Source organism: Bacillus sp. 37MA (assembly GCF_000372765.1).
Classification (GTDB): domain Bacteria; phylum Bacillota; class Bacilli; order Bacillales; family Domibacillaceae; genus Domibacillus; species Domibacillus aminovorans.
This window is the reverse complement of the sequence record NZ_KB889752.1, coordinates 883,295-1,293,523: the sequence shown is the minus strand read 5'-3', so window position 1 is coordinate 1,293,523 and position 410,229 is coordinate 883,295. Positions and strand designations below refer to the sequence as shown.

Sequence of the window (410,229 nt, the reverse complement as noted above, 5' to 3'; positions counted from 1 at the left end):
TGAATGAACCCCGTATAATCCTTTGATGTATGTGCATTATCAAGTGCATCATAATAAGGTAAACGATTCTCCACTTTAATGACCACTGCCGGAAAGCCGTCTTTCATTAATTCTAGGTTCAGTAAAAGTCTGGATGTACGTCCGTTTTCATCAATGAATGGGTGAATTCCAACGAAGATTGCATGCAACATTGCCCGATCCCTCAGCATGAAAGGCTGTCCGTATGACAATGCCGTAGCGGAAGCCACGTTTAAAATCATTAAAACAGAGTTTGTTCGTCAGATAAAGTTTAATAGTCTAGCGCATCTCACGCTCGAATTTAGTGACTACGTTAACTGGTTTAACAAGCTGTGCATTCACGGAACACTAGGCTACGTCAGTCCAATTGAATACAAACGATTGTCCCTTAAAAGAGTTGTCTGATTTAGTGTTGACAATCCATCAAATTATTTTTTTGAGGTAAGAAAATTAATCTCGCCTTGACACTTACCTATTAGTAAGTTAATATGGGGACATGGAAAACCGAAAAGAACAAATCATCGATTTGGCAATAAAATTGATCCAACAAAAAGGGTATGTAGCCTTCAGTTATGATGACATCTCTAAACAATTAGGTGTGACCAAGGCAAGTATTCACTATCACTTTGAGAAGAAGGAGGATTTAGGAGTTGCTATTACCGATCGACTTTCAAAAAGCCTGCAAAACTTTTTGTTGTTAATTAAAAATTCGTCAGTTTCTGCTGAAGAGAAACTTAAGCAGTTCGTTCAGCAACGAGCTGAAAGGTTCGAGTGTACTGAAATTTGTCCAATCTCTTCGTTGCAGGGAGATTTCGAATCTTTGCCATATATCGTACAAGAAAAGATTAAGGAAGTCAGCAGACTGGAACTCACGATAATGAAAGAAATAGTTGCCGAGGCACAAACTGAAAAAATCATAAATGGATCTGAAGACGTTCAATTTTTAGCGGTAATGATATTATCAAGTGTTAAGGGAGCATTATTATACAGACGTGTTCTAGGTGACGATGTATTAGTCGAAGTACTAAACCAGTTAAACCGTTTCTTAAGAAATTCGTAAGAACGGTTTTTTTTAAAAAATCACACTTACCTTCTAGTAAGTAAGTGTGATTTTGTATTAGATTTAACTTTGTTTATAATTTTAATGGATATTTAGAATTTCGTTCCGTTTTATTAACCATAACCTTTTAAAAATTTTATAAGTATCTCTAATCGCTTATATAAAAATTTTTTGGAGAATAAATTATAGAAAGTTGGGATTATCGTAATGAAAAGAATGCTTTTGGTTTCTCTTTTGATGTCGAGTGGAACTACCTTTATTACTCCATTATTTCCTTTGTATAGTGAGACTTATCAACTGAACAGTTTGCAAATCACGATCTTGTTTGCCATTTATGCTGCTTTCTTGTTACCGACTTTGTTTGTCACTGGAGACAAAGGTAGCACTTGGGGATTAAAAAGGGTTGTTCGCATCAGCATATGGATCTCCATCATATCTACCTTGTTTTTCCTGGGATGCATAAATGCCTGGATGCTCTATGTCGCCAGGTTATTGGAAGGCATCGCTTACGGAGCCTTTACAGGTACAGCTGTTGCTTTTCTAATGAAGCAAACTCCTCCAAATAAAGTGAGCACAGCTCTCAAGTTATCAGGAGTCACGGTCCTCGTTGGTTTTGGTCTGGGACCAGCTATCGCAGGTTTAATTTTGCAATATATACATCTTCAGCCACTTCGATTGCCATTTTGGATTCTGATTGTCCTGCTCATCGTCTCGCTCATCTTACTGGAAACAATTCCAAAAGATGTTGTTTCCCTTGAGCAAATACGTATAAAAACTAAGATATCACTTGGTGTACCTAGCAATATTCGTTCTCATTTTTGGTCAATGGTCGGATTGCCTATCTTCACTGTTTTCACAATAACAGGAATAGCGTTATCTCTTATTCCTACTTTCGTCAAAAATGTCATTCACACGTCTAACCTCTCCGTTTCTGGATTGATCATTTTCGTGCTTCTTAGTGGAGCGGCTTTGGCTCAGTTCATACCTTGGCCAAGCCATCCAGTTACACGTATCCGATTCGGCATCCTGTTTCTTGCGATCGGGTCATGGGTTATTGTTTCTTCTGGTTTAACATCAAGTTTGCCATTACTCTGGACAGGAATTTTTATCCAGTCTATCGGCGGTGGATGGACCTTTCAAATTGCGTTACGATTTGCCGGACAGTTACCGGAACCAGAAGCACGGCCACGAGTCATTTCGGCTTTTTATTTGTGTGCGTACTCTGGATTTATCGTTCCGGTTATTGGAGTCGGAGTGCTTACTCAATTTTTCAATTTGAACCTTTCGCTGATCGTGCTAAACTTGTTTGCGGCACTCATTGTTGTTTATGTGTTGATGTATTCCGTCAAATTTAATCACTACTATTCAAATCACTTTAGTAATTGAATTAATACAATTTTACATTTATAAATACCTTCTTCCCTCTTAAATATATTTAATGTACCAGCAGGAAAAAGGGTTATTATGATTGATCATTTTTTTATTTATTTTTGAACGATCGTTCACAACCTATTCGGTGAGCAAAAGCGGTCACCAGTATGGCTATAGTATAAAATAATCCTTATTAATCTGATACTGAGAGGGCAGAAAAGTGGAGAATTCACCACCCGGCTCAAAGCAAAAGTTCTCGCTGAAAATATCCAAAATACGTTGATTGGTCTGTGGGTACTTGCCAGAACTTCGACTGATAGAGAGAAGCTTCACCGCATCGCAGACTTCACAATGGACATGTTAGAGTCTTAATTGACAGGACTAATTTTTTTGCACAATTTAGAATGATCGTTCTCGAATAAGGTGCGAGTAAACTTGGTGTGGTAATTTTTTTGTAAATATGAGAATGACCATTCTTAAATCATGTATATCCAATGATTCTTCCAAAATTAATAAAAATGAAGAGAATAGGAGAAATTAGAGTTATGAGTAAAGTATGGTTTATTACAGGAACTTCAACTGGATTAGGTCGTCAATTTGTGGAGCAGTTACTACAAACAGGTGATAAAGTCGTCGCAACAGCACGCAAGATCGATGCAATTTCGGATTTTAAACAAATATCACAAGAGAACGTTCATATCGCTACGCTGGATGTGACGAATAAGGATCAAATCAAATCAGCCGTTCAAGAAACAATCGACGTGTTTGGTAAAATCGACATTGTCGTGAACAATGCAGGCTACGGGCTGTTCGGGATGCTGGAGGAATATACAGACGAACAAATCCGGAGGCAGTTCGATGTTAACGTGTTCGGGATGCTGAATGTTATCCGCGAGACCTTGCCTGTCCTTAAGAAACAAGGTTCGGGACATTACATTAATATTTCATCATTCTTCGGAACTTGGTCCATGCCTCCGTACAGCATTTATTCCGCATCCAAATTTGCCGTAGAAGGCTTCTCCCAATCTTTGGCTGCAGAGCTCGCCGGCTTCGGAATTAAGACAACGATTGTAGAGCCTTCCGTTTACGGAACCGATTTCTTTGGTCACTCCATGGACCAAACAGAGAAGAAACCGGAATACGCTCCGTTGTACGAAGCTTACGAAAAGGGTGTTTCAAACTTAAATATCGGCGATCCGGCGAAAGCGGTAAAAACGATTATCTCTATGGTCAACAGCGATAATCCTCCACAGCATTTCCCGGTAGGCTCTTTCGCTGTACACACGATTCGCGATGCATATTCAAAACGAATTGATGAAATCAATACATGGGAAAAACTCTCTTCGCAAGCTGATTAATTGATATCGAAATAAATAATTCTGCTATAATCCTGATTCGAATAACGGCTATGTACTAGCAATTACTATGGACATCACAATTAAAGGCGTAGAAACTAGGTGGCTGAGGAAATCGTTGCGGAAGCTCATAAGGTTTGTCCTTATGCCCAAGCAACTTTTCCCTGTGGAGAAGAGTTTTATTGTTTTTGGAGTAATGTCGAAGTATACGCCTCTGATCCTAATGGAGGAAGAGCCTTTTTTACACTTAAGATTAATGAAAATCTTTATGAAACTGTCTTAGCAAAAGGTGGGAATTATGATCCTGAGGTTCACGATCAGTTAGTTGCTGAAGCGGCAGCGGAACGATTTGGAATCACCGCAGAAGAAGCTTTGGAAATATATACGAACATTGCTTTTGAGAATGCCAACTAAACGGCATTCTTTTTTTAATCATTCTCTATAAAGATCGAAAGCGGAAGTAGCATCCGCAATGTATCCCAATAAGTCTGTGTATGGTTCATTTATTTACTTAGAATATATTATGGAGAGATATTTTTGCTAACGCTTTGTTTCAATTCTTCATAAAGAAAGGTTAAATATAAGATAATCGTTTACAGACAAAAACAGATTTGGATTTTCTTATATGATTAATATGGTATCATTTGAAGTAAATAATGTATTGTGTCTTAATCAGTACATTGAATAGAAGGGTGGGACATCATGCATATTATTAAGAAAAAATTAGATATTCAAGACTTCATAGAAAAGTTTGAATTGATAGCTTCCTATGATGATGTTGGACAAAAACATTACCTAGTGATTGAAGATAGAGAACGAGGGGGAAAGTCGACACTGATGAAATATTCAGACAGCCAATGGTCCCTTCATGGCAAAGGCCTGAATTATTGTGATCATGATGAACAAAGTTTGGTTGGTAATGATTTTGTTGATTTTATTTGGAAAAATCGGAGCTTGTTTAATCGGAAAATTAAAGAAGCCGTATTAAGATAATTTTGAAGACTGCATTTTTCATTTTAATGGTGATGTTGAAGACCTTTATGAACAAGGGGATTTTCTATTAAATAGCCCCGATCTCATTCTTGCTATTCAACGTGGATTATTCATTTCTCATTTCGGGCCTTTTGTGTATACAGCGGCACAAGGTAGAGAAATGGCTAGGGCTTTCGCAGATATTATTGCAAATAAGATTTAACAAGAGCAAGGAGGGGTTGAGAATAAGGTTCTTCAACCTCTCCTTTAATTTTTTTTCAAAAATTATCTACTAAAATAATAATATTGTCCGTTTTGAAAAATGATTTTATCTGTCTCAGGATCTATTTGATAGTTACCTTCCTTTAAAGCATCACTTATAGAGGAAATATTATTAATAGGCGATGCTCCAGAAATTTTATAGATAAATATCCCCTTCTTTTCAAAGAAAATAATCTGATTTTCCTCAGGATATTGATACGTTATACCTGCAATCACGGGGATTGACAGGTAAGGACTGTTTAATGGATAGTACTCAGAATAATGAAATACATAATTGTAATAAACTAAACCCATGCAAATAAAGATAATGAAAAAAATTAGTATCCCTTTTTTCTCTTTACTAAACGCTGCCTTTTTCACACTTAATTTTATTTTATACTAGAGAAATAACATGCCTATTATAAGAGTATTAAAGATGGGAAACCACACGCTTTCAGAAATTGTATATAAAAAAATAAATTCATTTTCTCTTTTTAACTCAATCATATAGAAGAGAAACATGAAATAGATAAATAACAGTATCCATATCCATAATCTTTGTTCTGACAAAAAAGATGAATTAAATGTATTGCGCATAAGTCTTTTCGAATTCATCCTCCTTTACTATATTTTAGTATGGATTTTAAATTTTCTTCAGAACAATTTCACGGTTCTTTAAGATATATAAATGAATTTATCATAATGAATCTAGAAAGACACTCGTTACCTGTAAATTATTTTGAGTTTTTATAGGTAGGCCGTTGGCTTTTTCCTTGTTTATTTCTAAATTAATTAATAGGCTCTGTTAAACAATAATGTTGATATTTGAGACATATAAATAGACCATCATTTTGTTTCGATGGTCTTCTTCACAATGTTAAATATCCCTCCTTTATTATCCTCGAGTGTCTTCGTCACTTTTGTATTCTAAAATATCTCCAGGCTGACATTCTAAAGCTTTACAAATTGCCTCTAAGGTTGAAAGCCTAATTGCTTTTGCCTTTCCATTTTTCAAGATAGAAAGGTTAGCCATTGTGATACCAACCCTCTCAGAAAGTTCGGTGACACTCATTTTCCTTTTAGCCAGCATTACATCAATATTGATTATAATTGCCATTGTTTTCACCTCAGATGATTAAGTCATTTTCTGATTTTATATCGATGGCTTCTTGTAAAAGTCTTTGGAGAACAGCAGCAAAAACGGCGATCACCATAGAGGCGAAAATAATGACCAATCCGATTGGTATGATACCTGGAGGGTCAACTCTTTCCGCCATGAGATAGTAGAGTGGCATACCTAGCAGGTACAAGGTACTGATCGTGATGGCACAGTATTTTATATTCTTTAAAGCCTTTACCGATAATTCCGAGAACGCTTGGTTCTTATCAATATAGCTTAAAAGTTTAAAAGCTTGATACAGAGCAAAGTAAAAAGGTATCGCTGCCGCGTACATATCGATTAAAACGAGAGATTTCATATAAGCAATATCTGGATACAATTCTCCAGCAAAATTCCCGATCTTAGGCACCAAAAATATGCACAATGCAAGAACTGGGATTCCTATAAAAATAACAGCTAGCTTTAAAAAGAGTGTCGTAACTTGTTTCATAAAAAGCACCTCGTTAATTAAATTTTACCGTAACGTTAATCATCTTCTGGTTTTAATTCAAGGATGTTTTTTAATGGCTTTTGAAGAGCGTCCACAATGGCTGTGATGATACTTGTTGCTAAAATACCCATTAGACATAATGATATAGGACCTGCTGCATCACCACCTGTAACTTTAGCAAGCACCTTTAAGCTTACTATTCCTAACAAAATGAGGAAAATGACTGTAAAAGCACATTTCTTTATAATCTTCAAAGATTTAAGGGATAATTCAGAGAAAGCATTGTTCTTTTCGATGTAGGTTAATAGTTTATATGCTTGATACAACGCAACAGAAAACGCAATACAGAATCCGTATGCACATACTAAAAAGGGGATTAGGAAGTAAGCCGTATCTGGATGTACTCTTGCATCTCTAACGGCTATCTCAGGCAACCAGATACACAAAGCAAGCACTGCAATTCCAGCCAGAAAAATAATTACCTTTAAGAAAGTGGTTGAACCTCGTTTAACATTCATTTAAAACACCTCACTTATTTAATGACAACGTGATTTTATCATATGATTTATCGTTTCACAATAAATTCGTATTGTTTTTTATTATATTATTATTGTTATTGAAATATCCATTTAATTTTGAGAAAAATAAAAAGCATTTCTCTGTTACAAAGAAATGCTCTTACTTTAAAAAGAGCTATTATGAAATCGATTCATTTTATTTATTAATTTTTCTTCAACAATCTGGTTTTAAATTATTGAGTGTTTGTATAAGTGGTAAACGAATTCCAATACGCGGAAGACGAACAGACCATTGAAGAAAATGAAAAGGATATCAAAAAACTCTTGCAATACACAAATAGTTATGATAATTTATTTGTAAGAATTTCATTATAGTCAACAAATTAAATTGGCGTGTTACTGGTAAAGCAGGCAAGACCAAAATAATTTGCTCTATTTCTTAACGGGATAGGTGCATCTTATTTTGGTCTTTTTTATGTTTACTAATATCAGTAATGCGTAAAGGGGATGAAGATATGGATTATAAACAGCTAGGCAAAGACATATTGAAACTTGTAGGTGGAAAAGAAAATGTAGCGATGATAACCCATTGTGCGACCCGACTTCGATTTGAATTCTATGACTCTTCTAAAGTCGAAGCCGCTAAAATCGAAAAGTTACCGGGCGTCATCTCAGTCGTCAATAAAGGCGGTCAATTCCAAGTCATCGTAGGAAATGAAGTCCAACAAGCCTTCCGTTCCATCAAAAACGAAATGGGCGAGCAACCGAGTGGAAATGCTAATACCGCCCAAAAAGAAAAAAAGAGCGTCATTTCTCGTTTAATTAGCGTCATCTCTACCACATTCGCACCATTTATCCCTGCCATTATTGGTGCCGGGATGATCAAAGCCGTGTTGGCGGTGCTTGTGTTAACAGGCGTATTAACCGATGAAAGCCAAACCTTCTTTATCTTAAACACTGTCGCGGATGCAGCATTCTTCTTTATGCCTGTACTACTGGCATACGGAGCATCGATTAAGTTCGGAACCAACCCGGTGTTATCCATGACCATCGCCGGCGTGTTACTACACCCGAACTGGTCATCGGTTTTAGCCTCTGAAGAAGCCCTTTTCTTTATGGGCGTACCAGTGCGCTTAACGGATTATGCTGGTTCTGTTTTACCGATAATTATTACCGTATGGATTATGTCGTATATTGAACGCTTTGCTGAACGTGTTTCACCATCGATCATTAAGTTCTTTTTGAAACCAATGTTAATCCTAATCATTACCGCTCCTCTCGCGTTAGTCGTCATTGGACCAATCGGCACGTATTTAAATGATCTCGTTGCCATTGGCGCTGAAACAATCAACAACCGTGCAAGCTGGTTAATCCCAATGCTGATGGGTGGACTACAGCCGTTCCTAATTATCACTGGAACAGCTTGGGCAATGACCCCTATTGCTACAACGCAGCTATCCAATAATGGAGAAGAAATGATTAATGGACCAGGAATGCTTGCATCCAACATTGCACAAGGTGCCGCTACGCTTGCGGTTGCGATGAAAACAAAAAACAAAGAGCTAAAACAATTAGCTGGTTCTGCTGGTTTCACTGCCTTAATTGGGATTACAGAGCCTTCGCTTTACGGAGTTACGCTTAAATTAAAGAAACCATTAATCGCGGCGATGATTGGTGGGGCATGTGCGGGAATTTATGCCGGTCTTTCTGGTCTTGTTCGCTACGCATTCGTTTCACCAGGACTTGCGGCTATCCCTGCCTTTATCGGGGAGAATCCAATGAATATCGTACACGCACTCATTACCATTGCCATTGCATTTGTTGTCACATTTGCCGCAACATGGATTTTAGGATTTGAGGATCCAGTAGAAGAAACAACACAAACACATGCAAAAACGGAAACAACGAACCACACAGAAGTCATCGCTAGCCCACTATCCGGAAAAGTCATTCCGCTAAACACTGTAAACGATCATGTCTTTTCAAATGAACTGATTGGAAAAGGGATTGCGATTTTACCGGATCAAAATGAAGTGAAAGCACCGTTTGCCGGTGAGATCGTGACAATGATGGAATCCAAGCACGCCGTTGGTCTTCGAAGCGACAATGGCATTGAATTATTGATCCACGTGGGGATTGACACCGTCAGCCTAAAAGGGGAATACTTTGAGACGCACGTAAAACAAGGAGACCGCGTAGAACAAGGTGATACACTTGTCACGTTCGACCGTCAATCCATTGAGGCAAAAGGATATGAAACTGTCACACCGATCATCATCACTAACCATGACGAATTTAACGCATTGGATCCAATTAAAGAAAAACGCATTTCTTCAGGCGAACCACTGATGCATATTACGAAACTGGAGGCATAAATCATGCATTACACAAACCTGAAGCCATTCCCAAAGGATTTTCTTTGGGGGGCTTCCACATCTGCTTATCAAGTCGAAGGCGCTTGGAATGAAGACGGCAAAGGAAAATCCGTCATTGATATGATGGATCATCCAGAAGGCACCGCCGGCTTCACCGTAGCGAGCGACCACTACCATCACTACAAAGAAGACATCAAACTGTTCCATGAGCTCGGCCTAAAAGCGTACCGTTTTTCCATCGCTTGGACGCGCATTTTACCAAAAGGCACCGGCACCATTAATGAAAAAGGACTCGTCCATTACGAGCGTGTTATCGACGAATTGCTTCATTACGGAATCGAACCCATCGTCACGCTGTACCATTTTGACCTTCCGTACGAACTTGAAGAAAAAGGCGGATGGAACAACCGCGAGACGATCGATGCCTTCGAGAACTATGCCCGTATTTTATTTGAACGCTTTGGCGGCAAAGTCACGCACTGGCTCACGATCAATGAACAAAACACGCTCATTTTACATCCTGGGGCTGTCGGCATTCCAAAAGGCGGATCGTTGCCATCCAAAAAAGAGCTTTATCAGCAAAACCACCATATGCTCATTGCGCAAGGAAAAGCGATGTCACTTTGCCATGAACTCTGTCCACATGCAAAAATCGGACCAGCACTAAACATGACATCCATGTACCAAGCAACCAGCAAACCAGCAGACGCGATTGCTGCTCACAACTGGGAAATGCTCCGCGGCTGGAGTTTTCTCGATCTTGCTGTACACGGACGGTACAACCGATTATTATGGAGTTACCTAGAAGAGCGCGGCTGGACACCTGCGATTGAAGAAGGCGACTTGCTTGCGATCCAACAAGGGCAACCTGATTTTATTGCCATCAATTATTATTCAACCGCAACGATTGCAGAGAGTATGGGAGACGCAAGTGACGTAAGCCCTCGAGCTGGTGACCAGCAAATCATGCTAGGCGAACCCGGCGTCTATCGACCAGAGGAAAATCCATACGTCGATAAAACAAAATACGGCTGGGTCATCGATCCGGTTGGCTTGCGCCTCACCCTGAGAAAAGTATACGAACGGTACCTGCTGCCGATCATCATTACCGAAAACGGCATCGGCGCACCCGACGAACTTACAGAAGATGGTGCTGTTCACGATGATTACCGAATCGACTTTATTCAAGCACATCTTGAACAAATTCAATGGGCTCTTTCTGACGGCGTTGAAGTGTTCGGTTACTGCCCATGGGCTGCGATGGACGTTGTCAGCACGCACCAAGGCTACGCCAAACGATACGGATTCATTTACGTAAACCGAGGGGAATTTGACTTAAAAGACATGAGCCGAATCAAAAAAGACAGTTTTTACTGGTATCAACGTGTCATTACATCCAACGGAAATGAAGGGCTATGCCAACGCACGTAAATGTCACGATAAAGATGGTGATTGATTCATGAAGGTAGAAAAAGTATTAAATAACAGCCTTGTGCTCTCAAGCGATGAACACGGACAAGAAATCATTGTCATGGGAAAAGGCCTTGGCTTCAACAGCAAAGAAGGCGATCTCATTCAGGAAAGCTCTGTCGAAAAAATCTTCACGCCAAACGATCAGCGCACAAAACAAGAATACGTCCACCTACTCGAAAGCATCCCACGAGACTACTTGGGCACAATCAATAGCGCACTTGAAGAAATGAAATCCCATTGGCGTAACGAACTCGACGACCGCTACTTCCTAATGCTACTCGACCACATCGCCTTTGCCATCGAACGCGTCGAAAAAGGCGTAATCTTACAAAACAAACTCTTAAACGACGTACGCATTCACTACCCGGAAGAGTACGCAGCAGGCATGATCGTCATCACACACCTAAACGAGCACCTGCACATCAACTTACCAGAAGAAGAAGCCGGCAATATCGCCTTTCACCTCGTCAACGCCAAAAACGAGGAAGAAAACTTTGAAAACACCGTACTCGCCGTCACCATGCTCAAAGACATACTCAACATCGTACGGTACCAACTAAACGTCAAACTCGACCACCAATCCATGCGATACAACCGATTCGTCACCCACCTTCAATACTTTATCCGACGAATCTTCGACAACAAACAACTGAATTCGAAAGACTCATTCCTATACGATCACCACAAAACCAAATATCCAAACGAATTCAAATGCGCCCAATCCATCGCTACCTACTGCGAAAGCATGACTGGCAAATACAGTACCAACGAAGAAGTCTTTTATCTAATTATTCACCTCGTCCGATTTACAACCACTGAAACCTAATTACCCAAAAAAGAGCCTTCGTTTGGAGGCTCTTTTATTATTTCTATTTGCCTATTTTAAAGGGAACAGCGAGAGTATAATCAATTTGACTTTGGTTATTACCTTCAGAACTAAAGGTTTTTACAACCCGGTACTCGCCCGGTGTCAGATTATTTTCTAAACGACCTAATGAATATGTTGCAGAGGAAGAGGTCTTGGATGGATAGACAATTCCTACATCATTAAACATGTCATCTTTAAATGGTACAACAAACCATGTGCCATCTACAAATTTTTCGATAGAAAAATATTCTCCAGTTCTATATGCTATATCACTTTGATATAGAAGAAACACGACATAATGAAGCTGTTTTTATGAAAAGTTGAGCCATCCTTTTTGCGATTATCAGCTATGTGAGCGGTACGAATATCTATGACATTATGCGCGCGCTTGGTCATGAGCAAATTGATACGACCATGATTTATTTGCAGAAGATTATGGATCGGGAGCAGCACGTCATTCATACATGGAGCCAAGACACACTCGGTAGGTATATATAATAGAAGAAACACGACAAAATGAAGCCGTTTTTTATCATAGGAAGGTTAAAATCGCGATTGAAGTTTTCTCAAAATAAACTAAAAGTAAAAGGCTCTTTCGATAACTGACTTAAAAGAAAGATTCATTAAAGAATATTGTTAATTTTCTTGTTAAACTAACGGGCAGGTTAGTATAACAAGAAAAAGTGATACAATAAAAAAATAGGTCTTGTTTTCAAGGAGGTAAAACATGGATTACATTTCACCGAAAGAAGCGGTGTTAAAGGTGAAACGGTGGCCTAAAGATTCTATAGCGGCGGGTCGTCGTCATACAGTTGGGCTTAAATCTGACGGAACGGTGACGGCTATGGGTGATAATAAATATGGCCAATGTGATGTAAGCGGCTGGCGCGATATTGTGGCGGTCGCGGCTGGTAATGTTCATATGGCAACGAACACGGGTAATGCTCATACAATCGGGCTTAAATCTGACAGTACTGTAGCGGCTGTGGGTTGGAATAAGCATGACCAATGCGATGTAAACGACTGGCGCGATATTGTAGCGGTTGCAGCAGGTTGGCGTCGTACCATTGGGCTTAAATCGGATGGCACGGTCGTAGCAGTGGGCCGAAATAATGAAGTTGAATGCAATGTAAGCGGCTGGCATGATATTGTGGCGGTCGCGGCGGGTGACTGGCATACCATCGGTCTTAAATTGGACGGAACGGTGACGGCTGTGGGTAATAATCGCTATCGCCAATGCAATGTAAGCGGCTGGTGCGATATTGTGGCGGTCGCGGCGGGTTATCTTCATACCATCGGCCTTAAATCGGACGGAACGGTGACGGCTGTGGGTTTGAATAAAAATGACCAATGCGATGTAAGCGGCTGGCGCGGTATTGTGGCGATAGCGGTGGGGAGTAATCATACCATCGGCCTTAAATCGGACGGTACTGTGGCGGCTGTGGGTTGGAATGAGTATGGCCAATGCAATGTAAGTGATTGGCGCGATATTGTGGCGATAGCGGCGGGTTGTGCCCATACCGTCGGGCTTAAATCTGACGGAACGGTGGTTGCTGTGGGTGATAATGAATATGGCCAATGCGATGTAAGGGGCTGGCGCGGCATCCGTCTGCCCAACAATTGGTTTTCGGGTAAAAAGGATACAGTTCCTGCAACTAATAAATCCAAAAAAAGGATTAAACATAACAGGTAAAAATTCCTTCTTCAGCTAACGGGTGCTTTAGTTGAAGAAGGAATAAAGCAAAGGACCAAAAACTGGTCCTCTTTTTCTTTTGATAAAATATCAACACCATCGTTTAGCAGAGCCTAAACATTAAAAGGATAACTAATCAAATTGTTACTCAACAGTTCGTCCAAACGGGTAAGGAGGACTAATTTCAGCTTAGGCAGCAGTGGACCGATACTTTTGATTAAACATAAATCCGGCAAAAAAGGTGCAACCTAATAAGGCGGAATCCGTTGCTCGCGGATGTCTTAGAAGGGGAGGGTGAAGATGAAAACGTGCTCCACACTCGATGGGTTATATTATGAAATCCAAGGAAGCGGCGATACCCTTATTTTTTTGCATGGAATTGGCGGAACACATCAGATGTTTGCGCCGCAAGTAGAGGCGTTGTCGCATCACTTTCAAACACTCACGGTCGATTTATTGGGGAGTGGCCGGTCTAAATCGGTCATGGAGCGGTCTTATTTGGACGCTCATCTGAAATCCATCCGCTTCTTGATGCAGCAGTTAAAGATAGGGCAAGCCATTTTCGTTGGATTGTCGTATGGCGGTATTGTTGCTCAAGCTTTTGCCATTCGTCATCCTGAAAAAGTAAAGAAAATGGTACTGATTGACACCTATGCGAATGTGTTCCCGAGAGATGCGGCTGAATTTCGCCTCATGCTGTTAGCTGGGGTCGTCGTAACTGTAGGGTGGGCACCGAAGAGTTGGATAAAGATGCTGAACTATTTATCGCCGTATAAACGATGGCATCTTGCTCAGGAGCAAATGGTCTCCATTTTTCAAACCTGCCGGGCCAAAGAAATGACGGTTCAGTTACTGGAGGTGTTCGGAATGGACTTCACGCATAAATTGACTGAATTGAAAATGCCAGTCCTGGTGATTGCAGGAGACAAGCTGCCAGCGGTTGTCGATAAATCAAAGGAGATTGTGGAGAATTTGGTCAACGGGGAGCTTCTCGTGGTTCGTGATTCGTTTGACCCAACGAATTTGTGTCAGCCGGAGATTGTAAGTGCAGCCATTCTTGCCTTTTTGAGAGAAAAGACACCAGTTTAAAAACATCCCGCATCGGTAAATGATTTGTGAGTCATGCAAGTGGGGAGACGTAATGCAAGCTACAACTCGGAGCGTTTCTTTGCTGTCTGGCTTTACATTAACAAGATATTTTACCTTATCTATTAGAGTTTGAATACCTAGCCGCTTAACATTACGAGGGGTATTACTAGAATCTATAAAATCTTGAGCCACTGGCAAGTATAAATGCCAATAACCTTTATAAAATTCTGAAGGAAACTCCACAGTGTTTTCTTCAATTCGTCTAACCATGTCTTTTGTTTTCCGCTTAATGCCAAGAACTTTTTTCTTTTGTATAATGAATTCTCCTCTTTAAATAATGACAGGATTGTTTACCATAGCTTTCAAAAAACAAACAGACTCTTACTCAACAGTATGTCATTACTAAGTAGTAGACACATAAAGAAAGGGATGACCAGTTAGGTATCCCGTTCCAATATAAGACTATTCAATTTTGGGGAGGGTAACACCCTCGTCTATATTATAGACAATTAAAGCTTGATTTATACATGGATGACTATTTTTCGTTAATTGATTATTTCAATTGCGAAGGGGAAGGGCCGATGCATTTTAAAATATTTGCAGTCGGGATGTTTGTTGCTTGTTTGTTTGCTTGTCCAGTTTCTTGGAAATGTCTCTAAGAAAGGCATTCCTTTCTTCTTGAATTTTAAGAAGCTTAAATAGAAACCAAATTACAAATACAACTGGGGCTATGTAAAAGAAGATTGTTAAGATTGGAAAAATAGCAAAAACTGCATCACCGGTCATTTATGAGCCTCCTCTCATTTTGGGTAATTATACTATAGATAGCAGTAGAACTGTTTATAAAAATAGTGAACAGTTCGATCAGTGGGACACGTTTCCCTATAAGTGTTTAATTAAGGTGAAATGGAAGGATTACTAATCAATTAGTAATCACAACCTAATTGAGAAACATTCATATGGTAATGGATAGGTCGGATGGCTGAAAAAATAATCACGGTGAGAATGTCCACAAGGACTGACGAATTTGCGAATGTACGGGTCTAGAACTGTGCTTTGTCGAAAGATGAAGAATACAAAAGTATCATGAGATACCGAAAAGTAAAATATTGATCGTATGAAATTCGGGATAGGAAACGATGATCCTATAATCTCATAGGCTTAAAGCAAACACCTAAAATTATTATGGTTATTAGTATTAATTTGATCAAACACTATTCTAAAGCAACATCAATCAAATTTTTCACTTCTTTTTCTCGATGATTAAAGGGATCATTTACGATCAATCCTTCTGCTCGCTATTCTTTTTCATACAGTTTGTAGGGAATGACCACTTCACCTTTAAATGTATGCTGTTTATATGCTTCCCCCTTTTCTTCTTCCAAAACTTCTACACGAATATCCGCAAACACTTTTCCTTGTTCTCCATCTTCCTGTGTATCAACAACTTCTGCTTTTTTAAGGTTTTCTCTCGTAATTTCAATAGATTCATCATCAACCGTAATGGATCTCCCTAATAAATCTTGATTCAATTGTTCCTCGTTGATCGATAAGTGATTCCCGCATCCCCCTAAGATAATAGTTGAAAAAAGCAGTATGCCTGTTAAATACGATTTCATCATTCGCTCCTCCTTCTTGCTGATGTCCGATCTTTCTTTGTACTGCTCTGAAAAGCGCTGACATAATGCTGTGCTTGGCTTGGTTTCTCTGCCAAAATTAATGGATCCCATTAAAAGTCGCTCTCCTTTATGTTATTTTCAACTATGAACATATCAAAAAATGAATACTATCTACTGACAAAAAAACACTATCCATTGAAAGGACAGTGCTTTTTCATATTTATTGATCCATATAAGGGGTCCAGCCGTCAAAACGCACTTATTATACGCTAAGACAGATATTGTAAAATGATGTACTTCAACTAACTGGGCAGGTTAGTTGAAGAAGAAAAGTGTTAAAAATTTATTTTACTATAATGGTTCAAACTACTATTATGTGACTTTAATGGTTACATGATACGGTTCCTTTATCACGCAACCATACAGTTGCTTATACTTGACAAGCAACCATAGAGTTGCTTATACTCGATATATGAATTGGAACAAAGACGCTATATTCAAAGCACTTGGCGACTCGACTCGACGGCTAATATTAGACGAACTTTCTGAACGTAACGAGCAGACGTTGTATGAACTTACGGTACGTCTTATTACGAAGCACGACCTTTCCATTACGCGACAGGCGATAGCTAAACATCTTTCTGTACTGGAAGATGCAGGGCTCGTAAAATCAAAAAGAAAGGGAAAATATCGAGTAGTTATATTTAACAACGAACCACTTAAAAATTTGCTAAAAGGATGGATAGAGTAATTTATTTAAAAACTTCTGACGAATGTAGGGGTTTTTTTGCTTGGAGCCAGATTGTTTGCAGAGCACCAACGCGATAAATATCAAAGGAGGCAAAACATTATGAAAATCATTGTTACCAGTATATTCGTACAAGACCAAGACAAGGCACTGGAATTTTATTCAGAAAAGCTGGGATTTGTAAAAAAGCATGACGTTCCCATGGGGAAATTTAGGTGGATTACGCTTGTTTCTCCCGATGATCAAGACGGTACCGAGCTTTTACTCGAACCGAATGAGCATCCTGCCGCAAAGGAGTATCAAAAGAAGATATTTGCCGAAGGCATCCCAGCAACAATGTTTGGCGTTGCAGATATTCATAAAGAGTACAAACGATTATTGGAAAACGGCGTGAAGTTTACTATGGAGCCGACAAAAATGGGTGAAGTCACAATAGCTGTCTTCGACGATACATGCGGCAACCTTATTCAGATATTGCAGAAGTAACTTTATGTAGAAATAGATGTAACCTAGTTCTAAACGACTTTATTATTATGTTTTAAGTTCGGTGAAGTGTTTTTATCAACAATTAAACAACTTTATGTTAACCCTGCCCTAATTTTAGGACGGGGTTATACATGTTTAAGGTTTAAAGATAAATGACATTGTTGTCATTCTCCAATAGATATGTAACATTGTGAATAAGTTCACTTCAACTAACGGGTGCAAGAGTTGAAAATCAGGGGTGCTGCGGCAGCCTTTTTTTCTTGTTGCACTAAGTTGAATAAGCGCATTTAAGTTAGTGTAATATCAGCAAATGGGATATATAATGAAACTAACAATTAGTTTTGCACAAAATAGAAGTTTGTACCTTAAAAAGTTAGTTAGATTAATTACATAACAAGGACAACCCTTTAAAGAAAGGATGATTTGCAATGAAGAATTCTCTAAAAGAGAATGCGGTGTCGTTTTTGCAACTGGTTGCGTCGGGGGAAGTGCGCGAAGCATACCGTAGGTACATTGGTCCGGATTTCCGGCATCATAATCCCTATTTCCGTGGTGATGCTGACTCTCTGATGATCGCAATGGAAGAGAACGCCACCAAGAATCCTGAAAAAATCCTTGAGATAAAACGAGTCATCGAAGAGGGTGATATGGTTGCGGTTCACTCCCATGTAAAGCAAAAGCAAGATGACCTTGGAGGAGCTGTGGTTCATATCTTCCATTTCCATAACGACCTCATTGTCGAATTCTGGGATGTGGGTCAGCCCATACCGGAGAATTCTCCCAATGAGAATGGCGTGTTCTGATGTAGGATATTGTTGTTATTCTAACGTGTAAGAGTTAATGATTGGGATGGCTGCGGCAATCCCTTTTTTTATTGCACTAACTGGGCAGTTTAGTGCAATAAGATAAACTTATGAATTTGTATAGGTAATCCCAAGTTTTCTTTAAGCACCATATTTGATATGTTAAAGAAAAGAGGGGGAAATGAGAATTTTTGATGCACATTTTCATATTATTGATTTTAATTTTCCAATTAGAGAAAACCAAGGATATTTGCCACCAAACTATGTAGTAGAAGATTATCAAAATGACGTTTCTAATTTGAATGTCCTTGGTGGTGCGATTGTATCTGGTTCATTCCAGGGATTTGACCAAGAATATTTATTAAATTCACTTAAACAAATGGGGCCAACATTTTGTGGCGTAACGCAATTACCTTTTACAGTGACGGACGAAGAAATACTATATGTTTGGTACAGATTTGCCATCTACAAGGGCGAAAAGGCCTTTTGAGTATGCAGACATTGAATTGATTCAGCATATATTTGATGAACAGGATATTGATAAAATTCTGTACACGAATGCTTTAAAATGGTATTTTAATTAATTTAATTTCTATTGTATTTAAAATAAATTGTAAAGTTTATGAAATATTGTACTTAAACTAACGGGGGCGTTAGTTCAACAAGAATTAAACAACTTTATTATTCATTTTTGAAGGTAGGTATAATTAGATTGATTTAAAATTAAACAACCTTTAAAGCCTTGCTATAGATGAAGTGTAGTAAGGCTCTTATTTTTCTTAATCAAAATTAAACAACATTATTATCTTTATACAATTTTGTTGTATCCCCAATATATGGATTTAAAATAAGGCTGTTTTCGTATAGATTGTTGCTCTCTTGAAAATACTGATTATGGTTGAATATGTTAATCGGTCATATTAAATAAGAGCATGTTTTGATCAATCTTTTTTCAAAACATGCTCTTTCTGTTTGTTCATTTATCAAGATTATTAGTATTAATTTAATCAAACTTTATTCTAAAGTAACAACTAAAAGTGTAAAAAGCTATTTGGAGTAATATGATTTTTCCTACTGTCAATTAAAGCAATACAGTGAGCCAATCGATCTACCCCTAGTTTAATTTGACTCTCGTTCACTTGGGAGATGCATAATCGAAGGAGATTTTCCTTTTTATATTCTGGTAAAAACATTCTAGAGGCATCATCAACATATATATGCTGCTCGTTCAGCATATGAACTACCCGTTTTGCTGTCACATTCTCGGGCAAACTGATGGATAGATAGAATCCTGAAGTCGGTTTAGAAAAATGAGTATTAGCCGGTAGTAATAATTCACATGCTTCTTGAAGGATTTGCATTTTAGTACGGTATACCTCTTTTATTTTTTTTAGATGGCTATTAAACATACCACTTTTTAAATAAATTTCAAGAGCACCTTGAGAAAGTGCTGAACTATTAAAATCCGAACTAAATTTATATCGTAAAAAATTGTTATTCATTAATGTAGGAAGAACGACAGCAGCAATCCTTAACCCTGGGAGAAAAACTTTCGAAAAGCTTTTAATATAAATCACTCTCCCAGCAGGATCAAAAGAAAATAAAGGATCTGATTTTGCATTTGGATCAAGGTCTCCTAAAAAATCATCTTCCACTATATATACATCGTATTTTTCAGCTAACTCAACGATTTTTTTCTTTTCACTATTCGTGTAACAATGTCCAAGAGGATTGTGAAATCTCGGGATAATATAGAAAAATTTTATATCATTATTTCGAAAAATGTATTCCAGACGATCAAGATCAATCCCTTCCATCGATAACTCAATTCCAAAAGTAGTAGCTTGGTGCAGATTGATGGACTCAATAAATCCGAAATAAGTAGGCTGTTCAATTAGAATATTGTTTTTTCCATTTGGAAATGGCATAGAAACTAATAAATTAAGGGCTTGCTGCGAGCCAGATACAACGACTACTCTTTCAGGTTGAGTGAACACCTGTAAATTCTGCAAATATTTCACTAACTGTACTCGTAATGAGTAAAGCCCTTGCTGATCAGAATATGTAAAAAGCTCTTCTTTATATTGTTCAATTGCTTGATTCATACAATGTTGAAATTCGAGATAAGGCATAACGTTTTTATCTGGACCAGCAGACAAGAAATCAATCACCTCATTTTCATTCGTCGCATTTTGAAATCCATTTACAACAAAGTAGCCGCTTTTAGGAACAGAATAAATTAAATGCTCTTTTTCTAGTTCGACGTATGCTTTAATGACCGTATTTTTGCTACATGAAAAATACTCAGATAACTGACGAACAGAAGGGAGTTTACTACCTGCAATAAGCGATCCATCTGCTAGCCGAAGCTTAATTTCTTCCATTATCTTGATATATTTTGAGCTCATATATTAATCCCTCCCTTAACTGTACCGGTACAGACGGGTAAAAAAATGATTTATTTTTATTGTATGTACCCATTATCATTTTAATTATATCAGAACTGTTTTTTTAGAAAAACAGAAAATGGTACAGATATGATACAAAATAAAAAGATAGGGGTAGGATAAAATGCAGAGAGAAACCAGAGAGAAATTTGGATTATTGTTGGGATTAGTAGGTGTCATTTGTTTTAGCTTAACGCTTCCTTCTACAAGTATTGCAGTAGAGTATTTTGGGACTACGGTCGTCGGTTTAGGTAGAACAGTTGTAGCCGCTATTTTAGTAGCTGTGGTATTGATTGTTCGAAAAGAAAAACTACCTTCTTCTCGCCAATTCAAAAGTCTACTTATTGTTGCTTTTGGTGCAGTTTTAGGATTTCCTCTCCTCACTTCTTGGGCAATGGAATCCTTGCCTGTTTCTCATGGTGCTGTGGAATTAGCCCTGTTACCATTAGCAACAGCCGGATTTGCTATGTTTAGAGCAGGTGAAATCCCTTCTCTCAAGTTCTGGATTTCAAGTGTAGTCGGCTCTTTAGCTGTTATTATGTATGCACTTCATCTTGGATTCGGTCAATTACAATTTGCCGATTTAGTTTTACTAGCAGCAGTGCTTATACTTGGACTTAGTTACGCAGAAGGTGGGAGATTAGCGAAAGAACTAGGTAGCTGGCAAGTGATTGCTTGGGCAATCATGATCGGTGCTCCATTTTTCATTATTCCAGTTGGGCTAAACCTTACAACTGAAATGATTCATGCACCTTTACAAGCTTGGATCAGTTTTATTTACCTCGCAGTGGTTAGTCAATTTCTAGCATATGTTGCTTGGTATAGCGGAATGGCTATGGGCGGAATAGCAAGAGTTAGTCAGATTCAATACTTACAACCATTTTTAATGATTCTATTTGCAACAGTCTTTCTAGATGAATCCATCTCATTTTTCACTCTTGTAATAGCAGTGATTGTTGTCCTTTCTGTTATATTAGGCAAAAATGCTCCCGTATCAAAAAAAGGATCTGTATCAGAGAAAAACTAACTGCATGCTCAAAAGATTGTGAAGAAATATACTTAAACTAACGGGTCTTTACTTTAATAAGGTCTTTGAAACGATCTTTCAGAAACCGTGCAGGTAAGTTGAAGTAGAGATAAAAAAGGATAAAGGAGATAACATTATGCTAAAAGAAACATTTCACATTGCTGTGCCAACTGCATTTTTTGAAGACGAATCTGTAAATATTCGGGGGACAATAGATCATATAAGAGATTTGTATAAACAAGGAGTAAAGTCTGTTCTTGTCTCTGGATCTACTGGTGAGCAGCATAGTCTGAACCTTAAAGAGAAAATTGAAATAATAAACAGTTTAGTATTGAGTAATTGAGCCAGAAGTGAAAGAAATAGAGCCTTATGTATATTTCAAATCAAAAGGTGAAGATTTCAAAGGGATAAAAAGTGTTGAATATAAGCTGGAATCTGATCAAGGAAGTTTTGGTGGAGGAGATGTCTCTTTAAATGAACAAGGAGAAATTTCTTTAAGAAACGAAAAGATTACTAAGACAGTAACTTCAGAAACAGAGGAAGTTACATTAACACTTGACTGGCAAGAAAATAATGAGACAAAAACAGAAGTAATTATTTTAGAAAAAAAGTGATTTCGGTAGTCAAGAAAGTCCATCAGCTGCTTACACGTTTTGTATAATTATGAAAGTTTGCTATAAATAGAATCAATTAAACCTAAAGGTAAGGTGCAGTTTATTTTTTTGAAAAGGGTCTGAATTCTTAATCAACAGTATATGTCTTTTGTTGAGCAATTTTAAACAACTTTACTTTCCGATTGGTACAACTTAACAACGTAATTTCAAGGGTTTTAGCCCTTGTTTTTAAATGTAGCGTAGTGCTTTAAAAACTTCACATTGATCGTTTATGATAGAAAACCCCTAAAATTCGAGTGAAAATTGGGGGTTTTCAGCTTTCTTGGCATCTTCCTTTTGTCATCTAATTTACTGATACCCAATATCATTTTTATGTATTATACCATATAGTAAAAAACAACTAAGATAAAAATATAAATAATTTCAGTCGGAGGTGAAAGATTGTAGTTAAAATTATTTGAATTAAAGGAGGGAGATAATGAGTATTAATGTCAAATACAGAAATATTATTTTTGCATTTTTAATGGCTTTAAGTATGTCTTTTTTTGTTTCATTTGTATTAGTCTCAATTAATTTTGGTTATGGTAATACATTTTTACATATATGGTTAAAAATATGGTTAGAGGCTTTTATTTGTGCTTTTTTTGGAGCTTACTTTTTCCCAAGAGTAATACAAAAAATAATGAGGAAAATTAATTTTGTAGAAAAACCTCTAATAGAGAATGATTTTTTAGAGAGAGAACAAACCAAAAGATAATAAACAGTAGAGAATTAATGTTAAGTTGTTAATACTAACGAAATCCAAGGTCAACTTTTTCTTTATATTTATTTAACCGCTAACTTAGAAACGATTAAATAGCCACCCTGAATCTAAAAAGTCAGGAAAATATTTTAAGTAACTCCTTGGGAATTAGAATGCATCTTACACCAAGAATGTAGAACATTATGAAAAATATCCATAGAATGAGGGTTGAGTTTTGAAACGTATACACTATAGCTGGTTTATTCTTTCTATAACATTTCTCTCCATTATTGTAGCCGGAATTGTCATGTCATCATCAGGGGTTTTCATAGATTCCTTCGAAAATGAATTTGGCTGGGATCGATCTGTTATTGCACTTGCTTTTGCAATTAGTCTTTTTTTATATGGCATATCAGGACCGTTTATGGCAGCATTATTAGAAGGTATTGGGTTAAAAAAAATGATGATAGTTTCTATGGCAACACTGCTGACAGGTATCATGCTAACCTTCACTATGAATCAATCATGGCAGCTGATCATCATTTGGGGCTTTATTATTGGGTTAGGATCAAGTCTTTTTTTAACGGTATTAAGTCCATATGTGGCGAATCATTGGTTTGAGAAAAGAAGGGGACTTGCAGTAGGAATATTAACTGCAAGTACGGCGACAGGTCAGTTAATTCTACTTCCTGTCTTAGCGATTATTATCAATAATTATTCGTGGCGATGGGCGATTGGATTAATAATGATCCTTAGTTTCATTATGCTTGTCATAATCTTTTTATTTATGAAAAATTCACCGAAGGATGTTGGTATTCTTCCATATGGACTTGAGGAAGAAACACAAGTGAGCAATGAAATTCAAAAGAAAAATCCTATTGTTATTGCTTTCAACGGTTTATTCGACGCTGTGAAAGTGAAGGAATTTTGGTTATTAGCCGGTAGTTTCTTTATTTGTGGACTTTCAACGAACGGATTAATTGGTACACATTTTATTTCTTTCTGTATTAGTTTTGGAGTCCCTTTAGTTACTGCTGCTTCGTTTCTTTCGTTTATGGGAATTTTTAACCTAGTAGGAACAACCCTATCAGGTTGGCTGTCAGATCGTTTCGATAACCGATGGCTATTATTTTGGTATTACAGTCTAAGAGGGGCTTCACTCGTATTACTTCCTTATGCATTAAGTGAAGGTTCCATCACTATGCTGGTTATCTTTACTGTGTTTTATGGATTAGATTGGATTGCAACTGTACCACCAACTATTAGTATCTCAAGACAAATCTTCGGTACGAATAAAAGTGGAATTGTTTATGGTTGGATTTTTGCTTCTCATCAGGCAGGTGCTGCAGTAGCTGCTTTTGGTGGAGGTATAATCTATAAATTTTTCAATTCTTACACTTGGGCGTTCTTCTTGGCAGGAGTTTTCTGTTTATTAGCAAGCCTATTTGTAATTATTATTAAAAAACAAAAATCAAGTCAACTAACTAAAGAAGAGATACTGAATATATAGCAATGCATAGATAGACTAAAACTGAAGTATTTACTTTACTCTCACTTATGTATAAATCCAACTTCATTTTGGGCAGACTTCACTCCTTGATGAACTTGCCCTTTTTTTATCATATGCATCGCTTCAATGCCACTCAATATATAAGTGGCTGTTTTATACGACTTGAATCCCAACATAGAGCACACATGTTTCTTAATGAAACGGTGATCTTGTTCTACTATATTATTGAGATATCTAACTTGTCTTATTTGTATGCCTTCCAGCATACGTTTCTCTTCTTTTAACTCTTGAATTGCTACAGGGTAGGTTGGATTCTTGTCTACTGTTATGACACGAGGCTTAGAAACAGGAAAAGACCGCAAAGCTTTCTTAAAGAAGCACTTTGCAGCCTGTTTGTCTCTTGTTTTACTAAGATAAAAATCAATCGTGTTTCCTTTGGAGTCCACTGCACGATACAGGTACATCCATTGACCTTTTACTTTGATAGACGTTTCATCGACTCGCCAGGAGTCATTTGTTTGCTTGAGATGACGTCGTACTCGTTCATCTAATTCCGGTCCATATTGATGAACCCAACGCATAATCGTTGTGTGAGCCATCGATAAGCCTCGTTCTTCCATCATCTCTACCACATTAAGAAAGCTCAAGTTGTACCGCAGGTACCACCTCACTGTTAACAAAATAATGTCAGGCTGATCATGTTTCCACTTGAATAAATGTTGCTTTTCCATACTGATCACGCACCTTTTTTAACGTAATAGTATCAGTATCTCCAAGATTTAAAGATGATTTGCAATTGTCCCTAAGTTTTTGCACCTGAACCAGACTTTGTCTACAGGCTCAACAAAGACATTCACTGGAGTCCGGAATGCCCTTGTTTTCTATCATCTACCGTTATTAAAGAATGACATGAAAGAACCAACCTGTCTTAACATATTGACTCCATTTGATACATTCCCCACATGTGTCATAACCCGATTTAGATTATTCCACATACCAGGAGATTGTTGCCCATTATACTTGTCTTGGCGCTGTCTAGGATGTAGACCAGACGGATAATACCCAGGCGGGCGGAACATTTGTCTAGGATAAGGCCGTGATGGTCTAGGACCGGGATTTGGAGGATAAAACGGCATTCTTCATCACCTCCCTTCTTTTAAAAGATTTTAGATTAAATCTCGCAAGTGCCCATTTCGCTCTTCATACTACCTATATCTTTATCATATGAAAAAAGCCATAGATTGACTGGGACACATTCATTTATCACACCTTTAGTTACAACTACACATATACTATCTTACTTCTTTAATTTGATAACGAGGTGTGTCTATTGCTTATTATTAGAAAAGCAAATGAAAGGGAAGAAGCTCGACTGTTTCAAAAGATGGGAAAAACCGTGGAAGAAAGCACAGTAGGGTTTGCGCAAAACGGCAACCAGGCGTCTGCAGATATGTTTGATCTTTTATTAAAAAGCGGGGCCTATTATCTTATTGCACAGGAACATAACCTGATAAAAGGGTGGATTTTAATTGGGCAGGATTTCAGCACGCTAAAACCTGTTCAAACGGCAGGCATATTCAGCCTATATGTGAGTCCTGAATATCGGTCTTCAGGGATTGGAAGGAAATTAATAAACGGTGCCCTTACTGAATTAAAACAGCAAGGCTATCAACAAGTACAGCTATATGTATTCACTGGCAATCCGGCAAAATGTTTATACGAACAAATTGGTTTTAAAGACATTTGTACACTGATGTCATTAGAGATAAAATAAACCCTTTGTCGATGAAAACAAAACAGCCTGTAGACATCGCCTTCAAAATGAAGACTTTGTCTACACTATGTACAGTCTTCTGAGACACTAATAAAAACCCTTATCTTTATTAGCCAATTTAATTATTACTTATATTCGGACACAATGAACCTAGTCTTCGTCTATTTTCTATTTTTAATTTTGAAAAATGGGGACATTTACCGAATGTTGCAGAATTAGATGGCATTGAGAGAGATCTAATCATTCTTGGTAAAAAGATTTCTTAATATCTTATATATGATAAAAGCGTAATTTATTAAACTAACGCGGGACGTTAGTGGGACAAGAATTAAACAACTTTAAAAAGCCTTGCTATATATGAAGTATAGTAAGGCTCTTATTGTTCTATATCAAAATTAAACGACTTTATTATCTCTATACATAATTTTAAATGTTCCTTGTGCAACTTCCATGGAAGAACGTTAAATATTCCATCATTTGTGGTGCTAGGTGGATGGCTATCGGTGCAGGTTAGTTGAAGTAGCTGTTACATTAAAATAAAGAATAAATAACCCGTGAAGGAGTTTGATGATGTTTGAAATAAAAACATTCTTACAAGTGCATGGTTTTAATCCCACAGATGAAGATTTTTTGAAAAATTATAGACCACAATATATATCCCTAGATGATTCATCATAGGTAACAGAGTATTTTGACCACAGAAAGTTTACTCCTGAGTATATAAATATGCTTATTACGATTAAGTATAAGAACAAGATTGTGATTGGAATTGATTGTCCAAGTGGTTTGGATTTATGGGAACAAACTTATATGCCTGCTGTTGAATGCTATTTAGATGAACAAAAGGTTGCAATAATGTATGGCAGTGATCCCATTACGATGAAAATAGATTCATTAGATAATATGTTGTTGAATTTTCTAATTATAGATGATTGGGAACCAAAAGAAACCCGTGTCAAAGCCATTCTTCCTCGAGAACGAGTAAAATTGTTGAACTAATAGGTGTCTTGGTTGCATAAAAAAGGTTTTTAAACGACATTATTGTTGTTGATTTTAAGAAAATTAGTAATGGATAAATATAATTAAATAACTATTTTAAACACCGTCCAGATAATAGGACGGTTTTATATGTGTTTATAAAAGCAAAATTAAACAACTTTGTTGTCACCGATCTGTGGCTTTGAAATAAAGTTTAACCGTTTATAAAAATGATGTACCGTTTTGAAAAAAGTTCAACCGTTTTATTGCACAATAGAAACGAACTGTTGAGTAACAGTTTGAGTTGTTCTCATTTTAATGTTTATGCCCTGCTAAGCGATTATCTTGATATTCTATCAAAAGAAAAAGAGGACCATTTTTTTGGTCCTTTGCTTTATTCCCTATTAAATCTAAAGCACCCTTTAGTTTAAGAAGAAATCTTCTTCTACTTTTTTTAAATCAGTCCATAATTCTGTATCCTTAACAGTGTATTTTTCTTTTTTTAATCTTTTTATCATTAATACTAATGCATCTTTAAGATTGCCAATTAAATATTTTCTAATATCTTCTGCATTGATGCCTTCCCATTTTGAACGTGGCATCCCTATATCAATTGTAATATAACGATATTTTTTGCTAAGTCGCAGCTTCTCGCATCCTTCAAATTCCCAGTACCAACCCGTTCCATCTACACGAAGAATGGGAGCAAATTCATCTACTTCATTGCAATAACGCTTGTTACAGTGGTTTTTCAAACGTTTTCTTAATTCAATAAGGTGTGGCTGCACTGCATTAGCAGCATCTTCATCGCCCATTTGGGAACCAAAGGTTATGTACGAAGTATTGCTTGTTTCCACTTAGCTTCACCTACTTTTCATCTTAAAATTTCTACAAATGCGAGTACATGCCTTGTTAAACTAACCTCCCTATTAGTTTAATCTGTTAAGTCAGTTATCGAAAGAGCTTTTACTCAACAGTTTCGGTCCACTGTTGAATAAGGTAAGTGCCTGTGTGGACATAGTGTTTATTAACTAAGCATTGGTTTTATTTATCTTTCTTTTAGACAAATTATCTGCATTCCTTTGGTATAGTGTAAAAAAAGTGGGGGTTGATAGGATGTTTTTCTTGGGACTGTTCCAGCAGTTGTCTGTAAAAATTTTAACGGTGGCACTGCTGATTATACTCACGGTTTATTTGATCCGCAAATCCATCAAGCTTTTCTTTGACAAAACGAGCTTCTTGGATGAAAAGCGGGAAGAGACATTGATGCATTTCACCAACCAAGTGACAAAGGTATTTGGACTGGTGTTCTTCTTTATTTATGTGCTTAGCCATTTCTTCGACCTGACAAAACTTGTCACTGGTTCGGTCGTGGTGGCAGGTGCCTTGGCATTGGTCCTCCAGCATATCATCCGCGATTACATTATGGGGCTGACCTACTTGTTTGAGCGCCAGATCCATCACGGGGATTATGTCATCATCAATGGAAACCGTCAGGGGAAAATTGAGGAAATCAGCATGCGCTACCTGAAGATCCGCCAATATGACGGATACCTCTATACGGTCTCCTATAGCAGCATCATTGAACTTCAGAACGGGAACCGGGGAAGGCGCCGGGTGAACGAAAGCCTTGTCCTCAACTATAGGCAAAATCCGGACGATGCCTTTAAAATGATGGAGGAAGTGGCACAAACATGCAACGAGAAATACTGGGAATACCTGTTGAAGGATGAGCACGGCGTTCCCGTGGAGAGTTTCAAATTCAACCAAATCACCGAACTGAACGTGGATTTCAGGGGTCACAGGTATGCATTATCAGGTATTGTGAAGGAAGCGGATTTCGTGGAAGCGGGCAAAAAGGTGAGGTATGAACTGGCGATGGCTGCCTACAAGTACGAATTGAAGGTGGCAGAGAGCCTCAATACAAGCCATTAAAATCATAAAAAGCAAGAGTTCATATCTCTTGCTTTTTTTCTGTTTAAGGAAAGGAATACTTGACTCATCTCTTACAAAAAAGTTTTTGTTAATATAACTACCGGCAGACATTAAAATAAGGGGTACCTTATTCAAATAATCTAATTTTCTTTCTAGGCGTTCTTTTATGGCTCTGGTTATTTTGTAGTAGTTTTGTTTGATCATATAACCGTCTTTTCTAAAAAAAAGTAGAGTATTTTCATCGTAATCAAAACTGAAAGCTGTCTTATATTTTCAATGCAGCTTTCAGCTTTTTTATGCCCGCTCGTATATTGTCTTCAGAACCCCCTGCCTTGAAAACTGCTTTTGAAGCATTGACGCCGGGACGGCAAAGAGCATACATTCTTTATTTTTCTCAACCCAAACAATCCAAAACTCGACAGTGAAATTTAGGGAGCCTACTTACTTTTCCTTTTTCAAATGAGTTATGCTACAATGTTTTAATTAAATGATAGAAGGGATGATGGGTGGACGATGGACAAATAATCTTATTTTTAAAATTTGAAATCGCATATTTCAAATCATACGAAATAGGATTAGTCTGCCCATTTTCTATAAACTGTAGAGCTATTTAATGAAATAGCTTATTTGAGCAATGTGAAAATGCGACTAATCCTTCCAATTGAATTGGGAGGATTTTTTTATTCTCCCTTTAAAGAGAGGGATAGATTATATGAAAGAACTACTAAAATTACGAAATATCAGCTTTGAAATAATGGATCTTACAGTTTTTGAAGACGTAAATGCTAGTGTACGACAAGGAGATATCATCGAAGTCATTGGCAAAAATGGTACTGGGAAATCTACCTTGTTGCAATTAATTAACAATGACTTAGTGCCGGCAAAAGGACAAATTCAATGGCTACAACAGAACTTGAAAATTGTTTTGGTCGAACAAGAAACCGAGTCATATTCTTCCGAAGCGGTGACACATTTAGAAGACACTTTACTAGAGAATTGGCATGTACCAACCCACAATTTTTCACAATTAAGTGGCGGAGAAAAATTGAAAGCACGACTTGCAAAAGGTCTTTCAAAAGATGCACACCTTTTACTATTAGACGAACCGACAAATCATCTCGATGAGCAAAGTACGAAGTTCCTCAATGAACAAATTAAGAATTATAAAGGTACCATTATTTTTGTTTCGCACGATCGTTATTTTTTAGATGCTGTTGCAACAAAAATTTGGTCGATTGAAGGTAAAAAACTTATTGAACATAAAGGTAATTATTCTAGTTATATGGAGGTTCGTGAACAGAAAAGACTTACTCAGCAACGTGAATATGAAAAACAGCAAAAAATGGTTGAACGCATTGAAGCGCAAATGCATGAGCTCACTTCTTGGTCGAAAAAAGCTCATGCACAATCGACGAAAAAGGAAGGCTTTAAAGAACACTATCGTGTAAAAGCAAAGCGCATGGATACACAAGTAAAATCAAAACGAAAGCGTCTTGAAAAAGAGCTTGAAAAAGCAAAAGCTGAACCTGTTGAGTCAGAATATAATGTACGTTTTTCAATTAAAGCAAATAACAAGGTAGGAAAACGGTTTTTAGAAGTTAAGAATTTAACAAAGGCTTTTGCCGGACGAACACTATTTAAAAACGTCAATTTTACGATTCAGCATGGTGAGAAGGTTTCAATAATAGGTCCGAATGGTAGTGGAAAGACGACTTTATTGAAAGTAATTGTTGGACAGGAAACCTTTGCGGGCGATGTATGGATTTCACCATCTGCAAATATCGGTTATTTAACGCAAGAAGTGTTTGATTTACCACTTGAACAAACACCTGAGCAGCTATTTTATAAAGAAACATTCGAAGCGAGAGGAAAAGTTCAAAATTTAATGAAGCATTTAGGATTTACAGCGTCTCAATGGACAGAGCCAATCAAGAACATGAGTATGGGTGAGCGTGTAAAGTGCAAGCTGATGGCGTATATATTAGATGAAAAAGATGTGCTTATTTTAGATGAGCCGACAAATCATCTTGACCTATCTTCACGTGAACAGCTTGAAAATACATTAGCACAGTACAATGGTACGCTGCTTGTCGTTTCGCATGATCGTTACTTTCTCGAAAAAACGATGAGCAGTAAACTCATAATTTCGAATAATCGCATACAAAAGCAATTGAAAGAAGCATCTCGGAAAAGAGATAATCATGATGAATTACGTTTAAAGCTTGAAACAGAAAGACAAGAAGTTTTAGGGAAGCTCTGCTTTTTAACTTCAAAAGATGAAGCATACGCGGAACTTGACACAAAATTTAAAGAACTCACGAAGCAAATAAATGAGCTTTAATCGAGGAAACTTATAATTGTAAACTTTTATAAGCTTAGTTAAGTAAGGATAAATAATTTATTATAGTAAACCCTTAAACGTGAGCTTGCTAAAGTCTGAACGAACTTAATTATGCTAATGATGAACTATTTATGTTCGAAAAAAATCTATTTGCTGGTAGGACACCTATATGAATGTAAAGAAAAAATCCAGTGAGGAATTTCATTTCTCTCTGGATTTTTTCTTTTGATAACTCTAGATTAAATGATTGTATTTATTCTTTCGATATCAATAATTAATCGACCTTTTTATCCTTTCTTTCGGCTGTTTTTCTTTGTGTTTTTTTCGATTCCGGGCACAGGCCTCAGCACAAAATAAGTGGCTGTTACTTCTTATTGACAAGTCCTTTAAAAGAATTTAATATGAATAACTGATATTGAAAATCATTTTCATTTAAGTGGATAAGATAAAGAGATAAGTTTATTTGTATATAAATGATTTATCTAGTGGGATTCCTGTTGAAAAAATCACATTGATGTTTGAGTTATTTACAAAAGCGATGCTGATCATTAAAGCATCAATGCAGCGGCTGAAGGAGGATAAGATGTTAATACAGAAAAGAGTTTATTGCTTTAAAAAAGGCATTCATATTCGTACCAATACGAGGAAGCAAGTTGAATATGAAACAGGACTGGAGATTATGATCATTATTTTATCTGGAACGGCAGAAGTTCAATGTGGAAACCAAGTGTTCAATCTTGAGAACAACTCAGTGTTGTTAATTAAACCTCAGGAAAAGGTAAAGATTCGACATACAGAGGGAACTGAACTTATTTATGATTTGTTCTTTTTTTCAAGTTATAAGCTGACAGGAGTGACAGAGGAAGAGCTAAGTTATCAGCGCTCGGCTGATGTATTTCCGCAGAGTGGTTTGTTTTATCATCCAGCTTCAGCAGAGGTGAAAAATTTAGCAGCTCAGCTGATTAAAATATTTGCTAAAGAAGCTGATAATTCAAAAGCTATTTATTTGTTGAACGAATTAATTGCAAAAATTGAGGTTGAATTCAATTTATTTCAACAGCGTATATTTAATTCGTCTTTTCATTCGGTGCTGCAATATATTCACTCACATTCTCATCAAGCCTTGTCAAGGGACTCCGTAGCAAAATACTTTGGCTATCATCCAAACTATTTTTCTGAGCGGTTTAAAAAAGAAACAGATTGGAGTTTTTCTGACTATTTAGCGCACATTCGCATGGATAAGGCGAAGTTCTTTTTACTTGAACATAGTCTGACGATTGGGGAGGTTGCGCGCAAAGTTGGTTATCAGGATGGTCTTTATTTAAGCAGAAAATTTCGTAAAATGACTGGGATGTCGCCGACTGAGTTCAGAAAAGGAAGGAAATTTGAGCGAATCGCTACCCTTCAGTTTACAGGGGCATTACTGGCGACAGGAATAAAGCCGGTCGCTGTTCTCTCATCGTATGATAATGTCCCTGAGCTGCTGAAAGAGGAAGTAATCTCATCGATCCAATTAGCCCCTGACAGACTGCCTACTATCGAGCAATGGCGTGATCTTAAGCCGGATTTGATTATTGCTCCTACTTATTTATATCCAAATCAAAAGATGATCGAGGAGATGGAGTCCGTAGCACCAGTAATGATGCTTGATTGGGATACATATGACCGTTTGGAAGAAGTACAGCTGATCGGACGAATCGTTGGAAGAGAAACGCAAGCGAATGAGTGGATTCAGACATTTCGGGAAAAAGCGGAATGTGCAAGGGAAATGCTGAAAGGGGTGCTAAAAGAGGGAGAGACGGTCGGGCTTTATGAGTTATATTGGACCGGGGATGTAGGGATATGGAAAGCGACTGCAAGAGGAGCTTTCAATCTTTATACAATGTTGAAGTTGACTCCTGCCAAGCGTATTCAAAAGGAGGTATTGGAGCCTAATAAGCATCTGATGATTTCTGAAAATGAACTTTCCGCTTATGCAGCTGACCATATGTTTGTTGTGGTCGATTCTGTAGAGCAAGCGGCAAGAATCTTTGAACGTGAAATTTGGCGTCAGCTACCGGCAGCAAAAAACGGACAAATCTATCTCTTACGCCTTGAAGATTTTTGGGCGAGTGAAGGTGTCGCTTTGGAGAAACAATTGGATATTCAAGTGAAATACATCTTGGGCAGGTCGTGAATCTGACATTTGTCCATATTGAGGTAGTTATGATTGTCCATATCTTTTTTAAATCGCTCTTGTTACAATTACAAATGAAAATGGTTATCATTATCATTTGTAGTGAAAGAGGGAGCATACTTATGAAAATACACAATAATCTATTCATACTACTAACTGTTATTTTTCTTGCTGTATTGACAGCCTGCAGCAGTAACGAGGGTAGCCAAAGTACAGAGAAAAAAGCAGGAGATAATAAGGCGGCTGCTGAAGAAACGCGGGTAGTCGAAACGGTTAATGGAGAGGTGACAATCCCGGCAAATCCAAAGCGTGTCGTGGCACAGGAGGGATTGTTAGCTACGCTCCTGGCTTTAGACGTAAAGCCAGTCGGAGCAGCAAGTAGGTATCTTCAAAATCCCCATATTAAAGATTTAGTTGATGGAGTAGAGGATATTGGTGAAGGAACAGACTATGAGAAAATTCTTGAGCTTGAACCAGACTTGATTATTACTCAATATGATGATCCAAGCAACTATGAGAAGCTGTCACAAATTGCGCCAACGATTGTCTATCCATACTTAACGTTTAATAATGTTAAAGAAGAGATGGAAGAAGTCGGAAAACTACTTGGGGAAGAAGAGAAAATGAAGGAATGGGAAATACAGTTCGATGCAAGAATGGCAGCAGCTAGAGAAAGAGCACGGGCAGTCGTCGGTGATCGGACCGTATCGCTGATCGGAGCATATGATAAGGATATTTATGTGTATGGAGATAGTTTATATCGGGGCGGTGAAGCATTGTATCAGCATTTGCAATTAACACCGACTGATGCGATTGCTAAAAATGTCATTGGAAACCCGGATGAATTCCTTAAAATCTCATATGAAGTATTGGAGGATTATGCAGGAGATTATATCTTCGTAGATGAGTCTAATGGTGGAAAACTCGATAAGGAAAGTCCGATATGGAACAATCTTGATGCAGTAAAAAATAACCATGTAATGTTCCCGGACCCGGATCGCTTCTGGCCTTATGATCCTATTGCTGTGGCAAACCAAGCTGAGGAATTTGCCGATATGCTGGAAGCGCTTGAGAAATAGTTTTATTTGATAAAACCATCTATGTGCCGTCGCAGATGAAATCGTATGTAAAGAAGCTTCACTAGTATCTTGAAACATAAGAGTTGTTTTATAATTTTTGATTGATAATGATAGTCAATTTTGTTTGGATGTAAATATTTTAAGTTAAAGGTGAATGGATGATGGGAATGACTGCAATGAAAATAGAAGAAACGGAGATTGAGATATCGGAACCTCAGCTACGTTCACGTCCGTTAGCCGCCACGATCATTATGACAGGAGGCATTGCCGCACTTATATTTAGTATAGCTCTTTCCATTTCTTTTGGAGCAGCTGATATTAAATTATCTGTTGTATGGGAATCTGTTTTTCATTTTAATCCTAATTTAAATGATCATCAGATTATCAGGGAATTGCGGTTGCCTAGAGTACTAGGGGCAGTAATAGTAGGCGCGAGCTTTTCGGTTGCTGGCGCCATTATGCAAGGAATGACAAGAAATCCGCTTGCTGATTCGGGGCTGCTTGGTTTGAATTCTGGTGCAGTATTGGCGCTTGCGCTCTGCTTTGCTTTTTTTCCAGGGCTACCGTACATGTACTTAATTATGTTCTCCTTTATCGGAGCTGCAGGAGGAGCGGGACTTGTATTTGGAGTTGGTTCCATGACAAAAGGTGGTTTGACACCGCTGCGTCTCGTGCTTGCCGGTGCGGCTGTCAGTGCTTTATTCGGTGCGTTAAGTGAAGGAATTGCTTTATATTTTAGGATCGGGCAGGATCTTGCCTTTTGGTATGCGGGCGGAGTAGCTGGGACGAAGTGGGAGCAGTTGAAAATTATGCTTCCTTGGGTTGGTGCCGCAATTCTTGCTGCCATTATGCTTTCCCGATCTATCACGCTGCTCAGTCTTGGTGAGGAGATTGCCTCCGGTTTAGGGCAAAAAACGAAAACGGTTAAGTTTGCGGGAGTGATTATTGTCCTGATATTAGCTGGATCCGCTGTTTCGGTTGTTGGTGCAGTTGGATTTGTAGGGCTTATCGTTCCGCATTTAACCAGATATTTAGTCGGGGTAGATTACCGCTATATTATTCCGTGTTCAGCCGTGCTTGGAAGCTTATTGCTCCTATGGGCCGATTTTACCGCTAGGATGATTAATCCCCCTTATGAAACACCGATCGGGGCTTTAATTGCTTTAATTGGTGTACCATTCTTCCTTTACCTTGCCCGCAAAGAAAGGAGAGGACTATAAGTGGAATTATCTGATTTTTCACCTGCTGAAACGAAGAGAAGAAAAAGGAGTATAACGACATTGTCTGTTTTTTTGGTCTTAATTGTTGTTGCCTTTATTATCAGTGTCAATACAGGGCATATCCGATTAACACCAATAGAATTAATTAGAACTTTATTTGGAGCGGGTACGGACAAGCAGGAGCTGGTTTTGTTTGATTTTAGGCTTCCACGTATTATCATTTCTGTTCTTGTCGGGGCTGCACTTGCGGTTTCTGGCTGTGTCTTGCAGGGACTTTCCCGAAATGCATTGGCAGATCCCGGAATACTCGGAATCAATGCCGGAGCAGGGCTCGTTGTGATGCTGTACGTTGCTTTTTTTCCAACGCAAACTGTTAGTTCTATGCTGCTCCTGCCAGTATTAGCCTGGCTGGGAGCTGGTCTGACCGCTGCGTTAATTTACGTCCTTTCTTTTAAAAAAGGCGAGGGTTTGTTACCTACTAGGCTCTTATTGACAGGAATTGCTGTTGCTGCAGGTATCAGTGCGTTTACGATTGTGCTAACTTTGCGCCTCTCACCAGAGCAATATCAGTTTGTAGCAACATGGATGGCCGGAAGTATCTGGGGCTCTAACTGGAAATTTGTTGTGGCACTGCTTCCGTTTATTGTGATTTTATTGCCATTTGTATGTTATAAAGCTCGCGTGCTAAATATATTAAACCTTGGCGATCAGATGGCTGTCGGACTAGGAACTTCTGTAGAAAAAGAAAGACTGGTTCTTCTTGCAGCAGCGGTTGGATTAGCAGGCTCTTCCGTTTCTGTCAGCGGCGGCATCGGGTTTGTCGGATTGATTGCTCCCCATCTTGTTCGCCGTCTGATTGGTCCGCAACATCAATTTCTGCTTCCTGGATCTGCCCTGGCAGGAGCACTGCTCGTTCTAGTAGCTGATACAATTGGACGTTGGATTATACAGCCTTCGGAAATTCCAGCAGGTATCGTTGTTGCGGTGATTGGAGCGCCTTACTTTTTATACTTGCTTGCCCGCTCAAAAGCTTGACGGTTCTAACGAAGGGAGATCTTACTCAATATGTTAAGACAATTTTTTTCTTATTACCAGCCATATAGATGGTTATTTACTGCCGATTTTACTTGCGCAATTTTAGCGGCCTTATTGGAGCTTGTTTTTCCTTTAGCAGTTAATAAAGTGATTGATGACTTACTGCCAGCCGGCAACTGGAGTTCAATTATATGGGCATGTGTCGGCTTGCTTGGGATTTATGTGCTTAGCTCTTTCCTGCATTACGTTGTTACATATTGGGGTCATATGCTTGGGATTAATATTGAAAGGGATATGCGGAAAAAATTATTTGACCATGTCCAGAAGCTGTCTTTTCGATTTTTTGATAATAATAAAACCGGTCATCTCGTTTCACGGATGACCAATGATTTAATGGATATTGGCGAAATTGCCCATCATGGCCCGGAAGACTTGTTTATTGCGGCGATGACTCTGTTTGGAGCCTTTGGTTTAATGTTGTCGATTAATTGGAAGCTTGCTGTACTGACATTCATTATTATTCCATTCTTAATTTGTCTATCCATTTATTTTAGCAAGAAAATGTCGCGTGCATTCAGCCAAATGTTTGCTGATATTGCCGATTTTAATGCCAGAGTTGAAAATAATGTGAGCGGCATTCGGGTCGTAAAAGCATTTACTAATGAAGATCACGAAATTGCACAATTTGGTGTAAACAATGAGCGGTTCCGTACAACGAAGCTTGTTACTTACAAGGTGATGGCGTGGAACTCATCGGTCAGCCATTTGCTGATGAAAGTCGTTTCGTTATTCGTTTTAGGATGTGGTACATGGTTTGTGATCGAGGGAGAAATGACATTTGGAGAATTTATGGCTTTTGTGCTTCTTTCCAATATCTTTCTTACACCGATTCAGCAAATTAACTCTGTTATTGAAACTTATCCAAAAGGAGTAGCTGGCTTCCGCCGTTATCAGGAGTTGCTTCACACCGAGCCTGATACGGAGGATATACCTAATGCGATTGATGTTAAACATTTAAACGGAGATATTGAATATAAAAATGTTACGTTTGGCTATGAAGGAAAAGATAAAGTGCTCAATAATATTCATTTTACTGTCAGTAGAGGAGAAACGGTAGCACTTGTCGGCCCATCAGGAGCTGGCAAGACGACGATCTGCAGTTTGCTGCCAAGGTTTTACGGCATTGAATCAGGCAGCATTACGATTGACGGCATTGATATTCAGGAGATGTTGCTTCAATCATTGCGCCAACAAATTGGGATCGTGCAGCAAGATGTGTTTCTCTTTGATGGAACGATTCGGGAAAATATTGCCTACGGAAAGCTTGATGCGACTGAAGAGGAAATTCGAGATGCCGCAAACCGGGCACAAATGGAAGATATTATCCTCGGACTGCCAGATGGGTTGGATACATTAATTGGTGAACGCGGCGTCAAATTATCAGGAGGACAGAAGCAGCGGCTTTCTATCGCTCGGATGTTCCTGAAAAATCCGCCGATTCTCATTCTCGATGAAGCGACATCTGCGTTAGATACTGAAACGGAGGCAGCAATTCAGAAAGCCTTAAATGAACTGTCTCAAGGCAGAACCAAGCTCGTGATTGCCCATCGCCTTGCTACGATTAAAAATGCTGATCGAATTCTAGTTATCACGGAAGAGGGCATTAAAGAGCAAGGAACACATAAAGAACTGCTTAAAGCAGGAGGTACATACAGCAGACTGCATCATGCACAGTTTCAAATGTAATTCATAGTTCCTTCCATAATTCGCTGGAAAAAGCGGATTTTAGAAGATGATTAGATTGATAGGAGGAGAAAGAAAATGGCTGATCGTTTATCAACTAAAGACTTAACTATTGGCTATGGGGAAAATATCATCGTCGATAAGCTGAATTTGTCTGTGCCGAATGGGAAAATTACCGCTTTAGTAGGAGCCAATGGTTCTGGCAAGTCAACTATTTTGAAAACGATGGCACGTATTATGACACCTATTAATGGGGGAGTAATGCTTGACGGGCAGATGATTCATAAGAAGTCAACAAAAGAAGTGGCTAAGGATTTAGCCATTTTGCCGCAAAATCCAATTGCACCAGATGGATTAACCGTATATGAGCTGGTGGGCTATGGCCGCTATCCGCATCAGAAAGGGTTAGGCACAATGACCAAGGAAGACCGGAATATCATTCATTGGGCGATTAAAGTAACTGGAATGACAGAATTTTATGATCGGGCTGTTGACCAGTTATCAGGAGGGCAACGCCAGCGAGCATGGATTGCGATGGCGCTTGCTCAGCAGACAAGCATTTTGTTTCTTGATGAACCGACGACTTTCCTTGATATGGCTCATCAGCTTGAAGTACTGAAATTGCTGCAAAAGTTGAATGAAGAGGAGCAAAGAACGATTATTATGGTCGTTCACGATTTGAATCATGCGACTAGATTTGCCCATCATATGGTGGCAATCAAATCAGGAACAGTGGTGAGCGCAGGAACACCAGAAGAAGTGGTCACTCCTGATGTGCTGCGTAAAGTGTTTGCGATCGAAGCAGATATTATCACTGACCCACGCACAGGCGGTCCACTTTGCCTGCCTTATGAGCTGGCAGATGGGGCAGAAAAGAAACAAACAAACATAAAAGAACCAGCAGCTATTTGTTAAAAAAATCGGTGCGGGGTTGTCTTGGAAAAGAGTCAAACACCTCGCTCTTGGTAAAACAGAGAAGAAGGGTTGAGTTAATATGATGAAACAGAATGTAAAGAGAACAGGATCATGGATGTTGCTTATATGTTTGATGTTCATTCTTGCTGCTTGTTCAAGTGAAGGAGCAAGCAATGAAAGTACAAGTGAGGCGACTGCAGAAAAAGATACAAATAAGACACGAATCATTTCCACGGTAACAGGCGATGTTGAAGTACCTGTCAATCCCGAACGCGTAATTGTCGATTGGGACCTCGGTCATGTACTTGCACTTGGAGTCGAACCAATCGGTGCTTCCAAAACGATTCTAGATTATGGTCAATTTCTTACGCCATATGTAACCGATCGGACAGAGGATATCGGACAGGATGGACAAGTGTCGGTGGAAAAAATGCTTGAATTACAACCAGATTTAATTATTACTTGGGACCGTAATGCGGTTGAACAATACAGTAAAATTGCCCCAACGGTCGTATTTGAAACACAAAATTATGACAACATTCATGAAGAAATGACGGCAATGGGGGAAATTTTGAATAAACAAAAAGAAGCAGAAGAATGGCTTGCTAATTTTGATAAACGGGTCGCAGCCGCTCAGGCAAAAATCGAAGAAGTGATTCCAGAAGGCGCTACCTTCTCTATTATTGACGTAGGTACGACTAAATCGACCATTGTTGTCGGTGAAACAGGAGAGCGAGGCGGAGATGCCCTATATCAAATTTTAGGAGTTACACCGCATCCGCTGGTCAAAAGCGAAATCATTGATAAGGATGAGAGCAGACTCGATGTATCATGGGAAAAAGTAGACGACTATGCCGGTGATTATATTTTTATGATCACAACAGGTGACGATACCCAGCCAGAGTTGCCGAGCGTTTGGAATTCGCTCGATGCTGTGAAAAATCATCACGTATATGAACTAAATATTAAAAAATATTTCACTAGTGATCCATTATCAGCACTGTTACAAGCAGAGGAAATGGCTGAAATGTTAGTAAAAGGGAATTAAAACATTTCGTAACAGTAATTTGAACTAAAGGATCATAGTAATTTAGCCATAAAGGAGAAATCAAAATGAGAGGAAAAACAATTTTTTACCCATTATTCATTGTAATATTATTTTCGGCTATTTTAGCTGGTTGTGGTGAAAAAGTAGCCAATACCTCTGATACACAGCCCGAGGATAATCAGGAGGAAACAACAAGAATCTATAAAGATGTAACAGGTAGAGAAGTAGAGATCCCGATCAATCCGAAGCGTGTATTAACGACGCAATACCTCGATGCAATGTTAGCGCTTGGCGTTAAGCCGATTGGCGCACCTACTCACGTATTGGATAACGATTATTTAGGTGAATTACAAGAGGGTGTAGAAGACATTGGAAGTCCTTTTTCCATAGAGAAAGTGTTGGAATCAGCACCTGACTTGATAATTTCTGCGGATCCTGAAGAAGTGGAACAGTTAAGCAAAATTGCACCGACTGTTGTGATTCCTTGGCAATACGGCGATGTATATACTCAACTAAATGAGGTTGCTCGCATCTTAGGTAAAGAAAAGGAAGCCGATGCTTGGCTCGCAAATTTAAATACAAAAGCAGCTGAAGGTAGAGAAAAAATTGCTGGGGATTTTGGAGAAGATGAAGTTTTTTCCATTTTCATGACGTATGGTAAAGATAGTCTAAGACTTTATGGTGCACGGAATATAGGTCATGTGTTTTACCGCTTATTAGAATTGACACCTCCACCTTTTATTCAAGAAAAGCTTGCGAAAGATCCTAATTTTGCAGAGTTTGTTTATGATGATATCTCGATGGAGAAGCTGCCTGACTATGCAGGTGATCATATTATTATGTTAGCCTATGATCAAGAAACAAAAGATGAAGGAGGTATGTTCTATCATATTGAAAACAGCGCTTTGTGGAAAAACTTAGCTGCTGTACAAAATAATAAAGTCAATTACATTGATGATGATCCATGGTTTACGTATGCACCGATTGCCATCGAGAAGTCATTGGATGAAGCGATAGAGTTATTATCCAAATAGAATAATCCCCCCACTTAATTTTCATCAGAAAATTAAGTGGGGGTTTCTAACGTATTGAACATTTCTGGCACTTAACGTTAGTGGAGCTGTCAGATCAGTGAGTTAAACACAGACCCAGCTCCGCTATCCTATTGTTTTTATGATGGAGGGTGGCATTGTTGGAGGTCATGATAAGTTTGTTAGTTATACAAGAAGCTCGCAGCAGGCTTCATCGTGCTCAATTTGGAATCTAATATAAATAAGTATGGGGGAATCGAGATGGTGGAAGAATTAGAGTTATTTGATGTAACGATTATTGGCGGAGGACCTGCAGGGTTGTATACAGCTTTTTATAGTGGAATGCGTGATTTAAAAACTAAAATTATTGAGTATGGACCAAAGCTTGGGGGCAGAGTGCTCATTTATCCTGAAAAAGTGATTTGGGATGTTGGTGGAGTTACCCCAATTCTAGGAGAACAATTAATCGCTCAGTTAGAAGAGCAAGCGAGAACTTTCGATCCAACGATTGTGTTGAATCAACAAGTCGTTGGGTTGGAGAAATTGAAGGACGGAACCTTTATTTTGACGGCTGCAACAGGTGAGAAGCATCATTCGAAAACGGTGATATTAGCTGTAGGATATGGTGTCTTGACAATGCAAAAGCTAGAAATTGAAGGAGCAGACCGCTATGAGGTAACAAATTTACACTATACAGTACAAGAACTGGAGGTATTTCGTGACAAACATGTGCTGATCTCTGGAGGTGGAAACTCAGCAGTTGACTGGGCAAATGAATTAGAAACAATCGCTGCAAGTGTAACAGTCGTCCATCGGCGTAATGACTTTGGAGGACATGAAAAGAATGTCATCAAGATGAAAGAGTCTTCTGTGGATGTACGTTCGCCTTATGAAGTGGTACAGCTGCATGGTAATGGAGATACCATAGATCAGGTATCCATGTCCCATATAGAAACAGGTGAAGTCGAGAGAATCACTGTGGATGCGGTCATTGTCAATCATGGTTTGAAATGTGATTACGGTCCATTAACCGAATGGGGATTAGAAATGAAAGAGGATGTAGCGATTGTGAATAGCAAAAGGGAGACAAATATTCCTGGTGTATATGGTGCTGGAGATTTCATTGACCATGAGAGCAAGGTGAGATTGATTGCAGGGGCATTCACGGATGGAATACTTGCGTTGAATAGCGCTAAGTTACGTATTGAGCCGGATGCACCGAAAGTAGCGTATGTGTCCTCACATAATATCCGATTTAAAGAACGAAACAAAAAGCTTGGTTTAGATGACGAAAATTATAGAGATGTAGAAGGATAATAGAGAAGTCTTGCTTAAAGGCATTATGACGATCAAAAATAATCAAGAAAAGCCAACCAATTTAAGCCTACTCCTTTTGACAAAGAGTAGGCTTAAATTGGTTATTTCATTATTTTACTTAATCGTTACTTAGTACTTATACAAAAAAGAACCTTCTTTATCTTATGATGCATACATCGCTTTTACTTTTTTCTGTAGCTCATCATCATCTAAATATTCATCATACGTGACTGATTTATCGACGATGCCTTTCGGTGTAAGGTCGATAATACGATTAGCTATCGACTGTACGAACTGATGGTCATGAGAAGCGAAAATGAGTGATCCTTTAAAATTGATCAATCCGTTATTAAGGGCTGTAATCGATTCAAGATCAAGATGGTTCGTCGGCTCATCAAGAAGCAAAACGTTTGAACCGGACAGCATCATTTTTGACAGCATACAACGTACTTTTTCGCCACCAGAAAGGACACTAGCTTTTTTCAACGCTTCTTCGCCCGAGAAAAGCATCCGGCCAAGGAATCCACGCAGAAAGCTTTCACTTTCATCTGCCGGAGAATATTGACGAAGCCATTCCACAAGTGTCATATCCGATCCATCAAAGTAATCGGAGTTGTCTTTCGGGAAATAGGCTTGTGTCGTTGTCACGCCCCATTTGTAAGTGCCTTCGTCCGGCGCCATTTCACCTGCTAAAATTTTAAAGAGGGTTGTTTTCGCCGCTTCATTTGTACCAACAAGGGCAATTTTATCATCTTTGTTCATAATAAAACTCACGTTATCAAGCACTTTAACACCGTCAATTGTTTTTGATAAACCTTCTACACGAAGGATATCATTGCCGATTTCGCGTTCAATCTGAAATTGAACGTACGGATAGCGGCGTGATGACGGGCGAATATCGTCAAGCGTAATTTTTTCGAGTGACTTTTTACGTGATGTTGCCTGTTTTGATTTTGATGCGTTTGCGCTAAAACGGGCAACAAACGCTTGAAGTTCCTTAATTTTCTCTTCTTTTTTCTTATTCGAATCCGCTTGTAGTCTTTGTGCTAATTGGCTGGATTCATACCAGAAATCGTAGTTCCCGGCATAAATTTGAATTTTTGCAAAATCAAGATCGGCTATATGCGTACATACTTTATTCAAAAAGTGACGGTCATGGGATACAACGATGACGGTATTCTCAAAGTTAATTAAAAATTCTTCGAGCCAACGGATTGCTTGAATATCAAGATGGTTGGTCGGCTCATCGAGTAAAAGAACGTCTGGTTTGCCGAACAAAGCTTGTGCAAGAAGTACTTTTACTTTGTCTGAACCGTCTACATCTGCCATCTTCTTATCGTGAAGTGATTCAGGAATTCCAAGACCTGACAACAAAATCGCCGCTTCGGATTCTGCTTCCCACCCGTTCATATCTGCGAATTCACCTTCAAGTTCTGCAGCACGCATTCCATCTTCATCTGTGAAATCCGCTTTCATATAAATAGCGTCTTTTTCTTTCATCACCTCATATAAACGGGCATGGCCCATCATGACTGTTTCAAGTACGCCAAATTCTTCATATTCAAAGTGATTTTGTTTTAACACAGCAAGCCGTGAATCTTTCGGGATCGATACGTGGCCTGTTTGCGGCTCAAGATCACCTGACAAGATTTTCACAAATGTGGATTTACCTGCCCCATTCGCACCGATCAAGCCATAGCAGTTACCTGGTGTGAATTTCAAGTTAATATCTTCAAACAATTTCTTATCGCCAAAGCGAAGACTAACATCTTGTACTGTAATCAAATTTTTTATCCTCCCAAAATGAATTCATCAAATCTAATTATATCATCACCTGACTGAAAAAAGAACATATACAATATTGAATACACTTATCAGAAAGATAAAATGAGTTTTTTTAATCCCGAGTATATAAATGGGATTGACTTTACACCATTTTCTGATAAACTGAATTCATCCATAAAGAGACATAATGAATGGGGTGGAACAAATGATTACGTTTGAATCATGGAATGACGCACAGGCACAGATTCCTGACTTTCCAGCAGATTCGGAAACGAAAGGCGCGCTTGAAACGCTGCGATGGGCCTATGAGACATATGGAGAGAAACTCGTTTACGCTTGCAGCTTCGGTATTGAAGGCATTGTCCTTATTGATTTAATTGCACAAATTAAACCGGATGCTGAAATTGTTTTTCTCGATACCAATTATCATTTTAAAGAAACGTACGAAACGATTGATAAAGTAAAAGCACGGTATCCACAACTAAACATCCGTATACAACAGCCTGACCTGACTATTGAAGAGCAGGCAGCACAGTTCGAACCGGATCTATTTAAAACAAATCCGAATAAATGCTGTGAGATCCGTAAAATCATTCCGCTTCAAAAAGCACTCGCGCCATCGACAGCCTGGATTTCAGGACTTCGCCGCGAGCAGTCGGAATCAAGAGCCAATACGAATTACTTAAATCTTGATAAACGATTTGAAAAAATTAAAGTGTGCCCGCTTATTCACTGGACGTGGAAAGAAGTATGGCGCTACGTAACGAAGCATGAGCTTGACTACAACGTTCTTCACGATCAAGGATATCCTAGTATTGGCTGTGCACCGTGCACAAAACCAGCATTTTCAATTGATGACATTCGTTCTGGCCGTTGGACCGGTTCGGGAAAAACAGAATGTGGTCTGCATACAACGTAATTTTTTTTGAATACAATACCAAGTATCTATATATGATTTCAACTATATCGGAGGTTTAATACACATGACAAACATTGCTGCCCATGGAGGCCATCTAATTAATCAGTACCAGCCAGATCTTGATTTGTCCGGAATTACGAAAGAAGTGGAGCTTGATGCTACAGCATTAAGCGACCTTGAATTAATCGCAACCGGCGCATTTAGCCCGCTTACCGGATTTTTAACAGAAAAAGATTACGACCTTGTCGTTAAAGACATGCGTCTCGCAAACGGTACAGTATGGAGCCTGCCAATTACACTTCCCGTCACAGATGCATCGGACTACACAGTAGGTGATGCTGTTCTATTAAAACAAAAAGGAATTGTTTACGGTGTTTTAAATATTACCGACATTTATAAACCTGATCAAAAATTCGAAGCACAAAACGTGTACAAGACGACTGAAGAAGCGCATCCAGGCGTGAAAAAGTTATATGACCGAGGCCATATTTATCTCGGTGGACCGGTGACTCTTGTCAAACGCATTGAGCGTAAACAATTTGCAGAGTTTTACTTCGATCCTTCTGAAACACGTCGCATTTTTAACGAAAACGGATGGAACAAAATTGTTGGGTTTCAAACACGTAATCCAGTTCACCGGGCGCATGAATATATTCAAAAGTCAGCGCTTGAAATTGTAGATGCGCTTCTATTAAATCCGCTCGTTGGCGAAACGAAGTCAGATGATATTCCAGCTGATATTCGTATGGAAAGCTATCAAGTATTGCTTCGTGACTATTACCCGGCGGACCGTGTGAAGCTTGCTGTATTCCCGGCCGCAATGCGCTACGCTGGACCGCGTGAAGCAATTTTCCATGCAATTGTCCGTAAAAATTACGGCTGTACTCACTTCATCGTAGGCCGCGACCATGCAGGCGTTGGTGATTATTACGGCACATACGAAGCACAAGAAATTTTCTCAAACTTTACGGCAGAAGAAATCGGCATTACACTTTTATTCTTTGAACATAGCTTCTACTGCGAAAAATGCGGCAACATGGCGTCTTCGAAAACTTGCCCGCACGGCAAGGAAGATCATGTGATTCTTTCTGGTACAAAGGTGCGTGAAATGCTTCGTTCCGGTCAAATTCCACCGGCAGAATTTAGCCGTAAAGAAGTGGTTGAAGTATTGATTCGCGGAATGAAAGAAACAGCGCATAGCTAAGGGGGAGAATCATAATGGCTGAAAATATCGTCTGGCATGAACAATCACTAACAAAAGAAGAACGCCGCACAAAAAGTGGACACCATAGCTCGGTTCTTTGGTTTACTGGGCTGTCTGGTTCCGGCAAATCGACTGTTGCGAATGCAGCGGCACGCCGCTTGTTTGATCTTGGTGTGAACACGTACGTCCTTGATGGGGATAACGTTCGCCACGGTTTAAATAAAGATCTTGGTTTTTCCGATGAAGCGCGTAAAGAAAACATTCGCCGTATTGGTGAAGTAGCCAAGTTATTTGTAGACAGCGGTCAGCTCGTCTTTACTGCGTTCATCTCGCCATTCCGTGAAGACCGCGATACCGTTCGCGCTCTTCTTGAAGATGGTGAATTTATTGAAGTATTTGTTGAATGTCCGATTGAAAAATGCGAAGAGCGTGATCCAAAAGGATTATATAAAAAAGCACGAGCAGGTGAAATCCCTGAGTTTACAGGTATTACATCTCCTTATGAAGCACCAGATAAACCAGAACTTGTGTTAAATACCGATCAGTACACTGTTGATGAGTGTGTCGATCAGCTTGTTGATTATTTAAAGAGTAATAACTGGTTATAATTAAAGAAATCGTATAACAAGCGGGGAAACGGTACAGGCCGTTATCCTCGCAGGTGATGATTTAAAAGTATTCAGCCAGGTCGATGACGAGCTAGAGATGTTTTATTTCTTGCTCCCTGACTAGGAAGAAATTACGGTGTATGAAAAAACGCATCCGCGGTGGAGTAGGCTTCATATGGCCTGCTCCCGGAACGGATTCGAAATAGAGAAGATCAACGCACAATGAACGGGGAGGTGGCACGATGGGCAAAATTTGGCTTGTCGGTGCAGGACCGGGTGATCCGGATTTAATTACAGTAAAAGGTTTAAATGCAATCAAGCAAGCTGATGTCATTTTGTATGACCGTTTAATCAGCATGGAACTGCTTGATCATGCAAAAACAGGAACCGAGCTGATTTTTTGCGGAAAACTGCCGGACCGTCATTTTGTTCAACAAGAAAACATTAACGAACTTCTTGTTAAACATGCTAAAGAAGGCAAGCAAGTCGTCCGTTTAAAAGGCGGCGATCCATATGTCTTCGGACGCGGTGGTGAAGAAGCAGCGTTCGCTGCCCATCACGGCATTGCATTTGAAGTAATCCCTGGTATTACATCAGGTATTGCAGCCCCTGCCTATGCCGGTATCCCTGTTACTCACCGTGATCATGGTGCATCGTTTGCCATTGTAACCGGCCACCGAAAGACAGGTGCGGATGAAGAAATGAAATGGGCCTCTCTTGCCAAAGGAATCGATACAATCGCCATTTACATGGGCGTTAAAAATCTCCCTTACATTCAAGAGCAACTCATCAAGCACGGTAAACCGCCGGAAACACCAGCTGCTCTTATTCACTGGGGGACGACGGCGAAGCAGCAAACAGTCACAGGCACACTCGTAAACATTTATGAGGTCGCTCAAAAAGAAGGCATTACAAATCCAAGTATGATCATTGTCGGTGAAGTCGTAAAAATGCGCGATCAACTGCAATGGTTTGAAGAAAAAGATGGAGCTTTGACACGAGGGGGCAGTGAACAATGAGAGCAATTCTCTACATTTGTCATGGTACCCGTGTAAAAGAAGGAGCTAAGCAAGCAGCGGCGTTTATTGAAGAAACAATGCCGCTTGTCGATGCTCAAATTCAAGAAATCTGTTATTTAGAGCTTTCGGACCCATCGATTGCGGAAGGTTTAGCGAGATGCGTACAAAAAGGGGCCACGGAAGTCATTGCCATGCCGTTTCTTTTGTTAACAGCGGGTCATGCGAAAAAAGACATTCCAGAAGAACTTAAAAAAGCAGCACAGCACTATCCTAATCTTATGATTCGCTACGGACGCCCGCTTGGTGTGCATGAACATATTGTTGATGTACTAATCGATCGAATGAAAGAAGCGGCACCTTTTCAGGAAGATGCATGTGTATTGCTCGTAGGACGAGGAAGCAGTGATCCCGAAACGAAACAGGACTTCGACCAGATTAGCCGTCTTTTTAAAGAAAAAACCAAGTTATCCGATGTATATATCGGATATTTAGCAGCCTGTGAACCAACGTTTGAAGATGCCTTGTATGAATTAGCTGCAATGAAGTCAAGACAGCTCTTTATCGTCCCATACTTGCTTTTTACAGGCATTTTAACGAAAACAATGGATCGTGAAGTGAGAAAACTTCAAACAGAGGCAGAGGTGCATTTATGCCGTCATCTCGGCTACGACCCAATGCTTGGTCAAATACTGGCACAGCGTGTTGAAGAAGCGTTTTATGAGGTACCGTCATGTTTCCAATCATGATTGACCTTACTAATCAAAAGGTTGTTATTGCAGGAGGCGGACCGATCGCGCTTCATAAAATCGAAAACCTGCTTCGTTTCGGTATTTGTGCACATATTATTAGTCCTGAATTTCATCCATCGATTGAACAGCTCGCCGCTAAAGAAAAAGTCATTCTACATCGAAAAAAAGTGGAATGGAACGATTTAAAAGATGCTTTTTTAATCATGCTTGTAACGGATGATAAAGAAGCGAATGAACAAATGGCGGGACTTGCCAAAGAACATGGAAAGCTCGTTGTACATGCCGAACACAACGATCTTGGCAATGCACAAATTCCAGCCGTTCTCATTCGTGGCAAGCTCATGATCAGCGTCTCAACAGGAGGCGCAAGCCCTACCTTATCGAAAAACATCCGCAATCATCTCGAGGATCAATTTGATGAACGATATGAAACGTATCTTGATTTTTTATATGATACAAGACAGTATATTAAAAAACATGTCGACAGCCGCCATGAACGGCGGATATGGCTGAAAAAAGCAGCAGATTCACATTATCTCGATTACCCGGAAGAGCGGGAGCGGTACATAACAGAACTAACATCTGCTTATCCCGCTTTGTAGACAACAGGAGGAACAGTTATGGAACGTTTTTTAATTCTCGCACTCGTCGGACTTGCTGCTCAGCTCGTTGACGGGTCACTCGGAATGGGCTACGGCCTCACATCAACCACATTATTGCTCTCAGCAGGTATTGCACCGGCCATTGCATCTGCTTCTGTCCATATGGCAGAAGTCGTCACGACCGCCGCATCGGGCATGAGCCATCGACGTTTTGGCAACGTAGATAAAGCAATGCTAAAAAAATTAATTATCCCTGGCTCAATCGGCGCATTTGCCGGCGCCACTTTTTTGAGCAATTTGACTGGAGATAACGTGCGGCTTTACGTTTCCTCTTTTCTTCTTTGCCTTGGACTCTACATTCTGGCACGGTTTTTATTTTTTCAGGACGCTCGCAAACAAAATCCAAAACAGCTGACGAACCGTTTTTACGTTCCACTCGGCTTTGTAGGTGGGTTTTTCGATGCTAGCGGCGGGGGCGGATGGGGACCGATCGCAACACCTGCTCTTTTGTCTCAAAAAGGGATGCAGCCGCGTATGGTGATCGGAACCGTTGCAGCGAGCGAATTTGCCGTTGCGGCGTCTGCGACAATCGGCTTTATGATTTCTTTAGGACCATCACAGATCAATTGGCTCTGGGCAGGAGCGATCATGCTTGGCGGTATTATCGCAGCCCCATTTGCAGCCTGGATCGTTAAAAGCTTACCGACACGCGTTTTAGCAGTTATTGTCAGCGGTATGCTAATCATGACAAACTTAAATGCTATCTTAAACTACACAAGTATTCCTGCTTCAGCAGAGAAGTTTATCTTTATCGCACTTGTTGTCATCTGGATCCCACTTATTGGTTACATGATCAAAAAAGAGCGAATATCAGGAATGGATAAACACGTGGCTATAAATGTAAAAGAGAAAATATCCTAATGGATGTTTTCTTTTTTACATTTTGGCAACGGAAATTATTTCTGTCTGTTTAAAAGCAATTTCATTTATAGTTTCTTTGTTTTACATGTTATTAAACTTATTAATGAGGGTAAGTGAATATGATGGAAAAATATGTGCTGAAATTCAAGGAAATAGACAAGTCCTATTCACCATATGTAGGTGGAAAAGATGCAAATCTTGGTGAGATGACGAAAGCGGGTTTACCAGTTCCACAAGGATTTTGCGTGTCAACTTTTGCTTAGCAAATATTGGAGGGTAGTTCTAGTAAATAAAACAGTGATCTTTTTTGAGCTTGTTTTTGCAACTGCTACAAACACGTTAATATTCACCGGCCTGAATCAGTACTTATTTCTAATATACACGCAAGTATTATCAGTACTTATTTCTAATATACACGCAAGTATTTACTGTAAAGATGATCTTATAAGATCACGAGTATTTATTTAAATACCAATAACACAAATACACATAACTGGCAGCGAAAAAGCCAAACAGGATAAATTTGATGCCAGTTCAATAATCATATAAAAAAAATCATTTTTTCTCAATATTAAAAGTTTACTTTTGAAATGAGAAATAACTTTATAACTAATGATAATAAATATTATGTTAACTTCAAACGAACATAAGAGGATTTAGGAACTAACGCTTCAAGTACCTATAATATATTATATCCTCCCCTTACTTTGTTTAAGTTGACTATAATATTTGGGGTCCATCCTCATAAGTCGACTAAATTACATAATTCATGGTATCGAACTTAATTCTTAGTTTGCCAGTATTGTCTAAAGGAAAGTTTTATGCAGTTAGATTTTACAGCTAGTATTGTAGCACCTAAAGATGATAAAAAGTTGCCAAAATACATGACAATCCAGGAGTTGACTAAATTATTTACTTATTTAGAAAAAAAATCGGGATCTTTGGCTCTAAGAAATGAATTAATGTTTAAATTATTAGCTACAACAGGCATGAGACGGCAAGAATTAGTGGACTTGATTTGGGAGCAAATTGATTTAGTTAATCAAACGATACTTGTTAGGGGTAAAGGAAAAAAAGAACGCCTTCTTCCCCCTCATCCGATCGTTTTACCCTTATTTCAAGAATACAAAAAAATACTTACTGACCAGCAAAATCATTATAAAAAGCCTATATCTTTTATTTCTTAGTAATTTAAGATGTAGGCTTTTCTTATCAAGCCCTTACGGGCTTAATATACATTTAACGCATAAGCTGTCTCTTTTGTTAAACTAACGCACCTGTTTGTTTAAGTACAATTTATCACAATGTGAGTCGGTATAATTCATTTATAAGTGAATTATACTTTCAGTTCTGATTATAAAGTCTATTTCGTTAAGTAGAAGTGACACTTCACTAATTTAGTGAAGAATAGTTCTTTTAAAACTAAATAACTTTATTGTCTTTTTACAATTTTCTCGGTATTGTAAGCGAGAAATTAGCTTTTTCTTCAAAATTCCAGTCAGTGGTCGGTGTATTCTATAATAAATTATAGTCTAACCTTAACCTCAGTACCGTCCTTAGCTTTGACATCTACTAGCACGATCCCCTTATAATTTTTCAGTTCCTTGACGATAGGCTTTAGCGTTTTTTTGTCTATTAGTGGAAAGGTAAAGTCCAGTTTTTTTCTTTCGAAGTGCTCTTTTGTCCATTTGTTTGCATTTTGCTGAAAAAATTTTGAAGACAAAATTGAAATAACAATGTTTAAAATAGCATATGGAATTGGGATGGTAAACCGAACGTCTTTTGCTTTCACTTTGACATGCATCATAAGCAAATCACTAATCAATGATGACCGAAACAGTATCCCCGTTTGCCGATTTAATATCAACAATTTGGCCATCTAATTCGTTTTCGATTGCTTCAATAATAAGGCTTATGTCTATATCTTTAACGTATTTTTCCGATTGAGGAATACTCGCTGCGATGCTGTGTCCAGCCATTAATACTACCTTGACAAGTTTTATAGGCAAATTGACCGTGACGTTATCATTTTCGGCTGATACAACACGAATTTTTAATGTTTTATCTAAATATTTAGTCGGTTTTTCAAAAAGCTTATTACCTGTTTCTTCTTTCTCTTTTAATACTTGAATCAGTTCTGATCCCTTATCTGCATCAATCTTCCCTTCTTGAACCATTGTTAACACTCTTGTAATTTCCTCTTTCATGATAAATTCCTCCCTATTCCTCTTTTAAGAGCTTAATGGCTTCTTCTGGTGTGATTTCGCCATTTTCCAACATGGTGACAACTTTTTTCTCGTCTACTTCATTTTTCTTCTTCTGCACATATCCAAGGGATGAAATGATGTCTGTTAGCTTTCCTCGAACCGTTGGATACGAAATCCCCAGTTCCTTTTCAACTTCTTTGATATTCCCTCTGCATGTTAAAAATACTTCCACAAAATGAAGCTGATCCTTTGATAAGGATGCCAGCTTAGATAATTCAAATTCATTTTCAATCGTAGTGTGACAATGAGAGCACTGCAACTTTGTAATTTTCAATGTTTTACTGCAGACAGGACAATTTGTAATTACTTTATAAGCCATAATGAAATTCCTTCCTTTTAGTTAATTCGATTATATAACAAGGAATTAAAAATATAAATAATAAAATTTAAATTTTTAATCAAAAAAATCAATAATATTAATTTATTATTTAATATTATTGATTATCCATTTTCATTATTCATTCAAGTATTATATTTACCATAATGGTTGAAATTGTAAACATTCCTCTTGGTGAAAATACCCAGTTACATAGTGAGCACGATTACTTAGACTTTGAGATGCTGATTAATAATCCATGGATATTTGATATTAATATTCCAACTGATGGTGATTCAGCAGTCGTTAGCATTGATGTATTATTTAATGATTTAGAACTTGAAAATTATTAAGCTTACGGGTTGATTAATCTCCGATTATGTAGTGATTTGAGGACTTAGTCTATATTTTAGTTATTCCAGAATAGGGCGCTATTGTTGAATAAAACTTAGATTTTTAAGTGAAGTATCTTATATCGAAAATTAAACAACTATATTTTAACCCCGTCCTAAATTTAGAACGGGGTTATGCTTGTTTTAGGTTTTAAAATTAAATAACTTTATTGTCTTTTTACACTAAGATTAAAAAAACCTTCTCCTGTTTTCTATCCGAATTTTAATACAATACTTATAGTACTAACCTGCCCCGTTAGTGCCATAAGAAAAAGGCTGCCTCAGCAACCTCTCTTATTGAAGTAAAGCACCCGTTAGTTCAAGTACAATCATTCACAATCATGCTAACCTGCCTCTTGGTTCCATAATAAAAAGAACCGCCCGCAGGCAACTGTAAGATACCAATATGAATTGCAGTTAATAATATAATCTACTTCGATGCTGAGGCCAAAGTGACTTCGGGTATTGTTACCTTGTCATAAAAATCTACAAATTTATCCCGATCTGCACTGTCACGGTAAGCCATGGCGACACGCGGGTGTTCGTTAAGCACACCAGAGATCATGTAAGGGATGATATAGCCCCATTCCCACTTTTGACGCATTTCTAACATGTGCTTTTCAATGACGCCTAGAACTGGCTTAATTTCATAACGTGGTTTTTGTATGTAGCTAACGAGAAGCTCTGTGTTACAGTTACCCGCCGCACGACCCATGCCATAAACAGACGAATCAAGGAAAGTAACCCCATTTTGCATCGCAGTTAATGTATTGGCGAATGCCAGCTGCATATTGTTATGCGTATGGATCCCAAGCTGTTTGTTAGGAATCATCGATTGAAACTTTTTCACTTGATGCTCAATATCCGCAGGATCTAAGCTCCCAAAGGAGTCCACGATATACACAACATCTACGGGGCTTTCTTTCACCAATTCAAACGCTTCAATAAGCTGATTCTCAGGCACGCTGGATAAAGCCATAATGTTGAGCGAAGTCTCATAACCCAAATCATGGAACATTTGTACAAGCTCTAAGCCTTTATCCACTTCACGGACATAGCATGCTACTCGAATCATATCTAAAACACTTTGCTCACGCGGCAGAATGTCATTTGAGTCTACACGCCCGATATCTACTAATGCTGATAGCTTCGTGAACTTTTTCTCAGGGATAATTTCTTTCAGGAAATTATCGTCAAGAAATCTCCACGGATTGGGCTCAGTCGCGTTAAGAAGCCTCGCTGAGTTTTTATAGCCGATTTCCATGTATTCAACACCTGCTGCACTTAGACCATTATACAGGTCTTGAACAAATTCAATGCTGAAATCCCAATTGTTGACTAAACCTCCATCACGGATGGTACAGTCTAAAATTTTGCTGCGTTGTTCCATAGTTGTAACTTCCTCCTGTTGATTAAGCTCATTAATCATATTATTTTTTAATATTTATGCTTTATATCATGATTCATTTAAAGGTGTCAAACTTATTTTTCAAAGATAAAAACCATTTTAACACCATTCGGCCTTTCATTCAGGAATGATTTTAAAATTCGATTGGCCTTATTTTTTCATCACACATTGGATTAATATTCATCCCTCAGAATGTAAATGCGCTATTTATCGTCAAAATATTCAACATCCTGTATTTCTATTCAAATCAGGAGCAAATGAACTGATTTTGTTGTTGCTCTATCTATATCTTTAAAGCACGAGTTACTTTAAAAAAGGATTGTGATCTAATTCCTGACCAATCGTTGTGACACCATCGTGTCCAGGTAATACATATGTATCTTTAGGCAATATTAAAAGTTTGTTATGGATACTTTTTAAAAGTTGTTCTTCTTGACCGCCTGGCAGATCGGTGCGGCCAATTCCACCCTCAAAGAGCGTATCTCCGACGATAATAAAGCCATCTTCCTTAAAATAAAAGCTAACGCCTCCTGGAGAATGACCGGGAGTTTCATACAAATAAAAGGAGATACCTCCAATTGAAAGCTGTCCATCTTTTGTAAACAACTGATCTGCCTGGTTCACAATGATTGGCTGAATCCCTTCATAATTAGACGATCCATTTAATGAAGGATTCGACAACCATTTTTTTTCGGCTCGATGAAGATACACAGGTATGCTGTAACCTTCACGGATCGGATCCACTGCACCGATATGATCAAAATGGGCATGTGTAAGCAGGATGGCCTTTGGCTGCAGCCCTTTCTTTCTTATAAACTGACGAATTTTATGTTCCTCTTCGCCAGGATCGATGATTAAACAAGACCTTTCATCGTTATAGACAATATACGCATTTGTTGGAAGCGGCCCAAGTGGCAGCTGAATCCATTCCATCATGTCACCTCTTAATTATAAGTGTACCATGATTTATATAAAATTTTAATGAATTGCCGCATTAAATTACCCTTCAGACGTATAATCATTCCTTCTATATGTCCATACTGATAAAACGCTGAGAAAATAAGATGGGAGGATGGAAAACATTTTTATTGGTATGCTGACAATCAAAATTGTCGTCGGTTTTGCTGCCTTATTTTTTATTGTAATCCTAACAGGCAAAACATCTATCAATCAATTAACGCCCTATCACTTGGTTTTTGTGTTAGTACTTGGGGATTTATTAGGAAATACTTTATATGATGACACGGTGGAGCTTTATCATTTTTTATATGCAACTGGACTATGGACACTTTGCATGTTGGGAATAGAGTTTATCACACAAAAAAAGAAATCGACACGTTTTCTATTGGAGGGAAATCCATCTATTCTCATCCGTAATGGTATCTTGGACAGGGAAATGCTTAGTAAAAATAAATTAGATGTCAATGAAGTAGCGAGTTTACTTCGGCAAAACAATGTATTTTCCGTACGTGAAGTCAAATATGGTATATTGGAACAAAATGGTAATATAAGCATATTGCTGAAATCTAAGTATGAAAATCCGAACCGACAGGACCTTAATCTTCCAAGTAATCCTGTAGATCTGCCAGTCAGCTTGATTATCGATGGCGAAATTTTGAAGGATAATTTACAGGAAATTGGATTTGATCAGAAATGGTTGATTAAAGAACTACAGGCCAATGGATATCATGATGAAAAAGGGATCTTTTTTGCAGATTGGCGGGATAGTGAAGGTATTCATATAAGTCCTAAGTGAACTATCCTCCACTTATTGCCGGCTATGCTTACGTCAGGAAACTGGTTCTTCTTTTCGATATTGGTCGTGTACGACTGCATGTTGTTTCGCTTACTTTTAAATTTCAGTAAAATTTTATATAAATTTCCGTTTTTTTTAGCTAAAAAGCCACTGATTCGAACTCGAAATAGTGGCTTTCATCATGATTTAATTTACCCTTTTAAAATGTGTTCCACTTTATCAATGACTTTTTGTAACTTTTCACTGTTTTTGCTGTACATATCCTTGGCTTCTTTTTTTTCTGTTCCAAGAGCAAATAGCTCTAAGTCCGCCTGGCATTTTTTCATTGTTGCGAGCAGTAAAGGCATTTCTGTAGGAGGCGGGACTTCAATTTTATCGTCAAAAAGGTCAACGGTTAACTGCCCATAAGAATCCACCTGTCCAAGAAAGACATTTTCAATCGTAACGCCCAGTTTGTCCAGTTCGGTGTTTAACCAATTTCTGCTTTGATTGATGGTGGACAATGGCTCATCCAGTATTTTCCCATCCATTATGACAGTTTGTGGCTCTTTTATAGAAGCGACTTGTAAGTTTAAATCTTTAGGCGTCAACGGTTGGTTTTCTTTTTTTAGTAATATGCTCAAATCACCTGCCGCCTCTAATACAGCAAATTCAACATCAGAAACTTGAAAAACATCTTTTTTTCGAAGTAATTCCAATAATTCATCTATTGTATACCTTTCCTTTTTTAAATTGTCTTCCATAATTTTCCCGTTTTTAATGAAGACAACCCCTCTTCCTTCCATAAAATCGCGAAAGGCTTTGTTCTTTAATGAAATCCATCCAACTAAAAAGGGTATCCCTGCAAAAATGGCCAGTCCCAGAATACCGTGCAGAACGTTTTTTTCAACCCCTGTAACCAATTCCCCACCGATGCTTCCGATGGTAATACCAGTAACATATTCAAAAAAAGACAATTGAGAGAGCTGCCTTTTACCAAGTAACTTCGTCGTGGCAAAAAGAACCGTTAAAAACAATAAACTTCGCAGTACTACTTGTAACCACTCTGGCACTGCCTAACACCTCCTGCACACTGTAATCCTTTTTTAAAAACCTTTATACTGAGGTTCTTCTCGTTCTAATTCTCCAATCCGTTTTTTTAAATCGGTCACAATTTCGTTTACTTCCATCATCGCTTCGTGCAAAGTCCGCCTGGATTCATCGTCTTGCGTTCGCGAAGTTAAACTAGATAAGCTGGCTTCTGCGCCTTTGAGGCTAGCTAGACATTGTTTCACACTTGATGCAACAGTCATCCTATACTCTCCCTTCTTTTTTTCATTTAAATATCAATGGTGTCCCTTACAAAGAACGGAATACGATCAGATTGTGTTATTCATTCCCATATTCAATTGACACGGCATGAGCGATACAAGGTATCGTTTCACCTTGCTGAAAACTTAATGGCGACAATAAAGCCCCTGTCGCGACAACGAGCATTCGTTTGAATTCTCCGTTTTTCATGCGGTTTAACAAATGACCATACACAACCGTTGCTGAACATCCTGGTCCACTGGCTCCAGCCAGAACCGGCTGCCCTTCCCGATAAATCATCAGTCCACAATCCTTATATTGCTCTTCTTGTATAGGAGTCCCATGTTTTTTAAATAAATCAAGAGAAACTTCATGTCCAACTCGTCCAAGGTCTCCTGTTACAATCAAGTCGTAGTAGGAAGGATCGAGATTTCGCTCTCTTAAATGCGCCTCTATCGTATCGACGGCTGCCGGCGCCATCGCCCCTCCCATATTTAATGGATCGGTCAACCCCATATCAACGACACGGCCGATCGTTGCAGACGTCACGCGGGGACCTTTTCCCTCATCACTCAACAAAGCAGCTCCAGCCCCTGTTACTGTCCATTGTGATGTAGGCGGTTTTTGCGCTCCGTATTCAGTCGGATAGCGAAACTGCTTTTCAACCGCTGCGTTATGACTCGAAGCCCCTGTTAATAAATATTTGGCTCCTTTCGTGTTTACGATATAGGCGCCAAGAGCGAGCCCTTCCATAGAGGTTGAGCAGGCACCAAATAAACCGAGATACGGAGTCCCCAATGTCCCGCTGGCGAAACTTGTCGGTGTCATTTGATTAATGAGGTCTCCTCCAAGAAGAAACTGAACTTGCTCTTTTCTCAGGCCGCCTTTTTCCATTGCTTTTTGGCAAGCTTCTTCAAAAAGCACTCGATGGGCCTGTTCATACGTATCTTGTTTTAACCATAAATCAGAATGAAGAAGGTCAAAATCATTCGCAAGCATCCCGTTTGCCTCGAACGGTCCGCCTACCGTCCCAGTGGAGATAATAACAGGCTTTTGATCAAAGACCCATGTACGATGACCCGCTAACATTAAAAACCACCCCACTGTATCAAAATGATTTTGATCGTAGCAACCACGAAAGCGGAAAAAACGCCGAACAAAATGACAGAACCGGCTAATTTAAACATGTTACCACCTACACCTAGCACAAATCCTTCCGTCCGGTGTTCAATAGCAGCAGATATGACGGCATTTCCGAAGCCGGTAACCGGTACAGCCGATCCCGCTCCTGCAAATTGAGCAAGTCGATCATAAACACCAAAGCCTGTTAAAAGCATAACGATGAAAATTAAAGTTCCTACCGTTGGATGTGAAGCTGTTTGTTCGGTAAAATTGAAAAAAAATATATAAAAGAATTGGATGGCCTGCCCGATTAAAGAGATCAAACCACCTATAAAAAAAGCTTTTATGCAATTACGAACAACAGGTCTTTTTATTTCCCTCTGCTTTTGAAGAACTTGGTATTCCTGTTGAACAGGTGTTAATTCTTTCTTTTGATTATTTGACATATTTATACCACTTCCAGTTCTTTTTTCTTGTATGTGCCTTCAAATTGATAAATGGGAAAAAAGGCTGGTGAGAATAACCAACCTTTTCAGATCATTATTACTGTTTGTATTGAGGCTCTTCTTGTAAAATTTGCTCAATGCGCGGAGAGAAATTATCAATAATTGTCTGTGCTTGCTGAGCAGCATTCTGATAGAGCGTTTTCGCTTGTTGATTATCCGTACTAAGCGCAAACGTTTCAAAGCTTGCTTGGACCGTTTTAAGTCCGGCCATTGTTTGCTTTACATCATTAATTACTGTCATATTTAATTCCTCCTCGAAATCATTAAGAACAATATTAGAATGAGGTAAAAAAGTTTTTTTATGAATTGAAAATATATCCACTGACGAAAGCCGATTTTCTCATATCGATCATTCGCTAAATTAAATCGGTTTTATTTTTCTGGGAAATCGGGTATAATGGTGTTATAAATTTATTACATTAAAAAAGACCGTTTCGATGCTACAACATCGAAACGGTCATACAATAGTTGGTTCCCTAATAGGAGTCGACACCAAAACAGCTAAAACCGCCTGAGCCGACGAAACTCAAGGGCGGTTTTAGTCTTTTTTATAAAATGACAGAATCGACACAACCAGACCTGCAAACGCAACAGCGAACATAAGTGATTGAAAGACTGTCATACGGCATCACCTCCTCTCCACAATAAACATGGAGAAAGCATGCGCCGACCACCCTTGAGAAAACCTATACTATTGTTCCTCCATTATAACATCCTTTCACTCCCGGAAAAGAATCGAAATGTCTGTTTTTTATCCCTTTGCAAGACAGATATTCAGCATATATATTATTCATCAAAAAACAAGCAGATTCCTAAGAATCTGCTTGTTTTTTGATTACACTCCAATATACACTGATCCATTGCTTTATTGATTAAGAATAGGGTGTCTTTTCAGGCAACTGATCATTGAGAGCCCAATTTCCAATATCACGAATTTTATAATCAATCGGATCATGCAATGTGTGAGTTCTTACGTTTCGCCAAAAACGGTCAAACTGATATTGAGCTGAGGTAGCCCTTGCTCCCATCACTTCAAACATTCGATTTGTCACCTCTAAGGCCGTTTTCGCAACGGACACTTTTGCTGTTGCAATGACGATCCCGCACTCCCCTCGTTCCTGATCTGTTAACGACCACTCTTTTCCCCATACATCCTGCAAGGCATCTGCGGCATGTTGAGCGAGTGCAGCTGAAGCTTTTAATTGAACGAATAATTCTCCATATTGGCGAATCGTATAGGGGTCACTCGTTGCTTTCTCCACGTGAGAAGTCAGCCAAGGCCGAGTCACTTTTTTTGTATAGTTCTTTGCCTCTTCAAATGCCCCTTCCGCAACGCCAAGCATGACATGAACTAAAATTGTTTGGGCAATGTGTGTCCGTAATGTAGGAAATAAACTTTCGAGATGTTGTTCATGAAAATCAAGCACTTCCTCTTTCTTCAGTAACACTTCATTAAAAAGAACAGTCCCGCTGTCCGTTTGCCGCTGTCCAAAACTATCCCAATCATCTTTTATGATAATTCCTGTCCGGTTAGTCGGAATAACCGCAATAATCGGCCGATCATGATCTGGGCTCTTTGCTGAAATCAATAAGCGGTCAGAATCTTTTGCACCTGAACAAAAGCTTTTTTTCCCACTCAATAGCCATTGAGATCCTTCTTTCTTCAGCAGCAAATTTTCATCTCGAGGATTAAAGGCATTTCCCCAAAACAAATTCTTTTCGGCTGTTTCTGCGTAAAGCTTCTCTTTCTGTTGTTGAGATCCGAACAGATGGACAGATGTCAAACATAAAAAATGATATCCGAATAAATGGGCGATCGATCCATCTACTTTTGCGAGTTCACGTGTTAGTTGAAAAACAGTTTTCCATTCTTCTCCTTTTCCTCCTAGAGAGGTCGGAATAAGAAGTGAAAGCAATCCACTATCACGCAGTAGATCGCGCTCGACTTTTGCTGTTCCTCCTCGTTTATCTCGCTCGATTGCCGTTTTAGCAAATTCCATTGCTAATGAATTGGCAATCTGAAGGTAATCACGTTTTGTTTCTGTCGTTGCTCTATTCATTAATACAAGTCCTCCATTTTCAAATCAGATATATTTTTGATTTTCATACTCCTCTTCTCAAAAAGAGAGGCTCCCCATTCAAGATAAATTTTATCTTGAATGGGGAGCCTCCAGTAATCCGGTCGGCCTGCTAAATTTTCAAAATCTTTAATGACACTTTAAAACAAATTAAACCTATAAGTCAAGTGGTAATTAACGTTTTATTTTGAAACATGAACAAATTACCAAAGATTCGGGTAGAAGCCTCCTGAAATGACAGATGAAAACTATTTGTCTTATCCACGTAAAATTGGCAATGTACAGCAGCGAAAAGAGCCTCCTGATTTAATGATCTCTGAAATATCTACCTCAATCACATCATACCCCCGCTCTGTAAGGCGATTGTTTACATCATGATTTCCCATTAAACTAAACACTTTTTTTCGTCCGATTGAAAGCACATTCGTTCCAAGTGTAAACTGTTCTTTTTCAGTCACTTCGATCAAATCAAATCGCGATGATAGCATCTTTACAGTATTATGGTCAATCGCTTCTGGAAAAATTAATGCCTCATTTGGCGAGATAATATTAAAAACGCAGTCTAAATGCAAATATTTTTCATTAAATGAAATGGGGATTATTTCGTAATCAGGGAGTATGCCTTTTAACTGATGAATCGCTCCTTCATTTGTCCGGCTGCTCATCCCAATATAGAGAGTGTTCCCATCAACAATAACATCTCCGCCTTCAATCGAATGTTCACTCAGATTGAGAAATGAAATATGCTCTGTTTTAAGCCATTTTTGCAGTTCATTTTCCTCTCCTTGCCTGATGTCAGCTGCCATTTCAGCAGTAAAAATTGTTTGGCCGATTGTAAATCCAATATCTCTTGTGAAAACTTGTTCCGGGTAGTGCTGGAAGGATGGAAGCTTAATGACTTCTACCCCGTGATCGCTAAGCAATTGACTAAATTGACCGTGCTGTTTCATCGCACGACCAACATTAATATTTTCGTTTTTAAAATGCTCCTGTGTTTCATTAATAACCTCACGAATGGCCATAAATTGAGGTTCACATAAAATGACTTTTTGGAGTTCATCATATTCGTTATTACATTGAATTCGCTTAGGTCGATTTGAAACAACTATCATTTTGTACCCTCCCAGGACGTATATATTTTCAATATATTCTTCCCTTCTGTCATACAAATGTAAACAAATGTTCTTTCCTTTTATACTTTACTTATCCATTAAAGGATATTTTAGGAATATTAAAATTTACTTATTCCTTCCCTTATAATACTGATCGATTAATTGATCCAATCGCTGTAAATGAAACGTATATTCCACTATAGAAGAGGCAATAATGAATAGCCGCAATTTTTGATCTTTGTTTTGGATGTACCGTTCCAATGCTTGTTCGAAAAATATTCCGCTTTGGCCCGATATACCCTGGTCAATACGATCTTCCTGCTCCTTTATTTTCCCCTCATATTTCAAAAATAAATATTCGTGATACCTCGTCAGCTGTTCAAGATGTGCGTCGAATAGATGATCTTCCTCGGCTGTCGCCTTGCTCTGAAAATAGTGCTCTTCAATGTTTTCTAATACTTCTTCCCCTTGTTGAAGCGTTTTTAACATTTGTTTAAATACAACGAATTCTCTCACATCGACCGGTTTTAATTTTGCCATTTTTGCTCTTTCTTCATCGAAGATCTTAAATTGCTCTTCTAACTTTCGAACGTCAGTCTGTAACTTTTTGCTGTGTTCTTGAAATGATGTCTCAGTCATCTCGTTTGAAATAGCTGTGCGTAGAAGCAGTGACATATTTTGGAAAATGGACTGCGCTTTTTCCAAGTAATTCACCTTGTATTTTGGAGGTAATATGAAAAGGTTAACGAGCAGCGCTGATCCAATCCCAACCATAATAATGAAAAAGCGGTTCATCGTAAAAAAGAGCTCCTCATTTCCTGGCGCACTCATAATTGCTAACACTGTAACGAGTGTGAGCGGGATCGTACTTTCCATCTTCAATTTTAAACTTAAAGAAATAACCAACACGATGACGAATCCAATCATAATTGGATTATCCCCTAAAAAATAAATTGAAAAGAGAGCAACTGCTGCACCTAATGTATTCGTTATAATCTGGTCAAACATCTGTCTCCATGTACGATAAATCGACGGCTGGACCGTGAATATCGCGGCTACTCCTGCAAATACAGCAGGTTCCAAATTCAAAATAAAGCATATGTATAATGCCAATGTAACAGCAATCCCTGTTTTCAGTACACGTGGTCCTAAAGTCATCACTCTATCTCCATTCTGTTAAATATACAAATAAATAAAGACACTTCCACTTGATTTTAGTGAAAGTGTCCGTATAAATAAAGACATTCGTATTATAACACTGAATATTTAACGTACTTTCTCATTAAGCTGTTCCGTTTAGATCTTAAAATATTTTTTTACGATCACGTTCCTCTTTTAATATTTCAACAGCTTCTCTGAAACGCTGTGAGTGGATAATTTCTCTTTCTCTTAAGAAACGGAGCGAGTCATTCAAATCCGGATCATCGGACATATCAATAATCCACTGATAAGTCGCTCTCGCTTTTTCTTCCGCTGCAATATCTTCATATAAATCAGCAATCGGATCTCCTTTTGCTTGTATATATGCAGCAGTAAATGGGACACCCGCTGCATTATTATAAAACAAAGCGCTGTCATGAGCGACATAGTGCTCACCGAGTCCTGCATCTCTTAACTGCTGTGGCGTTGCATCTTTTGTTAATTTGTAAATCATCGTTGCAATCATTTCCAAATGAGCAAATTCTTCTGTCCCAATGTCTGTTAGCAGACCAATTACTTTTTCCGGAATTGTATAACGTTGATTTAAATAGCGGAGAGCAGCCGCAAGTTCACCGTCCGCCCCGCCGTACTGCTCCGTTAAATATTTGGCTAAAGTGGGGTTACAAGTGCTGACTTTTACAGGGTATTGAAGCTTTTTTTCATAACTCCACATTGGATTCCCCCCTTTTCCATTTCGTTATACTTGCCACGGCCACGGACCACTTTTCCATGCCCAAAATTCAGGTGTACGATTAAGGCTGCCTTGTTGAAGAGGACCAAATGCTGACTCGAATTTTACTTTAAGCTGTTTGCTGTAATGAGCAAACTGATTGTATTGCTCGATCGCTTGCGTATCAGTCGGATGAGTGTCCAAGTATAGAGTCAATTCAATGAGAACAAAGTCAGCCACTTGTATTTCTTCCAACTGCTTATAGTACTCTTGAGGTAATGTTTTATCCATGTTCCTTATCCGCTCTCTTCTTATAAGGATTTTCGTAAAAATCATAGAAAACAGGCCACAATGTACCTCTTTTCAATGCCTCTATAGGAGAAAACTGCGGAAGGTTTGGCGGTTGAAATCCTAAATATAAGTTTGGCGGGGTGCTATAATATTTACGTCCAATGGGTGGACAGGGGTCACAGGGACTGTGATATGGAACGTACGACTTTACTTTTGTAAACGTCTTTGGATTACTTTTCATTTTTCCTCACCTCACTAAATGACTTGCTTTGTAATCATATACATTTCCTTCCTTGTATATGCTAGAACATCATATTAAAGGTGGGGAAAACATGCCCTTTTTACACAAAACAATCTCGATTACGATAGGAAGCTTCTTATTAGGTATTGGGGTGAATGTTTTTCTTGTTCCTTATGAATTACTGGATGGGGGAACCATTGGAATTGGTCTGATCTTGCACTATTTGACAGGCATAAAAATCGGGTTCGTCGTGATTATCATGAGCATACCTATTTTTATGTTGGCATGGATTTATAACCGCGCCTATTTTTATAACAGTCTTCATGGAATGATGTTTTCCTCGTTCATAATCGATGTGCTCTATCCACTGCATTCTTTAGGAACTAATTTGTATCTAGCTCCTCTTACAAATGCTGTGATCGGGGGAATCTTTGTAGGATCGGGGATTGGCCTCATGCTTCGGTTTGATACGAGTATTGGCGGAACTGATTTGCTCGGTCAAATGTTCGCCAGGCATCTAAACATGAATCCAGGAATCATGATTTTTCTTCTTGATTTCTTCATTGTTTTTACCGGAAGCATCATCTTTTTAAAGGGTACCCCCTTTTTATCCTGTCTCACCGTTTGTTGTGTAGGGATCATGACCAGCCTGTTTTCAATAAAGAATAAAGCAGTAAAGTAAAATCAAGATTTTTTGTTAAACACTTTTATGTAGTATTAAAAACAATCCCGCTGTCATGAAGACAACGGGATTGTTTTTAATTAACGTGCTGCAACTGCCGCAGAAGCTGGTGCATATGATTGCATGATCGCCTGCATATCTGTAATTGGAAGCTGTGGCACTTGATAGTAGCCATTTTTATTTTGATAAATCGAGATCTCATACGCCATTTCGATACAGTTTGGAATCGAATCAGCGAGCACACGGCGTACGACAGGATTTGTCGTTTCCATCGCAGCACCTGTTTTTACTGTAGCTAATGATTTAGCCGTGCCAAGCATCCATCCAGAAATGATCTCATCATTAATTTCACTTTCTGATTGAATCGGTTTTTTTGGCTGAGTTGGTGTCAGTCCAAATTTGAATGTGTTGTTCTCTTTCATCATATAGGTTTTCGTCGGCACGGCCGGATCTTGACCAGATTGGAAACAATCTACAATCGTGTTGTACGTCTGATGCATAAATTGATGCTGACGATCAAGTATGTCGAGCAATTCCTGATCCTTTACTTTTGACCGGAGCACCGTGTATTTGTCTAATGCGCCGATTGTGCATGATAATACTTCATGGACGTCAAAGATCTCATGTGCACCATGGTTAAACTGTGGGGAAATATTCATGTGTATTCGCCTCCTCAAGATTGTGGTACGCGCTTATTATGGAGCAACGATTCTTTTTTATACGATGAAATTATTTACTGACATTAGCTGCTTGTGAAATGAAAATAGCGCCGATCACAATGCTGTCTTTTTCCTCTTCCTTATGTAAAAATGAACAATAACTCAACTACTTACAAATGGAAAGGGTTAAGATAAATGAATAAAAAAGAGCTAGAAAACAGTATAATTGAAAATTATCAGCGTGATGAACAAATGATGGTATTTATTTTCGCTCAGTGGTGTGTCAATAACGATTTTGATCCAATTGAACTGTATACGCAAGCCTATCCGAATCAAGCGGCTAACGACGCACTAAAACAAGCAGTCGAGTTAACCGTACCTAAAGAAGAAGCGGGTACTATTGCAAATGAAACGTTGCTAAACGTGCTGTCGTTATATGGAAATGACGATCTGTCGTTTATCGTGATGGAAGAAATGAACAAACGAAAAAAATAACTAACTGCCTTTTGACCGGTTTTATTGTAGAGAGTAAGCGAACGACCGCGCGAAAAATACGGTTATTTGTTCTGCGGGCATCGGCTTTGCAAAAAAGTAGCCCTGTGCCTCATGGCAGTTCATTTCTTTTAAAAAGATGACCTGTTCCATCGTTTCCACTCCTTCTGCAATGACATTTATTTTCAAACTTTTAGCGAGTGTAATGATCATCGCCACAATGGCTTTATTCGTATCATCCAGTGTTTTGACGAATGTCTGGTCAATTTTAAGCCGATTAATCGGAAAATGACGAAGCGAACTGAGTGAACTATAGCCTGTCCCAAAATCATCTAGACTAACATGAATATTCAACTCTTTTAATTTTCGCAGCACAGAATGAAAAAATTCACCTTCAACTGTCATGCTTTCCGTTATTTCAAGGTCCAGACAGTCAGGCGATAAACCGCTTTGCTCAAGCACCTCTTTCACGTTGTCGACAAAATTAGGCTGTGTGAACTGTCGTACAGAAACATTGACGCTGATCCGGACAGCTGGAAAACCGGCATCCTGCCATTTTTTATTTTGATGGCAGGCTGTTTGCAGCACCCAATTGCCAATCGGTACAATTAAGCCTGTTTCTTCGGCAAGCGGAATAAAGTCAGCGGGTGAGACCGTACCGAGCTTCGGATGTTCCCACCGGATAAGGGCTTCCACACCTAACAAGCAGCCCGATTGAAGATCGAATTGGGGCTGATAATGCAATTGAAATTGGCCACGTTCAAGGGCTTTATGCAACTCTCGCTCAAGCATCATTTTCTTCGCATTTTTTTCATCGAGTTCTTTTGTGAAAAATTGATAATTATTTTTGCCCATCTCTTTCGCTAAGTACATGGCTGCATCGGCATTTTTAATCAGTGTCTCGCTGTCTTGTCCGTCATCCGGATATATGCTAATGCCCATACTTGCCGTCACGAAAAGTTCTATTTCATTAAAGGACATCCGTTTCCCTATATGACGGATCATGCGCTCTGCTATTCCTTCTGATTCTTTACGGCATACACCAGGCAGTACAACAGCGAACTCATCTCCACCAATGCGAGCGACCATATCGCCTTCGCGAAGACACTCCTCAAGACGTCTTGAGACCGTACTCAATACTTGGTCACCGATGGTGTGGCCCATCGTATCATTAACATGTTTAATTCGATCAAGATCGATGAATACAACTGCAAACGGATTATGGCGGGCAGAAGATTCAACTGTTTTCATGTGTTTTTGAAAAAGACGGCGGTTTGGAAGCCCCGTTAAGTAATCGTAATAAGCGACACGATAGATCGCTTTTTCCGCTTTTTTTCGCCCTGTAATATCGGTAGCTGTCCCGACTACTTCGATAATTTGGCCCTTCTCAAAGATAGGCGATAAGTGAATAAGAAGCGTATGTTTGAAAATTCTGACTTCAAAGTCAACAGCTTTTCCTTTATACGCTTTGGCGAAATAGAATTTTGTTTTTCTGACCACTTTTGCTGAAAAAAGTTCATCCAGCTTCTTCCCTTGCACAAGACTTGTCGTATAGCCTAAAGGCTCCAAAATTTTCCCTTCAAGCAATATTAGCTGAAATTCTCCCTCATCCGTCTGCCTATATTTAAAAACGGCATTTTGTAAGTTTTTCACTGTTTGTCGAAAGTCATTTTTCAGTGCCGTTTTCAGTTGTTCTTCCGCTTTTTTTCGGTCGGTAATATCACTTCGTATCGAGACAAACTGGTAAGGAGAGCCATGATCATCAAGAAACGGCACAATCGTTGTGCTCACCCAGTACTCTGACCCATCTTTCGCTCGGTTTTTTATATCGCCTTGCCAAATATCACCTTGCTTGATCGTTTTCCACATATACTGAAAAAACGATTTGGGATGAAAATCCGAATTGATGAGGCGGTGCGTTCGTCCAATAAGTTCACTACGTTCATATTGTGATATTTCGCAAAAACGATCATTCACATAAGTAATGACACCGTTTTCATTTGTGATCACTAAAATAGATGATTGATCGAGTGCGTAATGAATATCATGCAAGTCTTTCACAACACGTTCATATTGAATGGGTACTTCGTAATGAGTTGTACTTAAGTAAAAAAGAGTGTAACTTTTATCCATTTACAAATCTTCCTTTCATAAAAAGAAAAAACATACATATTTTTCATTATAAGCCATATAGTCCTTTTTAACTACAAAAATCGAATTGATATGGATCAATTCGATTTTTCTTCATTATTTGCTGGTTGTTTTCGGCTGCCAACTCGATTTATCGTCATCTTCAATAATGCCGAGCGCGACATCTGCAATTTCTTTTTCCCTTAGCAATCGGTCTCTGACTCGGAATTTAATGTCGTCCGCTTCTGCAAGTGAAAATCCTTTACGCAGTTCGATAATTCCGTCAACATGATACGAGCGGCCTTCCTGTAAAATGCGTAAATGATGAATGTCTACCGTATCCGCGTCTTCTAAAATAATCTTTGCTACTTTTTCCTCTACTTCAATAGGAGCTGCCACACCGATAAGGCCTACCATGTTGTCATACCCAACGCGGAAGGCAACAAAAACCATCAATAATCCGATTATTATTGTTATAACACCGTCCGCTTCTAGAATGCCAAAAAACTGTGCGAGCGTAATCCCGATCAGCGCTAAAAATGCGCCGGATGTCGCAACGAGATCTTCATAAAAGACAAGACGCGTTGCCGGTGATGCTTTACCGACATTTCGAAACGCCTGCGTCAAAATATTGCCGCTTTTTTCAACGTGTGCTTCTTCTAAAATTTCTTTCATCGCTTTAAATAAAATAAATCCATCAACGATGATGGCCGCTACGAGAACAGCAACATTTAATAAAAAATCTGTAGCTTCTTCTGGATGCTGAAGCAATTTCCATCCTTTTAAAATCGTTTCGTATGCCATAATCGTGACGACGATGACTGCGATCATACAAAAGATGTTAACAACCCGGCCGAACCCGGTTGGAAACCGTTTTGAAGGCTTCATCTCCGCCAGTGCACTGCCAAAATACACAAATCCCTGGTTCACAGCATCTGCTAGTGAATGCATAGCCGATGCAAACATCGTGCCGCTGCCGCTGAACGAGGCCGCAAAAAACTTCAAAATCGCTAACACCATATTGCCAATTGCTGCAATACCTGAAGATGTATTTCCCCTTTTCAATAGCTGAACGATCGCCATATATGCCCGCCCTCCTATTTTTCTATATATCCCTATACCCTAGGAGTGTTTATTTATATCCTGACCTTTATTAAGGTTTTTATAAATGAATAAATAAAAAATTTAGAAACTGATGAGATAAATTAACAAACAAACGATTCTATCTTACTGCAGGAAATCGACTTTTTCATGTGTCTTGTTTTATTCTACAAGAATCGATACTGCACTATACACTAATAACAAAGCCATAATAATGTTAAACTGACTTCTATACTTTGTTAGGTACATTTGAAACAGTGAACCAAACACACTCCAACACATAGTACTAAGAAAACCAACAAAAGCGAGAAATAATGAATATACTAGTAAGCTGAATTTGGAAGTGTGATATGGAAGGATAAAGGTTGATATTGCTGTTATGCCATATAAAATACCTTTCGGATTTACGAATTGTAAAAGCATACCTGAAAAAAAACTGTTATTCTTGTCCCCTTCATGGTCTTTATCATTATTTTTACTTAACATTATTTTTATAGCCAGATACAACATATAGATTGCAGCTAAGATAATCATAATAAATTCAATTTTTGGAATGAAATTTTTAAGCAGTAGATTAAAATAACTACACAATAACATTATTACAAAGAAGCCTGCACCTACTCCTAAACAAAACCTAAGTGTCTTTTTAAACCCGTATTGATTAGCAAATAACATTGCCATAATATTATTAGGGCCTGGAGTAAAACTAGTAACAAAAACATATAGAAAAAACGACAATAAAGGCATATTGGTCTCCCTTCTGTAACGTATGTTATAATGACTAAAATATACATTATAACGATTTACTTTTTATTGTACAACATGACCGTTATATTGTAAATGAGGAGTGTATTTATGGAGGAAATAAATCTTATCATTGCAAAAAACTTAAAAGCCTTGAGAGAAGATAAAAAATTAAGCCTTGAGAGGGTCGCAGAGCTGACTGGAGTAAGTAAAACAATGATTGGTCAAATTGAAAGAGGCGAATCGAGTCCCACTATTACAACTATCTGGAAAATTGCCAATGGCTTAAAGATCTCTTTTACTTCTCTAATAAATAATCCGCAACCAGATACCAAAGTTATTTTAAAAAGTGAGGTTCAAACATTATCTGAAGATAACGGAAAGTATCGAGTTTATCCCTATTTTCCCTTCCAAGATGATAGACGCTTCGAAGTTTATTCAGTTGAGATAGAAAAAGGAGGGTTTCTAAATGCGGATTCGCACAGAGGAGGAACTGAGGAATTTTTAACTGTTTTTGATGGGGAATTAACTGTCAGTGTAAATAACATTAAATATATAGTAAGAAGTGGTGATTCTATCAGATTCAAGGCTGACAGACCCCATAACTATCATAATTCAGGGGAAACATTAACTCGATTAAGTATGATTATATATTATCCAGTTTAAAAAACCTGGTTCTTGCAGAAAGGGACAGCTTGTAGACAAAGTCTTCATTTTGTAGGTATTTTTGATAAAATTTTTGATTCTGTACAGTTAAATGATACAATATAAAAACAAAGAACTTAGCAATGATTTACATTTTAATACTTAGGAGTGAAACGAATGTCTGTTGATGTATATATTAATTTTAATGGGAACTGTCGTGAAGCAGTAGAGTTTTACGCACAGGTATTTGGAACAGAAAAACCACAAATTATGACCTTTGGTGAAACACCACCTAATCCAGAATTTCCTCTGCCAAATGAAGCAAAAAATTTAGTAATGCACACAAGGCTTGATATTGATGGAAGCAATGTTATGTTTTCTGATGTTTTTCCTGGTATGCCTTTTGTTGAAGGTAACAACATAAGCCTCGCATTAGTTAATAAGAATATGGATGAAATTAAATCTATCTTTAATAAACTGAGAGAAGGCGGCACTGTAGTCATGGACCTTCAAGAAACATTCTGGAGTAAGCTCTATGGTCAAGTAATAGATAAATTCGGAATTAATTGGCAATTTAACTATGATAGTGGAGAAATGGGAATGTAATTTTCTCGAGACATTTTCAAAAAGGATATATATACTTTTTGTATTTCTAATACTACTATACCCTGTTTTATCAAGTTGAGGATGTTGCGGGATGGGATTAAAAGAAGTAATGAGATTAGGACTAATAAGCTGAAATGGATAAATAATACTATTTGCAGGAAGGATTCTCCCTTCCTGCTTTTTTGTGGAAAAGATTTTCCACATCATTGGTGGAATCGCCCTATTTACTGTCTCCATTTAGTAAATTGCTCGATTTAGTTTATATTTATTTCCACTAATGGATTTGTTTTCTTAATCAAAAACGCTTTTCTGATCACTAATGATCATATAGCTATTTCTTCTTTTTATGTCGGGCTGAAGATACCGTTCTTCCATCAGTTTCTATATTCGTCGTTCCTTGTCCCTTGACTTCTGGTGAACCTAATTCTGCCTTTGACGGGTCTTTTTTCCTTTTTCCCATTTTATCACCTCCTCCCTTAATTGTCTCAATTAGTACCTATTTTTATTCTCTGAAAAATGCAGTATAAAAACACGATTGAAAAGACAATCTATAAACGGTCAGCTGGACCCCACTTGTTTTTTTAAAAAGTGAGAGACTTACTGCCCATTAATGCGGGATTAACATGAGGAGGTATAATGAATGGCGAAAAAAATTGCCGTGGAACAGTCGTTAACAAATATTACCGAGGCCCTTCGAGAAAAAGGCTATGATGTGGTGGATTTAAAGTCGGCCGAGGACGCAAAAAATTGTTCTGCTTGTGTTGTGACGGGGATAGATTCAAACGTAATGGGGATGCAAGATATCTCAACACTAGCTCCTGTCATTGAGGCAAGCGGCTTGTCGGCTAATGAAGTTTGCCGACAAGTGGAGGAGTTACCTGTCTAATAACAAATAAAACCGGGTCTAGACTTTGTCTAGGCACCCGGTTTCTTTTTCAAATTTTTTTAAAGTATCCCTTGTTGAGACCCCCACGGCTAAAGCCGTAAGCTCTACAACTATATCTCTTCATTGTGAGCTTAACGTTAATTAAATTTAAATGATGATTTCACCGTCTTCTCCTCCTGAAAATTTACTGCTTTCAATGGGAATTAACGAAAAGAATCGGTTAGGTGCTATTAAAATGAGTGTTAGAACTTATCTCAAAAACAAAATCTCACTATCCTCGTTTAGTACAGATGTCCACAAGAGTTTGATCTGAACCGGGTAAATGTTTATTTTTCGATTTGCACTTGTACTTTAAATTGACTGCTGCTGCGTGGGCCTTTTAAGAAATCAATCGTTTCCTCGAGAGACAACTGATCGGAAATGAGATGGTTAAGTTGAATTCTTCCTTCTTTCACCCAGTGGTAAGCAGGCAGGAATGTATGATTAATGGCCATAGAACCCAAAATTGTCCAATCTTGATTGTATAATTTAAATGGATCCAAGGTTACTTTTGCATCTTGAGGCGTGACACCAAATTGTAAATATTTCGCCGCCTTTCCAAGATAGCCAAATGCCGTTTCAATCACAGCTGGAATTCCAGTAGCATCTACGACAACATCAAATCCATTCGGATATGTTTCCTTATTCAGGTGTTTTTCGATTTCTTGACTCAGTACGCCTTTCGTAGCACCCCACTCCAGCGCCATATCGAGTTTCGCTTGATCAATATCCACAATGACAAGTTCAGACGCACCAGCCATTTTTAATGATTGGACAAGCTGCTGGCCCATTGCTCCTGCTCCAAATAAAAGAACCCGGTCTCCTACTTGTAAATCAAGGCGGTTCATCGCATGAACAACACATGCCATCGGTTCGATGAACGCGGCCTCTTCAAAAGAAAGTGAATCTGGAATTTTTACAACATTTCTCGCAGGAACCTTTACATATTCCGCCATACTCCCATCAGTGGTGTTTCCGAGAGCACCCCAATTTTCACATTGGTTGCCACGATGGGTTAAACAAAATTCACATTCTCCACAAAATAAAGAAGGGTCTGCGGTGACTCTTTCTCCTTTTACAAATCCTGTCACTCCCTTGCCGATTTCATGAATAACGCCGGAAAACTCGTGCCCCGGAATAATTGGATAGGGTGATACAAACTCGCCTTTAAAAATATGAATATCAGTACCGCAAATTCCAGTGTGTTTTACTTGAATTGTCACTTCCCCAAACGACGGTGCTGGATAAGGTACTTCTTTCACTATTGCTTTATATGGTTCTTCAATTACTAATGCTTTCATTTTCGCTCCTCCTATTTGAATTCGCTTTCATAACGCTATTTTAGCAAAGCTATCCATTCTATAATACTAAACAACACACGATCGCAATACAAATTCCCATGTGCCGTCAACATGAGGCTCGTTCTTTGCCACTTTATTCGTTGATTCCATCGTGAAAAACCATTTTCTCATCAGATCTGGGTTCAACCAAGCGTCAAACACTCTTTCCACAGTTGAATCAAAACGACGCGTCATTGTTAGTGTTGTTGTCGATGTATTAATCCTTTTTATTATCCATTACTAATAAGTTTGTTGCAAACAATTAACATAATCATGGAAATATTACATGTTACATTCATTTTTCACGCGTTATGGAATCAATGTCAGGTAAAGCTATGTGAGATTCTAATGAGATTCAGTAAATATTTGTGAATTTCTGATATCTAGGGATCTATAGCATATAGGCGCTTGCACTTTCTTATGATAAATCAGCATAAAACGAGAAGACTCGGCAAAACTGAAGATAATATGGGCAATTAATAATGAGGTGACTTGATGAATCCATATGTAGAAGTCAGGAATGTCTCGAAGATTTTTGGCAAATCTCCCAGAGCAGCTATTGATTTATTGAAGCAAGGCAAAACAAAGAAAGAAATTTTGAAAGAAACGGGACAGACAGTTGGCGTGAAGAATGTTAATTTCAAAATTTACCCTGGTGAAATTTTTGTCATCATGGGTTTATCCGGAAGCGGCAAATCAACCTTAATCCGTATGTTTAACAGGCTGATCGATCCTACAATCGGAGAGATTTTGATTGAAAATGAAGATATCGTTAAGATGAATGCCGCCAGACTGAGGGAAGTCAGACAAAAAAAAATCAGTATGGTCTTTCAGAACTTTGCTCTATTTCCACATAAAACAATATTGGAAAACGCCGAGTATGGTCTCGAAATTCAGAAAGTCCCTGTTGATGAACGTCGAGAAAAAGCGATGAATGCGCTTGAAGTCGTCGGATTAAAAGGCTACGAAAACCAACTGCCTTCACAGTTGAGCGGCGGAATGCAACAGAGGGTAGGCCTTGCAAGAGCTCTCGCTAGTGATACCAATATCTTATTGATGGATGAAGCTTTCAGTGCTTTAGATCCGTTAATCCGTAAAGATATGCAGGATGAATTACTTGAAATTCAAGATCAATATAAAAAAACGATTATTTTTATTACTCATGATTTAGATGAAGCATTACGGATTGGAGACAGAATTGCTTTGATGAAAGATGGCAGTGTCATTCAATTGGGAACCCCTGAACAAATTATGATGAATCCAGCCAATGAATTTGTCGAGAAGTTCGTTGAAGATGTCGATTTATCCAAAGTATTAACAGCATCACATGTTATGAAACGACCAGAGAAGATCGGCGTAGACCGAGGTCCAAGGGTTGCACTGGAAATTATGCGGAAACAAGGTTATTCCAGCATTTTTGTCGTTGATCGTAAACAGAAGCTATTGGGAGCACTGACGGCTGAACAAGCACGTCAGGCAATTGATCAGAACCAATCCATTTCTGAAGTGATGACAACCGACATACCGACCGTTAGAGAGGATGCATTACTTGAAGATCTCATGGACGAGATGGCGACCTCAAGTCTTCCCTTATCGGTTATCGATGAAGAGAAAAGAATTAAAGGAATCGTTATTCGCGGAGCCGTAATTGGTGCTTTAGCAGGCAATAAAGATTCTTTGAACGATTTGGAGAGTGATTGATTCAATGAATTTGCCGAAAATCCCACTAGGAGAATGGATCGATTCTCTAGTGAATTGGTTAACCATTACGTTTGCTGGATTATTTTCATTTATAACAAGTGCGATCGAGGGGACATTAAATATTCTAGTTGATGTATTAAGTGCAGGCCCTCCTATCGTATTAATGATTATCTTAGCCCTTTTGGTTACATATACCAGCAAATGGCCATTAGGAGTTTTTACGATAGTTAGCTTACTGTTGATTGATAATCTTGGTTATTGGGAATCAAGTATTCAAACACTTGCCATCGTTATATTATCAGGATTGCTCACCATAGTAATAGGGGTACCAATCGGAATATGGTGTGCACAAAGAAAATCGGTGCGAAACATCATTACTCCCATTTTAGATTTTATGCAAACCATGCCTGCATTTGTTTATTTAATCCCATCCATTTTATTTTTTGGAATAGGAGTCGTACCAGGGATTATTGCATCGTTTATTTTTGCTATTGCTCCGACAATCCGCATGACCAATCTTGGAATTCAGGAAGTACCTAAAGATTTAATTGAAGCATCAAATGCTTTCGGTTCAAGTAGCAGGCAAAAATTGTTCAAAGTCCAATTACCTTTGGCAACTCCAACGATTATGGCCGGGGTTAACCAAAGTATTATGCTTGCTCTATCTATGGTTGTTACTGCTTCATTAGTTGGAGCACCTGGACTTGGAGCAGATGTTTATCGAGCTGTCAGTCAAATTAATGTGGGGCAAGGCTTTGAAGCTGGATTATCCATTGTCTTCATTGCGATCATTCTCGACCGTATCACGCAAAACTTACGCAAGCCAGCCTATGAGCATATCGTTAATCGAAAAATTGTTTTTTCAATTTTAGCTATGCTTGTGGTGATCACTGCACTCGTTTTAGGGTTTACAAAAGAAAATACTGTGAAAGAGAATGCTAATGGAATCGGTTCCCAAACCGATTATGAAATCATTGGGATTGAACCAGGAGCAGGATTGATGAAGTTAACTAGGGATGCGATTAAAGATTACGGACTAAATGATTGGCAGCTTATTGAAGGCTCTTCAGCAGCAATGGTTGCTGAATTGCGGAAAGCCTATAATAATCAAGAGCCAATTATTGTAACTGGATGGTCCCCGCATTGGATGTTCTCCTCATTCGATTTAAAATATCTTGAAGACCCGAATAATTCCTTTGGTGGATCTGAAGATATTCATACAATCGTTCGAAAAGGACTTGAACAGGATGCTCCTGGAGCTTATAAAATCCTTGATCAATTCTCCTGGGAAACGAGTGACATGGAAGAAGTGATGGTCGATATAGCAGACGGTATGGAGCCATCCGAAGCTGCTGTGAAATGGATAGACGCACATCAGGACAAAGTAGTCCAATGGACAAAGGGTGCCCAAGCAGGGAATGGTGAAAGTATCAACCTTGTCTATGTTGCCTGGGACACAGAAATAGCCAGTACAAATGTCATTGGCAAGGTTCTTGAGCAGAATGGCTACACTGTTACACTGAGGCAAGTTGAAGTTGGCCCAATGTTTGCAGGTATTGCCAACGGCAGTGCAGATGCAATGGTAGCTGCATGGCTACCCGGCACCCATCTCGAATATTATAATACCTATAAGGACGACATCGTTGACCTTGGAGCAAATCTCCAAGGAACGAAGAATGGATTAGTTGTACCTGAATATGTCGATATTGATTCAATTGAAGACTTGAATTAAGCTCCCCCCACTTAGCAGCGCTAAAGTGGGGGATTCCTATTGTAGACAAAACTTATGCTACACCAAAGTTCATTCGTTTTTTTGCATATATTTATAGTGAGCTGCATATACTTGATGATTATAGATCAAACATAATTTACGTATAAAGGAGAGCTGATGTGTTTGAAAGAAGATCTTCAATTTATTAGTGATATTATGTTGGACAAGTTAGATGAATTAAACGATCTTATTGAATCAGGAGGAAGACTTAGCCCGAAAGTGGAACTAGCCTTTATGTTGGGGATTCAAGGCTTACTTAACCAATCCATTCAAAAAAAAGAAAAAGAGGAACGTTCAAACACGAGTGTTGTAAAAAAATCCGAATATGAAACTATGTCTTCAATAGCAAACAAATAATTCTTTAGAAACAAAAACAAGGAGATTAAAGTGTATGGATCACTTTTAATCTCCTAATTTGTGTTTGGACCGTTTTTTTATAGGATACTCATCACGCTTCGGACGGATTGAACCGATTGATCAAGCGCTCTTTTTTCATCTGGTGTTAATGGCAATTCAATAATACTCTCAATGCCGTCACCGCCGATAACGGTCGGAACACCTAAATATAAATCATTGTAACCGTACTCGCCTTCTAAATAAGCGATGGATGGCAAAATGCGTTTTTTATCACAGACAATGGCTTCCGCCATTTGAACAAGCGCTGCAGCGGGGGCGTAATAAGCGCTGCCATTGCCTAGCAAAGCTACGATTTCACCGCCGCCTTTTCGCGTACGCTCAACGATTGCATCAAGACGCTCTTTTGAAATAATTTTCTCGATTGGGATGCCACCTACATACGAGTAGCGAACGAGCGGAACCATATCATCACCATGTCCGCCAAGAACAAAACCGGAGATATCTTCTACTGAGATGTTCAGTTCTTCTGCGACAAATGTGTTAAAACGAGCCGTATCGAGAACGCCTGATTGGCCGATAATTCTATTTTTCGGGAAACCCGTCGTTTTATAACAAACATAGGTCATCGCATCGACTGGATTGCTAAGAACTAGAATATAGCTTTCCGGCGCGTGTATTTTTACTTGCTCGGCTACATGCTTCATCACTTTTGCATTCGTCGTAACGAGGTCGTCCCGGCTCATACCCGGTTTTCTTGCGACACCTGCTGTAATAATAACAAGGTCCGCACCCGCAATATCTTCATAATTGGACGTACCGGTAATCTTCGCATTAAATCGCTGAACAGGGCCGGTTTCCAGCAGATCGAGTGCTTTCCCTTTTGCTGCGTTCTCCTGGTCAGGGATATCAAGTAGCACGACATCACCTAATTCTTTTTGTGCTGTCATCAATGCTACGGTTGCACCAGTATAACCAGCTCCAATAACCGCAATTTTGTTTCTTCGAAAAGCCAAAACCAATTCCTCCTTTCACGCTTTTCAGCTGAGAATAACGGACTGTTTACGTTTACGCATTATCCGATTTTTTGTCTGCCTGCGTACCTGTCTGAGGCTCTCGTTTTGCGGGTAATTCTTTTTCAAGAACAGGTTCTGGTTCTGACGGTATCATCATATCATGAACCGATTGGTCTGGACGTGGAATTACGTGTGCCCCAACAAGGACACCAACCCGTTTCACGGCTTCTTTGCCAGCATCAACAGCCGCTTGAACAGCCCCGACATCCCCTTCAACAATAACGGTTATTAAACCACCGTCGATATTTTCCTGCTTAACTAGCCGTACATTAGAGGCTTTCATCATCGCATCGGCCGCTTCAATCGAACCGATCAATCCTCTTGTCTCAATCATTCCAATTGCCTGACCCATATTATTCACCTCTTTCTATTTCCAGGGAATCAATAATTCCAATTATAACCGCATCAATTGGAATCGGATTGTCCCGCATAATAAACCGGGATGATCCGCCACTTGTCACTAGAACATTATCACCAATGCCTGCGCCAATCCGGTCCGCCGCCACTATGGAGCTGTTTACAGGTTTTCCGTCGACATGAATCGGCTGCACAATTAGAAGTTTTAGTCCCTGCAAGCCCTCTTCTTTTCTTGTTGCCCATACATTTCCTATCACTCTTCCTATTCGCACGATGACATCACCTGATTTTCTATTTAATAAATGTAATCGTTTTCCCAAGTTCTTTTGCTGTATCTTTTGCAAGTGGTGTCACAATGGTTCCTTTGCCGATAACGATTTCCAGTTCTTCAATCGACTGAATGTGTTCACGTGAGAGTAGTTTTTGTTTAAACTCATGTACTTGGCGCACAGGCGCTACCTTTTGTGACGTAACCACTACAGAAGAAGGCGTATGGGGAACCGATTTTGTTTCCCTAATCAATTCTCCGGTTCCGCCTGTCTTAACAAACCCGGCATTTGCTTCATCTGTATCAATATGCATTTCAAGGTTATAGCGGTCTGATACACGGATTAATACTTTATCCAGCAAGATTGGTCGTTCGCCATGTATTTTCACTTTGACGTATTCGCCATTTTTCACTTGAAACTGGTCCGCATCCGTTGGAGACATATGGATATGCGCCTGAGCGATTATTAATCCTTCCGAAAGAGACAGACTTCCGGATGGTCCAATTAATGTAACAGGGGCTGAGTCTTGAATATTCCCAGATTCCCGAAGTGGTGGTTTTACACCCAATTTCATTGCGTCTGTCCAGCTGACTTCAGCCTGTGTCAATTGCCGGGAAGGACCGAGTACACGAACACGCTCAAGACTTCCCTTTGGTCCGGCAATAACGACTGTTTCATTCGCTGCAAATTGACCCGGCTGCGATAAATCACTTTTCTTCGTTAATTCATATCCTGTACCGAAAAGTACTTCCACATGTTCCGGCGATAAGTGGACATGACGCGCAGAAACAGCTACTGGAATCGTATCGTAAAGGGCTTCTGCTGATACTTTTTCACCAAGCTGACCCATAACTTCCGCTACGATGCGCGCAATCATTTCCCTATTCATCTGTTTCCCGCCTTTCTGTCAAACTGCTTGTTCCCTGTCATTTGTTAAGAGGTGCCTGATCGTTTTCTTGTCTTATTAAATCTTCTGTTAGTTGTGTTAGCTTAGCTCTTTCGGTAAAATCATTTCAAGCTCGTTGTGTGGTCTTGGAATGACATGGACAGACAGTAATTCGCCTACGCGCTGCGCTGCAGCCGCTCCAGCATCAGTTGCCGCTTTTACTGCCCCAACATCACCACGCACAAGTACGGTCACAATTCCACCACCGACGTGTACTTTGCCAACTAAGTTTACACTTGCCGCTTTTACCATCGCATCTGCTGCTTCGATTGACCCGATCAACCCTTTTGTTTCTACCATTCCTAATGCTGTACCTTCTCTATTCATTTTCATTACCTCCAGATTTTATTAGTTATTTTGTAATTGTTTTATAATTTGATTGACAAGATTGCTCACGGTTTCTGGATCCACCTTATCAGCCGAATTCATAGATTTGAGCATTTCCTGAACGATTTGTTCGGTTTCACTTTTTTGGACAGGTGGAACTGTTTCTACATTTTTAGGGAGTTCGATTTCTTTAATACCATACGCCATTCGTTTAATGTTCATTAAATGCTTGGCGGAAACATTGTCAGACGTAATATTACCGCCAAACGTGCCGCAACCGAGTGTCATAGATGGCAGCAAACCCGTTGTTCCGCCGACTGCACCGACTGATGACATCGTGTTAACTAAAATACGAGAGACGGGCATGTCCACCGCAAATTCCCGGGCAACTTCATCGTTTTCAGTGTGAAGAGATAAACTGTGACCACGGCCGCCGAGAGACAATAATGAGAGACAAAGCTCTTTCGCATGAGTGCGGTTACTCGCAGTATACATCGCAAAAACAGGTGATAATTTTTCCATCGAGAATGGAATATGTTTACCAACTTCTGTCTCTTCTCCGACGATAATGCGTATGCCATCGGGAATAGTAATACCGGCCAATTTAGCAATCGTTTGCGGGCTTTTCCCGACAATTTTCGGATTAACCTTACCCGGAACCGGTGATATTGCTTTTTCCATCTTTTTCTTTTCTTCCAAGTCTAAGATATATGCTCCATTTTTCTTCAACTCACGAAGCACCATCTCTTTCACATTATGATCGACAACAATAGCCTGTTCAGTCGCACAGATTGTCCCGTAATCAAACGATTTGCTGTTGACGATATTTTCAACGGCTTTTTCGATTTTAGCAGTTCGTTCAATATAGACAGGTACATTGCCCGGGCCAACCCCATAAGCGGGTTTTCCGGAGCTATACGCGGCTCTAACAAGTGCACCGCCGCCAGTGGCGAGAATTAAGTTTACATCCGGATGCGTCATCAATTTTTGCGTCGCTTCCATGGAAGACATCGTTAGGCATTGAACAAGCCCGTTTGGCGCTCCTGCAGCAACCGCTGCCTCTTCGCAAACCTTTAATGATTCGGCCGTACATTTCACAGCATATGGATGCGGGCTGACAACAACCGCGTTACGCGTTTTTAATGAAATTAATGTTTTGAAAAAAGCGGTTGATGTCGGATTGGTTGTTGGAATAATAGCAGCGATCACCCCAAATGGTGCAGCGATTTCGGCCACCTTGTTCGCTTTGTCTTCTTTGATAATCCCGACGGTTTTTAAATCCTTAATGCTTTCATATACGGCTTTTGAGCCAACTTCATTTTTAATCTTTTTATGTTCAGCTACGCCCATTCCTGTTTCTTCTACTGCCATTCGACCAAGTTCAGCCGACTTTTCATAAGCAGCATCCGCCACAGCCTTTACAATGCGATCCACCTGTTCCTGTGAGTAGGACATATATTTTTGCTGGGCATCTTTCGCGGCCTTCACAGCAGTGCGCATCTCTTGAATTGCGAGTAAATCTGAATCCATTGTTGTTACCATATGTGATACTCCTTCCCTAGTAGCTTTTCGGGTTCGCCGTCAGAATTAAAATTGTCTGTCGGAATGCGTCTGCTGCCGCCTGGCAGGAAGATTGACTGCCAGTTAACAACCCGCCACTGAAGTTTGTTTCTGATGGTGGCGCGAACCATTCACACAATTTTACATCTGCAGCTTTTAAGGCAGCATCCAATCCGACGGTCGCTTCTAAAGGCGGTGCAATTAAGTAAGCAAGTGCTTCCCCCTCTGGAATACCTGCCATCTTGGATAAAAAGCTGCCGGTTCGTGAAACCGTATGCGCGTAAAACGCATGATTTGGATCTCCGCTAATCATTTCGAAATAAGCATCACTTTCTACTTTGATCTGAATCGCATCGAGAGCACTTTTCACTTCTTCCGATGTTGGTCCAGCCAAAATGGCCATAAACTCTCCGGAAAGCGGACCCGATGCGTGCTCAGCTCCTGCATAAAAGCTTTTCGCATACACGACCTCTACATCTGCTTTTTTAGTAGCTTCATCTGCTGCTGTATAACCTACATCATCGATAGTGGAGGTAAAGAGACCGATACTCCGTTGATACGGCTTCAACTTCAATTTTTCTGCTAATCCCGCATCAACGTTTGGAATAACTTTCATAGCCAGTAGCTCTGCAAAGATTTTTTGTGAAGTCATTTCAGTCACCTCTCTATCCTTCTTTTTTCACGAGTGAAACGCCGCTCGCTTCGTATTTTAAAATCTTTTGAATCAGTGTTCCTAAATAGGCCCCCGCTTCCACCGGAGGAATGCCGCCTTTATGAATATTGGAGACAACCATGCGGTCTGCTTCAATCGTGCCGATACGGGGTTTGTAACATAAGTAAGCACTTAATGATTCCGCGGAGACAAGTCCCGGCCTTTCACCGATTAACATAACGACGACATCCGGCTGCAGCACATCACCGATTTCATCCATAAGAGCCACACGGCCTTTGTCGACATAAAAGGGGGTCCCTGTTTCAATTCCTAAGTTTCCGAGCGACTGTACGAGTGATAGGTACACATCTTCAAGGTTTTCTTCGATCGCCTTAGCGCTCAATCCATTAGATGTGACAATTTGGACACTTGGTGAAAAGGCACAGCGTTTTTTAATTAATTCTTTCGCTTCATCTGAAAGTTTGCGGCCGAGGTCTGGACGGCGAATGTACTCTTCCTTGTCTTTGACTCTGGTTTGCACTTGGAATAAGTCGAGCTGATGTAAGATATTATCAGGCACTTCACCGTAAACCGCGTCGACTGCTGCTGCATGATCCAGGCGGAACTGAAGCCACGTGTTCGTCTTCGGCCTGGATCCTGCCCGCCCTACGCCAATACGTGACGGTGTTTTTTTCTTCAACTCTTCGATAAATTCTTCCTGCTTCGAAATGGTCTTTTCTGCAGGCTGGGGATGAACAGTACTTTTCTTCTCCGGCTTTGCGGAAGTCGTTTGATGAAATGTCACCTTGCCATTTGGATTTTCAGGGGGTGGCAGCTCTGTTAACGCACCGGTTGCCTGTTTGCTATGAAGCTTAATCTGTACATCCGCTGTGCCGGCAGACGGCTGAGATACTTCGTTTGATTTTAGTTTTTCCACGACCAGCTTTGTAATGGTTTGAATTAGTTGCTCATTCACTTCGTTCACCCCCTTTAAGAAAATAGAGCAGCGTTTCCTGCATTGCGCCCAAGTCGTCCGTTTTCATAAATACCCATTTTTTCAAGCCACTCCAGGAAAACAGGTGCAGGCGTTTTGCCAAATGTTTGATTTAATGTAGCCACATCGTGATAACTCATAGACTGATAATTCAACATACAATCATCGCCCATTGGCGTTGCGATGATAAAGTTTACACCGGCTGCTGTAAGCAAAACACCCAAATCTTCAATATCATTTTGATCCGCTTTAATATGGTTCGTGTAGCAAATATCGACGCCCATTGGAATGCCGTGCAGCTTGCCCATAAAATGATCTTCAAGACCTGCTCGAATTACTTGCTTGCTGTTGTATAAATACTCCGGTCCAATAAATCCGACAACAGTATTCACAATGTACGGATCATAATGACGGGCAAAACCATAGTTTCGTGATTCGAGTGTCACTTGGTCAATACCAAAATGAGCTTCTGCCGACAGTTCGGATCCCTGACCTGTCTCAAAGTACATATGCTGAGGACCGGAGCCCGTTCCTTGTTTTTTCGCCAGCTCATTTGCTTCTGCAATGAGTTCGGCTGAAATACCAAATGAGCGGTTGGCCGCTTCCGTGCCTGCAATGCTTTGAAATATCATATCGGCAGGAGCCCCTTGTTGAATAGCCTTCATCTGAGTCGTAACATGTGCGAGTACGCAGTTCTGTGTCGGGATGTTCCAATCGTTCATAAAGTCATGCGTTGCATGCAGCAGACGTTTTACACTTTCAACAGAATCATCTACCGGGTTGATCCCGATGAGCGCGTCTCCGATACCATACGATAGCCCATCTTTCAGCGAGGCAATCATTCCATCCACATTGTCTGTTGGATGGTTCGGCTGCAGACGCGATGACAGTGTTCCTTTATGGCCGATTGTAATATTACACGTCGTCAAAACCTCCATTTTATTCGCGGCGTGCACTAAATCAAGATTAGACATCAGCTTTGTGACAGCTGCAATCATTTCGCTATTTAATCCTTTGCTGATGCGCTTCAATTCACGGTCACCTGTTTCATTGCTCAAAATATACTCACGGAGTTCAGCTACGCTCCAGTTTTTCATGTTTCTATATATCGTTTCATTTACATCGCCTTCGATGACAGCGGATACTTCATCCTCATCCGCTGTCAAAAACGGATTGCTGCGAATGTCTGCAAGTGTGATGTCGCTCAAAACCATTTTCGCTGCAATACGCTCCTGCACTGTCTTCGCGGCTATACCGGCAAGCCGATCGCCAGACTTTTCTTCGTTCGCTTTTGCAAATACTTCTTTTAATTCGGTGAACGAATATACTTCACTGCCTAAAGTTGTTTTTAACTTCAAATCACTCAAGCCTCCTTCACGACGAGTGGAATGTTAATGTTTTGACGATAACCGGCACAACTTCTGACTGCAGTGCCCGGCCAATGTCCATATAATCGCCATGATCGACATTGATTTGATCGATACAAATGACACTTTGTCTTGCGTTCATTGCAAGCAGCGTCTGGCCGAGCACTTTTGCATAATCCATCTGCATTACAAGCAAAATAGGCTGCTCGGGATCATGCCGAAGCGCCATCACCTGCAAAATGGCTCTTGCCAGCTTCTGAATATCTTTAAAGCCCATATAAGGTAAGTCCGCTAAATATAAAACGAAATTTTGCCCTTCTTGAAACGAATCATAAATATTAATAGCTTCTTTTATTGATTGCCCAAGCGCTGCCAATCCCTTTTCTAAATGGCCGTGAAACGAATATTTGTAAACGGGTACATTTTTTACTGGCAGTTCATCCGGAGCGACTTGAATAGTCGCACCGCTTATTTCGGTCGTCTGCGTGCCGGCTCCAAGTACAGTAGCACGAACGGTTTCCTCCGGCTCAATCCAATCCCATTCAGTAAGGCGGCGGTTTGATTGAAGTGATGCGGCCAGTTGCTTGCCAATGTCGTTGTATGAAATATCCGATGGCCGCGTTATTTCCTGTTCATACATACACTCAGAAATTCCGCCGGAAAACATAATCGCTTCTACAGGTTCGTTCCAATTCGGTTTATGGCCCAATAGCAGGACTTCGTCTTCTGCTTTTACCTCTTTTGCTAAAACACGGGTGATCGAATCAGCCATAAAGTCTGCTATGAATTTGATATCGGGATGGCGGTTCGTATCTCCTAACCGCAAACTTTTATTTTCTTGTTTTAACAGCTGTTCAATCGGAGGTGAAATGGACATCACAGTTGAATCTTTAAATTCGATCAGCCGTCCGCCAATGTGCATGGTGCATGTTCCGAGAAGCTTATCTCTTTTATACACCGCAATGTTAGCTGTGCCCCCGCCAATATCAATGTTGGCGGTCACACGCCCTGTTTTCAGCGCATAATCATAAGTACCTGACCCTTTCGCTGCAATGATTCCTTCTAAGTCTGGACCGGCCGCTGCCACCAAGAAATCCCCAACTTCTCTCGACAAATAATGAACGATTTCACGTGCATTTTGTTTGGTCGCTGTTTCCCCAGTGATAATAACAGCGCCTGTTTCAATGTCTGATGATTGAATGCCTGCATCTTCATACTGAGAACGAATAATCAGCTCTACTCCCTTAATATCGATTGTCGTTGCATCCTGAAGTGGCGTGCGGAAAATCGGACTTTTATACAAAATCTCTTTGTCTACAATTTCAATTCGGGGCACGTGCGTACTGCCGGCCACGTTCATTAATGAAAAACGGCTGATAATAATTTTGGTTGTACTCGTGCCAATATCTATTCCGGCGCTGATGATCGCTTCTTTTTTCGGCTGAAATCCGGCCATTCGAACACCTCTTTTCCCAATAAAAAAAGACACCTTCACAAACTCAACGATTAGAATCGTCGAGTCGTAAAGGCGCCTTTGCCGAAATTATTTACTTTTCATAGGGTAAATATATCAAATAGTCTCTTATTTGTAAAGGCTATCATAAAAGATGACGTGACCATCATCTTGCTTAATTGCATACGCTTTCATTTTATCGATCGTTGATAACGATACCAGCTCTTTAATGTGCGTTAAACCTTTCCCTGTCAAGGCAGAGGTCACAACAATAGGTCCGCAGACAATCGTCCTCTTTAACATGTCCAGCGCTTCCACAAGTTTCGCATCTGGATGATCTGATTTAGTGACGATGCCAATTGGCAACTTTGAAATACCTGAACTAAAATTAGGCGGGAAAATGATCTTATTTCGAGTGGCATCTTGCAAATATAAAACGTGCGTCACTTCTAAAGAAGTGGCCATAATACTTTTGTAAAACATAGGGTTTTCTGTATATTCACCCGGTGTATCCACAATCCAATCATAGTAAAGAAGAGACTGTGTTTTGATCGCTGGAACACTTTTTCCAAGAAGAGCGTTTGTCAACGTGGATTTCCCTGCTCCTACGGAACCGATCAGCATGGCCCTGTTCTGCATAAGCTCCACTTCCTTATGATTTCGTTATCGGGGCTGGCGTATAGCCAAGTTTCTCTGATAAGAATCGATTAATTTCCTGCATCGCCATTTCCACTTCTGACACACTTCCTACGATGACGAGACTGCCTGTGAAACGATCGAGAAAGCCAATAGAGACGTTCGCCGCTTTCGTCGCAAGATCCCCTGCGATAATCACCGTTTCACTCGGTGTCAGTGTTAATATTCCGAGTGCCCCCGCCTGCTGAATGCCTAGCTTTTGAAACATATCAGGATCCGGATTGGCAATTACATGACTTAATGTCAGCTGTTTGCCGGGAACAAATTCCTGTATAAATCGCTTTTTCTCTTCGGACATTTTCCTGCTCCTTTCAACTACAAATCAAGCTTGAGCTTATTTTTAAACTAGTTTTTCTTTTGATTCGTTTTCTTCTGATTCGTTTTCTTCTAAATATTCGCCTTTTCGAATGATGCCTTCTGCTCGGTCCTTTTCCTCCAACTTTAAAGCCGTTGGAACGGAGAGCCAATATGCAAGACCGATGGCACATATCCCAGCTGAGAATTTACCCAAAATCACCGGTAAAATTAAATTCGGCTGAAAGTTGGCCGTAAAGGATAGATGATCGCCTAATAAGAAAGCTGCACACACGGCAAAGGAAATGTTAATAACTTTATCTTTTGGAGGCATGTGTCGAACAAGCTGGAACATGGCCAAAATATTGGCGATTGTGGCAAGCAGTCCTGCGCTTCCGACAGAAGACAAGCCCAATTTGCGTCCGCCTGCTTCAAGCGGCGCTGATGCATACTTCCGAAGCAAATATATCATTGGAAATGCACCGGCAAGCATAATGCCGATATAGCCGGCTGTTTCAAGTGCCCGAAATTGATCTTCTTCGTCCGCCATAATCGGATGGAATCCCCACGAACCAAAAATAGTAGAAAAAAGACCTGTGAAAATTTCAATAATTGAAAAGACAAGGACAAGTTTAATTCCCACATCCATAATTCGACCAAATAACATAAATCCGTTGATCATGAGAGATGGGAAAAATTTCAGCCCGGCAGCAATGACAAGGACAAAAATGAGAAGTGGCAGCAGGTTAATAAAAATTTGTCCGTAAGCTAGGACAAACTCATGTGTAGACTCAGTCGTTGTACTAATTTCCTGACGAACTTTCGTATTGAATAAGACAACGAGTACACTAGAAATAAACGCCCCGATTGGAATCGTTAATACGCCGGACATAATGCCAAGTGCCATATATTTATGATCCCGTTTATCTAGCATCGCAAGACCCATCGGAATTGAGAAAACAATCGTGGCACCCGCCATGTAACCGACAATCAACGCCATAATCCATCCTTCATAAGATTCTTTCAATGCATTGGCCAGCTGATAGCCTCCCATATCTGAGGCAAGAATGGCCGTAGCCGCAATCGCCGGATCCGCGCCTAATTGATGAAACAACGGACCAATCAACGTATCAATAAACCATGTTAAATAAGGGATAGATGCCATAATCCCGGCAGCCGGTACAAAGATATGACCGATGGTATGAAGGCCATCCATAAACTCCTTTCCAAGACCTTGATCTGCATTACGGATGGCTGCAATCACCCCGGCCAGTGCACAAGCCATGATAATATAAACTACTATTGTTCCAATTAACTCCATATGAATCCCCCTGGTATTTACTAAGATCAGTCATAGAAATAGACCAATTTGAGCTGCTCTCACCCCCCTTAAGCATGCATAAAAAGACGCCTAAAGAAAGGATTCTCTTTAAGCGTCTTTGCTTATCATTCATATGGACTTGTTTAGTCTGCGTATTTTGAGATGATTTCCTGTGCCAGCAACTCCATTGTTAGCTGACGAGACATGCTCTGATTACGCAATAATTTATAGGCTTCCTGCTCAGATAATTTTTCTTTTTCCATCAACAGTCCTTTTGCCTGCTCAATCAGCTTCCGCTTTTGAATTTCATCTTGAGCCGTCCGGATTGATTTTTTTAATTTTTTTGCTTTTTCCGCTTGATGCAGTGCAACACTGACTGCCGGCATGAGACTGGATTCTGAAATCGGTTTCACTAAATAACCGACGATGTTGTCCTGTTTTGACTTTTCAACAAACTCTTTCTGACTATAAGCTGTTATGAGCAATACAGGTAAATCCAACTGCTGGCCGATAATGGTACTTGCTTGCAGACCGTTGATTTTCGGCATTTTAATATCCATCAATACCAAATCAGGCTTCAACTCAAAAGCCAGTTCAACAGCCCGATCTCCATCCCCGGCTTCGCCCACTACTTCATAGCCATGATCTTGGAGCATCATTTTTAAATCCATTCGAATAATTGATTCATCTTCAGCGATCAGAATCCGTTTTTTCATAATAAATGACAACCTCCGGACTCAATGGAAACGTTAATATTGCGTAAGTGCCTCTTTCGACAAGCCTGTATCGAAATTCACCCGCCAAGTCGTTGACGACTAGATTATGGACAATTTCCAATCCAAGTGAATACCCTGCTTCCCCCATTCCGACGCCGTTGTCTTGAATGTGAAGTTCCACAAAGTCTTTGCTTGAGAAGAAATCGACATGGATTTCTCCAGATATTCCGCCGGGAAAAGCATGTTTGATTGAATTTTGAACAAGTTCATTCACAATTAGCGCAATTGAAACTGCTTTTCTGGATGATGTTAATATTTTATTGCCATTTGGCTCAATAATCAAGTCTACTTTTTGATTAAGGTCATTAATCACCATGGTTGAGCCAATTTTTCGTGTTAGTTCGATTAAGTCTACATCATCATCATCGGCGTTGTCATTTGCTAAAATTAACTCGTAAACTGAAGAAATACTGAAGATTCGATTTAATGTATCTTCAAAGTGGCTTTTACTCTCAAGAGGAAATCCTTTGCGCATTTGAAGTCTTAACAAACTTGCTACGGTCTGCAAATTATTTTTGACGCGGTGGTGAATTTCTTTAATAACAACTGACTTCATCATGAGCTCTTTTTCTTTTGTCCGGAGTTCTGTTAAATCTTGTATGATGAATAAAGTTCCCTGTAATTCATTCTTTTTATTGCGCAATTTCACTTTTTTAACTTCTAAACTTTTTTGAGCAAGTGTCAGTTCTAAAACAAATACTTCTTCCTGCTGATTTAATATGGGGTCCAAAAAAGGAAGAAGCTTTAAAATAGGTTCGTTTTGAATATACTCGGTCTGGCTTATTTCATGGATAAAGCGAACGCCGGATGGATTAGCATAAACCAATCGGTCTTCTGCATCTGTCAGCAGAAAAATTTCCATTAGTAAATCTGATATAACTGGATATTCATCCATTGTATTCGCAAGCAGATTACTCATGGCTTTTTGGCCGAATGAATGAGTCGGTTCCTGCTTTTTTTCACTGTACGATGCAATAACTTCCGCTTCCATGATCAATGCGCCTATGACTTGATGCTGTTTATTTTTAATCGGTACTACACTTTGTTCTACCATTTTCCCTTCTTGAGTTAAGGCACGATGCATAATAGATTTTTTGCCTGTTCTGTAACAATAGTAGACGCCGGGTTCGAATGTTTCAAAGACGATTTTTCCTACAACAGAGTTTTCGTATACCGCTTCCGGCGTCCTCGGGAATGCTTCTGCTACAACAATGGCTTGTTCGTTTTCCTTCATTTTGCAGTCGATAAACATGTACGCATTCGATAAATCCGCATACATCGGCAATGTACTGGCCACTTCTGAAATGATTTGGATATCAGCCGATGACAAGTTAGTATGCATTTCACAAAGCTGCTCAAGGGTTGATGGTTTCATAAAAACACCTTATCTTAAAATTTTTGAATAATATTCATTTTCATTATAAGAAGACTAAGGAATGGTGTCAAGAAACCTATCATTTACAAATATTTACTAAAATGCAAAAATAACCTTTGAGCAGTTGATGAAAAAGGCTTCTCAGCAACGCCTTAAACGTACCCATTTTTGTTTTTTGCATATGATGATTCGAAGTCTTTTTTAGATTATATTCTACCGGAGGAGAATGCATATGTATAACAATTGGTATCCGTATTACTATGAAAACCCATACTTCCCAGGAATTCCATCTTATGAGGCCGTTCCTACTAGTATCGCCCATGCTCAGCAACCTGTCGGTTTAGGAGTAAGATGGATCGTACAGGAAGGTGGATGGCAAGCCGTTTGGACTCGACGGGGCAACAGCAATGTTTTTGACGGCAGATGGTCAATGGCTGGACAAAGGGATATTACGGCCGTTTTGACGATGTATACATCAGGTAACTTCGTCTTTATTGAACGAAGAAATAGCAGTGATGGAAACAATTGTAACTATTCAGGAACATTTGGCCGTGATCGCAGAACGGCTTCAGGTACGACGTTTTGTAATCGCGGCGGCGGAAATTGGAGTGCTGTTATTGAACACCGGGGCCAACCGCAAGACAGATTGGGAAGAAGATGGGATGTACAAGAAGGCGCATGGCGAGCCGTTTGGACTCGACGGGGCAACAGCAATGTTTTTGACGGTATATGGACGCAGCCAGGTCAAAGAGATATTACCGCTGTTTTGACGATTACGATAGAGGGCAACAATGTCCGTGTTCAACGAAGAAATAGCAGCGACGGGAATAATTGCACGTACAGAGGGACTATGAGCCCTAATGGCAGAACGGTAACCGGTCAGTTCACATGTGATCGTGGCGGCGGAAATTGGAGTGCTACGATCATTGGATAAGAAAATTTTTCATAGACCAAAAAGGAGCCGTCTCATAAGCCCCTCTAAATAAAGAAAATCCGGAGAGAAATTTCATTTCTCTCCGGATTTTTTCGTTAATAGTGCATCATCCGAACAGTTTAGACTACGCCTGTGAAGATCATGTAAAACGTATTGGGTCACCCTCTTATGCTGTCTGTGAAATAGGAAGTTCCTTCTTCAATCAGACTGCAAGATCGATAAGGTGGAGTTTTTCACCCTTCTGCTATTTCTGCTAAGTACTCCCACCGTTCTAACATATGATCGAGTTTTGCTTTCAACTCTGATTCTTCTTCCATGAGCTGGCGGAGTTTTTCAAAGTCACTTCCGGCAGTGGCCATTTCTGATGAAATGTCGGTCAATCGTTGTTCCGCCACTTCCATGTCCTCCTCGATGGTTTCCCATTCTCTCGTTTCAGAATACGACATCTTCTTTTTTCGTTCAGGACGCTGCTGCGGAACCAAAGCTGTTTTTACTTCTACCTCAGCCGGTTCTTCTTTTTCTTCTAAAAAGTCTGAGTAGCTGCCATAGTAGTAATCGATAACGCCAGTCCCTTTAAAAACGAGCAGCTGGTGGCACACTTTATCGAGAAAATAACGGTCATGGGATACAGTAATAACGACGCCCGGGAAAGTTTCTAAATAATCTTCTAGTATCGTCAACGTTTGTGTATCAAGATCATTCGTCGGTTCATCTAAAAGTAATACATTTGGTGCAGACATTAAAATGTTCAACAAATACAATCTACGTTTTTCTCCTCCAGATAACTTCCGAATCGGTGTACCGTGCGTATGCATCGGAAATAAAAACCGCTCGAGCATTTGCGCAGCTGAAATGTAGCTGCCGTCTTTCAATTGAATAGAATCCGCTGTTTCACGAATGTATTCAATCATACGCAAATTGTCATTCATATCGTCGTTTTCCTGTGTATAGTAGCCAATTTTGACCGTTTGGCCAGTATCCAGCTCTCCTGAATCAATCATCTCTCTACCTGAAACGATATTTAACAGTGTCGACTTGCCGGAGCCATTGCGCCCGACAATGCCAATACGGTCGCCCCGTTTGAATAAAAAGGAGAAATTATGAAGAATGGGCTGGCTGCCGAAGGATTTGGTCACACTTTTTAGTTCAAGTACTTTTTTGCCAAGACGCGCGCCACTTAGTTCAATTTCAAGTGAATCCTGATTTGTTTTATTTTTCACGTCTTCATCTAGTGTTTCAAAGCGCTGGATACGGGCTTTTTGTTTCGTCGTCCGTGCTTTAGCCCCTTTTCGCATCCACGCTAGTTCTTTTTTAAACAAACTTTCTTTTTTTCCTTGTTCAAGCAATTCATTTTCTTCTCTTATTGCTTTAGATTCTAGAAAATCACTGTAATTTCCTTTGTATTCAAAGAGATGCCCTTTTTCAAGTTCCCATATTTCGCTTGAAACGCCGTCTAAAAAGTACCGGTCATGTGTAACAAACAAGACCGCTTTCTTATATTTTTGCACATATTCCTGCAGCCACTTAATGCTGTCATAATCGAGATGGTTGGTCGGTTCGTCCAAAATGAGCAAGTCAGGGGTTTCAATAAGCGTTTTAGCAAGAGCTGCCCGCTTTTTCTGGCCTCCTGAAAGCTCAGCCAGCTTTTTCGAAAAGTCTGGCAGACCGAGTTTTGTCAAAATTGTTTTGGCATCAGCACTCGTGTCCCATGCATTTAACGTATCCATTTGCTGCTGAAGATTCATTAATTTACTTTGCACATCTGTATCATCGGGGTTATTTTGCAGTTGCATTAGTGTTTTTTCGTATTCCTTTATAGCTATAAAAACCGGTGATTCACTTGCATAAAGAAACTCCATAATTGATAATTCTTCATTAAACTGTGGATTTTGCGATAAATACGAAATCGAATAATCATTTGGATGATCTTTTGCCCCTTTGTCATAATCATCGAGTCCTGCAATAATGTTAAGCAGCGTTGATTTTCCGGTTCCATTGATACCAAGGACCCCAATTTTATCCCCTTCCGAAATCGAAAAAGAAATATCATTAAATAGCGTTTTTTCACCAAGCGTTTTTGTTAAACCGTCTATCGTATAAACTTTCATATATGTACATCCTATTCTTTATAAATTTCAATACAAATCATCGTATAATGGGGTTATATCGTCTTAATCTTCTTTAATAATGTAAGTAACTGAATAGGAAGCTGGACTTGGTCATCATGAGTGTGCAGTTGTTCTAATTGTTCCTCTATCTCCGTTACTTCTCAATTCAAGTCTTCCATTTATCGATCTAATAAATCGTCATCTAAGGATACATGATTTTAGCTGTATGATCCTCATTTTATCATTGACGATGACAACTGTCATGGTTCGGCTTTCCTTATATTCCACAAAACGAATCCTAGAAAAATCGTGTAAAATGATGAATGAGGTGAAGATTTTGCTAAAAACTTTATTGCTGTCAGGTTATAAGAGCCATGAACTCGGTATTTGGGATACGAAAAATCCAGGCATTATCATTATAAAAACAGCGATTGAAAAACAGCTGCGTACGCTCGTAGAAGATGGACTAGAATGGGTCATTATTGGCGGTCAGCCTGGGGTTGAGCTGTGGGCAGCAGAAGTAGTCCTAGAGTTAAAAAACGAATTTTCTGAGCTGAAATTGGGTGTGTTAATGCCCTTTTTAGAACAAGAGAAAAATTGGAAAGAGGAACGGAAAGAGCATTATCAGACGATTATCGATCAGGCTGATTTTGTGGATGTGGTCTCGAAAAAGCCGTACATAGCCCCGTGGCAGTTTAAAGCGCGTGACGAGTTCTCACTCGATCATACAGATGCCCTTCTGCTCGTCTACGATGAGGAGAAAGAAGGCTCACCAAAATTTTTGAAAGAAGCAGCTGAAAGCCGGCTTGAGTCCAGTAATTATTCCATCATGATGATTAATATGTATGATTTACAGACCATCGTGGAAGAAATTCAAGAAAAAGAGCGGTCAGACTGGTTATAAAAGCTGCTCCGCAAAAAAAGCGGAACAGCTTTTTCTTTACTTATACGAAATGGTTATGTGGGAAGCAGCTTGTTTCGCTTGTTCACGTGCTTGTTCAACAGAATCCGCTGCGTTCAATACAACAGCCATACGTCGGCCGACTTTCGTTTCGGGCTTGCCGAAAAGACGAACTTGCGAATCAAGTGTTTCTAAGCTTTTCTCGATACCATCCAAGTCGTATGACGTACTTTCCTCCCACGCTTTAATCGTCCGGCTCGCACCCGGTCTCAGGAGACGGATCGCTGGAATAGGGTAGCCTAAAATCGCGCGGATGTGAATAGCAAATTCAGATAAGTCTTGTGTGACGAGTGTGACCATACCTGTATCATGCGGGCGCGGTGACACTTCGCTAAAATAGATACCGTTTTGCGTGATAAATAATTCCACACCAAACAGCCCGTATCCACCGAGTGCATCGGTGATTTTTTTCGCCACGTTTTCTGCTTCTTCAATTTGTGCTTCGGTCATGTTATGTGGCTGCCAAGATTCAATATAATCGCCGTCCTGCTGAATGTGTCCAATAGGTGCACAATACGTTGTGCCAGAGACAGAACGGACCGTTAAAAGTGTAATTTCCGATTCAAATGTGATAAATTCTTCAACGATCACACGCGTTTTTTTCGCACGTCCGCCTTCCATTGCTTCATTCCATGATGTTTCAACATCATTAATCGAGCGGCAAACACTTTGTCCTTTTCCCGATGAACTCATGATCGGTTTAATGACACACGGCGTACCGATTTTTTGCACAGCTTCCTTCAATTCATCAAGCGTATCCGCAAATTCATATTTTGCGGTCGGCAGCCCAAGTGTTTCACTAGCCAGACGGCGAATCCCTTCCCGGTCCATCGTCAAATTTGTCGCTTTTGCGGTTGGAATGACGTTGTAGCCTTCCTTTTCAAGCTCAATCAATGTTTCTGTCGCAATCGCTTCAATTTCCGGAATAATATAATCTGGTTTTTCCTGTTCAACAAGTTTACGTAGTGCCGCGCCATCGAGCATATTGATCACATGAGATGAATGCGCCACTTGCATCGCCGGCGCATTTACATACCGGTCAACGGCTACTGTCTTTACGCCTAAACGCTGCGCCTCTATCACTACTTCTTTCCCCAGTTCCCCCGAACCGAGCAGCATTATTTTTTTCGCTTTAAGCCCGCTCATCCAAACCACTCCTTGACGTACGTTATTTCCTCCATCATAGCGCACAGAAAAATGTGTTTCAATAAAAATAAGCATTAATATCTACACGATCCATGCTCGGCTATGCAATTAACGTTCAATTTTAAAATGGCTATGAATAAAATGAAGTATCAATGCGTAAAGGAGATATTTAACATGATTCACACGGTTAAAGCAGGAGAAACTCTTTCATCAATCGCTGGAGATTATCGCGTTTCATTAGCATCGCTTATTGCAGCGAATCCAGGGATCACACCAAATATGATTTATGTCGGGCAAAGAATCCGTATCCCCGGCCTTCCTTCTCCCGCCACCATTCCTTTTTCCATCCATATCTCACTCTCAAAAAGAACACTCACTTTACTCTATCAAGGACAGACGAGAAAAGTATATCCGATTGGTGTTGGCAGAATGCTTCATGACACACCAGTTGGTGACTTTATTATTATTAATAAAGCGCCAAATCCAGGTGGACCTTATGGGACTATGTGGATGAGCTTATCTAAAAAAGGTTATGGCATACATGGTACAAACGATCCATCGTCAATCGGAAAGTATGTATCAAAGGGTTGTGTCCGCATGTACAATAAAGATGTTGAAGAGCTGGCAAAAACCATTCCAATTGGCACATCCGTTTTTATCCGACCGTAGAGCCTCCCATTCAAATAAAGCTGGTTCCTTAAGAAACATTTAGGTTGGACCAAGTATAGGCTAAATGAATGAATGTTTTTGAAACAGTTGAATGAGCAGCTTCATGTATAAGAAAAAGCAACCATGTGAGAGGCTGCTTTTTCTATTTCACTTAGTACTATTCGTTATTTTATTGAAAAGAGGTTTGATATTTTGAAATCTTAAATATTTCAAGGCCATACGTATACAGGTATATAAAAGTGGACGAGAAACTCGATTCGATGTCGAGCCGTAATTTAGATGCTGCCTATGACAGTAAGAACAAGGCCCGCGGCAATCATGTACAAACTTCTTCTCACACCCGGGCGTCTTCTCATCCGTTTCATAAAAAAAGAAAGGATACCCGCCAACATAATAACCATACCGATAAATGATAAAGATTCACCTAATGCTTCCATTCAATTTCCTCCTAAGTTTGATAAAAAAGATGCAGCTATGTGTCTAATTGTACCAATTTATTAATCGAGTAGCATTATCCTTTTTGGACCACGATTGGGAAAAATGAAACTACCTGTTCTCAATTGAATATCGAGAACAGGCAGCCTAAATACTTCTTCTCTCTAGTTTATTAGAATAGTTTAACTATTCATAATAATAGTATATTTTCATAACTATGTAAATGATAGATGCAAGTCCTTACTTGGAAAGTGGTAGTATATGACAAAATTTAAAACAGTTATTTGCATCAATTAGCGTATGAGGAAAAGCAGCTCGTTTTGTGCAGCTGCTTTGACAACATACCACAAATTCAATCGTTTAATAGGCCTTTACTTGTTAAAAATGCTTGTGCTGTTTCTGCTGCACTTTTATTCTCTACATTCACTAACTGCAATGCCAATTCTTTCATTTACTTTCCCCTTCTCTTATTTTAAAAATTATTGTTAGGAATAAATCGATATAAAGAAAACGCCATAACCCTTTTGTTCTGGCGTTTTTAAGTCTTCACTCACGCAAACAAGTTAGTTGCGTTGATTGATCGCACGATATAAAAATGCAGCTGTTTGAGCACGAGTTACATGTTGGATAGGGCCGAATGTACCGTTCGAATTTCCGACTGTAATGTTATTAGTCGCTAAAGCATTAATATAATGCGCAGCCCAGTGGTCTTTTCTCACGTCTTTAAAAGACTTGGCGGAATGTTCCTCTAGCTGAAAGGCTGTTGATAATAGTCGTGCCATTTGAGCACGAGTCAATGGTTCATTCGGTTTAAAGGTTCCATCCTTGTAGCCAGACATAATGTCTTTTTGCTTCAAAAAGCGAATGTACGGCAAAAATTCATTGTTTGACTGTATATCTGTAAAGACCGTCTGATCTGTTATACTGTCCTTCTCGAACTGTAAAGCATTCGCTACGATTTTAGCAGCTTGAGCTCTCGTTATCGCTCTATTTGGCTGGAACTTTCCATCAGAATATCCATTTAAATAGCCTTTTTCGGCTGAAAACATAATTTCTTTATATGCCCAGAAATCTGTATCTACATCTGAAAATGATGGAGAGTCCTTTACCCCTTTGATCCAGTTTGCTGTATCTTGAATAAACGTCTCAGGTACATTCGCTGGAATAGCGTACTCCGAAAAATTTGGGTCTCCCTCATAATTGACGAGCAAATGAATTAAATCTGGGTACATTTTGTACGAAACATTATCCCGCGTTTTTAAAGCGGATTCCCACTCCTCCAAATAGGTTGGCGGTACTTGCAAGTCTTTACCTCCTTGCATAATAAGAAGAGGATCGTCTTGCTCAGCGGCTAACTGTGATGGGACATAATCGCGAAGTTCGTACCACCAATAAGCGTTTGGTAATTGAAGTTCTTCCGGAATGTTGTCTTTTGAATAGACCGGATTGTTGATAAGAGCCATTTGTTGCTGCCAAAAATCAAGATTTGCTCGTAACGCTTCGAGCTGTTCGGCAGGCAGCCCTTGCGTTTCCGCTCTTTTCAACGCTTCTTGTTGCTGCCATAACATGACATCCTGAAACTTGCCGCTTGGTCCCGATACGATAATGCCCCCATCAATTTGGTTCTCATGATCCATTTCTAAAATGCGTGGCAATGCATATCCGCCTTGGCTATGTCCTAATACATAGACTTCATCACTCACTTCGGGCAGGGAATGCAGAAGGTTGACAGCCTTCAGTGCATCATCGATCGTCTCCTCATAGATGCTAAATTTCATGTTCATCGCTGTTTTAATATGATGCTCTCTTGTCACTTTCTCATAGCGCAAGACAGCAATCCCTTCATTTGCTAAACCGACTGCTATATCACGAAAAGCTTTCGTAGAATAAAGGGCTTCGTCTTGATCATTCGGTCCCGAACCATGCACAAGGATGACTGCAGGGAAAGGCCCTTCTCCCTTTGGTAACGTTAACGTGCCTGGAAGAGCAAATCCTCCTTCTCCAATTTTCATTTGCCGCTCTACATAATTATCTTTCCGTTCATAAGAAGGCTCCTTATACTCACTCGGCGGTGTATAATAAAACGGCATATAAAAATCATCAATATTTCCCGCTTTATCGAGATTAATCGTCACGTCCATCGGGGACACGGAGCCTTCATACGTCATCACAACATTTGTATGAATCCTGTTTGTTTCCCTCTTGATGGATAATTGTTTTCCTACTTTACCGAAAGGGACCGTTTTTGCTTCCCAAATAATCGGCAACATATCTTTTGATACATGTTGTTTGAAGTTTTCATTTAATAAGGCGTAAGCCTCTTCCCACTTCTCATTCGTAACCGCTGTCATAAATGCGCTTGCCACTTGTTCAGCATTCATCGGAGCAATTGTGCCGGCTGACTCCTCCGCATGTACGATCGCCTTATTTTCTATAGGCAGAATGATGCCACCAGTTCCTATCATGGCTGTTAGGACGGCAACTCCAACTTTTTTCGATTTCTTCTGTTTTCCCATTTCTTTTCCTCCATCCTCCAAAAATTAGGAATTTCTTTGTGATTTTAATAATATAATAGTTTCCAAGTCTCTACAACTTCTAACATTAAAAGAAAAATAAGACAAAAAAGCCGAAATAAAAAGAAAAAACCGATTTTCGTCGGTTTTTCCAGATAGATTAGATAGTGTTCTCTACTTTACGACTCGCTTGGCACCGATATAAGCATTTTCCCAATATTTTGTATTCAATGAACCATTTTTTGTTTCTCCAAAGATGACCACTGAACCGTTCGAAAAAGCAGAAAAAGCTTAATTTCTTGTCATTAATCAAACAAAGAGGCTTTCTAAAATCGAAAGCCTCTTTGTTATGATCATTTACTGCTAGTCTGCTTTTGGCAAATCTTCGCCAAACTTTACCCGTTTTTGTTTTAGTGTAGCCGCAATGAGGATGCCGGCGACGATGATAAGTTCAAAACCGTATTTCACCCAGGGGGAAACGAAATAGTCAGCCAGGAATGGCTCACCCACAATCATTTTTGCTGCGGTCCAACCGAGGATAGCGGCGCCAATCGTGATAATGACGGGATACCGCTCCATCATTTTTAAAATGAGTGTGCTGCCCCACATAACGACCGGGATAGAAATAAGGAGGCCGATCATCACAAGAAGGAAGTTTCCGTGAGAGGCACCAGCAACCGCCAGAACATTATCAAGTCCCATTAACGCATCAGCGATAATAATCGTTTTAATGGCCCCCCACAAGGAATCTGCGGCTGTAACCTCATGCTCTTCTTCTTCTACAAGCAGCTTGTAGGCAATCCATACGAGCAGGATTCCGCCGATCAAGTGCAGGCCAGGAATTTGCAGCAAGTACACGACCAAAAGAGTGGCAATCGTTCGAATGACAATTGCACCGATCGCACCCCAAAAGATCACTTTTTTCTGTTGGTCTTTCGGCAGTTTACGCGCAGCCAGACCGATTAAAATGGCATTATCACCAGCCAAAACGAGGTCAATCATAATAATGGCAAATAACGCTGTTAAAAATTCTGTTTCCATCTTTTTATTCTCCCTTCATATTTAAAAAAGAAAAAGACCTTTACCATTATATAATGGCAAAGGCCTCGCTGAACACTTAAATAATTAAGATGTCAATAAAGCCGGAGGAATTAATTCCACGTAATGACGACTTTATTTCAGGATATTCCTGACGCTACTCCCTTTATGGGCTACTCTATTTTATTTTATAGTGCGATGGCACCTGTTAAAATCCCGACAGCGACCATTACAACAGCAGATAAAAGAATCCATGGAGGCGTGTAGCGCTGCAATTTACCAAGAAGCCAGCTCACTTCGTATTGCTCATTATATATTCAATTATGTAAATAAAAAAGGATAATTAGTCCTTATAATAGACTAACTATCCTATAAATTATTATCTAAGTTTAATGGGAATGAAGTTTCTTTTTTAAAATTCAAGCAATAAAAAAGGCGCTGCCGTACTTTTTAGAGATCAAGCTTTCATCTATCGCTTTCATAATAGCGGAGGAGCGGTTTTTACATTTAATTTTGAATAAATGATCGACACATAGTTTTTAACCGTGCCTAACGAAAGAAACTAAACAGTGTCCATGAAAATATACTAGCTTCATTCTGTTTGATTCCATCTCATATAGTTAGGTTTCTTTGCTTTGAAGAAATCTTCAATTTTAAAATATCGGTCTAAACTTAAAATCAATGCATCTTTTCTGAAGAATAATAATCCGAATGCAGATGTATAGAGAGTTAAGCTAAGTAAATTCATATTACCGGAAAGGATAAAATTAATTTGCATAAATAAGCAGATAAAAATAGCTGGTAGTGTCATAAAGCCAACTATTAAGCATACGCCCATAATTATTTGGGCAATGGGTATTGTGTAATTTAAAAATAGCACATGATTTAAGGCTATCCCATCAATAAAACTTTTATAAAATTCTGGAACATTTGGCTTGTCCAATGCTTTTGTCAAATATTCTGTAAGGAACACCATCGGTTGGTCGTACCATGATACTTCTCCTGTTTTGCCTGTAATTTTGGTTAATCCTGCCAAAAACCACCCTACTCCAAATAATACCCTCATGAGCACTACTAGAAATTTGATTACAGTGTTATCCATTGATTTTTCCATATCATCACCTCTTAATAAAATAGCTTTTTCCTGTCAACTTTGAATTTCAAATTTATATAAAATCTCCATTACTAATTTCACAATTCTTTAGACCCCTCATACTGGAATCCCTATTTAAATTCCGTTTCAACAGACTATTTTCATATTTCATCTATCTATATATGTACTTCTTTTCTAATCCCTATTTCCTGTTACATCATAAATTCCTCCTAGATAGTATAGAGATGCTAAGTTTAATAATGATAATCATTATCAAAAAATCAGGCGATGTCGTCATAATACAAAAAAAGAATTAAAAAATTTTAAAAACAAAATTAAAAAAAATTAATTTTTTGCCCCGATGTTCCAAAATTCCTCCCTTATGATTCGTTTTTTACTTCTTTTAATCTAAGTTTTAAATTGTCTTGTTCAAGTTAAATGATCATAAAGATAGTTATTATATTAAGTTTTACAAAGAAACAACATCGCTATCTGTTAAAGTGTGATTTTTTATTGGTTTTTATATGGGATAAATTAGCGGATTGACCAGTCATATTAATCTAAGATATAGTTATGAAAAATTGATAGTGATTATCATTATTAAAATATAAAATGAGTGTATTTTTTGGGGGAAATGAAATGCGAGTGCTGTTGGTCGAAGATGAGATAAAAGTAGCTCGGTTTATATCACAAGGGTTAAAAGAGCACCATTATGTTGTAGATGTAGCGTACGATGGTGAAATGGCCTGTGAGCTGGCTTATGCTGAGGATTATGATCTTTTAATTGTCGATCTTATGATCCCAAAGAAAAATGGGGCTCGATTAATCAAGGAATTGAGGTTAAATGGAAAAAATGTTCCTATTCTTATTCTCAGTGCCAAAGATTCTGTGACTGATAAAGTAGAAGGGCTTGATATAGGAGCGGACGATTATATGACAAAGCCTTTTGCTTTTACGGAATTATTAGCACGTTTACGTAGTCTGTTAAGGCGAAAACAAGAAAAGACATCACCACTTTTACAAATAGAAGATCTGAAGTTAAATCCCTCCACGAGAGAAGTGACTCGAGGGGAGCTGCCTATTTTTCTTTCCAATAAGGAATATGCAATTTTGGAATTTATGATGAGAAATGCTTGTAAGATTTTGCCTCGAACTCTGATTCTAGAGCATGTATGGATGGATGCTTACAATATAGGAACGAACGTGGTGGATGTTCACATCAATCACTTAAGGAATAAAATCGACAAAAACTTTGATTTAAAACTCATACAAACGATTTATAGTGTAGGTTATATGATCAAAGGAGGAAATGAATAAGACATCATGAAATTTTTAAAAAGGATTGGATGGAGAATTGCAATTTGGCATTCGGTTATGTTTATGTTCGTTTTATTCCTATTTAGTGGATTCTTGTATATTACATTTTCGGATATGTTAACTAAAAAAGTTGATTCGATGCTGGCTAGAGAGCTCGGTTTAATTACGTATTGTTTAGAGAAAAAGGATTCGTTTACTGAAATTGAACAACACATAAATGGATTGCCAAGTTTTGCGGGGATTAATAAAGAAGAAATATATTGGCAAATTGAAAACGAACGGGGGCAACTCATTGCGGGATCTCATAACTTGCATGGCAAACAAATCAAACGCTCAAATGTGTTAGACAGGAAGGTTGAAAATGTTTCCGTCTGGAATACCGATTTGAGTGATACACCCATTCGTGCAATGTCAATGTCTATGAGTTCTAAGGGGATATTAAAATATCAAGTCACAGTGGCTACATACAGTAGGATATTGGAAGTGTCCATTTTGAATTTAAAACACATTCTTTTATTTCTTACATGCTGCTTTGTAGGAGTCTCGGTGGTCATGGGGTGGCTAATTTCCAAAAAAACATTACAGCCGATTCATCAAATAATCAATACTACTAATCAAATTACAGCAACAAATTTATATGAACGGCTCCCTATTGAAGGGCCGGAAGATGAACTGCAGAGTTTATGTATAACTCTTAATTGTATGATGGATCGATTGGAAGCCTCTTTCACTCAAATTCAACAGTTTACTTCCGATGCTTCTCATGAACTTCGCACTTCCTTAACGATTATGCGAGGAGAATTGGATGTTGCTTTAAATAGAAGTAGATCAGAAGTGGAATATAAACGTGTCCTACATACTATTTTAGAAGAGGTCATCTATTTATCTGATATGGTAGAAAAATTTTTATATTTATCGAGAGATACCTCAAATTCAAATCAGATAAAGCGAAAAACAGTGGACGGAGTGTTCTTACTTCAATATGTAAGAAATCATTTATTACCCTTAGTCCTGAAAAAACAGATTAATTTGAATATTCAAATTAATGAGCCGTTCACTCTCTACGGGGATGAAGATCTCTTACGAAGATTATTTATTAATTTGGTGGAGAATGCAATTAAGTACACCCCAACAAGTGGAACAGTGGAAATCAAGGCATGCAGTATAAAAGAAATAATTTATATTGAAGTAATTGATCATGGAATCGGTATTCCGCAGGAACACTTGCCTTTTATCTTTCAACGATTTTATCGGGTGGACGATTCCCGGTCAAGAAGTCAGGGAGGAACAGGATTAGGGTTATCTTTATGTAAATGGATCATAGAGGCTCACAAAGGAACGATTGAGGTTCAGAGTAAACTAGGTGAAGGAACTAGGGTAATTGTAGGATTGCTTGCTAGGTAACTGGATGCGGCAGGTCTTCTTCTATTCTGACCAAATTGGTAAACCCACGTCATGTCAGTGGCTCATAGCATGCAGAGATTCACCTTGAATAAGACCATTAAAAAAAGCCCCGGCTGCAAACACGTAACGGTGGCATGCTCGTTTCTATTATATCATCCTTCTGTACGGATAAACGGATTATAGCCGACTTTCTCTTTAATGAAAGCAGCGGTTTCTTCGACCGATTCCTTGCTGTCGAATACTCCGGTGAGAATTCGGTACTTGCCAGCTGTTACTTGGCCCGAGCCTGTCACAGCTTGACATGGATTTAGGAGTCACTCCAACTGCTTTTGCAATCCCATCGGCAATCGCCCGGCAAAACTCCGCAAAAAATGCCTGGCCATTGAGTTTGTCCATATCACCTTTATTATCGACGAATAAGCATTCGAGCAATAAGGCTTTCGCCTTTGTTTCATGCAATACGGCTACGTTTTTGCCCGGAATGGACGTTCAAGGTGTTTTTATATACTTGTCACTGCTTGTCTTTATATTCCAACCACTAATTATTTCTAAAACGTATTTTGAGACCTTTAAATTACTTTCTTTTCTTTTTTTCTCATACTACTCAACAGCTTTACGCTGTTTTGAAGTTAAATAGCCCATATACATTCTCGGAGCGTTTTTTCTCCTATTTCTTTTATTCACTTTGTTTCCTCCATTCTAAATCGTACGGAGGCCTGTATTCGACAACTGCCTGACATAGTACTGTTGATTAAACTTCAGCTTTTTCCAATCCAAACCTGACGCCTATTATAAGGTCCTCATAGTCCTTTTCCTTATCACGCTAAATAATTTTCCGCATAAAATGTAAACGTTATTAATCCTTACATTTCAGGAGGTTAATGTGATGAAACCAGATCAATTAAGAGGTGCTAAGAAAGAAAATTCTTCGTCATCTTCTGAAATTAATGCCGCACAGCTCGCAATCATTGGGTCCGCAGTCGTAGCCCTCGGTGAGATTATAGGAGTATGTGCCGATGTGTTGGCTTTAGAAGAACTCTCAAACACTAATTCTCAAGATCAATTAAGTCTGGAGCCCATTCAACAGCAATTAAATACTATACAAAAACAACTCGATTATTTAACGAGAGAAGCATCTAAAAAACATTAAAAATTCAGCTGCATCACTTTTATTTATCGATTGCGCTTCTACTCCGCTCGGGTCTACTCCATCACATTTACTTTCTACCCGAGCTCCTTCTTCTAATAATGTACTCACGTTTCAAATTCATGTAGATCGCTTCATCAATTCGATTTGCTGTTACTGCCATTTGTTTTTCCTCCTCTTTGTCATATTGCTTCCAACGCTCGCCGATTTGCTTTAAATACCTAGATACTTGAACCTGGGAAACTCCAATAATTCTACCAACTTCTTCCTGTGTATTTCCTTCCATGCTCAACTGAATAACAAGCTTCAATTTTTCCGGAATACTGTTAATAAAGTCATCGACGATAACCGTTGTGACGTCCTCTTCTTTGCCGATCATGTCAGAAAACGTGTGTTCATTTCCGTCTTTATTAATAACCGGCGCATCCAAATTGGTGAATCGAAGTTCTAGTGCCATTAACGCGTGTTCAACCGCTTCTTCTTTACAACCGATGATTTCTGCTATCTTTTCAGGCGTTTCATCTTCAAGACTCTGCATTTTGATCTTATTAGCAATTTCTTTCGTAAGCCGCGGGACTTTTATTTTGCTATCAAAATCACGCAGCCCTCTTTTTATTTCGCCTTCTACCATGGGCACGCAATACGTCGAAAATCGTAATCCTCTTTCTGTATCGAACCGGTTAAATGCTTTTATCAAACCTTCATTTGCATAACTGAAAAGGTCCTCTATTTCCAATCCGACGAATTTTCCCCACTTCGAAAACCGATTCACCTCTTTATAAAGCATTTTCTCGTACTGTATCCTCGCCTGTTCAAGTGTTAGTGTTCGTCCATCCAACTCCTTGATAGCTGCCTTCATTTGTGATTCAAATCTTTCTTTGATTCGTCCGTGATTTTCTCTACTCGCGTCATACTGTTCAAGCGATATTCAGCAATCAGTTTTTCCCGTTCCTCAAATGACGGTTTCGGATTCCCTGCATGGCTGTTTTCTTTTAGCACCGTTTCATATCGTCTCTGGCTGTATCTCAAAAATCCCATCTCCTTTTTTCACGCTGGTTTTCCCTTACTAGCCCTTGTACTCGTTCCAACCGAAACGCAACGGGCGTTCTTTCGTCAAATACAATTTCTTTTAATCACCCCATCATCTTCTCTGCATGCCTTGATTTCATTTCAGCTATTTTTAACCGGCGTTCTAGTTTAAGTATGAGTTCACTTTTTTTGAATTCTTCTCGAAATGTTGTCATGATGCATCACCGCCATCCACGCACTGCCGTGCCCTTACTTTCGCCATTTCCGCCACACATGCTATTTCCCGTGCGTATGGATCGCCCGCTTCGATGAATCCCTTCTCAATCAGCTGCGCCGCTAACTTGTCGATATCATCTCTTGTATATCCTTCGGAGCGGAATAATCGTTCGTGGTAACTCATTGGCTTTTCAATGTACATCGTAAAGGATTTCATTCTGCCATCTCCCTTTCTGCCAGACGTTTCAATCGCCCGCTCAAATGTTCAAACGATTCCATCTCCCTCATGAGGAGTGCGACGTTTATCAATTCTCTGATTCCGGCTTTTCACCTAGCTTGTGAATATTGCCGTTCATGACGTTCTCAGGATTTTTCTGTTTTTAACACAACAAACCGTTGACACATTCGCATTAGAAAAGTTTACAAACTCGATTGTCTTTTCAATCTTCTATTTAACCCAAGAGTCTCTTTCGAACACGATAAACGCTCTCTGTTATTTGATTATTCGTAAATTGACCACATGCCGTTAACAAAGTTTTCGATTGTTATGCCCTTTTCTACGAATGTTCTAAAGTGATTTTCTGCACTAAAACGGTGTTCAACATTTAATAGATGCAAGGTCACAAATTATCCGTCTTTCAACGCTTTCAACGCCTTCATCGCTTCCTCAAGGGGTGCGTGTTTCGACAGTATGTGCCATATTAAACATTTATACGACAGAATAATATCTTTATGCACATTTCCGTCTTCTTCCTCAAAAAAAAGACTATGCTTCCATGAAACTGTATACTCTTCATTTTCATCTGTTGCTGTTTCGCATGGTTTTAGCTGATCAATTAGTTGCCAGATTGTTAGCCATTCACTCACTTGATTCATGCTCCTATTTTCTCGGCTTTATTCGTCCGTTCATTTCCCTCGACATCACCAGTAGAAGCACTTTAGAAAGGGAACTCGAACTTCATGTTCCAAAACGGTAAATTAATCAGCAAAGCCCAAGCAGGTCTTGGTAAATCAAACGATGCAAAGATTACTGCTGAGGGATTTAACAAGATTCAAAAACGCAATTAGGATTAGAATACATTTACGGCTCCGCTCACGCAGGGCTTTTTCTTTTATTTTTTTGAATAAACCACACAAATTCGGGTATATGCCTATATAAAGGAGAGATTCATATGAATCAGGTAACTCATTATCTTCATTTGCATAAAGAATACCTATTCGGAATGAGTGAACAAACTAGACCCGGTGAACTCGATCATTTTGAAACACTCCATCTCGACTTTTATGATTGGTTGCAAAAAGAACAAGGTCTCTCGCCCGAACAGGCACAAGCTGTGATTAACGATTCCTGCACGATAGGAGAAGATTGAGCCTACGAGCTTCTTTTTTAATTTTCACACGTACGTTCTATATGAGGCGGAAATAAAGGCGGGGTATTAGCCCCGCTTGTTTCTGGTATTTATTTAAAGCTTAATTTGTATAAATTACCCTGAGATGGTTAAACTGTTGTTGCATGAGAGTTCACTCCTGCATACTGTGTTTTCACTCTTTCTGGTCGAGGGTCTTCGCTTCCCTCGGCTTTTTGTATATACTTCTATTAATTGGAAATAATGTTATTGACCGAAACATTCTGCTATGTTGATTTCTATTTTTAAAAGTTGGAGCAACCCGGCTTTTTTTTATGCTGAATAAGCAGGATGTGAGTTGTTCGGTCATGTTTGTTCCCCTCATAAGTAAGAGTGCATTATACCCCCTTCATATTTACCGTAGATTGTTAGAGTCTACTAGTTATTAACTATTATTTTGTTTATAAATAAAATTTTGACAGTTATCTTTACTTATATTAAGGTTGTATTAAATAAGAAAAGGACGCGATTTTCAAGGAATGGAGTGTTTCGCATGGCAAGTTACATCGTATTGGATAAGAAAAATCCGGCTGATAAAAGCGAACTGCCGCGCATTAAAATCACCGCTGAATTAGGGTACGATGAACGCGGGAAACGGATCAGACGTAAGAAAACCGTCTCGCTTAAAAGTTTATCTGATCGCGCGATTAAAAAAGCGATTACGGAGTTTGAGATTGCAGTCGCAAACAGTGGACCGATAGACACGAATAATATGACGTACCGGGATGCTGTTGCGCTGTGGCTAAAAAACCATGTGACCCATTTAACCTATCATTCGCAAAGAGCGTATAAGATGAACATTCAGCCGGCTGTCGAATATTTGGGCGACTTAAAATTGAAGGATTTAAAGAAGATTCACATCGTTGAATTTATGAACCACCTGACTAAACAAGACGAGAAATCAACCAACTATAAAATGCGGGTGAATCGCGTCATGCTTCAAAAGATGGTGGAATGGGATTTACTTGATGAAAATGTGGCTGATGCAGTGAAAAAGACAAAGCAGAAGAAACAAGAAATGTCGTTTTACGATGAAAATGAAGTGAAGCAGCTGCTTGATCTGTTACCGTCTGCCTTGCCGAAACATCGGATGGTAATTCAAATGGCACTCTTTTCCGGAATGAGGATTGGTGAAATTTCTGGCCTGACAATGGATAATGTAAACTTTAACGATAATACCATCACGATCAAACATACGTTAATACATGATAAAGAAAACGACACCTTCTTTCTTGGAGCGACCAAGAATAAAAAGGTGCGTGTAATTCCGATGCCAGAACACTTTATGGCATCGCTCAAAAACTATATAAAAGAAGTGAAGAAAGACCGTATGTTTCAAGGTCCTGATTGGTGTGGTGTTGAGGGGATGGATTTAATCTTTTGCCGCGCTGACGGATACCCTCATTCAGACAATGCCTTTTCGAAATATTTTTTAGAGTTCATCGAAAGGCACGGATTGAAACGAATCCGATTCCACGACTTGCGGCACACGCACGCGTCTCTTCTTCTTTCTAAAGGTGTAAACATAAAAGTTATCCAAGAGCGTCTAGGGCATAGTAGTATCACACTCACAATCGACACGTATTCACATTTAACAAAAGAAAATGAACTGGAAGCCGTTACGAAGCTTTCAAACATGTTTTAAGCTTATTGGTCCCCTTTTAGTCACCTAAAATAAAAAATACGATGAAAATACCTATTGAATCCTTATTATATAAGGATTTTCTGTTTTTAGTTTGCATAAGTATAAATTATCTATACTTTACATAATAAAATTATAGTAAATGAGGACTTCCATGTTTGAACTATCTATTTTTCAATCGCAAAATGCTTTTTTAGAAATGCTGCTGTCAAGAATGCATTTATTGGATAACGACCGTAATTTATCGCTCGAAAACTGCACAGACGAAGAATTTTCTGTCTGGATTCAAACGGAAATCGGAAGACGATGCGTGAATTGCCCACCTGTGAAGCAAAAGCGATTATCGACTGCTTTTCAAAAGCAGTGAAAACATAAAAAAACCGCTTGCAAATTGAAGCACGCGACCGGTTGGTTGGGTTTCTATTATTGACGCTTGGCATTCTGGCATCAGAATTAATCCAATTAAATTGGGGATGTTTCCACCGCAACAATCGTGGTGATTTACTTGTGGGTGTGATCGGAAAAGCATAATAGGCATAGTCCGTTCTATCCGTTGTAAAAGATTTAGTTGGACGTACAGATATATCGCTTACCAACTTATATTTAGAATGGATTCAAGAAGATCCGATGCACGATCATTTAAAAAATGTGTGTTTTTGATGATGTTTGAGATTCGCTCTCTCGCGCATCGAAAATGATAAAATTGAGTAACTATACATCTCGATGCAACGACATTTGATGGAAGAAAAAACCCTGACTGATCATTCATTTTTAGCCGGGGACTCTCTCACTGATTTGAAGAGCGTTCTGGAGAGCGATAATCTCTTTTTTTATTTTTGAAAAACCTTGAATATCAGGTGTGTTTTTTTCTGTATGCGGCTGATTTTGTTCAGCAGCCATCGCCATCGTTTCAAAAGTATAAAGCAATTGAGCGAGACTTTCATCTGAAAGAACAGGTCGTTTATCATATTTTAAGCTTGAATCAAGTAAATAGCCCATCTGTTCTATGGAAAATATGACAGGCCAGAGAGAATCTAATACCGTCTTGTTGCTAAATAATTCCCCTGATGCTGTATTATATACCGTTTTTAAATTGGTTAAATTGGTTTGCATTTTACTTCTTTCTCTGCTCTCTTCATAGTCAATACGACTATTATGTTCAGAAAACAGCATGAGTAGAAACTGTCCCTCACTTCGAATTGTTTTAGCAATAAAATGCGGAAGTAGACTGGAAGCAGAACGTCTGCCTATCAACAATGTCCCAATAAGACCTATGACGCATCCTATAAAAATATCTGTTACTCTCACGGTTGCAAAAAAAGCGAAGTCATGCACTTGAGTCGTGTATTCTGCCATGATTAAAGCGGATGGTGTAAAGAACATCGCAGCAAAGCCATAATTTCGCACAATAAAAAGTTCTGTGAAAAATGTCAAAACCAAAATGATAATGGCGATAATATATCCTTGAGGCGTGGATGACAGAATGATGCTCGCTACGAGAATGCCGACGATTGTTCCAAGAAATCGTTGAACGGCGCGGTGAAACGTAGCGATAATTGTCGCGCCAGACATGACAGCTGCACAGGATAATGGAATCCAATACGAGCGGTTAAAGTCAAATGTATACGCAATAATCGCAGCAAACGTAAGGACCGTTCCATATTTAACAGATGACAGAAAGACAATCGAATTTTTGTCGAAAGCGCCTAAAAAAACCGTTTTTAATGATCGCTTTGAAATTCGAACTTCTTGATTAATCCTAGAAATCGGTTCATTCATGATGGCATCCGCATTATAAATTTTGACGAATAAATGCTCTGCCGCTTCATTAACATGGTCCGGCTGAAGAATTTTCGTATTGTTTTTCTTTTTATGTTCAATCGAGTTTGCGAGAGCCCGAATAGATTCCCCTAATTCTGGCGGTAGCTTTGCCTTTTCTTCTAAAGCTATTTCGAGTACTTCTAAAAATATCGTATTTGCATGCTCGGTTAATAAATATAATCGTTTAAACATATCTGAACTTTGCCAAGATATATATCCTGCTGAAAGAATATCTTCTGCCTGTTTCATCGCTGATACTGTTCTTTGCCTTGTCTCATTAAAGTTCTCTTTACCGACTGAATCCAAAAATGCCGCCAATTCCATATACACTCTTTTTACAACATTCGTTTCAGGTTCACGAGGGCTGATCAACCAGCCGAGCATAGCAATTAGCCACGATAACACCCCTCCGAGAAAAACGAGCCCGGTGCGCAGAGGAGCAAGTGATGGATCGACAGGCATACCAGTCGCCATGGCGAAACTTAAAACAAAAAAGATAGCAGAAGGACCAGAAATTTTTAACGCCCCAAAAATAAAAATAGCTACAGCACCAATCACACCCATCATAATAGCAGATGCAAGTGGATATGGAGCAATAAGTGTTCCTACTCCGACTGATAAAGAAATTCCAATCATGACAAAAAAGAGCTTTTTAGCTCTCTGTGCATATGGCTGGTTAAATACATAAAGATAGGTAAAGGCGCCAATTCCCGCTAACAAACCATATTGTAAACTGCCCAATAATAACCCTATAAAGACAGGCAGCGATGCACTTACTCCAGCACTAAAAGCCTTTATCCATGGAAATGGATTCTTTTTAATCTCAAAAGCCTGTTTTATTGTCGAATGAATCTCAGTAGATTTAAGTGAGATAGATGTAGAGGACTTTTTTTGTTTCTTTTTATCCATTCTAAAGCCCCTTTCCTATTTTAAATGGGTATTCTCATGTCATTTGGATTAAGTTGATTAGGTGATGTAGTCGGTAAATAAAAGGCTTCTCCCTCGTCTGTCAGCTCTGCATAACGAACACCGGCCGTATCTCCTGTGAAAATCCCATTTGATTTTTTATCGTAAATGGAATAATGATGATTAGCATGTCCTGGTGTATATATAAATTTCAATATCATTTAATTTAGACTTAAAACCCTTTATTTATAAGCGTTTAGTAAATTCATTTTTCAAATTTCATGAATCCTTGATCAAAAATTTTGGTCGTTTTTTGGTCGGAATTTTGATCATCTATTATTTATATTATAGCACTAAACCTCTTTCCTTTTGGGCAAACGTATTTTCAAGCATATTTAGTCACTTTTCCTTCGCGTGGTTTGGCAGCTGCTAAAATGTTCTCAAGCTTAAACGTCCGATTCTGTTTTCTAGTGAAGCAATAGGCGTTAATATAATTGTTTTCAATACCCGTGACGATAATACATCGTTTTGTGGCCAAGTAAAAAAAACGAACATATTTTCCGTTACTTGATTACCGAATCTTTACAGCATGTCACGTTTTCTCCTTATATATAGAAGAAAAGGAGCTGGTCTAATGAATGTTCTTGGATTAATGACTGTAACAAATGCAATAAGGTGTTAGAGAAGAAAGATTTTGTTGCGTCGTCTCATATAAATACAATTTATCATTTGGTTTACGGTTCACCACCGCAAAACGAGGGCACTCAAGATGCAGGGACGAGTTTATTTTAGAGAAATATCCTTTTATGCAGAAAGTGTAGATCGGTTCTGAACATTTACAAACACCTTCTTTTCTACTATGTTTCTAGCATATGTCCTTCTTATCTAGCATATACATAGAGAATATCTACTATAGAAAAGGAGCTGACCAATTGAAATTGCTTGAAGCAGTTAAGTTGCCCGGTTTATATCGCCTTTGGAATAGCGAAAGAAAGGAAGTGAGCGAAGCTCTCTTCTTCGGCGAGATTTCAAGAAGCATTGGCGATAACGAAACTGATTGGAATCCCAACATTTTTAGTTGGATCAACGAAAGAGAATTTAATTTTGAGGACTGGCAGGAAGTTGATGTTGAGATTTTGCCGACGGTGATTACTGAGCAATGTTGACTGGCCTCGGCCGGTCTTTTTTGCTTATAAACCCAGTAGAACTGCGTCATACCAAGGCTCATAGGGTGCGGTGAATCAACTTAAATAAGACAAACAAAAAAGCCCTGCTCCAAGGATATATTTTCTGATCTTCAAACCACGTTTACAGAGGCTGATACATATTAGTCATGTATAATATGTATCAACCTTTTACTTCTTGTTCAACAATCGCGCTCGAAGTAAGATTACTCACAAATAAATTTTCCGTTAAAACTACCGGCATATTGGATACACGAAGCGCCGCTAAGTTCTGCTGTTTTATACCTCGATCACGGATTCCATAATGTTTTAAAAACGACATAATCTCATCGTGAGCAGCTTTTTGGAACGTTACCGTTTCTCCGTCACCCCCTGCTGACGGAACGTTTCGAAACCGTTTGAATCTGGATATAAGCTGTTTAAATGGATAGACACAAGGCAGGCTGCTTTATGAGCATTCGCGATACGCACTTTTGCTTCCGGAGCATGGTAAACGTCCGTCGTGCGCGTAAGGTTAATTTTGACGTTTGAGTAATTTTTCATTAAATAATCGGCAGTCTTTTTAGCAATGTCCAACACCACGTCTTTTTCCTGCAATCCATTCGATACGGCACCTGGATCTTTCCCTCCATGTCCTGGATCAATGTCGACTTCGATGATGTCTTTACTCATTTCAATTTCCCCTCTCTTTCAATCATTGCCGCTTTTCGCCGTACTTCCCTTGCGATATTATTGTTCTTTCACCAAGCCCAAACCGCTGCAACAAACGTTAATACTCCTACCACAAAATGTTCGACCTCTTCCTCTTCGCTTTCATATGGCAGCGGTGAATACCCTACTAACACTAGAAATTGATTCAAAAACGCAACAAAAAGAACCACCGTCCGCACGATGGTTCCATTATCGATATTTTTAATGCCTTGCATATAAATCACTCTCGCTCGTTACTTTTAATTTCGTAGATGTCTTTTTCTAATCTTTCTAATGAACAAACAATTTTATCTTGCGTTTCATTCTGTCGTTCGATCTGCGCCATCAATTTATTTTCGCGTTCTTTTGACTCAGCCATTTGAATGCGTAACAGCCATACAAACAACACGCCAAAAACCCCTTGTGCCCAAAATTCAGCTGGCAATTGTGTTAAGTCCATCATTCATCCCCCCCTTTAATCGATTGAAATTCAATTGTTTTTTCTACTACTCTTTTACAACATAATATTTGGTATTTATTAAAATCTAAACCGCCACTATTTAAATGAATTACGATCAATTTCAATATGTTTAGTCATTTCTATTGATCTCCTTCTCTATATTATATTCCATATATTAGTTGCTGTTCTCCACACCTACATTAGTAAGGTAAATAATAGTTACACCGGTGATGAGATCCCTCCCGCTTGTTATTTTTAATGTCCATGATGTCTTTTTCCAATCGTTCAAGCGATGAAACAATTTTATCTTGTGTTTCGTTTTGTTTATCAATCTGTACCGTGAGCTTGTTTTCCCGCTCTTTTGATTCCGTCATCTGGAACTGTAAAAGCCATACAAAAAGGGCACAGAATATCCCCTACGCCCACAGCTCTGGTGATAGTTGCGTAAAATCCATCGTACAGCCTCCTTGCTTTCCTTATAAATAAAAAAGCGCCCGAAATGGACGCTCTTTGAAATGCTATTTCCTTTTCGTTACTCCACATTGTTACATTCTCTTTCTAGGCTTGTTTCCAACCTTAATATAATAAGCACCATCTTCATCAAGAGTTCTAAAAAACTTAACCCCAATCCACTTCAACGGCGACCAGATTTCTTTCATACTGTATAATGGCATACAGTATACCTCCTATTAGATATGGTTTGGAAATCATATTCAATAACTGGCTGACATAGTTTTAGCACCTTAGCACCTTAGCCCCTGTAGATCTGCATCACCGTTTTTTGGCAGTCTTGCCCTTTCACATAATACTTAAAGTACATGTCCATTATAATATCTAGCTCCTATTATATTAAGCTTATTCGTTCGACAAATCTCTGTAAAAATAGCGCTCCGATTACGAAGCGCTTAATTAACAGTTTAATCCGTATGTGAAACAACAAATAGCCAACATTAATGGTTGACTCAACGTATCCAACTTGACCTTTTAGTCTATTAAAATGTAAAAACCGATTTCCTATGTGCTAAGGCAATCTTTTACTAACAGAGGTAAAACATTAAATATTATTACTTATATATTTCATTTTCTAAAATAATCACTTTTTCCTCATTTGAGGATTTCCCTATTTGTTTCGTATTTTCAACCAAACGAAAAATATTATCACAGCATTGTTTGGCACCTATAATTAATAATGGTACACCTATAAAATCAATTTTTAGTCCTCTTGAGAAAAACCCTCCAATTGACATGACGAACGGTACAGTTGGTGATGTATTAGAGAATATTATTTTTTCTTGAAATTGATGTTTGCTTTGTAGTAATAAGCTTAAGTTTTTTAATGCTGGAACAACAAGTTTGGAGGATCTTCGTCCTATTGTATATACCGAGTCCCCATTTTCATCTATCCCGTGAAAAATGATTTTTCCTGAATCATCTTTAGATAATTTATTGAAATAGTTAACATTTAATATTTCTTCTTTAGTTAGTTTTCGTTCTGATTGGGTAATTTCTTTTAAATGATAGGCGGCTGCCAGAGCCGTTGTATGTGTCCCACCATAGTCATTATAGATATAAATCATGATATCATCCTTTATGTTTTTATCTATGGCTATTATGGCCATTTATTCTAGTTTCCATTCAGTTGATTATCTTTTAACTCTTATTACACTGCATGTTCCGACTACTTGTTAAATCGTAACCTGCGTATTTATATGGTACATCGGGAATCCGAACATATAACCGTTCGTTTGTCCTTATTGTGGAAAATGAACCATCGGGTTTCTGGCCTTGCATCCCAACGAATAAACGCCTGGCACCTGTCAAAAGTTCGTTCAATGTAAACTTCATTCAATGTAATGACTTCGATCTCGTCTTTTTGGGAATAAAGGTAGTCGAGAATCTGTATAAAATTGGTAGTAGAATAGTACATGCCATATGGATCTGCAGGTGGCGTATCTGTGATAAGGTGATTCGTGAAAACGATGGTTGTATCTATATCGACGATAACTGAAGCGGGCGTCACGCCTTCTTTCTCCGAAATTAATTTTGAGCAAATAAAGAAGCCACTCATCAGAGTGACCTTTTTATTATTGGATGAAACCTAATGGAATTTTAGGCTCTTTGGGGTTCGGTCGAGGCATTGCCATCAATAAAAAATTAAGCTGTGATACATGTTGAATCAATTGCACTTCCAATCCACTATCAGTAACTCCCGCAAAAATGATTAAACTGGGATCACAGTAACCTAATGCAGTTACCTGAAAAGTAACCGACTGCCCAGATGGAATAAGCTTAACCCCCACCCCTTGACTGCCATCTAGTTTATTGTCAAAATCTTCAGCTCTTTTTTTCAAATGCTTATAAAGTTCACTTGCCAAGTTTTGTCCCGGTGTATTCGTTGGTATAGGTAATTCATTGCAAATTTCGTTATCGTCCATTGATTTGAGTAGATCTGGCTTGGATTCCATTTTATCATCTCCTTCCTTGAGTCGGATAGATCTGGCTTGGATTCCACTTTATTATCTCCTTTTTCGTCAAATTATTATACTCAACGCCAAATGGCTCTTTTCCTCGTAGAAGAACACTATAGATGTTTCACATTCGATCAACGCCTTGCGCTATTTGCTTTCGTTATTTTAGACATAGAAAAAAGACCCCCGACAGGAATGTCGGGGTAAATAGTCAAAGGTAGAGATAAGGATACTGACTATTTATATAACCTTTTAGCATTAAGCTTAAACCTATCTGTCTTAATTTTTACCTTTTCATATATACAGCAGCTATATGACAAAAACGACGATGTTTATTTTAAAGCATAGAAAAAAGCACCCACCAGCATTAGTGAGTGTCCCTTTCACTTTGGAATGTTTGTAAACAAGATGATTACAAACTAATAATTTATTCAGTAATTGTGAAGTATGCCGCTAAAGTATATGTCACCTTTTCTAATGTACGGTTTCGTCGAACTGCTTACTAATTAATTTTTAATAACTACGCACACCAAGCTAATTGTAAGTGCATAACATGCCTATAAAGTTTGTTTTATAGTTCTTATAAAGAGGTGAAAAGAAGTTATGGTTTCATATATGGATTACACATCTCCATCAACTGAATACACTTTTGACGTAAATAAAAGTCCCTTGTTCAGAAAAGATGAAAAAAACTATATTAACGTACTAGGTGTGAAACAGTTAAATACATTGGAAAATGTGTCGTTGCTGGACATTTTCCTAAGTACTAATAACGTTGTAGAACCTCACTATCACCAAAATGCGGCTGAGCTAGTCTATTGTATTTCTGGTGCTGCTACTGTATCGATGCTGAACCCCTTTACAAAACAGCTTCTCAGTTACTCTATTACACCTGGACAAGTGGCAAACATTCCACAAGGTTGGTGGCATTACGAAGTAGCTACAGTTGATAACACTCATCTTTTGGCAATTTTCAATGCACCAACTCCAGAAGTGATTTTAGGCTCTGACATCTTAAAATTTACTCCTGCAAATATCATGTCTCATACTTATTGCATCGATGAAAATCAATGGAAACAAGCAATTGAACCGGTTAAACCATCAACATATATAGGTCCATACAAGAACTGTAATAGAGTAAAGCAAAATACGCCTAATCAATATTTAAATCGACAGTATCAACAGCCACAATACATTCAGCAATACTCACGAATTCCTTACATTCCCCAGTATTATCAATATTGGCGCTAATAGACAAACTAATAAAACTATTGGTCTGGAAAATCGATGTCTTTTTTATGTCGCAGTTTGTGTCTACTATTCATTATATTTTTTTTCGTATTATCTTCAAGACGATCTACTCTGCCATCGACCATAACAACAACGGTCGAACCATAGTCAGGCAGCGTATAAGGAATCAGTTTGCCGTCCCTCACCACGTACATTGTTTTGTTACTCATCAGATCTATTTCAGCTGTCATTTTTTCATGGTCAATCTTCATAGCGCAGGACGCCCCTAGTCTGTTAAAGCCGGGGATATTCTCATGGATTTTTTTGCATAATTTTTTGTTAAATGGAAATAATGTTATTGTACGAAACATTTTGCTCTGTTAATTTCAATGTTTTATAGCTAGAGCAACCTGGCTTTTTTTATACCATAATATCTTTGAACTGTTCATTTAACTGATCGAATTTTCATCGTTTGAATCGTTGTTGCATATATTAAATACAAATAGGAGCCCTTTCTCCCTCCTATTTAAAAGCATTTTCCATTTCTTCTTCAGCAACTATTCTTATCCTGGAATAGTTGCTTTTTGTCGTACTGTTGATTAAAAATTAACTCTCAGTAGCAAATTGTCTCTTTTCAATGATTGATTATTTAACCATTCTCCTTCACTCTTTCGTTTGAGATTTGTTAAGGTATTGTACCAAAATGTAATTTTTAGCATAAAATAAGATTGATACGATGATTCATTTAACATCGTCTTATTATTGAGAGGTGAAATCCATGAATAAAAATAATTTAAACAATAATCAAAAAGGCCAAAATTCATCATTACCAGAAAATTATGCTGATAAGCTCGCCGTCATTGCTTCAGTAATTACTACGTTCGGTGATGCCTTAGCAACTGTTGCAGCAGTATTAGCATTGGAAGAGGCTGCTAACTCCAATACACAAGATCAAAGAAGTCAATCTGACCGAGACCAGCAGTTGATAAGGATGCAAAAACAAATTGACTACTTAACAGATCAACTATCAAATAATAATAGACGGAAGAATTAAGCTACATACCATAGATTTTCAGTTCATTATGGCATTTGAAAATGATCACTATTCGTAATGAATTTTCGAATTATTGAAACGCGCTAACTTCTCGTTTCCCTTCTGTACTTTTCAGCTTGTCCCATGAACCCTTTTTAGTCTTGATAATTATGCAAATCGCTTAATACCTGATCTCCATTCCAATTCTCAAAAACTCCTTTTACACTCATTGAAATTTACTCCTTCACAGTTTGTGTCTACTGTTGATCACTCTCCCTTACACCACTTCTATAAGGTTTTGTGCTCAATTTCTTTTTTGAAGAAATACTTTATGTTTAATTCTTTCCTAGTTGGATATGATTAGTAACTAATTCAATTTTACTCAGCGAAGGAGACCATCACAGTATGGTGCTAATCCATATTGTTGCGTGGATAATATCAATAGTTTTATTCATTAGTTTCGTTTTTTCTTTAGTGGCTTTATTAAGAAAACCAAGATCGTTACGTGAAACTGAAAGTGAATTTTCCTCACAGGTTAAAATAGAATTGCGAGCACTATTTAACGGCCGGGCAGAGTCCTGGCCTTTTATATTTTCTTTAACTCTCAAAAAAATATAATATTTTTAGAAATTTTGTCGAATACATGGTAATTCTCTCTAGATTATTTTATGATAGCTTCTATTATGTTTAATAAACAAACTCGCACAGGAGAGATGTAATGTTATCTACTCAGTTAAATTTAGATGACTTATCCACCCAAATTAACGATATTCGCGAGTTAATGATAGCCTCTGGTTTAAAAAAGGGATTTACAGATATCGAAACCCTTAAATATAGCGAGGAGCTAGACAAATTAATTCTCCAATTTCAATTGCAAAGCAGACTTTAAAAATCTATCGCGAATAAATATCATTTTTTGTATAATTTTCTCTTCGATGGTTAAACTGTTACTGTGTTAAGTTTTCTCATGAGTAAGAACCTTCCAAATATTTGTAGCCGGGGACTTTTCTCGGCTTTTTTTGTGTAAACATTTCTTGAACGGGCATACTATTTTTATATGACGGTTCCCCGTCATACCCGATATTTTGTCACTTTCAATTCTTTTACAGTCAGGTGTTAACCTGGCTATTGTTTTGTTGCAAAATATAAAATTGTTCCTCTTTGCATAAACTTTTCTAATATGGACATACTGCTACTGCTTTATGTCAATCCTCGAAATTCCAATTCTTTTACAGTCAGGTTATTAATCTGGCTGTTTTTTGTTTGAATTTCCACCTTCACTTTGATTTTCATCGGGATTTCTTCTGCCATACGCACCGTTCTTTGGCCTCTTCCTTATATTCATAACTTTCAACTATAGAATTTCCGATTATAGATGACACAATTACAAAATACATATCAATTCCCCCTCTATTTTTAATGCATTAATCCTCGTTTAATGTAATCCGGTAACTCTTGTCCGCATCCTCCACAGTAATTTGCGGGAAGAGCCTGTTCAAACGTGCATTGAGGACAGATAACTTCCCCTTTGTCATCTGGATATTTGAATTCTGTGTATGTTACTTTTCGTATCTTTAATCTTCCAACCTATCAAAAGGACAGGTAGCTATCTGTATTAGGTATATGTCATTTATAGCAAATTAAAAATCTCACCCGTGATGTCTGTCCGTTTCAAAGATACTACGGGATGCATCTACTATAGTAAACAAGGAGGTGTTTTGGATGTGTCGTCCTATTAGACCAATCATCTGTCCCCCAAAGTGTGTATTTCATGATTCCTACATTAAACGCGAGGTTCCTGTTATTCACCCAATCGTGAATGTTAATCGGCAGCATATTGTTAACGTTCCTCGTCATATTTATCAGCCTGTGACAAGAAACGTCGTCGTAGATCCAGGCTATATGGATCCATCACAGTGTCACATGGATCCATCACAAAATTACATGAATCCATCACATAGTCAATCACATGGCTGCAATCGTTGCAGATAATTCTTTTTGTTTTTTAGAGCCATTCGCACAAGATACGTCTGTATTTTTTCATACTATATTTAGAAAGAGGTGATAGTTATGAGTTCCCAAAATTGTAATGACTCTGGATCTGGATATGGATCAGGCTTTGCACTAGTTGTTGTCTTATTCATTCTTTTAATCATCATTGGAGCATCTTACATGGGCGGCGGATACGGCGGCGGATGCTGCTAGACACCAAACCTTTATCCGTAAGACCCTTTTGAATTAATCTAGCTCTTGCCTTCTCTCTCTACTGTAGCCACCAATCCAATATTGTGCGACTGTATATAGTAAATACAGCCGCTTTTTTTTATTCAATATTTTTGAACGTTTTACACATCCTGCAGCATCCTTCCTCTTAACTCAAAGAACCACTGCCGATCCCCTGTCTTGATCGCTAAATCTATTAGGTCTTGATAGTCTTCTTTTGTCAGCGTAATATTTAATCCTTCCGTCTTGTTTTTGTCATAAATCCTGGACTCTTGCTTCATCTAAATCACTCTTTCATTTACACATTTCGCTACTCTCGTCACATAAATTTGCTCAAATGAGTGAGGAAGCTCGGTAATGTAATTTCTTTCGAATATTTTTTCATTTACTACAAATCCTATATTTTAGGAGGTGATAAAAATGAAAAAACAAGAAAAATCTAAAGATGCTGGTCAAAAATCCAATTCAATGAATGCTATGGATCAAGGGATAAACTTGATTGCACAAACAGTTAATAATGCTACTGGTATTGACAAGGATAACGATGGCAAGATCAATAAAAATGAATTACATACAAGAAAAAATGATTAATTTTATTTTTACCGGATAAATAAAAGGTTATCTACTTAATAATATTTATTAGCACGGAGGTTTTCTCAGTATGTCGCCAAATGAACTTTTTTCATGGATAATGTTAACCATTTTAGAGGTTAGCCTAATTTGTTCATTAGTTTTCAAGTTAGAAAAATCAAATTTTTTTTCAAAATCCGAATATGAATATACCCAAAAGAATAATCAAAAATTCAAGGTGAAAGATAAATTATTTTATTAAAGCGCTTCTGGCGCTTTTTTATTTTTTCCGCCGATCGCCTGGCTGCTTTTTCTGTTTACGAAGAGTTGCAGCTAAAGCCCACTATTGCCTTTGAACTTTTTGCAGTACTCCTTTACTTCTTCCAGTGTCATGTACCATGTGTGTACTTTGCTCATGTCCAAACCCTCCAGCCTGAATTAATTCGTGCTTTTAGTTCATGCCACTGCAAATACTTATAAATCTAAACACGATAATCCCCTTCTTTTCGAAAGAGCAGGTACCTGCCTGCTCGCATCTTTTTACGCTCTTGCATCAGCCATCATCCTTTCTCTTAACTCAAAGAACCATTCCTTATCAGCAGTTATAATCGCTAAATCGATAAGACTGTCGTAATCTTCTTTCAAAAGAGACGAATCCAACGGTACAATTAAACTCATTGAGCACGTAGCTGGAGCTGGTTTGATGTTTTCAGGAACACCTCTTATAAACCTGGTTATTTTCGTCACGTGCACCGTCTCTAAATATTTTGAAAAGCTATCGATATAACTCATATACCAATACCGGCCAGACGCTGCTAAAACCCAATCCCCAATATTCATCACGCCATCCCTTTCTCAAAATAAGCTGAGCTGTTCGATAAACTGCGATGATTCTTCTTCATGTAATATCACTACAGCTTTTTCCAATCCTGACGCCTATTTTAAGGTCCTTATAGTCCTTTTCCTTATCACACTAAATAATTTTCCGCATAAAATGTAAACGTTATTAATTCTTACATTTCAGGAGGTTAATGTGATGAAACCTGATCATTTAAGAGAGGTTAAGTTAGAAAAACCTTCGTTATCTTCTGAAATTAGTGCCGCACAGATCGCAATCATTGGTTCAGCAGTCGTAGCCCTTGGTCAGGCTATAGGAGTATTTGCCGAGGTGCGGGCTTTAGAAGAACTGTCAAACGATAATTCTCAAGATCAATTAAGTCTAGGGCCCATTCAACGGCAATTAAATACTATACAAAAACAACTCGATTATTTAACGAGAGAAGCATCTAAAAAACATTAAAAATTCAGCTGCATCACTTTTATTTATCGATTGCGCTTCTACTCCGCTCGGGTCCACTCCATCACATTTACTTTCTACCCGAGCTCCTTCTTCTAATAATTTAAAGAGTACAATTGATCGGTTTCCCCGTTTTTGGGCTTGTCCCTTGCCTAATCCGTTACAGCGATAGCATGTGACTGGATATGATGGAATCACCTCGAATACTGGTTGCACTTCCACCTTTTCAATGTCTGGATCTGCCAAAAGAATCAGGTAATAATCGGCTTCGGCTTTGCTGTTAAAAAAATGCAGTATACATATGTTTTCTTCGCGTTCCAATTACGTGCTCTCATTTAGAAAGGTCCCCTTTTTATTGATACTTTGTTTTTTTCATTTTACTTTTTGAATTTTGCACATTGTTAATTATGTTTTTATTATATTTGTTATTTCCTCAATACCACGTTCCATGCATTCCGATGTTGATTTTTAATCAAAAAAAAAGACCGTTTATTTCGGTCTTTTTTTCTAAGGTTTGTTGACACTAACACACCCTTAATTGAGAAAACTCAATTCTCACTCATTCATCTGGATTTTCATTAAGCATCCGAGAAACATAAGCATCGAAATCTAACTGAACGACAGGTGATGGAAAATCTTCTTGCAAAAACTCTATTTCCTCAGAAAATCCAAAACTGAAGTGCTCTATCTCAAAAGTATTCGTTTCATTGCTGTTAGAGTTTGTACTCATTTCTTCTTCAACTAACCTGCCCCGTTAGTTCAATATGGAAATCAACATCATTCGCTAACAGAGCCTTAATCTAAAGTTTCAAAACTCCGCCCAAAACATTTACTTACATAGTATAAAAGCCGTACCAGTATACTGACTGATACGGCTTTTCCTTATTGATTACGCTTGAGCAACTGCTCTTTTATTGCTCTAGCTCTCTCTTTAATACTCTCCGTTTCTTCTTTTAAAAGCTCAACTTTCACATCAGCATCAGACAATTCGATTCGTCCTCGCACCAGAACAGTTTTGCTGGAGGAAATACGGCAGATTTAGAAAGGTGATTTAGCAATCGGAAAAGTCATCGTAAAGGTTGTTCCCTTCCCCTCTTCACTATCAATATGAATTGTTCCTTTGTATTTTTCAATCCATCGTTTCGCAATGGCGAGGCCGAGACCTTGTCCTCCCTGTTTACTGCTTCTCGCTTTGTCGGCCCGATAAAACCGATTTAACACGTAAGGAATATCCTGCTTTGAAATCCCGATTCCTTTATCGATTACTTGTATGTGTACTGTTTCATTCTCAGCAAAACAAGCAATTACTACATTTTTTTCTACCGCTGAAAACTTCACAGCATTATCCAATAATATAATCAAAATCTGCTCTAAATGACGAGGGGGTACAGCTACGTACTGTGTTCCTTCCTCTATATGTGTAGTAAACATAAAATCAGGATGCAATAGTTCAAAATTATGTTTAACAGATTGAATTAACTGAACGACATGAACCGGATTCACTTCAGTAGGTCCCATTGTTCCTGTTTCTGCTTTTGATAGTTCCAGCAGCTCTTGAACAAGCTTTATCAGGCGGTCGACCTCTTTTAAGCTTGAATGAAGCGATTTGTTAAGCACTTCGGGATCATCTTTTCCCCACCGATTTAACAGGGATAAGTGACCATGAATGATAGCCAGTGGTGTTCGTAATTCATGGGATGCGTCTTCAACAAATTGTTTTTGTTGAATAAAAGACTCTTCCAGATCATCCATTAATTCATTAAACAGTTTTCCTAGTTGTGCAATTTCATCATTCGTTTCATAGGTAGGAACACGCTCCTGCAGACCATTCACTTTTATCTTTTGCATCGTATCTGTGATCACACGTACATTGGAAAGCAATTGTCTTGAAAGAAATGTCCCTCCAAGGAAACTTAGTAACAGTCCACCGACACCCCCGGTAATCAACACAAAAAAGATATTATCAATGAAGTCGTCAATCATTTCCATACTTCTAATAATCTCAATCGTCCCAGCAAATTCATCCGTTACAACAGGCGCTCTTAAAATAAGAAGAGGATCTTCGCTATTTCTAACGATTTCAAACTCCTTACTGTTTACTAATACTGGTAATACCTCTGCTTCGTGTAAATCTTCTGTAACGTTCATGACGATAGTCCCTTTTTGATCAATGATTCGAATTAATTGATCTTCTTCATTTATAATTGAAAAGTCGTTTTCGCTTTGTTTTATTTCATCTATGGTAAGTGGCTGATGGTTCGATTCAATAAACGTCAATATTTCATCTAACTGATGATTCATATTTTCTTTCTCATAATTTAAAGTTCTATGTTCAATGATCATATACTGGAGGATTGAATACGATAGAAACAGGATAAACATGAACGCCGATGACCACATCGTTATTTTCCATCTGATCGGCAAATTAGAGTAATATGTAATAAATTTATTCAATCCCGCATCACGTACCCAACCCCTCTTACTGTTTGAATGTAAGGCTCTTTTTCATTTGTATTTAACTTATTACGTAAATGCCTGACGTACACATCAATCACGTTTGTTTCTACTGTCGTATCATAAGACCATATTTGCTCTAAAAGCATGTCCCTTGTTAATACCCGGTTAATGTTTTTCATAAAAAAAGAAAGTAGTTCAAATTCTTTGTTCGTAAGCTCGATGGTTTCATTTTCTTTCGTAAGGAGACGGGATTCTACATCGAGCACTAAATTCTTAAATTTCAAAGAAATGGTCTGATTTGCTGCCAATCTTTCCTGGCGCTTAAAAATAACGCGCATTCTTGCCAGTAATTCTTCAATGGCAAAAGGTTTTGGTAAATAATCATCTGCCCCATTATCAAGCCCCATCACCCGGTCCATTACACTGTCTTTTGCCGTTAGCATAATGATGGGTGTGTCTTTGGCTGTTCGTAATCTCCTGCATACTTCAATTCCGTTTAGTCCCGGCAGCATCAAATCAAGAAGAATGATGTCAAAATCTTGATGTAATGCTTTTTCTAAACCTAAACGTCCATCATATGCAATCTCAACGGAGTATCCCTCATATTTGAGCTCAAGTTCTAAAAATTCAGCCAATCTTTCTTCATCCTCTACAATCAAGATCGTTTGCATCATTTAACTCCCTTCATTCATAACTTTACTCTCCTGTGAACATTTTTCTTTATCATATTATCCTGAATTGACATTTTTAAAAAACCTAAAGGAAGAATCCTATCTGCAATAAGCAAATAGGACCCCCTTTTCTCATCTTTGTTTACTTATTCGTTATCATCATCTGTTTCAGCATCATCTTCTTCGATTTCAACTTTTAACACCTTGCCAGATTTAGCATCTACTACGATTTCCCTTTCTTCCCCTTTGTCATCTATAACATCTACAGTATATACAACAACACCGTCTTCATCTTCAAGTTCTGTGTCTTTTACTTTACCTGGAACTTCTTTAAGAGCAATGGCGATACTCTCTTCTTTTGTTACTGTTGCTTCTTTTTCAAGTTGTTTTTGCTCTTCTTTATCGTTTTCTTCGCCGTCCTCTTTCTCAGACTCTTCGTCATCTGCTTCTATTTTCAAAATCTTACCGGTATTGGCATCTACCGCGACCTCATGTTTTTGACCTTGATCATCCGTGACTTCCACACTGTAGATAATTACTCCATCTTCGTCTTCAAGTTCTACATCTGATGCACTACCCTGGACTTCTTTTAAGGCAATATCGATACTTTCTTGTTTCGTTAGTTTCGTCTTCTTTTCTAATTGCTTTTGTTCCACTTTTTCAGAGACTTCTGTTTGTGTACTATCTGATGCAAATGCTGAAAAGTCTATTACGGAACCTGCGATACCACTTCCAAGAACTGTAACTGCTAATGCTGGGACTAAAAGTTTCTTTTTCATTTTTATCTTCCTCCTGATAACTTGTTTTATCGTGCTTTATGATCATAACTCCTTATCATGAAGTGCTTATGAATCCAAAATAAAAACAGCTTAATATTTACATTAAAAATTTTTCATTTTACTAATAGTAAAAAAACCGTACCAGTATATGGGACTGATACGGCTTTTTTATTGGTTACGCCTAAGCAACTGTTTTTTATTGCTCTAGCTCTCTTTTTAACACTTTCCGTTTTTTCTTTTAAAAATTCTACTTTCATACCATCTGGAGACGATTGGATTCTTATTAAGTCCCCATCCTGCACATCTGATCCTATTTTTTCAACTAACATTAATTCCTCAACCGATACTTCTTTGCACTAGAGCAGCTTGGTTGGAGGAAATCCCGCTGGATTCGTTATTCCTCCAGCGAGATTTTTTCTTTGGTTTGCCGTTATTTGTGATACGACTCCACATGATGTAACTAAATGAGGTTTAATTTGGACAACTATTCCATAACTCAATTAACTGGTCTTCTGTATAGGTGGCATATGTTTTATGGGAAACAAGGAATTCTCACTGGCAAAGATTGTCCAGTAGTAGGGGCTGGTTTACTGCGTGGCTTCCCATTTGGCGATTTCTTCCCGAACAATAGGTGCCACTTCTTTCCCCAATAGCTCGATGGCTTTCATCACATCCCCATGTGGCATGGTACCAACCGGTACGTGAAGCATAAACCGTGTGATGCCTACATTCTTTCGAAGGTGAATGATCTTTTGGGCCACGGTTTCCGGATCCCCCACATACAGTGCACCTTCAAAGCTTCGTGCCGCATCGAATGCTGCCCGGTCATAATGCCCCCAGCCCCGCTCCTTTCCCAGCACATTCATGACTTGTTGGGTGGGAGGGAAAAATTTATTTGCTGCCGTCTCGTTATCCTCTGCAATGAATCCATGTGAATGGGACGCAACCGGCAATTTGGATACGTCATGACCAGCCTGAGCCGCCGCTTGTTTATAATGCTGGACAAGTGGAGCGAACTGGACTGGACGTCCTCCTATGATTGCCAGAACAAGTGGCAGCCCCATCAGTCCTGCGCGGATGACCGATTCACTATTGCCCCCGCTCCCAATCCATACAGGCAAAGGATTTTGCACCGGACGCGGATACACACCAAGATTGGCAATGGCCGAACGATGTTTACCGAACCAAGACACGACTTCGGACTTTTGTAATTTCAGCAGCAATTTCTTCATACTTATATCAATTTACTTTAATATACCTCACATTCGAGATTTATTCATTTTTCAAATCTAAAAAAGCTGAGGAATGCAATCCCTCAGCTTTTCACACACATACCCTTATCTATCTATTTCTAGATTCTAAATGTTAATTTCTGTTTGATAATAGTCTAGTATCAATTTAAATTCACTTATAATACCAAAAATTCCGCCGTACTTATGGTAAGGTTCACCTCAATGAATTCTAAAGATAGCCGTAGACTTTATGATGTAAACCAACTTTTCTGCAAGTTTCTTATAAGTGATCTTTTTCTTCCGCTTGTTTGATTAATATATTCCAAGCGTGAAATGCTCTTATTTCATGATTTGACTGCTGACGCATATCAGGAACTTCTCCCCTCCAAACGCCTTTTTATTTTAACATAAAAATGGTACTGACCTGATTTGCTTTATTATAATGTTGTCTGGAAGCAATCTAAAACAAAAAAAGTTGGTCCCTATCAGTTGTAGAGAATCAACTAAAACTCATTAATATATCTTGCAATGGATTCAAGGAACCTGTCCCTCAAAATCCACTAGAGTGTCTTTGTTTCTAGTCGAAATCCTTCGACGACTACATCTTCATCGATCTCTACTAATAAGCATCGTTTTCCATTGTAAGTAATATATTTTATATTTTTCAGGTCTTTCGGGCTGACGGATACATCTGCCACCTTCGTATTGATTTTAATGTTTTTTGGAACTAAACTGCTTGCTTTGAACTCATGTTTTTCGTCCGCTACGACATCTTTGAAGGCATGTTCCACTTTGGCGGTATCCACATCTTCGACGCCGCTTACCGTTAATATGCGTTCGATGTCCCGATAATCCAACATAGGGGGTTCACTTTCTTCTTCGTTTTCTTCATTCTCCTGCACCATTTTATCGATTTCCTCATAAACATTAGAAATGACTATGGAATCCACTTTGTCTCCCATTACTGTTTTTAAGATCTGTTCGAAGCTATCCTTATCTTCCATGGCAGTAATAATCTCTTCACAGTTGAGAACTTCTTCTATAAATAAACCTTCTGGTTGATTCACTTTTCCTCCACAATAGAGAATATGATTAATATCTGCTGAATCATTATTAAAGGCAGGAAACAGAAAACCTGTTAACGGAGAAGTCAAATTAATAATGGGGTCAACTGCGTTATTTGATTTGAATTCTTTCTCGATATAATCAAACAGCAAGGCTTTTTTCGGCTGAACGGTTTTATTGAGACTGCAAAGGATAAACTCGTTGGAATAAACCTCATCATTCCCTCCTTCTTCGGATTCCGGATCCCGTTTTCTGATCGCCTTTTGATATTCTCCCTGGATAAATGTTACCACTGTATCAAATTCATAAGCAGCATGAGCAAACATTTTCCCGACAATTTTCAGCATGTTTTCTTTCCAATCTTCCGTTGATTCTGCTCGTAATCCTTCAAAAAGGATAGTTTGTGTGCTATCTTCCACATTGCGTTGAAATTTCAGCTCAAACAGTTTCGCGTCAAGATGACCTGTCAAAACCTTTTTAAAGTTTGCTAAAAACAATTCTTGTGTTTCCTGTTCTAACATTTGAAACGGTTGGCTGACTTGATGGTAAATCTCACCTGATTCTTTCTTTACATAAACATTGAGGATTTCTCGAATTTTCATAAGAGGATTGTCTAATTTAAATTGCTTTCGGATATTAGTGATATCTTTTTTATTCATTTGTCTCATCTCCCATTCCTAATTATACTTTTCAGACAAGAAAATAGTAATACTTAATGTTTTTTCAATTTTAATAGCTGAAAGGAATAAAGTTCGTATCGTCCTATTTTTAAAGAATAAATCTCCACTCACCCTAAATGATTTTTAATGTGTTACCAACGGATACTTTAGCTTTAGTTCAATAAAAAAAGCCGCTTGGGTTGGCAGCAAGATATTTAAGGAACGCACCCTGTAGTTTAAGTACAATACTTCACAATCTAAGGGGGAAATGCTCCTTTTGTGAGGAACAGTTGGCATTTGTATATGTTTTTCCGAATGGATGAATTAGATTTTTTTAATAACTAATTACATTTAAAGTATTTCATCAATCCTAATTTGACAGCAACAATAAGAATCCATTTTGAAAAAAATATTGATCAAAATGGATTCTTTTCTTAATATTAGTTATATTGTTTTTATAAAAAAGTCTGATCATTTCGGTGATGCTTATTGTGTTAAAACCCCGTTAGTACAATAAGGATAATGCATAGTTGACGGAGACTGTGCACCTTTTTAAAAATCTTCATTAATTAAATCACTTATTACTCCCATAGCAACTTTAGTTCCCTCACTTGCAGCAATAATTAATTGAGAAGGTGTTGATATTGAATTATCTCCACTTGCATAAACTCCTTCAATATTCGTACGTCCAAATTTATCTGTTTCAATTCCCCCATTCTTATTCATATTACACTCTAAGGATTCAGCAAATGAAGACGCTTGCTTTAACCCAGTAGTTACTAATCCTCCTTCCCTTAATATTTCTTTACCATTTTTAAATTGGATCTTTTTTAATTGACCTTTGTCACCTTGTAAAGTTAATATTTCATCTTCTATAACTTCTATATTTTTCTTTGTTAATAATTCTTTTTGCTCTTTAGAGAAAATTTTCTTCCCATTAGTACAAACAACGAGATCTTTACTCCAATTAAAAATCATTTTTGTCATATGAAAAGCACGCTGATCTTCTGATATGACAACTAAGGCACGGTCTTTTAATTCCCATCCATCACAAAATGGACAACTAAACAAGCTCGTACCATAGAAATTATTTATACCTTCTATACGAGGCATTATATCTGTAAGACCCGTGGATAAAATAACCTTTCTAGAACGATAAAAATCCCCATCTTCTGTATGTATCAGAAAAGATCGATTTTCTTTTTTTATATCAATCACTCGTTGATTTTGAATCGATATATTCGAATATTTCATTAAATCTTCTTTAGCTATTCTTTTAAATTCTGAAGGTTTGATACCATCTCTTGTGATAAACCCATGAGATTCATGAGTTACAGCATTTCTAGGTTTATCTTCATCAAATAGAATGATCTTTTTTTTTGCCCTCGCAAGTACAAGTGAAGCATTTAAGCCTGATGGTCCTCCACCAATGATTACGCAATCTAACAACATTTTATTTCCTCCCTTATATTAAATGTATTCCAGATTCTTAATATCTATAATTAAAATAAAAAAAATTGGAATGATTAACAATCAAATTTATGATTCTTTATCGATTTAATTTGTTTTGCAATATCAATAATATATTTTTTGTTTAGTTCATCTTTCATCTTATTTTCTACATCAATCATCACATTCTCAATTAAACAATCTTCATTTCTAAATAATTCTCCATGTTCCAGTGAACAACTGAATAAAGTTGTTTGACCTTCAATAGCATGAATGACATCTAAAAAAGATATATCATGAGACTGTCTTACTAAACTATATCCACCATTAACACCAGGATTTGATTCAATTAATCCTGCTTTAACAAGTTTTGTTAAAATCTTAGAAAGGTATGTTGGTGAGAGATTTTGCATTTTAGCTAACTGTTCTACTCCAATCGATTTTCCCTTTGGTGTTAGTGTTAAATATACCATTGTGTGTAAAGCATAATTTGTGGCTTTTGAATATTTCATTACTTTTCTCCTTTATAAATACATTAAAGACCTTTTATATCTGGAATTGATTATAATTTAAAATGAAAAAAAGATCAAGATGTTTACATCTTCTCTTTTAATCACAGTCCGACCATACTATGCACTTATTCAACTAAACTGCCCCTATAGTTCAATAAGAAAAACCGAAATGTAGATCATTCCAGTTCATCTTTTTTATAAATGGTTAAACTTTTTTCAAAACGGTACGACTTTTTTATAAACAGTTAAACTTTATTTCAAACCAACAGTTTCTTCTATTTGAAATTATAGAATGACATGAGATCAGCAGGATCTAAACAAAATGACCCCAGCACAATACTAGGGTCATTTACTGGCTACATAAGCAGCGGGCTTTTTTTAAACTGTCCACTTTATGGGGTACAGTTCACCAATAAAGCGTTCTAGCATTCCAGAAAGTTTATAGCATAGAAATCATGAGATTATGACGCAATAATAACCTTAATTTGGTTTCCTGCCATTACTGCCTCAAAACCTTTACGCCAGTCTTCTAAAGGTACAATCTTTGTAATCATTTTGTTTGTATCAATCTTTTGCTCTTCTAGGAGTTGTAATGCTATGTGCCATGAGCTAGGCTTTTGCGAGCGTGTACCAACATACTTTAATTCTCTTTGAATAATCGATTCTTGATCCAGCTGATTCATCTTATTCGCAAAAATACCTACTTGTACAAATGTTCCTTTTTTCTTCACTAATTGCAAGCCTTGATTAAGCACTGGCACTGCACCAGAGCATTCAAACACTTTATCAACACCATAACCATTTGTATGTTTCATGACAACTTCCTCTAAACTTTCTTCTTGAACATCAACAATTACGTCTACACCTAATGATTTCGCTAATTCTAAGCGCTGCTTATCCTTTGTGATGCCAGCTAAAATGACAAACGCACCTTGTGCTTTCACAACCTGGCATTGAAGCAGACCGATTGGCCCTGGTCCAAAAATAAGTACTTTGTCGTCTTTATTAATAGTTGTTTTTTCTAATGCTGCATGTACACAACAAGCTAACGGCTCTGTTAATACAGCTGCTTCAAGGCTTATATTCTCGGACAAAACATGAACGCTTTCCTCACGAGAAACCACGTATTCAGACATGCTGCCATTTACTTGAGTACCGATTCCTTTACGAGAAGAGCATAAATTATAATCCTTCTCTAAGCAGTACTCACACTTGCCGCATGTTGTAAATGTGGTTTCACTTGTAACCCTGTCCCCTACTTTAACATTTTTTACTGCATCTCCAACCTCTACTACAACGCCGGAAAATTCATGTCCTAATACAACGGGAATTTTTGAGTTTCTATATTCTCCTGTAAATGTATGAATGTCTGTACCACAAATTCCTGTGTAAGCAACTTTAATTTTAACCAAATCACTTGTTACTTCTGGTTCTGGGATTTCTACTAGTGACATATTATCATAACCTAGTTCCACTTTCATTACGGCTTTCATTGTATCTTTCACTCCTCGTTTGGAATTATTAACATTTTGCCATAAGATTGTTCACGATTGATAATTATGTTGAAAGCTTTCTGGGTACCCCTGAGTTTATAGCTATGGGAGATTAGTTTTTTAAATGAATTCTCCCATTCGTTATAAAGTCAATACTCTTGATCCATTCTTCACCTGGAATGGTGCAGAATAAGAATTCTAGAAACCTTTTAATGTTAATTCTCGTCTAAATATGTTTTCAAAAGCTTGCTCTGACCTCTGCCAGTGACATAGTTGTTTGAGTGAGTTCAACTATTTCACCAATTTTCATGGGAACACCTCCTGCCATAAACAGTTCGATGCCACAAAGAGCGATCCTGCCTGTATTTGCAATCCTCTGTCCTTTTCTTTCATTTTTTATTAGTGTCTATGCGACAGGATAAGGTCACCTAATGGTAACAATTAAAAAGACATATTAATATGCTGTAACTAAAGAAATGGATGAACGAATTCTATACGTCCATTACGATAACAATTAGCTAACTTTTAGGAGTGTGCGTATGCCCGCTATAACCGGTAATGATTACATTGAACGAATTGATCACCTAAAAACATGTGTATGGATAGATGGAGCCCTTGTGACAGGCAAAATTTCCGAACATCCTGCGTTCAAAGGGGTAATGAAAAGTCAAGCAGCGTTATATGACTTGCAACATGCTGAATCACTTAAAGATGTCATGACCTATCCATCACCATCAACTGGAGAGCCCGTAGGTATGTCGTATTTACAGCCGAAAACAAGAGATGATCTAATAAAAAGACGAGCAATGATCCAACAATGGGCTATATCGAATAATGGAATGATGGGAAGAAGCCCAGACTATATGAATACAGTGTTAATGGCCTTTGCGTCATCTGTGAATTTTTTGAAAGGAAAAGAAAATTGTTTTCCCGAAAATATAATAAAGTTCTATGAATATGCACGTGAAAATGACGTATCCATGACACATACATTTATTGATCCACAAGTAAATCGAGCAAAATTTTATTTTGAAGATACCGATGAACCTATTGCAGCAAAAGTGATGGAGAAGAACGAAGAGGGTATCATCGTAAAAGGTGCTCGATTACTGGCCACACAGGGTGGAATAACGGATGAAATAGTGGTTTTTTCAGCAGGAGGCATTCAGGATAAAACGAAAAGTTTTGCTTTTTCTATCCCTAGCGATAGCAAAGGCCTTAAGTTTGTTTGTAGAGATTCATTTGTTGAAGGCGACTCTTCGTTTAACTATCCATTAAGTTCACGGTTTGAGGAAATGGATTCGATTGTTATTTTCGACAATGTGTTGGTTCCATGGGAACGCGTATTTTATTATGACAACATAGAAGTATCGAACAGATTCATGGCTTCTAGTTCGTTTTTACCTTTTACGTTGCATCAAGCTGTCTCTAGACAGATTGTTAAAACAGAATTTGTTTTGGGGATTGTCCAATCTATCATCGACACAATTAACATTGCGGAATATCAGCATGTTCAGGAAAAAGCTTCTGAAATTATTGTCGCATTAGAAACGATGAAAGCCTTAGTGATCAAATCAGAGATTGAAGCCAAAATCGATGAATGGGGATTTATGCGACCAGATCAAACAACACTCCAAATCGCCATCAATTTATTTCCACGAGTTTATCCAAGGTTTACCGAAATTATTCAGCTGTTAAGTGCAAGTGGATTGATGACGATTCCAACAGAAAAGACATTTCAATCCAGTATTAGAACAGATTTAGATCAATATTTACAGGCTAAATCCCGAAATGCAGAGGATCGTATTAAGATTTTCCGTTTAGCATGGGATTTAACGATGAGCTCCTTTGGTACACGCGAAACGCTTTATGAACGGTTTTTCTTTGGTGATCCCATTAAACTTTCGAGTAAATTGTATTTTTCCTACGATAAGGAACCGTATGTTAAACGAGTTAAGAATTTTTTGCAAGAATAGTCAGAGGAGAACCGAACAAATTTGAAGCAAAAAAGCCAAGCTCATTTTTGGTGAAAACAAGATCTTTAGGTGTTTAAAAATGTATATTAAGTTCCGTAATTTAACAATTAATATTTTTAGGATGTAATCCCCCCTTTGAGCACCAAGGGGGCTTTTCATTTTCAATTGAATCAGCACCAACAGTTCCTTTTAAAGAGACTCGTGTTACTGTCACTGCTGAACGATCTAGAAGTTTTACTCGTTGATCCATAACTTCAATATCAGTGAAATTCAACACTCTCGAACGATGAGCTTCAATATCAGCTTCTTTTGTTAGGATTTGTCCAAAATGATTAACAAAGATAAGATCATCATGAATCATTTCATCTAAGGTCTTTAAATTACTTGATAACATTGCTTTTCGAAGCATTTCTTCATGTTCGATAATTAGAGTTTCTTCCATAGTAACCCCCCTATTTATTTATCACTATATGCCTATAAATCTCTTGTTACCAAGAATAACTCCTCTTTAAGTATGATTGTATTGTGGTCCATAGCAGGTGCTTTAAGTGTTCACTACCTTTTCCTCCGTAAAACTCGAAACAAGTTAAAGAAAGAAAGGGATAGATTGAATGAAGAACAATCAAACCGAGGCAAATAAAAAGTGGCAAGAAAAGAATAAAGAACACGCTAAGTATTTGAGCAACCACTCCCGTGCCCGCAGCTTTATACGTAATCAAGCAACGCTCGAAGATATTGAAGAGTTGCACATACTCCTAGATGAGCGGAAAGCTTTGCTGAAATCCGATGTCGGTGAATAATAATAAAAGCCCCGGCCGCAAATACCTATCCTGAGCATACTCACAATTATATTAAACAGATCGGCTACAGCCGATCTTTTTCTTTACCTATACTTTACAAACCTTTTTATCCCTTCCTTATATAATAAAAGAAAAGGAGCTGATCAAAGTTGATATTACTCGAAGCCGTCAAGCATCAGGGTTTATTTCGATTGTGGAATGTCCAAAAGAAAGAAGTGACTGAACCCCTTTTTTTTAGTGAGATTTTAAAATGCATTGTTGATGACGGTAATGATTGGGATCCTGGTATGTTGGATTGGTATCATGAAGAGGAAATTAATTTTGATAACTGGAAGGAAATGAAGGTTCAAGTTTTACCCATGGTGATTAATGATCAAGGATGACTGGCTTCGGCCGGTCTTTTTTGTTTAGAAACCCAGTAGAACTGCGTCATACCTAGGCTCATAGGGTGCGTTGAATCAACTTAAATAAGACAAACAAAAAAGCCCTGCTTTTGAGAACAGAACTTTTTATTTCAAATCTTTATTTCATCTCCACTTTTATTTTACTTTGAAGTTCTAGCAACAACTCTTCTGCCCCTTGTTGACTAAGGATTATACCACCTGTAAGCTCTTTATTCTGTTCATTAAATTCATTTGTTATAAGACAAGGGGATAAGGGGTTATACTTTTTAAGAATGATCATTTCATTTTTAACGAAAAATTCGAGCTCAGGGTTCTCTTTTATATCTATTTTACACCTTAGCTTCATTGGTAAAGAGATTCTACCTAACTGATCTAATTTCCTTACATATCCTGTACTCTTCAATTGAACCCCTCCATTACATTTATGTAATTTTACCCCTTTCCCACCCAGATTATTCCCTTTTTCTTCAGAGTATTATAATAGAACTATTTGTTTTATTGATTTTTTCAAGCTATGATGACTTGGTGATACCGAGCAATTCCGCTGTATATTCAACAGGATTCCGGCCGGACATCATCCATTGAATGGCAAACTCTGTCTCGCTGATCATGCTGTTGATGAGTGTCTTATCTTGCAAATCAAGCTCTGTTAATTCGGCTTTCGATTCAATAACTGTTTTCATTTCTCTCAATGACCGCAATGATTGTTTATATTCGTAAATGAGTGTCCGCATGTCCAACCTCCTTATTTTTGTCTGAATGCCCCGCCTTTTGCTCGTCCGTACCGTGCCCGACCCATGTCCATAATTTCTTTCCATCCTCGTTCAGACAGCTTCTCCTGCTTCTTCTGTGGAGGCTTTTCTTTCTTCCGTTCTTGTTTCACTTTCTGACGGTCTTTCTTCCATTGCTCCAGCTGCTCTTTCAAACTTGGATTCATCACGTTCACTCCTTTGGTTGCAAAAATAGGTATGAGATTGTAGATCGGTTACAACGACACAGTCCGTTAAAAAACAAAAAAGGACACCAAACAACGCGTAATGCGTCATTCAGTGTCCTCCAGTGGGCTGGCAGAACTAATATATTATGTCTTGCTTTTTTTTCTTTTTTCTTCTTCCTCAACACATTCGGAAATTAATTTAAGTAATAGTTTATTTCTATCTATTTCTTTACTTATATAATCAATAGTTAATAAAAGGAAAGCCCAGAATCCCCCGAAAAAAATTAGGCTTTTATTCCTTTCAAAAACATTTGTACTATCAATGTTATACATTGTTATAAGTGCGGTTGTTAATACTGCGATCAAAATTGTCTGTGTTGAGCTTAATATTGAATTATAGCGTGGACTTTCTGTCTTCATTTCCATATACATTTTTAATGCTTTTAAATCATTGAGGCTTTTATTTTCTTTTATTTTTTCTTTTATCTTTTGATAATTTTCGTGAAAATTCTTTGAATCAAAGTCCATTTCTCTCAATAATTCATTTCTAAAGTCGAGTGTTAAATACGGGTCACTTAACCAGTTAAATAATGAATACTTCTTTTTTTTCTTTCTTTCTAAAAAGGAGTCCAGCTTGCTAACTAGATAATCCATTATATAAATTCCTAAAAAGAGCAAAGTGTTAAATACTACGTACATCATAATGATGAAAAACAAAATTTTGGACATACTTGTCTCTTCTATGACCATTTCCACTACTGTTTGAATAGTAAAAGTCGTTACTAATGCATTTACTGACAAGTATACAATTTTGTTCACTGAACCACTCTCCTTATAATTTTTTTAGATTACTCAAAACTCCTCCCCCTCTTCTTTCTTCATCCGTTTCACTTTCCCTTGATGTGTCACGATCTTGTATTCACCGTGTGGCGGCAATTCTCTCAATTTTGCTTTTCCATCACAGATCACCACCACACAAGCTTTCGGTATTTCCATTATATCCAATTCCAACATCATTGTGGAAGGATTGATCACAATATCTTGTAGTTTAACCATTATTTTCTCCTTTTTTCGTGAAAAAAGAGCACCAAACAAACGCATCTTGTGCGTTCATTCAGCGCCCTCGGTTTTTCCGTTAGGCTAATTCGAGAAACTATTCTTCCCCTGGAATAGTTGCTTTTTGAACTAACTGTGTATTAAATAGCTACCGTTTACCTCTTTTTAATTGTTATAATATTAGAACTAAACTCTATAATTGGAGGCAAGGCCTTGAATGCTTAAATATAATGTTCATTTTGAAATAACCCAGTTTGCTAATGTAGATGAAGGCCATCATATACCAGAGAATTATTCCTATTGAATTCCTTTAATGAATTACTTTCTAAATTATTGTGACTCAATTGAAATTCATTGTTGGAACGAAAATTTCGATTTTTTTCTTCTGAACATTATGTATGGCTCCGAATTTATTGGAAAAGATTCAGATAAAAACCAAATTGAATTTATTCAAACAATTATGCCAAAAGATATTAGTTTCCACGTGTGGTGATTTAACTGTTCCACCCTTGTTGTACGGTTTGTGTCGACTGTTGATTAAATTTTCCGTTTCTGTGTAGTCTCCAGACGGTCCACCTTGCCGCCATCGTAATAACAACAATCCAGCAGCTCATGCGGAATTAACTGACCGTCCTTCACCACATACATTGTTTTAGCTGTTCTTTCAAACTTGATTTCATCTTGATCGCTCCTATTCTCAATAAAAAAGGACACCAAGCTCTAAAGTTTGATGTCCATCGGTTTTCCGTTGGGACGTTGGCTATTTAGTTGTTATATTTTGTTCTCGAACTGTTGAGTAATTATTATAATTTTAACAGCAATTGTATAGATGGATGCTCCTCTAATTGTTGTTGCCTTTGTTTTGATTGCTCCCCTTTATACACCCAACCAGCCGGTTCTTTTTCCCATGTTTCAATTGAGAGTTCATAAGGTTCATAAAGCTCGTTACTTTCCTTCCTAAAACCAGCTTTTATTGTTATTTTATCGCATGAATCGTTGAGTTTAGACCAATATACCTTTCTCAGCATTGCACTCCACCTCTTTCCTTTTATTGTATTTTATTTAGCACTTACTCACCTGTCTGTATTTCACACTAAATTTATGTTTTAATTCTGAACTAATACCATTTAGCGCTCAACCCAGCTTGATTTTTTTACTCTACTGTTGATCAATCGTCTTTTCGACTGCCTATTTTGATTTCGCTTAAACAACCAAATATGAGTACAATCCACAACGTCATCCACCACGGATGCTCGAAAAAGATTTCCATGTTACACCTTCCGTTTCTGTGTAGTCTCCAAACGGTCCACCTTGCCGCCCATCGTAATAACAACTGTTTCTTCGTAATCCGGCAGCTCATGCGGAATTAACTGACCGTCCTTCACCACGTACATTGTTTTGTTACTCATCAAATCTATTTCGGCTGTCATTTTTTCATGGTTAATCTTCATACCACAGGACGCTCCCCAGTCTGTTAAAATAGAATTGAGAGAACTATTTCAAGAGCTGGGGACTTTTCCTTGGCTTTTTTTGTATAATCTTTTCTAAATTGAATATATTGTTTTCGTACGAGGGATTCTCGTCATACTCAACTTAAACCTTATTCGTCAACATTCAACTCTTTTACAGCCAGGCTCCGGCCTGGCTATTTTTTGTTTAAAACTCGACTTCCACTTTGATTTTCATCGAGATTTCTTCTGCCGTCATGACATACCCTAGTGGATGACTATTTTCCGAATTGAATTTTTGCACTTCATCCACTGATTTCATCCTCCTTATATGTCTACTGTTGATCACTCTCCCTTACACCTCTTATATAAGATTTTGTGCTTGATTTCTGTTTCCACAGTATCTTTTTTGTTTAATTCCCCCCCAATTGGATATGACTAGTAACTAATTCAAATTTACTCAACGAAGGAGACCATCACAGTATGCCGCTAATCGATATTGTTGCATGGATAATATCAATAGTTTTATTCATTAGTTTCATTTTTTCTTTAGTGACTTTATTAAGTAAACCAAGATTGTTACGTGAAACTGAAATGTTATCTACTCAATTAAATTTAGATGACTTATCCACCCAAATTAACGATATTCGCGAGTTAATGATAGCCTCTGGTTTAAAAAAGGGATTTACAGATATCGAAACCCTTAAATATAGCGAAGAACTGGACAAATTAATTCTTCAATTTCAATTGCAAAGCAGACTTTAAAAACTATCGAGAATAAATATCATTTTTTGTATAATTTTCTCTTGGATGGTTAAACTATTTTTGCATGAGAGTTCCTGCTTGTACACGACAGTTTTACTCCTTTTAGCCGAGGTTTTACTCCCTCGGCTATTTTCATGCCGGAATCGACGTACTGTTGATCGAGAATATTCATTTGATAAACGGGTATAGAACACTACGCTCCTCTTGTTTATCCTTTACACGAAGTTTTCTCCATTCCATCTAGAATTTTGATAGAGGTGATTATTTGAGAAATGTACACAGAATCAAGCAATTAATTTCTTATCTTGATTCGGTCGACTATCCGCTAACCGAAGAAGAAATTTATGATCTTATTTTAAAAAGGGAAATCCCTCACAAAAACCCTAATAACAGCCTTATTGTTTTTGACTTGGACCATATCGATTGGTGGATTAATGAAAATAGAACCAAAAATCGTTCGTTAAAGTCCTACTATTGAGTAGGATTTTAGTCATTAAAAGAACTCCCTACTTTTGTATCTACTGTTGATCAATCATCTGTTTCTTTTCGTATAATGTATGTCGAATCCGACAGGCTTCCCGTGCTGCCAGACAATAGTCTGGCAGCCAAAACCCGTCGGCAAATCATCCACTTTCTTAGGTACTCCATCCTCTACATAATAAGTTGCATTCTCCATCAAGTTAATTTCAGCTGTCATTTTTTCATGGTTAATCTTCATACCACAGGACGCCCCCAGTCTGTTAAAATAGAATGGCGAGTAATGTTTCAAGAGCTGGGGGCTTTTTTTGCATTATTTTCTCATTAATGGTTATATTGCTTTCAATCGGTACATTTTGCTATGGTAATTTCCATGTTTTAAAGCCGGGGCAATCTGGCTTTTTTTGTGTAAACTTTTGAATAACGGGTATATTCTTTTTGTATGATATTTCCATGTCATACTCCCCTGCAAAATCTAATCCTTGTACAGTCAGGTACTAACCTGGCTTTTTTTGGTTTAAAACTCCACTTCTACATTTACCTACACATCCTGTAGCATCCTTTCTCTTAACTCAAAGAACCACTGCCGATCCCCTGTCTTGATCGCTAAATCTATTAGGTCTTGATAGTCTTCTTTTGCCAGCGTATTATCTATTACTGCTGTCTTGTTTTGGTCATAAATTCTGGACTCTGGCTTCACCCAAATCAGTGTATCATTCACGCGTTTGGCTACTCTCGTCACATAAACTTGCCCATTTGAGTGAGGAAGCCCGGTAATGTAGCCAAGGGCTGTTTCCTCTCCGACTTTGCAGAATACCCAGTCTCCAATGTTCATCACGCCACCCCTTTTTTAAAATAAACTGAGCTGTTCGATAAACTGTGACGATTCTTCTTCATCGAATATTGCTACCTCTGGCATCTGTTCCGTTGCGATTTCTCCCGATTCGATAGCTTGTAAACTTTCAACATATCTGAAACTCTCAAACCAATGCACAGGCAGACTGCCGAGTAATCCTTCTAGTTCCGGATTAGAATAATAATCTACATGGCTACCAGATCCTCGTGCAATGACATAATATTCTTTATCACATGGATCTTTTGACACTTCCCAGCACCATATGAGCTTTGCGACATATACTTCATTGAATTAACTTTAACAAGGGGGATTTTTAATGCAATTGGATCAAACGTTAAAAGATCTTTTAGCAAAAGCAAACTTATATGGACTGCTGGCAAAAAAATACGAATACGTGGATCCTCAAAAGCACATGCATTATTATCAAAAGCACAATGATACCTAGAGGATATAACTATGCTCCACAAATGATGCCTGGACAGTTTCTATTATATTAATTTTATTGAGAAGTCGTTTTACGGCTTCTTTATTAGTTAAAGAACGATTTCAGCGTTTCCTCCTCCACTCACCGTGACTATGCATGGCTGTGCTTCGTAACGTTCGCGATCTATGTCATTCACTCTTCCAAGCTATTAGTTCGTTCATATAGTAACGTAGCTTCTTTAAATCCTCTACGCCGCCCTTTAACCAATGCCTTATTGCGTATTTTAAGATGTTGCCTTTACAAAAACCGGCGTACTCTTCTTTCGTGAAGGTGCGTTTCATGACTGTGTTGGGATCAATGCCTGTGCAGTGGTAATGCTCTGGTTTGTCTACTGGATCAAAGTTTGAATTTTGCTCATTTTGATTGTTGCTTTCTTCGGTGACTATATAATGCTCGAACCGAATCGTCTTTGCTTCATAGGCTCCACTTGTAACATAGTAATATTCGCTCACAGCCTTTGATGGCAATACATCAAATACATTTCCGACTTTATCTACATACCAATTTTCTTTTTCGCTAGAAGTAATCACTACTTTTCATTCCGCTTCACCCTCTACTATCCTGTACTGCCGCGCCCTTACTTTCGCCATTTCCGCGACACACGCTATTTCTCTTGCATGTGGATCGTCTGCTTCAATGAATCCCTTATCAATCATCTGCGTCACCAGTGCGCCGATGTCACCCGTTGTATATCCTTCTGCGCGGAATAATCGTTCGTGGTAGCTCATTGGCTTTTCTATACGCATTATGAAGGTTTGTCCAATCATTCCGCCATCTCTCCTTCTTTCTGCTGCTTCAGCCGATCCATTAAAGCCACAAACCATTCTTCGTCTTTTGTTAGTAGCGATAGTTCAATCAGTTCGTTCAGATCCTCGCTCTTTAGCTTGTCGCCTAGCTTAATCAACGTGTGCTGCGTGGCGTTGCCCTTAATGAGTTTCCCGTTCACAATCCAGTTCACTGTTGCCCCAAATTGGTTTTCACCTTCAACGAATCCCATTTTCTTATCTAACAGACTTTCCACCCATTCGCCCATGTTAAAAATGATAAACGCCCCCTATTTGGTTATTGAATGATTTCCCATTTAGCACTCAGTATCTCTTTAATTTCAATATTTTATTCTTCATGATTCTTACGATTTATAGAGTAATCGGCGTAACGATCACCTTCATCTTCTTCCAAATAAGAGACAATAATTTTTCCCTCTCTGTATGCTATCATCGCTTCTTCAAAGGTCACGTATTGCGGTAGGATGCGCCATTTCGAACTGATGACGCTCGGCGGCTTCAAAATAATCTCTTCATGTGGCCATGAAGCACCATTTCTTCATGCGTCGAATGGAACTCCTTATTTAGAAGTTCATCATGTTATTCCATTGTCTAAAGGTGGAGATGATACTGTTGTAAACGCACAGTCACTTTGTCCAAATTGCCATCGTATGCAGAAAAAAATAAAAAGCTATACCTATATAACTGTATATTGACTGATACGGCTTTTCCCTATTGGTTACGCTTGAGTATCTGCTCTTTTATTGCTCTAGTCCTCTCTTTAATACTCTCCGTTTCTTCTTTTTGTAGGCTCTGTTAAAATCCAATGCTGACTTTTAACCAAAGAAAAAAGACCGAGAAAATCGGCCTTTGTTGTCTGTTTTCTTGAACTAACGCCCCCGATAGTTTAAGTACAATATTTCACAAACTATCTTGTGGAATAAAAAAGACGCCCTTCATCTTGAAAAAAGCCTGGGATATTGATAAAAAATGAAAAATTAGAATCCATTTTCCACTAACCATTTCATAATGCTTTCTTCTCTTTCCTTAATATCGTCATGCTGCGCATCGTATTTACGCATTTTCTTCTGTGCCACAATATTTCCATCTACCATATACAATACTCTTTCGGTTTTTGCTGCCACCTTTACATCATGCGTAACGAGCATTACGGTTGTCCCTTTTTTATTAATCTCTGTAAGAAGTGACATAATCTCTTCTGTCGATTTGGAATCTAATGCTCCGGTCGGTTCGTCTCCAAATATGATATCCGGATCATTTATCAATGCTCTGCAGATGCCGACTCTCTGCAGCTGTCCACCAGATGCCTGGGTGATATTATGATCTGCAAGCTTTTCAATTCCTGTTATTTCCAACAGTTTTTTTGCTTTTTGATGTACCGCATTTTTATCGGCATCTTTTGATACAAGAGCAGGAAACATAACATTGTCAATCAATGACAGATTCTTTAAAAGATTAATATCCTGAAAGATAAATCCCATGTTATTCAGTCGAATCTTCGCCAGTTCTTCTTCTTTGAGTCTACCGATTTCACGGCCTTTAAATTTCACACTACCTGAAGTAATTCTGTCCATACCGCTTACATTATATAGCAGCGTTGACTTCCCGCTTCCGGATGGCCCCATGACCGATACGAATTCACCTTTTTCTATCTCCAAGTTTACATCCTTTAAGATATGAAGCTCATGATCTTTCCCTAATCCTACTTTTTTGTTCATACTTCTTGCTTCTAATATATTGCTCAAATATATTCCTCCAATGTCAACTATTTAAATCAAAGTCTATATTCCGGAATGTCTTATTTTTCAGGAATCTGCATTCTTATCTACATCGGTGCCTTCACGCAGGGGACTTCTTCCACCTTCGCAGATACGCCTCCTGCCCGGACCTTTTTCAGAAGTTCTAACTTCTTAAAGCTACAGATAAATCATCTTCTACTGTTACCTTACAGCACACAGATATAGTAAATCCAACTACTACAATCAGCACTAACGGACAAAGCAGCCAAGTCTGCCATGCAATATGAACAAATTGAATTCTTGCAGCTCCCATAGAGGACATTGCCATACTTACAAGAAACTCCCCTAAATAATCTGAAGCCAGCACTCCAAGTATGATTCCCAATATCAGTACCATTAAGGTTCCTGCCATATATTGACGCTTAATATTTTTGGAAGTTAAACCCACACTTCGCATGATTGCAATCTGGGACATATCCTTTGACAATAACATCTTAAGGAATAATGCAGTTATCAATACAACAATTATTACTGCAATTGTGATCCCGCCTATAACAATTGTGATCATCTGATCAATGATATTTCCAAGAGTCTGTTGTGTATATTCTTTGATATCATTTACCTGTGCAGAATCATAGGTATTCTGATAGTAGTCCATTTTCTCACGAATATTCACGCCTTGAGCCACATCCATGCTCACAATATACCAAAGAACGGCATCTTCATTTAAACCAAGACTGGTATCCGCCTTTGCTGTTTTCCCGCCATTTGTAATATCTTGATAAATACCAACTACTTTCACAGTCCTTTCTGTCCCTGCAACATTTACTACTACTTCATCTCCCACTTTCTTGTTTAATCCGTCTTTTGACGCGTTTGCAAAGGAAAGTGAGATTTCCCCTTCACCCTTCGGTGCTCTCCCTTCCAGATAATTTAATGGAAATACGGAAAAATCTCCGATTTCAATATTAATATAGTCCCAGGAACCTTCCGCATTTTTGACCTGGTAGGAACTTGTGATGTATGCGGCATACTTTTCAATATCCGAATCATTCTGCAATTCTTCCTGCAGCTTTTTGAAATCTTCTGTAATCGTATCTGTCCTTCGAAGATCGATTCTCATGTCGGATTTTCCTATTCCCATGTATGTGGAAAATTCTGGTGAATTCATGGTGTTATAAATATTTAAGGGAATTATTACAATAAACGTACATACGACAAAAATAAAAAACAGTAACCTGTATAATTTGAAACGTTTCCATACATCCCTTAGTCCCATGTAAATATTGGTGCTGAAGAATTTGTTCTTAAGCAGTGGAAAACTGTTTTTTCGGTTCTTTCCACGCTCCATGATATCTGAACGCAATGCTTCCACCGCAGAAATCTTATCGATACTTTTCAGTACTTTCTTGCAGTACATCACAATCATGAAATATACAAATAATGGAGCTATAAGAGATAGTACATATTTTAAGTTTCCTGATAAATCCGAAGATATATAAAGTCTCATATTACCGTTAAACAGATTTACCACTACAAAAGAAAGCAGATATCCTATTATACCGGCTACTACTGACAAGACTCTGTATTTGTTAAGATATACCTTCTTTATATCCTTTTTGGATATTCCAATTGCTTTCATAACACCGATTTCTCTTAAATCTTCATCAATTGTTGCCAGAAACGTAAGTCTGATACAAAGCGAAGCTATAATAATTAGCAGAATACTGATAAGTATAATGAACATTGCAACTGCCGCATCTGACATGGCATTAAACAGCAGAAATATCTTTCCTCCGATTGTAGGACCGTTTGCTGGAAGACCTGCTTCGATATATGCAGTCTGAACAGCTTGAGAATCCCCGTTTTCATTCAGTTTGAATTCGATAAGATATTCCAGTTCCCCTGTCTGCTTTATAAGCATTTCATCATAGTCCGCCTGATTAATAACAAACCGTTTCGAAGAAGTAAAGGAAGAGTTCATCTCATAATCTCTTGCATAATCTGAAATGACAAACTCTTTCTGATACCCTCCACTTTTCACCGTAATCGTATCACCTATTTTTAAATCATATTGTTCCATGAAATAGATGGGAACCGCCACTTCACCTTCCTTTACTTCCAGCTTTTCATTATTCAGATCCAATATAAAATCAAATTTCTTATTCTGTACAACAAATGAAATATCCTGTATAGTTCCAGCCATCGTTTGATTTTGGCCAAAATGAATATTACTTCCATCAAAATTCAGAAGAACCATCGTCTCCTGCATCGCTATATTCTCACGCTGTTCTTCTGTGAATTTATGTATTTCTGCCGGGTCATATTTTCCGGAATGCATTTGCGTAATGTCAGCTGGGACTGCACGTTCCTGCAGTTCCGACATCGACTGAATCAGATTGGCAATAATATTTGTTGCACTAGCTCCCAAAAGAACTGCCAGAGTTATAAATACAAACACTGTCACAGTTATGATTTTTTTCCTGTAGCAATCATTCTTTACAATTTTTAAAAACAAAGTTTTTCCTCCTTTTCTATAACTTTTTCCTTTCCAAAACAAGCACTAGCAAGAATGACAAAATTAACGTTAAACATATAAAAAGATATTTATTAATACTCACTCTTTCCTCTGCCAAACCCAGTATCTTTTAATACTTCAATTGGGTATACTAAAATCCTTTATGGTTTAAATATAACAATTTAATGGAAATCTTCAATACATTTTAAGGCTGAATTTTCCATACAACTTTAGACGTAGATTTCGACAGTTATTATTTTCTTATTAAGCTAACCTGCCCGTTAGTTCAATAGGGAAATTAATACTATTCGTTAACAGAGCCTTAATCTACAGTTTCAAAACTCCCTCAAAACACCTATTTACAAACAGATTATAAACAAACAGCTATAGAAATAATTGTTCAAACATTCGGTGTTGAATATGAATTTGCTGAAGAAAGGCTAGAACGTTGGCTAATACAACGGGCTATGGTGTATTAAGGATAAAGAGACAATAAAAACTCGCCCTATCTGAATCAAAATGATCGAGTTCAGAAAAGGACGAGTTTTGGATAACATAAAGCAACATAAGTAGCTATTCAAATGAAAATCATGTGTCTTGCCCTTACCTGGGGTTACAGCGACATTGCCATCATGCTAAGCATAACAAAAGGGAATACAATGTTACGTTCGTTCTCATAATGTTTGTCTTTTTCTAAGTTTCATGACTTGTAAGACGTTAGAACGTAATGCCGCTTTCGATGAGCTCTGCTTTCACATGAATCTTGACGTTCACTTCTGGATAGGCGGTTCCCCATTTTAATTGTTTAAACCGGTCCGGATCTTTTGCGTTCACCTTGCGCCCGATGCCCAATACATCCGAATTGGCTTCTTTTATTTTGTCCATCGTTTTTTCCATCGACTGTTCGATTTGGTCTGACAGTTTTTTGTTCACTTTTTTCACCATTTTTTTATCTTCTAAATGATCTGGCGGATAATCTGTCACACGGTAGCTCAATTGATACGATAAATCAACCGTTACTGGTCCGTCCTTTGGCACGTGGACGTTCATTTTCCGTTTCATTTTTTCAACCCCAATCGTAATACTCTCCTCTTTTTCCACTGGAAATGTCAGAAAAGCCTCTTTCCCCTTTTCGTCTTTCATTAAAAGTAAAACGGTCGTTTCAGCTACAGACAATTTTTCGACCATATGTTTATTGTGAAAAAGAGCCGTCCCCGTTACTTCCGCGACCTTCTCTTCTTTGTTAAACTTGATGAGTGGAGCCATCGCATCTTCGCCTTCATCCAAAAGCGGCGAAGCGAATAGCTGTATATTCGTCTTCGGCACCAGTGTAAGGTCTTCAGAACTTTTAATCAGGGAAGTGTAATAGACACTGTATAGTGGTTCTCCTTTTAATTCATTTCTAAAAAATGATTCTGCCTCCCCTTCCGTAATGATTATTTTGGCATTCAGTGGGCTTTTAGCATTCCGATAGAAAGAATCAAGCAGCGGATAAATGTCCTGCTGAACGGATTCTTTACTAAGTAGTACAACACGTACTTTTCCGATTTCCGTACTGGCACCTACTTTATGATCGATTTTATTTGCACTCTCTCGAACCGTTCGTCCCGTTGCTGATACGACTTGTTTTGTAAAGGCCGGCTGCGATTCGTTGCCCGGTTGTGGAATGGTATACGTCAACGTTACTTCTCCTTTTGAAGGCGCATCGATTCCTACCCCGAAGATAATATTTTTATCTTTTAGCTGACGTTCATCCCAGCATCCTGTCAGCAGCAGGCAGGAAAGCCCTAATCCAACCCATTTTTTCACACCGATTCCTCCCGTTTTTTTCGGATCAACGCAACCATTAGCAGTACGATCGGGATGAAAAAGAGAAAGATCGTGGACACGTTATTGAGTTTACCCCCAATCTCCATCAGTTCCTCCCGATTTTCATTGGCAATGGCGATTGGAATAACGAGAACAGCCAACACATAGAGCGATTTCCGGTGCTCCTTCGCCTTCAAAAGGTGTGTCAGTCCAGTCGATGCCACATACAAATAACTCATAATCGTCGTCAGAACAAACACAGCCCATATCGTCAGAAAGAGAAGATCTATCCGTTCAATGACAATCAGTTCGACTTCTTTCAGCACATATAAAACCGGCTCCGGAACGATTTTTATTTCCTTTGGACTGAATACAGCAGAGGCGACAATCGCGAGGAACGCATACACGATGGTGGCTACCGCACTTGCCCCGGCTGCTGCTTTCCATTTAGCCATTTTTGATCCTTCCGTAAAAGGGTACAAATAAAGTAAAAGTTCGAATCCTACAAACGTAGTCACTATTTTCCCGCTGCCTTTCATGATGGCCTCCACTCCGTTTGAGGCGACTGGCAACAAGTATTGTATCTCGAAGTGTGGAATGAGAGGAAGGAACACGAATAAAACTGACACGAGTAAAAAAGAAGCCAGGGCATGAAACCGTGCCATCACTCTCACGTTTTCTCTTACTAGGTAAACCGACACCGCGACACTCAACACGGCAAAGACGACATGCGGTGTTCGTGGAAAAGCCCAGTTTGATGATATGGCAAGAAACATAGACAGCTCGTAGCAGGTGATGGCAAAAAAGAAAAGCGTATACATCATCGTCAACACCGTACCGATGATTCTCCCGACAAGGAGCGGGGCAAAATCATACAAGGTGAGTCCTGGAAAACGTGACGAAAGCAGGCACATCAGCGCAATGCCTCCTTGTACGAACAAACCTGCAAGCAAAACGGCAATCCATCCATCTTTTCCTGCGTCCTCTTGAACCGTGTAAGGAAGCGATAAAAGGCCAATGCCTATCTGGGTTTGCAACAGAACGAAAAACAGCTGAACAGGCGAAATCGTTGCAGGTGATTTCATTTTTTCACCCACTCTCTTGAACGGAACTCCGCGTCTTCTTTAAGTGGACGACTGTCGAGCGGCCGTGTGTTCAACTTCCAAGTAGGCTGTTTTATAAATGTATCCTTTTCTTTTGGCTGCTCTTGATTCCCTCTGTTTTTCTTGAAGAATAAAAGCATCGTATTAAATTACCTTTCTTTCTGTTTTCGTACATTTTGTCCGAGTACTTCCCCGATTATTCTGATTAAACATTTGGTGTTGAATATGATTTTGCTGAAGAACGGCTTAAACGTTGGCTGATACAACGTGCCATGGTGTATTACGGATAAAAGAAACGGATTCTATCCCCCTCACTATTTGTCGTAATTTGTCTAAAAAAAAGTGTAGAACTCACCTTTTTTTTATAGGAAGATAGAAGAAAGTACTATTCATTCATTATTAGCACGCTATATCGTGTTTTTATTTTAACTATTGAATGGTATTTCAAATCATGTATGTAACCGTTAACTATCTTAGATGGAACAGAGGCGATATAGTGGACAGCATAATCAATGATATTCAAGTCTTTTTACTAAACATTTTTTTCGTTTTTATTTTTTTCTATCTATATCTTAAGTTTATTGAAGGTAAAATCAGTAGATTAAATAATGAACTTGTCATGACTCTCATGTCCGGAACATTTATCATTCTTTGTGTATCGTATACAGTTCTTACGAAAGCTGATCATCTGATGGAAATGCGTCAAATTCCCTTTCTCATTGGGGCGTTATATGGTGGTCGTCGGGTTGCCGTTTATTTATTTGTCATTTTAATTACTTATCGTTTCTATTTAGGCGGTTCTGGTTTTTATTTAGCGTTGGCAATAAATTCATCTTTACTTATTGCTTCATGGTATATTATACCTTTATTCCAGAATGCAGTTAATATTAACAAAAAAGTGTATCTTACCATGTTAGCTTATTTTTCTATAATACTAGCCAAGATACTAGTGATCTCTTTATTTTTTTCAGAACTAATAAACGTAAGATTCGTTACACTTGTAAGCGCTTTCTCGATTGTTCAATTATTTAGCGTTACATCATTTGTCTATCTTATCGAGAAATCACGAAAACAAACTATTCTCGCCAATGAATTAAGAAAACTTGAAAAGCTAAGAACAGTAAGTGAATTAGCAGCAAGTATTTCTCATGAAGTAAGAAATCCATTGACTGTTACAAAGGGGTTTCTTCAACTACTACGGGAGCCTGATCTTACTGATCAAGATAAGCTTAATTATATAGATACAGCAATGGATGCTTTGGAGAAAGCTGAATCTACAATTACCGATTATCTTACCTTTGCAAAACCTTCATTAGAAAACATAAAGATATTGGATCTACATAAGGAACTAATATACATCGAAAATTTCATTGATCCTTATGCCGCTATGAATAATGTACAAATTGAAGTACGACTTGAAGAAGATATCTATATTGCTGGTGAAGATCAAAAGCTTCACCAGTGTCTTATAAATGTCGTGAAAAATGGCATTGAATCAATGCCCCTAGGAGGAAACTTACTAATTGAGTTGCGACGTGTTGTAGACAATGCCATTATCACTGTAACAGATACAGGTATCGGGATGGATGAGGAACAACTCGACCGTTTAGGAAGCCCCTTTTTCACAACAAAAGATATTGGCACTGGGCTTGGTACAATGGTTGTCTATAGTATCGTTAAAGCGATGCGAGGGGAAATTATAGTAAATAGCGAAATAGGCAAAGGAACTAGCTTCTCTATTCTTCTTCCTATAGCTGAAAACCCTCTGTCTCCCACAGAGGATATGCTAAGTAATTTATCCGTCCCGCCTCTATAGAAAGAGTACCAGGAGCTGGGGAGGATGTTTTGAAGGATAGGTTGCCTTTCTCTGGTCGTTTTTTTCAGGGTTGATGTAGTAACTATATGAGGTGGAGTACGAGCATCTCTCCCTTATCAGAATCTATATAGAGCTAAGAGCAACATTACTTCAGGTTACTCTTAGTTCTTTTTTTCATTATTTGCCAAAGGAAAAGTGTAGAATACACTCTTTATTTATAGGAAGATAGATAGAATGACTAGTCAGGCATTATTGGCACACTATGGTGTGTATTTATTTTAACCATTGAATAGTACTATTTTCATGATATGGATGACTTATTGTTAAAAGGGGGATTTTTCGAAATGAGCAATCTGTTCAAAGGATGTCTTGGTTGTCTAGGACTGCTTGTTGTGTTGGCTTTACTCGTTGGCGGATGTACTGCGTTTTTCGATGTAGATGAGGGCGTTGAGGTTAGCAATAATTCTGTTATAGAAACGGAAGTAAGTGAAGAGGAAACTACTGCTGAAGAACAGACCACTGAGAAAGTCACTGCTCCGACAACTACAGAAGTTGTTAATAAGGAACAAACAGCTAGTTCCCTTCCCGTTGGGTTAATTGCTGCTACTGTAATTCGTGTAGTGGATGGCGACACGATTAAAGTTACTATGGATGGCAAGGAAGAAACCGTTCGACTGATTCTTGTCGATACGCCGGAAACAAAGCATCCACAAAAAGGTGTGCAGCCATTCGGACCGGAAGCATCTGCTTTCACGACTGAACAATTAGCAGGTAAAGAAGTGAAGATTGAACCTGGCATTGAAGAACGAGACCGCTATGGCCGCTTACTTGCTTATGTGTATGTCGCCGGAGATAAAATGTTTAATAAAATGCTATTAGAGAAAGGCTTGGCCCGCGTCGCCGTTTATCCTCCAAATACGCAGTACCTTGACGAATTCGAAAAAATACAGGCCGATGCAAAGAGTAAAGCAATCGGGATCTGGTCTGTTGAAAATTACGTGACTGATGATGGTTATAATTCTGAGTCGTATGAAGAGGTAGAGTCTATGCCTGCTCCAGTTCAAGAAGAACCTCAGCCAGAACCAGTGACTGTCATTGAAGCACTACCATCACCTGATTCAGTGACGGAACCGATTTTACAAATAGAATCATTTCAAAACTGCACTGAGTTAAGAGCAGTGTATCCAGCTGGCGTCGCTTCTGATCACCCTGCTTACGAATCAAAGCATGATCGTGATAAAGATAATTGGGCTTGTGAGAACTAATATATAACACTCCCCCGTCTGCTTTTGCGCTAACCAAAAAGAGTATCAAAAGCTGGCGGGGATGTTGTGATACATCTAATTAAAAACAATTATCCCTCTTTCCATTTTTTTATCTTATATTCATTGTCCTATACGGTAAAAACAAAGGAGTTTATTGCTTTTAAGCGGTTATAGTTTGCTCTCTTATCCATTGATGCACCTTGGCCAGTTGGGAATCAAAGGCCATTTGAAGGACCCCACTCATTCGATATTGGAAAAAATCATTTCTTTTGAGTTTGACAAGAGCTTCTTCATAAGAAGAAAAACCGAGCTTTTGAAAAAGAAAGCCATCTAACGCCTGTTTGACGTTCTCAGGATTTTTCCAATAATTCATTGGAACGTTCGCCAGTTCCCACGGTTGAAATTGACCAGGATACACAGCATTAATGACTTGATAAGGCGACTCTCCAAAAAAATGAAAAACACCACTAAGTCTATATTCTTTAAAAAAATGATGGTTAATTCGTAATGGAATTTCATGATGAGTCATCTTACATTTTTCTTCAATAACATATCGAACGGCTTCAATGGCTCTTTTTTTCCCTGCTTCTCCTCGCCAATACTTCCAGGGAACTTGGGTGAATTCCCACGGTTTAAATTTTCCAGGATACGCATTTTCAATGACCTCTATAAAATTCGTCCATCCCTGAACGTGAGCAGCCGGTCGTAATCGGTAATCCCAAAGGGTTTCAGCTTTGACGTTTCGTGGAATTTCCTCTAGAGGAATTCCTAAGTACTCCTCAATAAGGTAACGCGTTAGGATGGCTAAATAGTTCTTTCCCTGCTCTCCCACAAAGAAATGATTAGGGAATCGTACTCTTTTTCCATTCAATACATCTCGATAAATTTGGATTACTTTTTCTTTTTCTATCATAAGATCATCCTCCTTTTTGGATCTCTACTTTTTAAAATGGCGATAACGAATACATGATATAAAGGGAACCTATTCTTTCTATGCTGCTTTCTTTCTGTTTTTGAAAAAAGCAATGATGAGAAGAAGAATAGGAATGATGACTTGGAATGGGAGAAGAACATACGGCGTTATCACCTTCAGCCCTTCCTGAATATATTCCGTATAATTACTTGCAGTGGCCATGGATAAAAGTAAAATGACAACGCCCATCGGATAAGCAAGACGGGAAGGCTGTTTCACATGAAATAAATAAGACGTTGCCATCACTGCCGCATAGAAACAGATACTTATTTTCAAAAAACCGCCGATCATCGCAAAAAGGATAAAATAAATATCCAAACGCTCCAAAAATCCGGCTACTTCAATCGACTGGATCGAAGCTAAAAGGGGAAATTGTGCATGGGAAGTAAGATCAACGCCGAGAACACTTATGTTAATTGCTGCGACAAGAGCCAATAGGAGGCCACTCATGCCCATTGCCCATAATCCAGTGCGTTTCACTTTTTCACGTTCCTTGACATAAGGAAAGATCATCGCAAAGGCGATGACTTCTCCAAACGGAATGTACAGCGTTTGTGTGAAAGCGGTTTTGATCACCGGCAAAAGTCCTTCTTCCAGTATTGGTTTTAAGTTTTCAGTATGAATGATTCCTGAAATGATAAATAAAAGGAAACCGCTTAAGATAAGCAGGCACATGACGACAAACAACACTTCACTGGTTCGAGCGATGACTTCAATTCCTTTATAAACCATATAAACGATCACCAGAATGAACAGGGCATTGATGATAAATAAAGGGGTTGCGGGGTAAGCAATGGTGACCAGCAATTCCCCGAAAGCGCGCAATATGTTTGCAGCTACACATAAAAAATAGAGAACATAACAAAAGGCGATTCCTTTTCCTAAAACGGATCCTAGTAATCTTTGCACATATTCCATCGGCGGAAGATCCGGATAGTAGCGGTAAAGGCCGTAATAAATGAAAAACAGGCAAAAACCACCGGCCATTGCGATGAGAATAGCCAGCCAGGCGTTCTGTTTCGCGTCTATGGCAATCGGAAACCATACGGCAGTACCAATTTCAAATAAAATAATGAGTGTGAAGAGCTGATAGCTACTCATTTTTGCTTTTTCCATCACGTGCTCACTTCCCTTCTTTTTTCAATGTTGAGGGAATCATGCTCTTTTTCCATTCAATACATCCTGATAAATTTGGATTACCTTTTCTTTTTCTATCATAAGATCATCCTCCTTTTTGGATCTCTCCTTTTTACAATGACGATGACAAATACATGATAAAAAGATAACCTCTTCTTTCTATATTGCTTTCTTTCTGTTTTTGAAAAAAGCGATGATGAGAAGAAGAACAGGGATGATGACTTGAAATGAGCGATCGATATACGGCGCTACAACCACCTCCCATTCTTGCACATATTCCGTATAGTTGCTTGCGATGGCCATGGATCCGAGTAAAACGACTATTCCCATCGGATAAGCAAGGCTGGAAGGTTGTTCCACCTGAAATAAATGAGATGCTCCCATCACCGCCGCATAGATATAGATACTTAATTTTAAAAAACTGCCGATCATCACAAAAAGGATAAAATAAATATCCAAACGCTCCAAAAATCCGGCTACTTCAATCGACTGGATCGAAGCTAGAAGGGGATATTGTGCATGGGAAGTAAGATCAACACCGAGAACACTTATGTCAATTGCTGCGATAAGTGCCACTAGGAAGCCACTCATGCCCATAGCCCATAATCCAGTGCGTTTCACCTTTTCACGTTCCTTGACATAAGGGAAAATCATCGCAAAGAGGATCATTTGTCCAAATGGGAAGTACAACGTTTCTGTGAAAGCGGTGTTGCTCACCGGCGAAAGTCCTTTTTCGAGTACCGGTTTTACATTTTCAATATGAATATTTCCTGAAATGATCATTAAAAGGAAGCCGCTCAAGAGAAGCAGACACATGCCGACAAACAGTACTTCACTGGTTCGGGAGACGACTTCAATTCCTTTATAAACCATATAAACGACCACTAAAATGAACAAGGTATTGATGACAAATAAAGGGGTTGCCGGGTAAGCAACGGTGACTAACAATTCCCCGAAAGCGCGCAATCTGTCTGCAGCTGTATACACAAAATAGAGAACATAACAGAAGGCGAGTATTTTTCCTAAAACGGATCCTAGTACTCTTTGCACATATTCCGTCAGCGGAAGATCCGGATAGTAGCGGTAAAGGCCGTAATAAATGAAAAACAGGCAAAAACCGCCGGCCATGGCGATGAGAGTCGCCAGCCAGGCGTCCTGTTTCGCATCTAAGGCAATCGGAAAAAATGCAACAGTACCAATTTCAAATAAAATAATAAGTGTGAAGAGCTGGTAGGCACTTATTTTCGCTTTTTCCATCACGTGATCACTTCCCTTCCTTTTTCAATGTTGTATGAAGGGAGTTGTTGACTAATCCCGTGCGGCGTATAAGCGCCTCAACCTTTACGTCGACGTCTAATTCCGCAAACGTATGGTCATCCCACTCCTTTTCTAGTTTTTTCCACGCTTTTGGATCGGTACGGTGCACGACTTCGCCAAACCCGAAAATGTCCGATTTGTTTTTTTGCGCTTGCTGGACCGCTTTTTCAATTTCGCTCTTGATTTCTTTCTCAAGCTCCTTTTCAATCTTTTTGATGACGTGCGGATCCGTCAGTTCCACCGGCACTTTGACTTCCGCAATGTCTCCTTCTGCTCGCGTTGAAATCGATAGTTTTGGCTTCCCTTTTGTGAGGGTCGCAGAGACCTTCGTTTTTTGACGCATCACTTTATAGGCAATGGCTTTTTTTTCTTTTTTCCAGCTAATGCTTGTAATGGTCGTTTGAATTTTATCCAGTATCCACGCTGTTCCCTGTGCGGTTTCCCCGTCCATCCAGTCAATTAGCTTTCCTTCTTTAAACACCGCCAATCCATCCGCTTCAGGAGCCACTTCCAGTTCCGATGATTGAACGTTTTCCACCGTTTTCCCCTGCATAGGATCCCCTTTTAATGTGAAACCAGGCAGAACCGGTTCTTTCCCCGTGGAAGTGACTTGAGTAATCAACTCATGAACATTGACACGTAAGGTTTCACCTAGAGCTTTTTCTGTCGAATCCAGCGTTTTTTCAATTTTTGTAGAAGGTACTCTGTCTGTCCCTGTCAATGTTGTCAGTAAATCTTTCGCTTTTGTCTCCTTCGCGATGACGATCGCCGTCGTCGTCCGGAATTCGATGTCGCGGTCAAGCTCATCCAGGATGGGCGGGAGCCCTTCTTCTTTGGCCAGTTTCTCGCTAATAACGACCAGATTGGTATGGGCGTAATAAGGCGTTCGGGAGAGTTTTTTGGTGACCAGGGCGTCCATATCACTCAAGTTTTCTCCTGTGACCGAATACACAATAACGGGTGGAGAAGATGACCCACCACCTCCGCCTTGAAGTCCACTGGTGATGTTCCCTGGATTAATGACTTGTACAGTCGCTTCATAGTTTCCCTCTTCAGTTAGATCGAGGGAATAAGCGGAGATAAAGGCGAGATCGGTTAATTCTCTTTTGCTCCAGCATCCAGAAAGGAAACAAACGCTGATGGCCAGCAAAAAAAGAAACATCCCTTTACGATTCATTCGTGTTCCCTTCTTTCTGGTCTGTCATGATCATTTCACGAGAGATCGGAGGCTGCGGTTTCTGGTTTTCGCCTTGACGTGTTACATTCTTCCCAACGACCATCCGTGGTCTTTCGTTCATCGCCCATAAAGGTCTTCGAAAAAACGTCTCTTTAAAATTGGACGGAGAGAATGACGCAAACGGGCTCATATACGGAACCCCGAATGAACGCAAGCCGCACAAATGAACAATCATCAGAAAGAACGCAAGAATTAAGCCGAAAAAGCCAAAGGTGGCCGCGCTGATGATAAAGGCAAATCGAATCAAACGGGCGGAAATAGCCATCCCATAAGCAGGTGTCGCAAAACTAGCGATGGCGGTAACGGAGACGACAATGACCATGGCCGGGGATACAATCCCCGCTTGCACGGCCGCTTGCCCGATGACGAGAGCCCCTACGATCGAGACGGTCGACCCGATCGCTTTTGGCAGACGGAGCCCCGCTTCACGTAAAATTTCAAAGGTTAATTCCATAATAAGCGCTTCAACAACGGCTGGAAACGGCACGGCTTCCCGTTGGGCCGCAATAATAAAGACCAGTTGGGTCGGGATCATCTCTTGATGGAAGGTCGTTGCCGCTACGTAAAGTGCAGGTCCCACAAGAGAAATAAAGAAAGCAAGGACGCGTAAAAAGCGGAGGCCATTGGCGATATCAACACGGCTACTGTAGTCTTCAATAGTCTGGAAAAATCCAACGAAAAGAGCGGGAACAAGAAGGACAAACGGCGTTCCGTTAATCAAAATCGCGATCCTTCCTTCCAGAAGATTGGCCGCGACCATATCGGGCCTTTCCGTGTTATCAATCGTCGGGAAGGGCGTCATGGTCTGATCTTCAATCAATTGTTCGATATAGCCCGATTCAAGGATGCCGTCAATGTCAATTCTGTTTAATCGTGTACGCACTTCTTGAACGATGTCGTCTTTCGCTATGCCTTTTAGGTACATAATGGAAACATCTGTTTTCGTCACTTGTCCGATTGTCATCGATTCCACCCACACATCCGGGCTTTTAATAATCCGGCGAACCATGGCGATGTTGGTTTCATTGGTTTCCGTAAATCCTTCTTTGGATCCACGGATCGAAATATGCGTCGTCGGCTCTTGAATGGATCGTTTTTCCCCGCCCTGTGTGCCAACTGTCAGCGCTTCGTCGATTCCATCAATCAAAATGATCGCATTGCCCGCCATTAAGGAGTCGACGATTTCTTCTTGGTTACGCATCGATTGAACTTGACCGAGGGGAATGACTTTATCAGCGATCAGATCCATCATGTCTTGAAGTGTAAGTTTTTCCTGTAAAGAGCTGCTCTTCATGATCGACTCAATGAAGAAATCATTCACGGCTCGACTGTCCACGAGTCCTTTTACAAAAAGAACCGCTGCGTCTATTTTTGCCTGATAGCCGATGTTGACTTTTCGTATGACAATATCGGGGCTGTTTCCTGTGATTCGTTTGATGTCCTCCAGATTTTTGGAGAGAGAAAAGTCGTTCATGACAGAAGACTTCTGTGCATAGATCTCTTCTTTTGGCTGTTGTGGATTGCTTCTGTTTTTCTTTCGCTTAAAGAATGAAAGCATCGTATTAACTTACCTTTCTTTCTGTTTTCATCCATTTTGTCCGAGTACTTCCAGTCCTATGCATATTGATTGTTTAAATAAAAATGAGGAGGTCACTTTTTTCTATACAAAAACGCACATTAATTCTCACCCAACCCCTCCCTTTTATGAGACGGGGTTTTGTTTTACACTTTAAACAAACGCCCGTTCTATTTCTTGATTTACGTACATTCTCTATAATAGCTTCCCCGCTTAACATTAGAGCTGCACCAATTATGTACCTACGACCATCTTGAAGAAGTACTTTTTTAACATTACGCTCAAACAAAGAAGATTTGAAAGGAGAATGATCATGGCGGCATTCAGAAAACGTGGGAATAAGTGAGAGTATCGTGCCTCATTTAAAGATCCCTTTACACAAGAATATAAAGTAAAGTCCAAAGGCGGGTTTTCCACTAAAAAAGAGGCGCAGATTGCTGCTGCGGATATGGAAAGACAAATTGTTGAAGGCTCGGAAACAAGCGAGGAAAATATGAGCCTTTCCTTTTATTTAAAAAATTGGCTTGTTGAATATAAAAAAGAAACAGTCCGGAAAAATACGTATGAGCTGCATGAACGGAACGTGAGGAATCATATTCTCCCCTACTTCAAAAATATCAACCTTGTTGAAATGAAGCCGATCATGTATCAAAAGTTTTTGAACCATCTCACCAACCAAGATTACAGCAAGCGTACAGTCGAAATTATTCATGGGACCATGTACAATGCCATGGAAAAAGCTCTTATTCTGGGCAAATTGAAAAAGAATCCTTGCCGTGGCGCGACGATCTCCAATCGAAATGCAAAAGAGGATACCGGTTTAAATTATATGCGTTCAGAAGACGTCCCTACTTTCTTACAGACTGCCTTTAAGTACATTTACATATACTATATTTTCTTTAAGGTTTTAATTGAAAGTGGTATGCGAAAAGGTGAGGCTGCTGCACTCCAATGGACAGACATCGATTTAAAAGAAAGCCGGATCAGCATCACGAAGTCGCTTGATTTCCAGGCTGATTCAGAAGAAGATTTATTCGGAGATACGAAAAACTATAACTCAAAGCGTGAAATTGTGATGAGCCAGTCAATCATGAATGAGCTGTGGGATCATAAGAAATGGCAGAACAACAATAAACTGACGTTAAACGATATTTATAAGCATGATGTAAACTTAGTATTTTGCCGTGTCGATGGAAATTATTTACCAAAGTCTACCCTATTCAACGCTTTTAAGCGCATATTGAAACAAGCCGAACTTCAACAACTGCCCATTCATTCACTGCGTCATACACACGCGGTGATGCTATTTGAATCTGGTGCAAGCATGAAATTCATTCAAGACCGCCTCGGTCATGGCAGTATGGCCATTACGGCGGATGTATATTCGCATGTCAGCGACCGTCTCAGCAAAGAAACCATTGAAGAGTATGAAAAGTATGTTTCATTGTTCTTAAAATAATTTTGGTCAAATTTTGGTCAAAACCGTATTCCTACTAAAAATATTGTATTTGACCAAAATAAGAAAAACCTCTCAAAGCCATACGGCTCAAGGGGTTTAACTAATTAAAATGTAGTGAGGTATTGTTCACGTTCCCAAGGGTGTACTTGTGTGACAATCACATACTCAATTTCTTCAGGCGTAATGCCCAGTTCTTTCAATCCTTCAAGCAAATACGGAATAGATGGACTCGCACTTGTTTCTATAATGGCTTTTTTTGATTCATGAAAAATAGACAAACCCGTCCGTTTCGCAAATCCTGAATCGTGAAGATCAATTAATGACACATCAAATCCTAATGAAACTGTCCCCAATAGATTGCACCTCTTTTTAGAAAAATAGACGAACTGCTGTTAAGCAGTTCGTCTTATGTGAATTATTTTGATGAAGCAATTGGTACTTCCGTTACCCAATTGAATGGATCTTCAAGCGTCCCGTATTGAATACCTGTGATCGTATCATAGAGTTTTTTGGATAGCTCACCTGTTTTACCACTATTCAGTACCATTTTTTCTTCTCCCCAGAAAAATTCGCCGATTGGTGAAATAACGGCAGCCGTACCTGTACCGAATGCTTCTTCCAATTTACCGTCGCGATGTGCTTGAGCAATTTCCTCCATTGACAGACGACGCTCCGATACCGGTACATTCCAATATTTTAATAATTGAATAACCGAATCACGCGTCACCCCTTGTAAAATACTTCCATTCAATGCAGGTGTCACAACTTCTCCATCAATTTTAAAGAACACGTTCATGCTGCCAACTTCTTCAATGTACTTTTTCTCCACACCATCAAGCCACAATACTTGTGAATATTCTTTTCCACTTGCTATTTCCTGAGCTTTTAAGCTTGATGCGTAGTTGCCAGCTGTTTTCGCTTCTCCTGTTCCGCCTTTTACTGCACGTACAAATTCATTTTCTACTAAAATTTTAACCGGAGCAATCCCTTCTTTATAGTAAAGACCGACCGGTGACATAATGATCATGAATGTATAATTTTTCGACGGGGCAACCCCTAAAAATGGCTCAGTTGCAATAATAAACGGACGAATGTATAAAGATGTGCCTTCCGCTGTCGGAATCCATTCTTGGTCTACCTCAATTAATTTCTTTAACGCTTCAATTACAAAGTCACCATCAATCTGTGGAATACAAAGTCGGTTATTTGAACGATTCAACCGCTCCATATTTTTTTCAGGACGGAATAAAAAAACACGTTTATCTTCTGTTAAGTATGCTTTCATTCCTTCAAAGACCGTCTGTCCATAATGGAATATCATAGCGGATGGGGAAAGTGTGATTGGTTGATACGGGACAATCCGTGCGTCGTGCCAGCCTTTCCCTTCCGTATAATCCATCATAAACATATGATCAGTAAAAACACGGCCAAACCCGAGATTTGTTTGATCTGGTTTTTCTCTTTTTGTCTCTGCTAATTGTACGTTAATTTGTTCTGTCATGATCAAGGACTCCTCATTGTAAATATTCGTCAGCAAAGTGCTGATGTATGTGCTTATCTCATTTTACAATTCTTTCGTATATTTTCACACTATAAAATCAATTTTTTCACTATCTTGTCTATTTCCATTATAATAGAAGAAAATGTTCTGGAGTTGCTAGTATGGATATTAATGAGTTAAAAATGATTTTTGAACACCGAACACCAGATATTCTAGGTGGCGAAAATTTTGCTAAATTTTCTTTGTTGCTGCCACTCATCCAAAAAGATGACGGTCTCCATCTATTATTTGAAGTACGTTCTCTTTCCATGCGGCGTCAACCAGGTGAAGTATGTTTTCCTGGTGGCAAAATTGATCCAGATGACGAGGGGCCCGATTACGCTGCGGTGCGCGAAACACATGAAGAGCTTGGCATCCCGATGGATAATATCCGTGTCTTATTCCCACTTGATTTTATACTGTCGCCATTTGGTACCATTATATACAGCTACGTGGGATTCATTGATTTAAAAGAAATGAAATTGAATGAAGCAGAAGTTGATGAAATTTTTACTGTCCCTCTGTCCTTTTTGTTGAAGACAGAACCTGCTCTTCATCATATTCGACTTCGACCCGAACCAGAAGAAGATTTTCCATATCACTTAATTACGCGCGGAAAAGACTATAACTGGCAAATGAAATCAATGGAGGAATACTTTTATTTTTATGAAAACCGAATTATTTGGGGATTAACAGCCCGTATATTAAAGCATTTTTTAGATATTATCCGAGTGTCTCCAGATAGACTTGACAAATAGTTAGAATATACGATAATAAAAAGAACTGGATATCAAAATGATGGGATTAGTAGATGGTATGTAACCGGATAAGAGAAGGAGTCCACCGGCTGAAAGACTCCCGCGGCAAACACCATTGAACCTGCCCTGTACGTACATTGCTTATGAAAACATAAGCCGTTCTCCGCGTTAAGGACTTAAGAGGGCGCATTTCAGCGCCAAAAAAGGTGGTACCACGGCAAGCATACCCCGTCCTTTATTGGATAGTGAGGTGTGCTTTTTTTTATTGAAAAGGACTGATCTTAATGAAAAAACAACGGATTGTTGTTAAAATCGGCAGCAGCTCGTTAACCGATGATTATGGAAATATTGTAGAAGAAAAAATCGCGGATCATACATCTGCTATTGCAGCGATGAAAGATGAGGGTCATGAAGTCATTGTTGTCTCGTCCGGTGCGGTGGCAGCGGGATTTAAACAACTTGGCTACAAGTCGCGGCCAAAAACAATATCCGCAAGGCAGGCCTCAGCTGCTGTTGGGCAAAGTTTACTCATTCAGCGCTATATTGCTTATCTTTCACCAAAAGGCTATACGGTCGCTCAAATGTTGCTGACAAAAAGCGATTTTTATTCAAAAGATCGTTTTCAAAACTTTTATCAAGCTATGACGAGACTCCTAAACCGTGGAGCAGTGCCGATTATTAATGAAAATGACTCGATTTCCATTGAAGAGTTAACGTACGGTGATAACGATATGTTATCCGCTCTTGTCAGTGGCTTTTTACAGGCAGATGGACTTTTTATTTTAACCGATATCGACGGATTGTATGACAGTAACCCTAAAACGAATCCCGATGCGAAGCGATTTAATTTTGTTCCAGCTGTCACGGAAGATATGTTGTCAATGGCCGGTGGAAGTGGATCTTCTGTTGGAACAGGTGGCATGAAGTCAAAATTACTTGCTGCCGATAAAGCACAGTCGCTTGGTGTCTCTGTTTTTATCGGAAATGGCTCTGGTGAACAGAAATTACTTGATATTTTAGAGGGAAAAGGCGAAGGGACATATATTGGTTCGCCGATACAGCCGCATATGCAGCGAAAAAAACAGTGGCTGGCACACCATGCCCAGCCTAAAGGTTCGATTATGATTGATTCTGGTGCCGAAAGAGCTGTTGTCAAAGGTGGAAAAAGTTTGCTTTCTGCCGGTGTAAAAGCAGTCAATGGATTATTCGATGCGCTCGATATCATTGAAGTGGTAAACGAAGCTGGAGAACTTCTTGGACGTGGACAAGTTTACTATTCATCGATTGACCTTGAAAAAGTGAAAGGTTTGCCAAACAAAGAAACGAAAGCCTATTCTATCAATCAGCGGGCTGAAGTGATTCACCGTGATAACTGGGTAACATTAAAAACAGATCAATAGGAGTGAATAAAATGAGTGAATTAGTACAAAAAGCAATGTTATTAAAACAGGCTTCATTTGATATGGCCATAATATCAACAGAAGATAAAAATGAAGCATTATTATTGATTGCGGATGCATTAATCGAAAAAACAGCTTATATTCTAAATGCCAATGAACAAGATATGGTGTCTGGCCGCGCAGCTGGGTTCACCGAGTCCCTTCTTGATCGCCTTCAATTAACAGAAAACCGTATAGCCCAAATTGCCGGTGCTGTCCGTCAGTTAACAGAGCTCTCGGATCCCATTGGCGAAACGGTCGAATCATGGACAACAGAACATGGTCTCGAAATTGAAACCATTCGTGTGCCACTAGGCGTGGTCGGTATGGTCTATGAAGCACGTCCTAATGTGACTGTTGATGCTGCAACTCTTTGTTTAAAAGCAGGCAATGCCGTTCTTCTTCGCGGAAGTACATCTGCCCTGCACTCTAACAAAGCCCTTGTAACGGTTATGAAAGAAGCGCTCGAAGCTTCATCTATTCCAACAGATGCCTTGCAGCTGTTAGAAGATACGAGCCGCGAAACAGCTACGGAAATGTTTAAGCTAAATAAATATTTGGACGTGTTAATTCCACGTGGCGGGGCTGGCCTCATTCAATCCATCATCACACAGGCAACGGTTCCCGTTCTTGAAACAGGTGTCGGTAACTGTCACATCTTTATTGATGAATCCGCTGAGAAAGACATGGCGATCGATATTGTGATTAATGCGAAAACACATCGCCCATCTGTATGCAACGCAGCAGAAAGTTTACTCGTTCATGAAAACTGGCCCTACCAAAATGAATTATTGAATGCATTGAAACAGGCAGATGTAGAAGTGCACGGAGATGCGTTACTAGCGGACAAATATGATTTTGTCACATTGGCATCAGAGGAAGACTGGGGGCAAGAATATTTATCCATGACGTTATCAGCAAAAATAGTTAAGGATACACGTGAAGCGATTTCACATATTAATCAGTATGGCACGAAACATTCTGAAGCGATTGTTACAGAAAATAATAACAACGCTGATTTATTTTTCGGAGGTATTGATGCAGCTGTTTTATATCGTAATGCGTCAACACGCTTTACAGATGGAGAACAGTTCGGATACGGTGCAGAAATCGGCATTAGCACGCAAAAGCTTCACGCGCGGGGTCCAATGGGATTAAAAGCGATCACAACCGTCAAATCGCTTGTGCGCGGCACTGGTCAAATCCGTCAATAAAAATAAGCGTCAGGAATATTCCTGACGCTTATTTTATATAAAAGCTTTATCAATATAATTGCTTTCTTTTAAGACAAAACCGCCTTCAACCAACTCTTCCCACAAAAGTCGATCGAGTGCATAAGGAGCCTGTTCTTGCAGAGCTTTTAATTGTTTTTTCTCAAATGTAAAGACATATGAAAATTCGTCAATAATAAATATCCCTGATACATTTTTTAACATCTTGTCCCAATCAAAAAGAAGTATCGTATCGTTACCCCAATCGATTAATTGTTTTTCCATGCAATTAATAACATGAAAAAAGAAACTTTCTTGATCCATTACTTTTGCTAAGTAGCTTCTCAGCATTCCTGAAGTATTCATATGTTGCATCTCCAGTCCCATAAATTGTATTTTCCTATCCTTTCCCTCCACTCTTTCTTTTAAACGAAAAAAGCACATCTGAAAAAGATGTGCTTTTTTTCGTTACATCACTTCGTTAATAACGAGCTGTTCTCCTTTCTCAACATACACGAATGTCACGCTGTCACCCTCAGTTAATTCTGCAAACTTGGCCATTGCTTCCCCGTCTGGATCAACCTGATAAGCAGCTGGGACTCCATCTACCTCAATTTCAACGGTATGAGGATCAGCCAATCCATTAAATGTGCCCGTTACTTCCTTTCCTTCCGTTACAGCTGGAGCTGGTTCTTCTTTCGGTGTTGTCGCATTATCGACACTTTCCTGTGCATCTGATGGAGCTTCTTCAACAGCGTCACCGATTTCAGCTACTTTCTGCTCTACAGCATCCGCTGCATCATTCGCATTTTCTTGTAAATCTTGTGTTGCTTCATCTACTTTTTCAGCTGCATTTTCTATCGTTTTAGAAGCATCGCTTGCAGCATCATCCACCGCTGGCTCTGTTTCTTCTACTACCGGCTCTGTTTCTTCTGTTTCAACTGGTGTTACCGCTTCTTCAGCTGTATTTTCTTCTGGAACCGCATTTTCAGAATCAGCAGAACAGCCTGCAAGTACGCCACCTGTTAAGAGTGCAGCACCTATGAAACCTGTTATCTTATTCATTATGTAATTCCCCCTCATGTGTTCATATTTCAAATCATACTGTTTTTTTCCAGTAATGAAAAGCAATATGATTAAAAACAGCACAAATGAACTGTTTTCCCTATTAAAAGGTGAGAGCAAGCCACTTATGAGGGCAATCTGTCATAATCGTATCCACACCTAGATTACGAAGAATAGCTCTATTTCCTGTGTCATTCGATATCGTTACAGCCAGAGGTATATGTTGGTCTGCTGCTTGACGGCTGCCGCTTGAAAATAAAAACGGTGTTTCACAATGAATAGCATGTGCCTTTATTTTATTCATCATCTGTACGGCATTAGACGGTATTCCTGTACAAAGTAAAGCCGTCCCGATAAACGGGTCAAGGCGGCGAATTTTGAGCATACTTTTTAAATTGAGCGAAGAAAGAATAACTCGGTCTTCGAGACCGAACCTGTACAAGGCTTGCAATAATGTATTTTCCATCATCGTGTAGCCAATCACGTTGTTTTTCAGTTCGATGGATAAAGACATTTTTTCTTCTTCTGCCCATTCAAGCACCTCTTCCAGAAAAGGAATTTTTTCACCTGAAAACGTGGAATTTATACTTTTTCCAGCATGTAGCTGGCGAATCCCGGCGGCCGTGTAATTAGCAACTAAACCTGTCCCATCTGTCGTTCTGTTTACGTGTTCATCCTGAATGACGACTAGCTGTCCATCTTTTGTCATGTGTACATCAAAATGAATGCCACCTGCACCGCAATCTGCCGCTGCTTGGAATGATGCCATTGTATTTTCGGGGTAAAGACTTGATACTCCCCGGCGGGCCATAATTTTCATATATTCCCCCATCCCTATATCCATTGTACGCACCTAATATAAAGAAGATGTGAACTTAATGTATAGAAATTAACATAATTATGTATAAGAATTATGAACAAAGTGTGAATAAAATGTTCTCTTTCTTTACAACATCTTCGTTTTTTTGAATGAATGTATTGAATTGTCACTATCACAATCTTTTTCTTTTTCACGAAAAGAAGGTATAATAAAATGTTGAAAGAAAAAAAGAGGTGTTTCACATATGAAAAAAGCGATTACTCCTATTTTTGATCCTTGGGAAAGTTATCTGGACATTGATCAATCTGGATCAATACAGCTTTCAAACATTGAATTGACAACGACGACGTTATGCAATATGCGCTGTGAACATTGCGCCGTCGGCTATACATTACAGACGAAAGATCCCGACGCACTGCCTCTTTCACTGCTGTTATCCAAACTTGATGAAATCCCATCATTACGTGCGTTAAGTATTACGGGCGGCGAGCCGATGCTGTCTAAAAAATCCGTGCAAAATTATGTATTGCCGCTGCTTCGTTATGCACATGAGCGCGGTGTGTACACGCAAATGAATTCGAATTTGACGATTGATGCAGCGCGATACGAGCTGATTGCGCCGTATTTGGATGTTCTGCACATTTCGCATAACTGGGGAACCGTAGACGAGTTTGTGGAAACGGGCTTTGCGCATATGGAGCGCAAACCATCGTATAAACAACGAGAGCAGCTGTTTACACGGATGATCAATAATAGTCAAATTTTAGCAGGTGCGGATGTCTTAGTATCCGCAGAAACGATGTTAAATAAGCGGACGCTTCCTTATCTTGAGAAGATTCATCGTCAAGTTGTTGATGAGATGAGATGCGCACGCCATGAAATTCATCCGATGTATCCGAGTGACTTTGCAAGTGTCCTTGAATCTCTTTCACTTGATGACATGCGAGCAGCTATTCATCACCTGCTGGACGTAAGAGACCCAAATGTATGGATGTTGTTCGGCACACTTCCATTTTTCGCCTGCAATGAAGATGTTCGAGATCGGGAACTTGTCTATCGCCTGCAAAAAGAGCAGCACGTCACAGTACGAAACGATCCTGATGGGCGGTCGCGTTTAAATGTAAATATTTTTTCAGGTGATATTATTGTCACCGATTTTGCGGATGCACCGTCACTTGGCAACATTCAAACAAATTCATTTCAAGAAGCCTATGAGACGTGGACCGCATCGAAACTGGCAAAAGAAACGGGCTGCCATTGCTCATCTGTCCGCTGCCTCGGACCGAATATTTTAGTAAAAAACGCCTATTATCCGGAGACTGATTTCACCAAACGGGCTGCATTCCTGGATTTAACGAACATTGGACAATGACAAAATGAAATCTAAAATGAAATCGGACATCGTTGCGGACTGGATTAAAGAGCAGATTAAGCTCGGTAAATGGGGCTCTGCCGGTGCGAAAATCCCGAGTCAGCGCGTACTTGCTGATCAATTTTCCGTCAATAGAAGCACCGTTGTGACCGCACTTGAACTACTGAAAAAAGATGGAATTATAGAAGGTGTCATGGGGAAAGGTACGATTATCGCTAACGATACTTGGTCTCTTCTCGCATCACTTCCAAGATCAAAAGATACACAGCCATCTCATCCCGTTGAAACTGGAATTATAGATTTAAGTAAAGGGGAACTGGCGGAAGATGTGTTTCCCGACGGATATTTAAACGATGTGCTCGCCCGACTGTCTGGCAAAATCCACTCACTAGGTTATGAGGAGCGTGGCGGTTATGAACCGCTCCGGGAAGCTGTTGCAGGATATATGACAAGGCAAGGTACTCCTGTCACTCCTTCATCCATTTTAATTGTATCCGGTGCCATGCAAGGACTTCAACTGATCGCCTCAGGGCTTATGGAACGCGGCGCCTCTGTTTTTTTAGAAGAACCCTCTTACCTATATTCCATTCATACATTTCAATCGCTTGGTATGTCTCTTACAGGCATTGAAATGGATGCTGATGGATTGGTCACGGCTGATTTGCAATCGAAATGGCGTCCAAATCATCCTAGTGCTCTCTATACGATACCCTGTTTTCATAATCCAACTGGTATCATGATGAGCGAGTCGAGACGAAAAGAAGTATTGTCATTTTGTGCTGCCCACCGCCTTCCTATTATTGAAGATGATGTTTACCGGGAACTCTGGCTCGATTCCCCACCACCGCCTTCATTAAAATCGATGGACACAAACAGCAATGTTTTGTATATCGGAAGTTTATCAAAGACATTAAGCCCTGGCCTGCGGATCGGTTGGGTTGCTGGTGCAGAACCAGTCATTGAACGCTTGGCTAATTTGAAAAGGCAAGCAGACTACGGGACGAGTTCATTGTCGCAGCGTGTAGCCTCAGAATGGCTTGAAGAAGGATTATATGAGCATCATCTCGAATATGTACGGAAAGAGCTGTTAAAGCGGCGTCTAGAAGCATCTGCGTCTCTAGAACGCCACTTATCTGGACTAGCAGACTGGCGGATCCCGAACGGCGGCTTTTTTATATGGCTGAAATTAAAACAGGATATTTCAATAAAAGAATTATACACAGAAGCTGTAAATGAAGGCATTTTATTTCATCCGGGCAGTATTTATACAGAAGGGACTTCCCGTTCCATCCGTTTATCATATGGATACGCAGGACCCGCCCAGTTTGAAGAAGGAATCAGGCGGCTGAAAAAATGGATTATTACACTTTCTAAATAAAAAACAGGAGGCAACAACATGAATATTACTGATCATAAATTAGAAAAGGTCGCGGACCCGTTTGGCATTTTAGAAGGAGATCGGTACGAATATCATCTTTTTGCGGCAGTTGATGAAGATGACGATTTATACTCTGCTGAAGGCTTTTACATTCGTGTCCTATATGTCGTAACAGAAACAGAGAAAAAGATAGCAGGCTTATTTTTGCATAATCGTGCAGATGACAGCGTGCTTGATTTTGAACTGGAAGATGATGAAATCGAACTTGTACAAGAATACTGTGACATACATTTAAACGCATAAACACATGTAAACCCCATCCACTTTTATAGGTGGATGGGGTTTTTTAGTTGGCACTTATACTTGATTTTTCTGTGCTAACTCCACTTTCCTATATTTGTTTTGCTGTTTGAATATACTGATGAATCTGGTTGTAACAATGATACTTGCCATCTGTAAGCATAAAAACGATACTCACTACATATACTAGTTCTTAATATTTATAAAGAAAGGAGACTTCACATTATGTCACCAATCGAACTTTTTGGATGGATACTATCAATGATTTTAGGCGTTATCTTTATTTGTTCTTTAGTTGCACTATATAAAGAACCGACCTCAGACACTGAAAATGAGAGATCCTTTGTACAATCGACTATTTCAGAGGATAAAATAAAGGATCGTCCTACAGTTAAGATTTATTAAATATAAGTACACAATGATGTTAGTTTAGCCATCTCCACCTTCTGCTTTATTCATAGTCCTAGTCGTTTTTCAGCTTCGTTTTAGCCAAGGTCTTTCCTTGGCTTTTTTTATTTACTTATTGTGCATTTTATAACTATTTTTCACCAATGACTACAAGATGGTGTGAATAACTTATTCATACATGGAAAAAAGAATGGAAAACAAGATAACGCTGACAATGCTCGTTGTCATTTGTTTTCCAGCAATCATAACTGCATCCTTCCAAGATAATTCTTTCATGATTTTCATTAACGTTACTAAACAGGCTGTAAACGTACTGCAAAGGAAAACGGCGATAAATAATTCTCCAGGTGTCATTTGTTCCAAAACACTCCCTGATCCTTGATTTAAAAGGAGTATCCCATCTTTTCGAAACAAACTTGCAACGAATGCCGGTGCGATTTCAGTAGATAAACCGATCACGACTAAGAGCGGTGCAACGAAGTTCTTTAAATAGTCCAACCATCCTAGTAACTCAAACATCGAAGCAATCAAGCAAATGATTAGAAAGATCGGCATAGCTTGTAAAAGAAATTGGCTTATAACAGGCTTGATTCTAAACCATAAAGTTTGCCCTGATGGCCATTGTAAAAAAGATTCCCGCTTTTGAAATAGAGGAACCATCGTTCGTCTATTCCAAATCTTCACATGAATAAGTGAAATCACGATCAATGCAAAAATATAAGGAATGATTAAAACGATATTCCCTGATGCCCCAAAGACAGAAAGTGTTGCTCCTAATTGATAGCTACAGGCAGAACCGAATGAAATGACTGAAATACAATTCTTTCTTGTACATATACTACAGCTCCGGCTTGCTTGTATTGCGACGACATTACAGCCAAAGCCACTGATAATCGGAACAAGGTCTTGTCCAGTCAAACCCACTTTACGCATGAGCGGATCTAGCGAGTCCGTAATCCGATCCTTTAATCCACTTTCCTCGGTAATCGCTACGGCTAAACCAAACAGAAGCACAACCGGGAAAGCCCATATAAAGGAGTAGATTCCTAACGAAAAAAGTCCAAAATCCCCAAATAGCAAAGTTTTCAATGATTCTGGAAAAGTTGAAAACCAACTCTTCATAGGCCTGAGAATATTTAATCCTACGAAACCCTCTGCTCTTTTCGAAAATTGATATGCTAAGAAAATAGGTAACGTATAGATGCTTAGTACAGTAAAAAGGGCCAGGTAAGGGCCAATTACTCTTTTTTGAAACAACGTTGGTGATTCTTTTACTTTTTGTATTGGCAAATTAGCAAGTTCATCTGTTTCGGATGAAGTAACGAATCTGGCCAGTTGTATTACATTTTTTGCAACACTAGAATCGATAGTACGGGTATCCATAACATATAAAGGGAAGTTCGTTTTCGCTTTAAAATCACGTAATGCTTGCAGCGATTCTCGATCCATTTTATCTTCAAAGGTAACAAGGAGCGCTACCGGTTTATGATTAAATGAAAAGATTTTTTCAAATGCTTCAAGTTCCGTTTTAAAGTGAGTTCCTCTTACCACAAACCAAAGCTGATCTGCAGAGTCTGCCGTTTTTCCTATATACTGACTTGAGACAAGTTCACTGCCTAAGCGTATTCCCGGTGTGTCCACATACCTGATTTGTTCTTCTTTCACTTCAAAAACAGTAGAAGTAGAGCCTTTTACATTCGATCCTTGAACTTTGACTTCCTTTGATACTAAACTCTTCAATAAGGTCGTTTTCCCTGATGATTCCAATCCTACTAATACAATCCTCATATCGATTCTCCTAGCATGCACAATCTTTTTCGCAACAAGATAAGTCATCTAAATACATAGAAGACTGCTTATATAACTGAAAAACGTCGGGATTACAGGGCAGATGGTGATGAAAGAAGATATTCTCGGCAATAATCGCAAACCGTTGACGGAATTTATAAATAAAACAGAAGATCGTATTTTTTTGCCTTACACTCGGCCCAATTAAATAAACAGAAGGAGCAATTGTGGATTCATCCTTTTCGGTTAAGATCGGAAGCCCCTCTTCATTCCAGTCAAATAAATGCTTAAATTGTTTCGCGCCGCTCGAAAAACCTGTACAGATGATTGGTTCCCGGTCTGTTTCTACGACCTCACCGTCCTCAAATTGGACAAGATAACATTCCTTTGCCTCATCTTTTTCAATTGATACCGCCCTTTTGCTGGGATGTTCAACGGTTCGATTAAACACAACAAGCGACTTGAGTCTTTCTCTCGTAAATGGAGATAATGTCCGACTAGGGTCGACTTCTTTATCAAACCAAACAGGTGCAGAATAGTACACATCGACCTGTTGGTCAGCTGTGGCTAGATGATAGGCAGCATCAGCTGCACTTTCACCGCCTCCGATAATGATCCGATCTCCTTCAAGTTCTGCCCATGAAGTAACATCACCATAATGAATCCCATACGTAAAAGGCCTCTTTGGAAATTGGAATTCACCACAAGCAAGAATAACTGAATTTGAAAAGAATCCATCTCCGAGCTCACTTGTTTGCACCCAATATTTCCCCTCCTTTTTTTCCATTTTATAGACTGTTGTATTTTCACGAACTGGCAAATCATAGTACTCAGCGATCATAGCCAAATAATCACCATATTCCTCCCCTGATAAATGCTCCTTTCCAAATGTATAAGCCGGTGATGTATCTGGCAGAATTGCATTTAAATCCAAATGGCCAAATCCGTGGGCTGTAAAAGACGGGGTAATGAATTTTGTTTCTTTAGCCCATTGTAAAAATGTCGAACCAACTTGGTCCTTTTCTAAAATAATAAAATCTTTTATTCCATTTTGTTTGAGCAGCAAACCCATTCCAATTCCTGCTGGGCCGCCTCCTATAATCGTGATCAATTATGATCCCCCTCTTTTTTTATTATCTTTTGTAAAAATTCATCCACTTCTCAAATAATAATAATTACGATTTGAGAGGTGTGATGTTCTACTAATTGGATTCTTTTTGTAAGGATAGATGAGTATTTTTACCAACTGGCTTTTTTTATTCCTGGTAATTGTCCCTTATGTGCTAGCTCGCGAAAAGCGATACGCGACATGTTAAATTTCCGCATATATCCCCTTGGCCTGCCCGTTAATTCACATCTATTGTGAAGTCTGGTTGGAGAAGAATCCCGAGGCAGCTTGTTTAGAGCTATAAAATCCCCTTTTTCCTTTAGTTCTTTGCGAATCTCTGCATATTGTTCAACCAACTTTTGCTGTTTTTTTGCTTTAGCTATTTTCGATTTTTTAGCCATTTTCATTTCCTCCTCAATATAAAACGTAATTATTACGATTTAATCTTAAAAATTTTATGTTTATATTGTCTCTTTGTACATGCTATCGTAATTATGACTCTCATCATTATTCCCCTCATTTATATTAAAGTTAGTTTAGAAACTTGGCAGTGGATCGTGAAAATTTGTCCACTCTTGAACGAGCTCCTCTTCAGTAAGTAAGCACCTGTCTAATGTTTCGATCATTTGTTTTTGATCCATTCCGATACCAATAAGTACTAACTCCGTCATCCTGTCTCCATATTCCTCATCCCAGCGTGCTAATAGCTCAGGTTCTTCTTTTAAAATTTGCTGCTGTTCTTCTTCTGGATAAGCAGCAACCCAATCCCCCGCTCTCTCTATCGTTAAGGATGGACCCGCCTGAGAAAGCAAAACAGCGACATTGTTACGTGTTGCAAGCCAAAGAAACCCTTTTGCACGGACAACTTCGTCCGGCCATTCTTCGATCCATTTCATCAGACGATCGGGATGAAATGGTTTTTTGCTTCGATAGACAAATGATGCAATACCATATTCTTCTGTTTCAGGGACATGCTCTTCATTAAGCTCTTTCATCCATCCAGCACTTTGACTTGATATTTCAAAATTAAATAATTGAGTGTTAAGCACCTGGTGCAATGAGAGCTGTGAATGGATTGTTTTGATTATACTTGCATCGGGATTTAAAACTTGAAGGATGGCCTTTAATTTAACTAAATGAGCTTTATCAACTAAATCCATTTTGTTCAGTATAATGACATTAGCAAATTCAATTTGATCAATGAGAAGATCGGCTATTTCTCTATTGTCTTCTTCATTTACAGCTTGCTTTCGATCCAGTAATGTTTCACCCGAAGCAAAATCCTGCCAAAACTGATTTGCGTCCACAACCGTTACCATTGTATCAAGGCGGCAAAATTTCGATAGATCAATGCCCAGACTTTCATCTATATATGTAAATGTTTGTGCAACTGGTATAGGCTCACTTATTCCCGTTGATTCGATGACAATATAATCAATGCCTCCCGTAGCAGCCAGCTTCTCTACCTCAAGAATTAAATCTTCACGAAGCGTACAGCAAATGCATCCATTTTGCAATTCCACTAATTTTTCTTCTGTACGCGAAAACCCTCCCTGTTTAATAAGCGAGGCATCTATATTTACTTCGCTCATATCATTGACAATAACAGCTATCCTTTTTTGTTCACGATTTTTTAAAATATGATTTAATAGCGTTGTTTTCCCCGAACCTAAATAACCACTTAAAACGGTAACCGGAATTTTTCCACTTTCCACTACATTCACTCCTCAACAATAAATAAGAACGATTACGATTTAAAAGTTAAAAACTTGTTTAATAGATGCTACTCATACATAATAAACCGTAATGATTACTATTTACAAGTTTTTTTTGGAAAATTTGTTTTAATTATTACGATTTAATTGAATTATTAGCATCAAATACCCTAAAAAACCGTCTTAAGCAACTCCAATTATACAAAAAATCCGCATATGAAAGATTCACATCCCCCGCTTGGTAACTGCATACTTTGCATATTCGCTCCAAGCCTTTGTTTTTTTCTAAACATAATCACTGTTATCCCTGTTGTTTTATCACAATTCACCTATCCCATTTCCTTACGCAACCGACTGGCTCATAAACATACAAACCAGTCAGCATATCACAGTAAGCTAAGTGTTTAATGATCCATATTGATATTCCCATTCTGTCACATCTCTTGTCACGAGTAAAAGACTCTATACCGATTAAAATATTTACGTTAGAGGAATATGCCCATCGTCAAAAAAAAACGCGTCAGCTTGTACGTCAGTCGCTGAAAAAAGCAGTTGTTGAACTGTCAGATGTAAAACCACAGGATTTTTTAGCAACAGTGGCAGATCTAGCAGTTGCTTTGTCATTTCAAGTATACCTTAGCGGATTGGAACTGTTCGATCCCTTCATCATCCAGTCACTTTTCATGCCGATCAATGATTTTTTAACCATGGGCTATTTGTCTTGACTCCTTCCGCCGAAGCGGCTGACGCTTCGGCCGCGCTTGTATTACAGGCCAAACTTTCCGGCACGATATTCATTACAGCCATTCGGGTTCCTCCTTTCTTTTTCTCGGATGTTGTATTTCATCACCCGCACCCCGGCAAGTCGGGCACAGCGTATGTTGTGTCCCTGGCACATCCATCAATAAATAACCGAGCCCATCACACATCTTACACAGCTCTACAAATGATATATCTTCTTTAGTTTCTATTACATCGGTTGAGTTATACTGCTCAAATGTCTCTGATATTTGCGATGGAGGTTCCGCTACCATCGTTTCTTTTTGTAATTCTTTTTGCACTTCTTTAATAAGATCTTTCGCTAGTTCCTGTATTTTCTCTGTTAGTTCTTTTTCGTTGACAGTTTCCAGTGGTGGCTTCCTTTCCTCGTTCTGCAGCTGACTAAAGACGATAATTGCATCCCACATCTTCACAATGTCATCTTCTGAAATATACACATGCGGCGCATCCTGCATCATACGTTTGACATAACGTTTTTTAAATTGGTCGTACATCATATGCCTACATCCTTCCAAGTCCCGCCACAGTGGGCGCAAACGGATAGCTTTTATATAGTTTTGCCTGTTCTGCTATCCATTTATGCGTGTCATGCCCATACATCGCACTTTCATCAATCCGCTTCGTAAACGTCCAGAATCTCTCCTATTTCTACATTCACAAAAACGGCAATGTCTTTCCCTTTTCATGATAATGCCAGCACTTTTTCAATATCGGAATATCTTTCTTTTTCTCTGGTTGATTCCCGTACCACCTCCTTCCTTCCTTTCTTTTTTAGTTGATATCGAAACCTTCGACCACCATTTTAACCTTCTTTAATTCCAAGCATCTGTTGTCCTCATATAAGATTGGTAATTAAATCACCTGTTAGTTCATAATTTGAACAACTTTACTGTTATTTATCATTGTAAGTAAAGGGCTTTATTTTTACTTAACTCACTTTTCTTTTTTTGCAAACAAAAAACCCTGAATAATATGTTGAATCATTCAGGGTTTTTTATTTTATTACTGCTCCTCTACAATTTTTATTTCAGTAGCATGTGCATACAATGAAGCAGAATGCTCGTATATATCAAACGTAACAACTACCTTTTAAGCGACTTGAAGAGAGGAAACAGTCTCTTCATCGGTATCCTTCGTGTCAAAATCACTTGAATAGTCGTCGTACCTACATATACATGCCACTGCCTTGTAATAATCATTAACGATATTACAATGGGATAATACCTAAAACGAGAGCAACAAGAATTAGTACTGCTGTCGATCCGCATGCCCACTTTAAAAAAGCGCGCTGTAGTTTACCAAAGTCTTCTCCTACCATCCCGACCAAAAGATAGGTGGACGGAACAAGAGGACTTAATAGATGAACTGGTAAACCGAAAAGAGAAGCTCTTCCAATCATAGCAGGATCAATTCCATATGCAGCTCCTGCTTTTGCAAGTAATGGCAAAACGCCATAGTAAAAAGCGTCATTAGACATAAAGAAAGTAAACGGTGCACTAATTACTGCTGTAATTACAGCAAAGTGGGATCCCATTGCATCTGGAATATGCTTGATCATCGAGTTTGCCATGGCATCCACCATTTCAGTTCCTGAAAGAATGCCAGTGAAAATTCCAGCAGCGAAAACCATTGAAACAACAGATAGAGCATTATCGGCGTAATTGGCCACACGTTCTTTTTGATCACTCATTTTCGGATAATTGATAGTAATGACAATCGCAAAGCCAAACATAAACAATACAGTTGTTGGCAGTAATTCCATGATTAAAGCTACTAAAAGGATTATTGTTAATGCATAGTTAAAGACGATCAACTTCGGGCGTTTAAGATGTATATCCTCGGTTGTAGCCGCCACCTCTTGAGCCACCACACCATAATCAAGTTCGACCACACCAATCCTCTTTCTTTCTTTTCTGCCGAGAAAATAAGCCATGAATAGAACAAATAGGACACCACCAATCATGGAAGGTATAACAGGCGTAAATACGTCTGACATTTCAAGATTCAAAGCAGTCATCACCCTTGCTGTCGGTCCCCCCCCATGGAAGGAGGTTCATTACCCCTGATGCCGAAACAGCGATCCCTGCTAATGTAAGCGATTTCATTCCGATCCTTTTATAAAGGGGAAGCATGGCAGAAATGGTGATCATGTATGTGGTGGTACCATCTCCATCTAATGAAATAAAAAGGGCTAAAACAGCCGTACCGATAGCAATTTTTACAGGATCTCCTTTTACTAGCTTAAGAATCGTATTGATAATGGGATCAAATACTCCTGCGTCAATCAAAATACCGAAGAAAAGAATCGCAAATAAAATCATGATTCCTGTTGGAGCTACACTTTTAATCCCCTCTAATGCCATTGGACCCATTTCCCTTCCAAATCCGCCCAAAAGAGCAAATACGACGGGTACGATAATGAGAGCAATCATAGCTGAAAGTCGTCCTGTCATAATTAAAATCATAAATACGAGTATCATTAAAAACCCTAATAAAGCAAGCATATCCTTCACCCCTCAATTCTAATTAAATAAATTTTAAACTATGTATCTTGATTTGTAAGCGTTTTCAATTTAATGTGTTTTAAACTTTTTTTGAAGATTTTGTTCATTTTGTTCACAGAAGCTTTTTGACACTTGATAATACCGGAAACATTTTTTCTTGACGGGTTGTAGTATTAAGTGCAACACATTGAAAGTAGAAACGCCCATGAAAGCTTCTTGTAAATTGATAAACTATCTCTTATAAAAAGAAAGATCGGAATGTTATCAATAACATTCCGATCTTTCCCTTCTTTAAAAGGATACTTCCATCAAATTTTATAATATTTACGCTCTGGTCTCCCTACTGCACCATATACCACTTCAGCTTTACATTCCCGAGCAGATATCAAATATTCGAGATAACGCCTGGCTGTTGTCCTTGAAGCGCCAATTTGAACGCCCACTTGTTCAGCTGATAAGCCTTTGTTACTTATTTCAAGGACTGTCCTTACTTTCGATAATGTGATTTCATCGATTCCTTTTGGTAACGAAGTCTCCTGTTCAGTTGTGGACGTGGAGGATTTATTAAAGATAAGATCAACAAAATCCTGATCTATTTCTCGTTTAGATTGCAAAAGCTGATACTTATTGAGATACTCCTCAATAATTTGATAGAAACGCTCCATTTTTACCGGTTTTATTAAAAAATATTCCACACCATAGTGAAGTGCCTTTTCAAGTATCTCCTTATCGGTTGCTGCGGTGATCATTAATATATCTACTTGCTTGTATTTTTGACGAATGACCGGAAGCAGATCGGAACCAAGCTGGTCTGGCATATACACGTCAAGAAGAAGCAAATCAGGTTTCTGTTGATCCAAAATTTCAATAGTCTGTTTTGCATTTAACGCTTTACCAATTACTTCTATTTCTTCAAACCTATTCAGAAACTTCTCATGAATGTCTGCTACACGAAAATCATCTTCCGCAATGGCCACTCTTATTTTAACCATTCCTCTCTCCCTCTCTGTCTTTTCGGAAGATACACTGTAAAGACGGTGTTTTCTGCCCCGCTGTGCACCTCAATGATACCGCCTAGCTCTTTTACTGCATGGTCAGTGTTTGAAAGTCCATAGCCACTTGGAATTTTTCCTATTTTTGAAGTAAAGCCCCGTTCAAAAAGGAGAGAAATATTTTCTGGTTTTATTCCCTTTCCATTGTCACTCACTTCAAATATAATATCCTCTCCGATATCAGTAGCGAAAAAGTTTACGAGTGGTTCCTCAATACCAGAAACAGCTTCAAATGCATTATCAATAATATTACTAAGGATTAAGGTAAGCTCGGACAACTTTATATGACTCGGCAGTGTCTCTAAGTAGCTTTGCATATCTATTTCAAAGGTAACCTTCTTTTCTGAGGCTTTTCCTAACTTCCCAAGTAAAATAGCTTGAACCTTGGTATCTTTTATCTGTTCAAAGACAATTCGGTTTAGAGATTGCAGTTCAGATGTCTCGCTTTGTATCATATTTATAGCCTCGTCATATTTCCCTAATTGGAGTAAACCGGATAGCACGTATAATTTATTAGTAAATTCATGGGTTTGTGCTCTTAAATCCTCAGAATACACTTTTACTTCTGATAATGTATTTACCATCTGCTCAATTTCTGTTTTATCACGAAATGAAGCGACTACACCGCTCACCCCTTCATCGTCAAAGATCGGTGTACAATTTATAATAATTTTTTTATGCCTCCACAGCATTTCTTTATCCATTTGCGGCCTTCCTGATTTCAACACTTCGTACAAATAAGCAGGAGGAAAGAGATTATCAACTTTCAAATCGCGAACAGACCCTTTTATATTCAGCAGTTTTTTTGCCGGCTGATTCATAGACGTAATAACCCCATTTTGGTCAATCGCTAAGATTCCCTCTTTCACTGAGTGAAGCACAGCGTTTTTTTCTTTATATAAACGGGCAATTTCAAAAGGTTCTAACCCTAATGTATCCTTACGTATACTGCGTGCAAGCATATAACTGCCAATGACGGATATGACAAGAGCTATGAATGATACGACAATCTCCCTAGATAAATCTTTAAAGATTTGTTGACGAACATCTTCTACTAAAAATCCAACCGAAACAACGCCAATGATGTTTCCATTCTTATCAAATACCGGTGACTTTCCCCGCATGGAAAGTCCAAGAGAACCACGAGCTTCAGAAATATAAGATTCACCATTTTGAATAGCCCGTTTGTTGTCTCCGCCAATCATAGGTTTTCCTATCTCTGATACCAAGGGATGGGAATAGCGAATTCCCTCTGCATTCCCCACGACGATGAATTCAGCACCTGTTTCTTGACGAATTTTTTCAACTATCGGTTGGATGGTATCAGATGGATCTTCCGATTTAAATGCGTCGACAATTGTAGGTATAAAAGCTATGGTTTTTGATAACTCCAAAGCCAAGCGGCCCCTATCCTCTGCTATTTGCTTTCCTTCCATGTAGGTAAAATAAGCCGTTAATAGGAGGATCAGAAATAAGCTTAATGATAATACCAACCCCAGAATCTTTTTTTGAAGCGATACTTTCCACATTTACAACAACATCCTCTATCTTCATTCGCTTTTTATCCTTTTATGTTGTATTAGGTTTACTTTATTGAATTAGCTATATCTACTAAAACTTAGGCTGTAACTTTGTCAGCAATTCGTTTGTGACAGCTTTACCCCAAGATTCTTGACCATAAAATTCTCCTTGATTCTCATCTATGCACCGCATACAATAATGCCACACGCCATTAGGCTTAAACTCAAATTTGCGATTTTCTGTCTGCCATCCTCTCGGTCCCCACCAGCTTGCCAAGCGCTCTGGTTCCGAAAATGCCTTAAATACAAGACCTCGCGGCGCGTTGAAGATCCGCTCCATGACAAGAACTTGCCCTTCTATGTTCGTCGTCATACTGTTTGTTACTTTGTTTTCGGACATTTCAATTCCTCCTACCAGAAATTTTCGTACTAAGCTGGTCACTCTTTTCCATAGTAATTCTTTCCGTCGCAATGTCAGTCTTTCCCTTGCAAATTACGCAAATAATCATCCAAACGATCGAATCTTTCATTCCAGACACACTGGAAAGATTCCAGCCAATCATCTAGATCTTGAAACGGCTGATGCCTTAGCTTGTAGATTCGCCGATTAGCAATCGCTTGCACCTCGACGAGTCCAGCTTCACTAAGTACACGGAGATGTTTTGAAGTTTGCGGCTGGAGGAGACCAAGTTGTTCAGCAATTTCCCCTACAGTAAGGGGCCCATTACGCAATAGCTCAACAATGTGTAGTCGGTTGGGCTCGGCAAGTGCATTCAAAGTTGTTGTGATGTTGACGCCCATATACCTTTCTCCCTTCCTTCTGAATATAACCAGTAAGGAATATTCCTATCAAGGCATATTGAGAACTTCTTTTAATAAAAGATCTTTAATTAACCTGCATCGTTAGTATAATAAGAAAAAAGAACTGCTGATCCATTCATTGATCTTCAAATCTTGCACCCGTTACTTGAAGAGGAAAATTAGTTTAACTTAATTTTATTTTCTTCCAAACTCATTATATAAACGCTCCTTACATTCATCCCAAGAAGGTTTATTATCTGCTTCCCAATTGATTGATTCTAATTCGTCAGCAATATTTCTAGATACTTTCATTGCTTTTAAATGATTCCCTTTGTTTCGGTACTCTTTCATACTATTTTTGTTTTCCCATACAGTTAGTGTCCAGTATGTATCCCATCCTTCTTTATCAAATGAAGAATACAAAAGACCTTCTGCTTTTCTTGATTGACTAAATGATTTGCCTGTATGCCAAATAAAGACAGGTAACTTACGCTTTTCTTTTAGATGCAACCTAGTAACTGAGACAAACATAATTATCATCCCTTCAATAATGGCTTCTGAATTGTTAGCTGCTATGGCTTCGGATCTCAAGCTGTTAGCACCTTGTCAGGTACATTATGAGCTTTGGCAAAACAGATTGAAGAAGATGGTGTAGATCCTGTCATAGCAACCATTATCTTAATACGGCTTCTTTAATTTTCCGATTAAACAAGCTCCGATTTTTCCAAATAAAATCAACAAAATCATTACCAGCCAAGCTTTGTTCACCATGATCACAATAATTCAGGCCTTTGCCATGAAGGGACCATTGGCTGTCTGAATATTTCATCAGTGTCCAATCGCCCTCTCGTTCTCTATCTTCAATCACAAGGTAATGCTTTTGTCCACCATCATCATATGAAGCTATTAACTCAAACTTTTCAATGAAGTCTTGAATGTCTAATTTTTTCTTAATAATATGCATGATATCCTGCCCCTCTATCTATTTTAGTAATTAATAAAAAGTGCATTATTTACCACTTACGATACAACATATTATACCATATGAATAATATAAAAAATCCAAATCTGTTTTTGTCTGTAAATGCTCATATTTAACCTTTCTTTAAGGAGTGGCGTCAGGAAAATGCGGATTTACAACGATAATCATTTTAAGACAAGTTTTATGAGACATAAGGAATGATAGTTATATTACGTATAAATGGAGAGGTTTCCCATTATAGGCAGGGCATTATTAGCGTGATGGACGCATCTTGTTTTATTGAACAAACCCTGCTCCACAGATTATGTACGGAAACCTGTTCTTACATGGGAATGGAACAAGAAAATCAATAACGTTCTTTAACAGAGCCTATATAAAAAGCCCAAGCAATTTATGATCACCTGAGCTTTCCTAATTCTTATATAACTATTTTACCTATGGATTGTCAGCACTAAATCAGTCAACTTTTTTAAGGGACAATCGTTTATATTCAATAGTGGTGGCAGCAACGAAAGTAACCTAAAAATAAAAAGGGGACTTTAGTGAAGTCCCCTTTTTGTTTTCTTCATCCACAATGGTGATAAAAAGTCTCTTAGATTTGATTGGTTATCCTTAAAAGGTTTCTAATCCATTTTCTAAGAGGCTTAGAATCATAACTTGGTTAATTGGCTAACTTGTTTATGAGTTTCATTTTGTGCTTTATTTTTTTTATGGAATCCTTTCCCATAATAGAATGCGACTAGAATAATTAACCATACAGGTCCTACTATTAAAGCGATTCTTGTATCCGGGAAATAAGCCATTAAACCAACTACTCCGATTAAGAAAGCTAATGACAAATAGGAAGTAAATGGATATAAAGGCATTTTATATTTTAAACCTTGTTTTTGTTCTAGAGTTAAGCCTTTACGGTAATGAATTTGAGATAATAAAATCATGCACCATGTCCAAATCGCACCGAAAGTCGAAATACTTGTTACCCATGTAAATACTTGAGCAGGTACTAGGTAGTTTAATACTACCCCGATTAATAAAGCTCCTGCAGTCGCTAAAACCGCCAAATTAGGTACGCCGTTTTTGTTCAATTTACTGTATGCCTTTGGTGCTTCTCCATTTTCAGCTAAGTTAAACAACATACGTGCTGTACTGAAGATACCGCCGTTACAGGAAGAAAGAGCTGCCGTTAAAACAACAAAGTTAATGATTCCTGCTGCTGCAGGGATGCCGATTTTTTCAAAAGTTAAAACAAACGGACTTCCTTGTGTACCAATTTCTGTCCAAGGATAGATGGACAGAATAACAAATAAGGCACCTACGTAGAAGATAAGAATTCGCCAAAAAACTGTATCGATTGCTCTTGATAACGTTTTTTCAGGATTTTTCACTTCTCCTGCTGTAACACCAATCATCTCAATTCCCAAGTAAGCAAACATAACCATTTGTAACGACATTAATACCCCGGTAATACCATTTGGAAAAAATCCTCCATGTTTCCAAAGATTGCTGATACCCGTTGCGATTCCATCGTTACCAATCCCGAACACAATCATGCCGACACCTATAGCGATCATAAAGATAATAGCTGCAATTTTAATTAAAGCAAACCAAAACTCTATTTCCCCATACGCCTTTACAGCAAGGAAGTTAACTGCTGCCATAATCAATAATGCTGCTAACGCCCAAATCCAGCGCGGGGTATCCGGGTACCAGAACTCCATGTAAATTCCCACCGCTGTAATCTCGGCCATACACGTAACAACCCATAAAAACCAATAATTCCATCCTGTTATATAGCCTGCAAGCGGTCCCAAATAGTCACGTGCATATTGACTAAACGAGCCAGCTACAGGTTTTTGAATTGCCATCTCTCCAAGTGCTCTCATGATAAAAAACATGATCATACCACTAAATACATACGCCAACAAAATACCAGGTCCTGCTAACTTAATGGCAGATGCTGAACCAAGAAATAGGCCAACCCCAATCGCTGCTCCTAAAGACATAAGTGTAACATGTCTTTCCTCTAAACCACGCTGTAACCCTTTTCCTGAAGCATTCTTTTGCATACTTTCTTCCTCCAGTCGTTATCACATGAATAACATGATTACTCTCTCAAGCCTTAATTCCCATGCTGACTAGGCTTTTCATTATCCATCATGATCATGATGTTTATAATGGTGTAATCGTCATGTTATCTTTCCCTGTTTGTTCTCCTTAAAATATAAATAAATAATTACCATCAAATACTTATTGAATAAAAGAGAAGTGAGTTGAAAATTCCTATGAAACTTTTTGCTTACTTATGAAATTTAGAAAGTGATTTCTTCCTCCTTCACTGCACCTTAATTGTGAACGCTTTCATTTTATAAAAGTAAGTTCTAAATGCTTGCAATATAATTACAACATTTTCGTGAACAAACTTCTATGTGATTTCACTAAAAAATTAAGTTGTGATTTTGTTGATTTAAACAAATCATTAACCTGAAAAGCTAATAAACCTATCAGAATAACAAAAATAAATCAATTATATTTAGATAAAGAGGGATTTTATATGACATATATGAAAAATGACCCTTTTAGAGTTAACTCTGACAGTCTAGAGGAGTTTGCCGACGTCGTAAGTGAAGTTCTTTCATTGTCCTATTACAATTGAAGATTGCACTTTATTCGATTGATCATCATCAATTAATTTTGTTGATCTCTCTAAATCAGATAGAACAGCCTTTCAACAAATTAAATGATTTTTTGGCGAAATTGATTTGAAGGATCCGAATCAAAAGAGGACGCTCTATCTTAACCTCAAGCTTGAGATGTTTAAGTGATTATGAACGTTTTGTGAAAAAAATCAAAAACCCGTGAAATTTTTCTCTTTTTTCAATAAAGAAAAATTGATGAAAGCGCTCTATAATGAAGTCGCAAGGAAATGTAAAGCAAGTTATTAAAGGAGGAAATCACGATATGATTATCGGTGTACCTAGAGAAATTAAAAATAACGAAAATCGAGTTGCTCTTACTCCGGCTGGGGTAGTTTCATTTATAAACGCCGGACATAAAGTATTAGTAGAAAAAGACGCTGGGCTCGGAAGCGGTTTCACTAATGAAGATTACGCTGCTGCTGGTGCAGAAATTATTGAAAGCGCTGCAAACGTATGGGCTCAAGTAGAAATGATCATGAAAGTTAAAGAGCCTCTTTCAAGCGAATATAACTACTTCCGTGAAGGCTTAATCTTATTCACTTACTTACATTTAGCAGCTGAACCTTCTTTAACTCAAGCTCTTAAAGATAAAAGAGTTATTGCCATCGCATATGAAACTGTAGCAGTTGGACGCACACTTCCTCTTCTTACTCCAATGAGTGAAGTTGCTGGTCGCATGGCTGGACAAATCGGTGCTCAGTTCTTAGAAAAAACAAACGGCGGTCAAGGTATCCTTCTTGGAGGCGTTCCTGGCGTAAACCGCGGTAAAGTAACAATCATTGGCGGTGGTATAGTGGGAACAAACGCTGCGAAAATGGCAATTGGCTTAGGTGCAGACGTAACAATTATCGATTTAAGCGCTGACCGTCTACGTCAATTAGAAGACATCTTCGGTAACCAAATCAAAACATTAATGTCTAACCCTTTCAATATCGCGGAAGCTGTAAAAGAAGCAGATCTTTTAATCGGCGCGGTATTAATTCCGGGTGCAAAAGCTCCTAAGCTTGTAACAGAAGAAATGGTAAAAACAATGAAACCTGGTTCTGTTATTGTGGATGTGGCAATCGATCAAGGCGGCGTCGTTGAAACAAGCGATCATGTAACAACTCATGATAACCCAACATTCGAAAAACACGGGGTTCTTCACTACTCTGTTGCGAACATGCCTGGTGCAGTTCCAAGAACATCTACAATCGCTTTAACAAACGTAACCGTTCCTTACGCATTGCAACTTGCAAACAAAGGTGTATTCAAAGCGATCTCTGAAAACGGTGCATTAAAGCTTGGTGTTAACGTTGCAAACGGCGAAATCACATATGAAGCTGTTGCAAAAGACCTTGGCTATGACTATGTAACAGTTGAGAAAACTCTTGAAAAAGAATTAATAGTTAGCTAATTATTAACTTATTCGACCACAATATGTCCCCTCAAAAAACCAATTTTGAGGGGTTTTTCATGCAGACATTTGGAGGGGTCACAACATGAATCAACCTAGTTATCGCGACACATGGGCAGAAGTTTTATTAGAAGCTATCAAACATAATGTTCAGCAATTTAGACAATATGTATGACGTTCAACGAAATTAATGATCGTAGCGAAAGCGGAGGTTCTGATGCAAAAATAATTTGATAAAAAATAGAACTTATATTACCTACTAACTTGCGAGTTATGATGCTATAAAGATAATTTAAAGATTCACTGACTGTTTAAAATGACTTTCCTCTTTTCTATTTGAAACATAACTATGCAAAATCATTCCTAGAATGACGATAAAAATACCGCACCAAGATAATGGAGATGGAATTGGTATTGACAAAAATATTAGTTCTCCAGCTAATGCAAAAAGTACTTCCATTGATTGCGTTGCTTCAACAGAAGCTAACTTTTGCATATTTCCTCTTACCCTATCTGTTGCTTTGAAAAATAGGACAGTAGCAATGACTCCTGAACAAAGTGCCACCAATAAAGATTGAAGACTCTGCCCCTTACTTGGTAATCCTACGGTATAAAAGCCGTACAAGGAAAGTAAAAACCAGAATGGGAGACTTGCCAATGTCATTCCTAACACTCGTTGATAAGCATCTAAACGCCCTTCACACACATCCATCATTTTACGATTCCCTAAAGGATATGCAAATGATGCTATTAAAAGGGGAACAACTCCCAATAATATACTTTCTAAAGAAAGTTGTTTTGCATGTTCAATTTGCATTAGAACAATACCTAACAGAATGATAAGTGACATTATAAGACCTTTAAAGGGAATTTTCCCTCTTATCTGTAAAGGTCCATTCTTTGTGTATATTGTTTCAAAAAATAACGGTGCAAGTAAAGCACCTGAAATAATAGTGATTTGCCATGTTCCAGCGATAAGCCAACCAGGTGAATAAGCAGATGCAAAACATAAGGGAGCATAGAATAACCCAAACCCAACAAAGCTCCATAAAACCCATGTTCTTGGTTGTTTTCTCATTTCGTTTAAGAGTGGTCGTAAATTTTTTCTAATTATTACAATACATAAGAGAAATGGAACCATAAAGATATATCGGAGCGAAGCACTCCAAATCCAACTACCACCAGATAACTCCATAGATGCATTGAGAACAAATGTAAAAGCAAAAAAGAAGGCTGCACAAATACCTATTAAAATTGGTTGCAACTGAACTCACCTCGGGTCCGCTTGTTGTGTTAGTAGTTCGCCAAGACTTAGCCAGTTTTCTTCTACAAGACGGACGATTATTTCGTATTCCCGGTTTTTACAAGCCGATATAATTTGTTTGTGCTGCTCAACCGAATTTAACCCTTTTAGCGTAGTAAATTGTGAAATCTCTAATCGTTGAATTTTAGGTACACTACGTTCTAATGCGAACACTATTTCAGGGTTCCCAGCCACGTCTAAGAAAACCTTGTGAAAAGTTCCATCTGTCTCAACCGCCTTAATAACATCACCTTTTTCAATTGCAAGTCGCAAAGTTTTATTGCTAAACTCTAATTCTTCAATATCCGTTTCCTTCAATAAAGGACATGCAAGTCGAGCAGCTAAAGCATGTAAAGCTGCTACAACAGTAAAAGCATGTTTCGCCTCCTCTAATTTTAATGGTGCTACGCGAGTAGATGACCCTGGAAGTGACTCAACAAGTCCTTCGTCTTCAAGTCGTTTAAGTGCTTCCCTAACAGGGGTACGACTAATTCCAAACTTCTCTGCTAATTTTTTGTCATTTAAGCGTTCTTCTGGATGTAATTCCAAAGTGATAATCGACTTTTTTAAAGTTTGATATACTTCATCTCTAAATGACAATCGTTTAATTGGTTTTATAATGTCTTTTTTCATAAAACCAATATATCGCATATTAGTTTTATTTGCAATTATTACTTATCTTCTTCAACAATCTGGTCCTTTAGCGGAATAAAGATTGGCTAATTATTCAATTCTGATAGCTTTCTATATAATGAAGCTCTAAAGACATTTGTAATTTCACAAATTTGATTTACAGTCATATTTCTTTCTTTATATAATTTTACTGCCCATCGAACGAACTCGCTTTTTAATAAACATGATCCTGTTCCACTATCATTAGAATTGGTATAGGTGCGCTATTTAATCGCTATCATTACACTTCTCACTATTGGCTTGATGACAAAACAATCATGGCGAATTCATAAACGTGATTTGCTATTAATAATAGCCATCGGGGTAATTGGCATACAATTTCTATTTTTACTCAGGAAATTGATACTAAATTATCTTCAACACAAATGGGGGCCATTATACCTTCAGTAACACGGGCATTCATGGTTCTTTTTGCTCGTTCATCACTTAAAGAACGAATAAATCTAAAGAAGGGAATATTTATTATTTGGGGTGGACTCTTATATTTGGGAGTTATTTTAACGGCTGGTGGATTCCTACTTTAGAATCGTGGGTTACAAACGCTAAATGCATCAAGTGGTGGTTTATTTTTCTTTTTTCAACCTGTAGTTGGAACATTTCTAGAGTGGCTTCTTCTAATCGATTCATGTGTATCTTCCGTTGGCGTATACTCTTTTTTCAAAATGGTACTTTCACTCTATTATTCTCCTACCTCTCTTCGTTTATCTTACATTTGCATTTTACCATATAGTTTGTTTTGGTTGTATTTTCCTGTATACTAAATTAGTGGTGATCGTACTATTACTAATTACCCAAAATAAATACAATAGAGGTGCTGCTAATGGAAGATTTTATTGTCGTTCCACATATTTCATCCATAAAAAATAAATTAATCTATTTTTTAATCAAGGAGTGTATTTTTACGTATGAAGAAAAAAGATATGTTTAGATTTATGATGTCAGCAGTTATGATACTAGTTTTATTTATTTCCATCTTTCCTTTACCAACTAAAGGAGCAAGCAATACATCTCCTAAGAATGAAATGCGCGCAGCTTGGATTGCGACTGTTCAAAATGTTGATATGAAAGCCGGAATGAATAAAGCCCAATATACAACTTGGGTACGTCAAACATTGGATCAATTGAAAGCCAATAAATTCAATGCGGTCATTTATCAAGTGAAACCAACAAATGATGCTTTGTATCCTTCAAAGTTGGCTCCATGGTCATTCTATATAACAGGGGGAAAACAAGGAACAAACCCGGGTTATGATCCTTTATTAATCATGATTGAAGAAGCGCATAAACGCGGTATGGAGCTACATGCATGGGTAAACCCTTATCGAGTAACAATGCCAGGGCAAACATTAACAAGTCTTGCACCTGATAATGTAGCTCGTACAAATCCTAGCTGGGTAGTTAAATATGGGCAACAATATTATTTAAATCCGGGTCTTCCTGAAGTGCAAAACTATTTAATTTCTACAGTCGAAGAATTAGTATCTATTTATGATATTGATGCCGTTCATATGGATGATTACTTTTATCCATATAAAATAAAGAATGAGGTATTCCCAGATCAAGCTGCATTCAAAAAATACGGAACGTCTTTTAAAAAAATTGAAGATTGGCGCCGAAATAATGTTAATCAACTTGTTGAAAATTTATATTCAACTATTAAAGCGACTAAATCGCATGTTCAATTTGGGGTTTCGCCATTCGGTGTTTGGCGTAATAAATCGCTTGATCCAACTGGAAGTGATACACAAGCCGGTGTAAATAATTACGATGATTTATATGCAGATACAAGACAATGGATTAAAGACGGTAACATTGATTACATTACTCCACAAATTTACTGGTCTAAAAATTTGTCAGTTGCGAAGTATAATACTCTATTAAACTGGTGGAGCTATGAAGTGCAAACGTATGCTAAAGTTCATCCTGTTAATCTCTATATTGGTTTAGCAGATTATAAAGTCGGTAATGACTCCGATGCAACATGGAATAATAAAATGGAACTTCCGAATCAAGTGATTGCTAACAGAGCTGACAAAATAGCGAAAGGTCAAATGCACTTTTCCCTAAGAAGCATACAAAATAATTCGCTTGGTTATGCAACGATTCTTAAGCAACAACTTTATAATTATACAGCTGTAACTCCAGCAACTTCTTGGAAAAACGCTGTTCAACCTTTAAAGCCAACATTCGTACGAGTTAACAAGGATGCGGCTGGTATGATGCTCGAAATCAAAGATCAAAATAGTAAACAACCAAGAAAATATGTGATTTATCGTTTTGAAGGAAACAAAGAAGAGTCGTATCAAGATCCACGAAACATAGTGGATGTTGTCTATAATACGAAAGGAAATACGGTATTCTTAGACAAGACAGTAAATTCAAACAAAGTATATACGTATGGAATTACATCTGTGTCAGCAACTGGTGTTGAAAGTAAAGACGCATATGTTGTGAAAGAAGGAAGTAATTCAGGAGAAGCAACCTTATTTAATGATATTAGTTCCTCATATCGTGCGTATAAGGAAATCACATACTTAGCACAAGGAGAAATTACGAATGGCGATCTCAAAGGTAATTTTAATCCAGATCAACAAGTAACACGTGCTGAAGCTGCTGCCATGATTGGTCGTGCTTTAAACCTTGATGGTACAAAACGAGAGAACTCTTTTATAGATGTCAGTGCTAGCATGTTTGCATCAGGGTATATTCAATCTGCCGTAGACAAGAAGATTTTATCTGGCTATAAAGATGGGACATTTAAGCCTTATGAAAACGTAACTCGTGGCGAAATGGCTCTTATGATCAGCAGATCGTTCGACTATAGTTATGGAAATACAACTTCGGGAGCTGAAAAAGCTCTGACATCAAGAGATATTGCTCAAGGTCTGGGTGATGGTACTTTCGGAACTAATTTAAGTATTATCCGAGCAGACTTTGCGATATTCTTAGCAAGAGCTATTGACTATAATCTTCGGATAAACAATCCAATGATTCCGTTTAGTGGAGAGATGTATGTAAATACGGAATCCCTTCCTATAAAAAAGGGACCGTCTGAAAATTATGCTCAAGTAGGTATACTTAAACATAATGAGAAAGTAATAATTGGCTATAAAGTTGGAAGCTGGACACTTATTAAAACCGGCTCTAACGTAATTGGTTTCGTTCCTAATTCTTATTTAAACACATTTTAAAAGAATGATCTCTAGAGGCTGAGTCAAAAGGTCGTTAAATAACGATACTTTTGACTCGGCTTTTCTGTTACGTGATAATAAAAAGGAAAATAAAGCCTATTCCTATAAGAATGGCAATTAAAGTATCTACAGCTCCCAGTAAAGGAGTTGTCAGAGTTGAGACGGTAAGTGGGATGGCTAAAGCAAGATAGGAGCGATGATTCAATACATGTTCCCTCTCTCTCCTAAACAACCGCTCCCCACTGTTACAGGAATTTTTTATTCAAAGAAGAGTTCTCATTAACCGTAATAATTATGAATTGATTACAGGAAATTTCTATATTATTCTAATGCAGCTTCTACAAGCTTCTCGGTATATGGATGACGATTTTCTGAAAAGAGATCTTTGGATGAAAATAAATCAACCAACATGCCTTCTTTTAAAACCGCAATTCGTTCACACATATATTGCACAGTGGCTATATCATGTGAAATGTACAAATAGGATATATTGACTTCACTCTTCAACTCCTTCAGCAAATTTAAAATTTGTGCTTGAATCGATACATCTAAACTGGATGTTAGTTCATCACAAATAAACAAACTTGGCTGAAGACTTATTCCCCTCGCAATGGCCACTCTCTGTCGCTGGCCTCCGCTGAGCTGATGGCAACTAAGATTAAGTAGGTTGTCACTATAATTGGAGAATATTATCTCAGCTTACGAAGTGATTGCTCCTTCAAAAACAACTTCTTTTAATGCCTTTCTGGTGCTTGGATTCTCACGCTCTTGCAAATTCTTATCGAGTGCTTCTTTTTCCCCTCGATAGCCAATGGTAATAACTGCATGGAGATCAAAATCATCTGGAACATTCAATAAGTTTCGGGCATTTTCTTTATCAAATCCCCCAATTGCATGTGTGCTAAGCCCCAGTAAAGTTGCCTGAATCGCTAAGTAACCCCAAGCGGCTCCGGAATCAAATGTATGTGCCTCGTTTGGATCGCCATTCTCTCTCCGGTTACTTGATGCTACTAGAACAAGAACAGGAGCTTTTTCTGCCCAAGCCCGATTAAAAGGATTTAAGAACTCATGAAAAATTTTCAGTTGTGGTTCTGTTTTGGCTACAATAAAGCGCCAAGGCTGATCATTGAAAGCGGAAGGGGCCCAATGTGCAGCTTCAAGAACACTATACAAATCATCATCAGAAATCTTTTCGTCAGAATATGCACGGGGAGACCAACGATTTAAAAATAAGGGACTAACAGAATGCTCCGCTTTACGATATTCTTTAACCTCGCTTGTAAGTTTCTCAACAGGCTTAACAGTTAAACTCATTATAGATAACCTCATTTCCTATAGAATTCATTTTAGTTATGATTACATTTTATACATTTTTGGTTTAAAATCATGATACCTTCTGCGTAATCGGCTTAGCATCCCTCCTCTCAATATGGGACCTCGCACAAGCGGTTCCTTTTATGCCTCTATCTCTTCGCCCATTCACTTCTCTTTTTGTAGCCCAGTCTTCCATTAAGCAATAACGAAAACGGGATACTCAAACAAGTCAAGATCGTTGCCAGAATAAATACATCATTCAATCCTTTTACATATATCTCGGGAGAAAGACCATCTATACTTCCATAAAAGTCCATTCTTGTATAGAAAAAAGATGTGAATATTCCGATAGACATTGCTCCTGTCACTTGCCTGGCCCAATTAATCAAAGAAGAAGCGTCACCAGACAGATTAGATGGGACCGCACTCATCCCTGCGTTGATTGTAGAGGTCATCGATAATCCAAGTCCTATATAGCGAAAAGTCATCCATAGCATGACGAAACCTGGAGTCGAGTCCACCGTTAAACGACTAAATTCCCAAGTGGCAATCACTAAAAAGAGTGTTCCCACCAATATCAACGGCCGTGGCCCAACCCTCTCATAATATTTGGCACTCACCGTAGTGGCTACCGCCATCGAGAGTGCAGGCGGAAGGAGTAATACACCGACTTCAGTAGGGGTCATCTGATGAACTTCTAACAAATACAACGGGATAAAATAAATTCCTGTAAACAGGCTGCTAATTAATATAAGCGAGGTAATCAGACTCAAAACAAATGTCTTATTTGTAAAAAGTCGCAGCTCCAATAACGGTTCCTTCATTCGAAGTTCCCTCCAAATAAAGTGACTAAGAAAGAAAATCCCTATAATTAAGCAGATGACTGACTTTCCTGAAAGTATTCCCCACTGATAAAGATTACTAAATAAAACCAATAAAGCCAGACTGCCAAAAACAATGCCGATCATGCCTATTCCATCAAATGCAGACTTCTGGTAATCTGTCCTTTTCTCTAGGCTTAACCATCCAAATATCCATGCGATCACTCCGAACGGAATCATTATTAAAAAGATCATTGGCCAATTCCATGATTGAAGCCAGCCGCTGATGGTAGGGGCTAATGCAGGGCCTAATACAGAAGAGGCCGACCACAACCCTAAAGCCATGGAACGTTTGTGTTCCGGAAGCATTTGATAAATGATCATCAAGGTTACAGGCTGAATAACCCCGCAAAAAACGCCTTGTACGACCCGGAATACGATCAGCGAACCAATATTCCAAGCAAAAGCACATAAAAGTGACGAAATTATTAACCCTGCCACTGAAAATAAAAAAAGTTCACGCGTTCCAAATCGATTTCCAAGATAGCCGCATAAAGGAGCGATGAGTCCCGTTGCGAGGGTGAACCCTGTCATGAGCCATTGCACCGTAGTCAAATCCGTATCAAAAATATCCATAAAACCGGGTAATGAGACATTCAAGGAAACAGACTGATAAATTGAAATAAAAGAACCGATTACTAATGCTGTCAAAATAAAAGTGTACTTCCGAGATTCAGGGACTAATCCTGCTATGCTTTTCATCTCCATTCAAGAAAACCGATAGATGCAAACAAGAACTGCGTTCACGTCTGCCTCTAACATCCGTTATATCGTTTCTTTTGTTTTAGCAATTAGCGTGTTGGCTGGTCGTTTCAATCCTAAATTCTCCCGTAAAGTGTTTCCTGTGTACTCTGTGCGGAACAGTCCGCGTTGTTGAAGTACAGGAATGACGTGATCTACGAAATCATCAAGTCCACCTGGTAAATAAGGAGGCATAACATTGAAGCCATCCGCTGCTCCATTTTCAAACCATTCCTGCATTTGATCCACAATTTGTTCAGGTGTACCCTTTATTTCTCTATGTCCACGGGCACCGGCAATTCGTTGATACAGTTTACGAATCGTCAATCCTTCACGATCGGCAAGATCCTTTAGTAACTTAAAACGGCTTTTCCCACCGTTTACCTGATCCAATTCAGGTAGCTCCGGCAATGGTCCATCCACTGGGAAGCCCGATAAATCAAAACTTATCATGGCCGACAAAAGGGAAATCCCCGCTTCCTCTGGAATAAGTTCCTCAAGCAACCTTTTATTTTCTTCTGCTTCTTCTGCGGTTTTTCCGATTACCGGGAAGATACCAGGCATGATTTTCAATTCCTCAGGTTTACGGCCATACTTCGCCATACGTCCTTTTACATCGGAATAAAAAGCTTGTGCCTCTTCAAGTGTTTGCCATGCAGTAAAAATAACCTCCGCTGTACGCGCTGCAAGTTCCTTTCCATCTTCGGAAGATCCTGCTTGAACGACAACAGGATGACCTTGCACAGGACGGGACACATTTAGTGGCCCCTCAACAGAAAACCATTCGCCTTTATGATTGACAGCATGTATTTTTGAACCTTCTGCAAATTGTGCTGATTCTTTATCTATAATGAGAGCTTCATCCTCCCAACTGTCCCACAGTTTTTCGACAACATCGACAAATTCTCCAGCCCGATCATAGCGCTTTGAATGCAGCAAATGATGTTCTTGATTAAAATTCCTAGCCTCTTCTTCCGTATTCGATGTCACCACATTCCACGCTGCACGACCATTGCTTAAATGATCAAGTGAAGCAAACTTTCGAGCCACGTGGAAAGGTTCGTTATACGTAGTTGATACCGTCCCTACAAGTCCAACATGCTGTGTGACCGCAGAAAGTGCGGATAAAAGGGTGAATGGTTCAAAATGAGTATTGACAGTTTGGTCGAGGACCTTTTGATTTTTTGCTCTCACTGCATAACCGTCCGCAAGAAAAACCATATCAAACTTTCCACGCTCAGCTGTTTGCGCCAGCCTTTTTAGAAAATCAAAATTCATTACATTATGAGCTTCTGCTTTAGGGTGGCGCCAAGCTGCGACATGATGCCCTGGTATCATGAAAAAGGCGCCTAATTTCATTTGTTTTTTCGTCATATCAACTACTCCTATTTATCATATTTTTTTAATGAGAATTTAATTAAAAAATTATTTAGCAAAAGGATTATATTCGTTTGTATATAGATCTTCCGCCTTTACTTGACCTTCTTTTAATTCACCACTTTTCACAAGCCAATCAATCCAACGGTCATATTCCGATGCTGTAATGACACCACCTTTTTCAGCAATGCCTGTACTCTTCCAAAACTTAAGATTGTCTGCTGTTTCTTTACGTCCACGCTCATTTATAATTTTCTCAAAGCGTGCAATGACTTCTTCCCCCGGTGTTGTTTGTGCCCAGTCAATCGCCTTTGCAACCCCTTCAGTAAATTGCTTTACGGTATTCGGATTATCCTTGATATATTGCTCTGTAAAAAACGTATCACCTGCAGTAAATTCTGCACCAAACACATCAATATCTTTAAATAATTCTTCGACTCCTCCTGTTTCTAAAGCTCGATCTCTCGCAATACCACCTAATAAAACGACATCTATTTGTTTATTTCGTAATGTTTGTTCAGCATTGGCTGCTGGAACCGTCACTAATGTCACTTGTTCAATTTCTTTTTCAGTTAAGCCGCCCTGACGTAAATAATCTTTGGTAACAAATTCCAAATGAGCACCTAGAATATTCACACCTACTTTTTTACCAATGAAATCTTTAGCCGATTTAATCGGGCTCCCTTCAAGCACATATGCACCTATATACGTATTTTCGTCACTACCATAATATCCAACGACTGATTTTATTTTCACATTTTGTGAATAAGATTTAATAATGGCTCCATTGAATGCTGCACCAAAATCAATTTGCTTTGTCGCGGTTAATTGAATACTTTCTGGACCGCCTACGCTATCACCTATATACTCTAACTTCAAATCCCCTAAATAACCTAAGTCCTCTGCTAGCTCAGGGAAGCTTACACTACCTGGTGAACCTTGATATTGTAGTACCTTATCTTCTTCTCCATTCGCAGATGTTGTCTTATCGTCTGAGCAACCTGCTAAAATGCTACTGATTAAACTTGTTATTAAAATAAATGACGTTAATTTTTTCATATATTATCTCCTTATTCTCCCACTGTTTGTGGCTGTTTTTTATTTGGATTAACCGGTACGGAAAGCCCTAAATTCCCGCGAAGTGTATTGCTCTCATACTCCGTGCGGAATAAACCACGGCGTTGAAGCTCTGGGATTACTAAATCAACGATATCATTCAGGCCATCTGGGAATGTTGGAGGTTGAATGTTAAAACCATCTGCACCTTCATTTAAGAACCACTCTTCTAATTGATCTGCAATTTGTGAAGGTGTTCCAACAATTTCGCGATGACCACGTGCTCCAGAAATACGTTCATATACTTCGCGAAGTGTTTTTAAATTTTCACGCTCTACTAGCCCGCGAATAAGATTTCGGCGGATACCTGGATTTGTTGGATCCTCTATTTCTGCAAAGTCAGGAATTGGTCCATCAACGTCATAACCTGTTAAATCTACCCCCGTAAAGCCAGATAAATACTCTAAGCCGATTTCAGGTAAAATATAGCTATTTAGTTCTTTTCGTTTAGCAATCGCTTCTTCTTCTGTTTTAGCAACTGTAATAAATACACCAGGCATAATTTTTAAATCCTCAGGCTTACGACCATATTTCGCAAGACGTCCTTTAACATCTCGATAGAATGCTTGTGCTTCCTCAAGCGTTTGCCACGCTGTAAAAATCACTTCCGCCGTTTTTGCAGCCAATTCTTTTCCTGCTTCCGATGAACCTGCTTGCACAATGACTGGATGACCTTGTGGAGTTGAAGGAGAATCTAATGTTCCTTGTACTTTGAACCATTTTCCTTCATGATCTACTGGATGTACTTTATTTAAATCTAAAAATTCACCATTTTCCTTGTCGATGATTAATGCCTCATCTTCAATCGAGAACCACAATTTTTTCACGACATCAACAAACTCTTCTGCGCGTTCATAGCGATCAGCATGTTGTAAATGCTTTTCTTTACCAAATAGTAAAGATTCACTGTCGTTTGCTGATGTTACGACATTCCAAGCTGCTCGCCCTTTTGATAAATGATCAATGGCACTATATTTACGCGCTACTTGGAATGGTTCGTTGTACGTTGTTGTCAATGTAGCTGTTAAACCAATATTTTTAGTAACAGCTGCAAGCGCCGAAATAAGGATGACTGGATCTAACTTCAATGCTGATGGTGTATTTTCTGCAAGATTTTGACCAAATACGTCCGCAAAGAAAATTGTATCGAATTTTCCACGTTCCGCCGTTTTTGCTATTTCAGTTAAGTAATCCAAATCAAACGTACGATGTGGTTGCGTTGATGGATAACGCCAACTTGCTACATGCTGCCCTGGTAAAAGAATAAACGCACCTAATTTTATTTGTTTTTTTGCCATACCAATCACTCCTATTTATCATATTGTTTTAATCTGAATTAATATAAAAAAAAGTATGTTCGCTTACGTATAATCATTCAGACTATTCATTGCACTGGTTGCTTCCATTTTGAAAATTTACGTTCGAGCATACATAAACTTTGATTGATGAGCAAGCCCAACAAAGCAATTGTGATAATACCCGCGTACATTTCAGGGATTTGGAAGTTGTATTGGGAATACGTAATTAAATAACCTAAGCCTTCTTTCGCGCCTACCATCTCAGCCGCAATAAGGACTAAAATAGCAGCAGTACCTGCCATGCGAATACCGGTAAAGATGGTTGGTACAGAAGCTGGTAAAATGACCTTGATAAATAATTTAAAGGATGAAATATTCATCGAGCGTGCCGATTTAATGAGTAGCGAATCGACATTGCCAACAGCTGCAATCGTATTTAATAAAATCGGCCACGTGCACGCAAAGAGTACAATCGCAATTTTCGATGTTTCGCCGATACCTAGTAACAGCATAAAAACAGGTAGTAATGCCAGTGCTGCTGTATTTCGGAATAACTCCAAAATTGGGTTAAGCAAATCTTTCGCTAGTGGATACCAGCCAATGAGTAGCCCAAGTGGAATGGCAATCAGTAAAGCTAAAAAAAATCCCGCTAAAGAACGCACAATACTAGCTGTGAAATGAGCGAACAACTCACCTGATACGAGCATTGCCCACCAAGATTTCACTACATCAGAAAAGGATGGAAAGAATGCTGTATCTACTAGCCCGATACGTGGGGCAATCTCCCAAATTAAAAGCAGTAGTACGATAACAGCTGACTGTTTCACAAGTTTTTGCAGCCAATGAAAAGAAAATTGTATTTGTTGCCTTCTTTCTATTGGAACAGCAATCACTTTTTCTATATTTGACAATATAATCACTCCTTTTTATTAGATGGAAGCCGCTTGATAGACATTTCCGTGAAGTAGACTCCAAATTTGATGACGTGCTTTAACAAATTCTGGATGGGAACGAACATCTAGCTCGTTTAATCGTGAATCTAAAGGAATATCAATCATATGTTTAATCGATCCAGGCTTTGTAGCCATAACCGCTACACGCTGACCTAAATACACAGCCTCATCAATTCCGTGTGTAATGAAAATAATTGTTTTTTTCGTCTTTTCCCAAATTCTTAACAGTTCACTTTGCAATGTTTCTCGCGTCTGTGCATCTAATGCTGCGAACGGCTCATCCATTAGCAATACCTCTGGATTAAAAGCCAGACTTCTAGCAATTGCAACACGCTGCTTCATACCTCCCGACAATTCATGGGGGTAACGATCTTCAAACCCCTCTAAACCAACTAGTGATAAGTAATATCGAGTTAGTTCAATGCGCTCTTTTTTCGAAATACCCTTTGCTTCTAAACCAAATTCGATATTGCCTAAAGCTGTCTTCCATGGGAACAAAGCATATTGTTGGAATACAATTCCTCGATCTAACCCTGGGCCCGTTATTTCCTTCCCATCAAGAAGGATTCTACCGGATGTTGGTTTCGTTAAGCCGCCAAGTAAATCCAACAAAGTAGATTTACCACAACCGCTTGGACCCACTAGTGTTAAAAATTCACCATCTTTTACAGAAAAGTTCAAGTCCTTTACCGCTGTAAATTCCTTCAGCGCTCTTTTTCCTTGTTCGGTATCACGCACTTTAAATATTTTCGTTACATGTTCAAACCGAATTTTATCCGTCATCCTTTTCACCTCATTTATTTTTTCTCTTCTAGTATTGAATCGTTTCTGCATCTTCTTTACGATTTCTTTTCTCCATAATCGATTCAAAACGATGAATAACTTCTTCGCGAGGCGTTGTCCCTGTCCATTCAATGGCTTTTGCTGTTGCTTCTACAAATTTGTTCGCCGTGTTCGGATTTTCTTTAATAAATTTCCCCTGTGAAGATATAGCCTCCTCTCGTAAAGGTACCGAATAAGTTATAATCACTAAACAGCTTATGAATTCCTCCTTTTTTTACTTCCTCTCCAATAGAAAAAACCTTTACCACAAACGAATAACGCTTGCTGTAAAGGCCTCCAGCGGACTGGTCAGCTTGCTCATCAACCAAAAAAGCCAGAGACATTTCTTTGTATTAAAGAAACGTCTCCGGCTGACCGGTTAACGAATTAATAAAACCTATTGAAATACTTAGTATTTATTTTTCATTATGTTAGCAATGTTTTTATTATTAGTCAATACTAAATATTAAAAAAATAAAAAATTTTATGTTTATTTTTGAAATCCGTATGTACTTAGTGTAGCTTTGAAATAAAGTTTGATCAAAATAGCCCTCTTAACCTTGATAGACGAACAAAAGACAAGAGCCTATTTTGAAAAAAGATCGATCAGAACAGACTCTAACACCTTTTTGATACAAACGAAATACGGTTCACTAAAACGTTGTACAACAAAAACAACAATATGCGAGAATACAAATTAACTTCGCCGAAGATAAAAGCAGCTATTCGCACAATCGATATTGATAAAGTAGAAAAAATGGTTATCCTTTTGTAACGTATGCCATATTTAATCGAATGAAAAAGACTACAGCTTTTAAAATGAAAAACACAATTAGGAGCCATACTTGAAATGACAAAAGAACAAGAATTGTGATTTTTTTGTCATTTTCCCAAAATAAACGTGCAAAAACATGTGTAAACCCCGTCTACTTTTGCAAGAAGTTAACGGGGTTTTTAGACATCACATTTACTTGATTTTTCCGTGATAAATCAACCTTTCTAAAGTTATTTTGTTGTTTGTATGTACTGCTGAATCTGGTCATCTGTTAAGTTGTGCATAAAGTGATAAAAAGGAATACAGTCCATGCCGTAATTTTCACACATCTGTGTATAGTGTTCATAAGCCTCTTTGTACAAATCCATTGTTTGTTCCTCCTCTGTTATATAACAATATATATTTATTTTAATTAATATATAACACGATTAGCGTATTGTCAAACCCTTTCATAAAAAAAAGCAGAAAGATTTCTGCTTTTTATACAATCATTAACTCATCTTCATCAGTAGGATCAACTGATTGATTAATTAAAACTGTTGTTTGTAAAAACCATTTATGCTTTTCTCCGGTTTTCGGACCGTCAGCTGGAATTTTCATCGTAAATGGAATACGATCTTTCTCTCCTGCTTTAATATGTCGATTCACAACAATTGTTAATTCGTCTATATGTTTATCATGCCATGAAAAATCACTGTCTTTACGTACTTCTTCATATTGCAGGTACAGAAGTAAATTTATTTTTTGGATGGGCTCATCTGTCTGGCCGCCGCAGATTAACACATCTCCTTTTATCATTTCACCTAATGCTGCTTTTTTATCATGTAAAATTGTATCCACTTTTACGCTGCCAATGCCAATACTTGAAAAAATTTTTTTCCACATATAAATAATCTCCTGCTTGTTTTTTATTTCTATTCCCGTATTTAACTTATTTAATACTATTTTTTTGTTTTTATTTGAATTTTGCACATAATGTATTAAAAATAAAAAGCCGTTTAAACGACTTTTTAGAATTCTTTTTTCCATAATGGATAAAACCATTTTGTTCCTTTTTTATTTGCTGGCAGCATTTTCATATCAGCAATTAAATGAGAAATATAACTAATCAAAAGCGTCACAAATAAACCAGGCAATGGATATTCTTTAACGATTTCTACGGCCACAAAATAAAAAACCGCTACACCAATAATAGAGTGCGTCCATGTGCGATGCGAAACAAGTGAAGCAAATATAATAAACAAAGCTGTATACATGACCCAAGTCTCTTTTATATACCACCCTGCATATAGTACGAGTGCTCCAGTGATAAATAGCATTGTCCGTTGTTTAATGAACAACCTCGGTAATAACAGAAGGCCCATACTAATTAGAAAACCGCTCATCTGTTTAATACCGATCAGCATAAAATAACTGTAAAGCGCCAAAAAAAGGCCAGCTATCGAAAAGAACAAAATAAGCCATTTCTTTTCGACTGTGATTTTATTCGCCAATTTTCCGTTTACGTCTAGGTCCGGAACGAGTGCAGCAACAGAGCCAACCCCTACTAAAATAGCCGTTTCAAGTGGTGTAGCATTGATCCAGATAGAGACACCAAGACCCGATACAGCGCCAATTGCTGCGTGAGTAGATCCTTTCATTGATTAACTTCCTTTCTTTTTGCAAATAAAAAACCGCCTAATAAGAGGCGGCTTTGTATGGTCACGACGGATTAATCACATACAATATCCAGTCTTGAACAGCTTCAATATGTTCAGCTGAAATCTCCATTTCACACAACACTGCACCTTTGCCGATAATTTTTAAAACCGGGACAATGGCCGGCTTTTTCGGATTGTAAGAGTACACAACAGTATCAATATGAACAATAGGAATACGAGTATTCGTGATCATGCCGGTACTTTTTAAATATCCATCTTCTACCTTGACTATGTTTTTCTTCCAGCAATATGATGTGCTGGTTACGATAGCTTCCGGCTGCTCTTCCGTAAAGATCACCATTATATAGATAACCCCATTTCTTCATACTAACTATTCTAACGTAACAGCTTCTGTGGCCCTTGTAAATAGGCATAAGAAGACATTAAGTTTACATAATAAATTTATGGTTTATTTATTCAAAAAAATAAAACGGATCAACATCCGTTTTCACAAAACTTTTGCTTTTATATGGACGCGTGGATTTTGTGTTTTTACTGATTTTACAAGCCGATCTTTATTACGTAATACAAATAAATAAGATACATTGGAACGAGTGTAAACAGCTACACGTTTCTTTTTTACGTACGGACGGACAATATATTTTTCGATAAATGATGAATCTTTCGGGAATTTATCCATTTCAAATACTTCAACAATTTCATTCATCGGAATAGTTGTTTCTCTGTCCCCTGACTTGACAACAAGCAATCCCTTTTCTACTTTATGGCCGGCTAAATAACGGTTAGCGAGTACAGCTCCTACAACAACAACGACGATAGCTGCTGCGATATATAACATACTCATCCTCCTGATCGTTCTATTTCATTTTCTTTCTCCTCATACATTGTACTCTTTTTTTATAAAAATAGATCCGATTCCTCGATCAATTTATAACGTTTTTGTGACATTTTTTCTGTAATTGTATTGACAGCGTTTTCAAAATATGCATAAGGAAATCTACAACGAAAAACAGGTGAAGCCTCGGCTTCACCTGTTATAGTTTCAATCAGATTAGTTTTTTTCAACGTTAGCAGCTTGTGGGCCACGTGGTCCTTCAACTACTTCAAATGTCACGCTTTGGCCTTCTTCAAGTGATTTGTAGCCTTCACCTTGAATAGCTGAGAAATGTACGAATACATCATCTTGTCCTTCAACTTCGATGAAACCAAAACCTTTTTCTGCGTTAAACCATTTTACTTTACCTTGTAACATGTCTTGTCCTCCTTATACTTTATGCACACAATCATTCTTGCTGTTTGCTACTATCTCAAGACGAAAAAACAATATACCATTTTCTTTTGAAACGTACGAACAGCTGTCTCTAATGTACCATTTTTCCAATCCTCTTGCAACTAAACCTTTCATTTTTTCTCAATTTCAAGTGATTTTGCAACGTGTAAAAGATGTGCTGGGACGTCCCATTTTACAACGCCATCCGGATAAATCCACATGCGAATAATATCAAGTTTATCAAGACCTCCAGACAGTTTTGAGACGGTCCATTTCATCCGTTCAAGTCCTGGATTTGCCATAACAAATAGACTCGGCGTTTCCGCTTCTTCCTGTATACGCATTAGTTTTTCCACTTGATCTGCCGCATTGGAGCGAAGCTGTGTATTATCATATACCATTCCTTCTTGCTGCCGTTTTCCTCTTGATCCTTTACATTTTACATAGGCGGTCCACTCCATTTTTTCAGCTTGAATATCGTGACCCCCTACTGTGGATTCGACATGAGCAGTCCAGCCATTTTGATTTAAAAATTGAAGCGCTTCTTCTATAATTTCTTCCTGTGTTAATATAAATTCATCCGGTACTTTTAAGCGTTCTAAACTAATTGGCACTTGTCCCCCTCCATTTCTCTTCGTTTTTTATTATTCTATTTTCAAACAATATATTCCTGTTTATTGAATCAATTTTCGTACAAGATTAACCCGGTTATCATATGGTGGATACAATAAATTTGGTTGCAGTAAACTGCTTTTTCTCATAATGCTTTTCTTATGGGAAAAAGCTTCAAAACTAGCTTTCCCATGATAGGCATTCATACCTGATGTACCAACACCACCAAATGGTAAATATGGACTCGACACATGAACGAGCGTATCATTTACACTCGCACCGCCAAATGGTATAGACGTAATCACTTTTTCTTCGATTGCTTTTTCTTTCGTAAACACGTAAAGCGCCAGTGGTTTAGGTAATTTTTTCACACATTTGATCGCTTGATCTAGCTCTGAATAAGTCAAAACGGGTAAAATCGGGCCAAAAATTTCATCTTCCATTAGCGGATCATCCCAACCCGCTTCGACAATTGTCGGTTCAATGTAGACATCATCACGGTCAGTCCCGCCGCCCTGTACAATTTTCCCGTTTGTTTTTTGCAAGATTGTTTGCAAACGATCAAACTGCTTTTCATTCACAATACGTCCGAAATCCTGACTTTTTTGCGGATCCGCTCCGTAAAAATCAAACATAGACAGCGTCAATTCTTTTAAAAAAGCGGATTTCACATTTTGATGAACGAGCACGTAATCCGGGGCAATACAGGTTTGACCTGCATTGGAAAATTTCCCCCATGCAATCCTCTTCGCTGCCTGTTTTAGATCAGCCGAATAATCAACGAACGTCGGACTTTTCCCTCCTAGTTCAAGTGTTACTGGAATCAGTTGTTTCGCAGCCGCTTCCATCACAACTTTCGCGGTAGGCACACTCCCAGTAAAGAATATATAGTCAAACGGCGCGGCCAGAAGTTCTGTAGCCGTTTCTTTTCCGCCTGCCTGCACGCCGATAAACGACGGATCAAATGTATCTTCGAGCAGACTTTTTAAGACAGCAGACGTATGCGGGGTACTTTCAGATGGCTTCACAATGGCCGTGTTGCCGGCTGCAATCGCACCGATAAGCGGCTCGATTACAAGCTGGAACGGATAATTAAATGGTCCAATGATTAAAGTAACACCGTACGGCTCAGTTAAAATCAAGCTTTCGGCCGGCATTTGATGAATAGGTGTCTTTACCTTCTCCGGTGCAGCCCATTGCGGCAGATGACGGATCATAAAGCGAATGCTTTCGTATAAAAAGCCAATTTCTGTCGTATATGCTTCAAATTTATTTTTACGCAAATCGAGATAGAGTGCATTCATAATTTCATCTTCATGTGCTTTAATAGCCGCTTTTAATTCATTCAATCGGGCAATCCGCCAGTCGACACTGCGTGTGATTTCAGTATCAAAAAAAGCTTTTTGTGCTTGAATCATGTTCGTAACGTTCAACGCAATCATCTCCATTACATATTTCTTTAATTCTAGCAGTCCAGTATTTGACCGTCAAAATCTCACCCTTCAGTTCATGATCGCTTCAGCTCCTATCAGTTCATTCTCCAAAAAAGCCGCTTCCCGTTTCGGAAGCAGCTTTTTATCATTTCGCCAAGGCTGTTTTCAACGTTTCAATATTTTTCTCCATAATAGAGAAATAATCCTCGCCATTTTCAATGTCTTCTTCTGTTAAAGTTGACAGATTATGAAGGCGGAGTGAGTCAGCACCAATTTCGTTTTGAATGACTTTTGCTACTTTCGGTGTAATATTTTGTTCAAAGATAACGTATTTAATGTCATGCTTTGTTGCAGTATCAGCAATTTCCTTCAATTCTTTTTGTGACGGTTCCTCCGTTGATGAAAGACCAGCTATGCTAAGTTGTTCAATGCCATATGATTCTTCCCAATAGCCGTAAGCTGCGTGAGACACAAGAATTTCTTTTTGTTCTGCGGCGTCCGTCATCTTATGAAATTGTTCATCCAGCGATTCAAGATCTGTTTTTAGCGATTTAAAATTTTCATTATACGTCCCTTTCCCATCAGGATTTAACGTTACAAGTTCATCTTTCACAACGCTTGCTATTTCAATCGCCAACATCGGATCAATCCAAATGTGCGGGTCAACACCGCCGTGTTCATGATCCTGGCCACCTTCTGTTGTTTCATCTTCATGCGCGTGACCGTCTTCTGTTACTTCTTCATGCGTTGTTTCATCTTCATGTGAATGACCCTCATGGCTGTCCACTTCCACATCGACATGCTCACCAACATTCACGATCTTGACATCTTCTCCTGCCAGCGTTTCTTCCGCTTTTTCTGCGAATGGCTCAAGGTTCAACCCGTTGTATAAAAACAAATCAGCTTCTGCCAGCTCTAGTATTGTTTTTGTTGTCGGTTCGTACGTATGTTCATCTGCACCTGCCGGCATAATACTTTCCACGTTCACCGTATCGCCGCCAATCCGCTCAGCAAAATATTCAAGCGGATAAATGGTTGTATAAACAGTCAATTGGCTGGCTTCATTTTCTTCTATTGATGTTGCTTCCTTATCTTCTTCATTGCTGCATGCCGCTAGTGCTAATGACAGGGCGGCGGCAATAACTGCCCATTTTTTCACAATAAACCCCTCCAAATATGATGTAACATCTATTATATAGTAATCATTCCGATTTGCAAATAATAATTATTACGATTTAAAAGAGCATTCACCAATATTCAAATGAATGCCTTCATTTCACTTCGTTAAAATCGTATGTGCATTATATCGAATGTTACTATATCATATTTCCGGTATATTGACACTCATCTTCCATGAGTTTTTTGAAGTATGGATATATCATATAATATCTTTAAATATTAAAAATATGATCATTTTGTTATCAATCTTGTGAATCGCCAAATCACTGAATACATCATCTGGCAACTTTGCTTCCATTTGCACGGTCCATCACCACGCTGATCAGGGAAAACCCCGGCCTAGATAAATTTAATCATGTGAGGAAAAATAGCAAAAATTACTTTATAATTTAAAGGGATGTTATCGATTATGACGAATTGAATTTATCAACCATTAAAATAAACAAAGGATGTGACCTATGGATTATACCTACAAGGAAAACAATCAGAATATTAACAATAATACAATTGATTATAAAAATCTTATCCCAGGACCAAATAGGTTTGTATTTAAATTTGTAAAGAAAGATAACGATTTTATCCATACGTTCATTGAAGGTGAGTTTCTAGAAAAACTAGGACTTTCCCCTTCTCATATTATCGGTAAATCTTTGCATGAATTCTTACCTGAAAATCAGGCAAATCAAAAACATAAATTTTATGAACTGGCCTGGAATGGTGTTCCTGTTAACTATGAAGGATACATAAATGGATTCCATTACCTTGCTTCATTAACTCCAGTAGTTATCAATTCAAAAATTATTGAAGTAAATAGTATAGCTATCGACATTACAGAGTATCGGAAGAATTCCATGAAGATCCAAGAACTAGAAAAACTTTCATTAATTGGGGGATTAGCAGCTGGAGTTGCCCATGAAATTCGAAATCCTTTAACATCTATAATAGGGTTTGCCCAGATAATTAAAGAAAGTTCAATTGACGAAGCAACAGATAAGTACCTTGAGATAATGCTTAATGAATTAAACCGAATTAGTACCATCGTCAATGAATTTATGTGTATATCTAAACCTAAAGAAAGCATGGAATTTAGAAATACAGACATTAAAGCTTTGGTCTCTCGTGTTATAGAATTTATGAAACCCCAAGCAAGTCTAAAAGGGCTAAACCTTATCGAATTTATTAATTCTGATTCTATAATCACTGCTCATTGTGACCCCAATCATTTAACACAAGTTCTAATGAACCTGATACAAAATGCTCTTGAAGCAACTACCGAGTCTACACAAAAAATAGTGGTTTCGCTTAAAAATGTAAACAAAGATAGCCTCTTAATAAAAATTACTGATCAAGGGAGCGGGATTTCACCAGAGAGACAAAAAAGACTGTTTGAACCTTTTTATACAACAAAAGAAAAAGGGACAGGGTTAGGACTTATGATGTGTAAACGGATTATAGAAAACCACAACGGTACGATAGAAATTAACAGTCAACTTGGTAAAGGAACGACTGTCAGAATCATTTTACCTAAGGCAGTTAATCCTCTTCAATCATCTTCAAAAACAGGGTTAGCCGTGCAACGGCAATTATAATCCGTACCAGGCCAGCCAACAGCAGGCGACTTGGCATACTCGAAGGTTTTCCCATCCAAGCTTTCATGAGCATCTCGGACCCGCTCGTCCTGTGAGGTGCTCCATTTATACTTTCTGATCCCCATTCCCTTGTGACGATGACCTATCAACTGTCCATGAATGGATCCGATCTGATCACGAGCAATGATTTTAGCCCGTCCCTCCGTCATACCGATGCGTTTGACCAGCTAGTCCCGCATTTCATTCGGACTGCTGCCGTTTTTCACTTTTTTCACATAAACGTTATGGCAACGTTATCTGCCTGTTTTTTCTTTTAGTACATAGGCTTTCATTTTGCTTCTCCTTATGGGTCTACTGAATATAATTTCGAGTGTCATACATAAATTTCTCTCGGATGGTTAAACTGTTACTACACGAGAGTTCCCTCTTGCATATGACAGTTTTACTCTTCCCGGCCGGGGGGCTTGGCTCCCCTCGGTTTTTTAGTTAAACTTTAATTAAAATGAAAATAATATTATTTTCCGGAACATTTTTCTGCGTTAGTTTCCGGTTTTTAAAGTCAGGGCAACCTGGCTTTTTTGTGCTGTAATATCGATGGATTGTTCATTTAACTGATTGAATTTTCACAGTTTGAATCGTTACTGCGTATACTGAAAACAGATAGGAGTCTCTTGCTCCCTCCTATTTAGAAGCCTTATTTTTATCACTTTCGAGCAACTATTCTTCTCCTGGAATAGTTGCTTTTTGTCGTACTGTTCATTAAGCAACTTCCTTTTTTCTCTCCGTTTAGCTACAATAATTCCGAACGTGTGATTAAAACTAAGTAGTGAAGGGGAAGAGAATTGAGAACTGAAAAAGAAAAAATGTTGGATGGTAAATTATATCTTTCAGCCGATCCTGAACTAATGAATGAGCGGGAAAATGCCCGCCGGTTAACAAGATTATTTAACCAGACTTTAGAAACTGAGAACAACAAACGTATAACCCTTTTAAAAGAACTCTTTGGCTCTACTGGAGAAAATATACACATTGAGCCTACCCTACGTTGTGATTATGGTTATAACATCCATATTGGAGAAAATTTTTACGCCAATTTTGATAGTGTATTTTTGGATGTATGTGAAATCAGAATTGGCGATAACTGTTTCATTGCTCCAGGCGTACATATTTATACTGCTACTCATCCATTAAATCCATTTGAAAGAATTTCGGGTGCCGAATATGGCAAGCCAGTAACCATCGGTAATAATGTTTGGATTGGCGGAAGAGCTGTCATCAATCCTGGAATAACAATAGGAAATAATGTCGTTATTGCTTCAGGTGCAATCGTGACAAAAGATGTCCCTGATAATGTCGTCATAGGTGGAAATCCAGCGAAAATAATTAAATGGATCGATGTTCCAAAAACATAAAAACTTTCCTATTTTCAGGATAAATCTTATTTTTTTGTATATATTTATCTGAAATGGTTAAACTGTTATTGCGTGATACTTTTTCATGAATAAGATCTTTCCAATGTTTGTAGCCGGGGACTTTCTTCGGCTTTTTTTGTATAAACTTTTCTGGAATGGACATACTGTTTTTGTACGACGGTTTTTCGTCACACCCCAAACCCTACTGGTCAATTTCTAACTCTTTTACAGTCAGGTATTAACCTGGCTATTTTTTTATTGCAAAATACACTCCTGCTCCCCCTCACCAATTTTTAAACATTCCGTTAAAAAACTGTTACCATACCGACTATATCCACTCTCTTTTCTCTCGCTTCTCTTTGAGTAGCTTCAACGAAATGTGACATACTTTTTAACCCATTGAACCTTTACAAGAACCCAAATTTATTGGAGTCATAAGATGTATTTAAAGGAGGGATCAATATGCCGTGGCAACATAAAATTAGGTACTTAATTGGTCAACCAGTAGGAATCTCATTATCTAACGGTCAAGGAACTTCAGGTATTTTATGCAATGCGTCTGGAGGAAAAGTTTTTGTTATTGAATATTTGTATCAATCTCAATTTGCACTAAAACAATACGATTATCGTATGATCCAAGATATAAATGAGTTTCCTCCTTGTCAGAACCAACAACCATTATATTAATAACAACGTCTCTCGATTAACTAAAGAGGAATGCACTTTTTCATATTACTTGCTACACGTTTTGTGTCTACTGGATACAAATAGGAGCCCTTTCTCCCTCCTATTTAGAAGCCTTACCCCATTTCGAGCAACTATCCTTATCCTGAAATAGTTGCTTTTTTTCGTACTGTTTACACGGAGTTCATAATTAATCGGATGGCCTGTTTTCGGACTTATTCGCTTGCCCGATCCGTTACAGCGATGGCATGTAACTGTGTATTTCGGTATGATTTCAAACACTGGTTGCACTTCCACCTTTTCAACATTTTGAATTTTTCACATTGTTAATTAAGATATTGATTTATCTGTTATTTCTTCAATACCACGTCCCATCCACGGCATAATTCCACCCTTTTCCACCCATAAATTGAACCTCAACACAACTGAAACTTAATATTTATTATTAAGAATAATTAAAGCTTTTCAGTAAACATTATTACTGTTACAAATCGAAAGGAGGTCATGATCATGAATAAACAACGAGCGCAAGAAATTGCCGCTTCACCAGTGATGGCTAATGTCACTTTCAATGAAGTACCCATCTATATTCAACGTGTGGAAGAAAGCAACGAAACGGCTAGAATTTATCCTCTTGATGAACCGCAGAACGAACAAAATGTTCCTTTAGCTGCTTTAAGAGAACATTAATTATTTAAACTAAATACTGACCCTGCAAACACCACTTAGCGTGGTGTTTGCCTGTTTCATCAAACCTATTTCTTCTCCACTTTTTATTAAATGATCGGTGATCGGAGACCTCTGTCATGAAACAATTTCAAACATCGGATACACATTGGAATCAAACGTACTTTTGATATCTTTGATCGCTCGGTTCTTCACCGCACTATGCATTAGAACGTAATTCCGCTTTCGATGATCTCTGCATTCACATGAATCTTGACTTTCAATTCCGGATAGGCGTTTTCCCATTTTAATTGTTTAAACCGGTCCGGATCCTTTGCCGATATACTGAGCCCGATGCCCAATACGTCGGATTCGGCTTCTTTTATTTTATCCATCGTTTTATCCATCGACTGTTTGATTTCGTCTGAGATTTTTTTGTTCACTTTTTTTACCACTTTTTGTTCCTCTAAGTGACCTGGCGGATAATCTGTCACACGGTAACGTATTTGATACGATAAATCAACCGATGCTGGTCCGTCCTTCGGCATGTGGAGTTTCATTTTCCGTTTTATTTCTTCCACCTGAATCGAAATAGGCTCCTCTTTTTCCACTTGAAATGTCAGCATAGCCTCTTTCCTCTTTTCGTCGTTCATTAAAAGCAAAACGGTCGTTTCTGCTACAGATAATTCACCCGCTATGCGCCGATCATTAAAAAGGACTGTTCCTTTTACTTCCGCCATCTTCTCTTCTTTATTAAACGCGATGAGCGGGGCCATCGCAGCTTCGCCGTCATTTTTATCAAATAGCGGCGAAGCGAATCGCTGTAGATTCGTCTTCGGCACCATTGTCAAGTCTTCGGCGCTTTCAATCATGTTTTCATAATAGCCACTGTACAGCGGTTCTCCTTTTATTTCATTTCTAAAAAAAGACTCAGCCTTCCCTTCCGTAATGATAATTTTGGAATTCAGCGGGCTTGAGGCATTCCGATAGAGGGCGTCAAGCAGCGGATAAATGTCATGCTGGATCGATTCTTTACTAATGAGTAAAACACGCATTTTCCCTACTTCCACAACGGAACTTACTTTACGATCGATTTTACGTGCACTCTCTCGAACCGTTCGTCCCGTCTCCGTCACCACTTGTTTTGTAGAGGCCGGCTTTTGCTCGTTGCCCGGTTGTGGAATGGAAACTGTATACGCGATTTCTTCTTTTGAAGGCGCATCGATTGCTGCTCCAAAGATAATACTTCTCTCTTTTAGCTGACGTTCATCCCAGCAGCCTGCCAACAGCAGGCAGGACAGCCCCAATCCAATCCATTTTTTCACACCGATTCCTCCCGTTTTTTTCGGATCAACGCAACCATTAGCAGAAAGGCAGGGATGACAAAAAGAAGAATGATGGATACGCTATTGATTTTATCCCCGATCCTCATTAATTCCATCCGATTTTCATTGGCAATCGCCACTGGAATAACGAGAACAGCCAATACATAGAGCGATTTCTTGTGCTCCTTCGCCTTTAAAAGGTGCGTCAGTCCAGTCGATGCCACATACAAATAACTGATCAGCGACGTCAGAACAAGCACGGCCCATACCGTCAAAAAGAGAAGATCAATCCGTTCAACGACAATCAGTTCGGCTTCTTTCATTATATATAGAACCGGCTCCGGAACGACTTTTATTTCTTCTGGACTGAATATAGCAGAAGAAGCAAAAGCGAGTATTGCATAGATGATGCTGGTTGCCGCATTTGCCCCGGCAACTGCTTTCCATTTAGCTGTTTTTGATCCTTCCGTAAAAGGGTATAACCAAAGTAAAAGTTCGAATCCTGCAAACGCGGTAACAGCTTTCCCCGCGCCTCTCATTATGTCCTCCACTCCATTTGAAGCGAATGGCAGCAAGTATCGCATCTCGAAGTGTGGAATGAGGGGAAGAAGCACGAATATAATAGACACGAGTAAAAAAGAAGCTAAATTGTGAAATCGTCCAATGATCCTCAAATTTTCTTTTGCTAGGTAAACCGACACCGCGACCGCCAACACCGCAAAGATGACATGCGGTGTTCGTGGAAAAGCCCAGTTGGATGATACGGCAAGAAAATAAGACAGCTGATAGCAAACCATAGCAAAAAAGAAAAGTATATACATCATCGTCAATACGGTACCGATGATTCTCCCGACAAGAAGCGGTGCAAAATCATAGAAGGTCAGCCCTGGAAAACGCGACGAAAGCAGCCAGATCACCGCAATGCCTCCTTGTACGAACAGACCAGCGAGCAAAATGGAAATCCATCCATCTTTTCCTGCCCCCTCTTGGACCGTGTAAGGAAGCGATAAAAGGCCAATGCCTATTTGTGTTTGCAATATAATGAAAAACAGCTGAACAGGCGAAATCGTTGCGGGCGATTTCATTTTTTCACCCACTCTCTTGAACCGAACTCCACGCCTTCTCTAATTGGATGACTGTCGAGCGGCCGTGTTTTCTTCTTCCAAGCAGGCTGTTTTATAAACGTATCTCTTAGCATGTCTTTCAGACGAAAAGGGGCGAGTGGCGCAAAATAAGGCCTGCCGAGTGATTCAAGCTTACACAGGTGCATAGCAATAAGCACTAATCCAAACATAAGGCCGTAAAAGCCAAATAAAGAAGCGAGGATCATTAACGGGAAACGAATGAGCCGAGTGGCTGTACTCATTTCCGCTGACGGCGCGACAAATGATGAAATCGCCGTGACCGCCACGACAATAACGGTCGTACGTGAGGCAAACCCTGCGCTGACAACGGCATCACCGATGATGAGACCGCCGACGATCCCGATGGTCTGTCCGATTGGCGTCGGAAGTCTCACACCGGCTTCCCGTATGATTTCAATGGCGAGCTCCATGGCCAATACTTCAAATATCGGCGGAAACGGAATCGTCTGAACGCCCCCTTTTATTGCTAAGATTAGATCGGCTGGCAACACTTCAAAGTGAAAGCCAACGATGGCTATATAAAAACCCGGCATCAGGATCGCGATGAAAAAGGACAAAAACCGGAGCAGCCGGTAAAAGGAGCCTGGAAGGGTGCGGGCGTTGTAATCATCTGGAGACTGATACAGAGCAAAAAAACTGATCGGCATGATGATGCACGTCGGACTCCCATCTCCAAATAGTGCAATTCTTCCATCCATTATATTTGCTATGGCCCGGTCCGGACGCTCTGTCTGCAATACTTGCGGAAATGGAGACAACGTTGAATCTTCGACCATATCTTCCAAAAACCCAGGATCAAACATCATATCCATATCGATGCTGTTCACACGCCGCTTTAGCTCCTCGACAAGCTCTGGATTGGCGATTTCTTTTTCATAAACAATCGCGACACGCGTATTTGTTTTCTGTCCAAGTTGGACATACTCGATCATCAGTCCTGGACTTTTAAGACGCTCTCTTATTAAGGCAATATTCGTGTTTAAGTTTTCAACGAAGCCATCATGGGAGCCGCGGATTACTTTTTCATTCGCTGGCTCCATAATGCTGCGTAAGAAAAATGTTTCCACACCACACGCGATGCATACCGAACGTCCTTCAAGGAAAAGAAGCACTTTCCCTTGCATTAATGCGGCGATTGCTTTGTCTGGATCTGCTATTTCCTCTCGTTCCAGAACCGTCAGTGCTTCTTCCACATTTTGCATGTCTGTTTCCGAAAGAGGCCGAAGAATACTTTCTTCAATCCGTCCTGAATCTACGATAGTTTCAAAATACAAAAGCCGGCCTTCCGCTTTTTCATATGAAAAGGTCCGCTCTTTTAGATCTCCTGATTTACCGAGTAGATCGATAAGTTGCTTCGTATTTTCAGCCGCTGAAAGAGAAAATAGACTACTATCATTACTTTGGGGCTTCGTATTCCCACCTGCCGTAAGAGAAAGCGGATCATCCTCACCGCTTCGCCAAACTGCCATACAGATCACACTCCCTTTTCCACAGGATGGGGAAGTTTGATAGTTTTTATACATAAAAAAGGAATATTAGAAAATAATGAATAACAAAGAGGTCAATACGATACAGTCACAGTTGTAGCAAATCCTGCCTCATAACAATAAAATAACTTCAAATGCAAAAGAATTAAAGTGTCTTCTATTACTATTCTGCAGTTTCAATGCTATTGAATAAGTAAAAAGGAAAAAGAATATGAGTATAAAAGTAGGGATCATTCTATCCTAGATCACGTAGAATGTCTCAAGAGATGGAGAGCACATTGATTAGGTGTCAGATGATTATTAATGTTGTGGGAGTAGAAAAAATGCTTTTGTAGGTCGTATTAAAGTTGGCTTAGCAGTCACGTTTTTAGAATTCACTAAAGATGCAGATGTAACTTTAACATTTTAATTCAAAAATAAAAGTGGGAAATGCGGCAGATTTGGGAGGTTATCAAAAAACGTGGACTCAATAAATAAACACGCTACGGGGTGTATTTATTTTAAGCTCATATTCGATGGACTTATAATGAAAACAACTAAAAAATCCTACTGGATTCGTTATTGCTCCAGCGGGATTTTTGCTTTGGTTTACCGTTATTTATGGTACGGCTTACCGCGATGTGTCTAAGTGCGGTTTTTCAAAAATAAAATAGGGACATTTGTCAAAACTGTCCCTATTCATTGATTTTTTTACTGGCTATTGCTTACTCTAACATTAAACAAAGTGAATTATCGGTTAGTCTCTTGATCCTCTGTTTGAGCATCTACTGGAACACGCTTGCCCATTCCAAAAGCGTAAAAACTAATGACAACGATACCTAGGAAAACAATTCCTACAATAAGCGATATACGTGTGTCATCATTAAACCACATACCGATTAAAACCATAATTAAAAAGGCGATCGTTAAGTAGTTTGTCACCGGTGCAAAAGGCATTTTGAATGGATGATTATCCATTTCAGCTCCCTTTATTTTTCTGAATTGAATTTGACTAATCAGAATAACAAACCATGGAATCATACCAGGAAGTACACTTGCACTGTATACATACACAAATAAATTTTCTGGTGCAATATAACTTAAAATAACGCCCATTGCTAAACCAACTAGCACACCAAGCGTACTGAATAAAGGCACACCATTATGAGATATTTTCGCAAAAAACTTTGGTGCTTGTCCATTCATTGCTAATGTATAAAGCATACGTCCTGCACTGTAAATACCACTGTTACAGCCGGACATTGCCGCTGTGATGACGACAAAGTTAATAATTCCTGCTGCAGCCGTGATGCCAATTTTCACGAAAGTTGCTACAAATGGGCTTCCGATGGAATCTAGCTGATCCCAAGGGTAAACCGTTACAATGACAAAAATCGCACCAATATAGAAGATTAAAATACGCCAAATAATACTTTGAATCGCTTTAGTTAATGTTTTTTGAGGATCTTTTGCTTCACCGGCTGTAATCCCAATTAGTTCGACACCTTGATAAGCCCCAATAACTAGTGATAGAGCGAAGAAAAATCCTGACCAGCCACCTGTAAAGAAGCCGCCATGTTCCCAAAGATTAGATAGTCCAATTGCGTTCCCTCCATTACCAAACCCGAAGAAAATCAGACCAAACCCTGCAATAATCATCAATACAATTGTAACGATTTTAATCATCGCAAACCAAAATTCAAATTCACCAAATGATTTAACAGAAATTAAGTTCGCTGCACCAAGAATCACCATTGCAATGATACCTGGTATCCAAGCAGGCAGGTCTGGGAACCAATACTGCATGTATGCCCCAACTGCTATAATTTCTGACATCCCAACGATCACCCATTGGAACCAGTTACTCCATGCCGTCATATACCCTGCTAATGGATGGATGTACTTATGGCCAAATGTCGCAAATGAACCTGTACTTGGCTCTAAATATAACATTTCTCCCATTGCTCGCATAATGAAAAATATAAAAATCCCTGTGATTGCATAGGCAAGCAATACGGATGGACCCGTCCATTTAATCGTGCTGGCTGAACCCATAAACAAGCCAACACCAATTGTACCGCCCAAAGCAATCATCTGAATATGACGTGCTTCCAAGCCTCTCTTCAATTCTTTGTTTGCCACTTCATTTCCTCCTCTTACAGTATTGCCACAATTTCAAGCAAGTTGCTAATACACTCTCTATTCGGTATCGAAATGATGAAGCGGGCGCCACTTTTTTCAATCTATCTTAAAAGCTGCCTCCTAAAATCATTCTTCACTTCTTATTAAACATTCCTAACAGTTAGAAAGATTTTTTATCTTCCCTTCGTTAGATAATACCTAAATTACTTATCTTATAATAATAAATTCTCCAACAGAATACAATTGTATTTTTCAGGGAAACACTTATTAATCAATATGTATTGATTAAATTCAAAACAGTAACTATATTAGAAAGAAAAGGAATTTTTATTTCAATATAGTTTTAATTTTGTGAAAATTCTTTAGATAATACTTCTGTGCTAAAGAAAATCTAGATGAATGATTATTTGTAAAAACCTGAACGCGGGGGAGTTCACGCAAAGTCTTAAATCATTTCAAATTGCAAATCGCCGAGAAAAGAATATTCCCTTGGCTTGATTCATGCTTTACATAAGCCACAATCACTTGTCTGAATTTAACTCTACCTAGATTTTACTATTTATTTTTCGTCTTTACTTATGATACGGTTCACCGAACAAAACATAATAACATGGTTAATTTTGAACACAAAGTATTCATATCTATATAGCATTTTCCCACAATCTTGTTGTGGGTTATATTTTTTCCCCAACATTGACTTCATTCAAAAAGCTTATTTTGGATGGCTAATGATAAATTACTTATTTCCTGCTTCAGTTAAATTAAATAAATTTTTTATAAAATGATTAATTTTCGCTTTATAAAGCCCCTATATTATGGAATCTAGCTATTACGTCCAAGCTCACTTATTCCTTTTCCATATACTAATAAAAAAGGAGGTGAGAAAGTGAGTAAGAATAAGGATAGCTCTTCACGCAAGGATGAAGAGCAAGTGAGTAATAATGAGCATAGCTCTTTACTTAAAGATAAAGTAAAAATAGAATCGGCACACCAAGAGTGTATTGACCGTGCGTATCGTATTCCCATATTTTTAAGTACGACAACTCATTTAAATGACAACCAACAACGGTTTCTAAACCGTCTAATTTTAGAGATTGAGAATGCTTTGCTTTTTCCGCGTACATTACCTTTAAGCGAAAGTTATCCCGAATCCATTTTAACTGATATTCGCCGGTTAGTTTCATCAAGCTATGGAATGTTGGCAGTAAACCTTCGTCGTTTTAAAATTCAAACCGTTGATGTCAATGCAGGACCCCTTCCACCATCCACTCCGTTCTGGGAAGGATCAGTTTATTCACAAGTAGAACCTTCAATGGCTTTTCAATTTGGTCTACCCTTATTATTAGTAAGGGAAGAAGATACTGACGCAAATAATGGAATTTGGGCAGGAGGAATTGCCCCACTCAACCTATTTATAGTTTGGCATTCTGAAACTCAAACTGTTGATCAATTCTTTAACACTCCTGAATGGAGATCAGCCTTTGCAAATTGGAGTGCACAAGTAAGAAATGCTTTTTATATTCAGACAGAGCCTAAGTTCAAGTACAGATGTGAATGATAAACCGGTACTTTAGCATCAAGTCGAAAATATACAAGGTTTTGTTCACCTTTATATATTTTCGACTTATTTACATAAAAGTAAATTTATGCTTACTTATGATACGGCTCACCCGAATTAATCGTAAAAAACGGGTCAAGTAGCCCCTTCCTCTCCTACGTTGCTATTCATTTAACAAGCCGATACCGGTCTGGGCAATAAATATCATACAAAACAGTATTCATCCTTCTTTTTTGTCTGTATCGATTGGTATTTGAGAACGGTACTCTTTTTCTAGACATTTTTCAGAAGTTAGGCCTTCTATTTCGTCTCCATCAATGTCTCTGCAAACCTATTTCTTCTCCACTTTTTATTAAATGATCGACGATCGGAGACCTCTGTCATGAAACAATTTCAAACATCGGATACACATTGGAATCTGCCGTAATATGATCTAGATAAATAAAGCCTTCCATCGTATGCGAAAAAAAATAAAAAGCTGTTCCTGTATATCTGTATATCTGTATACTGACTGATACGGCTTTTCCTTATTAGTTACGCTTGAGCAGCTGCTCTTTTATTGCTCTAGCTCTCTCTTTAATACTTTCCGTTTCTTCTTTTAAAAACTCAATCTTCACATTAGCATTAGGCGAATATTTTCCTAGTGGAATTTGGTCTTAAGCAACAATTCCAAATAGTTGATGGATGAACTTCACCTGATTTTGGACAGACTTATCCTGTGAAACAAGTTTCCTTTTTTCACCATATGCATAGCTTCTATTTCCACTATGTTATGGAGATATTTCACTGGTCTTATTTGGATGTCTAATGGCATCTTTTTTTCTCCATTCTTCAACGGCTGTAGGGTAAGCCGGGTTCCTATTGACTGTCACGACACGAGGCTCAGAATGATGAAAAGACTGCAAAGTTTTAAGAACCACTTTGCAGCCTTATGATTTCTTGTTTTGCTTAGGTAAAAATCGATGGTATTTCCTTTCGAATCGACAGCACGATACAGGTACATCCATTGACTTTTTACTTTGATATATGTTTCATCGACTCTCCCAGAGTCATTGGTTTGCTTGAGATGACGACGAATTCGCTTGTCTAATTCAGGACCATACTGATGAACCCAACGCATGATCGTTATATGAGCAACGGATAAGCCCCGTTCCTCCATCATTTCCACCAAATCACGAAAGCTCAAGTTGTACCAATGTCATCATAACGGCTTTATAAGACTCTGACATAATGTATTCGCTTCTTCACCTGTGGCATTGTGGTGCAAGACAGCAATGATCACGCCCGCCTCTTCTCTGGTAAGTTCTGTACTCTTTTTTATGAGTTTGATTTCATTTATTTTAATTAGGTTTTCAACGAATTTCTGTTGCTTTTCAGTGGCTTTAAGCTGTGGCGATATCGATGGACTCTTCACATTTGCATTCACTCTATACACGAGACCGTCTACCAATGAGGATATACAGGCACGCTGATAGCTACCTGTCAGGTATTCATCTTTATGCGTCCGATAATACTTAGGAATGACATAATCAGCATATTCTGCAACCTCTTGCACGAAAGTCGGGTAGTTTTCAATTATGACCTCCTGCGGGCCAACTTTCTCCACCTGTTTTACTGAGCTTATAATGTGCGGCAGGATCTCCATCGCTAACTCTACTCTGTTTTTATCATTCAAAGCTTGTACAATGGATTTTATCCTGCCATCTAACGTTAAAAACAATGGTTGTACTAATTCCTGCGATACATAATCCCTGATTGCTTTCTGGATGGCAATCTCTGTTTTATTTCGACCGTATACATTTAGGCTCTGTTCCAAGTAATCAACCATCTTTATTTGACCTCCCTTTGCTGCATATACTTGTAGTATGGAATCCAGTAATCCACGGTCACCCCGAATGCTTCTCATCATCGAACCAGAATATCAAACTGTTATCGTAATTGCAGTCCCATCACCTCATATTCTATTAACTATATCCATATTATATACGATTTGTAATATTATGTTTAACGATTACGCTCCACCACATATGAAAAAGGTGGAAATCCTGTCCATTCAATTAGACGACGACCCGCTTTATTTGTCTTTTTATTTTCATAAGCAGTGATACACTTACGAAGGTTCTGGTACAAATAATTGGAGATGATAAAAAGAGACGAAAAGTTTCCTTTTTGTTGAAGTATTTTATTTAACTAAAAAATCAATCAATATAATTAATTTCAAAATCAGAAGAAATTAAATTCATATCATCCAAATTCCATTCAAAAATTAAAATTGCAGATTGTGCAGATTTATGTGAAAGAAGTCGTTTACCATTCTTAATAACCAAGCTTTCAGCTTCCCAAAAGGAAACAGTCGTATCTTCCCCAGTACGATTACACACAAATATGGGCAATCCAGTATCAATGGATCTTTGTTCCCACTCACCGTTCGGTCCGTGTAAACCTGGTCCCCAAGATGAAGGAGCAACTAGGATTTCTGCCCCTTTGGTCAATAATGTTTCCGCAATATTTTTTGTATAGGCATCTGCACATATCAGCACACCAACTTTTATATACCCCAAATCTATTGGTTCAATGAACTCACCTGGTGTAGACCAATTATCTACCCTTGCAATCTTTTTTTGTTTTCCTATTAATTCACCTTTCTGATTAATCACAAAAACTGAATTGTATAGTTTATTATCTTGTTTTGATTTTTCTGCACAGCCAAGAAATACAGTTGTTTTTATTGACTCAACAATGTTATGAAAATTAGTCATCCATTTATCGGGTTGTTGTTTAATCCAATCAGTTCCAATGATATGAGTAAACTGTAATCCGCTAGTAGCTAATTCTGGTGTTATAATCCAATCTACTTCTTTTTCTGCTGCATGCTTAACTGCTTTTTCAATAAGGTATTGATTGTATTTAATATCTCCAGCAATAGGTATTAAATGTAATAAAGCAATTCTTATTTTTCTCATCAATTCACTCCTTGCCTATCATACATACTTTATGACCCCGGCATCCAATACTTTAATAAGAATATGTAGATTTTCTAAATCTACTTATCTAACGGGTACTTTCGTTGAATAACTGTCATAGAAAATGATCAAACTTTTTTATCAAAAGAAATCTTTTTAAATACGTTGAGAACCTGTTTTTGATCATTCTTTTTTTCAAAAACAGGTTCTTTTATTTATCGATAAATCAACGTTTTCAGCAGCACCTTAATCGAATTTTATTTTAAACCTACACTTTTGAGTTGGCGATTACAAGTAGAACACATATTGATCAAATGAAATCGAACTTTCGTTATGTTGGACGACGATATGTTGATATTTATGAACCGAATAACCTCGTTGCGACATCGAAAGTTTCGCCAAATGTTTAAAAGATGGTCTTGTAACTACATTTGTCAGATAAGCTGATTGCTTTGTCCCCGGCTTTCTCCTTCGATTCAGAGCATGAATCATTTGTTTAGCTGTCTTTATTCCTAATCCATGCCCAAAATACGTACCATCTCCTAGAATAACGGCATTTTCTCCTCTCCACTGAGGGGTTTGCGGATCGAAGTCCGGATTTTTAAAATAGACGACATCTCCAGGCAAAAAATGGCCTGTATAATTTGAGGTTATTCCGAGATCAGGATCAGCATGCCAGCTGTATAAATAGATGTTTTGAAATAATTGATTAAATAAGGATTCGCCTATAAGGTTTAGGACCGCATGGTAATAGATAATGACCTTTGCCGTTGCACATTCAAACGCATATTGTGAACTGTTCCTGTAGATATCTTGAATCGCGTCTGATGGTTTTACACCATTCCGCAGCATGAATCCGCCGGTATTCGTCAAATACCAGTATTGAGGATTACAACGGGATTTTGCAAATACTGCAAACCGCACATTGCTTTGATTCATGGCTCTTGCACTTAATATGATATTTTTTCGTAACTTAAGCTCAAACGATAATTCACCTATGGATCGATACGAGTAAACGACTGTATCTTTATTCATCTGTTGAATGATTATACTTTCAATGCTACCAGACGGCCACATGCCTCTTTGTTGAAAGGGCATCCCCGATAGTTGAATCATAATATACCTCTTTTCAAGTTCGAGTATTAATTTACATTATTACCTAGCATATTCAAGCATCGTTTTAATGTGTAGCTTTCACAAATAAAACAATCCGTCCTTTTTCAGATTGAACCACGTCGTTCGGTTACTCCAAGAACTTGGGATGATGATTATAAAGTGATCAAAGCAGGAGATATAGAAGGATCTGACTCTTAAGCCACCACGAGAATAAATATTGAAAAAGCTTCCGGAATTCATAGATTTCGGAAGCTTTTAATGCAATATATTAACTATTATGTTGAAGTTGAACTTTATGTTTCACTCTTTTTACTTTAACCATACACGTTTATCTTTTACGCTATTCTAATGTATGAAGTGGGGGATCTCGCCTGAGATTTTCATATATTCCATTACAGTCACTATGCAGTATCCGTAACGTACCGAATGATGTTACCAAAGAAAAAAGACCGAAAAAATCGATCTTTTTTATCTGCTCTCTTAAACTAAAACACCCGTTAATTGAAGAGGTAAAGTTGTTAAAGAAACCATTCACCTTCCAAATGTTGGTTCATTTTGTTTCATCCATGTTTTCTTTGTTGTTCCCTATTTTTAAGATAGTAAAAAGCATCATACATATAATGATCACTAGTACTAACAACCCTGGAACAAAATTGTCAAATAGATCTACTGTGAGCCCAATAAATGCAGGACCAAGGGATCCTAACAAATAGCCGCCAAATAGCATCATAGCAGACCATGATATAGCTTCTTCTGTATTACTAGCTTCTTCAATTGGGATTAGTAGAGCCAAAGGAAAAAGACCGCCAGCTCCGATACCTAGAAAAATAGTAGTTACCCATGGGGAGAAATGTATCAGTAACAATACAATTCCTATTAATTCAGAGAGACTACATACTAGTAACCAAGTTTTTCTATCCCCTGTTTTACTAACAAGTATGGGAATTAAAAAACTTACAGGAATTTGAATGACTGTAAACAGTGTGAGGATAATGCCAGATTGAGAATAGCTTAAACCTGTTGATTGCACGATTGGAGCCAACCAAGCTGTTACAGTATAAAAAATAGCCGCCATGCAACCAAAAAATAATATAAACAAATTAACACGTTTATTTTTTATAAATAAAGCTGAAATAGATATGGAATCTTTATTTGTAGCCCCTTTTTTTAAAAGTGGGAGAAGTAGTAAAGAAGCGGGTACCGCTAAAATACTCCAGAAACTTAATGAATGTTGCCAAGAATCATTCATTTTTTGAAATAATTGTACAGAAAAACTAGATGCAATCGCTGCACCAGTCACCATAGATACGGAGTATAGACCCGTTAAACCAGGCTTTTCAGGAAAGTATTTTTTTATAAACCCTGAAATTAATGGTCCAGCAATTCCTATACCAACCCCAGAGAATAAGGCTGTAGTAAGTAAGAAAAGACTACTATTGACGAACACTCGAAGGAATGTGGCAATTAATATCAAAAGCATTGCTAGAAGTAAAGATCTTTCAATTCCTAAAAGGTTATTTAACCTAATGGCTAAAATGGCAAATAGGCCCATACAAAAAACAGGTAGCGTCGTTATTAAACTAGCTGTCACCCCACTCATTCCTAAATCTGTTTGGATGATATCAAGTAAAGGACCAACAGAAGTAATGGATGGTCTTAAATTCAATGAAACAAAAAATATAATCATAGCGAGATAAACAAAACGCACAGGAAACGCCTCCTTCCTTTATCATCGCATTCATTGTATATTTACGCTTATAATAGTTCAATACTATTTTTTCTATACAAACCATAGTATAAGGCTATCATAAAAGGAGAATGTTAAATGGAAATCAGACAATTACAATATTTTCTTATGTTATGCAATGAACTTCATTTTACTGAAGCTGCATATAAACTGGGTATTTCACAACCAACACTAAGTCAGCAAATACGCGTATTGGAAGATGAGTTAGGAGTGCCTCTGTTCGATCGTATTGGAAAAAAGACAGTTAAGACCGAAGCAGGTAATCTCCTTGAGCACTACGCTTTACAAATTGTTCAACTACTAGAAAATGCAAAAAATTCCATAGAAGATCTTACAAATCTGAATACCGGTCACTTACGTGTAGCGGTACTACCATCCGATCTTGATTATCGATTAACATCATTACTAATAGATTTTCACAAGGAATTCCCAAATACTAAAGTTCAAGTGATTCCATCAATTGATATTTTAAATAAAGTGCTGGAAAATGAAGTTGATATTGGGGTTGGTTTAGCGATTCAACCAGACAGTCGTTTAAATCGTATACCTTTTTATACCGAAACGTATAGTCTTTATGTTAATAAAGAACATGATTTAGCAGAAAAAGAAATTATTTTACCGGAAAACTTGGTAAATGTACCTTTAGTTATGTATCCTAAGGGATTCTATGGACGTGATTTGATTGATACATGGTGCAAAAATCAAGAAATTTCTATCGATACGCTTATGGAAACAGGATCAGCTACTTCCTTGTTTCAACTCGTAAAAGAAGGGATTGGAGCTACTATTCAACCTAGTCAACTGATTGAAAGTTTCCAGTCGCTCGGTATCCGTGCAATTTCAATCAAGCATTCACCTACCAGGAAGTTAGAAATGTTTTATCGTAATGATAAATATTTAAGTCAATCCGCAAAAGCATTTTTGAAAAGAATGGATGCCTTTTTTTAAGTCAGCATTGGAAGAGACATTAAAAATTTAATCAATGCTGTTTTTAAATATGCTGAACGAATGGAATACATTGAAAGAAATCCTATGCAGCATGTTGTCGTTTCAATAAAAGTAGAAGATTTTTTGGTAAAAGAAGAAAAACGTAATTATTGGGAAAGGGATGAAATAAAAAATGGTCAATTTATGGTCAGAGAGTGTAAAAATAATAAAAAACAGCCCCATAATTTATTGATATATGGGGTTTGAAACGTTGATATATAAATATTCTGAACAACATGTATTGTATATTCAGAATTGGCAACTGATTATTTCGTTAAAATAATCGGCTCGCCTTTCGTTACAATGACCGTATGTTCAATTTGCGCGACTCGGCTGCCATCAGGTGTTTTGAACGTCCATCCGTCCCCTGATTCTTTAATCATATCTGCTTTTTCTGATACGAACGGTTCAAACGCAAGTACCATGCCTTCTTTTAAAAGGGCGTTATCCCAAGGATCAAAATAATTCATAATATGATCCGGTGCTTCATGTAGTGATTTACCGATACCGTGGCCTGTTAAATTTTTAATGACCGCAAATCCATTCCGGCGTGCTTCATTGGCAACGGCTTTCCCGATTTGATTTTGCTTGGTGCCTGCTTTTATTTTCAGTAGGCCGCGTTCAAATGACTGCTCTGCTGCTTCACATAATTTCGTTAAAATCGGTTCGCCCTTACCCACGACGAATGAAATGCCTGTATCCGCAAAATAACCATCATAGGAACCGGATACATCAATATTCACAAGATCTCCTTCTAAAATAACACGGCTTCCCGGAATACCATGTGCTACTTCATCGTTAACGCTAATACATGTAAAGCCAGGAAAATCATATTCACTTTTAGGGCCAGAAATGGCACCGTACTTTTTAAATAAACGACCCCCAAGTTCATCAATTTCTTTTGTTGTTACACCTGGTTTCGTATAAGCTCGCATTTCATCACGAATAGCCGCGACAATGCCGCCAATTTTTTTTAATGCTTGCAATTCTTCATCTGTTTTTACGATCATATTGGTCATTCCTTCTCTTTTGATTTTCCATTTCTCATTATAACAGAATGCATACATCCTGAAAAAAAATCTTTTTTATGTTTGACGTACCATTCCAGTGTTAAACTAACAGTATACGTGGGCAACTCTGTCCTTATTCGAAAGGGTGATATTTATATGACAAAATGTGTAATATTTGATTTTGATGGAACACTTTCTGATTCCCTCCAGGTGTTTATTAAAGCCTATAACAATTTTGCTGAACAGGAAGGCTATAATAAAGTTGACCCGGAAGATTTGGATGATTTAAAAAGAATGAGTATTCCAGAGCGGTGCCGTCATTTAAATTTCCCGATGCGTAACATACCATTCGCCGCTCCGAAATTATACCGCTACGTACGTGAATCCCGAGAAACACTTCCGCTTTTTCCCGGTATAAAGCAAATGCTTGATGAATTGAACAGCCGTGGCATTCATATTGCTATTATTTCATCTAACGCAAGCGACATCATTAAAAATTGCCTTGAATTAAATGGCATCAACTATGTACATGATATTTTATCTTCCAAATACATTTTCAGCAAAGACAAACTCATTAAAAAGCTGCTTAAGCAGTACGATTACACAGCAGAAGATGCCTTTTATGCCGGCGATGAGCAGCGTGATATCGATGCAAGTAAAAAGTCCGGCCTTCGTGCCGTCTGGACATCGTGGGGTTATGACGACGAGTCATTGATCAACGGCCCTGATTTAAAAGCCGCAACACCGGATGATATTGTCGATTTTGCATCAAGAGGATAAAAAAAGAGTGCGGGCCTCCTCTGCCTGCACTCTTTTTTATTAGACCGAGCTGGAGACGTTTTGTCTTTTCCTTCCTCTTGCCCAGTTCATACAAATAATGAGCGTAACACCGATAATGAGTGCCCCGAATATATAAGGAAGCCCCATGCTCATATCGAATAACATTCCAGCCAGAGCTGGACCGATCATATTACCAATGCTCATATACGCATTGTTCATTCCTGCTGCAAAGCCCTGTTCGTTCCCAGCCATTTTCGATAGGGAGATTCCATCACACTTGACATAACCAAAAGCGACGAATATGAGGGTTACTTCCATATTGTTCAAGTCGAATTTACTAAAGATTTATCTCTCTTCCCGGAAAAATTCCCCATTCCAATTTCGCCTGTAGAGGAAGACCTTATTGTGCTTACGGAAACTACTTCTTTAGAATAAGCTGAGCATAATGAAATTCAGTATGCTACAAATACTGACATAAACGAACTGAAATATGAGCCCGACTCCATATAAGGGCTCGCCTAAGAGAAATCCTAAAGGTACGAAACTGCCAAGAATAATGCCAATCATTAGGAAGCATGCAGCCTTGATAGAATAAGCTTTCCCCTTATCGAAGCGATTCCAAATAAAAACCAGCCTAAAAGCATCGTATCGAATCCGATTTGAATGATCATTTTTAATGCGGGGGCTATCCGGCAGCAAGAAGATCTGGACTAATATCCTCGAGGATTGGAAATAGAAACGTGCGCATCCACACATTCCCCGCATCAAGGACGCCACCGATGAAGGCGATTAAGAAGCTGATAAGACCTAAAAGTCCAACATCCTTAGCCTTAGTGATATACAATCCAATCCTACAAGTCCCAGAAGGGTTAACGAGGGGGCTATCACGCCTAATTGTAAGTTCGATGTAACTACGTACATCTTGGATTGCATAATCAATAACTAGCCGATAGGTTGGTGTTCTTAGGAATCTCCTACTTCAAACAACCTGCAAGGGGGATAAGGAGGGTAGTGCAATGTAATGATTCTAGGTACACTTGTTAGGTTAATAGTTTTCCTTATAAAGAGGCAGCGTCAAAGAAAAATATGAATTTACACTATTAAAGAGTTTTACATCATAAAAAAAGATCGATTTATCTATGAAATAAATCGATCTTTACTTATTTAACTTGAATTTCCAGATTTTTTATCTCAGGATATTGTAGGGAAATTTATCTTATTTCAGTAATTTAACAAATTCACACATGAATCCAGGCAGATCTGGCCACGCATGACCAGAAACAAGATTTTGATGTGTGTGTAATGTTTCATCAATATATGTAGCTCCGCAAGCAATTACATCAGGCTTACAGGCAATATATGCTGTATATTCCCGATCTTTCATCAAATCCGGTATAATAGATAGCACTTGTGCCGCATGACAGATAGCACCGACTGGTTTATTCTCCTCAAAAAAGTGGCGTACAATTTTCGTTAATGCTTCCTCCAAACGAATATATTCGGGTGCTCGTCCTCCTGGAATAATCAATCCGTCATATTGAGAGGGATTAACATTAACAAAAGCTATATGAGAATCAATCCCATATGCAGGCTTTTCTACATATGTCTCCATTCCTTCTATAAAGTCGTGACATACTGTCTGTAGTTTTTTAACAGAAGGTGAGGCAATCGTTACGTCAAATCCCTCTTCTAGACAGCGATAATATGGATAAAAAATTTCAAGCGCTTCTACAGCATCACCAGTAACAATCAAAACTTTTTTACTCATGAACATAACCTCCATCAATAGTAATATTAATAGTTAAAAAATATTCTGTTCACTTTCATGTTGTCTTTTCATCTGTCCAATTCTATTCTAACTCACGTAGATTAAATGTGCACGAAAAGTAGTTTGCTTTTACAAAGGTTTCATAAAAAAAAGATGCCAGGCGGCTGCCTGGATATCTTTTTATAGCTGTTTTGTTTGTAATAAGTCGCGAATTTCAGTTAACAGCTCTTCTTCTTTCGTTAAAGAAGGAGGTGCTTCTTCGACTTTTTTCTCACGAATGTAAATTTTATTAAAGAGTTTAATAAATAGGAAAATGGAAAAGGCTATAATCACAAAATCAACAATCGTTTGAATAAACAGTCCGTACTTTACGACTGCATCACCAACGGTAATTGATAATTTGGAGAAATCAATTCCGCCAAGCAAAAGACCAATAAGCGGCATAATGATGTCACTAACAAGTGACGCCACAATTTTACCGAACGCTGCACCTAGAATAACTCCGACCGCAAGATCAATGACGTTCCCGCGCATCGCAAACTCTTTAAATTCTTTAATCATAATCTTCACCTCTCATTCTTTTGTCTACTTCAATATATCACCATTTCAAAGTGGTGAAACCTATTTTTCGACAAAAGAATGAATTGAGTGAAAAAGACTTACTCTTCTTTTTTCAACCGCTCTCTTTCTCCTAAACGCCGGTTCAATTTTTGTTCTGATTTAAATAAACGGATAAATAGCGTCACGAAAAAAACCGGAATGGCGTAAATGAATAGATGAATGAAAAAAGCAATAATCTGCACGATATTCACCTCAAGTTTCCTTGTTTACAGGTAATGTGATCGTTGCTTTCGTTCCTTTTCCTTCTTCACTTGTAAAAGACAAATTGCCGTTATGATGAGCAATCATTTTCATGCTGACCATCAGACCGAGTCCCGTTCCTTTTTCTTTATTTGAATAAAATGCTTCTCCAAGGCGTGGAATAGCCTCTTTTGGAATACCTACTCCTTGATCAATGATATGGATGAGGACAGACTCCTGTACACATGTTGCTGAAACAACCACACAGCCGCCATCAAACATCGCTTCCATGCCGTTCTTTATCAAGTTAATCATGACCTGTTTAATTTGCTTTGGTTCCGCCTCAATCAATGGCAGCGAACCTTCTATATCCATTTTAATTTCAATATCTTTTAAAGACGCTTCCGCACGCATAAATGTGACGACTTCATCGATTAGGGCATGCAAATTGACTGCATTCATTTTTTTCGTTTTCTGCGGCTTTGCAAGCATTAAAAATTCGTTCATAATAAACTCAACCCGGGCGAGTTCCGATAAAATAATTTCACTATAAGGATTGAACGTTTCTTGCTGCCAGAGTTGCACAAATCCTTTAATGGCTGTCATTGGATTGCGAATCTCATGGGCAATACCCGCTGCCAGCTGGCCAATTGCTCCGAGCGTATCGGCATTGTGAATAAGCTCCTCTTTTTCTTTTAATTCCGTGATGTCTTCAGAAACACTAATCACACGTACAGGTTCATCCTGATTATTATACACGACATTCTGGCGAGAGCGGATCCAGCGAATACAGCCATCAGCTCGAATAATCTGATAATCGAACGTGCCTTCGGGGTGGTGTAGTTGTCTAATAAACATATCTCTGTCCTCTAGACAAACAGTTTCAATAAGTGATAAAGGGTTTTTATAAATCGTTTCTCTCTTGATTCCCCATATTTCTTCAAATGCTTCGCTTATATATAATATTTCGATATCTCCAACGGTATATATGCAAAACATTTCTCTTATATTTTCGCTCATTTCTATCATCCGCTGCTCTATTTCCTGTAGACGGGTACACATCTTATGTTGATCATGTATGTCTTTCATAAATATGGACAGTCCTGTTGGCTGAGGAAACACACATATTTCAAAGTACCGGCTATACATTTTTGAAAAAATCTCAAATTTCATCACCTGCCGTGTCGCGGCGACTTTTTGCAGATTCCGCTCATATAAACTACCGCTCCACTCTGGAAATACACTCCATATATTCTTCCCGATCAATGCTCCACTATCAACACCAAGTAGTGATTCATACTGCTCGTTTATATATGTTAATCCCCATTCATCATCAACAAATAAAACTCCTTCTGCCACATGTCCACAAATCTCTTCAAACTGATTGTCCTTTACGTGCGTAAAACGATTGGCAGATAGTAATTCCTGCTTCTGACATTCTAATTTTAAAAGTTTGTCCACTGACCGTGTATTCCCCTTTCTTTCTACAAAAAAGTCAAGATACTGTACCTATTTAGTAACTTCATTTCGGCATATTTATAGAAAATCCCTCTTCTCTCACCCTAAATTATGCAAATGTCTTCGTTTATATTATTTATTTGTTTGTTTTTTAAATATATTATTTTGAATTTTGTACATAATGTATTTAGTAAACAAATAACTGATTATCATAAAAAAGCTTTGCATCATGATGACGCAAAGCTTTTTTTTATTAATCTGCTGTCTTTTCCGACAAAAGAAGACGCTGAACCATTCCCTGTTCTTTTTCATCAACAACAAAAGAACCATTTGAATAACGATCTACTTTTTTAAATGACTGTACGTGTATCTCAATATCTTCTCCTTTTTTCGTTCTCAACAAATATGCATGATGTTCATCAATGAGAGCGGCACCGACGATACGATGCGGATTGCTTTTCAGTTCTCTTAACAACACTACACCGCGTTTCACCCTTGTCGTTCGTTCAAATTGGTCAAATCCGCTCCGTTTCACCGCTCCCCGATTTGTCACAACGACAAACTGCGCGTGATCTCCATCCGGAGAGGCAATGGCCGCAATGGCATAATCGTCTTCTTTTAAACTTAGACCTTTCACCCCGGCAGCACGGGGGCCGACAACTGGTACTTCTTCTTCTCCAAAGCGGACGCCATAGCCAAAATGCGTGATGAGCATTACATCGGAACGGCCATCTGTCATCACAACTGTACATATTTCATCATCATCTTTTACATTCATCGCCATCAGCGGGCGCGAGTAGCGCTGTACTTTAAATTGAGACAGCCCTGTTCGTTTCACCATGCCTGTTTTTGTTGTAAAAAGAATATAGCTCGGTTTTGTAAAATCTTGGACAGGATAAACGGCTATGATGGATTCGTCTTTCAACCCGTTTACGAGACCTGCAGCATGCTGACCAGTGTCTTTCCAGCGAATATCTGGCAACTCATGCACTGGTAAATACAAATAGCTACCTTTGCTTGTGAATACAAGAAGAACATCGGTCGTGTTCATCTCTTGTTTAAATAAAAGACCATCTGATTCTTTCATTGCCGGAAGCCCTCCGGATGCCGTATATGACCGGATGCCCGTCCGCTTAATATATCCTTCACGCGTGACAGACACAATGACTTCTTCGCTCGTAATCATTGCTTCACGATCAATTTTTATTTCCTGAATTTTTTCTTCAATGCTTGTGCGCCGCCCTGTTGCATACGTTTTTTTCAATTCTTTCAATTCCCGTTTAACTACTAATACAAGTTTATTCCCACTCGCTAAAATAGCTTCAAGCTGCTCAATTGTTTTTTCAAGCTCTGCCGATTCTTTTTCAAGGGCGGTAATATCCGTATTCGTTAACCGGTATAGCTGTAATGTAACAATGGCTTCCGCCTGCGCTTCTGTAAAAGCAAATTCCGCTACGAGACGGTTTTTTGCATCCTGTTTATCTTTAGATGCACGAATGCAAGCGATCACTTCATCGAGAATCGACAAAGCTTTCATTAAGCCCGCTACAATGTGATGACGCGCTTTTGCCTTTTCAAGATCATATATTGACCGGTTTGTCACGACTTCTTTCCGATGTTCGATATACGCATCGAGCATGCGGTTCAGCCCCATTAAAATAGGGCGTTTATTGTAAATCGCCACCATATTGAAATTGTACGCAACCTGTAAATCTGTTGCCTTGTACAAATAGTTTAACGTGAGTTCAGCATCAGCTTCTTTTTTCAAATCAATAACGATTCGAAGTCCCGTCCGGTCCGTTTCATCACGCACTTCCGAAATCCCATCAAGCTTTCGATCAATGCGGAGTTCATCCATTTTTTTCACGAGTGATGCTTTATTCACTTCGTATGGAATTTCCGTCACAACGATGCGCTGACGGCCGCCGCGAACGTCTTCAATTTCTGCACGGCTGCGGATGACAATTTTGCCTTTGCCTGTTTTATACGCTTTTTCAATACCGTCAACGCCTTGGATAATACCACCCGTTGGAAAATCAGGGCCTGGAATAACAGTCATCAACTGTTCAACCGTACAATCCGGCTGTTCCATCCGCATAATAGCCGCGTCGATTACTTCATCGAGGCGATGCGGTGGAATTTCTGTCGCATACCCGGCTGAAATTCCTGTTGATCCATTGACAAGCAAATTTGGAAATCTCGCAGGAAGTACAACCGGCTCGCTCGTCGATTCATCGAAGTTTGGAATGAAATCAACGGTCTGTTTTTCGATATCGGTTAACAGTTCACCCGCAATAGCGGACAATCTCGTTTCGGTATAGCGCATGGCTGCAGGAGGATCGCCATCTACAGAGCCATTATTTCCATGCATTTCAATGAGCGGCGTCCGTATTTTCCAGTGCTGACTAAGACGGACCATCGCGTCATAGACGGATGAGTCGCCATGAGGATGGTAGTTACCAATGACATTCCCAACCGTTTTGGCGGCTTTCCGGAACGGTTTTTGATGCGTATTTCCTTCTGTATGCATCGAAAATAAAATACGGCGCTGTACTGGTTTTAATCCGTCACGTGCATCAGGCAGCGCACGCTCTTGAATAATGTATTTACTGTACCGCCCGAATCGGTCACCAACGACGTCTTCAAGCGGTAAATCTTGAATGTTTTCCTTTTCCATTAATTATTCCTCCCTGATACCGGACAACTGATCATTTTCTAAGAGCACTGCTTCTTCTTCAAGTCCAAATGCAACATTTGACTCGATCCATTTTCTGCGTGGCTCAACTTTATCCCCCATTAAAACCATAATACGGCGCTCTGCACGGGCGATGTCGTCAATCGTTACCCGGATCAGCGTCCTCGTTTCTGGATTCATTGTCGTATCCCAGAGCTGATCAGCATTCATCTCACCAAGACCTTTATAGCGCTGAATCGTCGTCCCTTTGCCCATTTTCTTCAGCTTAGAATCGAGTTCACGTTCTGTCCAAACATATTCTGCAACTTCTTTTTTGCCGGTGCCTTTGCTTACTTTAAATAATGGTGGCATCGCAATAAATACTTTTCCACTGTCAATGAGCGGCTTCATATACCGGTAGAAAAAGGTTAAAAGGAGCACTTGAATATGCGCACCATCTGTATCGGCATCCGTCATGATAATCACTTTATTGTAATTTGCATCTTCTACAGCAAAATCCGGACCTACACCGGCGCCGACTGCATGAATAATTGTATTAATTTCTTCATTTTTAAAAATATCAGCAAGTTTTGCTTTCTCGGTATTAATGACTTTCCCTCTAAGCGGCAAAACAGCCTGAAAACGGCGGTCCCGTCCTTGTTTCGCCGAACCGCCCGCCGAGTCTCCTTCGACAAGGTATAGTTCATTTTTTTCTGGATTGCGCGACTGTGCCGGTGTCAGTTTTCCAGATAAAATGGATTCGCCTTTTTTACGTTTTTTTCCGCTTCTGGCATCTTCACGTGCTTTTCGGGCTGCTTCACGCGCTTGTGCCGCTTTTACTGCTTTTTTTATGAGAAGTGTACTGACTTCCGGGTTTTCCTCTAATAAATAAAGAAGCTTTTCCGATACGATTTGATCAACTGCCGAGCGCGCTTCTCCTGTGCCAAGCTTTCCTTTTGTCTGCCCTTCAAACTGAAGCATGTTTTCCGGTACACGGACTGATACAATAGCTGTCAGCCCTTCACGAATATCCGTTCCTTCTAAATTTTTATCTTTTTCTTTTAACAGACTGCTTTTCCGTGCATATTCATTAAATGTGCGTGTTATCGCTGCACGTGCCCCGGCTTCATGTGTTCCTCCGTCTTTCGTCCGGACATTGTTGACAAATGACAGAACATTCTCTGAAAAACCGTCATTAAATTGAAACGCAAATTCCGCTTCAATGTTATTTTGTGTGCCGAAAAAAGACGCAACGGGATGAAGAGCGTCTTTTTCTTCGTTCAAGTATTTGACGAATTCTTCAATGCCGTTTTCATAGTAATATTCTTCTACTTGTTCCTGGTCCTTCCGTTTATCTTCAAGCGTTATTTTTAATCCTTTTAATAAAAACGCCGACTCTCGCAACCGTTCGCCGAGCGTATCAAATTGATACACAGTCGTCGAGAATATAGTCGGATCCGGTTTAAAATGAAGTTCTGTTCCGGTCGTTTTTGCTTTACCTTTTTTCTCAAGTGTCGTGGCGGGCTTTCCACCATCTTGAAAATGCTGTTCATATTGGAAGCCGTCACGCCATATAGTAACAGTCAATGTCTCAGATAAAGCATTTACAACCGATGCACCTACACCGTGCAATCCACCGCTTGTTTTATAGCCACCCTGACCAAATTTCCCACCCGCATGAAGAACCGTCAAAATGACTTCTGTTGTCGGTTTCCCTGTGCGATGCATCCCAGTCGGCATACCGCGGCCATAGTCACGCACGCTGATCGAATTATCTTCATGGATTGTAACATTGATTTCTTTACCATGTCCGCCGAGTGCTTCATCGACCGAATTGTCTACAATTTCATAAACAAGATGGTGCAGACCTCTCCCATCCGTCGAACCTATATACATTCCCGGGCGCTTCCGGACTGCTTCAAGTCCTTCAAGCACCTGAATGGATTCATCATTGTATACTGGTTGTTGCTTTGAATCCGCCATAAAAATTTCCCTCTCTTTCTAAAAAACCGCACGATGAAACGTATGTTCCTAACTATCATATCATACTTGTCAATCATTCACCAATATCATCTGTATTTCGTTAAAAGAGTACGTCACTTTTAAGAGAGAATCAACCGAAATATTTTTCCCGCCGCATCACCCGTCATGGTAAAATGATGAATGAACGTTATTCAAATGATTATACATTATGAAAAGGGAGATTGAGAAATTGATTCAAGCACTTATTTTAATTATCGCTTATTTACTCGGTTCAATCCCGTCTGGACTCATTGCCGGCAAAGTCTTTTTCGGTCTTGATATACGTGAGCATGGCAGCGGTAACCTTGGCGCGACTAATTCATTTCGTGTTCTCGGCAAAAAAGCGGGTACAGTCGTCACTGCTGTCGATATTTTAAAAGGAACAGTCGCCACATTGCTGCCCATCTGGTTCGATGCAGGCATTCATCCGCTGATCGCCGGACTTGTTGCGGTTATCGGGCACATGTTTCCTATTTTTGCCGGTTTTCGCGGTGGTAAAGCCGTGGCGACGTCGGCTGGTGTTCTACTTGCCTACAGCCCGCTTGTCTTTTTATTTTTAGTTGCGATTTTTGTTATTGTCCTTTTACTAACAAAATACGTGTCTCTTGCTTCTGTACTGGCAGCTACAGTCGCATTCATCTATGCGATCATTCATACAATTTATACGAATGATCTCCCATTTCTCGCAGCGATTACAGCTATATTCTTTTTCGTCCTTTTCCGCCATCGGGCCAATATTGTCCGTCTTAAAAATAAAACAGAACCGAAAGCAAGTTTTGGTAAAAAAAATTGAAACAAGCGGTTTAACGTTATCGCGTTAAGCCGCTTGCTTTGTGTTTTATTTTGACTGTACATTATTCCGTGCTACACTAAGAAAAAAGGATTGGAGTTAATTCGGCATGAATATTCGATTGAACAATCTAGCAAAAAAATGGTTTGAAGAAGAAATGTATGCAGCTAAAGGGGACTTTATCCGTTTTTACGTACGCTATGGGGGATCCAGTCCTCTGCATGACGGGTTTTCACTTGGCGTTTCGAAAGAAGAACCGATTGAAGCTGCTGTGACAGCAAAGCACGGCGGCGTCACCTATTTTGTTGAAGATAAGGATCTATGGTATTTTGACGGGCATCATCTAGTCGTCGAGTTTGATGAACAATTAGACGAACCAACTTATAAATACATACGCGATTGATCTATTCCAGTTGAAATTTTCGAATATGATCTCCTAATCTTTCATGCTTTAAAATAAATAGCTGTTTTTCACCGAGTAAGTCAAAATGCGGCCTGGATGAGGTACCTATATCACCCCATTTCGGCGTCAATCCGTATATATGTCCCCATTCCACCAGTCTGCTTACATAAATACAGCCTGCTTTCGTTACGGTACGGTAATGCGGGAACCGCTCATCGTAACAGTAATGTGTTAAAAATGCAATATGACCGGTTTCCATTTTCCACGTCCACCCGTTTAAGTCCAAATGTCATTAAACTGGTTTTTTTTCCTGTTCATATACATGATGCCATTCTGGAAATTCTTTTTTAAATTTCACCGGCCGGAATGTAGCTTTGTTAACAATCGTATGAACGCTTGAACCTAACACACATACATTGCCTTTTTCATTCACAATCTCATATCCGTACGTCGTGCGGATACCACTGTGTGCCTCAATCCACGTCCGTACCGTCGCTGTTTCTCCGTAGCGAAATGGCTGTTTATAGGATAAGCGAATATCGACAACAGGCGAAACAAAACCTTTTTTTTCCATGTCTGCATAATTGAAACCAAGATCTTTAATTAAACGTGTGCGGCCAATCTCAAACCAAACGACATACTGGCCGTGGTAAACGACTTGCATTGCATCTGTATCCGCATAGCGAACTTCTACCTCTGTTTCTGAAATAAACAATATAAAAACTCCTTTATCTCACTTGCACCTCTATTTATTTTACCATGTTTTCCGCTAACGTTTATCTTTTTTGTCTTTTCGGGTATAGGTAAAGATCAGCCGCAAGGAGGAATTTATTTTGATTACGTATTTGAAAAACGAAAAAGAGAACATGATTGCACTTCTTGAAAAACTCGTCAATACGGACAGCCATTCTTACAATAAACAGGACGTCGATAAAATAGGTTCGATTCTTCAAAAAGAGTTTGAAAACGCCGGTATGAAAGTGGATGTACATAGAGAAAAAGAATTCGGGAATCATTTAAGTATTGCATCACCCAATGCGAAAAGGCCTGGCATTTTAATCATCGCCCATATGGATACCGTATTTCCAGACGGTGAAGCAGAGGAACGGCCATTTGAAATTATTGGAGACAGAGCGTATGGACCAGGTGTAAACGATGAAAAAGCCAGCCACGTTCAAGTTTTATATGCGATGAAAGCATTGAAAAATGCGGGATTAACCTGTTTCCATAACGTTCATATTATCTTCAACAGCGATGAGGAAGTTGGATCTCCCTCTTCAAAATCACTTATAAAAGAAGCAGCTGAAGGAAAAGACTACAGTCTCATCGTTGAGTGTGGACGGCCAAACGAAGGTGTCATCACAGCACGAAAAGGCGTCGGACGATTTAAAATGAGCGTAACCGGTAAAAGTGCCCATGCGGGTGTAGAGCCCGAAATCGGTCGAAGTGCTATTGAAGAAATCGCATATAAAGTGATTAAATTGCAGCAGCTCAATGATCTTGAAAACGGGCTGACGGTCAATGTCGGCTTAATTAGCGGCGGAATATCTGCGAATACTGTTTCACCCGACGCAGAAGCAGTCATTGATGTACGCGTTCAAAGCAAAGAACAGGCAACAGATACCGTAAAAGAGATTTATACGATTGCGGAAGAAGAGATCGTGCAAGGGACCGATACGAAAGTGTCGGGCGAGATCTCAAGACCACCGATGGAAATGACGAAAGAATCTCAAAAGCTGCTGGATCGCGTGAAAGAAATAGGTAAAGAAATTGGGCTCGATATTCACGGTGAGTCAACAGGAGGTGCATCAGATGCCTCTTTCACTGCTAGTGTTGGCATACCGACGATTGACGGGCTTGGACCGGTCGGCGAATTTTCCCATAGCGAAACAGATGAATATACAGTAGTTGATTCACTAATTGAACGAACAACTCTTCTTGCCAAAACAATTGAGCGTTTGTCTTAAATAGAGATGGAGGAACCATCATGACAATGGAACATATATGGGCCAATCAAAAAGAAACATCACATAGACAGAAGGCGCGTGGAAAAAATGGCATGACAGCCAGCGCAACAGAAGAAGCATCTCAAATCGGAGCGGATGTTTTGTCAAATGGCGGAAATGCAATGGATGCACTTGCTGCAATGCAGTTTGCTCTTGCAGTGGCAGAACCGTTCAACACCGGCCTTGCCGCAAGTGGATTTATTATGTACTACGATGCGAAAAAGCAAAAAACATTTGTTGTTAACGGGCATTCCATCGCCCCAAATAAAGCGCATAAAAATGTCTTTGTTGACGAGCATCAAGACATCATATCATTTATCGAGCGATCGACGCCTGGGACAGCTGTAGCAGTACCCGGTATTTTAAAAGGGTTTGAAAAAGCGCTGGAAGAGTTCGGTACGATGAATTGGGCAGACGTAATGACGCCGGCAGTCAAGTTGTCTGAAGAAGGTGTTCGCGTCAACTTAACGTGGAATACCGGCCTTGAACGATTCAGTGATCGCCTTGGCGAAGAAGCCCGCACTTTTTTCTTTCCAGATGGTGTACCACTGACAGAAGGAGAAGTGGTCGTAAATGAGCAGTTGACGAAAACATTGAAATTAGTGCAAGAAAAAGGAACGGATGCTTTTTATAAAGGTGAAATTGCAGATGCACTCGTTAAAACGGTCCAATCTTTTGATGGATTTATAGAAAAAGAGGATTTGGAGAAATATGAAGCAACAGTGTCTGAAGCGATGACCGGTACTTACGAAGATTATACGATCGCTGTCCCTTCTCCACCAAATGGCGGCGGCTTTTCGCTTCTCTATATGTTGAAACTGCTAGAAAAGCTGAATATCGCACAATATGACGTTCATTCGTGGGAAAAGTATTATATGATCGCTGAAGTGCTGCGTATCATGACCGCTGATAAACTCGCTTTTATGGGCGACCCCGCGTTTTATGATATCCCCCTTGAAGGGCTTCTCCATAATGATTATTTGACGAAACGGATGGAACTGCTTAACTTTGAATTCCGCAATGATTCGATAACAGAAGGGAATCCGTGGGACTATGATAAAGTAAAACAGCCGCATCATCAAAAATCAAATAAAAAAGAACCCGGATCAGAGACGACACATTTCATCGCTGTTGATCGGGATGGCAATATTGCCACATGTACGTCTTCTCTCGAGCACTTTTTCGGTTCCGGTATTATGGTGCCAGGTTATGGATTTTTACTAAATAATGATATGACTGATTTTGATCCAGATCCTGCTGGTATTAACTCTGTCGAACCCGGCAAATACCCGGTCAGCATGAAAACACCGACTATTGTATTTAAAGATGGGGAGCCTGTCCTAACACTCGGTTCACCGGGCGGCCCGACTATTCCTGCATCAGTCTTGCAAACGATGATCCATATTCTTGACTACGGAATGGATGTAAAAGATGCCATTGAAGAGCCGCGCATTTATAATGGGACCGGACCGCTTATCTGGCATGAAAAAGGGATTCCAGAAAAAGCAAAGCGAAAGCTGGAGCAGATGAATTACCAGTTCGATAACATTGCACTTTCCATTGGCAATGTGCAGGCCGTATTATTAAACGCCAAAACAGGGGAATTATTTGGTGGCAGTGATTCTTCACGCCCTGGTATTCCAGTTGCCGTAAATCCATTTTAATATAAAAGGGATCCCGTTTATGTAAGGGATCCCTTTATCATTACGTTAATACCGGCCACTTATTATGGTATACTAATTTTTCTAGTTCTTTTCTTTTTTCCCATTTGGCTGTTTCCAAAATAGGAGCTTTCGGATAATCATCTGTATAACCGATGGAAATTAAGGCAACTGGATCAATATGAGGCGGTATCTCTAATATATCCCGCACATCGGATTTTTTATAAAAACTAACCCATCCCATTGCCAGCCCTTCGGCACAGGATGCCAGCCACATATTTTGAATGGCACATGCTGTCGACATAATGTCTGTTTCCGGTATTGAATTCCGTCCAAGTACGTGCGATCCTCCCCTCGTAGGATCGGCAGTGACGCATATCGTTAATGGTGCTTCCTTCATTCCCTCAATTTTCAAATTCAAAAATTTCGATGAACGATCATCGTTTTCATAATGAATCGCAAGGGCTCTTCGCTCTTTATCTGCCGCCCATGCTAACCGATGTTTGATTTCTTCCTCTTCGATCAAAATAAAATTCCATGGCTGCATAAATCCGACTGATGGTGCGTGATGAGCCGCTTCTAAAATCCGTTCTATCGCTGCTTTAGGAACTGGATCAGATGTAAAGCTTCTTACATCTCTTCTGGAATAAATTACTTTGTAAATCGCTTCTTTTTCTTCATTTGTAAACAAACATTGATCCTCCATTACTCCTTATTGGATACTTGGGCCGTTTCAAATGTGGCCATTTCTTTCACCATTAGTACAGCTGATTGTAATATTGGAAAAGAAACCGCAGCGCCACTGCCTTCCCCCAGTCTCATTTCGAGATCGAGAAGCGGCTTTTTTCCCAACAACTGAATGAGAACGTCATGCCCAGGTTCTAAAGAACGATGCCCCATAATCATATAATCGGCGACTTGACTGGAGATCATTTTCGCGATCAAAGCAGCAGTTGCAGAAATAAATCCATCGACAAGAATAGGTATCCGGTTACTTGCAGCAGCAAGCATTGCACCTGCCATTCCAGCAATTTCAAGCCCCCCAATTTTCGATAAAATGTCGATAGGATCATCTGCCTTCGGATTTCTTTTTTCAAGAGCACTTTTAATAATTTGTTGTTTATACTGAATTTTGTCCGTCTCAATTCCTGTGCCTATTCCGACTAGCTTTTGAATATCTTGTTCGCTGACAGCAGCTGCAATAGCACTGCTTGTGGTCGTATTGCCAATTCCCATCTCACCGAGAATGAGGCATTTAGCTCCCTCGTTAATCATTTTTTGTGCCTGCTCATAGCCAACTTCAATAGCTTTAACTGCTTCATCAGGAGACATTGCGTTTTCCTTATAAAAATTAGCTGTTCCATATCGTACTTTTTTCTTTATCAACCCTTCCTCATCTATATCACTAGCTACCCCGATATCCACGATGTATAAGCTGGCGTTGATTGATTTACTAAATACATTAATGGCTGCGCCACCATTCAAAAAATTACGGACCATTTGACCTGTCACTTCCTGCGGATAAGCAGATACACCCTCATCAGTGATACCATGGTCCGCTGCAAACACAATAACCCCCGGCGGTGACACGTCCGGAAAAGGATCTCCTGTCATCTTTGCCAGTTCAATCGCCAAACCCTCCAATCGGCCTAAACTCCCAAGAGGTTTTGTCAGTGAGTTAACATATTGCTGTACATGAGCACCTGTTTTTTCATCAAGTTTGGGTATATGTATTGTTCGTAATAAGTTCCCCATCCCCCTATATCATCCTTTCTTCTTACAGAATTCTTATCTATGCAAAAAACCTTAACATGTGAAGTTAAGGTTTTAAATAAGCACTTAATTTACAAAAGAAACAAAGCCTGATTAAAAATCCTTTTATAAATTCCATTAAACTATAATCATATTTTAATAGCAACTAACAATTATGTATACAGTCCGGTACGAATACCGGCCTATTTTCCTGTTTTATCATATGCAAGCCACTTTGACTCGAGTCTTTCTTCAAGGACTCTCATTGCTTTAGCATCCGCGAGCAGTTCCTCTTTATTTTCTTTAATTAGATCTGCAAATGTTTTTTTATGAATTTTACGCACGTTTTCACTCCTTTCTCTGTATTGTTATTATTTCCTTAAATATTATTTTTATACAAAATATTCAATCATCTCTCTAAAAAAAGAAGCCAATTCCAAGTAAATGGAACCGGCTTCTTTTTTGTATAACTTATTTGTCGCTTTTAACATTTTGCAATTTGCCTCGAAGGACCATTTGTAAAATGCCACCGTGGCGGTAGTAGTCCACGTCTACTTCTGAATCAAAACGCACAAGCGCCTGGAATTCTGTTTTCTTGCCTTCTTTATTGGTTGCTGTAACAGTTACAACTTCGCGTGGTTTCACGCTATCTGTAATCGCCACTTCAATTGTTTCTTCACCTGTAAGTCCAAGTGTTGTTGCATTTTCGCCCAGTTTATATTGAAGCGGAAGCACGCCCATCATCACTAGATTCGAACGGTGAATACGCTCATAGCTTTCCGCAATAACGGTTTTAACGCCTAGCAAGTTTGTACCTTTTGCCGCCCAGTCACGTGAAGAGCCCATTCCGTAATCTTTACCAGCAAGAACGACAAGTCCTGTTCCTTGCTCTTGATACTTCATGCATGCATCATAAATCGGCATAACTTCGCCTGTTGGCCAATATGTTGTAAGTCCGCCTTCTGTACCCGGCGCAATTTGGTTACGAATACGAATATTCGCAAACGTACCACGCATCATTACTTCATGGTTGCCACGGCGTGAACCGTATGAGTTAAAGTCACGTGGTTCAACCCCTTTAGAGCGAAGGTATAAGCCTGCTGGTGTATCTTTACCAATCGCACCAGCTGGTGAAATATGGTCTGTCGTGACAGAATCACCGAATTTACCCATTACACGCAAGCCTGTGAGCGCTTGAATCGGCTCTGGATTTGTTGAAAGATCCTGGAAGAATGTTGGATTCGCAATGTACGTTGAATCTTCATTCCAGCTGTAAAGTGCTTCATTGCTCGTTTGAATTTGATTCCATTTCGCATTACTGTTGAATACTTGAGCATATTCTTTACGGAACAATTCAGGTGTAACTGTACGTTTTACCGCTTCTTTTACTTCAGCCGTTCCAGGCCAAATATCTTTAAAGAAGACGTCCTGTCCATCTTTGCCTTTACCGATCGGCTCGTTTTGAAGGTCTACGTTTACATTACCTGCAAGTGCATAGGCAACAACGAGTGGTGGAGATGCAAGGTAGTTTCCTTTTACAAGCGGATGAATACGACCTTCAAAGTTACGGTTACCTGAAAGAACAGATGTAACAAGAAGATCCGAATCAACAATCGCTTTTTCGATTTCATCTTTTAGCGGACCAGAGTTACCGATACATGTTGTACAGCCGTAGCCAACAAGGTTGAAACCGAGTTTTTCCATATAAGGAAGGAGTCCAGAATCACGAAGGTAGCCTGTCACAACTTTTGAACCTGGTGCAAGAGATGTTTTTACATATTTAGGTACTTCAAGACCGAGTTCAACCGCTTTTTTCGCCACCAAACCAGCTGCAAGAAGAACGTAAGGATTTGAGGTATTCGTACATGATGTGATCGCCGCAATACCGATCGCACCCGTTTTCATTTCTACTTTTTCACCATCATTGAATTTAATCGTTGTTGTTTTATCAAGCTCATCTGCTGTCAAACCAAAGCCGTGGTTGCCTTGAGGCGCACTGACTGCTTCTTGGAATGCTTTTTGCATTTGAGTAAGTGGAATTAGGTCTTGCGGACGTTTCGGACCGGACAAATTTGGCTCGATTTCAGCAAGGCTTATTTCAACGACTTCCGTGTAAATTGGTTCTTCGTTCTCTGGTGTGAAGAACATATCGTTTTCTTTTAAATATTGCTCAACGACTTGAATATGCTCTTCTTCACGTCCTGTTAAACGCATGTAATCAAGAGACTCTGCGTCAACCGGGAAAAAACCGCACGTTGCGCCATATTCAGGTGCCATGTTTGCAATTGTCGCACGGTCTGCAAGCGGAAGTGAAGCTACACCTGCACCGAAGAACTCAACGAATTTACCTACTACACCCTGTTGACGAAGAACTTGTGTTACTTTTAACGCAAGGTCAGTAGCCGTTGCGCCATCTGGAAGTTCGCCTGTTAATTTAACACCGACTACTTCTGGAATAGGGAAATATGAAGGCTGTCCAAGCATACCCGCTTCTGCTTCAATGCCACCAACGCCCCATCCGAGAACGCCGATTCCATTAATCATTGTTGTATGAGAATCCGTACCAACGAGTGTATCCGGATATGCTTCAAACTCGCCTTCAGTCGTTTCAACTGCATGTACGACATTCGCGAGATACTCAAGGTTTACCTGATGAACAATTCCTGTTGCCGGTGGAACTGCACGGTAATTATCAAATGCTTTTTGCGCCCAGCTTAAAAACTCATAGCGTTCCGCATTGCGGTCAAATTCAAGTACCATATTGCGCTCAAGTGCTGCCGGTGTACCATAAGCATCTACTTGCACAGAGTGGTCAATAACGAGATCAACCGGGATTTCTGGATTAATGACCTGAGGATCGCCGCCGATGTCTGCCATTGCTTTACGAAGAGACGCAAGGTCAACAACAACCGGCACACCTGTAAAATCCTGCAAAATAACGCGTGATGGTTTAAACGGAACTTCTGCTTCTTTATCTACATTCGGTCCCCATTTTGCTAAGTTTTCAACATGGTCTTTTTTAATGACATAGCCATCAAATTGACGAAGTACAGATTCAAGTAATACTTTAATCGAATATGGCAGGCGTGAAACTTTTGCTATTCCCGCTTCTTCAAGAGCAGCCAGGCGGTAGTAATTATATTGCTTACCATTAAGGTCAAAGCTTGTGCGGGCGTTAAATATATCATTTTTCGCCATTTCGGTTCCCCCTCTTAAATATCAGTATGTAAGACATCCGAAAAATTAGTTATTCGTTTTTTCTTCTAATTTTCCACATCCTTTATCATATTATACGGATCTATATAAGTAAATAACAAGAAGTTAATCACCTTTCATAAGAAAAACTAATCACTTGAAAAATGATTTTTTTGAACGGACCGATAAAATGTCACCCATCCACCCTTTTTTCTTCAAATATGCATATAGAATAAACGTCGATGCCACAATTAATACACCGGCCAATAAATAGCCAAATTTCCATTCGAGCTCCGGCATATGCTTAAAGTTCATTCCCCAGATGGCACCAAATGCAGTCACCGGTGTAAACAACGTTGTAATAACCGTCAATGTTTTCATAATTTCATTCCCCCGGTGTGTGGAAACAACACTTTCAAGATCAAGCAGCGCATCGATTTCCTCTTCATACTCACGAATCAGTTCACGCGCACGTGTAATGCGGCGCTTCGTTCGTTTATATTGCGGCTGTTCCATAATCTCGTCGCCAAATGCTTCTTCCACCGCCATACGAATTTCGATCATCGGAATAATTAAATTTTTCCAGATAAGCAGTTCATGATCAGCATTCGCCGTTCGATCGAGCGTTTTTGTATTATTGCGTTCTTTAACATCCCAGATCAAATCACGCAGCCGCACTTCAAATTTATCAATTTCCTTTAAAAAGTAGGCCATAATTTCACCGATGAGTACAAAAAATCCTTCAATCGATGTTTCTGATTGATGCATTTTTTCTTTCATTGCTTTTACATCTAGATAATCCAGCTCATTTAAATTCAAATCTGCCGTTACAAGTTCATTGCGTGTTAAATAAAAGTGAAATACACGTCTCTCTTGTTTTTCATGAAGATCCTGTATATAAACGAGCGAGCCCCAGATGATTTCTTCCTCTGCAGTACCTGTGTACATTTCAAGCAAGTTCATTTTATTCGTTTTCACACTATCGGTCCACATTTTATATGTAGAGTGTTTTTTCGTAAGCTCTTTCGCGTGGACATCGTCTTTCATATTGAACTCTATCCATTTCCATTGCGACGAGTGGAATGTATGTTCCATTTAAATCCAATCCTTCCCCTGGATCATCCTTACACAATATACCCTCATTTCTTTTTTTCGAAACGCTTTGTTTTTTCATTAAAAAATGGTCCATGTTTTGAATTTATACCATGTGGGTAAACTTGTTAGTAAGCAAGCGATAAAGTGACACTACTAAGGAGGACTTTGAATGTATAGCAGTAAAAAAACGATGAAGCAAAAAAATGGTGGAATTGGTTACCTTCTTCTCGGTGCCGGTGCCGCAGCGTGGTGGCTGTCAAAAGATGAAAATCGCACAAAGTTTGATGACTGGATGACCCAGGCGAAACAGAAATTAAGCGGCGAAACGTCTCCAGGGGATGCATTCCCGGTTTACAAAGGCGGCAATCCCCATCCAGAAGACATTGACGACAATAAAATGGTCAGCGAAGGTTCTCAATTTGCTGTTGATTATTACAATAAAAAAGAAAATCACTAAAAAAACGTCTTTGCCACAAATGGCAAAGACATTTTTTTATTTCACCGGTTAGGTACTCTTTTCTCATTCTTCCTGTTTCGAATACTCCTCGACATAATATAAAATATCTGAGACATATTGATCACTTCTATTATAAGCAAAAATGGCCCGTTCTAAATCACCTTCAGCGGCTCCATTTGACTGCAAATAATTTGCCGCACTAAAAATGGCATCTTCAACATCAAATGGGTCAGCTTTGCCGTCCCCATTTGCATCAACACCGTATCCACCGTATTTTGCAATGACATCAGGGTCTACTTTTTCTTTTTCTGAAATTTCTCCCGTACCGAGTCCGTTGCAGGTAGGGTGCTGCCAACCGACAAATGTGCACGGCATAAACTGCATCGGTCCTTCTGCACCGACCGGTGAAATCATCGGATCCATTGTTGAAAATTTAGTTTCCACTCGGTGATGCGCTGCCAGTAGCTCCCACGGAATTCCATATTCTTCTGCAGCCGCTTTGTAAATCGGAATAAATTCTTCTGGAATTTTTTTTGAATCTATTAATTTAGATGTTGAATCACTGAGCGCAAACAGTATCAATAAAAGCAGTCCTAGAATAATAAATGGAGTGGATAAAAAATACATTGCCCGTTTTCGTAACTTTCGTCGTTTCACCACGTTGCACTCCTTTATTAAAACGTGCTCTCCTCATCATAGAAAAGACAGGTGAAAACTTCAAGTGAAACAAATGTAAACGATAAAAATAAAAGAATCCCTATCAAATGATAGGGCTCTCCACGTGTGTTTCAACAGCGCCAAGCTGCTTTAATCCTGGTGTTTTGGAAGCGGATTCCGCCGCTTTCTCACGCAATTTTAGCTCTTCACTTTTCATCTCTGAAAGCGACTTGACGGATTCCACTTCTTTTTTCTGCAAACGCTCCTTTTCAAACTGCCACTGGTTCGCTGTGATAAAGGCAGTGTTCATCTCTGAAATTAAATCCGTTTCATAATACGGATACTTTCGCATGACTTCATCAGCCATTTTTTCAAATGACACGTGCAGTTTTTTTTCTAAACTATTTTTTTCCGTCTGCCAATACGTATTTGATACCCAGGCCCCAACAGACTGAAGAAGCCCTTTTTTCGTCTCATTCGATTTCATTTTAGACTGCACACGGCTTAATTTTTCGCGAATTCGTGTATTAGACACGCTAATGTCCCCTAAATAAGGGCGTGCTGGATCTGTTTTTAAAATGGCAATGAGACGCTCCCGTAAATTGCGATAGACCGACCGAGCTCTCTCTTCAGCACTCATCGCCTTTCCAAGTTCCAACCGCACCGATTCAATGTGCTTCTCCGTCCCCTGCTGATCTACTTTCAATTCATTAATTTGCCTGATTAACAGCTGGTAACTCGACTCTCTTCTGACCCACTCTGCTGCAATCACCGCCAGATCTGTTTCTTTCAAATCATCTTCCGGCGACATATACATTAAAAGCAATGCGGAGGGCAGCATCCAACTCCCCAACACGAGGCTTTTCAATGCGACATCTGCTGTAAACAATGCGTCAGGATGAAGCACCCATAAATAACGAGGATCCCCTTTTGGCACATCCGTACGAATATCAGACAGCAGCGCTTCATACATCGATAAACCGCTTCTTGTCCCCATTTCAAATAGAAAAGAAGCGAGTCCTTTTTCTTCCAAGATCTCTGAAAGCAATGTTCCACGATTTAAATGGAGATGCTCATAGATTTGCACTCGTTTGTATTCCGGCATTTCTTCCCAGTAACGGCGGATCTTTTCTTGAAGCGGTTCTTTTTTTTCATCTACTTTTTCATTTTTCAGCACACGCTCCACTCTTTTCACACTTTCATAGTGAAGCAAAAATTCAAGTTTGTCCGTGATAAGAGACTGATCAAATTTCTCCGTCAATAATTTATCTTGTTTCGCCGCTTTTTCAAACCATTTATGAACGATTTCATCAGAGCGTGCAGCTACTTTTTCTTTTTCATTTAAACGGGCAGCTGGAAGCTTTAACATCTTCATTAAGGCAATAAACACATCGAGCTGTAGCTCAGCATCCATTTGCTCACTTCGTTTGTTTGCTTCTGCTGTAATGGCACTGAAAAACGGTGTCATCTCTTCTTTTGAAAACTGACTTTTTGCTTTTAACGCAATTAAATCGCGCGCATTGATTTGATGCAAGATTGAATGAACGACGCGCAGCCGCATACCTGTCAATGATGAAACAGCTGCACCTATCGATTTATTTTCCGTCATAACCATCCGCTCCATTTGTTGTCTTTTTTTTGATTGTACACGAAATCAGTTGGAAAGAAAATGAATGAGAGTTTTTACTAGATAAATAAAGAAAACAAGTAATTATCGAAAAAGTTTATTTTTTTGTCAAAAAGAGTTGCTATCTAGAAATTGCTTTCTTAGAATAGAGTTACAATTTCGTTAATTGGAAACGATTTCATAATTACAAACTACTAGGGAGGTCTTTTATATGCAACAGGAAGCAGGGCGCATCGAATCGCCGCAAATGAAACATAATTACGCAGCAATTGCGGCTAGACCGAAGTTCAAGTCACTAGTTAGAAAGAAAAAGGAGGCTCTATAGTGAAGCATATGATTTATATGTGTTTAGCAATTCTTTTACTTATTTCTATTTCTCCTCAGTCAACCGAAGCAGCTCCTGATCCATACGTCGCTGCATTATCCAACGTAACTGACAGCAAACAGGTAATCATTGCGGAAGGCCAGACATCATCTAGTATAGCTACAGTGAAACTATATGAAAAAGCCGGGAGCAACTGGGTGTTAAAACGGGTCTCACCGGCTGTCGCCGGTAAAAACGGACTGTCTTTTACGAAGAAAGAAGGAAATGGTGCTACACCAACAGGGATGTATGCCATCGGTGAAATGTTTGGCTTTGCAGCAAAACCTGCCGGCGTAAAATCACGTTATACAGTTACAAACAAATTTCATTATTGGGTAGATGACGCTACGTCAAAAGACTACAACAAATGGATATACTACCGCGGCAATCCATCCACACGCTGGAAATCGTTTGAACGGCTGAATCATACCCTCTACAAACACGCGATTATTATTCGCTATAATGAAAATCCTGTCGTGAAAAATGCCGGCAGTGCGATCTTCATTCACCGGTGGCGCAGCGGTACAACACCGACAGCGGGATGCATTGCCCTCAGTGAATCGCATTTAACAGTCCTAATGAAATGGATTGACCCGGCGAAAACGCCCAAAATCGTCATTGGTACAACGGATTCGATCCAAAAAGAATTGAATGCTCTTTAATGGCACAAAAAACCGGTCATCAGCTGATGACCGGTTTTAGTTTTACTGTTACATTAGTTCATCCAGCTGCTTATACACATAGCCAAGATCATGAGCGACCGCTTTGTGTGTGACGAACCCTTTTAGCGTGTTAATGCCGCATTTTAAAGCCGCATTTTCAGCTGCCGCTTTCTCAAACCCTTTGTCCGCGATTTGAAGCGCATACGGAATGGTTACATTCGTCAATGCAACAGTCGATGTTCGCGGCACAGCACCTGGCATGTTGGCCACAGCATAATGAACGACACCATGCTTTATATATGTTGGATTGTCATGTGTCGTAATGCGGTCAACCGTTTCAAAAATACCGCCCTGATCCACCGCTACATCCACAATAACCGAGCCATCTGACATCGACTTGACCATTTCTTCTGTTACGAGCTTCGGTGCTTTAGCTCCCGGAATTAATACGGCACCAATCACAAGATCAGACTCTCTCACTGCTTCTGCGACATTAAATGGATTCGACATTAACGTTTGAATCGATGAACCAAATACATCTTCCAGCTGCCGGAGACGATCTGCACTTAAATCAATGATCGTAACGTCAGCACCAAGACCAACCGCAATTTTAGCAGCATTCATCCCGACCATTCCACCGCCAATGACCGCCACCTTACCTTTTTTAACACCTGGTACACCACCAAGCAGAATCCCTTTTCCCCCCTCTTGCTTTTCTAAAAACTGCGCGCCAATTTGCGCCGCCATTCGTCCTGCTACCTCACTCATCGGCGATAAAAGCGGCAACGTCCGGTTCACACTGACTGTTTCGTATGCGATGGCTGTCACTTTATTTTCAACAAGTGCTTTCGTTAAAAGTGGCTCTGCTGCAAGATGAAGGTACGTAAAAAGAATAAGTCCATTGCGGAAATATTCGTATTCCGATGCGAGCGGCTCTTTTACTTTCATAATCATATCTGAACGGCTCCATACCTCAGCCGCCATGTTCAGAATTTCCGCGCCTATTTTTTTATATTCTTCATCAGAGAAACCGCTTCCCATCCCCGCGCCACTTTGTACAAGTACATGATGTCCTGCTTTGACAAATGAACTAACGCCTGCTGGTGTAATGGCAACCCGATTTTCATTGTTTTTAATTTCTCCTGGTATACCAATAATCATGACGATTCATCTCCCTAGTTGATTATTTTCCTTATCATCATATTATGACAGATGAACGACATATTTATCGGGTCAAATAAAAAATCAGGAGAGATGTTTTTGTCTATTTTCACAAAAATGAATCATCCACTTGCAGAATCAATAAATCAATATAAAGCAATGTTTTTTCATTCATATCTTTCAAATCAAGTTCAGTAATTTCTGTAATCCGTTTTAACCGGTATGCAAGCGTATTCGGGTGAACATGCAAAACTCCAGCCGCCCCGTTCATATTACCGTCATGAGCTAAAAACGTATAAATCGTTTCAATCATATTCGCATGATGCATGTGATCATAGGCTTTCAGTTTTTCAATAATGGGATTTCTCATCCCTTTCCGGACCGTGCGAAAATCATCAATCGATTTAAAAATGCCTATTTTTTCGTAACAGTGCGGCACTTGTATCGTGGAAAACAGTTCTTTCATACGCAGCACATATAGTGCTTCTTGATAGCTTGTCTGCACATCGAGTGGATTTTTCACAATACTTCCCGCTGCCCCTGTCGGCTGTACTTGCAGCCGTTCTGATGCTTTCGCAATAAAATCTTGAATATAATGCTGCACTGTATCTGTTTCACCTTTATCCGGAAATCGAATGAGTAAAATAAGCTGATCTCCATCGTACGTTCTTGCTATACAGGATAATTGCTGGAGCGTTTCAACAAGATAGTCTATTTGCCGCTCAAGTGTACGGTCAATCGTCCGTTTAAAGTCAAAAATTACCGTCAGCAGCTCACCTGACAACGGCATTCCGTAGCTCTTATTCACTTGATCCACTTCATTTCGTCCGTTGAAGTGCCCGGTTAACAGCTTCCAAAAAAACTCCTGGTGGCTTTCTTCAGCCGCACGTTTTCGCTTCTCATGCTGTAGAAGCTGGCTTTTCACCGCTTTTGCGGCTTCCTTTAAAATAAACATTTGCTCATCCGAAAAATGCGCCTTTGATTGCGCCCAAATGAAACCGATTACTTTCCCCTGCTTTCTGACTGAAATAGCGACGCGTTCACCGAGCTCAACTTGATCAATCGCCGGGATGATGACGGGCTCTTCTGTTTCAAATAGTTTCGGAATGGCTCCGCTTTTCCATAGGCTATTAATAACATGCTCCGGCACACGACGGCGCATAATCGTTGCAATCCGTACCGGATCTATTTCTCCTTCATGGCGGCTGTACGCAATAATTTGATGATTCGCATCTTCAATTGTAATGGGACAGTGAAGGGCGTCACTAATGCGATCAGCAAGCATTTCAATCGATTCGTATTCATGGGCAAAATATTGATTGACTACATTCGACATTTTATTCCTCCGCTCATTTGACTACTTCTATTATAAATGGCGAAAGAGTAGTTGTAAAAAAAAATAGGAAAAGCGGAATCATGAGGATGATTCCGCTTCAAAACATGATGGCGAATGGCTACTGGCGGTCGTCGAAGTCGTCGTAGAGAAAGGATCATATAAAGTCGAAGGGAGAAACAAGTAGAGAGGAATTAATACTTTCTAGATCCACAGCTCGGGCAAATATAAACATCTTCAGCATCATAAATGGAACCGCATTTTGTTTGTTCCAACACGACAAGCGCACTTCGGAGTTCGGCACGCTGCCCTTCCCAGCCGCATTCACATTTTACGCTGTTCATTGAGCCATATTTGTATAATCCATAGTTCATACAATCACCCCTTAACAAAATATTCAGAAAATCCTGTACATTTATCTTAAACAAAAAGCCAATTTCCCGCAACTAAAAAATTATTAAATTTTTGTGAATTTTATAAAAGTCAAGCTTATTTATTTGTTTTATGCTCATTTATTTATATGCAAAAGCCCCGAATACGTGATTCGGGGCCTTCTATCAAGGTTGTTCTGTTAATTGCTTCACATCAAGCACAATTTCATCGAATGGCACGTCCATATTGCCTGCATAACTCTTGACAACCGTGCCCTCTTTATCCACTAAATAAAAGCTCGTTCCATGCATGAACTGGTCGGAATTTGGATCTGGAACTGCTAATGTTTGAAAGCTCTTTTCCGCGAAATCGCGAATATAATCGCCGTCATAACCCGTTAGCAAATCCCAATTTGATTCATCTGCTTCATAATGGGAAATATATTCTTTCAATGCTTCCGGTGTATCGCGCTCCGGATCAACACTAAATGAAACAATGTGGTAATCTTTCACTCCTTCTTCATTTAACTTGTCTTGAAGATCACTCATGTTTTTCGTCATCGGTGGACAAACAGTCGTACAATTTGTGAAGACAAAGTCAGCAATCCACACTTTTCCTTTCAAATCGGACAAACTAACTTCTTCTCCATCTTGATTCGTATTCTTGAAATCCTTCACATCTACATCCATGTTGCCTTGAAAATCACTGTTGCTGCATGCAGACAACACAATCATTACAATTCCCATGATTATCATATAACGAAATAACTTCAAAAAAATTCCCTCCAAACGGTTTTTATATATTCATCGTAGAGGAATTCCCCTCATTACTCAATGGACAAATTCACTTTCTCGTGAACTATTTATGAAAATTGTTTATACTTCACCTGAAAACACAAACATCGCTTTGCTTCCCACCTCTGACTGCTTCACTTCCAAACGAGCATCAATTCGCTCTTTCAATTCCGGTACATGCGATATAATCCCTACAAGCCGGCCATCTGATTGAATATCCATTAACGTTTCAATCGCTTGATCCAGAGACTCGGGATCAAGCGTACCAAATCCTTCATCTACGAACATTGTCTCCAGTGACACACCACCCGCATAATTTTGCACGACCTCCGCAAGGCCGAGTGCAAGAGCAAGTGCCGCTTTAAAACTTTCACCGCCTGACAATGTCTTTACATGACGGCTTGCCCCCGTATATTGATCAAAAGTTAATAGATCAAGTCCGCTCTGCGCATTTCCTTTTGCACGCTCCGTCTGCCGCTCAAGGCGGAATCGTCCATTTGTCATACCGATAAGCCGTGTATTCGCAGCGATTAAAATATCTTCTAGAAAAGACGCAAGTACGTAACGTTCAAACGTCACTTTCAATTCATTTTTCCCGTGTGTAATCTCATACATATGTCCGGCAAGACGATACTCTTCCTCAACGCGCGCGATTTGCTTGGACAGATGCATGACAGCCTCTTTTGTCCGCATCGACTCACTCATCTGCGCCGCAAGCATCCCCGCCTTATGTGTCCATTCGTTCATCTCGTCGTTCAACGCGTCAATTGTATCGCTCAATTCATCAAGATTGATCCGCTCGAGACCGTCTGTTGCCTTTTCCAATTCACGAATTTTCATGTGAATCGTACGCTGCTCTTCATTATACCGCTCCACTGACTCCTTCATCCGAAGAAGATGATCGACAAACCGTTTTGCTTCTTGATAGGACTGTTCAGTGACGAATTCATTTTCCAGAAGCTTTTCGGAAAAGGTGGCAGCCGCGTCTTTGAATGACACGTCTGCTTCTATCATCGCCTGCTCTCGTTCATTTAGAATGGAGACCGTTGACTGGAGTGTCAAATGCCATTCATGGTACGCGGTACTGGCCTGTTCGAATTGCTGTTTATCCTGTTCTACTTGCTGTTTTACTTGGTCAAAAGCTTCAATAAATTGAGCTACATTTCGCATCTGATCCGGTACGTTTTTTTTCATTTGCAAAAGAAAGCTATTCGCCTCAATATATGCGCGCTGTTCAGCTGCTTCCGTTTGCCGGTTTTGCTCCATATTTTGCACGATCATTTCTTTTTGCTGATTGAATAATTGAAGCTGTTCTGCCAGTTGCTGTTTTTTCTCTCGATCATGTTCAGCCGTCTGCCTGTCCATTTTCACACATTGAAGCATTTCTTGAACATCTTCAATCGTTTGATCTTTAGGCAGTTTGGTTTTCATTTTTTCCATTTCTTTTTTTACGGTATGAATAGCAAACTGGGTGGATGACAGTTTGCGTTCTTCATCATGACTCTTTCGTTCCATCAATGAAGCATGTTTCTCCGCTTCTTCGACGGCCTCTTCACGAATCAACGGATCATCATTACCCAAATAAGCCGGTTTAGGATGGTGAATGGAGCCACAAACAGCGCACGGTTCGCCTTCTGTCAATTGCAATGCAAGAAGAGCCGCTTGTTCACGCTTTAATTCCTGCCGTAAAGAAAGTACTTGTTTCTTACTTTCAACTGCTTTTTGCATGGCCTCGGTGAACCGTTGCTCCGTTTCTTTTTCCTCGGCTTCGAGTGTCGACAATTGAGCTGCTGCAACTCTTGCTTCTTTATGCAGCTCAAGCAGCTGCTCTGTTTTTTCAACGAGCCGGTCCGCTTCGATAAACCGTTCACCCGCTAATTCAAGCGGCTTGATTGTACGTTCGACCTCGCTTATTTTTTGTTCCATTTCCTGAAGCATTTCACGTAATCGTACACCGTCAGCTACTGTATTTTCCAGCTGTTTCCGGTATGTTGATTCGTTCTGCATCGCTTCTTCAAAAGCATAAACAGATTCTTTCATTGATTCCAGCTGTTGATAGCGCCCGATCGTTTTATCACGCTCCGGCTGTCGGCTCTCTTCTCGCTTCAACACTTCCTTTGCTTGTTCAAATTGCGCACACGCCGATTTTTTGTTTTGCACCGCTTCCTTTTTTCGCTCGTGTGCCAGTACCAATGCTTTTTCAGCTTTTTGAACATGCGCTTCATATGAATGCAACTTTTCTGCTTTTTCACCACGAACGATATTTAGAGCAATCGATTGCATTTGTTCCTGTCGGTCATCGAGCTGTCTTTTTACTTCAATTGACTGTATCAACTGATCAAACTGCCGGTTCAGCGCCATACCTCGCTCGCGTTCTACGACGCGTACATCGCGTTTTTTTCCAATCTTCACAATTTTATCCTTCATCGCTTGATGCTCTCGCTGCATCATGTCCATATCGATATCCAACTGTTTGAAGACTGCATCTTTCATCATGTCCTCCTCGTTTAGAAGAATACGCATTTCATCTGAATATGGAGCCAAATTTTTTAGCATCGTGATTTGTTCAGCTACTGTTTTTCCTGCTTCTTTCTTCAAAATATCTGCTTTTTCTTTCAATTGATCCTCTACTTGTTTGTAAAAAACCGTTTGAAACAGCTTCTGCAAAATTTTTTCTTTATCTTGACTGCTTGCCATGAGCAGTTTTTGAAATTCACCTTGGGGGATCATTAAAATTTGACGGAATTGATTCGCTTCTAGACCGATTAGTTCATTTATTTTTTCATCTGTATCACGCACATTGGCTGCTAGCAGCACTTTCTTTCCTGCATCTGTTATTTCACTTAGTTCAGCCGTCGCACCCGCTATCGTCGTACCCGTTCCGCGCGCTTTCACTTTTTCTTGCTGTGGTGTACGCCGGATCACATATTGGCGACCTTTCAGTTCAAATAACAATTCCACTTCCGTTAACTGTCCTTTTTGCGCAAACTGACTTCTCATTTCTTGTGCACTCCGGTTGTCACCACTCGGCCTGCCATACATCGCAAAGCTAATTGCATCAAAAATGGTCGTTTTACCAGAACCGGTCTTGCCCGAAATAACAAACATTTTCCTGTTTTCAAGCAGTGAAAAATCAATTTCTTCTCGGCCTGCATACGGACCAAATGCGGTCATCGTTAATTTTATCGGCTTCATGCTTGATCACGTCCTTTTTTCACATCATCAATCACCGCTGCCATATAGGCTTCTTTTTCATCCGTAAAATCAAGTCCCGTCATAGCCCCGTAAAATTCACCGAACAATTCCAGTTCATTTTTTTGCTTTCGCCTAGCAGAAACTGTTTCAATTGAAAGGATTTTTCCCGCTGCTCTTTCCATATGTAAAATGTTCGGAAATTTCTGCTTCAACTTCGCCATTGGATCGATTAACGCGCCTTCATCCTGTAGCGTTACTTTCATATAATCATCTGTTTCATCCATTTCCATTACTTCATCAAATAACCCTTTCACTTCTTTCATATCACGAATCGGTGTTAACGCTTCTCTCCTCACGCTCAACGTCCCTTTTCCGTTTACTTCTACTATTGATACACTTTTCGTATGCGCCGCTTCCGAAAACGAATATTTCAAGAGTGAACCGGAATAGTGTACTGTTTCATGACGGATGGCGTTCGGATTATGTAAATGGCCAAGCGCGGTGTAGTGAAAAGGGCTAAACAGCTCAGCCCCCACATTTCCTGTTCCGCCAACGGATAAAATACGTTCTGAGTCACTCGTTTCCCCACCGGTCACAAAGGCGTGACCGACAGCAATGTGAATGGCATCGCGATCCATTTTCTCGCTTAAACGCTCTATGATTACCTTCATTGCATCATGATGGGAATGAATCGATTCATCTTCATATACGTGACGGACGATTCCCGGTTCCGCAAATGGGATACAGTGGAAATGAACATCTTCGATCACGGGACAATACATCTCTTTCTCGATTTTTCCGGCCAGATAAAAGCGGCTTTGACGGAACCATGTCGAGCCAAATGCTAGGCGATCTGCACTATCATGATTGCCTGATATCGCCACAATCGGCACATTCATTTCGACATTAATTTGATAAAGTACTTCATTTAATAGATTAACAGCAGAAGCCGTTGGAACCGAGCGATCGTACAAATCACCCGCAATCACAAGTGCATCCGGTTTTTCACGCTCAATAAGCAAGATCAGTTTTTGTAGAACGAAACGCTGATCCTCCGTCATCGATACGCCGTGTACAATTTTTCCAAGGTGCCAGTCAGCTGTATGTATAAATTTCACATGATTCACCTCTATTCGTATGTATGTTCTTATCATAACGGAATATTCAGAGAATGAAAAGGATGAATAAGCGTGCTTTTCTTGCTATAATAAACAGTAGAAGATAATCTTACGGGGGTTTGATCATGCTTGAAGGCTGGTTTTCTTATTTTATTATGATATGGACAGTCGTCCTTGTCTCATTGTTTGCGATCGGTGGTTTTTTTATGTTCCGCAAGTTTTTGAAAAAAATGCCGAAGCAAGATGGCCGATCAGATATGGATTGGGAAGAGTATTATGTCGATCAGACAAGGAAAATCTGGGGGAAGAATGAAAAAGCAATGCTTGAAGAACTCGTTAGTCCAGTGCCTGAATTGTTTCGTGACGTCGCCCGCCATAAAATTGCTGGCAAAATCGGTGAACTTGCATTAAAAGAAAAAGCGCGCCACATATCAACTGATCTTATCGTACGTGGCTACATTATGGCTACACCGAAACGTGACCATAAATTTTTGCGCAAAAAACTTGATGAAATGCAGATTGATGCTTCACCATATAATCATTTGTTTTAGAAAAAAGCACCATTCGTCAAATTGGACGAATGGTGCTTTTTTTTGTGGTATCTATCATCTGAACAGACATCTGCCGTTTTAGTTTTATATATTGACTGTACATCGCCATGCGCCACGGGACGATCATCGCGAATGCTAAAATGAAAAACATACCACCGAGTTCCCCGATATCAATCGTTGTCGATAAAGCAAGTTTACTAATAATGCGTACGATTAAAAGGGTCATTAAAATAATCGGAAATGCCTTCGATCGTTTCAAATAGATCGCATCGTCGCGTATTTCAAAATTTGTTGTTTTCATTAATAAAAGAGAGAAGACCATCCCGACCGCTGTTGCTTCAAGCAGCTCCAACCAAGTCACCCTGAACTCCGGAAATAAAAACATAAGAGCTCCGGTACTCATAAACAGCGGTGGCATAATGATTTTCTTTGCTGTTGTCGGCTTTTTAGCTGCACGCATTCTGACAAAGAATGCAGCGATCCCCATCATAACAGCGGCCACTGATGATGCCCAGATCATCCAATCCATGTCAATCATTCCTTCAAACGTGTTAAAAACCAGTGAATCCTCCAAATAATGGAGTGAGAATCATAATAATTTTTGTCATCCAGTCAAAAAAGAGCACAATACCCATAATGATCATAACATAACCGCCGATTTTTACAATCTTAGCGCTATTTGTCCGGATCCACTTCATCCGGCCGATAAAGAATGAAAGTGCGAAAAATGGAATGGCAAATCCGAGCGTATATGCGATCATATACAGCATCGCTGAATCAGGATGCGTCCCCGCCATATAAATAACTGCAAGTAAGATGGGGCCAGTACACGGCGTCCACCCTGCACCAAATGCAAGGCCAATAAGTACGGATCCTAAATAGCCGACCGGACGGTTTTTAAACGCAACCCTTTTCTCCGACATCATAAACTTAGGCTGCAATATACCTGTTACAATAAGGCCAAAGAAAATAATAAAAATGGCGCCAAGTTGACGGATTAAGTCATCCCACTCTTTCAAAAACTGACCGATAAAGGACGAACCGAACCCAAGCAAAATAAAGACAAGAGAAAATCCAATTAAGAAGAATAGTGTGTGCAGCATACTGCGGCGCTGAAGCATTGCATTATCGTTTTTTAATTCATTCACACTCATGCCGGTAATATACGATAAAAAGGCAGGATAAAGCGGCAGACAGCACGGTGAAATAAAACTTAAAAACCCTGCTCCGAATGCCAGAAAAATATTTAAATCAGCCATCATCAACATCCTTTCCTTCCCATTGTAACAGAACTGGCCTCATTCGTACTCCGAATAAATTGTGAACAGAAAAAAACTACAATTTGGCAGTTCTTTTTGAAAATAAGTAAATGATTGGGTATACTATTACAGGTAGAATAAGAAAGGGATGTCCGCTATGAATAAAGACATGCTGCTGTCCGCAATTGAAGAAAAGCGTACCGAGCTTCTCAACATCGCGTTTGATAATGGACTCACTTCACCGCTTGCGATCGAGTATAGCCAAGAATTGGATCGGCTTTTAAATTTATATGAAGATTTACATATTCGTAAAACCAAAAAATATTGAATTAAAGTAAAAAGGCGATCCGCTTAAATGGGATCGCCCTTCTTCCTTATTTCTTTTTATATACACAGATTAAACCGCTTTCAATAAACATTTGGTCAAACTCAGCTGTAACATACTGTCCGGCCTTTACTTTCTGACCCATTACATTTTCTGCTGTAAAGATGATATCACCATCCGAAGCGCTTGTTCCTTCGTAATACGTTTCATTATGTTCATTCCATACACGCGTTACTTTATAATCAATCCGTTTCGGTTTCACGTATTCTGCTATATTAAAACCGCCATCTTCCCAGTACGAACGGATGCGATCACCGACAGATAGTTCAATTTCAACATCATATTGTTTAAAACGAAGGGTCTCACCATTACTAGAAACAGCCCGGTAGTAGCCTTTTTCGATATCTTGTGATTTAAATGTCACGATATAGTGTTTTAATGAAATGCCTTCTTTTTCGAGCTGTTCAAACGGTGTACCCGTTGGCTCGTCTTCATAAGCATATACAGGGGCGCTTGCACCAATTATAATAAAGATCGTTATGAATAAAGGCAAGTATCGTTTCTCCATGGCAATCACTCCTTTTCCTTCATTAATATATTTTATCCATTACTCAGCGTAATTATGCATCAAAAGATAAAAAAACCGCTTTTTTATTTAAAAAAGCGGTCTTCTATCGATCTCGATTTATTTATTCTGTTATTTTATTCACCTTATGCAAATTGTAAGTTTCATTGTCTTCAAAGTATGTTTCAACGTTTAAGTCTACTGGCGGTACACGTTTTGTTGTAATGATGCTGTGTTATTTTTCAACTTCATTGTTACATCAAGCGGTATGTATTATCTCGATAGCCAGTTGTAATCTGTGCCGCTAAAATCTTTTGATTATATGGATAAGCTGTGGAACTTTTTGACACGTCTTTGATATTTACAGTTTTTCCACCTTACAAATTAAACGCACGCGCTAAAATATAACCTATTGTCCCCTGGTAACCGCTTCCCCCGGTTTAAATGTATGGTCTGGATAGCCTGAAATAATTCCTGATTTTACCGCTGAATCGATAGAGCCTGATGCGAAATTTGTGGCATTTACATCTTTGAATGCTGTTTTTCTTTTCGCCCCATCTAATTTCAACGCCCGACCAATCATCACTGCTGCCGCTGCACGAGTCACTTTATCTTCGGATCCAAAACGTCCATTTACATAACCTGAAATAACCCCTTATTCTGATAAAAATGGCATAATTTACATATTTTTCTAAAAGACTTGGTGGAACGAAATAGCCAGCCATTATCGGCTGGCTAAAGTTAAAAATTTCACTTTGTCTTAAGTATCTGCCGTTCTTTTATTTGAAGCGCTTATGATTTCTTATAGATATGATTGTGCCATCTGCTCGTTCCGCTTCTTTTTATTGTGTGTAAAAGAAACAAAAATATGATGATACGCTCAATGAATTAGGGAAAGATTTTTAAGTGATTATGTTTTTGGCTGATACGTCCAAACACGATTGTGATTTGTTGTATCTGGGAAAGTATCTCCTGCTTCCAGCTTGATTTTCTTTGGATCGTTTACCGTGCTTCCTGTTTCGCCAATTTCCACATAAGATCCATTGTTCGGCGCCTTTTGTCCAGGCTTAAATTGATGATTTTGTCCCACAGTGCTCACTCCTTTTTAATGGTTGCTTTTTTATCCTTTCCGAATTCAAGCTGGTTTATGAATGATTTTAATGAAAATAGTGAATGATCCCTAGATTTCATCATCCCCGAGCTATATAAATAAAAATGTAATCGTCAACCTAAAAGTGGTTTGTTGGAAAATCTTTTTTTACCGACTTTATAAATGCGAAGTATAATGGTTTTTAATTTGGATTTTTTGGATACAATGAGGATTATACCCTCTTATTCTGGAATAAGGATATTAATAGGCTTTTCAAATAGGTATGAAAGGAGCGGTGGATCATGAAGGAAATCATCATCAGTTTTTTAGCTACTATGGAATCGTTGACCATCAAGGATGTAATCAATGTTGCTGCCTATACGTTTTTCTTTGTTACACTCGCAGTCTTTGTCTGGCAAGTATATCGATACATCGGTTTTGTAAAAAAGGCGATTCTTATGAAAAAAATCGGGTTAACCATTATCGTGCAGAGCTTCTTTACTATTTATCTTATTCTCATTGCCATGCTGTCTGCCGGGATTAACGGTTTTACGGGTATTTTTTGGGTATTTTCTTTTATCGGCTTTTCTCTAACACTGATATTTATGATAGATCAAGCAGCGAAACGAGAAAAAAAGATCTCTTAATGAAGAGGTCTTTCACACGAAACCTACATTGCGCAAGATATCATTGACCATTCTCTCAGTGAGTCTCATCATAGAAAAAAACGGCGGTGAGGATAGCGGAAATATGCCCTTAAATCATCGAGGTAAATACTTTAATAAAAGCCACCTTTCCTGGTTAATCTTTCAACAAGAAAAGGTGGCTTAGTTATTTACGCGGCTAAATACAAATCAACATCTGAACTTCCCACCAAAATGAAAAAAGTAAAATTCTCAAAACCAGGAAATGAAAGATAAAAAATCCCGCCAGCATATAAGCCAGCGGGCGAATCGATTTATTTTCCGATAAACATTTGTGTCCAATGACCGTCTACATATCCAACACCAATATGTGTGTAGTCTGCACTTAAAATATTTTTCCGGTGTCCGTCACTGTTCATCCATGCTTTCATTACTTCTTCTGGTGTTTTTTGCCCTTTTGCAATGTTTTCACCAGCTGTCTTGTACGTAATGCCGAATTGTTTCATCATATCAAACGGTGAACCGTAAGTAGGTGACTGATGAGAGAAATAGCCTTTGTTTTTCATGTCCGCTGACTTCGTGCGGGCAACATCGCTTAACTTCGTATCAAGTTGAAGTGCTTTTACTCCTGCTTTTGCGCGCTCTTGATTCACAAGCTCAAACACTTGCTTTTCAAATTCGCTGACAGAACCAGTCGTTGCTGCTGGCGCTTGTGTCGTTGTTGCTGGTGCTTTTTCTGCCGGCGCTTGTGTCGTTGTTACTGGTGCTTTTTCTGCCGGCGCTTGTGTCGTTGTTACTGGTGCTTTTTCTGCCGGCGCTTGTGTCGTTGTTACTGGTGCTTTTTCTGCCGGCTGTTGTACTTTTTCGACTGTTTTTTCACCATTATAATATTTTACTATTGTTTTATATTGAACAGGTTGATTCCAGTTGCAAGTTGGTGTAGCAGCTTCTGCTTGTCCTGCTGTAAATAATCCAATTGACATTGCACCCGCAATCGCGGCCATACGTAGATTCTTTTTCATTTTTGGAATCCTCCTTGGTCATTTGTTTGTGAATGTGGTGCCCGTGCTTCGGGTTTAATGTTGCCGGAAATCTCACAATCCTGCAATAGGTTTTAACCTTCCAAATTAAGCTAGCTTTCCATAATAATAGTTTCCTGTTTTCACCACCAGCTTCAACACACACAGGGCTTGGATTTAATCAGGTCGCTTTTTTCAAAAAAAAAAGCAGGTTTTAAAAGCGTAACCTGCTTGTCATATTTGTTATGGTGATAAAATCCTAAAAAGGCATTTTATAAAGACGTATCATCATCAATATGAAGAAACACATATTTTATATTCGGGGTATATGCCGGAGATTTTTCGTATCGCCAATCGCGGTTGCGGGCGCTCACCGTATGAGCGTTGACGACCGGTGTATTGCCTGTTTTCCCAGTATGTGAGATTTAGCATAAAAATAGACAAAAAAGAAAACACACCAGTAGTTGACGTGTCATAGTTGACTAATTTTATTGATCATTGCTTGTTTTCTTAGATTCGTATAAAGCTTTGAATAAATTAATCGTTTCATTTAATTTTAATTTAAACGACCATTTTCTATAATTTCTTTGACTAACATCCTATACGACTGTTCCGCTATATCTAAGCGATATTTAAGTTCCTGTACTTTGCACTCAGCACAATAACAAGGATCGTATATTTTACCTGTAGTCTCCTTATTGCATTTGCTACACGTTGCTGCTACTTCACTCATTAATTCTATTTCTGCACTATCAATTGCTAATGCAACATCAGCTTCATATTCACCATCTTCTGTAGCTTTTAGAGTACATTCAACTACAACCTCTTGATTTTTGTCTTTAATTTTCATTAATTCGTTAATCATTTCTTGGACAGTCATTAATGATCACATTCCTTCCCGTTAAAGTTTCACTTTTATAAAGACTCTAAGCAATCATTGCAAAGTGTTTTACCTTTTGCTTCTTTCCAACTCGAATCCTTGATTTCCTTTAATTCTACACTGATTACTTTCTCTCTAAGGCCTTGGACTTCATAACCTGTAATACAGTCAAAATCCTTATATTTTTCGAGGGCTTCTTTATTCGATTAAGCATCTACCTCTATAATATGCTCACATTCTTTATAATAATTTACTTTGTAAAAAACGACGAAATTTTGTGAAATAAAAAAAGAAACCAGATAAATTTAGTCCCGTTTCTCAATGATATTTTAAATTTCCATGTATCATAAGGTCGTGACCTTCGTTTAACAAGACAAAGCCCTCTTTAGCACCCTTGTCTTCTAGTTTACTGATCTTGCTATAGGCTTTGAAGGATGACGAGATGTCCCCACTATACTCCTTCATTCCAGACCGCATATAAAAAAGAGCCATTGCTACATTACCTGATGCTTTTTGTTCTTTCCGTGGATACCCTAATGTTGCTTTTTTAATTAACAGTACGTCCCAATTGTGCATTATCAAGTTTTGCATACAAATAACAAGGTTTTTATCAACACCATTCTTTAACAGAGCCAATTTTCAAAAGGAAAACAACCGTTTTCCTTTTTCACCTCATCAACTAAACTTCCATGTTGAGTGAAGAACAGAACCATTAAAAAGTGCACTTTTTGAAACTTAAAAGCATAAAAAAGACCGTCTATTTGACAGTCTTTTTCCTGAATTAAACCCGTTAGTTCAAGAATCTTTTATTTTTTTTAGTTCTATAATTCCACTAATAAATCCTATATAACCAACGATTATAAATATTACAGGAACAAATAATCCATTTGGATACACAACAATTAAACGATAAACTCCAAAAATGAATAAAATAAGGCAACTTATTAAACCAATTATCACTCTTACCTTCTTATTAATTAAGGACACCTCCATCTTATGCCGAACGCACCATTCTTCAAATTGTGTCCAGTCATTCCGATACGCCTTCTTCGTATTCTCACTGACCGAGTTTTCAATTAATTTTTTCACTTCATCCATCTGTTGCTGCATGGCGATTTCGTTTGCTGATTGGCTAACATATGTGTCATCTCCATTCTTAACGTCCGATAACTATATATTATCGGACGTTAGAAATTATGTAAATAACTTCTTTTTTAGTGAATTAAAGTTAAATATTTTACGCCATCGTAATGTTATCAAATCATTATTCTTTATTGAAGTAAATATTTCAATTATGAATTTTGCATAATATGTATTTTTTAATAAATTAAATAGAAAACGGCTCATATAGCTGAACCGGTCCCTCCATGTAAAAAATACTTATTACATGATTCGAATAAAATCACTCTTTTATCATTTGAAATTTCATTCATTTTTCTAATAAAAAGAACCGCTTATCAAGACGATGCTCAAAACACATTTAAAATCTTTTTGCAAATGCTTATGCTTAGTCATTGACGACTTGAGTTAGCCGATAACAGATTACCAATCGTCGCCATCGTTAACATCTGCGTCCAGGCTTTCGTTTAAATGAATTTCAACGTCATCATAGTCAACATCGTCATCATAGTCAACATCGCCATCGGAATCAAAATCATCCGAATTTGTTTCTGTGTATGGCTCGTCGTCAAAATCGTCGTCACTCACCAATGCGCCAACACATGAACTAATTAGTAGGACCACAGCAACAATAACGCCGATAAGAAAAAGACAGCCTATCCCCTGCTGAGTTTTTGTGTAGGTTGGCAGCTGTCCCTGTTCTTGCTTCTTTTTTCTTCCATTTATTTCCTCCCCCAGTTTTTTACTGACTGCTTCGTCAGACCCCACACATCACTATGAGATGACATCAGAATATTATCCGATGTTTCGGCTGTGTTATTACCAGATAAAATTTTCTTTCCTTTGTTTCTTCACTTTCTACTGCAACCGATTCTTTATTTGAGTAGCCAATAAGGAAGAAAGAGATTAAGAGTATGTATGATAAGGAATTAATTTCAGGCACAGAAAATCCCTCCTTATACCTAATACACTCGATACAAAAAGAGGGAACCCTTTATGATTCTACAATTATGCAATATAATATGTGTAAAAATAAAAAGAGGTCTGATATTATGCTTGAAGTAGCAGGTGTCTTTTCTGTAAATATAGTAGTTGGTCATAATGATTATGAAAGTATAGTAAATAAGAAATTAGAACCTTACATGAAGGCCGAAACAATAGTTAAAATCTTAAAAATTTCAAAACCCTTTCAAAGTTATGACAAAAAAACTATTGTTACTGTTGATTGTATTTATAAAATTACAATAGAAGAAGTACATCATTTCTCGTCTGAAAGTGATTATTTAGGAATTGTATTAAATACGCTAAGGTCAACAATTAGTTCTCAAGTATTCTCTCCTACTATTTTTAGCATTAATTAGGTTTCTTCAGTTGATATAAAGTATATTAGTAACTATTATGAATCTTTTATTAATGAGTACGAAAAATATTATTTAATCCTTTTTCTTGGGTGTGTAAAATGGTATGTTAGCGACTCATTTCCTCAATCTGAATTTAGGAAAATAACATATAGAGTTATATATTTTTTCTTACCCAATGCAGACCTATTTTAAAATGAAGACATAGGGTATCCTTTCTGGCTGAATGTAGAAAGGGATCTTCATGAAAAATGTGCGAACCTCCCCAAAAACTTCTCAACCCGCATTCTTCCGTCGAGGTTCGCAAAAGAAAAAACTTCACTACTATCAAGGGGTCTCGTACAATGACAGTAGACAAAGCGAAGAAATTTGCGGCGGATCTTCCGTTTTCTTTAGAGGTTCGCAAAAATGCGATTTCAGCCCTTACGCACCAACGGTTTAAAATAGGTGTGGTTGCAACGCCCTCCCCGTTATGAGGGGATTGCCAATACCGCTGTACATATAGCCATTACACCTAAAAACACTTGCGAATATGTGAGTGTTTTTTTGCTGTCACCAAAGAAAAAACACGCCATTCATGGACGTATTTAAATCCTATCACTTAATAAATTGATAATTTTCGTGAGTTTCCATTAATTGAAAATATCTTGCGTCCTTCCTTGTGTTTTCAAGTAATCCTACATACACAATTGCCCTAAATCACTTCTGTTTATTTCAGCATATTATGTTGAGTAACTATCTAATAAAGGAGTGAAATCGTATGCCACCTGAATTCCCTCCACCACCGTTTATTCCACAAAAACCTTCTTCTCCATCCTATATCATAGACTGTGTATTTCAAAACACTTATGTTTGGCTTAGAAATGGGGAAGGTTTCTGGTTTTATCCAACTCGTGTCGAGTATGGCGAAATTTCCGGATACAGATGGAATGGTGCATTCTGGATGTTTTATGGTATAGACCCAAGACTTATTGATGCTGTTGCCTGTTATCCTACCCCTACCCTTTACTAAATGTAAAAGCTCCTTGTGGAAATTAAAACCACAAGGCTTTTTTTCATTTGTAAATCCAACGTAATTCATATTATGTTGAATATTTATTTTTACTGTTTCGTTAGTTGAATAAGAAACTCTTTCACAACTATTAAGTTATGGCACTAGAAGGGCAAACAAAAAACAATTACCTCCAGACGAAGTAATTGTTTTTTTTATTTGTACTTAATTTGTCCAATCTCTATTCTATTTCACTTCATATACTAATAGAAAAGGAGCGATTATTATGAAAAAGAGACAAAAAGAAAAATGTGAATGTGATTGTTCGGGCATAGCAAGATTACAAGTAGGAAACACTATATTTATTGCAATTATTTGTCCAAAATGTAGTTGTGAAAGTAGTTTAGTGATATTTAATGCTGAAGATGATTTATCATTCCGATCCACCAGAGTTAAACCATCTAGTTGTGTATCTAATGGTGGAGGTAAAGTTTTAATTGCAGCAGGAGAAGGTTTTTTAACTATTGATGGACAGACTTTCCCCACGGCTTTCCAAATTGCTCTGCATGAAGATCCCAGTTCACCTTTTGATTTAGCTATACTAGATTTCTTTACTTTGGATGAAAATGGACAGATTGGCATAATACAAAATATAGTTTTACTTATCCCTGACCAAGATTTAAAAATTTGTGATTGTCCGGGTGAGTAGAACATCCCTTGTGCATAAAAGCCCTTGTAATAAAAAAAGAAGCGACTGATAGTATAATCAGCCACTTCACGTATGTCTGGATTGCTGCCGGACATACTCAATAATCGCAAAGATAACCTGTTCCTCTACATCGGCATAGTTTTGATCCGGTAGTAATCATTCTCTCATAAATCCGAAGGTATAAGCATCCTAGTTTTGAAATAAGAAGAAGCAGGCTAAGATCCGCTCCTAACAACTAAGCATACATACGCAAAATTCAATCAGATTGCGAGAGTGAGAGTACCCCTATGCGCTTAATAAAGAGTAATCGGACAATTGGTGAGATCATGCCCCTCTCACGTTTAAACAAGTTTAGAGCAAAAGCGGTAAAAGATATTAATGATCTTGAAGCAGCGTTTCATTTCGTCCAACGTACTCAGCGGCTTGAAATGTTTCGTGAGTGCACAGCTTGTTTAAATAGTTGACATAGCAGTTAGACGCGCGGCGCCAGCGATCCCTCTACCATCAACATTGCTACGAATCCGAAAAAAGAAGAACGGAAAAAAGAAGTATCGATAATAGAAGTACCGAAAGAAGAATCTGTGGAAACGCCTGAAGTTCCTACACCGACAGAACCGCCTGTTGAAGAACCGCCATCCGAAGAACCTGTTTGCAGAACCGCTGCCATTACAAACCGAACAAACACCAACAGAAAGCGGCATTTAACACGGCATCTTTTTTCGATCTCTTTTGCAAAAAGGAACAGAGCAAAAGTATGCTCATAAAAAAAGGCATTTAAAACAGATTTCATTTTAAATGCCTTTTTTATTTGTTTTTTAAGTATTGCTCGATTCTATTCATCGCTTCATTCAATTTTTCCATCGAATAAGCAAAGGAGATACGCAGTCGATCCGCTCCTCCTTTTGTAAAAACGGTACTGGGCAGAAGACCTACTTTTGCTTGCTCCAACAGTTCCATGCTGAATGCATACGAATCATGATGAAATCTTTTTATACTTGGAAACGCATAAAATGTTCCATCAGGCACAATTGTATCTAATCCCAAGGCATTTAATCGTTTACACAAGTAATCTCTCCGTTTTTGATATTCGAGTTTCATTTGTTCCACTTCTTTTTCTCCGTGATTGAAGGCATAGGCAGCAGCTTCTTGTGAGATAGAAGAGATACTTGTATTGAGGCATTCATGAACTTTAAACAGTTCATTGGTGATATAGGAAGGCGCAAACGTACATCCGATTCTCCATCCCGTCATCGCATGAGACTTGGACACGCCATTAATAACAATCACTTTTTCTCTTATAGAAGGAAATGATGCGATGGATTGATGAGGTTGATCAAAAACCAATTCACTGTACAATTCGTCTGAAATGACGAAAACATTATGTTTTTCGATGACTTTCGCCAAATCCATTAACTCATCTTTTGTTAGGATAGCGCCTGTTGGATTAGAGGGGAACGTTAGAATGATTGCTTTTGTTTTAGGTGTAATGGCTTGCTCCAGTTGTTCTTTTGTTAACTTAAAACGGGTGCCGCTAACATCAATAGGCACGAGTACACCGCCGCACAACTTTATAACGGGCTCATACCCTGGATAAGCGGGTGTTGCAAGGATAACTTCATCACCTGGTGACAAAAGGGTCTTCAACGTAAGAAACACGGCTTCCGTTGTCCCATTCGTGACAATAATTTCAGTGTCGGGGTTATACGATAAATGATATCTCCTTTCCATAAATGATGACACTGCTTTTCGCAGTGCGGGTTCCCCCGCCGTTGGTGCATAAAACGTACGATTGTTGTCTATGGCAGTCTTCCCTGCTTCTTTTATCAGAAAGGGTGTTTGAAAGTCAGGTTCGCCTATTGTTAATGCCACGACACCATCGTATGTTTTAATTATTTCAGACATTTTTATGATCCCAGAAATTTCGAGTGACTGCACATCTTTATTGAATAAATTTTTCATAAAATCTACTCACTCCCTTCCAAATTATTGTGTATTTTAAGTGAAGGAAAAATAAGCCCTTTGAATGAAAAAGAATATTAAACATAAACAAATCTTGTTTTGTTCATTTTTATCTCCGCAAAATGACTACATGGGTTTCACTTGTGTTTTGTTTGGATAAATTCGATATTGGCACCATTCCGCCACTCTTTCCACCTCCCTCAAAAAGCATTTTTGTTTATTCTTATGTAAAAAAAGCAGCTAGAAGAATCAATGATTTCTTCTAGCTGCTCTTCATAATGCAACATAATAAAAACCACCTTTTCTGATTAATCTTTCAACAAGAAAAGGTGGTTATCGTTATTTACAAGGAAAATAAACCGAATAAATGCAACAACAGTGAAGAAAGATTAACCTTTCAACATTCTGTTTAAATGAATAAGCAGATAAAAATCGTTCTATCCCTTATACAACAAGGATTTATTTATCTTGTTGTTTATTCATTTGCGCCATCATTTGATTGATTTTCTTTTGTGATGGTTTTTGTCCCATTTGCATCATCATCATTCGCAGCATTTGCTCGTTAATTGGTGGATTTTTCTTCAAATAATCCATCATGTAACGGCGTGCGATGAAAAAACCGATGGCAACGCCGGCAGCGAGTGCCAGTATAGCCGTAAGCACATACCAAAACATAAACGTGTTCCTCCTTCAAGTTGTCTATTCAAAGTGTACTAAACCATTGATGATTATACAATAAGGGCAGGTAAATTTTTGTTGATTGTTGCCGAAAAAAAAGTCCGGAACAAAGGTCCCGGACTTTTCAATTCTTATTTTTCTAGAAGAGCTTTTACTCGTGCCACAATATTTTCAGCTGTAAAGCCATATTCTTTCATTACAGTTTCACCTGGAGCAGAAGCACCAAACTGATCGATCGCCAGTACGTCGCCTTCTTCTCCTGTGTAACGGTGCCAGCCATATGAAGAGCCCATCTCGATACCAAGACGTTTCTTCACTGACTTCGGAATAACGGACTCTTTGTATGCTGCATCCTGTTGTTCAAAACGGTCAAATGATGGCATGCTGACCACATTTGCATGAATGCCTTCGCTAAGAAGTGCTTCTTGTGCTTCAACGGCGATGCCAACTTCAGAACCGCTCGCAAGAAGAAGAACATCTGGTGTTTTTTCTGCTTTCACAACTGTGTAAGCACCTTTTTCAACACCTGTATGCGACTGCTCTTCTGACGATGGCAGAACCGGCAAGTCTTGACGTGTCAAGATGAGCGCTGTCGGCGTTGATTTACTTGTCAGCGCTTGTTTCCATGCAGCTGCTGTTTCGTTTCCATCAGCTGGACGAATCACAGACAAGTTCGGCATTGCGCGTAATGAAGACAATTGTTCAATCGGCTCATGTGTCGGACCATCTTCTCCTACCGCAATACTGTCATGTGTGAATACATATGTGACAGGAAGACCCATCAACGCTGCTAATCGAATCGCTGGACGAAGGTAGTCAGAGAACACGAAGAATGTCCCGCCAAATACTTGAAGACCGCCATGTAGGGCCATACCGTTCATCGCCGCACCCATTGCGAATTCGCGTACACCAAACCAGATGTTGCGTCCTTCATACTGTCCTGGCATGAAATCGCCAACGTTTTTGATTGTTGTTTTGTTTGAACCAGCAAGGTCAGCAGATCCACCGATAAGTGTCGGTACGTTTTTCGCGATTGCATTTAATGCATCACCTGACGTTGCACGCGATGCAGAAGCTGTTCCTTCTTTATAAACAGGCAGATCAGCATCCCATCCGTCAGGAAGTTCACCGCTAATCGCTTTTTCAAGCTGTGCCGCCAATTCAGGGTAGTTTTCTTTGTATGATGCAAATGATTTTTCCCATTCAGCTTGCGCCTGCGCACCACGACCAACAGCGGCTTCTTCAAAACGGTTGTATACTTCGTCCGGCACGTGGAAATCTTGATCAAATGTCCACTTGTAATAATCTTTTGTTAACTTCATTTCGTCTGCGCCTAGTGGAGCACCATGTGATTCAGATTTACCCGATTTGTTTGGAGAACCATAGCCAATCACTGTTTTTACTTCGATGATTGTTGGACGGTTGTCTTCTTTTTTCGCAGATTCAAGCGCGTTTGTCACAGCTTCAAGATCGTTACCATCTTCTACACGGATATAATTCCATCCGTATGCTGTAAAGCGGCCTTCTACACTTTCAGAGAATGATTTGTCCAGATCTCCATCAAGTGAAATGTCATTTGAATCATAAAGAAGAACGAGACGATTTAATTTCAAATGTGCTGCAAGCGACGCTGCTTCTGATGCAACACCTTCCATTAAATCACCATCACCGCAAAGTGCGTATGTATGGTGACCAATGACTTCGTGTCCATCTTTGTTATAAACAGATGCAAGATGACGCTCTGCCATTGCCATACCGACAGCCATCGCAATCCCTTGGCCAAGCGGACCTGTTGTTGCTTCAACGCCGTCTGTATGTTTATATTCCGGATGACCCGGTGTTTTACTTCCCCACTGACGGAAATTTTTAAGCTCGTCAAGTGGCAAATTATAGCCAGCAAGGTGAAGCAAGCTATATAAAAGCATGGAACCGTGACCTGCAGACAATACGAATCGATCCCGGTTAAACCATTGTGGATTTTTCGGATTGTGGTTCATCACTTTCGTCCAGAGTGCATACGCCATCGGAGCAGCACCCATCGGCAAACCCGGATGGCCGGAATTCGCTTTTTCAATTGCATCAATAGATAGTGTACGGATTGTTGTGACCGCTAGTTGGTCTGTTTTATCAAACATGTGATCCATCCTTTCAAAAGGTGATTTACTCCTCTATATTAAATGTCTTTTGAAGAATACACAACAATAAAGCAGAACAATGTGAAAAAAAAGAGAAAATCATCAGATTTTATCTTTTTTTAACATTCCTTAATTTAACTTTTTTCTTTTTTGAATGTCCCGCACCTTTTTCGGCGTCACTTCATCGCCTGTCGGATCAAAAATGCGGACAGATTCGACTGTCTGACGCATTGATGAGCGGAATGTTGTTAAATATTCTTTACGAAGCGCGGATTGCTCTTTTAATTCGGCATCCGTCAAAGACGTTTCTTTCGCTTTTTTCGCTAGTTCATTTATGCGTGCAATCTTTTCAGATGATAACAATGGGATCATGCTCCTTTCTATTTATGCCGTTATCGTACACAACAGAACGAACCATGACAAGAAAAAAGCTTCCTAGTTGATTAATTCACTTTCTTTATATTCTATGTAACGCCGGTGAACCGTCGCGCGCGAAATATTGTACCCGAATCCGCGCAATGTTGCGGCGATTTCCTCGTATGTTAAGCCATTTTCACGAAGCCGAACAATCTCTGTCACCGGGATTTCTTTCCGACTGCGCCCTTGATCATTGCCACGATTTTTTAAATTCTTTTCAGGCCGATATCCTTTGGCCACCGCCCGTTTCATCCCCCGTTTAATCTTCAAATTATGAATTTTCCGTTGGTATTCTTCTACTATGCTGACAATCTGCAAAATCATTGAATCCGAATCAGACATGTGCAGTTCACCGTCATCTGCAATGCTATAAACCACTACACCTTCTTTAAATAAACAATGGATAAGCGCAATTTTAGCATTGCCGCGTCCAATTCTCGTTTCATCTTGAATTAACACGGCATCAATATCATCACTTTTTACTAGATCGAGCAGCTCGAGCATACCTGGCCGGTCGAGATCATATCCACTCGCCTGGTCTTTAATAACCGCTGCCGTTTGAAATCCTTTTGCTTTTGCTAGTGCTTTTAGTTCTTCTTCCTGCCTCTCAAGCGATGTTACCTGCTCTTCCTTTTCTGTACTCACTCGGCAATATAAAACCGCTTTTTTCATCTATCATCAGTCTCCATCCGCCAGTTGCAGCCCACCGTCGCTTTTTACAGACGGCACCGGAATGATAAGCTGTTCGCCTGGCAAAATTTTCGTTGTGATCAAACCATTTTCGTCCTGTACCCATTTAATGAATTCTATCTCATCCATGTCATGAAGTGTTTTGTACTCTTCTGCCAAACTCCAGAGCGAATCTCCTTTTTCCACTTTTATTTCAGAATAGGATGGGGCCTCTACTCCGTTAAAAGTAAAATAGAAGGCTGCTAATATAATCATCACGGCTAATGTTAACATAAATGCATAATTTTTGGCTTTTCCCAATAAGAACACCCTTTCCTCGAATACTCGTTCGTTACATATTCTCATAATAAAACGAACGCTCGTTTCAGTCAAGAAGAATTCCGAACCTACGTTTGTCATTTTCCAGAACACATGTTATACTGTAGGCAAACACAAAATAAGAGAGGTGTAGGTAATGACAAAACTATCAAAACGTCAGCAAGACATTCTTGATTTCATTAAGGATGAAGTACGAAGAAAAGGGTATCCACCTTCCGTTCGTGAAATTGGTGAAGCGGTTGGACTCGCTTCAAGCTCAACTGTTCATGGACATCTGGCAAGACTTGAAAGCAAAAACTATATTCGCCGCGATCCAACAAAACCGCGTGCGATTGAAATTTTAGACACGGATAGTTCTGTACCAAAACAGCACCCCGTTAACGTACCAGTCATTGGCAAAGTGACTGCCGGCATACCAATTACAGCCATTGAAAACATTGAAGAGTATTTTCCGCTTCCTGAACGACTCGCTCCACCAGATGAGAACGTATTTATGCTTGAAATCGTCGGCGAAAGCATGAAAGAAGCTGGCATTTTAAATGGTGACTACGTTGTTGTCAAACAGCAGCAAACAGCGAAAAACGGTGATATTGTTGTTGCTATGACAGAGGATGATGAAGCAACGGTTAAACGTTTCTTTAAAGAAGCGGATCATATCCGTCTTCAGCCTGAAAACGCATCCATGGAGCCAATTTTGCTTCCAACGGTCACCATTTTAGGAATCGTCACCGGCGTGTATCGAGAAGTTATTTAAAATGACTGCCCGTCCGTATACTCCACGTTATGATGGATCAACCTGGCGTATGACAATACAAAAAATCCCCTCGGTCTCAGGGGATTTTTCAAAACAAATAAAAAACACCCTGTCAGAAGACAGAGTGTTTTCTCGAAATTTGCGGCGTCCAGACCATGCTCCACAACATGTTCCTAAAAGGAATGTCCGTCCGTCTTACGCAAATGAGCTCATCGCATACATAAATATATAAAATTTTTCACTCATTGTCAACATAATTCGTCATAGTATGAAAGGAACGATTTATTACGGTTCGATTAATTTCCTGCCCCTCTATACTTTGTGACACCGATATTCCACATAACGACAGAGATCATAAAGAACATGATACCTGCCACGGGTGTCATAAACGCGTACACATACCAGTCTTTCCGACCTAAAAAGTAGGCTGCTGGATAGACGCCGACAAATGCAAATGGCAAAATCCATGTAAGCACAAATCGGATGACATGATTGTAAATATCAACCGGATAACGACCGTAGTTGCCAATATTGTATATCATCGGCATGATGCTTGTCGGGCTGTCGGACCAAAAACTAATGCTCGCAATGAGGACAAAAATCGCTGAATATACAAGCGTGCCGCCTAATACCATGGCGACAAAGATAAACGGATCGTACCATGAAAAGCTTAACTCTAACCTGCTTCCTGCATAGAACATGACACCTATCCCGGTGATCACGCCAAAGAGCGATTCAAGTTCCATCCGCTCAAGTACAATTTGAAAAAGACTATGAATCGGCCGCGTTAAAATGCGGTCCATTTCTCCTTTTACGATATACCGTTCATTGAAATCCCAAATGTTAAAAAATGCTCCAAAGATCGCAAATGGCACGAGAAAAAAGCCATAAATAAAAATAATTTCATCCCGCGACCAGCCGCTAATAAAAGATGTATGATTAAAAACGAGTAAAATAAAAATGAAATTAACCGCTTGAGATAACAGGTCCGACACAATTTCAATGACGGTATCAACACGGTATGTAAACCTCGTCTTCAAATACTGGGCGGCATATTGAAAAAAGATCGCTGCATATTTCATCTCTTATCCCCCCTGAACGACTAATTGCTTTCTCGCAGTGAGCCATAGTACTTGAATTGGCACAGTCAAAATTAACACCCATACAAATTGAAATAATAGCGCATTCACGGCCGCTGATCCGCTCAAACTTTCCGTGAAAATCATGCTCGGAACATAACTGATTCCTTGAAACGGCAGAAAATCCATTATCCGCTGCGCCCATCCGGGGAAAAAACTAATCGGCAGCAATAATCCTGAAAAGAGATCAATAATGACACGTTTTGCCCGAATCAAACCTGCATTATTAAAAAAGAAAAACGTCAAAATTCCTGTTAACAAGTTAATTTGCATATTGATTAAAAAGCTGAATACTAGTGCCAGCACAAATAAAAGCCACACAATCGGATCAGCTGAAAATGTGATCGGAAATATAAGCGCAACAATGATCATGCCGGGAATCGAGAAAAACGATAATCGGAAAATACCTTCCCCGAATCCTTGCATCGTTTTCATAAGTAAGTAGTTGTAAGGACGGATCAATTCAACCGCAACTTTGCCTTCTTTAATTTCCTGCGCGATTTCCCGATCAATATTATTGAAATAAAAGGCCCTTGCCATCCACGCAATCGCAATATATGAGGTCATTTGAAGAACGGTCATTCCTTCAATCGACCCTTTGTCTCCATAGATTGCTGTCCAAAGAAAGTAATACGCTCCAATATTAATACTGTAAATCAAAATGCCGCTGTAATAATTCGTCCGGTAGGCAAGCATCATAAGAAAACGAATCCGGATCATTTCAATATACTTACCCATTCATAATACCTTCTTCATAAATATTGCGAATAATGTCCTCAATCGACATTTCATGGACTTTTAAATCCATTATTTTATGCGCAGCGACGACGCAGCCAATTGCATTTGAAATGATCTGTTCATCATTTTTCACGTTTGCGACCCATACATTGTTCCGATCTCCCGGCGTCCATACAGCATCAAACCCTACCAATAGCGGCGTTAACCGCTCTTTTGTCATATGAAGATCCGCAAACTGAAATTCAATTTGCTTTCCTTCTCCCCAATTGGAACGCAAATTGGCAAGCTTCCCGTCGTAAATGATTTTTCCTTCATCCAGCATCACAACCCGTTCGCAAAGCGCCTCAATATCGGTTAAGTCATGTGTCGTCAGCAAAATCGTCGTATTGTATTTTTCGTTCATTTCTTTCAAAAACTCACGAATTTTCAACTTCACAAGCACATCCAGCCCGATTGTCGGTTCATCCAAAAACAACAGAGGAGGATTGTGGAGAAGGGCCGCCGCCAGCTCACAACGCATCCGCTGACCGAGTGACAGTTTTCGAACCGGTTTATCTAAAAGCGGTGCAATGTCTAGTGATTCAATGACGTGATTCATATGATCGTTATACACATCATCCGGCACATTGTACACTTTCTTTAACAAACGGAACGATTCTTGAACAGCGATGTCCCACCATAGCTGTGACCGCTGTCCAAACACCACTCCGATCGACCGAACAAATTGCTCACGCTCTTTATGCGGATCCATCCCATTCACCTTCACCACGCCAGAAGTTGGCGTTAAAATTCCCGTCAGCATTTTAATACTCGTTGACTTACCCGCTCCATTTTCGCCGATATAGCCGACCATCTCGCCACTTTTCACAGTAAATGAAATATCATTCACCGCTGGAACAACCTTATAATTGCGCGTTAACAAATCGCGAAACGCTCCTTTCAACCCAGAACGGCTCGAATGCGACTTAAACTCTTTACGTAACTCTTTTACTTCAATCATATTTTCTACCATAACAATCAACGACTCCTCTATCTATATACCTTAATCTAGTTTACCGAAGAGTGTACAGAGTGACAATGTAATTTACTTTTCTCCCAGCAGAGAAAAACTGACCATGTTTTAAGCACCTAATCAGTTTAGATTGAGATAATCTTTTATACTCGGTTAAAAGGGATTGCCGAATGTTCATTTAGCCCTTACAAATCAGATCCTTTTTTAATAATCGCGTCGCCAAATTTTCGTTTGATTGCCTCTATAGTTGTAAGCAGCGGTTCAATTTTATCGGCTTCTTCTGCATACGAAAAAATGTCTAACTGCGTTGTTTGTTCACTTTTTTTCACTACATTTTGTGCCGTTATCCCGATTAGCCGGACGGGGTTACCATTCCAGTGTTTAAAAAAGAGTGTTTCTGCGTACTGGATAATGTCCTTCGCTTCATCAATGTCTTTCTCCAACGCCTGACTTCGAGTAATCGTTTTAAAATTCCCATATCGAATCGTTAGTTGAAGCGTATTGGATACGACTTTTTTCTGCTTCATCCGTTGACTGATAGAGCATGCCAATCTATTGATTTTATTAGAAATATCCTCTGTTTCAGTCACATTTTTCGGGAATGTCGACGAGTTGCCGATGCTTTTAAACGATGTATTCGCTTCAGGATTTACAGGCCTGTCGTCTTTTCCATTGATACGCTCATGCAGCTGTACGCCTCTCACGCCGAGAAGGATTTTCACGAATTTCACATCTGCTCTCGCCAAATCTCCCATCGTCAAAATGCCTCTATCATGCAGCTTTTCTGCAGTTTTTTTGCCAATTCCATGCATTTCAATGACCGGCTTTCCCCATAAAACATGTTCGATATCCCGTTTACGAAGCACCGTTAACCCAAGCGGTTTTTGCATGTTACTCGCCATTTTTGCCAAAAATTTATTCGGTGCAATACCGATTGAAATCGGGATGTTAAAGAGCTTCACTATGTCCCTCTGTATCGTTTGAGCAATCTCCATTGGTGAGCCGAGATGCGCACAGTTCGTAATATCCAAATAGGCTTCATCAATGGAGGCGAATTCGATGATCGGTGAAATTCCAGTCAAAAATGCAAATATTTTCACTGAATACTCGCGGTATAGCTTGTGATTGGGCTTTTTTACGACGGCTTCTGGTACAAGCTTTTTCGCTTCCCAAAGAGGCATTGTCGTGTAGACTCCACGGTTTTTACACAAGTAATTCGCTGCTACGACAATCCCTTTTCGCTCACCTGGATTGCCCGCGACGATAACCGGTTTATTCTGAAGTGTCGGATCTTCCGCCATCTCCACACTCGCAAAAAAGGCATTCGCATCAATATGAAAAATCACCCGTCCTTTTTTCGGATAAAAAGCATTCATAAACTCACCTTCATCCTCGTATAATTTGTTCAATATTTCTATCATGAGTTGTTCACCGACTACATTGTTTCACTTTGTTTTCTCCAATCAAAAAGACTTGCCCGAATGCTGATGAAGTAGCAGGCAAGTCCATGTTATTTATAATTGAAGATCAAACCTTGCTCTCTATCGCCTGCTTAACAGTGGCATATGTTTTAATAGTTGAAAAATCAATGCCATCACGCACAACTCTTGCCGCTAAATCAGGGCGTATACCCGTCGCAATGATTTTTATTCCCAATAAGCCCAGAATATCATAAATATTAAAGAGAAGGGTTGCAACCTCTGTATTAATGGTGACGATACCTGAAAAATCCATGATCAGACATTCAACTTTTAGTTCAGAAATCCTTGGCACTACGTTGTTTAAAAGATGTTCTGTCCTATCAGAATCAATTGAACCAATCAGTGGAAGAACAGCCATCCCATCCTGAATCGGTACAACCGGAGCAGATAATTCATTTATCTCTCGCGTCCTCTCTTTAATAATATTCGCTGTAAGGCGTTCAAACGCAAGAATCGTCTCTGTAATACTAATATCGAACATATAATTCGTCCGTCGATTAACCATGGTAACTTCTTCTATAGTAAGTCCATGTTCCATAGTGATCGCAGTGATACGTTTTATAAAAATTAATCGCGTATCAGTGTAGCGCTCAATAATGCTCGAAATTTTCCCCATCAGCGATGCCTCACGTTCCCCATTCCATTTGCTCCATTTAATCAGATCCTCTGATACTTGCTCATCATCGAGAGTAATTGACTCTCCTAAAAATCCTATAAAGGCAGTATAAACCATAATTGCCTGCTCGATTTCCTCTTTAGGTACTTCAAATTCAAATTTAACAATAATATCATCAACAATCTCATTAGCCAACAACCCTGCGTTTTCAATAAAATATTTAGCAACAGCTGCAATCGAATTCATAACTTTTCACGCCCTTATCTATTTGATCGTTTACCATCCAACTGTATTGACACTTTTTACTGCTAATCACTTCATTGCCTTATTATTTCACGAATCGTATCAGCTGGGCAAATCTTCATGTTAAACACATTATACTTTAAATATAATCATATAATATAGTTCTTTTAAAACACTAGCGCGGACAGCCATCCAAATAAAAAAACACCTGCAAGAGGTGTTTTTCGTCTGCTGCTTATTCAATTAAAAAACTCCTTTATCGAAAAATATAACTAGATACATATTTTAATTGTTCGCTAAAAATTCTATTTTCTTTCTAGGATTTTTTCGAATTTTAATGTAATAGTCTCCAGATATCGGGAATTTAAAAAGCTTAATTCCTATCAATTTTAATGGAGTCCAAACTTCTTTCATCTGATATAATGGCATATAAATCTTCCTCTCTATAAATGGATAGGTGCTCGTATTCGATGACTAAACAATCAAGGTTCTTGAAACGAAGCCTATGTAGTTTTGCTTCCTCCTTATTTCAAAGATGTTGCCTTTCAAAATAATCTTATGTATATATTTCAATTATAAAACATATACATCATTTTCTTAACACTTTTTCATCGACAAAATCTTCAGTAAATCGCGTTAATCAAAGAGATAATTCGACAAAAAAAACATATCCCGCTATGGTTCATGGCAAAAGCAATTCACAGAAAAACCCCCTTGAACTTTTAGCTCAAGGGGGCACTGCTGTTAAATTTCGATATCAACGACAATACTATCCACTCTACCCACTTCGCGAATATAAGCAGCAACTGCCTGGTGTTCCGGGTGTGGCCCATATGCTTCAAGAGCTGCTTGATTTTCAAATCGAGTTGTCAGGACCACTTGATAACCTTGGTTTTTCTCGGAAAAATTCAGGCCCGCTTGAATATCAATAAGTCCTTCAAGATGATTCCGCAAAGCTTTAAACCGGGTTACCACTTCTTGTAATTGTGCTTCTGTTGTCGTTTCTTCAAATTTAACGAGTACAATATGATCAATCATTTGACTTCCTCTTTTCTCTTTTTGATATACATAACTATACCATTTTTTAAATGAGGAGAGAAAGATTATAGCCTTTTCCTTTGCTTATGGATGACCCGTCATCCTTCTTGATAATTCAAGGAACCATTTTTGATCATCTGTTGAAACGGCCATATCGATCATTGAATCCCAATCTTCTTTAGCCAATGTTAAACCAAGCGGCACGATGTATTGAACGTCTATTACGCCAAGAACGGGTTTCATTCGACTGATTCGTTTATTGAAATAGGTGGAGACTTGTATGATGTACACTTCATTCCGCAACCGGGAAAAATCCCTTATATAGCCGATGATCCGCTCCGATCCGTGGGCGACAAGCACCCAATCCCCTATTTTGAGCATTGTATTTCCTCCTACACTTCAGATGGAACCTCCTCAACTGCCGTAATTTCACTTTGTCATCTTTTGAATTGGAACACTGCTATTAACAGTAGATGCTTGTAGGCGCTCTTGTGCCACTGGATCACTAAACAATATAGGAAATGACATTATTATTTTCTCGATGACTACTTTAGCGGTTTATTATTTGTAAATAGGTATTTATTTTTGAATTTTACACATTTAGAATTTTGTTATTCCTTCCGAATAATTTACTATTTTAGCACAAAAAGCAGTTGTTTTATTTTTCTGAAGCTTTTGTCCAATCATCGAATTAAATTTTTCATAACTTATATCTAAAGGAGTTGAAAACGGATGGCAAACTCAGATTGTGGACGCAGGCGGTAGCGAATGCTGCTATGTTGGGGGCGTCTATGGCGGGTTATTCTAGACCGTAAACCTCTCTTTTTATAGGCCTCTTTTCATGATTCACTTACTCCTTATTTGTATGTTTTCTAGTCACTTCTGTTTTCTTTGTTTCCTTTTCAAAGAAAACGTCTTGCCCGTGTGAGCAAGACGTTTTATCATTTCTTTCTATTTGTATATGGATGTGTCCAATCCATTTCTTCATTATGTCTTATGAAGTAACTTCTCTTCTGCTCAAATATTGATCCAATTTTCTTTTTACCCGCTGAATGGCGTTATCAATCGACTTTACATGCGCGTCCAGTTCAATGGAAATTTCTCGATAGGATTGGCCTTCCAAATACAAATCCCATACTTTTCTTTCAAATTCACTAAGCAATTCTGCGATTTTCATTTCGATATCTTTCGCTTCTTCTCGATGAATGATGACGATTGCCGGATCCATCGTTTTCGCTCCAGCAATAACATCCATCATCGTTTGGTCCGATCCTTCATCATAAATAGGCTTGTCCAAAGAAATATACGAATTAAGCGGTCCATGTTTTTGACGGGTAGCCGTTTTGATTGCCGTTATAATTTGTCTTGTAATACAAAGTTCAGCAAAAGCGACAAAAGAAATCAGTTTATCTTCTTTGAAATCACGTATCGCTTTATAAAGGCCAATCATTCCTTCTTGAACAATATCGTCTTTATCCCCACCAATCAAAAAGTATCTATTCGCTTTTGCTCGAACAAAGTTCCGGTACTTATTAATTAAAAAATCCGATGATTCGCTGTCTCCATTATGAACACGTTCTATCAAATCTTCGTCTTTTAACATATCATACGGTTGAATCAGCTTTTCTTCGACGTTTACACTCACTCGTATACCTCCGTTGAGTTTTGCTGTTTTATAGTTAACTTGCCTCTCAGCTACGCACTTTAACGAAAGGGTTTCCATAATAAATAACCCACTCTCTTCAAATGATCATGTCTTTTATTTTAACTTATTTAAGCTATGAAAGATATTTCCAAATACCGACTAATCCCTACAACCTCCGTCATAAATAGTAAGTTATCATATGCGTATCTTTCTATTTATGCTGAATAAAAGTCTTTTATGAAGAAATTTGTCGATAATCTTTATTTTTTTCATCTATACCTTCGTCCATACGTTATGAATGTTGTTTCATATCATGTATTAAAGGAGGTGAGAAACTTATGGGCAGCTCATATAGTGGCTCTAGTTTTGCGCTAGTCGTTGTTTTGTTTATTCTTTTGATCATCATCGGTGCATCTTTCGCTGGCGGGTACGGCGGGTATTAATCCACTGCTATGCTTAAATTGGCATGATGAACCTAAACGCTATTGTCGATGGATGGTATGAAAAAAGGACTTGCGGCCGCAAGTCCTTTCTCTATTTTCATGTCGCTAATATCTATATGGTATTTTCGATTTACTTATGGAGACGTCCGATAACCCGTTGAGATCTAAAAAATGCTTTAATCCTTCTTCTGCAATGTCCAGACTGTTTTTCGGACCAATCGTTATACCTTTTATCGGCATATTATTTGATTCATTTGATATTCGAATGCCCATATAAGGAATAAACACTCCATTGCTTAACCTGCAATGATAAACTGGTTTTTCGTTTTTTTCCGGATTAAAAACAGCGATTCTGAACTCTTCTTCTTGATGAAAACTACCGTCTTTGAAGAAAGTGGAATAGCACATAATATTCGCTAAAATTCTTTTTCCTTTTTGAAAATGAAATTGTTCTTCCCCACGATAATGATCGTAGAGAAACAGTTTATACAAATTAATGATTTCTCTCTTCAGCAACTGTATTTGCTGTTCTTTATCATATATAACAAAATACGGGTAAATAGTGAATTTTCTAGTTGGATAGGCATTTTTTAAATTTTTAATGAGTATTTTAGCTATTTCTGGGTAACTATACTCGATGTTATATCCTTCATTATTTGAATAATTGGACCAAAGAAGATTAGAATCGCCGTGCTTGCTAAACGATAGTGTAAAGATTTCAAAAGAAAACAAATTCTGTTCAATCATCTGTTTAAACCATTCGTTAAAAAGCAACTCTTCTTTAGATGGTTCATCCGCTAAAAGTTCTTCGATAATGGATAACACCAATTCGAGTGTATATTTTATTTCTAACTTATCATTCAGAAACCCGCTTTTAGACAGCCACATTTCACCATTTTCAATAATACTTTTTAACCCTTGTCCATTACTGTAGTGAAAAAGAGAGGTTGATCCTTCCAATAAAGGCATCTGGTCAGCTTCAAGTGAGTGAAGAAACTCTTCAAGATCGTCAATCTGCTGTATTTCAGAAAATTTCTTTTCCATTCTCTTCTCTCCTCCCAGCTTTCCCCTATTATGTGCCAAAAGGATTGAATTTATCGTTATTCATTTTTAAGTATTCCTATATTCAGCGCTGAATAAAATGAACACGTTATCCCATAAGCAGCTTCTCCCCAAAACCGCTAGAATTTACTATCGGTTTTTTTGAATGATTGTATCTCCTGCGGCCCATATTAACTTCATACAAAAAAGGTGGTGAAAAAGATGCCGTCCAGTAATCGTGGAAATCAAAATCAACTTTTAGTCCCTGGTGCAGAACGTGTTTTGGAGCAATTCAAATACGAAATTGCCAACGAATTCGGTGTCAGCCTGGGAGCCGATACAACCGCTCACGCAAATGGTTCGACCGGTGGTGAAATCACAAAGCGTTTAATTCGTCTGGCACAACAAGAACTTAATCGTTAATCGTCTTTTCAAAATCCATCCCTCACACGGATGGATTTTGTCTTTGCCTTTACACTTTTTAAACCATCTTCTTTCTGACAACCACTTAACAGCTTTCATCTCATTTTAATTCATTTTTCGTCCAATCACCTAGTGACATTTTCCATATAATATGTAACAGAGGGAGGTGGAAATGTCTATGAGTTGTTCATTTGGAGAACCGGCTGGCAGTAGATACGGCTATGGCTCTAAAGTGCTGATTGTTTTATTCATCCTTTTCATCATTGGTGGAGCATTTTACGCAGGCCGCCGATACGGTCGTGGTGGAGATTGTTGCGAAAGTGGTTATGATCCTTATGGCGGATATGGCGGATATGGAGGATATGATCCATACAGTTCCTATGACAGCTACGGTGATGACAATCCATACGGATACGGGGCTTACGGTAGAGGGCGCCGTGGATTAATAATCTAAACTCAATACTTTTTAGGGACGGGTTTAGGCACCTGTCCCTCTCTCTTATTTCTCCCTGTTTTTTTAACCTCTTTTCCCTTTGTAGCGCAGGAAGCTACTTAAACATACATTCGCAATCACTCTTCAAGCAGCTTCCTCTTGGTAAGTTCTTCAAACCATTCCTTATCCTTCGTATCGAGCGACATATTGATTAACGCTGATTTATCCTGCAATTGATCCAATAACGTGCCGATCGGTTTGAGCAGGCGTGCATCATACGATTTCTGTGTTGGCTTTGACCATTCAATGATGCCATCTCTGATCCTGGCCACTTTTATGATTTCAATTTGGCCGCTATAACATCCAATATTACTCACGTAACCAACATCTTTATAATCACCGCTTGCAACGTTTACCCACTCTCCTACATACAAGGCTGTCACCCCTTATTATTTTCTCTTCCAAATCCCATTATTAAATCCTATGTTAGTGACCCTTATTTTAATCGCCTTTTCAAGCAATTTTTAATGAATTGAAAAGATGAATACACCTAGTCCATCTTTATCATGCTCTTTAATTGGCATTGTCTTTTCAATCTAAAGAATTGATCAATCGCTCTAAATCGGTAAAACGTATTATTTTTGGTATTTAATTCTCTTAATGAGGTACTCTAATGCTGTTCATCACTTAACTTTTTCAAGGAGGAAATATTTATGATCGAACAGAATGAAATAGATATCATTGAAGATGCGAAAAAAGCATTTGAAACCGAATTCGCAGCAGATTTAGCGTTAATCAGTCAAAAACAATCTTCTCAAATTCAAAGACAGAGGCACAGGCAGAGGCAGCAAAATCAAATGAATCAGCAAAATGTTCGAGCTTCACAAAATATGTATAAGAAAAATAGCGGCGGATGGGAAAAAATCTTCATTCTTTTATTATCCTTGATCTACATTGCTGTGAACTTAAAAAAGCAAAGTCCTAAAAGCAATTAGGATTTTACTTTGCCATTATATCCAGTTGAGACCGTTCTCAAAATTCTCAGTTTTTTCTACATTTTTTTATACTGGACATACTTTTATTGTTCGATTTTTTCTAATCTTTAGTTGAGGCTTACTCGGCTTTGTTATTTTTTGGCTCTGTTAAATAACTGTGTTGATTTTAATATTTATATTCGGTTACTAAACTATTGCTTCACTCTTTTATAAATAAATAAAAAAATACCTTTAGCATAAACACTAATGGTATTTTTTTATCTTGAATTATCTTGAAACTGATTAGCTTTGCTTTATTCTTATTTAAATACTGACCTCTGCTACATTCAGAAAGGTCGGTTTTCAATTTAGTTCAATTATTTTGTTTGAGGGATTTCGTTAACAATTTGAGTCAGTGCATTGCTGATTGGCGTAACTGGACGTCCGAGAAGTTTTTCGAAATCATTGCTTTCGATTTCCAAAGCTCCATCCCGAATGCCTTTCTGGATGTCTACAAGAAAAGGAATAATGAATTCTGGTACGCCTGCACCCTTCATGATGTCAGCATAAGTAACGTCATCGACCTGTTGTACAAGTACTTCTTTACCCAATACAGTGCCAAGAGCAGATGCAAATTCTTCTTGAGTCATTAGCTCGCCAGAAAGCTCGTAGATCGTATTCTCGTGTCCATTCCCCGCCAGTACAGCTGCCGCAGCCTCTGCATAATCTTGTTGTAGTGCCCAATCAACCTTACCAGAACCTGCAGACGTCACCCAAGGTGCTCCTGCCTGGACACCTTGAATGCATGAGATTTCATTCTCCAAGTACCAGTTGTTGCGTAAGAAAGAGTAAGAAATGCCTGTTTTCAAGATAGCTTCTTCCGTAGCAACGTGTGGTGGGGCAAGAAACATGTCGCTTTCGCTTGCATTCCCTAAGCTGGTATAAGCAATTAATTTAACTTGAGCACGCTCTGCCGCAGCTACCGCATCTGTATGCTGGCGAATTCTTGTTTCATTGTCTCCATCCGCAGAAATAATTAATAAGCGATCGATACCTGCAAAAGTAGAAGTACATCCTGGTATTGCGGGAGCTAAACTTGCTAGGGTTTTATCTGATATTTCATTACTAGACGTATATAAGGCAGTTAATGTAGTACAAGAGAATGAATTGTTTAGTGTACACGAAGAACCAAATCCAGCTTGCACTGTAGGAAGGAATATCCAAGATACAATAGGTCCATTATTTACAGCTGCTCAATTAGCATTAGAGAAAACTTTGAGAAATGTAACCCTTGAAGATGTTGTAAAGGAGATTATTGATAAGGATAAAATAAACAGTAAAGAATTAAGCAATTAATAGGAGACGTTCTTTTTTTCTTTCCAACACTTTTATTTCACTAAACTGCCCCTATAGTTAAATAAGAAAGATCCTGTAAACTTAAACAGGATCTTTAACTCAATCTTCAAAACATCGCATCTTTTTTATAAACTTTGTTTATACCCGCTCGTCATATTAGCCTAATTTATTTATCTTTCGTTCTCTCTTCTGTAATAAAGCAAGCAGCTCCTGTTTTTCCCGTTCGAAATCTGCATCAATTTCATTTGGCTGTTCAGCCACTTCAGATTTTCCAAACCATGCAGGCGGATTTTCTACTCGAGTCGATCCGCGATGACCACTGGATTGGCTGCGACTGTTTTCGATTTCTATATCCAGTGCCTTTATATCGCCCAATGTCTTCACTTTATGATCCCGCCATTTTTTTAAAATGCCATTTACGTAATTCCAATTACGTTTGTTGCCCGATAGCGTCTTTTTCATTGCTTCCATGACGATGACTTCACCAAATTCATTTATAGCATGAGTCAGCTTATCCGTTATGAAAGGTGACTCTACACCGAAATTGTTTTGGTAAAAAGAAGAGACATTTTTATATTGAAAATATGAACGACTAGCACGATTTTGTTCTTGTTGTTTTTGTCCTCTTTTCATAGACGCATCGTATAACGAGTCATAGTACATAGTGTACATTGTTTTAATTTCTGGCTTCTCAATTCGCTCTGCAACGAACTGAATAAGCGATAACTCTTTCACTAATTTCAGCTCAACCTGTATACAATCCATTACCGGTTTTCCACCTTCGTTGAAGTGATATCGTCCCCAGTTCCGAATCGCCATTTCACATGTTTGTTCACTGTATTTGATCAATTTATAATGATCCGTAAACCGTTGCACTAATGAATGGATGCTTTCGATGGAATAGCCCATCTCACAAGCCATTTGCTCTTTAGTGATCTGGTAAATACCAACCTCAGTTGTGCTCCCATTAGTTAAAAGATAGAGAAAAAAGTATCTGTCCTCCGGCGTCATTTTTTCATTCACCTTTGAATCGTCCCAAAACGCTGTATGAACCATTCTGAATTTCGCCATGATTACAAACACACTCCTTATTTATTCATTCTGTTTCGTCTATTTAGTCTGCTCAAGTGTCTTTTTCTTCATCCTATAAAAGGTACATCAATCATCTGAAACATCTATATCTATATCGATATCCCTAATATAGAAATATTTATTCCCATATATTCCATTATGCTGTATCATAATAAAATCACCTATTCTGTTTTCTATTCTTGCGGATTACGCCCAAGAATGGATATGGGACTTCCCTGTCAGAAAGGATGATAGCTGTGGAATTGACGACCTAATTGACACTAGAAATAGCGCCTATAGTCGCACTTTTCACGGCGCCTTTCCTACGCAAGTAGGAGAGGTTTTTTTATTGATCCAAAGAAAAAAGCACCCTACAGGATGCTTGTATCATTATAGGATAAGTTCTACTGAATAAATATCAGAAGCTGCAAATGTTCGTTCTCCAGTCGTATTTTCAAATGTAGAATCCTCTGATTTATTCTTAATCCCTTCTATTAGGACATCGATAAAGGGCCCTTCTGCTTCGTTTGGGTCATAATTTTCGATAGAATTATACGCAAAAATTTTACCATTCTTAAGCTTTACTATAGCTTTCAAAATACCATCCCCTTCTTGACTTTACTTTATAATAATTCGACAAAAGTAGATATTTTTCCTTTTTTCTCGCTTCCCCTCTCATATAACAGTAAAAATAGACAGGAGCACCCGTTGATGCCTGATCCTTTTATCTTATATGTTTCTTTCATCAAACAAAAAATGTTATATTGTCAGCATTTTTGTCGAAGCTATTTTCATTAACAAAAAGATAATTTATGCTTATGTCATATTTTAAACATGCACGTAAATAAATAATAATACACAGGAGAGATTTCATTGTGAGTAGTCAAGAGAATTTGGATAAGTTGAACACTCAAATTAATGAGTTACGTAAGTTATTGATTTCTGTTGGAACAGCCAAAGGTCTCGGAAGTAGTGAAACTCTTAAGTATAGCGAAGAGCTAGATAAATTAATTATTCAAGCACAATTGAAAAGCTGATGTTAAATTCCTTTATTAAAATGCTTTTATTTTTATCCATCTAGAAACCGTTTTGATTTTTGTATACATTTCTCTTTCATCATGTATACTGATGTTGTTTCATTTCATCCCCCCGCCTTACTTGGATAGCATTATTCGTTTTTTAACTATTTTAAGCCAGGAAAATCCCTGGCTTTTTTTATTTTATTTAAATTTTACACATTTTGATTTTTATTTTTTTATAACATTTTCTATCATTAATACAATTGTTATCATTTTTTATTTATAATAGAAACAGATAAGGCGGCAATCCTTACAGAAAAAAGATTCATAGGGTTCAACTTGTATTTTTGAGAGGAAAACGTATTTAAATAGAAACCACTCAATCAATCGGCTTATCTAGATTTGCTAGAAATTCAGGCGCTTTTTTTGTAAGCGTTTTACTAGTTGAGGAACAACTAAAACAAATTGAAGATTCATTATTATTTGATGAGGAGGAGACTCTTATGAGTGAGCAACTGCTGCAACAAGTTTTATCCAAATTAGACAGTATGGATTCTCAGTTGAACCATTTAGAAAAAAAAATGGACACGATGCAATCTCAACTGAAGAAAAACATAGAATTAGTCAATGTCATTTGTGATCGCCTAGAAAAAAAAGACGCTAAACTGAAAAGTATAGCGCTTAATCTTCATCACACACACGGCGAAATCATTACAGTTAAAGACACCGTCGCGGTCATGAAGGTGAAGATGAATTCACTTTCTAAAAAACAGCCAAGTACAAACTGGACATATTCAAGCTAAGCATTTGAATGAACGAAACATTCAAATTAATCAGATACAAATGCATAACAAAGGTTAAATGCCTTTCATTTAAGATAAAAATGTATCCAACCGGGAAAAATCCCGGTTTTTTTGTATAAATTTCTCTGAATTGGTTACACTGTTATTGCGTGAGACTTTCCCGTCAGTACGCTCCTTCCACTCCTTGTAGCCGGGGGTTTCCCTCGGCTTTTTTTAATTCATCGTTTCGTCGAAGGAAACAGGATTACTTGTTATATTTTTGTCTTTTCATGTTATTTTTCCGTTTTTTAAAAATATTTTTGATAAAATTGTTCTATTACTTATCGTTACGTCATATATTATATTAATGATGCATAAATTGCCTACAGAGGAGAATCTGCTTTGAATGATTTAATTATTTATCTTTTTAAAGAACTTGAACGCTTAATTGATGATTATTACAGATGTAAAGATTTGTTTGTTAAACAGCAAATTCAGAGTGATATCCAGCTTTTAAGTGAAGCTATGGCGATTTGTTCAGCATAACCCCCTCAATCCATTCCTTATGTGTCCATCATTTTCTCTCCAATGCTTTCCCTGCCATTTCCCCCTCTTCCTTTCGTATGATCAACCTGCCTGAACGAGCATCGTTTGCGATGGCTTTAATAGCATTCGCACAAAAATCCAACTCTTCTTCATACCTCGTTATTTTCGACTGCATCTTTTGAAGTTCTTCTAACAACGAAAAGCTTTTTTCGACTGTCGCGGTATGACGTTGTACCATTTTCACTTTTTGCTTGTCCATTGCCTTAATGACCGCATCCATCCTCTTCAAATCTTGCTGCTGGCGCTCCATTAAGAACAACATTTCAGCCACTGTTTGCTTATCAAAGAACATTCCGTATTCATGAGCTTGTTCTAACTGACGAATCCATTCTTGCAATTGATCGTTTCTATCGTTCATTTAACCTGTGCCTCCATTTATACCTGCTTAACACGCCGATCTATTTCTGACTGGCTAACAGCATTTTGGTCCCTATTATGCCCAAACTTCCATCCATTATTCATACGTTCATTTAGCTTATGGTCTTCGTAAAGCCTATAAATGTGGGAATTTGTTTAAAAAATCGCCTTCTCTCATTAGGTTTCCCCATTATGGATAACACTTTTTTATTTTCCTATGGTCATTTGTCTAAGATTCGTTTGATTTTTTTCATACTATATTCACAATGAGGTGATAAATTATGAGTTCCGAAAACTGTGCTGGATATGGCTCTGGTTTTGCGCTAGTTGTTGTCTTGTCATTCTTTTAATCATCATTGGAGCATCTTACGTGGGTGGTGGATACGATGGTGGTGGATGCTGTTAACAAGCAACCGATTATATCTGTAAGGCCCTTTTGAATGAATTCACCTTTTATCTTCTGCCTTAACCATCAAGATTAAAGAGGATGTTCCAAAAGTCAGCGACAACTGACTAGGGACACCCTTATTTTGTTTCGGACAAAAAAAGTCTTACCAATCGCTTGGTAAGACCCATAACAAACTAATATAACTCTTTTTGATCCTTCCCTCTATAAATATTGATATATCAACTTATTGTTGTGGTAATGTTCATCTATATTTTCAGCCATTAAAGCTAACCAACATGAAACTGATACTGTTTCCATTTCCCGCTATAAGGTTTGACACTTTGTTCACTTTCACAAAACGATCAAAAGAATATACATTTCAAAAAAATCCTTGGGCAGATTCTATAATAAATTTCTTCTCAATTCTTCTGCAGATTTCGGTGACAAATAAACAGGCGCAACTTCAAAAACCGTTTTTGCACCAACTTGTCCCTCTTTATTTAATCGATAAGCAGCTCGCGCATAAGCTACGAGTACACTAGCTGTAAATTCCGGATTGCTTTCGAGATTGAGTGAGAATTCGATAATTTGTTTATGATTTTGTCCTGTTTGCCCCCCGCGAATGACAAATCCACCATGTGGCAATTGCGAATGATTCGCTTTTAATTCTTCTTCTGAAATAAAGTTCACTTCTGTGTGATAGTCCGCAAAGTAGTTTGGCATTGTTACAATGTCATGTTCAATTTTTGCTTTATCATATTCTTCTTCAGCAACTACATAACAAACACGTCGGTGTTTTTCTGCAGTAGTTAGTTCAGGATTTGCTCCACCTTTTACCTTTTCTACCGCTTCAGCAATTGGTACAGTGTATTGAACACCGCCTACCACACCCTCCACTTTACGAATTGCGTCTGAGTGTCCCTGACTGAGCCCTTTCCCCCAGAAGGTGTAATTTTCACCGTTCGGCAAAATAGCCTCTGCCATTAAACGATTAATAGAGAACAAACCTGGATCCCAGCCTACAGAAATAATGCTTGTCTTCCCGCTTTCCTTCGCTGCATTATCAACAATACTAAAATATTCAGGTATCTTAGCATGTGTATCATAGCTGTCAATCGTGTTAAACATTCTTGCAAAATAAGGGACTTGATCCGGAAGATCCGTTGCTGAGCCTCCACACAAAATCATCACGTCAATTTTGTCTTGATAGTCCTCTGCTCTAGAAATATGTAAAACCTCTATATTTGGTTCATTTAATACAAGATTTTCAGGAACTCTTCTTGTAAAAATAGCGACAAGCTCCAAATCTGGGCATTGCTTGATTGCTTCTACAGTTCCTCTGCCAAGATTTCCGTACCCTACAATTCCTACTCTAATTTGATTACTCATGATTTTCTCCTCATTAGTTGTATTTTTCACACGTGGTATTTTTAACATTCTTTGAATACCATTGTGTTTTATAATAGCTTTTTTTAGCAAAGTGTACAAATACTAGTTTTCATGATAAATGGTGCCAGTTACTCCCCAATATTTAGTTGATTTTATCAATTTGGCATTAGCAACGAAAAATTTCGTATGACAAAGAACAAAAGCGCTGGAGCTGGAGCTAGATATTGATAACTTATCCACCATCTTAGTAGCTTTATAATTTCCTAAACAAAGAAAAATGCCAGCCCCTACCCGAGGCGGCATTTGTTCATTATTGATGCACTTTTTTGTAAATAACTAAAGCCGTGTAATGAATGTTAGGCTGTACATCGGGTTCTGTGTGAGTACTCAGTGATAAAGGGACCATATTGTACTTTATATCAATTAATTGACCTTCATATAGCTGATGATAAATAAAAAGATTAATATTTCTAGTTAATTCCTCGTATTTATTATGTTCAAAACCTTTTACTGAATAATGTTGTTTCTTCATGTTTACACTCTCCTTTCCTTAAATTGGACCGGAGTTCCCTATCATGAAACAATTTCAAACATCGGATATACGTTGGAATCAGCCGCAATATGCTCTGGATAAATAAAGCCTTCCATCGTGCGTGGAAAACGGACGCCTATTTGCTGAAAGCAATGGTCAACGAATTCAGAACAAATATATTCATAATTATCTTCTTTATGCTTGCCAATCCCTAACTTGATCCTCGTCAAAATCCGAATAATTTCCGTTTGATCATAGCTACGGTTGAGCGAATCAATCCCTGTTCCAATCATATTTTTCAGAAGCGTTCGGTCAAAATAAGAATCAATCAGTTTTTCATGACGTGCAATGAAAAGCCCGCCGTTATACTTTTTCCCCGTATTTTTATAATTCGTCATGTAATGCAAAAGAGGAACGATACGGACGCCCATGCTCTCTACGCTTTCAAAAACAAGCACCCGGTCGTTCCATTCAAATAAAAAGGCCACATGGCTCATGAACGAGTTGGATGCTTTTTTAATGAATTCACTAACCAGGGAGCTGCCACTACAAAACAAAAGATCGCCCGTTTGTATTTTATCCATTGCTTCTTCATAATGAAGCTGATAAATCCCCTGAAATTTACGTGTTCCCATTTCCGTTCACTCCTTCAAAATGAATCCAAACACTCTTCACCTGTCTTCCTTATTAAATTATATGTCTGATTGACAAAGAAGTAAGTTGAATTATGTTTTTTTATCCATTTTTCACACAATTATATGAATGGGCATTTTTTCACTTATAATAAAATCGTAAAGACGACATTAAAAAAAGAGCATTATTGTAGAGTATGAAAAACGCTTAAATTGAATCGTTCCACTTATGCTCGATACTATAGCCGACTATTATTCACGAATGGAACAAGTTACTGCAGAAAAATCTTTTTCTGCGTTTTTTATTTGTTGCATAACTGCAATGTTTCGTCATTGAATTGTTACCCTATCAAAATATAATTGTGATGTTTAAATGCTAAACTTATAAAAAAAGCCTTAAATGCGTTTCAGGAGGATAATAGAGATGAAAAAGATTATAGCGGCATTGGCAGTCACAGGCATTTTACTTAGCGGACCAATCAATAGTGAAGCTGCTTTGGGCGACCGGGCATTAAAAGCAAATATGAAACATCAAGATGTAGTGGAATTACAAGGAATACTCCAAAAGAAAGGCTTCTTTAATTCAAATCATCGAAGTACCTATTTTGGCGCAAGTACGAAGAGAGCCGTGATGAATTTTCAAAAGAAAAAAGGATTACGGGCCGATGGAATTGTTGGGGCTAATACATACAAAGCATTGGGTGTAACGAAAAAACCAAGTTCACAAGTTAAGGCCGCTTCTTCCAACCTTGTGAGCGTGGCGAAAAAATATACGGGTGTTCCATATGTATGGGGAGGCAACACACCTAAAGGGTTTGATTGCAGCGGTTTTTTAAAATATGTATTCAATGAAGGTGCGGAAACTAACATTCCAAGAACCGTAGCTGATATTTATAATAAAGGGACAAAGGTTTCATCTCCACAAGTCGGCGATGTTGTTTTCTTCCAAACCTATAAAAAAGGCGCTTCACATGCCGGTATTTATATTGGCGGAAATAAATTTATACATAGCTCTTCCTCAAAAGGAGTAACGACTACATCACTGGATAATTCATACTGGTCACAACGTTATCTTGGTGCAAAAAGGATAATAAATTAAGTAGGTAAAAGCGTTTGCAATCATCGAAACCTGGCTCTTAAATAAGTATTTCATAAAAAAGCCCACTCTTAAAAGTACCTGTTTAAGAATGGGCTTTTAATATACTTAGGCCTTACACAAGAAATTTCATGGAAACAAAATTCTTTATTTCGCTTTAATATTCATACTATTTTGAATATTAAAAAGGAATAAGCTACTGCGCGTCGAACATATTTCATACACAAAGATAGTTAAAGAGGTGGTTTGTTGAGTCATTTAATTATTTTTTGGAGACATCTCCATGATGATGTATTAGACGTGGAAGGATACAAGGAGTTATTTTGCAATAAATCTCTTGAGGAGTTAACTCAGTCTGCTAAAGAACTTTGCACAGTAGATAGGCTGGAACATAATCCGCAAGAGTATAGAACGATCATTTCTGAAACGCCCGCAGGCTGTATAAAATTTTATACGAGAGAACGGTCTGCTGGGCTCCCTTTTCAAGTGCTGTATAAAGGAACTGCAAATGATTATCTTGATTTTCTTATTTCTTTAAACGTCATGCTATGTCTGCTTACTACTTCTCGTGAAAAATATTCATTTATCATTAGCTTGTACTCTAACTTGAAGTATGTAAATGAAAAAGCCGCTGCTAGATTTGCAGCCGATATAGGAAATGAAATATACTTTTCTATGAAATAAAGCCTCGGTACTCGGTGCTCTCATGAGTACCGAGGCTTTTCTTGTTGTGGACTTGAATCAATTGGACACACGTAAAACCCAATCCTTTTCAAATCAAGTAACTGTAGTCCCGTATCATAGCACAAAAAATAAAATTCAACATTTTCATATCAAAATAATAACCCTAAATTCCTCAGCCTTAAGTTCTATCGCCATATAAAAAAGCAAACTTTAGTTTGCTTTTATCATCTTATTTATTCAGTTCCTTATAGGCTAACACTTTTAACGCTAATATCTCTTCTTCACTTAATTTACTTTCAAGCGTATTTAATAATTCTTGTTTCTTTTCAGCTGTAAGTCCGCCTTGAACGCTTGACTGAATTTCTTGTAGTTCACTCACTTTGAATTTTTTAACTAATTCCCTAGTGGCTTCTTCTTTCGTTTCAAATGGCAACATGGAATTGTCCGCATTTGCTCCCTCGGCAACGAATTTTTGTAATTCAGGATCATTATTAATTTCTTGCTTGATTTTTTCGATTTCACCACTATTTTTAAGTTGCGCTGCTACTTGATCCATTACTTTGTCTGAAGCTATTTTCGTGCCATAATAGTAGACACCCCATCCCAAGGCAATAACAATAATTCCAACACTCAAGAGTATCTTCAACGCCTTCATTTAAATCGAATTCCCCCCTTAATAAGAAATACACTGTCTCTCGTACTTCTTCTCTCTCCCAAATCATTCTTATGTCATCGTATAATACCCTTGTCTTAATATCAATTTTTTAAAACACCATTCATAAGAAAAAGACATCTCAACGGATAGTTTTAACTTTAAGTGCGCAAAAAGTGTAGTATTGTCAAAAATCCTGTCAAATATAGTGTAATTCTCTCGAAAATATCTTATGATTCTTTCTATTATCTTTAACAAACAAAATCACACAGGAGAAATGACATGTTATCTACTCAATAGACTTTTTTTTATAAATTTCTCTTGAAAAGTATTATGATCGAGCCTAACATTAGGTTACAAACATAAATTCAGATGGTTACAAGATATCTGTTTACGACAAAACTCTTTCGTATCAAGGTTTTGTTCCTCTCAGTTACAGGTTACAGGTTACAGGTTATCTAAATATCGTCCAGATCTTTGTTTCTCTATCTATTAGTACGTGCCTGAATCCTGTCTGGCGTGATTAATCGAATTCTTACTCATATACGCTTCTGTTACTTGTTCCCACGTAAATCCGAGCGCTTGTCCAAGTTCGATGAAATTATTAAAGTAGCAGATGTAATCGTAACTGTTATTCACTGCATTTACATCTGACATGAGATAGGAGAATCTTTCTTCAATCGTTTCCACATCAGCTCTTTTAACCGGTTGGTAATCGTATTTTTCTATATGTTCATTATGGTGATCTACCCCAATGCCTAAAATAAAATGTAAACCGTCTACGAATTCTTCTAAGAGCGGATAGTGTGGCGTTCCATCGTGGTCAAATTGGATAACGTTTGGTTTCTGATTGTTACTCCAAAATTTAAATCCGCGCCATTCATTCGCCGCCTCCGCTATTTCTACCTGCAGCGCGAGTATTTTCTTCTGAAACCGATCTTCCCCATCTACCGGCGGGTGTTCCATCTCGATTCTTTCATCTAATACCCTTTGCATATTAAATAATTTTTCAAGCTTCATTGTGCTTCACTCCTCATTTTGTTTAAAAATCCTCTATTCCGATTTTTTTCTTCCGCCGTTCACCTAACTCGCGCGAATACGTTTTGTTGCCGTGCCCATCTTCACACCTTTTTCATAATTCGACGATATTCGTCATTTTCTTTTATCATGCCGCCATTCTGTTGTTTCGTCAATGGCGCTGCAACTCCCTTTGCTAGAAAAATACCAACGATAAGTAATAGGGTCATGTTCATACCTTCCATCCTTTCCATATTTCCGCTTTTAATTCATGTCACTGCCAATACTCATAGATCCCAACACAATAATCGCCTTCTTTTCGAAAGTGCAGGTAGCTTCCTGTATTAGGTTTATCTCATTTTTAACAAATTTAAAATCTCACCCATGATGTTTGGCCATTCCAAGTTACTACGAAGTGCATCTAATATAGTAAACAAGGAGGTGATTTTAATGTATCGTCCTGTTAGACCAATCATCTGTCCCCCAAAGTGTGTATTTCATGATTCCTACACTACACGTGAAGTCCCTGTCATTCACCCAATCGTGAATGTCAATCGGCAGCATATTGTTAACGTTCCTCGTCATATTTATCGGCCTGTGACAAGAAACGTCGTCGTAGATCCAGGCTATATGGATCCATCACAATGTCACATGAATCCAGCACAGAATTACATGAGTCCAGCACAAAATAACATGAGTCCAGCACAAAATAACATGAATCCAGCACAGAATTACATGAATCCAGCACAAAATAACATGAATCCAGCACAGAATTACATGAATCCAGCACGTGGCTGCAATCGTTGCAAATAATTCTTTTTGTTTTTTAGAGCCACTCGCACAAGATACGGCTGTATTTTTTCATACTATATTTAGAAAGAGGTGATAATTATGAGTTGCGAAAAATCTGGTGGATACGGCTCTGGCTTTGCACTAGTTGTTGTCTTGTTCATTTTGTTAATCATCGTTGGCGCATCTTACATGTGTGGCGGATACTGACTGCTAGGAAGCAACCTATTATCCGTAAGACCTTTTTGAATTAATCTAGCTTTTGCCTCCTCCCCCTGCTGTAGCCACCAATCCAATATTGAGCGACTGTATGAAGTAAATACAGCCGCTTTTTTTAATTCGATATTTTAGGAATGCTCCGAAAAAGGGTATTCTTTTTATTTGGGTTTTCAACGTTCACAAATCTTGTTTGCTGAAAAACGTCTGGAGCGTTGCCTAATACAACGCGCTATGGTTGATTACGGATAAAAGAAAAAGATTCTATTTTTTCCTCAGCTTCCTCTATTTGTAATTATTTGTCGAAGGAAAAGTGTAGAATTCTCCCTTTTTTTGTAGGAAGATAGAAAGAAATATTAGTTATGCATTATGAGCACGCTGCGGCGTGTACTTACTCTACCAACATATCAAGTTTTTTCATTATACGTGTACATTAGTGTGATAAGGATATCAATTGCCACGCGACAGGATAAAATGGAATAAATCGGATTGGTGATATAGCCCCATCTGTTGTTAAAAAGGTAGGTGATTTTCTAAAAGAAAGTGCTTCTTATACGTCCAGTACTGGTATTGCTCAAACAGGATTAAAAAGTAATTATGGTTTTCTTGAGGATCAATCATAATAAATCGTCTATAAGTAATCAACGGTTATCACAAAGTTGTCTGCCATAAGAATCTGGCTGCTGAATGAAATCGTTCTGCTTAAGCGCTTTACTAATTCTCCATGACTAACCCGTCACCAAGCAATTTGTGTTGCAAATCGAATGAAACATGACCGCGATAAAGATCATTGGGCTTATAAGAACTAAAAGATCTCTTCCCTCCCCACAGCAGCCTTTCTCTATTCGTACTTTTTCCGAGAACGGGAGGCTGTATAAAGCCCTCTCTTCTGGGCGCCGGGAACAGACAAGGATGTTGTGAAGGTGATATTAAATGAGAATGGAGCTAATAAATGAATGCCATATTTGATAACACTCAGACCTTTTTGTTAAATATTTTCTTAGTTTATATTTGTTTCACTCTATATTTCAAGTTCATTGAAAGAAATAAGAATCAATTAACAAATGAAACCATAATTACTCTTGCCTCTGGAATATCGATTATTTTTTGTATGAGCTTTCCTTTGACATATTTTGAAGAACAAACCATTGATTTCTCTCCAGTTCCTTTAATTGTGGGGGCATTATATGGAGGGCGCAGGGTTGCCGTTATATTAGTGTTGACTACGCTGACATATCGCTTTTATTTAGATATGTCTAACTTTCATATAGCTCTATTTATCTATTTTCTGTTTCTCATTTTATTATGTTTTATTATTCCCTTTTTCAAAAACGCCGTGAATATAAGAAAAAAAGTATACCTTGCCGTGTTAGCTTCTTTATTTGGAGTATTATCTATAATGGCAATGATGCTTCTATTTTTATCAGAAGAAACTGTTATAGAATACATCGAGTTTTTTATTTTCACCTTATTCCTTCAATCAATAGGAAGCACGTTTTTTGTGATTTTTAACGAAAAAGCGAGAAGGGATATCACTCTTGAGAATGAAATAGGCAAGCTTGAAAAACTAAAGACAGTCAGTGAACTTGCAGCAAGTATTTCTCACGAAGTGCGCAATCCATTGACTGTGACAAAGGGATTTCTTCAATTATTAAAAGATCCCGATCTTACAGATGAAAAGAAGATTGGTTATATAGACATTGCAGTCGATGCTTTAGATCAAGCAGAATCTACGATTACTGATTACCTCACCTTTGCAAAACCTTCATTAGAAAACATAAAGATATTGGATCTACACAAAGAACTAATATACATCGAAAATTTCATTGATCCTTATGCCGCTATGAACAATGTACAAATTAAAGTACGACTTGAAGAAGATATCTATATTGCTGGTGAAGATCAAAAGCTTCATCAGTGTCTTATAAATGTCGTGAAAAATGGCATTGAATCAATGCCCCTAGGAGGAAACTTACTAATTGAGTTGCGACGTGTTGTGGACAATGCCATTATCACTGTGACAGATACAGGTATCGGGATGGATGAGGAACAACTCGAACGTTTAGGTAGTCCCTTTTTCACAACAAAAGATATTGGCACTGGGCTGGGTACAATGGTTGCCTATAGTATTATTAAAACGATGCGAGGGGAAGTTATAGTAAAAAGCGAGATAGGCAAAGGAACTAGCTTCTCTATTCTTCTTCCTATAGCTGAAAACTCTCTGTCTCCCACGAAGGATAAGCTAGGTAAGTTATTCACCCCATCTCTATAGAAAAAGTCCCCGGAGCTAGCGAGAATTTTATAATTGTTGATATTTATCGAATGAAATATGTGAAATCCCCTCTTTTCTATAGGAAAATAGAAATATACTGTAAATTTATTTAAAAAAGCGAGAGATTGATGGTGGCTATAATTCGGAGAAAAAAGAACAACGGGCTCCTAAACAAGAGCCCGTTGTTAAAACACCTGTTGTGCGATCTGAATCATTTCAAAATTGCACTCCATGGTGCGTTGATCTTCAATCTGAGTTGACCAATCAAAAAGGAAATCTTCAAAACGCGGATTCACTCTTTTTACAATCATCAGTGTTCACCTTTTTTACTTATCTCTCCTATACAGTCTGATTATCAGAACTTTTTTAACCAAATAAAAAAACACCGTTCTATTTTGAACGATGTTGAAGTACGTATTAATACCATTTTTCAATAAACATTTATTGAGTATTATCTTCCCGTTGCTCTGATGGTTCTTCACTTGGATCTGGCTCATCTTCGTCAACACCATTACAGCCGAACAAAAATCCTGCTGATAGAATCATCGACATAAGCGCAAGAATATGTTTTTTATGTTTCATCTTAATCCCCCTCTCCTCGTTTATTCTCATTAATGGTTTCCTATTTTTCGAAAAATATTCATAAAACATCGAAAACTTATTTCTTTAACGATTGGGTTTCTCTTTTCGCTTGATAACAATCTCATATGTAAAAAAGGGGGCATTTTCCTCTTCCGTCAAACTATCACGGCACTAATGTTCAATATCTTTTAGCCTTGGTTCAATATGAATCTAATATTTGTTTTTCCTTTCCCTTAATATCTCGAAAAAAAGAGCTTTTACCCTCCAATAATTATTCCTCTAATACCGACAATCGCTTGAACGGATCGTCTGGACAAACCCTTTACCGATAAAAAAACGCTACCGCAAAGATAGCGCTTATTTTGCCTTTTCATATATACGGCTGCTGTCCGACAAAAAAGATCCTTCTGTAAACCATACGGATTCTTACACCTTTTTACTGATGTAGTATAGTCTCCCTAATATTAACGAGGAGGTTAGATAATGTAGACAAAAAAGATAGTCAAAAGTGTATTGTCCTTCATTGGTAAATACGGTAACTGAAATAAATGAATTGACCATACTACTAATGAAACCTACGTCGTATACGAAAACAATAAAGGAATCATCTTTGACCCTATCCTTTGATGGAGTTTTATTTTTGTTTACCTGCTTCTAGATTGTTCTTGTTACTCTTCTCCCTGATTATCCATTACCATTACTTTTGCCGTTTCAAGCATCCCGATCTGGCGCAGTCCATCGCTTGTTGAGTTATATCCACCGATCTCTCCGCTTCTATATTCGCAGATGATTACAAACTCTTTAATATCCGGCAGATCTTTCATAAATAATTCCACTAATTCTTGTTTGTTGTATCCTCCGTTTTTAAGCCGCCATTTTTCTTCGAATTCCAAGATGTCCACTCCTCTACTTTTACACATTTTTTTATGCAGACATAACGCTTTATCTCCACTACGTCTTAACCAGATACGATGCCAACATTTCTTCATGCTTCTCACCGCTCTGTGTACCCATTCGCTATTCTTCACCTTTTAATTATTAAATGCGCTAATGAGTTAATCGTGCGGTATATTTTGCAGTAGATTCCTATGTGGAGTATAAGCAGGTGTCGCTCTCCTGTCGATCTCAGGTAAAAAAGAAATTTAAAAAGGACACCAAACAAACGCAGCTTGTACGTTCATTCAGTGCCCCCGATTTTTCTGTTAGGCTATTTATTTAATTGTCATTTTGTTTAAATTATTTTTATTAGGGTATCACTAGTAATTAATCCTAATTTATTCAATAAAGGTCATCAATTAAAAATTATTAAACCTAGGCGCTTTCTAGCGCTTTTTTATTTCCCCCATTAATGCCTTAAGTGTGGCATGTAGAAGATTATTTAGCCTTGTCATGTGACGTTTTTATCATTAAATCGTAAATCGTTGTCCTTCAATACTTGATGCAGAATAATCGCAACACGGTTGATCATATCCTCATCCTGTTCTTCAATCCCCGCTTCAAAGAAAACACCATGCAGGATTTCATGTACCAGCACCTGTTCTTTTCTGTCTGCCGCTAAGTCGGCATCCACTTTGATGGTTCCTCTTGTATAGAGAATCTGCCCTAAAAGATCGAATTCTCCTTCCATGCCCTCTACTTCTTTAACCATATATTCAATCCCGCCGATCTTCACTTTGTTTGGCAACATGTGCTTTCCATCCCTCCGCTTTTACATATTTTATGAAAGGACACGAAGCCCTGTCACCCGCTTTTATGAGCCATATGCATTTCTGACACTTCTTCATGCCCTTCACCCCTTTTCTTGTCTGCTCATTGTCATGTTTCAGCACAAAAGAAAAACCCCAGCCCCTTAAGGGTAACTGAGGTATGCTTACTTATACTATTCAATAATGACTGCATTAATAGTTGGTGTTCCATCTGCTGCTTTCTCAACAGCAACAACTCCATAAATAGTAACCTTACTTCCTTCTTCCACTTCTGTTTTAGTCAAGTTCATGATTGTATACGTTCCGTCATCCGTCGAGAGAGAAAATGTACCCATCATACCTGGTTCTGTCACCCTTGTGACTTTACCCGTTGCTGTCACCTTTTTGTCTACCGGCGGCTTATCAATATTCAACGCGGTAAAAACTGCAGGTTCAGCTTCTTCTCTCATTAGTTCAGTCAGCTCTTCTTCTGATGGTTCTTCAATAATTGCTGATACTTCTTCCGGAAAAACCTCTTGTACAAACCTCTCTTCATCAGACGAACACGCACTTAACATTCCAACAACTATTACCAAAAACCATCTCTTCATCCTCTTCCCCCGCCCTTTGTTTTTACGGACTTTGTCCTACAAGATATATATATTAGACAAAAATCCTTACATGAAGGCTTATCAGATTCAGTTTAAAAGATATATTTAAAAAGGCGCTCCTTATATCTTTTTTGAATGATTTCCCGCTCCATTCTGGAAAGACAATGTAAAGCACAATCCAAATTGATTTCTAAGTTCTCGACTTCTTATTCCTTCTCAACATTCCATATAGCTGTCTCTTCCGCAGAAGTACCCACAAAATAGGTTTTGATAACGTAGGGTATATGCGGAGGGTCACTTTCATTTCTCGTCTAACAAAGCCTATCTGCTTATAGATCCGAACGCTTTCAAGTGCTTCTTCTAACTTTTTATGCTGCCTTTCGATCGATCTCAGGTAAAAAGGAAGTAATAAGAAATACATATCGGAATATAATCATTAAGAAGAATATAATCATCTAAGAAGAAGAGAGGTTGATTAGCTCTTTCTTCTCCCTACATATGTCATTAATTGTGATCGATACTCGTCGAACTATGAATTACTCGATACTCTCAAGTGCTTCGTATAAATCCTTTGAACGTTCTCCATTTTCGTACCGAGCGATTATTTAGGCTATATGTGTCGCTCCGAAAAACCCAGAGGGATTGTTTTATAAACTTCCAACATCTCTTTTGTTCGATTTACTTCGTATTCCCAATTTTCCTGTGTAATGCTCATGGTTACTCCTCCTTAGACTGTCTAAGTTAATTTCCGGACTGATTTTCACCATCTTTAAACTTGATAAACGACTAATTCAGGATTATATTCTTATCATCACTTAGAAACGGAGGGAATAAAATGCATTGGTTTCGTCTAATCCCTATTATTTTTTTCTCTTTGTCAGCTTTGTCATTATTTGCATTTCAATTCGAAGGAATAGTAAGTTCTATTCAAGAATTAATAGAATTCTATAAACAAAAATCATAATAGATTGTCAAGAATCCCTTAACAGGGATCTTTTTACTTTGTAAATCAATTAAACGTTGACTTTTTTCACCTAAACATCTCCTTTTTGTTATACTTTTCTTTTCTCTTTTGTCTCAAAGCGGCCCACTTTGCCATCCATCGTAATGACGACTGTTTCACCATATTCCGGCAGCTCATGCGGAATCAGCTCATCGTCCTTCTTCGCCACGTACATTGTTTTGTTGCTCATCAGATCTTGTCATTTTTTCATGGTCAATCTTCATACTACAGGACACCCCAGCCTGTTAAAATAGAGTTGCGTGCACTATTTTAACAGCCGGAGACTTTTCCTAGCCTTTTTGTATAATATTTTCCAGAACGGATATACTGTTTTTTTGCGATACTTTTAGCTTTCTCCTCACTCGAATGTTCTTTCAACCTTTTAACCGGGGCAACCCGGCTTTTTTATGCTGTAATCTGTTCAAACTTTATAGTAATGTTATTTTTTTGTACTTTGTCATTGAATAGTAGTCATCTTACAAAGCATTTATTATTTTATGGAGGTACTTATGAATTCTTATATTCAAGCGCTAATTAGTTTATATTCCCAACATACTGATGTGAAATACGCTGAATGGTCTAAAAACTATTTGAGGAACCAATTTGTTTTTTTAGGTATACGAACGCCAATTCGAAGAACATTGACTAAACAGTTTCTGAAAGAACACGGATTACCCCCAAAAGATAAACTAGAAGATGTCATTCTTATCCTTTGGAACCTTCCAGAGCGGGAATACCAAAAAGCAGCCCTTGATATTCTCGAAAAGGCAAAAAAGAATCTCTGCCCAGATGATATGCCTTGGTTAGCCAATTTAATTATAAGTAAATCTTGGTGGGATACAGTAGATGTACTTTCCCCTCACCTCATGGGATACATGTTTTCAACTTATCCTAAACTCATTCCTCATTATGCCGAACAGTGGATAGAAGATGAGAATATTTGGTTACAAAGAGCAGCAATATTGTATCAACTTTATTACAAAGATGAAACGGATGAAAAACTCCTATTCCGATACATCTTAAGACGAGCAACTAGCGATGAATTCTTTGTCCAAAAGGCAATCGGTTGGGTACTGCGTGAATATGCAAAAACTCGCCCCTCTAGCGTAAAACTTTTTGTTTCTCAACACCGATTAAAACCACTTAGCAAGCGTGAAGCTTTAAAACACCTTTCTCAAAGAGATTAAAGTAATTCAATAAGCTCTTACATTAATCTCTTTGGTCAACTCCCGCCACCTACGCTTATGCTTAGGGGTGGGGGCTTATGGATGGTTTACATCATCGGTCATCCAACGGTTTTCTCGCTGGCCAGTGGCTTTCAGTACGCTTCGCCGAGCACGCTTAATCGACGCATAATTGAGCCTTGTTCTCTATTTAGTCGCTTTAAAATTGGATACAAGCTCTTCGAAAACGTTCTTGCGCCCGTCTCAAACTTGGCAATCGCTTCACGTGAATGGATGTCTCCTCATGTTCAACGAGCTCTTTTTGGATGCTTATTCAACCGGCAGTAATTTAGCAACTACAATACTGTTTATAGCATTGATATAAGCTAATGCACTTGCTTTCATAATATCCGTGTCTGTTGCTTTGGCAATATATTTTTCTCCTCTGTATTCCACTTGAATCTTCACTTTCCCTAATGCTTCCTTACCTCTTGAGACACTGCTAATATTATATTCAATCAATTTAATATCTAAATCACTAATTTCTGTAAGAGCAGAATACAAAGCATCAATTGGTCCAGAACCGACTGCACTACTTTTCAATATTTGATCGCCCTTTTTAATTTTCACACTTGCAGACGGGAAATTGGTATTACTAATCACTTGCAAGTCCATTAATTCATAGAAATTATCACTATAGTGCGTCATATCTTGATTATAGATATCATGTTTTGCGTAATAGTTCTCAACAATGACATATAAATCATGATTATATACTTCTTTTTTCGCATCTGCTAATTCAAGGAAAGCTTCAAATATCCCTTCAAATTGTGTATCGGTTAACTGATTAAAACCTAATTTCTCAAGCGCATTTTTCACCGCATGACGGCCAGAACGAGCTGTTAAAACAAGTTCCATATCGTCTAAACCGACTTCAATTGGGCTAATGATTTCATAAGCATCTCTTGATTTCAACAAACCATCTTGGTGTATACCTGAAGAATGAGCAAAGGCATTATCTCCTGTAATAGCTTTATTTACTTGTACATCAAGTCCCATAAAACTACTTACCAACCTGGATGTATTCATGATTTCTTTTGTATTAATGTTTGTGCACGCTTTATAGACTGATGAACGCGTATTAATCGCCATCACAACTTCTTCTAGTGCAGCATTACCTGCACGTTCACCAATCCCATTAATAGTACATTCAACTTTATCCGCACCATTTTTAATCGCAGCTAATGTATTGGCAGTTGCCATACCAAGATCATTATGACAATGGACACTTAAAAGCACTTTATCATTCACATTTTTCAATCGATCATTTAATTTAAAGATTAGTTCACCAAATTCTTCCGGCTCGGCATAGCCAACTGTATCAGGTACATTAATAATGGTCGCCCCTGCTTTTACAACAGCTTTAATCGTTGCCCATAAGTATTCAAAATCGGAGCGAGACGCATCTTCTGTTGAATATTGCACATCCGGTAAAAATGTTTTTGCATATTTTACTGCATCCACACCGATATCTAAAATTTGAGTTTTCGATTTCCCAAATTTCTTTTCCACGTGAATGTCTGAAGTACCTAAAACTATATGGATTAACGGTTTTTCAGCATATTTCACACTATTATAAACAGCATCAATGTCAGCTTTTACTGCTCTTGCTAATGCTGTGATGATAGTATCCTCTGTATTTCCGACTTTCATGGCAATTTCCCTCACAGCATTAAAATCACCGGCTGAAGACGCAGGAAAACCAGCTTCGATAATATCGACTTTTAACTTCTTAAGTTGCTGTGCTACTTCTAGTTTTTCATAGAGATTCAACTTAGCCCCTGGAACTTGCTCTCCATCTCTTAAAGTCGTATCAAACACCCAAATTTTTCTCGTCATTTCAGAAACACTCCTTTGTTATATTAATGTATAAAAAAAAGCCTCGTCTCTATAAAAATATAGAGACGAGGCATTGCTCGCGGTACCACTCTAATTGATTAATCAATAATTAATCCACTCATTTTCGGTGGCTATCACCACCTATCTTCATAACGGTAGAAAACCGACAACCCTTACTTTTATAGTTCAGGGAGTAGCTCTTGGACGAGTTCAAAGGGCAATAACTACCGATTCTCACCAACCATCGGCTCTCTGATAAGCTTACTGTTTCCTTTTAATATTTCCAATCATTGCTAATAGTTTATTTAATTGTATGTAATTCTACATTCATTAATTTGAGTTGTCAATCAAACTTTTCAAAAATATAAATAACTTGAGTATAAATCTTTTTCATCTTCAACTAACCTTTCCTTTACCCCTCCTTAGTTAATTTCAATCCTTTTTGATAATATTGCGTCATCACTTCTTTAGGAACCATGCTTCCACCAGTCCCCCAAATAATATGTGTACCCTTGCTCATTTTTTCCGTTAAATTATGCTTTAGTAAATAATCGGTTCCCTCTTTACATAATTTCATTGGTCCTATCATGCCTGCTAGTGCAGAAGGTTCTAAATGAATCCCCTCTGTATCGACTAGTGCCTTTAGCAACTTATACAATTGTTCATCACTAACCGTATAATTACCACTTAAAAAAGGTTCTATAGTTTTACCCACAAATCCAGATGGCTTTCCTACAGCAAGTCCATCCGCGTCTGTTACATTATCAATACCAACATCTTGTACAGTAACTTTATCATGAAGTCCAGTCATTAAACCAAGTAACATACATGGAGAGTGGGTAGGTTCTGCAAAGAAACAGTGAACATGGTCTTGATACAATAATTTCAACCCAAAAGCTACGCCTCCAGGACCACCACCTACTCCACATGGAAGGTAAACAAACAAAGGATGATTTTCATCTATTGTTATCTCTAACTCTTCTAATTGTTTTTTCAACCGAGACGCGGCCACTGCGTATCCTAAAAATAGATCGTGGGAATTTTCATCATCTACAAAATAACATGTAGGGTCCTCATCTGCTTGGATTCGACCTTCCTCTACTGCCTTACTATAATCAGCTTCATATTCAATAACTTTGACATTTTTGTTTCTAAGCAAGTCTTTTTTCCATTGTTTTGCATCAGCTGACATATGAACAGACACATTAAAACCTAATTTTGCACTCATGATGCCTATACTAAGTCCTAAATTTCCAGTCGAGCCTACTGCAATTGAATATTGTGAGAAGAAGGTTCGAAACCTATCGCTATTTAAAATCGAATAATCATCTTGAATCGTTAACAACTGATGTTGAAAAGCTAATTCTTCTGCATGTTTGAGAATTTCATAAATCCCTCCTCTTGCTTTAATAGATCCTGATATAGGAAGGTGACTATCACACTTTAGCAATAATTCTCCTAATATAGGTTGTTGATAATCCTGTTCTAAGGATTGTTTCATGAAAGGAACTCTCACTAGAGGAGATTCTATGATACCATTCGTTCCTTTTGTTTCAGGGAAAACCTTGGCGATATATGGAGCAAAACGTATCAACCTTTCCTCTGCATCCTTTACATCCTCTTGAGTAAGGGGGGATTTTTTAATTCCCGCTTGGAATTTTCTAATATTAGGATTAATCCAAAATACTTCCTCCATCGAAATAAGCTTGTTTAGTAAAGGATATTGGTCTTTCCATGTTTGTATATCGTTGCTTTCAATCTCCTTCATTTGTCTAATCCTCCTAATTTTCTTGTAGTAAGTTGCTTTATAAATTATAATTTAATAAATTTTAATACAGTTTAACACACAATTTTCTTTATGTTAATTTGTATTTACTTTATTTAAATTAAATTTAACATTTCATTAAGGAGGATCGATTATGGAAAATATAGATATTGGTAAGAAAGTTGAAAAATACAGAAAAGCTAGAGGATTGAGTAATAGAGAGTTAGCAAAATTAGCTGAAATTACACCTTCAATGTTAAGCCAAATTGAACGAGGTTTGGCGAATCCTTCTATTCAAACCCTAAAGGTCTTAGCTAAAACCCTAAATGTTCCAACTTTTAGTTTTTTACTTGAAGAAACAAATACGGAGGATTTAATAGTAAGGTCCAGTAAACGTAAGAAAATGATCATTGATAATTTGTCTTATGAGTTATTATCACCTGATTTTACGGGTAATTTAGCAACAGCGATTATGAATGTTCCCTCGAATACTTCTTCGTCAGAGAAACTTCTAGAACATAGAGGAGAGGAAGTAGCATTTATTTTAGAAGGAAAAATTAAGGTGTATTTAGGTGAAGTAGAATATCTATTAGAAGCTGGTGATAGTGTGAAAATACCAGCAAATTTGAAACATAAATGGGAAAATAATTTTAGTCAAAATGCAGTTGTATTATTTTCAGTTACCCCACCTGCGTTTTAATCAAGATAAATTCTGCTTTCACATATTCTTTTTCAGTGATAAACCCGTCTCTTTCCATTCGGGGTCCTCTGCTTGATGCAGTATCAGCCCATATTCCAACGTAACTTACCAATAAAGAAAGGATTGAACAGTTTAATCTGCTCAATCCTTTCTTTATTGGTAAGTATAAGGTTTAATGCCCCATCATCATCGTTGCATCCGGCTTTTCTTCTGCTCCATCCCCTTCGTGATCATCCTTCAAACGTGGTTTACGCAGGGTGAGGCTCATGAGTACACCGCAGGCGGCGACACAGGCGGTAAGAAAGAAGATATCACCAAATGCGGATGCGGAGCTTTGGGCCAAGTTGGCGTTGGCTCCTGCTTCTGCCATATAGTGGGTTGTTCTAGAAGTTAAAAAACCTGTTAATCCGGCGATGGCGAACGACATCACGACCTGCTGGGTAGCTGTGGTAAGCGGTGTTACCCGGCTAACGAGTCTGCGTGGAGCGGAATTCAATACGTGTGTATTGAGCGCCATCATCGATAAACCCATACCGGCTCCCATCATAGCTAGCGGCAGCATCATCGTAGTCCTTGAGCTATCGAGGTCGACTTGGGATAACAGGAATAAAGCGGCCGTTATAATAATTAATCCGACAAAGGCAAGCGGACGGGCCCCCACTTTATCAAATAGCTTGCCCCCGATTGGCATGAACACGACAGAAGCAAGTGCCATCGGTAACGTGGTTAATCCGCTTTCCAATGGCGTATAACCTAGAAGATTTTGTAAAAATAAGGGAACCATCAGAATGGAACCAATGAGCGCAATTTGAGAAATCCAGGTTAAGATGACACCTCTTGTGAAATCGGATGAGCCGAATACGCGAAGTTCAAGAAGCGGCTGTTTCTGACGAAGCTCCACGATAATAAACAGGATAAGCGCGACACCCCCAACGATTAATCCAGTTAATGTTCGGGTAGAAGTCCAATCCGAACCGCCTTCACTCATACCAAATGCCAGCATGGAGAATGCGATTGGTGCTAATATCATTCCCCAGATGTCAAGAGCAGGAGTTTTGTGCCGCTCAATGATTGGCAAGTATTTCACACCCACTAACAATGCAGCAATACCGATAGGCAGGTTAATAAGGAATATCCAGTGCCATGATGCGAGACCAATGAGCCATCCTGACAGAATCGGTCCGGCAGCGGGTGCGAGAAGCATGGGAACACCAAGCATAGCCATTACAGAGCCTCTCTTATCAGGCGGTGAGAGCTTAAAGATCATGGCCATTCCGATTGGAGAGACCATTCCGCCGCCAAGCCCTTGAATAACTCGGAAAAGAACGAGCTGTTCTGAAGTCTGAGCGATGGCACAAAGAACCGAGCCGAGCGTGAATAGAGCAATTGTGGACAGAAAAACCTGCTTGGCCCCGAACTTATCAGTTAACCAACCAGCCAAGGGAATCACAGCCGCCAAAGATAGGGTATAACCTGTAATTGTCCATTGGATCGTTTTAAGCGAAGTGTTGAAGTACGCCTGTAGACTGGGAATAGCAACATTAACGACTGTGCTGTCTAGAATAACCATAATCATCCCGATGATTACAGCCATAAGAGGCATAATGAGTGCCTTCACTGAAAATTCAGGCTGGGGTGCTGCCGTAGTAGTGTTTTGTGTTGACATAAGTTGGTTCCTCTCCTTGACGAAAAGTTATGAACGCATTAATATTGACTTATAGTTTTTTTAAAAAACCATATAGTCAAACGTTAAGTTTTATTCTACTTTATTTCGGTTCAATGTCAATCTGTTTTTGAAAGGATGAAAAATGTTGAGTATTATCAGACAAAATATTATGGAATCCGCAACACGGCATTTTTCAAAGAATGGCTATGCGGCTACTTCAATACAAGAAATAGCAGATGATTGTGGAATTGCTAAAGGGTCATTATATAAATTTTTTCAATCGAAGGAAGATTTGTTTATCGCTTTTCACGATTCGCAGCAAAAGGCCTTTTACACTGAAATTGAAAGCATTCGAGCAGATGCAACACTATCCTTGCGGGAGGCATTTGTTCTCGAGACCGAATGTCATTTCGAATTTTTCCTGAACAATAAATTCATTATGCATGATATTAAAGAACTAAACGTCTCGAAAGGACATTTTGCCCCGTCTTTCCTTCGCTTAAGAGCAAACCTCCTAAAATCTAGCAAGGAAGGTTTGATTCGGTTACTTGGAGAAGAAGTCGATCCGAATATTTGGGATTTGGTTATCATGTATAATGGGATCGTGAGGGAATTTATTTTCCTGTTGATATTTGAAAACAAACCGCTGAATGTCAGAGAGATTGCCTTTTATATTGTTGATCGTATAGAAGAAATGGCCGCATGTATCGTACAGAAGAAAACACAGCCGATTCTGCAAAATGCGATCATGAACAATTATATGCAATGTGAGATGGCAGACGAATCGATCACGATCGCAGAGTATCGGACAAATCTACTTGAAAACTTATTATCGACAGTCAAAGAGCTTTCTATAACAAATTTCCGAAAAGCAGAGCTGAGCGATGCGATCGCTTTGCTTCAGGAAGAACTAGCAAACGAATACCCTAAATCTGTTCTTATTCATGCTTTACTGGGCTTTATAGGAAAAGAACATGAACTAGAAAATATTGTAAAACAATTGGAGAGATATATCTTTTGGCAGCAAAATAATTAGGAGTTATCGTGATTTTTGTCGCTTTAAAATAAAGCTTGATTAAATTAATACAAATAATAAGAGCATGTTTTGAAGAAAGATTGATCAAAACATGCTCTTAATGTATTCATTTGGCTTTAATTATTTATTTTTTAGGCTCTGTTAAATAACTCTGTTGATATTTGATCAAAACAAATGTATGTTCTAAATTGTATATAAGAATATTTGCGAAAAGCCAATGCGAAGGTTACCAACCCTATCATCTACCATCGGTGAAAGAGGTATGGGTAAGCGGACCGGTACACCGGGTTATGCAAAATTAAACCTCCCTCTCCGTTACTCATTTACTTATCAATTCGTGGGCCTGATTTATCAACATACCCGTATAGCCAATATGTATATGGGTATTGAAGAAGATCGGCTGATCAATAATGAAACAGACCGCGATATGAAATATCGGATATCGTGTTTCCTGTCACGTGCACAGGACCTTATGGTGAAAAATACCAGTATAAGTGCCATTAGAAATGATGTTTTCTCAAACTTATTTATCTTCTTTAACAATTTCTTAATAACTTAATTTCTTTGTATTTATAGCGTTCATTCTTTTCTCTTCTCTTTATTTGAGGCTGGCAACAACGATCACCATTCTTTGCTTCTAGCATCACTTGAATCGCTTCTTCAAAATTATGAATACTTCCGCCAAATCCCGATTGAAATTGCTTCGCTTTTTTCATAGAGTCAAAAATAATCACCTGTGGCTGACAAGTATTAAGATGAATATCTGAATTTATTACATAAGTGGCAATCCTGGCGCTGATCATTGTATCCTTTAAAAAATCATAACAAATAATTTGAGAAACTTCTTTTTTTATTTGTTGATACCGAAGTAAACCACAATGCGCGCAGCATGTATGCTCAATTCGTTGATTTAATTTGATAAGTTGAACAGATAATCTCGTATTTGATTGTTTATTACAATACGAACAAACATAAGAGGACGCATGGGTTTTCTTAGGCATGTAAAAAATTCCATTCAATGACTTTAAAATCAACTGCTGCTTCACTAATGGCTTGATGTCACTGTAAATGGTTGCTGTAGACACAGCTAACCGCTTACTAATTTCTGAAACCCGTAAAGCACCCTCTTCTTCCACCCATAACAAAATCTGTTGTTGTCGTTCTCTCGGCAGCATCTAACCCCTCCATCTTTTTATTTAAAAAAGAACCAATGATCAAAATGAAAAAAAGGACCGTCCGAAAACGGAGCCGGTCCCTCTACTCTTTTAATGAGAACCATGACTTTGATCCTCTTCAGCCTCTTCCGAAACATTTCCTACAACGAATTGTTTCTTCGGCATGACATGCATGCCGCGGGCTGTCACATGAGTTTGAACATAATAGATTCTATCTTCTTGAAAGGTTTTTTTGACACTATAGATTCCCTCTTTTTCATACTTCGCTTCAATTAGTTCACTTTCTTCTTGACTGTTTGCTTTCCATATTTCAAATTGCACATCTTCTGCATCTTCTACGTTTTCTTGATCTTGCGTTAATCGAACCTTTATCTTAACTCGTCCACGCTTTTAATGGTTTTATTTTTGGTAGGACAAAACGATCTAATAAAAAGACAATAATAATAGAAATTCCTACCAGTGGCATAATGATGCCCATCGCTAACATAATAAAGAATACTGTTCTCGTAATCTTCTTATCTTTTGATTTGGCGGGTGATCCTAATTTCCCTTCAGGTTTTCGTTTACGCCACATCATGAACGAACTAATTACTACACCAATGAGACCTAAACAAACGATAAGACCGATAAGTTGATTGGCTAAACCGAACAACCGGCCCTCATGAAGAGCGATTCCACCTTCCACCATTTTTGCCCCAAATCCAAAATCATTAAAGCGAACATCACTCAAAATAGCCCCGCTGTATTGATCCGCATGTATAGTGGCTAAGTTTTGAGGTGTTTCTGAATGTGAAATCGTGTAGACTCCTTTTTCACCTTCTGGCAGCGATATCGTATACGGCTTTTTAATGTTTTCATTACTCGCTATGTGAGTGACTTCTTCCAGCGTTAAAGGAACATATTCACCTACTGATGAAGAAGGAACGGGTAATTTCTCATTTGCCCATGGTATATCTTCTGCAACATCTTTCGTATACGTAATAGATTCCGGTTTTTCTCCCCAGTCATAGGCAAATTGTGGTGCGACTGCTAATTTTTGAATTTGTGGTCCCATGACGCCTGACCACGGAAGTCCAGTGGCAATTAAAATCAAAATACCTGCAGATAACCAGAAGGCTGGCACGGCATGCATATCCCGCCAAAAGATTCTACGGTTTTTTGTAAACCTCGGTAAGATGGTCCCCCATATGGATGCTTTATTTCTTGGCCACCATATATATAATCCCGTTATAAGCAATATCACTGCCCAGCATGCAGCAAGTTCCACCAACCGATTGGCAAATGTACCGCCAACAATTAATTCACTATGCAGCTTTTTGAATATCGTCGTTAACTTTTCGTCATTGTTTAATGAACCCGTTATTTCCCCGTTATAAGGATCGATAAAAACAGAAAAAGCTTGTTCGTTCTCCATTAAGCCAATTTCATTTGTTCGAGATGAATCATCGTACGTTTTAAATGAAGTAATGGTCGCTTCAGGATAGTTTTCCTTTATTTTTTCTATTTGTGCAGAAGGTGCTACAGTAGATGCACTTTCTTCTTGAACATAATACAAATCTTTATAAAGCACAGATTCAATTTGTGGTTTAAATAAATAGACACCGCCACTAAAAGCTAGAATGATAAGAAATGGAGAAAAAATAAGACCCGCATAAAAGTGCCATCTCCATACCGTTTGATAAAGAGAGGCCCTTGTTCGTTTTTTTGTTGATTTTTCTTGTTGTTGACTTGGTTGCTCTATTTTTATTGCTTCCATTTGATTTGCTCCTTTTTATTTTTTAATACGGAAACATCGGAAAATCTCAAATTTGATACTTGTTCTATCTATGTTAAAAAATGTTTTAATTGTTCGTTTAGAAAAATGTGACTGCTCCATTCTTTTTTAACTAAGTTTACAATCGTCTTTTAATACATGTTAATATCTCCTTGAATCCATTGCTATTCCTGTCCTTTTAGATACTATACTTATGCTTCCGTTGTATACTATCATAAATTGAACTGCTCTTGATAGATTGTAAAAAGCGGTTCTGATTGTTCATTTATAACATTTGATAACATAAATAGATGAAATATAGTTTATGATTCCGTTTTTTTTATATTTTTATGATCGATTTCCTCCATTGAATTAGGGCTTTCTTAAGCTATCATATAAATTATCAATAAGCTCTTGCGCTCGCACTTTTGGGAAACCCTCGATGTCGTAAATGTATTTCTCAGGATAAAGCGCGGATAGCTGTCCCCCCTCCCAATTGTGGTAGACTTTCAATAACTTTCACTGATAATTGCCGCATTCCCGCATAAAAAGCGGTAAATAAACCTATTGGACCTCCACCAATAATCGTCAGATCCAAAGTTTGATCATTTTGAGACATTCCATTCACTTCTTATAAGATGCTCAACGTCTTAAATTATTTTGACTTTCCCATCTCAGATAATTCGATGACAAACATGATGTAATTAATTCTTTTCATTGTTTAAGTATCTCGCTCTTATCTAGATTCACTTCGTAAAGCTAGGCAAATACGTGTATTCCGTATAAGCTGACTTTTAAACAAAATTTTCAAAAACAAGTAACCACCCCTTTTTAAGTTGTTAAAAGGTTAAACAGAATTTATATATTTCCCCTTACAGGTTTTCATTATAGAAACAAAATATGAAATATGTGTGAATTCCTAGATGATTTATTTTTTAGTCATGATTTTAAATAGAATTTCTATAGGAACTCATAAAAACTTCACATTTATTTTAATAAGATAGGTATAATACTTCTGTTATATGAAATTGAAAAGCGAGGTTTAAAACGTGAGTGGAATAACTGTGATGATTATAGACGATGAAGAAACAATGAGAGCATTAGTAAAAACATTTCTACACCAAGAAGGATATTCTGTTATTGAAGCCTCAAATGGAATGGATGCTCTTACGTTGATAAAAAATAAAGAACCGGATCTTCTATTAGTGGACGTTATGATGCCCTATATGGATGGATTTTCATTTGCTAGTGAATTGAAAAAGAATCACAATATCCCTCTCATATTTTTATCCGCAAGAGGAGAGGAATGGGATAAAGTGCAAGGACTTAAACTTGGTGGAGACGATTACATTGTGAAACCATTTCACCCAGGTGAGCTACTGGCAAGAATTGAATCTGTCTTAAGAAGGACAAGACAACTTCCAACATCACACGATAGAGTAACCATTGGACCACTGGTTCTTGATGCACTTGCTTACAAAGCATTAATAAATAATCAGGCTCTGTCATTAACATTAAAAGAATTTGAAATGCTTTCCATGCTCGCTAAGAACAATGGGACCGTTTTTACAAGAGAACAGCTCTTGGAATCTGTATGGGGAAATATCTACAGTGGCACAGGGCGTACAGTCGATACTCACATTAAAACATTACGATTAAAATTAAAAGAACATTCCTATCTCATTCAAACAGTCTGGGGTGTCGGCTATAAATTTGAGGTGTAGTCGTTGAAAATCAAAAAGTTAAATTTGAGTCAAAAAGTTTTATTTCTTATCGTTGCAAGTATTCTATTTAGTATTCTGTTTTCATTTTTCTTTCTTCATTTTCTATATAAGGAGCTGTACATTAACAGCATTAAAGAATCTGTTATTTATCAAGGAGAAAGGACGGCTTCTCATTATCACTATGGTTCTCTTAGCGATGAAATCATCGAAAAAATCCAATGGTACAATATTGTATCTGAATATGAAGTGATCGTGGTAGATAATATTGATGAACTAACGACATATTTTCCTTATGAAGTTAACTATGAAGCTCTGATTAATGATCAGGATCGTAAACATTTAGAAAATGGGGACTATATCATCAAGGACGGTTATGTAAAGGAGTTTAACAGGGAAATTGTAGGTGCGGTATTCCCCATAATGGGCGAAACCGGACTTATAGGTTTCATTTACGTATACGTCCCTTTAGCTGATCTTCAGGAAGTATTTAAAGGAAGTCTCCCTATTTTAGTTCTTGCTGGTTCTATATTTTTCATTCTTCTTTTTCTTATGGTTAATCAGATTCGAAGATCCCTGTTTCAGCCGCTTAATGAGATTCAAGAATTTTCAAAAGAGGTTTCAAAAGGCAACTATTCAAATCGTTTACTGAATACGAATGATGATGAGATTGGTGAGTTAGCTCTTGCTTTCAATTCAATGAGCCAGTCGTTAGAGGAGCAAGAAGCTCGAAAAAAAGAGTTTTTATCAAATGTGGTTCATGAACTGAGGACCCCTTTAACTTATATCGGTGGCTATACTCAAGCGTTAAAACAACAAATCTATACTTCTCCTGAAGAAGCTCAACATTATTTGAACACCATTGAAAATGAAACAAATCGTTTGAAGAAGCTTATTCATGATGTAATTGAACTGGACCATCTTCAAGAACATATGTACATTCTGAATGAAGAACCTATGGCAATTGCCCAACTATTTTTAGATACTCTTGCTCTTTTTGATATCCGTATAACTGAAAAACAGTTAAAAATCGAATTAGATATTCAAGAAGACCTTATTATCAACGGAGACACTAAACGAATGCAGCAGGTTTTCTACAACCTTTTAGATAATGCTATAAAATATTCATCTGAACAAAGCATGATTAAGCTGAACCTAATTGCAGAAAACAAAAAGCTATTGTTTCAAGTAAATAATAAAGGAAATGATATATCTGAAATGGATCTTGACCATATCGGGGAACGATTTTTCCGTACAGATAAAGCAAGAAGCAGATCTACAGGCGGTACAGGTCTAGGCATATCGATTGTAAAAGAAATTATAAGACTGCATGGTGGATCATTTTCACTCAGCAGCGATTCAGTAAACGGGACAACCGTTACGATCAAATTGCCGCTTCTTTTATAAGCCGTTAGATTTGACTTAGACAAGTTGTTTATTTTTTTGTAATATACACAAACACCGTTCTAATATTAGGACGGTGTTTCAATATGATTCTCTTTCTTGACTATCGCCATCCGGTTTTACTGTAAAATATAATACCTTACCTACTATTTAAATTTTTTCTCCAGATTGTCTGTTTGTTTCTTTCCTGTTTTAAAGACATTGGACAGGGAGCGTCAATACTCCCTGTCCAATGTCTTTTATCATAAACAGAATGTGAAAAATTATATTACGGATGATTATTCATGGTTCAATATGGAAACCCTAGTGCAAGACAAAAATAAAGGAGACAAGTGGGATGTACGAAAGCCTCTATGAATATTTGCTCATTTCACTGACAGGACTGTTAAGTGCTCCTCATTGTGTCGGAATGTGCGGCGGAATTATGTCTACGTGGACATTGCAATCAAAAGCTCCTCTTCTGCAAACAGTTATGGCGTACAATGTTGGACGTATCATTACCTATATGGTTGTTGGGGGATTTATGGGGTTTATCGGTTCTTTTGTGGATGCCGCAGGAAGGATCGTAGGTTTGCAGGGGATGGCTAACATCCTGGGTGGTTTATTTATTTTGTTATGGGTATTTAAGAAGTATTCTTTGCCAATAACAAAATGGACTCCCATTCAACTTCCTATTGTTCAGAACATTTTAGCAAAAAACAAGGAGAAAGTCGGTGTGTTTCCCATCTTTTTCAGTGGTCTGTTATTAGGATTTTTACCTTGTGGATTAACGTATGCCATGCATATGAAAGCAGCTGCCACAGGTAGTACTTGGAGTGGAGTAATTACTTTATTATTTTTTGGGATAGGTACATTGCCAGCTTTGCTTGTCGTCGGTTTGTTTTCTGTAGCATTAAGTAAAACACTTCGTAGTAAAGTTCTTTTGTTTGCCAATGCATTAGCTGTCTTCATCGGAATCGTATCGATATTAAGAGGGATGGTGATTAATGGATGGATTCCAAGTATTAATCCTTGGTTGTGGTAAAACATTCATTAACAAACGGCTAGATATACAATGTAGTTGTTGCAGAACCATCTTTTTCTTTGCCATCCACGTACGTACCAACCATGACAGGAATGATCTGTATTTAATAGCTGGACAGGCCTTCTTTTAAGCACCAGGCTAGAAAAAGTGCCTGAAAGCTTTATCGGTTCCTCGGGTGCGGTCTTTTCATGTTTCTAAGCCTTGTGTCATAGCAGTTGATAAGAACCCTGCCTATCCAGTCGCCATTCAACAACTGAAACAGGAGAAAAAGTGCCTGAAGGCATTCAGGTTAGGCAAATACGATATCTAAACAATATCGTAGAACAAGACTATCGATTCGTCAAAAGGCGTGTTCGTACTATGTTGGGATTCAAGTCTTTTCAAACAGCCATTTGTATTGTAAGTGGCTTAGAAGCTATGCATATGATGAAAAAAGGGCAGGTTCACCAACAACAGGGGAAATCTGTCCAAAATGAAGTTGAATTCATTCATAAGTTTTTTGGATTAGCTGCTTAATCTCCAAGTTAACAAGATATGGCCATTTCAATGTTCCTAGTGAGTTATTTTCGCACCGGAACCGATGGAATATACTACGTTCATACCCATGTCACGACACGAGGTCTAAATGTCATGCCAAAGAAACAATTCGTTGTAGGAAATGTTTCGGAAGAGGAACTAAATTCCATTAACGAAGAATCTCAAAATCAAGAGCAAAGTCATGATCATGGTCATCATCATTAAAATTATTTGAAAATCCAGTTTTCATTTGAAGACCGGATTTTTTATGAATATTTCTTTAGCGTTAGCAATTTGTACTTTCGTCTTCCATAAAATGTATTATCGTGGGTAATATGTAAAAATGTTGGTGGTATCCCTAATGGAGCTAATAGATTTTAACTCTCTTTAATTTAAGTGAGTTTAACACGACAGACACTGAGCTGAAAGCCATTGCTGCGCCTGCCAACCAAGGAGCCAAAAAACCAAGCATGGCAAATGGAATCATAATAATATTATATAAAAATGCCCAAAGGAAATTTTGTTTAATATTCGTCATTGTTTTTTTACTAATTATGATCGCATCAGCAACCCGATTTATATCACCCTTCATAACCGTCACATCTCCTGATTCAATAGCTATGTCGGAACCGGTCCCTATCGCAATTCCTATATCGGCGACTGTCAATGCTGGTGCATCATTAATACCATCACCTACCATCACCACTTTATTTCCTTTTTGCTGAAATTGTTGTACAATTTCTGCCTTGTCTTGCGGCGTAACCTCTGCATGATATTTTTCTATGCCAATCTTTTTCGCTACAGACATGGCAGTATATCTATTATCTCCTGTCAACATGACTACTTCTATTCCCATCCGTTTCAAACGAGAAACTGCAATTTTTGAAAATGAATTTATTTCGTCGGCAACTGCTATAATCCCAGCAAAACGAGAGTCTATAGATGCTACCATCACCGTTTTTCCTTCCTGCTCAAGCTCTTTAAGCAGATTAGTTGCTTTAAGGGGAAGGGAAACATTATTTTTTATGTAATGCCTTGGGTTGGCAATCACAACCTTTTTCCCGTTTACTGACGCTTTAATACCATATCCCGGAATAGATAGAACTTGAGTTGCATTTGGAAGAATACTTATCTTTTTTTTCGCCTTTTTTACTATTGCTTGAGCTACAGGATGCTCCGAAGCACTTTCAGCTGCACCTACGATTTCTAAAAATGCATTTTCACTAAAATGTTCAACGTAAATGTCGGTAACCTGAGGCTTTCCTTTTGTAATCGTTCCCGTTTTATCAAAGATTACGGTGTTATTTTTACCTAGCAGTTCAAGAAATTTCCCTTCTTTAAAAAGAATTCCTAGTTGTGCGGCGCGACCACTTCCTACCATAACAGAAGTAGGGGTTGCTAATCCAAGGGCGCATGGACAGGCGATAATTAAAACTGCAATCACTTTTTCCAAAGCTCCGTTAAAATAACCCGGTTGAAAAACGGTATACCAGGCTACAAATGTAACCACAGCAATTGTAATCACAATGGGTACGAATACTTCAGTAATTTTATCTGCTATATGTTGGATCGGTGCTTTAGATGCTTGTGCTTCCTCTACGATACGAATAATTTGTGACAAGGTAGTTTCAGAGTCTTTTTTTGTTACTTTAATTTTCAATAGTCCATTCTGATTCATTGTCCCAGCATATACAGAACTTCCTAGATCCTTTTCAACTGGTATGCTTTCTCCAGTTAATAAAGATTCATCAATCATGGAGTTTCCATTGATAACTTGTCCATCAACTGGAACCTTTTCGCCTGGTTTAACAACAATGATCTCTCCAGGTAAAATTTTATCAACCGATGATTTCGTCTCCTTACCGTTCAAATACAAGGTCGCTGTTTTGGTTTGTAATTGATACAGTTTCTTGATAGCCTCTGTTGTTCTTAATTTTGTTCTCGCTTCTAGCAACTTTCCTAACAAGATAAACGTAATAATAAACGCACTTGTTTCATAGAACAAACCCATTGAATGAGAGTCATTTAGAGTGTTTATTTTTAGGGAAACCATAGTAAGATAATGACTATAAAAAAAGGCAGCAGATGTGCTCAACACCACTAAAACATCCATGTTTGCACTTCTATTTTTCAGTGCTTTCCAAGCTCTATCGTAAAATTGAAACCCGATAATGAACTGAATTGGGAATGTAATAGCCAATTGGAACAATGGATTAATAAATAACTCTGGTACATTAATAAAAGAAGTCCACTTAAAATGAGCAAGCATCGCCCATGCTAAGGGGAGAGTAAGCAATGCCGAAAGAACAAACTTCCATTGGAGAATGCTAATTTCTTTGCGTTTTAATTTATCTGATTGAACGTTATTTTGGCCTGCTTCACTTGCCTCAAATCCGATTTTATTGATTTTATTTATGATTTCGGAAATGCCTGTCCGATTTTTATCAAACGTAACACGACCTTTTTCAGTTGTTAAATTTACATTAACGTCAGACACGCCTTTTATTTTTGAAACTACTTTTTCTATTCTTGCAGAACATGCAGCACAATGCATTCCTTTAACTTCTATATGCGTTGTTTGTTTCATGACATTTTCTCACCACTTTCATACTTTATGATTCATTCTATTAAAGTTAGACTTTTTTAGAACAAATTGAACAATTTCTTAAAAAATGGCTCAATCCCCTGACGCTGTATTAAGCAGATTCGGTCAGCCTCATATGTTGATTACTTAATTTGGATTTATATAACTCCAGTCAATGTCTGTCACAATACCTCAATCCACCCCAAATTCAATCCAATATTGATGTTCAATTTCAAACTTAGCAATAACTCGGTTATCACTCAATTCTCCAGAAGGCTTCACCGTTCTTGCAAGGTATTTTATTTCGTTATCACGACGAACAGTCATAAGAAAATCAGTAGTCATTACAATGGGAGTTCGAGTTGTGGGATCTACGGAGTGGTTAATCTGCTTATCCTCGGCTATCTGGATTGTTTTCTCTTGATCAAGGGGAAATTGTTCTCTTATATCAATCACATCTTCTGACCAGTCAAGAAGATAACAGTAATCTCGTTCTAAATCGGAAAGAAAGTGATAAATACGGTTTGTTTTCCAACCTTTAAATCGATGTACACGACCTGAAGAGGGAACATTTTGAATCGTCAGCCATGGTTTGTAACTTGCTAATTCACCTTTTCCACGTCCTTCAGCGTAGTAACGAGCGATTTTTTCTTCTTTCCAACCATTTGTGCGCTTTGACATAAGGAAACCTCCATTATTTGAATAGAAAAAAGCTGCTATTATGATTAGCTCATAACAACAGCTTCAGTAAACATCTTTTTTACCAAATAAAGAACTTTTTTCTATGGAACACCTCTTTCTTAGAATATTAGTCTAGTCCATCGCTGTTATGATGGACTTTTTTCATGTGATTTACTATACCAGAAGGTTTTAAAATTACGGGAAATATAATTCACTTTTTGAGTGAATTTACCGCTTTTATACATCGTAAATATCCATGATATAAAAAGGGAGAAGCTTGTGAAGTTGATTCTAATACGTTTTTACATTCTGAGACTGGCTTCTCTGTTGGCCGTAAATCGGGTTAGATCTATCTATCGGAATCATTTTTATACTTAAGGAGAATAGTAATCAACAGTTGGATCAATGTTAACTTCTTGTTATGGTGAGTATGTCTAACGAACAGCCTCGAATGTGTGTTTAATGGAAGTAATATGACCATCGGTCTGGATTTTAATATCAGCGACCCAGGTTCCCACCATAACAGGAACAACCTTGGCTACATAGGCCCTATCTCCTTTTTTTTCAGCCTCAACAACTAGGTCACCATGATCCATTCCTGGCATGGAAAGATTGACTATTATCGCTTCTGGGTTTTTTTTCATTGAATCGTCCCATGTGATACGAAGTTCATTTTCTTTTAGAATTTTAGCTGGTTGAGGATTCATATTGACTTGAAGGTTCGGCTTTTTATCTTCAACAGAGATGCTTGGAGAGTGTGCGACAGAAATAGGCTGGTCAGTAGGATTTGTTTGGACATTTGCTGTATCTTCAGAGCACCCTACAGTCAAAAGTATAGTAGAGGTGGTACAAAAATAGATCCATTTTTTCGGCATTTTTTACCCTCACTTTCACTTGTTCGTTCATACTCTTTCTTATCATATTCGACACAGGAATAGACATAACAGGTTTGGCATAGAAATAAAAGTAAAGTTCTTATTAGGACAATAATCAGAGAAGATAACCATCCAATTGCCTGGTCATAACCAAGCACTTGGACGATTTTTTATTCGTGTGCTGATTCAAATTGTTTTGGTAATGTTTTAAACGTTGCTTCACACATAGGACAACAAAATGTATAAGTCTTCCCATTATATGTTGCCGTTAATTGGTGATTTTTCGCATTGCTTTCAAATCCACAAACATCACATTTGTTCATGCGTACACCTCCTTCATATGCATTATGTACTTTGAATAACCGTTTTAAACACTTTCACTTCCATAAAATCGGTACATCCTGTTTGTCTCTTGTTTGAATAAAATAAAATCAATCGTGGTTCCTTTGGAGTCCACTGCACGATACAGGCACTTCCATCCCCCGTTTACCCGAAAAACAGTTAAAAATCAAATTAGATATTCAAGAAGACCTTATTGTGAATGGAGATACTAATAGGACGGTGTTTCAATATGATTCTTTTTCTTGACTATCGCCATCCGGTTTTACTGTAAAATATAATACCTTACCTATTATTAAACTTTTTTCTCCAGATTGTCTGCTTTTGCTTTCTTGTTTTAAAGAAATAATATCGGTATATTGTTGAAGAATTTATAATCTTTCCTCACACATATTTCACAATCATCGTTTATTCTTGTTATACATATGCAAATTCTTTATCTGTCCAAGAATACTATAGAAATGAGGCGCAAATTGAAAAATATTATGATCCTTGTCATGGTCCTAATTTCAGGATTTCTTTCAGCATGTAATTTTAATGGTAATGAACCTTATCAAATGAAATCCTTTACTTTTACGAATCAACATGGACAAGCTTTTGGAGTTGAAGATCTGAAAGGAAAAGTATGGATTGCAGATTTTATCTTTACTAGCTGTGAGACAGTCTGCCCGCCAATGACCGCTAATATGGCTGCTTTGCAGAAAAAATTAAAATCTGAAGACATCCCAGTGGAGTTCATATCCATTAGCGTCGATCCTTCAGTCGACACACCAGAAAAACTTCGTGAATTTATGAAAAAATTTACCAACGATGATTCTAATTGGAATATGCTGACTGGCTATTCTCAGCAGGAAATTGAGAAGTTTGCAAGAGAAGAATTTCAAACCCTTATTCAAAAACCTGAATCATCTGATCAGGTCATACATGGGACTAATTTTTATTTAATCAACCAAAACGGTGAAATTATAAATGATTATAGCTTTACCCTAGGAGACGACTTTAAAGAGATAATAGCAGACGTCAAGAAACAGACGAAATTATAAGAAACAAAGGAAAACAAGGATGTCCAGTATAAATATGTATTTAATACAGGTAGGATATTGAAAGGTTAAACGGGATTTATATAGAATCGAACACAATGAGCTGTGATTGACAGCTATTCAGATGAGCCTCTGAGCCTCTTTATTTTGTTGTGGCATTGCAGTAGACCGCCATTTCAGATCCATAATAGATTTTAAGTAAGATGGGATTGTGTTTTTCATACGCTAAGGGGAAATCAAATTTGTTATAGATTTAAAACGATAAGAAATTATCCAAGAAAATTCCTGTTTTTGAATGAAAACAGGAATTTTTGTATCAGAACCACAAGTTTCGTTAAGGGACATTGATTTGAATACACCTAACTTTAAGCATAAACGAAAAACCTACCCAAAACTCTTAACGAAACGGATCACGCACTTGAATTGTCTATACTTATCTAGACAGAAAAACAAAGGTCATATACCCTTGATCTAAAACAGATAATAAGCCCAAACCATGAACAAGCGAAAAAGGTGGTCATGAGTGATTTAACATATATAATCATAAAAACGGTGTTTGTCAATCAGATGACTTTTGATAGTTTAGAACATCTGATGCTCTAATCCATGGAATACAAACGATTGTCCATTAAATATAGCTCTGACATTCCAGTCAAAAGTGCAATTTAAATAGGAGTTATCAGTTCACGGGAGATCGGGTGCTTCAGTTGATCTAGTTGATCCATATCGTTTAAAGTTTCAATAATCCTTCCCTTATCAATGACCATGAGTTGATCAGCTAGATATCGAACCGTATGTAAATCATGAGATATAAATAGATAAGACAATTGAAACATGTCCCTTAGATCGGCCAAGAGATCTATGATGTCTGCCTGTACAACCATGTCTAAACTACTCACCGGTTCATCAAGTAGGATCATTTTGGGCTTGAGTGCAATCGCTCTAGCAATATTCACTCTTTGCAACTGACCGCCGCTACATTGATGAGGATATTTCTTCATCTCATCCGGATGTAAGCGGACAATCTCAAGAAGCTCCTGCACTCTTTTTCTTTGTTGTTCTGCCGTCATTTTTTCATAATTTCGTAATGGTTCACCCACAATCTCTTCTACGGTTAATCGAGGATTTACCGAGTTGTAACAGTCTTGAAAAACAACTTGTAAATCTCGTCTGAGTATTTTAAGCTCATGGGAATGTAACTTGAACAGGCTCTTGCCTCGAAATCGCACCTCTCCCTGATCGGGTTTTTCTAACCCTAGAATGATTTTTACGAGTGTACTCTTCCCAGATCCACTTTCTCCTATCAACCCTAGACAAGTATCTCGATCAAGGCTAAAAGAAACATTATTAACTACCTCGTTTTTTTGAGATGTACGCCCGTAACGGGTTTTAAGAGAATACGTTTTGGTTACTTCGCTCACCTCTAATAAAGACATATGTCATTCTCCTTTAACATGAGCCTTCCTTTTCATAACTAATAAAGCTACTTCTTCTGACTCTTCTTTTGTTTAACCGTTGTCTTGATTCTACTAACAAATTCGTATAGAAGTGTTGTGGGTTCTCAAACAAGTTCTGTACTGATGCAGTTTCTACAAAACTGCCTTTATACATCACTGCTACCTCATCTGCCAATTGAGATACCACATTAAGGTCATGAGAAACAAGTAAAATGGCTGTCCCATAGTTCTCACGCAATTTATTCAACTGATCTAAAACCCTAAGCTGATTTTTTATATCGAGAGCAGTCGTAGGCTCGTCAGCAATGATTAAAGACGGTTGTAAAGAAACAGCCAAAGCAATCATAATCCGTTGCAACATCCCGCCACTTAGTTGAAAAGGGTACTGGTGAAGTAATTTATGAGGATGAGTGAGTCCCAATTCCTGCAAATACTTGACAGCCAACTCACGAGCATCCTTTCGCGTTATAGGAAGATGGCTCTTCAACGTTTCTATAAAATGACTTTCGATTGTAAGCACAGGATTAAAAGCTGTCATTGGATTTTGCATAATCAAGGCTACCTCTTTCCCTCGTAATAACCTCTTTTCGTTTACTGATGAATGGAAGATGTTTTTATTATTTAAATAAATACTCCCTTGTACGGCACTAGCTCCATCTGGTAACAGATTCATTACAGACAAACAAGTTAATGTCTTTCCACATCCACTTTCTCCTACGATCCCGAATACCTTTCCAGATTCCATTTGAAAGCTTACACCATTAACAGCCTGAACAGTTTGAGAGGGTGTCCGTATCTGTACATGCAAATTATCCACAGATAACACCATTTTTTTATTCATAAGCCATAACCCCGTTTATTTATGAGTCGGGTCTAAAAGATCCCGCAGTGAATCCCCAAGCAGATTAAAGGACATCACAACTAGCATAATCATCATACCTGGATATAACATTAATGATGGATAATTTCGCAAAAACTGTTTGCTATCATTAATCATCACGCCCCACTCAGCGGTGGGCGGCTGAATGCCAAGACCAAGAAAAGATAATCCTGAAATGTGCAAGATAACCGTCCCTATATCCAAAAAAGCAAAAATAAGAACTTGAGGCAATATGTGAGGTAACATATGTCTAATAATGATAATAGTATCCGTCGTACCAGCTATCTTAGCAGCCATAATAAAATGTCGCTCTTTCATAACAAGCATCAATCCCCGAATCATGCGTGCGTAGGGCACCCATTGAACAATCACCAAAGCTATAATGAGATTTTTAAAAGTTGGTCCCAATATTCCAATCAGCGCTAAGGATAAGACAAGACTTGGAAATGACAATAGTACATCACAAAGTCTCATGAAAACTTGATCAATCCAACCACCCTTATAGCCTGCAAAGGTACCGATAATGATACCGATAAAAATGCTTATACCCATAACAAGAAAGGCAGCACCTATAGAAACTTGTGTGCCATAAATGATTCTAGATAAAACGCATCGACCTAAGTGGTCCGTGCCAAGCGGAAAAGTTAAAGACGGTTCTTTTAATTTATTTGATAAATCAATTAGATTTGGATCATGAGGAGCTAGAATTGGTGCAAAAATGGCGATCATTATCATTATGGAAATAATGATAAGACTCAGAACAAGCAGCTTATTCTGAAAGATTTTTATTCGATCCATCTTTACCATCCTGGACTCTCTCCTTTTTAACGAATACGTGGATCAAGAGCAGCACAAGCTATATCCACAATCATATTTACAAGCACAAAAATTGCAGTATTAAATAAAACATAGCATTGAATCACCGGATAATCTCGATTAAATACAGCAGAGACAAAAAATCTACCTATACCTGGCCATGCAAATACATTTTCTACAATAACCGAACCAGCCAGCATATATCCAAATCCCATTCCAGCGACAGTAATAACTGGCAACAAAGCATTTTTTAAGACATGCTTTACAATGACCGTCCTCTCTCGTAATCCTCTTGCACGGGCATAAAAAACAAATGGCTGATTGAAATTTTCCAGCATACTGGTTCGTAGTAATCTTGCATAGGTAGAGATATGTGCTAATGCTAGGGTCAGTGATGGTAAAACAAGGTGAAATAATGTCCCCTTCCCGGATGTTGGTAATAAATTTAATTGCAAAGAAAAGAAATAAATCAGCAGAAATCCTAGCCAAAAACCAGGCATTGAAGCCCCAACATAAGAAAACATCCTGCTTATTTGATCGAAAAGCTTATCTTTGTAGAGCGCAGAAAATACCCCTATTGGAAGGCTTAGAATGAGCATCAATATGAACGCCGTGACGGTAAGCTGTACTGTTGCTGGAATATAGATCATCATCTCATCCCATACAGGCTGTTTAGTGACAAACGATGTTCCGAAATCAAGCTGCACTGCTTTATATAACCAGTCTACATATTGAGCATAAAGTGGTTTATCTAATCCAAGCTCCCCCCGAACTTCCTGTATCGCTTCTTCAGTTGGTACCCCATTTGATAGTCGTAAGTATGCTTCTGCAGGTTCTACAGGTACTAAATGAATCAAAATAAATGTAATAAAAGATACGCCTACCAATATGGGGATCATACTAGCTAGACGTTTAATGATAAACCCAAACATTTCTGACTCCTCAAATAATGTAGTATCAATCTATTTTATTGAATAATATTTCTTATATCTTTTTTATAGCCCCTTTATCGTTGATAAGGGGGCTATTTTATTATTTCTTATTTAATTTCAATATCTTGCAGTGGCACTTCGTATTGTTGAGGAGTAAAAGTAACTCCACTCACATTTTTTTGATAGACGGCGAAATTAGAAATATATGAAATAGGTAAATATACGGCTTGTTCATGCAATGTACCTAAAATATATTTGTATAAATCTTGTCTTGTTTTTTCATCCGTACTGATCAGAACTTCGTTAATTTTTTGATCGATTTCTTTTTTCATCGGTAGACCTAACTGCGCTTGATAATCACCATGTGAAGGATGGCGCATAGTAGCTACTAAAGAGTGAGGGTCATAAGGGGCACCCCACGTTTCACTAAAGATTAGGTTAAATTCACCATTTTTTTGTTTTTTCACATGAGACTGATATTCAGATCCTACGAGATTTACTTTGATTCCGAGCTTGCTGTATTCTCCTTGCATCGCCTCTGCAACGGCTTTCTGCACATTGTCATCACTGACGTAAGCAAAATCTAATTCTAAAGGTTTCCCATCCTTTTCACGCATCTGTTTTCCGTCAGATAATTTCCAACCCGACTCATCAAGAAGCTGCTTTGCTTTTTCTATATCATAATCCATAGGTTTAAGCCCCAGATTAGAATAAGGAAAGTTAGGAGCAAACAACGTATCCGCTTTTTTCTCAAACCCATAGAACAAATTATCAATCAGAGCCTGTTTATTAAGTCCGTATTGTAATGCTTGACGAACCTTCAAATCTTTCGTAGCTCCTTTGTTTGAGTTAACGGCCAGTACACGAGTTGATAGTGGTTCAGAGAACTTCGCTTCGTACTTACCGGATTCTTTCAACGATTTAAAAGAATCAAGGCTAATGAGCCCAGTTCCAAAGATGAGATCTAATTCTCCTTTTTCAAAAGCTAGTACACGCGTCTCCCCGTCTGGGATAATTTTAACTACAACTTTCTCAAGCTTTGGTTTCTCGCCCCAGTAATTTTCGTTTCTTGTGAAAGTTGCATATTCATCTTTTTTGTATTCGCTTAGTACCCATGGACCTGTACCGATTGGTTTTTTAATTTCTTCCGTATTGTTACCGCTGTCAGGAAACCCTGCTTCACCAAGGAAACGAACAGGTCTAATTAACGCTAATTCCTGCAACACTGGGTAGTAAGGATTTTCGAACGAAATTTTGAGCGTATAATCGTCTACTGCTTCTACACTTTTCATTTGATTAATCAGTTCTAACCAATCGTGCTTATTTGCATTAGCAAGGATAGCATCTAAATTTTTCTTGGCAATGTTGGAATTAAAATCAGATCCATCAGAGAATTTGACACCTTGGCGTAAGTGAAATGTGTATTCTTTACCGTCTTTGGAAATATCCCAACTCTCTGCAAGGGCAGGTTCAATCTTTCCTCCTTCTACGTACTGAACAAGAGATTCATAAACCATTGCTTGTGCAAACCATTCATTTGGAGCATACATATGAGGATTTAAAGGACCGATATCCTTGTTCCAAGAAAGTGTCATTGTATTTGCATGACTGGTATCTTGCGTATTTACATTATTTTGAGATTTCGCCTTGTCTCCCTGACTACAGCCCATTATTAGCATAGACAGAGCCACAATTATGGCGAATATAGAAAATAAATTTGAACTTTTCCGACTATTCAATTTACAGCACCTCATATTTTCAGTAAAAAATTCTTTTGATTTAATTTCATGATATTTCTTCTAGTAAGTAGAGTTAAACGACTTATTATTAAACAGCTTCCTTCTTTTGTTCCTTTTTGAGTTGATTTCTCCGGTACCCTGGAATGAATACTAGAGCTAATAAACAACAAATGGAGCATGTGATAAACATAAGAGAAAAAGAAGTACCATCTGCAAGAGGACCCATCACCAATGCCCCCATGGCAAATCCTAAATCGGCAGCACCAATAAATAGACCCAATAAAAATCCTCGATTTTGATGTGGGACTGAGAATGAAACAAATGTTAAAAGTGCTGGATATAGTAGTGAGAACGCGACTCCATTACAAATTGCAGCGATAGACAACCAAATAGGGGAATTACTTACCCCAATGAGCAATGTTCCACCTGCAGCAAGAGTAATGGTTAAAAACACTACTTTATAAGGGACCGTACCGTCAGATGGAATCCATTTACGTCCCCAGAAACGAGAAAACACAAGAACAAGAGTCTGTATGAGAAAATAGATTTCTGCAAAATTTGATCCGTTTTGTTCTAAGTATAAGGGTAAAAATGTAAATATCGCTCCATTTGCAATGGAAGCAAGTAACATGATTCCCGAAGACAATAACAGGATGCGATGTTTCCAAGATCCAAGAAAAGGTGAATGGTTCGATTGTTTATGTTCTATTTGGCTTTGAACTTGTCTAGAAATAAGCAATCCGAAAACAAAATTTCCTACCCCCATTGTGAAAAACAAAAAGAAAATCCAAGACATCGGCATGTAGTCTTTTAATAGTAACGCTATTGCCGGCCCGAAGGTGGTAGGCAGGATAGTGGCTAAGGAGTACAAAGATAATCCTTGCGCCCGCATTCGCTCAGACAGCAAATCGATTGTGATAATCTCCATTGCGGTTGAAAAAAAAGCCGCAACCACTCCTTGAATCAGCCGTACAATAACAAACATCCCGATGCTAGGAAAAAAATATCCTGAAAGTGAAATCGCAAAGATCAATAAACCGATGACAAAGACTTTACCTGTTCCGTATCGATCAATAATCTTGCCTGCAATCGGTCGTGCAATCGTCGAAGCAAGCATTGTGGCCCCCATTATGAAACCAATTTGGGTTTTACTTGCCCCAATGGTAATAGAATAGAATGGAAGAACCATCAATACCATATAGATAATGGAGTAAAATAAAATCGTGACAGCATATACCTGTAATGCTTTTAAAGAAAATGGATGTTCTTGAACGGTCATTGCAACGTCACCTGTTCAAGAAACCGACTAGGAGAATCAAGCAATTCATCTAATTCCGGTTGATAATTAGCTGTCTCTATCGGATTCGTACTATGGGGTTCAAGTTTTTTTGCACGAATGCGCATTTCTTCCGGAGTGAGATATGTACGTAATCCTAGCTCTGTTAGCCATTCATCGTTATAAATAGTAGGTAGGTAACGTTCTCCATTATCAGCCGCCATACAAACAATCCTCTTATTTGCACCCATTAATTGTGCTGCTTTCCAAGCCGCAACCATACCAGCTCCGGTAGAACCTCCTCCCATAATCCCTTCGTGCTTAGCTAGAAGGCGACACATTAAAAAAGCATCTTCATCTGGAACTTTATATACCTCATCAATCAAGCTTAAATTATCGATGTTGGTAGGTGTCCAGCTTAGCCCCATTCCAGGTAATAAATAAGCATGGGCATGTCCCCCAAAAATGGTAGAGCCGACAGCATCTACAGCAATAATTTTGACATGAGGAGCATGTTTTTTGAAGTATCGAGAAAATCCACCAATCTGACCACCAGTACTAACAGTTAATACAACAGCATCTATATCTCCATCACATTGTTCCATTAACTCCTGAGCAGTTTGATGATAATGTGCTTGTCCATTCCACGGATTGAAGCATTGATCCGGCCGAAAGGAATTAGGAATTTCACGATGAAGTTTGTTCGCTAATGCAATTCTCGTTTTGTGATAAGATCCGCTATCATCTTGTTCAGTAACGACAATGACCTCTGCTCCAAAGGCATTCATCATCGCTAGATTTACAGGGGTCGTTTTTGGATCAACGAGAACAATGACTCGGTAACCTTTAGCCGCTCCAATCATAGCCAGTGAGATGCCGAAATTCCCTGATGAAGATTCGATAATGGTTCCCCCTGGTTTCAACCATCCTTTTTGTTCAGCTTGTTCTATAATAAAAAGTGCTGGTCGATCCTTAATACTTCCACCTGGATTGGTCCGCTCCATCTTTAGTAAAATATCTGAATCGTTTGATTGAAGTAGATTAGTTAAACGAATTAATGGCGTATGTCCAACTGTTTCTAATACCGTACGCATGTATATTCCTCCTTTAGGGATCTTGTTATTTCATTATTTTAAATTTCAATCCATTTTACTAAGTATTCAAGAGGTACACTTTTCAGCTGATTTCCCTTCATCTTGATTTGACTTTTCTGCTTTTACATCTCCCATTTTTTCTCTTCTCTTTTATTTTTGTTTGGAAGAAAATACCACTATTTAAATCTTCCATAATTGCTTAAATAGCTTCTTCAAAAACAAGGGTTAGAGAAAACATAGGTTTCAGCAATACAAATAATACCATTTGATGTTTTGAACATTCTCTGTCACTCGATTAATAACTTTATGTCACGATAGACGGTCGCTCTAGACACAGCTAATCTTTTACTAACTTTAGAAACCCGAGAGGTCTCTTCTCACTCTATTCATGTTAATATTTGTTGTTTTTATTCTCAACATAACATCCAATCCCTCCATTCACTTTTAAAATATTGAACAAATTCGACTTTTAAACTTATCGAATGTATCCATAAACACAATAAAAACCTTATTTTCATCGTGTTTTTTAGCGTTCCGTCTATTGTCATCATAATAATCGAATTTGTATGTGAGTAAATTGTAAAAAACGGTATATAATGTTACTCTTTAACATTTTTAACAATCACGGATTATGGTTTTCAAATGTGAGGGAGGACAAAAGTTTAGTAAACAAGCTTTTATGGTAGTTGGAACGGGGTTAGATTATTACGTTGTTCATATCGAGTGCATGCATTGAATCCGAATGCGGTAAAAGCGACCCAGTTGTTGAACATAAAATAATGAACAGAGTTTTATGACAGGAAATAAAATAAAAACTCGTCCTTTCTGAACATGAATGATCGTGTTCAGAATAGGACGAGTTTTAGAACAGAGAAGTTAAATAATCGGTTAATAAATCCATAAATGAAAAAGCATCAGTAAAAATGTGCAGTGCACTTTTACTGATGCTTTATTTTAAGAGATATTTTGGAAGCCGAATTCTTATCGATAGTAATGACACGAGGTTTAAAGACATGAAAAGAGAGCAAAGCTTTCCCGAAAAATCGCTTTATAGCCTTTTTGACCTCATGTTATGCTTAAATAAAAATCGTTGGTGTTTCCTTTCAAATCAACAGCACGTTACACTTTCATAATCTTCTATTTTATTGAACGTACATATTCAGCTAATTTTAAAATTTCACCATCTGTAAACGCAGGCTTCCCTTCATATTGAATTCGTTCAATAACCTCTTCAATCGTTTTTGCACTGCCATCATGAAAATAAGGTGCAGTTGCCCATACCCCTCTTAATGTTGGAACATCAAAATGAAGAGTATCTCTTGGGTTTGAATAACCTGCTCTTGCATCACCTTTAGATGGTTTATCTAACGGATTAGTAGTACCGATATCATGCAAAAAATTAGTATTGTTAGTTGTCAAATTACTATTTTCATCAACAGCCTTTACACTATCTGTAAACTGAGGTCCTGCATGACAAGTAATACATCCTGCTTTCCCTTCAAATAATTCTCTACCTTCTTCTGCTGTATTTGTCAGACTTCCATCCTTATTACGATAAGGACTTTTTGGTACAGGGAATGAGTTCGGATCATCAAGATAGGCAAACATCGCATCATACATATGCTCTACTTCTTTTGGAAGCGGCTTACTAGGATCAAGCTCCATCATACCACCCATTTCGCCCTGAACGGTTAAAAGGTAATCTTTAAAGTCATCACGGCTTCCATCCCACATAAATAACCCGGTTTTTGTAGTTAAAACATTACTTGGTACATCTCGTGGACCTTTTGAGGTCATTAGCGGTAATGCGTTGATTTCGCCGTCGCTATGACAAGAAATACAGCTCATCCAGTTATTACCTGTAATTCCAGTCGCAAACTCATCGCTATTGGCACTATAAAAAATTGTTTTCCCTTCCCGTACTAGTGGGGAAAGAGGGTCTTTTGATATCAATACAAGATTTTCACTTTTCATTTTGACGCGAGCGTAGGATCCCTCACCCCCGGTCGAAATTTCAGCAAGATCATGACTCATTGCATTATGAACATAAATAGTTTCGCCATCCGGTGAAATCACTGCACCCCTTGGATTATTTCCTTCAATTCTTCTTAAACTTTGCGTTGCGTTCCCTCCACGATTTAAATCGAACACAACGAGATCTTCACTCCCAGACATGACAACATATGCTTTGTTGCCGTTTGGTTGAAAGACGACATCATAAGGATTCGCGAAAATGATTGTCTCATTCTTTTCATCTGTAATATTCATTTCTTCGAACAATTCTTTCCGTTCATCAATAATCTCTTCATCTGTTGTTAAATCAATAACAGAGATGGCTGGAAAAATTGTTTCTTGAAAGTGAATGGGTGTATCAACATTTGTTAACATGTGAGGAATCCAAGCTTTTTTTCCATCTGGTGAAACAACAAATTGTTCCAATGCATTTGGAATCCCTTGGCTTTTTTTGCGATCATTTTTATCAGGTGAAACGGCAAGATTAATCACTTTTTTTATTTCTTCAGTTTTGGTATTGATGACACTAATTTTTCCCTCTAGATAATGTGGTACATATAACTTATGCCCATCTGCCGTAATCGCTAATGTTCTCGGTCGATCACCAACTTCAATCTCAGACTCTACCTTTTTTTCACTTAGATCGATTACTGATATTGTGTTAGATCGATAGTTTGCAGCATACAGCCTTTTACCGTCCTGACTTGTTACAATACCATAAGGTTCAATTCCGACATCAAGGGAATCAACCACTTTTTCTTTTTCAATGGAAATGATGTCAATTTTATTGTCATACCTACAGGAAACATACAATATATCTTCATCTGGTGAAAGGGTTAGCTGTACGGGGGATTTTCCGACTGGTATTTCAGCTGTCACCTTTTTTGTTTGACTGTCAACAACGGTAACTGTATTTATATCAATATTGGCAATATAAATGGTATCGCCAGCCTTATTCATAATAATATTGTTGCTGTTTACAGCATAGTTCCGAACAACTTCTGGCTCTTTCTCTTTTACTACTGTTTTTATTCCTTCCTTACAACCAACTAACGCCCCCATTAATAGGAGCGTTAACCAGAAAAGGGCAATTTTCTTCACGATTATCTACCCTCTTTATCTTATTTTTTTACTTCAACAGGTACAAGAACAGGAGCAATGCCGTATTTTCCATGTCCAGCTTGAGTTTGTGGAACTTGATCCCCATCTGTATTTCCAGACTCATCACTATCAATGTAGAAATCCCCTGTATCCCAGAATTCACTAGCCTGCATTCCTTGTTCAAGATCCGGACCATCTATGACTGTCTCATAAAAATCAACATATCGTGAAATAATGGTTTCCATTTCTAATGCTTCTGGCTGCTTTTCATCACCTTCAACGTTACTTAGATTATTAATTGCTGAACGTAAGACAGCAGATACTCCACCTGCAGTAAAAGCATCATATTTCATTTCGTCTTTCACAGTTTCATAGGCTTTGGCCTTACTATCCCAAAGCGTTTCATCCGTTGCTTGATAAACGGTTCGCGCAGCATTACGATATTTTTCATCTTTTGTCGCAAGATATGCTGCTGTTAAGCCACGAACGGCTCCAAGTTGTGCATTTAATGTAATTTCCTCATCTGCACCTTTACCGAATGTATAGCCTTTTGCAACTAAGCCTGAATCTGTCATCAGTTTATCAATTATAAAATCTGCTTGTTTTGTAATTAGTTCAATTGCACGTTTTCCTTCAGCTGTATTTAATCCTTTAGCGTCTTCTGCATTTGAATATCCAACTGGAAGACCATCGATTGCACGCTGGAAGATTCGAAGTGATTCAATTGTATAACCTGCATTAAACGTGTCTACATAATTTCCTTGCTCTTTACCATTATGTTCAACTACAAATGCACCTTCTTCTTCATTAAAGTGCATGGCATCAATATTTTTAAACACATGAAGCAATACATCACGGTTAACAGAATATGGATCATTTGATGTCACATCGTTTTCTGCATTGTTATCAAGATTTACTTGTGCTGCAGAAGGATAAGGATCATTATCAAAAAGCGCTCTGAATGATGGTGCGACATTTTCATTTTCCATACGCTGATCTGTCGTTCCGAAAAATTCAGATGAAGGCCAGAGCATTAACCATTGATCTGTTAAAACACTACGCGCATCTGTTACTTCTAATGACTCAGCATTTGGCACGTCCATATTTCCGTCTTCTGTTACTTGAATTGTATGGGGTAAATAAACAAAACCTTTTGATGGATCATACTGACTTCCAACATTTGCAGCAGTTAATCCATTATCATTTGAACTGTAAAATAAGTGATTTCGAACATAATTTAATTTGTTCCATATTTCCTCTATTAAAATTGCTCCTTGCATACCATCCGCTGAGCTAACACCAAGAGCAATGTTTTCATCATGATCGTCTGTTGGCTTTTCACCTTCCAATTCTTCATCACTGTCTACAGTATGAAATCCCCCCATAAAATCTCCGGCCCAAAGAGCTTGTTTTAAGAATGTTCCCCCATAGGCTGCCGGATTTAATACTTTATCCATTTTAGTACGATCCCATCGAAGCGACTTGAAGTTAACTTGATATTCAGGAACGTATGTATTTTCTTCACCTGACGCATATTTAGAAGTATCTACTTCTTGAACATAATGAGGATCACCTTTTGCATATTCAATAAAGGTCGGAAACATATTTCTAAAAATCTCTTCACGGGGATAGCCAACTGCATCGGCTAATTTATAGAAACGCTCTCCTAATAGTTCATGTGATTCTTTCCCTTGCTTTTCTGCTAATTCTTTGACAACAGGACCATTAATTAAATGTAATCCTAATCCTGATTTTTCAACTACTTCATACATAGCTTCCTCTGAATATTCATATGATTCGATTCCTGCTGTATAATCAAACTTTGTAGGTGAATCTAATTTTTTCGGATCAAGAACATCCAAATCAAGGCCTAGTCCCTCTACTAAAGGTTCCCCTGATAGTTCAAATTCTGCATAAGCGAACATGTTGCCCGCTGTATCGAACGTATAATCTGTAACAGGAACAGATACGCTACTTGTTTGTGGTTTTGTTTCTTCTTTTACTGTTTTTTTCTCATACGAGCAAGCGCTCGTTAATAATAGTGATGAAGCCAATGCAACTGTCGTCATCACTTTCCATGGTTGTGATTTCATTATAGTTTGTCTCCTTTATTCATCACTCTATAATTAATATTAACATTTCTATATTTATTTTCAATTGAAAATAATATTCATTATCATGTATTTAAATAATGACGTTATGATACAAAAAATAAATTAAAAACTATTTAAAATAATATTAAAAAAAGTTAATTTTTTACCCTTATGTTCGGTGGGTGCCTTTCTTATGATTATCAAAGATTTAAACATACTTATTAACGTTAAAAGTGAAAAGACACTCATTATAGTATGTAAAATGAGTGAATAAATAGATGTATATAAATCTGAAAAACTGGTAAATATGATAGCATATTCCCCTATTTGTGACAAAGCATCTGCTTTCACCTAAGCAGATGCTCTTTTTTTGACGAGTTTCTTCTGTAAAGTCGTCATCATTTTTCCTCACTTCAACTATTTCTTTATCTTGAAAAATCATTTTTGACATAGCCAAAGCAAAAATCCTTATCTTCCCATCACAGTTATTCTTTTCTTATTCATAATTAAATTTTTTATTGGCAATCCAATAATTCGTTACAAAGAGTATCAGCACAATCCAAACAAGCGTTACTAGTGCGTTGTCTATTGCTTTTGAATTTACTGATCCTGTGATCAGCACTTCCATTGCATGTTTGCTCATACTTGCTGAGTTTACAAAATCGATAACTGTACTTAAACCAACAATAATTCTGCAACCTATAAGGAAAACAATTGAAATTAATGCGATAATACCCTGACTGTTAAAAATAGTACTAATCATCGTTGTAAAAGATACGATAAAAAGAACCCATACAAGATAAAATACTAGTGCAGTAATCATGTGTGAAAATGGAACATCTGTAAAGAGATAATTTACGTATAGATAAGAAGCAAAGTATCCAATTGCTACACTAAAAGCTGCTATCAAATAATTTGATACAATTTTTCCAGCTATATATGAAATAACCGTAACAGGTCGTGTTAAAATAAAGGCTAACATGCCATTTGCTTTATCTGTTTGAATAATACCCATCATTGAGATTGCAAGAATCATAAGCCCGAGCTGATCAAATTGAGATCCTAACGTGCTGGCTAGTACTTCTCCGCCTTTTTGAGCGGTCATGCTCGGATCAATTGTAATTCCCTGACTACCGCCTAATGCTCCCAAAATTGATGGCAAGTAATGAGTTACTATAGGCTGAGTTATCCCTAATAAGATAAAAACGATCGGTAGCCAAATAACTTTAAAATCACGTACCATTTGAACAAATTCTTTTTTTATCAGTACAATAAACTTATTCATTCCTTCACCACCAATTTTAAGAAGATTTCTTCTAAAGTATCGTTATTGATTTCGAATTTTACGATGTCCACTTTATGCTCAAGTGCATTTTCTAGTAACATATTTTTGTTTTTTTCGATGTTTTTAACTTTTATTTGGACTTTATGCCCAATGACCTCTATTTCCTTCACATAAGGTAATTTTTTTACAACGTCAATCCATTTTTGATCCTTTGCTGTGATTTCTACGTTTAGCTTATTTTTGCTATTGCGGTTTAACAGTTCGGTGATCGTTGTATCTTCTATTTTTGTTCCATTTTTTATAATTACAAATCGTCCGCATATTTCTTCCACATCGCCCAATATATGGGTTGATAATAAAATCGTTGTATCTTTTTTTATTTCTTCGATCAGGTTTAACACTTCTCTTCGGCCGATTGGATCTAATGCGGATACCGGTTCATCCATGACAATAAGCGAAGGCTTATGCAGTAGTGCTTGTGCAATACCGAGTCGCTGTTTCATTCCACCGGAAAATGTGCCAACTTTTGAATTTTCTTCGCCTCTTAGTCCAACTTTTGTCAAAATTTCAGGTATTGAGTTTGTTAATTCTTCTTTTTGCAATCCAGAAAGCTGCCCCATAAACGTAAGAGTTTCTTTCGCTGTCATCCAATGAAAAAAGTTAGGGTACTGTGGCAGGTAGCCAATTTCCCTTTTCATTTTCGATATTTTTTTCCCATCCAGCAAAACTTCGCCTGCTTGTGGGTCGATAATATCTGAAATCACTTTTATTAATGTGGATTTCCCAGCTCCATTCGGTCCGATCAAGCCGACACATTCTCCCGATCGCAGTTCCATCGAGAAATTATTGACAGCGATTTTTTCTTTAAATGTTTTCGTCACATTTTTGATTTCCAATTTCATAATCTCTCACTATCCTTTCGCCCTATAACAAAGTAAAGAATTGGACCAAGTGTATTAACAAAAAGGATAATAAATGTCCACATGAGAAGGCTTTTTCTCGTTTTTCTATGTCTGTATAAATCAATTAAAGCAATTAAAACTAATAAGATACCCACTGCAAAAAACGGCAATATTATGGGGATAAAAGCCATAAAGTCAATATCTTTTAATTCATCAAACCCATAGTGCAGTTGCATTTTTAACACTTCCTTTCCATCTTGTTATCGTTATTGATAATGATAACTTCAAAGGAAGTGCATTGCAATACCTATTCTCATTATTTATAATAAGAATAAAATTGATGGTAAATAGAAAAACAATTATTAAACACAAACGAGGAGAACATTATGGTTAATAAAGTTGAAGTTTTATTGCATCCAGTAAGAATGAAAATTTCTCAGGTACTAATGAGGAATAAAGACAATGGATTAACACCTTTAGAAATGGTAAAAATTATTAAAGATGTACCTCAAGCAACTTTATATAGACATATACAAGTCATGTTGGATTCTGGTATTATTCGCGTTATTAAAGAAAAAAAGGTGAAATCTGTTTCCGAAAAATATTACGCTTTAAATGAAATTGAGGCTAGGCTTAATGTAGAAGATTGGAAAAAAGCTTCTAGTGAGAAAAAGCTTGATTATGTTTCATATTATCAATTATCACTTATAACTCAATATCAAAGTTATCTTAAGAAATTAGAAGAACAAAACTGCCGGGAAGATGGTGCTACTTTTTCTTTAGTAGAATTAAAAATAGATGAGGAACACTTTATACAATTTCAAAACGAATTAAACGAATTAATGACAAAATACTACCATACCACGAGCAATGAAATAGATGCTCCAGTTCGAACAATCGCTGTTACAATTATTCCAGATACTTAAACGAATTAAATAATACTAACTTTTGTAGCGACCCGGTGATTGGAATGTTCGACAAATAGCTCATTATTTATCCGACAGTCATTTGAAAAGAAACTATTTTGAACAAAGATTGATCAAAATAGTTTCTTCTCTTATAATTACAATTCTATTTTTTATAAAAAAATTCGAGCATTTTCTTTAGTTCTTCAACTAACGCCCCTGTTTACGTAACAAGAACCCGATAGTTACATAGCTCTTTTTCTTGTGTAAAAAGCAAGAAAAAAATAAATCAAAGGTAGCGATACAATTAATCTAAACCAATTTTCTGCACCAAAGAAATATAGTGATGGTAGTACTAGTGTGATTCCACTAATTAATAATGCTTTCCAAGATTTTTTCCATAAACCCCATATAAATAAAAAAACCGAAGCCCCAATTAAGCACCAAAAAATAAGACCAAGCCAATAAAAACTCATTGATTCCCTCCTTTATTTCTTCATTATTTCTTTTACCCTCTGAGTGCTTAGAAAGAAACTAATGGTTGCTGTTCCCGCGCAAATATATGGTAGCATCGAATATCCCCAATTAGTGATGACATACCCTCCAATCATGGAACCTAGTGTAATCCCAATATAAAGGGCTGTATTATTCCATGCCATGACGATACCTCTTTTATCGGGATATTCAGCTGCAAGTCGAGCCTGATATGAGGTGAATCCTGCATATCCAACCAATGCCCACATGAACAGGAAAAAATAAATCCAATCTCCAGATGAAAAGAAAATACCTATGGAAATTAGGCTTATAGTTAATAAACCAAGTGTTACCTTAGAAATCATGCTTTCTCCGAACTTATTTATTAATTGCCCACTTGAAAGACTCCCCAAAACGGCACCAATTCCATAAAAGGTAACAGCTAATGCGATATCAGATGAGGAAAATTTGTTTTCGTAGTAAAGGGCGGCCCCTAGATATACATAAAGAGTATACATAGAAATTGCCCAGATAGCTGTTACACTAACTGAACCCAGTATTCTAAATAAATTCCCTTGTACGAGATTTCTAGTTGAATGCTTTTGGTGAATGGCTCTCCATGTTTTGAAGTTGACAATGGCTAAAGATGCCCCAATAGTAGCCATTCCAAAAAATACCGAACGCCAACCAACAAAATGCTGTAACAATGTTCCAAGAGGTGCCCCAGCCCAAAGGGCCATTAAATGCCCTGAAACAACAATAGAAAGCCATATTCCCCGTCGGTTAGGAGGCGCTATATCTCCAATGATTGCATAAATTAAAGGTGTAATAGATGCAACAGATAAGCCGGCAAAAACTCGACTGATGATTAACCATGAAAACGAAGGAGCAAGACCCGTTAATACATTAGAAATAACAAAGAGAAATAAGCCCAAGGTGATAAAGAAGCTCCTTCCCTTTTTATCGGATAACCACCCAAAAAAAGGAGCAGTAATAGCATATGTTACTGCAAAGCCTGTTACCATCCATCCTGCAATGGCAGAAGGAATCCCATACTCTTCAGAAATAAATGGCAATAATGGAGAAACCACAAATAAATCTGTTCCCATAAGAAACAATGTAATCCAACCCACGATCAAATGTACTCTACCTGTATGATACATATTGAGTACCTCCAATATAAGACCTTCCTAGATATTATTCATTTAAAGGTAGATTTAGGTATTCTATGATGTCTAAAAGAGGACAAAAAATCCCCTTATTATAAAGTGAAAATAAAGGTATTTAATTTTAAAAACAGAAACACTCATAACCCTGATCCGAGTAAGGACAAGGTTAAAATAAAGGTGTTTAATTTTTAATAAAAAATACTCCACCATACTAAAAAATATAACAATAAAGTCGTTTAATTCTCAGTGTTACTCCAAAATCGCGCCCAATCGTTGAATAACATAACTCGTGTTTTTAAACAACATTATTGTAAATGTAATAACTTTATCTGTAACCCACTGCGTAGAGGTAACTAATTCCAATATAGATGAGCCTCTAAACTTGATCTCTCTTATCCCACTCCTTCTCTTCAACGGACTGACTATGCAATAAATTTAGTATCTACTAACCGTAATTAAAGATGCTCACTCTCTCCTTTATTGACATAACAATCTGTAAAAATATAGTCTGTATTTTTCTGAATTTCGCATGTAAAGTTACAGTAATATATTTTTAAAAGGAGTGTTCTATTTTGTTTTTAAAGCTTACAAAAGAGCAACAACAATTAATGATTTCTGACATTCAATATTTCTTTTCACAAGAAAGAGATGAAGAAATAACTGAATTTGCTGCAGAAAGAGTATTAGATTTCGTTAAAGATTCACTTGCTCCTCATTTCTATAACGCTGCTGTTTTAGATGTTAAACATGTAGTTGAACAGCAATTTTCCTCACTTGAAGATGAAATATTAACTCTAGAACGTCCGATAAAAAGATAATTAATTTTTCAAGAGTGAATTAGATCATAGTTCACTCTTTTACTTCACAGTTTGTGTTTTACTGTTGATCAGCTCTCATTTCCTTTTTAGTTCATAGTTTGAATATACTGCCTATTACTCCACCATCTAATACTCATTGACTGTTTCCTAATTTCAAAATCCCTCTATGTTTAAATCCTCATTTAATGGGTATACATACTACTTAATCCAAATTTATTAAATAAAGGAGGAGTTCATATTATGTTACCGATCGAAATTTTTGGATGGATTATTTCAATGATTTTAGGCGTTGTCTTTATTGGTTCTTTAGTGGCACTACCAAAAGGAATGACCTCTAAAACTGAAACAGAGAAATCCTTTACACAGCAGACTATTTCAGAGAAAAAAATAAAGGATCGTCCAACAAAGAAGATTTCTTAATCTTTTAATTATTGTTGTTTTACTATACCCTTGTTAAACTAACCTGCCCCGTTCGTTTAACAAGGGTATCAACATCAGTCGCTAATAAAGCCTTAATCTAATGAACTTTAAATTAAAACCCTAAAAATCCCGTTAGAAGAATAACAAATCCAACGGGATTTTTTCTTTGGTTTATCCTTATTTATGGCTCACCGTAATGTATCTAACTGATACTTACCATTTAAAACCACTTCTTAAAAGGAGGGATACTTTGAGGGAAATTAAATAGGTTGAATGAATCATATTCCGTTTTCACTTCTCGAAGCCGCTTAAAATTATCTCCATAGTACGCTGTTGGCCAATCTTTGATATACCGATCCGGAAAATTCACATAGTCACCCGTTGTATATCGAGATAGTGCTCTCTTTAATTCTTCTATCCAGCGGATGTTTTGCCGTTCTTCTACGGAATTGTTCCATGTAGCCAGATACTCTTGAGCGATAATGGCGTCCCGGTAATAGAAAGCCGTTTCATTAGGGGCTATCCGGCCTGCTGCACCTCCCAAAGATTGATGCCATATGCCAGAATTTTCATTTGGAGCGTTTGCTAAAAATTGTTTCATCGTCAAGATTGCTTTAGGTGGAAAAGGTTTTTCAAGAAAGGATCCTGATCTCTTACGGAGAGCTGGTCGGTTTCCACTTGGTACGTCAAAGAATCGCACAGCTTCAATGTACGGGACTTCCTTTACCCATACACTTGTTGGTGAGCCGATGGTCGTTAAAGGCCGAAGAAGCTCCTTTAACTTGGATGATGGACCAACAAATTCACCTTGAGCGATAATTTGGTTTGCTTCCTTTGATTTTAATTCAATTTGTGAAGTTAAACGTTCATCCGTGTTAGGTGCCCAATTTTGCCATGCATTAAATGCAGCCTCGAAATCATCCCATCCCCATGTAACGGAGAAGACTGACACCTTTGAAATACGATGCAGCTTGAATGTAAGGGACGTGACAATACCAAAATTTCCGCCACCGCCTCCGCAACAAGCCCAAAATAGATCACTATTGTGATTCTTGTTTGCTTTAATAAGCTCGGCACCTCTATGTCCACTTGCCCTTACCATTTCAATTTCAATCAAATTGTCACAAGTAAGTCCAAACAGTCGTGTTAACATACCTATTCCCCCACCGAGTGTAAGGCCAATAACACCTACACTGCTTTCGGTGCCTGCTGGAATAGTCATACCGTATTCCCATAATTTATTATATACATGCCCCAAATTAGCGCCGGCTTCTATTTTCGCTGTCATTTCTTTACCATTGATAATAATTTCGTCCATTTCGCTGACATCAATGATCAGACCATCATTGACTAATGAAAAATTTTCATAGCTATGCCGGCCGCTCCTCATCCGAAATGGTGTACGATTTTCCCTTACCCACCTCAATGCATTTAATACATCTTCAGTATTTTGACAAAATACAATTTTACTCGGGAATTTTGGAATGCTTAAGTTATTATTTATTCTTGCCTGTTCATATTCAGAATCATCAGGGGTAACAATTCGCCCTGTAAGCTTTATCTTCTCCAAAATAGAACCCCTTTCTCAAATGATGTAGAGTGAATGTTATATACTATGAAAGACCTTTGAGAAAGGCACATGCTTAATAAGGGAGGAGTATGGATTTCGAAATGTCCGAGAATTTTGCAGATAAAAGGAATAACCTCAGCCTAAAGTGGATAAGTAAAAAATGGTAAGGTTCGCCTCCATTAATTCTAAAGATAGCTGCAGACTCTATGATGTACACCAACTTTTTCTTCAAGCTCTTTCTAAATTGTGAGTCTCTTTTCCTCCGTCCTTTTTATTAATACATTCCAAGTGTGAAATGCTCTTATTTCATGATTTGGCCGCTTTCTCATCTAACTAATTTCTCCCTTCCAAACATCTTTTTATTTCAATATATAAGTATAATTATTTTGAATTAGGCTCTGTTAAAATTCAGTACTAATTTTTAACCAAAGAAAAAAGACCGAAAAAAACCGGCCTTTTTGTCTGTTTTCTTGAATTTAATAATTCCTTTATTATATTATTTTCAAACTTCTTAACAATATAACCTTCTTCGGGAGGATTTTCCCTCAATTCAACTTTTTCTTCTTTCGAATCATCACTCTCTTCTTATCGAAAAAAGAATCAGCTCTTTTAGCCTGATTCTTTATTTCAAATTTAAATGTTCTTTAAATTCATCTGATACACGTGATACTTCTTCATCATCCACTACATAATAGTAAACGCCACCGATTCTTTCATCATTACCGTCAATTGTTAGGGATTCAATGTTATCACGTGTTGATGCATAAATAGCGATCGTATCTCTAAACGACAAGTTCGTTTGTACGTTGTCACGAATCGCCTTCATCACATCTGTAAATCTGAATATCATTTCCACGTCATTCCCTTTGCTTAAAATGCTTTCAATCACTTGACGCTGCCGGGCCTGTCTGCCAAAGTCGCCGTTTGGATCTTCCTTGCGCATTCGCGTGTAGTTCAATGCTTCAGATCCGCTTAATGTAATGCGTCCTTCAGCAAAATCATCTCCGCCATATGAAAAAGTAAAATCATTTTGTACTTCCACACCGCCGACAGCATCTACAATTTCCTCCAGGCCTTTCATGTTTATTTCTACATAATAATCTACCGGAACATCAAGAAAGTTTTCAACCGTTTTCGCTGCCATTTTCACACCACCGAATGCATAGGCATGATTAATTTTATCTTTCGTGCCTTTTCCCACAATCTCTACACGTGTATCCCGGGGAATGCTTAGTATTTTCGCCTTATTTTCTTCCCTGTTCACGGACATAAACAGCATCGTATCAGAACGGCCTGTGTCTCCTTCCTGCTCATCCACGCCAAGTAAAAGAACCGTAAACCCCTCTTTATCCTGGAGTGACACATCATCTGTCCGTTTGTCTGAATAAAGGTCTTCACCGCTCAACGTATTTTCGACGAACTGATAGAACATAAATGTAATACCCGCCCCGACCAGCAGCACGATCAAAAAGAAACCTACTAAAAAGCTACTTTTACTTCGTTTTTTTTTTCGCTTGTCTTGTCTTCGCATATACACGGCTCCCTAATGTAATGTGACTTAATAATATCATATCCTTCCAAGCGATTTTCAAGACAGGCTGTTTTTAAATATGTCGCTTTGGTTTTATTCTCAAAACCAATAGCCCCGAATAGGAGAGGCTTTATCCAACAGGCTTTTGAAGAATTCGAAAAATAGTTTGAAGGAATCTATATCAACTTGTTTGCAACAAATGCTGATAAAGCTTAAAACACACTTTTTTGTCCCTTCTCTCTTATGAGATGACTCTTCTTTTGATCAAAATAGAAATTCCCAAAACTCTTTCTTTCATTGGTGGAGTTTTTTCTTTACTTACTCTCTTGTTGAGGCAGAACCAAAACCTGTTGCCCTATATGAGTCCTATCAGAACTGCACAGAGTTGAAAAAAGTATACCAAGCTGGCGCCGCTTCTGATCCGATCACCCTGCTTACGTATCTAAACATGAAACGAGGAAAGTATTAGCCTTTCCTTTTATTTAAATAACTGGCTAGTTGAATATAAAACTGAACGAGATTGACTGGCTGCTGCCGGTCCTTTTTGTATACTTACCTCTTTTAGTTGACAAAATAAGTCCAGGGTGGCTATACACTCGTAAAAGACAAAAAGGGAAAATAGAAAATAATAAGGAGTTGTTCTATTTGAACCAAGATAATGTGAATGCTAGGAAAAAGATTCAAAATACTGTGGATGAATTAAAGAAAAAAGGGATTCCGCCAAGAGCAGCAACATATGCAGCGTCAATGGGTTATTTAAGAGCTTTTAAAAAAGACAAATTATCATAATAAAAATCGCCCGTCTACTCATGACGAGTAGGCGGGCTGTTTGTTATTCTTCTTTTCGAATGAACGGATTCAATCCGACTTTCTCTTTAATGAGAGATATTGAAAAAGAATAGATGATTTAATAAACAAAAATATCATTTCCTTTAATATTTAATTTTTGTTATTTTAACACATACCCTCTATTTTTCTGCACAAGAAATTATTCCGAAAAATAAAAGTAATTAAAAATTTACCCTGCTCACATATATAGTAACTGTACAACAAAAAAGAGTACTCACGGAATCTGTACTCTTTTCTATACGCTCCAAACCTTACTATTAGCTATTTTGACATCGTGCGTAACGACGCTCAACGCTAACTCTGCTTCTATTCAGCTTTTCGGCAATCTCTTTGAAACTTAACCCTTCTTTTTTCCACTTTAAAAGGAGTTCAATTTCTTTTGTTGTCCAACGTTTATATGTCTTTATTTTCTTGTCTGTACTAGTCTGACGAGCTTCATCTATCCAATCTGGTTCAGGAGGCAGGGCATGTTTTTCAATGATACTGAAATCGATTTTCTCTTGGTTTTGTTCAGCCCATTTCCAAAAAGAATGAACGTCAATTAAGTAAAATTTTCGTTTATAACATGTTATACGCGATGTTGATTCAAGTCCATGAAACTGAATCCAATTGTATACTGTTTTTCTGTCCACATTTAACGCTTCAGCTAACTCACTACTAGTTAAGAAGCCCGTAGCGTTTTTAGTGTTCCCCAGGCCCAGTCTCTTTAATTTCAACGAAATAGCTGTCTCACTTCGATTAAGTTGGCTTGCGATGGCTGATAAGGAGCAGTTCCCAACCCGTTTTTCTAAAAAGTAAACATCTTTATCTGTCCATTTTCGTCTCATCCTTATTGCCCTACTCTTTTACCTTCGTAAATGGATTGGAGTCGGCTTTCTGCTTGTTGAAAATCCATCGATAAACTAGTCAAAAAGGCTAACATGTTATCTTCTTCTGAAAGTTTGCTCATCGAACGAAACACATTAGGTTTCTGCTCTTTTATCAATGTCATTATTTCAATAGTAGGTAACATTTTCCCGCGAGCATTTACCCTTAAAAAAGATCGCAAAAACCTTACAAATACTGAAGTCGAATCAAAGTCATCCGGATAGTTTTGTAATAACAAAAAAAACTTTTCAACGTTCATTTTTAATTCATTTTTTTCTCCCCGCATTTTTCACCCTACCTTAAACAGTTATTGATCCAAATACGGGGTTAAAGCCCTATTTGGCAACCTGGCTGTCATAATTCACCAGAACATTAGACCCATGGCTTTGCGTCCTTACCTTTCGATAAGTTTGCCTTTTTCATTAAGAATTTATATACATTAAATCATGTCGAATAATGTCACGTCAACAAAAATAGTAATTATTTCAATTATTAAAGTTCATTTTACTCATTATTTATTAAAGTATATTTACTCATTTATAGGAGACTTATTGGTTCATTTAATAAGAAATTCAGCTATTGTTACTCATTTTATGGGGGAGATACATACCAAAGGTACTCTATAGTCTATTTTACATGTCTTAAATACTGTTGACTGATCGCCGTATAAAAATTGACAACGTTACTGTAATAGAACCATATTCCTATACAATGCAGAAACTTGACTAAACTTCCTTTTCCTGACGACACAAAGTAACCTTTCTTATGAAACAAGAAAAAGGCTGCCGTTTTTCCGATCTTCAATTTTCTGCTCCGCCCGCTCTAAATTCGCCTGGACAGGAGAAATCTCGATCTTTTTGTATAAACTTTTCTAGAATGGGTATACTGTTTTTATACGACGGTTTCCCGTCATATCCCAACCCTATTTTGTCATTTTTCAACTCTTTTACAGTCAGGTATTAACCTGGCTATTTTTTGTTTAAAACTCGACTGCCACTTTGATTTTCATCGGGATTTTCTGCGCCAACCGTGCTATTCTATGTCCTACTTCAATGAGCTCTTTCACCCGATCTTTCGCTTCATCTAGCATTTCAAAACTTTCAATGTTGTATGCACAAAATCCACCTGGAACAATTACAAAATACATGCCAATTCCCCGTTAACAAGTCTATTATCATATCGACTATATCCAGCCGACTTTCTTTGTTGCTTAATTCATTCATATTTTTCATAGCCCCTGTGATGATCCGCCGCCGTGAATAAAAACTGCCACTTCATGCTGTCCGGAAGCCTGGCCGTCATCGATAATTCCTGACATCGAGCTTCCTCCCTTTTTACCTCGCAATCAGAATCCCATTTCTCTTTTCCCTCTGGTGTTTCCATCCCGAAGCTCGTAACTCTAGTATTTCCAACTTGCTCAAATGCCCTACGATAATCGTCTTCTTTTCAAAAGAGCAGATAGCTACCTGCATTGTGTGTATGTCATTTTTAACAAATTTAAAATCTCACCCATGATGTTTGTCCGTTTCCAAATCGCTTCATAGTGCATCTATTATAGTAAACAAGGAGGTGTTTTGGATGTGTCGTCCTATTAGACCAATAATTTGTCCCCCAAAGTGTGTATTTCATGATTCCTACATTAAACGCGAGGTTCCTGTCATTCACCCAATCGTGAATGTTAATCGGCAGCATATTGTTAACGTTCCTCGCCATATTTATCAGCCTGTGACAAGAAACGTCGTCGTAGATCCGGGCTATATGGATCCATCACAATGTCACATGGATCCATCACAAAATTACATGAATCCATCACATAGTCACCGTAATCACTCACATGGCTGTAATCGTTGCAGATAACACTTTTTGATTTTTATAGAACCATTCGTACAAGACTCGGCTCTATTTTTTCATACTATATTTAAAAAGAGGTGATAATTATGAGTTGTGAAAAATCTGGTGGATACGGCTCTAGCTTTGTGCTAATTGTTGTTTTGTTCATTTTGTTAATCATCGTTGGCGCATCTTTCATGGGTGGCGGATACTGACTGCTAGGAAGCAACCTATTATCCGTAAGACCTTTTTGAATTAATCTAGCTTTTGCTTTTGCTTTTGCTTTTGCTTTTGCCTCCTCCCCCTGCTGTAGCCACCTATCTAATATTGAGCGACTGTATGAAGTAAATACAGCCGCTTTTTTTAATTCAATATTTGTGAACGTTTTACGCATCCTGCAACATTTCGCCCCATCCTCATTGCTTCATAGTTTGTTCGAACTGTGACATAAAATGTTTAGTTTTTAACACTATAATGTTTTTCCCCGTTAGGTCTAAGTTATAGAAACACACACTCCGAATGACGATAACGAATAATGGATAAAAAGGGAACCTATTCTTTCTATGCTGCTTTCTTTCTGTTTTTGAAAAAAGCAATGATGAGAAGAAGAATAGGAATGATGACTTGGAACGAGGGTTCGAAATACCGAGAGAAAACCTCCCTCCATTGTTGAACATATTCTATATAATTGCTTGCAGTGACCATGGATGCAAGTAAAATGACTATGCCCATCGGATAAGCAAGACGGGAAGGATGTTTCACATGAAATAAATGAGACGCTCCCATCACCGCCGCATAGAAAGAGATACTTATGTTTAAAAAACCGCCGATCATCACAAATAGGATAAAATAAATATCCAAACGCTCCAAAAATCCGGCTACTTCAATCGACTGGATCGAAGCTAGAGAAGGAAATTGTGCATGTGAAGTAAGATCAACACCGAGAACACTTATGTTACCTGCTGCGACAAGGGCCAATAGAAGGCCACTCATGCCCATTGCCCATAATCCGGTGCGTTTCACTTTTTCATGTTCCTTGACATAAGGAAAGATCATCGCAAAGACGATGATTTGTCCAAATGGGAAGTACAACGTTTGGGTAATAGCGGTTTTGATCACCGGTGAAAGTCCTTCTTCGAGTACCGGTTTTAAGTTTTCAAGATGAATGAGTCCTGAAATGATAAGTAAAAGGAAACCGCTCAAGAGAAGCAGGCACATGCCGACAAACAACACTTCACTGGTTCGGGAGATGACTTCAATTCCTTTATAAACCGTATAAACGATCACCAGAATGAACAGGGCATTGATGATAAATAAAGGGGTTGCGGGGTAAGCAATGGTGGTCAGCAATGCCCCGAAACCGCGCAATATGTCTGCGGCTATATACACAAAATAAAGAACATAACAGAAGGCGAGCACTTTTCCTAAAACAGATCCTAGTAATCTTTGCACATATTCCGTCAGCGGAAGATCCGGATAGTAGCGGTAAAGGCCGTAATAAATGAAAAACAGGCAAAAACCACCGGCCATGGCGATGAGAACCGCCAGCCAGGCGTCCTGTTTCGCGTCTAAGGCAATCGGAAAAAATACGGCACTGCCAGTTTCAAATAAAAGGATGAGTGTGAAGAGCTGATAGGCACTCATTTTCGCTTTTTCCATCACGTGATCACTTCCCTTCTTTTTTCAATGTTGAGGGAATCATGCTCTTTTTCCATTCAATACATCCTGATAAATTTGGATTACCTTTTCTTTTTCTATCATAAGATCATCCTCCTTTTTGGATCTCTACTTTTTACAATGACGATAACGAATACATGATATAAAGGGAACCTATTCTTTCTATGCTGCTTTCTTTCTGTTTTTGAAAAAAGCAATGATGAGAAGAAGAATCGGAATGATTACTTGAAATGAGGGACTGAGATACGGCGATTCAACCTTTATCCAAACTTGAATATATTCCGTATAACTGCTTGCGATGGCCATGGATATAAGTAAAACGACCATGCCCATCGGATAAGCAAGACGGGAAGGATGTTTTACATGAAATAAATGAGACGCTCCCATCACCGCCGCATAGAAATGGATACTTATTTTGAAAAACCCGCCGAGCATCGCAAAAAGGATATAATAAATATCCAAACGCTCCAAAAATCCGGCTACTTCAATCGACTGGATCGAAGCTAGAAGGGGAAATTGTGCACGTGAGGCATTCTCCAAACCGAGAACACTTATGTTAACCGCTGCGACAAGTGACAATACCAAGCCACTAATTCCCATTGCCCATAATCCGGTGCGTTTCACTTTTTCACGTTCCTTGACATAAGGGAAAATCATCGCAAAGAGGATGATTTGTCCAAATGGGAAGTACAACGAGTCTGTGAAAGCGGTTTTGATCACCGGCGAAAGTCCTTCTTCCAGTATTGGTTTTACGTTTTCAATATGAATATTTCCTGAAATCATCATTAAAAGAAAGGCGCTCAAGAGAAGCAGGCACATGCCGACAAACAACACTTCACTTGTTCGGGAGACGACTTCAATTCCTTTATAAACCATATAAACGATCACCAAAATAAACAGGGCATGGATGACAAATAAAGGCGTTGCCGGGTAAGCAATGGTGACCAGCATTTCCCCGAAAGCACGTAATATGGCTGCAGCTCCATATACAAAATAGAGAACATAACAGAAGGCAAGTATTTTTCCTAAAACGGATCCTAGTAATATTTGCACATATTCCGTCAGCGGAAGATCCGGATAGTAGTGATAAAGGCGGTAATAAATGAAAAACAGGCAAAAACCGCCAGCCATTGCGATAAGTATCGCCAGCCAAGCGTCTTGTTTCGCCTCACTGGCAAGTGGAAGCACCAAGGTACTGCCAAGTTCAAATAAAAGAATAAGTGTGAAGAGCTGATAGGCACTCATTTTCGCTTTTTCCATCACGTGATCACTTCCCTTCCTTTTTCAACGTTGTATGAAGGGAGTTGTTGACTAATCCCGTGCGGCGTATAAGCGCCTCAACCTTTACGTCGACGTCTAATTCCGCAAACGTACGGTCCTTCCACTCCTTTTCAAGCTTTTTCCACGCTTTTGGATCGGTACGGTGCACGACTTCGCCAAACCCGAAAATGTCTGATTTGTTTTTTTGCGCTTGCTGGACCGCTTTTTCGATTTCACTCTTGATTTCTTTTTCAAGCTCCTTTTCAATCTTTTTGATGACGTGCGGATCCGTCAGTTCCACCGGCACTTTGACTTCCGCAATATCTCCTTCAGCTCGCGTTGAAATCGATAGTTTTGGCTTCCCTTTTGTAAGGGTCGCAGAGACCTTCGTTTTTTGACGCATCACTTTATAGGCAATGGCTTTTTTTTCTTTTTCCCAGCTAATGCTTGTAATGGTTGTTTGAATTTTATCCAGTATCCACACTGTTCCCTGTGCGGTTTCCCCGTCCATCCAGTCAATCAGCTTTCCTTCTTTAAACATGGCCAATCCATCCGCTTCAGGAGCCGCTTCCAGTTCCGTTGATTGAACGCTTTTCACCGTTTTCCCCTGCATAGGATCCCCTTTTAATGTGATAACAGGCAAAACCGGTTCTTTCCCCGTGGAGGTGACTTGAGTAATTAACTCATGAACATTGACACGTAACGTTTCCCCTAGAGTTTTTTCTGTCGTATCCAGCATTTTTACAATGTTTGTCGCAGGTACTCGATCCGTCCCCGTCAATGTTGTGAGTAAATCTTTCGCTTTTGTCTCCTTCGCGATGACGATCGCCGTCGTCGTCCGGAATTCGATGTCGCGGTCAAGCTCATCCAAGATAGGTGGAAGCCCATCTTTTTTGGCCAGTTCATCGCTAATAACGACCAGATCGGTATGGGCGTAATAAGGCGTTCGGGAGAGTTTTTTGGTGACAAGGGCGTCCATATCACTCAAGTTTTCTCCTGTGACCGAATACACAATAACGGGTGGAGAGGATGACCCACCGCCTCCGCCTTGAAGTCCACTGGTGATGTTCCCTGGACTAATCACTTGTACAGTCGCTTCATAGTTTCCCTCTTCAGTTAGATCAAGGGAATAAGCAGAGATAAAGGCCAGATCGGTTAATTCTCTTTTGCTCCAGCATCCAGAAAGGAAACACACGCTGATGGCCAGCAAAAAAAGAAACATCCCTTTACGATTCATGCGTGTTCCCTTCTTTCTGGTCTGTCATGATCATTTCACGAGAGATCGGAGGCTGCGGTTTCTGGTTCTCGCCTTGACGTGTTACATTCTTCCCAACGACCATCCGTGGTCTTTCGTTCATCGCCCATAAAGGTCTTCGAAAAAACGCCTCTTTGAAATTGGACGGAGAGAATGGCGCAAACGGGCTCATATACGGAACCCCGAATGAACGCAAGCTGCACAGATGAACAATCATCAGAAAGAACGCGAGAATTAAGCCGAAAAAGCCAAAGGTGGCCGCGCTGATGATAAAGGCAAAGCGAATCAAACGGGCGGAAATAGCCATCCCATAAGCAGGTGTCGCAAAACTAGCGATGGCGGTAACAGAGACGACAATGACCATGGCCGGGGATACAATCCCCGCTTGCACGGCCGCTTGCCCGATGACGAGAGCCCCTACGATCGAGACGGTCGACCCGATCGCTTTGGGCAGACGGAGCCCCGCTTCACGTAAAATTTCAAAGGTTAATTCCATAATAAGCGCTTCGACAACGGCTGGAAACGGCACGGCTTCCCGTTGGGCCGCAATAATAAAGACCAGTTGGGTCGGGATCATCTCTTGATGGAACGTCGTTGCCGCTACGTAAAGTGCAGGTCCCGTAAGAGAAATAAAGAAAGCAAGGACGCGTAAAAAGCGGAGGCCATTGGCGATATCAACACGGCTGCTATAGTCTTCAATAGTCTGGAAAAATCCAACGAAAAGAGCGGGAACAAGAAGCACAAACGGCGTTCCGTTAATCAAAATCGCGATCCTTCCTTCCAGAAGATTGGCCGCGACCATATCAGGCCTTTCCGTGTTATCAATCGTCGGGAAGGGCGTCATGGTCTGATCTTCAATCAATTGTTCGATATAGCCCGATTCAAGGATGCCGTCAATGTCAATTCTGTTTAATCGTGTACGCACTTCTTTCACGACGTCCTCTTTCGCTATGCCTTTTAGGTACATAATGGAAACGTCTGTTTTCGTCATTTGTCCGATTGTCATCGATTCTACCCATACATCCGGGCTTTTAATAATCCGGCGAACCATGGCGATGTTGGTTTCATTGGTTTCCGTAAATCCTTCTTTGGATCCACGGATCGAAATATGCGTCGTCGGCTCTTGAATGGATCGTTTTTCCCCGCCCTGTGTACCGGCTGTCAGCGCTTCATCGATTCCATCCATCAGAATGATCGTATTGCCCGCCATTAAGGAGTCGACGACTTCTTCCTGGTTACGCATCGATTGAACTTGACCGAGCGGAATGACCTCATCCTTAATCAGACCCATCAGGTCTTCAGTAGTAAGTTTTTCCTGTAAATGGTTGCTCTTCATGATCGCCTCAATGAAGAAATTGTCCACGGCTTGACTGTCCACAAGTCCTTTCACAAAAAGAACCGCTGCGTCCATTTTTGCCTGATAGCCGATTTTGACTTTTCGAATGACAATATCCGGGCTGTTTCCAGTGATTCGTTTGATGTCCTCCAGATTTTTGGAGAGAGAAAAGTCGATCATGACAGACGGCTTTTTTGCATAGATCTCCTCTTTTGGCTGTTGTGGATTGCTTCTGTTTTTCTTTTGCTTAAAGAATGAAAGCATCGTATTAACTTACCTTTCTTTCTTTTTTCATCCATTCTGTCCGAGTACTTCCAGTCCTATACTTATTGGTTGTTTAATAAATAAAAAAGCCGTACCAGCTCATTCACTGATACGGCTTTTTCTCATTCGACTCGTTTAAGCTGCTGCTCTTTGATTGCTTTTACTTTTTCTTTTATACTTTCTGTTTCTTCTTTTAAAAACTCAATCTTTACATCAGCATTAGACGATTCGATTCTTACAAATATTCTAGTGTATGAAGTGGGGATCTCGACTGAGATCTGCATATATTCCATTACAGTCACTATGTAGCATTCGTAAAGTACCGAATAAATAATAAAAAATAGCCTATTCTTTCTATCCTGCTTTCTTTCTATTTTTGAAAAAAGCAATGATGAGAAGCAAGATCGGAAGGATGACTTGAATTGAGGGCTCGATATACGGCGATACAACGGTCCTCCATTCTTGAATATATTCTGTATAACTGCTTACGACGGCCATGGATCCAAGTAAAACGACTATTCCCATCGGATAAGCAAGATGGGATGGATGTTTTACTTGAAATAAATGAGACGCTCCCATCACTGCCACATAGAAAAAGATACTTAATTTTAAAAAACCGCCGATCATTACAAATAGGATAAAATAAATATCCAAACGCTCCAAAAATCCGGCTACTTCAATCGACTGAATCGAAGCGAGAAGAGGAAATTGTGAACGGGAAGTATGATCAACACCGAGAACACTTATGTCACCCGCTGCGAAAAGGGCCAATAAGAGGCCACTCATGCCCATAGCCCATAATCCGGTGCGTTTCACTTTTTCACGTTCCTTGACATAAGGTAAAATCATCGCAAATGCGACTATTTGTCCGAATGGAAAGTACAATGTGTCACGGAAAACCGTTTTGATCACCGGAGAAAGTCCTTTTTCGAGTACCGGTTTTAAGTTTTCAAGATGAATATTTCCTGAAATGATCATTAAAAGGAAGCCGCTCAAGAGAAGCAGGCACATGCCGACAAACAACACTTCACTGGTTCGGGAGATGACTTCAATTCCTTTATAAACCGTATAAATGATCACCAGAATGAACAGGGCATTGATGATAAATACAGGTGTTGCCGGGTAAGCAATGGTGACCAGCATTACCCCGAAAGCGCGCAAGATGTTTGCGGCTATATACACAAAATAGAGAACATAACAGAAGGCAAGTATTTTTCCTAAAATGGATCCTAGTAAAATTTGCATATATTCCGTCGGCGAGAGATCCGGATAGTAGCGGTAAAGGCCGTAATGAATGAAAAATAAGCAAAAACCGCCAGCCATGGCAATGAGAATCGCCAGCCAAGAGCTTTGTTCCGCGCCTGCTCCAACCGGAAACACTGCGGCAGTACCGATTTCAAATAAAATGATGAGTGTAAATAGCTGATAGGCACTTATTTTCGCTTTTTCCATCACGTGCTCACTCTCCTTCCTTTTTCAACGTTGTATGAAGGGAGTTGTTGACTAATCCTGTACGGCGTATAAACGCCTCAACTTTTACGTCGACGTCTAATTCCGCAAACGTACGGTCATTCCACTCCTTTTCAAGCTTCTTCCACGCTTTTGGATCGGTACGGTGCACGACTTCGCCAAACCCGAAAATGTCCGATTTGTCTTTTTGCGCTTGCTGGACCGCTTTTTCGATTTCGTTCTTGATTTCTTTCTCAAGCTCCTTTTCAATCTTTTTAATGACATGTAGGTCCATCAGATCCACCGGCACTTTTACTTCGGCAATATCTCCTTCTGCTCGCGTTGAAATCGATAGTGTAGGCTCCCCTTTTGTGAGGGTCGCAGAGACCTTCGTTTTTTGGCGCATCACTTTATAGGCAATGGCTTTTTTCTCTTTTTCCCAGCTCATGCTGACTGTTGTAGTTTTGATTTTATCCAGTGTCCACAGCGTTCCTCGCGCCGTTTCCCCTTCTATCCAGTCAATCAGCTTCCCTTCCTTAAAAACCGCCAATCCATCCGCTTCAGGAGCCGCTTCAAGTTCCGATGATTGAACATTTTCCATCGTTTTCCCCTCCAGGGGATCCCCTTTTAATGTGAAACCGGACAGAAGCGGTTCTTTCCCCGTGGAGGTGACTTGAGTAATTAACTCATGAACATCGACACGTAAGTTTTCACCTAAAATTTTTTCTGTTTCATCCAGCGTTTTTACAATGTTTGTCGAAGGTATTCGATCCGTCCCTGTCAATGTTGTGAGTAAATCTTTCGCTTTTGTCTCCTTCGCGATAACGATCGCCGTCGTCGTCCGGAATTCGATGTCGCGGTCAAGCTCATCCAGGATGGGCGGAAGCCCTTCTTCTTTGGCCAGTTCCTCGCTAATAACGACCAGATCGGTATGGGCGTAATAAGGCGCTCGGGAGAGTTTTTTGGTGAGAAGGGCGTCCATATCACTCAAGTTTTCTCCCGTGACCGAATACACAATAACGGGTGGAGAGGATGACCCCCCACCTCCGCCTTGAAGTCCACTGGTGATGTTCCCTGGATTAATTACTTGTATGGTCGCTTCATAGTTTCCCTCCTCATTGAGATCAAGGGCATAGGCGGAGATAAAGGCGAGATCGGTTAATTCTCTTTTGCTCCAGCATCCAGAAAGGAAACACACGCTTATGACCAGCAAAAAAAGAAACACCCCTTTACGATTCATGCGTGTCCCCTTCTTTCTGGTCTGTCATGATCATCTCACGAGAGATCGGAGGCTGCGGTTTCTGGTTTTCGCCTTGACGAATGATATTGTCCCCAGCGACTATTCGTGATCTTTCGTTCATTGCCCATAAAGGTCTTCGGAAAAACGTCTCTTTGAAATTGGTCGGGAAAAATGGGGCAAACGGAGTCATATAGGGAACCCCGAATGAACGCAAGCTGCACAGATGAACAATCATCAGAAAGAAAGCGAGAATTAACCCGAAAAAGCCAAAGGTGGCCGCGCTGATGATAAAGGCAAACCGAATCAAACGGGCTGAAATGGCCAGCCCATAAGCAGGTGTCGCAAAACTGGCGATGGCGGTAATAGAGACGACAATGACCATCGCCGGTGATACAATTCCCGCTTGCACGGCCGCTTGTCCGATGACGAGAGCCCCTACGATCGAGACGGTCGACCCGATCGCTTTTGGCAGACGGAGCCCCGCTTCACGTAAAATTTCAAAGGTTAATTCCATAATAAGCGCTTCGACAACGGCCGGAAACGGCACGGCTTCCCGTTGGGCCGCAATAATAAAGACCAGTTGGGTCGGGATCATCTCTTGATGGAACGTTGTCGCCCCTACATAAAGAGCAGGTCCCACAAGAGAAATAAAGAAAGCAAGGACGCGTAACAAGCGGAGGCCATTGGCGATATCAAAACGGCTACTGTAATCTTCAAAAGTCTGGAAAAATTCAACAAAAATAGCAGGAACGAGAAGCACAAACGGCGTCCCGTTAATAAAAATCGCGATCCTTCCTGAAAGAAGATTGCCCGCGACCATATCGGGCCTTTCCGTGTTTTCAATCGTTGGGAAGGGCGTCATGGTCTGATCTTCAATCAATTGTTCGATATAGCCCGATTCAAGGATGCCGTCAATATCAATTCTTTTTAATCGTGTCCGTACTTCTTCCACGATGTCCTCTTTCGCTATGCCTTTTAGGTACATAATCGAAACGTCTGTTTTCGTCATTTTCCCGATTGTCATCGATTCCACCCATACATCCGGGCTTTTAATAATCCGGCGAACCATGGCGATGTTGGTTTCATTCGTTTCCGTAAATCCTTCTTTGGATCCGCGGATCGAAACATGCGTCGTCGGCTCTTGAATGGATCGTTTTTCCCCGCCCTGTGTACCGGCTGACAGCGCTTCGTCTATTCCATCAATCAGAATGATTGTATTGCCTGCCATTAAGGAGCCAACGATTTCCTCCTGGTTACGCATCGATTGAACTTGACCGAGCGGAATGACTTTATCAGCGATCAGCTCCATCATGCCTTGAAGATCGAGGTTTTCCTGTAAAGGGCTGCTCTTCATGATCGACTCAATGAATAAATCGTTCACGGCTTGACTGTCCACGAGTCCTTTCACAAAAAGAACCGCTGCGTCTATTTTTGCCTGATCGCCGATTTTGACTTTTCGAATGACAATATCCGGGCTGTTTCCTGTTATTCGTTTGATGTCCTCCAGATTTTTGGAGAGAGAAAAGTCGATCATGATAGAAGGCTTATGTGCATAGATCTCTTCTTTTGGCTGTTGTGGATTCACTCTGTTTTTCTGTTGTTTTTTTTGCTTGAAGAATGAAAACATCATATCAAACTACCTTTCTTTCTTTTTCACATATTCTATGCGAGTACCTCCTTACTTATACTTATTGGTTGCTTTAATAGGCAAAGACGATTGTTTTTTAGTGTATTCTAAATTACTATCTAATTCTCCCAGAAAAACATGTATCCCATCTATTAATCCTGTTGAAGTCTTCCACGTTACTATTCCTTCAGGCACCTGCTTCTTCCAATCATTAAGATAGGATTTTGCTGTATAATTACCACAAACTTCGACTCGTTTAAGCAGCTGCTCTTTTATTGCTTTTACTTTTCTTTTATAAGCATACAAAACACCTTCCCCTTATTTAGATGGTGTTTTAAAATAGTTATTTAATATCCTATTATCTTTTTTAGAACGGATACTATTTCACCGCTATCATTGAGCATTAAATCATAAGCAGCCACATCATCATTTTTATCTATTTCCTTTAACATATCCTCCTCGTCAAAACCGTCAATCAACGCCTCGTAAGGAATATTTTTACCGATAATTCTCTTGTGTTTTAATTCATTAAACTCTTGTTGATCAAGCTGATTAACTTCGTTTGATGAAGCGTCTATTGAACGGTCTGACGGAAAGTGTGAAAAAACCAGCAGAAAACTTAGTAAACTTAAAATACATTTTCCTGACATTTTACTCATTTCTTCTACACCTTTTATTATGTTACAATTCCAGCATAATACAATTTAATCAATAAGGTGGGAAATATGATAAAGATTAGATTATTTAGCATAATATTGATTATTTTTCTTTTGTATATTGGATATTATCATTGGAGATTGGAATATGCTAAGGATGTGGTCATGAAACATTTAAAAGAACAAGGATATAACGAGGAAGATGTTTTAACTATGGAACCATATTATGATCTAAAAAGTGAAGATTTATTGTTTCCTAATGTGAAAGTATATTTTGCAGACGAACCCCATGCGGATTATACTTATTCTCATACGGATTCCCCTAATATTTATACACAAACATCTTGGTATAGTGATGGGAAACATCAGGAACGATAGTTATATTACGAACGGGTAAAGTTATTTTTCTTGTGTAGCGATAATAAAGTTGTTTAATTTCTATGCTATAAACATACATAACACCGCTCGATTATTCGGACGGTGTTTAAAATAGTTGTTTAATTTTATTTAACCTTTACTAATTTGCTCAAAATCAGTAACAATAAAGTCGCTTAAAAATCAGGTCTTATTGAACTAACCTGCCCCGTTAGCCGTATAATCATACCAAACATACATTTCTTCATTTGGTGTTGAGCATGACTTTGCTAAAGAGCGGGCTTGAACGTTGGCTGATACAACGTGCTATGGTGTTGTATTACGGATAAACGAAAAGGACTCTATATCTTACGTGCTGTTTGTCACTATTTGTCGAAGGAATAAAGTAGAATTCATCTCTTTTTTATAGGAAGATAGATAGAAACATTAATCATGAATTATTAGCACGCTGTAGCGTGTGTTTATTTTATTTATTTAGTAGTTCTATTTTCGTGATATTTATAGATTATTTATTTACCAAATACAGATTAGGATTGGTTATTATATCATATGAAAAAAAGTTTTTTGAAGAAAGTCTCTGGATTTCGATCAGACAAACGCAAGAATAAGATCATTTCGGGGGTTATTTATTTTTATCTATTCGCCGTAATTTTTGTAGGCATTGGGAAGCTAACTGGTGTTGAAGTACCTACGTTCTCTTCTGAGAATGGAGCAGACATACAACAACAATCTGCAAGTAAGCCGAAATCCGTAGAAAAAGAAAAAACGAAAATCCCTGAATACTCGATTGTGAAAGATGATCTTGCTGAACTCGGTAGATGGAGGTTGACTTTAGAAACAAATTCTACAAATGAGACAGAACTAAAAAATTTAGTTGCCCACACTAGAAAAATGGCCAAAGAAAAAGATGTAAAAGTAGCTTCTATTTTTGTGGATATCTTAAAAAAAGACAGTCCTTCAAAATACCCTATTGCATCTGGCCGTCTTGTCCTCGATAATATCGGTCAAGCACAAACCGGGTCAGATACGGAAACTATCGATTTTACTTACCAGTATGATGCAAAAGAACACGAGTCATTTTCTATATGTGCAAATCCACCACGAGCCAGTAAAGTTTTAGTGGCTTTCAAATCTGCAGGGTTATCTGTTCCTGAACCAAGAGATAATACCATTAATTGTATGAAATTTAAATGTGTTCAACTTATCACCACTGAGGTAGTTAGTATTTATAAATGGCCTGATGAAGTAACTGCTAAAAAGATCCTAGCTAAAGGTATTGGTGACCATCAGGCGGGTTCATTTACTATACGTTTCAGTGAATCGTACAACGCCGACGGAAGTATAAAGTACCAGCCATTACCTTCAAAGAAAGCATATATTGAGCAACTTGATAAATTGATTTATTCAAAAAAATAACGCTGGCCCTACACGCCTAAGATTTTTGATCGTACGTATATGAAATTTATCAGAATGAACTAAAAAAGCATGGTCAAAATACTATTTCAAAACCTGGATGGGTTACAACAGGCGGAATAATTCTTGCTTTATTCCTTGCCATTGCTTTCGTGGAACCTGCTGAAGATTCAACTAATACTACACCACAGACAGATGACTCGCTGCAGAACAGCAAAAAAAGCAAGATGAGTTAGTGTAAAAAGAGAAATTCCTTGAAGAATGCGAAAAAGATTTGGCCGACAAAGAAACAGAATTAGAAGATAAACAGCAGCAAGATGAAGAGCCGGCAGCCAATTTAACAACTCTCACCCAACCTGTCTCTTTTTAAGACAGGTTTTTTCTTTTTAACGGATAGGAACGTATGCTTTAAAAAGCACTTATGTACAATTCGCTCTTTACTGTCACGAATGAACATTGATCAAAAATTTTGGTCGTTTTTTGGTCGAAATTTCGGTCATCTATTGTTTATATTATAGCACTAGACCTCTTTGCTTCTTGGCAAATGTATTTTCAAGTATATTTAACCACTTTTCTTTCGCGTGGTTTGGCAGCTGCTAAAATGGTCTCAAGCTTAAACGTCCTCTTCCAATTTCCGATGAAGCAATAAGCCTTAATAAAGTTGTCGTCCATACTCGTGCGGATAATACGCCGTTTCGTGATCGTATTATCCGCACCCATGTATATGATCTCAATTGGCATTTTCTCTTCTTTCGACGTAAGCAATAACCCGTTCATTATATTTCGAAAAAGCTTTAAATTACATACAAAAAGTTGTCTTAAAATGGTATGGATGTATTCATTACTCACTGTAATTTTAAGAACAATGGGAAATGCTAATAAAAAAACAAGGAGTGATGAGATGAAAATTTGGATTAGCAGTGTCTTTCTTCTTTTTTCTTTATCTCAGCCAGTGTTAGCTGAACCTCTCTCTTCACCGAAGAGTAATTTGTCCATAGTTATTGATGATTTAGGTAATAATATGAAGGGGACGGAGGAGATGATTAAGCTCCCGGTAAAGCTGACCGTTGCAATTATGCCTTTTATGCCTTCAACGAAAGAAGATGCGGAGCTCGCTAACCAATATGGGCATGAAGTTATTGTTCATTTACCAATGGAGCCGAAAATTGGGAAGAAAAGCTGGCTTGGTCCAGGCGCAATTACTACTGATTTAAGCGATAAGGAAATCCGTAAGCGTGTAGAGGCCGCTATTAAAGATGTACCTCACGCTGTCGGAATGAATCATCATATGGGCTCAAAAGCAACAGAGGACGAAAGAGTGATGAAAATTGTTCTGGAGGTGTGTAAGGAAAACGGGCTTTTTTATCTCGATAGCAAGACGACGGGAAAAAGTGTCGTCGGGAAGCTGGCTAAGGAAATGAACGTCCCTTTTTTGGAAAATGATTTCTTTTTTGATGATGTATATACAACCCAGCATATTACAAAACAAAGCAAAAAACTGGCGGAAAAATTAACCGAATATGAACAGCTAGTTGCCATTGGTCATGTGGGGATATCCGGGTCAATGATGGTTAGTGTTTTAAAAGAATATATACCCTTATACGAAAAAAAGGCAAACATTGTTTCGGTGTCAGAATTAATTCCAGAATATAAACCGATTCATAAAGAACCCACTTAATAATAATAAGAGTGAACTGTACCCGTAAAACGGGCAGTTTAAAAAATTCCGCTACTCCTGCAACCAGTAGGTGTCCTCGGTATTGTGCCCGGGTCATCTTGTTTAGAAACCTGTTCGGGCCAATTGAAAAACCATGTTAGGACAAGGCTTGTAGCATGCGGAGAATCAACTTAAATAAGAAAGTTCCACTGTATACTAAATCCTCTAATTGTACACGTTAATTGTTGTATCTAAAATAAGGGAGGATTACACTTATGGGGATACTAAAACTTTTTGCTATGGCTTGTCTGGTCACCGTGGCATTGATAGGATGTAATCAAAACAACAAGGCCGTAAAAGATGAGGCTGTTGACGAGAATGTGAAGACAACTACTGATGATCTTCAAAATCATGAAAAGCGGGTAGATGTGGCTGATAAGATTGCAGAACAAATCGTCAGGTTTGAGGACATCGAGAATGCAACTGTGCTCGTTTCAGAACGCATTGCCTATGTTGCCGTTGCCATGAAGGATTCAAATAACGAAGAGATAACAGATGCCTTAAAAGACAAGATTTCCGACCTAATATTATCCGATAATTCAAATATTCAGAAAGTATTTGTGTCAGCAAATCCTCACTTTGTAAGCCGAATGAAGGATTATGGAACTAAATTCAAGGAAGGCAAACCTGTAGAGGGCTTATTTGAAGAATTTAATGACATGATTGGTAGAGTTTTTCCTGACGCTCATTCTAAATAAGTCTAGTGCCATAAATAAACAGCAAAAGCCACACACACGAGCAGGGCTTTTGCTGTTTATATTTTCTTTGATGTTACTGCTACTATTAGCTTCGCCTTTTACATTGATACTAATACTGTCCTTACTATAAGCCGTTTGTGGAGGGTTTTTTATGATTTTCGATTAAAACCCTTAATGTTCTTGATATTATTCATGTTTAATACGTGTTAAATTTTTATTCTCTTATTGAAGTAAAGTACCCAACGAATAGGAACTTTCTTACCTAAATAGTGAAAGAACTTTTAATACCCATGCAATAATGCGCCCTTGAATAAGTTTCAAATGTATGTATAATGTAGGGTAATTGTATAAGTTAAATGTTTTCTAGGGTTCCGCAACAAGTTGTTGGACTGGTCCGAGAGAAAACTCACAGCTTTGCTGTGTCACGGAGGGATAAAAGCCTGGGAGAAACTGTTTAACAGTTATCTCTTAGGCTTTTTTGTTTTTTTGGCAGGAATAAAATGGAGGTGTTATTTAAATGAATACAAACTGGATTAATGTACTGATTGCTGCTTTTTTTGAAGTTTTTTGGGTTATCGGCTTAAAACACGCAAATGACTTTTGGACTTGGACTGGAACTGTTATTTCTATCATCATCAGCTTCTATTTAATGATTATGGCTGGACGAAAACTTCCCGTCGGGACTGTCTATGCAGTTTTTGTAGGAATGGGTACAGCAGGAACTGTTTTTTCTGAAATCATATTCTTTGGAGAATCATTTAAAATGGCCAAAATACTTTTAATTTTACTTTTATTAGCAGGTGTAATTGGCTTGAAATTAGTTACAAAAGACAAAGTTCAGGAAGGAGCTGATTCCTAATGGCATGGGTTTCTTTAATCTTAGCAGGACTATTTGAAATGTTTGGTGTTACTATGATAAATAAATTGCATAAGGACCGGAATTGGCAATCCCTAGTTCTGTTAATTATCGGATTTGGAGCAAGTTTTTTATTTCTTGCTTATGCAATGAAAACACTACCTATGGGGACTGCTTATGCAATTTGGACCGGAATTGGAGCGTCTGGTGGAGCAATATTAGGAATGTTTTTATATAGTGAATCAAAAGACTGGAGAAGAGTTGTTTTCATAGCAATGGTTTTAGTTGCAGCAATAGGGTTAAAACTAGTTTCATAATCGGCTATACCCTTGGAAATATCCGTTTATGCAGAATGTGTAGATCGGCTGCGGCCAGTCTTTTTTATTTACATAATCTTTACAAAGCCCCTCATCTCTTCCTTATATATAGAAGGAGATAGTTTTTTACGTTATAAAGAGGAACCTGTTCAATCGTTACGAGCAGGTGGGTTTTTCATTTCTGTTAAATTAAATTTACCTAGTCTTTATAGAAGCTTAATTGACGATAGCTATAATAGAAGAAAAGGAGATGATCATTTGAAATTGCTCGAAGCAGTTAAATTTCATGGTTTATTTCGATTGTGGAATGTAGATGGCGAAGAAGTGACCGAAGCCCTTTTCTTCAGTGAGATTTTAAAAAGCATTGTCGATAATGGTAATGACTGGGACCCGGGTGTATTCGATTGGTCTCATGAAGAGGAGATCGATTTTGCAGACTGGCAGGAAATTGAGGTTGAGGTTTTGCCAATGGTGATGATTGAGTAAGGATGACTTTTGCGGCCGGTTTTTTGTATAAGTTCACCTCTAATTCGGGCAATATAATTGCGAGGTGTAACAATGAAAAATTTAGAAGTGTTTTTCATATATGGAGCTTTAACATCGGTTTTATTTATGGTCTGCATTTTTATCTATTGGCTGATTCACGAAAGGAATAAAAAATAAGTCACATTCTAAAATTCAAAGCTGACCGTGTTGAGGAATTAGATGAAGTAAATGGTGCAACAGTACTTGTAACAGATCATAAGGCTTATGCAGCCGTTGATTTAAAAAACGGCACGGAAGTAAATGACGATCTCAAAAATAAAATTGAAGAAAAAGTAAAAGAATCAGATACTTCTGTCGGAAAAGTGTATGTTTCCGAAGATCCAGATTTCAGCACTCAAATGAAGGATTATGCTGATCGGATAAAGGCGGGCGAACCAGCTGAAGGGTTCTTCGATGAATTTAGTGATGCTGTTCGCAGAGTATTCCCGAGTGCTTGACTACAAACCTTATCAATTGTTTCATCAATAACAACCCTAGCCGAAACTTGTTTTATCATACCGGTGCATCATAGACCACACTTCTTCTCGTGTGACCGGACGTTGCGGATACGTGCCTTCACTGATTCCATTCTCTTTCACCCATTTTTGTGCTTCGGCGAATCAAGGTGACAGCGCTGCGTCTTTATTATGCTGCATCCCGCACCTCTTTCATTTTTTGCATAAAAAAGAGACCTGCGTTTGCAGATCCCTTAGTTTTACTAATAAGTTATTGTCCCAATGCCGCTTCAATCGCTGCTATTTCTTCAGCAGAGAACCGTGAAGATGCTACTTGAACTGCCATTGCTTGTTGTTCTGGTGTTAAACCATTCTCTGCGATACGATTATACATAGCAATTTCTTCTGCAGTAAATCGGCTAAACACAAATTGCATGGCCTCTTCCCTCGAAGAAAAACGCGATTTAATAGGGGCGTTTGCCTGAGTATTTTCAACCTCATTTGATTCTGTTTCTTTCACCGTTTTCGTTTCTTGGGCTTTTTCCGCTTCTCTTTGTATTTCTGTTTCTTGTTCTTGGTTTAATTCTATCTCTTGATCTAAATGAATCGAATCACTATTAGCATCTTCTTTTATAACTTTAGTTCCTTTTTCATCACTGCTATTAGACTCGTTTTGTTGAACAGCTTCTTCATTCGGCTCTTCGTTTGTTACCAACTGAGCATTTTCATCAGAACTAGAAGAATCCTTGGTACTTTCTTCTGAATTAATCTTTCCAAATACAACTACTGAGATTGATATTAAAACAACTGCTAACAACAAAATAAGGCTCATTCTCTTTAATTTCATATATACATCTCCTTCCATTATGAATATACATATTCTCCAGTATGAACTCTTTTAGTCGGGTTACTTTATTTCTTCTTTTACACCTCTTTTAACCGTGGGCCTCGCTATCACAGCAGCCACAATGTATTTATTAATCGTTCAAAGCAGAATAAATTTTTTGTCTATACTCCTCTTTCCATATTAACAATTCTTCGAAGTCACCTTCATCTCCCACGCCAATCAATCCCTTGAAAATAATGCATAATCTTTTCCAAAGGAGGTGAAATATCTTGGAATGGATAGATGATACAAAGGCTTCCCTAGAAATTGCTGAAGTGATGCTTGATAACATTCAAGATTTAATCAATGAATCGGTAACTCACTCTGACGTAATACCCTATTTGAAGGTAATAATTAATAACTTTTTGGAGAATTGCCTTTCTCCACTAGATTACGCAGCTAATTATATCTTTTCTACTTATTGTGAAATTGAATATACAGCTCAAGAACTTAGATCTTTTAGTGTATATTCTCCTATAAGATATAAACCAAGAGCATTTAATTCCTGTATACTCAAAAATTATAGAACTCCTTCAACAAAACGTCCAGATTTAGTAAATGTATTTGAATCCGCCCAATCATTTTACCACGGTTTAGTTCGAGTTCCGTTTTCTCCTTCTTGAGCTCCTTGATCATTTCATTCTTATCCTCAATCCACATAATCTTCTGTGCTCGGATAATAGCTACATATTGAATTTGTATAAATCAGCGGCAGAAACTTCGCAAAGAAGCCATGAGTGACAGCTTTCTGATTTTGTTTGTTTTGGAGCATAGAAAAAAGCACCGTGGTGGGTGCTTACATAAAACCAAAATTAAATGCCTGGGCATTTTTTCTTCTTCATCAATTCTTTCAATCAATTACTTCAATTGAGGATATATGCATCGGATTAAAAAGCTCTTTTTGCCCTTCATCAACAGCCAAAAAACCGCTCATCATCATTGTCATACCATTCGGCATTTCTTGATAAAGGCTATTAATAAAATCTTGTACTGTTGCAGATTCATGCGTTACCTCGTATTCTTTCCCACTATCCATAATCACTTTAATTTTCATTTTGTCACCACCCTTCGCCTTATATTTCAACAAAAGGAGTCAATTTCCTGCAAAACAAAACGTTACTGCAGAGATAGCGATTTTGTTTTTCTCATATATACGGCAAACTCTGTCTCATTGATCATGCTGTATCATGCTGTTGATGAGTGTTTTATCCTGCAAATCAAGCTCTGTTAATTCGGCTTTCGCTTCAATAGCTGCTTTCATTTCTCTCAGCGCACATAATGATTGTTTGTATTCGTAAATAAGTATCCGCATATCCATCCTCCTTAATTTTGCCTTAACGTGTCCTTCCCATCCCCATGAGATTCTTGATTTCCCGTTCAGACAATTTTTACTGTTTCTTTGTCGGTTTCTCCTTACTGTCGATCGTCATCTTATTCTTTTCCGTCCAACTAGTTAATTGATCTTTAAATTGATTCATTGTTGAACATCCCCTTTCAAAAATAAAAAAGAGGACACCGATCACACAGCAATAAAGCTGTACAATCAGTGTCCTCAGGCTCTCCTATCTTGAACCTATTCAGTTACACACATTATAACAAATCTTCAATGGGAAAAGTCACTAAATAATGCTGAATATTATCGTCGAGCTAATGCAGCTGATAGGAGAAATATTGACCTCTTTCTAATATCACTTTCTCATTCATCATATTTCGCATTTCAAAAATACGGTAACATTGTTATTACTTATATTAGTAGGGTAATACCAGAATTCTTCTAAATTCAATATCCAAATATAAGTGATTTTTCTTCTGCAAGGACGTACTAAATCTTCGTTAAGCTGCAAATAAGCATAATTCTTTTGTAGCTTTTGAGATTTTTAAGTAGGCGATGCCATTGTTGGTGCCCCACCTAGAAAGCCCCTCCTGGCATTCCTTCTGGATATCCAACTTGCATTCCTTCTGGCATCCCATCCGGCATTCTTCCTGGCATCCCACCCGGCATTCCTTCTGGCATCCCATCCGGCATTCTTCCTGGCATTCCACCCGGCATTCCTCCTGGATATCCACCTGGCGTTCCTTCTGGATATCCATCTTGCATTCCTTCTGGATATCCATCTTGCATTCCTTCTGGCATCCCTCCTGGCATTCCTCCTGGCATTCCACCCGGCATTCCACCCGGCATTCCACCCGGCATTCCTCCTAGATATCCACCCGGCATTCCTCCTGGTGACCTACCTGGCATCCCTCCTCGACATCCACACGGCTTTCTTCCTGGCATTCCTCCTGGATATCCACCTGGCATTCCTCCTGGATATCCACCTGGCATTCCTCCTGGATATCCACCTGGCATTCCACCTGGCATTCCACCTGGCATTCCACCTGGCATTCCACCTGGCATTCCTCCTGGCATTCCACCTGGCATTCCACCTGGCATTCCACCCGGCGTTCCACCTGAATGGGCGTATATATAATAACCATCAGTATAATACACCTAACTCCTCCTTTTTCATATCTAAATGACATTCGTTATAGAGTATGTATCCTAATTTATATTGGTACAAATGAAGTTTATATAACATTAGAAATATGTTGTCCGATCTCATCGAATATGTTCCAAATAAAAAGAACAACTAGAGCATCCTCGGTTGTTCTTTTTATGTCATTTTTAGAATGTCACTGTTACGTAGTTTGTTCCAACTGGTCATTTAGCATTTACTTTTTACTGTAGGATGTATTGTTCTTTTCAGCCCAGCAGGTTAATTGATCTTGAAAATGCTCCAACATTGAACAACCCCTTTCAGAAATAAAAAAGAGGACGCCGATCACACAGCAATAAAGCTGCATAATCAGTGTCTTCAGGCATTCCGTCTTGGACTAAATTATTTAAATAGCTTGCGTAAAAGTATCGAAAAATTTAGAATCTTATCCAACTTATATTTTCTTTAACTCCACAAAAAGTGTAAAATTTTCAAAACTTCTGTAAAATATGTTGTAAATCTCTCAAAAATATCTTATGATTCTTTCTGTTGTGTTTAGTAAACAAACAAACTCGCACAGGAGAATTGTCATGTCACCCACTCAGTTGAATTTAAATGACTTATCCACCCAAATTAATCATATCCGTAAGTTGATGATAGCCTCTGGTATTGAAAAGGGGCTTAATAATTTTGAAACCCTTAAATACAGCGAAGAATTGGACAAGTTAATTATCCAATTTCAATTGCAAAGCAAACTTTAAAAATCTATCGAGAATAAATATCATTTTTTGTATAAGTTTCTCTGGATTGGTTAAACTGTTATTGTGTTAGGTTTTCTCATAAGTAAGTTCCTTCCACTCGTTTTAGCCAGGGCAACCTGGCTTTTTTTGTGCTGTAATATCGATGGATTGTCCATTTAGCTGATTGAATTTTCACAGTTTGAATCGTTACTACGTATACTAAAAACAGATAGGAGTCTCTTACTTCCTCCTATTTAGAAGCCTTACTCCTTTTCGAGCAACTATTCTTATCCTGGAATAGTTGCTTTTTCGACGGGCTGTTTAGCAATATTTGTTTTCAAATGCTGTTGTATCCTTCATTATCAGCTCCCACCGTCCTTCGTTCTCTTCTGGATTCATGTTGTTCAAGGTTCTTACATTCATTTCTTGAAAAGCTATTTCTTTTACGTTTAATTCTTTTCTATTCGGGTATGACGAGTAATTAACCCAAAATTACTCAAAAAAGGAGGCCATCACAGTATGTTACCTATCAATATTTTTGCATGGGTACTAATAATATTTTTATTCATTAGTTTCGTTTTTTCTTTAGTTGCTTTATGGAGAAAACCGAGATTTTTACGCGAAACTGAGAATGAAATTTCCTCACGATTGAATAAAAATACGCTTAAACGGGATAAATGAATACAATACTTCTTGTGTCATTTGTTTCTCTTTATGTAATGTATATCGAATCCAACGGGCTTCTCATGCTGCCAGGCGATAGTCTGTGAACCAAAACCAGCCGGCAGATCATCCACTTTCTTAGGTATTCCATCGACTACGTAATATTTAGCATTCTCCATCAAGTCAATTTCAGCTGTCATTTTTTCATGGTCAATCTTCATACCACTGGATGCCCCTAGTTTATTAAAATAGAATTGCGAGCAATATTTTAAAGGCCGGGGACTTTTCCTGGCTTTTTTGTATACTTTTCAAATGACTGATACGGCTTTTACTTATTGGTTACGCTTGAGCAGCTGCTCTTTGATTGCTCGGGCTCTCTCTTTCATACTCTCCATTTCTTCTTTTAAAGACTTAATCTTCACATCGCCTGAAGACAATTCGATTCTTATTAAGTCCCCTTCCTGCACATCTGATCCTATTTTTTCAACTAACATTTATTCTAGCGTATTCAGTGGGGATCTCGACTGAGATCTTCCGTATATTCCTTTTACAGTCACTATGGAGTATCCGTAACATACCGAACGATGAGAAATAAAAGTGAACCCATTCTTTTTATATTGCTTTCTTTCTGTTTTTGAAAAAAGCAATGATGAGGAGAAGAACAGGGACGATGGCTTGAAATGGGCGATCGATATATGGTAAGAAAACCGCCCTCCATTCTTGCATATATTCCGTATAATTGCTTGCAATGGCCATAGATAGATATAAAATAACAATGCCCATCGGATAAACAAGACGGGAGGAGTGTTTCACATGAAATAAATGAGCCGCTCCCATCACCGCCGCATAGAAAAAGATACTTATTTTTAAAAAACCGCCCATCATCACAAAAAGGATAAAATACACATCTAAACGCTCCAAAAATCCGGCTACTTCAATCGACTGGATCGAAGCTAGAAAGGGAAATTGTGCATCGGTAGTAAGATTAACACCGAGAACACTTATGTTAATTGCTGCGACAAGAGCCAATATCAAACCGCCCATACCCATTGCCCATAATCCGGTGCGTTTCACTTTTTCACGTTCCTTGACATAAGGGAAAATCATCGCAAATGCAACCATTTGTCCAAATGGGAAGTACAACGTGTCTGTGAAAGCGGTTTTGATTACCGGAGACAGTCCTTCTTCCAGTACTGGTTTTAAGTTTTCGATATGAATAGTTCCTGATACGATAAATAAAAAGAGGCCGCTCAAGAGAAGCAGGCCCATAGCGACAAACAACACTTCACTTGTTCGGGCGATGACTTCAATTCCTTTATAAACCGTATAAACAATCACTAGAATGAACAGGGCATTGATAATAAATAAAGGGGTTGCCGGGTAAGCAATGGTGACCAGCATTACCCCGAAAGCGCGCAATATGCTTGCAGCTACATACATAAAATAGAGGACAAAAAAGAAGGCGAGTATTTTACCTAAAACAGATCCTAGTAAAATTTGCATATATTCCATCGGCGAAAGATCCGGATAGTAGTGGTAAAGGCCGTAATAAATGAAAAACAGGCAAAAACCGCCGGCCATTGCGATGAGAATCGCCAGCCAGGCGTCCTGTTTCGCGTCTACTGCAAGCGGATTAAATACGGCAGTACCAATTTCAAATAAAAGGATGAGTGTGAATAGCTGATAAGCACTCATTTTCGCTTTTTCCATAATATGATCACTCTCCTTCCTTTTTCAACGTTGTATGATCCACAATGAAAGCATCGTATTAAATTATCTTTCTTTCTTTTTTCATCCATTCTGTCCTAGTACTTCCTTGCTTATACTTATTGGTTGTTTATACAGGCAGGGACGATTGTTTTTTGTAGCATATTCATCTAATTCTCCCAAAAAACAGGCATCCCATGTACTAATCCATTTGAAGTTTTCCGCGTTACTGTTCCTTCAGATATAAAACTATTTAATCGGATATCTGTTTCTTCCAAGACTTACTCCGTTCAAAACATTTACTTACATTGCAAAAAAACCATACCAGCATATTGACTGATACGGCTTTTACTTACTGGTTACGCTTGAGCAGCTACTCTTTGATTGCTCGGGCTCTCTCTTTCATACCTCCATTTCTTCTTTTAAAAACTCAATCTTCACATCGCCTGGAGACAATTCCATTCTTATTAAGTCTCCTTCCTACACATCTGATCCTATTTTTTCAACTAACATTACTTCTGAATCGATTCGTCCTCGCGCTAGAACAGCTTTGCTGGAGGAAATGCAGCAAAGCTGGGAAATTATCAAGAAACGAGGTCTAAATAAATAAACACGCTGCGGTGTGTATTTATTTTAATCTCATACCAGTACTTATTTTATTGACTTTGAAATGCAAGGTACGAAAAGAGCTTATTTTTCTATCCTGAATGTTACTTCTTCAACATGTCAACATCTGTTCAGTTAAGCAGAAGGAGGAGATTTATAAAACCTTCATTCATTACTGTGCTTAACAAGAAGAAGCAGAAAAGCTTATACGGCTTTCCTGCTTTTTTTTGCTTTATCAGATCGGAGAATTAACACTGCGTATTTCCTCAGAAAATTCGGCTGTTGCCGTCCATTTTTCCCGCCATTCCACCCGTTCTTGCTCTTCTATTTGTTTTTCGAGCGTATCATCCCAGCGTTCGAGCCACGTATTCCAAACGCGCGCGTAGAAAATGTCCTGTTCTTTGTTGTACATTCGAAATTCCAGGCATGGAACATGTTTGACCATCCGTTGATCGAAGCTCTTTACGTCAGCTACTACCGTTTGAAAGCCGTTTTCCTCCAGCCCATTTTCTCTCTCGACAAGAACCTGCAACATTCGGTCCACATTGATAAGATCCTGATTATTCACATACCGATAAAGCGGCAGTTCTTCGTCTGTTCCGGGCATAGGTTCGTTCATCGCCGGCCAAAATTCATCATGACCCGTGCTGTAAAAAAGCACTGTCCACTCTTCTTCCATTTCTTCGTCAATGATGCCTGTCTTCAGCTGTTCATGCCCTTTCGGTGTTAGCTTGTAGCCTTCTTTTTCCAGCCGGATCAAGCCCGTTCGCTGCATTTTTTCGATTAAATCCGCAATGAACAGCTCCTCTACCAGTAGCATTTCGGACAAATTGGCTGCCCGCCGGATATCGACCTGTCCAAAAGCGAGCAGCAGCATTTTCATGAGAATATCCATTTTAGACCGCTTTACCCGCTTAAATGCCACATCAAATGTCACTACCGGCAAATGCCACATAGCCGACTCCTTGATTTGGACAGCTGGATTCTCAAGCAAGGTGGCACGTAAACGTTTTGTCAACTTATCCATGCTGTTTCACCTCTTCAAGCGTTCGCAGACCATGTTGTTTTTTGGCGGCTTCTAATACGTGCGTATACATGTGTCTTGTGTCCGCTTGTTTCGTCCGCTCGGTAAACATCTTTTTACTGCCGATTAAAACGAGCAGCTCTCTCGCTCTCGACAGGGCGACATTCAGCCGGCGGTAGTCTTTGGCGAAGCCGATGTCGTCCTGTTTATTATGGTGATTGCGCACCATGCTTAACAGAATGACATCCATTTCCATGCCTTGAAACCGGTCCACTGTCCCGGTGCGAATAGTCAAGTGGCGCAAGCGAAGCTCCTGATGAATCAAGCGGTCAATCCTTTTCACTTGTTCCCCGTAAAAACTAATTACGCCAATGCTTTTTTTCTCATCAGCTTTCATTCTTCCAGCTTGCTTCGCCTGTGCCGCCGCTTCATCCAATTCCTTCAGCAAAGCACCAGTCCCCCTCAATTCAGCCGGGTTATACAGGCTTTTTCCGCCTTTCATTCTTTCTTCGAAAAACGCATGCTCGTTCGGCATATCCAGCCATAATAGATGATTGTCCCGCTGTATGAGCGGTGATTCCAGCAAGTGATCCCGTTCCGAATCAGAATCGGTCAAGCCGCATTGGAGCCGTTCGTTTTCCTGCTCATAAAACGGCGTAATGGCTGCCATAATGTTTTCATGCATCCGGTACTGGATCGCCAGCATCGTTTTATTGCTTTTCGGCAAGTTTTTAAACAACCGTTCAAACAGTGATTCTTTTAACAGCTTTTTTAATTCCACTTTTCCTTCAAAGTCTTCACTTTCGCCCGCCATTTCCTGCAGCGCCTCTTCCAGCGTATCGTTTCCTAAAAGAGGCGGCAGCTGGTGATGGTCGCCGACTAAAATGATTTTTTTTCCTTTCAACATCGGCAAAAGCAGCTCCGGCGGGGTGGCTTTTGATACTTCATCGATGATCACCACATCAAAAACAGGGTAATTGTCGATAAAATCTTTTCGCGCGGATGCCACGCACGTCGTTCCAATCACATTCGCATGCTTCACATATAATTTTCGGATTTCGTCCAAGTCGTGATCACTTGCTTTTTCCAGCAGTGACAGCCACTTTTCTTGAACCGACTGGAACAGCGGGAGTTTCTGCTTTTCCTGCTTTAACGACTCCCGTGTAAAGGACAGACTCGCCAGCTGCTTTAACACCTTTTCATGTTCCCGTTCCGGTTGTGTAGAGAGGATTGCATGTAAAAGCGCCAGTTCTTCTTCTTTTCGGCTGATTGTGTCACGCAGTTGCTTTAGATGAGTCCCCAGTTGAGCGAGCTTTTGTTCAGCCGCCTGCAGCTGAGCGGCTTTTCCCGCTCGTTCAGTGCGATTTGTTTCAATTCGCCGCTCCACTTGCTCGTACTGTTCTTTCTTTTTTTGCAAATGAAGAGCTTTTTCCTCGTATTGCCCAAGAGCTTCTTTTGCGTTAGCGATCCGCTCCTGTGACGCTGCCATCTGCTGATACTTACTTTGAAGCAAACGGAGCTCAGCCCGCTGATCTTCCAGCGCTTGCAAGAATTCTTGGTATGACACTTTATTTATCTGCTGCTTTTGCTGCAGCAGATGGATCATTTCCTGCTTCAGTAAGCGAAATGTTTCATTCGCGGTTTCTTTATAATGATCATACGACTTTAACTTTTTCGCTTTCTGCCACACAAAGTGCCGCCGGCGGTATAATCCTTCGAGATAGTCCCCTAACGTCCTCATATCTATATTCGGATTTTGCTTTACTGCATTCCTCAATTCATCCAAAAAATGATCGATTTCATCGGCCCTATAAGATGACGATCCATTCCCGGCACGCTGCTTCAGCTGATCAATCGATACACGCTGCCGCATGAAAAGCTGCTCAACGTACGAAATTGCGCGGTTTAATTGGTCATTATACGCTTTTAATTTCGTGAGCTGATTCATTTCTCCGCGAATGCCGTCCAGCTCGTCCATCAGCTGCTCGGCTCGTAGAGATCGTTCTATATAATGTTCAAGCAAGATCCATTTCAGGCCGTCGATTCGTTTGACGGTTGCTATTTTTGCAGAAGCAACGTCCGTCTGATTGATCTCAGCGGCCCGCTTCTCACATTCGCCGGCCGCTTGATCGATATTTTGTTTTTTTCGATGGATTTTGTCTTGAAGTTCATCGCAGGCAATCACATGGCGCAGCCGCTGCATCACTTGCTGGACAGATTCCCATTCTTTTTGTAGCGCCCCGTTATCCGGCTCATCACGAAGAAACGTTTCATCCTGTTCGATAGACGTTTCCAGTGAGCGAAGCGCCTGCTCTGCTTCCCGTACCTGTTGCCCAGCAGCCCACTGTTTTTGTTCAGCTGCCTGCACATCCTTTTTCTGTTCTTCAACAAACGATCGGCCTTCGCCAAACTCTTTTTGCGCTACTTTTTTAACTTCCAGTGCCACTTCTGCTTGAGCAAGCACCGGCTGAAGCTGCTCCTGCTCTTTTTCATTCGAAGCCCATTCTGCTTCCAGTTCTGTTTTCCGTTTTTTGCGCGCTTCAAACTGAGCAGAGACTTCTTGCTGCGTCTGGTCTTTCCAATACTGCCCCACATTTTCTTCAATGAATTTCTTGCCTTCTTCTTCAATGCTTTCCGTGCGCCCCACCCGAAGAATGCGAATGTCTTTATTCGCTAGCAATCGTCCAAGGGCATTGTCGACCGCCAAATTCGACTGCGAAGCGACCAGTGTGCGCAGCCCCGCCTTCGCATTTTGCAGACAAATTTCAGAAATGACCGTTGTTTTTCCGGTTCCAGGCGGCCCTTGAATGACGTATAAGTCTTCCGCAGACATAGCGCCTATGACCGCTTCCTGCTGGAACTCGTTCAATCGATTGTGAAATTGCAGCGCGGCTTGCTTTTTCGGCGCTCGGACCGGCGGCTTGTTTTCAAATAAAAGGCGTTCAAGCTCCGGATTCGCAGCCAGGCCGTTTTCTAAATGCTTAAACCCTTGCCGCAGTCTTTTCACCTGGCTCAGTGTCGCAAAATTGCTAAAGACGACTTCTTTTTGATTCATATCGAGCCGCTGCTGCCGGGCCCGTTCCTCCATATAACCGTGCAGTTCCACTTCAACGGTGCGAGCGGAACGATTCGCTTTCAGCACCTTCCCAACATCCTGGTCAATCCCCTTGAGTTTGACGCTCAAATCTTTGAGTGACTTCCATTCCTTTTCACCCAACTGGCAGCCCGTGATCGTCACCCGGCTGAAATCACCATTGAACGTAAGCCCCGAATAGCGCGACGTCATGTCCGGAATATCCGCATACCGCTCCTGGATTTTCAAATAGCCTTCCCAGCTCGCAATACGCTTTTTCACATACACTGAACTTTCCTGCGCAACCGGCATTTCGCGAATCAGGTTCAGTAAATCAAGCGGGACCGGCACCCCACGCTGTACGTTCAAATCAAACGTGATATCTACCGGGCGGCGCCAATTCGTCTGCACCGATGTATGCGCCGCTCTCGTCGTCACATTCGTCGCAATGAACCGGTCCTTCTCCACCACACAATGCAGAACGACCACAAGCCCATTGTACTTATCGGCCATCCGCGCATTCGCCTCATTGTCAAAGAACAACGCGGCCGAAAGAAGGCGATCCGCCGCCTGCGGATACTTTTCTATATAAACGTGAAACGATTTCTCCAACGAAAAAAACGAGCGCTCATCCAGCCCGAGCTCCCGCATCTTGTCCTTCGCCTTATTCGTCAAAGTTACCGGACAACGATATGTCGTAATATGTTTCTTCATCATATGTCCACCTGCTTTAGAATGTTTCCAATGATGCCTACTGCTAAACAGTCATTTTCCAACTTGATAATGCTAACCAGTTTTCTAGTTCCTTATAATCGGGTATTATTTTTCCAACAAGGCGCCAAAAGGATCGATCGTGATTTAGATGGACCATATGGCACATTTCGTGAACGACTACGTAGTCGATCACCTTCAGTGGTGCCATTGCCAGCTTCCAATTAAATGTTAACTGCAGATTTGAATCACAGGTTCCCCAGGTACGGTTACTATCAGAAATACGGATAGAACGTGGTTTTATCTTAAAGTTGCTTTGATAGGACTGAATCCTCTTCTCTACTAACGCTTTACACTGCCTAGAATAAAATCGTTTTAGGGCTTGTTTTATTTTTTCTTCCTCAAGTTGCCTCACATGTATATGTAACTTATCCCCTTCAAACACTACATGGTCTTGCTTGATATTTATATCTTGAGAGATCTGTATGGGATAGGCGTTTCCTAAATAAAGAAGGCTCTCACCATGATCATAGACCTTCTTTTTTGGCCCAAGCATTCTATCCTTCATTTCTTTTGTTTTTTGCTGAATCCAATCCCATTTTTCCTCTAATAATTGAAGCACGCATTCATTAGGTGTCCCTTTAGGAGCCTGGACTTCAATATTTCCATAAAGATCTATATAAATACCCATGGATGTCCGCTTTTTGTACTTTATATCAAAACTAATGGTCTCACCGGAGTGTGTATGTATCATTTAATCACCTAGAGTATCTGTTTAATGTAATTTTCGCATTATGACTATGCATTGTGTTTGGTTGAGAAAAAATGCTTTGTTTCAAAGCTAAAAATGATAAAGTTGCTTTGGGATAGTTTCTCATGCAAATTTATGTGTAGAAGATGTTTCCTAATTATAATTTCTATTAAAAAGTTAGTTGATGCTCTCTTATTCCCTATATTTCACAGCTAATCCTTTTAAGAAATTCCTTGCGTATCTATCGCCGCACTCTTTATAATTCTTATGGCCTTTTTTTCTTAATAAAGCACTTAATTCTCCTTTTGTTATAATGACTCCTACTTCTTCTAATATCTCAAGCATATCCTCACTTGTTAATGCTAGTGCTATTTTCAATTTCTTTAGAATGAGATTATTAACACTTTCATTATTCTTTACAGACATTGCTTGTCTATCAGGCTGCCCTGGTTTTGGATCTTGTTTTCCTCTTTTAAAAATAATAAAGCCATTTAAAAACGACTCTAACATATTATTATTGCATTTTATTACTTCGTCATTTTCAGCTAGATCACCATCACTGTCAGCTTCATTAGGGTAACTGTTTTTTGATTTTGTGAGCATCTCTAGCACTTCTTCTTTTGTTACTTCAATGCCACCAAGTTTAAATATCTCTACCATATCCGTATTTTTTATATCCAGAGCATATCTTAATCTAATTAATATATCATCATTATTCATACTCATCGTTAAACCTCCTAAAATATTGACTATTTGCACAACAGTCAAAGCGTATTCTCTAAAACACTCCTAATTTCAATCCTTATCATGGTAAAAATATAATAGTATCACGAAGAATGGTCCTTAAGATCGTATCTCCAACAATACAAAAACCTGCCGCTTTTAAGTAATGCCCATTAAATTAATACTTTAACACTTTAAAGATATATTTTATAGTTTTACTTGAATTAATATTTATGGAACTTATCCCAAAAAACCTTTAGTCTGAGGGAACATTGAAATCATTTTTTGATTCATTCTTGTCTCTTTCATTGTGCCTATGGATCTGGTCCATATTTGTTAAACCCGGAAGTACACTTACAAGACTCCCCCTCTTTGTATAGAAATGGAAAATAACAAACCAAGACATTGCCACGGTACCATGAATTTAAGTACATCTCCACGAATCATGCTTGCCATAAAAATAGCCTGCAGCGTTAACTAAGAGAAAAAGCAGTGCTTTGATTTCTCAAATACACTGCCCATTTTCTGCCCCAAACTTATTTCACGAAAAAAAGCTTTCCCACATTCAACCTCCACAGGTAATAGGTAAAAAGCAACCTGAAAAATCCAAGTTTTCTCCATAATAAAAGCCCATGTGGCTCAAAAACTCGCCACACAGACTAATTTGTTTCTTGAGTTGCTACATACAAAATAACGGGAGAGTTTCCGCATAGTTGCGAAATCAATACGGATTGCTTCCCAACAAACTCCTTTGGGATTTTGCTTTCGTTCCCTTGTACTATTAGTAAACCGTAGATTGAGAAAAGCAGAGAGAACCATCCCCCTAATGCTTCTATATCAGGTACCGCAAAAGGTTCGGTAAGGATGGGTTGATGGCGCAGGCAGTGTGCAGTAATCAGCCTGTTCGGGAGAGTGCGCGTAGGGGCTTGAAAGAATATCAAGAAGGCGCTCCATCACGCTATAGTCTCCTTCCACTGCGGCTTCTAGTGCGGCTTCTACCCGGTGGTTCCGAGGGATTACCGCAGGATTGCTGTTCCGCATCAACTGATTCGGGGAGAATTTCGATTCCTGCTGCCTGCCTAGTCTCGCCTGCCAGAGCTCATGCCACTGAGCAAATTCTGGGGTCCCAAACAGGACCGTATCCTCCGGCGTATCAAAAGTTAATGCGCGGAAGGTATTGGTATAGTCCGCACGATACTTCTGCATCATGCTGAGGAGGTCTTCAATAAGGGATTTATCTTGTATCTCTTCGTTAAATATCCCCAGTTTTGCTCTCATTCCCGCGAGCCAATTAGATTGATACAACTCAGTAAAATCTGAAATCGCATCTTGGGCCAGTTTGACAGCCTGCTCCTGATTGACATGCAGCAGCGGCAATAGGGTTTCAGCAAATCGCGCGAGGTTCCATCCGGCAATCATCGGCTGATTGCCATAGGCATAGCGACCTTGAACGTCAATGGAACTGAATACCGTTGCCGGATCATACGTATCCATGAAGGCGCAAGGACCATAATCAATAGTTTCTCCGCTAATGGTCATGTTGTCAGTGTTCATCACCCCGTGGATAAAGCCAACCAGCTGCCATTTGGCAACCAGCGCGGCCTGACGCTTGATCACTTCCTGAAGCAGCGAAAGATATCGGTCCTCATCCGCTTCAACGTCTGGGTAATGGCGCTGTAGTGTATAGTCCGCCAGGACCCGAAGTTCCTCAACTGTGCCCCATTTTGCAGCATATTGAAAGGTGCCGACGCGCAGATGACTGGCAGCCACGCGGGTCAGAATGGCACCAGGCTGGTCGGTTTCACGGATTACTGACTCACCGGTTGTCACCACCGCTAGGCTGCGGGTGGTCGGAATACCAAGCGCATGCATGGCTTCACTGATGATGTATTCGCGCAGCATCGGTCCAAGCGCAGCTCGACCATCACCCCCGCGGGAGTATGGCGTTCTACCTGAACCCTTAAGCTGAATATCGACCCGCTCACCTAGGGGATTGATCTGCTCGCTAAGCAGCACAGCCCGGCCGTCCCCTAACATGTTAAAATGCCCGAATTGATGCCCAGCATAAGCTTGAGCAAGCGGCGTAGCGTCTTCAGGAATCCGGTTGCCAGCAAGCACCGCTACGCCATCTTCGCTTTGCAACGCCTGGACGTTCAACCCCAGGGATGTTGCCAACGGATAATTGATAATGATCAGCTCCGGTGAGCGTACAGGGATTGGGTTGAGGCTGGTAAAAAATGATTTCGGCAGACGGGCATAACTGTTGTCTAAGTTCCATCCTGTTTCTATTATTTCTTTTCTCTTTGTCATGGTATCTCCTTTTTTTCTTTTGTCTTTTTGTATCCTAGTTTTTTCTTTTACATAAAACAAAATCATTAGGCATTCTATGTTATTTTTAGTTATTTACTTTCTATATCAACACAAGGCAGCCCCTTTTTAATGTCTACTTCTGCCAATTTATTATACCCTTTCCACACAATGATGATGCCCTTTAAATATTTTTTAGTTACGTACTGAAATCAGAGACGTTATGGCTTAAAAATATGAAAGCGAATCTCCACCGCCCTTACTCGTTATATTCTTAACTGTGCGCTTCAACACTCCATATAATGTGGAATGGTTGGATTTGATTCAATAAGTTGGGCACAAAAAAGTGAGGATTATGCTGTCTTTCGAACTTGATCCTATGTTGCCGGTTCAACCTTCAACATCTGTTCAGGTAATAGGTAAAAAGCAACCTGGCTTTTTCCTCTATTTCCAAACTCACAAACCCAATCGGCTCAAGGGTCTGCAAAGCGGTCATCGGTGTTTCCCCATTTGCCCAATATAAAAAAAGAGAAAGTTTTCGAATCAATAGGCAATCAATACAGAGTCAATCATGACAAAACCCATAGAAATATGTGTTGCTGGAAAGTGTCCCATCCCCCATTCCCCAAAATACCCCTAACAGAAAAAATCCACTCAAATCATGGGACACAAAGAACCCCCTCAATCCCATCGTTTCCCCATCCCTAAAAAGAGAAATGGATAAAAACAAGACAAAGGTTTGTCCCAGATGTGAGAGGTAAGGGTATTGTCCAACTAGCTTCCAATCCGGATCCATGTCCGCTCCGTTGTGAATGAATTCGTTTTTGAAAATAACGTTCATTCACAATTTGAATACTACTGTTAACAAGCTAAAACGACTAAAACAGAAATTTACGTATACCCTTAATAAAATCAAAAAAGTCGATTTCCAAGTTAGGGAATCGACTTTAAATAATTTTATTAAACTAAAGCATCCATTAGTTTAAGTACATTACCTCACAAAATCAAAACTAATTAAGCTCTTTAATATAAAAGTAGGTATTACCCCTGATGAAGTAATACCTTGTTGCTTTTAATGTAGTATTTATTTAATTTTATTAATTTGTAAACAAATGAAGGTTGATATAATTAATAAAAAATCATCCGAATGGGCGTGGTTTTCCCATATCGATACACTCTGCTTCCCCCACCAGTTCTTTACCGCAACCGGCACAAAACTGGATATTATCTTCCCAAAACATGTACGTTATTTGATAGCATTCGTCGCACATCATGCGGTAAAAGGGGAGTTCTGACTCCACTCGCTTTGCAAAGTGTGCCAATATCTGTTTTGAAGCCTCTTTTGTGCCCATTGGGCAATCAATCTCAAATGCTTCCATTGTGCCTGTTAACTTTCGATTACACTTGTCGCAGATATGATTTGAATCAGCTGGACTGACTAGCGAACACCGTCTACACTTGCCACAACACACACTATATAATATTATCGTTATTTCCCCCTTAAATTGCCGCACATATTAAAAATTATTGGGTATTGCTACCTGAAAAATCACTATATATATATAAGATGCAGAGGGATAATAATGGGATACAGAGATAAAATACAAACTTTGAGAAAAAGCCGGGGGGATTCTCTTCGCTCTTTAGGGATGAAAGTTGGGATTCTCTGAACACAAGAAATAAAAAAAATTATGTAAAATCGCCTCTTTCTCTCAATTAAAAAACCAATTGCACCAAAAACATATAGACAATTGTCCCTCCTGCCATGGATAAGAGCATCTGTCTTCTCCAAAAGTGAAGCAATGCAACCACCGCTACTGCTATAAATTCAGGGATGCCATGACTGCCAGATAGAAAGCTCACATCCTTAAAACAATAAATAACCAAAAGCCCTAAAACTGCTGAGGGCAGTACTTTGCCAAGATATTTAATATACTCCGGTGTAGGTTTACCCGCTGGGAAAAGAATGAACGGTAAAAACCTTGTAAGCATTGTTCCTAAAACAACCATAGCGATCGTAATTATCTGCTGTGCTAAACTCATCGTCATGCCGCGACCTCAACTTTCTCTAAAGGTTTTCTAAAAACAGTAAGCATACTCAAGATCGCAATCATAGCAGGGATAATAAAATGGCTTCCGCCAAAAATCATTAGACTGACAGCTGATAGCCCAAGTCCTACAAGAGCACTATGATGCTTTTTCTCTTTCATCCACTGTTCAATAAAGATGACAACAAAGAGAGCCGTCATAACAAATTCAAGCCCTTCGGTATTGAACTGCACAAGAGATCCAAAAATACCACCAATCGCTGCTCCTATGACCCAATACAAGTGATTAAGTATTGTGACAAAGAACATAAACCAGCCCTTATCTATCCCCTTTGGGGCATCCACTGTGTAATTGATCGAAAAGGATTCATCACACAACCCATAAATCAGATAGAACTTTTTCTTCCCCGTTCCCTTATACCGATCCAACATGGAAAGACCATAAAACAAATGCCGTGCATTTACCATCAAAGTCAGAAATAGCGCGTTAACTGGGTTAAACGCGACAAGTAATAAATTGGCTGCAATAAACTCCATTGACCCGGCAAATATGAAGAGACTCATCAAGATCGGGTAAACGGCGCTGAAACCTAATGAATTCATATAAATTCCATAAGCAATTCCTAAAAATAAAAAGCCTGCAAATATGGGGGCTGTATAGGGAAAAGCCGCAAGAAATGCATTCCATACTTGATTTCTTTTTTTCATACAGTTCACTTCCTAACTTGCTAAATTTATTTTAATTTAACATAATAAATCCATACAAAGTACAAGATAATTGTATGGATTACAATTCTCTTTAAATAAATAAAAACTCTCATTTTGGTGAAATAAGGGTTTTAAGAAATGAATGAAGATATAAGAGGTGTAGTATGCCAGTAAACTCATTTGATAATTATCCGATGTCCTGGAAACCGGATAAAAAGGCATTAAAGCGTCCTTTTTATCATTCTATTGCGTCACTGCTTGAACAACATATTGTAAACGGCTTTTTAGCACCGGGAACCAAGCTCCCTCCACAACGAGAATTAGCAGATTTTCTGGATTTAAACTTTACTACTATTACCCGTGCTTACAAATTATGTGAGCGAAAGGGATTAATTTATGCAGTCACCGGAAGCGGGACCTTTGTCTCACCCAATGCTACCCGATCTATTGCCATGTCAGCAAATGAAACCACAAACTGGATAGACCTTGGTTTTGGCGCCTCTTTTGAGCAATCCAATGATATTGTAGCAGAGGTCATTCAAAAGGTTGCGGATAAAAGGTATTTGAAGCAGCTACTGAATTATAATGATCCGACTGGTATTCCACATCAAAAAACGGCCGGGCTAAACTGGATAGAATCTTTCGGTATCCGTACAGACCAAGAGCATATATCGATTGTTTCAGGCGCACAGAATGCACTGGCAATCACATTAACTGCCTTATTTGAGCCAGGTAATCGTATTGCAACCGACTTATACACGTATTCAAACTTTATCGAGTTGGCAAAAATGTTTCATATTCAGTTAATCCCTATTCCCGGAGATCAGTTTGGAATGCGGCCAAATGAACTAGAAAAACAGTGCTGCCAAGTAGATATTCACGGTATTTTTCTAATGCCTTCTTGCGGCAATCCGACTACGGTGATGATTTCAGACTTTCGAAAGCACGAGTTAGCAGACGTTATCCGTAGGCATCAGTTAATTTTGATTGAAGACGATATTCATGCATTTATGACGGCAGGAATAATCTCTGACTATCAGCAGCCCATGTTCAATTTACTTCCAGAACAGAGTGTTTATATTTGCGGGACCTCTAAAAGTATGTGCTCTGGATTAAGAGTCGCTTATATGGTTTATAGTGAAGTCTTGCGCAAGAGAATAATGCAGGCCATTTTTAACGTCAATGTAAAAACATCTTCTTTAGATGCAGAGGTGATTACGGAGCTTATTCTATCAGGCAGGGCTCATGAAATTGTCTCCCAAAAGAAACAGCTTGCACAGTCTGCAAATGATATTTATTCGGAGTATTTTCCACTCAGGAATCCTATTGGACATCCTCTTAGTTTTTATCGCTGGCTGTCTATTCAGGGACACCATGATGCAATACAGTTGGAAACAGATTTGAAGAGGCATGGTATTCGAGTTTTTCATTCTGATCGTTTTCTCAGTGGACAGACTACACCTGATAAGTATCTACGTATTGCGCTTTCTTCTACAAATTCATTAAATGAGTTAAAAATGGGACTGAAAATATTAAAACAGTATCTTGGCTGATACTCGATGCACACCGTGATTTTTGTAACTTTTAATCTTCACAAAATTAATTCAAAGGAGTAGGTGATATGCCTGCTCCTTTTTTATTGTATTAGTTCCAAAACTCTTAAGTTTCGACACTATTCATTCGACAAAATTAAAAAAGTTGATTCCCTAATTAGGGAATCAACTTTAAAAATCTTTATTCGACTAAAGCCCCCGTTTGTTAATTTTGAAGAAGAAGCCTTCCTTTGTTGAACTTAAGCCCCCATTAGCCAACCATGACGTATTGCTAATTAACAAGGAGCATACCTTTATGTGTATCCTATACAAAACTCGTTAATATAGTAGATTTAATTAACACTTCCTGATTTTAGTAATATTCTATAAAATCCGCATTAACTAATAGACAATTGAACAAGCATTGTTATTAATGGTGAATAAAATAAGATTGTACCACTCATTATTCATTCTTGAAGGAGGAAATTAATGGCTAAAAAGAAAAAGAAAGAATCTCTAAAAAAACCTCAGTTTGTTTCAAATTTTGATCCAATAGGTCCATTTAATGCATTCGTGAGATTTCTGGCACCAAATCCGGTCACCTCATTTAATCCTGTCAGCCGGCAGCCGAAGATCAATAATACGGCATTTATAAGCCCTTTCGTCAGTGTAATTGGAGATGTAACCATAGAAGACAATGTGTTTGTGGCCCCTATGGCTACTCTTCGTGCCGATGAAGGATTCCCTTTTTTCATTGGTCGCAACACCAATATCCAAGACGGTGTCATTTTACATGGATTACGGGACCAGCGATTTAAGGTAAACGGTAAAAAGTTTTCCATTTTTATCGGTGAAGGGGTAACGGTTGCCCACGGTGCAATTGTACACGGGCCAGTTGTGATTAAGGATGATGTATTTATTGGATTTAAATCCATTGTTTTTAATGCCATTGTCGGGAAAGGTTCGTTTATATCATCAGATGCGGTTGTTACAAATGGTGTTCGTATTGCACCGAACCGATTCGTGCCGCCGGGAGCTACTATTGATACTCAGAAAAAAGCAGATGCACTTAGACCAGTTCCTGCAGATCGAGAAGAATTTGCAAGGGAAGTGCAGGAAGTCAACAGGGAATTTCCTGCAGCCTATTCTTTAGAATTTGGCGATGTCCGATGTTCATGTGGACTCGCTTGCGACAATATCAAAAATAAAAACAAAAAGTAGTTATGTACCACCTGTTCATCTTTAGTTAACATAACTATTCTTATACGCGACCAAAAAAGTCTTGGATTTAATAGAATCCAAGGCTTTTTCATCGCAAGTTGTTTTGAATATAAAAAAACGCGGAGCAGCCGAAGCCACTCCGCCATTAAGCGCATTATCTTCCACCAAATCAACATTCAAGGAGACTATTTAATTTTGCGTAAAATCTCATCTTTACGAATATATAGATTGAGGAGAGATCTTTAGTGCAAGTACTTGTCTGGATCACCGCATTTTTTACTATATTGTCTTATTCCTCTTATAGTGGAAAAAATTGATTATTGGTTGGTTTCCAGAATTGTGTTTAAATAGAAAAGAGTCCTAGCTAGACAAATAAAAACTATTGGAGGATACATGAAGAAGATTATCGCTGCAACACTGCTTACCGTCACCCTAATACCATCTATCGCTTCGGCAGCCACCACATATACCGTTCAATCTGGAGATACAATGTGGAAGATTGCCAGCAAATATAAGGTGGGAACCTCAGAGATTATCACGGCAAACCCATCAGTAAAGAACCCCAGCATGATCTATCCGGGTCAGAAGCTAAATATTCCAACGGTTGACACAAGTGTAACAAATGCTGAAGCAGAAGTCATCCGTTTGGTTAATGTAGAACGTCAAAAGGCAGGACTTAAGCCATTGACACAAAACTGGGAGCTTTCTCGTGTCGCTCAAATTAAATCTCAAGACATGATGAAAAATAAGTATTTTGGTCATAATTCACCTACATATGGTACTCCATTTAATATGATGAAAAACTTCGGCATTACATATAAATCAGCCGGAGAAAATATCGCCAAGGGTCAAACGACACCTGCAGCAGTCATGAAAGCTTGGATGAATTCGTCTGGCCATAAAGCAAACATCTTAAGCAAGAACTTCACTCAAATTGGCGTAGGCTATGAGCCAAACGGCAATTACTGGACACAACAATTTATCCAGAAATAAAGATGAAAAAGGACAGGCTAATTAGCTTGCCCTTTTTCATCTTTGCGTTAAAAACCCTTTTAGTGAAAAATTGGAAGATAAGGTTTTACGGAAACTTTTCCTTGGATTTATTCAGATACACATTTTACACCATGCCAAGGAATATCCGATTTATGGTGTATGGATGCTCGATGAACTTAAGAAACATGGTTATAATATCAGCCCGGGTACCCTCTATCCTATCCTACATTCTATGGAGTCAGATGTAGGTTTAATAATTAAGAACCACTGCTATGCTCTCCTGTAGTTTCTATCGCAGCTTCCCAATTCGGAAAATGATACAATGCATTTTTCATTAGCTCTGGATATGACTTTTTTATTTGTTTCTTTCGAAGTTGCTCTCCGTCTCTTTGCTTTAGTTCAGAAATTTGATTCATAACTTCTTCAATGCTCATACTCACTTCCATTTACTTACCCCCCTTCCCTAACTTATTTTTATTTTCCCCATAATATTGGAAAGTCATACTCCGTTATTCCAGTAAAGTTGAATTTTATATAATGCCTTGTACAATCGTAAAGACAAACTCCCCCTGTAGACAGCAGCAATATGTTTTGTATTTAAAAAAGAATAATTGGAGTATCAGTATGTTCATGAGTTAGAGATTACCCGCAATTGTTTTAAATTTTTTTGCACCAGAACCAAAATTCGGTACCTGAGCAAATTAACAGTATTACGTATTTATTATTTATCTAATTAGTAGTAAGATAATATTCTAAAAAAAGAAAGAGGTTATCATATGCATTCAACATTATTACCGACAGAAACAACTAAAACAAAAGCTTTAGTCATCAATGCACTTTTCATTGCGTTAACCGTTGTAGCCACAATGTTCATCAACATAAAACTCCCAATAATGGGTAACGGAGGCCTAATCCATCTAGGTAACGTGCCTCTTTTTATAGCAGCCTTAATTTACGGTAAAAAAACAGGAGCCATAGCAGGCGCCTTCGGGATGGGCTTGTTCGATCTTATCTCTGGTTGGGCAATATGGGCACCGTTTACATTCATCATTGTAGGTACCATGGGCTTTTTAGCCGGCCTCATATCCGAAAAGGTACCCGGCAAAAGAATATTTGTAAACACACTGGCAGTGGCCGTTGCACTGATTATAAAAATCGTAGGCTACTATTTTGCCGAAGCTATCCTTTACGGTAACTGGATACAGCCAATCGGCTCTATCCCCGGAAACGTTCTGCAAGTCGTAATAGCCGGTATAATTGTAGTACCACTCGTAGGACGCTTAAATAAAAGAGCTAGACAGCTATAAAAGATTTAACAATGCGTAAGCCATCGGCATCAAAAATTGTACTAAAATAATCCCGTGGGTGAAAAAGGACGATATAACTTAAATTTAGATATTAAATCATAGGATAGTTAGTTCAATATAAGAGCTGACTATCCTTTTTTATTGGTTATTTTGTTTCAACAGAGTAAATACCTGTTCAGTCTAATCATATTCAGGCTCTTTTTTACCATTTTTCAACAAAAGATCCAACTACATATAAAAATGCACATTAATTTTCTACGCTCAATTAGTTAGTGTTATACAGTGTCTTGCATCTACCTAGCTATATAATTTCTCATTTACGTTGAGAATACTATTTTCCGCTTCCTTGACCCAGTTCCCCTCTGATATCCTGCTGTAAAACAGCTCTCCCCTACAAGAGTTACGCAGTTCCTCTTCTAAAGCTGCTCTTACTTTTAGTCCTTCCGATAATTCCAAGGTGCTAAGATGATTCAAAGATTCAGTGATGATGATCATTCTGCCGCCAAAGTCTCTCCATTTCAAATACATCATCAAATCCTGTACATCCCCTTTGGGTACATAAATATAAATGGGGTGGTATTGAACAAATATCGATCCCACAAATGGTTCTGCCGAAAATAGAGATTAAATTGTAGATTGGTTGCAACGATAGAGTCCGTTGCCAAAACGTTTGATTTCGGGTAATTTCGTTGCAATGACTAAATACCAACAAAAAAGAGCACCAAACAAACGCAGCTTAGTGCGTTCATTCAGTGCCCTCGGTTTTTCCGTTAGGCTATTTATTAAACTGTTTCAATATACTATCCCACATTGCATTTTACTTCAGGGCTCTTCAGGTTTAAATGCTGGATTTTTAAGTAATGCACCCGTTAGTAAATAGAAAGTTCCCAATTGATTGGGTGTGATATGTTATGATAATTAAGATTCGTTAACTGATTAATTATTTTGGTTAACATTTTATTTAATCGAACCTGTCGAATTGGGGGAAAATTATGTATAAGCTGCGAGGTCATCATCTTTTTTGCCTTTTGGGCTATAGGGGAATGGGCTATTCCCAAGAATACGTGGAAAATATGACACGTCTGCACCAAACCTTGAGAGACAACCCCAAGATGAAGATTCAACTTGTAAAGGGTCCCGATCAGTTGTGTGAAAAGTACCCAAACTCAGGTGAATACCACTGCCAAGACGACCATATTTATGATAGAGATGCCGCTATTTTAGAGAAATTAGGGCTTAAAATCGGACAAATTCTGAATTGGGAGGGCATTGAGTCGCTCATCCGAAAATATATCGTCCCCTCCGACATTCAAATTGTGTGTGAATCTTGTTCCTGGCGGTCATATGGAGTTTGTGAAGAAGGTATTCAAGAGATTCTTGAAGGAAAGGGCTTAAGGGAAGTTAAATAAGCCTTCCCCCCTTTTATTAAATAGTTCCGTTTTGAGGTGAAATGTTTAAACTAAAGGGTTCTGGTGCAAATTATGACTTGCAACCGCTTGTGTATCTTGCCAAACTTCAACCATTATAAATACATTTTCCCAAAGCTTCGGAGACTCAGGGAAACCAAAGATTAAATTCAACCGGTCGCGTACGAACATTTTCCCTTGTTCCTAATTTTTTGATGATACTTCTCTTGGCCGCCCTGCAAGGCTGAATCTTTTTTGATTTGGCAGTCTGTTTTTCGTTGTGTCACGTTCATCTTGTTACCTCCTATTTTCCTTTATATTGAGGAGAGCGTTTTTCTGCAAAAGCCCTTAAGCCTTCCAGCCTGTCCTCAGTGGGTATTAATGTGTTGTATGCCAGTTCTTCTATTTTCAGTCCGGTAGAAAGATCCACTTCTACCCCATTATTGATCGCAGCCTTTGCCTGGATAAGTGCAAGCGGGGCATTTTTCACCATAGATTCAGCAATCTTCAGCGCCTTCTCCAGCAGTTTTTCGCGTGGGACCGCATATTCAAGGATGCCAATGGCTTCGGCTTCCTCTGCTGTTAGCCGCTTAGCACTGAAGATTAGTTCCTTTGCTTTTCCAAGACCGATTAAGCGTGGCAGCCGCTGCGTTCCACCAGCCCCTGGTATGATGGCAAGGGATGTCTCGGTTAATCCAACTTTTGCTTCTAGCGCACCGACGCGAAGATCACATGCCAACGCCAATTCGAGTCCACCTCCGAATGCCACCCCATTCAAAGCAGCAATGACCGGCTGTGGCAATGATTCCACTTCATTCACTGTCGCACCAACCAATCGGACGGCTTGCTTGACCTCATTGTCCGTCATTCCTTTACGTTCTTTTAAATCCGCTCCTGCACAAAAGGCTTTTTCTCCGGCACCCGTCAGGATGACCACTCGAACGTCCAGATCATTTTTCAAATCATATACAATATCATTCAGATCATAGAGCATCTGCCTTGATAAGGCGTTGGCGGCATTTGGACGACTTAGTATGACGATAGCAATTCCGTCACTCCGCTTTTCAACTCTTACTGTCTTTTTTACGACCTCATTCATGACAAACACCCCTTTCTTCCTTTATGCAAAATATCCATTTGGTGACTATTCAGCTTTTTACCCAGTACTTTTTCAATAAGCTGAGCTGATTTCACCACTGCGTTGAAGTCAATCTCTGTTTCTATACCCATTTCATGGAGCATACACAGCAAGTCCTCAGTGGCGACGTTTCCTGAGGATCCTTTTGTATGCAGGCATCCACCTAATCCTCCAAGTGCACTGTCAAAAGTTGTGATTCCCATTTCAAGTGATTTCACTATATTTGCTAGTGCTGTTTCTCTTTTGGCATAGAAATGCATGGAAAGCGGGCTTGCTTCAAAATGATAGTAGCTTAGACTGGATATACTGGGTGCTTTCGCTCAGAGCAGACAACATACTTTGATGAATACGCCTCAAATCGATTCACTAACTCATCACGTAACGAATTGGTTGGAATAACCCCATCGATAATCATTTCGGAGGCTAGGCGGTAGATATCAATATCCTGCTTATATTCTTCCCGCTTTTGTTCAATAAAAGAGGCCCTTTCATTTTCAGGTAATTGAGCAATTCTTTTGGCGTACACGGCATTCACCGCGGCCTCCGGTCCCATGACCGCAATTTGAGCCGTAGGTAAGGCGAGACAACAATCTGGTTCAAACGCAGGGCCGGCCATGGCATAGAGACCTGCTCCGTATGCTTTACGGACGATAACCGAAATTTTAGGTACACTCGCTTCAGACATAGCGAAAATCATTTTCGCACCATGGCGAATGATTCCTGCCCGTTCCACCTTGGTCCCAATCATAAAACCAGGGACATCAACAAGAAACAGAAGCGGAATATGAAACGCGTCACAAAGGGTAATAAATTTAGCTGCCTTATCCGCCGTATCGTGGAACAACACGCCTCCCTTGACACGCGGCTGATTAGCAATGATACCGATCGGATTTCCATTCATTCGGGCCAACCCCGTGATGAGTTCGCTCGCAAATAGCTTCTTAATCTCAAAGAATGACCCTTCATCTATAATCCCATCGATCAGATCATACATATTAAACGAAGTATTCTGATTGGAAGGGATGAGTTCTTCCAACATTTTCTCGAAGCGTTTAGGTGCGAATGCTTCCTGGACCGGCGGTTTTTCAGAAAAATTAGCAGGAAAATAAGAGAGATAATTTCGGGCTATCGCAATGGCCTCTTCTTCATTTTTAGCCAGTACATCCCCGCATCCTGAAAGAGAACAATGCATACGTGCACCACCCATCTCTTCCAATGTTACTTTTTCCCCAATAACCATTTCTGCCATCCTTGGGGACCCAAGGTACATCGATGCATTTTTATCTACCATTATTACAATGTCACAAAACGCAGGGATGTAAGCTCCCCCTGCCGCAGATGGACCAAACAAAATACAAATCTGAGGGATTTTACCTGAAAGTTTGACCTGGTTATAAAAAATTCGGCCAGCCCCACGACGCCCAGGAAACATTTCTACTTGATCTGTAATACGTGCCCCCGCAGAATCTACAAGGTAGATGAGTGGCACTCTCATTTTTTCAGCTGTTTCTTGAATCCGAATAATTTTCTCTACGGTCCTAGATCCCCAAGAACCCGCTTTTATTGTTGAATCATTAGCCATAATACAAACAACCTGGCCGTTGATCTTCCCCATCGTAGTCACTACTCCATCCGCCGGAAGGTCCTCGGCTAAGCAGTTTGCGAAGAGTGCGTCCTCTAGCTCAAAACCCGGATCAAACAATAACTTTAAACGGTCACGAACAAACAGTTTACCCTGCCCTTTATTTTTCTGATGATATTTAAGGGCTCCTCCTTTTTGAATCCGTTCCATTCTATCTTGTAGCGTTTGCTGCATGAAGTTCGCATCAAATGACATTGTCTTTCCTCCCTTATTCCCTAATATTCTCCAACAAAGACGGGAGATCTTTTTCCTTGAAAGCTTATAGCCCTTCTAATCGCTCCTTCGTCGGAATGATTAATTCATAAACATTTTGCTCAATAGCAAGTTGGTTGCTTAAATCTACGTCGACCCTCTTATCAATAGAGAATTTAACCTGAGTAACTGTAATGGAACCATTCTGAACGATCTGATTAGCTATATCTGATGCTTTTTTAAGCAAGGATTGAGCCGTCATTACATACTCAACTAACCCAATCTCCCCTGCTTCCCCAACATCAATCCGTCTGACAGTGAAAATCAGCTCTTTAGCTCTTCTCTTCCCTTCCCTAGCCTATCCAGTCAAGCCGCAGACTTGAAGACTACGGCTTGGTAAAGGCCTTCCTACCTTATCCTGAATAAAACGGGATGCGCTAAGCAGCTTTTCCTGATTCACCCCTGTGTTAATCCCCATACTGTTCAGCATGTAAAGAAAATCTTCTGTAGCCACATTGCCAGATGCACCGGGTGCATATGGGCATCCTCCTAAACCGCCAAGGGAGGCATCAAATATGGTAATCCCCATGTCTAACGATACTAAAATGTTGGCTAATGCTATCCCATAGGTATCATGAAAGTGTAAAGCAAATTTATTTGCAGGAAAACGTTTTAATAAGACCTCTAACACCTCTTGTACTTGCTTCGGATTAGCCACACCGATGGTATCACCAAGAGACAGCTCTCCAATTCCCATCTCAAACAAAGTTTCCGATACCCTAATAACCTTTTCTATATCAACGATACCTTCATAAGGACATCCAAATACGGTTGAAACATATCCTCGGCTAGACTTTCCTGCTGATTGGGACTCTTCCACCACTTTTCTTAAAATAGGAAATGTATCCTCTATCGATTTGTTAATATTTTTCCGATTATGTGTTTCACTGGCTGACATAAACACAGCCACTGTATCAATGTTGGCTTCCAGCGCCCGCTCCAGACCTTGATGATTCGGAACAAGAGCCGTATAGGTTACACCCGGCACACGCGTAATGCCTGCTGCTACCGCAACAGCATCTGAAAGGGCAGGAATCCATTTCGGATTGACAAAGGAAGTAATCTCGATATTTTTCAATCCGCTCTCAGACAATTGATTGATCCAAGCGATTTTATCCTCCGTAGAAATGAACACCTTCTCATTTTGCAATCCATCCCTTGGTCCTACTTCTTTTATCATTACGCTGGTCGGCCAGTTCATCGCCACGTCTCCCTTCATCCCATTTAATATCTTTAGGGGATTACTCAAACTCTACCATTACATCTCCTTCATTAACAAAATCGCCTTCACTCACCTTTACTTCTTTGACAGTCCCACCGAAGTCCACTGCAATTGGAATCTCCATTTTCATCGATTCTAAAACGACCACATCCTGTCCTGCATCTACCTGGTCCCCAACTTTAACAAGAATCTTCCATACACTCCCCGCCATAATCGCTAATATTTGACTCATCTTTATTCCTCCTATTTCACGCGGTTTATATGGTTCCTTGTTTTTCTTATAAGTACTTTTCCACAAAGTTAGTTGTCGTATCGCCTGAACGGAATGCGGAATGTGCTGCCACTTCTTGTAACATCGGAATATTTGTTTTGATTCCCTCGACTTGATAATGGGCTAACGCAAATTGGAGACGATCAATCGCCTCATTACGCCCCTTACCTTTTATCACGAGTTTGGCAATCATCGGATCATAAAAAGGAGTAACGACTGACTTATCGCTCACTGCTAATTCATGGCGAATACCTGGGCCTTCGGGTAACACCAATCTCGTAATCGTGCCAGGTGACGGGAAGAATGTCTTCGGATCTTCAGCATAGATTCGTACTTCGATTGCATGCCCATCAAGTTTTACATCAGACTGAATAATATTTAAGGAATCACCGGCTGCAATCCGGAGTTGTTCTGCAACTAAATCCAATCCAGTAATTTCTTCCGTGACCGGATGTTCAACTTGGAGGCGAGTATTCATTTCAAGAAAGTAGAAATTCTTATCAGCATCAACCAAAAACTCAATCGTACCAGCATTTCGATATCCGATTGATTTGGCCGCCTTTACTGACGCCTCCCCCATCTTGCTGCGAGTAACTTCATCTAGAAACGATGAAGGAGCTTCCTCTACTACTTTCTGATGACGACGCTGTACCGAACATTCACGTTCCCATAAGTAAACTGTATTTCCAAACCCATCAGCCAAGATTTGAATCTCAATATGCCTTGGATTTTCTACATATTTCTCTACGTACATAGCACCATCACCAAAAAAATCCGTTGCTCGTTTTTGGTTCCCCCCAAACGCTTTACGAATTTCATCTGCACTGCGAACAATCTGCATCCCAATACCGCCCCCACCTGCTGAGGCTTTGAGCATAACTGGGTAACCCATACGATCGGCTACTTGCACCGCTTCCTCCGCGTCAGCTAATGGATATGTTATACCCGGAACTATTGGAATACCAACTTGTTCCATTGCCTTCCGCGATTCAATTTTGCTGCCCATGCGGGAAATAACTTCAGAAGAAGGACCAATAAATATAAGCCCCTCTTGCTCACAACGGCGAGCAAATTCAGCATTTTCTGAAAGAAGGCCATATCCGGGGTGGATTGCCTCCACTTCGGATAATCGGGCGACTTCTAAAATCTTATCAATGTTTACGTAACTCTCCGCTACTCGCGGACCTCCAATTAAATAGGCCTCATCGGCCATTTTGACATGTGGCGCCTCCGCATCGGCTTCTGAGTAAACCCCTATCGTAGAAATACCCAAAGACTTGCACGTTCGCATAACCCGTACTGCGATTTCTCCTCGATTAGCGACCAGAACCTTTGTAAACATTCTTTACCTCCTCCTTTAAGAAAGGCAATTTCTCTGATTGAAGACAGCCAGGTGTAGATGTTTTTAACTCAGGAATGATCTCATACTCTTTTAAATATGATATTTTTCTTAACAGCCGATTTGACGAGCAATAACCATTCGTTGTACTTCAGAGGTTCCTTCACCGATCTCTAAAAGCTTAGCGTCACGGAAAAATCGCTCCACTTGATACTCCTTCATATAACCATACCCTCCATGGATCTGTACGGCTTGATCACATACTTTCATACACATTTCCGAAGCATATAATTTAGCCATGGCTGCTTCCTTTTTAAATACCCTTCCTTGATCTTTCAACCATGCCGCTTTGTAAACCATGTTGCGAGCTAATTCAATATTCATAGCCATGTCAGCCAGCTTAAATTGAATGGCTTGAAACGCAGATAAGCTGTTACCGAATTGTTTTCTTTCTTTTGCATACTGAAGCGATTTCTCATAAGCTCCTTGAGCAATCCCAACAGCCATTGCTCCGATCCCGATTCTTCCTCCATCAAGAGTAGCTAAAAACTGCTTAAACCCATTTCCTTCTACACCAAGAAGATTTTCTTTGGCGACGCTTACATTTTCAAAAATTAGCTCCGTTGTATTTGAAGAATGAAGTCCCATCTTTTCATAATTACTAATCACAGTAAATCCTGGCGCATCAGTAGGTACAATAAACGCACTAATTCCATTAATTCCTTTTGATCGATCTGTTACGGCAGTGATTGCGAGATTTTTGGCATAGCTTGCATTGGTAATAAAACATTTAGAACCAGAAAGCACCCAGTGATCCTCTTTAAGAATCGCTGTTGTTTGTGTTCCGCCTGCGTCAGAACCAGCATTTGGCTCAGTCAGACCAAAAGCACCCAAGTACTCCCCTGTACAAAGTGGCGTTAAATATTTCTCCTTTTGCTCATGCGTACCAAATAAATGGATAGGTGCTCCACCTAATGAAATATGTGCAGAATAGGTGATACCTGTAGATCCACATACTCGACTTAACTCTTCTACAACAATAGCAAAGCTGATTGTATCTGCATCACTACCACCATATTGTTCAGGAAAAGGAAGACCCATTATCCCTAGCTCTGCTAATTGATCGAATATCTCCTTTGGAAATTCACCTGTACGATCCCTTTGATCTGCACCTGGAGCAACTTCAGCTTCCGCAAAATCACGAATCAACTTACGTATCATGGTTTGTTCTTTCGTTAAATCAAAATCCATTAAACTTCGATCCTTTCTTTTTTCATTTTCATAAATTTTATTAATACTATCTAATTAGTTGGTTAAATGGAAATACCCATTTTAGATTTTCCGTTCCATGAAAATCAAAAAAATTTGTAGTTTTTACACAAAAATACTGTTGAATGATTAATTATATAAAATAAGATTGATAATACAATTTGTGGTTTGTCTTATAATCTATAAAGTATTCTTGATTTTGTTATTTAATGCTATTTATTTTTATGCTGTTTCCTTCCTGATTTAAAAGCCCGATTTCCCTGGCTTTTATTCACCTTGATTTTTCTTAAATCTTTGTCTATCTGCGCTTCTTCCAAGTTCTTGAACAATTAAAGATGCATTAGATCCTGTAGGATACGTATTGAAAGTTTGTACATAAAAAAATCTATTTCGGTAGTGGCATCAAAAAATGCAGGAAATTTATGAGGTAGCCAAGAACACTCGTGATTTTAATCATGAGATGAATAGGCTTTGGATAAGGCGTGTCTTATGACACGTCAATTATCCGATAGATTTTATACTTTTTATGTATTTTATAGAAAATCAAAATGTAAACTCTTACATAAGAGAAAAATTGAGGAGGGATTTTTGTGGGCAAAGTGATGACATCCTTTCAAAAAGCGGTTTCAGACATTCAAGACGGCGCGACGCTTATTGTTGGTGGATTTGGTTTGTGCGGTATTCCAGAATTCTCTATTCAGGCACTTCGCGAACAAGGGACAAAAGATTTAACCGTTGTAAGCAATAACTGCGGCATAGATGACTGGGGCCTTGGCCTTCTTTTGGCTAATCGGCAAATTAAAAAAATGGTGTCTTCTTATGTAGGAGAAAACAAAATTTTTGAACAGCAGTATCTAAGTGGTGAACTGGAAGTAGAGTTGGCGCCTCAGGGTACACTCGCGGAACGGATGAGAGCTGGCGGAGCTGGTATTCCGGGCTTTTACACGGCAACTGGTATTGGGACACCCATCGCAGACGGAAAAGAAATTAAAGAATTTGACGGGAAAACCTATCTTCTTGAACGAGGAATCGTTGGGGATTTTGCGCTCGTGAAAGCCTGGAAAGCAGATACTCTTGGCAACCTTATATACCGTAAGACGTCCCGCAATTTTAATCCACTGGCAGCGATGGCAGGAAAAATCACGATTGCTGAAGTCGAAGAAATAGTAGAGGCGGGCGAGCTAGATCCGGATGCAATCCACACGCCAGGTATTTTCGTACAGCGTATTCTGGTGGGCACTAACTATCAAAAGCGGATTGAGCGGCGGACTGTTGGACAAGCATAACCCGATAAAAGGAGCGGATGAAAATGAAAGACACACGTTTAACGATTGTTAAAAGAGCGGTGCAGGAAATTAAAGATGGGATGAATGTCAACCTCGGAATCGGAATGCCGACACTGGTCGCAAATGAGATTCCTAAGGATATCAAGGTATTATTGCAGTCGGAAAACGGACTACTTGGCATCGGTCCTTACCCGATAGATGGTGAGGAAGATCCGGATTTGATCAATGCAGGAAAAGAAACGATTACAACAGTTCCTGGATCCTCTTTTTTCGACAGCGCTGAATCATTTGCGATGATTCGTGGCGGTCATATTGATCTTGCCATCCTTGGCGGAATGGAAGTGTCCGAAAAAGGTGATCTTGCCAACTGGATGATTCCGGGTAAAATGATCAAAGGCATGGGCGGCGCCATGGATCTTGTCAATGGAGCTAAACGCATCGTCGTCGTCATGGAACATATAAACAAGCAGGGCGAGTCGAAAATAAAAAAAGAATGTACTTTGCCTCTGACGGGTAAAAGCGTTGTACACCGGTTAATTACGGACCTTGCTGTATTTGATTTTACACCGGACGGCATGGTACTGATTGAAACAATGGATGGTGTGACCATAGAGGAAGTGAAAGAAAAAACGGAAGCAGCATTTCACGTTTCTGCAGAATTGTTGGAGGGTGAGTAAATGGTCAAAACAGTGATTTTAGACGGCGCGCGTACACCAATTGGTAAATTTGGCGGCACTCTTTCTTCATTACAGGCATCAGAACTTGGCGGTATTGTCATGAAAGAAGCTCTACAGCGGTCCGGTTTGAAGCCCGAAGAACTCGATGAAATTATTTTTGGCAATGTGCTGCAGGCCGGTCAAGGACAGATTCCTTCACGGCAGGCTGCACGAGCTGCGGGCATTCCATGGAATATTAAAACAGAAACCATCAATAAAGTTTGCGCATCCGGCCTTCGAAGTGTCACTATGGCAGACCAAATCATTCGGGCCGGCGATGAAGAAGTAATTTTAGCCGGTGGCATGGAGTCGATGTCAAATGTGCCTTATGCAGTGTTGAAAGCAAGATGGGGGGCACGCATGGGCGATACACCGATGGTTGACTTAATGATTCATGATGGACTTTCATGCAGCTTTACCGGCGTTCACATGGGGACATATGGAAACACAACAGCTGAAGAACTCCAGTTGTCTCGTGAAGAACAGGACAATTGGGCTGTACGCAGCCATGAACGAGCAATTGCAGCCATTGAAAAGGACACGATAGCAGAAGAGATTGTTCCGGTTGAAGTGCCGCAGCGAAAAGGGGCTCCAGTTATCGTAGATACAGATGAAGCGCCACGTAAAGACACAACGACAGAAGTGCTCGCAAAACTACGTCCAGCATTTGGCAAAGATGGTACGATTACAGCCGGGAACGCGCCCGGCGTTAATGACGGCGCAGCGGCACTTGTATTAATGAGCGATGAGCGGGCAGCAAAGGAAGGGAAAAAAATACTTGCAACAGTGATTAGTCATGCAGAAGTTGCGGTTGAAGCAGAAAAATTCCCACAAACCCCGGGCCTTGTTATTAAAGAGATTTTAAAGAAAACAGGCAAATCTATTGAGGATATTGATTTGTTTGAAATAAACGAAGCGTTTGCAGCTGTTTCGCTGGCCAGCAGTAAAATCGCTGGCATTGATCATGAGAAAGTGAATGTAAATGGCGGTGCCATCGCATATGGTCATCCTATTGGCGCAAGCGGAACACGTATTATTTTAACACTCGCGTATGAGCTGAAGCGACGCGGCGGTGGCATTGGTATCGCAGCGATCTGCTCTGGCAGCGGGCAAGGTGATGCGATTATGATTGAAGTAAAGAAGAATTAAGCTAGTCATGGTTCCACAGTACTGTCAATTATTATTCTATTCTCTTTCTGCATTACAAATTGAAAATTTTAAATAGCATCAAAGAAAAAAGGAACAGCTTTTGCTGTTCCTTACCGTTTGCCTGGCGGCGTCCTGCTCTCACAGGGGGAAACCCCCAACTACCATCGGCGCTGAAGAGCTTAACTGCCGTGTTCGGGATGGAAACGGGTGTGACCTCTTCGCTAATGCCACCAGACTGTATAAAATGGAAAGAAATTATTCCTTCAAAACTAGATATTATTCGTATAAGTAACCGACAAACCGCGCCATACGGTTGATTCTTGTCTTCCAGCGTCAGACGCTCGAGAGCGCCTGCGCTTTTATTGGTTAAGTCCTCGATCGATTAGTATTCGTCAGCTCCATGTGTCGCCACACTTCCACCCCGAACCTATCT

The 410,229-nt window shown here is 38.8% G+C and carries 435 protein-coding genes, 1 rRNA gene, 1 other RNA gene, 19 pseudogenes, 3 riboswitches and 1 other annotated feature; of the genes and pseudogenes, 161 read left to right on the top strand and 295 right to left on the bottom strand.

Annotation, left to right across the window (positions count from 1 at the left end):
* Positions 1-188: Fic family protein (locus A3M5_RS22470; protein ID WP_231373225.1), on the bottom strand; the 188-nt coding region annotated here is incomplete at its 3' end.
* 1 nt (position 189) lies between these two features.
* Here A3M5_RS22470 and A3M5_RS24550 point away from each other — a divergent pair.
* From A3M5_RS24550 to A3M5_RS0107280, 6 genes and pseudogenes are all read left to right on the top strand, one after another.
* A pseudogene (locus A3M5_RS24550) lies at positions 190-423 on the top strand (IS3 family transposase); the annotation flags it as partial.
* Positions 424-514: 91 nt separating this feature from the next.
* A complete protein-coding gene (locus A3M5_RS0107300; protein WP_018393111.1) occupies positions 515-1,078 on the top strand; it encodes a TetR/AcrR family transcriptional regulator in 564 nt (187 codons plus the stop codon).
* A gap of 207 nt (positions 1,079-1,285) precedes the next feature.
* A complete protein-coding gene (locus tag A3M5_RS0107295) occupies positions 1,286-2,464 on the top strand; it encodes an MFS transporter (RefSeq protein ID WP_026221621.1) in 1,179 nt (392 codons plus the stop codon).
* Positions 2,465-2,994: 530 nt separating this feature from the next.
* On the top strand, positions 2,995-3,807 hold the full coding sequence (locus tag A3M5_RS0107290; protein ID WP_018393109.1) for an SDR family NAD(P)-dependent oxidoreductase: 813 nt from the start codon (positions 2,995-2,997) through the stop codon (positions 3,805-3,807).
* A gap of 99 nt (positions 3,808-3,906) precedes the next feature.
* Complete coding sequence (locus tag A3M5_RS26055) at positions 3,907-4,218, top strand: hypothetical protein (RefSeq protein ID WP_018393108.1); 312 nt, start codon at positions 3,907-3,909, stop codon at positions 4,216-4,218.
* A 288-nt stretch (positions 4,219-4,506) separates the two neighbouring features.
* Positions 4,507-4,797: a hypothetical protein gene (locus A3M5_RS0107280; RefSeq protein ID WP_018393107.1), complete on the top strand. Its 291-nt coding sequence runs from the start codon at positions 4,507-4,509 to the stop codon at positions 4,795-4,797.
* A gap of 264 nt (positions 4,798-5,061) precedes the next feature.
* Here the strand turns inward: A3M5_RS0107280 and A3M5_RS0107275 are convergent, their stop codons facing one another.
* From A3M5_RS0107275 to A3M5_RS0107255, 4 genes are all read right to left on the bottom strand, one after another.
* Positions 5,062-5,418: a hypothetical protein gene (locus tag A3M5_RS0107275; RefSeq protein WP_018393106.1), complete on the bottom strand. Its 357-nt coding sequence runs from the start codon at positions 5,416-5,418 to the stop codon at positions 5,062-5,064.
* 514 nt (positions 5,419-5,932) lie between these two features.
* Positions 5,933-6,154 carry a helix-turn-helix domain-containing protein gene (locus A3M5_RS0107265; protein WP_018393104.1) on the bottom strand — a complete coding sequence of 74 codons (222 nt, stop codon included), beginning with the start codon at positions 6,152-6,154 and terminating at the stop codon, positions 5,933-5,935.
* 10 nt (positions 6,155-6,164) lie between these two features.
* On the bottom strand, positions 6,165-6,647 hold the full coding sequence (locus A3M5_RS0107260) for a DUF2975 domain-containing protein (protein ID WP_018393103.1): 483 nt from the start codon (positions 6,645-6,647) through the stop codon (positions 6,165-6,167).
* Between the two features lie 35 nt (positions 6,648-6,682).
* Positions 6,683-7,165: a DUF2975 domain-containing protein gene (locus tag A3M5_RS0107255; RefSeq protein WP_018393102.1), complete on the bottom strand. Its 483-nt coding sequence runs from the start codon at positions 7,163-7,165 to the stop codon at positions 6,683-6,685.
* Positions 7,166-7,680: 515 nt separating this feature from the next.
* Between A3M5_RS0107255 and A3M5_RS0107250 the strand changes: the two genes are divergently transcribed.
* The 3 genes from A3M5_RS0107250 to A3M5_RS0107240 are packed head-to-tail and all read left to right on the top strand — an operon-like array spanning position 7,681 to position 11,839.
* Positions 7,681-9,540 carry a beta-glucoside-specific PTS transporter subunit IIABC gene (locus A3M5_RS0107250; RefSeq protein WP_018393101.1) on the top strand — a complete coding sequence of 620 codons (1,860 nt, stop codon included), beginning with the start codon at positions 7,681-7,683 and terminating at the stop codon, positions 9,538-9,540.
* 3 nt (positions 9,541-9,543) lie between these two features.
* Positions 9,544-10,971 carry a glycoside hydrolase family 1 protein gene (locus A3M5_RS0107245; RefSeq protein ID WP_018393100.1) on the top strand — a complete coding sequence of 476 codons (1,428 nt, stop codon included), beginning with the start codon at positions 9,544-9,546 and terminating at the stop codon, positions 10,969-10,971.
* 28 nt (positions 10,972-10,999) lie between these two features.
* A complete protein-coding gene (locus tag A3M5_RS0107240) occupies positions 11,000-11,839 on the top strand; it encodes a PRD domain-containing protein (protein WP_018393099.1) in 840 nt (279 codons plus the stop codon).
* A gap of 43 nt (positions 11,840-11,882) precedes the next feature.
* On the opposite strand, the gene A3M5_RS26590 is transcribed toward A3M5_RS0107240, so the two are convergent.
* A complete protein-coding gene (locus tag A3M5_RS26590) occupies positions 11,883-12,173 on the bottom strand; it encodes an immunoglobulin-like domain-containing protein (RefSeq protein WP_018393098.1) in 291 nt (96 codons plus the stop codon).
* A 59-nt stretch (positions 12,174-12,232) separates the two neighbouring features.
* On the opposite strand from A3M5_RS26590, the gene A3M5_RS25280 reads away from it, so the two are divergent.
* From A3M5_RS25280 to A3M5_RS26050, 3 genes are all read left to right on the top strand, one after another.
* Positions 12,233-12,379, top strand: coding sequence for a hypothetical protein (locus tag A3M5_RS25280; RefSeq protein ID WP_231373223.1), 147 nt, complete (start codon positions 12,233-12,235; stop codon positions 12,377-12,379).
* Positions 12,380-12,608: 229 nt separating this feature from the next.
* Positions 12,609-13,574: an RCC1 domain-containing protein gene (locus A3M5_RS0107230; protein ID WP_018393097.1), complete on the top strand. Its 966-nt coding sequence runs from the start codon at positions 12,609-12,611 to the stop codon at positions 13,572-13,574.
* A gap of 300 nt (positions 13,575-13,874) precedes the next feature.
* Positions 13,875-14,663, top strand: coding sequence for an alpha/beta fold hydrolase (locus tag A3M5_RS26050; protein WP_018393096.1), 789 nt, complete (start codon positions 13,875-13,877; stop codon positions 14,661-14,663).
* A 30-nt stretch (positions 14,664-14,693) separates the two neighbouring features.
* Here the strand turns inward: A3M5_RS26050 and A3M5_RS26045 are convergent.
* The 3 genes and pseudogenes from A3M5_RS26045 to A3M5_RS0107215 form a co-directional block, all read right to left on the bottom strand.
* Positions 14,694-14,933, bottom strand: a pseudogene (locus A3M5_RS26045) (DUF3916 domain-containing protein); the annotation flags it as partial.
* Positions 14,934-15,251: 318 nt separating this feature from the next.
* The gene (locus A3M5_RS0107220; RefSeq protein ID WP_018393095.1) at positions 15,252-15,449 is read right to left on the bottom strand and encodes a hypothetical protein; all 198 of its coding nucleotides are present in this window, start codon (positions 15,447-15,449) and stop codon (positions 15,252-15,254) included.
* A 512-nt stretch (positions 15,450-15,961) separates the two neighbouring features.
* A complete protein-coding gene (locus tag A3M5_RS0107215; protein ID WP_018393094.1) occupies positions 15,962-16,393 on the bottom strand; it encodes a hypothetical protein in 432 nt (143 codons plus the stop codon).
* A 361-nt stretch (positions 16,394-16,754) separates the two neighbouring features.
* On the opposite strand from A3M5_RS0107215, the gene A3M5_RS0107210 reads away from it, so the two are divergent.
* From A3M5_RS0107210 to A3M5_RS22465, 4 genes and pseudogenes are all read left to right on the top strand, one after another.
* Positions 16,755-17,033 carry an ArsR/SmtB family transcription factor gene (locus A3M5_RS0107210; protein ID WP_018393093.1) on the top strand — a complete coding sequence of 93 codons (279 nt, stop codon included), beginning with the start codon at positions 16,755-16,757 and terminating at the stop codon, positions 17,031-17,033.
* Positions 17,034-17,132: 99 nt separating this feature from the next.
* Positions 17,133-17,516 (top strand): methylglyoxalase, encoded by a 384-nt coding sequence (gene glxB / locus A3M5_RS0107205; RefSeq protein ID WP_018393092.1) that lies wholly within the window; start codon positions 17,133-17,135, stop codon positions 17,514-17,516.
* 428 nt (positions 17,517-17,944) lie between these two features.
* A complete protein-coding gene (locus A3M5_RS0107200; RefSeq protein WP_018393091.1) occupies positions 17,945-18,319 on the top strand; it encodes a nuclear transport factor 2 family protein in 375 nt (124 codons plus the stop codon).
* Positions 18,320-18,500: 181 nt separating this feature from the next.
* Positions 18,501-18,903 (top strand): annotated as a pseudogene (locus A3M5_RS22465) (amidohydrolase family protein).
* 447 nt (positions 18,904-19,350) lie between these two features.
* On the opposite strand, the gene A3M5_RS0107190 reads toward A3M5_RS22465, so the two are convergent.
* Positions 19,351-20,727 carry an aminotransferase-like domain-containing protein gene (locus tag A3M5_RS0107190; protein WP_018393089.1) on the bottom strand — a complete coding sequence of 459 codons (1,377 nt, stop codon included), beginning with the start codon at positions 20,725-20,727 and terminating at the stop codon, positions 19,351-19,353.
* A 163-nt stretch (positions 20,728-20,890) separates the two neighbouring features.
* Between A3M5_RS0107190 and A3M5_RS0107185 the strand changes: the two genes are divergently transcribed.
* The 5 genes from A3M5_RS0107185 (at position 20,891) to A3M5_RS0107165 (ending at position 24,659) form a co-directional block, all read left to right on the top strand.
* Positions 20,891-21,793, top strand: a complete 903-nt coding sequence (locus A3M5_RS0107185; RefSeq protein WP_018393088.1) for a DMT family transporter — start codon at positions 20,891-20,893, stop codon at positions 21,791-21,793.
* Positions 21,794-21,929: 136 nt separating this feature from the next.
* On the top strand, positions 21,930-22,136 hold the full coding sequence (locus A3M5_RS0107180; protein WP_018393087.1) for a dihydrodipicolinate synthase family protein: 207 nt from the start codon (positions 21,930-21,932) through the stop codon (positions 22,134-22,136).
* A 7-nt stretch (positions 22,137-22,143) separates the two neighbouring features.
* Entirely contained in the window at positions 22,144-22,407 is a 264-nt protein-coding gene (locus A3M5_RS0107175; protein ID WP_018393086.1) for a hypothetical protein, read from the top strand.
* Positions 22,408-22,885: 478 nt separating this feature from the next.
* Positions 22,886-23,164 carry a DUF2798 domain-containing protein gene (locus A3M5_RS0107170; RefSeq protein ID WP_018393085.1) on the top strand — a complete coding sequence of 93 codons (279 nt, stop codon included), beginning with the start codon at positions 22,886-22,888 and terminating at the stop codon, positions 23,162-23,164.
* 220 nt (positions 23,165-23,384) lie between these two features.
* Entirely contained in the window at positions 23,385-24,659 is a 1,275-nt protein-coding gene (locus A3M5_RS0107165; protein ID WP_018393084.1) for an MFS transporter, read from the top strand.
* A 41-nt stretch (positions 24,660-24,700) separates the two neighbouring features.
* On the opposite strand, the gene A3M5_RS0107160 is transcribed toward A3M5_RS0107165, so the two are convergent.
* Positions 24,701-25,390, bottom strand: coding sequence for an IS6 family transposase (locus tag A3M5_RS0107160; RefSeq protein ID WP_018393083.1), 690 nt, complete (start codon positions 25,388-25,390; stop codon positions 24,701-24,703).
* Positions 25,391-25,989: 599 nt separating this feature from the next.
* Here A3M5_RS0107160 and A3M5_RS0107150 point away from each other — a divergent pair.
* The 3 genes and pseudogenes from A3M5_RS0107150 to A3M5_RS0107140 all read left to right on the top strand — a co-directional run bounded on the left by A3M5_RS0107150 (position 25,990) and on the right by A3M5_RS0107140 (position 27,432).
* Complete coding sequence (locus tag A3M5_RS0107150) at positions 25,990-26,433, top strand: GNAT family N-acetyltransferase (protein ID WP_018393081.1); 444 nt, start codon at positions 25,990-25,992, stop codon at positions 26,431-26,433.
* A gap of 131 nt (positions 26,434-26,564) precedes the next feature.
* Positions 26,565-26,699: pseudogene (locus tag A3M5_RS26040) on the top strand (GNAT family N-acetyltransferase); the annotation flags it as partial.
* Positions 26,700-27,159: 460 nt separating this feature from the next.
* The gene (locus A3M5_RS0107140) at positions 27,160-27,432 is read left to right on the top strand and encodes a hypothetical protein (RefSeq protein WP_018393079.1); all 273 of its coding nucleotides are present in this window, start codon (positions 27,160-27,162) and stop codon (positions 27,430-27,432) included.
* Positions 27,433-27,833: 401 nt separating this feature from the next.
* On the opposite strand, the gene A3M5_RS0107135 is transcribed toward A3M5_RS0107140, so the two are convergent.
* Entirely contained in the window at positions 27,834-28,268 is a 435-nt protein-coding gene (locus A3M5_RS0107135; RefSeq protein WP_018393078.1) for an Imm44 family immunity protein, read from the bottom strand.
* Positions 28,269-28,527: 259 nt separating this feature from the next.
* Here A3M5_RS0107135 and A3M5_RS0107130 point away from each other — a divergent pair, with 259 nt between their 5' ends.
* The 12 genes and pseudogenes from A3M5_RS0107130 to A3M5_RS0107080 all read left to right on the top strand — a co-directional run bounded on the left by A3M5_RS0107130 (position 28,528) and on the right by A3M5_RS0107080 (position 43,251).
* Entirely contained in the window at positions 28,528-29,346 is an 819-nt protein-coding gene (locus A3M5_RS0107130; protein WP_018393077.1) for a mechanosensitive ion channel family protein, read from the top strand.
* Between the two features lie 320 nt (positions 29,347-29,666).
* Positions 29,667-29,771: pseudogene (locus A3M5_RS24535) on the top strand (YdeI/OmpD-associated family protein); the annotation flags it as partial.
* A gap of 287 nt (positions 29,772-30,058) precedes the next feature.
* The gene (gene abc-f, locus A3M5_RS0107125; RefSeq protein WP_018393076.1) at positions 30,059-31,687 is read left to right on the top strand and encodes a ribosomal protection-like ABC-F family protein; all 1,629 of its coding nucleotides are present in this window, start codon (positions 30,059-30,061) and stop codon (positions 31,685-31,687) included.
* Between the two features lie 463 nt (positions 31,688-32,150).
* Positions 32,151-33,863 (top strand): helix-turn-helix domain-containing protein, encoded by a 1,713-nt coding sequence (locus A3M5_RS23675; RefSeq protein WP_018393075.1) that lies wholly within the window; start codon positions 32,151-32,153, stop codon positions 33,861-33,863.
* A gap of 122 nt (positions 33,864-33,985) precedes the next feature.
* Positions 33,986-34,942 carry an ABC transporter substrate-binding protein gene (locus tag A3M5_RS0107115; RefSeq protein WP_018393074.1) on the top strand — a complete coding sequence of 319 codons (957 nt, stop codon included), beginning with the start codon at positions 33,986-33,988 and terminating at the stop codon, positions 34,940-34,942.
* A gap of 161 nt (positions 34,943-35,103) precedes the next feature.
* Complete coding sequence (locus A3M5_RS0107110; protein WP_018393073.1) at positions 35,104-36,162, top strand: FecCD family ABC transporter permease; 1,059 nt, start codon at positions 35,104-35,106, stop codon at positions 36,160-36,162.
* Positions 36,163-37,197, top strand: coding sequence for a FecCD family ABC transporter permease (locus A3M5_RS0107105; protein ID WP_018393072.1), 1,035 nt, complete (start codon positions 36,163-36,165; stop codon positions 37,195-37,197).
* Positions 37,198-37,227: 30 nt separating this feature from the next.
* A complete protein-coding gene (locus A3M5_RS0107100) occupies positions 37,228-38,943 on the top strand; it encodes an ABC transporter ATP-binding protein (protein WP_018393071.1) in 1,716 nt (571 codons plus the stop codon).
* 75 nt (positions 38,944-39,018) lie between these two features.
* Entirely contained in the window at positions 39,019-39,855 is an 837-nt protein-coding gene (locus A3M5_RS0107095; protein ID WP_018393070.1) for an ABC transporter ATP-binding protein, read from the top strand.
* 79 nt (positions 39,856-39,934) lie between these two features.
* The gene (locus A3M5_RS0107090) at positions 39,935-40,903 is read left to right on the top strand and encodes an ABC transporter substrate-binding protein (protein ID WP_018393069.1); all 969 of its coding nucleotides are present in this window, start codon (positions 39,935-39,937) and stop codon (positions 40,901-40,903) included.
* A gap of 65 nt (positions 40,904-40,968) precedes the next feature.
* The gene (locus A3M5_RS0107085) at positions 40,969-41,937 is read left to right on the top strand and encodes an ABC transporter substrate-binding protein (protein WP_018393068.1); all 969 of its coding nucleotides are present in this window, start codon (positions 40,969-40,971) and stop codon (positions 41,935-41,937) included.
* 258 nt (positions 41,938-42,195) lie between these two features.
* Positions 42,196-43,251: an NAD(P)/FAD-dependent oxidoreductase gene (locus tag A3M5_RS0107080; RefSeq protein ID WP_018393067.1), complete on the top strand. Its 1,056-nt coding sequence runs from the start codon at positions 42,196-42,198 to the stop codon at positions 43,249-43,251.
* Positions 43,252-43,413: 162 nt separating this feature from the next.
* Here A3M5_RS0107080 and A3M5_RS0107075 read toward each other — a convergent pair whose 3' ends face one another.
* Entirely contained in the window at positions 43,414-45,036 is a 1,623-nt protein-coding gene (locus tag A3M5_RS0107075) for an ABC-F family ATP-binding cassette domain-containing protein (RefSeq protein WP_018393066.1), read from the bottom strand.
* Positions 45,037-45,241: 205 nt separating this feature from the next.
* Between A3M5_RS0107075 and A3M5_RS0107070 the strand changes: the two genes are divergently transcribed.
* From A3M5_RS0107070 to A3M5_RS22450, 10 genes are all read left to right on the top strand, one after another.
* Positions 45,242-45,955, top strand: a complete 714-nt coding sequence (locus A3M5_RS0107070; RefSeq protein ID WP_026221619.1) for a phosphoadenylyl-sulfate reductase — start codon at positions 45,242-45,244, stop codon at positions 45,953-45,955.
* 64 nt (positions 45,956-46,019) lie between these two features.
* Positions 46,020-47,159: a sulfate adenylyltransferase gene (sat, locus tag A3M5_RS0107065; RefSeq protein WP_018393064.1), complete on the top strand. Its 1,140-nt coding sequence runs from the start codon at positions 46,020-46,022 to the stop codon at positions 47,157-47,159.
* 14 nt (positions 47,160-47,173) lie between these two features.
* The gene (gene cysC, locus A3M5_RS0107060) at positions 47,174-47,767 is read left to right on the top strand and encodes an adenylyl-sulfate kinase (protein WP_018393063.1); all 594 of its coding nucleotides are present in this window, start codon (positions 47,174-47,176) and stop codon (positions 47,765-47,767) included.
* 13 nt (positions 47,768-47,780) lie between these two features.
* Positions 47,781-47,891, top strand: a complete 111-nt coding sequence (locus tag A3M5_RS26585; protein WP_155894762.1) for a DUF3906 family protein — start codon at positions 47,781-47,783, stop codon at positions 47,889-47,891.
* A gap of 118 nt (positions 47,892-48,009) precedes the next feature.
* The gene (gene cobA, locus A3M5_RS0107055) at positions 48,010-48,786 is read left to right on the top strand and encodes a uroporphyrinogen-III C-methyltransferase (protein ID WP_018393062.1); all 777 of its coding nucleotides are present in this window, start codon (positions 48,010-48,012) and stop codon (positions 48,784-48,786) included.
* The gene (locus A3M5_RS0107050; protein WP_018393061.1) at positions 48,783-49,532 is read left to right on the top strand and encodes a sirohydrochlorin chelatase; all 750 of its coding nucleotides are present in this window, start codon (positions 48,783-48,785) and stop codon (positions 49,530-49,532) included. The genes cobA and A3M5_RS0107050 overlap by 4 nt, the downstream gene beginning before the upstream one ends.
* Positions 49,517-50,137, top strand: a complete 621-nt coding sequence (locus A3M5_RS0107045; RefSeq protein ID WP_018393060.1) for an NAD(P)-dependent oxidoreductase — start codon at positions 49,517-49,519, stop codon at positions 50,135-50,137. Before A3M5_RS0107050 ends, A3M5_RS0107045 begins: the two co-directional genes overlap by 16 nt.
* Positions 50,138-50,155: 18 nt before the next feature.
* A complete protein-coding gene (locus tag A3M5_RS0107040) occupies positions 50,156-51,058 on the top strand; it encodes a sulfite exporter TauE/SafE family protein (protein ID WP_018393059.1) in 903 nt (300 codons plus the stop codon).
* A gap of 119 nt (positions 51,059-51,177) precedes the next feature.
* Positions 51,178-51,321: a PEP/pyruvate-binding domain-containing protein gene (locus tag A3M5_RS25270; protein WP_018393058.1), complete on the top strand. Its 144-nt coding sequence runs from the start codon at positions 51,178-51,180 to the stop codon at positions 51,319-51,321.
* Between the two features lie 558 nt (positions 51,322-51,879).
* Positions 51,880-52,245: a tyrosine-type recombinase/integrase gene (locus A3M5_RS22450; RefSeq protein ID WP_018393057.1), complete on the top strand. Its 366-nt coding sequence runs from the start codon at positions 51,880-51,882 to the stop codon at positions 52,243-52,245.
* Between the two features lie 338 nt (positions 52,246-52,583).
* Here A3M5_RS22450 and A3M5_RS0107025 read toward each other — a convergent pair whose 3' ends face one another.
* The 5 genes from A3M5_RS0107025 to A3M5_RS0107000 all read right to left on the bottom strand — a co-directional run bounded on the left by A3M5_RS0107025 (position 52,584) and on the right by A3M5_RS0107000 (position 56,374).
* Positions 52,584-52,865, bottom strand: coding sequence for a hypothetical protein (locus A3M5_RS0107025; protein ID WP_018393056.1), 282 nt, complete (start codon positions 52,863-52,865; stop codon positions 52,584-52,586).
* A 10-nt stretch (positions 52,866-52,875) separates the two neighbouring features.
* Positions 52,876-53,265: an SHOCT-like domain-containing protein gene (locus A3M5_RS0107020; RefSeq protein WP_018393055.1), complete on the bottom strand. Its 390-nt coding sequence runs from the start codon at positions 53,263-53,265 to the stop codon at positions 52,876-52,878.
* A 13-nt stretch (positions 53,266-53,278) separates the two neighbouring features.
* Positions 53,279-53,644: a DUF2089 domain-containing protein gene (locus tag A3M5_RS0107015; RefSeq protein WP_018393054.1), complete on the bottom strand. Its 366-nt coding sequence runs from the start codon at positions 53,642-53,644 to the stop codon at positions 53,279-53,281.
* A gap of 819 nt (positions 53,645-54,463) precedes the next feature.
* Positions 54,464-55,423, bottom strand: a complete 960-nt coding sequence (locus A3M5_RS0107005; RefSeq protein WP_018393052.1) for an aldolase catalytic domain-containing protein — start codon at positions 55,421-55,423, stop codon at positions 54,464-54,466.
* A gap of 321 nt (positions 55,424-55,744) precedes the next feature.
* Positions 55,745-56,374: an MBL fold metallo-hydrolase gene (locus A3M5_RS0107000; RefSeq protein ID WP_018393051.1), complete on the bottom strand. Its 630-nt coding sequence runs from the start codon at positions 56,372-56,374 to the stop codon at positions 55,745-55,747.
* A 139-nt stretch (positions 56,375-56,513) separates the two neighbouring features.
* Here A3M5_RS0107000 and A3M5_RS0106995 point away from each other — a divergent pair, with 139 nt between their 5' ends.
* Positions 56,514-57,197 (top strand): DUF421 domain-containing protein, encoded by a 684-nt coding sequence (locus A3M5_RS0106995; RefSeq protein WP_018393050.1) that lies wholly within the window; start codon positions 56,514-56,516, stop codon positions 57,195-57,197.
* A gap of 191 nt (positions 57,198-57,388) precedes the next feature.
* On the opposite strand, the gene A3M5_RS0106990 is transcribed toward A3M5_RS0106995, so the two are convergent.
* The 11 genes from A3M5_RS0106990 to A3M5_RS0106935 all read right to left on the bottom strand — a co-directional run bounded on the left by A3M5_RS0106990 (position 57,389) and on the right by A3M5_RS0106935 (position 65,707).
* A complete protein-coding gene (locus tag A3M5_RS0106990; protein ID WP_018393049.1) occupies positions 57,389-58,249 on the bottom strand; it encodes a DUF421 domain-containing protein in 861 nt (286 codons plus the stop codon).
* A gap of 33 nt (positions 58,250-58,282) precedes the next feature.
* Positions 58,283-58,489, bottom strand: a complete 207-nt coding sequence (locus tag A3M5_RS0106985; protein ID WP_018393048.1) for a DUF1657 domain-containing protein — start codon at positions 58,487-58,489, stop codon at positions 58,283-58,285.
* A 76-nt stretch (positions 58,490-58,565) separates the two neighbouring features.
* Positions 58,566-59,576: a stage V sporulation protein AD gene (gene spoVAD, locus A3M5_RS0106980; protein ID WP_018393047.1), complete on the bottom strand. Its 1,011-nt coding sequence runs from the start codon at positions 59,574-59,576 to the stop codon at positions 58,566-58,568.
* Positions 59,576-60,055 carry a stage V sporulation protein AC gene (spoVAC, locus tag A3M5_RS0106975; RefSeq protein WP_018393046.1) on the bottom strand — a complete coding sequence of 160 codons (480 nt, stop codon included), beginning with the start codon at positions 60,053-60,055 and terminating at the stop codon, positions 59,576-59,578. Before spoVAC ends, spoVAD begins: the two co-directional genes overlap by 1 nt.
* Before the next feature lie 97 nt (positions 60,056-60,152).
* Entirely contained in the window at positions 60,153-60,356 is a 204-nt protein-coding gene (locus tag A3M5_RS0106970) for a DUF1657 domain-containing protein (protein ID WP_018393045.1), read from the bottom strand.
* A 631-nt stretch (positions 60,357-60,987) separates the two neighbouring features.
* Positions 60,988-62,175, bottom strand: a complete 1,188-nt coding sequence (locus A3M5_RS0106960) for an acyl-CoA dehydrogenase family protein (RefSeq protein ID WP_018393044.1) — start codon at positions 62,173-62,175, stop codon at positions 60,988-60,990.
* Positions 62,176-62,450: 275 nt separating this feature from the next.
* The gene (locus A3M5_RS0106955) at positions 62,451-63,305 is read right to left on the bottom strand and encodes a dimethylarginine dimethylaminohydrolase family protein (protein WP_018393043.1); all 855 of its coding nucleotides are present in this window, start codon (positions 63,303-63,305) and stop codon (positions 62,451-62,453) included.
* A gap of 126 nt (positions 63,306-63,431) precedes the next feature.
* A complete protein-coding gene (locus A3M5_RS0106950) occupies positions 63,432-64,463 on the bottom strand; it encodes an FUSC family protein (protein WP_018393042.1) in 1,032 nt (343 codons plus the stop codon).
* 145 nt (positions 64,464-64,608) lie between these two features.
* Complete coding sequence (cotJC, locus tag A3M5_RS0106945; RefSeq protein ID WP_018393041.1) at positions 64,609-65,178, bottom strand: spore coat protein CotJC; 570 nt, start codon at positions 65,176-65,178, stop codon at positions 64,609-64,611.
* Positions 65,179-65,202: 24 nt separating this feature from the next.
* On the bottom strand, positions 65,203-65,466 hold the full coding sequence (locus A3M5_RS0106940) for a spore coat protein CotJB (protein ID WP_026221617.1): 264 nt from the start codon (positions 65,464-65,466) through the stop codon (positions 65,203-65,205).
* Positions 65,459-65,707 (bottom strand): spore coat associated protein CotJA, encoded by a 249-nt coding sequence (locus A3M5_RS0106935; protein ID WP_026221616.1) that lies wholly within the window; start codon positions 65,705-65,707, stop codon positions 65,459-65,461. Before A3M5_RS0106935 ends, A3M5_RS0106940 begins: the two co-directional genes overlap by 8 nt.
* A 91-nt stretch (positions 65,708-65,798) precedes the next feature.
* On the opposite strand from A3M5_RS0106935, the gene A3M5_RS0106930 reads away from it, so the two are divergent.
* Entirely contained in the window at positions 65,799-66,389 is a 591-nt protein-coding gene (locus A3M5_RS0106930; RefSeq protein ID WP_018393039.1) for a YitT family protein, read from the top strand.
* Positions 66,390-66,469: 80 nt separating this feature from the next.
* Here A3M5_RS0106930 and A3M5_RS0106925 read toward each other — a convergent pair whose 3' ends face one another.
* A complete protein-coding gene (locus tag A3M5_RS0106925) occupies positions 66,470-67,048 on the bottom strand; it encodes a spore coat protein (protein ID WP_018393038.1) in 579 nt (192 codons plus the stop codon).
* Positions 67,049-67,243: 195 nt separating this feature from the next.
* Between A3M5_RS0106925 and yxiS the strand changes: the two genes are divergently transcribed.
* On the top strand, positions 67,244-67,543 hold the full coding sequence (gene yxiS / locus A3M5_RS0106920; RefSeq protein ID WP_018393037.1) for a protein YxiS: 300 nt from the start codon (positions 67,244-67,246) through the stop codon (positions 67,541-67,543).
* Between the two features lie 21 nt (positions 67,544-67,564).
* On the opposite strand, the gene A3M5_RS0106915 is transcribed toward yxiS, so the two are convergent.
* From A3M5_RS0106915 to A3M5_RS0106905, 3 genes are all read right to left on the bottom strand, one after another.
* Positions 67,565-69,673: a sensor domain-containing protein gene (locus A3M5_RS0106915; protein ID WP_018393036.1), complete on the bottom strand. Its 2,109-nt coding sequence runs from the start codon at positions 69,671-69,673 to the stop codon at positions 67,565-67,567.
* Between the two features lie 114 nt (positions 69,674-69,787).
* Entirely contained in the window at positions 69,788-70,753 is a 966-nt protein-coding gene (locus A3M5_RS0106910) for a cation diffusion facilitator family transporter (protein WP_018393035.1), read from the bottom strand.
* A 180-nt stretch (positions 70,754-70,933) separates the two neighbouring features.
* The gene (locus A3M5_RS0106905) at positions 70,934-71,518 is read right to left on the bottom strand and encodes a LysE family transporter (protein ID WP_018393034.1); all 585 of its coding nucleotides are present in this window, start codon (positions 71,516-71,518) and stop codon (positions 70,934-70,936) included.
* Between the two features lie 108 nt (positions 71,519-71,626).
* Between A3M5_RS0106905 and A3M5_RS0106900 the strand changes: the two genes are divergently transcribed.
* Both A3M5_RS0106900 and A3M5_RS0106895 read left to right on the top strand, forming a co-directional pair.
* Complete coding sequence (locus A3M5_RS0106900; protein ID WP_018393033.1) at positions 71,627-72,181, top strand: helix-turn-helix domain-containing protein; 555 nt, start codon at positions 71,627-71,629, stop codon at positions 72,179-72,181.
* 156 nt (positions 72,182-72,337) lie between these two features.
* Entirely contained in the window at positions 72,338-72,766 is a 429-nt protein-coding gene (locus A3M5_RS0106895; RefSeq protein WP_018393032.1) for a VOC family protein, read from the top strand.
* Positions 72,767-73,097: 331 nt separating this feature from the next.
* Here A3M5_RS0106895 and A3M5_RS24530 read toward each other — a convergent pair whose 3' ends face one another.
* A complete protein-coding gene (locus A3M5_RS24530; RefSeq protein ID WP_018393031.1) occupies positions 73,098-73,226 on the bottom strand; it encodes a YuzL family protein in 129 nt (42 codons plus the stop codon).
* Between the two features lie 180 nt (positions 73,227-73,406).
* Between A3M5_RS24530 and A3M5_RS0106885 the strand changes: the two genes are divergently transcribed.
* Entirely contained in the window at positions 73,407-73,652 is a 246-nt protein-coding gene (locus tag A3M5_RS0106885; RefSeq protein ID WP_018393030.1) for a YkuS family protein, read from the top strand.
* A 326-nt stretch (positions 73,653-73,978) separates the two neighbouring features.
* Here the strand turns inward: A3M5_RS0106885 and A3M5_RS0106880 are convergent, their stop codons facing one another.
* Both A3M5_RS0106880 and A3M5_RS26800 read right to left on the bottom strand, forming a co-directional pair.
* A complete protein-coding gene (locus tag A3M5_RS0106880; RefSeq protein ID WP_018393029.1) occupies positions 73,979-74,992 on the bottom strand; it encodes a zinc-dependent alcohol dehydrogenase family protein in 1,014 nt (337 codons plus the stop codon).
* A 66-nt stretch (positions 74,993-75,058) separates the two neighbouring features.
* A complete protein-coding gene (locus A3M5_RS26800) occupies positions 75,059-75,163 on the bottom strand; it encodes a hypothetical protein (protein WP_231373221.1) in 105 nt (34 codons plus the stop codon).
* Positions 75,164-75,526: 363 nt separating this feature from the next.
* Between A3M5_RS26800 and A3M5_RS0106875 the strand changes: the two genes are divergently transcribed.
* The 3 genes from A3M5_RS0106875 (at position 75,527) to A3M5_RS0106865 (ending at position 78,860) form a co-directional block, all read left to right on the top strand.
* On the top strand, positions 75,527-76,732 hold the full coding sequence (locus A3M5_RS0106875) for a quaternary amine ABC transporter ATP-binding protein (RefSeq protein WP_018393028.1): 1,206 nt from the start codon (positions 75,527-75,529) through the stop codon (positions 76,730-76,732).
* Between the two features lie 4 nt (positions 76,733-76,736).
* A complete protein-coding gene (locus tag A3M5_RS26420) occupies positions 76,737-78,464 on the top strand; it encodes a glycine betaine ABC transporter substrate-binding protein (protein WP_018393027.1) in 1,728 nt (575 codons plus the stop codon).
* A gap of 162 nt (positions 78,465-78,626) precedes the next feature.
* Entirely contained in the window at positions 78,627-78,860 is a 234-nt protein-coding gene (locus A3M5_RS0106865; RefSeq protein ID WP_018393026.1) for a hypothetical protein, read from the top strand.
* 77 nt (positions 78,861-78,937) lie between these two features.
* Here the strand turns inward: A3M5_RS0106865 and mdh are convergent, their stop codons facing one another.
* From mdh to A3M5_RS0106790, 15 genes are all read right to left on the bottom strand, one after another.
* Positions 78,938-79,873, bottom strand: a complete 936-nt coding sequence (mdh, locus tag A3M5_RS0106860; protein ID WP_018393025.1) for a malate dehydrogenase — start codon at positions 79,871-79,873, stop codon at positions 78,938-78,940.
* 52 nt (positions 79,874-79,925) lie between these two features.
* Complete coding sequence (locus A3M5_RS22445; protein ID WP_018393024.1) at positions 79,926-80,285, bottom strand: BMC domain-containing protein; 360 nt, start codon at positions 80,283-80,285, stop codon at positions 79,926-79,928.
* 1 nt (position 80,286) lies between these two features.
* A complete protein-coding gene (locus tag A3M5_RS0106850; RefSeq protein WP_018393023.1) occupies positions 80,287-80,562 on the bottom strand; it encodes a EutN/CcmL family microcompartment protein in 276 nt (91 codons plus the stop codon).
* A gap of 19 nt (positions 80,563-80,581) precedes the next feature.
* A complete protein-coding gene (pduL, locus tag A3M5_RS0106845; protein WP_018393022.1) occupies positions 80,582-81,448 on the bottom strand; it encodes a phosphate propanoyltransferase in 867 nt (288 codons plus the stop codon).
* 96 nt (positions 81,449-81,544) lie between these two features.
* The gene (locus A3M5_RS0106840) at positions 81,545-81,832 is read right to left on the bottom strand and encodes a BMC domain-containing protein (RefSeq protein WP_018393021.1); all 288 of its coding nucleotides are present in this window, start codon (positions 81,830-81,832) and stop codon (positions 81,545-81,547) included.
* 21 nt (positions 81,833-81,853) lie between these two features.
* Positions 81,854-83,374: an acetaldehyde dehydrogenase (acetylating) gene (locus A3M5_RS0106835; protein ID WP_018393020.1), complete on the bottom strand. Its 1,521-nt coding sequence runs from the start codon at positions 83,372-83,374 to the stop codon at positions 81,854-81,856.
* 16 nt (positions 83,375-83,390) lie between these two features.
* The gene (gene eutL, locus A3M5_RS0106830) at positions 83,391-84,044 is read right to left on the bottom strand and encodes an ethanolamine utilization microcompartment protein EutL (protein ID WP_026221613.1); all 654 of its coding nucleotides are present in this window, start codon (positions 84,042-84,044) and stop codon (positions 83,391-83,393) included.
* Positions 84,045-84,057: 13 nt separating this feature from the next.
* Complete coding sequence (gene eutC / locus A3M5_RS0106825) at positions 84,058-85,020, bottom strand: ethanolamine ammonia-lyase subunit EutC (RefSeq protein ID WP_018393018.1); 963 nt, start codon at positions 85,018-85,020, stop codon at positions 84,058-84,060.
* Positions 85,021-85,034: 14 nt separating this feature from the next.
* Positions 85,035-86,396 (bottom strand): ethanolamine ammonia-lyase subunit EutB, encoded by a 1,362-nt coding sequence (locus tag A3M5_RS0106820; protein WP_018393017.1) that lies wholly within the window; start codon positions 86,394-86,396, stop codon positions 85,035-85,037.
* Positions 86,397-86,412: 16 nt separating this feature from the next.
* The gene (locus tag A3M5_RS0106815) at positions 86,413-87,861 is read right to left on the bottom strand and encodes an ethanolamine ammonia-lyase reactivating factor EutA (protein ID WP_018393016.1); all 1,449 of its coding nucleotides are present in this window, start codon (positions 87,859-87,861) and stop codon (positions 86,413-86,415) included.
* Between the two features lie 126 nt (positions 87,862-87,987).
* Entirely contained in the window at positions 87,988-88,497 is a 510-nt protein-coding gene (locus A3M5_RS0106810; RefSeq protein ID WP_018393015.1) for a EutP/PduV family microcompartment system protein, read from the bottom strand.
* Positions 88,498-88,510: 13 nt separating this feature from the next.
* Positions 88,511-88,852 carry an ethanolamine utilization microcompartment protein EutS gene (gene eutS / locus A3M5_RS0106805; RefSeq protein ID WP_018393014.1) on the bottom strand — a complete coding sequence of 114 codons (342 nt, stop codon included), beginning with the start codon at positions 88,850-88,852 and terminating at the stop codon, positions 88,511-88,513.
* Between the two features lie 42 nt (positions 88,853-88,894).
* Entirely contained in the window at positions 88,895-90,169 is a 1,275-nt protein-coding gene (gene eutH / locus A3M5_RS0106800; RefSeq protein ID WP_018393013.1) for an ethanolamine utilization protein EutH, read from the bottom strand.
* Between the two features lie 143 nt (positions 90,170-90,312).
* A complete protein-coding gene (locus A3M5_RS0106795; RefSeq protein ID WP_018393012.1) occupies positions 90,313-90,885 on the bottom strand; it encodes an ANTAR domain-containing response regulator in 573 nt (190 codons plus the stop codon).
* Positions 90,860-92,320 carry a GAF domain-containing sensor histidine kinase gene (locus A3M5_RS0106790; protein WP_018393011.1) on the bottom strand — a complete coding sequence of 487 codons (1,461 nt, stop codon included), beginning with the start codon at positions 92,318-92,320 and terminating at the stop codon, positions 90,860-90,862. The genes A3M5_RS0106795 and A3M5_RS0106790 overlap by 26 nt, the downstream gene beginning before the upstream one ends.
* A 232-nt stretch (positions 92,321-92,552) precedes the next feature.
* Between A3M5_RS0106790 and A3M5_RS24520 the strand changes: the two genes are divergently transcribed.
* Positions 92,553-93,254 carry a hypothetical protein gene (locus tag A3M5_RS24520; RefSeq protein WP_063974710.1) on the top strand — a complete coding sequence of 234 codons (702 nt, stop codon included), beginning with the start codon at positions 92,553-92,555 and terminating at the stop codon, positions 93,252-93,254.
* A 233-nt stretch (positions 93,255-93,487) separates the two neighbouring features.
* Here A3M5_RS24520 and A3M5_RS0106770 read toward each other — a convergent pair whose 3' ends face one another.
* Positions 93,488-95,362, bottom strand: coding sequence for an ABC-F family ATP-binding cassette domain-containing protein (locus A3M5_RS0106770; RefSeq protein ID WP_018393007.1), 1,875 nt, complete (start codon positions 95,360-95,362; stop codon positions 93,488-93,490).
* 337 nt (positions 95,363-95,699) lie between these two features.
* Here A3M5_RS0106770 and A3M5_RS0106765 point away from each other — a divergent pair, with 337 nt between their 5' ends.
* On the top strand, positions 95,700-96,266 hold the full coding sequence (locus A3M5_RS0106765) for an SLOG family protein (RefSeq protein ID WP_026221612.1): 567 nt from the start codon (positions 95,700-95,702) through the stop codon (positions 96,264-96,266).
* A 36-nt stretch (positions 96,267-96,302) separates the two neighbouring features.
* Here the strand turns inward: A3M5_RS0106765 and purT are convergent, their stop codons facing one another.
* Positions 96,303-97,469, bottom strand: a complete 1,167-nt coding sequence (gene purT / locus A3M5_RS0106760) for a phosphoribosylglycinamide formyltransferase 2 (protein WP_018393005.1) — start codon at positions 97,467-97,469, stop codon at positions 96,303-96,305.
* Between the two features lie 174 nt (positions 97,470-97,643).
* Between purT and A3M5_RS0106755 the strand changes: the two genes are divergently transcribed.
* Entirely contained in the window at positions 97,644-98,138 is a 495-nt protein-coding gene (locus A3M5_RS0106755) for a L,D-transpeptidase family protein (RefSeq protein ID WP_018393004.1), read from the top strand.
* 275 nt (positions 98,139-98,413) lie between these two features.
* Here the strand turns inward: A3M5_RS0106755 and A3M5_RS25265 are convergent, their stop codons facing one another.
* The 4 genes from A3M5_RS25265 to A3M5_RS0106725 form a co-directional block, all read right to left on the bottom strand.
* Complete coding sequence (locus tag A3M5_RS25265; protein ID WP_018393003.1) at positions 98,414-98,575, bottom strand: hypothetical protein; 162 nt, start codon at positions 98,573-98,575, stop codon at positions 98,414-98,416.
* Between the two features lie 561 nt (positions 98,576-99,136).
* A complete protein-coding gene (locus A3M5_RS23670; RefSeq protein WP_018393001.1) occupies positions 99,137-101,089 on the bottom strand; it encodes an S-layer homology domain-containing protein in 1,953 nt (650 codons plus the stop codon).
* Between the two features lie 360 nt (positions 101,090-101,449).
* Positions 101,450-102,127 (bottom strand): TerC family protein, encoded by a 678-nt coding sequence (locus A3M5_RS0106735; protein WP_018393000.1) that lies wholly within the window; start codon positions 102,125-102,127, stop codon positions 101,450-101,452.
* 589 nt (positions 102,128-102,716) lie between these two features.
* On the bottom strand, positions 102,717-103,238 hold the full coding sequence (locus tag A3M5_RS0106725) for a DoxX family membrane protein (RefSeq protein WP_018392998.1): 522 nt from the start codon (positions 103,236-103,238) through the stop codon (positions 102,717-102,719).
* Between the two features lie 618 nt (positions 103,239-103,856).
* Between A3M5_RS0106725 and A3M5_RS0106720 the strand changes: the two genes are divergently transcribed.
* Positions 103,857-104,534, top strand: a complete 678-nt coding sequence (locus A3M5_RS0106720; protein ID WP_018392997.1) for a response regulator — start codon at positions 103,857-103,859, stop codon at positions 104,532-104,534.
* Between the two features lie 6 nt (positions 104,535-104,540).
* Entirely contained in the window at positions 104,541-105,938 is a 1,398-nt protein-coding gene (locus A3M5_RS0106715; RefSeq protein WP_018392996.1) for a HAMP domain-containing sensor histidine kinase, read from the top strand.
* 195 nt (positions 105,939-106,133) lie between these two features.
* Here A3M5_RS0106715 and A3M5_RS24515 read toward each other — a convergent pair whose 3' ends face one another.
* The gene (locus A3M5_RS24515; protein WP_082193865.1) at positions 106,134-106,421 is read right to left on the bottom strand and encodes an N-acetylmuramoyl-L-alanine amidase; all 288 of its coding nucleotides are present in this window, start codon (positions 106,419-106,421) and stop codon (positions 106,134-106,136) included.
* 403 nt (positions 106,422-106,824) lie between these two features.
* Here A3M5_RS24515 and A3M5_RS0106705 point away from each other — a divergent pair, with 403 nt between their 5' ends.
* On the top strand, positions 106,825-107,088 hold the full coding sequence (locus tag A3M5_RS0106705) for a hypothetical protein (RefSeq protein WP_018392994.1): 264 nt from the start codon (positions 106,825-106,827) through the stop codon (positions 107,086-107,088).
* Positions 107,089-107,155: 67 nt separating this feature from the next.
* Here the strand turns inward: A3M5_RS0106705 and A3M5_RS0106700 are convergent, their stop codons facing one another.
* The 4 genes from A3M5_RS0106700 to A3M5_RS0106680 form a co-directional block, all read right to left on the bottom strand.
* Complete coding sequence (locus tag A3M5_RS0106700) at positions 107,156-107,944, bottom strand: sigma-70 family RNA polymerase sigma factor (protein ID WP_018392993.1); 789 nt, start codon at positions 107,942-107,944, stop codon at positions 107,156-107,158.
* Entirely contained in the window at positions 107,941-108,114 is a 174-nt protein-coding gene (locus tag A3M5_RS25260; protein ID WP_018392992.1) for a hypothetical protein, read from the bottom strand. Before A3M5_RS25260 ends, A3M5_RS0106700 begins: the two co-directional genes overlap by 4 nt.
* Positions 108,115-108,325: 211 nt before the next feature.
* Positions 108,326-108,547: a hypothetical protein gene (locus tag A3M5_RS0106685; RefSeq protein WP_018392990.1), complete on the bottom strand. Its 222-nt coding sequence runs from the start codon at positions 108,545-108,547 to the stop codon at positions 108,326-108,328.
* A gap of 410 nt (positions 108,548-108,957) precedes the next feature.
* Positions 108,958-109,197, bottom strand: a complete 240-nt coding sequence (locus A3M5_RS0106680; RefSeq protein ID WP_018392989.1) for a hypothetical protein — start codon at positions 109,195-109,197, stop codon at positions 108,958-108,960.
* 93 nt (positions 109,198-109,290) lie between these two features.
* On the opposite strand from A3M5_RS0106680, the gene A3M5_RS26795 reads away from it, so the two are divergent.
* The 4 genes from A3M5_RS26795 (at position 109,291) to A3M5_RS0106660 (ending at position 111,745) form a co-directional block, all read left to right on the top strand.
* Positions 109,291-109,398 carry a hypothetical protein gene (locus A3M5_RS26795; protein ID WP_018392988.1) on the top strand — a complete coding sequence of 36 codons (108 nt, stop codon included), beginning with the start codon at positions 109,291-109,293 and terminating at the stop codon, positions 109,396-109,398.
* Between the two features lie 104 nt (positions 109,399-109,502).
* Entirely contained in the window at positions 109,503-109,700 is a 198-nt protein-coding gene (locus tag A3M5_RS0106670) for a hypothetical protein (RefSeq protein WP_018392987.1), read from the top strand.
* Positions 109,701-110,229: 529 nt separating this feature from the next.
* Positions 110,230-111,381, top strand: a complete 1,152-nt coding sequence (locus tag A3M5_RS0106665; RefSeq protein WP_018392986.1) for a tyrosine-type recombinase/integrase — start codon at positions 110,230-110,232, stop codon at positions 111,379-111,381.
* A 151-nt stretch (positions 111,382-111,532) separates the two neighbouring features.
* Positions 111,533-111,745: a hypothetical protein gene (locus tag A3M5_RS0106660; protein ID WP_018392985.1), complete on the top strand. Its 213-nt coding sequence runs from the start codon at positions 111,533-111,535 to the stop codon at positions 111,743-111,745.
* Between the two features lie 404 nt (positions 111,746-112,149).
* Here A3M5_RS0106660 and A3M5_RS0106655 read toward each other — a convergent pair whose 3' ends face one another.
* Positions 112,150-114,108 carry an FUSC family protein gene (locus tag A3M5_RS0106655; RefSeq protein ID WP_018392984.1) on the bottom strand — a complete coding sequence of 653 codons (1,959 nt, stop codon included), beginning with the start codon at positions 114,106-114,108 and terminating at the stop codon, positions 112,150-112,152.
* 32 nt (positions 114,109-114,140) lie between these two features.
* Positions 114,141-114,320: pseudogene (locus A3M5_RS25255) on the bottom strand (MBL fold metallo-hydrolase); the annotation flags it as partial.
* A 717-nt stretch (positions 114,321-115,037) separates the two neighbouring features.
* Here A3M5_RS25255 and A3M5_RS0106650 point away from each other — a divergent pair.
* Complete coding sequence (locus A3M5_RS0106650) at positions 115,038-115,271, top strand: hypothetical protein (protein ID WP_018392983.1); 234 nt, start codon at positions 115,038-115,040, stop codon at positions 115,269-115,271.
* A gap of 181 nt (positions 115,272-115,452) precedes the next feature.
* Here A3M5_RS0106650 and A3M5_RS25250 read toward each other — a convergent pair whose 3' ends face one another.
* The 8 genes from A3M5_RS25250 to A3M5_RS0106610 all read right to left on the bottom strand — a co-directional run bounded on the left by A3M5_RS25250 (position 115,453) and on the right by A3M5_RS0106610 (position 118,904).
* Positions 115,453-115,611, bottom strand: a complete 159-nt coding sequence (locus A3M5_RS25250) for an N-acetylmuramoyl-L-alanine amidase (RefSeq protein ID WP_018392982.1) — start codon at positions 115,609-115,611, stop codon at positions 115,453-115,455.
* 29 nt (positions 115,612-115,640) lie between these two features.
* Positions 115,641-115,961 carry an N-acetylmuramoyl-L-alanine amidase family protein gene (locus A3M5_RS22435; RefSeq protein ID WP_018392981.1) on the bottom strand — a complete coding sequence of 107 codons (321 nt, stop codon included), beginning with the start codon at positions 115,959-115,961 and terminating at the stop codon, positions 115,641-115,643.
* A 68-nt stretch (positions 115,962-116,029) separates the two neighbouring features.
* Positions 116,030-116,215 (bottom strand): phage holin, encoded by a 186-nt coding sequence (locus tag A3M5_RS24030; protein WP_082193864.1) that lies wholly within the window; start codon positions 116,213-116,215, stop codon positions 116,030-116,032.
* 5 nt (positions 116,216-116,220) lie between these two features.
* On the bottom strand, positions 116,221-116,442 hold the full coding sequence (locus A3M5_RS0106635; RefSeq protein ID WP_018392980.1) for a BhlA/UviB family holin-like peptide: 222 nt from the start codon (positions 116,440-116,442) through the stop codon (positions 116,221-116,223).
* Between the two features lie 197 nt (positions 116,443-116,639).
* Entirely contained in the window at positions 116,640-116,852 is a 213-nt protein-coding gene (locus A3M5_RS24510; protein WP_286130762.1) for a BhlA/UviB family holin-like peptide, read from the bottom strand.
* Between the two features lie 132 nt (positions 116,853-116,984).
* Positions 116,985-117,113: a hypothetical protein gene (locus tag A3M5_RS26415; protein ID WP_018392978.1), complete on the bottom strand. Its 129-nt coding sequence runs from the start codon at positions 117,111-117,113 to the stop codon at positions 116,985-116,987.
* Between the two features lie 38 nt (positions 117,114-117,151).
* A riboswitch (cyclic di-GMP riboswitch) is annotated at positions 117,152-117,244 on the bottom strand.
* A gap of 259 nt (positions 117,245-117,503) precedes the next feature.
* Positions 117,504-118,016 carry a DUF3189 family protein gene (locus A3M5_RS0106620; protein WP_026221610.1) on the bottom strand — a complete coding sequence of 171 codons (513 nt, stop codon included), beginning with the start codon at positions 118,014-118,016 and terminating at the stop codon, positions 117,504-117,506.
* 507 nt (positions 118,017-118,523) lie between these two features.
* A complete protein-coding gene (locus tag A3M5_RS0106610; protein WP_018392975.1) occupies positions 118,524-118,904 on the bottom strand; it encodes a DUF6173 family protein in 381 nt (126 codons plus the stop codon).
* Positions 118,905-119,510: 606 nt separating this feature from the next.
* On the opposite strand from A3M5_RS0106610, the gene A3M5_RS0106605 reads away from it, so the two are divergent.
* Positions 119,511-120,158 (top strand): cupin domain-containing protein, encoded by a 648-nt coding sequence (locus tag A3M5_RS0106605; protein WP_018392974.1) that lies wholly within the window; start codon positions 119,511-119,513, stop codon positions 120,156-120,158.
* Between the two features lie 17 nt (positions 120,159-120,175).
* Here the strand turns inward: A3M5_RS0106605 and A3M5_RS22425 are convergent, their stop codons facing one another.
* On the bottom strand, positions 120,176-120,409 hold the full coding sequence (locus A3M5_RS22425) for a hypothetical protein (RefSeq protein ID WP_018392973.1): 234 nt from the start codon (positions 120,407-120,409) through the stop codon (positions 120,176-120,178).
* A 506-nt stretch (positions 120,410-120,915) separates the two neighbouring features.
* Between A3M5_RS22425 and A3M5_RS0106595 the strand changes: the two genes are divergently transcribed.
* The 4 genes from A3M5_RS0106595 (at position 120,916) to A3M5_RS24495 (ending at position 123,375) form a co-directional block, all read left to right on the top strand.
* Positions 120,916-121,191, top strand: a complete 276-nt coding sequence (locus tag A3M5_RS0106595; protein WP_018392972.1) for a hypothetical protein — start codon at positions 120,916-120,918, stop codon at positions 121,189-121,191.
* Between the two features lie 697 nt (positions 121,192-121,888).
* Positions 121,889-122,059 (top strand): aspartyl-phosphate phosphatase Spo0E family protein, encoded by a 171-nt coding sequence (locus A3M5_RS24505; RefSeq protein ID WP_018392610.1) that lies wholly within the window; start codon positions 121,889-121,891, stop codon positions 122,057-122,059.
* An 833-nt stretch (positions 122,060-122,892) separates the two neighbouring features.
* A complete protein-coding gene (locus tag A3M5_RS24500) occupies positions 122,893-123,162 on the top strand; it encodes a hypothetical protein (protein WP_231373220.1) in 270 nt (89 codons plus the stop codon).
* Positions 123,163-123,240: 78 nt separating this feature from the next.
* Positions 123,241-123,375: a YjcZ family sporulation protein gene (locus A3M5_RS24495; RefSeq protein WP_018392969.1), complete on the top strand. Its 135-nt coding sequence runs from the start codon at positions 123,241-123,243 to the stop codon at positions 123,373-123,375.
* Between the two features lie 140 nt (positions 123,376-123,515).
* On the opposite strand, the gene A3M5_RS25245 is transcribed toward A3M5_RS24495, so the two are convergent.
* A complete protein-coding gene (locus A3M5_RS25245) occupies positions 123,516-123,674 on the bottom strand; it encodes a hypothetical protein (RefSeq protein ID WP_018392968.1) in 159 nt (52 codons plus the stop codon).
* Positions 123,675-123,813: 139 nt separating this feature from the next.
* On the opposite strand from A3M5_RS25245, the gene A3M5_RS25740 reads away from it, so the two are divergent.
* A complete protein-coding gene (locus A3M5_RS25740; RefSeq protein ID WP_018392967.1) occupies positions 123,814-123,984 on the top strand; it encodes a hypothetical protein in 171 nt (56 codons plus the stop codon).
* Between the two features lie 519 nt (positions 123,985-124,503).
* Here A3M5_RS25740 and A3M5_RS0106550 read toward each other — a convergent pair.
* On the bottom strand, positions 124,504-124,803 hold the full coding sequence (locus A3M5_RS0106550; protein WP_018392965.1) for a hypothetical protein: 300 nt from the start codon (positions 124,801-124,803) through the stop codon (positions 124,504-124,506).
* Between the two features lie 196 nt (positions 124,804-124,999).
* On the opposite strand from A3M5_RS0106550, the gene A3M5_RS0106545 reads away from it, so the two are divergent.
* Positions 125,000-125,263, top strand: coding sequence for a hypothetical protein (locus A3M5_RS0106545; protein WP_018392964.1), 264 nt, complete (start codon positions 125,000-125,002; stop codon positions 125,261-125,263).
* Here A3M5_RS0106545 and A3M5_RS25735 read toward each other — a convergent pair.
* The 11 genes and pseudogenes from A3M5_RS25735 to A3M5_RS26020 all read right to left on the bottom strand — a co-directional run.
* Positions 125,234-125,581 (bottom strand): hypothetical protein, encoded by a 348-nt coding sequence (locus A3M5_RS25735; protein WP_018392963.1) that lies wholly within the window; start codon positions 125,579-125,581, stop codon positions 125,234-125,236. The two genes, A3M5_RS0106545 and A3M5_RS25735, sit on opposite strands and share 30 nt — an antisense overlap.
* A gap of 717 nt (positions 125,582-126,298) precedes the next feature.
* Entirely contained in the window at positions 126,299-127,642 is a 1,344-nt protein-coding gene (locus tag A3M5_RS0106525) for a sensor histidine kinase (protein ID WP_353643291.1), read from the bottom strand.
* A 68-nt stretch (positions 127,643-127,710) separates the two neighbouring features.
* Positions 127,711-128,388, bottom strand: coding sequence for a response regulator transcription factor (locus A3M5_RS0106520; protein ID WP_018392960.1), 678 nt, complete (start codon positions 128,386-128,388; stop codon positions 127,711-127,713).
* A gap of 146 nt (positions 128,389-128,534) precedes the next feature.
* The gene (locus A3M5_RS0106510; RefSeq protein ID WP_018392958.1) at positions 128,535-129,167 is read right to left on the bottom strand and encodes a PepSY domain-containing protein; all 633 of its coding nucleotides are present in this window, start codon (positions 129,165-129,167) and stop codon (positions 128,535-128,537) included.
* Positions 129,168-129,280: 113 nt separating this feature from the next.
* Complete coding sequence (locus tag A3M5_RS0106505) at positions 129,281-129,496, bottom strand: hypothetical protein (protein ID WP_018392957.1); 216 nt, start codon at positions 129,494-129,496, stop codon at positions 129,281-129,283.
* Between the two features lie 258 nt (positions 129,497-129,754).
* Positions 129,755-130,393, bottom strand: a pseudogene (locus tag A3M5_RS22415) (LLM class flavin-dependent oxidoreductase); the annotation flags it as partial.
* A gap of 566 nt (positions 130,394-130,959) precedes the next feature.
* On the bottom strand, positions 130,960-132,123 hold the full coding sequence (locus tag A3M5_RS0106490; RefSeq protein ID WP_018392955.1) for a DUF4317 domain-containing protein: 1,164 nt from the start codon (positions 132,121-132,123) through the stop codon (positions 130,960-130,962).
* Between the two features lie 552 nt (positions 132,124-132,675).
* Complete coding sequence (locus A3M5_RS0106485) at positions 132,676-133,575, bottom strand: NAD(P)/FAD-dependent oxidoreductase (protein ID WP_018392954.1); 900 nt, start codon at positions 133,573-133,575, stop codon at positions 132,676-132,678.
* A gap of 74 nt (positions 133,576-133,649) precedes the next feature.
* On the bottom strand, positions 133,650-134,084 hold the full coding sequence (locus A3M5_RS0106480) for an Rrf2 family transcriptional regulator (protein ID WP_018392953.1): 435 nt from the start codon (positions 134,082-134,084) through the stop codon (positions 133,650-133,652).
* 461 nt (positions 134,085-134,545) lie between these two features.
* On the bottom strand, positions 134,546-135,577 hold the full coding sequence (locus tag A3M5_RS0106475; protein ID WP_018392952.1) for a zinc-binding dehydrogenase: 1,032 nt from the start codon (positions 135,575-135,577) through the stop codon (positions 134,546-134,548).
* An 8-nt stretch (positions 135,578-135,585) separates the two neighbouring features.
* Positions 135,586-135,829 (bottom strand): annotated as a pseudogene (locus tag A3M5_RS26020) (galactitol-1-phosphate 5-dehydrogenase); the annotation flags it as partial.
* Between the two features lie 287 nt (positions 135,830-136,116).
* Here A3M5_RS26020 and hpaB point away from each other — a divergent pair.
* Positions 136,117-137,553 (top strand): 4-hydroxyphenylacetate 3-monooxygenase, oxygenase component, encoded by a 1,437-nt coding sequence (gene hpaB, locus A3M5_RS0106470; protein WP_018392951.1) that lies wholly within the window; start codon positions 136,117-136,119, stop codon positions 137,551-137,553.
* Between the two features lie 100 nt (positions 137,554-137,653).
* Here the strand turns inward: hpaB and A3M5_RS0106465 are convergent, their stop codons facing one another.
* Complete coding sequence (locus tag A3M5_RS0106465) at positions 137,654-137,995, bottom strand: nuclear transport factor 2 family protein (RefSeq protein WP_018392950.1); 342 nt, start codon at positions 137,993-137,995, stop codon at positions 137,654-137,656.
* A 169-nt stretch (positions 137,996-138,164) separates the two neighbouring features.
* Between A3M5_RS0106465 and A3M5_RS0106460 the strand changes: the two genes are divergently transcribed.
* Together A3M5_RS0106460 and A3M5_RS0106455 are read left to right on the top strand one after the other, a co-directional pair.
* Complete coding sequence (locus tag A3M5_RS0106460; RefSeq protein WP_018392949.1) at positions 138,165-138,353, top strand: hypothetical protein; 189 nt, start codon at positions 138,165-138,167, stop codon at positions 138,351-138,353.
* Positions 138,354-138,502: 149 nt separating this feature from the next.
* Positions 138,503-138,736, top strand: a complete 234-nt coding sequence (locus A3M5_RS0106455; RefSeq protein ID WP_018392948.1) for a hypothetical protein — start codon at positions 138,503-138,505, stop codon at positions 138,734-138,736.
* 139 nt (positions 138,737-138,875) lie between these two features.
* On the opposite strand, the gene A3M5_RS0106450 is transcribed toward A3M5_RS0106455, so the two are convergent.
* The 7 genes from A3M5_RS0106450 to A3M5_RS22405 form a co-directional block, all read right to left on the bottom strand.
* Positions 138,876-139,160 (bottom strand): AbrB/MazE/SpoVT family DNA-binding domain-containing protein, encoded by a 285-nt coding sequence (locus A3M5_RS0106450; protein ID WP_018392947.1) that lies wholly within the window; start codon positions 139,158-139,160, stop codon positions 138,876-138,878.
* Between the two features lie 109 nt (positions 139,161-139,269).
* Positions 139,270-139,491, bottom strand: a complete 222-nt coding sequence (locus A3M5_RS0106445) for a hypothetical protein (protein ID WP_018392946.1) — start codon at positions 139,489-139,491, stop codon at positions 139,270-139,272.
* An 11-nt stretch (positions 139,492-139,502) separates the two neighbouring features.
* Complete coding sequence (locus A3M5_RS22410; RefSeq protein ID WP_018392945.1) at positions 139,503-139,694, bottom strand: hypothetical protein; 192 nt, start codon at positions 139,692-139,694, stop codon at positions 139,503-139,505.
* 144 nt (positions 139,695-139,838) lie between these two features.
* Positions 139,839-140,513, bottom strand: coding sequence for a hypothetical protein (locus A3M5_RS0106435; RefSeq protein WP_018392944.1), 675 nt, complete (start codon positions 140,511-140,513; stop codon positions 139,839-139,841).
* A 33-nt stretch (positions 140,514-140,546) separates the two neighbouring features.
* A complete protein-coding gene (locus tag A3M5_RS0106430; RefSeq protein WP_018392943.1) occupies positions 140,547-140,750 on the bottom strand; it encodes an XtrA/YqaO family protein in 204 nt (67 codons plus the stop codon).
* A gap of 803 nt (positions 140,751-141,553) precedes the next feature.
* Positions 141,554-141,778, bottom strand: coding sequence for a hypothetical protein (locus A3M5_RS0106420; RefSeq protein WP_018392941.1), 225 nt, complete (start codon positions 141,776-141,778; stop codon positions 141,554-141,556).
* A 243-nt stretch (positions 141,779-142,021) separates the two neighbouring features.
* A complete protein-coding gene (locus tag A3M5_RS22405) occupies positions 142,022-142,201 on the bottom strand; it encodes a DUF3954 domain-containing protein (protein ID WP_018392940.1) in 180 nt (59 codons plus the stop codon).
* 591 nt (positions 142,202-142,792) lie between these two features.
* Here A3M5_RS22405 and A3M5_RS26790 point away from each other — a divergent pair.
* A complete protein-coding gene (locus tag A3M5_RS26790) occupies positions 142,793-142,963 on the top strand; it encodes an aspartyl-phosphate phosphatase Spo0E family protein (RefSeq protein WP_018392610.1) in 171 nt (56 codons plus the stop codon).
* A 532-nt stretch (positions 142,964-143,495) separates the two neighbouring features.
* Here the strand turns inward: A3M5_RS26790 and A3M5_RS0106395 are convergent.
* From A3M5_RS0106395 to A3M5_RS0106380, 3 genes are all read right to left on the bottom strand, one after another.
* The gene (locus A3M5_RS0106395) at positions 143,496-143,681 is read right to left on the bottom strand and encodes a hypothetical protein (protein WP_018392936.1); all 186 of its coding nucleotides are present in this window, start codon (positions 143,679-143,681) and stop codon (positions 143,496-143,498) included.
* A gap of 300 nt (positions 143,682-143,981) precedes the next feature.
* A complete protein-coding gene (locus A3M5_RS0106385) occupies positions 143,982-144,275 on the bottom strand; it encodes a hypothetical protein (protein ID WP_018392934.1) in 294 nt (97 codons plus the stop codon).
* A gap of 15 nt (positions 144,276-144,290) precedes the next feature.
* Entirely contained in the window at positions 144,291-144,545 is a 255-nt protein-coding gene (locus tag A3M5_RS0106380) for a hypothetical protein (protein WP_018392933.1), read from the bottom strand.
* Between the two features lie 67 nt (positions 144,546-144,612).
* Between A3M5_RS0106380 and A3M5_RS26410 the strand changes: the two genes are divergently transcribed.
* On the top strand, positions 144,613-144,741 hold the full coding sequence (locus A3M5_RS26410) for a hypothetical protein (protein WP_018392932.1): 129 nt from the start codon (positions 144,613-144,615) through the stop codon (positions 144,739-144,741).
* Positions 144,742-144,908: 167 nt separating this feature from the next.
* Here the strand turns inward: A3M5_RS26410 and A3M5_RS24475 are convergent, their stop codons facing one another.
* The 4 genes from A3M5_RS24475 to A3M5_RS25730 all read right to left on the bottom strand — a co-directional run bounded on the left by A3M5_RS24475 (position 144,909) and on the right by A3M5_RS25730 (position 146,067).
* Entirely contained in the window at positions 144,909-145,310 is a 402-nt protein-coding gene (locus A3M5_RS24475) for a DUF3310 domain-containing protein (RefSeq protein WP_018392931.1), read from the bottom strand.
* Positions 145,311-145,316: 6 nt separating this feature from the next.
* Complete coding sequence (locus A3M5_RS0106365) at positions 145,317-145,547, bottom strand: hypothetical protein (RefSeq protein ID WP_018392930.1); 231 nt, start codon at positions 145,545-145,547, stop codon at positions 145,317-145,319.
* Positions 145,544-145,801 (bottom strand): hypothetical protein, encoded by a 258-nt coding sequence (locus A3M5_RS0106360; RefSeq protein ID WP_152333358.1) that lies wholly within the window; start codon positions 145,799-145,801, stop codon positions 145,544-145,546. Before A3M5_RS0106360 ends, A3M5_RS0106365 begins: the two co-directional genes overlap by 4 nt.
* A gap of 92 nt (positions 145,802-145,893) precedes the next feature.
* On the bottom strand, positions 145,894-146,067 hold the full coding sequence (locus A3M5_RS25730) for a hypothetical protein (protein WP_018392928.1): 174 nt from the start codon (positions 146,065-146,067) through the stop codon (positions 145,894-145,896).
* Here A3M5_RS25730 and A3M5_RS24470 point away from each other — a divergent pair.
* The gene (locus tag A3M5_RS24470; RefSeq protein ID WP_082193863.1) at positions 146,030-146,260 is read left to right on the top strand and encodes an HNH endonuclease signature motif containing protein; all 231 of its coding nucleotides are present in this window, start codon (positions 146,030-146,032) and stop codon (positions 146,258-146,260) included. The genes A3M5_RS25730 and A3M5_RS24470 overlap by 38 nt on opposite strands.
* 282 nt (positions 146,261-146,542) lie before the next feature.
* Here A3M5_RS24470 and A3M5_RS0106350 read toward each other — a convergent pair whose 3' ends face one another.
* From A3M5_RS0106350 to A3M5_RS25235, 5 genes are all read right to left on the bottom strand, one after another.
* Positions 146,543-147,310: an ABC transporter ATP-binding protein gene (locus A3M5_RS0106350; protein WP_018392927.1), complete on the bottom strand. Its 768-nt coding sequence runs from the start codon at positions 147,308-147,310 to the stop codon at positions 146,543-146,545.
* A 157-nt stretch (positions 147,311-147,467) separates the two neighbouring features.
* On the bottom strand, positions 147,468-149,822 hold the full coding sequence (locus tag A3M5_RS0106345) for an ABC transporter permease (protein ID WP_018392926.1): 2,355 nt from the start codon (positions 149,820-149,822) through the stop codon (positions 147,468-147,470).
* Between the two features lie 717 nt (positions 149,823-150,539).
* Entirely contained in the window at positions 150,540-151,631 is a 1,092-nt protein-coding gene (locus tag A3M5_RS0106340; RefSeq protein WP_018392925.1) for a Ger(x)C family spore germination protein, read from the bottom strand.
* Entirely contained in the window at positions 151,628-152,716 is a 1,089-nt protein-coding gene (locus tag A3M5_RS0106335) for a GerAB/ArcD/ProY family transporter (protein ID WP_018392924.1), read from the bottom strand. The genes A3M5_RS0106340 and A3M5_RS0106335 overlap by 4 nt, the downstream gene beginning before the upstream one ends.
* Positions 152,713-152,874 carry a hypothetical protein gene (locus A3M5_RS25235; RefSeq protein ID WP_018392923.1) on the bottom strand — a complete coding sequence of 54 codons (162 nt, stop codon included), beginning with the start codon at positions 152,872-152,874 and terminating at the stop codon, positions 152,713-152,715. Before A3M5_RS25235 ends, A3M5_RS0106335 begins: the two co-directional genes overlap by 4 nt.
* Before the next feature lie 356 nt (positions 152,875-153,230).
* Here A3M5_RS25235 and A3M5_RS0106325 point away from each other — a divergent pair, with 356 nt between their 5' ends.
* Positions 153,231-154,550, top strand: coding sequence for an ATP-binding protein (locus A3M5_RS0106325; protein ID WP_018392922.1), 1,320 nt, complete (start codon positions 153,231-153,233; stop codon positions 154,548-154,550).
* A 344-nt stretch (positions 154,551-154,894) separates the two neighbouring features.
* The gene (locus A3M5_RS0106320; RefSeq protein ID WP_018392921.1) at positions 154,895-155,815 is read left to right on the top strand and encodes a thermonuclease family protein; all 921 of its coding nucleotides are present in this window, start codon (positions 154,895-154,897) and stop codon (positions 155,813-155,815) included.
* A 160-nt stretch (positions 155,816-155,975) separates the two neighbouring features.
* Here the strand turns inward: A3M5_RS0106320 and A3M5_RS0106315 are convergent, their stop codons facing one another.
* The 5 genes from A3M5_RS0106315 to A3M5_RS0106295 form a co-directional block, all read right to left on the bottom strand.
* Positions 155,976-156,728 (bottom strand): DUF4046 domain-containing protein, encoded by a 753-nt coding sequence (locus A3M5_RS0106315; protein ID WP_018392920.1) that lies wholly within the window; start codon positions 156,726-156,728, stop codon positions 155,976-155,978.
* 78 nt (positions 156,729-156,806) lie between these two features.
* The gene (locus A3M5_RS0106310; RefSeq protein WP_018392919.1) at positions 156,807-157,904 is read right to left on the bottom strand and encodes a GerAB/ArcD/ProY family transporter; all 1,098 of its coding nucleotides are present in this window, start codon (positions 157,902-157,904) and stop codon (positions 156,807-156,809) included.
* A gap of 180 nt (positions 157,905-158,084) precedes the next feature.
* Positions 158,085-159,182, bottom strand: coding sequence for a GerAB/ArcD/ProY family transporter (locus A3M5_RS0106305; RefSeq protein WP_018392918.1), 1,098 nt, complete (start codon positions 159,180-159,182; stop codon positions 158,085-158,087).
* A 7-nt stretch (positions 159,183-159,189) separates the two neighbouring features.
* Positions 159,190-160,419, bottom strand: a complete 1,230-nt coding sequence (locus tag A3M5_RS0106300; protein ID WP_018392917.1) for a Ger(x)C family spore germination protein — start codon at positions 160,417-160,419, stop codon at positions 159,190-159,192.
* Positions 160,409-162,037 carry a spore germination protein gene (locus tag A3M5_RS0106295; protein WP_018392916.1) on the bottom strand — a complete coding sequence of 543 codons (1,629 nt, stop codon included), beginning with the start codon at positions 162,035-162,037 and terminating at the stop codon, positions 160,409-160,411. The genes A3M5_RS0106300 and A3M5_RS0106295 overlap by 11 nt, the downstream gene beginning before the upstream one ends.
* Before the next feature lie 331 nt (positions 162,038-162,368).
* Here A3M5_RS0106295 and A3M5_RS22390 point away from each other — a divergent pair.
* Positions 162,369-163,514: pseudogene (locus A3M5_RS22390) on the top strand (site-specific integrase).
* 104 nt (positions 163,515-163,618) lie between these two features.
* Here the strand turns inward: A3M5_RS22390 and A3M5_RS0106285 are convergent.
* The gene (locus A3M5_RS0106285) at positions 163,619-163,867 is read right to left on the bottom strand and encodes an MBL fold metallo-hydrolase (protein ID WP_018392914.1); all 249 of its coding nucleotides are present in this window, start codon (positions 163,865-163,867) and stop codon (positions 163,619-163,621) included.
* 62 nt (positions 163,868-163,929) lie between these two features.
* Positions 163,930-165,015: a branched-chain amino acid aminotransferase gene (locus tag A3M5_RS0106280; RefSeq protein WP_018392913.1), complete on the bottom strand. Its 1,086-nt coding sequence runs from the start codon at positions 165,013-165,015 to the stop codon at positions 163,930-163,932.
* 161 nt (positions 165,016-165,176) lie between these two features.
* Between A3M5_RS0106280 and A3M5_RS0106275 the strand changes: the two genes are divergently transcribed.
* The 3 genes from A3M5_RS0106275 (at position 165,177) to A3M5_RS0106265 (ending at position 168,465) form a co-directional block, all read left to right on the top strand.
* A complete protein-coding gene (locus tag A3M5_RS0106275) occupies positions 165,177-165,812 on the top strand; it encodes an NUDIX hydrolase (RefSeq protein ID WP_018392912.1) in 636 nt (211 codons plus the stop codon).
* Between the two features lie 284 nt (positions 165,813-166,096).
* On the top strand, positions 166,097-167,212 hold the full coding sequence (gene proB, locus A3M5_RS0106270; RefSeq protein ID WP_018392911.1) for a glutamate 5-kinase: 1,116 nt from the start codon (positions 166,097-166,099) through the stop codon (positions 167,210-167,212).
* 11 nt (positions 167,213-167,223) lie between these two features.
* Positions 167,224-168,465 (top strand): glutamate-5-semialdehyde dehydrogenase, encoded by a 1,242-nt coding sequence (locus A3M5_RS0106265; RefSeq protein WP_018392910.1) that lies wholly within the window; start codon positions 167,224-167,226, stop codon positions 168,463-168,465.
* A gap of 33 nt (positions 168,466-168,498) precedes the next feature.
* Here A3M5_RS0106265 and A3M5_RS0106260 read toward each other — a convergent pair whose 3' ends face one another.
* The 3 genes from A3M5_RS0106260 to A3M5_RS0106250 all read right to left on the bottom strand — a co-directional run bounded on the left by A3M5_RS0106260 (position 168,499) and on the right by A3M5_RS0106250 (position 170,347).
* Positions 168,499-168,828: a hypothetical protein gene (locus tag A3M5_RS0106260; protein ID WP_155894677.1), complete on the bottom strand. Its 330-nt coding sequence runs from the start codon at positions 168,826-168,828 to the stop codon at positions 168,499-168,501.
* A gap of 102 nt (positions 168,829-168,930) precedes the next feature.
* Complete coding sequence (locus A3M5_RS0106255) at positions 168,931-169,527, bottom strand: LytA/YqiH family protein (RefSeq protein ID WP_018392908.1); 597 nt, start codon at positions 169,525-169,527, stop codon at positions 168,931-168,933.
* 103 nt (positions 169,528-169,630) lie between these two features.
* Positions 169,631-170,347, bottom strand: coding sequence for a glycerophosphodiester phosphodiesterase family protein (locus A3M5_RS0106250; RefSeq protein ID WP_018392907.1), 717 nt, complete (start codon positions 170,345-170,347; stop codon positions 169,631-169,633).
* A gap of 244 nt (positions 170,348-170,591) precedes the next feature.
* Between A3M5_RS0106250 and yfkAB the strand changes: the two genes are divergently transcribed.
* The 4 genes from yfkAB (at position 170,592) to A3M5_RS22385 (ending at position 173,802) form a co-directional block, all read left to right on the top strand.
* Positions 170,592-171,719: a radical SAM/CxCxxxxC motif protein YfkAB gene (gene yfkAB, locus A3M5_RS0106245; RefSeq protein WP_018392906.1), complete on the top strand. Its 1,128-nt coding sequence runs from the start codon at positions 170,592-170,594 to the stop codon at positions 171,717-171,719.
* 4 nt (positions 171,720-171,723) lie between these two features.
* Positions 171,724-173,097 (top strand): aminotransferase-like domain-containing protein, encoded by a 1,374-nt coding sequence (locus A3M5_RS0106240; protein WP_034299082.1) that lies wholly within the window; start codon positions 171,724-171,726, stop codon positions 173,095-173,097.
* A gap of 18 nt (positions 173,098-173,115) precedes the next feature.
* Positions 173,116-173,400: a DUF6509 family protein gene (locus A3M5_RS0106235; RefSeq protein ID WP_018392904.1), complete on the top strand. Its 285-nt coding sequence runs from the start codon at positions 173,116-173,118 to the stop codon at positions 173,398-173,400.
* A gap of 222 nt (positions 173,401-173,622) precedes the next feature.
* Positions 173,623-173,802 carry a hypothetical protein gene (locus tag A3M5_RS22385; RefSeq protein WP_018392903.1) on the top strand — a complete coding sequence of 60 codons (180 nt, stop codon included), beginning with the start codon at positions 173,623-173,625 and terminating at the stop codon, positions 173,800-173,802.
* 171 nt (positions 173,803-173,973) lie between these two features.
* Here the strand turns inward: A3M5_RS22385 and A3M5_RS0106225 are convergent, their stop codons facing one another.
* From A3M5_RS0106225 to A3M5_RS0106210, 4 genes are all read right to left on the bottom strand, one after another.
* Positions 173,974-175,593, bottom strand: a complete 1,620-nt coding sequence (locus A3M5_RS0106225; RefSeq protein WP_018392902.1) for a nucleoside recognition domain-containing protein — start codon at positions 175,591-175,593, stop codon at positions 173,974-173,976.
* A gap of 10 nt (positions 175,594-175,603) precedes the next feature.
* Positions 175,604-176,704: an NAD(P)/FAD-dependent oxidoreductase gene (locus A3M5_RS0106220; RefSeq protein ID WP_018392901.1), complete on the bottom strand. Its 1,101-nt coding sequence runs from the start codon at positions 176,702-176,704 to the stop codon at positions 175,604-175,606.
* Between the two features lie 128 nt (positions 176,705-176,832).
* Positions 176,833-177,102, bottom strand: a complete 270-nt coding sequence (rpsN, locus tag A3M5_RS0106215; protein WP_018392900.1) for a 30S ribosomal protein S14 — start codon at positions 177,100-177,102, stop codon at positions 176,833-176,835.
* Between the two features lie 135 nt (positions 177,103-177,237).
* Positions 177,238-178,416, bottom strand: coding sequence for a GTP-binding protein (locus A3M5_RS0106210; protein WP_018392899.1), 1,179 nt, complete (start codon positions 178,414-178,416; stop codon positions 177,238-177,240).
* A gap of 407 nt (positions 178,417-178,823) precedes the next feature.
* Here A3M5_RS0106210 and A3M5_RS25230 point away from each other — a divergent pair, with 407 nt between their 5' ends.
* Positions 178,824-179,141 carry a hypothetical protein gene (locus A3M5_RS25230; RefSeq protein ID WP_063974738.1) on the top strand — a complete coding sequence of 106 codons (318 nt, stop codon included), beginning with the start codon at positions 178,824-178,826 and terminating at the stop codon, positions 179,139-179,141.
* A 72-nt stretch (positions 179,142-179,213) separates the two neighbouring features.
* On the opposite strand, the gene A3M5_RS0106195 is transcribed toward A3M5_RS25230, so the two are convergent.
* The 9 genes and pseudogenes from A3M5_RS0106195 to alaP all read right to left on the bottom strand — a co-directional run bounded on the left by A3M5_RS0106195 (position 179,214) and on the right by alaP (position 188,121).
* Positions 179,214-179,693: a hypothetical protein gene (locus tag A3M5_RS0106195; protein WP_018392896.1), complete on the bottom strand. Its 480-nt coding sequence runs from the start codon at positions 179,691-179,693 to the stop codon at positions 179,214-179,216.
* A gap of 710 nt (positions 179,694-180,403) precedes the next feature.
* Positions 180,404-181,700, bottom strand: a pseudogene (locus A3M5_RS22380) (CitMHS family transporter).
* 308 nt (positions 181,701-182,008) lie between these two features.
* Positions 182,009-182,692 (bottom strand): response regulator, encoded by a 684-nt coding sequence (locus A3M5_RS0106185; RefSeq protein ID WP_026221854.1) that lies wholly within the window; start codon positions 182,690-182,692, stop codon positions 182,009-182,011.
* Positions 182,680-184,281 (bottom strand): ATP-binding protein, encoded by a 1,602-nt coding sequence (locus A3M5_RS0106180; RefSeq protein WP_018392894.1) that lies wholly within the window; start codon positions 184,279-184,281, stop codon positions 182,680-182,682. Before A3M5_RS0106180 ends, A3M5_RS0106185 begins: the two co-directional genes overlap by 13 nt.
* 82 nt (positions 184,282-184,363) lie before the next feature.
* Positions 184,364-184,672, bottom strand: coding sequence for an SRPBCC domain-containing protein (locus A3M5_RS22375; RefSeq protein WP_018392893.1), 309 nt, complete (start codon positions 184,670-184,672; stop codon positions 184,364-184,366).
* A gap of 74 nt (positions 184,673-184,746) precedes the next feature.
* Complete coding sequence (locus A3M5_RS0106170; RefSeq protein WP_018392892.1) at positions 184,747-185,073, bottom strand: ArsR/SmtB family transcription factor; 327 nt, start codon at positions 185,071-185,073, stop codon at positions 184,747-184,749.
* Between the two features lie 195 nt (positions 185,074-185,268).
* The gene (locus tag A3M5_RS0106165; RefSeq protein WP_018392891.1) at positions 185,269-185,664 is read right to left on the bottom strand and encodes a DUF3291 domain-containing protein; all 396 of its coding nucleotides are present in this window, start codon (positions 185,662-185,664) and stop codon (positions 185,269-185,271) included.
* An 82-nt stretch (positions 185,665-185,746) separates the two neighbouring features.
* Positions 185,747-186,037 (bottom strand): hypothetical protein, encoded by a 291-nt coding sequence (locus tag A3M5_RS0106160; protein WP_018392890.1) that lies wholly within the window; start codon positions 186,035-186,037, stop codon positions 185,747-185,749.
* Positions 186,038-186,705: 668 nt separating this feature from the next.
* Positions 186,706-188,121: an alanine permease AlaP gene (alaP, locus tag A3M5_RS0106155; RefSeq protein WP_018392889.1), complete on the bottom strand. Its 1,416-nt coding sequence runs from the start codon at positions 188,119-188,121 to the stop codon at positions 186,706-186,708.
* 892 nt (positions 188,122-189,013) lie between these two features.
* Here alaP and ald (A3M5_RS0106150) point away from each other — a divergent pair.
* Positions 189,014-190,147: an alanine dehydrogenase gene (gene ald / locus A3M5_RS0106150; RefSeq protein WP_018392888.1), complete on the top strand. Its 1,134-nt coding sequence runs from the start codon at positions 189,014-189,016 to the stop codon at positions 190,145-190,147.
* A gap of 292 nt (positions 190,148-190,439) precedes the next feature.
* Here the strand turns inward: ald (A3M5_RS0106150) and A3M5_RS0106140 are convergent, their stop codons facing one another.
* The 3 genes and pseudogenes from A3M5_RS0106140 to A3M5_RS24465 form a co-directional block, all read right to left on the bottom strand.
* On the bottom strand, positions 190,440-191,411 hold the full coding sequence (locus A3M5_RS0106140) for a DMT family transporter (protein ID WP_018392886.1): 972 nt from the start codon (positions 191,409-191,411) through the stop codon (positions 190,440-190,442).
* Between the two features lie 6 nt (positions 191,412-191,417).
* Positions 191,418-192,083 carry a GntR family transcriptional regulator gene (locus tag A3M5_RS0106135; protein ID WP_026221605.1) on the bottom strand — a complete coding sequence of 222 codons (666 nt, stop codon included), beginning with the start codon at positions 192,081-192,083 and terminating at the stop codon, positions 191,418-191,420.
* Positions 192,084-192,169: 86 nt separating this feature from the next.
* Positions 192,170-192,286: pseudogene (locus tag A3M5_RS24465) on the bottom strand (helix-turn-helix domain-containing protein); the annotation flags it as partial.
* A 55-nt stretch (positions 192,287-192,341) separates the two neighbouring features.
* On the opposite strand from A3M5_RS24465, the pseudogene A3M5_RS26010 reads away from it, so the two are divergent.
* Positions 192,342-192,904 (top strand): annotated as a pseudogene (locus A3M5_RS26010) (EamA family transporter).
* A gap of 144 nt (positions 192,905-193,048) precedes the next feature.
* Positions 193,049-195,334, top strand: coding sequence for a family 10 glycosylhydrolase (locus A3M5_RS0106125; protein ID WP_018392883.1), 2,286 nt, complete (start codon positions 193,049-193,051; stop codon positions 195,332-195,334).
* Positions 195,335-195,655: 321 nt separating this feature from the next.
* Here A3M5_RS0106125 and A3M5_RS22370 read toward each other — a convergent pair whose 3' ends face one another.
* The 18 genes from A3M5_RS22370 to A3M5_RS0106030 form a co-directional block, all read right to left on the bottom strand.
* Entirely contained in the window at positions 195,656-196,024 is a 369-nt protein-coding gene (locus A3M5_RS22370; RefSeq protein ID WP_082193861.1) for an ATP-binding cassette domain-containing protein, read from the bottom strand.
* A 9-nt stretch (positions 196,025-196,033) separates the two neighbouring features.
* Positions 196,034-196,648 carry a nitroreductase family protein gene (locus A3M5_RS0106115; protein ID WP_018392881.1) on the bottom strand — a complete coding sequence of 205 codons (615 nt, stop codon included), beginning with the start codon at positions 196,646-196,648 and terminating at the stop codon, positions 196,034-196,036.
* A 149-nt stretch (positions 196,649-196,797) separates the two neighbouring features.
* Complete coding sequence (locus A3M5_RS0106110) at positions 196,798-198,180, bottom strand: DHA2 family efflux MFS transporter permease subunit (RefSeq protein WP_231373219.1); 1,383 nt, start codon at positions 198,178-198,180, stop codon at positions 196,798-196,800.
* A 114-nt stretch (positions 198,181-198,294) separates the two neighbouring features.
* Positions 198,295-199,644, bottom strand: coding sequence for an LLM class flavin-dependent oxidoreductase (locus A3M5_RS0106105; protein WP_018392879.1), 1,350 nt, complete (start codon positions 199,642-199,644; stop codon positions 198,295-198,297).
* Positions 199,645-199,695: 51 nt separating this feature from the next.
* Entirely contained in the window at positions 199,696-200,706 is a 1,011-nt protein-coding gene (locus A3M5_RS0106100; protein ID WP_018392878.1) for an ABC transporter substrate-binding protein, read from the bottom strand.
* A gap of 11 nt (positions 200,707-200,717) precedes the next feature.
* Entirely contained in the window at positions 200,718-202,061 is a 1,344-nt protein-coding gene (locus tag A3M5_RS0106095; protein WP_018392877.1) for an LLM class flavin-dependent oxidoreductase, read from the bottom strand.
* Positions 202,062-202,147: 86 nt separating this feature from the next.
* Positions 202,148-202,972 (bottom strand): ABC transporter permease, encoded by an 825-nt coding sequence (locus tag A3M5_RS0106090; RefSeq protein ID WP_018392876.1) that lies wholly within the window; start codon positions 202,970-202,972, stop codon positions 202,148-202,150.
* A gap of 18 nt (positions 202,973-202,990) precedes the next feature.
* Positions 202,991-203,797 carry an ABC transporter ATP-binding protein gene (locus A3M5_RS0106085; RefSeq protein WP_018392875.1) on the bottom strand — a complete coding sequence of 269 codons (807 nt, stop codon included), beginning with the start codon at positions 203,795-203,797 and terminating at the stop codon, positions 202,991-202,993.
* 28 nt (positions 203,798-203,825) lie between these two features.
* Positions 203,826-204,044 (bottom strand): ABC transporter substrate-binding protein, encoded by a 219-nt coding sequence (locus A3M5_RS0106080; RefSeq protein ID WP_026221604.1) that lies wholly within the window; start codon positions 204,042-204,044, stop codon positions 203,826-203,828.
* 797 nt (positions 204,045-204,841) lie between these two features.
* Entirely contained in the window at positions 204,842-204,979 is a 138-nt protein-coding gene (locus tag A3M5_RS25215) for a hypothetical protein (RefSeq protein WP_018392874.1), read from the bottom strand.
* Between the two features lie 112 nt (positions 204,980-205,091).
* Positions 205,092-205,496 carry a sporulation protein gene (locus A3M5_RS0106070; RefSeq protein WP_157723830.1) on the bottom strand — a complete coding sequence of 135 codons (405 nt, stop codon included), beginning with the start codon at positions 205,494-205,496 and terminating at the stop codon, positions 205,092-205,094.
* A 125-nt stretch (positions 205,497-205,621) separates the two neighbouring features.
* Entirely contained in the window at positions 205,622-206,251 is a 630-nt protein-coding gene (locus tag A3M5_RS0106065; protein ID WP_018392872.1) for a metal-dependent hydrolase, read from the bottom strand.
* A 61-nt stretch (positions 206,252-206,312) separates the two neighbouring features.
* Positions 206,313-206,612 (bottom strand): hypothetical protein, encoded by a 300-nt coding sequence (locus A3M5_RS0106060; protein ID WP_018392871.1) that lies wholly within the window; start codon positions 206,610-206,612, stop codon positions 206,313-206,315.
* 147 nt (positions 206,613-206,759) lie between these two features.
* Entirely contained in the window at positions 206,760-207,110 is a 351-nt protein-coding gene (locus A3M5_RS0106055; RefSeq protein WP_018392870.1) for a SunI/YnzG family protein, read from the bottom strand.
* A 213-nt stretch (positions 207,111-207,323) separates the two neighbouring features.
* Positions 207,324-207,524 carry a cold-shock protein CspD gene (gene cspD, locus A3M5_RS0106045; RefSeq protein ID WP_018392868.1) on the bottom strand — a complete coding sequence of 67 codons (201 nt, stop codon included), beginning with the start codon at positions 207,522-207,524 and terminating at the stop codon, positions 207,324-207,326.
* A gap of 149 nt (positions 207,525-207,673) precedes the next feature.
* Entirely contained in the window at positions 207,674-208,156 is a 483-nt protein-coding gene (locus A3M5_RS0106040; protein ID WP_018392867.1) for a hypothetical protein, read from the bottom strand.
* Positions 208,157-208,216: 60 nt separating this feature from the next.
* Positions 208,217-209,602, bottom strand: coding sequence for an aldehyde dehydrogenase (locus tag A3M5_RS0106035; protein ID WP_026221603.1), 1,386 nt, complete (start codon positions 209,600-209,602; stop codon positions 208,217-208,219).
* Positions 209,603-209,732: 130 nt separating this feature from the next.
* Positions 209,733-210,746 carry a metal ABC transporter solute-binding protein, Zn/Mn family gene (locus A3M5_RS0106030; RefSeq protein WP_018392865.1) on the bottom strand — a complete coding sequence of 338 codons (1,014 nt, stop codon included), beginning with the start codon at positions 210,744-210,746 and terminating at the stop codon, positions 209,733-209,735.
* Positions 210,747-211,224: 478 nt separating this feature from the next.
* Between A3M5_RS0106030 and A3M5_RS22365 the strand changes: the two genes are divergently transcribed.
* The gene (locus tag A3M5_RS22365; RefSeq protein WP_018392863.1) at positions 211,225-212,355 is read left to right on the top strand and encodes an ATP-binding protein; all 1,131 of its coding nucleotides are present in this window, start codon (positions 211,225-211,227) and stop codon (positions 212,353-212,355) included.
* On the opposite strand, the gene A3M5_RS26580 is transcribed toward A3M5_RS22365, so the two are convergent.
* Positions 212,310-212,564 (bottom strand): minor capsid protein, encoded by a 255-nt coding sequence (locus A3M5_RS26580; RefSeq protein WP_082193860.1) that lies wholly within the window; start codon positions 212,562-212,564, stop codon positions 212,310-212,312. The two genes, A3M5_RS22365 and A3M5_RS26580, sit on opposite strands and share 46 nt — an antisense overlap.
* A 654-nt stretch (positions 212,565-213,218) precedes the next feature.
* Here A3M5_RS26580 and A3M5_RS0106015 point away from each other — a divergent pair.
* The 3 genes from A3M5_RS0106015 (at position 213,219) to A3M5_RS0106000 (ending at position 215,141) form a co-directional block, all read left to right on the top strand.
* Positions 213,219-213,767, top strand: coding sequence for a sugar O-acetyltransferase (locus A3M5_RS0106015; protein ID WP_034299071.1), 549 nt, complete (start codon positions 213,219-213,221; stop codon positions 213,765-213,767).
* Positions 213,768-214,229: 462 nt separating this feature from the next.
* Positions 214,230-214,454, top strand: coding sequence for a hypothetical protein (locus A3M5_RS0106005; RefSeq protein ID WP_018392861.1), 225 nt, complete (start codon positions 214,230-214,232; stop codon positions 214,452-214,454).
* Between the two features lie 507 nt (positions 214,455-214,961).
* Positions 214,962-215,141 (top strand): small acid-soluble spore protein H, encoded by a 180-nt coding sequence (locus A3M5_RS0106000; protein ID WP_018392860.1) that lies wholly within the window; start codon positions 214,962-214,964, stop codon positions 215,139-215,141.
* Between the two features lie 203 nt (positions 215,142-215,344).
* On the opposite strand, the gene A3M5_RS0105995 is transcribed toward A3M5_RS0106000, so the two are convergent.
* From A3M5_RS0105995 to A3M5_RS0105980, 4 genes are all read right to left on the bottom strand, one after another.
* On the bottom strand, positions 215,345-216,442 hold the full coding sequence (locus tag A3M5_RS0105995; protein ID WP_018392859.1) for a Ger(x)C family spore germination protein: 1,098 nt from the start codon (positions 216,440-216,442) through the stop codon (positions 215,345-215,347).
* Positions 216,439-217,527: a GerAB/ArcD/ProY family transporter gene (locus A3M5_RS0105990; protein WP_155894673.1), complete on the bottom strand. Its 1,089-nt coding sequence runs from the start codon at positions 217,525-217,527 to the stop codon at positions 216,439-216,441. The genes A3M5_RS0105995 and A3M5_RS0105990 overlap by 4 nt, the downstream gene beginning before the upstream one ends.
* Positions 217,524-219,056, bottom strand: a complete 1,533-nt coding sequence (locus tag A3M5_RS0105985) for a spore germination protein (RefSeq protein ID WP_018392857.1) — start codon at positions 219,054-219,056, stop codon at positions 217,524-217,526. Before A3M5_RS0105985 ends, A3M5_RS0105990 begins: the two co-directional genes overlap by 4 nt.
* 747 nt (positions 219,057-219,803) lie before the next feature.
* Complete coding sequence (locus tag A3M5_RS0105980; protein ID WP_018392856.1) at positions 219,804-221,195, bottom strand: amino acid permease; 1,392 nt, start codon at positions 221,193-221,195, stop codon at positions 219,804-219,806.
* Positions 221,196-222,126: 931 nt separating this feature from the next.
* Here A3M5_RS0105980 and A3M5_RS0105975 point away from each other — a divergent pair.
* Entirely contained in the window at positions 222,127-222,753 is a 627-nt protein-coding gene (locus A3M5_RS0105975) for a hypothetical protein (RefSeq protein WP_026221601.1), read from the top strand.
* 656 nt (positions 222,754-223,409) lie between these two features.
* Here A3M5_RS0105975 and A3M5_RS22360 read toward each other — a convergent pair.
* From A3M5_RS22360 to A3M5_RS0105950, 5 genes and pseudogenes are all read right to left on the bottom strand, one after another.
* Positions 223,410-223,945 (bottom strand): annotated as a pseudogene (locus tag A3M5_RS22360) (IS6 family transposase); the annotation flags it as partial.
* Between the two features lie 9 nt (positions 223,946-223,954).
* The gene (locus A3M5_RS0105965; RefSeq protein WP_018392853.1) at positions 223,955-224,581 is read right to left on the bottom strand and encodes a hypothetical protein; all 627 of its coding nucleotides are present in this window, start codon (positions 224,579-224,581) and stop codon (positions 223,955-223,957) included.
* Between the two features lie 370 nt (positions 224,582-224,951).
* A complete protein-coding gene (locus tag A3M5_RS0105960; RefSeq protein ID WP_018392852.1) occupies positions 224,952-225,716 on the bottom strand; it encodes a carbon-nitrogen hydrolase family protein in 765 nt (254 codons plus the stop codon).
* A gap of 288 nt (positions 225,717-226,004) precedes the next feature.
* Positions 226,005-226,832, bottom strand: a complete 828-nt coding sequence (tgl, locus tag A3M5_RS0105955; protein ID WP_018392851.1) for a spore coat transglutaminase TGL — start codon at positions 226,830-226,832, stop codon at positions 226,005-226,007.
* Positions 226,833-227,382: 550 nt separating this feature from the next.
* Positions 227,383-228,540 (bottom strand): MFS transporter, encoded by a 1,158-nt coding sequence (locus A3M5_RS0105950; protein ID WP_018392850.1) that lies wholly within the window; start codon positions 228,538-228,540, stop codon positions 227,383-227,385.
* Between the two features lie 117 nt (positions 228,541-228,657).
* On the opposite strand from A3M5_RS0105950, the gene A3M5_RS0105945 reads away from it, so the two are divergent.
* Together A3M5_RS0105945 and A3M5_RS25210 are read left to right on the top strand one after the other, a co-directional pair.
* Positions 228,658-229,527, top strand: coding sequence for a LysR substrate-binding domain-containing protein (locus A3M5_RS0105945; RefSeq protein ID WP_018392849.1), 870 nt, complete (start codon positions 228,658-228,660; stop codon positions 229,525-229,527).
* A 60-nt stretch (positions 229,528-229,587) separates the two neighbouring features.
* Positions 229,588-229,773 (top strand): hypothetical protein, encoded by a 186-nt coding sequence (locus A3M5_RS25210; RefSeq protein WP_155894672.1) that lies wholly within the window; start codon positions 229,588-229,590, stop codon positions 229,771-229,773.
* A 59-nt stretch (positions 229,774-229,832) separates the two neighbouring features.
* Here A3M5_RS25210 and map read toward each other — a convergent pair whose 3' ends face one another.
* Positions 229,833-230,576 (bottom strand): type I methionyl aminopeptidase, encoded by a 744-nt coding sequence (map, locus tag A3M5_RS0105935; RefSeq protein WP_018392847.1) that lies wholly within the window; start codon positions 230,574-230,576, stop codon positions 229,833-229,835.
* Between the two features lie 156 nt (positions 230,577-230,732).
* Here map and A3M5_RS0105930 point away from each other — a divergent pair, with 156 nt between their 5' ends.
* On the top strand, positions 230,733-231,356 hold the full coding sequence (locus A3M5_RS0105930) for an HAD hydrolase-like protein (protein ID WP_018392846.1): 624 nt from the start codon (positions 230,733-230,735) through the stop codon (positions 231,354-231,356).
* A 39-nt stretch (positions 231,357-231,395) separates the two neighbouring features.
* On the opposite strand, the gene A3M5_RS0105925 is transcribed toward A3M5_RS0105930, so the two are convergent.
* From A3M5_RS0105925 to parE, 7 genes are all read right to left on the bottom strand, one after another.
* Positions 231,396-231,608 carry a hypothetical protein gene (locus A3M5_RS0105925; protein ID WP_155894671.1) on the bottom strand — a complete coding sequence of 71 codons (213 nt, stop codon included), beginning with the start codon at positions 231,606-231,608 and terminating at the stop codon, positions 231,396-231,398.
* 964 nt (positions 231,609-232,572) lie between these two features.
* Positions 232,573-233,124: a DJ-1/PfpI family protein gene (locus tag A3M5_RS0105915; protein WP_018392843.1), complete on the bottom strand. Its 552-nt coding sequence runs from the start codon at positions 233,122-233,124 to the stop codon at positions 232,573-232,575.
* Positions 233,125-233,304: 180 nt separating this feature from the next.
* Positions 233,305-233,685, bottom strand: a complete 381-nt coding sequence (mscL, locus tag A3M5_RS0105910) for a large conductance mechanosensitive channel protein MscL (protein WP_018392842.1) — start codon at positions 233,683-233,685, stop codon at positions 233,305-233,307.
* Between the two features lie 98 nt (positions 233,686-233,783).
* Entirely contained in the window at positions 233,784-233,936 is a 153-nt protein-coding gene (locus A3M5_RS25205) for a hypothetical protein (RefSeq protein WP_018392841.1), read from the bottom strand.
* A gap of 1 nt (position 233,937) precedes the next feature.
* Entirely contained in the window at positions 233,938-235,386 is a 1,449-nt protein-coding gene (locus A3M5_RS23665; RefSeq protein ID WP_018392840.1) for a PAS domain-containing sensor histidine kinase, read from the bottom strand.
* Between the two features lie 250 nt (positions 235,387-235,636).
* Positions 235,637-238,060 carry a DNA topoisomerase IV subunit A gene (parC, locus tag A3M5_RS0105895; RefSeq protein ID WP_018392839.1) on the bottom strand — a complete coding sequence of 808 codons (2,424 nt, stop codon included), beginning with the start codon at positions 238,058-238,060 and terminating at the stop codon, positions 235,637-235,639.
* A 3-nt stretch (positions 238,061-238,063) separates the two neighbouring features.
* Positions 238,064-240,040, bottom strand: coding sequence for a DNA topoisomerase IV subunit B (gene parE / locus A3M5_RS0105890; RefSeq protein ID WP_018392838.1), 1,977 nt, complete (start codon positions 240,038-240,040; stop codon positions 238,064-238,066).
* A gap of 229 nt (positions 240,041-240,269) precedes the next feature.
* Between parE and plsY the strand changes: the two genes are divergently transcribed.
* Positions 240,270-240,872 carry a glycerol-3-phosphate 1-O-acyltransferase PlsY gene (plsY, locus tag A3M5_RS0105885; RefSeq protein WP_018392837.1) on the top strand — a complete coding sequence of 201 codons (603 nt, stop codon included), beginning with the start codon at positions 240,270-240,272 and terminating at the stop codon, positions 240,870-240,872.
* 106 nt (positions 240,873-240,978) lie between these two features.
* Entirely contained in the window at positions 240,979-241,272 is a 294-nt protein-coding gene (locus A3M5_RS0105880) for a HesB/YadR/YfhF family protein (protein ID WP_018392836.1), read from the top strand.
* Position 241,273: 1 nt separating this feature from the next.
* Here A3M5_RS0105880 and A3M5_RS0105875 read toward each other — a convergent pair whose 3' ends face one another.
* Positions 241,274-241,531 (bottom strand): hypothetical protein, encoded by a 258-nt coding sequence (locus A3M5_RS0105875; protein ID WP_018392835.1) that lies wholly within the window; start codon positions 241,529-241,531, stop codon positions 241,274-241,276.
* A gap of 33 nt (positions 241,532-241,564) precedes the next feature.
* Positions 241,565-241,987, bottom strand: coding sequence for an acyl-CoA thioesterase (locus A3M5_RS0105870; protein ID WP_018392834.1), 423 nt, complete (start codon positions 241,985-241,987; stop codon positions 241,565-241,567).
* 118 nt (positions 241,988-242,105) lie between these two features.
* Between A3M5_RS0105870 and A3M5_RS0105865 the strand changes: the two genes are divergently transcribed.
* On the top strand, positions 242,106-243,239 hold the full coding sequence (locus A3M5_RS0105865; RefSeq protein WP_018392833.1) for a M20 family metallopeptidase: 1,134 nt from the start codon (positions 242,106-242,108) through the stop codon (positions 243,237-243,239).
* Between the two features lie 20 nt (positions 243,240-243,259).
* Complete coding sequence (gene ggt, locus A3M5_RS0105860) at positions 243,260-244,942, top strand: gamma-glutamyltransferase (protein WP_018392832.1); 1,683 nt, start codon at positions 243,260-243,262, stop codon at positions 244,940-244,942.
* 40 nt (positions 244,943-244,982) lie between these two features.
* On the opposite strand, the gene bluB is transcribed toward ggt, so the two are convergent.
* From bluB to A3M5_RS0105835, 5 genes are all read right to left on the bottom strand, one after another.
* Positions 244,983-245,630, bottom strand: coding sequence for a 5,6-dimethylbenzimidazole synthase (gene bluB / locus A3M5_RS0105855; RefSeq protein WP_018392831.1), 648 nt, complete (start codon positions 245,628-245,630; stop codon positions 244,983-244,985).
* A gap of 14 nt (positions 245,631-245,644) precedes the next feature.
* A complete protein-coding gene (cobT, locus tag A3M5_RS0105850) occupies positions 245,645-246,694 on the bottom strand; it encodes a nicotinate-nucleotide--dimethylbenzimidazole phosphoribosyltransferase (protein WP_018392830.1) in 1,050 nt (349 codons plus the stop codon).
* Between the two features lie 200 nt (positions 246,695-246,894).
* On the bottom strand, positions 246,895-247,035 hold the full coding sequence (locus A3M5_RS24450; RefSeq protein ID WP_018392829.1) for an FbpB family small basic protein: 141 nt from the start codon (positions 247,033-247,035) through the stop codon (positions 246,895-246,897).
* Between the two features lie 127 nt (positions 247,036-247,162).
* Positions 247,163-249,889 (bottom strand): aconitate hydratase AcnA, encoded by a 2,727-nt coding sequence (gene acnA, locus A3M5_RS0105840; RefSeq protein ID WP_018392828.1) that lies wholly within the window; start codon positions 249,887-249,889, stop codon positions 247,163-247,165.
* A gap of 150 nt (positions 249,890-250,039) precedes the next feature.
* A complete protein-coding gene (locus A3M5_RS0105835; RefSeq protein ID WP_018392827.1) occupies positions 250,040-250,981 on the bottom strand; it encodes a magnesium transporter CorA family protein in 942 nt (313 codons plus the stop codon).
* 169 nt (positions 250,982-251,150) lie between these two features.
* On the opposite strand from A3M5_RS0105835, the gene A3M5_RS0105830 reads away from it, so the two are divergent.
* A complete protein-coding gene (locus A3M5_RS0105830; protein WP_018392826.1) occupies positions 251,151-251,438 on the top strand; it encodes a YbyB family protein in 288 nt (95 codons plus the stop codon).
* A 63-nt stretch (positions 251,439-251,501) separates the two neighbouring features.
* Here the strand turns inward: A3M5_RS0105830 and A3M5_RS0105825 are convergent, their stop codons facing one another.
* On the bottom strand, positions 251,502-252,095 hold the full coding sequence (locus A3M5_RS0105825) for a lytic transglycosylase domain-containing protein (protein ID WP_018392825.1): 594 nt from the start codon (positions 252,093-252,095) through the stop codon (positions 251,502-251,504).
* 103 nt (positions 252,096-252,198) lie between these two features.
* Positions 252,199-253,704 carry a hypothetical protein gene (locus A3M5_RS0105820; protein ID WP_018392824.1) on the bottom strand — a complete coding sequence of 502 codons (1,506 nt, stop codon included), beginning with the start codon at positions 253,702-253,704 and terminating at the stop codon, positions 252,199-252,201.
* Positions 253,705-254,055: 351 nt separating this feature from the next.
* Between A3M5_RS0105820 and A3M5_RS0105810 the strand changes: the two genes are divergently transcribed.
* Positions 254,056-254,748 carry a L,D-transpeptidase family protein gene (locus tag A3M5_RS0105810; RefSeq protein ID WP_231373267.1) on the top strand — a complete coding sequence of 231 codons (693 nt, stop codon included), beginning with the start codon at positions 254,056-254,058 and terminating at the stop codon, positions 254,746-254,748.
* A 48-nt stretch (positions 254,749-254,796) separates the two neighbouring features.
* Here the strand turns inward: A3M5_RS0105810 and ald (A3M5_RS0105805) are convergent, their stop codons facing one another.
* The 6 genes from ald (A3M5_RS0105805) to A3M5_RS0105780 all read right to left on the bottom strand — a co-directional run bounded on the left by ald (A3M5_RS0105805) (position 254,797) and on the right by A3M5_RS0105780 (position 262,721).
* Positions 254,797-255,909, bottom strand: coding sequence for an alanine dehydrogenase (ald, locus tag A3M5_RS0105805; RefSeq protein WP_018392821.1), 1,113 nt, complete (start codon positions 255,907-255,909; stop codon positions 254,797-254,799).
* Positions 255,910-256,018: 109 nt separating this feature from the next.
* Complete coding sequence (locus A3M5_RS0105800; protein WP_018392820.1) at positions 256,019-257,245, bottom strand: PucR family transcriptional regulator; 1,227 nt, start codon at positions 257,243-257,245, stop codon at positions 256,019-256,021.
* Positions 257,246-257,436: 191 nt separating this feature from the next.
* The gene (locus tag A3M5_RS0105795; RefSeq protein WP_018392819.1) at positions 257,437-257,616 is read right to left on the bottom strand and encodes a hypothetical protein; all 180 of its coding nucleotides are present in this window, start codon (positions 257,614-257,616) and stop codon (positions 257,437-257,439) included.
* 183 nt (positions 257,617-257,799) lie between these two features.
* Positions 257,800-258,387 (bottom strand): SCO family protein, encoded by a 588-nt coding sequence (locus tag A3M5_RS0105790; RefSeq protein ID WP_018392818.1) that lies wholly within the window; start codon positions 258,385-258,387, stop codon positions 257,800-257,802.
* A 102-nt stretch (positions 258,388-258,489) separates the two neighbouring features.
* Complete coding sequence (locus tag A3M5_RS0105785) at positions 258,490-261,603, bottom strand: AAA family ATPase (protein ID WP_018392817.1); 3,114 nt, start codon at positions 261,601-261,603, stop codon at positions 258,490-258,492.
* A complete protein-coding gene (locus A3M5_RS0105780; RefSeq protein ID WP_018392816.1) occupies positions 261,600-262,721 on the bottom strand; it encodes an exonuclease SbcCD subunit D in 1,122 nt (373 codons plus the stop codon). The genes A3M5_RS0105785 and A3M5_RS0105780 overlap by 4 nt, the downstream gene beginning before the upstream one ends.
* Before the next feature lie 125 nt (positions 262,722-262,846).
* On the opposite strand from A3M5_RS0105780, the gene A3M5_RS0105775 reads away from it, so the two are divergent.
* A complete protein-coding gene (locus A3M5_RS0105775) occupies positions 262,847-263,272 on the top strand; it encodes a DUF2621 domain-containing protein (protein ID WP_018392815.1) in 426 nt (141 codons plus the stop codon).
* Between the two features lie 16 nt (positions 263,273-263,288).
* On the opposite strand, the gene A3M5_RS0105770 is transcribed toward A3M5_RS0105775, so the two are convergent.
* Positions 263,289-263,810, bottom strand: coding sequence for a CcdC protein domain-containing protein (locus A3M5_RS0105770; RefSeq protein WP_018392814.1), 522 nt, complete (start codon positions 263,808-263,810; stop codon positions 263,289-263,291).
* A 13-nt stretch (positions 263,811-263,823) separates the two neighbouring features.
* On the bottom strand, positions 263,824-264,531 hold the full coding sequence (locus A3M5_RS0105765; protein ID WP_018392813.1) for a cytochrome c biogenesis CcdA family protein: 708 nt from the start codon (positions 264,529-264,531) through the stop codon (positions 263,824-263,826).
* Between the two features lie 157 nt (positions 264,532-264,688).
* Here A3M5_RS0105765 and A3M5_RS22350 point away from each other — a divergent pair, with 157 nt between their 5' ends.
* Positions 264,689-264,859, top strand: coding sequence for an aspartyl-phosphate phosphatase Spo0E family protein (locus tag A3M5_RS22350; protein WP_018392812.1), 171 nt, complete (start codon positions 264,689-264,691; stop codon positions 264,857-264,859).
* Between the two features lie 46 nt (positions 264,860-264,905).
* On the opposite strand, the gene A3M5_RS0105755 is transcribed toward A3M5_RS22350, so the two are convergent.
* From A3M5_RS0105755 to A3M5_RS0105745, 3 genes are all read right to left on the bottom strand, one after another.
* Positions 264,906-265,424: a hypothetical protein gene (locus A3M5_RS0105755; RefSeq protein WP_018392811.1), complete on the bottom strand. Its 519-nt coding sequence runs from the start codon at positions 265,422-265,424 to the stop codon at positions 264,906-264,908.
* A 406-nt stretch (positions 265,425-265,830) separates the two neighbouring features.
* The gene (locus tag A3M5_RS0105750) at positions 265,831-266,070 is read right to left on the bottom strand and encodes an S-layer homology domain-containing protein (RefSeq protein ID WP_155894670.1); all 240 of its coding nucleotides are present in this window, start codon (positions 266,068-266,070) and stop codon (positions 265,831-265,833) included.
* Between the two features lie 261 nt (positions 266,071-266,331).
* Positions 266,332-266,511, bottom strand: coding sequence for a YjzC family protein (locus A3M5_RS0105745; RefSeq protein ID WP_018392809.1), 180 nt, complete (start codon positions 266,509-266,511; stop codon positions 266,332-266,334).
* Positions 266,512-266,813: 302 nt separating this feature from the next.
* Between A3M5_RS0105745 and A3M5_RS0105740 the strand changes: the two genes are divergently transcribed.
* The gene (locus A3M5_RS0105740; protein WP_018392808.1) at positions 266,814-267,158 is read left to right on the top strand and encodes a hypothetical protein; all 345 of its coding nucleotides are present in this window, start codon (positions 266,814-266,816) and stop codon (positions 267,156-267,158) included.
* 311 nt (positions 267,159-267,469) lie between these two features.
* Here A3M5_RS0105740 and A3M5_RS0105735 read toward each other — a convergent pair whose 3' ends face one another.
* The 4 genes from A3M5_RS0105735 to A3M5_RS24020 form a co-directional block, all read right to left on the bottom strand.
* A complete protein-coding gene (locus tag A3M5_RS0105735) occupies positions 267,470-268,177 on the bottom strand; it encodes a CAP domain-containing protein (RefSeq protein WP_018392807.1) in 708 nt (235 codons plus the stop codon).
* 553 nt (positions 268,178-268,730) lie between these two features.
* The gene (locus A3M5_RS0105730; protein WP_018392806.1) at positions 268,731-269,054 is read right to left on the bottom strand and encodes a hypothetical protein; all 324 of its coding nucleotides are present in this window, start codon (positions 269,052-269,054) and stop codon (positions 268,731-268,733) included.
* Between the two features lie 1,542 nt (positions 269,055-270,596).
* Positions 270,597-270,761 (bottom strand): hypothetical protein, encoded by a 165-nt coding sequence (locus A3M5_RS25200; RefSeq protein ID WP_155894669.1) that lies wholly within the window; start codon positions 270,759-270,761, stop codon positions 270,597-270,599.
* Between the two features lie 155 nt (positions 270,762-270,916).
* Positions 270,917-270,986, bottom strand: an RNA gene (locus A3M5_RS24020) — hammerhead ribozyme type II.
* A 101-nt stretch (positions 270,987-271,087) separates the two neighbouring features.
* Between A3M5_RS24020 and A3M5_RS0105710 the strand changes: the two genes are divergently transcribed.
* The 4 genes from A3M5_RS0105710 (at position 271,088) to A3M5_RS0105695 (ending at position 273,231) form a co-directional block, all read left to right on the top strand.
* Positions 271,088-271,534: a hypothetical protein gene (locus A3M5_RS0105710; RefSeq protein ID WP_018392802.1), complete on the top strand. Its 447-nt coding sequence runs from the start codon at positions 271,088-271,090 to the stop codon at positions 271,532-271,534.
* 341 nt (positions 271,535-271,875) lie between these two features.
* A complete protein-coding gene (locus A3M5_RS26405) occupies positions 271,876-272,007 on the top strand; it encodes a hypothetical protein (protein ID WP_018392801.1) in 132 nt (43 codons plus the stop codon).
* A 284-nt stretch (positions 272,008-272,291) separates the two neighbouring features.
* Positions 272,292-272,543, top strand: coding sequence for a hypothetical protein (locus A3M5_RS0105700; RefSeq protein WP_018392800.1), 252 nt, complete (start codon positions 272,292-272,294; stop codon positions 272,541-272,543).
* Between the two features lie 265 nt (positions 272,544-272,808).
* Positions 272,809-273,231 carry a hypothetical protein gene (locus tag A3M5_RS0105695; protein ID WP_018392799.1) on the top strand — a complete coding sequence of 141 codons (423 nt, stop codon included), beginning with the start codon at positions 272,809-272,811 and terminating at the stop codon, positions 273,229-273,231.
* A gap of 472 nt (positions 273,232-273,703) precedes the next feature.
* On the opposite strand, the gene A3M5_RS0105690 is transcribed toward A3M5_RS0105695, so the two are convergent.
* The 7 genes from A3M5_RS0105690 to yneA form a co-directional block, all read right to left on the bottom strand.
* Positions 273,704-274,021 carry a hypothetical protein gene (locus A3M5_RS0105690; protein ID WP_018392798.1) on the bottom strand — a complete coding sequence of 106 codons (318 nt, stop codon included), beginning with the start codon at positions 274,019-274,021 and terminating at the stop codon, positions 273,704-273,706.
* Positions 274,022-274,035: 14 nt separating this feature from the next.
* Positions 274,036-275,190 (bottom strand): aminotransferase class I/II-fold pyridoxal phosphate-dependent enzyme, encoded by a 1,155-nt coding sequence (locus A3M5_RS0105685; protein WP_018392797.1) that lies wholly within the window; start codon positions 275,188-275,190, stop codon positions 274,036-274,038.
* A gap of 459 nt (positions 275,191-275,649) precedes the next feature.
* Complete coding sequence (locus A3M5_RS0105675; RefSeq protein ID WP_018392796.1) at positions 275,650-275,865, bottom strand: YneF family protein; 216 nt, start codon at positions 275,863-275,865, stop codon at positions 275,650-275,652.
* A 134-nt stretch (positions 275,866-275,999) separates the two neighbouring features.
* Positions 276,000-278,003 (bottom strand): transketolase, encoded by a 2,004-nt coding sequence (gene tkt, locus A3M5_RS0105670; RefSeq protein WP_018392795.1) that lies wholly within the window; start codon positions 278,001-278,003, stop codon positions 276,000-276,002.
* A gap of 129 nt (positions 278,004-278,132) precedes the next feature.
* On the bottom strand, positions 278,133-278,366 hold the full coding sequence (locus A3M5_RS0105665; protein WP_018392794.1) for a DUF896 domain-containing protein: 234 nt from the start codon (positions 278,364-278,366) through the stop codon (positions 278,133-278,135).
* 72 nt (positions 278,367-278,438) lie between these two features.
* Positions 278,439-279,092: a YneB family resolvase-like protein gene (locus A3M5_RS0105660; RefSeq protein ID WP_018392793.1), complete on the bottom strand. Its 654-nt coding sequence runs from the start codon at positions 279,090-279,092 to the stop codon at positions 278,439-278,441.
* Between the two features lie 6 nt (positions 279,093-279,098).
* Entirely contained in the window at positions 279,099-279,410 is a 312-nt protein-coding gene (yneA, locus tag A3M5_RS0105655; protein ID WP_018392792.1) for a cell division suppressor protein YneA, read from the bottom strand.
* Positions 279,411-279,564: 154 nt separating this feature from the next.
* On the opposite strand from yneA, the gene lexA reads away from it, so the two are divergent.
* Positions 279,565-280,182 (top strand): transcriptional repressor LexA, encoded by a 618-nt coding sequence (gene lexA / locus A3M5_RS0105650; RefSeq protein ID WP_018392791.1) that lies wholly within the window; start codon positions 279,565-279,567, stop codon positions 280,180-280,182.
* A 296-nt stretch (positions 280,183-280,478) separates the two neighbouring features.
* On the opposite strand, the gene A3M5_RS0105645 is transcribed toward lexA, so the two are convergent.
* The 8 genes from A3M5_RS0105645 to sigH all read right to left on the bottom strand — a co-directional run bounded on the left by A3M5_RS0105645 (position 280,479) and on the right by sigH (position 288,094).
* Positions 280,479-281,264, bottom strand: coding sequence for an ABC transporter permease (locus A3M5_RS0105645; protein ID WP_018392790.1), 786 nt, complete (start codon positions 281,262-281,264; stop codon positions 280,479-280,481).
* Between the two features lie 3 nt (positions 281,265-281,267).
* Positions 281,268-282,059: an ABC transporter permease gene (locus tag A3M5_RS0105640; protein WP_018392789.1), complete on the bottom strand. Its 792-nt coding sequence runs from the start codon at positions 282,057-282,059 to the stop codon at positions 281,268-281,270.
* Entirely contained in the window at positions 282,052-283,071 is a 1,020-nt protein-coding gene (locus A3M5_RS0105635; protein ID WP_018392788.1) for an ABC transporter ATP-binding protein, read from the bottom strand. The genes A3M5_RS0105640 and A3M5_RS0105635 overlap by 8 nt, the downstream gene beginning before the upstream one ends.
* Before the next feature lie 185 nt (positions 283,072-283,256).
* Entirely contained in the window at positions 283,257-284,492 is a 1,236-nt protein-coding gene (locus A3M5_RS0105630; RefSeq protein ID WP_018392787.1) for a DNA polymerase IV, read from the bottom strand.
* A 106-nt stretch (positions 284,493-284,598) separates the two neighbouring features.
* The gene (locus A3M5_RS0105625; protein WP_018392786.1) at positions 284,599-285,414 is read right to left on the bottom strand and encodes an STAS domain-containing protein; all 816 of its coding nucleotides are present in this window, start codon (positions 285,412-285,414) and stop codon (positions 284,599-284,601) included.
* Positions 285,415-286,155: 741 nt separating this feature from the next.
* A complete protein-coding gene (locus A3M5_RS0105615) occupies positions 286,156-286,449 on the bottom strand; it encodes a Dabb family protein (protein WP_018392784.1) in 294 nt (97 codons plus the stop codon).
* An 84-nt stretch (positions 286,450-286,533) separates the two neighbouring features.
* Positions 286,534-286,830 carry a hypothetical protein gene (locus A3M5_RS0105610; RefSeq protein ID WP_018392783.1) on the bottom strand — a complete coding sequence of 99 codons (297 nt, stop codon included), beginning with the start codon at positions 286,828-286,830 and terminating at the stop codon, positions 286,534-286,536.
* A 613-nt stretch (positions 286,831-287,443) separates the two neighbouring features.
* Positions 287,444-288,094, bottom strand: a complete 651-nt coding sequence (gene sigH, locus A3M5_RS0105605) for an RNA polymerase sporulation sigma factor SigH (RefSeq protein ID WP_018392782.1) — start codon at positions 288,092-288,094, stop codon at positions 287,444-287,446.
* Between the two features lie 338 nt (positions 288,095-288,432).
* On the opposite strand from sigH, the gene A3M5_RS24445 reads away from it, so the two are divergent.
* Positions 288,433-288,537 carry a YjcZ family sporulation protein gene (locus A3M5_RS24445; RefSeq protein WP_018392781.1) on the top strand — a complete coding sequence of 35 codons (105 nt, stop codon included), beginning with the start codon at positions 288,433-288,435 and terminating at the stop codon, positions 288,535-288,537.
* Between the two features lie 105 nt (positions 288,538-288,642).
* Here A3M5_RS24445 and A3M5_RS0105595 read toward each other — a convergent pair whose 3' ends face one another.
* Positions 288,643-289,581 carry a DUF2971 domain-containing protein gene (locus A3M5_RS0105595; RefSeq protein WP_018392780.1) on the bottom strand — a complete coding sequence of 313 codons (939 nt, stop codon included), beginning with the start codon at positions 289,579-289,581 and terminating at the stop codon, positions 288,643-288,645.
* A gap of 219 nt (positions 289,582-289,800) precedes the next feature.
* Here A3M5_RS0105595 and A3M5_RS0105590 point away from each other — a divergent pair, with 219 nt between their 5' ends.
* Complete coding sequence (locus tag A3M5_RS0105590; protein WP_018392779.1) at positions 289,801-290,001, top strand: alpha/beta-type small acid-soluble spore protein; 201 nt, start codon at positions 289,801-289,803, stop codon at positions 289,999-290,001.
* Between the two features lie 178 nt (positions 290,002-290,179).
* Positions 290,180-290,455 (top strand): hypothetical protein, encoded by a 276-nt coding sequence (locus A3M5_RS23660; protein WP_018392778.1) that lies wholly within the window; start codon positions 290,180-290,182, stop codon positions 290,453-290,455.
* 116 nt (positions 290,456-290,571) lie between these two features.
* On the opposite strand, the gene A3M5_RS0105575 is transcribed toward A3M5_RS23660, so the two are convergent.
* Positions 290,572-290,868 (bottom strand): IDEAL domain-containing protein, encoded by a 297-nt coding sequence (locus tag A3M5_RS0105575; RefSeq protein WP_018392777.1) that lies wholly within the window; start codon positions 290,866-290,868, stop codon positions 290,572-290,574.
* Between the two features lie 279 nt (positions 290,869-291,147).
* Here A3M5_RS0105575 and A3M5_RS0105570 point away from each other — a divergent pair, with 279 nt between their 5' ends.
* Entirely contained in the window at positions 291,148-291,429 is a 282-nt protein-coding gene (locus A3M5_RS0105570) for a hypothetical protein (protein ID WP_018392776.1), read from the top strand.
* Positions 291,430-291,785: 356 nt separating this feature from the next.
* Here the strand turns inward: A3M5_RS0105570 and A3M5_RS22340 are convergent, their stop codons facing one another.
* Positions 291,786-292,613 carry an NmrA family NAD(P)-binding protein gene (locus tag A3M5_RS22340; RefSeq protein ID WP_231373218.1) on the bottom strand — a complete coding sequence of 276 codons (828 nt, stop codon included), beginning with the start codon at positions 292,611-292,613 and terminating at the stop codon, positions 291,786-291,788.
* On the opposite strand from A3M5_RS22340, the gene A3M5_RS26000 reads away from it, so the two are divergent.
* Entirely contained in the window at positions 292,525-292,764 is a 240-nt protein-coding gene (locus A3M5_RS26000) for an Rrf2 family transcriptional regulator (protein ID WP_231373265.1), read from the top strand. The genes A3M5_RS22340 and A3M5_RS26000 overlap by 89 nt on opposite strands.
* A 156-nt stretch (positions 292,765-292,920) precedes the next feature.
* Here A3M5_RS26000 and A3M5_RS22330 read toward each other — a convergent pair whose 3' ends face one another.
* On the bottom strand, positions 292,921-293,835 hold the full coding sequence (locus A3M5_RS22330) for a DnaD domain-containing protein (RefSeq protein WP_018392773.1): 915 nt from the start codon (positions 293,833-293,835) through the stop codon (positions 292,921-292,923).
* A gap of 390 nt (positions 293,836-294,225) precedes the next feature.
* On the bottom strand, positions 294,226-294,432 hold the full coding sequence (locus A3M5_RS0105545) for a hypothetical protein (protein WP_018392772.1): 207 nt from the start codon (positions 294,430-294,432) through the stop codon (positions 294,226-294,228).
* 278 nt (positions 294,433-294,710) lie between these two features.
* Here A3M5_RS0105545 and A3M5_RS24440 point away from each other — a divergent pair, with 278 nt between their 5' ends.
* The 3 genes from A3M5_RS24440 to A3M5_RS25725 all read left to right on the top strand — a co-directional run bounded on the left by A3M5_RS24440 (position 294,711) and on the right by A3M5_RS25725 (position 296,182).
* Positions 294,711-294,872, top strand: coding sequence for an aspartyl-phosphate phosphatase Spo0E family protein (locus A3M5_RS24440; RefSeq protein WP_018392771.1), 162 nt, complete (start codon positions 294,711-294,713; stop codon positions 294,870-294,872).
* A gap of 485 nt (positions 294,873-295,357) precedes the next feature.
* Positions 295,358-295,657 (top strand): hypothetical protein, encoded by a 300-nt coding sequence (locus A3M5_RS0105535; protein WP_018392770.1) that lies wholly within the window; start codon positions 295,358-295,360, stop codon positions 295,655-295,657.
* 381 nt (positions 295,658-296,038) lie between these two features.
* Entirely contained in the window at positions 296,039-296,182 is a 144-nt protein-coding gene (locus A3M5_RS25725; RefSeq protein ID WP_018392769.1) for a hypothetical protein, read from the top strand.
* 28 nt (positions 296,183-296,210) lie between these two features.
* Here A3M5_RS25725 and A3M5_RS0105525 read toward each other — a convergent pair whose 3' ends face one another.
* Entirely contained in the window at positions 296,211-296,600 is a 390-nt protein-coding gene (locus tag A3M5_RS0105525; protein WP_018392768.1) for a hypothetical protein, read from the bottom strand.
* 280 nt (positions 296,601-296,880) lie between these two features.
* On the opposite strand from A3M5_RS0105525, the gene A3M5_RS25995 reads away from it, so the two are divergent.
* On the top strand, positions 296,881-296,949 hold the full coding sequence (locus A3M5_RS25995; RefSeq protein WP_231373264.1) for a YjcZ family sporulation protein: 69 nt from the start codon (positions 296,881-296,883) through the stop codon (positions 296,947-296,949).
* Between the two features lie 440 nt (positions 296,950-297,389).
* Here the strand turns inward: A3M5_RS25995 and A3M5_RS0105520 are convergent, their stop codons facing one another.
* From A3M5_RS0105520 to A3M5_RS0105510, 3 genes are all read right to left on the bottom strand, one after another.
* Positions 297,390-298,376 (bottom strand): diaminopimelate dehydrogenase, encoded by a 987-nt coding sequence (locus tag A3M5_RS0105520; protein WP_018392767.1) that lies wholly within the window; start codon positions 298,374-298,376, stop codon positions 297,390-297,392.
* Positions 298,377-298,686: 310 nt separating this feature from the next.
* Positions 298,687-298,908, bottom strand: coding sequence for a sporulation protein Cse60 (locus tag A3M5_RS0105515; protein ID WP_018392766.1), 222 nt, complete (start codon positions 298,906-298,908; stop codon positions 298,687-298,689).
* 41 nt (positions 298,909-298,949) lie between these two features.
* On the bottom strand, positions 298,950-299,543 hold the full coding sequence (locus A3M5_RS0105510; RefSeq protein WP_018392765.1) for a YiiX/YebB-like N1pC/P60 family cysteine hydrolase: 594 nt from the start codon (positions 299,541-299,543) through the stop codon (positions 298,950-298,952).
* 421 nt (positions 299,544-299,964) lie between these two features.
* On the opposite strand from A3M5_RS0105510, the gene A3M5_RS0105505 reads away from it, so the two are divergent.
* Both A3M5_RS0105505 and A3M5_RS22325 read left to right on the top strand, forming a co-directional pair.
* Positions 299,965-300,639, top strand: a complete 675-nt coding sequence (locus tag A3M5_RS0105505; RefSeq protein ID WP_018392764.1) for a C40 family peptidase — start codon at positions 299,965-299,967, stop codon at positions 300,637-300,639.
* 246 nt (positions 300,640-300,885) lie between these two features.
* Positions 300,886-301,320, top strand: coding sequence for a hypothetical protein (locus A3M5_RS22325; RefSeq protein WP_018392763.1), 435 nt, complete (start codon positions 300,886-300,888; stop codon positions 301,318-301,320).
* Positions 301,321-301,549: 229 nt separating this feature from the next.
* Here A3M5_RS22325 and A3M5_RS0105495 read toward each other — a convergent pair whose 3' ends face one another.
* The 3 genes from A3M5_RS0105495 to A3M5_RS26400 form a co-directional block, all read right to left on the bottom strand.
* Entirely contained in the window at positions 301,550-301,975 is a 426-nt protein-coding gene (locus A3M5_RS0105495) for a hypothetical protein (RefSeq protein WP_018392762.1), read from the bottom strand.
* 489 nt (positions 301,976-302,464) lie between these two features.
* On the bottom strand, positions 302,465-302,992 hold the full coding sequence (locus A3M5_RS0105490; protein ID WP_018392761.1) for a dUTP diphosphatase: 528 nt from the start codon (positions 302,990-302,992) through the stop codon (positions 302,465-302,467).
* A 101-nt stretch (positions 302,993-303,093) separates the two neighbouring features.
* Positions 303,094-303,225 (bottom strand): hypothetical protein, encoded by a 132-nt coding sequence (locus tag A3M5_RS26400; protein WP_018392760.1) that lies wholly within the window; start codon positions 303,223-303,225, stop codon positions 303,094-303,096.
* Positions 303,226-303,439: 214 nt separating this feature from the next.
* Between A3M5_RS26400 and A3M5_RS25990 the strand changes: the two genes are divergently transcribed.
* The 3 genes from A3M5_RS25990 (at position 303,440) to A3M5_RS22315 (ending at position 306,266) form a co-directional block, all read left to right on the top strand.
* Positions 303,440-303,802 carry a hypothetical protein gene (locus A3M5_RS25990; RefSeq protein ID WP_018392759.1) on the top strand — a complete coding sequence of 121 codons (363 nt, stop codon included), beginning with the start codon at positions 303,440-303,442 and terminating at the stop codon, positions 303,800-303,802.
* 78 nt (positions 303,803-303,880) lie between these two features.
* The gene (locus A3M5_RS24425) at positions 303,881-303,988 is read left to right on the top strand and encodes a YjcZ family sporulation protein (RefSeq protein WP_018392758.1); all 108 of its coding nucleotides are present in this window, start codon (positions 303,881-303,883) and stop codon (positions 303,986-303,988) included.
* Between the two features lie 958 nt (positions 303,989-304,946).
* The gene (locus tag A3M5_RS22315) at positions 304,947-306,266 is read left to right on the top strand and encodes an ATP-binding protein (protein ID WP_018392757.1); all 1,320 of its coding nucleotides are present in this window, start codon (positions 304,947-304,949) and stop codon (positions 306,264-306,266) included.
* Between the two features lie 185 nt (positions 306,267-306,451).
* Here the strand turns inward: A3M5_RS22315 and A3M5_RS26395 are convergent, their stop codons facing one another.
* From A3M5_RS26395 to A3M5_RS25715, 6 genes are all read right to left on the bottom strand, one after another.
* Positions 306,452-306,577 (bottom strand): hypothetical protein, encoded by a 126-nt coding sequence (locus A3M5_RS26395; RefSeq protein WP_018392756.1) that lies wholly within the window; start codon positions 306,575-306,577, stop codon positions 306,452-306,454.
* 130 nt (positions 306,578-306,707) lie between these two features.
* Positions 306,708-306,848 (bottom strand): hypothetical protein, encoded by a 141-nt coding sequence (locus A3M5_RS25720; protein ID WP_018392755.1) that lies wholly within the window; start codon positions 306,846-306,848, stop codon positions 306,708-306,710.
* A 668-nt stretch (positions 306,849-307,516) separates the two neighbouring features.
* Complete coding sequence (locus A3M5_RS0105455; RefSeq protein ID WP_018392754.1) at positions 307,517-307,741, bottom strand: hypothetical protein; 225 nt, start codon at positions 307,739-307,741, stop codon at positions 307,517-307,519.
* Positions 307,742-308,235: 494 nt separating this feature from the next.
* Positions 308,236-308,535 carry a Rossmann-fold NAD(P)-binding domain-containing protein gene (locus A3M5_RS0105450; protein ID WP_018392753.1) on the bottom strand — a complete coding sequence of 100 codons (300 nt, stop codon included), beginning with the start codon at positions 308,533-308,535 and terminating at the stop codon, positions 308,236-308,238.
* 192 nt (positions 308,536-308,727) lie between these two features.
* Complete coding sequence (locus A3M5_RS0105445) at positions 308,728-309,144, bottom strand: hypothetical protein (protein WP_018392752.1); 417 nt, start codon at positions 309,142-309,144, stop codon at positions 308,728-308,730.
* A 1,052-nt stretch (positions 309,145-310,196) separates the two neighbouring features.
* The gene (locus A3M5_RS25715) at positions 310,197-310,337 is read right to left on the bottom strand and encodes an XtrA/YqaO family protein (RefSeq protein ID WP_231373217.1); all 141 of its coding nucleotides are present in this window, start codon (positions 310,335-310,337) and stop codon (positions 310,197-310,199) included.
* Between the two features lie 319 nt (positions 310,338-310,656).
* Between A3M5_RS25715 and A3M5_RS0105430 the strand changes: the two genes are divergently transcribed.
* Positions 310,657-311,334 (top strand): DNA alkylation repair protein, encoded by a 678-nt coding sequence (locus tag A3M5_RS0105430; RefSeq protein ID WP_018392749.1) that lies wholly within the window; start codon positions 310,657-310,659, stop codon positions 311,332-311,334.
* Between the two features lie 306 nt (positions 311,335-311,640).
* Here the strand turns inward: A3M5_RS0105430 and A3M5_RS0105425 are convergent, their stop codons facing one another.
* Positions 311,641-313,209, bottom strand: a complete 1,569-nt coding sequence (locus A3M5_RS0105425) for a 2-isopropylmalate synthase (RefSeq protein WP_018392748.1) — start codon at positions 313,207-313,209, stop codon at positions 311,641-311,643.
* Positions 313,210-313,267: 58 nt separating this feature from the next.
* Positions 313,268-313,509, bottom strand: a binding site (T-box leader).
* Between the two features lie 112 nt (positions 313,510-313,621).
* Positions 313,622-314,977, bottom strand: a complete 1,356-nt coding sequence (gene dsdA / locus A3M5_RS0105420) for a D-serine ammonia-lyase (protein ID WP_018392747.1) — start codon at positions 314,975-314,977, stop codon at positions 313,622-313,624.
* A 151-nt stretch (positions 314,978-315,128) separates the two neighbouring features.
* On the opposite strand from dsdA, the gene A3M5_RS0105415 reads away from it, so the two are divergent.
* Complete coding sequence (locus A3M5_RS0105415) at positions 315,129-315,674, top strand: helix-turn-helix domain-containing protein (RefSeq protein WP_018392746.1); 546 nt, start codon at positions 315,129-315,131, stop codon at positions 315,672-315,674.
* 172 nt (positions 315,675-315,846) lie between these two features.
* Here the strand turns inward: A3M5_RS0105415 and A3M5_RS0105410 are convergent, their stop codons facing one another.
* A complete protein-coding gene (locus A3M5_RS0105410; protein ID WP_018392745.1) occupies positions 315,847-317,340 on the bottom strand; it encodes a DHA2 family efflux MFS transporter permease subunit in 1,494 nt (497 codons plus the stop codon).
* 142 nt (positions 317,341-317,482) lie between these two features.
* On the opposite strand from A3M5_RS0105410, the gene A3M5_RS0105405 reads away from it, so the two are divergent.
* Positions 317,483-318,376, top strand: a complete 894-nt coding sequence (locus tag A3M5_RS0105405) for a TetR/AcrR family transcriptional regulator (RefSeq protein ID WP_082193857.1) — start codon at positions 317,483-317,485, stop codon at positions 318,374-318,376.
* A 536-nt stretch (positions 318,377-318,912) separates the two neighbouring features.
* Here A3M5_RS0105405 and A3M5_RS0105395 read toward each other — a convergent pair.
* The 4 genes and pseudogenes from A3M5_RS0105395 to A3M5_RS24420 form a co-directional block, all read right to left on the bottom strand.
* A complete protein-coding gene (locus A3M5_RS0105395) occupies positions 318,913-319,551 on the bottom strand; it encodes a DeoR family transcriptional regulator (RefSeq protein ID WP_018392742.1) in 639 nt (212 codons plus the stop codon).
* A gap of 90 nt (positions 319,552-319,641) precedes the next feature.
* Positions 319,642-319,923 (bottom strand): FixH family protein, encoded by a 282-nt coding sequence (locus tag A3M5_RS22310; protein ID WP_082193856.1) that lies wholly within the window; start codon positions 319,921-319,923, stop codon positions 319,642-319,644.
* Position 319,924: 1 nt separating this feature from the next.
* On the bottom strand, positions 319,925-321,307 hold the full coding sequence (locus tag A3M5_RS0105385; RefSeq protein ID WP_018392740.1) for a PepSY-associated TM helix domain-containing protein: 1,383 nt from the start codon (positions 321,305-321,307) through the stop codon (positions 319,925-319,927).
* Positions 321,308-321,682: 375 nt separating this feature from the next.
* Positions 321,683-321,923 (bottom strand): annotated as a pseudogene (locus A3M5_RS24420) (NAD(P)-binding protein); the annotation flags it as partial.
* Between the two features lie 430 nt (positions 321,924-322,353).
* On the opposite strand from A3M5_RS24420, the gene A3M5_RS0105375 reads away from it, so the two are divergent.
* The 4 genes and pseudogenes from A3M5_RS0105375 to A3M5_RS22305 all read left to right on the top strand — a co-directional run.
* On the top strand, positions 322,354-323,028 hold the full coding sequence (locus A3M5_RS0105375; protein ID WP_026221595.1) for a response regulator transcription factor: 675 nt from the start codon (positions 322,354-322,356) through the stop codon (positions 323,026-323,028).
* A 3-nt stretch (positions 323,029-323,031) separates the two neighbouring features.
* Positions 323,032-324,432 carry a sensor histidine kinase gene (locus A3M5_RS0105370; protein ID WP_018392738.1) on the top strand — a complete coding sequence of 467 codons (1,401 nt, stop codon included), beginning with the start codon at positions 323,032-323,034 and terminating at the stop codon, positions 324,430-324,432.
* Between the two features lie 334 nt (positions 324,433-324,766).
* Positions 324,767-325,453 (top strand): sulfite exporter TauE/SafE family protein, encoded by a 687-nt coding sequence (locus A3M5_RS0105365; protein WP_018392737.1) that lies wholly within the window; start codon positions 324,767-324,769, stop codon positions 325,451-325,453.
* Positions 325,454-325,628: 175 nt separating this feature from the next.
* A pseudogene (locus tag A3M5_RS22305) lies at positions 325,629-325,969 on the top strand (DDE-type integrase/transposase/recombinase); the annotation flags it as partial.
* A gap of 367 nt (positions 325,970-326,336) precedes the next feature.
* Here A3M5_RS22305 and A3M5_RS22300 read toward each other — a convergent pair.
* From A3M5_RS22300 to A3M5_RS24410, 4 genes are all read right to left on the bottom strand, one after another.
* A complete protein-coding gene (locus tag A3M5_RS22300; RefSeq protein ID WP_018392734.1) occupies positions 326,337-328,556 on the bottom strand; it encodes a heavy metal translocating P-type ATPase in 2,220 nt (739 codons plus the stop codon).
* Positions 328,557-328,745: 189 nt separating this feature from the next.
* Positions 328,746-329,234 carry a TnsA endonuclease N-terminal domain-containing protein gene (locus tag A3M5_RS0105345; protein WP_018392733.1) on the bottom strand — a complete coding sequence of 163 codons (489 nt, stop codon included), beginning with the start codon at positions 329,232-329,234 and terminating at the stop codon, positions 328,746-328,748.
* Positions 329,235-329,668: 434 nt separating this feature from the next.
* A complete protein-coding gene (locus tag A3M5_RS23655; RefSeq protein WP_018392732.1) occupies positions 329,669-330,109 on the bottom strand; it encodes a hypothetical protein in 441 nt (146 codons plus the stop codon).
* A gap of 170 nt (positions 330,110-330,279) precedes the next feature.
* A complete protein-coding gene (locus A3M5_RS24410; protein ID WP_018392731.1) occupies positions 330,280-330,432 on the bottom strand; it encodes a YHS domain-containing protein in 153 nt (50 codons plus the stop codon).
* Positions 330,433-330,909: 477 nt separating this feature from the next.
* Here A3M5_RS24410 and A3M5_RS0105330 point away from each other — a divergent pair, with 477 nt between their 5' ends.
* Entirely contained in the window at positions 330,910-331,491 is a 582-nt protein-coding gene (locus A3M5_RS0105330) for an SCO family protein (RefSeq protein WP_231373215.1), read from the top strand.
* 662 nt (positions 331,492-332,153) lie between these two features.
* On the opposite strand, the gene A3M5_RS22290 is transcribed toward A3M5_RS0105330, so the two are convergent.
* The 14 genes and pseudogenes from A3M5_RS22290 to A3M5_RS0105270 form a co-directional block, all read right to left on the bottom strand.
* Entirely contained in the window at positions 332,154-332,924 is a 771-nt protein-coding gene (locus A3M5_RS22290) for an ABC transporter ATP-binding protein (protein ID WP_018392729.1), read from the bottom strand.
* A 13-nt stretch (positions 332,925-332,937) separates the two neighbouring features.
* Positions 332,938-333,786, bottom strand: a complete 849-nt coding sequence (locus tag A3M5_RS0105320; protein ID WP_018392728.1) for an ABC transporter ATP-binding protein — start codon at positions 333,784-333,786, stop codon at positions 332,938-332,940.
* A 15-nt stretch (positions 333,787-333,801) separates the two neighbouring features.
* Positions 333,802-334,632 (bottom strand): nickel ABC transporter permease subunit NikC, encoded by an 831-nt coding sequence (gene nikC, locus A3M5_RS0105315; protein ID WP_018392727.1) that lies wholly within the window; start codon positions 334,630-334,632, stop codon positions 333,802-333,804.
* Between the two features lie 17 nt (positions 334,633-334,649).
* The gene (nikB, locus tag A3M5_RS0105310; RefSeq protein WP_018392726.1) at positions 334,650-335,573 is read right to left on the bottom strand and encodes a nickel ABC transporter permease; all 924 of its coding nucleotides are present in this window, start codon (positions 335,571-335,573) and stop codon (positions 334,650-334,652) included.
* A gap of 107 nt (positions 335,574-335,680) precedes the next feature.
* On the bottom strand, positions 335,681-337,327 hold the full coding sequence (gene nikA / locus A3M5_RS0105305) for a nickel ABC transporter substrate-binding protein (protein ID WP_034298471.1): 1,647 nt from the start codon (positions 337,325-337,327) through the stop codon (positions 335,681-335,683).
* A 73-nt stretch (positions 337,328-337,400) separates the two neighbouring features.
* Positions 337,401-338,591, bottom strand: coding sequence for a staphylopine family metallophore export MFS transporter CntE (cntE, locus tag A3M5_RS0105300; RefSeq protein WP_018392724.1), 1,191 nt, complete (start codon positions 338,589-338,591; stop codon positions 337,401-337,403).
* Positions 338,588-339,682 carry a cysteine synthase family protein gene (locus A3M5_RS0105295; protein ID WP_018392723.1) on the bottom strand — a complete coding sequence of 365 codons (1,095 nt, stop codon included), beginning with the start codon at positions 339,680-339,682 and terminating at the stop codon, positions 338,588-338,590. Before A3M5_RS0105295 ends, cntE begins: the two co-directional genes overlap by 4 nt.
* 287 nt (positions 339,683-339,969) lie before the next feature.
* Positions 339,970-340,032, bottom strand: a pseudogene (locus A3M5_RS26570) (HTH domain-containing protein); the annotation flags it as partial.
* A 603-nt stretch (positions 340,033-340,635) separates the two neighbouring features.
* Positions 340,636-340,801 (bottom strand): annotated as a pseudogene (locus tag A3M5_RS26785) (IS6 family transposase); the annotation flags it as partial.
* 18 nt (positions 340,802-340,819) lie between these two features.
* Positions 340,820-342,757 carry a c-type cytochrome gene (locus A3M5_RS0105290; RefSeq protein ID WP_094777221.1) on the bottom strand — a complete coding sequence of 646 codons (1,938 nt, stop codon included), beginning with the start codon at positions 342,755-342,757 and terminating at the stop codon, positions 340,820-340,822.
* Positions 342,758-342,816: 59 nt separating this feature from the next.
* On the bottom strand, positions 342,817-344,889 hold the full coding sequence (locus tag A3M5_RS0105285; RefSeq protein ID WP_018392721.1) for a hypothetical protein: 2,073 nt from the start codon (positions 344,887-344,889) through the stop codon (positions 342,817-342,819).
* A gap of 496 nt (positions 344,890-345,385) precedes the next feature.
* Complete coding sequence (locus tag A3M5_RS0105280; RefSeq protein ID WP_018392720.1) at positions 345,386-346,174, bottom strand: ABC transporter permease; 789 nt, start codon at positions 346,172-346,174, stop codon at positions 345,386-345,388.
* A complete protein-coding gene (locus A3M5_RS0105275; RefSeq protein ID WP_018392719.1) occupies positions 346,171-347,076 on the bottom strand; it encodes an ABC transporter ATP-binding protein in 906 nt (301 codons plus the stop codon). The genes A3M5_RS0105280 and A3M5_RS0105275 overlap by 4 nt, the downstream gene beginning before the upstream one ends.
* A complete protein-coding gene (locus tag A3M5_RS0105270; RefSeq protein ID WP_018392718.1) occupies positions 347,073-347,312 on the bottom strand; it encodes a PLD nuclease N-terminal domain-containing protein in 240 nt (79 codons plus the stop codon). The genes A3M5_RS0105275 and A3M5_RS0105270 overlap by 4 nt, the downstream gene beginning before the upstream one ends.
* A gap of 150 nt (positions 347,313-347,462) precedes the next feature.
* On the opposite strand from A3M5_RS0105270, the gene A3M5_RS0105265 reads away from it, so the two are divergent.
* A complete protein-coding gene (locus A3M5_RS0105265; protein WP_018392717.1) occupies positions 347,463-348,002 on the top strand; it encodes a helix-turn-helix domain-containing protein in 540 nt (179 codons plus the stop codon).
* Between the two features lie 224 nt (positions 348,003-348,226).
* Here A3M5_RS0105265 and A3M5_RS0105260 read toward each other — a convergent pair whose 3' ends face one another.
* Together A3M5_RS0105260 and A3M5_RS0105255 are read right to left on the bottom strand one after the other, a co-directional pair.
* The gene (locus tag A3M5_RS0105260; RefSeq protein ID WP_018392716.1) at positions 348,227-348,457 is read right to left on the bottom strand and encodes a hypothetical protein; all 231 of its coding nucleotides are present in this window, start codon (positions 348,455-348,457) and stop codon (positions 348,227-348,229) included.
* Between the two features lie 12 nt (positions 348,458-348,469).
* The gene (locus tag A3M5_RS0105255; RefSeq protein ID WP_018392715.1) at positions 348,470-349,618 is read right to left on the bottom strand and encodes an MFS transporter; all 1,149 of its coding nucleotides are present in this window, start codon (positions 349,616-349,618) and stop codon (positions 348,470-348,472) included.
* Between the two features lie 578 nt (positions 349,619-350,196).
* Here A3M5_RS0105255 and A3M5_RS0105250 point away from each other — a divergent pair.
* Together A3M5_RS0105250 and A3M5_RS22285 are read left to right on the top strand one after the other, a co-directional pair.
* The gene (locus A3M5_RS0105250) at positions 350,197-350,442 is read left to right on the top strand and encodes a DUF2164 domain-containing protein (RefSeq protein WP_018392714.1); all 246 of its coding nucleotides are present in this window, start codon (positions 350,197-350,199) and stop codon (positions 350,440-350,442) included.
* A gap of 240 nt (positions 350,443-350,682) precedes the next feature.
* Positions 350,683-350,862, top strand: a complete 180-nt coding sequence (locus A3M5_RS22285) for a hypothetical protein (RefSeq protein ID WP_018392713.1) — start codon at positions 350,683-350,685, stop codon at positions 350,860-350,862.
* 220 nt (positions 350,863-351,082) lie between these two features.
* On the opposite strand, the gene A3M5_RS0105240 is transcribed toward A3M5_RS22285, so the two are convergent.
* Both A3M5_RS0105240 and A3M5_RS0105235 read right to left on the bottom strand, forming a co-directional pair.
* The gene (locus A3M5_RS0105240) at positions 351,083-352,432 is read right to left on the bottom strand and encodes an FAD-binding oxidoreductase (protein WP_018392712.1); all 1,350 of its coding nucleotides are present in this window, start codon (positions 352,430-352,432) and stop codon (positions 351,083-351,085) included.
* Positions 352,433-353,054: 622 nt separating this feature from the next.
* The gene (locus A3M5_RS0105235) at positions 353,055-353,963 is read right to left on the bottom strand and encodes an LCP family glycopolymer transferase (protein WP_018392711.1); all 909 of its coding nucleotides are present in this window, start codon (positions 353,961-353,963) and stop codon (positions 353,055-353,057) included.
* Positions 353,964-354,608: 645 nt separating this feature from the next.
* On the opposite strand from A3M5_RS0105235, the gene A3M5_RS25710 reads away from it, so the two are divergent.
* The gene (locus A3M5_RS25710) at positions 354,609-354,752 is read left to right on the top strand and encodes a hypothetical protein (protein WP_018392710.1); all 144 of its coding nucleotides are present in this window, start codon (positions 354,609-354,611) and stop codon (positions 354,750-354,752) included.
* 317 nt (positions 354,753-355,069) lie between these two features.
* Here A3M5_RS25710 and A3M5_RS0105225 read toward each other — a convergent pair whose 3' ends face one another.
* The 3 genes from A3M5_RS0105225 to A3M5_RS25195 all read right to left on the bottom strand — a co-directional run bounded on the left by A3M5_RS0105225 (position 355,070) and on the right by A3M5_RS25195 (position 356,826).
* Positions 355,070-355,639 carry a helix-turn-helix domain-containing protein gene (locus A3M5_RS0105225; protein WP_018392709.1) on the bottom strand — a complete coding sequence of 190 codons (570 nt, stop codon included), beginning with the start codon at positions 355,637-355,639 and terminating at the stop codon, positions 355,070-355,072.
* A 2-nt stretch (positions 355,640-355,641) separates the two neighbouring features.
* Positions 355,642-355,965 (bottom strand): hypothetical protein, encoded by a 324-nt coding sequence (locus A3M5_RS0105220; protein WP_018392708.1) that lies wholly within the window; start codon positions 355,963-355,965, stop codon positions 355,642-355,644.
* 52 nt (positions 355,966-356,017) lie between these two features.
* Positions 356,018-356,104: riboswitch (cyclic di-GMP riboswitch) on the bottom strand.
* 554 nt (positions 356,105-356,658) lie between these two features.
* Complete coding sequence (locus tag A3M5_RS25195; protein WP_018392707.1) at positions 356,659-356,826, bottom strand: hypothetical protein; 168 nt, start codon at positions 356,824-356,826, stop codon at positions 356,659-356,661.
* 790 nt (positions 356,827-357,616) lie between these two features.
* On the opposite strand from A3M5_RS25195, the gene A3M5_RS24395 reads away from it, so the two are divergent.
* The gene (locus tag A3M5_RS24395) at positions 357,617-357,724 is read left to right on the top strand and encodes a YjcZ family sporulation protein (RefSeq protein ID WP_018392705.1); all 108 of its coding nucleotides are present in this window, start codon (positions 357,617-357,619) and stop codon (positions 357,722-357,724) included.
* A 346-nt stretch (positions 357,725-358,070) separates the two neighbouring features.
* Here A3M5_RS24395 and A3M5_RS0105200 read toward each other — a convergent pair whose 3' ends face one another.
* The 9 genes from A3M5_RS0105200 to A3M5_RS0105155 form a co-directional block, all read right to left on the bottom strand.
* Entirely contained in the window at positions 358,071-359,168 is a 1,098-nt protein-coding gene (locus A3M5_RS0105200; protein ID WP_018392704.1) for a GerAB/ArcD/ProY family transporter, read from the bottom strand.
* 180 nt (positions 359,169-359,348) lie between these two features.
* Positions 359,349-360,446, bottom strand: coding sequence for a GerAB/ArcD/ProY family transporter (locus tag A3M5_RS0105195; RefSeq protein ID WP_018392703.1), 1,098 nt, complete (start codon positions 360,444-360,446; stop codon positions 359,349-359,351).
* Between the two features lie 7 nt (positions 360,447-360,453).
* Entirely contained in the window at positions 360,454-361,683 is a 1,230-nt protein-coding gene (locus tag A3M5_RS0105190) for a Ger(x)C family spore germination protein (RefSeq protein WP_018392702.1), read from the bottom strand.
* Positions 361,673-363,301, bottom strand: a complete 1,629-nt coding sequence (locus A3M5_RS0105185; protein ID WP_018392701.1) for a spore germination protein — start codon at positions 363,299-363,301, stop codon at positions 361,673-361,675. Before A3M5_RS0105185 ends, A3M5_RS0105190 begins: the two co-directional genes overlap by 11 nt.
* A gap of 354 nt (positions 363,302-363,655) precedes the next feature.
* Positions 363,656-364,753 (bottom strand): GerAB/ArcD/ProY family transporter, encoded by a 1,098-nt coding sequence (locus tag A3M5_RS0105175; protein ID WP_018392699.1) that lies wholly within the window; start codon positions 364,751-364,753, stop codon positions 363,656-363,658.
* A 7-nt stretch (positions 364,754-364,760) separates the two neighbouring features.
* Positions 364,761-365,990 (bottom strand): Ger(x)C family spore germination protein, encoded by a 1,230-nt coding sequence (locus A3M5_RS0105170; protein ID WP_018392698.1) that lies wholly within the window; start codon positions 365,988-365,990, stop codon positions 364,761-364,763.
* Positions 365,980-367,617 carry a spore germination protein gene (locus tag A3M5_RS0105165; protein WP_018392697.1) on the bottom strand — a complete coding sequence of 546 codons (1,638 nt, stop codon included), beginning with the start codon at positions 367,615-367,617 and terminating at the stop codon, positions 365,980-365,982. The genes A3M5_RS0105170 and A3M5_RS0105165 overlap by 11 nt, the downstream gene beginning before the upstream one ends.
* Before the next feature lie 51 nt (positions 367,618-367,668).
* Positions 367,669-367,923 (bottom strand): hypothetical protein, encoded by a 255-nt coding sequence (locus A3M5_RS0105160; RefSeq protein ID WP_018392696.1) that lies wholly within the window; start codon positions 367,921-367,923, stop codon positions 367,669-367,671.
* A gap of 41 nt (positions 367,924-367,964) precedes the next feature.
* Entirely contained in the window at positions 367,965-368,276 is a 312-nt protein-coding gene (locus A3M5_RS0105155; RefSeq protein ID WP_018392695.1) for a hypothetical protein, read from the bottom strand.
* Positions 368,277-368,342: 66 nt separating this feature from the next.
* On the opposite strand from A3M5_RS0105155, the gene A3M5_RS0105150 reads away from it, so the two are divergent.
* Positions 368,343-368,651: a DUF3139 domain-containing protein gene (locus A3M5_RS0105150; RefSeq protein WP_018392694.1), complete on the top strand. Its 309-nt coding sequence runs from the start codon at positions 368,343-368,345 to the stop codon at positions 368,649-368,651.
* Between the two features lie 546 nt (positions 368,652-369,197).
* Positions 369,198-370,064: a hypothetical protein gene (locus A3M5_RS0105145; RefSeq protein WP_018392693.1), complete on the top strand. Its 867-nt coding sequence runs from the start codon at positions 369,198-369,200 to the stop codon at positions 370,062-370,064.
* A 549-nt stretch (positions 370,065-370,613) separates the two neighbouring features.
* Here A3M5_RS0105145 and A3M5_RS0105140 read toward each other — a convergent pair.
* The gene (locus A3M5_RS0105140; protein WP_026221591.1) at positions 370,614-370,838 is read right to left on the bottom strand and encodes a hypothetical protein; all 225 of its coding nucleotides are present in this window, start codon (positions 370,836-370,838) and stop codon (positions 370,614-370,616) included.
* A 124-nt stretch (positions 370,839-370,962) separates the two neighbouring features.
* Here A3M5_RS0105140 and A3M5_RS0105135 point away from each other — a divergent pair, with 124 nt between their 5' ends.
* The 6 genes from A3M5_RS0105135 (at position 370,963) to A3M5_RS26565 (ending at position 374,632) form a co-directional block, all read left to right on the top strand.
* Positions 370,963-371,739 carry a divergent polysaccharide deacetylase family protein gene (locus A3M5_RS0105135; RefSeq protein WP_018392691.1) on the top strand — a complete coding sequence of 259 codons (777 nt, stop codon included), beginning with the start codon at positions 370,963-370,965 and terminating at the stop codon, positions 371,737-371,739.
* Positions 371,740-371,993: 254 nt separating this feature from the next.
* The gene (locus A3M5_RS0105130) at positions 371,994-372,476 is read left to right on the top strand and encodes a YhcN/YlaJ family sporulation lipoprotein (RefSeq protein ID WP_018392690.1); all 483 of its coding nucleotides are present in this window, start codon (positions 371,994-371,996) and stop codon (positions 372,474-372,476) included.
* Positions 372,477-372,828: 352 nt separating this feature from the next.
* Positions 372,829-372,925, top strand: a riboswitch (guanidine-I (ykkC/yxkD leader).
* Positions 372,926-372,993: 68 nt separating this feature from the next.
* Positions 372,994-373,335 (top strand): DMT family transporter, encoded by a 342-nt coding sequence (locus A3M5_RS0105125; RefSeq protein ID WP_018392689.1) that lies wholly within the window; start codon positions 372,994-372,996, stop codon positions 373,333-373,335.
* Positions 373,335-373,649, top strand: coding sequence for a DMT family transporter (locus A3M5_RS0105120; RefSeq protein ID WP_018392688.1), 315 nt, complete (start codon positions 373,335-373,337; stop codon positions 373,647-373,649). Before A3M5_RS0105125 ends, A3M5_RS0105120 begins: the two co-directional genes overlap by 1 nt.
* 258 nt (positions 373,650-373,907) lie before the next feature.
* Positions 373,908-374,135 carry a hypothetical protein gene (locus A3M5_RS0105115; RefSeq protein ID WP_018392687.1) on the top strand — a complete coding sequence of 76 codons (228 nt, stop codon included), beginning with the start codon at positions 373,908-373,910 and terminating at the stop codon, positions 374,133-374,135.
* 173 nt (positions 374,136-374,308) lie between these two features.
* Positions 374,309-374,632, top strand: a complete 324-nt coding sequence (locus A3M5_RS26565; RefSeq protein ID WP_082193854.1) for a YhcN/YlaJ family sporulation lipoprotein — start codon at positions 374,309-374,311, stop codon at positions 374,630-374,632.
* Positions 374,633-374,900: 268 nt separating this feature from the next.
* Here the strand turns inward: A3M5_RS26565 and A3M5_RS0105110 are convergent, their stop codons facing one another.
* The gene (locus tag A3M5_RS0105110) at positions 374,901-375,476 is read right to left on the bottom strand and encodes a hypothetical protein (protein WP_018392686.1); all 576 of its coding nucleotides are present in this window, start codon (positions 375,474-375,476) and stop codon (positions 374,901-374,903) included.
* 269 nt (positions 375,477-375,745) lie between these two features.
* Here A3M5_RS0105110 and A3M5_RS25705 point away from each other — a divergent pair, with 269 nt between their 5' ends.
* A complete protein-coding gene (locus A3M5_RS25705; protein ID WP_018392685.1) occupies positions 375,746-376,138 on the top strand; it encodes a hypothetical protein in 393 nt (130 codons plus the stop codon).
* On the opposite strand, the pseudogene A3M5_RS25985 reads toward A3M5_RS25705, so the two are convergent.
* From A3M5_RS25985 to A3M5_RS23650, 4 genes and pseudogenes are all read right to left on the bottom strand, one after another.
* A pseudogene (locus tag A3M5_RS25985) lies at positions 376,116-376,275 on the bottom strand (phage terminase small subunit); the annotation flags it as partial. The gene A3M5_RS25705 and the pseudogene A3M5_RS25985 overlap by 23 nt on opposite strands.
* A gap of 90 nt (positions 376,276-376,365) precedes the next feature.
* A complete protein-coding gene (locus A3M5_RS0105100) occupies positions 376,366-376,569 on the bottom strand; it encodes a hypothetical protein (RefSeq protein ID WP_018392684.1) in 204 nt (67 codons plus the stop codon).
* Between the two features lie 114 nt (positions 376,570-376,683).
* Positions 376,684-376,827, bottom strand: coding sequence for a hypothetical protein (locus A3M5_RS25190; RefSeq protein ID WP_018392683.1), 144 nt, complete (start codon positions 376,825-376,827; stop codon positions 376,684-376,686).
* A gap of 597 nt (positions 376,828-377,424) precedes the next feature.
* Positions 377,425-378,006, bottom strand: a complete 582-nt coding sequence (locus A3M5_RS23650) for a hypothetical protein (RefSeq protein WP_051080829.1) — start codon at positions 378,004-378,006, stop codon at positions 377,425-377,427.
* Positions 378,007-378,582: 576 nt separating this feature from the next.
* On the opposite strand from A3M5_RS23650, the gene A3M5_RS24385 reads away from it, so the two are divergent.
* Positions 378,583-378,753, top strand: coding sequence for an aspartyl-phosphate phosphatase Spo0E family protein (locus tag A3M5_RS24385; protein WP_018392681.1), 171 nt, complete (start codon positions 378,583-378,585; stop codon positions 378,751-378,753).
* 677 nt (positions 378,754-379,430) lie between these two features.
* Here A3M5_RS24385 and A3M5_RS0105070 read toward each other — a convergent pair.
* From A3M5_RS0105070 to azlC, 11 genes are all read right to left on the bottom strand, one after another.
* On the bottom strand, positions 379,431-379,616 hold the full coding sequence (locus tag A3M5_RS0105070) for a hypothetical protein (protein ID WP_018392679.1): 186 nt from the start codon (positions 379,614-379,616) through the stop codon (positions 379,431-379,433).
* Between the two features lie 111 nt (positions 379,617-379,727).
* Positions 379,728-379,889, bottom strand: coding sequence for a hypothetical protein (locus A3M5_RS25185; protein WP_018392678.1), 162 nt, complete (start codon positions 379,887-379,889; stop codon positions 379,728-379,730).
* A gap of 118 nt (positions 379,890-380,007) precedes the next feature.
* Complete coding sequence (locus A3M5_RS0105060; protein WP_018392677.1) at positions 380,008-381,105, bottom strand: GerAB/ArcD/ProY family transporter; 1,098 nt, start codon at positions 381,103-381,105, stop codon at positions 380,008-380,010.
* A gap of 838 nt (positions 381,106-381,943) precedes the next feature.
* The gene (locus A3M5_RS0105055) at positions 381,944-382,735 is read right to left on the bottom strand and encodes a hypothetical protein (protein WP_018392676.1); all 792 of its coding nucleotides are present in this window, start codon (positions 382,733-382,735) and stop codon (positions 381,944-381,946) included.
* The gene (locus A3M5_RS0105050; RefSeq protein ID WP_018392675.1) at positions 382,728-386,519 is read right to left on the bottom strand and encodes a DEAD/DEAH box helicase; all 3,792 of its coding nucleotides are present in this window, start codon (positions 386,517-386,519) and stop codon (positions 382,728-382,730) included. Before A3M5_RS0105050 ends, A3M5_RS0105055 begins: the two co-directional genes overlap by 8 nt.
* Before the next feature lie 43 nt (positions 386,520-386,562).
* Positions 386,563-387,270, bottom strand: coding sequence for a M48 family metallopeptidase (locus A3M5_RS0105045; RefSeq protein ID WP_018392674.1), 708 nt, complete (start codon positions 387,268-387,270; stop codon positions 386,563-386,565).
* 189 nt (positions 387,271-387,459) lie between these two features.
* On the bottom strand, positions 387,460-387,993 hold the full coding sequence (locus tag A3M5_RS0105040) for a YehS family protein (RefSeq protein ID WP_018392673.1): 534 nt from the start codon (positions 387,991-387,993) through the stop codon (positions 387,460-387,462).
* Positions 387,994-388,827: 834 nt separating this feature from the next.
* The gene (locus tag A3M5_RS0105035; RefSeq protein WP_018392672.1) at positions 388,828-390,300 is read right to left on the bottom strand and encodes a protein adenylyltransferase SelO; all 1,473 of its coding nucleotides are present in this window, start codon (positions 390,298-390,300) and stop codon (positions 388,828-388,830) included.
* A gap of 1,136 nt (positions 390,301-391,436) precedes the next feature.
* Positions 391,437-391,676, bottom strand: a complete 240-nt coding sequence (locus A3M5_RS0105030; protein ID WP_018392671.1) for a hypothetical protein — start codon at positions 391,674-391,676, stop codon at positions 391,437-391,439.
* A 337-nt stretch (positions 391,677-392,013) separates the two neighbouring features.
* A complete protein-coding gene (locus tag A3M5_RS0105025; RefSeq protein ID WP_018392670.1) occupies positions 392,014-392,346 on the bottom strand; it encodes a branched-chain amino acid transporter permease in 333 nt (110 codons plus the stop codon).
* Positions 392,343-393,053 carry an azaleucine resistance protein AzlC gene (gene azlC / locus A3M5_RS0105020; protein ID WP_018392669.1) on the bottom strand — a complete coding sequence of 237 codons (711 nt, stop codon included), beginning with the start codon at positions 393,051-393,053 and terminating at the stop codon, positions 392,343-392,345. Before azlC ends, A3M5_RS0105025 begins: the two co-directional genes overlap by 4 nt.
* A gap of 164 nt (positions 393,054-393,217) precedes the next feature.
* On the opposite strand from azlC, the gene A3M5_RS0105015 reads away from it, so the two are divergent.
* The 4 genes and pseudogenes from A3M5_RS0105015 to A3M5_RS24380 all read left to right on the top strand — a co-directional run.
* Positions 393,218-394,606, top strand: a complete 1,389-nt coding sequence (locus A3M5_RS0105015; protein WP_018392668.1) for an aminotransferase-like domain-containing protein — start codon at positions 393,218-393,220, stop codon at positions 394,604-394,606.
* A gap of 468 nt (positions 394,607-395,074) precedes the next feature.
* Complete coding sequence (locus A3M5_RS0105010; protein ID WP_018392667.1) at positions 395,075-395,806, top strand: LbetaH domain-containing protein; 732 nt, start codon at positions 395,075-395,077, stop codon at positions 395,804-395,806.
* 393 nt (positions 395,807-396,199) lie between these two features.
* A complete protein-coding gene (gene safA / locus A3M5_RS0105005; protein ID WP_018392666.1) occupies positions 396,200-396,799 on the top strand; it encodes a SafA/ExsA family spore coat assembly protein in 600 nt (199 codons plus the stop codon).
* 70 nt (positions 396,800-396,869) lie between these two features.
* Positions 396,870-397,061, top strand: a pseudogene (locus A3M5_RS24380) (PadR family transcriptional regulator); the annotation flags it as partial.
* Here A3M5_RS24380 and A3M5_RS0105000 read toward each other — a convergent pair.
* On the bottom strand, positions 397,057-397,245 hold the full coding sequence (locus A3M5_RS0105000) for a hypothetical protein (RefSeq protein WP_018392665.1): 189 nt from the start codon (positions 397,243-397,245) through the stop codon (positions 397,057-397,059). The pseudogene A3M5_RS24380 and the gene A3M5_RS0105000 sit on opposite strands and share 5 nt — an antisense overlap.
* Positions 397,246-397,575: 330 nt before the next feature.
* Between A3M5_RS0105000 and A3M5_RS0104995 the strand changes: the two genes are divergently transcribed.
* Positions 397,576-398,106, top strand: a complete 531-nt coding sequence (locus A3M5_RS0104995; RefSeq protein WP_018392664.1) for an ECF transporter S component — start codon at positions 397,576-397,578, stop codon at positions 398,104-398,106.
* 297 nt (positions 398,107-398,403) lie between these two features.
* On the opposite strand, the gene A3M5_RS0104990 is transcribed toward A3M5_RS0104995, so the two are convergent.
* The gene (locus tag A3M5_RS0104990) at positions 398,404-398,706 is read right to left on the bottom strand and encodes a hypothetical protein (protein ID WP_152333505.1); all 303 of its coding nucleotides are present in this window, start codon (positions 398,704-398,706) and stop codon (positions 398,404-398,406) included.
* Positions 398,707-399,098: 392 nt separating this feature from the next.
* On the opposite strand from A3M5_RS0104990, the gene A3M5_RS0104985 reads away from it, so the two are divergent.
* Positions 399,099-399,515, top strand: a complete 417-nt coding sequence (locus A3M5_RS0104985; protein ID WP_018392662.1) for a DUF1284 domain-containing protein — start codon at positions 399,099-399,101, stop codon at positions 399,513-399,515.
* Between the two features lie 167 nt (positions 399,516-399,682).
* On the opposite strand, the gene A3M5_RS26390 is transcribed toward A3M5_RS0104985, so the two are convergent.
* The 9 genes from A3M5_RS26390 to A3M5_RS0104940 all read right to left on the bottom strand — a co-directional run bounded on the left by A3M5_RS26390 (position 399,683) and on the right by A3M5_RS0104940 (position 406,627).
* On the bottom strand, positions 399,683-399,805 hold the full coding sequence (locus tag A3M5_RS26390; protein WP_018392661.1) for a hypothetical protein: 123 nt from the start codon (positions 399,803-399,805) through the stop codon (positions 399,683-399,685).
* Between the two features lie 11 nt (positions 399,806-399,816).
* On the bottom strand, positions 399,817-400,611 hold the full coding sequence (locus A3M5_RS0104975) for an enoyl-CoA hydratase (protein WP_018392660.1): 795 nt from the start codon (positions 400,609-400,611) through the stop codon (positions 399,817-399,819).
* Positions 400,608-400,910 carry a hydroxymethylglutaryl-CoA lyase-like TIM-barrel protein gene (locus tag A3M5_RS0104970; protein ID WP_018392659.1) on the bottom strand — a complete coding sequence of 101 codons (303 nt, stop codon included), beginning with the start codon at positions 400,908-400,910 and terminating at the stop codon, positions 400,608-400,610. Before A3M5_RS0104970 ends, A3M5_RS0104975 begins: the two co-directional genes overlap by 4 nt.
* A gap of 32 nt (positions 400,911-400,942) precedes the next feature.
* Positions 400,943-402,466, bottom strand: coding sequence for an acyl-CoA carboxylase subunit beta (locus A3M5_RS0104965; protein WP_196803581.1), 1,524 nt, complete (start codon positions 402,464-402,466; stop codon positions 400,943-400,945).
* A gap of 85 nt (positions 402,467-402,551) precedes the next feature.
* Positions 402,552-402,791, bottom strand: a complete 240-nt coding sequence (locus A3M5_RS23645; protein WP_231373263.1) for an enoyl-CoA hydratase-related protein — start codon at positions 402,789-402,791, stop codon at positions 402,552-402,554.
* A 51-nt stretch (positions 402,792-402,842) separates the two neighbouring features.
* Positions 402,843-403,745, bottom strand: a complete 903-nt coding sequence (locus tag A3M5_RS0104955) for a hydroxymethylglutaryl-CoA lyase (RefSeq protein ID WP_018392656.1) — start codon at positions 403,743-403,745, stop codon at positions 402,843-402,845.
* A 40-nt stretch (positions 403,746-403,785) separates the two neighbouring features.
* A complete protein-coding gene (locus A3M5_RS0104950; RefSeq protein ID WP_018392655.1) occupies positions 403,786-403,998 on the bottom strand; it encodes an acetyl-CoA carboxylase biotin carboxyl carrier protein subunit in 213 nt (70 codons plus the stop codon).
* A gap of 46 nt (positions 403,999-404,044) precedes the next feature.
* Positions 404,045-405,379, bottom strand: coding sequence for an acetyl-CoA carboxylase biotin carboxylase subunit (locus A3M5_RS0104945; protein ID WP_018392654.1), 1,335 nt, complete (start codon positions 405,377-405,379; stop codon positions 404,045-404,047).
* Positions 405,380-405,487: 108 nt separating this feature from the next.
* Entirely contained in the window at positions 405,488-406,627 is a 1,140-nt protein-coding gene (locus A3M5_RS0104940; RefSeq protein ID WP_018392653.1) for an acyl-CoA dehydrogenase, read from the bottom strand.
* A 608-nt stretch (positions 406,628-407,235) separates the two neighbouring features.
* Between A3M5_RS0104940 and A3M5_RS0104935 the strand changes: the two genes are divergently transcribed.
* The 3 genes from A3M5_RS0104935 to A3M5_RS0104925 are packed head-to-tail and all read left to right on the top strand — an operon-like array spanning position 407,236 to position 409,796.
* A complete protein-coding gene (locus tag A3M5_RS0104935) occupies positions 407,236-407,931 on the top strand; it encodes a CoA transferase subunit A (RefSeq protein ID WP_018392652.1) in 696 nt (231 codons plus the stop codon).
* Positions 407,932-407,954: 23 nt separating this feature from the next.
* The gene (locus A3M5_RS0104930) at positions 407,955-408,608 is read left to right on the top strand and encodes a CoA transferase subunit B (RefSeq protein WP_018392651.1); all 654 of its coding nucleotides are present in this window, start codon (positions 407,955-407,957) and stop codon (positions 408,606-408,608) included.
* A complete protein-coding gene (locus A3M5_RS0104925) occupies positions 408,609-409,796 on the top strand; it encodes an acetyl-CoA C-acetyltransferase (protein ID WP_018392650.1) in 1,188 nt (395 codons plus the stop codon).
* A 119-nt stretch (positions 409,797-409,915) separates the two neighbouring features.
* Here the strand turns inward: A3M5_RS0104925 and rrf are convergent.
* Positions 409,916-410,031 (bottom strand): 5S ribosomal RNA (gene rrf / locus A3M5_RS0104920).
* Positions 410,032-410,229 lie beyond the last annotated feature (198 nt).

Coding starts and splice junctions, on each gene's coding strand:
- A3M5_RS0107300 (WP_018393111.1), top strand. CDS start 515: ATGGAAAACCGAAAAGAACAAATCATCGATTTGGCAATAAAATTGATC.
- A3M5_RS0107295 (WP_026221621.1), top strand. CDS start 1,286: ATGAAAAGAATGCTTTTGGTTTCTCTTTTGATGTCGAGTGGAACTACC.
- A3M5_RS0107290 (WP_018393109.1), top strand. CDS start 2,995: ATGAGTAAAGTATGGTTTATTACAGGAACTTCAACTGGATTAGGTCGT.
- A3M5_RS0107280 (WP_018393107.1), top strand. CDS start 4,507: ATGCATATTATTAAGAAAAAATTAGATATTCAAGACTTCATAGAAAAG.
- A3M5_RS0107265 (WP_018393104.1), bottom strand. CDS start 6,154: ATGGCAATTATAATCAATATTGATGTAATGCTGGCTAAAAGGAAAATG.
- A3M5_RS0107260 (WP_018393103.1), bottom strand. CDS start 6,647: ATGAAACAAGTTACGACACTCTTTTTAAAGCTAGCTGTTATTTTTATA.
- A3M5_RS0107255 (WP_018393102.1), bottom strand. CDS start 7,165: ATGAATGTTAAACGAGGTTCAACCACTTTCTTAAAGGTAATTATTTTT.
- A3M5_RS0107250 (WP_018393101.1), top strand. CDS start 7,681: ATGGATTATAAACAGCTAGGCAAAGACATATTGAAACTTGTAGGTGGA.
- A3M5_RS0107245 (WP_018393100.1), top strand. CDS start 9,544: ATGCATTACACAAACCTGAAGCCATTCCCAAAGGATTTTCTTTGGGGG.
- A3M5_RS0107240 (WP_018393099.1), top strand. CDS start 11,000: ATGAAGGTAGAAAAAGTATTAAATAACAGCCTTGTGCTCTCAAGCGAT.
- A3M5_RS0107230 (WP_018393097.1), top strand. CDS start 12,609: ATGGATTACATTTCACCGAAAGAAGCGGTGTTAAAGGTGAAACGGTGG.
- A3M5_RS26050 (WP_018393096.1), top strand. CDS start 13,875: ATGAAAACGTGCTCCACACTCGATGGGTTATATTATGAAATCCAAGGA.
- A3M5_RS0107220 (WP_018393095.1), bottom strand. CDS start 15,449: ATGACCGGTGATGCAGTTTTTGCTATTTTTCCAATCTTAACAATCTTC.
- A3M5_RS0107215 (WP_018393094.1), bottom strand. CDS start 16,393: ATGGGATCCATTAATTTTGGCAGAGAAACCAAGCCAAGCACAGCATTA.
- A3M5_RS0107210 (WP_018393093.1), top strand. CDS start 16,755: ATGAATTGGAACAAAGACGCTATATTCAAAGCACTTGGCGACTCGACT.
- glxB (WP_018393092.1), top strand. CDS start 17,133: ATGAAAATCATTGTTACCAGTATATTCGTACAAGACCAAGACAAGGCA.
- A3M5_RS0107200 (WP_018393091.1), top strand. CDS start 17,945: ATGAAGAATTCTCTAAAAGAGAATGCGGTGTCGTTTTTGCAACTGGTT.
- A3M5_RS0107190 (WP_018393089.1), bottom strand. CDS start 20,727: ATGAGCTCAAAATATATCAAGATAATGGAAGAAATTAAGCTTCGGCTA.
- A3M5_RS0107185 (WP_018393088.1), top strand. CDS start 20,891: ATGCAGAGAGAAACCAGAGAGAAATTTGGATTATTGTTGGGATTAGTA.
- A3M5_RS0107180 (WP_018393087.1), top strand. CDS start 21,930: ATGCTAAAAGAAACATTTCACATTGCTGTGCCAACTGCATTTTTTGAA.
- A3M5_RS0107170 (WP_018393085.1), top strand. CDS start 22,886: ATGAGTATTAATGTCAAATACAGAAATATTATTTTTGCATTTTTAATG.
- A3M5_RS0107160 (WP_018393083.1), bottom strand. CDS start 25,390: ATGGAAAAGCAACATTTATTCAAGTGGAAACATGATCAGCCTGACATT.
- A3M5_RS0107140 (WP_018393079.1), top strand. CDS start 27,160: ATGCTTATTACGATTAAGTATAAGAACAAGATTGTGATTGGAATTGAT.
- A3M5_RS0107130 (WP_018393077.1), top strand. CDS start 28,528: ATGTTTTTCTTGGGACTGTTCCAGCAGTTGTCTGTAAAAATTTTAACG.
- abc-f (WP_018393076.1), top strand. CDS start 30,059: ATGAAAGAACTACTAAAATTACGAAATATCAGCTTTGAAATAATGGAT.
- A3M5_RS0107115 (WP_018393074.1), top strand. CDS start 33,986: ATGAAAATACACAATAATCTATTCATACTACTAACTGTTATTTTTCTT.
- A3M5_RS0107110 (WP_018393073.1), top strand. CDS start 35,104: ATGGGAATGACTGCAATGAAAATAGAAGAAACGGAGATTGAGATATCG.
- A3M5_RS0107100 (WP_018393071.1), top strand. CDS start 37,228: ATGTTAAGACAATTTTTTTCTTATTACCAGCCATATAGATGGTTATTT.
- A3M5_RS0107095 (WP_018393070.1), top strand. CDS start 39,019: ATGGCTGATCGTTTATCAACTAAAGACTTAACTATTGGCTATGGGGAA.
- A3M5_RS0107090 (WP_018393069.1), top strand. CDS start 39,935: ATGATGAAACAGAATGTAAAGAGAACAGGATCATGGATGTTGCTTATA.
- A3M5_RS0107085 (WP_018393068.1), top strand. CDS start 40,969: ATGAGAGGAAAAACAATTTTTTACCCATTATTCATTGTAATATTATTT.
- A3M5_RS0107080 (WP_018393067.1), top strand. CDS start 42,196: ATGGTGGAAGAATTAGAGTTATTTGATGTAACGATTATTGGCGGAGGA.
- A3M5_RS0107070 (WP_026221619.1), top strand. CDS start 45,242: ATGATTACGTTTGAATCATGGAATGACGCACAGGCACAGATTCCTGAC.
- sat (WP_018393064.1), top strand. CDS start 46,020: ATGACAAACATTGCTGCCCATGGAGGCCATCTAATTAATCAGTACCAG.
- cysC (WP_018393063.1), top strand. CDS start 47,174: ATGGCTGAAAATATCGTCTGGCATGAACAATCACTAACAAAAGAAGAA.
- cobA (WP_018393062.1), top strand. CDS start 48,010: ATGGGCAAAATTTGGCTTGTCGGTGCAGGACCGGGTGATCCGGATTTA.
- A3M5_RS0107050 (WP_018393061.1), top strand. CDS start 48,783: ATGAGAGCAATTCTCTACATTTGTCATGGTACCCGTGTAAAAGAAGGA.
- A3M5_RS0107045 (WP_018393060.1), top strand. CDS start 49,517: ATGTTTCCAATCATGATTGACCTTACTAATCAAAAGGTTGTTATTGCA.
- A3M5_RS0107040 (WP_018393059.1), top strand. CDS start 50,156: ATGGAACGTTTTTTAATTCTCGCACTCGTCGGACTTGCTGCTCAGCTC.
- A3M5_RS25270 (WP_018393058.1), top strand. CDS start 51,178: ATGATGGAAAAATATGTGCTGAAATTCAAGGAAATAGACAAGTCCTAT.
- A3M5_RS22450 (WP_018393057.1), top strand. CDS start 51,880: ATGCAGTTAGATTTTACAGCTAGTATTGTAGCACCTAAAGATGATAAA.
- A3M5_RS0107025 (WP_018393056.1), bottom strand. CDS start 52,865: ATGATGCATGTCAAAGTGAAAGCAAAAGACGTTCGGTTTACCATCCCA.
- A3M5_RS0107020 (WP_018393055.1), bottom strand. CDS start 53,265: ATGAAAGAGGAAATTACAAGAGTGTTAACAATGGTTCAAGAAGGGAAG.
- A3M5_RS0107015 (WP_018393054.1), bottom strand. CDS start 53,644: ATGGCTTATAAAGTAATTACAAATTGTCCTGTCTGCAGTAAAACATTG.
- A3M5_RS0107005 (WP_018393052.1), bottom strand. CDS start 55,423: ATGGAACAACGCAGCAAAATTTTAGACTGTACCATCCGTGATGGAGGT.
- A3M5_RS0107000 (WP_018393051.1), bottom strand. CDS start 56,374: ATGGAATGGATTCAGCTGCCACTTGGGCCGCTTCCAACAAATGCGTAT.
- A3M5_RS0106995 (WP_018393050.1), top strand. CDS start 56,514: ATGGAAAACATTTTTATTGGTATGCTGACAATCAAAATTGTCGTCGGT.
- A3M5_RS0106985 (WP_018393048.1), bottom strand. CDS start 58,489: ATGACTGTTGCATCAAGTGTGAAACAATGTCTAGCTAGCCTCAAAGGC.
- spoVAD (WP_018393047.1), bottom strand. CDS start 59,576: ATGTTAGCGGGTCATCGTACATGGGTCTTTGATCAAAAGCCTGTTATT.
- spoVAC (WP_018393046.1), bottom strand. CDS start 60,055: ATGTCAAATAATCAAAAGAAAGAATTAACACCTGTTCAACAGGAATAC.
- A3M5_RS0106970 (WP_018393045.1), bottom strand. CDS start 60,356: ATGACAGTAATTAATGATGTAAAGCAAACAATGGCCGGACTTAAAACG.
- A3M5_RS0106960 (WP_018393044.1), bottom strand. CDS start 62,175: ATGAATAGAGCAACGACAGAAACAAAACGTGATTACCTTCAGATTGCC.
- A3M5_RS0106955 (WP_018393043.1), bottom strand. CDS start 63,305: ATGATAGTTGTTTCAAATCGACCTAAGCGAATTCAATGTAATAACGAA.
- A3M5_RS0106950 (WP_018393042.1), bottom strand. CDS start 64,463: ATGACTTTAGGACCACGTGTACTGAAAACAGGGATTGCTGTTACATTG.
- cotJC (WP_018393041.1), bottom strand. CDS start 65,178: ATGTGGAGTTATGAAAAAAAGCTTCAATACCCTGTAAAAGTCAGCACT.
- A3M5_RS0106940 (WP_026221617.1), bottom strand. CDS start 65,466: ATGGATAAAACATTACCTCAAGAGTACTATAAGCAGTTGGAAGAAATA.
- A3M5_RS0106935 (WP_026221616.1), bottom strand. CDS start 65,707: ATGAAAAGTAATCCAAAGACGTTTACAAAAGTAAAGTCGTACGTTCCA.
- A3M5_RS0106930 (WP_018393039.1), top strand. CDS start 65,799: ATGCCCTTTTTACACAAAACAATCTCGATTACGATAGGAAGCTTCTTA.
- A3M5_RS0106925 (WP_018393038.1), bottom strand. CDS start 67,048: ATGAATATTTCCCCACAGTTTAACCATGGTGCACATGAGATCTTTGAC.
- yxiS (WP_018393037.1), top strand. CDS start 67,244: ATGAATAAAAAAGAGCTAGAAAACAGTATAATTGAAAATTATCAGCGT.
- A3M5_RS0106915 (WP_018393036.1), bottom strand. CDS start 69,673: ATGGATAAAAGTTACACTCTTTTTTACTTAAGTACAACTCATTACGAA.
- A3M5_RS0106910 (WP_018393035.1), bottom strand. CDS start 70,753: ATGGCGATCGTTCAGCTATTGAAAAGGGGAAATACATCTTCAGGTATT.
- A3M5_RS0106905 (WP_018393034.1), bottom strand. CDS start 71,518: ATGCCTTTATTGTCGTTTTTTCTATATGTTTTTGTTACTAGTTTTACT.
- A3M5_RS0106900 (WP_018393033.1), top strand. CDS start 71,627: ATGGAGGAAATAAATCTTATCATTGCAAAAAACTTAAAAGCCTTGAGA.
- A3M5_RS0106895 (WP_018393032.1), top strand. CDS start 72,338: ATGTCTGTTGATGTATATATTAATTTTAATGGGAACTGTCGTGAAGCA.
- A3M5_RS24530 (WP_018393031.1), bottom strand. CDS start 73,226: ATGGGAAAAAGGAAAAAAGACCCGTCAAAGGCAGAATTAGGTTCACCA.
- A3M5_RS0106885 (WP_018393030.1), top strand. CDS start 73,407: ATGGCGAAAAAAATTGCCGTGGAACAGTCGTTAACAAATATTACCGAG.
- A3M5_RS0106880 (WP_018393029.1), bottom strand. CDS start 74,992: ATGAAAGCATTAGTAATTGAAGAACCATATAAAGCAATAGTGAAAGAA.
- A3M5_RS26800 (WP_231373221.1), bottom strand. CDS start 75,163: ATGAGAAAATGGTTTTTCACGATGGAATCAACGAATAAAGTGGCAAAG.
- A3M5_RS0106875 (WP_018393028.1), top strand. CDS start 75,527: ATGAATCCATATGTAGAAGTCAGGAATGTCTCGAAGATTTTTGGCAAA.
- A3M5_RS26420 (WP_018393027.1), top strand. CDS start 76,737: ATGAATTTGCCGAAAATCCCACTAGGAGAATGGATCGATTCTCTAGTG.
- A3M5_RS22445 (WP_018393024.1), bottom strand. CDS start 80,285: ATGGGTCAGGCAATTGGAATGATTGAGACAAGAGGATTGATCGGTTCG.
- pduL (WP_018393022.1), bottom strand. CDS start 81,448: ATGAATAGGGAAATGATTGCGCGCATCGTAGCGGAAGTTATGGGTCAG.
- A3M5_RS0106840 (WP_018393021.1), bottom strand. CDS start 81,832: ATGAATAGAGAAGGTACAGCATTAGGAATGGTAGAAACAAAAGGGTTG.
- A3M5_RS0106835 (WP_018393020.1), bottom strand. CDS start 83,374: ATGGTAACAACAATGGATTCAGATTTACTCGCAATTCAAGAGATGCGC.
- eutL (WP_026221613.1), bottom strand. CDS start 84,044: ATGACTTCACAAAAAATCTTTGCAGAGCTACTGGCTATGAAAGTTATT.
- A3M5_RS0106815 (WP_018393016.1), bottom strand. CDS start 87,861: ATGGCCGGATTTCAGCCGAAAAAAGAAGCGATCATCAGCGCCGGAATA.
- A3M5_RS0106810 (WP_018393015.1), bottom strand. CDS start 88,497: ATGCAGAACAGGGCCATGCTGATCGGTTCCGTAGGAGCAGGGAAATCC.
- eutS (WP_018393014.1), bottom strand. CDS start 88,852: ATGTCCGAAGAGAAAAAGCGATTTATACAGGAATTTGTTCCCGGCAAA.
- eutH (WP_018393013.1), bottom strand. CDS start 90,169: ATGGAGTTAATTGGAACAATAGTAGTTTATATTATCATGGCTTGTGCA.
- A3M5_RS0106795 (WP_018393012.1), bottom strand. CDS start 90,885: ATGAAAAAACGGATTCTGATCGCTGAAGATGAATCAATTATTCGAATG.
- A3M5_RS0106790 (WP_018393011.1), bottom strand. CDS start 92,320: ATGAAACCATCAACCCTTGAGCAGCTTTGTGAAATGCATACTAACTTG.
- A3M5_RS24520 (WP_063974710.1), top strand. CDS start 92,553: ATGTATAACAATTGGTATCCGTATTACTATGAAAACCCATACTTCCCA.
- A3M5_RS0106770 (WP_018393007.1), bottom strand. CDS start 95,362: ATGAAAGTTTATACGATAGACGGTTTAACAAAAACGCTTGGTGAAAAA.
- purT (WP_018393005.1), bottom strand. CDS start 97,469: ATGAGCGGGCTTAAAGCGAAAAAAATAATGCTGCTCGGTTCGGGGGAA.
- A3M5_RS0106755 (WP_018393004.1), top strand. CDS start 97,644: ATGATTCACACGGTTAAAGCAGGAGAAACTCTTTCATCAATCGCTGGA.
- A3M5_RS25265 (WP_018393003.1), bottom strand. CDS start 98,575: ATGGAAGCATTAGGTGAATCTTTATCATTTATCGGTATGGTTATTATG.
- A3M5_RS23670 (WP_018393001.1), bottom strand. CDS start 101,089: ATGGGAAAACAGAAGAAATCGAAAAAAGTTGGAGTTGCCGTCCTAACA.
- A3M5_RS0106735 (WP_018393000.1), bottom strand. CDS start 102,127: ATGGAAACAGAATTTTTAACAGCGTTATTTGCCATTATTATGATTGAC.
- A3M5_RS0106725 (WP_018392998.1), bottom strand. CDS start 103,238: ATGGAAAAATCAATGGATAACACTGTAATCAAATTTCTAGTAGTGCTC.
- A3M5_RS0106720 (WP_018392997.1), top strand. CDS start 103,857: ATGCGAGTGCTGTTGGTCGAAGATGAGATAAAAGTAGCTCGGTTTATA.
- A3M5_RS0106715 (WP_018392996.1), top strand. CDS start 104,541: ATGAAATTTTTAAAAAGGATTGGATGGAGAATTGCAATTTGGCATTCG.
- A3M5_RS0106705 (WP_018392994.1), top strand. CDS start 106,825: ATGAAACCAGATCAATTAAGAGGTGCTAAGAAAGAAAATTCTTCGTCA.
- A3M5_RS0106700 (WP_018392993.1), bottom strand. CDS start 107,944: ATGAAGGCAGCTATCAAGGAGTTGGATGGACGAACACTAACACTTGAA.
- A3M5_RS0106685 (WP_018392990.1), bottom strand. CDS start 108,547: ATGAAATCCTTTACGATGTACATTGAAAAGCCAATGAGTTACCACGAA.
- A3M5_RS26795 (WP_018392988.1), top strand. CDS start 109,291: ATGTTCCAAAACGGTAAATTAATCAGCAAAGCCCAAGCAGGTCTTGGT.
- A3M5_RS0106670 (WP_018392987.1), top strand. CDS start 109,503: ATGAATCAGGTAACTCATTATCTTCATTTGCATAAAGAATACCTATTC.
- A3M5_RS0106665 (WP_018392986.1), top strand. CDS start 110,230: ATGGCAAGTTACATCGTATTGGATAAGAAAAATCCGGCTGATAAAAGC.
- A3M5_RS0106660 (WP_018392985.1), top strand. CDS start 111,533: ATGTTTGAACTATCTATTTTTCAATCGCAAAATGCTTTTTTAGAAATG.
- A3M5_RS0106655 (WP_018392984.1), bottom strand. CDS start 114,108: ATGGATAAAAAGAAACAAAAAAAGTCCTCTACATCTATCTCACTTAAA.
- A3M5_RS25250 (WP_018392982.1), bottom strand. CDS start 115,611: ATGTCGTTTTTAAAACATTATGGAATCCGTGATCGAGGTATAAAACAG.
- A3M5_RS22435 (WP_018392981.1), bottom strand. CDS start 115,961: ATGAGTAAAGACATCATCGAAGTCGACATTGATCCAGGACATGGAGGG.
- A3M5_RS24030 (WP_082193864.1), bottom strand. CDS start 116,215: ATGCAAGGCATTAAAAATATCGATAATGGAACCATCGTGCGGACGGTG.
- A3M5_RS0106635 (WP_018392980.1), bottom strand. CDS start 116,442: ATGATGGACTTAACACAATTGCCAGCTGAATTTTGGGCACAAGGGGTT.
- A3M5_RS26415 (WP_018392978.1), bottom strand. CDS start 117,113: ATGCCATTATACAGTATGAAAGAAATCTGGTCGCCGTTGAAGTGGATT.
- A3M5_RS0106620 (WP_026221610.1), bottom strand. CDS start 118,016: ATGATTTATATCTATAATGACTATGGTGGGACACATACAACGGCTCTG.
- A3M5_RS0106610 (WP_018392975.1), bottom strand. CDS start 118,904: ATGGAATCCAAGCCAGATCTACTCAAATCAATGGACGATAACGAAATT.
- A3M5_RS0106605 (WP_018392974.1), top strand. CDS start 119,511: ATGGTTTCATATATGGATTACACATCTCCATCAACTGAATACACTTTT.
- A3M5_RS22425 (WP_018392973.1), bottom strand. CDS start 120,409: ATGAAGATTGACCATGAAAAAATGACAGCTGAAATAGATCTGATGAGT.
- A3M5_RS0106595 (WP_018392972.1), top strand. CDS start 120,916: ATGAATAAAAATAATTTAAACAATAATCAAAAAGGCCAAAATTCATCA.
- A3M5_RS24505 (WP_018392610.1), top strand. CDS start 121,889: ATGTTATCTACTCAGTTAAATTTAGATGACTTATCCACCCAAATTAAC.
- A3M5_RS24500 (WP_231373220.1), top strand. CDS start 122,893: ATGTGTCGTCCTATTAGACCAATCATCTGTCCCCCAAAGTGTGTATTT.
- A3M5_RS24495 (WP_018392969.1), top strand. CDS start 123,241: ATGAGTTCCCAAAATTGTAATGACTCTGGATCTGGATATGGATCAGGC.
- A3M5_RS25245 (WP_018392968.1), bottom strand. CDS start 123,674: ATGAAGCAAGAGTCCAGGATTTATGACAAAAACAAGACGGAAGGATTA.
- A3M5_RS25740 (WP_018392967.1), top strand. CDS start 123,814: ATGAAAAAACAAGAAAAATCTAAAGATGCTGGTCAAAAATCCAATTCA.
- A3M5_RS0106550 (WP_018392965.1), bottom strand. CDS start 124,803: ATGAATATTGGGGATTGGGTTTTAGCAGCGTCTGGCCGGTATTGGTAT.
- A3M5_RS0106545 (WP_018392964.1), top strand. CDS start 125,000: ATGAAACCTGATCATTTAAGAGAGGTTAAGTTAGAAAAACCTTCGTTA.
- A3M5_RS0106525 (WP_353643291.1), bottom strand. CDS start 127,642: ATGTTTATCCTGTTTCTATCGTATTCAATCCTCCAGTATATGATCATT.
- A3M5_RS0106520 (WP_018392960.1), bottom strand. CDS start 128,388: ATGCAAACGATCTTGATTGTAGAGGATGAAGAAAGATTGGCTGAATTT.
- A3M5_RS0106510 (WP_018392958.1), bottom strand. CDS start 129,167: ATGAAAAAGAAACTTTTAGTCCCAGCATTAGCAGTTACAGTTCTTGGA.
- A3M5_RS0106505 (WP_018392957.1), bottom strand. CDS start 129,496: ATGTTAGTTGAAAAAATAGGATCAGATGTGCAGGATGGGGACTTAATA.
- A3M5_RS0106490 (WP_018392955.1), bottom strand. CDS start 132,123: ATGAATAAAAAAGATATCACTAATATCCGAAAGCAATTTAAATTAGAC.
- A3M5_RS0106485 (WP_018392954.1), bottom strand. CDS start 133,575: ATGTTGTTAGATTGCGTAATCATTGGTGGAGGACCATCAGGCTTAAAT.
- A3M5_RS0106480 (WP_018392953.1), bottom strand. CDS start 134,084: ATGAAATATTCAAAAGCCACAAATTATGCTTTACACACAATGGTATAT.
- A3M5_RS0106475 (WP_018392952.1), bottom strand. CDS start 135,577: ATGAAAGCCGTAATGAAAGTGGAACTAGGTTATGATAATATGTCACTA.
- hpaB (WP_018392951.1), top strand. CDS start 136,117: ATGCCCGCTATAACCGGTAATGATTACATTGAACGAATTGATCACCTA.
- A3M5_RS0106465 (WP_018392950.1), bottom strand. CDS start 137,995: ATGGAAGAAACTCTAATTATCGAACATGAAGAAATGCTTCGAAAAGCA.
- A3M5_RS0106460 (WP_018392949.1), top strand. CDS start 138,165: ATGAAGAACAATCAAACCGAGGCAAATAAAAAGTGGCAAGAAAAGAAT.
- A3M5_RS0106445 (WP_018392946.1), bottom strand. CDS start 139,491: ATGCGGACACTCATTTACGAATATAAACAATCATTGCGGTCATTGAGA.
- A3M5_RS22410 (WP_018392945.1), bottom strand. CDS start 139,694: ATGAATCCAAGTTTGAAAGAGCAGCTGGAGCAATGGAAGAAAGACCGT.
- A3M5_RS0106430 (WP_018392943.1), bottom strand. CDS start 140,750: ATGGTTAAACTACAAGATATTGTGATCAATCCTTCCACAATGATGTTG.
- A3M5_RS0106420 (WP_018392941.1), bottom strand. CDS start 141,778: ATGCTGAGAAAGGTATATTGGTCTAAACTCAACGATTCATGCGATAAA.
- A3M5_RS22405 (WP_018392940.1), bottom strand. CDS start 142,201: ATGAAGATTAACCATGAAAAAATGACAGCCGAAATAGATTTGATGAGT.
- A3M5_RS26790 (WP_018392610.1), top strand. CDS start 142,793: ATGTTATCTACTCAATTAAATTTAGATGACTTATCCACCCAAATTAAC.
- A3M5_RS0106395 (WP_018392936.1), bottom strand. CDS start 143,681: ATGAAGATTAACCATGAAAAAATGACAGCTGAAATTAACTTGATGGAG.
- A3M5_RS0106385 (WP_018392934.1), bottom strand. CDS start 144,275: ATGAACATTGGAGACTGGGTATTCTGCAAAGTCGGAGAGGAAACAGCC.
- A3M5_RS26410 (WP_018392932.1), top strand. CDS start 144,613: ATGCAATTGGATCAAACGTTAAAAGATCTTTTAGCAAAAGCAAACTTA.
- A3M5_RS0106365 (WP_018392930.1), bottom strand. CDS start 145,547: ATGATTGGACAAACCTTCATAATGCGTATAGAAAAGCCAATGAGCTAC.
- A3M5_RS24470 (WP_082193863.1), top strand. CDS start 146,030: ATGCGCCATTTCGAACTGATGACGCTCGGCGGCTTCAAAATAATCTCT.
- A3M5_RS0106335 (WP_018392924.1), bottom strand. CDS start 152,716: ATGAAATCACCTGCAACGATTTCGCCTGTTCAGCTGTTTTTCGTTCTG.
- A3M5_RS25235 (WP_018392923.1), bottom strand. CDS start 152,874: ATGCTTTTATTCTTCAAGAAAAACAGAGGGAATCAAGAGCAGCCAAAA.
- A3M5_RS0106320 (WP_018392921.1), top strand. CDS start 154,895: ATGAGCAATCTGTTCAAAGGATGTCTTGGTTGTCTAGGACTGCTTGTT.
- A3M5_RS0106315 (WP_018392920.1), bottom strand. CDS start 156,728: ATGATAGAAAAAGAAAAAGTAATCCAAATTTATCGAGATGTATTGAAT.
- A3M5_RS0106310 (WP_018392919.1), bottom strand. CDS start 157,904: ATGGAAAAAGCAAAAATGAGTAGCTATCAGCTCTTCACACTCATTATT.
- A3M5_RS0106305 (WP_018392918.1), bottom strand. CDS start 159,182: ATGGAAAAAGCGAAAATAAGTGCCTACCAGCTCTTCACACTTATTATT.
- A3M5_RS0106300 (WP_018392917.1), bottom strand. CDS start 160,419: ATGAATCGTAAAGGGATGTTTCTTTTTTTGCTGGCCATCAGCGTTTGT.
- A3M5_RS0106295 (WP_018392916.1), bottom strand. CDS start 162,037: ATGCTTTCATTCTTTAAGCGAAAGAAAAACAGAAGCAATCCACAACAG.
- A3M5_RS0106280 (WP_018392913.1), bottom strand. CDS start 165,015: ATGACAGAACAAATTAACGTACAATTAGCAGAGACAAAAAGAGAAAAA.
- A3M5_RS0106275 (WP_018392912.1), top strand. CDS start 165,177: ATGGATATTAATGAGTTAAAAATGATTTTTGAACACCGAACACCAGAT.
- proB (WP_018392911.1), top strand. CDS start 166,097: ATGAAAAAACAACGGATTGTTGTTAAAATCGGCAGCAGCTCGTTAACC.
- A3M5_RS0106265 (WP_018392910.1), top strand. CDS start 167,224: ATGAGTGAATTAGTACAAAAAGCAATGTTATTAAAACAGGCTTCATTT.
- A3M5_RS0106260 (WP_155894677.1), bottom strand. CDS start 168,828: ATGAATACTTCAGGAATGCTGAGAAGCTACTTAGCAAAAGTAATGGAT.
- A3M5_RS0106255 (WP_018392908.1), bottom strand. CDS start 169,527: ATGAATAAGATAACAGGTTTCATAGGTGCTGCACTCTTAACAGGTGGC.
- A3M5_RS0106250 (WP_018392907.1), bottom strand. CDS start 170,347: ATGAAAATTATGGCCCGCCGGGGAGTATCAAGTCTTTACCCCGAAAAT.
- yfkAB (WP_018392906.1), top strand. CDS start 170,592: ATGAAAAAAGCGATTACTCCTATTTTTGATCCTTGGGAAAGTTATCTG.
- A3M5_RS0106240 (WP_034299082.1), top strand. CDS start 171,724: ATGAAATCTAAAATGAAATCGGACATCGTTGCGGACTGGATTAAAGAG.
- A3M5_RS0106235 (WP_018392904.1), top strand. CDS start 173,116: ATGAATATTACTGATCATAAATTAGAAAAGGTCGCGGACCCGTTTGGC.
- A3M5_RS22385 (WP_018392903.1), top strand. CDS start 173,623: ATGTCACCAATCGAACTTTTTGGATGGATACTATCAATGATTTTAGGC.
- A3M5_RS0106225 (WP_018392902.1), bottom strand. CDS start 175,593: ATGAGGATTGTATTAGTAGGATTGGAATCATCAGGGAAAACGACCTTA.
- rpsN (WP_018392900.1), bottom strand. CDS start 177,102: ATGGCTAAAAAATCGAAAATAGCTAAAGCAAAAAAACAGCAAAAGTTG.
- A3M5_RS25230 (WP_063974738.1), top strand. CDS start 178,824: ATGATCCATATTGATATTCCCATTCTGTCACATCTCTTGTCACGAGTA.
- A3M5_RS0106195 (WP_018392896.1), bottom strand. CDS start 179,693: ATGATGTACGACCAATTTAAAAAACGTTATGTCAAACGTATGATGCAG.
- A3M5_RS0106185 (WP_026221854.1), bottom strand. CDS start 182,692: ATGGTTAAAATAAGAGTGGCCATTGCGGAAGATGATTTTCGTGTAGCA.
- A3M5_RS0106180 (WP_018392894.1), bottom strand. CDS start 184,281: ATGTGGAAAGTATCGCTTCAAAAAAAGATTCTGGGGTTGGTATTATCA.
- A3M5_RS22375 (WP_018392893.1), bottom strand. CDS start 184,672: ATGTCCGAAAACAAAGTAACAAACAGTATGACGACGAACATAGAAGGG.
- A3M5_RS0106170 (WP_018392892.1), bottom strand. CDS start 185,073: ATGGGCGTCAACATCACAACAACTTTGAATGCACTTGCCGAGCCCAAC.
- A3M5_RS0106160 (WP_018392890.1), bottom strand. CDS start 186,037: ATGCATATTATTAAGAAAAAATTAGACATTCAAGACTTCATTGAAAAG.
- alaP (WP_018392889.1), bottom strand. CDS start 188,121: ATGCAAAAGAATGCTTCAGGAAAAGGGTTACAGCGTGGTTTAGAGGAA.
- ald (WP_018392888.1), top strand. CDS start 189,014: ATGATTATCGGTGTACCTAGAGAAATTAAAAATAACGAAAATCGAGTT.
- A3M5_RS0106135 (WP_026221605.1), bottom strand. CDS start 192,083: ATGAAAAAAGACATTATAAAACCAATTAAACGATTGTCATTTAGAGAT.
- A3M5_RS0106125 (WP_018392883.1), top strand. CDS start 193,049: ATGAAGAAAAAAGATATGTTTAGATTTATGATGTCAGCAGTTATGATA.
- A3M5_RS0106115 (WP_018392881.1), bottom strand. CDS start 196,648: ATGAGTTTAACTGTTAAGCCTGTTGAGAAACTTACAAGCGAGGTTAAA.
- A3M5_RS0106105 (WP_018392879.1), bottom strand. CDS start 199,644: ATGACGAAAAAACAAATGAAATTAGGCGCCTTTTTCATGATACCAGGG.
- A3M5_RS0106100 (WP_018392878.1), bottom strand. CDS start 200,706: ATGAAAAAATTAACGTCATTTATTTTAATAACAAGTTTAATCAGTAGC.
- A3M5_RS0106095 (WP_018392877.1), bottom strand. CDS start 202,061: ATGGCAAAAAAACAAATAAAATTAGGTGCGTTTATTCTTTTACCAGGG.
- A3M5_RS0106085 (WP_018392875.1), bottom strand. CDS start 203,797: ATGACGGATAAAATTCGGTTTGAACATGTAACGAAAATATTTAAAGTG.
- A3M5_RS25215 (WP_018392874.1), bottom strand. CDS start 204,979: ATGGATTTGTACAAAGAGGCTTATGAACACTATACACAGATGTGTGAA.
- A3M5_RS0106070 (WP_157723830.1), bottom strand. CDS start 205,496: ATGTGGAAAAAAATTTTTTCAAGTATTGGCATTGGCAGCGTAAAAGTG.
- A3M5_RS0106065 (WP_018392872.1), bottom strand. CDS start 206,251: ATGAAAGGATCTACTCACGCAGCAATTGGCGCTGTATCGGGTCTTGGT.
- A3M5_RS0106060 (WP_018392871.1), bottom strand. CDS start 206,612: ATGGTGATCTTTACGGAAGAGCAGCCGGAAGCTATCGTAACCAGCACA.
- A3M5_RS0106055 (WP_018392870.1), bottom strand. CDS start 207,110: ATGTTATATATCGCAGCAGCTATCGTCGTTGTTGTTGTAGGAGCTGTA.
- cspD (WP_018392868.1), bottom strand. CDS start 207,524: ATGTTACAAGGTAAAGTAAAATGGTTTAACGCAGAAAAAGGTTTTGGT.
- A3M5_RS0106035 (WP_026221603.1), bottom strand. CDS start 209,602: ATGGAGATGATTGCGTTGAACGTTACGAACATGATTCAAGCACAAAAA.
- A3M5_RS22365 (WP_018392863.1), top strand. CDS start 211,225: ATGGATTATACCTACAAGGAAAACAATCAGAATATTAACAATAATACA.
- A3M5_RS26580 (WP_082193860.1), bottom strand. CDS start 212,564: ATGACGGAGGGACGGGCTAAAATCATTGCTCGTGATCAGATCGGATCC.
- A3M5_RS0106015 (WP_034299071.1), top strand. CDS start 213,219: ATGTTGGATGGTAAATTATATCTTTCAGCCGATCCTGAACTAATGAAT.
- A3M5_RS0106005 (WP_018392861.1), top strand. CDS start 214,230: ATGCCGTGGCAACATAAAATTAGGTACTTAATTGGTCAACCAGTAGGA.
- A3M5_RS0106000 (WP_018392860.1), top strand. CDS start 214,962: ATGAATAAACAACGAGCGCAAGAAATTGCCGCTTCACCAGTGATGGCT.
- A3M5_RS0105990 (WP_155894673.1), bottom strand. CDS start 217,527: ATGAAATCGCCCGCAACGATTTCGCCTGTTCAGCTGTTTTTCATTATA.
- A3M5_RS0105985 (WP_018392857.1), bottom strand. CDS start 219,056: ATGGCAGTTTGGCGAAGCGGTGAGGATGATCCGCTTTCTCTTACGGCA.
- A3M5_RS0105965 (WP_018392853.1), bottom strand. CDS start 224,581: ATGGTTGATTACTTGGAACAGAGCCTAAATGTATACGGTCGAAATAAA.
- A3M5_RS0105960 (WP_018392852.1), bottom strand. CDS start 225,716: ATGAGAAAAATAAGAATTGCTTTATTACATTTAATACCTATTGCTGGA.
- tgl (WP_018392851.1), bottom strand. CDS start 226,832: ATGATTCAACTATCGGGGATGCCCTTTCAACAAAGAGGCATGTGGCCG.
- A3M5_RS0105945 (WP_018392849.1), top strand. CDS start 228,658: ATGGAAATCAGACAATTACAATATTTTCTTATGTTATGCAATGAACTT.
- A3M5_RS25210 (WP_155894672.1), top strand. CDS start 229,588: ATGGAATACATTGAAAGAAATCCTATGCAGCATGTTGTCGTTTCAATA.
- map (WP_018392847.1), bottom strand. CDS start 230,576: ATGATCGTAAAAACAGATGAAGAATTGCAAGCATTAAAAAAAATTGGC.
- A3M5_RS0105930 (WP_018392846.1), top strand. CDS start 230,733: ATGACAAAATGTGTAATATTTGATTTTGATGGAACACTTTCTGATTCC.
- A3M5_RS0105925 (WP_155894671.1), bottom strand. CDS start 231,608: ATGGCTGGGAACGAACAGGGCTTTGCAGCAGGAATGAACAATGCGTAT.
- A3M5_RS0105915 (WP_018392843.1), bottom strand. CDS start 233,124: ATGAGTAAAAAAGTTTTGATTGTTACTGGTGATGCTGTAGAAGCGCTT.
- mscL (WP_018392842.1), bottom strand. CDS start 233,685: ATGATTAAAGAATTTAAAGAGTTTGCGATGCGCGGGAACGTCATTGAT.
- parC (WP_018392839.1), bottom strand. CDS start 238,060: ATGGAAAAGGAAAACATTCAAGATTTACCGCTTGAAGACGTCGTTGGT.
- parE (WP_018392838.1), bottom strand. CDS start 240,040: ATGGCGGATTCAAAGCAACAACCAGTATACAATGATGAATCCATTCAG.
- A3M5_RS0105880 (WP_018392836.1), top strand. CDS start 240,979: ATGAATATTCGATTGAACAATCTAGCAAAAAAATGGTTTGAAGAAGAA.
- A3M5_RS0105875 (WP_018392835.1), bottom strand. CDS start 241,531: ATGGAAACCGGTCATATTGCATTTTTAACACATTACTGTTACGATGAG.
- ggt (WP_018392832.1), top strand. CDS start 243,260: ATGACAATGGAACATATATGGGCCAATCAAAAAGAAACATCACATAGA.
- cobT (WP_018392830.1), bottom strand. CDS start 246,694: ATGGGGAACTTATTACGAACAATACATATACCCAAACTTGATGAAAAA.
- acnA (WP_018392828.1), bottom strand. CDS start 249,889: ATGGCGAAAAATGATATATTTAACGCCCGCACAAGCTTTGACCTTAAT.
- A3M5_RS0105835 (WP_018392827.1), bottom strand. CDS start 250,981: ATGGAACATACATTCCACTCGTCGCAATGGAAATGGATAGAGTTCAAT.
- A3M5_RS0105830 (WP_018392826.1), top strand. CDS start 251,151: ATGTATAGCAGTAAAAAAACGATGAAGCAAAAAAATGGTGGAATTGGT.
- A3M5_RS0105820 (WP_018392824.1), bottom strand. CDS start 253,704: ATGACGGAAAATAAATCGATAGGTGCAGCTGTTTCATCATTGACAGGT.
- A3M5_RS0105810 (WP_231373267.1), top strand. CDS start 254,056: ATGATTTATATGTGTTTAGCAATTCTTTTACTTATTTCTATTTCTCCT.
- ald (WP_018392821.1), bottom strand. CDS start 255,909: ATGATTATTGGTATACCAGGAGAAATTAAAAACAATGAAAATCGGGTT.
- A3M5_RS0105800 (WP_018392820.1), bottom strand. CDS start 257,245: ATGTCGAATGTAGTCAATCAATATTTTGCCCATGAATACGAATCGATT.
- A3M5_RS0105795 (WP_018392819.1), bottom strand. CDS start 257,616: ATGAACTATGGATTATACAAATATGGCTCAATGAACAGCGTAAAATGT.
- A3M5_RS0105785 (WP_018392817.1), bottom strand. CDS start 261,603: ATGAAGCCGATAAAATTAACGATGACCGCATTTGGTCCGTATGCAGGC.
- A3M5_RS0105775 (WP_018392815.1), top strand. CDS start 262,847: ATGCTTGAAGGCTGGTTTTCTTATTTTATTATGATATGGACAGTCGTC.
- A3M5_RS0105770 (WP_018392814.1), bottom strand. CDS start 263,810: ATGATTGACATGGATTGGATGATCTGGGCATCATCAGTGGCCGCTGTT.
- A3M5_RS0105765 (WP_018392813.1), bottom strand. CDS start 264,531: ATGGCTGATTTAAATATTTTTCTGGCATTCGGAGCAGGGTTTTTAAGT.
- A3M5_RS22350 (WP_018392812.1), top strand. CDS start 264,689: ATGAATAAAGACATGCTGCTGTCCGCAATTGAAGAAAAGCGTACCGAG.
- A3M5_RS0105755 (WP_018392811.1), bottom strand. CDS start 265,424: ATGGAGAAACGATACTTGCCTTTATTCATAACGATCTTTATTATAATT.
- A3M5_RS0105740 (WP_018392808.1), top strand. CDS start 266,814: ATGAAGGAAATCATCATCAGTTTTTTAGCTACTATGGAATCGTTGACC.
- A3M5_RS0105735 (WP_018392807.1), bottom strand. CDS start 268,177: ATGAAAAAGAATCTACGTATGGCCGCGATTGCGGGTGCAATGTCAATT.
- A3M5_RS0105730 (WP_018392806.1), bottom strand. CDS start 269,054: ATGACTGTCCAAGAAATGATTAACGAATTAATGAAAATTAAAGACAAA.
- A3M5_RS0105710 (WP_018392802.1), top strand. CDS start 271,088: ATGTATGATAAGGAATTAATTTCAGGCACAGAAAATCCCTCCTTATAC.
- A3M5_RS26405 (WP_018392801.1), top strand. CDS start 271,876: ATGACAGTAGACAAAGCGAAGAAATTTGCGGCGGATCTTCCGTTTTCT.
- A3M5_RS0105700 (WP_018392800.1), top strand. CDS start 272,292: ATGCCACCTGAATTCCCTCCACCACCGTTTATTCCACAAAAACCTTCT.
- A3M5_RS0105695 (WP_018392799.1), top strand. CDS start 272,809: ATGAAAAAGAGACAAAAAGAAAAATGTGAATGTGATTGTTCGGGCATA.
- A3M5_RS0105690 (WP_018392798.1), bottom strand. CDS start 274,021: ATGAAATCTGTTTTAAATGCCTTTTTTTATGAGCATACTTTTGCTCTG.
- A3M5_RS0105685 (WP_018392797.1), bottom strand. CDS start 275,190: ATGAAAAATTTATTCAATAAAGATGTGCAGTCACTCGAAATTTCTGGG.
- A3M5_RS0105675 (WP_018392796.1), bottom strand. CDS start 275,865: ATGTTTTGGTATGTGCTTACGGCTATACTGGCACTCGCTGCCGGCGTT.
- tkt (WP_018392795.1), bottom strand. CDS start 278,003: ATGTTTGATAAAACAGACCAACTAGCGGTCACAACAATCCGTACACTA.
- A3M5_RS0105660 (WP_018392793.1), bottom strand. CDS start 279,092: ATGAAAAAAGCGGTTTTATATTGCCGAGTGAGTACAGAAAAGGAAGAG.
- lexA (WP_018392791.1), top strand. CDS start 279,565: ATGACAAAACTATCAAAACGTCAGCAAGACATTCTTGATTTCATTAAG.
- A3M5_RS0105645 (WP_018392790.1), bottom strand. CDS start 281,264: ATGAAATATGCAGCGATCTTTTTTCAATATGCCGCCCAGTATTTGAAG.
- A3M5_RS0105640 (WP_018392789.1), bottom strand. CDS start 282,059: ATGGGTAAGTATATTGAAATGATCCGGATTCGTTTTCTTATGATGCTT.
- A3M5_RS0105635 (WP_018392788.1), bottom strand. CDS start 283,071: ATGGTAGAAAATATGATTGAAGTAAAAGAGTTACGTAAAGAGTTTAAG.
- A3M5_RS0105630 (WP_018392787.1), bottom strand. CDS start 284,492: ATGATAGAAATATTGAACAAATTATACGAGGATGAAGGTGAGTTTATG.
- A3M5_RS0105625 (WP_018392786.1), bottom strand. CDS start 285,414: ATGAATTCGATTGCAGCTGTTGCTAAATATTTTATTGAAAACGCAGGG.
- A3M5_RS0105615 (WP_018392784.1), bottom strand. CDS start 286,449: ATGATTGATCATATTGTACTCGTTAAATTTGAAGAAACGACAACAGAA.
- A3M5_RS0105610 (WP_018392783.1), bottom strand. CDS start 286,830: ATGCTCAAAATAGGGGATTGGGTGCTTGTCGCCCACGGATCGGAGCGG.
- A3M5_RS24445 (WP_018392781.1), top strand. CDS start 288,433: ATGGGCAGCTCATATAGTGGCTCTAGTTTTGCGCTAGTCGTTGTTTTG.
- A3M5_RS0105595 (WP_018392780.1), bottom strand. CDS start 289,581: ATGGAAAAGAAATTTTCTGAAATACAGCAGATTGACGATCTTGAAGAG.
- A3M5_RS0105590 (WP_018392779.1), top strand. CDS start 289,801: ATGCCGTCCAGTAATCGTGGAAATCAAAATCAACTTTTAGTCCCTGGT.
- A3M5_RS23660 (WP_018392778.1), top strand. CDS start 290,180: ATGAGTTGTTCATTTGGAGAACCGGCTGGCAGTAGATACGGCTATGGC.
- A3M5_RS0105570 (WP_018392776.1), top strand. CDS start 291,148: ATGATCGAACAGAATGAAATAGATATCATTGAAGATGCGAAAAAAGCA.
- A3M5_RS22330 (WP_018392773.1), bottom strand. CDS start 293,835: ATGGCGAAATTCAGAATGGTTCATACAGCGTTTTGGGACGATTCAAAG.
- A3M5_RS0105535 (WP_018392770.1), top strand. CDS start 295,358: ATGAGTGAGCAACTGCTGCAACAAGTTTTATCCAAATTAGACAGTATG.
- A3M5_RS0105525 (WP_018392768.1), bottom strand. CDS start 296,600: ATGAACGATAGAAACGATCAATTGCAAGAATGGATTCGTCAGTTAGAA.
- A3M5_RS0105520 (WP_018392767.1), bottom strand. CDS start 298,376: ATGAGTAATCAAATTAGAGTAGGAATTGTAGGGTACGGAAATCTTGGC.
- A3M5_RS0105515 (WP_018392766.1), bottom strand. CDS start 298,908: ATGAAGAAACAACATTATTCAGTAAAAGGTTTTGAACATAATAAATAC.
- A3M5_RS0105510 (WP_018392765.1), bottom strand. CDS start 299,543: ATGGGAACACGTAAATTTCAGGGGATTTATCAGCTTCATTATGAAGAA.
- A3M5_RS0105505 (WP_018392764.1), top strand. CDS start 299,965: ATGAAAAAGATTATAGCGGCATTGGCAGTCACAGGCATTTTACTTAGC.
- A3M5_RS0105495 (WP_018392762.1), bottom strand. CDS start 301,975: ATGAAGGCGTTGAAGATACTCTTGAGTGTTGGAATTATTGTTATTGCC.
- A3M5_RS0105490 (WP_018392761.1), bottom strand. CDS start 302,992: ATGAAGCTTGAAAAATTATTTAATATGCAAAGGGTATTAGATGAAAGA.
- A3M5_RS26400 (WP_018392760.1), bottom strand. CDS start 303,225: ATGAACATGACCCTATTACTTATCGTTGGTATTTTTCTAGCAAAGGGA.
- A3M5_RS25990 (WP_018392759.1), top strand. CDS start 303,440: ATGTATCGTCCTGTTAGACCAATCATCTGTCCCCCAAAGTGTGTATTT.
- A3M5_RS24425 (WP_018392758.1), top strand. CDS start 303,881: ATGAGTTGCGAAAAATCTGGTGGATACGGCTCTGGCTTTGCACTAGTT.
- A3M5_RS22315 (WP_018392757.1), top strand. CDS start 304,947: ATGAATGCCATATTTGATAACACTCAGACCTTTTTGTTAAATATTTTC.
- A3M5_RS26395 (WP_018392756.1), bottom strand. CDS start 306,577: ATGATTGTAAAAAGAGTGAATCCGCGTTTTGAAGATTTCCTTTTTGAT.
- A3M5_RS25720 (WP_018392755.1), bottom strand. CDS start 306,848: ATGAAACATAAAAAACATATTCTTGCGCTTATGTCGATGATTCTATCA.
- A3M5_RS0105450 (WP_018392753.1), bottom strand. CDS start 308,535: ATGTTGCCAAACAAAGTGAAGATCGGCGGGATTGAATATATGGTTAAA.
- A3M5_RS0105445 (WP_018392752.1), bottom strand. CDS start 309,144: ATGAAGAGATGGTTTTTGGTAATAGTTGTTGGAATGTTAAGTGCGTGT.
- A3M5_RS25715 (WP_231373217.1), bottom strand. CDS start 310,337: ATGAGCAACAAAACAATGTACGTGGCGAAGAAGGACGATGAGCTGATT.
- A3M5_RS0105430 (WP_018392749.1), top strand. CDS start 310,657: ATGAATTCTTATATTCAAGCGCTAATTAGTTTATATTCCCAACATACT.
- A3M5_RS0105425 (WP_018392748.1), bottom strand. CDS start 313,209: ATGACGAGAAAAATTTGGGTGTTTGATACGACTTTAAGAGATGGAGAG.
- dsdA (WP_018392747.1), bottom strand. CDS start 314,977: ATGAAGGAGATTGAAAGCAACGATATACAAACATGGAAAGACCAATAT.
- A3M5_RS0105415 (WP_018392746.1), top strand. CDS start 315,129: ATGGAAAATATAGATATTGGTAAGAAAGTTGAAAAATACAGAAAAGCT.
- A3M5_RS0105410 (WP_018392745.1), bottom strand. CDS start 317,340: ATGTCAACACAAAACACTACTACGGCAGCACCCCAGCCTGAATTTTCA.
- A3M5_RS0105405 (WP_082193857.1), top strand. CDS start 317,483: ATGTTGAGTATTATCAGACAAAATATTATGGAATCCGCAACACGGCAT.
- A3M5_RS0105395 (WP_018392742.1), bottom strand. CDS start 319,551: ATGCTGCCGAGAGAACGACAACAACAGATTTTGTTATGGGTGGAAGAA.
- A3M5_RS0105385 (WP_018392740.1), bottom strand. CDS start 321,307: ATGGAAGCAATAAAAATAGAGCAACCAAGTCAACAACAAGAAAAATCA.
- A3M5_RS0105365 (WP_018392737.1), top strand. CDS start 324,767: ATGTACGAAAGCCTCTATGAATATTTGCTCATTTCACTGACAGGACTG.
- A3M5_RS22300 (WP_018392734.1), bottom strand. CDS start 328,556: ATGAAACAAACAACGCATATAGAAGTTAAAGGAATGCATTGTGCTGCA.
- A3M5_RS0105345 (WP_018392733.1), bottom strand. CDS start 329,234: ATGTCAAAGCGCACAAATGGTTGGAAAGAAGAAAAAATCGCTCGTTAC.
- A3M5_RS23655 (WP_018392732.1), bottom strand. CDS start 330,109: ATGCCGAAAAAATGGATCTATTTTTGTACCACCTCTACTATACTTTTG.
- A3M5_RS24410 (WP_018392731.1), bottom strand. CDS start 330,432: ATGAACAAATGTGATGTTTGTGGATTTGAAAGCAATGCGAAAAATCAC.
- A3M5_RS0105330 (WP_231373215.1), top strand. CDS start 330,910: ATGAGGCGCAAATTGAAAAATATTATGATCCTTGTCATGGTCCTAATT.
- A3M5_RS22290 (WP_018392729.1), bottom strand. CDS start 332,924: ATGTCTTTATTAGAGGTGAGCGAAGTAACCAAAACGTATTCTCTTAAA.
- A3M5_RS0105320 (WP_018392728.1), bottom strand. CDS start 333,786: ATGAATAAAAAAATGGTGTTATCTGTGGATAATTTGCATGTACAGATA.
- nikC (WP_018392727.1), bottom strand. CDS start 334,632: ATGGTAAAGATGGATCGAATAAAAATCTTTCAGAATAAGCTGCTTGTT.
- nikB (WP_018392726.1), bottom strand. CDS start 335,573: ATGTTTGGGTTTATCATTAAACGTCTAGCTAGTATGATCCCCATATTG.
- nikA (WP_034298471.1), bottom strand. CDS start 337,327: ATGAGGTGCTGTAAATTGAATAGTCGGAAAAGTTCAAATTTATTTTCT.
- cntE (WP_018392724.1), bottom strand. CDS start 338,591: ATGACCGTTCAAGAACATCCATTTTCTTTAAAAGCATTACAGGTATAT.
- A3M5_RS0105295 (WP_018392723.1), bottom strand. CDS start 339,682: ATGCGTACGGTATTAGAAACAGTTGGACATACGCCATTAATTCGTTTA.
- A3M5_RS0105290 (WP_094777221.1), bottom strand. CDS start 342,757: ATGGGGGCGTTAGTTGGTTGTAAGGAAGGAATAAAAACAGTAGTAAAA.
- A3M5_RS0105285 (WP_018392721.1), bottom strand. CDS start 344,889: ATGAAATCACAACCATGGAAAGTGATGACGACAGTTGCATTGGCTTCA.
- A3M5_RS0105280 (WP_018392720.1), bottom strand. CDS start 346,174: ATGAATAAGTTTATTGTACTGATAAAAAAAGAATTTGTTCAAATGGTA.
- A3M5_RS0105275 (WP_018392719.1), bottom strand. CDS start 347,076: ATGAAATTGGAAATCAAAAATGTGACGAAAACATTTAAAGAAAAAATC.
- A3M5_RS0105270 (WP_018392718.1), bottom strand. CDS start 347,312: ATGCAACTGCACTATGGGTTTGATGAATTAAAAGATATTGACTTTATG.
- A3M5_RS0105265 (WP_018392717.1), top strand. CDS start 347,463: ATGGTTAATAAAGTTGAAGTTTTATTGCATCCAGTAAGAATGAAAATT.
- A3M5_RS0105260 (WP_018392716.1), bottom strand. CDS start 348,457: ATGAGTTTTTATTGGCTTGGTCTTATTTTTTGGTGCTTAATTGGGGCT.
- A3M5_RS0105255 (WP_018392715.1), bottom strand. CDS start 349,618: ATGTATCATACAGGTAGAGTACATTTGATCGTGGGTTGGATTACATTG.
- A3M5_RS22285 (WP_018392713.1), top strand. CDS start 350,683: ATGTTACCGATCGAAATTTTTGGATGGATTATTTCAATGATTTTAGGC.
- A3M5_RS0105235 (WP_018392711.1), bottom strand. CDS start 353,963: ATGCGAAGACAAGACAAGCGAAAAAAAAAACGAAGTAAAAGTAGCTTT.
- A3M5_RS0105225 (WP_018392709.1), bottom strand. CDS start 355,639: ATGAGACGAAAATGGACAGATAAAGATGTTTACTTTTTAGAAAAACGG.
- A3M5_RS0105220 (WP_018392708.1), bottom strand. CDS start 355,965: ATGCGGGGAGAAAAAAATGAATTAAAAATGAACGTTGAAAAGTTTTTT.
- A3M5_RS25195 (WP_018392707.1), bottom strand. CDS start 356,826: ATGTATTTTGTAATTGTTCCAGGTGGATTTTGTGCATACAACATTGAA.
- A3M5_RS24395 (WP_018392705.1), top strand. CDS start 357,617: ATGAGTTGTGAAAAATCTGGTGGATACGGCTCTAGCTTTGTGCTAATT.
- A3M5_RS0105200 (WP_018392704.1), bottom strand. CDS start 359,168: ATGGAAAAAGCGAAAATGAGTGCCTATCAGCTCTTCACACTCATCCTT.
- A3M5_RS0105195 (WP_018392703.1), bottom strand. CDS start 360,446: ATGGAAAAAGCGAAAATGAGTGCCTATCAGCTCTTCACACTTATTCTT.
- A3M5_RS0105190 (WP_018392702.1), bottom strand. CDS start 361,683: ATGAATCGTAAAGGGATGTTTCTTTTTTTGCTGGCCATCAGCGTGTGT.
- A3M5_RS0105185 (WP_018392701.1), bottom strand. CDS start 363,301: ATGCTTTCATTCTTTAAGCAAAAGAAAAACAGAAGCAATCCACAACAG.
- A3M5_RS0105175 (WP_018392699.1), bottom strand. CDS start 364,753: ATGGAAAAAGCGAAAATAAGTGCCTATCAGCTATTTACACTCATCATT.
- A3M5_RS0105170 (WP_018392698.1), bottom strand. CDS start 365,990: ATGAATCGTAAAGGGGTGTTTCTTTTTTTGCTGGTCATAAGCGTGTGT.
- A3M5_RS0105165 (WP_018392697.1), bottom strand. CDS start 367,617: ATGTTTTCATTCTTCAAGCAAAAAAAACAACAGAAAAACAGAGTGAAT.
- A3M5_RS0105155 (WP_018392695.1), bottom strand. CDS start 368,276: ATGAGTAAAATGTCAGGAAAATGTATTTTAAGTTTACTAAGTTTTCTG.
- A3M5_RS0105150 (WP_018392694.1), top strand. CDS start 368,343: ATGATAAAGATTAGATTATTTAGCATAATATTGATTATTTTTCTTTTG.
- A3M5_RS0105145 (WP_018392693.1), top strand. CDS start 369,198: ATGAAAAAAAGTTTTTTGAAGAAAGTCTCTGGATTTCGATCAGACAAA.
- A3M5_RS0105140 (WP_026221591.1), bottom strand. CDS start 370,838: ATGAACGGGTTATTGCTTACGTCGAAAGAAGAGAAAATGCCAATTGAG.
- A3M5_RS0105135 (WP_018392691.1), top strand. CDS start 370,963: ATGAAAATTTGGATTAGCAGTGTCTTTCTTCTTTTTTCTTTATCTCAG.
- A3M5_RS0105130 (WP_018392690.1), top strand. CDS start 371,994: ATGGGGATACTAAAACTTTTTGCTATGGCTTGTCTGGTCACCGTGGCA.
- A3M5_RS0105125 (WP_018392689.1), top strand. CDS start 372,994: ATGAATACAAACTGGATTAATGTACTGATTGCTGCTTTTTTTGAAGTT.
- A3M5_RS0105120 (WP_018392688.1), top strand. CDS start 373,335: ATGGCATGGGTTTCTTTAATCTTAGCAGGACTATTTGAAATGTTTGGT.
- A3M5_RS0105110 (WP_018392686.1), bottom strand. CDS start 375,476: ATGAAATTAAAGAGAATGAGCCTTATTTTGTTGTTAGCAGTTGTTTTA.
- A3M5_RS0105100 (WP_018392684.1), bottom strand. CDS start 376,569: ATGAAAATTAAAGTGATTATGGATAGTGGGAAAGAATACGAGGTAACG.
- A3M5_RS25190 (WP_018392683.1), bottom strand. CDS start 376,827: ATGCGGATACTTATTTACGAATACAAACAATCATTATGTGCGCTGAGA.
- A3M5_RS24385 (WP_018392681.1), top strand. CDS start 378,583: ATGTCACCCACTCAGTTGAATTTAAATGACTTATCCACCCAAATTAAT.
- A3M5_RS0105070 (WP_018392679.1), bottom strand. CDS start 379,616: ATGAAGATTGACCATGAAAAAATGACAGCTGAAATTGACTTGATGGAG.
- A3M5_RS25185 (WP_018392678.1), bottom strand. CDS start 379,889: ATGTTAGTTGAAAAAATAGGATCAGATGTGCAGGAAGGGGACTTAATA.
- A3M5_RS0105060 (WP_018392677.1), bottom strand. CDS start 381,105: ATGGAAAAAGCGAAAATGAGTGCTTATCAGCTATTCACACTCATCCTT.
- A3M5_RS0105055 (WP_018392676.1), bottom strand. CDS start 382,735: ATGGATAAGTTGACAAAACGTTTACGTGCCACCTTGCTTGAGAATCCA.
- A3M5_RS0105050 (WP_018392675.1), bottom strand. CDS start 386,519: ATGAAGAAACATATTACGACATATCGTTGTCCGGTAACTTTGACGAAT.
- A3M5_RS0105045 (WP_018392674.1), bottom strand. CDS start 387,270: ATGATACATACACACTCCGGTGAGACCATTAGTTTTGATATAAAGTAC.
- A3M5_RS0105040 (WP_018392673.1), bottom strand. CDS start 387,993: ATGAGTATGAATAATGATGATATATTAATTAGATTAAGATATGCTCTG.
- A3M5_RS0105035 (WP_018392672.1), bottom strand. CDS start 390,300: ATGACAAAGAGAAAAGAAATAATAGAAACAGGATGGAACTTAGACAAC.
- A3M5_RS0105030 (WP_018392671.1), bottom strand. CDS start 391,676: ATGGAAGCATTTGAGATTGATTGCCCAATGGGCACAAAAGAGGCTTCA.
- A3M5_RS0105025 (WP_018392670.1), bottom strand. CDS start 392,346: ATGACGATGAGTTTAGCACAGCAGATAATTACGATCGCTATGGTTGTT.
- azlC (WP_018392669.1), bottom strand. CDS start 393,053: ATGAAAAAAAGAAATCAAGTATGGAATGCATTTCTTGCGGCTTTTCCC.
- A3M5_RS0105015 (WP_018392668.1), top strand. CDS start 393,218: ATGCCAGTAAACTCATTTGATAATTATCCGATGTCCTGGAAACCGGAT.
- A3M5_RS0105010 (WP_018392667.1), top strand. CDS start 395,075: ATGGCTAAAAAGAAAAAGAAAGAATCTCTAAAAAAACCTCAGTTTGTT.
- safA (WP_018392666.1), top strand. CDS start 396,200: ATGAAGAAGATTATCGCTGCAACACTGCTTACCGTCACCCTAATACCA.
- A3M5_RS0105000 (WP_018392665.1), bottom strand. CDS start 397,245: ATGGAAGTGAGTATGAGCATTGAAGAAGTTATGAATCAAATTTCTGAA.
- A3M5_RS0104995 (WP_018392664.1), top strand. CDS start 397,576: ATGCATTCAACATTATTACCGACAGAAACAACTAAAACAAAAGCTTTA.
- A3M5_RS0104985 (WP_018392662.1), top strand. CDS start 399,099: ATGTATAAGCTGCGAGGTCATCATCTTTTTTGCCTTTTGGGCTATAGG.
- A3M5_RS26390 (WP_018392661.1), bottom strand. CDS start 399,805: ATGAACGTGACACAACGAAAAACAGACTGCCAAATCAAAAAAGATTCA.
- A3M5_RS0104975 (WP_018392660.1), bottom strand. CDS start 400,611: ATGAATGAGGTCGTAAAAAAGACAGTAAGAGTTGAAAAGCGGAGTGAC.
- A3M5_RS0104970 (WP_018392659.1), bottom strand. CDS start 400,910: ATGCATTTCTATGCCAAAAGAGAAACAGCACTAGCAAATATAGTGAAA.
- A3M5_RS0104965 (WP_196803581.1), bottom strand. CDS start 402,466: ATGCAGCAAACGCTACAAGATAGAATGGAACGGATTCAAAAAGGAGGA.
- A3M5_RS0104955 (WP_018392656.1), bottom strand. CDS start 403,745: ATGAACTGGCCGACCAGCGTAATGATAAAAGAAGTAGGACCAAGGGAT.
- A3M5_RS0104950 (WP_018392655.1), bottom strand. CDS start 403,998: ATGAGTCAAATATTAGCGATTATGGCGGGGAGTGTATGGAAGATTCTT.
- A3M5_RS0104945 (WP_018392654.1), bottom strand. CDS start 405,379: ATGTTTACAAAGGTTCTGGTCGCTAATCGAGGAGAAATCGCAGTACGG.
- A3M5_RS0104940 (WP_018392653.1), bottom strand. CDS start 406,627: ATGGATTTTGATTTAACGAAAGAACAAACCATGATACGTAAGTTGATT.
- A3M5_RS0104930 (WP_018392651.1), top strand. CDS start 407,955: ATGAAAGACACACGTTTAACGATTGTTAAAAGAGCGGTGCAGGAAATT.
- A3M5_RS0104925 (WP_018392650.1), top strand. CDS start 408,609: ATGGTCAAAACAGTGATTTTAGACGGCGCGCGTACACCAATTGGTAAA.